At 32.7% G+C, this 461,373-nt stretch carries 446 protein-coding genes, 27 pseudogenes, 2 riboswitches and 2 other annotated features (2 of these 477 cut by a window edge); of the genes and pseudogenes, 210 read left to right on the top strand and 263 right to left on the bottom strand.

Annotated features, from left to right (window positions below; genetic code table 11):
- A protein-coding gene (locus ACUN28_RS15275; protein ID WP_016087473.1) for an MDR family MFS transporter crosses the window boundary here: on the bottom strand, nt 1-1,036 show its 5' portion. The gene continues 191 nt to the left of window position 1, outside the view; the window shows 1,036 of its 1,227 coding nt (coding positions 1-1,036); the start codon lies at nt 1,034-1,036; the stop codon falls past the left edge of the window.
- A gap of 101 nt (nt 1,037-1,137) precedes the next feature.
- Here ACUN28_RS15275 and ACUN28_RS15280 point away from each other — a divergent pair, with 101 nt between their 5' ends.
- From ACUN28_RS15280 to ACUN28_RS15300, 5 genes are all read left to right on the top strand, one after another.
- Complete coding sequence (locus ACUN28_RS15280) at nt 1,138-2,874, top strand: ABC transporter substrate-binding protein (RefSeq protein WP_016087474.1); 1,737 nt, start codon at nt 1,138-1,140, stop codon at nt 2,872-2,874.
- 159 nt (nt 2,875-3,033) lie between these two features.
- Nucleotides 3,034-3,657: a YhbD family protein gene (locus tag ACUN28_RS15285; RefSeq protein ID WP_016087475.1), complete on the top strand. Its 624-nt coding sequence runs from the start codon at nt 3,034-3,036 to the stop codon at nt 3,655-3,657.
- A gap of 13 nt (nt 3,658-3,670) precedes the next feature.
- Nucleotides 3,671-4,381 (top strand): bactofilin family protein, encoded by a 711-nt coding sequence (locus ACUN28_RS15290; protein WP_016087476.1) that lies wholly within the window; start codon nt 3,671-3,673, stop codon nt 4,379-4,381.
- 18 nt (nt 4,382-4,399) lie between these two features.
- The gene (locus tag ACUN28_RS15295) at nt 4,400-5,107 is read left to right on the top strand and encodes a hypothetical protein (protein ID WP_016087477.1); all 708 of its coding nucleotides are present in this window, start codon (nt 4,400-4,402) and stop codon (nt 5,105-5,107) included.
- Between the two features lie 23 nt (nt 5,108-5,130).
- Complete coding sequence (locus tag ACUN28_RS15300) at nt 5,131-6,666, top strand: MDR family MFS transporter (protein WP_016087478.1); 1,536 nt, start codon at nt 5,131-5,133, stop codon at nt 6,664-6,666.
- Nucleotides 6,667-6,720: 54 nt separating this feature from the next.
- On the opposite strand, the gene ACUN28_RS15305 is transcribed toward ACUN28_RS15300, so the two are convergent.
- Nucleotides 6,721-7,041: a hypothetical protein gene (locus ACUN28_RS15305; RefSeq protein ID WP_001062728.1), complete on the bottom strand. Its 321-nt coding sequence runs from the start codon at nt 7,039-7,041 to the stop codon at nt 6,721-6,723.
- Nucleotides 7,042-7,294: 253 nt separating this feature from the next.
- Here ACUN28_RS15305 and ACUN28_RS15310 point away from each other — a divergent pair, with 253 nt between their 5' ends.
- Complete coding sequence (locus tag ACUN28_RS15310; RefSeq protein ID WP_016087479.1) at nt 7,295-8,074, top strand: BC_2878 family exosporium-associated protein; 780 nt, start codon at nt 7,295-7,297, stop codon at nt 8,072-8,074.
- Between the two features lie 196 nt (nt 8,075-8,270).
- On the opposite strand, the gene ycaC is transcribed toward ACUN28_RS15310, so the two are convergent.
- On the bottom strand, nt 8,271-8,906 hold the full coding sequence (ycaC, locus tag ACUN28_RS15315; protein ID WP_016087480.1) for an isochorismate family cysteine hydrolase YcaC: 636 nt from the start codon (nt 8,904-8,906) through the stop codon (nt 8,271-8,273).
- Nucleotides 8,907-9,196: 290 nt separating this feature from the next.
- Between ycaC and ACUN28_RS15320 the strand changes: the two genes are divergently transcribed.
- The 3 genes from ACUN28_RS15320 to ACUN28_RS15330 all read left to right on the top strand — a co-directional run bounded on the left by ACUN28_RS15320 (nt 9,197) and on the right by ACUN28_RS15330 (nt 12,495).
- A complete protein-coding gene (locus ACUN28_RS15320; RefSeq protein ID WP_016087481.1) occupies nt 9,197-9,967 on the top strand; it encodes a GNAT family N-acetyltransferase in 771 nt (256 codons plus the stop codon).
- 521 nt (nt 9,968-10,488) lie between these two features.
- The gene (locus ACUN28_RS15325; RefSeq protein ID WP_016087482.1) at nt 10,489-11,184 is read left to right on the top strand and encodes a CsxC family protein; all 696 of its coding nucleotides are present in this window, start codon (nt 10,489-10,491) and stop codon (nt 11,182-11,184) included.
- 129 nt (nt 11,185-11,313) lie between these two features.
- On the top strand, nt 11,314-12,495 hold the full coding sequence (locus ACUN28_RS15330; RefSeq protein ID WP_445423400.1) for a BC_2427 family protein: 1,182 nt from the start codon (nt 11,314-11,316) through the stop codon (nt 12,493-12,495).
- A gap of 286 nt (nt 12,496-12,781) precedes the next feature.
- Here ACUN28_RS15330 and ACUN28_RS15335 read toward each other — a convergent pair whose 3' ends face one another.
- Nucleotides 12,782-13,222, bottom strand: coding sequence for a GNAT family N-acetyltransferase (locus ACUN28_RS15335; protein WP_016087484.1), 441 nt, complete (start codon nt 13,220-13,222; stop codon nt 12,782-12,784).
- A gap of 225 nt (nt 13,223-13,447) precedes the next feature.
- Here ACUN28_RS15335 and ACUN28_RS15340 point away from each other — a divergent pair, with 225 nt between their 5' ends.
- Nucleotides 13,448-14,308: a DegV family protein gene (locus tag ACUN28_RS15340; RefSeq protein WP_016134736.1), complete on the top strand. Its 861-nt coding sequence runs from the start codon at nt 13,448-13,450 to the stop codon at nt 14,306-14,308.
- A 77-nt stretch (nt 14,309-14,385) separates the two neighbouring features.
- On the opposite strand, the gene ACUN28_RS15345 is transcribed toward ACUN28_RS15340, so the two are convergent.
- The gene (locus ACUN28_RS15345; RefSeq protein WP_002189898.1) at nt 14,386-14,589 is read right to left on the bottom strand and encodes a hypothetical protein; all 204 of its coding nucleotides are present in this window, start codon (nt 14,587-14,589) and stop codon (nt 14,386-14,388) included.
- Nucleotides 14,590-15,052: 463 nt separating this feature from the next.
- Between ACUN28_RS15345 and ACUN28_RS15350 the strand changes: the two are divergent.
- Nucleotides 15,053-16,324: pseudogene (locus tag ACUN28_RS15350) on the top strand (helix-turn-helix domain-containing protein).
- Between the two features lie 88 nt (nt 16,325-16,412).
- Here the strand turns inward: ACUN28_RS15350 and ACUN28_RS15355 are convergent.
- On the bottom strand, nt 16,413-16,847 hold the full coding sequence (locus ACUN28_RS15355) for an Lrp/AsnC family transcriptional regulator (RefSeq protein ID WP_016087488.1): 435 nt from the start codon (nt 16,845-16,847) through the stop codon (nt 16,413-16,415).
- Nucleotides 16,848-16,989: 142 nt separating this feature from the next.
- Here ACUN28_RS15355 and ACUN28_RS15360 point away from each other — a divergent pair, with 142 nt between their 5' ends.
- The 8 genes from ACUN28_RS15360 to ACUN28_RS15395 all read left to right on the top strand — a co-directional run bounded on the left by ACUN28_RS15360 (nt 16,990) and on the right by ACUN28_RS15395 (nt 24,510).
- Nucleotides 16,990-18,258, top strand: coding sequence for an APC family permease (locus ACUN28_RS15360; protein WP_016087489.1), 1,269 nt, complete (start codon nt 16,990-16,992; stop codon nt 18,256-18,258).
- Nucleotides 18,259-18,373: 115 nt separating this feature from the next.
- Nucleotides 18,374-19,963: a M3 family metallopeptidase gene (locus tag ACUN28_RS15365; RefSeq protein WP_016087490.1), complete on the top strand. Its 1,590-nt coding sequence runs from the start codon at nt 18,374-18,376 to the stop codon at nt 19,961-19,963.
- A 12-nt stretch (nt 19,964-19,975) separates the two neighbouring features.
- A complete protein-coding gene (locus tag ACUN28_RS15370) occupies nt 19,976-20,725 on the top strand; it encodes a WecB/TagA/CpsF family glycosyltransferase (RefSeq protein ID WP_016087491.1) in 750 nt (249 codons plus the stop codon).
- Between the two features lie 17 nt (nt 20,726-20,742).
- A complete protein-coding gene (locus ACUN28_RS15375; RefSeq protein ID WP_033660080.1) occupies nt 20,743-21,444 on the top strand; it encodes a 5'-methylthioadenosine/adenosylhomocysteine nucleosidase in 702 nt (233 codons plus the stop codon).
- A gap of 19 nt (nt 21,445-21,463) precedes the next feature.
- Nucleotides 21,464-22,123 carry an HAD hydrolase-like protein gene (locus tag ACUN28_RS15380; RefSeq protein ID WP_016087493.1) on the top strand — a complete coding sequence of 220 codons (660 nt, stop codon included), beginning with the start codon at nt 21,464-21,466 and terminating at the stop codon, nt 22,121-22,123.
- A 304-nt stretch (nt 22,124-22,427) separates the two neighbouring features.
- Nucleotides 22,428-23,132, top strand: a complete 705-nt coding sequence (locus ACUN28_RS15385) for an alpha/beta hydrolase (RefSeq protein WP_016134733.1) — start codon at nt 22,428-22,430, stop codon at nt 23,130-23,132.
- 321 nt (nt 23,133-23,453) lie between these two features.
- Nucleotides 23,454-23,912 carry a GNAT family N-acetyltransferase gene (locus ACUN28_RS15390; RefSeq protein ID WP_016087495.1) on the top strand — a complete coding sequence of 153 codons (459 nt, stop codon included), beginning with the start codon at nt 23,454-23,456 and terminating at the stop codon, nt 23,910-23,912.
- A 100-nt stretch (nt 23,913-24,012) separates the two neighbouring features.
- A complete protein-coding gene (locus ACUN28_RS15395; protein ID WP_016087496.1) occupies nt 24,013-24,510 on the top strand; it encodes a DinB family protein in 498 nt (165 codons plus the stop codon).
- A 44-nt stretch (nt 24,511-24,554) separates the two neighbouring features.
- Here the strand turns inward: ACUN28_RS15395 and ACUN28_RS15400 are convergent, their stop codons facing one another.
- Nucleotides 24,555-24,971, bottom strand: a complete 417-nt coding sequence (locus ACUN28_RS15400; RefSeq protein ID WP_016087497.1) for a hypothetical protein — start codon at nt 24,969-24,971, stop codon at nt 24,555-24,557.
- A gap of 121 nt (nt 24,972-25,092) precedes the next feature.
- Between ACUN28_RS15400 and ACUN28_RS15405 the strand changes: the two genes are divergently transcribed.
- The 3 genes from ACUN28_RS15405 (at nt 25,093) to ACUN28_RS15415 (ending at nt 29,104) form a co-directional block, all read left to right on the top strand.
- A complete protein-coding gene (locus ACUN28_RS15405; protein WP_016087498.1) occupies nt 25,093-25,740 on the top strand; it encodes a response regulator transcription factor in 648 nt (215 codons plus the stop codon).
- Nucleotides 25,733-27,109 carry a sensor histidine kinase gene (locus ACUN28_RS15410; RefSeq protein ID WP_016087499.1) on the top strand — a complete coding sequence of 459 codons (1,377 nt, stop codon included), beginning with the start codon at nt 25,733-25,735 and terminating at the stop codon, nt 27,107-27,109. Before ACUN28_RS15405 ends, ACUN28_RS15410 begins: the two co-directional genes overlap by 8 nt.
- A 201-nt stretch (nt 27,110-27,310) precedes the next feature.
- Nucleotides 27,311-29,104: a Xaa-Pro dipeptidyl-peptidase gene (locus tag ACUN28_RS15415; protein WP_016087500.1), complete on the top strand. Its 1,794-nt coding sequence runs from the start codon at nt 27,311-27,313 to the stop codon at nt 29,102-29,104.
- 78 nt (nt 29,105-29,182) lie between these two features.
- Here ACUN28_RS15415 and ACUN28_RS15420 read toward each other — a convergent pair whose 3' ends face one another.
- Nucleotides 29,183-29,464 carry a hypothetical protein gene (locus tag ACUN28_RS15420; protein WP_016087501.1) on the bottom strand — a complete coding sequence of 94 codons (282 nt, stop codon included), beginning with the start codon at nt 29,462-29,464 and terminating at the stop codon, nt 29,183-29,185.
- A 207-nt stretch (nt 29,465-29,671) separates the two neighbouring features.
- On the opposite strand from ACUN28_RS15420, the gene ACUN28_RS15425 reads away from it, so the two are divergent.
- The 3 genes from ACUN28_RS15425 to ACUN28_RS15435 all read left to right on the top strand — a co-directional run bounded on the left by ACUN28_RS15425 (nt 29,672) and on the right by ACUN28_RS15435 (nt 31,505).
- The gene (locus tag ACUN28_RS15425; RefSeq protein ID WP_016087502.1) at nt 29,672-30,436 is read left to right on the top strand and encodes a class I SAM-dependent methyltransferase; all 765 of its coding nucleotides are present in this window, start codon (nt 29,672-29,674) and stop codon (nt 30,434-30,436) included.
- A 202-nt stretch (nt 30,437-30,638) separates the two neighbouring features.
- Nucleotides 30,639-30,902 (top strand): hypothetical protein, encoded by a 264-nt coding sequence (locus ACUN28_RS15430; protein WP_000432423.1) that lies wholly within the window; start codon nt 30,639-30,641, stop codon nt 30,900-30,902.
- A 372-nt stretch (nt 30,903-31,274) separates the two neighbouring features.
- Entirely contained in the window at nt 31,275-31,505 is a 231-nt protein-coding gene (locus tag ACUN28_RS15435; protein WP_000789031.1) for a hypothetical protein, read from the top strand.
- 262 nt (nt 31,506-31,767) lie between these two features.
- On the opposite strand, the gene ACUN28_RS15440 is transcribed toward ACUN28_RS15435, so the two are convergent.
- A complete protein-coding gene (locus tag ACUN28_RS15440) occupies nt 31,768-32,199 on the bottom strand; it encodes a cytidine deaminase (RefSeq protein WP_000942285.1) in 432 nt (143 codons plus the stop codon).
- Between the two features lie 171 nt (nt 32,200-32,370).
- Between ACUN28_RS15440 and ACUN28_RS15445 the strand changes: the two are divergent.
- Both ACUN28_RS15445 and ACUN28_RS15450 read left to right on the top strand, forming a co-directional pair.
- A pseudogene (locus ACUN28_RS15445) lies at nt 32,371-32,454 on the top strand (ankyrin repeat domain-containing protein); the annotation flags it as partial.
- On the top strand, nt 32,451-33,047 hold the full coding sequence (locus ACUN28_RS15450) for a DJ-1/PfpI family protein (RefSeq protein ID WP_000608992.1): 597 nt from the start codon (nt 32,451-32,453) through the stop codon (nt 33,045-33,047). The pseudogene ACUN28_RS15445 and the gene ACUN28_RS15450, both read left to right, overlap by 4 nt.
- Nucleotides 33,048-33,067: 20 nt before the next feature.
- Here the strand turns inward: ACUN28_RS15450 and ACUN28_RS15455 are convergent, their stop codons facing one another.
- Entirely contained in the window at nt 33,068-33,994 is a 927-nt protein-coding gene (locus ACUN28_RS15455) for an aldo/keto reductase (RefSeq protein WP_016087503.1), read from the bottom strand.
- Between the two features lie 287 nt (nt 33,995-34,281).
- Here ACUN28_RS15455 and ACUN28_RS15460 point away from each other — a divergent pair, with 287 nt between their 5' ends.
- From ACUN28_RS15460 to dltD, 7 genes are all read left to right on the top strand, one after another.
- Nucleotides 34,282-34,638, top strand: a complete 357-nt coding sequence (locus tag ACUN28_RS15460; RefSeq protein ID WP_016087504.1) for an FtsB family cell division protein — start codon at nt 34,282-34,284, stop codon at nt 34,636-34,638.
- Nucleotides 34,639-34,897: 259 nt separating this feature from the next.
- Nucleotides 34,898-35,224 carry a DUF3870 domain-containing protein gene (locus ACUN28_RS15465; RefSeq protein WP_000271317.1) on the top strand — a complete coding sequence of 109 codons (327 nt, stop codon included), beginning with the start codon at nt 34,898-34,900 and terminating at the stop codon, nt 35,222-35,224.
- A 155-nt stretch (nt 35,225-35,379) separates the two neighbouring features.
- Nucleotides 35,380-36,441, top strand: coding sequence for a dipeptide epimerase (locus tag ACUN28_RS15470; protein ID WP_116329350.1), 1,062 nt, complete (start codon nt 35,380-35,382; stop codon nt 36,439-36,441).
- 39 nt (nt 36,442-36,480) lie between these two features.
- Nucleotides 36,481-37,482 (top strand): C40 family peptidase, encoded by a 1,002-nt coding sequence (locus tag ACUN28_RS15475; RefSeq protein WP_016087506.1) that lies wholly within the window; start codon nt 36,481-36,483, stop codon nt 37,480-37,482.
- A 20-nt stretch (nt 37,483-37,502) separates the two neighbouring features.
- Nucleotides 37,503-39,125 carry a peptide ABC transporter substrate-binding protein gene (locus ACUN28_RS15480; protein ID WP_016087507.1) on the top strand — a complete coding sequence of 541 codons (1,623 nt, stop codon included), beginning with the start codon at nt 37,503-37,505 and terminating at the stop codon, nt 39,123-39,125.
- A 118-nt stretch (nt 39,126-39,243) separates the two neighbouring features.
- The gene (locus ACUN28_RS15485) at nt 39,244-39,771 is read left to right on the top strand and encodes a GNAT family N-acetyltransferase (RefSeq protein WP_016087508.1); all 528 of its coding nucleotides are present in this window, start codon (nt 39,244-39,246) and stop codon (nt 39,769-39,771) included.
- A gap of 267 nt (nt 39,772-40,038) precedes the next feature.
- Nucleotides 40,039-41,220 carry a D-alanyl-lipoteichoic acid biosynthesis protein DltD gene (gene dltD / locus ACUN28_RS15490; protein WP_000782316.1) on the top strand — a complete coding sequence of 394 codons (1,182 nt, stop codon included), beginning with the start codon at nt 40,039-40,041 and terminating at the stop codon, nt 41,218-41,220.
- A gap of 39 nt (nt 41,221-41,259) precedes the next feature.
- On the opposite strand, the gene ACUN28_RS15495 is transcribed toward dltD, so the two are convergent.
- Nucleotides 41,260-41,484, bottom strand: a complete 225-nt coding sequence (locus ACUN28_RS15495) for a hypothetical protein (protein ID WP_016087509.1) — start codon at nt 41,482-41,484, stop codon at nt 41,260-41,262.
- 140 nt (nt 41,485-41,624) lie between these two features.
- On the opposite strand from ACUN28_RS15495, the gene ACUN28_RS15500 reads away from it, so the two are divergent.
- Entirely contained in the window at nt 41,625-42,113 is a 489-nt protein-coding gene (locus ACUN28_RS15500) for a hypothetical protein (RefSeq protein ID WP_016087510.1), read from the top strand.
- Between the two features lie 39 nt (nt 42,114-42,152).
- Here ACUN28_RS15500 and ACUN28_RS15505 read toward each other — a convergent pair whose 3' ends face one another.
- Entirely contained in the window at nt 42,153-42,758 is a 606-nt protein-coding gene (locus ACUN28_RS15505) for a DedA family protein (RefSeq protein ID WP_016087511.1), read from the bottom strand.
- Nucleotides 42,759-43,034: 276 nt separating this feature from the next.
- Here ACUN28_RS15505 and ACUN28_RS15510 point away from each other — a divergent pair, with 276 nt between their 5' ends.
- Both ACUN28_RS15510 and ACUN28_RS15515 read left to right on the top strand, forming a co-directional pair.
- Nucleotides 43,035-44,150, top strand: coding sequence for an HD domain-containing protein (locus tag ACUN28_RS15510; protein ID WP_016087512.1), 1,116 nt, complete (start codon nt 43,035-43,037; stop codon nt 44,148-44,150).
- Nucleotides 44,151-44,295: 145 nt separating this feature from the next.
- A complete protein-coding gene (locus ACUN28_RS15515) occupies nt 44,296-45,696 on the top strand; it encodes an HD domain-containing protein (protein WP_016087513.1) in 1,401 nt (466 codons plus the stop codon).
- Between the two features lie 192 nt (nt 45,697-45,888).
- Here the strand turns inward: ACUN28_RS15515 and ACUN28_RS15520 are convergent, their stop codons facing one another.
- The gene (locus ACUN28_RS15520; RefSeq protein ID WP_016087514.1) at nt 45,889-46,653 is read right to left on the bottom strand and encodes a DUF1836 domain-containing protein; all 765 of its coding nucleotides are present in this window, start codon (nt 46,651-46,653) and stop codon (nt 45,889-45,891) included.
- Between the two features lie 258 nt (nt 46,654-46,911).
- Between ACUN28_RS15520 and ACUN28_RS15525 the strand changes: the two genes are divergently transcribed.
- Nucleotides 46,912-47,361, top strand: a complete 450-nt coding sequence (locus ACUN28_RS15525) for a hypothetical protein (protein WP_016087515.1) — start codon at nt 46,912-46,914, stop codon at nt 47,359-47,361.
- On the top strand, nt 47,349-47,657 hold the full coding sequence (locus tag ACUN28_RS15530; RefSeq protein ID WP_000447764.1) for a YxcD family protein: 309 nt from the start codon (nt 47,349-47,351) through the stop codon (nt 47,655-47,657). Before ACUN28_RS15525 ends, ACUN28_RS15530 begins: the two co-directional genes overlap by 13 nt.
- 24 nt (nt 47,658-47,681) lie before the next feature.
- Here ACUN28_RS15530 and ACUN28_RS15535 read toward each other — a convergent pair whose 3' ends face one another.
- The 4 genes from ACUN28_RS15535 to ACUN28_RS15550 all read right to left on the bottom strand — a co-directional run bounded on the left by ACUN28_RS15535 (nt 47,682) and on the right by ACUN28_RS15550 (nt 51,299).
- A complete protein-coding gene (locus ACUN28_RS15535; protein ID WP_016087516.1) occupies nt 47,682-48,917 on the bottom strand; it encodes an NAD(P)/FAD-dependent oxidoreductase in 1,236 nt (411 codons plus the stop codon).
- The gene (locus tag ACUN28_RS15540) at nt 48,914-49,246 is read right to left on the bottom strand and encodes a (2Fe-2S)-binding protein (RefSeq protein ID WP_016087517.1); all 333 of its coding nucleotides are present in this window, start codon (nt 49,244-49,246) and stop codon (nt 48,914-48,916) included. Before ACUN28_RS15540 ends, ACUN28_RS15535 begins: the two co-directional genes overlap by 4 nt.
- Nucleotides 49,243-49,515, bottom strand: coding sequence for a (2Fe-2S)-binding protein (locus tag ACUN28_RS15545; protein ID WP_016087518.1), 273 nt, complete (start codon nt 49,513-49,515; stop codon nt 49,243-49,245). The genes ACUN28_RS15540 and ACUN28_RS15545 overlap by 4 nt, the downstream gene beginning before the upstream one ends.
- Before the next feature lie 125 nt (nt 49,516-49,640).
- Entirely contained in the window at nt 49,641-51,299 is a 1,659-nt protein-coding gene (locus ACUN28_RS15550) for a sigma-54 interaction domain-containing protein (protein ID WP_016087519.1), read from the bottom strand.
- 181 nt (nt 51,300-51,480) lie between these two features.
- Between ACUN28_RS15550 and ACUN28_RS15555 the strand changes: the two genes are divergently transcribed.
- The 7 genes from ACUN28_RS15555 (at nt 51,481) to ACUN28_RS15585 (ending at nt 59,139) form a co-directional block, all read left to right on the top strand.
- Complete coding sequence (locus ACUN28_RS15555; RefSeq protein WP_016087520.1) at nt 51,481-52,656, top strand: NAD(P)/FAD-dependent oxidoreductase; 1,176 nt, start codon at nt 51,481-51,483, stop codon at nt 52,654-52,656.
- Entirely contained in the window at nt 52,653-53,690 is a 1,038-nt protein-coding gene (locus ACUN28_RS15560; RefSeq protein WP_016087521.1) for a proline racemase family protein, read from the top strand. The genes ACUN28_RS15555 and ACUN28_RS15560 overlap by 4 nt, the downstream gene beginning before the upstream one ends.
- Nucleotides 53,687-54,628: a proline racemase family protein gene (locus ACUN28_RS15565; protein ID WP_016087522.1), complete on the top strand. Its 942-nt coding sequence runs from the start codon at nt 53,687-53,689 to the stop codon at nt 54,626-54,628. The genes ACUN28_RS15560 and ACUN28_RS15565 overlap by 4 nt, the downstream gene beginning before the upstream one ends.
- A 22-nt stretch (nt 54,629-54,650) precedes the next feature.
- Entirely contained in the window at nt 54,651-55,547 is an 897-nt protein-coding gene (gene dapA / locus ACUN28_RS15570) for a 4-hydroxy-tetrahydrodipicolinate synthase (protein WP_016087523.1), read from the top strand.
- A gap of 18 nt (nt 55,548-55,565) precedes the next feature.
- The gene (locus tag ACUN28_RS15575) at nt 55,566-57,050 is read left to right on the top strand and encodes an aldehyde dehydrogenase family protein (RefSeq protein ID WP_016087524.1); all 1,485 of its coding nucleotides are present in this window, start codon (nt 55,566-55,568) and stop codon (nt 57,048-57,050) included.
- 130 nt (nt 57,051-57,180) lie between these two features.
- Nucleotides 57,181-58,671, top strand: a complete 1,491-nt coding sequence (locus ACUN28_RS15580; RefSeq protein WP_016087525.1) for an alanine/glycine:cation symporter family protein — start codon at nt 57,181-57,183, stop codon at nt 58,669-58,671.
- 102 nt (nt 58,672-58,773) lie between these two features.
- Nucleotides 58,774-59,139 carry a carboxymuconolactone decarboxylase family protein gene (locus ACUN28_RS15585; protein ID WP_016087526.1) on the top strand — a complete coding sequence of 122 codons (366 nt, stop codon included), beginning with the start codon at nt 58,774-58,776 and terminating at the stop codon, nt 59,137-59,139.
- Nucleotides 59,140-59,285: 146 nt separating this feature from the next.
- Here the strand turns inward: ACUN28_RS15585 and ACUN28_RS15590 are convergent, their stop codons facing one another.
- Both ACUN28_RS15590 and ACUN28_RS15595 read right to left on the bottom strand, forming a co-directional pair.
- A complete protein-coding gene (locus ACUN28_RS15590; protein ID WP_033659712.1) occupies nt 59,286-59,582 on the bottom strand; it encodes a hypothetical protein in 297 nt (98 codons plus the stop codon).
- Between the two features lie 61 nt (nt 59,583-59,643).
- Entirely contained in the window at nt 59,644-60,285 is a 642-nt protein-coding gene (locus ACUN28_RS15595) for an HD domain-containing protein (protein WP_016087527.1), read from the bottom strand.
- A gap of 105 nt (nt 60,286-60,390) precedes the next feature.
- On the opposite strand from ACUN28_RS15595, the gene ACUN28_RS15600 reads away from it, so the two are divergent.
- The 4 genes from ACUN28_RS15600 to ACUN28_RS15615 all read left to right on the top strand — a co-directional run bounded on the left by ACUN28_RS15600 (nt 60,391) and on the right by ACUN28_RS15615 (nt 64,592).
- A complete protein-coding gene (locus ACUN28_RS15600) occupies nt 60,391-60,894 on the top strand; it encodes a GNAT family N-acetyltransferase (protein WP_016087528.1) in 504 nt (167 codons plus the stop codon).
- A gap of 190 nt (nt 60,895-61,084) precedes the next feature.
- Entirely contained in the window at nt 61,085-61,750 is a 666-nt protein-coding gene (locus ACUN28_RS15605; RefSeq protein ID WP_016087529.1) for a lytic polysaccharide monooxygenase, read from the top strand.
- Between the two features lie 161 nt (nt 61,751-61,911).
- Nucleotides 61,912-62,841 carry a manganese-dependent inorganic pyrophosphatase gene (gene ppaC / locus ACUN28_RS15610; protein ID WP_016087530.1) on the top strand — a complete coding sequence of 310 codons (930 nt, stop codon included), beginning with the start codon at nt 61,912-61,914 and terminating at the stop codon, nt 62,839-62,841.
- A 104-nt stretch (nt 62,842-62,945) separates the two neighbouring features.
- Complete coding sequence (locus ACUN28_RS15615; protein ID WP_016087531.1) at nt 62,946-64,592, top strand: M3 family oligoendopeptidase; 1,647 nt, start codon at nt 62,946-62,948, stop codon at nt 64,590-64,592.
- 18 nt (nt 64,593-64,610) lie between these two features.
- Here ACUN28_RS15615 and ACUN28_RS15620 read toward each other — a convergent pair whose 3' ends face one another.
- The gene (locus tag ACUN28_RS15620) at nt 64,611-64,808 is read right to left on the bottom strand and encodes a DUF4017 family protein (RefSeq protein WP_016087532.1); all 198 of its coding nucleotides are present in this window, start codon (nt 64,806-64,808) and stop codon (nt 64,611-64,613) included.
- 161 nt (nt 64,809-64,969) lie between these two features.
- Between ACUN28_RS15620 and ACUN28_RS15625 the strand changes: the two genes are divergently transcribed.
- The 4 genes from ACUN28_RS15625 to ACUN28_RS15640 all read left to right on the top strand — a co-directional run bounded on the left by ACUN28_RS15625 (nt 64,970) and on the right by ACUN28_RS15640 (nt 67,252).
- Complete coding sequence (locus ACUN28_RS15625; RefSeq protein WP_016087533.1) at nt 64,970-66,181, top strand: hypothetical protein; 1,212 nt, start codon at nt 64,970-64,972, stop codon at nt 66,179-66,181.
- 20 nt (nt 66,182-66,201) lie between these two features.
- Nucleotides 66,202-66,651, top strand: coding sequence for a DUF6884 domain-containing protein (locus ACUN28_RS15630; RefSeq protein ID WP_016087534.1), 450 nt, complete (start codon nt 66,202-66,204; stop codon nt 66,649-66,651).
- A 44-nt stretch (nt 66,652-66,695) separates the two neighbouring features.
- Nucleotides 66,696-66,887, top strand: coding sequence for a hypothetical protein (locus tag ACUN28_RS15635; RefSeq protein ID WP_016087535.1), 192 nt, complete (start codon nt 66,696-66,698; stop codon nt 66,885-66,887).
- Nucleotides 66,888-67,066: 179 nt separating this feature from the next.
- Nucleotides 67,067-67,252 (top strand): hypothetical protein, encoded by a 186-nt coding sequence (locus ACUN28_RS15640; RefSeq protein ID WP_080117946.1) that lies wholly within the window; start codon nt 67,067-67,069, stop codon nt 67,250-67,252.
- Between the two features lie 52 nt (nt 67,253-67,304).
- Here ACUN28_RS15640 and ACUN28_RS15645 read toward each other — a convergent pair whose 3' ends face one another.
- From ACUN28_RS15645 to ACUN28_RS15660, 4 genes are all read right to left on the bottom strand, one after another.
- Nucleotides 67,305-67,757 (bottom strand): hypothetical protein, encoded by a 453-nt coding sequence (locus tag ACUN28_RS15645; RefSeq protein ID WP_016087536.1) that lies wholly within the window; start codon nt 67,755-67,757, stop codon nt 67,305-67,307.
- Between the two features lie 138 nt (nt 67,758-67,895).
- Nucleotides 67,896-68,252, bottom strand: a complete 357-nt coding sequence (locus ACUN28_RS15650) for a hypothetical protein (protein WP_000606233.1) — start codon at nt 68,250-68,252, stop codon at nt 67,896-67,898.
- A gap of 129 nt (nt 68,253-68,381) precedes the next feature.
- Nucleotides 68,382-69,005 (bottom strand): hypothetical protein, encoded by a 624-nt coding sequence (locus tag ACUN28_RS15655; RefSeq protein WP_016087537.1) that lies wholly within the window; start codon nt 69,003-69,005, stop codon nt 68,382-68,384.
- Nucleotides 69,006-69,688: 683 nt separating this feature from the next.
- Complete coding sequence (locus ACUN28_RS15660) at nt 69,689-69,850, bottom strand: hypothetical protein (protein ID WP_080117948.1); 162 nt, start codon at nt 69,848-69,850, stop codon at nt 69,689-69,691.
- A gap of 284 nt (nt 69,851-70,134) precedes the next feature.
- On the opposite strand from ACUN28_RS15660, the gene recQ reads away from it, so the two are divergent.
- From recQ to ACUN28_RS15675, 3 genes are all read left to right on the top strand, one after another.
- The gene (gene recQ, locus ACUN28_RS15665) at nt 70,135-72,252 is read left to right on the top strand and encodes a DNA helicase RecQ (RefSeq protein ID WP_016087538.1); all 2,118 of its coding nucleotides are present in this window, start codon (nt 70,135-70,137) and stop codon (nt 72,250-72,252) included.
- Nucleotides 72,253-72,277: 25 nt separating this feature from the next.
- A complete protein-coding gene (locus ACUN28_RS15670) occupies nt 72,278-72,661 on the top strand; it encodes a gamma-glutamylcyclotransferase family protein (protein ID WP_016087539.1) in 384 nt (127 codons plus the stop codon).
- Between the two features lie 182 nt (nt 72,662-72,843).
- Nucleotides 72,844-73,587, top strand: coding sequence for a class I SAM-dependent methyltransferase (locus tag ACUN28_RS15675; protein ID WP_016087540.1), 744 nt, complete (start codon nt 72,844-72,846; stop codon nt 73,585-73,587).
- Between the two features lie 20 nt (nt 73,588-73,607).
- Here ACUN28_RS15675 and ACUN28_RS15680 read toward each other — a convergent pair.
- A pseudogene (locus ACUN28_RS15680) lies at nt 73,608-74,473 on the bottom strand (CPBP family glutamic-type intramembrane protease).
- Between the two features lie 337 nt (nt 74,474-74,810).
- On the opposite strand from ACUN28_RS15680, the gene ACUN28_RS15685 reads away from it, so the two are divergent.
- The 17 genes from ACUN28_RS15685 (at nt 74,811) to ACUN28_RS15765 (ending at nt 88,620) form a co-directional block, all read left to right on the top strand.
- Nucleotides 74,811-76,886: a HelD family protein gene (locus ACUN28_RS15685; RefSeq protein ID WP_016087542.1), complete on the top strand. Its 2,076-nt coding sequence runs from the start codon at nt 74,811-74,813 to the stop codon at nt 76,884-76,886.
- A gap of 82 nt (nt 76,887-76,968) precedes the next feature.
- Nucleotides 76,969-77,301, top strand: coding sequence for a DUF952 domain-containing protein (locus ACUN28_RS15690; protein ID WP_016087543.1), 333 nt, complete (start codon nt 76,969-76,971; stop codon nt 77,299-77,301).
- Nucleotides 77,302-77,470: 169 nt separating this feature from the next.
- Nucleotides 77,471-77,818, top strand: a complete 348-nt coding sequence (locus tag ACUN28_RS15695; RefSeq protein WP_016087544.1) for a PadR family transcriptional regulator — start codon at nt 77,471-77,473, stop codon at nt 77,816-77,818.
- Nucleotides 77,805-78,806: an HAAS signaling domain-containing protein gene (locus tag ACUN28_RS15700; RefSeq protein WP_016087545.1), complete on the top strand. Its 1,002-nt coding sequence runs from the start codon at nt 77,805-77,807 to the stop codon at nt 78,804-78,806. Before ACUN28_RS15695 ends, ACUN28_RS15700 begins: the two co-directional genes overlap by 14 nt.
- Nucleotides 78,807-78,849: 43 nt before the next feature.
- On the top strand, nt 78,850-79,362 hold the full coding sequence (locus ACUN28_RS15705) for a GNAT family N-acetyltransferase (RefSeq protein ID WP_016087546.1): 513 nt from the start codon (nt 78,850-78,852) through the stop codon (nt 79,360-79,362).
- Between the two features lie 143 nt (nt 79,363-79,505).
- Nucleotides 79,506-80,282, top strand: a complete 777-nt coding sequence (locus tag ACUN28_RS15710; protein ID WP_016087547.1) for a serine hydrolase — start codon at nt 79,506-79,508, stop codon at nt 80,280-80,282.
- A complete protein-coding gene (locus tag ACUN28_RS15715; RefSeq protein WP_016087548.1) occupies nt 80,279-80,650 on the top strand; it encodes a hypothetical protein in 372 nt (123 codons plus the stop codon). Before ACUN28_RS15710 ends, ACUN28_RS15715 begins: the two co-directional genes overlap by 4 nt.
- Before the next feature lie 32 nt (nt 80,651-80,682).
- Nucleotides 80,683-81,099: a GNAT family N-acetyltransferase gene (locus ACUN28_RS15720; RefSeq protein WP_016087549.1), complete on the top strand. Its 417-nt coding sequence runs from the start codon at nt 80,683-80,685 to the stop codon at nt 81,097-81,099.
- Nucleotides 81,100-81,386: 287 nt separating this feature from the next.
- Nucleotides 81,387-82,193: a GH25 family lysozyme gene (locus tag ACUN28_RS15725; protein ID WP_016087550.1), complete on the top strand. Its 807-nt coding sequence runs from the start codon at nt 81,387-81,389 to the stop codon at nt 82,191-82,193.
- Between the two features lie 234 nt (nt 82,194-82,427).
- Nucleotides 82,428-82,832, top strand: a complete 405-nt coding sequence (locus tag ACUN28_RS15730; RefSeq protein ID WP_016087551.1) for a GNAT family N-acetyltransferase — start codon at nt 82,428-82,430, stop codon at nt 82,830-82,832.
- Nucleotides 82,833-82,847: 15 nt separating this feature from the next.
- On the top strand, nt 82,848-83,201 hold the full coding sequence (locus ACUN28_RS15735; RefSeq protein WP_016087552.1) for an MmcQ/YjbR family DNA-binding protein: 354 nt from the start codon (nt 82,848-82,850) through the stop codon (nt 83,199-83,201).
- Between the two features lie 21 nt (nt 83,202-83,222).
- Nucleotides 83,223-83,930: a class I SAM-dependent methyltransferase gene (locus ACUN28_RS15740; protein WP_016087553.1), complete on the top strand. Its 708-nt coding sequence runs from the start codon at nt 83,223-83,225 to the stop codon at nt 83,928-83,930.
- Between the two features lie 65 nt (nt 83,931-83,995).
- The gene (locus tag ACUN28_RS15745; RefSeq protein WP_016087554.1) at nt 83,996-84,382 is read left to right on the top strand and encodes a ribosomal maturation YjgA family protein; all 387 of its coding nucleotides are present in this window, start codon (nt 83,996-83,998) and stop codon (nt 84,380-84,382) included.
- A 21-nt stretch (nt 84,383-84,403) separates the two neighbouring features.
- Nucleotides 84,404-84,922: a DNA topology modulation protein gene (locus tag ACUN28_RS15750; protein WP_016087555.1), complete on the top strand. Its 519-nt coding sequence runs from the start codon at nt 84,404-84,406 to the stop codon at nt 84,920-84,922.
- Nucleotides 84,923-84,987: 65 nt separating this feature from the next.
- Nucleotides 84,988-85,632 (top strand): formylglycine-generating enzyme family protein, encoded by a 645-nt coding sequence (locus ACUN28_RS15755; protein ID WP_048894658.1) that lies wholly within the window; start codon nt 84,988-84,990, stop codon nt 85,630-85,632.
- Nucleotides 85,633-85,701: 69 nt separating this feature from the next.
- Entirely contained in the window at nt 85,702-86,895 is a 1,194-nt protein-coding gene (locus ACUN28_RS15760) for a macrolide family glycosyltransferase (protein ID WP_016087557.1), read from the top strand.
- 357 nt (nt 86,896-87,252) lie between these two features.
- The gene (locus tag ACUN28_RS15765; protein WP_016087558.1) at nt 87,253-88,620 is read left to right on the top strand and encodes a lytic polysaccharide monooxygenase; all 1,368 of its coding nucleotides are present in this window, start codon (nt 87,253-87,255) and stop codon (nt 88,618-88,620) included.
- A gap of 117 nt (nt 88,621-88,737) precedes the next feature.
- Here the strand turns inward: ACUN28_RS15765 and ACUN28_RS15770 are convergent, their stop codons facing one another.
- From ACUN28_RS15770 to ACUN28_RS15780, 3 genes are all read right to left on the bottom strand, one after another.
- Entirely contained in the window at nt 88,738-89,172 is a 435-nt protein-coding gene (locus tag ACUN28_RS15770; RefSeq protein WP_445423401.1) for a GNAT family N-acetyltransferase, read from the bottom strand.
- Between the two features lie 102 nt (nt 89,173-89,274).
- Nucleotides 89,275-89,940, bottom strand: a complete 666-nt coding sequence (rpiA, locus tag ACUN28_RS15775) for a ribose 5-phosphate isomerase A (RefSeq protein ID WP_033660157.1) — start codon at nt 89,938-89,940, stop codon at nt 89,275-89,277.
- 4 nt (nt 89,941-89,944) lie between these two features.
- Nucleotides 89,945-90,265 (bottom strand): 2Fe-2S iron-sulfur cluster-binding protein, encoded by a 321-nt coding sequence (locus ACUN28_RS15780; RefSeq protein ID WP_016087561.1) that lies wholly within the window; start codon nt 90,263-90,265, stop codon nt 89,945-89,947.
- Nucleotides 90,266-90,407: 142 nt separating this feature from the next.
- Between ACUN28_RS15780 and ACUN28_RS15785 the strand changes: the two genes are divergently transcribed.
- Both ACUN28_RS15785 and clpP read left to right on the top strand, forming a co-directional pair.
- Nucleotides 90,408-91,094: an RNA polymerase subunit sigma-70 gene (locus ACUN28_RS15785; protein ID WP_016087562.1), complete on the top strand. Its 687-nt coding sequence runs from the start codon at nt 90,408-90,410 to the stop codon at nt 91,092-91,094.
- 21 nt (nt 91,095-91,115) lie between these two features.
- Complete coding sequence (gene clpP, locus ACUN28_RS15790; protein ID WP_016087563.1) at nt 91,116-91,697, top strand: ATP-dependent Clp endopeptidase proteolytic subunit ClpP; 582 nt, start codon at nt 91,116-91,118, stop codon at nt 91,695-91,697.
- A gap of 45 nt (nt 91,698-91,742) precedes the next feature.
- Here clpP and ACUN28_RS15795 read toward each other — a convergent pair whose 3' ends face one another.
- Nucleotides 91,743-92,600, bottom strand: coding sequence for a glycine betaine ABC transporter substrate-binding protein (locus ACUN28_RS15795; RefSeq protein ID WP_016087564.1), 858 nt, complete (start codon nt 92,598-92,600; stop codon nt 91,743-91,745).
- Nucleotides 92,601-92,771: 171 nt separating this feature from the next.
- On the opposite strand from ACUN28_RS15795, the gene ACUN28_RS15800 reads away from it, so the two are divergent.
- Together ACUN28_RS15800 and ACUN28_RS15805 are read left to right on the top strand one after the other, a co-directional pair.
- Nucleotides 92,772-93,977, top strand: coding sequence for a quaternary amine ABC transporter ATP-binding protein (locus ACUN28_RS15800; protein ID WP_016087565.1), 1,206 nt, complete (start codon nt 92,772-92,774; stop codon nt 93,975-93,977).
- Nucleotides 93,970-94,806, top strand: coding sequence for an ABC transporter permease (locus tag ACUN28_RS15805; protein WP_016087566.1), 837 nt, complete (start codon nt 93,970-93,972; stop codon nt 94,804-94,806). The genes ACUN28_RS15800 and ACUN28_RS15805 overlap by 8 nt, the downstream gene beginning before the upstream one ends.
- Before the next feature lie 49 nt (nt 94,807-94,855).
- Here the strand turns inward: ACUN28_RS15805 and ACUN28_RS15810 are convergent, their stop codons facing one another.
- Nucleotides 94,856-95,092: a hypothetical protein gene (locus tag ACUN28_RS15810; RefSeq protein ID WP_002147404.1), complete on the bottom strand. Its 237-nt coding sequence runs from the start codon at nt 95,090-95,092 to the stop codon at nt 94,856-94,858.
- Between the two features lie 217 nt (nt 95,093-95,309).
- Here ACUN28_RS15810 and ACUN28_RS15815 point away from each other — a divergent pair, with 217 nt between their 5' ends.
- The 8 genes and pseudogenes from ACUN28_RS15815 to ACUN28_RS15850 all read left to right on the top strand — a co-directional run bounded on the left by ACUN28_RS15815 (nt 95,310) and on the right by ACUN28_RS15850 (nt 99,283).
- On the top strand, nt 95,310-95,474 hold the full coding sequence (locus tag ACUN28_RS15815; RefSeq protein WP_016087567.1) for a hypothetical protein: 165 nt from the start codon (nt 95,310-95,312) through the stop codon (nt 95,472-95,474).
- 40 nt (nt 95,475-95,514) lie between these two features.
- Nucleotides 95,515-96,057, top strand: a complete 543-nt coding sequence (locus ACUN28_RS15820; RefSeq protein WP_179885423.1) for an HIT family protein — start codon at nt 95,515-95,517, stop codon at nt 96,055-96,057.
- Nucleotides 96,050-96,874, top strand: coding sequence for a PP2C family serine/threonine-protein phosphatase (locus ACUN28_RS15825; protein WP_080117953.1), 825 nt, complete (start codon nt 96,050-96,052; stop codon nt 96,872-96,874). The genes ACUN28_RS15820 and ACUN28_RS15825 overlap by 8 nt, the downstream gene beginning before the upstream one ends.
- Before the next feature lie 68 nt (nt 96,875-96,942).
- On the top strand, nt 96,943-97,266 hold the full coding sequence (locus tag ACUN28_RS15830) for a DUF4181 domain-containing protein (protein ID WP_080117954.1): 324 nt from the start codon (nt 96,943-96,945) through the stop codon (nt 97,264-97,266).
- 27 nt (nt 97,267-97,293) lie between these two features.
- Nucleotides 97,294-97,734 (top strand): annotated as a pseudogene (locus ACUN28_RS15835) (NUDIX domain-containing protein).
- Nucleotides 97,735-97,753: 19 nt separating this feature from the next.
- A complete protein-coding gene (locus ACUN28_RS15840; RefSeq protein WP_016087572.1) occupies nt 97,754-98,137 on the top strand; it encodes a DUF4181 domain-containing protein in 384 nt (127 codons plus the stop codon).
- Nucleotides 98,138-98,266: 129 nt separating this feature from the next.
- On the top strand, nt 98,267-98,647 hold the full coding sequence (locus ACUN28_RS15845; RefSeq protein WP_016087573.1) for a DUF4181 domain-containing protein: 381 nt from the start codon (nt 98,267-98,269) through the stop codon (nt 98,645-98,647).
- A gap of 39 nt (nt 98,648-98,686) precedes the next feature.
- On the top strand, nt 98,687-99,283 hold the full coding sequence (locus ACUN28_RS15850) for a uridine kinase family protein (protein WP_016134680.1): 597 nt from the start codon (nt 98,687-98,689) through the stop codon (nt 99,281-99,283).
- A gap of 35 nt (nt 99,284-99,318) precedes the next feature.
- On the opposite strand, the gene ACUN28_RS15855 is transcribed toward ACUN28_RS15850, so the two are convergent.
- Together ACUN28_RS15855 and ACUN28_RS15860 are read right to left on the bottom strand one after the other, a co-directional pair.
- Nucleotides 99,319-99,828 (bottom strand): GrpB family protein, encoded by a 510-nt coding sequence (locus tag ACUN28_RS15855; RefSeq protein WP_016087576.1) that lies wholly within the window; start codon nt 99,826-99,828, stop codon nt 99,319-99,321.
- A 40-nt stretch (nt 99,829-99,868) separates the two neighbouring features.
- On the bottom strand, nt 99,869-100,714 hold the full coding sequence (locus ACUN28_RS15860; protein WP_016087577.1) for an oxidoreductase: 846 nt from the start codon (nt 100,712-100,714) through the stop codon (nt 99,869-99,871).
- Between the two features lie 136 nt (nt 100,715-100,850).
- Here ACUN28_RS15860 and ACUN28_RS15865 point away from each other — a divergent pair, with 136 nt between their 5' ends.
- The 7 genes from ACUN28_RS15865 (at nt 100,851) to lpdA (ending at nt 108,480) form a co-directional block, all read left to right on the top strand.
- The gene (locus ACUN28_RS15865) at nt 100,851-101,810 is read left to right on the top strand and encodes a helix-turn-helix transcriptional regulator (protein WP_016087578.1); all 960 of its coding nucleotides are present in this window, start codon (nt 100,851-100,853) and stop codon (nt 101,808-101,810) included.
- Nucleotides 101,811-101,920: 110 nt separating this feature from the next.
- The gene (locus ACUN28_RS15870) at nt 101,921-103,117 is read left to right on the top strand and encodes an MFS transporter (protein WP_016087579.1); all 1,197 of its coding nucleotides are present in this window, start codon (nt 101,921-101,923) and stop codon (nt 103,115-103,117) included.
- A 41-nt stretch (nt 103,118-103,158) separates the two neighbouring features.
- Nucleotides 103,159-103,638, top strand: coding sequence for a DinB family protein (locus tag ACUN28_RS15875; RefSeq protein WP_016087580.1), 480 nt, complete (start codon nt 103,159-103,161; stop codon nt 103,636-103,638).
- A 169-nt stretch (nt 103,639-103,807) separates the two neighbouring features.
- Nucleotides 103,808-104,806 (top strand): acetoin:2,6-dichlorophenolindophenol oxidoreductase subunit alpha, encoded by a 999-nt coding sequence (gene acoA / locus ACUN28_RS15880; RefSeq protein ID WP_016087581.1) that lies wholly within the window; start codon nt 103,808-103,810, stop codon nt 104,804-104,806.
- 17 nt (nt 104,807-104,823) lie between these two features.
- On the top strand, nt 104,824-105,858 hold the full coding sequence (gene acoB / locus ACUN28_RS15885) for an acetoin:2,6-dichlorophenolindophenol oxidoreductase subunit beta (protein WP_016087582.1): 1,035 nt from the start codon (nt 104,824-104,826) through the stop codon (nt 105,856-105,858).
- 27 nt (nt 105,859-105,885) lie between these two features.
- Nucleotides 105,886-107,085, top strand: coding sequence for a dihydrolipoamide acetyltransferase family protein (locus ACUN28_RS15890; RefSeq protein WP_016087583.1), 1,200 nt, complete (start codon nt 105,886-105,888; stop codon nt 107,083-107,085).
- A gap of 15 nt (nt 107,086-107,100) precedes the next feature.
- The gene (lpdA, locus tag ACUN28_RS15895; protein WP_016087584.1) at nt 107,101-108,480 is read left to right on the top strand and encodes a dihydrolipoyl dehydrogenase; all 1,380 of its coding nucleotides are present in this window, start codon (nt 107,101-107,103) and stop codon (nt 108,478-108,480) included.
- A gap of 82 nt (nt 108,481-108,562) precedes the next feature.
- Here the strand turns inward: lpdA and ACUN28_RS15900 are convergent, their stop codons facing one another.
- Entirely contained in the window at nt 108,563-109,159 is a 597-nt protein-coding gene (locus ACUN28_RS15900; protein ID WP_016087585.1) for a hypothetical protein, read from the bottom strand.
- A 221-nt stretch (nt 109,160-109,380) separates the two neighbouring features.
- On the opposite strand from ACUN28_RS15900, the gene ACUN28_RS15905 reads away from it, so the two are divergent.
- From ACUN28_RS15905 to ACUN28_RS15940, 8 genes are all read left to right on the top strand, one after another.
- A complete protein-coding gene (locus ACUN28_RS15905; RefSeq protein ID WP_016087586.1) occupies nt 109,381-110,037 on the top strand; it encodes a DUF4085 family protein in 657 nt (218 codons plus the stop codon).
- A 188-nt stretch (nt 110,038-110,225) separates the two neighbouring features.
- A complete protein-coding gene (locus ACUN28_RS15910) occupies nt 110,226-110,996 on the top strand; it encodes a DeoR/GlpR family DNA-binding transcription regulator (protein ID WP_016087587.1) in 771 nt (256 codons plus the stop codon).
- A gap of 12 nt (nt 110,997-111,008) precedes the next feature.
- The gene (locus ACUN28_RS15915) at nt 111,009-111,551 is read left to right on the top strand and encodes a GNAT family N-acetyltransferase (RefSeq protein ID WP_016087588.1); all 543 of its coding nucleotides are present in this window, start codon (nt 111,009-111,011) and stop codon (nt 111,549-111,551) included.
- Nucleotides 111,552-111,578: 27 nt separating this feature from the next.
- Nucleotides 111,579-111,917, top strand: a complete 339-nt coding sequence (locus ACUN28_RS15920) for an NIPSNAP family protein (protein ID WP_016087589.1) — start codon at nt 111,579-111,581, stop codon at nt 111,915-111,917.
- 314 nt (nt 111,918-112,231) lie between these two features.
- Nucleotides 112,232-114,082: a sigma-54-dependent Fis family transcriptional regulator gene (locus tag ACUN28_RS15925; protein WP_016136711.1), complete on the top strand. Its 1,851-nt coding sequence runs from the start codon at nt 112,232-112,234 to the stop codon at nt 114,080-114,082.
- 112 nt (nt 114,083-114,194) lie between these two features.
- On the top strand, nt 114,195-114,440 hold the full coding sequence (locus ACUN28_RS15930) for a DUF3977 family protein (protein WP_016087593.1): 246 nt from the start codon (nt 114,195-114,197) through the stop codon (nt 114,438-114,440).
- Nucleotides 114,441-114,461: 21 nt separating this feature from the next.
- Entirely contained in the window at nt 114,462-114,701 is a 240-nt protein-coding gene (locus ACUN28_RS15935) for a DUF3953 domain-containing protein (RefSeq protein ID WP_016087594.1), read from the top strand.
- A gap of 322 nt (nt 114,702-115,023) precedes the next feature.
- Nucleotides 115,024-115,461, top strand: a complete 438-nt coding sequence (locus tag ACUN28_RS15940) for an NUDIX hydrolase (RefSeq protein ID WP_016087595.1) — start codon at nt 115,024-115,026, stop codon at nt 115,459-115,461.
- A 35-nt stretch (nt 115,462-115,496) separates the two neighbouring features.
- On the opposite strand, the gene ACUN28_RS15945 is transcribed toward ACUN28_RS15940, so the two are convergent.
- Nucleotides 115,497-116,108, bottom strand: a complete 612-nt coding sequence (locus tag ACUN28_RS15945; protein ID WP_016087596.1) for a TetR/AcrR family transcriptional regulator — start codon at nt 116,106-116,108, stop codon at nt 115,497-115,499.
- Nucleotides 116,109-116,267: 159 nt separating this feature from the next.
- Here ACUN28_RS15945 and kynU point away from each other — a divergent pair, with 159 nt between their 5' ends.
- The 5 genes from kynU to ACUN28_RS15970 all read left to right on the top strand — a co-directional run bounded on the left by kynU (nt 116,268) and on the right by ACUN28_RS15970 (nt 120,725).
- Nucleotides 116,268-117,554: a kynureninase gene (gene kynU, locus ACUN28_RS15950; protein ID WP_016087597.1), complete on the top strand. Its 1,287-nt coding sequence runs from the start codon at nt 116,268-116,270 to the stop codon at nt 117,552-117,554.
- 2 nt (nt 117,555-117,556) lie between these two features.
- A complete protein-coding gene (gene kynB, locus ACUN28_RS15955) occupies nt 117,557-118,186 on the top strand; it encodes an arylformamidase (protein WP_016087598.1) in 630 nt (209 codons plus the stop codon).
- A gap of 32 nt (nt 118,187-118,218) precedes the next feature.
- Nucleotides 118,219-119,058 (top strand): tryptophan 2,3-dioxygenase, encoded by an 840-nt coding sequence (gene kynA, locus ACUN28_RS15960; RefSeq protein ID WP_016087599.1) that lies wholly within the window; start codon nt 118,219-118,221, stop codon nt 119,056-119,058.
- A gap of 114 nt (nt 119,059-119,172) precedes the next feature.
- Complete coding sequence (locus ACUN28_RS15965; RefSeq protein WP_016087600.1) at nt 119,173-120,081, top strand: serine hydrolase domain-containing protein; 909 nt, start codon at nt 119,173-119,175, stop codon at nt 120,079-120,081.
- 26 nt (nt 120,082-120,107) lie between these two features.
- On the top strand, nt 120,108-120,725 hold the full coding sequence (locus ACUN28_RS15970; protein WP_016087601.1) for a Pr6Pr family membrane protein: 618 nt from the start codon (nt 120,108-120,110) through the stop codon (nt 120,723-120,725).
- Between the two features lie 55 nt (nt 120,726-120,780).
- Here the strand turns inward: ACUN28_RS15970 and ACUN28_RS15975 are convergent, their stop codons facing one another.
- Entirely contained in the window at nt 120,781-121,113 is a 333-nt protein-coding gene (locus ACUN28_RS15975) for a DUF3889 domain-containing protein (protein ID WP_016087602.1), read from the bottom strand.
- Nucleotides 121,114-121,258: 145 nt separating this feature from the next.
- Here ACUN28_RS15975 and sleB point away from each other — a divergent pair, with 145 nt between their 5' ends.
- The 8 genes from sleB to ACUN28_RS16015 all read left to right on the top strand — a co-directional run bounded on the left by sleB (nt 121,259) and on the right by ACUN28_RS16015 (nt 127,254).
- Nucleotides 121,259-122,038, top strand: coding sequence for a spore cortex-lytic enzyme (gene sleB / locus ACUN28_RS15980; RefSeq protein ID WP_016087603.1), 780 nt, complete (start codon nt 121,259-121,261; stop codon nt 122,036-122,038).
- 15 nt (nt 122,039-122,053) lie between these two features.
- Nucleotides 122,054-123,394 (top strand): germination protein YpeB, encoded by a 1,341-nt coding sequence (gene ypeB, locus ACUN28_RS15985; protein WP_016087604.1) that lies wholly within the window; start codon nt 122,054-122,056, stop codon nt 123,392-123,394.
- A gap of 26 nt (nt 123,395-123,420) precedes the next feature.
- Nucleotides 123,421-124,017, top strand: coding sequence for a YhcN/YlaJ family sporulation lipoprotein (locus ACUN28_RS15990; protein ID WP_016087605.1), 597 nt, complete (start codon nt 123,421-123,423; stop codon nt 124,015-124,017).
- Nucleotides 124,018-124,129: 112 nt separating this feature from the next.
- Nucleotides 124,130-124,486 carry a hypothetical protein gene (locus ACUN28_RS15995; protein WP_016087606.1) on the top strand — a complete coding sequence of 119 codons (357 nt, stop codon included), beginning with the start codon at nt 124,130-124,132 and terminating at the stop codon, nt 124,484-124,486.
- Nucleotides 124,487-124,511: 25 nt separating this feature from the next.
- Nucleotides 124,512-125,009 (top strand): GNAT family N-acetyltransferase, encoded by a 498-nt coding sequence (locus ACUN28_RS16000; RefSeq protein ID WP_016087607.1) that lies wholly within the window; start codon nt 124,512-124,514, stop codon nt 125,007-125,009.
- 194 nt (nt 125,010-125,203) lie between these two features.
- Nucleotides 125,204-125,662, top strand: coding sequence for a GNAT family N-acetyltransferase (locus ACUN28_RS16005; protein ID WP_016087608.1), 459 nt, complete (start codon nt 125,204-125,206; stop codon nt 125,660-125,662).
- A 108-nt stretch (nt 125,663-125,770) separates the two neighbouring features.
- Nucleotides 125,771-126,307, top strand: coding sequence for a DUF1697 domain-containing protein (locus tag ACUN28_RS16010; RefSeq protein WP_016087609.1), 537 nt, complete (start codon nt 125,771-125,773; stop codon nt 126,305-126,307).
- Between the two features lie 518 nt (nt 126,308-126,825).
- Nucleotides 126,826-127,254 carry a hypothetical protein gene (locus ACUN28_RS16015; protein ID WP_016087610.1) on the top strand — a complete coding sequence of 143 codons (429 nt, stop codon included), beginning with the start codon at nt 126,826-126,828 and terminating at the stop codon, nt 127,252-127,254.
- A gap of 288 nt (nt 127,255-127,542) precedes the next feature.
- On the opposite strand, the gene ACUN28_RS16020 is transcribed toward ACUN28_RS16015, so the two are convergent.
- A complete protein-coding gene (locus ACUN28_RS16020; protein WP_016087611.1) occupies nt 127,543-127,962 on the bottom strand; it encodes a hypothetical protein in 420 nt (139 codons plus the stop codon).
- Between the two features lie 209 nt (nt 127,963-128,171).
- Here ACUN28_RS16020 and ACUN28_RS16025 point away from each other — a divergent pair, with 209 nt between their 5' ends.
- Entirely contained in the window at nt 128,172-129,341 is a 1,170-nt protein-coding gene (locus ACUN28_RS16025) for a ParM/StbA family protein (RefSeq protein WP_016087612.1), read from the top strand.
- Nucleotides 129,342-129,352: 11 nt separating this feature from the next.
- Nucleotides 129,353-129,687, top strand: a pseudogene (locus ACUN28_RS16030) (hypothetical protein).
- Between the two features lie 119 nt (nt 129,688-129,806).
- Here the strand turns inward: ACUN28_RS16030 and ACUN28_RS16035 are convergent.
- Nucleotides 129,807-130,661, bottom strand: coding sequence for an alpha/beta fold hydrolase (locus ACUN28_RS16035; RefSeq protein ID WP_016087614.1), 855 nt, complete (start codon nt 130,659-130,661; stop codon nt 129,807-129,809).
- Nucleotides 130,662-130,856: 195 nt separating this feature from the next.
- Here ACUN28_RS16035 and ACUN28_RS16040 point away from each other — a divergent pair, with 195 nt between their 5' ends.
- A complete protein-coding gene (locus ACUN28_RS16040) occupies nt 130,857-131,783 on the top strand; it encodes an NADP-dependent oxidoreductase (protein ID WP_016087615.1) in 927 nt (308 codons plus the stop codon).
- Between the two features lie 102 nt (nt 131,784-131,885).
- Here ACUN28_RS16040 and pdxR (ACUN28_RS16045) read toward each other — a convergent pair whose 3' ends face one another.
- The gene (gene pdxR, locus ACUN28_RS16045; RefSeq protein WP_016087616.1) at nt 131,886-133,325 is read right to left on the bottom strand and encodes a MocR-like pyridoxine biosynthesis transcription factor PdxR; all 1,440 of its coding nucleotides are present in this window, start codon (nt 133,323-133,325) and stop codon (nt 131,886-131,888) included.
- Between the two features lie 146 nt (nt 133,326-133,471).
- Here pdxR (ACUN28_RS16045) and ACUN28_RS16050 point away from each other — a divergent pair, with 146 nt between their 5' ends.
- Both ACUN28_RS16050 and ACUN28_RS16055 read left to right on the top strand, forming a co-directional pair.
- Entirely contained in the window at nt 133,472-134,389 is a 918-nt protein-coding gene (locus tag ACUN28_RS16050) for a DMT family transporter (protein WP_016087617.1), read from the top strand.
- A 134-nt stretch (nt 134,390-134,523) separates the two neighbouring features.
- Complete coding sequence (locus tag ACUN28_RS16055) at nt 134,524-135,555, top strand: DnaA N-terminal domain-containing protein (protein ID WP_016087618.1); 1,032 nt, start codon at nt 134,524-134,526, stop codon at nt 135,553-135,555.
- Between the two features lie 17 nt (nt 135,556-135,572).
- Here the strand turns inward: ACUN28_RS16055 and secY are convergent, their stop codons facing one another.
- Nucleotides 135,573-136,877 carry a preprotein translocase subunit SecY gene (gene secY / locus ACUN28_RS16060; RefSeq protein WP_016087619.1) on the bottom strand — a complete coding sequence of 435 codons (1,305 nt, stop codon included), beginning with the start codon at nt 136,875-136,877 and terminating at the stop codon, nt 135,573-135,575.
- 523 nt (nt 136,878-137,400) lie between these two features.
- Here secY and ACUN28_RS16065 point away from each other — a divergent pair.
- From ACUN28_RS16065 to ACUN28_RS16125, 13 genes and pseudogenes are all read left to right on the top strand, one after another.
- Entirely contained in the window at nt 137,401-137,916 is a 516-nt protein-coding gene (locus ACUN28_RS16065; RefSeq protein WP_016087620.1) for a DinB family protein, read from the top strand.
- A 585-nt stretch (nt 137,917-138,501) separates the two neighbouring features.
- Nucleotides 138,502-140,448, top strand: a complete 1,947-nt coding sequence (locus ACUN28_RS16070; RefSeq protein WP_016087621.1) for a bifunctional metallophosphatase/5'-nucleotidase — start codon at nt 138,502-138,504, stop codon at nt 140,446-140,448.
- Nucleotides 140,449-141,333: 885 nt separating this feature from the next.
- Entirely contained in the window at nt 141,334-143,037 is a 1,704-nt protein-coding gene (locus ACUN28_RS16075) for a M4 family metallopeptidase (protein WP_016087622.1), read from the top strand.
- A gap of 486 nt (nt 143,038-143,523) precedes the next feature.
- Nucleotides 143,524-146,094 (top strand): type I pullulanase, encoded by a 2,571-nt coding sequence (pulA, locus tag ACUN28_RS16080; protein ID WP_016087623.1) that lies wholly within the window; start codon nt 143,524-143,526, stop codon nt 146,092-146,094.
- A 422-nt stretch (nt 146,095-146,516) separates the two neighbouring features.
- Nucleotides 146,517-147,116, top strand: a complete 600-nt coding sequence (locus tag ACUN28_RS16085) for an undecaprenyl-diphosphatase (protein WP_016087624.1) — start codon at nt 146,517-146,519, stop codon at nt 147,114-147,116.
- Nucleotides 147,117-147,775: 659 nt separating this feature from the next.
- Nucleotides 147,776-147,994 (top strand): hypothetical protein, encoded by a 219-nt coding sequence (locus tag ACUN28_RS16090; RefSeq protein WP_016087625.1) that lies wholly within the window; start codon nt 147,776-147,778, stop codon nt 147,992-147,994.
- Nucleotides 147,995-148,107: 113 nt separating this feature from the next.
- Entirely contained in the window at nt 148,108-149,538 is a 1,431-nt protein-coding gene (locus ACUN28_RS16095) for an IS4 family transposase (protein WP_016087626.1), read from the top strand.
- A gap of 447 nt (nt 149,539-149,985) precedes the next feature.
- A complete protein-coding gene (locus tag ACUN28_RS16100) occupies nt 149,986-150,432 on the top strand; it encodes a MarR family winged helix-turn-helix transcriptional regulator (protein ID WP_016087627.1) in 447 nt (148 codons plus the stop codon).
- A gap of 32 nt (nt 150,433-150,464) precedes the next feature.
- Nucleotides 150,465-151,409 carry an acetyl-CoA carboxylase carboxyltransferase subunit alpha gene (locus ACUN28_RS16105; protein ID WP_000052080.1) on the top strand — a complete coding sequence of 315 codons (945 nt, stop codon included), beginning with the start codon at nt 150,465-150,467 and terminating at the stop codon, nt 151,407-151,409.
- 123 nt (nt 151,410-151,532) lie between these two features.
- Nucleotides 151,533-151,651: pseudogene (locus ACUN28_RS16110) on the top strand (IS6 family transposase); the annotation flags it as partial.
- A gap of 121 nt (nt 151,652-151,772) precedes the next feature.
- A pseudogene (locus ACUN28_RS16115) lies at nt 151,773-152,093 on the top strand (IS4 family transposase); the annotation flags it as partial.
- Nucleotides 152,094-152,451: 358 nt separating this feature from the next.
- On the top strand, nt 152,452-153,882 hold the full coding sequence (locus ACUN28_RS16120) for an ABC transporter permease (RefSeq protein ID WP_016087629.1): 1,431 nt from the start codon (nt 152,452-152,454) through the stop codon (nt 153,880-153,882).
- Nucleotides 153,883-153,893: 11 nt separating this feature from the next.
- A complete protein-coding gene (locus ACUN28_RS16125) occupies nt 153,894-154,571 on the top strand; it encodes an ABC transporter ATP-binding protein (RefSeq protein ID WP_000447848.1) in 678 nt (225 codons plus the stop codon).
- A gap of 295 nt (nt 154,572-154,866) precedes the next feature.
- On the opposite strand, the gene ACUN28_RS16130 is transcribed toward ACUN28_RS16125, so the two are convergent.
- From ACUN28_RS16130 to ACUN28_RS16150, 5 genes are all read right to left on the bottom strand, one after another.
- Complete coding sequence (locus ACUN28_RS16130; protein ID WP_016087630.1) at nt 154,867-155,049, bottom strand: hypothetical protein; 183 nt, start codon at nt 155,047-155,049, stop codon at nt 154,867-154,869.
- 202 nt (nt 155,050-155,251) lie between these two features.
- Nucleotides 155,252-155,788 carry a DinB family protein gene (locus ACUN28_RS16135; protein ID WP_001167123.1) on the bottom strand — a complete coding sequence of 179 codons (537 nt, stop codon included), beginning with the start codon at nt 155,786-155,788 and terminating at the stop codon, nt 155,252-155,254.
- A gap of 297 nt (nt 155,789-156,085) precedes the next feature.
- The gene (locus ACUN28_RS16140) at nt 156,086-157,102 is read right to left on the bottom strand and encodes a hypothetical protein (RefSeq protein ID WP_016087631.1); all 1,017 of its coding nucleotides are present in this window, start codon (nt 157,100-157,102) and stop codon (nt 156,086-156,088) included.
- A 539-nt stretch (nt 157,103-157,641) separates the two neighbouring features.
- On the bottom strand, nt 157,642-159,114 hold the full coding sequence (locus ACUN28_RS16145; RefSeq protein WP_001033672.1) for a sensor histidine kinase: 1,473 nt from the start codon (nt 159,112-159,114) through the stop codon (nt 157,642-157,644).
- Nucleotides 159,107-159,772 carry a response regulator transcription factor gene (locus tag ACUN28_RS16150; RefSeq protein WP_016087632.1) on the bottom strand — a complete coding sequence of 222 codons (666 nt, stop codon included), beginning with the start codon at nt 159,770-159,772 and terminating at the stop codon, nt 159,107-159,109. Before ACUN28_RS16150 ends, ACUN28_RS16145 begins: the two co-directional genes overlap by 8 nt.
- A gap of 412 nt (nt 159,773-160,184) precedes the next feature.
- Here ACUN28_RS16150 and ACUN28_RS16155 point away from each other — a divergent pair, with 412 nt between their 5' ends.
- The 7 genes from ACUN28_RS16155 (at nt 160,185) to ACUN28_RS16185 (ending at nt 165,646) form a co-directional block, all read left to right on the top strand.
- On the top strand, nt 160,185-160,862 hold the full coding sequence (locus ACUN28_RS16155; RefSeq protein ID WP_016087633.1) for an HAD family hydrolase: 678 nt from the start codon (nt 160,185-160,187) through the stop codon (nt 160,860-160,862).
- A 182-nt stretch (nt 160,863-161,044) separates the two neighbouring features.
- Nucleotides 161,045-161,416 (top strand): DUF4180 domain-containing protein, encoded by a 372-nt coding sequence (locus tag ACUN28_RS16160; RefSeq protein WP_016087634.1) that lies wholly within the window; start codon nt 161,045-161,047, stop codon nt 161,414-161,416.
- 105 nt (nt 161,417-161,521) lie between these two features.
- Nucleotides 161,522-162,025, top strand: coding sequence for a MepB family protein (locus ACUN28_RS16165; RefSeq protein WP_016087635.1), 504 nt, complete (start codon nt 161,522-161,524; stop codon nt 162,023-162,025).
- Between the two features lie 138 nt (nt 162,026-162,163).
- Nucleotides 162,164-162,931, top strand: coding sequence for an arylamine N-acetyltransferase family protein (locus ACUN28_RS16170; protein ID WP_016087636.1), 768 nt, complete (start codon nt 162,164-162,166; stop codon nt 162,929-162,931).
- 153 nt (nt 162,932-163,084) lie between these two features.
- A complete protein-coding gene (locus ACUN28_RS16175; protein ID WP_016087637.1) occupies nt 163,085-163,738 on the top strand; it encodes a YdeI/OmpD-associated family protein in 654 nt (217 codons plus the stop codon).
- Nucleotides 163,739-163,863: 125 nt separating this feature from the next.
- Nucleotides 163,864-164,979, top strand: a complete 1,116-nt coding sequence (locus ACUN28_RS16180) for an NAD(P)/FAD-dependent oxidoreductase (RefSeq protein WP_016087638.1) — start codon at nt 163,864-163,866, stop codon at nt 164,977-164,979.
- Nucleotides 164,980-165,196: 217 nt separating this feature from the next.
- A complete protein-coding gene (locus tag ACUN28_RS16185; protein ID WP_016087639.1) occupies nt 165,197-165,646 on the top strand; it encodes an NUDIX hydrolase in 450 nt (149 codons plus the stop codon).
- A 196-nt stretch (nt 165,647-165,842) separates the two neighbouring features.
- Here ACUN28_RS16185 and ACUN28_RS16190 read toward each other — a convergent pair whose 3' ends face one another.
- Nucleotides 165,843-166,100 carry a hypothetical protein gene (locus ACUN28_RS16190; protein WP_000996284.1) on the bottom strand — a complete coding sequence of 86 codons (258 nt, stop codon included), beginning with the start codon at nt 166,098-166,100 and terminating at the stop codon, nt 165,843-165,845.
- Nucleotides 166,101-166,277: 177 nt separating this feature from the next.
- On the opposite strand from ACUN28_RS16190, the gene ACUN28_RS16195 reads away from it, so the two are divergent.
- The 4 genes from ACUN28_RS16195 to ACUN28_RS16210 all read left to right on the top strand — a co-directional run bounded on the left by ACUN28_RS16195 (nt 166,278) and on the right by ACUN28_RS16210 (nt 169,470).
- Nucleotides 166,278-167,708, top strand: coding sequence for a PQQ-dependent sugar dehydrogenase (locus ACUN28_RS16195; protein WP_016087640.1), 1,431 nt, complete (start codon nt 166,278-166,280; stop codon nt 167,706-167,708).
- Between the two features lie 140 nt (nt 167,709-167,848).
- Nucleotides 167,849-168,421 carry a hypothetical protein gene (locus ACUN28_RS16200; RefSeq protein ID WP_016087641.1) on the top strand — a complete coding sequence of 191 codons (573 nt, stop codon included), beginning with the start codon at nt 167,849-167,851 and terminating at the stop codon, nt 168,419-168,421.
- Nucleotides 168,422-168,448: 27 nt separating this feature from the next.
- Nucleotides 168,449-169,012, top strand: coding sequence for a GNAT family N-acetyltransferase (locus ACUN28_RS16205; RefSeq protein ID WP_016087642.1), 564 nt, complete (start codon nt 168,449-168,451; stop codon nt 169,010-169,012).
- Nucleotides 169,013-169,089: 77 nt separating this feature from the next.
- Complete coding sequence (locus ACUN28_RS16210; RefSeq protein ID WP_001048941.1) at nt 169,090-169,470, top strand: nucleotide excision repair endonuclease; 381 nt, start codon at nt 169,090-169,092, stop codon at nt 169,468-169,470.
- 50 nt (nt 169,471-169,520) lie between these two features.
- Here the strand turns inward: ACUN28_RS16210 and ACUN28_RS16215 are convergent, their stop codons facing one another.
- Nucleotides 169,521-169,727, bottom strand: coding sequence for a hypothetical protein (locus tag ACUN28_RS16215; RefSeq protein ID WP_000267715.1), 207 nt, complete (start codon nt 169,725-169,727; stop codon nt 169,521-169,523).
- Between the two features lie 132 nt (nt 169,728-169,859).
- On the opposite strand from ACUN28_RS16215, the gene ACUN28_RS16220 reads away from it, so the two are divergent.
- The 5 genes and pseudogenes from ACUN28_RS16220 to ACUN28_RS16240 form a co-directional block, all read left to right on the top strand.
- Nucleotides 169,860-170,639: an undecaprenyl-diphosphate phosphatase gene (locus ACUN28_RS16220; RefSeq protein WP_016087643.1), complete on the top strand. Its 780-nt coding sequence runs from the start codon at nt 169,860-169,862 to the stop codon at nt 170,637-170,639.
- Nucleotides 170,640-170,710: 71 nt separating this feature from the next.
- Complete coding sequence (locus tag ACUN28_RS16225; RefSeq protein ID WP_016087644.1) at nt 170,711-172,033, top strand: FAD-dependent oxidoreductase; 1,323 nt, start codon at nt 170,711-170,713, stop codon at nt 172,031-172,033.
- 63 nt (nt 172,034-172,096) lie between these two features.
- A complete protein-coding gene (locus ACUN28_RS16230; protein WP_016087645.1) occupies nt 172,097-172,624 on the top strand; it encodes a GNAT family N-acetyltransferase in 528 nt (175 codons plus the stop codon).
- Between the two features lie 16 nt (nt 172,625-172,640).
- Nucleotides 172,641-173,162 carry a YfiT family bacillithiol transferase gene (locus ACUN28_RS16235; RefSeq protein ID WP_000999070.1) on the top strand — a complete coding sequence of 174 codons (522 nt, stop codon included), beginning with the start codon at nt 172,641-172,643 and terminating at the stop codon, nt 173,160-173,162.
- Nucleotide 173,163: 1 nt separating this feature from the next.
- Nucleotides 173,164-173,637 (top strand): annotated as a pseudogene (locus ACUN28_RS16240) (GNAT family N-acetyltransferase); the annotation flags it as partial.
- A 121-nt stretch (nt 173,638-173,758) separates the two neighbouring features.
- On the opposite strand, the gene ACUN28_RS16245 reads toward ACUN28_RS16240, so the two are convergent.
- On the bottom strand, nt 173,759-174,136 hold the full coding sequence (locus ACUN28_RS16245; protein ID WP_000522465.1) for a PH domain-containing protein: 378 nt from the start codon (nt 174,134-174,136) through the stop codon (nt 173,759-173,761).
- 179 nt (nt 174,137-174,315) lie between these two features.
- Here ACUN28_RS16245 and ACUN28_RS16250 point away from each other — a divergent pair, with 179 nt between their 5' ends.
- The 5 genes from ACUN28_RS16250 (at nt 174,316) to ACUN28_RS16270 (ending at nt 178,774) form a co-directional block, all read left to right on the top strand.
- Nucleotides 174,316-175,167 (top strand): patatin-like phospholipase family protein, encoded by an 852-nt coding sequence (locus ACUN28_RS16250; RefSeq protein WP_016087647.1) that lies wholly within the window; start codon nt 174,316-174,318, stop codon nt 175,165-175,167.
- 12 nt (nt 175,168-175,179) lie between these two features.
- Nucleotides 175,180-175,551: a YxiJ-like family protein gene (locus ACUN28_RS16255; protein ID WP_033660076.1), complete on the top strand. Its 372-nt coding sequence runs from the start codon at nt 175,180-175,182 to the stop codon at nt 175,549-175,551.
- Between the two features lie 270 nt (nt 175,552-175,821).
- Nucleotides 175,822-176,187, top strand: a complete 366-nt coding sequence (locus ACUN28_RS16260; protein ID WP_016087649.1) for a hypothetical protein — start codon at nt 175,822-175,824, stop codon at nt 176,185-176,187.
- A 67-nt stretch (nt 176,188-176,254) separates the two neighbouring features.
- The gene (locus ACUN28_RS16265; RefSeq protein ID WP_016087650.1) at nt 176,255-177,880 is read left to right on the top strand and encodes a DnaJ family domain-containing protein; all 1,626 of its coding nucleotides are present in this window, start codon (nt 176,255-176,257) and stop codon (nt 177,878-177,880) included.
- A gap of 78 nt (nt 177,881-177,958) precedes the next feature.
- On the top strand, nt 177,959-178,774 hold the full coding sequence (locus ACUN28_RS16270; RefSeq protein WP_016087651.1) for a YwqG family protein: 816 nt from the start codon (nt 177,959-177,961) through the stop codon (nt 178,772-178,774).
- A 791-nt stretch (nt 178,775-179,565) separates the two neighbouring features.
- On the opposite strand, the pseudogene ACUN28_RS16275 reads toward ACUN28_RS16270, so the two are convergent.
- Nucleotides 179,566-180,335 (bottom strand): annotated as a pseudogene (locus tag ACUN28_RS16275) (LAGLIDADG family homing endonuclease).
- A 286-nt stretch (nt 180,336-180,621) separates the two neighbouring features.
- On the opposite strand from ACUN28_RS16275, the gene ACUN28_RS16280 reads away from it, so the two are divergent.
- Nucleotides 180,622-181,584, top strand: a complete 963-nt coding sequence (locus tag ACUN28_RS16280) for an MBL fold metallo-hydrolase (protein ID WP_016087654.1) — start codon at nt 180,622-180,624, stop codon at nt 181,582-181,584.
- Between the two features lie 91 nt (nt 181,585-181,675).
- Here ACUN28_RS16280 and ACUN28_RS16285 read toward each other — a convergent pair whose 3' ends face one another.
- The 12 genes from ACUN28_RS16285 to ACUN28_RS16340 all read right to left on the bottom strand — a co-directional run bounded on the left by ACUN28_RS16285 (nt 181,676) and on the right by ACUN28_RS16340 (nt 190,268).
- Nucleotides 181,676-182,188: an NUDIX hydrolase gene (locus ACUN28_RS16285; RefSeq protein WP_033660153.1), complete on the bottom strand. Its 513-nt coding sequence runs from the start codon at nt 182,186-182,188 to the stop codon at nt 181,676-181,678.
- A gap of 22 nt (nt 182,189-182,210) precedes the next feature.
- The gene (gene dnaN / locus ACUN28_RS16290) at nt 182,211-183,341 is read right to left on the bottom strand and encodes a DNA polymerase III subunit beta (protein ID WP_016087656.1); all 1,131 of its coding nucleotides are present in this window, start codon (nt 183,339-183,341) and stop codon (nt 182,211-182,213) included.
- Nucleotides 183,342-183,371: 30 nt separating this feature from the next.
- Nucleotides 183,372-183,815: an NUDIX hydrolase gene (locus ACUN28_RS16295; protein WP_445423402.1), complete on the bottom strand. Its 444-nt coding sequence runs from the start codon at nt 183,813-183,815 to the stop codon at nt 183,372-183,374.
- A 227-nt stretch (nt 183,816-184,042) separates the two neighbouring features.
- On the bottom strand, nt 184,043-184,459 hold the full coding sequence (locus ACUN28_RS16300) for a GNAT family N-acetyltransferase (RefSeq protein ID WP_016087658.1): 417 nt from the start codon (nt 184,457-184,459) through the stop codon (nt 184,043-184,045).
- Between the two features lie 244 nt (nt 184,460-184,703).
- A complete protein-coding gene (locus ACUN28_RS16305) occupies nt 184,704-185,912 on the bottom strand; it encodes an L-lactate MFS transporter (RefSeq protein ID WP_016087659.1) in 1,209 nt (402 codons plus the stop codon).
- Between the two features lie 289 nt (nt 185,913-186,201).
- Complete coding sequence (locus tag ACUN28_RS16310) at nt 186,202-186,345, bottom strand: hypothetical protein (RefSeq protein WP_000653324.1); 144 nt, start codon at nt 186,343-186,345, stop codon at nt 186,202-186,204.
- A 31-nt stretch (nt 186,346-186,376) separates the two neighbouring features.
- Nucleotides 186,377-187,393 (bottom strand): serine hydrolase domain-containing protein, encoded by a 1,017-nt coding sequence (locus ACUN28_RS16315; RefSeq protein WP_016087660.1) that lies wholly within the window; start codon nt 187,391-187,393, stop codon nt 186,377-186,379.
- Between the two features lie 102 nt (nt 187,394-187,495).
- A complete protein-coding gene (locus ACUN28_RS16320) occupies nt 187,496-187,768 on the bottom strand; it encodes a heterocycloanthracin/sonorensin family bacteriocin (protein ID WP_016087661.1) in 273 nt (90 codons plus the stop codon).
- 199 nt (nt 187,769-187,967) lie between these two features.
- A complete protein-coding gene (locus tag ACUN28_RS16325) occupies nt 187,968-188,414 on the bottom strand; it encodes an NUDIX domain-containing protein (RefSeq protein WP_016087662.1) in 447 nt (148 codons plus the stop codon).
- A 30-nt stretch (nt 188,415-188,444) separates the two neighbouring features.
- Complete coding sequence (gene cutA / locus ACUN28_RS16330; RefSeq protein ID WP_016087663.1) at nt 188,445-188,777, bottom strand: divalent cation tolerance protein CutA; 333 nt, start codon at nt 188,775-188,777, stop codon at nt 188,445-188,447.
- Between the two features lie 30 nt (nt 188,778-188,807).
- A complete protein-coding gene (locus tag ACUN28_RS16335) occupies nt 188,808-189,266 on the bottom strand; it encodes a GNAT family N-acetyltransferase (protein ID WP_016087664.1) in 459 nt (152 codons plus the stop codon).
- A gap of 78 nt (nt 189,267-189,344) precedes the next feature.
- Nucleotides 189,345-190,268 carry a nucleoside hydrolase gene (locus ACUN28_RS16340; protein ID WP_016087665.1) on the bottom strand — a complete coding sequence of 308 codons (924 nt, stop codon included), beginning with the start codon at nt 190,266-190,268 and terminating at the stop codon, nt 189,345-189,347.
- 99 nt (nt 190,269-190,367) lie between these two features.
- Between ACUN28_RS16340 and ACUN28_RS16345 the strand changes: the two are divergent.
- Nucleotides 190,368-191,335 (top strand): annotated as a pseudogene (locus tag ACUN28_RS16345) (aminotransferase-like domain-containing protein); the annotation flags it as partial.
- A 45-nt stretch (nt 191,336-191,380) separates the two neighbouring features.
- On the opposite strand, the gene ACUN28_RS16350 reads toward ACUN28_RS16345, so the two are convergent.
- On the bottom strand, nt 191,381-191,911 hold the full coding sequence (locus tag ACUN28_RS16350) for a DUF4269 domain-containing protein (protein ID WP_016087668.1): 531 nt from the start codon (nt 191,909-191,911) through the stop codon (nt 191,381-191,383).
- A gap of 174 nt (nt 191,912-192,085) precedes the next feature.
- Between ACUN28_RS16350 and ACUN28_RS16355 the strand changes: the two genes are divergently transcribed.
- A complete protein-coding gene (locus tag ACUN28_RS16355) occupies nt 192,086-192,547 on the top strand; it encodes a DUF2306 domain-containing protein (protein WP_016087669.1) in 462 nt (153 codons plus the stop codon).
- Nucleotides 192,548-192,818: 271 nt separating this feature from the next.
- On the opposite strand, the gene ACUN28_RS16360 is transcribed toward ACUN28_RS16355, so the two are convergent.
- Together ACUN28_RS16360 and ACUN28_RS16365 are read right to left on the bottom strand one after the other, a co-directional pair.
- Nucleotides 192,819-193,682 carry a glycerophosphodiester phosphodiesterase gene (locus ACUN28_RS16360; RefSeq protein ID WP_016087670.1) on the bottom strand — a complete coding sequence of 288 codons (864 nt, stop codon included), beginning with the start codon at nt 193,680-193,682 and terminating at the stop codon, nt 192,819-192,821.
- 45 nt (nt 193,683-193,727) lie between these two features.
- Nucleotides 193,728-194,528 carry a GNAT family N-acetyltransferase gene (locus tag ACUN28_RS16365; protein ID WP_016087671.1) on the bottom strand — a complete coding sequence of 267 codons (801 nt, stop codon included), beginning with the start codon at nt 194,526-194,528 and terminating at the stop codon, nt 193,728-193,730.
- Nucleotides 194,529-195,035: 507 nt separating this feature from the next.
- On the opposite strand from ACUN28_RS16365, the gene ACUN28_RS16370 reads away from it, so the two are divergent.
- On the top strand, nt 195,036-195,734 hold the full coding sequence (locus ACUN28_RS16370) for a hypothetical protein (RefSeq protein WP_016087672.1): 699 nt from the start codon (nt 195,036-195,038) through the stop codon (nt 195,732-195,734).
- A gap of 50 nt (nt 195,735-195,784) precedes the next feature.
- Here ACUN28_RS16370 and ACUN28_RS16375 read toward each other — a convergent pair whose 3' ends face one another.
- The 5 genes from ACUN28_RS16375 to ACUN28_RS16395 form a co-directional block, all read right to left on the bottom strand.
- The gene (locus tag ACUN28_RS16375) at nt 195,785-196,429 is read right to left on the bottom strand and encodes a methyltransferase family protein (RefSeq protein WP_016087673.1); all 645 of its coding nucleotides are present in this window, start codon (nt 196,427-196,429) and stop codon (nt 195,785-195,787) included.
- A gap of 22 nt (nt 196,430-196,451) precedes the next feature.
- On the bottom strand, nt 196,452-197,249 hold the full coding sequence (locus ACUN28_RS16380) for a MerR family transcriptional regulator (RefSeq protein WP_016087674.1): 798 nt from the start codon (nt 197,247-197,249) through the stop codon (nt 196,452-196,454).
- 223 nt (nt 197,250-197,472) lie between these two features.
- Entirely contained in the window at nt 197,473-198,771 is a 1,299-nt protein-coding gene (locus tag ACUN28_RS16385; protein ID WP_016087675.1) for an MFS transporter, read from the bottom strand.
- 111 nt (nt 198,772-198,882) lie between these two features.
- The gene (locus ACUN28_RS16390; RefSeq protein ID WP_016087677.1) at nt 198,883-200,106 is read right to left on the bottom strand and encodes a methyltransferase domain-containing protein; all 1,224 of its coding nucleotides are present in this window, start codon (nt 200,104-200,106) and stop codon (nt 198,883-198,885) included.
- Nucleotides 200,107-200,638: 532 nt separating this feature from the next.
- Nucleotides 200,639-201,559 (bottom strand): Nif3-like dinuclear metal center hexameric protein, encoded by a 921-nt coding sequence (locus ACUN28_RS16395; protein WP_016134612.1) that lies wholly within the window; start codon nt 201,557-201,559, stop codon nt 200,639-200,641.
- Nucleotides 201,560-201,794: 235 nt separating this feature from the next.
- On the opposite strand from ACUN28_RS16395, the gene ACUN28_RS16400 reads away from it, so the two are divergent.
- Complete coding sequence (locus ACUN28_RS16400) at nt 201,795-203,225, top strand: IS4 family transposase (RefSeq protein WP_445423403.1); 1,431 nt, start codon at nt 201,795-201,797, stop codon at nt 203,223-203,225.
- Nucleotides 203,226-203,450: 225 nt separating this feature from the next.
- Here ACUN28_RS16400 and ACUN28_RS16405 read toward each other — a convergent pair whose 3' ends face one another.
- Entirely contained in the window at nt 203,451-203,936 is a 486-nt protein-coding gene (locus ACUN28_RS16405) for a DJ-1/PfpI family protein (RefSeq protein WP_080117961.1), read from the bottom strand.
- A 214-nt stretch (nt 203,937-204,150) separates the two neighbouring features.
- On the opposite strand from ACUN28_RS16405, the gene ACUN28_RS16410 reads away from it, so the two are divergent.
- Nucleotides 204,151-204,723: a DJ-1/PfpI family protein gene (locus ACUN28_RS16410; protein WP_016087681.1), complete on the top strand. Its 573-nt coding sequence runs from the start codon at nt 204,151-204,153 to the stop codon at nt 204,721-204,723.
- A 172-nt stretch (nt 204,724-204,895) separates the two neighbouring features.
- Here the strand turns inward: ACUN28_RS16410 and ACUN28_RS16415 are convergent, their stop codons facing one another.
- The 13 genes and pseudogenes from ACUN28_RS16415 to ACUN28_RS16475 form a co-directional block, all read right to left on the bottom strand.
- Nucleotides 204,896-205,702, bottom strand: a complete 807-nt coding sequence (locus tag ACUN28_RS16415; protein WP_016087682.1) for a DegV family protein — start codon at nt 205,700-205,702, stop codon at nt 204,896-204,898.
- Nucleotides 205,703-205,901: 199 nt separating this feature from the next.
- Nucleotides 205,902-206,408 (bottom strand): DUF3189 family protein, encoded by a 507-nt coding sequence (locus ACUN28_RS16420; protein WP_016087683.1) that lies wholly within the window; start codon nt 206,406-206,408, stop codon nt 205,902-205,904.
- Between the two features lie 79 nt (nt 206,409-206,487).
- Nucleotides 206,488-206,926: pseudogene (locus ACUN28_RS16425) on the bottom strand (DUF1453 domain-containing protein).
- A 219-nt stretch (nt 206,927-207,145) separates the two neighbouring features.
- Nucleotides 207,146-207,739, bottom strand: coding sequence for a GNAT family N-acetyltransferase (locus ACUN28_RS16430; RefSeq protein WP_016087685.1), 594 nt, complete (start codon nt 207,737-207,739; stop codon nt 207,146-207,148).
- A gap of 4 nt (nt 207,740-207,743) precedes the next feature.
- Nucleotides 207,744-208,769 (bottom strand): serine hydrolase domain-containing protein, encoded by a 1,026-nt coding sequence (locus tag ACUN28_RS16435; RefSeq protein WP_016087686.1) that lies wholly within the window; start codon nt 208,767-208,769, stop codon nt 207,744-207,746.
- Nucleotides 208,770-208,880: 111 nt separating this feature from the next.
- A complete protein-coding gene (locus ACUN28_RS16440; RefSeq protein ID WP_016087687.1) occupies nt 208,881-210,119 on the bottom strand; it encodes an MFS transporter in 1,239 nt (412 codons plus the stop codon).
- 65 nt (nt 210,120-210,184) lie between these two features.
- Nucleotides 210,185-210,443, bottom strand: a binding site (T-box leader).
- Nucleotides 210,444-210,619: 176 nt separating this feature from the next.
- Nucleotides 210,620-212,758 (bottom strand): penicillin-binding protein, encoded by a 2,139-nt coding sequence (locus ACUN28_RS16445; protein ID WP_016087688.1) that lies wholly within the window; start codon nt 212,756-212,758, stop codon nt 210,620-210,622.
- A gap of 364 nt (nt 212,759-213,122) precedes the next feature.
- Nucleotides 213,123-213,722: an undecaprenyl-diphosphatase gene (locus tag ACUN28_RS16450; RefSeq protein WP_016087689.1), complete on the bottom strand. Its 600-nt coding sequence runs from the start codon at nt 213,720-213,722 to the stop codon at nt 213,123-213,125.
- A gap of 249 nt (nt 213,723-213,971) precedes the next feature.
- Nucleotides 213,972-214,958 (bottom strand): zinc-binding dehydrogenase, encoded by a 987-nt coding sequence (locus tag ACUN28_RS16455; RefSeq protein WP_016087690.1) that lies wholly within the window; start codon nt 214,956-214,958, stop codon nt 213,972-213,974.
- A 107-nt stretch (nt 214,959-215,065) separates the two neighbouring features.
- A complete protein-coding gene (locus ACUN28_RS16460; RefSeq protein ID WP_016087691.1) occupies nt 215,066-216,481 on the bottom strand; it encodes a HAMP domain-containing sensor histidine kinase in 1,416 nt (471 codons plus the stop codon).
- Nucleotides 216,478-217,152, bottom strand: a complete 675-nt coding sequence (locus tag ACUN28_RS16465; protein ID WP_016087692.1) for a response regulator transcription factor — start codon at nt 217,150-217,152, stop codon at nt 216,478-216,480. The genes ACUN28_RS16460 and ACUN28_RS16465 overlap by 4 nt, the downstream gene beginning before the upstream one ends.
- A gap of 12 nt (nt 217,153-217,164) precedes the next feature.
- Nucleotides 217,165-217,695, bottom strand: a complete 531-nt coding sequence (locus tag ACUN28_RS16470; protein WP_016087693.1) for a hypothetical protein — start codon at nt 217,693-217,695, stop codon at nt 217,165-217,167.
- A gap of 107 nt (nt 217,696-217,802) precedes the next feature.
- Nucleotides 217,803-218,309, bottom strand: coding sequence for a GrpB family protein (locus ACUN28_RS16475; protein ID WP_016087694.1), 507 nt, complete (start codon nt 218,307-218,309; stop codon nt 217,803-217,805).
- A 127-nt stretch (nt 218,310-218,436) separates the two neighbouring features.
- On the opposite strand from ACUN28_RS16475, the gene ACUN28_RS16480 reads away from it, so the two are divergent.
- Entirely contained in the window at nt 218,437-219,318 is an 882-nt protein-coding gene (locus ACUN28_RS16480) for a protein kinase domain-containing protein (RefSeq protein WP_016087695.1), read from the top strand.
- 89 nt (nt 219,319-219,407) lie between these two features.
- Nucleotides 219,408-220,676 (top strand): sensor histidine kinase, encoded by a 1,269-nt coding sequence (locus ACUN28_RS16485; protein ID WP_016087696.1) that lies wholly within the window; start codon nt 219,408-219,410, stop codon nt 220,674-220,676.
- A 92-nt stretch (nt 220,677-220,768) separates the two neighbouring features.
- On the opposite strand, the gene ACUN28_RS16490 is transcribed toward ACUN28_RS16485, so the two are convergent.
- From ACUN28_RS16490 to ACUN28_RS16505, 4 genes are all read right to left on the bottom strand, one after another.
- Nucleotides 220,769-220,876 (bottom strand): YjcZ family sporulation protein, encoded by a 108-nt coding sequence (locus ACUN28_RS16490; RefSeq protein WP_000120182.1) that lies wholly within the window; start codon nt 220,874-220,876, stop codon nt 220,769-220,771.
- A 135-nt stretch (nt 220,877-221,011) separates the two neighbouring features.
- Nucleotides 221,012-221,812, bottom strand: coding sequence for an energy-coupling factor transporter transmembrane component T family protein (locus ACUN28_RS16495; RefSeq protein ID WP_016087697.1), 801 nt, complete (start codon nt 221,810-221,812; stop codon nt 221,012-221,014).
- Complete coding sequence (locus ACUN28_RS16500; protein ID WP_016087698.1) at nt 221,805-223,505, bottom strand: ABC transporter ATP-binding protein; 1,701 nt, start codon at nt 223,503-223,505, stop codon at nt 221,805-221,807. Before ACUN28_RS16500 ends, ACUN28_RS16495 begins: the two co-directional genes overlap by 8 nt.
- Before the next feature lie 10 nt (nt 223,506-223,515).
- Nucleotides 223,516-224,064, bottom strand: coding sequence for an ECF-type riboflavin transporter substrate-binding protein (locus tag ACUN28_RS16505; RefSeq protein ID WP_016087699.1), 549 nt, complete (start codon nt 224,062-224,064; stop codon nt 223,516-223,518).
- A 139-nt stretch (nt 224,065-224,203) separates the two neighbouring features.
- Nucleotides 224,204-224,318, bottom strand: a riboswitch (SAM riboswitch).
- Nucleotides 224,319-224,468: 150 nt separating this feature from the next.
- On the opposite strand from ACUN28_RS16505, the gene ACUN28_RS16510 reads away from it, so the two are divergent.
- Nucleotides 224,469-225,152: an aspartate/glutamate racemase family protein gene (locus tag ACUN28_RS16510; protein WP_016087700.1), complete on the top strand. Its 684-nt coding sequence runs from the start codon at nt 224,469-224,471 to the stop codon at nt 225,150-225,152.
- Between the two features lie 49 nt (nt 225,153-225,201).
- Here the strand turns inward: ACUN28_RS16510 and ACUN28_RS16515 are convergent, their stop codons facing one another.
- The 6 genes from ACUN28_RS16515 to ACUN28_RS16540 all read right to left on the bottom strand — a co-directional run bounded on the left by ACUN28_RS16515 (nt 225,202) and on the right by ACUN28_RS16540 (nt 234,247).
- Nucleotides 225,202-226,380 carry a macrolide family glycosyltransferase gene (locus tag ACUN28_RS16515; RefSeq protein ID WP_016087701.1) on the bottom strand — a complete coding sequence of 393 codons (1,179 nt, stop codon included), beginning with the start codon at nt 226,378-226,380 and terminating at the stop codon, nt 225,202-225,204.
- A gap of 338 nt (nt 226,381-226,718) precedes the next feature.
- Nucleotides 226,719-228,845 (bottom strand): peptidoglycan D,D-transpeptidase FtsI family protein, encoded by a 2,127-nt coding sequence (locus ACUN28_RS16520; RefSeq protein WP_016136706.1) that lies wholly within the window; start codon nt 228,843-228,845, stop codon nt 226,719-226,721.
- A 221-nt stretch (nt 228,846-229,066) separates the two neighbouring features.
- The gene (locus ACUN28_RS16525) at nt 229,067-230,854 is read right to left on the bottom strand and encodes an ATP-binding protein (RefSeq protein ID WP_016087703.1); all 1,788 of its coding nucleotides are present in this window, start codon (nt 230,852-230,854) and stop codon (nt 229,067-229,069) included.
- 458 nt (nt 230,855-231,312) lie between these two features.
- Nucleotides 231,313-232,164 (bottom strand): Cof-type HAD-IIB family hydrolase, encoded by an 852-nt coding sequence (locus ACUN28_RS16530; protein ID WP_016087704.1) that lies wholly within the window; start codon nt 232,162-232,164, stop codon nt 231,313-231,315.
- 177 nt (nt 232,165-232,341) lie between these two features.
- Nucleotides 232,342-232,920, bottom strand: a complete 579-nt coding sequence (locus ACUN28_RS16535) for a cysteine dioxygenase family protein (RefSeq protein ID WP_016087705.1) — start codon at nt 232,918-232,920, stop codon at nt 232,342-232,344.
- Between the two features lie 112 nt (nt 232,921-233,032).
- On the bottom strand, nt 233,033-234,247 hold the full coding sequence (locus ACUN28_RS16540) for a cytochrome P450 (protein WP_016087706.1): 1,215 nt from the start codon (nt 234,245-234,247) through the stop codon (nt 233,033-233,035).
- A 140-nt stretch (nt 234,248-234,387) separates the two neighbouring features.
- On the opposite strand from ACUN28_RS16540, the gene ACUN28_RS16545 reads away from it, so the two are divergent.
- Nucleotides 234,388-234,885: a helix-turn-helix transcriptional regulator gene (locus tag ACUN28_RS16545; RefSeq protein WP_016087707.1), complete on the top strand. Its 498-nt coding sequence runs from the start codon at nt 234,388-234,390 to the stop codon at nt 234,883-234,885.
- 102 nt (nt 234,886-234,987) lie between these two features.
- Here ACUN28_RS16545 and ACUN28_RS16550 read toward each other — a convergent pair whose 3' ends face one another.
- The 6 genes from ACUN28_RS16550 to ACUN28_RS16575 form a co-directional block, all read right to left on the bottom strand.
- Nucleotides 234,988-235,143, bottom strand: coding sequence for a DUF1540 domain-containing protein (locus ACUN28_RS16550; protein ID WP_000046094.1), 156 nt, complete (start codon nt 235,141-235,143; stop codon nt 234,988-234,990).
- 70 nt (nt 235,144-235,213) lie between these two features.
- The gene (locus tag ACUN28_RS16555) at nt 235,214-235,846 is read right to left on the bottom strand and encodes a Vat family streptogramin A O-acetyltransferase (protein WP_016087708.1); all 633 of its coding nucleotides are present in this window, start codon (nt 235,844-235,846) and stop codon (nt 235,214-235,216) included.
- Nucleotides 235,836-237,119, bottom strand: coding sequence for an MFS transporter (locus ACUN28_RS16560; protein ID WP_016087709.1), 1,284 nt, complete (start codon nt 237,117-237,119; stop codon nt 235,836-235,838). Before ACUN28_RS16560 ends, ACUN28_RS16555 begins: the two co-directional genes overlap by 11 nt.
- A gap of 267 nt (nt 237,120-237,386) precedes the next feature.
- A complete protein-coding gene (locus tag ACUN28_RS16565) occupies nt 237,387-238,622 on the bottom strand; it encodes a cytochrome P450 family protein (protein WP_016087710.1) in 1,236 nt (411 codons plus the stop codon).
- A 159-nt stretch (nt 238,623-238,781) separates the two neighbouring features.
- Complete coding sequence (locus tag ACUN28_RS16570) at nt 238,782-239,186, bottom strand: hypothetical protein (protein ID WP_016087711.1); 405 nt, start codon at nt 239,184-239,186, stop codon at nt 238,782-238,784.
- Nucleotides 239,187-239,781: 595 nt separating this feature from the next.
- Entirely contained in the window at nt 239,782-240,783 is a 1,002-nt protein-coding gene (locus ACUN28_RS16575) for a DUF1835 domain-containing protein (RefSeq protein WP_016087713.1), read from the bottom strand.
- 296 nt (nt 240,784-241,079) lie between these two features.
- On the opposite strand from ACUN28_RS16575, the gene ACUN28_RS16580 reads away from it, so the two are divergent.
- Nucleotides 241,080-241,292 (top strand): hypothetical protein, encoded by a 213-nt coding sequence (locus tag ACUN28_RS16580; RefSeq protein WP_016087714.1) that lies wholly within the window; start codon nt 241,080-241,082, stop codon nt 241,290-241,292.
- Nucleotides 241,293-241,557: 265 nt separating this feature from the next.
- Here ACUN28_RS16580 and ACUN28_RS16585 read toward each other — a convergent pair whose 3' ends face one another.
- The 17 genes and pseudogenes from ACUN28_RS16585 to ACUN28_RS16665 all read right to left on the bottom strand — a co-directional run bounded on the left by ACUN28_RS16585 (nt 241,558) and on the right by ACUN28_RS16665 (nt 256,255).
- A complete protein-coding gene (locus tag ACUN28_RS16585) occupies nt 241,558-241,761 on the bottom strand; it encodes a hypothetical protein (RefSeq protein ID WP_016087715.1) in 204 nt (67 codons plus the stop codon).
- Nucleotides 241,762-242,481: 720 nt separating this feature from the next.
- Nucleotides 242,482-242,685, bottom strand: coding sequence for an EndoU domain-containing protein (locus ACUN28_RS16590; protein ID WP_016087716.1), 204 nt, complete (start codon nt 242,683-242,685; stop codon nt 242,482-242,484).
- Nucleotides 242,686-243,042: 357 nt separating this feature from the next.
- Nucleotides 243,043-243,387 (bottom strand): annotated as a pseudogene (locus ACUN28_RS16595) (hypothetical protein).
- Between the two features lie 288 nt (nt 243,388-243,675).
- The gene (locus ACUN28_RS16600; protein ID WP_016087719.1) at nt 243,676-244,092 is read right to left on the bottom strand and encodes a DUF3995 domain-containing protein; all 417 of its coding nucleotides are present in this window, start codon (nt 244,090-244,092) and stop codon (nt 243,676-243,678) included.
- 141 nt (nt 244,093-244,233) lie between these two features.
- Entirely contained in the window at nt 244,234-245,007 is a 774-nt protein-coding gene (locus ACUN28_RS16605; RefSeq protein ID WP_445423404.1) for a DUF3959 family protein, read from the bottom strand.
- 209 nt (nt 245,008-245,216) lie between these two features.
- Nucleotides 245,217-247,604: an RNaseH domain-containing protein gene (locus ACUN28_RS16610; RefSeq protein ID WP_016087721.1), complete on the bottom strand. Its 2,388-nt coding sequence runs from the start codon at nt 247,602-247,604 to the stop codon at nt 245,217-245,219.
- A 308-nt stretch (nt 247,605-247,912) separates the two neighbouring features.
- Complete coding sequence (locus ACUN28_RS16615) at nt 247,913-248,392, bottom strand: hypothetical protein (RefSeq protein WP_016087722.1); 480 nt, start codon at nt 248,390-248,392, stop codon at nt 247,913-247,915.
- A gap of 225 nt (nt 248,393-248,617) precedes the next feature.
- A pseudogene (locus tag ACUN28_RS16620) lies at nt 248,618-248,768 on the bottom strand (site-specific integrase); the annotation flags it as partial.
- A 17-nt stretch (nt 248,769-248,785) separates the two neighbouring features.
- Nucleotides 248,786-249,094 carry a heterocycloanthracin/sonorensin family bacteriocin gene (locus ACUN28_RS16625; protein WP_080117964.1) on the bottom strand — a complete coding sequence of 103 codons (309 nt, stop codon included), beginning with the start codon at nt 249,092-249,094 and terminating at the stop codon, nt 248,786-248,788.
- A 236-nt stretch (nt 249,095-249,330) separates the two neighbouring features.
- Nucleotides 249,331-249,536 (bottom strand): annotated as a pseudogene (locus tag ACUN28_RS16630) (hypothetical protein); the annotation flags it as partial.
- Nucleotides 249,537-249,646: 110 nt separating this feature from the next.
- Nucleotides 249,647-249,910, bottom strand: a complete 264-nt coding sequence (locus ACUN28_RS16635) for a DUF3937 family protein (RefSeq protein ID WP_016087724.1) — start codon at nt 249,908-249,910, stop codon at nt 249,647-249,649.
- Between the two features lie 161 nt (nt 249,911-250,071).
- Nucleotides 250,072-250,206: pseudogene (locus tag ACUN28_RS16640) on the bottom strand (N-acetylmuramoyl-L-alanine amidase C-terminal domain-containing protein); the annotation flags it as partial.
- 155 nt (nt 250,207-250,361) lie between these two features.
- Nucleotides 250,362-251,051 carry a thiaminase II gene (tenA, locus tag ACUN28_RS16645; protein ID WP_016087725.1) on the bottom strand — a complete coding sequence of 230 codons (690 nt, stop codon included), beginning with the start codon at nt 251,049-251,051 and terminating at the stop codon, nt 250,362-250,364.
- 123 nt (nt 251,052-251,174) lie between these two features.
- Nucleotides 251,175-251,280, bottom strand: a riboswitch (TPP riboswitch).
- A 72-nt stretch (nt 251,281-251,352) separates the two neighbouring features.
- Nucleotides 251,353-252,267 (bottom strand): D-alanine--D-alanine ligase, encoded by a 915-nt coding sequence (gene ddlB / locus ACUN28_RS16650; protein WP_016087726.1) that lies wholly within the window; start codon nt 252,265-252,267, stop codon nt 251,353-251,355.
- A gap of 4 nt (nt 252,268-252,271) precedes the next feature.
- Nucleotides 252,272-253,720, bottom strand: coding sequence for a MocR-like pyridoxine biosynthesis transcription factor PdxR (gene pdxR, locus ACUN28_RS16655; RefSeq protein WP_016087727.1), 1,449 nt, complete (start codon nt 253,718-253,720; stop codon nt 252,272-252,274).
- A 165-nt stretch (nt 253,721-253,885) separates the two neighbouring features.
- Entirely contained in the window at nt 253,886-254,926 is a 1,041-nt protein-coding gene (locus ACUN28_RS16660; protein ID WP_016087728.1) for a homoserine dehydrogenase, read from the bottom strand.
- 87 nt (nt 254,927-255,013) lie between these two features.
- Nucleotides 255,014-256,255 (bottom strand): esterase/lipase family protein, encoded by a 1,242-nt coding sequence (locus tag ACUN28_RS16665; protein ID WP_016087729.1) that lies wholly within the window; start codon nt 256,253-256,255, stop codon nt 255,014-255,016.
- 274 nt (nt 256,256-256,529) lie between these two features.
- Here ACUN28_RS16665 and ACUN28_RS16670 point away from each other — a divergent pair, with 274 nt between their 5' ends.
- Nucleotides 256,530-256,871 (top strand): DUF3914 domain-containing protein, encoded by a 342-nt coding sequence (locus tag ACUN28_RS16670; protein WP_016087730.1) that lies wholly within the window; start codon nt 256,530-256,532, stop codon nt 256,869-256,871.
- 76 nt (nt 256,872-256,947) lie between these two features.
- On the opposite strand, the gene ACUN28_RS16675 is transcribed toward ACUN28_RS16670, so the two are convergent.
- The 6 genes from ACUN28_RS16675 to abc-f all read right to left on the bottom strand — a co-directional run bounded on the left by ACUN28_RS16675 (nt 256,948) and on the right by abc-f (nt 263,898).
- Complete coding sequence (locus ACUN28_RS16675; RefSeq protein ID WP_257147126.1) at nt 256,948-257,634, bottom strand: lipoprotein BA_5634 family protein; 687 nt, start codon at nt 257,632-257,634, stop codon at nt 256,948-256,950.
- 53 nt (nt 257,635-257,687) lie between these two features.
- The gene (locus ACUN28_RS16680; protein WP_016087732.1) at nt 257,688-259,619 is read right to left on the bottom strand and encodes an FtsX-like permease family protein; all 1,932 of its coding nucleotides are present in this window, start codon (nt 259,617-259,619) and stop codon (nt 257,688-257,690) included.
- The gene (locus ACUN28_RS16685; protein ID WP_016087733.1) at nt 259,594-260,364 is read right to left on the bottom strand and encodes an ABC transporter ATP-binding protein; all 771 of its coding nucleotides are present in this window, start codon (nt 260,362-260,364) and stop codon (nt 259,594-259,596) included. Before ACUN28_RS16685 ends, ACUN28_RS16680 begins: the two co-directional genes overlap by 26 nt.
- Nucleotides 260,365-260,679: 315 nt before the next feature.
- A complete protein-coding gene (locus tag ACUN28_RS16690) occupies nt 260,680-261,174 on the bottom strand; it encodes a DUF3267 domain-containing protein (RefSeq protein ID WP_080117965.1) in 495 nt (164 codons plus the stop codon).
- Nucleotides 261,175-261,655: 481 nt separating this feature from the next.
- Nucleotides 261,656-262,249 (bottom strand): GNAT family N-acetyltransferase, encoded by a 594-nt coding sequence (locus ACUN28_RS16695; protein WP_016087735.1) that lies wholly within the window; start codon nt 262,247-262,249, stop codon nt 261,656-261,658.
- Between the two features lie 20 nt (nt 262,250-262,269).
- Nucleotides 262,270-263,898, bottom strand: a complete 1,629-nt coding sequence (abc-f, locus tag ACUN28_RS16700) for a ribosomal protection-like ABC-F family protein (RefSeq protein ID WP_016087736.1) — start codon at nt 263,896-263,898, stop codon at nt 262,270-262,272.
- 516 nt (nt 263,899-264,414) lie between these two features.
- Between abc-f and ACUN28_RS16705 the strand changes: the two genes are divergently transcribed.
- Entirely contained in the window at nt 264,415-265,404 is a 990-nt protein-coding gene (locus tag ACUN28_RS16705) for an aldo/keto reductase family protein (RefSeq protein ID WP_016087737.1), read from the top strand.
- A 72-nt stretch (nt 265,405-265,476) separates the two neighbouring features.
- Here ACUN28_RS16705 and ACUN28_RS16710 read toward each other — a convergent pair whose 3' ends face one another.
- The 4 genes and pseudogenes from ACUN28_RS16710 to ACUN28_RS16725 all read right to left on the bottom strand — a co-directional run bounded on the left by ACUN28_RS16710 (nt 265,477) and on the right by ACUN28_RS16725 (nt 269,240).
- Complete coding sequence (locus ACUN28_RS16710) at nt 265,477-266,376, bottom strand: LysR family transcriptional regulator (RefSeq protein ID WP_016087738.1); 900 nt, start codon at nt 266,374-266,376, stop codon at nt 265,477-265,479.
- Nucleotides 266,377-266,511: 135 nt separating this feature from the next.
- Nucleotides 266,512-267,495: a sensor histidine kinase gene (locus tag ACUN28_RS16715; protein ID WP_016087739.1), complete on the bottom strand. Its 984-nt coding sequence runs from the start codon at nt 267,493-267,495 to the stop codon at nt 266,512-266,514.
- Nucleotides 267,492-268,199, bottom strand: a complete 708-nt coding sequence (locus tag ACUN28_RS16720) for a response regulator transcription factor (protein WP_016087740.1) — start codon at nt 268,197-268,199, stop codon at nt 267,492-267,494. The genes ACUN28_RS16715 and ACUN28_RS16720 overlap by 4 nt, the downstream gene beginning before the upstream one ends.
- 126 nt (nt 268,200-268,325) lie before the next feature.
- A pseudogene (locus ACUN28_RS16725) lies at nt 268,326-269,240 on the bottom strand (acetamidase/formamidase family protein).
- A gap of 156 nt (nt 269,241-269,396) precedes the next feature.
- Here ACUN28_RS16725 and ACUN28_RS16730 point away from each other — a divergent pair.
- Nucleotides 269,397-269,825: a cell wall hydrolase gene (locus tag ACUN28_RS16730; RefSeq protein ID WP_016087742.1), complete on the top strand. Its 429-nt coding sequence runs from the start codon at nt 269,397-269,399 to the stop codon at nt 269,823-269,825.
- A 55-nt stretch (nt 269,826-269,880) separates the two neighbouring features.
- Here ACUN28_RS16730 and lysS read toward each other — a convergent pair whose 3' ends face one another.
- Together lysS and ACUN28_RS16740 are read right to left on the bottom strand one after the other, a co-directional pair.
- Nucleotides 269,881-271,434 (bottom strand): lysine--tRNA ligase, encoded by a 1,554-nt coding sequence (gene lysS, locus ACUN28_RS16735; protein WP_016087743.1) that lies wholly within the window; start codon nt 271,432-271,434, stop codon nt 269,881-269,883.
- An 82-nt stretch (nt 271,435-271,516) separates the two neighbouring features.
- Nucleotides 271,517-271,773: a binding site (T-box leader), on the bottom strand.
- A gap of 64 nt (nt 271,774-271,837) precedes the next feature.
- Nucleotides 271,838-272,008, bottom strand: coding sequence for a DUF2197 domain-containing protein (locus tag ACUN28_RS16740; RefSeq protein ID WP_016087744.1), 171 nt, complete (start codon nt 272,006-272,008; stop codon nt 271,838-271,840).
- A 141-nt stretch (nt 272,009-272,149) separates the two neighbouring features.
- Between ACUN28_RS16740 and ACUN28_RS16745 the strand changes: the two genes are divergently transcribed.
- Nucleotides 272,150-273,052 (top strand): SMP-30/gluconolactonase/LRE family protein, encoded by a 903-nt coding sequence (locus ACUN28_RS16745; RefSeq protein ID WP_016087745.1) that lies wholly within the window; start codon nt 272,150-272,152, stop codon nt 273,050-273,052.
- On the top strand, nt 273,049-273,750 hold the full coding sequence (locus tag ACUN28_RS16750; RefSeq protein ID WP_016087746.1) for a class I SAM-dependent methyltransferase: 702 nt from the start codon (nt 273,049-273,051) through the stop codon (nt 273,748-273,750). Before ACUN28_RS16745 ends, ACUN28_RS16750 begins: the two co-directional genes overlap by 4 nt.
- A gap of 191 nt (nt 273,751-273,941) precedes the next feature.
- Here the strand turns inward: ACUN28_RS16750 and ACUN28_RS16755 are convergent.
- The 6 genes and pseudogenes from ACUN28_RS16755 to ACUN28_RS16780 all read right to left on the bottom strand — a co-directional run.
- Nucleotides 273,942-274,085: pseudogene (locus tag ACUN28_RS16755) on the bottom strand (glutamine amidotransferase); the annotation flags it as partial.
- Between the two features lie 54 nt (nt 274,086-274,139).
- The gene (locus tag ACUN28_RS16760) at nt 274,140-275,621 is read right to left on the bottom strand and encodes a UDP-N-acetylmuramoyl-L-alanyl-D-glutamate--2,6-diaminopimelate ligase (RefSeq protein WP_016087747.1); all 1,482 of its coding nucleotides are present in this window, start codon (nt 275,619-275,621) and stop codon (nt 274,140-274,142) included.
- Between the two features lie 280 nt (nt 275,622-275,901).
- On the bottom strand, nt 275,902-276,531 hold the full coding sequence (locus ACUN28_RS16765) for a class I SAM-dependent methyltransferase (RefSeq protein WP_016087748.1): 630 nt from the start codon (nt 276,529-276,531) through the stop codon (nt 275,902-275,904).
- 235 nt (nt 276,532-276,766) lie between these two features.
- Nucleotides 276,767-277,264 carry a DUF421 domain-containing protein gene (locus tag ACUN28_RS16770; RefSeq protein ID WP_016087749.1) on the bottom strand — a complete coding sequence of 166 codons (498 nt, stop codon included), beginning with the start codon at nt 277,262-277,264 and terminating at the stop codon, nt 276,767-276,769.
- Nucleotides 277,265-277,474: 210 nt separating this feature from the next.
- Nucleotides 277,475-277,642: a hypothetical protein gene (locus ACUN28_RS16775; RefSeq protein ID WP_016087750.1), complete on the bottom strand. Its 168-nt coding sequence runs from the start codon at nt 277,640-277,642 to the stop codon at nt 277,475-277,477.
- Between the two features lie 217 nt (nt 277,643-277,859).
- On the bottom strand, nt 277,860-278,786 hold the full coding sequence (locus tag ACUN28_RS16780; protein WP_016087751.1) for a zinc-dependent alcohol dehydrogenase: 927 nt from the start codon (nt 278,784-278,786) through the stop codon (nt 277,860-277,862).
- A 111-nt stretch (nt 278,787-278,897) separates the two neighbouring features.
- Between ACUN28_RS16780 and ACUN28_RS16785 the strand changes: the two genes are divergently transcribed.
- Nucleotides 278,898-279,140, top strand: a complete 243-nt coding sequence (locus tag ACUN28_RS16785) for a hypothetical protein (protein WP_016087752.1) — start codon at nt 278,898-278,900, stop codon at nt 279,138-279,140.
- Nucleotides 279,141-279,167: 27 nt separating this feature from the next.
- On the opposite strand, the gene ACUN28_RS16790 is transcribed toward ACUN28_RS16785, so the two are convergent.
- The 3 genes from ACUN28_RS16790 to ACUN28_RS16800 form a co-directional block, all read right to left on the bottom strand.
- Nucleotides 279,168-279,371 carry a hypothetical protein gene (locus ACUN28_RS16790; RefSeq protein ID WP_016087753.1) on the bottom strand — a complete coding sequence of 68 codons (204 nt, stop codon included), beginning with the start codon at nt 279,369-279,371 and terminating at the stop codon, nt 279,168-279,170.
- 176 nt (nt 279,372-279,547) lie between these two features.
- On the bottom strand, nt 279,548-279,895 hold the full coding sequence (locus ACUN28_RS16795) for a hypothetical protein (RefSeq protein ID WP_016087754.1): 348 nt from the start codon (nt 279,893-279,895) through the stop codon (nt 279,548-279,550).
- A 15-nt stretch (nt 279,896-279,910) separates the two neighbouring features.
- The gene (locus ACUN28_RS16800) at nt 279,911-281,278 is read right to left on the bottom strand and encodes an aminotransferase-like domain-containing protein (RefSeq protein WP_016087755.1); all 1,368 of its coding nucleotides are present in this window, start codon (nt 281,276-281,278) and stop codon (nt 279,911-279,913) included.
- A 127-nt stretch (nt 281,279-281,405) separates the two neighbouring features.
- Between ACUN28_RS16800 and ACUN28_RS16805 the strand changes: the two genes are divergently transcribed.
- Both ACUN28_RS16805 and ACUN28_RS16810 read left to right on the top strand, forming a co-directional pair.
- Nucleotides 281,406-282,344 (top strand): DMT family transporter, encoded by a 939-nt coding sequence (locus tag ACUN28_RS16805; protein ID WP_016087756.1) that lies wholly within the window; start codon nt 281,406-281,408, stop codon nt 282,342-282,344.
- 17 nt (nt 282,345-282,361) lie between these two features.
- The gene (locus ACUN28_RS16810; RefSeq protein ID WP_016087757.1) at nt 282,362-284,053 is read left to right on the top strand and encodes a M3 family oligoendopeptidase; all 1,692 of its coding nucleotides are present in this window, start codon (nt 282,362-282,364) and stop codon (nt 284,051-284,053) included.
- A gap of 14 nt (nt 284,054-284,067) precedes the next feature.
- On the opposite strand, the gene ACUN28_RS16815 is transcribed toward ACUN28_RS16810, so the two are convergent.
- On the bottom strand, nt 284,068-285,156 hold the full coding sequence (locus ACUN28_RS16815) for a helix-turn-helix domain-containing protein (protein ID WP_016087758.1): 1,089 nt from the start codon (nt 285,154-285,156) through the stop codon (nt 284,068-284,070).
- Between the two features lie 192 nt (nt 285,157-285,348).
- On the opposite strand from ACUN28_RS16815, the gene ACUN28_RS16820 reads away from it, so the two are divergent.
- Nucleotides 285,349-286,296, top strand: a complete 948-nt coding sequence (locus ACUN28_RS16820) for a phosphotransferase enzyme family protein (protein ID WP_016087759.1) — start codon at nt 285,349-285,351, stop codon at nt 286,294-286,296.
- 71 nt (nt 286,297-286,367) lie between these two features.
- On the opposite strand, the gene ACUN28_RS16825 is transcribed toward ACUN28_RS16820, so the two are convergent.
- The 4 genes from ACUN28_RS16825 to ACUN28_RS16840 form a co-directional block, all read right to left on the bottom strand.
- Nucleotides 286,368-288,251: a hypothetical protein gene (locus ACUN28_RS16825; protein ID WP_016087760.1), complete on the bottom strand. Its 1,884-nt coding sequence runs from the start codon at nt 288,249-288,251 to the stop codon at nt 286,368-286,370.
- On the bottom strand, nt 288,236-289,036 hold the full coding sequence (locus ACUN28_RS16830; RefSeq protein WP_016087761.1) for an ABC transporter ATP-binding protein: 801 nt from the start codon (nt 289,034-289,036) through the stop codon (nt 288,236-288,238). Before ACUN28_RS16830 ends, ACUN28_RS16825 begins: the two co-directional genes overlap by 16 nt.
- A gap of 61 nt (nt 289,037-289,097) precedes the next feature.
- Nucleotides 289,098-289,850, bottom strand: coding sequence for an aminoglycoside phosphotransferase family protein (locus tag ACUN28_RS16835; protein WP_016087762.1), 753 nt, complete (start codon nt 289,848-289,850; stop codon nt 289,098-289,100).
- Nucleotides 289,851-290,013: 163 nt separating this feature from the next.
- Entirely contained in the window at nt 290,014-290,886 is an 873-nt protein-coding gene (locus ACUN28_RS16840) for a LysR family transcriptional regulator (protein WP_033660075.1), read from the bottom strand.
- A gap of 110 nt (nt 290,887-290,996) precedes the next feature.
- On the opposite strand from ACUN28_RS16840, the gene ACUN28_RS16845 reads away from it, so the two are divergent.
- Nucleotides 290,997-291,404 carry a tautomerase family protein gene (locus ACUN28_RS16845; protein ID WP_016087764.1) on the top strand — a complete coding sequence of 136 codons (408 nt, stop codon included), beginning with the start codon at nt 290,997-290,999 and terminating at the stop codon, nt 291,402-291,404.
- A 38-nt stretch (nt 291,405-291,442) separates the two neighbouring features.
- Here ACUN28_RS16845 and ACUN28_RS16850 read toward each other — a convergent pair whose 3' ends face one another.
- From ACUN28_RS16850 to ACUN28_RS16860, 3 genes are all read right to left on the bottom strand, one after another.
- Nucleotides 291,443-292,243: a VOC family protein gene (locus ACUN28_RS16850; protein WP_016087765.1), complete on the bottom strand. Its 801-nt coding sequence runs from the start codon at nt 292,241-292,243 to the stop codon at nt 291,443-291,445.
- 247 nt (nt 292,244-292,490) lie between these two features.
- On the bottom strand, nt 292,491-293,243 hold the full coding sequence (locus tag ACUN28_RS16855) for a class I SAM-dependent methyltransferase (RefSeq protein WP_016087766.1): 753 nt from the start codon (nt 293,241-293,243) through the stop codon (nt 292,491-292,493).
- 259 nt (nt 293,244-293,502) lie between these two features.
- Nucleotides 293,503-293,850: a winged helix-turn-helix transcriptional regulator gene (locus ACUN28_RS16860; RefSeq protein WP_098405231.1), complete on the bottom strand. Its 348-nt coding sequence runs from the start codon at nt 293,848-293,850 to the stop codon at nt 293,503-293,505.
- A gap of 186 nt (nt 293,851-294,036) precedes the next feature.
- Between ACUN28_RS16860 and ACUN28_RS16865 the strand changes: the two genes are divergently transcribed.
- Nucleotides 294,037-294,753, top strand: a complete 717-nt coding sequence (locus ACUN28_RS16865; RefSeq protein ID WP_016087768.1) for an SDR family oxidoreductase — start codon at nt 294,037-294,039, stop codon at nt 294,751-294,753.
- A 42-nt stretch (nt 294,754-294,795) separates the two neighbouring features.
- Here the strand turns inward: ACUN28_RS16865 and ACUN28_RS16870 are convergent, their stop codons facing one another.
- The 13 genes from ACUN28_RS16870 to ACUN28_RS16930 form a co-directional block, all read right to left on the bottom strand.
- Nucleotides 294,796-295,371, bottom strand: a complete 576-nt coding sequence (locus ACUN28_RS16870; protein WP_016087769.1) for an NUDIX hydrolase — start codon at nt 295,369-295,371, stop codon at nt 294,796-294,798.
- A 51-nt stretch (nt 295,372-295,422) separates the two neighbouring features.
- Nucleotides 295,423-295,950, bottom strand: coding sequence for an HAD-IIIA family hydrolase (locus tag ACUN28_RS16875; protein ID WP_369598497.1), 528 nt, complete (start codon nt 295,948-295,950; stop codon nt 295,423-295,425).
- Nucleotides 295,907-296,716, bottom strand: a complete 810-nt coding sequence (locus ACUN28_RS16880) for a MerR family transcriptional regulator (RefSeq protein WP_016087771.1) — start codon at nt 296,714-296,716, stop codon at nt 295,907-295,909. The genes ACUN28_RS16875 and ACUN28_RS16880 overlap by 44 nt, the downstream gene beginning before the upstream one ends.
- Nucleotides 296,717-296,837: 121 nt before the next feature.
- Nucleotides 296,838-298,283 (bottom strand): serine hydrolase domain-containing protein, encoded by a 1,446-nt coding sequence (locus ACUN28_RS16885; RefSeq protein ID WP_016087772.1) that lies wholly within the window; start codon nt 298,281-298,283, stop codon nt 296,838-296,840.
- Nucleotides 298,264-298,794, bottom strand: coding sequence for a hypothetical protein (locus tag ACUN28_RS16890; RefSeq protein ID WP_016087773.1), 531 nt, complete (start codon nt 298,792-298,794; stop codon nt 298,264-298,266). The genes ACUN28_RS16885 and ACUN28_RS16890 overlap by 20 nt, the downstream gene beginning before the upstream one ends.
- A complete protein-coding gene (locus ACUN28_RS16895) occupies nt 298,791-299,132 on the bottom strand; it encodes a PadR family transcriptional regulator (RefSeq protein ID WP_016087774.1) in 342 nt (113 codons plus the stop codon). The genes ACUN28_RS16890 and ACUN28_RS16895 overlap by 4 nt, the downstream gene beginning before the upstream one ends.
- Nucleotides 299,133-299,514: 382 nt before the next feature.
- Complete coding sequence (locus tag ACUN28_RS16900; protein ID WP_016136702.1) at nt 299,515-302,685, bottom strand: ATP-binding cassette domain-containing protein; 3,171 nt, start codon at nt 302,683-302,685, stop codon at nt 299,515-299,517.
- Nucleotides 302,686-302,764: 79 nt separating this feature from the next.
- Complete coding sequence (locus ACUN28_RS16905; RefSeq protein ID WP_016087776.1) at nt 302,765-303,244, bottom strand: SRPBCC family protein; 480 nt, start codon at nt 303,242-303,244, stop codon at nt 302,765-302,767.
- A gap of 90 nt (nt 303,245-303,334) precedes the next feature.
- Nucleotides 303,335-304,072 carry a hypothetical protein gene (locus ACUN28_RS16910; protein ID WP_033660074.1) on the bottom strand — a complete coding sequence of 246 codons (738 nt, stop codon included), beginning with the start codon at nt 304,070-304,072 and terminating at the stop codon, nt 303,335-303,337.
- A gap of 136 nt (nt 304,073-304,208) precedes the next feature.
- Nucleotides 304,209-304,769, bottom strand: coding sequence for a class I SAM-dependent methyltransferase (locus ACUN28_RS16915; protein WP_033660073.1), 561 nt, complete (start codon nt 304,767-304,769; stop codon nt 304,209-304,211).
- Between the two features lie 187 nt (nt 304,770-304,956).
- Nucleotides 304,957-307,191, bottom strand: a complete 2,235-nt coding sequence (locus ACUN28_RS16920) for an LPXTG cell wall anchor domain-containing protein (RefSeq protein ID WP_016087779.1) — start codon at nt 307,189-307,191, stop codon at nt 304,957-304,959.
- Nucleotides 307,192-307,338: 147 nt separating this feature from the next.
- On the bottom strand, nt 307,339-308,133 hold the full coding sequence (locus ACUN28_RS16925; protein WP_080118184.1) for a class C sortase: 795 nt from the start codon (nt 308,131-308,133) through the stop codon (nt 307,339-307,341).
- A gap of 92 nt (nt 308,134-308,225) precedes the next feature.
- The gene (locus ACUN28_RS16930; protein WP_080117970.1) at nt 308,226-309,887 is read right to left on the bottom strand and encodes a SpaA isopeptide-forming pilin-related protein; all 1,662 of its coding nucleotides are present in this window, start codon (nt 309,885-309,887) and stop codon (nt 308,226-308,228) included.
- A gap of 557 nt (nt 309,888-310,444) precedes the next feature.
- Between ACUN28_RS16930 and ACUN28_RS16935 the strand changes: the two genes are divergently transcribed.
- Nucleotides 310,445-311,581, top strand: coding sequence for an AraC family transcriptional regulator (locus tag ACUN28_RS16935; RefSeq protein WP_016087782.1), 1,137 nt, complete (start codon nt 310,445-310,447; stop codon nt 311,579-311,581).
- Nucleotides 311,582-312,013: 432 nt separating this feature from the next.
- Here ACUN28_RS16935 and ACUN28_RS16940 read toward each other — a convergent pair whose 3' ends face one another.
- The 6 genes from ACUN28_RS16940 to ACUN28_RS16965 form a co-directional block, all read right to left on the bottom strand.
- The gene (locus ACUN28_RS16940) at nt 312,014-314,686 is read right to left on the bottom strand and encodes a M4 family metallopeptidase (RefSeq protein ID WP_016087783.1); all 2,673 of its coding nucleotides are present in this window, start codon (nt 314,684-314,686) and stop codon (nt 312,014-312,016) included.
- Between the two features lie 170 nt (nt 314,687-314,856).
- The gene (locus tag ACUN28_RS16945) at nt 314,857-315,231 is read right to left on the bottom strand and encodes a hypothetical protein (RefSeq protein ID WP_016087784.1); all 375 of its coding nucleotides are present in this window, start codon (nt 315,229-315,231) and stop codon (nt 314,857-314,859) included.
- Between the two features lie 105 nt (nt 315,232-315,336).
- Nucleotides 315,337-316,185 (bottom strand): GNAT family N-acetyltransferase, encoded by an 849-nt coding sequence (locus ACUN28_RS16950; RefSeq protein ID WP_016136701.1) that lies wholly within the window; start codon nt 316,183-316,185, stop codon nt 315,337-315,339.
- A gap of 102 nt (nt 316,186-316,287) precedes the next feature.
- Nucleotides 316,288-316,923 (bottom strand): SDR family oxidoreductase, encoded by a 636-nt coding sequence (locus tag ACUN28_RS16955; RefSeq protein WP_016087786.1) that lies wholly within the window; start codon nt 316,921-316,923, stop codon nt 316,288-316,290.
- A gap of 15 nt (nt 316,924-316,938) precedes the next feature.
- Complete coding sequence (locus ACUN28_RS16960) at nt 316,939-317,679, bottom strand: phosphorylase family protein (protein WP_016087787.1); 741 nt, start codon at nt 317,677-317,679, stop codon at nt 316,939-316,941.
- Nucleotides 317,676-317,936 carry a DUF3885 domain-containing protein gene (locus ACUN28_RS16965; RefSeq protein ID WP_016087788.1) on the bottom strand — a complete coding sequence of 87 codons (261 nt, stop codon included), beginning with the start codon at nt 317,934-317,936 and terminating at the stop codon, nt 317,676-317,678. The genes ACUN28_RS16960 and ACUN28_RS16965 overlap by 4 nt, the downstream gene beginning before the upstream one ends.
- Before the next feature lie 133 nt (nt 317,937-318,069).
- Here ACUN28_RS16965 and ACUN28_RS16970 point away from each other — a divergent pair, with 133 nt between their 5' ends.
- From ACUN28_RS16970 to ACUN28_RS16980, 3 genes are all read left to right on the top strand, one after another.
- A complete protein-coding gene (locus ACUN28_RS16970; protein WP_016087789.1) occupies nt 318,070-318,765 on the top strand; it encodes a response regulator transcription factor in 696 nt (231 codons plus the stop codon).
- Complete coding sequence (locus ACUN28_RS16975; RefSeq protein ID WP_016087790.1) at nt 318,755-319,912, top strand: sensor histidine kinase; 1,158 nt, start codon at nt 318,755-318,757, stop codon at nt 319,910-319,912. Before ACUN28_RS16970 ends, ACUN28_RS16975 begins: the two co-directional genes overlap by 11 nt.
- A gap of 181 nt (nt 319,913-320,093) precedes the next feature.
- Complete coding sequence (locus ACUN28_RS16980; RefSeq protein WP_016087791.1) at nt 320,094-321,110, top strand: D-alanyl-D-alanine carboxypeptidase family protein; 1,017 nt, start codon at nt 320,094-320,096, stop codon at nt 321,108-321,110.
- 58 nt (nt 321,111-321,168) lie between these two features.
- Here ACUN28_RS16980 and ACUN28_RS16985 read toward each other — a convergent pair whose 3' ends face one another.
- The 5 genes from ACUN28_RS16985 to ACUN28_RS17005 form a co-directional block, all read right to left on the bottom strand.
- Nucleotides 321,169-321,627: a DinB family protein gene (locus tag ACUN28_RS16985; protein WP_016087792.1), complete on the bottom strand. Its 459-nt coding sequence runs from the start codon at nt 321,625-321,627 to the stop codon at nt 321,169-321,171.
- 2 nt (nt 321,628-321,629) lie between these two features.
- On the bottom strand, nt 321,630-322,370 hold the full coding sequence (locus ACUN28_RS16990) for an alpha/beta fold hydrolase (protein WP_016087793.1): 741 nt from the start codon (nt 322,368-322,370) through the stop codon (nt 321,630-321,632).
- Nucleotides 322,363-322,923 (bottom strand): hypothetical protein, encoded by a 561-nt coding sequence (locus tag ACUN28_RS16995; RefSeq protein ID WP_016087794.1) that lies wholly within the window; start codon nt 322,921-322,923, stop codon nt 322,363-322,365. Before ACUN28_RS16995 ends, ACUN28_RS16990 begins: the two co-directional genes overlap by 8 nt.
- A 50-nt stretch (nt 322,924-322,973) precedes the next feature.
- Nucleotides 322,974-323,495, bottom strand: coding sequence for a GNAT family N-acetyltransferase (locus ACUN28_RS17000; protein ID WP_080117972.1), 522 nt, complete (start codon nt 323,493-323,495; stop codon nt 322,974-322,976).
- Nucleotides 323,496-323,613: 118 nt separating this feature from the next.
- Nucleotides 323,614-323,970 (bottom strand): hypothetical protein, encoded by a 357-nt coding sequence (locus ACUN28_RS17005; RefSeq protein WP_000535579.1) that lies wholly within the window; start codon nt 323,968-323,970, stop codon nt 323,614-323,616.
- Between the two features lie 680 nt (nt 323,971-324,650).
- Here ACUN28_RS17005 and ACUN28_RS17010 point away from each other — a divergent pair.
- Nucleotides 324,651-325,085 (top strand): hypothetical protein, encoded by a 435-nt coding sequence (locus ACUN28_RS17010; RefSeq protein ID WP_189638201.1) that lies wholly within the window; start codon nt 324,651-324,653, stop codon nt 325,083-325,085.
- A 33-nt stretch (nt 325,086-325,118) separates the two neighbouring features.
- Nucleotides 325,119-326,476 (top strand): IS3 family transposase gene (locus ACUN28_RS17015; RefSeq protein ID WP_445423405.1). Its coding sequence is split into 2 segments (ribosomal slippage): nt 325,119-325,575 and nt 325,575-326,476, totalling 1,359 coding nucleotides; the frame shifts between segments, so codons are not numbered across the junction.
- 168 nt (nt 326,477-326,644) lie between these two features.
- Here the strand turns inward: ACUN28_RS17015 and ACUN28_RS17020 are convergent.
- From ACUN28_RS17020 to ACUN28_RS17030, 3 genes and pseudogenes are all read right to left on the bottom strand, one after another.
- A pseudogene (locus ACUN28_RS17020) lies at nt 326,645-326,924 on the bottom strand (N-acetylmuramoyl-L-alanine amidase); the annotation flags it as partial.
- A pseudogene (locus ACUN28_RS17025) lies at nt 326,917-327,094 on the bottom strand (terminase large subunit); the annotation flags it as partial. The pseudogenes ACUN28_RS17020 and ACUN28_RS17025, both read right to left, overlap by 8 nt.
- A gap of 57 nt (nt 327,095-327,151) precedes the next feature.
- The gene (locus ACUN28_RS17030; protein WP_000450249.1) at nt 327,152-327,532 is read right to left on the bottom strand and encodes a hypothetical protein; all 381 of its coding nucleotides are present in this window, start codon (nt 327,530-327,532) and stop codon (nt 327,152-327,154) included.
- 666 nt (nt 327,533-328,198) lie between these two features.
- Between ACUN28_RS17030 and ACUN28_RS17035 the strand changes: the two genes are divergently transcribed.
- Nucleotides 328,199-328,567: an FtsB family cell division protein gene (locus ACUN28_RS17035; RefSeq protein WP_016087800.1), complete on the top strand. Its 369-nt coding sequence runs from the start codon at nt 328,199-328,201 to the stop codon at nt 328,565-328,567.
- A 197-nt stretch (nt 328,568-328,764) separates the two neighbouring features.
- Nucleotides 328,765-328,821: pseudogene (locus ACUN28_RS17040) on the top strand (exosporium leader peptide-containing protein); the annotation flags it as partial.
- Between the two features lie 17 nt (nt 328,822-328,838).
- Here the strand turns inward: ACUN28_RS17040 and ACUN28_RS17045 are convergent.
- Both ACUN28_RS17045 and ACUN28_RS17050 read right to left on the bottom strand, forming a co-directional pair.
- Nucleotides 328,839-329,204, bottom strand: a complete 366-nt coding sequence (locus tag ACUN28_RS17045) for a hypothetical protein (protein ID WP_445423406.1) — start codon at nt 329,202-329,204, stop codon at nt 328,839-328,841.
- Between the two features lie 45 nt (nt 329,205-329,249).
- Nucleotides 329,250-329,465, bottom strand: coding sequence for a hypothetical protein (locus tag ACUN28_RS17050; RefSeq protein WP_000237380.1), 216 nt, complete (start codon nt 329,463-329,465; stop codon nt 329,250-329,252).
- Between the two features lie 287 nt (nt 329,466-329,752).
- Between ACUN28_RS17050 and ACUN28_RS17055 the strand changes: the two genes are divergently transcribed.
- On the top strand, nt 329,753-329,950 hold the full coding sequence (locus ACUN28_RS17055) for a hypothetical protein (RefSeq protein WP_000358738.1): 198 nt from the start codon (nt 329,753-329,755) through the stop codon (nt 329,948-329,950).
- Between the two features lie 443 nt (nt 329,951-330,393).
- Here the strand turns inward: ACUN28_RS17055 and ACUN28_RS17060 are convergent, their stop codons facing one another.
- The 13 genes from ACUN28_RS17060 to ACUN28_RS17120 all read right to left on the bottom strand — a co-directional run bounded on the left by ACUN28_RS17060 (nt 330,394) and on the right by ACUN28_RS17120 (nt 343,493).
- Nucleotides 330,394-332,334: an AMP-binding protein gene (locus ACUN28_RS17060; RefSeq protein ID WP_016087803.1), complete on the bottom strand. Its 1,941-nt coding sequence runs from the start codon at nt 332,332-332,334 to the stop codon at nt 330,394-330,396.
- A 48-nt stretch (nt 332,335-332,382) separates the two neighbouring features.
- The gene (locus ACUN28_RS17065; RefSeq protein ID WP_000886749.1) at nt 332,383-333,924 is read right to left on the bottom strand and encodes an acyl-CoA carboxylase subunit beta; all 1,542 of its coding nucleotides are present in this window, start codon (nt 333,922-333,924) and stop codon (nt 332,383-332,385) included.
- A 2-nt stretch (nt 333,925-333,926) separates the two neighbouring features.
- A complete protein-coding gene (locus ACUN28_RS17070) occupies nt 333,927-334,715 on the bottom strand; it encodes an enoyl-CoA hydratase (protein WP_016087804.1) in 789 nt (262 codons plus the stop codon).
- Nucleotides 334,716-334,719: 4 nt separating this feature from the next.
- Nucleotides 334,720-335,631, bottom strand: a complete 912-nt coding sequence (mvaB, locus tag ACUN28_RS17075) for a hydroxymethylglutaryl-CoA lyase (RefSeq protein WP_016087805.1) — start codon at nt 335,629-335,631, stop codon at nt 334,720-334,722.
- 21 nt (nt 335,632-335,652) lie between these two features.
- Nucleotides 335,653-335,868, bottom strand: a complete 216-nt coding sequence (locus tag ACUN28_RS17080; RefSeq protein ID WP_001985297.1) for an acetyl-CoA carboxylase biotin carboxyl carrier protein subunit — start codon at nt 335,866-335,868, stop codon at nt 335,653-335,655.
- A 26-nt stretch (nt 335,869-335,894) separates the two neighbouring features.
- A complete protein-coding gene (locus ACUN28_RS17085) occupies nt 335,895-337,232 on the bottom strand; it encodes an acetyl-CoA carboxylase biotin carboxylase subunit (protein ID WP_016087806.1) in 1,338 nt (445 codons plus the stop codon).
- Nucleotides 337,233-337,247: 15 nt separating this feature from the next.
- On the bottom strand, nt 337,248-338,393 hold the full coding sequence (locus tag ACUN28_RS17090; protein ID WP_016087807.1) for an acyl-CoA dehydrogenase: 1,146 nt from the start codon (nt 338,391-338,393) through the stop codon (nt 337,248-337,250).
- A 215-nt stretch (nt 338,394-338,608) separates the two neighbouring features.
- A complete protein-coding gene (locus tag ACUN28_RS17095) occupies nt 338,609-339,577 on the bottom strand; it encodes a YbgA family protein (RefSeq protein WP_016087808.1) in 969 nt (322 codons plus the stop codon).
- A gap of 4 nt (nt 339,578-339,581) precedes the next feature.
- Nucleotides 339,582-340,235 carry a TetR/AcrR family transcriptional regulator gene (locus ACUN28_RS17100; RefSeq protein ID WP_016087809.1) on the bottom strand — a complete coding sequence of 218 codons (654 nt, stop codon included), beginning with the start codon at nt 340,233-340,235 and terminating at the stop codon, nt 339,582-339,584.
- 24 nt (nt 340,236-340,259) lie between these two features.
- Entirely contained in the window at nt 340,260-341,279 is a 1,020-nt protein-coding gene (locus ACUN28_RS17105) for an ABC transporter permease (protein ID WP_016087810.1), read from the bottom strand.
- Nucleotides 341,276-342,001, bottom strand: coding sequence for an ABC transporter ATP-binding protein (locus ACUN28_RS17110; RefSeq protein ID WP_016087811.1), 726 nt, complete (start codon nt 341,999-342,001; stop codon nt 341,276-341,278). Before ACUN28_RS17110 ends, ACUN28_RS17105 begins: the two co-directional genes overlap by 4 nt.
- Nucleotides 342,002-342,186: 185 nt before the next feature.
- A complete protein-coding gene (locus ACUN28_RS17115) occupies nt 342,187-342,438 on the bottom strand; it encodes a hypothetical protein (protein WP_000548621.1) in 252 nt (83 codons plus the stop codon).
- A gap of 212 nt (nt 342,439-342,650) precedes the next feature.
- Nucleotides 342,651-343,493: a metallophosphoesterase gene (locus tag ACUN28_RS17120; RefSeq protein WP_016087812.1), complete on the bottom strand. Its 843-nt coding sequence runs from the start codon at nt 343,491-343,493 to the stop codon at nt 342,651-342,653.
- A 657-nt stretch (nt 343,494-344,150) separates the two neighbouring features.
- Between ACUN28_RS17120 and ACUN28_RS17125 the strand changes: the two genes are divergently transcribed.
- Nucleotides 344,151-344,720 carry a hypothetical protein gene (locus ACUN28_RS17125; protein ID WP_000782799.1) on the top strand — a complete coding sequence of 190 codons (570 nt, stop codon included), beginning with the start codon at nt 344,151-344,153 and terminating at the stop codon, nt 344,718-344,720.
- Nucleotides 344,721-345,127: 407 nt separating this feature from the next.
- Complete coding sequence (locus ACUN28_RS17130; RefSeq protein ID WP_016087814.1) at nt 345,128-346,543, top strand: phosphatidylinositol-specific phospholipase C; 1,416 nt, start codon at nt 345,128-345,130, stop codon at nt 346,541-346,543.
- 175 nt (nt 346,544-346,718) lie between these two features.
- On the opposite strand, the gene ACUN28_RS17135 is transcribed toward ACUN28_RS17130, so the two are convergent.
- Complete coding sequence (locus ACUN28_RS17135; protein ID WP_016087815.1) at nt 346,719-348,095, bottom strand: lytic polysaccharide monooxygenase; 1,377 nt, start codon at nt 348,093-348,095, stop codon at nt 346,719-346,721.
- Between the two features lie 1,334 nt (nt 348,096-349,429).
- Here ACUN28_RS17135 and ACUN28_RS17140 point away from each other — a divergent pair.
- From ACUN28_RS17140 to ACUN28_RS17155, 4 genes are all read left to right on the top strand, one after another.
- The gene (locus tag ACUN28_RS17140; RefSeq protein ID WP_016087816.1) at nt 349,430-350,473 is read left to right on the top strand and encodes a Fic family protein; all 1,044 of its coding nucleotides are present in this window, start codon (nt 349,430-349,432) and stop codon (nt 350,471-350,473) included.
- A gap of 848 nt (nt 350,474-351,321) precedes the next feature.
- On the top strand, nt 351,322-352,830 hold the full coding sequence (locus ACUN28_RS17145; protein WP_016087817.1) for a spore germination protein: 1,509 nt from the start codon (nt 351,322-351,324) through the stop codon (nt 352,828-352,830).
- A complete protein-coding gene (locus tag ACUN28_RS17150; RefSeq protein WP_016087818.1) occupies nt 352,817-353,920 on the top strand; it encodes a GerAB/ArcD/ProY family transporter in 1,104 nt (367 codons plus the stop codon). Before ACUN28_RS17145 ends, ACUN28_RS17150 begins: the two co-directional genes overlap by 14 nt.
- On the top strand, nt 353,917-355,044 hold the full coding sequence (locus ACUN28_RS17155; protein WP_016087819.1) for a Ger(x)C family spore germination protein: 1,128 nt from the start codon (nt 353,917-353,919) through the stop codon (nt 355,042-355,044). Before ACUN28_RS17150 ends, ACUN28_RS17155 begins: the two co-directional genes overlap by 4 nt.
- A 666-nt stretch (nt 355,045-355,710) precedes the next feature.
- Here ACUN28_RS17155 and ACUN28_RS17160 read toward each other — a convergent pair.
- Nucleotides 355,711-356,583 (bottom strand): YitT family protein, encoded by an 873-nt coding sequence (locus ACUN28_RS17160; RefSeq protein ID WP_016087820.1) that lies wholly within the window; start codon nt 356,581-356,583, stop codon nt 355,711-355,713.
- Nucleotides 356,584-357,642: 1,059 nt separating this feature from the next.
- On the opposite strand from ACUN28_RS17160, the gene ACUN28_RS17165 reads away from it, so the two are divergent.
- A complete protein-coding gene (locus ACUN28_RS17165) occupies nt 357,643-357,843 on the top strand; it encodes a hypothetical protein (RefSeq protein WP_016087821.1) in 201 nt (66 codons plus the stop codon).
- 109 nt (nt 357,844-357,952) lie between these two features.
- On the opposite strand, the pseudogene ACUN28_RS17170 reads toward ACUN28_RS17165, so the two are convergent.
- The 8 genes and pseudogenes from ACUN28_RS17170 to ACUN28_RS17205 all read right to left on the bottom strand — a co-directional run bounded on the left by ACUN28_RS17170 (nt 357,953) and on the right by ACUN28_RS17205 (nt 371,154).
- Nucleotides 357,953-358,513: pseudogene (locus ACUN28_RS17170) on the bottom strand (GNAT family N-acetyltransferase).
- A gap of 951 nt (nt 358,514-359,464) precedes the next feature.
- Nucleotides 359,465-360,013 (bottom strand): fascin domain-containing protein, encoded by a 549-nt coding sequence (locus ACUN28_RS17175; protein WP_016087823.1) that lies wholly within the window; start codon nt 360,011-360,013, stop codon nt 359,465-359,467.
- A 255-nt stretch (nt 360,014-360,268) separates the two neighbouring features.
- Nucleotides 360,269-362,878 (bottom strand): putative mucin/carbohydrate-binding domain-containing protein, encoded by a 2,610-nt coding sequence (locus ACUN28_RS17180; RefSeq protein WP_016136695.1) that lies wholly within the window; start codon nt 362,876-362,878, stop codon nt 360,269-360,271.
- Nucleotides 362,879-363,389: 511 nt separating this feature from the next.
- Nucleotides 363,390-364,523 carry a hemolysin BL binding component B gene (hblA, locus tag ACUN28_RS17185; protein WP_016087825.1) on the bottom strand — a complete coding sequence of 378 codons (1,134 nt, stop codon included), beginning with the start codon at nt 364,521-364,523 and terminating at the stop codon, nt 363,390-363,392.
- Nucleotides 364,524-364,554: 31 nt separating this feature from the next.
- Nucleotides 364,555-365,784, bottom strand: a complete 1,230-nt coding sequence (gene hblD / locus ACUN28_RS17190; RefSeq protein WP_080117974.1) for a hemolysin BL lytic component L1 — start codon at nt 365,782-365,784, stop codon at nt 364,555-364,557.
- Nucleotides 365,785-365,845: 61 nt separating this feature from the next.
- Entirely contained in the window at nt 365,846-367,165 is a 1,320-nt protein-coding gene (gene hblC / locus ACUN28_RS17195) for a hemolysin BL lytic component L2 (RefSeq protein ID WP_033659840.1), read from the bottom strand.
- A gap of 701 nt (nt 367,166-367,866) precedes the next feature.
- Nucleotides 367,867-368,793 (bottom strand): class A beta-lactamase Bla1, encoded by a 927-nt coding sequence (gene bla / locus ACUN28_RS17200; protein ID WP_033659838.1) that lies wholly within the window; start codon nt 368,791-368,793, stop codon nt 367,867-367,869.
- A 228-nt stretch (nt 368,794-369,021) separates the two neighbouring features.
- Nucleotides 369,022-371,154, bottom strand: coding sequence for a peptidoglycan D,D-transpeptidase FtsI family protein (locus ACUN28_RS17205; protein ID WP_016087829.1), 2,133 nt, complete (start codon nt 371,152-371,154; stop codon nt 369,022-369,024).
- Between the two features lie 383 nt (nt 371,155-371,537).
- On the opposite strand from ACUN28_RS17205, the gene ACUN28_RS17210 reads away from it, so the two are divergent.
- The gene (locus tag ACUN28_RS17210) at nt 371,538-373,298 is read left to right on the top strand and encodes a peptidoglycan D,D-transpeptidase FtsI family protein (RefSeq protein WP_016087830.1); all 1,761 of its coding nucleotides are present in this window, start codon (nt 371,538-371,540) and stop codon (nt 373,296-373,298) included.
- Nucleotides 373,299-373,309: 11 nt separating this feature from the next.
- Here ACUN28_RS17210 and ACUN28_RS17215 read toward each other — a convergent pair whose 3' ends face one another.
- The 17 genes from ACUN28_RS17215 to sdaAB all read right to left on the bottom strand — a co-directional run bounded on the left by ACUN28_RS17215 (nt 373,310) and on the right by sdaAB (nt 392,555).
- Entirely contained in the window at nt 373,310-374,137 is an 828-nt protein-coding gene (locus ACUN28_RS17215) for an SH3 domain-containing protein (protein WP_016087831.1), read from the bottom strand.
- Nucleotides 374,127-374,660, bottom strand: coding sequence for an RNA polymerase sigma factor (locus ACUN28_RS17220; RefSeq protein ID WP_016087832.1), 534 nt, complete (start codon nt 374,658-374,660; stop codon nt 374,127-374,129). The genes ACUN28_RS17215 and ACUN28_RS17220 overlap by 11 nt, the downstream gene beginning before the upstream one ends.
- Nucleotides 374,661-375,252: 592 nt before the next feature.
- A complete protein-coding gene (locus tag ACUN28_RS17225) occupies nt 375,253-377,220 on the bottom strand; it encodes a penicillin-binding transpeptidase domain-containing protein (RefSeq protein WP_016087833.1) in 1,968 nt (655 codons plus the stop codon).
- Between the two features lie 446 nt (nt 377,221-377,666).
- A complete protein-coding gene (locus ACUN28_RS17230) occupies nt 377,667-378,410 on the bottom strand; it encodes a lipoprotein BA_5634 family protein (RefSeq protein WP_000745515.1) in 744 nt (247 codons plus the stop codon).
- Between the two features lie 36 nt (nt 378,411-378,446).
- Entirely contained in the window at nt 378,447-380,417 is a 1,971-nt protein-coding gene (locus tag ACUN28_RS17235; RefSeq protein ID WP_016136694.1) for an FtsX-like permease family protein, read from the bottom strand.
- A complete protein-coding gene (locus tag ACUN28_RS17240; RefSeq protein ID WP_002108271.1) occupies nt 380,392-381,162 on the bottom strand; it encodes an ABC transporter ATP-binding protein in 771 nt (256 codons plus the stop codon). Before ACUN28_RS17240 ends, ACUN28_RS17235 begins: the two co-directional genes overlap by 26 nt.
- 142 nt (nt 381,163-381,304) lie before the next feature.
- Nucleotides 381,305-382,291, bottom strand: coding sequence for a sensor histidine kinase (locus tag ACUN28_RS17245; protein ID WP_000765319.1), 987 nt, complete (start codon nt 382,289-382,291; stop codon nt 381,305-381,307).
- Nucleotides 382,291-382,995 carry a response regulator transcription factor gene (locus ACUN28_RS17250; protein ID WP_001092333.1) on the bottom strand — a complete coding sequence of 235 codons (705 nt, stop codon included), beginning with the start codon at nt 382,993-382,995 and terminating at the stop codon, nt 382,291-382,293. The genes ACUN28_RS17245 and ACUN28_RS17250 overlap by 1 nt, the downstream gene beginning before the upstream one ends.
- 267 nt (nt 382,996-383,262) lie before the next feature.
- A complete protein-coding gene (gene bla / locus ACUN28_RS17255) occupies nt 383,263-384,213 on the bottom strand; it encodes a class A beta-lactamase (RefSeq protein ID WP_016087836.1) in 951 nt (316 codons plus the stop codon).
- 663 nt (nt 384,214-384,876) lie between these two features.
- Entirely contained in the window at nt 384,877-386,346 is a 1,470-nt protein-coding gene (locus ACUN28_RS17260; protein WP_016136693.1) for a glutamate decarboxylase, read from the bottom strand.
- Nucleotides 386,347-386,878: 532 nt separating this feature from the next.
- The gene (gene splB, locus ACUN28_RS17265) at nt 386,879-387,907 is read right to left on the bottom strand and encodes a spore photoproduct lyase (RefSeq protein ID WP_001039639.1); all 1,029 of its coding nucleotides are present in this window, start codon (nt 387,905-387,907) and stop codon (nt 386,879-386,881) included.
- On the bottom strand, nt 387,904-388,167 hold the full coding sequence (locus ACUN28_RS17270; RefSeq protein ID WP_000396093.1) for a transcriptional regulator SplA: 264 nt from the start codon (nt 388,165-388,167) through the stop codon (nt 387,904-387,906). Before ACUN28_RS17270 ends, splB begins: the two co-directional genes overlap by 4 nt.
- A gap of 175 nt (nt 388,168-388,342) precedes the next feature.
- Nucleotides 388,343-388,516 (bottom strand): hypothetical protein, encoded by a 174-nt coding sequence (locus ACUN28_RS17275; protein WP_000354585.1) that lies wholly within the window; start codon nt 388,514-388,516, stop codon nt 388,343-388,345.
- A 287-nt stretch (nt 388,517-388,803) separates the two neighbouring features.
- Nucleotides 388,804-389,028 carry a DUF2187 domain-containing protein gene (locus tag ACUN28_RS17280; RefSeq protein WP_000682218.1) on the bottom strand — a complete coding sequence of 75 codons (225 nt, stop codon included), beginning with the start codon at nt 389,026-389,028 and terminating at the stop codon, nt 388,804-388,806.
- 311 nt (nt 389,029-389,339) lie between these two features.
- The gene (locus ACUN28_RS17285; RefSeq protein WP_001014204.1) at nt 389,340-390,659 is read right to left on the bottom strand and encodes an aromatic amino acid transport family protein; all 1,320 of its coding nucleotides are present in this window, start codon (nt 390,657-390,659) and stop codon (nt 389,340-389,342) included.
- 284 nt (nt 390,660-390,943) lie between these two features.
- Complete coding sequence (sdaAA, locus tag ACUN28_RS17290) at nt 390,944-391,834, bottom strand: L-serine ammonia-lyase, iron-sulfur-dependent, subunit alpha (protein ID WP_016136692.1); 891 nt, start codon at nt 391,832-391,834, stop codon at nt 390,944-390,946.
- A gap of 22 nt (nt 391,835-391,856) precedes the next feature.
- The gene (sdaAB, locus tag ACUN28_RS17295) at nt 391,857-392,555 is read right to left on the bottom strand and encodes an L-serine ammonia-lyase, iron-sulfur-dependent subunit beta (RefSeq protein WP_001057008.1); all 699 of its coding nucleotides are present in this window, start codon (nt 392,553-392,555) and stop codon (nt 391,857-391,859) included.
- Between the two features lie 680 nt (nt 392,556-393,235).
- Between sdaAB and ACUN28_RS17300 the strand changes: the two are divergent.
- Nucleotides 393,236-393,670, top strand: a pseudogene (locus ACUN28_RS17300) (amino acid permease); the annotation flags it as partial.
- 238 nt (nt 393,671-393,908) lie between these two features.
- On the opposite strand, the pseudogene ACUN28_RS17305 reads toward ACUN28_RS17300, so the two are convergent.
- The 6 genes and pseudogenes from ACUN28_RS17305 to ACUN28_RS17330 all read right to left on the bottom strand — a co-directional run.
- Nucleotides 393,909-394,034, bottom strand: a pseudogene (locus ACUN28_RS17305) (DUF975 family protein); the annotation flags it as partial.
- A gap of 250 nt (nt 394,035-394,284) precedes the next feature.
- Nucleotides 394,285-395,358, bottom strand: a pseudogene (locus tag ACUN28_RS17310) (patatin-like phospholipase family protein).
- A gap of 802 nt (nt 395,359-396,160) precedes the next feature.
- Nucleotides 396,161-396,751, bottom strand: a complete 591-nt coding sequence (locus ACUN28_RS17315; RefSeq protein ID WP_000265882.1) for an SGNH/GDSL hydrolase family protein — start codon at nt 396,749-396,751, stop codon at nt 396,161-396,163.
- 201 nt (nt 396,752-396,952) lie between these two features.
- Nucleotides 396,953-398,101, bottom strand: a complete 1,149-nt coding sequence (locus ACUN28_RS17320; RefSeq protein WP_080117978.1) for an acyltransferase family protein — start codon at nt 398,099-398,101, stop codon at nt 396,953-396,955.
- Between the two features lie 360 nt (nt 398,102-398,461).
- Nucleotides 398,462-399,775 (bottom strand): D-alanyl-D-alanine carboxypeptidase family protein, encoded by a 1,314-nt coding sequence (locus ACUN28_RS17325; protein WP_033660070.1) that lies wholly within the window; start codon nt 399,773-399,775, stop codon nt 398,462-398,464.
- 464 nt (nt 399,776-400,239) lie between these two features.
- Nucleotides 400,240-400,899: a CatB-related O-acetyltransferase gene (locus tag ACUN28_RS17330; RefSeq protein WP_016087845.1), complete on the bottom strand. Its 660-nt coding sequence runs from the start codon at nt 400,897-400,899 to the stop codon at nt 400,240-400,242.
- 453 nt (nt 400,900-401,352) lie between these two features.
- Between ACUN28_RS17330 and ACUN28_RS17335 the strand changes: the two genes are divergently transcribed.
- Nucleotides 401,353-401,823: a DUF5065 family protein gene (locus tag ACUN28_RS17335; protein WP_016087846.1), complete on the top strand. Its 471-nt coding sequence runs from the start codon at nt 401,353-401,355 to the stop codon at nt 401,821-401,823.
- 593 nt (nt 401,824-402,416) lie between these two features.
- Here ACUN28_RS17335 and pepD read toward each other — a convergent pair.
- From pepD to ACUN28_RS17365, 6 genes are all read right to left on the bottom strand, one after another.
- Nucleotides 402,417-403,886 (bottom strand): beta-Ala-His dipeptidase, encoded by a 1,470-nt coding sequence (pepD, locus tag ACUN28_RS17340; RefSeq protein WP_016087848.1) that lies wholly within the window; start codon nt 403,884-403,886, stop codon nt 402,417-402,419.
- A 141-nt stretch (nt 403,887-404,027) separates the two neighbouring features.
- The gene (gene spoIISB / locus ACUN28_RS17345; protein ID WP_016087849.1) at nt 404,028-404,204 is read right to left on the bottom strand and encodes a stage II sporulation protein SB; all 177 of its coding nucleotides are present in this window, start codon (nt 404,202-404,204) and stop codon (nt 404,028-404,030) included.
- A 75-nt stretch (nt 404,205-404,279) separates the two neighbouring features.
- Nucleotides 404,280-404,405, bottom strand: a complete 126-nt coding sequence (locus ACUN28_RS17350) for a hypothetical protein (protein ID WP_033659699.1) — start codon at nt 404,403-404,405, stop codon at nt 404,280-404,282.
- A 112-nt stretch (nt 404,406-404,517) separates the two neighbouring features.
- Nucleotides 404,518-405,255: a type II toxin-antitoxin system SpoIISA family toxin gene (locus ACUN28_RS17355; protein ID WP_033659836.1), complete on the bottom strand. Its 738-nt coding sequence runs from the start codon at nt 405,253-405,255 to the stop codon at nt 404,518-404,520.
- A gap of 297 nt (nt 405,256-405,552) precedes the next feature.
- Nucleotides 405,553-406,290, bottom strand: coding sequence for a 2,3-diphosphoglycerate-dependent phosphoglycerate mutase (gpmA, locus tag ACUN28_RS17360; RefSeq protein WP_016087852.1), 738 nt, complete (start codon nt 406,288-406,290; stop codon nt 405,553-405,555).
- A 166-nt stretch (nt 406,291-406,456) separates the two neighbouring features.
- A complete protein-coding gene (locus ACUN28_RS17365) occupies nt 406,457-406,939 on the bottom strand; it encodes a MarR family winged helix-turn-helix transcriptional regulator (protein ID WP_016087853.1) in 483 nt (160 codons plus the stop codon).
- A 107-nt stretch (nt 406,940-407,046) separates the two neighbouring features.
- Between ACUN28_RS17365 and ACUN28_RS17370 the strand changes: the two are divergent.
- Nucleotides 407,047-408,732: pseudogene (locus tag ACUN28_RS17370) on the top strand (alpha-keto acid decarboxylase family protein).
- A 47-nt stretch (nt 408,733-408,779) separates the two neighbouring features.
- Here ACUN28_RS17370 and ACUN28_RS17375 read toward each other — a convergent pair.
- The 8 genes from ACUN28_RS17375 to ACUN28_RS17410 all read right to left on the bottom strand — a co-directional run bounded on the left by ACUN28_RS17375 (nt 408,780) and on the right by ACUN28_RS17410 (nt 417,138).
- The gene (locus ACUN28_RS17375; protein ID WP_016087855.1) at nt 408,780-409,187 is read right to left on the bottom strand and encodes a VOC family protein; all 408 of its coding nucleotides are present in this window, start codon (nt 409,185-409,187) and stop codon (nt 408,780-408,782) included.
- 119 nt (nt 409,188-409,306) lie between these two features.
- Nucleotides 409,307-410,017, bottom strand: coding sequence for a class I SAM-dependent methyltransferase (locus ACUN28_RS17380; protein WP_016087856.1), 711 nt, complete (start codon nt 410,015-410,017; stop codon nt 409,307-409,309).
- A 98-nt stretch (nt 410,018-410,115) separates the two neighbouring features.
- Nucleotides 410,116-410,877 (bottom strand): ABC transporter ATP-binding protein, encoded by a 762-nt coding sequence (locus ACUN28_RS17385; RefSeq protein ID WP_001033650.1) that lies wholly within the window; start codon nt 410,875-410,877, stop codon nt 410,116-410,118.
- A gap of 12 nt (nt 410,878-410,889) precedes the next feature.
- Nucleotides 410,890-413,229, bottom strand: a complete 2,340-nt coding sequence (locus tag ACUN28_RS17390; RefSeq protein WP_016087857.1) for an ABC transporter permease — start codon at nt 413,227-413,229, stop codon at nt 410,890-410,892.
- 6 nt (nt 413,230-413,235) lie between these two features.
- Complete coding sequence (locus tag ACUN28_RS17395; protein ID WP_016087858.1) at nt 413,236-414,483, bottom strand: MFS transporter; 1,248 nt, start codon at nt 414,481-414,483, stop codon at nt 413,236-413,238.
- A gap of 61 nt (nt 414,484-414,544) precedes the next feature.
- A complete protein-coding gene (locus ACUN28_RS17400) occupies nt 414,545-415,180 on the bottom strand; it encodes a TetR/AcrR family transcriptional regulator (RefSeq protein WP_016087859.1) in 636 nt (211 codons plus the stop codon).
- A 249-nt stretch (nt 415,181-415,429) separates the two neighbouring features.
- Nucleotides 415,430-416,794 carry a DEAD/DEAH box helicase gene (locus ACUN28_RS17405; RefSeq protein WP_016087860.1) on the bottom strand — a complete coding sequence of 455 codons (1,365 nt, stop codon included), beginning with the start codon at nt 416,792-416,794 and terminating at the stop codon, nt 415,430-415,432.
- A gap of 74 nt (nt 416,795-416,868) precedes the next feature.
- Nucleotides 416,869-417,138: a hypothetical protein gene (locus tag ACUN28_RS17410; protein WP_016087861.1), complete on the bottom strand. Its 270-nt coding sequence runs from the start codon at nt 417,136-417,138 to the stop codon at nt 416,869-416,871.
- Between the two features lie 29 nt (nt 417,139-417,167).
- Here ACUN28_RS17410 and ACUN28_RS17415 point away from each other — a divergent pair, with 29 nt between their 5' ends.
- Nucleotides 417,168-417,959 carry a hypothetical protein gene (locus ACUN28_RS17415; protein WP_033660069.1) on the top strand — a complete coding sequence of 264 codons (792 nt, stop codon included), beginning with the start codon at nt 417,168-417,170 and terminating at the stop codon, nt 417,957-417,959.
- A 38-nt stretch (nt 417,960-417,997) separates the two neighbouring features.
- On the opposite strand, the gene ACUN28_RS17420 is transcribed toward ACUN28_RS17415, so the two are convergent.
- Nucleotides 417,998-418,687: an MBL fold metallo-hydrolase gene (locus tag ACUN28_RS17420; protein WP_016087863.1), complete on the bottom strand. Its 690-nt coding sequence runs from the start codon at nt 418,685-418,687 to the stop codon at nt 417,998-418,000.
- Nucleotides 418,688-418,932: 245 nt separating this feature from the next.
- Here ACUN28_RS17420 and ACUN28_RS17425 point away from each other — a divergent pair, with 245 nt between their 5' ends.
- Nucleotides 418,933-419,262, top strand: a complete 330-nt coding sequence (locus ACUN28_RS17425) for a YkvA family protein (RefSeq protein ID WP_000415085.1) — start codon at nt 418,933-418,935, stop codon at nt 419,260-419,262.
- Nucleotides 419,263-419,536: 274 nt separating this feature from the next.
- On the opposite strand, the gene ACUN28_RS17430 is transcribed toward ACUN28_RS17425, so the two are convergent.
- From ACUN28_RS17430 to ACUN28_RS17475, 10 genes are all read right to left on the bottom strand, one after another.
- Entirely contained in the window at nt 419,537-420,772 is a 1,236-nt protein-coding gene (locus tag ACUN28_RS17430) for an MFS transporter (RefSeq protein WP_000021815.1), read from the bottom strand.
- A gap of 140 nt (nt 420,773-420,912) precedes the next feature.
- Entirely contained in the window at nt 420,913-421,383 is a 471-nt protein-coding gene (locus tag ACUN28_RS17435) for a MarR family transcriptional regulator (RefSeq protein ID WP_001030891.1), read from the bottom strand.
- Nucleotides 421,384-421,624: 241 nt separating this feature from the next.
- The gene (gene tdcB / locus ACUN28_RS17440) at nt 421,625-422,626 is read right to left on the bottom strand and encodes a bifunctional threonine ammonia-lyase/L-serine ammonia-lyase TdcB (protein ID WP_016134499.1); all 1,002 of its coding nucleotides are present in this window, start codon (nt 422,624-422,626) and stop codon (nt 421,625-421,627) included.
- A gap of 106 nt (nt 422,627-422,732) precedes the next feature.
- Nucleotides 422,733-424,316, bottom strand: a complete 1,584-nt coding sequence (locus ACUN28_RS17445) for an aminotransferase class V-fold PLP-dependent enzyme (protein WP_016136689.1) — start codon at nt 424,314-424,316, stop codon at nt 422,733-422,735.
- A gap of 69 nt (nt 424,317-424,385) precedes the next feature.
- Complete coding sequence (gene plsY, locus ACUN28_RS17450; RefSeq protein ID WP_016087867.1) at nt 424,386-424,934, bottom strand: glycerol-3-phosphate 1-O-acyltransferase PlsY; 549 nt, start codon at nt 424,932-424,934, stop codon at nt 424,386-424,388.
- A gap of 140 nt (nt 424,935-425,074) precedes the next feature.
- The gene (locus ACUN28_RS17455; RefSeq protein ID WP_016087868.1) at nt 425,075-425,968 is read right to left on the bottom strand and encodes a BadF/BadG/BcrA/BcrD ATPase family protein; all 894 of its coding nucleotides are present in this window, start codon (nt 425,966-425,968) and stop codon (nt 425,075-425,077) included.
- 18 nt (nt 425,969-425,986) lie between these two features.
- Entirely contained in the window at nt 425,987-427,138 is a 1,152-nt protein-coding gene (gene anmK, locus ACUN28_RS17460) for an anhydro-N-acetylmuramic acid kinase AnmK (protein WP_016087869.1), read from the bottom strand.
- A 22-nt stretch (nt 427,139-427,160) separates the two neighbouring features.
- Nucleotides 427,161-427,427 (bottom strand): hypothetical protein, encoded by a 267-nt coding sequence (locus tag ACUN28_RS17465; RefSeq protein ID WP_016087870.1) that lies wholly within the window; start codon nt 427,425-427,427, stop codon nt 427,161-427,163.
- Between the two features lie 77 nt (nt 427,428-427,504).
- Nucleotides 427,505-428,788, bottom strand: coding sequence for a PTS sugar transporter subunit IIC (locus ACUN28_RS17470; protein WP_016087871.1), 1,284 nt, complete (start codon nt 428,786-428,788; stop codon nt 427,505-427,507).
- Between the two features lie 11 nt (nt 428,789-428,799).
- Entirely contained in the window at nt 428,800-429,105 is a 306-nt protein-coding gene (locus ACUN28_RS17475) for a PTS sugar transporter subunit IIB (RefSeq protein WP_016087872.1), read from the bottom strand.
- 226 nt (nt 429,106-429,331) lie between these two features.
- Here ACUN28_RS17475 and ACUN28_RS17480 point away from each other — a divergent pair, with 226 nt between their 5' ends.
- On the top strand, nt 429,332-430,891 hold the full coding sequence (locus tag ACUN28_RS17480) for a glycoside hydrolase family 10 protein (protein WP_016087873.1): 1,560 nt from the start codon (nt 429,332-429,334) through the stop codon (nt 430,889-430,891).
- Between the two features lie 56 nt (nt 430,892-430,947).
- Here ACUN28_RS17480 and ACUN28_RS17485 read toward each other — a convergent pair whose 3' ends face one another.
- The 3 genes from ACUN28_RS17485 to ACUN28_RS17495 all read right to left on the bottom strand — a co-directional run bounded on the left by ACUN28_RS17485 (nt 430,948) and on the right by ACUN28_RS17495 (nt 433,807).
- A complete protein-coding gene (locus ACUN28_RS17485) occupies nt 430,948-431,781 on the bottom strand; it encodes a DUF3974 domain-containing protein (RefSeq protein ID WP_016087874.1) in 834 nt (277 codons plus the stop codon).
- Nucleotides 431,782-431,805: 24 nt separating this feature from the next.
- Entirely contained in the window at nt 431,806-432,918 is a 1,113-nt protein-coding gene (locus ACUN28_RS17490; protein ID WP_000137398.1) for a toxic anion resistance protein, read from the bottom strand.
- 304 nt (nt 432,919-433,222) lie between these two features.
- Entirely contained in the window at nt 433,223-433,807 is a 585-nt protein-coding gene (locus ACUN28_RS17495) for an O-methyltransferase (protein WP_016087876.1), read from the bottom strand.
- Nucleotides 433,808-434,118: 311 nt separating this feature from the next.
- Here ACUN28_RS17495 and ACUN28_RS17500 point away from each other — a divergent pair, with 311 nt between their 5' ends.
- Nucleotides 434,119-434,277, top strand: a complete 159-nt coding sequence (locus ACUN28_RS17500) for a hypothetical protein (RefSeq protein WP_001100983.1) — start codon at nt 434,119-434,121, stop codon at nt 434,275-434,277.
- A 36-nt stretch (nt 434,278-434,313) separates the two neighbouring features.
- Here ACUN28_RS17500 and ACUN28_RS17505 read toward each other — a convergent pair whose 3' ends face one another.
- From ACUN28_RS17505 to ACUN28_RS17515, 3 genes are all read right to left on the bottom strand, one after another.
- The gene (locus tag ACUN28_RS17505; RefSeq protein ID WP_016087877.1) at nt 434,314-435,183 is read right to left on the bottom strand and encodes a sigma-70 family RNA polymerase sigma factor; all 870 of its coding nucleotides are present in this window, start codon (nt 435,181-435,183) and stop codon (nt 434,314-434,316) included.
- The gene (locus ACUN28_RS17510; RefSeq protein ID WP_016087878.1) at nt 435,161-436,471 is read right to left on the bottom strand and encodes a phytoene desaturase family protein; all 1,311 of its coding nucleotides are present in this window, start codon (nt 436,469-436,471) and stop codon (nt 435,161-435,163) included. Before ACUN28_RS17510 ends, ACUN28_RS17505 begins: the two co-directional genes overlap by 23 nt.
- Before the next feature lie 83 nt (nt 436,472-436,554).
- Nucleotides 436,555-438,087, bottom strand: coding sequence for an SMI1/KNR4 family protein (locus tag ACUN28_RS17515; RefSeq protein ID WP_016087879.1), 1,533 nt, complete (start codon nt 438,085-438,087; stop codon nt 436,555-436,557).
- A 225-nt stretch (nt 438,088-438,312) separates the two neighbouring features.
- On the opposite strand from ACUN28_RS17515, the gene ACUN28_RS17520 reads away from it, so the two are divergent.
- The gene (locus tag ACUN28_RS17520; protein WP_016087880.1) at nt 438,313-438,945 is read left to right on the top strand and encodes a cupin domain-containing protein; all 633 of its coding nucleotides are present in this window, start codon (nt 438,313-438,315) and stop codon (nt 438,943-438,945) included.
- A 636-nt stretch (nt 438,946-439,581) separates the two neighbouring features.
- Here ACUN28_RS17520 and ACUN28_RS17525 read toward each other — a convergent pair.
- Nucleotides 439,582-440,829 carry an exosporium glycoprotein BclB-related protein gene (locus ACUN28_RS17525; protein WP_016087882.1) on the bottom strand — a complete coding sequence of 416 codons (1,248 nt, stop codon included), beginning with the start codon at nt 440,827-440,829 and terminating at the stop codon, nt 439,582-439,584.
- A 427-nt stretch (nt 440,830-441,256) separates the two neighbouring features.
- On the opposite strand from ACUN28_RS17525, the gene ACUN28_RS17530 reads away from it, so the two are divergent.
- Nucleotides 441,257-441,547 carry a DUF4183 domain-containing protein gene (locus tag ACUN28_RS17530; protein WP_001121647.1) on the top strand — a complete coding sequence of 97 codons (291 nt, stop codon included), beginning with the start codon at nt 441,257-441,259 and terminating at the stop codon, nt 441,545-441,547.
- 60 nt (nt 441,548-441,607) lie between these two features.
- Here the strand turns inward: ACUN28_RS17530 and ACUN28_RS17535 are convergent, their stop codons facing one another.
- Complete coding sequence (locus ACUN28_RS17535; RefSeq protein WP_445423407.1) at nt 441,608-442,627, bottom strand: DUF4183 domain-containing protein; 1,020 nt, start codon at nt 442,625-442,627, stop codon at nt 441,608-441,610.
- A 231-nt stretch (nt 442,628-442,858) separates the two neighbouring features.
- Between ACUN28_RS17535 and ACUN28_RS17540 the strand changes: the two genes are divergently transcribed.
- Nucleotides 442,859-443,362: a BclA C-terminal domain-containing protein gene (locus ACUN28_RS17540; protein WP_016087885.1), complete on the top strand. Its 504-nt coding sequence runs from the start codon at nt 442,859-442,861 to the stop codon at nt 443,360-443,362.
- Between the two features lie 404 nt (nt 443,363-443,766).
- Here ACUN28_RS17540 and ACUN28_RS17545 read toward each other — a convergent pair whose 3' ends face one another.
- Nucleotides 443,767-444,381: a helix-turn-helix domain-containing protein gene (locus ACUN28_RS17545; protein WP_098404987.1), complete on the bottom strand. Its 615-nt coding sequence runs from the start codon at nt 444,379-444,381 to the stop codon at nt 443,767-443,769.
- Between the two features lie 59 nt (nt 444,382-444,440).
- Between ACUN28_RS17545 and ACUN28_RS17550 the strand changes: the two genes are divergently transcribed.
- Nucleotides 444,441-445,025: a LysE family transporter gene (locus tag ACUN28_RS17550; RefSeq protein WP_016087887.1), complete on the top strand. Its 585-nt coding sequence runs from the start codon at nt 444,441-444,443 to the stop codon at nt 445,023-445,025.
- A 202-nt stretch (nt 445,026-445,227) separates the two neighbouring features.
- Here the strand turns inward: ACUN28_RS17550 and ACUN28_RS17555 are convergent, their stop codons facing one another.
- Nucleotides 445,228-445,965, bottom strand: coding sequence for an N-acetylmuramoyl-L-alanine amidase (locus ACUN28_RS17555; protein ID WP_016087888.1), 738 nt, complete (start codon nt 445,963-445,965; stop codon nt 445,228-445,230).
- Nucleotides 445,966-446,229: 264 nt separating this feature from the next.
- Between ACUN28_RS17555 and ACUN28_RS17560 the strand changes: the two genes are divergently transcribed.
- Nucleotides 446,230-446,490 carry a hypothetical protein gene (locus ACUN28_RS17560; protein ID WP_016087889.1) on the top strand — a complete coding sequence of 87 codons (261 nt, stop codon included), beginning with the start codon at nt 446,230-446,232 and terminating at the stop codon, nt 446,488-446,490.
- Between the two features lie 172 nt (nt 446,491-446,662).
- Here the strand turns inward: ACUN28_RS17560 and ACUN28_RS17565 are convergent, their stop codons facing one another.
- On the bottom strand, nt 446,663-446,914 hold the full coding sequence (locus ACUN28_RS17565) for a hypothetical protein (RefSeq protein WP_080117982.1): 252 nt from the start codon (nt 446,912-446,914) through the stop codon (nt 446,663-446,665).
- A 112-nt stretch (nt 446,915-447,026) separates the two neighbouring features.
- On the opposite strand from ACUN28_RS17565, the gene ACUN28_RS17570 reads away from it, so the two are divergent.
- The 4 genes and pseudogenes from ACUN28_RS17570 to ACUN28_RS17585 all read left to right on the top strand — a co-directional run.
- Nucleotides 447,027-447,191, top strand: coding sequence for a hypothetical protein (locus ACUN28_RS17570; RefSeq protein ID WP_016087890.1), 165 nt, complete (start codon nt 447,027-447,029; stop codon nt 447,189-447,191).
- Between the two features lie 425 nt (nt 447,192-447,616).
- Complete coding sequence (locus tag ACUN28_RS17575) at nt 447,617-448,015, top strand: RidA family protein (RefSeq protein WP_033660146.1); 399 nt, start codon at nt 447,617-447,619, stop codon at nt 448,013-448,015.
- Between the two features lie 1,382 nt (nt 448,016-449,397).
- A complete protein-coding gene (locus tag ACUN28_RS17580; protein WP_016087893.1) occupies nt 449,398-450,183 on the top strand; it encodes a sulfotransferase family 2 domain-containing protein in 786 nt (261 codons plus the stop codon).
- A gap of 552 nt (nt 450,184-450,735) precedes the next feature.
- Nucleotides 450,736-450,840: pseudogene (locus tag ACUN28_RS17585) on the top strand (tyrosine-type recombinase/integrase); the annotation flags it as partial.
- A 133-nt stretch (nt 450,841-450,973) separates the two neighbouring features.
- On the opposite strand, the gene ACUN28_RS17590 reads toward ACUN28_RS17585, so the two are convergent.
- From ACUN28_RS17590 to ACUN28_RS17605, 4 genes are all read right to left on the bottom strand, one after another.
- Nucleotides 450,974-452,770, bottom strand: a complete 1,797-nt coding sequence (locus ACUN28_RS17590; protein ID WP_016087894.1) for an ABC transporter ATP-binding protein — start codon at nt 452,768-452,770, stop codon at nt 450,974-450,976.
- Nucleotides 452,763-454,517: an ABC transporter ATP-binding protein gene (locus tag ACUN28_RS17595; RefSeq protein WP_016087895.1), complete on the bottom strand. Its 1,755-nt coding sequence runs from the start codon at nt 454,515-454,517 to the stop codon at nt 452,763-452,765. The genes ACUN28_RS17590 and ACUN28_RS17595 overlap by 8 nt, the downstream gene beginning before the upstream one ends.
- A 346-nt stretch (nt 454,518-454,863) precedes the next feature.
- Nucleotides 454,864-455,748, bottom strand: coding sequence for a GNAT family N-acetyltransferase (locus ACUN28_RS17600; RefSeq protein WP_016087896.1), 885 nt, complete (start codon nt 455,746-455,748; stop codon nt 454,864-454,866).
- Between the two features lie 256 nt (nt 455,749-456,004).
- Nucleotides 456,005-456,637 (bottom strand): MOSC domain-containing protein, encoded by a 633-nt coding sequence (locus ACUN28_RS17605; protein WP_048894659.1) that lies wholly within the window; start codon nt 456,635-456,637, stop codon nt 456,005-456,007.
- A gap of 312 nt (nt 456,638-456,949) precedes the next feature.
- On the opposite strand from ACUN28_RS17605, the gene ACUN28_RS17610 reads away from it, so the two are divergent.
- Nucleotides 456,950-457,852: a LysR family transcriptional regulator gene (locus ACUN28_RS17610; RefSeq protein WP_016087898.1), complete on the top strand. Its 903-nt coding sequence runs from the start codon at nt 456,950-456,952 to the stop codon at nt 457,850-457,852.
- Nucleotides 457,853-457,944: 92 nt separating this feature from the next.
- Here ACUN28_RS17610 and ACUN28_RS17615 read toward each other — a convergent pair whose 3' ends face one another.
- Nucleotides 457,945-458,208: a hypothetical protein gene (locus tag ACUN28_RS17615; RefSeq protein WP_033660068.1), complete on the bottom strand. Its 264-nt coding sequence runs from the start codon at nt 458,206-458,208 to the stop codon at nt 457,945-457,947.
- A gap of 52 nt (nt 458,209-458,260) precedes the next feature.
- Nucleotides 458,261-459,385: a C45 family autoproteolytic acyltransferase/hydolase gene (locus tag ACUN28_RS17620; RefSeq protein WP_016087900.1), complete on the bottom strand. Its 1,125-nt coding sequence runs from the start codon at nt 459,383-459,385 to the stop codon at nt 458,261-458,263.
- A gap of 134 nt (nt 459,386-459,519) precedes the next feature.
- Here ACUN28_RS17620 and ACUN28_RS17625 point away from each other — a divergent pair.
- A pseudogene (locus tag ACUN28_RS17625) lies at nt 459,520-460,203 on the top strand (LysR family transcriptional regulator substrate-binding protein); the annotation flags it as partial.
- Between the two features lie 58 nt (nt 460,204-460,261).
- Here the strand turns inward: ACUN28_RS17625 and ACUN28_RS17630 are convergent.
- The gene (locus ACUN28_RS17630; RefSeq protein ID WP_098405432.1) at nt 460,262-460,867 is read right to left on the bottom strand and encodes a PRK06770 family protein; all 606 of its coding nucleotides are present in this window, start codon (nt 460,865-460,867) and stop codon (nt 460,262-460,264) included.
- A 97-nt stretch (nt 460,868-460,964) separates the two neighbouring features.
- Nucleotides 460,965-461,373 carry the 3' portion of a Cof-type HAD-IIB family hydrolase gene (locus tag ACUN28_RS17635; RefSeq protein WP_016087903.1) on the bottom strand. Its footprint extends 365 nt past the window's final position, so the window shows 409 of its 774 coding nt (coding positions 366-774); its start codon lies beyond the right edge, outside the window; the stop codon is at nt 460,965-460,967.

The following is a 461,373-nucleotide window of genomic DNA, read 5'->3' on the forward strand; positions in this document are numbered from 1 at the left end:
AATGTAACCCGTAAATTGAAAAATACAATCCACGTTTATCTGAAGGAGCGATTTCTGAAACGAATCGAAGTAAATGGTTTAAAGCAATACTTCCACCGATGACTAAAAAGAGTAATGTGAAAAATAGTGACGCGATTGTTGCTGAAAGCCCGTAGCCAAGTGCAGCTACTGTATAGCAGGCATAAGAAATAATGATGATTTTCGCCATGGAAAATCGTTCAGACCATTTCACGAGGAAAACTTGCAGAAAGATTTCCATAATAGCTTTGCATGTTGAAATAAAAACGAGTATGAGTTCGAAATCCGTAAAAGTATGTTTCACGAAAATAAGATAATTCGTCTCAGTTTGTGCATAAAAAAAGCTAATAGGAAGTGTAGAAACCATAAGTCCAAATACGGCGTAATGTTTGTGTACAAATTGTTTTGGAGATGATACTTCAAGCTTTTGCGTTGGTGTCGTCATTGCCGGAGCGGTTTCTGGAAGCTGCGTCCAAACAACGACTGCATATACTATAAGTACAATGCTTTGCACTGTAAATACATATTCAGGGTGAGTCTTATAAAAAATAGTACCGATTAAAGGGCCGATTAGGGTACCTATTGCTCCCATCGTTTGCAGAAGCGAGAAGATTTCTGCTTGCTGATTTTGTTTTGTTAAATCAGCTATTTGTGCACGTTGAGCAGGAATATATAAGGAACGGCCAACCCCATTTATGACATATAACAAAGCAAATATAAAAACGGATTGAGCAAAGATGAAGCTGCCGATTGCAACACTTTGTAGCAATAAGCCGAGTAACATAATTTTCTTTCGCCCATATTTATCAGTCATTCTTCCAGCAATAAGTGTAAATATAATGTCCGAAAGCGGTTGTAATCCGAAAATAAGCATAGTCATCATAATATTGCCGTTTAGCATCTTATTAACATAAATAATCATAATGATAGCTAACATGGATTCTGTTGTTCGAGTTAATAATTCACCGCACAGTCTAATGATGATTGGTTTATTGTAATGTAAAAAGAGATTGTTCAATATTATTTCCTCCTTTCTATATTGAAATGATAAGATGAAAGGAGAATTGGAAAAAGGGTAAAAAGAATAGGGAATATTTTTCACCTTTTAGGGGGAATATGATGTTTATTTTAGATCAATACATTGAACTATGGGTTGCCTATGGGAAAGGGAAAAAAGAAGGAGAGCAATTAGAAGTAACAGTACAAATGATAGCAGAAATATTATTTTGTACGGAGCGTAATAGTAAATTAATTATAAAAAAATTAGAAGAGTTACATTGGATCACTTGGTTTCCAGGGCGCGGGAGAGGGAATCGCTCTAAATTAATATTTCAAAAGCAACCGATGAAATTAATTTTAGACAGAGGAAAAGAACTAACGAAAAAAGGGGATGTGAAAAGTGGAATCTCATTTGTGGAACGATACAGCTCACAATTTCCATCAGTAAAGAAAGAGTATGAAGCTTGGGTAGATTCAATATTTGGTCATAAAATAGAAAGGACACCTGAAGGAAGAAAAGATGTACTTCGGTTGCAAGTACAAATGAATCTAGACATCGCTTTAGATCCGGTCTACGCTACGATGCGCTCAGAATGTCATATGGTTAAACATATTTTTGATACACTCGTATATGTGAATGAGGAAACAAATTGTATAGAGCCAAGACTTGCTTTTCACTGGCAATATAATGACGCTGAAAAGGTTTGGACATTTTATTTAAGAAAAGGCGTTCATCTTCATAATAGAAAACGACTTACCGCACATGATGTTATACATTCATTGAATCGATTTATGAAAGCGGAAAACAACCCACACGCATGGATGTTGCAACATGTTGAAAATGTCCGTGCAGTGGATGAATTTGTTGTTGAAATTCAATTACATACGGAAAATAGGATGTTTTTACATATGCTAAGTGCAGAACAGTGTTCTATCGTAAATGAAGATGAAGCAGGAAACTTTATTGGTACAGGACCTTTTATATTACGCGAGAAAAATGTACAATTATTTGTATTAGAAGTGCATGATTTATATTATCGTGAAAGACCTTTTCTTGACCGAATTGAACTAATGAATGTAGAGAAAAATGTAAATACGTATGACGTGTTAGTAAAGGCGCAATATAAAGATAAAGAAAAGCCTAATAAAGAGTTGTCTCGGCTTGAATCGAACGTGACATATGTAACGTGCAATCTTGTAAAAGAAGGACCAATGCAAGATGAGCTGTTTCGAAAGGCACTACATAAAATCATTGATGGCGATAGAATTGTTCAAGAACTCGGCGGAGAACGTGGAGAAGTGGCAAAAAAACTAATATTAGCAAATGAAAGAAAAGTAGAGATTAAGGAAGAGATAGAATGCTTAGTGAAAAGGAGTATGTATCATCATGAAGTGCTACAACTCTACACATTTACAGGACAAGATCATGTAGAAGATGCACAATGGATACAGAAAGAGTGTGCGAAGTACGGGATTCGTGTAGAAACTAATTTTCTTGAAGTTGAAGAGTTATTGGAAATCAGTACGATACAAAAGGCTGATATGATGCATGATAGTGCAACAATTAGCGAACGAATAGAAGATAGTCTGCTATATATGTTTCTTACAAAAAATAGTTTTATTCATGGGCAAAGCAGCATGGACTTTCATAAAAAGTTCTCCCCTTATTTTAAAGAAGAAGATTTAGAGAATAGAGTTACATTGTTACGCAATATTGAAGACACTTTGTTACGTCAAATTCATATTATTCCTTTATACCGTAACAAACAACAAGTAACTTCTCACGAAAAAGTACAAAATATAATGATTAATTCACAAGGGTGGATTGATTTTTATGAGATATGGTTTACATGTTGATATATAAGGGTTTTTACGTATTTTATAGGATGCGTGAGAACCCTATTTTTTTGTGTGAAACAGGTTTGTTTTACACATTGTTACGCTACTTATGGTAAAAGGGTATTTACAGCGTAACAGTGTTATGTTACATTGTTATCAGGAAGGAGTGTTATACAGTTGAGTACAGATTTAATTTCAAAAAAAGATTTATTAGAACTAACTGGTATTTCATACGGACAGTTATATAGGTGGAAAAGAAAAAATTTAATACCGGAAGATTGGTTTGTACGAAAGTCAACATTCACGGGTCAAGAGACATTTTTTCCGAAAGAAAAGATATTAGAGCGTATTGATAAAATCCAAACGATGAAAGAGGATCTATCACTTGATGAACTAGCGAATATGTTTTCACCGAGTGTGAGAGAAATTCTTTTAACAAAGGAAGACATTTTACTTAAGGGGATTGCATCAGAAACAGTTCTACAATTCTTCATAGAACAAACGAATAAAACAACAGAGTTTCAATTTGTAGATATTCTTTATGTGTACATGTTAGAAGAATTACTACAATCGGGAGAGATTAGTTTAGAAGAAGGAAAAATGGTCTTGCAAGTTTTACGTGAAAATTATGAAGCAATTAAACATAAAACTTGTGACTTAATCATTGTCCGAAAGTTAGGGATTTCTACATGTTTATTAGTTTCAAACGTGGACGATTTAATTTTTGAAAAAGGCACCAAAATCGTTTTAAGCGAAGCGATTATGAAATATACAGAAGCATTAAAAAAGAAACTGTTGTAGTGGAGGAAAAAGTATGCGTACAGATAATTTGATTATAAATGGTTACGGTTCATCGAATGGCGGCGAGTTTCATAAAGTGCAATTAAACGGAAAAGGAACTGTGCATGGAAATGTTGAATGTGAGCAATTTGAATGTAACGGTTACGGTGCAGTTACAGGCGATTTGAAAAGTAGTAGTGCGCGAATTAGCGGATCAGGTAAAGTCGATGGCACAGTTCATGCTGAAACGATGCGAATTGATGGAAAAGCAACAATTACGCAAAATGTAAAGGCAAACAGTTTGAAAATTGCAGGAAAAGGTACGATAGGTGGAAATGTCACTGGTGAAGAATTTAAAGTCAATGGTCAAGCGACAATTGACGGTAATTGTGAAGTAGATACTTTTTCTTCAGAAGGACAATTTACAATTGGCGGATTATTAAGCGCAGATGAAATAAATATTAATATTCACGGTACATGTCGAGCGAAAGAAATTGGTGGTCAAACGATTAAAGTAAGACATAGATTAGGTACATTTAGTAGGCTATTTAAAACAGTATTTGGCTTGCAGTTAGAAGCTGAGCTGCTTGAAGGTGACAATATCGATATTGATTATGCTCACATAAGAACGGTAAGAGGAAATAATGTTACAGTAGGACCGAACTGTGAGATTGAACTCATTGAATATACCGGTGTGCTTACCGTTGATAAAAGCGCAAATGTAAAAGAAATTAAGCAGGTTTAATGGGAGGGAGTAAGTAATATGGAACATCTACATAGTCTCACAGTAAATGGTTCCGGTAATTCAGCAGGCGGAGATTATAATAAAGTGAAGATTCGCGGTGAAGGAACAATTACGAATGATATGAGTTGTAATGAATTTAAAACATATGGCACGAGTGATGTACGCGGTGATATGAAAGTGAAAAATTATGTTGTGTATGGAGATAGCGAAGTACAAGGAAATGTAGATGCGGAATATGTAAAAGTATATGGTAATACACAAATTTATGGTGATGCACATATTGAAAAAACAAAAGTTAGAGGTATGATAGATATTGCAGGAAAGTTTTCAGGTGATTTTGTCGATGTAAAAGGTGCCTTAAATGTGAAGGGAGATATTGAAGTAGAACATTTATCATTAACTGGTGGTCTTGAAAGTGATGGATTACTAAATGCTGAAAATATTCAAATCTCACTTCGCTATGAAGGAAGTAAGGTAAGAGAAATTGGTGGTAAAAAAATTACGATTCGTAAAAAAGCGAGATTTCTTCCTTTTATTAGTCATGTTGGAAACCTCCAAACTTCAATTGTTGAAGGAGATGATATATATTTAGAACATACGATTGCTGAAGTAGTGAGAGGAAACAACGTTACAATTGGCCCTGGTTGTGAAATTAGTGTTGTAGAATATCATACTAGTTTTAATCAAAAGGGTAATGCAGTCGTAAAAGAACATAAACAAATATAAGTAGTACGAGGGAGAGCACGGTTATGGTTGAGAAGAATAATAAGCTTGGATTTGTTGTGGCGGGCTTATTGCTAGGTATTTTAATGGCATCAATGGATAATACCATTGTCGTAACAGCGATGGGAACGATTGTTGGTGACTTAGGAGGCCTTGAAAACTTTGTATGGGTCGTTTCTGCCTATATGGTCGCAGAAATGGCGGGTATGCCGATTTTCGGTAAACTATCAGATATGTATGGTAGAAAGAGATTCTTTATTTTTGGATTAATCGTCTTTATGATTGGTTCGGCACTTTGTGGTACTGCTGAAAATATTACACAGTTAGGTATTTACCGTGCCATTCAAGGTATTGGGGGCGGGGCATTAGTGCCGATCGCGTTTACTATCGTTTTTGATATTTTCCCTCCTGAAAAGCGTGGGAAAATGGGTGGACTATTCGGAGCAGTATTTGGTTTATCAAGTATTTTCGGGCCATTACTTGGCGCATATATTACGGATTATATTAGTTGGCACTGGGTGTTTTATATTAACTTACCGCTTGGCGTTTTAGCACTTATTTTTATTACATTCTTTTATAAAGAGTCACGAGTTCATAGAAAGCAAAAAATTGATTGGTTTGGCGCAATTACTTTAGTTGGTGCAGTAGTTTCGTTAATGTTTGCGCTCGAACTTGGTGGACAAAAGTATGACTGGGATTCTAGCTTTATTTTAAGTTTATTTGGCGGATTCGCTATTTTAATTATTGCATTTATTTTTATTGAACGTAAAGTAGAAGAACCAATCATTTCATTTGAAATGTTTAAACAACGTTTATTCGGAATGAGTACCATTATTGCATTATGTTACGGCGCTGCGTTTATGTCCGCAACTGTATATATTCCGTTATTTATTCAAGGTGTATATGGCGGTAGCGCAACAAATTCGGGATTATTACTTTTACCGATGATGTTAGGATCAGTCGTAACAGCGCAGTTAGGTGGATTTTTAACGACGAAGCTTAGCTACCGAAACATTATGATTATTTCTGCTGTTATTATGCTAATTGGACTATTCTTATTAAGCACATTAACGCCAGAAACAAGTCGAATATTATTAACGGTTTATATGATTATCATTGGATTTGGAGTAGGTTTCTCATTCTCTGTACTAAGTATGGCAGCTATTCACAACTTCGGTATGGAACAGCGTGGATCTGCAACTTCAACGAGTAATTTCATTCGTTCATTAGGAATGACACTAGGTATTACAATCTTCGGAATGATTCAAAGAACAGGTTTCCAAGATCAATTAGAAGAAGCTTTTAAAGGTATGAGCGGAGGAATGAATACAAACGCTTTAGGAGATTCAAGAGCTATTCTATCAGAATCGGCAAGATCTCAAATCCCACCGCAAATATTAGATAAAATTATTGACGCTCTTTCTAGCTCCATTGTTCAAACATTTATGTGGGCATTAGTACCAGCAGGTCTAGCATTCATATTTATTTTCTTTATGGGAAATGAGCGTATGGTAATTAAGAAAAAACAAACGAATAAAAAGAGTGAAACATCAAAAGCGTAATGAAAAAGCTCCTTTCCAATTGGAAAGGAGCTTTTTCGTATGTACGGATTTAGATTAGCCTTCGATAATTTCGTATTCTTCGTCTGCTAATAATAAAATTTGTGTTTTCTTACCTTTGTTTTGAACTTCGATTACATCGTATGCACCTAAGTCTCTTAGTTTGTTTTGAGAAGCGTTAACCATCACTTCCATAGAATCAATTAAGATATCTTCTTCAATGTATGATTCAGGCAATGCCATATCTTCTGTTTCTAATACACATGCATATAGATTTTGTAAGTTTTCAGCAGTTGGGTTTTGTTCCTCAACATCAATGATGTTCTTTACTGCATCCATATTTTCTTCTTTTGCTTGGTATACTTTAATTTTAGCCATTGTTTTATTCTCCTTTATAACGTAATCGTAGAGGCTACACCTTATTATAACGTTTTTTTCATGAAAGATGAAATTGTTATATGTATTTATAGGGAAATTTATGTGCTATTACTCATTATTGGCGTAATTTCATTATTAATGTGATAAGTAAGTACCTATATTCCTGAGTTAAAGTTATATTGTCCAAGCTTTTTTATACTCCGTTCATATTATATGTATTAGATAAAACATATAGGGAAGGGATGGAGTGTAAGTGGGTTGTGAGCCGAAACGAAATTATCAATGCTGCCAAAATAGTATTTGTGAATTTTTACGAAGTCTAGAGCCTTTTACAAAAGTTGAGAGTATTGTAATCGCCGGAAACGAAATTGTTGTATCTTATTTTCTTTCATTTAATAAGAGGAATGGTATCGTATCCTTCGTACAAGAGGACAATGAGGTTACTTTTGTAGATTGCTCTAGGATTGATGCAATTCGAATAGGAAAAGTTTGTAGTTGTAAAACGAAAGTTAAATTTATTGAAGAGGATTTTAGTTTACTTGGAAATGTTTGTCCGAAATGTTTAACCGAGGGAAGTACACTCTTTTTTGACTTTCACAATCCAGAATTGAATTTATCACTGCAAGCAAAAACAATTGATGCACCTAGTTGTACTGAATTTATAGATGAACTTGGGAATGTCGTAAAGCAAATTACTATAATAGGTGAAGCGATAGTTTCTAAAGATTTTGTTCAAGTGCCTGAACTATTAAACTTTCGATTAGTTATATCTGATACGGCTACGAATCCATTAAAGTTTGGAATACTATTCATTAATTTCCCTGATCTTACGTTTATTATTCTTTTCGCATCGAGTGGATACCTTAACATATCGAACTGTTTGAAAATCGAGAGTGGAACAGGTAATGTTGAAATAGAAGAGATGAGAAAGATGATAATAAATGACAATAATACGTACAAGTCAGTAATTAAGTTGACTAAAATATATAAAAATGGTGCTACAGAATCCTTTACTTCTAAGAAAGAGATATAACGTATTTAGATTGATTAACCCTCATGCAAAATAATGAGGGGTTTTTACATATACGAATTGGATTGTATTAACGAAAAAAATAGCTTTGTTAATATGAATGTTAGTAAAGTAAATAAGAAAAGGACTATTGAAGTAGCCCTTTTTAACTATGTAAATAGTTGTTGGTAACCTTTATCAAGATTAATTAATGATTGTGTTATTTACTAAATTCTTTTTGAGCTCCCATATAGCTTCCGATGATATTTTGATAACTTGGAAGATGCTTAGCTAGTAAAGCTCCAAAGCCTTCAACATCATTTCGCCAGTCACGCTGTAATTCAGCTGCAACGCTAAACCAATTCATTAGTTGGACTCCTCCATGAGCCATACGCATAAGAGCGGCATCAGCGACTTGTTTATTAAAAGTTCCAGATGCATCAGTTGCAACAAACACTTCATACCCTGCATTTACAGCAGATAGCGCTGGGAATGCAACACAAACATCAGTAACTACGCCAGCGATTATTAGTTGTTTTTTCCCTGTTGCTTCAATAGCTTCTACAAATTCATCATTGTCCCATGCGTTAATTTGTCCAGGACGCGCTATTTTAGGCGCATTTGGAAAAAATTCAATTAATTCTTGCATGAGTGGGCCATTAGGACCATCTTCGAAGCTAGTTGTTAAAATAACCGGTAAATCAAAAAACTTAGCGGTGTTAGCAAGTGCTAAAACATTGTTTTTGAACTCATCAACACCATAGTCACGCACTAGGCTAGAAATAAGCCCAGTTTGATGATCCACTAGAAGAACAGCGGCATCACTTTTTGAAAGACGAGAATAGAAATCAGACATTTTATAATCCCCCTTAAAAAGTCTATTTATAAATTAATCTTACAGTTATTTAGATGAGTTTGGTATATGTGAAAAAGTTTTTCAATAAATAGGCTTTATTTAGATGTAAAGATGTATGTTTTAAAATTGAAAAAGAAAATTTCACTTTTTTGATTAGATGTTATAATAATTTTATATTTATGAATAATTTATAATTATATGGATTTTAGTAGACATTTGCTTATATGTAGAATAAAAGGACTTATGAAAAAAGTAGGGGTACATTGATTCTAAAGAAAGCAGGAATGTAAATGATATATGAAGCGAATATACATACAAGAGAAAAATTAGTTACTATGTTCGAAGATTTCAATAACGTTGTTTTACTTTCTTATTTACAAGGACATATGGGTACTGCTTGGGTAAATGATCTTGAAAATCCAACAGTAGCGCAAGTTACGGTAGGGATCTTTACATTTTACGCTGGTGATTCGAATGCGAAAGAAACTGAAGAATTAGTACGTAACATTCCTGATAGAATGTTAGTAATCGTAAATAGTGAAGAGTGGAAAAAGCGTTTAGAAACATGTTATGAAAGAAAAATAGATAAGTTTTTACGCTATAAATTCAAACGGAATGCAGAAGTTTTTAATCATTCAAAATTACAATCTTTCATATCAGCGCTTCCAAAAGGATACGAGTTACAAAAAATAGATGAACATATCGTAAATATTCCCACATTACATAAGGTCTCTGAAGATTTTACAAGTCAATTTCAAACGATGGAAGATTATATAAACCGAGGTATAGGTTATAGCATTTTATATAAAGATGAAGTTGTATGTGGAGCATCATCGTATAGTATTTATGATAATGGCATTGAAATTGAAGTGGCGACTGATCACAATCATAGAAGAAAAGGGTTAGCAACTATAGTTAGTGCGGCGTTAATCTTGGATTGTTTAGAAAAAGGGATATATCCAAATTGGGATGCAGCGAATACTACGTCTGCTAAACTAGCAGAAAAGCTAGGATATGTTTTTGATAAGGCGTATGATGCTTATTTTGTGGATAATAGGTAAATGAATGAATTTGTACAATTGTACAACAGAAAAAGTCTAGAAAATCCTATAAAATTCGTGTTAATTACTCTTTTTTAAAATTACAAATTGGGTATAAAAATCGACTTGAAAAAGTCGGTTTTTATTTTTTAACAATAAGGTGCATCCAATATTAATTTGCTGTTGCATAGATATTATGGAATGAAGAAATTAACAAAATTAATTTTATTTGTCTTAATAAATTTAAGAATAGATTTTTGAAAGTTTCTTCGAAAATATGGTTATCCTTTTTACTATTGAACTTAATCAACATATTATGGTATTTTTCCGCGATAATAGTTAAGAATTTTTTAAATAGGTAAGTATTCATAAAAACTAATTATATTAAACTGTGTGTATTTGAATATTAAAGATAGAATACAATCTTTATTTGCAAATGATAAAAGTGACTATGATACAAACCCACGCATTAATAGAAAAAGTACATATACAGTAAAGAGAGTTAAAAAACTCTAATTTTTTTATAAAGGAGATTATAAAATATGAGTGAACAATGCCCAATTAATGTACCATGTCAGGTAGCAGGACAAACTCAAACACCATTAAGTGATGCACCTGCAACGCCAATTACTACTCCAGGAGCACCAATTGTAAAAATACCAGTTGTATTAGCAGAAAGAACGATTCAAATTGTTGTAGAATCTGATATTTCATTAGATCCTCCAGCAGTTGAAATTAAACGAATCTTAAAAAATGCATTTTTAACACAATGTAAGTTAGTTCCTGTAGCATTTACTCCAGTACCAGGTACACCTTACCGCCGAGTTACAAGAGCAAAGTTATTTGTACAAGGATATATTCGTAAAAACATTGAATATGCAAATGACGAGTGTAATGGAGTGCTATATGACCGCATTGCTAATGTTCCATTTTCTGGTTTTGCTGATTTAACAGCTGGTGATTTTCTATCACAGGCTATAGTGGCTGCTTCCTCAGATACTACTTCTCATTTTATTAATCCTAAAAATGGTGATCTACCACGTTTAGACAAATACTTCTTCGAAAATACAGTTTTTTATAATGAACAACCGTATTGCGAATTAGTCAGCGCTCAATTTTTTGAATTAGACTTTTCACCTTGTCCAACAGACCTAAACGAACCATTTGATACTCTTCGTGAAAAAATTGTACTGGATCTTACTTTAAAAGTTTTACAAGTACAACAAGTACAAGTATAAAACTAAAAAAGCATTGTCTTTGATAAAAAGACAATGTCTTTTTTATTATTATAAAACATATATAATGATGAAAATGAATACGTGTAAAATAACATATTTTCCTGAATTTTATTAGATGGGGGGATGGTGATGAATAAGCCATGGATTGGTAAGGTGCTATGGGATGAAATTCACAAGTATAAAAATCTGAATAAACAAGATAATTCACGAGAAAGAATAGTAAAGAAAGAAGAAGAAGTATCTGAAGTAAAGAAAGAAGAAGAAGTATCTGAAGTAAAGAAAGAAGAGGAAGTATCTGAAGTAAAGAAAGAAGAAGAAGTATCTGAAGTAAAGAAAGAAGAAGAAGTATCTGAAGTAAAGAAAGAAGAAGAAGTATCTGAAGTAAAGAAAGAAGAAGAAGTATCTGAAGTAAAGAAAGAAGAAGAAGTATCTGAAGTAAAGAAAGAAGAAGAAGTATCTGAAGTAAAGAAAGAAGAGGAAGTATCTGAAGTAAAGAAAGAAGAAGAAGTATCTGAAGTAAAGAAAGAAGAAGAAGTATCTAAAGTAAAGAAAGAAAAGGAAGTATCTGAAGTAAAGAAAGAAAATGCAACATCTGAATCACAAATAGAACCATCAGTGCGTTCAATGGTAGTGAAAACACCATTTTCTATTATTTCTGAAGTGTCTAGTTTTAAAGTGTTTCCAAAAATAAACATAAAAAATCAAGAAGCGTTTGTTTTTCAAAATGAAAAAGATGTAGGTAGGCGTGAATTAGATTCTAAGTTATTAACTACAGTACAACAGTATCATTCGGAGGCTTATTGTGAAATAGTTTCTTTTAATCTTCATGAAAAGAGAGTGCTTATGGAATTATATAATAAAAAAGTCATAGGGAATATTGAAGAGAATAAGGTAGAGACATCTTCATGGACCCCTATACATAGCATAATATTAGAGGGTAAAAATGAAGGAGAAGTAAATAATGTTATAACAGCCAAGCTACCAATAGAAATAGGAAAATATAAAGGTGAAATTATTTTACGAGAAAAAGTTGTATTTAAAGAAAAAGTCATAGGAATAAAAGAGGTGGAACAGGAGATTGTTTTGACAAAAACTGAATTCTTAGTGCCAAAAGTAATAAAAAATGGACAAAATACATTTACAGTTGAAAAAGGGAGCTTATTTGTAGAAGGCTATATTTATCAATGTATTGAATACATATCAGAACAAAGTACATTTCATAATAATATGTATCAATTAATGCAAAATATTGTACTGGAATTAGTCGTTCAAGTAATACAAGAACAGGAAGTACAAGTACGAATGAAATAAAAATGAATATATTCCCTAAATGCTACAAATGGTTTTCCCTCAATAAATTCAGTGTAATATTTATGAAGACTAATTTTTGCTAACGGGGATAGTTACTTTATTATATGAATCTATTTAGGTCTATGAAAAAATAAGTGCTAACATGTTTGAAAACAAACTTACTAACACTTATTAAAAACAGACATAAAATTTGGATTATATGTGGTTTGATTTAAGAATTTAATAAAAAAATTGATAATTACTTGCTATAAACTGATGTGTAAAATAAAGTGTATTCACTTCTTTTTTACAAGACTCTCAACTTGAATAGTAATACATGTTTATCATAATTTTCTAAACACCAATTATATTTTTTTAGAATAATTGGATGGACAACTTCTTTCGTCATATCAACATCAATAAAGCCATATGTTTTATAAAAACTTTCTAGTTCTTCAAAAGGAATACAAAATACGTTTTGTATTTCTAATGCTTTCGCAGTCTGTACTAAGAATGAAACAAGTTTCTTAGCTAATTGTAGACCTCTAAATTGAGGGAGAATAAAAATCCCACCCATTTCTAAAGTATTTTCATCTAGTTGGACTAATCGTCCAACACCTGCATACTCATTGTTGTATGTAATGATTGCAACTTTATCTCTCTCTAAATCACTTTGTACAAATCCTATCGATTCATATTGATTATTAATCCATTCTAGGTCATTAGATGTAGCTAGTTGAATACTCATATGCATCCTCCTTTGGAAAACTTGCGTTATTTTCATTATATTGAATATAATATCAGGAAAAAAGTAGTTGGAATCGCATGATTTCCAATTACTGTTCAAGTTTTGAAGAATAGTGCATACAATATAAAGTCTTTTCCTTTCTTCATTTAAGTTTTACGTATATAATTTAAAAGTACTATTTTTATTTTATATTTTTTATATTTATAACAGAATAGAGGTTTAAAAATGGGTGTTAAAATCATTACGGATAGTGCGGCGGATTTACCGGTAGAATTGCTGCAAGCATATGATATTGATTTAATTCCACTCCGTGTATATGATGAAGCAGAAACAGAGTATTTAGATGGAGTTACATTAGAGTCAGTTACATTATTGCAAAAAATGAGAGAAGGCGCAGTTTATAGAACGTCATTGCCTTCACTTGAAACTTTCCAAGAAAAATTTGTTTCTTATGCAAAAGAAGGTAATCCTTGTATATATTTAGCTTTTTCATCTGAACTGTCTGGTACATATCAATCGTCAGTTGTTATTAAAGAAGAAGTGAAAGAAACTTATGCTGATTTAGATTTAGAAATTATCGATACAAAATGTGCTTCGCTTGGTCAAGGGCTTGTCGTTTTAGAAGCTGCTAAAATGGCGAAAGACGGCGCATCAAAAGAAGATATTTTAAAACGTGTTGATTTTCTAATGAATCATATGGAACATATCTTCACTGTAGCTGACTTGCAGTACCTTGTTAGAGGTGGACGTTTAAGTAAAGTAGCAGGTTTTATCGGTGGGTTACTAAACATTAAGCCGATCTTAAACGTAGAAGAAGGAAAGCTTGTACCACTTGAAAAGGTACGTGGGAAAAAGAAAGTCCTTGGCCGAATTGTAGATATTATGGAAGAGCGCGGAAAAGACCTTAAAGGTCAAACAATCGCTATGACTCATGGTGACGACTTAGAAACAGCTGAAGCATTAAAAGTATTAATTACGGATAGATTTGGCTGTGAAGTGTTTATCGTAAATACAATTGGTGCAGCAATTGGAGCACATACAGGACCTGGCGTTATAACGTTATTTTTCTTAAATGAAGTAGAGTAAAGGATTGATCTTTTGATCAATCCTTTTTTAATTCTAATATAATTGTTTTATGCGGATGAAAAATATGTAATTTTATATTAGTTAGTAACTTTCTTTTTAGTAGGTATGAAGGTAGATAGGAAACCAGTGAAGGCTAGTATGAAACCAAATGTTTCAGTATCATCAACTACTAAACCATTGTTCCACTGATAAAGGAAGGATGCTAGCAATAAAAGAGTAGCAGCGCCTCCAACATATCTTGCCATTTTTCGTGTTGAATCTTTTTTTGTTTTTACAATCATATTTGTCATCCTTTCATATTTACTAAATAATTCGATAAACTAATTTCTAGGATGTGATATTGATAATTCATCTATTGAGCTCACTTAATTTATTTTCATTTACAATAGATGTCTTCCATGTACTAGGTAAATATAATTAACCATTCGATCTATTTTAAGAATGATAGTTTACATGTAGTTAAATCCTTTTCATTAAGTTTATCGTAATTCAAGTATATGGCGCTGTCCTTGTTAATAACAAGTAGTAAAATTGTATGAAAAAAGTGGGCAAAAACCTTAAATTTAAACCATTAAATTTAACAAGCTATCTAGTAATAATCATAATATGAATGTAAAATTAAAATGAATGATACATTTTTTTACATTTGTGAAATTGTATATTTTATTTAGTATGAAAAATATGTAGATACATAATGACTTAATTAGTAAAAAGCATGAAAAGGTTAATTAGGGAGAGAAAAAGATGGAAATAGGGGAACGTATTCGGCAAGTTCGTATGCAGAAAGGATTGACACAGGTGGAGCTCGTATCAGAAATATGCTCAGTAACCTATTTAAGTAGAATTGAGAGTGGGAAAATCAAACCATCATCTTCTTTTTTAAAACAAGTTTCTAAGAAGCTGGTTGTTGATTGCGATTTTCTCATAGATGGCAATTACGAGGAGATAAAGCTTACTATTCTTGAAATATGTAATAAATATAAAAAAGATAAAATTATAACTGAAGCTGAATTATCTTTGTTAGAATTATACGTTCGTGAAGTGGATTCAATCCCTTTATTATTAAAGGTATATGGGGTACTTATATACTATCATGCCCGACAAAAAAACGTTTTGCATGTAAAGTCGCTTATAGATCAAGCTTCGCAAATGATACCAAGTCAGGTCGAACTACAAGATCCAGAAGATTATATTTATTACTTAAAAGCTCGAGGTTTATATTTTTATAATAAACAAGACTAGATTGCTGCGCATGATATTTATGTACAGGCAGAGAGTTTACTTGGTGTAGAAGAAACTGAACAACATGGTCATATATACTATAATTTATGTCATGTATATAAGGAGCTTTATAAAGATAAAAGTATTAGTCGTTTGTATGCCTTAAAAACTTACAACGTATACAGAAAAAATGGTATGCAGAAAAACGTAATAAATACACTTTTAACGCTTGCAATATTGTATATTATGGATGAGTTATATGAAAAGGCACTTGAAATTTTACAGCAAGTAGAAAAAAGTTTGGCTATTAATGGTGATTCAAAGTATTTACCTATAATTTCTTATGATTACGGGAAAATTTATCAAGGTTTGAAAGACTATACGAATGCCATTAAATACTACGAAAAAACTTTGGAATTAAGTGAATTTTTATCACAGAAAGATCAAAAAGTTTATGCGTTACGAAACATGTTGGAGATTTACATAGAACTTAAAGATTGGAAAAATGTTAATAAAGTTATGAATGAAGCATTTCATTTTTTATCGATTTATGACGTACCAATTGCATATGTCCAACTATATGGTTTGAAAGCTAAAGTATTCAAAATACGTGGAGATTATTATGAATATGAAAAAAATATGCAAAAAGCAATTGAAGTAGGAGTAGAAAAAAACCAACAGCGTTTAGTTGCTGAATTATCCTATGAATTAGGTAACTTTTATAATGAAAATCGCTCTTATAAATTATCTGCGAAATTTTATAAAATATCAGTTGAAAATAAAATGGATTTATAAAGAAGTTTAGCCAAAATTCTTATAAATTGTAAAGGGTTATCCAAAAGAGTAGGGTATTTTATACCTTTTGGATAGCCTCTTTTTATTACTATTCTATAATTACTGGTCGATAAGGTATCGGTGAAGATAAAATCATCGAAGTTTTTACTGTACCAAATGGTATAACGATATCAATTAATTCCTCTAATTCTTTCATTGAGTGAACCGCTACTCTTAAGTAATAGCTACTTTCACCTGTCACCCGGTGACATTCAAGTATTCTATGTTCTTCGTATATTTTCTCCTCAAATTTTTTGCAGGGAATCTTTAAATTTTCGATTCTTAAAAATGCTTGAATTGATTTTCCAACTGCATCTAATGATATCCGAGCCGTATATTTCTCAAGTATTCCAGTATCTTGTAATCTCTTTAGTCTTTCTGTAACACTAGGGCGGCTGAGGTGTAAGTGTTCGGTCATTTCTGTAATTGTCATTCTGGCATCTTCTTGTAGTAATAGCGTTATTTTCTTATCAATTTCATCCATGAATTATGCTCCTTTGCAAAATTGAAAGTAAATTTCTGAAATAAATACATAATATAAAATCTCATGTTAAATTACATACACTTTTGTATATTGAATAGACTGATAACTTTCTATAATTAAAATATAAATGGAGGTGCATGTAATGTCTAATCATTTTGATGAAACAATTTCTATTACAAAAGGAACAGCCTTATACGTCGGAGCGGTTTTAGGATCGGGAATTCTTATATTACCTGGTATGACAGCAAGTGTAGCAGAAGGGAATGCGCTTGTTTCTTGGCTTGTTATGATATTACTTAGTATTCCACTTGCATTCACATTCGCTTTTTTATCGATTGAGCATCCGAGTGCAGGTGGAATTGCTACTTTTTCAGAAAAGGCTTTCGGTAAAAATATAGGTGCTATTATAGGCTGGTGTTTTTTTATTGCGGGTAGCGTTGGGCAAATCGTTGTCTCAATGACTGGTGGAATGTATATAGTGAAAGTGTTTGCTTTATCATCACATTTATCGTACGTTATAGCGCTTATTATTTTAAGTATTTCAATTGGTTTCAATTTATACGGGTTAAAAATGAGTGGATTATTTCAAATATGTATTGGTGTATTAACTTTATTTATCTTAATCGTAACAATAATCAGTTCGCTACCTTATATTGAAATGAACAATATAAATGTACATATTTGTATGCAAGAAGTAAATTCAATTTTAGATGCATCTTTATTAATTTTTTGGTCTTTTTTCGGTTGGGAAGCTATTGCAAGTTTAGCTCCAGAATTTAAAACACCTAGAAAAAGAAATATTATTTTATCTACGGGGGTTGCGATTGTTATTATTGGAGTTTTATATATTGGTATTGCATTATCAGTAATTGGAACGAAATCCTATCATATAAATGCTGATAATACTACAGCTCTCGTGCTTGTAATTAAGCAAACATTAGGCGATCAATTTGCATGGTTAATTGGATTTGTAGCTTTTATCATTTGTTTAGGGACAACAAATGCATTTATTGCAAGTATGGGACGCTTAGGTTATTCATTAGGAAAAGAAGAAGTTGCACCGCGGTATTTAGCACATATTAATAAAAAAAGAGAAACACCAACAAATGCAGTAAAAGTTGTAGGTTTTATTGCAATAATAGGTTTGTTAATAAGTTTCGTTTTCCATATTAGCATAGATAAAATTGTTTTAATACCGAATTCGTTAGGAATTGTTACATATATAGTCGGTACTGCGGCTGGAATGAAATTAATAAAGAATAGGTTAGGTAAAATTTTTTCTATAGTAGCTTTTACATGTTGTGTAGTTGTTTACCCTTTTATTGGAGGAGTAATACTGATTCCAGTAGCCGTAGCATTCATGTGCTTATGCTATGTGTGTTTCATTAACGGAAGTAAAGAATATCAATAAGACTTCGCTTTTAGAAATCTAAATATTTAAAGATGTTAAAAATTTACCATTTCTTATATAATTGTGTAGGGAGAACATCTGTAACTATTTGTAAAAATAGGGGGCGGCTATAAAAATGCACGAAATTGCTAGGTGGGATTTAGATCGATTGTATCCAATTGAGGATATTCTAACTCCAATATTGGGTTTGAAAGAACAATATTATGTGACAAAAGATGTAGTGATTCTTTCAAAACTTATACAAGCTATTGAAAAAGCAGAATACTATTTGTATTGCCGATCTGCTGAAGAAAGTGTTGCATCTGAAATTGCTTTATTGACAGTGAAAGTAAAAGAACTAAAAAGTGAAGTGCAGCATTTAATACAACAAAATGAAGTGGAAACTTCCAATAATAGTAACAATGGATTAATAAAAGATGAACTTAATGCGTGGGAAAGTATGTACATACAATTAAGGAATAGGATAGAAATAGAGCACAATGAAAAACAATTATCCTTTGGACAAGCAAATAATATTGCAATGAATAGTGATAATGAAAAGGAAAGATTAGAAGTATTCGAGTTATTAATAAGTGCTTTACATAAGGAAAAAGAAATCTTTGCTACTGTATTGAATCAAATAGGGAGATTGCGTAATACAAAGAGTAATGAATTAGAAGATAGAGAGATTTTAACGCAATCTCTACATGCGAATGGCATTACTGAAACTGTATTATTACAAATGTGGAATGCGACAGAAGAAAACCTTGATACATTAGTAAGTGCTTTAAACGTGTATAAGAAAAGGAAAGCTTCCATTACATGGCATGAACTTATGACAGTAAAAGAAAATAATGAGGCTATTATTCCTTTTTCAGTAGCAGTAAAAAACATATATGATGCACTAAAAAATATAGATGAAGAATTGGCACAGTTCGCACAGAATGCAATAGCAAATGGATGGGTAGATGCTGAACCGAGAGATAATAAACCACCAGGTGGGTTTTGTGCTCCTTTTTTCAGTGAAAAAGAATCCCGTATTTCAATGCGTTATGATGGAACAATTGATAGTGTAAGAGTACTTGCTCATGAACTAGGACACGCTTGGCATTTTTATAATATGAGTTTTGAACAATCTACTTCTTTTTTAGATGATTATTTGCCAATGAGTACAGCTGAATCAGCATCTATTTTCTTTGAAACCGTGCTCATAAATTATCTAATTCAAACAACAGATAGTATAGATATGAAAAAGTCATTGCTTAGTTGGAAAATAAGAAACAGTTTTAATTATGTAATGGCGATTCGAGCATCGTTTGAATTTGAGAAGAATTTTTATGAAAAGTGTAAAGAAAGTTCTGTAAGTGCTGATGAAATTGAGAAGTTATCTATAGCAGCGCAAGAAAAAGCATATGGGAATGCATTATCAGAATATCAGCCGTTTGTTTGGATGAAATATGTTCAGTTTTATATAGCAGATATTCCTTTTTATAATTATCCATACACATTTGGCTATTTAGCTAGTTTTAGTTTATTAGAGATGGCTCAAGAAACTAAAAGTACTTTTCATTCGAAATATAAAGAGTTTTTACGAGAAACTGGAAAAGCTCCAGTGGAAGAGCTTATGAAAAAACATTTTGAAATAGATATAACAAGCTATGAATTTTGGGATAAAGCTTTTAAACAAATTTCTAAAGATATCGATGAATATTTGCAGCTTACGTAAGGGGAGAGTATAGTGGATTACCAGCTTATAAAAGGAATACCTTTTTCAACTTTAGAATACGCAAAAGCTATAAGTTTATTAAAAGGGTGGCTACATGAACAACAAGAGAAACCAAGGTTTGTAGTAACTGCAAATCCTGAAATTGTTATGTCTGCAAAGGAGACAACAGAAAAATCAAAGCAGTTTAAAAAGATGTTACTATCTGCGGATCTAATAACAGCGGATGGGATTGGCGTCATAATTGGCTCGAAAATATTGAAGGGAACTTTGAAAGAACGTGTTACTGGGGCAGATATCACTCATGATTTAATAAAATATTGTAATGACAATGGATACCGTGTCTTTCTTTTTGGAGCCGCACCAGAAAGTAATAAAAAGGCATTATTAAAATTAAATGAGCAGTTCCCAGGAGCACAGTTTAAAGGACAGCATGGATTTGTAAATGTTGAAGAAATAGAAGAAGTAAAAATAAAAATTAAGCAATTCAAGCCGCATTTATTGCTAGTAGGACTAGGTTCACCAAAACAAGAAGAATTCATCTATGAAAACATACAAACATTAAACGTTCCGCTATCTATTGGTATTGGAGGTATGATCGATATAATATCTGGTACTGTAAAAAGAGCACCGGAAATTATGAGGGATACTGGAACCGAATGGCTGTATAGGTTACTCTCACAGCCGAAACGGTTAAAGAGACAACTTGTACTTCCGAAATTTTTATTTTCGGTTATGTCTGAAAGAATTAAAGGGAGTAATTAATGAAGGGGACTACATACATGAACAAAATCGGCATTATCGGAGCAATGCAAATTGAAATAGATTTACTTTTAGAAAAACTAGTTATAAAAGAAGAACAAACAATTGCTGGAATACCTTTTTACGTTGGAGAATTCATGGGAACAGAAGTAATTATTACACGTTCTGGTGTAGGGAAAGTAAATGCAGCCGCATGTACGCAAACATTAATTCATAAATTTGATGTAAATGCTATCATCAATACAGGTGTTGCTGGCGGGTTACATCCGGATGTAAAAGTTGGCGATGTAGTTATTTCAACGAATGTTACCCATCATGATGTAAGTAAAACTCAAATGAAAAACTTATTCCCGTTCCAAGAAGAATTTGTCGCAAGTAAGGAATTAGTTGAGTTAGCACGTAAAGCATGCAATTGTAGTTGTTTACATATTGCGGTTCATGAAGGAAGAATTGTCAGCGGTGAATGTTTTGTTGAAGATTCAAACCTAAAAGCGAAGTTAATAGACGAATTTGCACCGCATTGTACAGAAATGGAAGGTGCAGCAATTGGACATGTTGCCCATATAAATGATATACCGTTTCTCGTTATAAGATGTATTTCAGACAGCGCAGACGATGAAGCACAAGTCTCTTATGATGACTTCGCGAAAACGGCGGCGAATTATTGTTCGGAAATTATCGTTGAGATGCTGAAAAATATATCAAGTAAAACTGTATTGTAATTCAAAAGGAGAGAGTAAAATGTTACAAGCATTAATTTTTGATATGGACGGAACGTTATTTCAAACAGATAAAATTTTAGAATTATCGTTAGATGATACTTTTGATCATTTACGCTCATTGCAATTATGGGATACGGTAACACCTATTGATAAATACCGTGAAATCATGGGTGTGCCTTTACCGAAAGTTTGGGAAGCGTTATTACCAAATCATTCTCTTGAAGTAAGAGAACAAACAGATGCATTTTTTTTAGAAAGATTAATTGAAAACATTAAGAGTGGAAAAGGTGCATTATACCCGAATGTAAAAGAAGTGTTAGCATATATAAAAGAAAATAATTGTTCAATATATATTGCTAGTAATGGTTTAACTGAATATTTACGAGCAATCGTATCTTATTATGCTTTAGATCAATGGGTTACTGAAACATTTAGTATTGAACAAATAAACTCACTTAATAAAAGCGACTTAGTAAAAAGTATTTTGAATAAATATGATGTAAAAGAAGCAGCCGTAGTCGGGGATCGTTTATCTGATATAAATGCAGCTAAAGATAATGGCTTGATTGCGGTTGGATGCAATTTTGATTTTGCACAAGAAGATGAGCTTGCTCAAGCAGATATAGTAATAGATAATTTACTGGAGTTGAAGGGGATATTGCCTGCTGTGCAGAGATAATAAAGGTGTTTAATTTATAATAAAGTCATTTGAAAAATAATATAATTGTTTAAAAATCCTTCTTCCACTAACGAAGTAGATTAGCTCATTAAGGAATTAAAATAAGAACTTGTAGTTTCTGAAGAAATGGAAAATAGAAAGATTTTTTTATTCAAAATAGACACTGTTATTCAGAGATAGATTGAGATTTCAATTCATTTGTGATGCATTAGTAATAGTTTAATTTCTTGAAAATTGAGTAGAGGATTATAAAGTGTGTGTAGTTTTTTGCTAATTTCTATATATATTATTTTACGGAGGAAATATGCTTAAAGATAATTTTAAAATTGGTGATATTCCCGCGGTTTTATGGGGAGATAAAAGTGAAAAAATTTTTATTGCAGTACATGGAAATATGTCAAATAAGGAAGATACAGTTATTCAAATACTAGCTGAAGAAGCTAATCAAAAAGGTTATCAAGTATTAAGCTTTGATTTGCCTGAGCATGGAGAAAGAAAAAATGAAAATACTCCTTGCAAAGTACAGTTTTGTGTTAGGGAATTATCTATCATTATGGATTACGCAAAAGAACATTGGAAAGAAATAAGTGTGTTTGCATGTAGTATCGGATCTTATTTTAGCCTTTTAGCCTATCGAAATGATGTGATAGAAAAGGCATTATTTTTATCACCAGTAGTTAACATGGAACGAATTATCGAAAATATGATGAAATGGTTTAATGTAACACCAGAACTTTTGCAAAAAGAAATGACTATAGAGACACCGATTGATCAAAAATTATATTGGGATTATTTATGCTATGTAAAAGAGCATCCTATTAGTACATGGAATACAGATACATATATTATGTATGGAGCTAAGGATGAACTGTGTGAATTTGAAACTATTAACTATTTTACAAAAAAACATCGTTGTGAATTAGAAGTTATGGAGACAGGTGAACATTATTTTCATACTGAAGAACAGTTAAAGATATTTGAACAGTGGTTACACAAACATATAGATTAACAAATCATATTTTAATTTGAACCTGTTAGAGAAGAATGTTGAATTTATAAACTGATATTATATTTGAGAGACATTATAAATGTAAATGTATTCACTTAAACAAACAAGTGCTTTAGTTCGATAAGAATTAAACAACTTTATTCATGATTTTTGAGTACAAATACCTTTATATGTATAGAAATTAAACAATTAAATTATCGATTTACATCTGAAGTGAAGAATACACCTACTACGAATTGAATAAAGTAACAACCATAAAAATGCTCAGAATAAATGATTCTTGAGCATTTTTATGTATTTTCATAGTAAGGGGGAATTTACTTGAAAGATATACATATTCAACAAATTGAAGATTTAATGATATACGAACACGATTATCTTGTTAAAGAAAGCAAAGACGAAGGATTTCGTTTCCTAATAAAATTAATAAGTGAATATGAAAATAAAATAAACACATTTAGTAAAACTGGAGAATGTTTATATGGTATTTTTCAAGGGGAAAGGCTAATTGGAATAGGAGGGTTAAATGAAGATCCTTATACAGAAAATAATAAGATTGGTAGAGTAAGGAGATTTTATATTGCAAAAGAATACCGAAGGAAAGGATTAGGGAGTTTATTGTTAGTGAGAGTTTTAAGCGATGCGAAAAAACATTTTAATATTGTTGTTTTACATACAGATACAGAACAGGGTGACAAATTTTATACTTCGAGTGGATTTGTGAAAGGGATAAAATATGTAGGAGCGAGCCATTATTTGAACTTATATAAAAGGATGTAGTGAAGCAATATTTATCCCCCTTAACAGAACTTTTGTTCTGTTTCGTGTAGATAGATGGTATAATTTAGTTGAATCTATTATTGGAATGGGGAATTGGATGATGGGAGAAAATAAAATTATTAATGATTTCAATGAATATTCAATTTGGATACATACATTGAAAGGTATGAAAGAGGAATTGTGGGTGGCACCAATATCAGAGGGGAAATGGACTGTTGGCGAAATCGTATCTCATATTATGAACTGGGATGACTATCTATTACGTAAGACATTATCATCAGTGAGAGATGGAAAGGGAATGGAGTTCCCTGATTTTGATACATATAATAAACTAGCATCTAGTTATGCCAAATCGGGTATAACTAAGATGAAACTTCTTGAAGAAGCAAAAGCTAAAAGAGAGTTACTCGTAAAGGAACTTAGATTACTGCATGATGAAAACCTAAAGAAACCTTTAGCAGCCAATGGAGTATCACACTGTCCTCATACGGGAACGCCGTATTCTCTTATATATATTATTAAAGAATTTATAGAGCATGATAATCATCATAAAAGACAGGTTATTCATTTTTTAAATGAAAATGCAGTTGCTAACTGATAAAGAAAGATCCCACAAATGATATTTATGGGATTTTTCTTACATTATAATTTAACATTCATTTCTTTCAATAACCCCTTCGGATCACCTTTCACATAATAAAAATGCGGATTGTTTTCATCATCGTAAAGCATAATATAAGGTTTTTGATTAAGCGGGAGGAGAATAAGTACTTCATCAATTGTTGTATGTAACCATTGATTTGTAATAGAAACTGGTTTAGATAAAGGGATTTTTATCATGTGACCATCTTTTGGAACGACGTTTAAGTTTTTGAATGGGCCAGTAATCGATTTAGCATATTGAACAGCTTCCTTTTGAATAGCTGGATCTAAAGATTGTTTTTGAACGACCATTTCTTTTTGACAATCAAACACTTCAATTTGTTGATTTGTATTTGCGAACACATTTGTTGATAATAAGAAACAAAGAAGAGTAATGATCCCGATTTTTTTAATCATAATACAACACCTCGTTTTTACTATACCCTTAAAATGTTCAAATATTTTTCTGTCACATTGATGTAACAAAGAAGTTGTATAATACAATTGGTTTTTGTTTAAAAGCAATGGAGGATAATGTATGAGAGTATTAATAGCAGATGATGAACAAGATATGTTAAGGATTTTAAAGGCTTATTTCGAGAAAGAAGGCTTCGAGGTTTTATTAGCGAAAGATGGAGAGGAAGCACTTCAAATATTTTATGATGAAAAAATTGATTTAGCTATTTTAGACTGGATGATGCCGAAACATAGTGGTATTACTGTCTGTCAGGAAATAAAAAAGAACTCAAGTGTTAAAGTATTAATGCTTACGGCGAAAAGTGAAAGCGAAGATGAATTAGCAGCGCTTCAAAGTGGTGCAGATGAATACGTAAAAAAACCATTTCATCCAGGCGTATTAATAACTAGAGCGAAAAAGCTTATACAGCAAGATGATGTCATTCAAGTTCAAGATTTGAAAATAGATTTCACTAAAAATAAAGTTTATAAAAATGACAAAGAGTTAGATATTACAAAAACAGAGTTAGAATTAATAAAGTGTTTTTTAAATCATAAAGGCATGATTTTAACTCGTAAAAAATTGTTAGATATCGTATGGGGATTTGACTATTTTGGAGAAGAGCGAACTGTTGATACACATGTAAGAAGATTACGTAAAAAAGTAGGAGAAAATATTATAAAGACACATCGTGGTTTAGGATATAGTTTGGAGGAGCAGAGTGAATAAACTTGGAAAAAAGCTATTTCTCAGCATTTCTTTAACTGTTATTCTTATTTTTACGATTTCCTTATTATTAATTAACTATTTATTACCGAAATATAATATTTACAAAACGCGAGAAAGCTTAGAAGGTATTACAGCACAAATACAGTCCATACCGAGCGAGCAACTGGATGAAGTAATTACTAGCATTGAAAATAAAGGAAATGTTACGATTGCGTATACATCAATTAACAATTCGGAAGATCATATTAATGATGAGTTACGCATGCAACTTACAAAGAAAAGAGTTGCCCTTAATAAACTGTGGATTACAAAAGAAGAAATAATGAAAGTAAAAAACTTTGGACAATCGAATAAAATATATGATCAAGAGAAAATGAAATCTAGTTTTTTTGTGAAATATATTGCGAAAGACAATATGTTAATTTTGGTAGGAGTTTCTATCGCACATTCAAATGAAGTGATAAAAACGCTAAACTCATTTTATTTATACATATTAGGTATTACGATTTTTCTCATTATCGTACTTGTATGGATACTTTCAAAAACAATTACCAGACCATTGAAAGAATTAAGTGATGTTGCAGAAGATATTTCAAATTTGAAATTTGAACGAGCGAAAGTGAAAACAAATGATGAAATAGGGGACTTAGCTAATAGTATTAATATCATGAGTGAAAAACTACATGAAGCGCATGAAGATTTAACAGATCGAAATGAACATTTAAAACGATTTATGGGTGATGTGACACACGAATTAAAAACTCCAATCGCATTAGTGAAAGCATATTCTATGGGAATAAAAGATGGTTTAGATGATGGTACATACATAAATACAATCATTAAACAAACTGATCACATATCAAACCTAATTGAAGAGTTATTAAGATTTTCTAAATTAGAAAGAGATGTTTTAGAAAAAGAAGAATTCGCTATTAAATCACTAGTCCAAAGTATATTAGATAAGCATAAGATTGAACTGGAATCGAAAGGAATTGATTTGCATGTGAACTATAATGTTGGCGATGCAGTTGTTTATGCTGATGTAAATAAAATGAGAATGGTGTTTCAAAATTTAATATCTAATGCGATAAAATATACAGCAAATCAAAATATAAAAATTACTTTAGAAAATCGAAATGAAAATATATATTTTCAAATTCAAAATGGTATGAATGCGGAACAGATGAAAGATATCGATAAAATTTGGGAACCTTTTTACGTCTTAGAATCTTCTCGTAGTAAAGACCATTCAGGTACAGGATTAGGCTTAGCGATCGTGAAAAGTATTTTAGAAAGACATGGTTTTGACTATGGAGTATCTACTATAGAGGGAGAAATACGATTTTATATTCATATGAAGAAAGTCTAATTCAATACTATTAGAAGCATCGTCTATTATTAGGCGATGTTTTTTATTGATTATATGAGAGTGGTAAATCAGGATATATAATCTTGAAAGCTCGTTGGAAGAGTGTTCTACAAATTTCTCAAGTTGTTGTATAAAATATAAACTGAATTTTCTGTAATTTTATTGTATAGTAAAAGGAGAAATATATGGGGAGGGAAGGGTATGGGGAAAAAGAAAATAGCAACACTATCAGCAATATTATCTTTATCAATTACATCAGGAGTTTCTAGCATGACTGCATATGCAGACAATAAAGAAACAAACTACATAAATGAGAATGACGTGAGGTTAAATGGAAATGTTTCAGAAGCGTTACGTTCAAACACGAAGATAGAATTAGAAAATGGGATGACAAAACCGATTTATTCGCTTGATGAAGCAATTATTGAAAATTTATTTGTAGAAACAGAAGTTGATAGTGATCGAGATGGAAAAAAGGATCGTGTATCAGTAAAAGTTATGCGTCCAAAAACTGATTCGAATGTGAAAGTTCCCGTTATTTATGAAATGAGTCCATATCGATCTGGCTTAAAAGATGTTCCTGTATATAATGTAGATGAAGAATTGTATGCGTATGAAGGGAAACCGTATGGAGCTGTTAATCTTGGTTCATACGGAAATTATTATGTGCCAAGAGGCTATGCAGTCATTTTAGGTGAAAGTATTGGAACTGGGAAATCAGATGGATGTCCGACTACTGGGGATGAGCAAGAAATATTAGGGACGAAATCTGTCATTGATTGGGTGAATGGACGTGCGAAAGCATATACAGAAAATGGTGAGGAAGTTAAGGCTGATTGGTCTACAGGAAATGTAGGTATGACAGGAGTCTCTTATAATGGTACGTTACCAAATGCAGTTGCGACGACTGGTGTTGAAGGTTTAAAAACTATTATTCCAATTGCAGCGATTAGTAGTTGGTACGATTATTATCGTGCAAATGGTGCAGTCATTGCGCCAGGTGGATACCAAGGAGAAGATACAGATAATATGGCAGAAGCAGTACTAACAAGGGAAAATCCTGAAGTTTGCGGAAAAGTAATAAAAGAGCTAACAGCTGGACAGGACCGGAAAACTGGTAATTATAATGATTTTTGGGATAAACGTAATTATGTAAAAGATGCTAAAAACGTAAAAGCGAGTGTATTTGTTGTTCATGGTTTAAATGATTGGAATGTAAAAACGAAGCAGTTCTCGCAATGGTGGGAAGCACTTGGAGAAAATGATGTCCCTCGTAAAATGTGGTTACATCAAGGTGGACACGGTGGAACATCAACTAATGACTGGCAAAGAATACAAAATAAATGGTTCGATTACTGGTTGTATGGAATTGAAAATGGGATTATGAATGAACCGATGGTTGATGTACAACGTGAAAATAAAACTTGGGAAAAATTAAAAAACTGGCCAGATCCATCAGCTGTGCCGTCAAAAGTTCGTATGTATTTAAGTAACAAAGCAGTTAATTTGCCATTAAGTATGGGCTCTGCAAATAAAGTTTTCTCATTCGTAGATGATGCGAAAATGAAATCAAACCAATTAGTAGCAAACCCAGAATTAGAAGTGGCAAATCGATTAGTGTATACAATGCCTGTATTACAAAAGGATATGAGAATAAGCGGGACACCCAAAATTTCAATCAAAGGAAATATTAATCGTCCTGTATCAAATTTAACAGCATTACTTGTTGATTACGGCGGAGCAAAACCTGAAATTGTTACGAGGGGTTGGATGGACCCACAAAATTTAAATAGTATAAAAGATTCAACAGCACTTCAATCTGGAAAAGATTATACATTTACATGGGACATGCAGCCTGATGATTATGTATTTAAAGCGGGGCATCAAATTGGAGTCGTTTTAATCGCTAGTGACTATGATTATACAATTAGACCGAAAGCGGGTACGAAGCTTACAGTAAAATTAAGCGAAGTGACATTACCGATTGTGAAATAAATGATGTTTAATGAAGAGCTTACTATATAGTAAGCTCTTTAAACTTTGAAATATAAATGCATTACCAATGCCATGAGTTTAATATGAATTTTTATTAGCAGAAACAAAAATACTTATGATAAATAAAACAATCGCATTTAAGATTAAAAGTCCACTAAACGTTAACCCAGCAGCACCTCCAGCGAATCCATCTCCAACTTTTTCACCAATTACATGCAAAGTGGTGAAGAAAACGATGGGGGAAGAAAGAATGAAAATGCCACTGGTAATTCTCCATATTTGCCTATATTTCTTTGCAATAAAGAAAATTACAGTATTAAAAGCAATAAGAAGTAAAAGAAATATAATGAATGAATTCATCATATCCTCCTTCCGGTAAAATTCCGAATTTTCATTTTTATATTTTCATCTAGAAGGAAATATTATACAATATGATTATATTCTATTCTATGGAAAGCGAGTGATATATTATGACAGTCAGCTCTTTCGAATTTTTATTAAAAGTAAAGGTACAGGAAGATTAATTGAGTTGAAATCTTCCGTACTTAAAAACGGAGGAGAAAATAAATGTTTAGTTTTTATAGTACACTTTGCACGGAACTTTATGATTACACAAAACCTGTCGGTTATTCTTTAAATGGTGATATTGAGTATTATCAAGAACGTTTAAAAAATGGTAGAGGAAGAATTCTAGAAGCAGCAGTAGGATCAGGTCGGGTCATCATCCCGCTTCTTGAGGCTGGTTTTACAGTGGATGGGATAGATTATTCACCTGAAATGTTAGATTCTTGCCGTATACGCTGTACAGAGAGAGGTTTACATCCTAATTTATATGAAGGAAGCTTACAAAAATTTTCACTGCCGCATAAATATGAGGCAATTATCATTCCGACTGGATCTTTTTGTTTAATTGAAAATCGAGATGATTCTATAAACGCATTGAAATGTTGTTATGAACATCTTAATCCTGGGGGACGATTAATTGTAGATATTATGCTTCCGCATGACTGGAAGACTGGAGAGATTCATACATCGACTTTTTCTTTACCAAGTGGAGACGGAATTACATTAGAAAATAAATCAATTGAAATAGATTGGCTGAACCAAGTTACTCTATCATATTTAAAATATGAAAAATGGAGTAAAGGACAGTTAGTACAAACAGAACTACAGCGCTTTGCGATGCGCTGGTATGGGATAGACGAGTTCAGACTTCTGTTAGAAAGTATAGGTTTCTCTAACATTACTTGCTCTGCTGACTATGTTTATGAAAAAGAACCGTCAAATGCAAATCAAATGTTTACTTTTGAAGCTGTGCGAAACGATAAATAAAAGAACTATCTATGAAATAAGGTAATTGATATAATATCGATTGCCTTATTTTAATTGTATATTGCTTACATGTTATTACGTTTCATTGTCCAAGCATTTTGCTACTAATTACATATACTATTTATGTTAAAGTCAGCTACTATTTTATATAGGGCTGTTATTTTCCTATAAATGCTATTTTAGTGAAGTGGGAGGAATCAATTTGGAAAACGTAGAACAAGATAGAATTGAAAATCAAGTGTATTCAAATCGTGTAGTAAGATCAGAATTTGATGCGAATTGGGAAACATGTATATCAAAAAGCGGTTATGTAATTTATGTAGCAACAAGTAATAATGCTGAAGTAATAGTACTTCTTGCAGACGGTTCAAGTAAGTTATTAATTTTCGAAAAAGGTGGTAAAGTAGTAGTAGGCGGCGGTGGAACAAGTCATTACAGTAAGCCGCATATTGCAAGAAATATTTAAGGTAGAACATGTTAATTGAGAAGAAACTGGATAACGGTTAGTCAGTCCTGTTTAGAGCATGAATGACTAACCGCTTTTATTTGTTTAAATCATTTTAGTAGAACTTAATTTATTACAAATACTTTTGGATGATCAGAGAAGTTTGAAGGGAATTGTACGGATCAGTATTTGAAATATAATGTAGGGTTTGGAGAATCCTATAAGCAATATAAAAAAGCATTTCCTATTTCGGGAAATGCTTTTTCTATGTTATAGTATAATAGTGTTTTGAAACGATGTTATTTTAATATACTTCAAATTTTGTTGTGTATTATTTTTATATTAAATCAGTTGCTTAAGTATTTTTTTATATAAGGAGTAATAATAAGAGAAATGAAAAATATAGACTTTATACTAGAAAGTGATGAGGCATTAAAACCATCTGAACGATTAGTACTATTATTATTAGAGAAGCATAGAATGTTATATACGAACGATCTATTGGCATTATCTAATTTATCATATAAAACTTTAACGGATTCATTAACAGCGCTAGTTTTAAAATCATATGTATTAAAGGAAACAGGTAAGGGAAGAAGACAGAATTGTTATAGATTGGTATGATAAGGTTGCTGATTTTAGAGAGTTCATATTAATGTTTTTCAAATGTAAGGAGAAATTTTATTTTTGTTTTCAAATGAAAAAACGAACCGCGATGCGTACTTAAATATTTGGATTTCATTTTTGTTAATGATGATTTTATAATTATTGAAAATAGAAAAATAAAATAAACTGCATAAAAAAGAAATAAAAAAACAATCCGTTTTAAAAATGGATTGTTTTTTTATTGAAATAATATTATTTGATATGTTGAAAGTATGAATGATTATTCTACTTCGCTTGTATACTTTTCAGGTAATAATTCCATTACGTTACATTTTACCAGTTCACCATTATATGAAAGTATAACGTTCGTATTTATTCCGTAATCACTTATTAATTCTCGACACATACCACATGGAGCAACAACCCAACATTTTTCTATATCTTCATGAGGGTGTGGGTGAGCAACTGCGACAATGGTATCAAATTCATGATCACCTTCTGAAATAGATTTTCCGATCGCCATAGCTTCACCGCATACTGTTATTCTTCCAACATTCGCTTCAACATGCACTGCTGCATAAATATTACCTGCTTTAGTTCTTATAGCTGAACCGATATGATGACGACCGTATTTATAGTTTTTTTCGATTACTTTTTCAGCAGCTTTAATTAAATCATAGTCTTCACTATTTAAAGGCATTACTTGTAACATAATCTCTCCTCCATATTAAACATGATTAGTGTTATTTCAAAAAAAATTTAATATTTAAAATAACAGATAATTATTGGAGAGATAATATTATTATGTAAACTATAGTTTTAACAGGAAAATATCATAATCAATAGAACATATAGAAGAAGGGGAAACTTAAATATTTTGAAAGATGGGAGAACAGCATATTATATTGCATTAGAAAAAGGACATGATCACCTTTTACATCATTTAAAACAGGAAGTGAACGTATGATAAATAAATGGAGTGTGGGCATATTTTTATTTAACGAGGTAGAAGTGTTAGACTTTGCTGGGCCATTTGAAGTTTTTTCTGTAACCGAAGCGGATGAAGAAAAACCATTTACTGTGTATACAGTTAGCCAAAATGGAGAAATGATTACAGCAAGAAACGGATTAAAGGTAAAGCCAGATTATAGTATTGAAGATTTACCACCAGTTGATATTTTAATCATTCCAGGTGGTAAAGGTGTTCGGGAAAATGAAGTGCAAAATGATATTATAATAAATTGGGTTCGTCAGCAAATGAAAGAAGTAAAGCTAATGACTTCAGTTTGTACGGGTGCGCTATTACTTGCGAAAGCCGGTTTACTAGAAGGCTTAAAAGCAACAACGCATTGGGCTAGTATTCAAACTTTCAAAAAAGATTATCCGAATGTAGAAGTAATGGAGAATGTGAAATTTGTAGATGAAGGACACATTATTACATCTGCAGGTATTTCAGCTGGTATTAACATGTCATTTCATATTGTGAAAAATTTGTTAGGTGTGGAGATTGCTGAGGAAACAGCTAAAAGTATGGAGTATGATATTGATTTACAAAATTAAAAAGCCCAGGCCGGGCTTTTTTATATTGATTGAATATAGCTAATCTCCTCATCACTCAAAATAGGGCGAACAGACGCATTTGCATTTTCTTGTGCTTGTTTTTCTGTTTTTGCACCTGGGATTACAACACTCACTGCTGGATGAGTGAGTATATAGCGAAGTGCAAGTTGCCCTAAGGTCTGATTTTTATTTGAGAGCAACCGAAGTTTCTCTACCTTTTGTAAGTCTTCTTGAAACCAATTTTCATTTGGCCAATCTTTGCGTAAATCTCCATTTGGAAAAGTTGTTTTATTTGTGAATTTTCCAGTTAAAATACCCATTTTTAACGGCCCACGAATAACAGCTCCTAGATTTTTTTCTTGTAAGAATGGCAAAATATCATTTTCTGGTTTTTGATTCAATATATTGTAATCAATTTGTACGATGTCAATTTCATTGTTTTTATTGAAATGACGAATGTATTGTAAATCATGTGTCGAAACACCGACTGCTCTTACTTTTCCATCACGTTTTAATACTTCAAATGCACGTAAAAATGCTTCTGTTTCTCTACGATTATGCCACCAAATATGACAAAAATAAAGATCAATGTAATCTGTTTGAAGACGTTGTAAACTTGTTTCAAATACGGCGATAATTTTTTCGGGAGTATCATATACAGGATCTCCATTCGGATCGTAGTGATGTCCGATTAAACCGCCTTTCGTTGATAGGATAATATCATTACGATGTCCTTTAATTGCGGTAGACACTAACTTTTCACTATGTCCTAAACCATACACATCTGCAGTATCAATAAAATTCACACCACACTCAATTGCTTTTTTTATAGCGGTTATAGATTGTTTATCGTTAACAGGTCCCCATTCATCACCACCGATTGCCCATGCCCCAAAACCTATTTCAGAGACAGTTATTCCAGTTTTACCTAATGTACGGTAATGCATATTTTTCCCCCTTGTAAGCATGTTATAACATCGATATGTAGGTAAGGTATTTTGTGTGTAAAAAAACTCTTCTACAATAGTAGAAAAAGAATAACAGAAACTACTATTTTATGGCAGCATACATAAAAAAATTCAATATAAATATGGAAATGTCGTCGAATGCTATCTTTAATTGGTTAATTTGTGAGATATTTTTGTGAAGGAGCTTATTTTATAAGAATAGAATTATAGTTAGTAAGAGATCATGCCGATGGTAGTGAAAATATATGTGTTAGGGGGATTTCATAATGAGGAAACTCAAACGAATAAATGTTCCTAATATACAAGAACAACTATCACAGTCTAATGAGAATCGAGCAATTAATAAGAAAAAACTAAGGCGATTTATATTCATGTTTATATTTATTGCGGCGGCTACTTTGTACGTTCAATTTATTTTAACGAAACAACAAGAAATAATCGTTGAAAAAAAAGACACAATAACGAATCAAAAAAAACAATTGGTTTCTTTAGAGAAAGATAAGGCTACTTTAAAGACTAACATAGAAAATTTAACAGACGATGAGGAAGAGATTTTGCAGTTTGCGAGAAAAGAATATCAATTTTCTAAGTCAAATGAAACTATATTTGTGATGCCGAAGTAGTGTAATAGAACAGTTAGCGATAGCTAGCTGTTTTTTCATGTATGAATGGCATGGTACAAGAAACAATCACATATTGTAAACATGAAGAGTTTGAACTGTTTTTATAATTATGGAATATACATCGAAATAAATGTTGTTAAAATTCTGTCAATTGTATTATAATACAAGGTAAGCGGATACATTTTTTAATCAACGTTAAGTTTATCACTCATACGACTATTAAGAAAACCGTTATCCCGTATTAGAAAGGAAGATAGCTGTGTACGCTTCAAATACAATTTATATCGTAGGGGATGCGAAAGCACCTCAAAATAATCCCATTACTGAAAAGTTCAAAAGTTATTTTGTAGCATTTGTACTTGTTAAGGAGACTGGGGAAATTGTAGATGCAGATTGCTCAGCGACAATTGCATTAACATCTCAATTCGTTAAATATTTGTTTCTACATAAAAATATTAATGATCCATTATTAGTAACAGAAATAAAAAATAGATACTTTGGTTCGTCTCAAAAGGCACTACTTGTAGCATTAAAAGATGCACAGAAAAAATATAATCAAATCGCTGCTTTGTCTACCCATTCATAGACAAAATCCAGCCGTAAGAATCTTCTTACGGCTGGATTTTTTTATTTCACATTATCCTCCTACATGAAAAGTAAGTGAAAGAGGAGATGAATTGTCCGTAAAAAAATGAATTTGTTTTTGAGGATTAAGATTCCACTTTGTCAGACAACGAAAGGATGAACAATATGAAAATTACCGATGTAAAAGTAAATCGTAGACGTGTCAATCTTCATACACCGTTTAAAACAGCGCTTCGTACCGTAACCGAAATAGAAAGTATAGATGTATATATTCATACAGATGAAGGAATTGTTGGCAAGGGCGCTGCAGCCGCAACACCAGTTATTACGGGTGATTTTGCTAACGGGATTGAAGAAGCAATTGTAGGGCCGATGCGTTCCTGTTTAATTGGTCAAGATATCATTCAATTTCAGCAGTTACTGCAGCACATTCAAATGAGTTGTATTGGAAATCCAAGTGCGAAAGCGGCGGTAGATATCGCTTTATATGATGTGTATTGTCAATATCAAAACGTTCCACTTTACGCATTATTAGGCGGGAAGAAAGAAATTCATACAGATATTACGGTGAGTGTAGATGAACCTTTTATTATGGCGAAAGAGGCAAAGCAACATGTAGAAAAAGGATTTCAAACTTTAAAAATTAAAGTAGGGAAATCTGCTCATTTAGACTTAGAACGTATTGAAGCGATTCGACATAGCGTACCAAAAAATACGACGTTACGATTAGATGCAAATCAAGGGTGGAATCCAAAAGAAGCGGTTTCTATCATTAAAGAAATGGAAAATCGTAATTTAAATATCGAATTTATTGAACAACCTGTTCATGCGAAAGATTGGGATGGATTAAAGTACGTTAAAGATCATGTACAAACGCCTATTATGGCAGATGAAAGCATATTTACAGCGAGTGATGCATTGAAAATCGTGCAAGGAAGATATGCAGACTTAATCAATATTAAATTAATGAAGTGTGGTGGCATACGTGAAGCGTGGCGTATTGCCGATATCGCTGAAACAGCTGGAGTGAAATGTATGGTGGGAAGCATGATGGAATCTTCCATTTCTGTTAGCGCTGTAGCCCATTTAGCTGCTGCACATCCTAATATTCATTACTTCGATCTGGATGCACCGCTTTGGTTAATGGAAGAACCGGAAGGAATGACCTATTCTGGATCAAAGGTAAACCTTCAATCGACTGTGAATAGTAAATCTTAGGAGAAGAGACTAGTAAACTATCTTTTAAGGGGGATATTTATGAAAAAAGTAGGAACTGCATTTTTAACAACTTTATTTATATTTTCATCGTTTACATCAGCAAATGCTGAAGAGAAGAAAGATAGTAAGGCATTTATCGATGTATCTGCCGCAACACTTTGGACCGCGCCTGATTCATTACGACCAATTGATGTACCAAGCGCTACAAATCCAGTTGATTTATGGAAGTGGACGAAATCAATGACGCTTGATGAGAAACTTTGGTTAACAAATGCAAATAAATTAGAAACGCAAGCGCTATTAGGTCAAGAAGTAACGGTTGTTGATAAAAAAGGGGACTGGGTGAAAGTGTTAGTCCATGGTCAACCAACACCACGAAATGAAGAAGGGTATCCAGGATGGATGCCTGAAAAACAATTAACATATAATCAGGAATTTGCAGATAAAACAAACGAACCTTTCGTTTTAGTAACGAAACCGACAGCTATTTTATATATAAATCCTTCTGAAAAACATAAATCGCTTGAAGTGAGCTATAATACGCGACTTCCTTTACTTAGTGAAGTTACAATTTCATACCGCGTATTGTTACCAAACGGGCAGAAAGCTTGGCTACGAAAAAATGACGGAACTGTTTATCGCTCCCAAAATGATATTCCAACTCCGGCGGCTGATGATTTAATAAACACAGGGAAAATGTTTTTAGGATTACCATATATATGGGCTGGTACAAGTGGTTTTGGATTTGATTGCTCTGGATTTACACATACAATTTATAAATCGCACGGTATTACAATACCGCGGGATTCCGGTCCACAATCAAGAAATGGAGTTGCAGTTGATAAAGAACATTTACAAAAAGGAGATTTAATTTTCTTTGCACATGATCAGGGAAAAGGCAGTGTTCATCATGTAGGGATGTATATTGGTGACGGAAATATGATTCACTCACCAAGAGCTGAAAGATCAGTAGAGATTATACCGCTAAATACACCTGGATATATAGAAGAATACGCTGGTGCTCGTCGTTACTTACCTTAAAAAATAGAGGGGGTTTTCAAATGAAAAAAGTTGTTCGTTACTCATTAGTTAGTACCCTATTAGTTTCTTCAATTTTAGTTGGCTGCGCAAAAGAAAAAACAACGACAAAGCCGAAAGATGAGAAGAAAGTATTACAGTTACTTGAAACGGGTGAAATTCCGTCGTTAAATTCAGGGAAAGTAACAGATGCAGTATCATTTAACGTTTTAAATAACGTAATGGAAGGATTATTCCGCTTATCGAAAAATGATGAAGTGATTGAGGCTGGAGCACAAAAATATGAAGTGAGTAAAGATGGAAAAACATATACATTTCACTTACGTGATGCGAAATGGTCTAACGGAGATCCAGTAACAGCACAAGATTACGTATACGCTTGGAAGCAGCTTATTAATCCGGATACTGCTTCTCAATATGCATACATTGCATACGATGTGAAAAATGCGGAGAAAATAAATAAGAAACAACTAGGGTTAGAGGAATTAGGAGTGAAAGCGACGGATGATCAAACGTTCGTTGTAGAGTTAGAACAACCTGTACCGTATTTTACGAAACTACTTATTTTACCATCATTCTATCCAATTAACGAAAAATATGCGAAAGAACAAGGTGATAAATACGGATTAGAAGCAAATAAAGCAGTGTATAACGGGCCATTTACATTATCTGATTGGAAGCATGAAGCGAGCTTTACAATGAAGAAAAACGATAAGTATTGGGATAAAAAAGAAGTGAAGTTAGATGAAGTAAACTATCAAATTGTTAAAGAAATTTCAACTGCGGTAAATTTATATGAAACAGATAAAGTTGATAGGGCTGTCATTTCAACTGAATTCGTAGATAAATATAAAAATAATAAAGAGCTAAAACAATATACAGATCCGGTTATGTACTTCTTCCGATTCAATGAAAATGTACCGATTCTTAAAAATAAAAATGCAAGACTTGCGCTAAGTACAGTGTTTGATAAGAAAGGACTTGCGACTTCATTTTTAAATGATGGTTCGGTTGCTGCTAACTATTACGTACCAAAAGGATTTTTAAAAGGTCCAGACAAAAAAGATTTTAGAAGTACAGCAGGTGAGTTTAATAAAACTGATGTAAAACAGGCGAAAGAATATTGGGAAAAGGCGAAGCAAGAGACAGGTACAAATGAAGTAACGCTTGAGTTATTAAACTATGACTTAGAAAACTTCAAAAAAGTAGGAGAATACATTAAAGAAGAGCTAGAGAAAAACTTACCAGGCTTAAAAGTAAATGTAAAATTACAACCACATACGCAAAAACTGGCGTTAGAGAAGAAGAAAGAATATGAAATGTCATTATCACGCTGGTTACCGGATTATCCAGATCCAATGACTTACTTAGAAGTATTCCTTTCTGGAAGCAGTGTGAACAATACAGAATATGCAAACCCAGAATATGATGCGTTAATTAAGAAGATTAAAACAGAATTAGGTAATGATGAAAAAGCTCGTTGGAAAGCAATGCAAGATGCTGAGAAAACGTTACTGGATGATGCAGTAATTGCACCGGTATTCCAGCGCGGGTTATCATACTTACAAAAGCCATATGTGAAAGATTTATATGTACATCAATTCGGTCCAGCTACAAGTTTAAAATGGGCTGATGTGCAGAAATAAAATTATGGAGAAACAGACTTCACATGTGTGATAGTCTGTTTTTTTAGTTAAAGTCGGGTAAATAGTACATGGTATAATGTACTAGTCTGTATAAAATTTTGGAGGGGAATAAAGTTTTATGTTTGTAGAAAAGAAAGTAATACATACCAAAAGGTTATTCATGAGAAAACCCATTATAGAAGATGTTGATCAATTTTATAGCATATTAAAGGAAGAAGTTGTTGGCAAATGGCTTGCTAAATCAAGAGGAATGTCAAAAGAAGAAGCAAATGATTATATCAGGAAACTTATATTACATTGGGAACAGCATAATTTTGGTGTATGGTTGTTATTCAATAGTGAATCAGGGAAGCTTTTAGGACATTGTGGTTTAAGAAAAGTAGATGAAACAGGCGAAATAGAAATTATGTATTTACTTGATCCGGAGTATTGGGGAAATGGATATGCGTCAGAAGCAGCAGAGGCTTCTATTCAATATGCAAAAGAGACGATGAATGTAAAAAGAATAATTGCTAGAGTAAAAGTAGTAAATGAAAATTCGAAAAAACTTTTACGAAAATTAGGTTTTACATATACTCATGATGTTGATCATAGTGGGCGCTTATTATCATACTTTGAACTCCAGACATCATTGGATGAATTATAGACATTTTCTATGTATTTTAACTGTTTAAAAATAAAATTATTACTAAAATTCTAGTGTGAAATTTATGTAGAATCTTGTATAATTAACGTGTTTCTATGGAAACATTTTCTTGTGCTATTTATATAGGACTTAATAGGACAAGGGAGGAAATACATACATGTATATAATAGATAAATAGAATGGAACATGTATAGAGAAAAAGGAGAAAAAGATGACGTGTCAAAAACAAGGGTTACAATTTAATAGCGAGAGAAAGAGGAATAACAGATGAAGATGAAGCATGCGTTTGGTCCCATAATTTTAGCGTGTGTGCTTTTTTTCATTATCATACTAATCCCATCGAAAAGTTTAGTATCACTTATTAGTGATAAGAAGGTAGAAGATGCGGCAACTTCCTTACAAAAAGAAAAATTACAAAGTGTTTTCTTACAACAAAAAATGTTAGAGAATTCGCAGTATTTACCGATGTACGGTTCATCTGAATTTTTACGAATGGATGCATATCATCCATCTAATTACTTCAAAGTGAATCCCGCAGGTTTTACGCCATATTTAATCGGGATTGGCGGTACACAAAGTTTAGCTCATATATTAAATATGACATCTACAATGGATGAATTAGAAGGTAAAAAGGTAGTCTTTGTTCTATCACCACAGTGGTTTACCAAAACTGGTGTATCACAAGGGGATTTTACTAATAATTTCTCCAAACAACAAGCATATCATTTTATTTTTAATGATGAAATAAATGTTGAAATGAAGAAGAAAATTGCGAAACGACTATTAGATTATAAAGTTGTTCAAGAAGATGATATATTAAAAAATTCATTACAGGGTATTGTATATAACGATACAAAACATAACATAAAAGCAGGTTTAGTCAAACCACTTGCTTATATGCATCGAAATATCTTAGATCATAGAGATTTATTTAACTCTATATTTAAGATTGAGCCGATGAAAGAAAAAACAAATATGGGATTACGTTCAATTTCTTGGGTAGATGCACGTAAACATGCGGAGGAAGAAGGGAAAGCGGAATCTACTACAAACGCATTCGGAATTGAAAATCCGTATTATTATAAGAATAATCTGAAGAAAAAACTAAAAGGTCTAAAAAACTTTAGAGCAAATGAATCGTATGAAGAATCACCAGAATATGATGACTTACAAATTGTTTTAGATATTTTTAAAGAGAAAAATGTTAAGCCACTCTTTATTTCTGTACCTGTAAATGGACCGTGGTATGATTACGCTGGTTTCCCTAAAGAACGCCGTGAAGTGTATTATAAAAAAGTTCGGGAACAAGTTGAGAAAGCAGGATACCCAGTAGTTGATTTTTCTGGCCATGAATATGATAAGTATTTCTTAAAAGATACAATTCATTTAGGTTGGAAAGGCTGGATTTACTTTGATGAAGCAGTGCAAAACTTTTATACTGAGAAATAAGTGTGGAGAAAAAGGAACGGCTATAAGCTGTTCCTTTTTTTAGTATAGAGGATTTTGATTTGGACAATTCGGAAAGACATGTATATCTTGAATTTGTCTAAAATCATAATGTTTCATTGCGAACTGTGCTTGATAAAGGTATTCATACACATATAATTGACCATCATGTGCTGAACATAATACACCAGAGGTTCCTTGCCCATTGATGAAGGAAATACCGATAGGGCGTCCGATTAAGAATTGTATTTTTTGTTGCCAATGCATAGGGGAACCACTCCTTTTTGAAATAATATACGAAATGAATGAGTGAATTGTTGCTTATCCATGTAATTATGGAGGCTTTTTATACAATTTCTAGAAGACATAAATATGAATGAATTATAAGTGGGAGAAAGGAAGGAATAATGGAGAAAGAAAATATTTTGGAAGAAAAGTTAAATTTAATAGAATGGTGTCAAACGTTGAAGGGATTAGCTGATGATATATGGTTTCAATCTTTTAAAAAAGATTCGTGGGCGATTGCGGATGTGATTTCACATTTTATCGTTTGGGATGTGTTATTAATAAAGCATAGAATTCCATACTTTAAATGTGGACAATGTGTACCAAATGTTCCAATAGATGTTGAGGAAATGAATAAGGGAGCAATTAAATATGCGAGATCTGGTATTTCAAAAGAAGAACTATTAAATCAATTTAGTGTTATTCGTAAACAATTAGTGGATGAAATAGAGCGAATTCCCACCCAATATTTTTATAATGACTACCAATTTGGCACTAAAAAAGTGAGATTAAATAATTACTTTTCATCACTCATTCAGCATAATTTAAATCATAAAGAAGAAATAATGCAATTTCTAATACATAATCAAACCTATAATAAAAACCGCTAACATTCGTAATGAATGAATAGCGGTTTTTTATTTATATTTTTACGCAAGATTTTTACGCTTTTTTGTCCATTTTTTTATAACGAAGTATAAAAGAATAAGTAAGACGCCACCAATTGCGAATGATTTCACATACGGTCCAGCAATATCATTAATATTCTCCCAATTTTCACCTAGTTTTTCACCTAAGTAAATGAAAATGATAGACCAAGGGATGATTGCGAGTGCTGTTAACGTAGTGAAACGTAGGAATGACATTTTTGTAATACCAGCAGGAATTGAAATTGCATGACGTACTACTGGAATAAAGCGTGCTGTAAAAATTACGCCAGTTCCGTAACGATTAAACCAATCCTCAGCAGCGTCTATTTGTTTTTTGTGAATAAAAATATATTTTCCGTAACGTTCTAAAATAGGGCGTCCACCGTATCGTCCAATCCAATAAATAAAGATTTGAGCAATAACACCGCCAATTGTACCAAATACAACTGCGCCTAAAAATGAGATACTACCATTAAATACTAAGTATCCCGCATAAGCAAGGACAATCTCACTTGGAATAATCTCAATCATAAGTCCAAGCATAATGCCCCAATAACCTAATCCTTCAAAAAATGTTAATACTGAATGAATAAAACTACTAACCATTGATGCACCTTCTAATTTATGAATTTTTGAATAGATGCGCCTTTATTTAATAACATAAAAGGTTCACTATATGTAGATTATACCTTATTTATATAGGGGATTGCTATTTCAATTCTTTTATGTCTCGCATAAGTATTATAGTAAAGCATATAAGCCCAGTTTTCATGAAGAAATAATGAAAAGATTATTAAAAATTTCTCATATTTCAATGATAATAGACTGAAAATTAAGTATAATAGTGAAGGTCTTTAATTTACAAAAATAGGAGGGGAACGTATGTATATTACAGATCCGATTTATGGATCAATATTTATTCAGGATAGATATATCCTTCAATTGATTGATACAAAAATATTTCAAAGATTGGCCTATATTAAACAACAAGGACATACTTATTTTTTACATGAGAATGCAATACATACGAGGGAAGAACATTCGATAGGTGTATATGTACTAGTAAATAAAGTGATAGAACATCTTACTGAGATTGGTGACATACATTTATCGGAATATGAACGAAAGCTAGTATCTACTGTAGCCCTTCTACACGATGTTGGACATGGTCCATATTCACATTGTTTTCAGCAAATATCGGGTGAAGATCATGGTGATTGGACGGTACGAATCATTCAAGAGGACGAAGAAATACGCACGATTTTAAATCAGACCCCTGGATTATTAGATGATGTAACGAAAGCTTTAACAGAAGATGGAGTTTTTCCAATTATAGATGAACTATTATTTAATTCATTAGGAATGGATCAATTAGATTTTTGGAATAGAGATTTAAATTATTCTACGCTTGAATTAGAGGGCTTACGAATTGAAGAACTGATTGCTAGTATGCGTTTTATTAACGGTAAACTTGTAATTGAAGAATCGGGAATCCCTTTGATCGAACAACTAATGAAAATGAAAGAGGGACTTTATAATAATGGCTTTGGTCATCCGTTTGTAATAGGAAAAGATTTATTGTTGCAATCCATTTTTCAAAAGATAACTGAGAAAAATCTTAAGTTCTATACTACTGAATTACAAAATTTCTTTCATAAAGAAGAGGATTTATTAGTAGAGGATTTTCTCCCATTACAAGATGAAATGATTTTACATGAAATTCAGTGCTTTGCAAAATCAGAGGACAAACAATTAGTGGCGTTAATTCAGCTTTATTTTTCAGGTGCTAAAAGTTTATCATTTGAAAAAGGACTGGAGGGTGATTTTAAAAAGGAAAATACCAATTTAGCGGTAATAACTGAGAAAAAGGCATACAGTTCATATGTAGGTGGTATTTACGTTTTTAGTGAGGGGCAGTTAGATGATATTTTAGAAAAATCCCCTTTTATTCGAGAGATAGTAAGGTTACCTAAAAAAGAATATGCATATTCCATTTGAGTTGATTTAGAAACTTCAAAATACTTTGTGGGGAATAAACAATATAAATATTCTCTTATCACTTAGACAGGTACTTCACTTTCAAATAACGAATTATAATGTTAATGAAATTTTTATAGAAAATTAGCGTGATGAGGGTGAAAATATGAAAGAAGCATTATTAGAAAAGGCCTCATATCTACATAAAGCAGAATTAGAACAATTACATTTAGCTATATTTGTTTCCGAGAAAGCTCATGAAGGACAATTTCGTGTTTCGGGTGAGCCGTATATTACTCATCCATTTGCAGTTACAGAAATTTTGCTAGAGTGTAAGGCTGATATTATAACTTTAGTTGCAGCATTACTACATGATGTGGTAGAGGATACAGATTATACAATTGAGTATATACATGATATATTCGGTAAAAAAGTGACTGATATTGTAGAAGGATTAACTAAAATTGATAAAAAACAAATCCCGAATAAAGAAGAGTATGAAGCAATAAATTTAAAGAAATTATTGTTAGCTACACATGGAGATATAAGAGTGGCTATTATAAAAGTGATAGATCGTCTACATAACATGAGAACTTTACAGGTGAAAGCTGTAAAGAAACAAGTTCCTTATGCAAATGAAACACTCAAAATTTTCGCTCCGATTTGTAAAAGGCTGGGGCTATTTCATATTCAACACGAGTTAGAAGATTTAGGTTTTTATTATCTTAATCATTCTAAATATAAAGGAATGAAAATGCTTTTACAAAATTATGTTAAGTTATTAGAGGATTTGTCTCAAAACATTATGCTAGATATAAAAAAAATTCTGAATCGAACTTTAATATTTGAAGTGGGCTATGAAGTCAGCCCTATTTATACAGCTTATTCTCGTCTCCAAGATATTCAAGACATTACAGCAGTGTCAAAAATAATCATCACGGTCTCAAGTAATTTAGACTGTTATAAAATATTAGGGATTATACATCAACTGTACAAACCAATTCCTCATCAATTTGAAGATAATATAGCAATTGAAAATGATGTATTAAATAAATACTTAAAGACCAAAGTGGTGATCAATAACCATGAAATAGTGATATGTATTGAAACAAAAACAAATCAGGAGATACGATATAAAGGGGTATTTCATATTCTTACAAAAAGTATAACTGATAAGGAGATGCAAAATATAATTTATAAATTGATGGATCATTTTATTAAGACAAATGATCTAGTAACTCAAGATGCAATTGAATTTTATGATTTAGTATCATATGAACTATTCCAAGATAACATTGTTACATTTACTCCTAAGTTAGATTCCGTGAACTTACCGCAAGGTGCTACTATAATTGATTTTGCTTTCGCATTAAACCCTGAGATTGCTAAGTATATGTCAGGTGCTAAAATTAATGGTATAAATAAACCGATAACAACGAATGTTTCACATCTAGATATTGTTGAACTTGTGGTAACTGAAAACATAAGTAATGTAAGACAGGATTGGTTAAATTTTGCTAATAGCTCAAAAGCTCAAATTGAAATTTATAAAGAGTTACAATGTTGAAGGAATGAGATTTATCGAGAAAACCTGTTCGAAATTTAATAGAATGAAATGATCATTTTTGAGTTAATGACAGGCTATTATTATTTTTCATAATTAATACCTAGAAAAACAAGCATCCACTTGCTCTAAATATATAAAAGGTAGATGCTTGTTTTCGTTATAAAAAAATAGAAGCATTTCTGCTCCTATTTTTTAAGGTTTCACATCTAAATTTTGTAAAAATAACGTTGCTGTTACGTAACGTTTCGCTAACATTTGTACATAAGCGGTATGTACAGAAAGTGTCGCAATAATAATGGCGTTCCGAATTGCTTCGCGTTGCTCGTTATTAATTTGATCGAACTTGCTTGCGATTTTATCAGCTCTTTCTTTCACGATATTTTCAATTGTATGGATTGTATCTGTTGCATTTAATTGTAAGCAATTCCCTTGATTGAGTTCTTCAAATAGGGAAGAGTATGCTCCATATAAATGAACAGGATTGATTAAGTCATCACTTCGATCGGCTGGGTCATTTACGATAAGGCGTAATAGCTTACGAATGGATTCAAAATCAAGTGCTGTTTTTAAATCTTCAACAATGAATAGTAAGGCAGCTTGTTCAATTGAATATTTTTTTCCTTTTTGAGGAGAGCCAATCATTTCTTTTATATCTCGTTTCACCCAGTTTTGCATGGCCGTTACTGAGAAACTTGTATTTTCAATCTGATTTCCAAGCGCAACTATTTCATTTAATGAAAAACCAACGTCTGTATCTTCAATCTTAATTAGTTTTTCAAAAATAGGTGAAAGTGCGGTAGTAATAAAAGCAGTTACGCTTTGTCCGCTTTCAATATCTTTTTTATGTGACTTTGCCCAAGCTTCTTGTAAAATACCGAGAGGCTTTTTCGTATTCCATCCTCTTAATGATAGAAGAAGGGTAGCCATTTCGTTTCGTGTGAGATGAAATGTTTCCATCTTTTCACCTCCAAAAATAATAAAAAGTTCTTATGAACTTATAATATGTTTTGTTTCATTTAAAGTCAATTCTGTTTTGCTTAATTTTTCCTTTGTCACTAAACTGTCGGAAGTAAATAATACTTGCATATTTCGACAAAAGTTCATATAATAAGTTCATAAGAACCTTTAAATGTTCTTAAAAATAAATCTATCATTCTGAATTTACTAGAAAGGTAGATTTCACATATATCTATATAAAAGGAGAATGGATATAATATGTTGAAAAAACTTGTAGCAATAATGACAGCATTCATGGTGATCTTTGGGGCTAGTAGCTTTATGTTCGTAGATCATGCGGCAGCGAAAAGTTACAAATCTGGTAAAAAATCATACACACCAAGTTCTGGTCAAAAGTCAAAAGTTGATTTGAACAAAAAAGATACTAACGTAAATTCACAAAAAACGACAACAGATTCAAAAACAAAAGCAACAAACACAGCACCAAAAAGTAATAAAGGAAGCTTTATGAAAGGTTTATTACTAGGTGGTCTTGGTGGTTTACTAATGGGTAGCTTATTTGCAAATATGGGAGCTCTTGGTTCTGTATTAGCGTTTATGGTAAATATGTTAGTAATGGCTGGTATCGTAATGTTAGCGGTTCGTGCATTTAAATACTTCAAAGATCAACGTAAGAAAAAGGCAGATGAAGTAGCATGGAAACAATAAAAATTTCTGAACAAGAATTAATAAATGCACTTTGCGTATATATCGCTGAAAAAAGACAAGTTGGTCCAGAAGAAGTTTTAGTTGAGCTAATGTATGATGATGAATATGGTTTCTCTGCAGAAGTAGAGGTAAATGGCCGTCAACAAATATTAATTCAAGCAAACTTAATTGAAGCACTACGCTTGTTACTTGACAGAGAATATAATGTCAATTCATTCGCAGCAAGATTACAACTTGAATTAGATGATGAAGAAGGCATTTACGCATTAGCGAAATTTAATAACTCAGATGAGTAGGAAAAAGAGCTGTTGAGAGTAATCTCAACAGCTCTTTTTAGTATGTGCATATGAAAGGGAATAATCACGCCAAATTTCATTCATTTTACGCCTACCGACATCAATCCTCGGGTTAAATTGAATGGCAGCTTGTTGACGTACGGTATGTACATGTTGGATTGCTTGTTGTAAGTGTTGTTCAACCGAATGGGATTTATTATTTACTTGTTTTACGATTGAATACCCAGCAACAGTTCCTTGTGCCATTGCGATTTTCCCGCTTTCAATGCCAGTTATATTGCCGGCTACAAATAAACCAGAAAGAGGGGTTTCCATTGTTTCGGAATGGATAGGAATGTGACCGCCTAATTCTGGAATGTAACGGAAAGGACAGCCAGCTACAGCGGCTAGCTCAGCAAGAGGGTATAAGCCACCGGCAATACAAACGAAGTCTGCCTCATATATTTGCTCCGATCCAGTTATGATGTGTCCTTTCGTATCGATATTAGCAACACGTACACCTTCAACTTGCTCTGTTCCGATAATTTCAAGAGCTGCTTTTCGAAGGTGAAGAGGTGTGCCGTTTATTTTCATACCGTTATTTGGATAGAAGTTTAATCCAGCTTGTTTCGCCCAATTATATTTCATTAATCGACTACCTATACGTAATAAAGGTGACGGGGCAAGGTGGGCAGCGTGTAAGAGAGAGTTTAAAACTTCTTCGGGTTCTCCAGCTTTTTGACTTAATTCACTTTTTTCAGGAAGTACGATATGTTCCACTTTAATGCCCGCTAATTGTAATTCATTTAAGATAGCGAATGACAAAATGTTAGCACCAATAATTACTCCTTTTCTCCCAACTTGAACGCGATGAACATTTGTCATAACTTGAGCTGCTCCAATTGACATCACCCCAGGAAGTGTCCAACCAGGAAGGGGAATGGAGTACTCAGCAGCGCCAGTAGCAAGTAAAACGAACGGTGCTTCTAACGTACCGATATTCGTATGTACGAACCAAGAACTTTCATCTTTATCTAAATTATAGACAGAAATGCCGCATCGAATAGTAACTGAAAGTGATTTTGCTTCTTCGTGAAGTCGTTTTGATTCTTCTATTCCATTCCACCATTCTCCAGTAGGTTCTTGATGTAATTGTCCGAGCAACCTTCCGCCAGGCTTCACAAATTCATCAATAACAAGTACATTTAGTCCAAAACGAGCACAAGAGATGGAGGCTGATAAACCTGCTGGTCCAGCTCCGATAATAATGACATCGTTCATCGCTTTTTCACCATCTCTCTCACGATATTTGGATGCTGTTTACCACTATCAACAACCATATTTTTTTCTACAACAGTTAAGCATGCTCGTACGTTCGTTTGATTGTTTACTGTGACGCGGCATTCAGAACAATGTCCGATATTACAGTAAATACCTCGCGGCGTTCCGCTATCTTCATGCACTCTTAATGTTCTTATTCCGTTTGCAAGTAAAGCGGCCGCAATGGTTTCATGTTCATATGCTTCATATTGTTGTCCGTTAAATTGGAAAGTGATGCGCTTACTACTATTTAAACTCCCTAAAATGGGGTGATGTGTAATTCTACTCATTGATTTTCACCTACCGCTCCAAAGGTAACTGCGCGCACTGGTGGTTGATATTTTAATGGAATTTCATTAGTATTTACGTCGGGATTTGCACTTTCAATCATTCGATCTATCATCATTCTACATGTGCGGCCACCGCAAAATCCCATGCCAGCACGTGTTCTAAGTTTTAATTCTCTTGCCGAGCATTTATATTCAGCAATTGTCGATTGAAGTTGACCGTATGTAACTTCTTCACATCGACAAACAATTAAGTGATCTTTATTCGTCATATGAATTCCTCCTCTAGTTCGGTTTGCACAAATTATTATGCAAAAACTATGCCAAAATAGAGGAGAAAGGTTTATCTCGCTATTTTCCGGGTAGTAAGACCCGCACTGATTAAAGTTTCACTTTATTATAACCCAAGTTTTTTTAAACGATTATATAAAGTGGCCCTCGTAACGCCAAGCTGTTTCGCGCATTCTAACTTATTCCCATTCAAAATGCGTAAAGCCCTCTCAATGACTTTTTTCTCATGTTCATCCATCTCTTCTTGCAAAGATAGGATTGTATTATTATTGCTGAGTAATAGGGAATGTGCCGTATGGTTGTCTAACGTTTCATTTGTATGAAATGGTAAATATTCTTGTTTTATAATACCGTCAGTCGCAAATACGACAAGTCTCTCAACAACGTTACGGAGCTCGCGAATATTACCTGGCCAATTGTAATGAAGTAGTTCATGCATAATGCTTGAAGGTAAGTCACGAATTGGTCTGTTATAGTTGATTGAAAAATCATTTAAGAAAGAGTATGTTAATTCGATAATATCTTCTCGTCTTTCGCGAAGCGGTGGAATATGCAAACTAACTACATTTAAACGATAGTATAAATCTTCTCGGAACGTGCCTTTTCTCATTTCTTCTTGTAAATCACGATTTGTAGCAGCGATAATGCGGAAATCAATATGAATCTCTTTTTCTCCACCAACACGGTAATACTTTCGTTCTTGTAGTACACGCAAAAGTTTTACCTGCATATCAAGCGGCATTTCTCCTATTTCATCAAGGAATAATGTACCGCCTTGCGCGAGCTCTATTTTACCTTTTTTTCCTTTACTATTTGCACCAGAAAAAGCCCCACGCTCATACCCGAATAATTCGCTTTCAAATAACGCCTCGGGAATTGCACCGCAGTTAATTGAAATGAAAGGTGCCTTAGTAGCTTCACTTGCTTCATGAATCGCTTTTGCAAATACTTCTTTTCCAACACCACTTTCGCCGAGTATTAAAACAGTTGATTTCACCGAACAAACCTTTCTAGCTAATTGTATTGTTCTTTGAATAACAGGGCTCTTTCCATTCATCGCAAGGAAAGGATCTGATTCATCTTTGTACTTTGCGACCTCTTGTTCTAAACGGTGCATTTCATGTGACATATTGAATAGTTTTTCGTTTAAAGCAACTTGATTTGTAACATCTGTTTCTGAAACGACCGCTCCAATAATTTCATCGTTATAATAAACTGGGTTTGAGTTAATTAATACGAATAAATCTGGACGAGGCTGATGGAACTGAGCGATTATGCTTTTACCGTCATGTAATGATTGCAAAATTTCCAAATCTTTATAGTCAAAAAAGCGAGTGATAGGTTGCCCAATAATTTCATTATGGTTGACTGAAAAGATCTTTTCGGCGCCATCTGTCCAAGTACAAACGCGTTCTTTATTATCGATGACTGTAACGGAAGAATCAGTTGTTTGTATTACTGCGTTATAAAAAGATTGTAGTTCATAGTAAGACTTAACAAGAAACGGAATGATTTGCTGAGCTGTTATACAGCATATAGGCACTTTATTTTCATTCATTATGATGACGACTATTTCATTGGAAAACATGTCAATTAAAGTGGTGAATGAGTCATCTTCATATATAACTGCGCAGTTATATTCTTCTGTAGTAGAAGGGCGGTAATAAAATTTTTCTCCAACTTGCTCAATAGGTTGCATGCTGTATGTATGATCAATGGATAAAGTTTTTAGAAATTCTTTTATTGTGGGAAATGAGAATGCCATATTGTCCTCCTGTTATGTATAAAAATTTTGACAGTGATAAAAAAATAATACACCTATTTACGATAAATTTAAAATATTTTTACAAATAAAAATATTTTTTATAAAAAGTGTATATATGTAGAGTTGGCACGTCAATTGCATAAAAGAAAGTGAGGGAGTAAAAAGAAAGGAGGGGTGCTAAGTGAGGCACTGTGACGTTTTAATAATAGGCGGTGGTATTATTGGCTGTTCTATCGCTTATTACACATCAAAATACGGTAGAGACGTAACAATCATTGAAAAAGGAGAATTTGTCAGTGGGACGTCTTCACGGTGTGACGGGAATATTTTGGCTATTGATAAAGACCCAGGGTTTGATAGTCAAATGTCGTTAGTAAGTCAAAAATTGGTAACTGATTTAAGTGAAGAGTTAGAGCATTCATTTGAATATAGAGCACCAGGAAGTATTCTCGTATGTGAGTCGGACGAAGAAATGGAAGCAGCGCAGCAATGGGTGAATCGTCAAAAAGAAGTTGGTTTACCGTTTCGAATGCTTGATAGACAAGATATAAGAGAAGAATCGCCATTTTTTGCAGATGATTTATTAGGCGGGTTAGAATGCGCGACGGATTCGACTGTAAATCCGTATCTTCTTGCTTTTTCACTTCTTGAAGAATCGAAGAAATTTGGTACGAAAGCTTTTAATCATACGGAAGTAAAAGAAATGAAAAGAGAGCTAGACGGTTCCTTTATTGTAGAAACGACAAATGGGACGTTTACTGCGAAGCAAGTGGTAAACGCAGCCGGTGTGTGGGCTCCAAAAATCGGACAAATGTTGGATGTAAATATCCCGATTGAACCGAGGAAAGGGCATATTATTGTAGCCTCAAGACAACAATACGTTGGCTGTCGTAAAGTAATGGAATTTGGTTATTTAATTTCTAAATTTGGCGGGAAACGAAAAGTGGATGCTTTAACTGAAAAATATGGGGTAGCTCTTGTCTTTGAGCCGACAGAAAGCCAAAATTTTTTAATTGGTAGTAGTAGAGAATTTGTAGGGTTCCATACGAGAATTAATAACGACGTTATTAAATGTATTGCAAACAGAGCAATTCGTTTTTATCCGAAAATGGCGGATATGATGGTGATTCGTTCATATGCTGGATTACGCCCGTGGACAGAAGATCATTTACCAATTATTTCACGAGTGGAACATATCCCGAACTACTTTATAGCAGCGGGGCATGAAGGGGATGGCATTAGTCTTGCAGCTGTTACTGGGAAAGTGATTGAAGAATTATTAAATGAAAAAGAAACAATCATTCCTATTGAACCACTTCGTTTGAGTCGTTTTACAGAAAGGGTGTTAAACGGATGAGGTCACAAAGAGTCTTTACGACGATTGATACACATACGGGCGGGAATCCAACGAGAACATTGATTAGCGGACTGCCTAAGTTAATTGGAGAGACGATGGCAGAGAAGATGTTACATATGAAAAAGGAGTATGACTGGATTCGCAAATTGTTAATGAATGAGCCACGTGGTCATGATGTAATGTCAGGAGCACTATTAACAGATCCGTGTCATCCTGAAGCTGATATAGGTGTTATATACATAGAGACAGGTGGATATTTACCGATGTGTGGCCACGATACAATCGGTGTATGTACAGCTTTAGTTGAATCAGGTTTAATTCCAGTAGTTGAACCGGTTACTTCTTTAAAACTAGATACGCCAGCTGGCTTAGTTGAAGTAGATATTTCTGTTCAAGATGGGAAAGCGAAAGAAGTCTCATTTTGTAACATACCAGCTTTTTTACTGAAAAATATTTCTGTACACGTCGAAGAAATTGGAACTGTAGAGGCAGATATTGCGTATGGAGGGAATTTTTACGCCATTATCGATGCGAAGTCAGTAGGTCTAGAATTAATATCAGAAAACGCATCTACAATCATTGATAAAGCGATTCATATTAGAAATACAATTAATGAGAAATTTGAAATCATTCATCCAGAGTATTCGTTTATTAGAGGATTAACCCATGTGGAGTTTTATACAGATCCTACTCATGAAAGTGCGCATGTGAAAAATACAGTTGTTGTTCCGCCTGGAGGAATTGATCGATCTCCATGTGGTACAGGAACATCAGCGAAGTTAGCTGTATTATATGCTCATAAAAAAATTGACATCGATGAAGAATTTGTTCATGAGAGTATTGTAGGTTCTTTATTTAAAGGGTGTGTTATGAATACAACATATGTAGAAAATATTGAAGCTGTAGTAACGAAAATTACGGGATCAGCTTGGCTTATGGGTATGCACAGGTTTTTTTACAATGAAAAGGATCCACATAAAGAAGGCTTTTTGCTAATTCCGCCGATGGAACATGAAACGGAGGATGTAAAATGAACATTCAAAAAATGTATACAGCAGTAGACGTACACGTAAATGGCGAGGCATTTCGTGTGATTAAAGACGTACCATGCAAATACTACTATAGTTTGGAGCAATTAAACGAACAATTTTCAGGTGAATTGGCAGAAGAAATGAAGCTTTTATTAAATGAACCGCGTGGTTTTATCGGTTTAAATGGATGTATTGTCGTTCCTTCTATTCATACGGAAGTCGATGCAGCTGTATTATTTTTTAATCATGAAGGATCCATTCCGCTTCATTATGGAGGTATTGTCGCAGTCATAACGATGTTATTAGAAAGCGGGTATTTAAAAAAGAGAGAGACGAATCAATACAAAATCGAAACGTTATCTGGCATATTTTCAGTCGATGCGTATGTAGAGAATGATGAAGTTGTATCTGTTTCGTTTGAAAGCAAACTATGTTATATGATTGAGAAAAATTTAAAGGTTGGTAATATAAGTTACTCCCTCATACAGGCAGATAAAGTATATGCAGTTGTAGAAAAGGATACACATTCGCCAGCAATCTGTATTGAAAACATCTCTAAATTAAAAAAATGGGGTGAAGCGACACTTCAAGCTATACAAAAACAGTCATTAATAAAAAGACTTATTTTAGTAGATTCTATGCAAAAAGAAAAGAACCATATAAAGTCGATTACATTTCATGAAGATAACTTTATAGTACGTTCGCCGGGTTTTGTCTCTACTATAGTATCTTACGTACATGCATTATTTAAAAATGATTATATAACGGATAAACCTTTTAAAAATGAAAGTATATTTAATAGTTTTATAACAGTAGAAAAAGTGCAGAAGGAAGAGCTTGGATACATTTTTCGATTTGAAAGTAGAGGGTTTATTACAGGTATGCAAACGTTTATATTAGATCCTACTGATCCGTTTCCAACAGGCTTCTTATTAAAATAAAATGGTAAAGGGAGAGATAAAGATGCAAAAAATTCAAGGAGCATTTCCAGTATTAATAACACCAATGAATGAGTTTCAAGAGATTGATTGGAAAGGTGTAAAACAAAACATAAACTACTTTATCGAGCAAAAAGTAGCTGGAATTATTATTAATGGCAGTACGGGAGAATTTGTTAGTTTATCAAAAGAAGAACGATTTAAAATGGTAGAAACTGTATTAAAAGAAGTTGATGGCCGTATTCCAGTTATTGTTGGAACTGCTGCGGAGACGACGAGAGAAACGATTGAATATACGAAACATGCAGAAGCACACGGAGCAGATTGTGCATTAATTATAAACTCGTATTATTGTAAACCAAAAGAAGAGGAAATCTATTTTCATTTTAAAGAAATCTCAAATGCTGTAAATATACCAATTATGTTATACAATAACCCGTTTACATCTGGTGTTGATATGAGTACAGAGCTCATGCTCCGTATAGGAAAAGAATGTGAAAATGTTACACATATTAAAGAATCTAGCGGAGATATTCGTAAAGCGAGAGATTTAGTAAGACAAGGCGAAGGTGCTTTTCAAGTCTTCTGTGGATCTGAAGATTTAGTTATGGAATCTTATTTAGTTGGTGCAACGGGATGGGTTTCAGTAGCAGGAAATATTGTTCCAGGTCTCGTTACGAAAATGTATGAGCATTTTCAAAATGGTGAATTAGAAAAAGCTTGGGAAATAAACGATGCTATTTTACCTCTTTGCGAGTTTCTTGAAGGGTCAGGAAAATATGTACAAATCGTTAAACGCTCAATGGAACTACACGGGCAAGTTGGGGGACCTTCTCGCTATCCAAGACTGGGATTAACTGAAGAAGAAAATCAAAAACTTCAAACGATAATTTCAAAAATTGCAGCTCATGCAGCTGTTTAATTAAGGAGGAGAGCATATATGTTAACGACGAACATTGAGCTGAGACCAAAAGTGAAAGCGTTTTTAAATGAAGAAATAAAAATGTTTATTAATGGTGAATTTATTCCTTCAATTAGCGGAAAGACATTTGAGACATACAATCCAGCAACTGAAGATGTTCTAGCTATCGTATGCGAAGCACAAGAAGAGGATATTGATATCGCAGTAAAAGCGGCAAGATCTGCATTTGAATCAGGACCTTGGGCAGAAATGACTACCGCTGAAAGAGCGCATCTTATTTATAAATTAGCAGACTTAATCGAAGAGCATGGAGAAGAATTAGCACAGTTAGAAGCTTTAGATAATGGGAAACCATATCAAGTAGCGCTGGATGATGATATTTCAGCGACTGTAGAAAATTATCGCTATTATGCAGGATGGGCTACAAAAATTATAGGGCAAACAATTCCGATTTCAAAAGATTACTTAAATTACACACGTCATGAGCCTGTTGGCGTTGTAGGTCAAATTATTCCTTGGAATTTTCCGCTCGTTATGTCTTCTTGGAAAATGGGAGCTGCACTAGCAACAGGTTGTACAATCGTATTAAAACCGGCAGAACAAACGCCTTTATCATTATTATATACAGCGAAACTCTTTAAAGAAGCAGGTTTTCCAAACGGTGTCGTAAACTTTGTGCCAGGTTTTGGCCCTGAAGCAGGAGCGGCAATCGTAAACCATCATGATATTGATAAGGTAGCCTTTACAGGTTCAACGGTTACGGGAAAATATATTATGCGTCAATCTGCAGAAACAATTAAACATGTAACGTTAGAACTTGGCGGTAAATCACCAAATATCATTTTAGAAGATGCTGATTTAGAAGAAGCGATTAACGGTGCATTCCAAGGCATTATGTATAATCACGGTCAAAATTGTAGTGCCGGATCTCGCGTATTCGTTCACCGAAAACATTACGAAACAGTCGTAAATGAACTAGTGAAAATGGCGAATAAAGTGAAACTTGGAGCAGGTATGGAGAAGGAAACAGAAATGGGTCCACTCGTATCTAAAAAACAACAAGAGCGTGTGCTACATTACATTGAACAAGGAAAAGCGGAAGGCGCTACTGTTGCTGCTGGTGGTGAACGTGCATTTGAAAAAGGTTATTTTGTACAGCCAACGGTATTCACCAATGTTACTGATGATATGACAATTGTTAAAGAAGAAATTTTTGGACCAGTTGTCGTTGTACTTCCTTTTGATTCAACAGAAGAGGTAATCGAAAGAGCGAATCGCTCTTCATACGGACTCGCTGCGGGCGTATGGACACAAAATATTAAAACAGGACATCAAGTTGCCAATAAATTAAAGGCAGGGACTGTATGGATTAATGATTATAACTTAGAAAATGCGGCGGCACCATTTGGTGGATTTAAACAATCTGGTATCGGTCGTGAGTTAGGTTCATATGCGCTTGATAATTACACAGAAGTGAAAAGTGTTTGGGTAAATATAAAGTAATAGAGAATCTATCTGTTAATAAATAGAGGGATGAAATAATAAGAGATGCGGACAACTGGAAGGTTTAATAATAGTTGTCCGTTTTCTTATATATAAAATAGTTTTTAAAAGAATGATAAGGGGGATTTGGATGGAGCAATTAGTAGAGTGGTTAGTAGGGCAAGTGTGGAGTATCGGGTTAGTTGTTTTTGCATTAGGAGCAGGTGTGTATTTTACAATTGCAACTCGTTTTCTACAAATTCGTTATTTTAAAGAGATGATTAAATTATTATTTGAAGGGAAGAGCTCGGAGACGGGAATTTCATCTTTTCAAGCATTTTGTTTAGCTTTATCCGGTAGGGTCGGAATAGGTAATATTGCAGGGGTCGCGACAGCTATCGCTTTTGGCGGGCCAGGAGCTGTATTTTGGATGTGGGTAATGGCTCTTTTAGGAGCAGCTAGTGCATTTGTTGAATCAACATTATCTCAAGTGTATAAAAGTAAAGTTGGAAATGAATATCGCGGTGGTACACCATATTTCATCGAAAAAGGCTTGAAAATGAAATGGTTTGCAGTCATTGTAGCAGTCGTTGTAACACTTTCATATGGCGTTTTATTACCAGGTATTCAATCTAGTAGTATCGCAGTGGGGTTTGAAAACTCAAATGGCATTAGCAAATATATAACTGGTATATTGTTAGTCGTATTATTAGCAGCAATCATTTTTGGCGGTGTAAAGAGAATTGCGGGCGTTTCTCAAATGCTTGTTCCATTTATGGCAATTGGCTATGTAATTGTTACATGTATCGTATTAATTGCGAATGTAACAGAAATTCCAAGTATGTTCGCTTTAATTTTCTCTAGTGCTTTTGGTGTAAATGAAATGTTTGGCGGAATCGTCGGTGCAGCAATCGCATGGGGCGTAAAGCGCGCTGTATTCTCAAATGTTGCTGGTGTTGGAGAAGCGACATATAGCTCCGCTGCTGCTGAAGTATCCCATCCTGCAAAACAAGGGTTAGTTCAAGCGTTTTCTGTATATATCGATACAATTGTTGTATGTACAGCGACAGCTCTTATGATTTTAATAACAGGTATGTATAATGTTATACCTGAAGGAAAAAGCGCCATTGTAAAGAATATAGGGAATGTTGATGCAGGTCCAATCTATACACAACAAGCAGTTGAAACTGTTATGACAGGGTTTGGTCCAATATTTATTTCATTCGCAATCTTCTTCTTCGCGTTTACAACTTTACTTGCTTACTACTATATCGCTGAAACGACACTTACTTATTTAGATCGTGAGCTTAAACATAGCTGGTTAAAACCAGTTTTAAAAATTGGATTTTTAATTATGGTATACATCGGTAGCGTAGAATCGGCGTCACTTTTATGGAATCTTGGAGATTTAGGAATTGGTAGTATGGCATGGTTAAATCTAATCGCGATTCTACTATTAAGTAAAATTGCATTAAAAGTGTTAAAAGATTATGAATCACAGAAAAAAGAAGGGAAAGATCCAGTGTTTGATCCTAAAAATGTGGGAATTGAAGGTTTAACATTTTGGGAAGAGAGGAGTAAAGAGATTGAAAGGAAAAACTATAAAGAACAATCAGTAGTGGATGATAGTCTGAAATTGTAGTTTTAATAAACTGAATATTCACTCTAATTAATGAGGTATATTGCCTAATTTTCATCACATACTACAATAGGTACAGATAATTTGAATGGAGGTAATAATAAGATGGAACACGAACAACATAGTTCAGTAAATGACGTTCTACATCATTATAAAGAAGGTATCGGTAGTTTTACAAACCAAATTCCTGAAATTGCTGAAACATATAATGCATTCACGCAAGCTTGTTTTCAAGAGGGCGCTTTAACAAAAAGGGAAAAACAACTTATCGCATTAGGAATTAGTCTAGCAACGCAAGATGAATACTGTACAATTTATCATACAAAAGGTTGTCTTGATCAAGGGTGTTCAGATAAAGAAATTCTGGAAGCATGTGGTGTATCAGCAGCATTTGCTGGTGGAGCTGCAATGAGTCAAGCAGTAACATTAGTACAAGAGTGTTTAAGTGAACTGAAAAATCAAAAGCATTGAATATAAAAGAACGTTTTAAACTTTATGTTTAAAACGTTCTTTTACGTGAGATTGAATTTGAGTATAAAAATTACCTTGTATGTGATGTAATAAAGTAAGATTTTTAAAGTTAGTGGGAATGAGAAATCACAACTATTTATTTAGTTTTAAGATTTTCTAAAAAGCTTCAATTGTTTCATATAATCAATGGCCTTTGTTTTGTTCTTTTGTTTACATACATATTCGAATTCATTTTTATCCCTATAATAATTATTCATTATATCTTCTGTAAGAATTCCATCGGAAATAGCTTTTTTAATTGCACAGTGTGGTTCATTTGTATGAGAGCAGTTAGAAAATTTACATCTCTTAAATATCGCCTCAATATCTGCATATCCAAGATCAGAGTTATCCCCATGATTTATTAGGTCAAATCCTATTTTACTAATAATTAATCCCTCCACTTTTCAATGAGTGCTTTAGAAGTACACATACAAATTCTATCGTTTTTAAGTTGTATGTAATTCAATATTCCATATTTTTATAAATTGATTTCTCTACGTCAGGAAGAACGCTGTATATACTCTTACCGATTAAAGATTCTAATTTATTCTTAATTGTGTAGAAACCTTTCCAATGTAAAGAAGAATGAGAGGTTGTTCCATGTCGTAAACCAACTGAAATCAATCTTTTTTCAAGCGTAGTAAAGCCCTCTGCATCAGCAAGTGCGTCACAAAGGGTAATGACCTTATTGTATAAGTCGTAGTCACTATTTTCATTCAATATTTCAATTAATAGGCTTTTCATATAATCAGGAACAAGGCTCCACTCCGCTGCTATATCTAAATGCTCATTTTTACACGGGAATGAATGTGTCACGCAAATAATCGCGTTTCCTGTATACCCTAAATTATTCAAATACATATAACCATCATAGGAATGAATAACAGATTTAGTAAACCCTTTATATCTTCCTATATCATGCAGGAGGGCAGCATTATATGCTATGTCAGCATCTAGGTCGTACCCATTATTAATAAGTTCTACAACTATCTTTTCAGTTGCAAGGGCAACATTACATGAATGTTCGAACCACGGACCTGGGTTTTGTTCATATGCCCACTCGAGTAATTCCCTTGCGTATGTCCTATCTAATATATACTTCATATACGTATCCTTTCTCTAAAAAATTGTACCTTAAATAATTTCATCTTCGTATTTCGTTATTCCTTCTTTAAAAATTGGTACAATGAAACAAAAGGGGGATTAGTAATGCAAGATTTAGTAATTGAAGAGATTAAGCAAATAAAAGATGATATGGAAGAGCTTTCTGAACTATTAAAAACGGTTGTAGATGATGGGGCGTCAATTGGTTTTTTGCCTCCACTGGAACAAAAAGAATCAACGAAGTATTGGGAAGTCGTTTTAGCACCAGAAGTGATCTTGTATGTCGCTAAAATAAATAATGAAGTGGCAGGGAGTATTCAATTACATTTAGTTACAAAGCCTAATGGGATCCATAGGGCCGAAATTTGCAAGTTAATGACTCATCCAAACTTTAGACGTAATGGCATTGGACGTTTACTTATGCAAAAAGTAGAGGAACGAGCAAAGCAAGAAAACAGGTCTCTTTTAGTGTTAGATACGAGAGAAGGAGATCCTTCTAATAGATTGTATAAATCATTAGACTATCAAGAAGCTGGAAAAATACCAGATTACGCAATATCTCCAAATGGTAATTTAGATGCCACAGTTATTTATTATAAAATTATATAAGTTATATAAGTTGTGATTAAAAGGTTATCATGCTTAAAATAATAAATTCATTTAGTACATGAAATAAATGAATTTGAGAAAGTTTTTAGAGGGTTCTTTTAGTAATGTGCCTCGACTTATAATGGATGTAGAGAAGATGACTAGGCAACTATAGTTATTTTCGCTTTATTATGGGAAAGGGGATGACGGGATGAAAACGAAAGGTTTACAGAAGGTGAAGAAAGTCATATTAAGTGGTGGCATATTACTTACGGGATTGTTAACTTTCGGTTTTTCAGAAAAAGCTTCAGCTCACGGATATGTAGAATCACCAGCAAGCCGTTCTTATTTATGTAAGCAAGGGGTGAATGTAAATTGCGGTCCGATTCAATATGAGCCGCAAAGTGTAGAAGGAATAGGTGGATTCCCGCAATTAGGACCTTCTGATGGACAAATCGCAGGAGCTGGCCATTTTCCTGCTTTAGACGTTCAAACAGTTGATAGGTGGAAGAAAGTTACGTTAAACGGCGGGACGAATACATTCAAGTGGAAACTAACCGCACCTCATAGTACGAAAGAATGGAAATACTACATTACAAAAAAAGATTGGAATCCAAATAAACCATTATCACGATCTGATTTAGATTTAGTACCGTTTTATGTGAAAAATGACGGAGGAGCTAGACCAGGAACTTCCGTGACACATGAAGCAAATGTACCTACAGATAGAAATGGATATCACCTTATTTTAGCTGTTTGGGAAATTGCAGACACTGGGAATGCGTTTTATCAAGTTATAGATGTGAACCTTGTAAATACTGGTTTAGCATCAAATTTCGCGCTAAATCATGTAGTGCAAGTTCCTACATTGTTTTAAATGAAATATACATTTTGATCATCTAATTCATTTTAGATGATCTTTTTTACGCAAAACGATGAAAAATATAGAAGAAAGTGCAATTATTTATAAAAAATTATGCTTTAAATATTGTCATATTTGCTTCTTTAAGATATCCTTTTCATGAAGAGGTGGAAAACATGGAAAAAGTACTAGTTTTCGGGCATAAAAACCCAGATACAGATGCAATTTGTTCTGCAATTGCTTATGCAGAATTGAAAAAAGAATTAGGAATGAATGCTGAGCCTGTACGTTTAGGCGAAATCAGCGGTGAAACTCAATTTGCGTTAGACTATTTTAAAGTAGAAGGACCGCGTTTTGTTGAGACAGTTGCAAGCGAAGTGGACAACGTTATTTTAGTTGATCATAACGAGCGTCAACAAAGTGCTAACGATATCGAATCTGTTCGTGTGTTAGAAGTTATTGACCATCACCGTATTGCTAACTTTGAAACAAGCGATCCTATATACTACCGTTGTGAGCCAGTTGGTTGTACAGCTACAATCTTAAACAAAATGTACAAAGAAAACGGCGTTACAATTCGTAAAGAAGTTGCAGGTTTAATGTTATCTGCAATCATTTCAGATTCTTTACTATTCAAATCTCCAACTTGCACAGAGCAAGACGTAGCGGCAGCTCGTGAATTAGCGGAAATCGCTGGTGTAGATGCTGATAGCTACGGCTTAGAAATGTTAAAAGCTGGTGCTGACTTAAGCGGAAAAACAATGGAGCAATTAATCTCTCTTGACGCTAAAGAATTCCAAATGGGTAATGCGAAAGTTGAAATCGCACAAGTAAACGCTGTTGATACAAACGACGTTCTTGTACATCAAGCGGAACTTGAAAAAGTTATCTCTGCAGTAGTAGAAGAAAAAGGTTTAGACCTATTCTTATTCGTTGTAACTGATATCTTAACTAACGATTCTGTCGGTCTTGCAATCGGTAAAGCAGCAAACGTTGTTGAGAAAGCATACAACGTATCTCTAGAAAACAACACTGCTACATTAAAAGGTGTTGTATCTCGTAAAAAACAAATCGTACCAGTATTAACAGGAGCATTCCAAGCTTAATATAATTGTGTATGGTTTAACAAAAAAAGGACAAGTAGTCAGATTGGCTACTTGTCCTTTTTTATCTCTAAAAAAACAGAAAATTAAAAACGGGAGGTTTGTGTATGTTTAATGATTTGGAAAGTAAATTACAGTCACTTTTAGAGCGGAAAATTACTTCTGTTTCAGAATTAGAGCGTTGGCTTTTAGAGGAACTGCGTGTAAACGCTGAAGTAGAAGAGGAGATAACAAGTAGTTTAATCGCCACGTATAGAGATACAAATGACAGAGATAAACGTAATTTACATATGTATAATCAAAATACAATTCAACCACTTTTAAAAAGCTACACTGCAAAATTTGACCAGAAATTTAGAGAGTGCCCGTTTTCCGACTTATTAAATGAGCAGAAATACGGATTTATGAAAAAAGAACGATTAGTGAAGAGTAAAATGTTTAATGAAAAGAACATTGCTCTTTCCATTAAAGAGCAAGAACTTATTACGAAATATAGAGAAATAATGTCTAACATATTTATTAATTGGGAAGGCGAGCAAAAGACGTATGCATTCATAAAAGCCAAGTTAGATAACCCCAATAGAGTTATTCGCGAAAAAGCTTGGTACGCTTTATGTGAAGCAAGAAGTGTAGTGAAAATAGAAATAGATTGTATTATGAATGAACTTATACAATTGCGGAATGAGATAGCTTTACATGCAGGATTTAATAATTATAGTGAATATGTTTTCAAACAAAAAAATAGAGATTATAGTATTGAAGAGTGTTATAAGCTTCATGAATCTATAGAAAAGTATGTTGTACCAATATGGGAACAGTTGGGAAGTCTTTCTAAAAAGAATCTCGGCGTAAAAAAATATCGCCCTTGGGATCTTACGCCATGTAAATTACCAAAAGCCCCATTCCAAAATGAAATTGATTTATTGGATGGGGTGGAAGAAATGTTTCGGACGACAGATTTATATTTTTATGAGAAATTTATTCATATAAGAAAAGCAGGATTCATTGATGTAGAAGAACGTGAAAATAAAGCGCCAGGAGCTGCTTGTTTTACCCTACCTTTTAGTAAAGAGGTTTTTGTGTATTCTAATTTTAGTCCATCATTCTATGCAATTAATGCACTCATACATGAAGTGGGGCATGCTTTTCATTTTTATAAACAATTTAACAATGATAGTAGCATGCAGGAAAGATATCTTCGCGAAGAGGTGGCTGAGCTTTATTCCCTCAGTCTGGAGTTGCTAGTAATGGATAAGCTCAATATCTTTTATAAGCAAGAGGAAGAATATAAAGAAGTGCAGCGCGTACAATTATATCGTGCTTTGTCTTTATTACTGTCGTCAATTGCAGGAGATGTATTCCAGCACTGGATCTATGCAAATCCAAACCATACACCAGAAGAACGAGATAAGAAATACGCTGAAATATGTAAAAGGTATCAATATTCATCCGTTGATATTGCAGGATTAGAGAATGAAATCGGCGCAGGCTGGTTAGAGTCATTTCACTTTGTCCAGTTTCCTTTTTATAAAATTGAATATGCAATTGCACAAATAGGAGCAATACAATTGTTTCAAATTTATCGGGAAGATCGAGAAAAAGCGATTGCTTTCTTTAAAGAGGGAGCTAGTTCAGATTGGAACCTACCTATACAAGAAATATATGAAAAAACAGGTGTTACGTTTGATTTTTCGGAAGGAAGGATAGAAAGTACAACAAGGGTTATTTTGGATCTGATTAGCGAATTAAAATAAGGATAGCATTAGCTATCCTTATAACTGTTTATTCGTAGATTTCTTCTTGTTTATATAAAATGTAATAATAGCCGCAATGATGAAAATAGGTATGGCATACGCTTGCCCAACAAACAACTTCCAGCCAACGTGATTATAGCCTTCAGATGCTGGAGCAATCATAGCGATTATGCAAACAATAATATAGAGTACTAGTGCAGGGATTATATTTTTCATATGTTCACCTCCTTTTCATAAAATCATCACATATATATTTATATAACACATTATAGATTGAGATAAGATATATGTATTTCTAATATTTATGTAAATAAAAGGGTTGTTTTTAAGTGGAATAGAATAGGTGTATGTAGAATGATATAGGGGTGTTACATATAATGAACAATATATTAAATCGAATAAAGAAAGATGTAAGTATAGAATTATTGAATACGCTATGGCCTGGTTTTAATAGGGCTGCATTTGCATTATATAATGATGAGTATGTGTATGTATTTCATCATCCTTTATTTTTGAAAGGTGATGATAAGTATGAGTATACCGTATTAAAGTGGGATGAACAATTTAAAGCTGATACATTTATACTATTCAAAGATTATCCGACTGCTATTGTGAATATGAATAGATATAAAGATTATGAAACTTTACTTGCGGTTGTGGTGCATGAACTTTTTCATTGTTATCAATATTTGAATAAAGAAAGGAGATTTCCAAATGAATCTATAGGATTTCAATATCCTATAACAGAAGAAAATATAGAATTGCGAAATAAAGAACGAATTTGTTTATATGATGCTGTTCATTGTAAGTCACAAGCTGAGAGAATTAATTATATTAAGCGATTTATTGAACTAAGAGAGCATAGAGCTAGTTTTATGAAAGAAGAGTTTATAACATATGAATGTATGGTTGAAAGCATAGAGGGGCCTGCTTGGTATGTTGAAATGAATGCATACAATTCAGTATGCAAAAAGGATGAAAGCGAAACATTACGAAAATATAGCGGGTTCATTTTAGATGTATATGAAGCTAATTGTAACATTAGAAAGAGCTGCTATAGCCCAGGAATGCTTTTATGTTTATTATTAGATGAAATCCTTCCTGAATGGAAAACGAGCTTCTTTAATAGTGATAAATCGTTATATGCCTTTTTAAAACAAAATATAAATGTGGATTTGAGTTTAAATAATGAAATTGTAATAAGTAAAGAAACGAAGCAAATCCTTCATTTTGTACAAAACGAAAGAGGTAAGGATATTAAGCAATTTTATGATGAAGAAGGGTATCATCTATATATTGTAGGGGATATAAAATTAAATTCGTTTAATCCAATGAATGTAAAGTTAAACGGAAATAAAGCATTACATAAAACTTTTTTAAGTGTAAGTATACATAATAAAACATATATGATAAATCAACCTGTTTTAGCATCTTTTGAAGAAGATTTTAAAAATATGACACAGGTTCATATTATAATGAATGAAAAACCGATAGAAACAAATAATGGTTGGAACGTAGCGGGAATTGGAGATATAGAAGCTGTGTATGAAGAAGTAGAGAGTTCTATATTTTTATATTTAAAAAGTTAGAAGTGAGGTAAGAAATAAAGATGAAGAGGTTATGCATAATTCCATGCGGAAAGAAGAAAATTTGGGATAAATATTCAGATTACGGGCCGATGGAGGCAAAAGATGTATATATTAGCCCGTTCGGAAAAGCATGTCAGGCGTATGCAACTATGTTTTTCGAGAATTGGGTTATCTTATCGGCGAAGCATGGATTTTTAAGACCAAATGATATTGTATTAGAAAACTATGATCTTTCCTTTGATTCAAAGAGCGATGAGATTATTAGTATGGAACAATTAAAACAACAGATGATTGAAAAGGACTTGCTTCAGTTTGATGAAATCGTTTTACTTGCAGGAAAGAAGCATAAGAAAGTAGTGACACAATTATATCCAGAAGATATCATTACGTATCCGTTAGCTGGGTGTAAAGGGATTGGGTATATGTTGCAGAGGTTGAAAGGGGCTGTGGGGGATGGGAAGGAATTATAGGTAACTAATGTATAATTAAGGTATGAAGATGGAGGTGATTAAGAGTGAAAAAAGTTTTCAAAAGTAATGTATCTAGCTTTGTTTGTATAGGTCTTGTGTTATTATTAATTGATTTTAATAACTTATCAATATTAGAATACATATTCTTAACAACGAGCACCCTTGCTTTTGTTGCATTTTTAGTGAACTTAGCAGTTACATACTATTGTGAGAGAGAAGAAAGAAAATATACATGAATGTAAAGCCCAAATATTGGGCTTTTTTCTATGTTGTATTTCCGTTGAATATGTAAGGAAGAATTGTTAAGGGTACTAAAATAACTTTTATAAAACGTAGAATATAGACTAGTAAACAAGCCGTTTTATACTTTCAAACATAGAATATGATGAATACTATTGAAGGGAGAGTCATATTCATGGGAAACAATTGTCGTTGTAGACAATCCCGGAATTGTAATAGATTTTGGGATGATCTAATGTTTGGAAGATGTAGACGTAGAGATTGTGATGATTGTGGTTGTAAACGTAAACGTCATTGTGATTGTGATGATTGCCGTTGCAATCGTAAGCGTGATGATGATGATAAGTGCCGCAAGTGGTAAATTTTTTTGAAAGAGTACTTAAAAGTAAGTACTCTTTTTGTATATGAAGCTTTTACATTCCATCTTGAATTAATTTTCTTTCAATTTCCCATGTATCTCGTTTTTTAATTTTTATAGCGATATTAGTTCCGCTAGATTCCTTATAAAAGATATATCCATTGTTTGCGTTCACATATGTCAATGGTTCACCTATGCAATCTTGTGAACAAGATGTATTAATTAGTTCGATTAAAGATAGTTCGCTCGGCTCGGTTTTACTCGCATCTATAATCGTATCAACGTCTGTTTTACGGTAACCTTGTAAGTTTACATGGAAACTTTGTTCAATTTCACCTGTAATACTAGTATTCATTACTTCAACTGAAAGTTTCTTTTCTTGAAGAAATCCGTTCTCATAAAGTAATTTTGTATATCCAAGCCATCCGATTAAAACTAGCATGATAAACATACTAGATATTTTAAGTGTGCGAATCCGTTTACTAACAATCGTTTCTGAGTATTTCATTCAGTTTAATCCTCCAAGTGTTTTTAATTTAAAGTATGCTTGGATACATATATTTAGAAGAGGATGAAAGGTAACTAGTTCTGAATTCAAAAAAGAAAGCATCCGAAGTTAGATGCTTTCTTTTTTGAATGATTTTCACTATCTGTTCGTTACTTGTTTCATAAGTGGTCTAATTTCTTTAACGGGTGGTTTTTTATCATAGGCATCAACATAAGAAAAGTAGTAATTTAAATTTCTGAGAAGTCCTTTTCCTATTTTAGCGCTTAAGAACGGAAATACTTGTCCAGTATAATCATCGAGAGATTTACAGTAATATTTTTCATCTAAATATATACTGTATTTACAAGTTAGTTCTACTAGTGAGTTACCTTCATCATCAAATACTTCCTTAGAATCAATAATGTCTATTAATGCGAATTTTTCATTCAGATAAACTTTTTTCTTTTTCTCGTGTTTATTTGTGAGGATAAATACGAGACCGATGGCGTTAATCAAACTATTTCCCCCTATAAAAAACGGATATTAATAAAATATATCGATATACGTTAAATGTAAAGAGGAGAGGTGAAATATCATTGATAGAAAGTTTCATAAGCCGATTTGTTTTTTCAAATCGGCTTATTGTTATTGAAACACTTGCGGAAATTGCTTTACGATTGCGTTTGTTATCATGTCGGCCATTTCTAATGCTTCTTTTTCAATTTTATCGTACAGTTTTACTCCTGCTTCATAATCTTTATTTAGGAAAGCAAGTGCTTCTGCTTTCGTAAGTGCTAAATGTTCATAAAACATTTTTCTAAATTCTTCTTTTTCTATATATGGGTTGATACTAGTTAGAAACGCCACTATTTCATCACCGTTAGCGTACCATTTTTTTTCTATAGTGGCAGCTGCATTTTGGTCACCAGCTTTTGCGGCTTTGACAAGATCTGCTGCAATTACTAAGTGGTCTTTAATTAATGCACTATATTTTTTTACAGCATCCTCACCATAGAATGGTTCAAGTGATAGTCCCATATGTGTTGCATTTTGAAGAAGACGCCCAACTGTAACGTTAACGTCTGGTAAATTAAAGACAATACTTATAATAGCTAATCTCGTCCAAGCGACATGTTGTTCCCATAAAGAACGCATATAACCTTTTAAAAAGTTCTCGTTTTTACTAATTCGGTAATTACGTACAGATGTATCAAAGTGTACATAAGGGTTATGATAAGGGGAGTAATACGATTGCCAATAAGAATACATAAACGGTAACACTCCTTTGAACATGTATAACTCAAAGTATGATGGGAATTTATTTTTAGTTACGTGTCCTAGATTAATTTCAGAAATTGATATGGAAAAAGATGAAGAATTTTATTGTGGTATATATAAATAAAATGAATATAAAAATAAACAAGGCTCTGCAAGGGAAGTTGCAGAGCCTCAAAAGGGTATTGCCGAGATGTCGGACTCGACTACGTAATATTATCATAAAATTCTTTTAAAAAAACCTGGTAAATGTGTCCAAATGAAAGTGGACCTTTAATAAAGTCAAAGAAATCTGCTTCCCGCGGCAGATCCCTTTAACTAGATAATGTTGATGAGTAAAAACTCATCTGGAGCACTTTTATAGTAACAAGTAAAATTCATTTTGTGTATTGAGAAAAAAGAATTACTTCATTAAATGTTAAGAACTTATAATTTACTTCTTGTCATTATCATCATTTGTTGTGAGTGGAGTATGGTTATAAAATGGAGAAAAGTCTTGCAAGCATATATAAAAGTGTACTGAAATATATATTAATCAAAAAAGACCTGCTTATATAAGCAGGTCAACATAAGGGGTTTATCCAACAGAATATTTCATATGATAACGACTGTATTGTAGTATGTCTATAAGGTTTATATTGAGAAAATTTTTGTGAATACTATATTTCGCACGTGGATTAACGTTTTAAAAGTTGAGAAAGAAAATGAAAAAGCTTTCTATAAGAAAATAATGGCTGATACTTAAAATACGATTCATATTTCCACGCATCATTATTCGAAAACTGGAGTTGGTTCGGTACTGTTTTCTGCTTGATGGAACTAGTATTATGATGCTTCATATATTAACCTCCTGAATTCATATGTATAAGATTAGTAGTATTCAAGGAAGAGTAATAAAATGTATGTTTATTTTGTAATTCTTTTTATATGTGCTGTAATTATGTTTTAAAAGTTATTAACATAATTAGGACCAAAAACACAGTGCAAATTAACCTCTAAAACGTAAAGAAGTATAAAATAATGAAAAAGCAGGCTGTTAGTCATGCATTCATCACTTTCATGACGCATAAGTGATGATATAATAGGAGTAGATGAAAGATATAGAAAAGCAGGTGACTCTTTTTTGTTTACAAAAGCACAAGAACTTTTAGCGTCTTATTTCGGTTATTCTTCATTCCGAAGAGGACAAGATGAAACAATTAAAAATGTATTAGATGGGAAAGATACAGTCTGTATTATGCCTACGGGTGGTGGTAAGTCAATTTGTTATCAAATTCCCGCATTAGTATTCGAAGGAACGACGTTAGTTATATCACCTTTAATATCACTTATGAAGGACCAAGTAGATACATTAGTGCAAAACGGTATTTCAGCTACTTATATTAATAGTTCTATTTCTATTACAGAAGCGAATCAACGAATTCAATTGGCAAAACAAGGACATTATAAGTTACTTTATGTGGCGCCGGAGCGTCTTGATTCAATGGAGTTTGTTGATCAACTTATGGATATGAAAATTCCAATGATTGCAATTGATGAGGCACACTGTATTTCGCAGTGGGGACATGATTTCCGTCCGAGTTATTTACATATACATCGCATATTAGATTATCTTCAAGAAAAGCCGCTCGTACTAGCATTAACTGCGACGGCAACACCACAAGTTCGTGAAGATATTTGCAACACGCTTGGAATTAATCAAGAAAATACGATAATGACAACGTTTGAGCGCGAAAACTTATCATTTTCTGTTATTAAAGGACAAGATCGTAATGCATATTTAGCGGATTATATTCGTCAAAATCAAAAAGAATCTGGGATTATATATGCAGCTACTAGAAAAGTAGTTGATCAATTGTATGAGGATTTAATGAAAGCGGGAGTTTCTGTATCAAAATACCATGCTGGTATGAGTGATAACGATCGAAATGAGCAGCAAGAACTCTTTTTACGTGATGAAGTGAGTGTAATGATAGCGACATCTGCATTCGGTATGGGGATTGATAAATCGAATATTCGTTACGTTATCCATTATCAACTGCCAAAAAATATGGAAAGTTATTACCAAGAAGCAGGACGTGCTGGTCGTGACGGATTAGATAGTGCATGTATATTGCTATATTCTTCTCAAGACGTGCAAGTACAGCGCTTTTTAATCGATCAATCGACCGGAGAATCTCGTTTTTCAAATGAACTTGAAAAACTGCAAAATATGACGGACTACTGTCATACAGAACAATGTTTACAATCATTTATTTTGCAATACTTTGGAGAAGAACCTAAAGAAGATTGTGGTCGCTGTGGTAATTGTACGGACGAACGCGAAAGTATTGATGTGACGAGAGAATCACAAATGGTGCTATCTTGTATGATTAGGACGAATCAACGATTCGGAAAACAAATGATTGCACAAGTACTAACTGGATCTAAAAATAAGAAAGTCATTGAATTTAATTTTCATACTTTGCCAACGTACGGACTTTTATCAAATCGTAGTGTAAAAGAAGTCAGTGAATTTATTGAGTTTCTCATTTCAGATGAGTTAATTGCAGTTGAACATGGTACGTATCCAACATTAAAAGTAACGGAGAAAGGGAAAGAAGTGTTACTAGGTAAAGAGAATGTTTTACGTAAAGAACGAGTAGAGACAAGACAAATTGTTCAAGATCATCCTTTATTTGAAGTGCTTCGCGAAGTACGTAAAGAAATTGCGCAAGGAGAAGGTGTGCCTCCATTCGTTATTTTCTCTGACCAAACGTTGAAAGATATGTGCGCAAAAATGCCGCAAAGTGACTCTGAACTTTTAACTGTAAAAGGGATTGGCGAACATAAACTTGTGAAGTATGGTTCTCACTTCTTACAAGCAGTTCAGCACTTTATTGAGGAAAACCCAAACTATGCTGAAACAGTTAAAACAGAAGTGGTTACAGAGCGGAAAAAGTCAGGGAAAGCTTCAGCAAATTCTCATTTAGAAACGTATGAAATGTATAAACAAGGCATTGATTTAAATGAGATTGCAAAAGAACGTAACCTATCTAGACAAACAATTGAAAATCATTTAATTCGTTGTTTTGAAGATGGAATGGAAGTAGACTGGAACAGTTTTGTTCCTGCAGAATACGAACAGCTGATTGAAACTGCCGTGCAAAATGCTGATGGTGGTCTGAAATCGATTAAGGAACAACTTCCAAATGAAGTGAGTTACTTTATGATTCGTGCTTATTTACAAATTAGAAAGTAGTGACATGTAAAGGGGATAGGGATTTATGCATCACGTTTTTGTGTATGGCACGTTAAGAAAAGAGCAAACGAATGCTCATTTTATGCAAGGTGCAATATGCATCGCAGACGGAGCGTGGACGTATGGCAAATTATTTGATACAAACGAAGGCTATCCGGCGATGATTTATTCAAATGAAGAAAAGGTCTATGGTGAAGTTTATGAAGTAAATGATGAGATATTGCGTAAGTTAGATGAACTAGAAGAATATACAGGGAATGCGGAGACTGATTTATATTATCGAATCAAGCAAACAGTATATGCTGCTGATAGGGAAATAGAGGCATATGTATATATCGCTCAAGATAAAAAGATGATATTGAAAGTGATTGATTCTGGAGATTGGGTGGAGTATCAAAAAGAAAAATAAGAGTAACTAAAGAGTAGATAGTGGAATAATCCATTATCTATTTTTTATATTTAGACTTTTAAATTTCTTATTATTTTGATAAATTGTAAATATAGGGGAATAAAAAGGAGGGTTTTTCATGGGTGTCAGAAATTTAGTTTCTCACCTGTAGTAGAAAAATAACGTACAGGAGGAGAATAATAATGAACGAATTAAATGTAAAAGAATTTTATAAAAAACAATTTGAATTACTAAGTCATGATATAAATAATGAAAACTGGTTACAGGAAGTTGCTGAAGAAATTAAAGAGCAAGTGGGATATCCATTTCAGACGATGTTAGAACTAGGTGCTGGAAATGGCGGGTTTGCAAGAGCGATGTCAAATTTGGATGTAAAAATGACTACGGTTGAGCTTGTACCAGAGTTAGTTATGTTTGCTAAAGAACATTCTACTAAGGACATTGTGATTCATTGTGCTGACTTTTATAAAATTAACTTTGAAGAAAAGTTTGATGTTGTTAGTTATTTAGACGGATTTGGTGTAGGAACGGATGAAGAACAATTATTTTTATTAAAACGTATCCATAATTGGTTGAAAGATGATGGGTGTGCACTTATTGATATTTATCAACCTTTATATTGGGAAAAAGCAAATGGACAAGAAATGCCGATTGGCTCTGCAATGCGAAAGTATGAATATGATAGTGAAAATGCTAGAATGCTGGACCATTGGTGGGAAACGGATTCTTCAAATGATATTGTGACACAATCTTTACGTTGCTATACTATAGATGAGATTAGTAATTTATGTGCAGAGGCTCGTTTCAGTATAGTTGGGATTTTCCCAGGAGGAGCGTATGACTTTGAAGAGAGAAAATATAAAGAGCAAGTATCATTAAATGAATGTTTATCATATCGTATAAAAGTAAAAAAGAGTAAGGATTAACTCCTTACTCTTTTTTACTTTTATAGTGTGAATAATTGACTGTTTTTCGTGTTCATTGTCGTTCTTTTTTTATTCTTATGGATCTTAGTATGATCCCGATTCCAAGAAATAAAACAGTAGCAACGACTCCGCTAATAGGGTTTAACCAAAAATCACTGCTGTTGGTAAGTGTAATAATCCCTGTTATTGTAACTAAAACAGTAGGAACGGCGTCTTCAATTGCATGCATGATTACGCATGGCCATACTGACTTTGTAAGTCTATATATTTCAACATACATAATAGACCAAGAAACCATAAGTATACAGCCTAATAAAAGCATATTTAGCCTTGAAATAGATTCAAAATATTCATTTGGTAAAAAGACTAAATAATAAGCGGCATGCCAAAGAGCCCAAACTAACCCAGAAATAATATAAATAAACCAATCGTTTAACTTTAGTTCAATCAGCTTTGGAGTTAAATAACCGCGCCAAGAAAACTCTTCAAAAATATTTTTAATAAAGTTACCAATAGTAGACATGAATATGAGTGAAAATAATGAGTGCATTTCAAAACTGGTTATGTTAGCTACTCCAAAAATAAGTGCTATGCTTATCGTTATTAATATAACGAATGGATAAATTAGTAATGCAACGAAATACCATTTAAAGTTTGCCTTCAAATTTAGTTTGATCCCAAAATCATTCCAATCTCGACCAATACTTCTAAGTAAAATACTTGCGAGAAAGGGTAATATTAGCCATAATCCCATACCTAAAGAGTTTCCGTCAGGCTGATCCGTTAGGAAAGAATCTAGAAATACCCCAATCCAACCACTTGCCAACACAATTAACACAAAAATAAGTAAGTGTAACTTTAGAGGCTTTCTTTTGGTGGTAGTCATTTTTAATAGACTCCTTTACTTTTGTTTTTGAATTTTGTAATCTTGGTTAATTTACAAATGAAATAATAGACAACTAGAAAAGAAGTTGGAGTGTATGTAAGGTGTAAAGCTCTTTTAATCGTATCTATCGAATGAATCACTTAATTATATGTGTAGTTGTATGATTTAGATGTTGTATATTCTTATAATGTAAAAACAGCATTAGAATTTCAATATTAGAAAGATAAAAGTAAGTTTTTTCGGAAAACTTAAATTAAAATTCTTGACTTTATAAATGGATTTTTAATACAATTGTATTTCGACTGAAAAATTAGAACGGACAGGAGGGAATCATCAAATGAACAGCATTTTTGACGAAGAGTTAAAAAGAATGAAAGATACGTTAAGTACGATGGATGATCAATTAGAACAGCTTGAAAAAATTCCAGTATATTATGGAGAAGATTTTAAAGAACAAATTCTTGAAAGTATGAGGGAGTCTAATAGACAAAATTTACGTATTGGTGTGCAAGAGCCATACTTTGGAAGATTAGATTTTCAGGAGGATGGTAAGGAAGATATTATACCGATTTACATCGGTAAAGTAGGTGTTTCAGATAAAGATACGATGAAACCGATTGTAATTGATTGGCGGGCACCTGTCGCAAGTATGTTTTATTCATTTACCGGTGGAGATGAATTAGCGTTTTATCAATCGCCAGACGGATTAGTAGAAGGTGATGTTTATTTAAAGCGAAACATCTCTATTCGAAAAAGAGAACTAGAACGTGTTGTTGATACATATGTAAAAGGAAATGAAGATGTCTCGCATGCCGATGATTTTCTTCTATATCGATTAGGTGAGAATAAAGATAATAAACTAAAGGATATTGTTTCGACGATACAATCGGAGCAAAATGATATTATTCGTGCGGAAAGAAACTTACCATTACTTATTCAAGGGGTTGCAGGAAGCGGAAAAACAACAATCGCTTTACATCGCCTTGCTTTTTTAATTTATGAATATCGTGAGCAATTAGAAGCTGAGAGAATGATTGTTTTCGCTCCGAATAGTCTGTTTTTAGACTATATTTCGAGTGTACTTCCTGAGTTAGGTGTAGGGAACATTAGTCAAACAACGTTTCCAGATTGGGCATTACGTACGTTAGATGATTCGGTGAAACTGAAGCAGACAGAAGAAAAGTTGAAAGAAGCATTTTCTATTAATCGTGATGAAGAAAAGGTTATGCTCGGTAAATTAAAAGGCACGCTGGAATTTAAGTCCTTTGTTGAAGAGAGAATGGTTCAATTTGAAAAAGAATTAGTACCAACAAGTGATTTTGAGGCATGGGACAAGGCGGTTATTCCGGTTGAAGATATTAAAAAATGGATGCAAGTGGAATATAAACATTATCCATTAAAGAAAAGAAGAGAAAGATTAGTCGGCCGAATGAAGCGCTGGATTGAAATTGAACTGAAAAAGTATGGAGAATCAAACGAGAAGAAATTACTAAAAAAAGAAGCGACAAAGAGATTGAACACTTATATGAAGTTTTGGCCGAAAATGAGCTCACTTGCACTATATAGTTCAATATTGAAAAGTAAAGAAATAATCAAAGTATTGCCCGAAGAACTTGTGAAAGAAACAGAAAAGAGTTGTCGTAAAAAAGAAGTGTATGTAGAAGATTTACCAGCTTTAATATACATACATCATCGTATTTCAGGAATTGAAATCGGACAAAAGTTTCATCACGTTGTTATCGATGAAGCACAAGATTTTTCGCCTTTCCAAGTCTATGTATTAAAAGAAATTACACTAGGTAATTCTTTCACTATATTAGGTGATTTATCTCAAGCAATTTATGATTATCAAGGAATTGAAGATTGGAGTGCTTTTAAAGAAGTATTCCAAGAAACAGGTTATTATGAACTGACGAGAAGTTATCGTTCTACAAAAGAAATTATCGAATTTGCGAATGAGATAATTAAAAATGCAGAGATTCCAGTTGGACTTGCAACGCCAGTTTTCCGTAGCGGGGAAGAAGTGAAAGTGATTCAAACAGAAGATCAATTCACTGAAATTATGAAGACTTTACAGCATCTACAAAATGAAGATGTGAAAACAATTGCAGTAATAGGAAGAACAGATGATGAATGCCGTGATATATATGAGAAGCTAACAAATGCAGGGTTGACTGTTAACGTCATTGAAGCAGATCAAAGTAAATATGAAGGCGGTATTTCGGTAGTACCTGTATACTTAGCGAAAGGGTTAGAATTTGATGCAGTACTTTTAATCGATGTTGATGAAGAACATTACAAAAATACAAAACACGATGCGAAGTTATTGTATGTCGGATGTACAAGGTCACTTCATGATTTATGGATTTTCCATAGCGGGGAAGCATCGCCTTTAATTAAAGGATTAAAATAAATAGTACATACAAGAGGCTTTTCTAGTAACAAAAAGAAGAACCTCTTGTTTTTCTATATAAAGACATGGAGAGAAAATTACTATGATAACAAAAGTAATAACAAAAAGAGATTGGGAAATCGCAAAGATAGATGGAGAAATTAATGAAGCTTCACTAAAAGAAGAGGGATTTATTCATTGCTCATTTTTAGAACAAGCGTTAAAAGTTGCTGAGAAACATTTTAGTCATGAAGAAGATGTTTTATTATTAACAATTAATCCATCCCTAATAAAAGCAAAAATAAAAAATGAACTTGCTTCTAACGGTCAAGAATATCCGCATGTATATGGAGTAATTCATATTGAGGCAATTGTAGATATTACCCCATTTACTAAAGAAAATGGAAAATTTATATTACAAGAGGTGCAAAATTAAGATTGTACTAGGCATTTAAATTAGCTAGAAAAGCACAAATTATATAGTTTGTGCTTTTTAATTGTCTATTTTTTGTAAATACTCATTGTTTTTATCACACTAATACTGTACGATACATAGTATAAAACATATACTGTATGACATATAGTAATGAAAATGAGGTGAGTGAATGGATGCTTTATTAAATTCGTTAATTACTGAACTAAGAAGAGGGACATTAACATTAGCGGTTTTAAGCCAATTAAGAATGCCGCAGTATGGGTATTCACTTGTCCAATTATTGGAGCAATCGGGGATTACAATTGATCAAAGTACTTTATATCCGCTACTTCGCCGATTAGAAAAGCAGGAGCTAGTGACGAGTAGTTGGGATAAAACGGAGAGTAGACCTCGTAAGTATTACGTTTTAAGTGAATACGGATTAGAGATATTTTTGCAGTTAAAAAAGGAATGGATAAAGGATTCGAAAGAACTTTATAACTTATTAAAGGAGGAGGACAAGAATGAACTTGATTGATATGTATGTCGAGGAAGTAGCGAAGAGATTACCTGAAAAAAATCGTGAAGATATTATTCTTGAACTACGGTCAACAATAGAGGATATGTTACCCGATGAGTATGATGAGGAAGATGTAAAGAGTGTCCTTGAAAAATTGGGAAGCCCAGTTTCATTGGCTAATGGGTATCTGGATAGACCGATGCATTTAATTGGACCACGTTATTTTGATGTATATACGACGTTATTAAAAATGATTATACCAATTGCAGCTGTTATCGCACTCATTGCAATGGTTGCAGAAAATTTTGTAGGATATAATGGTGAGCCAGCGGTATTAAATGTTATTTTAAATTTGATAGGTAAAGGAATTGGTGAAATTGTCGAAGTTAGTCTCCATGTATTTTTCTGGTTGACACTTGTATTTGCTGTTTTAGAAAGAACGGATAAAGAAAAGGATCCACAGCCATTAACAACAAGTTTAAAAAAATGGACGCCAGATGATTTGAAAAATATTTCGTATATCCCGAAGAAAAAGGCAATCTCAAAGTTCGAAGTATTTGGAAGCTTAATGTGGACGGCAATATGGGCTACACTTTACTTTTATGCGAACCATCTCGTTGGCGTATACCATGCTACGGAAAATGGATTGAAGTTTGTTACGCCGACGTTTAATCAAGATGTTTTACTTCAATATTGGCCAATCGTTGTTGTTATGATTGTTTTCGAAGTAGCTATATCTCTTTTTAAGCTAGTACAAGGACAATGGACGAAAAAGTTGGCAATAGGGAATGCTATTCTCCAAATAGCTGGAACAATAGTATTTATAATAATTGTAGTAAATTCAAATTTATTTACCGAAGGATTTATTACGTTTGTGGCAAATGTGTTTGCTACTTCTCCAGAGGAATTTAAAACGTGGTTAATAGGTGGAGGTATTCTCATTTACATTATATCTGCGGTATTAAATATATTTGATGGTTTCCGAAAAGCACGTATTCGTATGTAGGAGTGATATTAAAGAAGATATGCCTTATGAAAGGAAGAAAGCGATGATAAGGGAAGCAACAAAACAAGATGTAGCATATATTTTAGATATTTATAATGATGCCATACTGTATACAACAGCCGTATATACGTATAAACCTGTAACCCTTGAAAATAGAATAGATTGGTATGAACAAAAAAAGGCTGACGGTTATCCAATTTTAGTATATGAACTAGATAGTAAAGTAGTAGGATTTGCGACATTCGGGCCGTTTAGAGCTTGGCCTGCCTATAAATATTCAATTGAGCATTCTGTGTATGTTCATAAGGAATATAGAAAAAATAAGATAGGAACTTCTTTAATGAAGGCATTAATCACAGTTGCAAAAGAAAGGGAATATATGACCTTAATTGCTGGAATTGATGCAGAAAATGAGAAAAGCATTGCCTTACATGAAAACTATGGATTTGTTCATGCGGGGACGATTAAAAAGGCTGGTTATAAGTTTAATAAGTGGCTAGATTTAGCTTTTTATCAATTGGAGCTTTGTGGCCCTAAAAAACCTTTAGAAGAATAGAAATTTAGTATTTTAGGTAGCATGGTGTAATTCATGCTACCTTTTTCTTATTGTAATAGCCGATATAATCTGCTAAAAAGGGTTTTTATATTCTATATTGAATTATTAGAAGGTGATAAAACGATATGAAATGAGGAATGGAAATGGAAACTGTCATTCAAAAAATGAAAGAGATACAATCTGATCAAGTTGGGATATCTATTTATTCTACAAAAAGCAATCGTATAGTTGCTTCATATAATAGTGAATTAAATATTCCGTTAGCATCAGCAGCAAAAGTAGTAATTGGATTTGTAGTAGCTCAAATGGTGAAGGAAAATAAATGTAATTGGAATGATATACTTCATCATGTTAAATTTAATCCACATGAAGATAGTGCGCAGTTATATCCACATTTACAAGGAAGAAGTACTTTAACACTTAGTAAAGCAGTTGAAGTAATGATAGCATGTCATGATAGTTACGTTGCGCAGTCAGTTGTAATGTACTGTGGTGGATGGGATATTGTGCAAATGTATGCTCAAACGCACTTTTCGAAAATTCATATACAAGAGAATGCTAGAGATGAGAAAAATGTTGGAGAATTAAATGAAGTTCTTTCACTTTTAGTACAAATTTTTCAAGGGTATAAATCAGAAGCTGAATTATGGGAACCTATTATTAGCGGCATGGTAAGACAGCAAGGTGACTATGAAGGAATACATTCATATCACTTGGCTCATATGACAGGTGGACTACCCACAGCTACAATAAATATTGGTATAATAGGAATGTTTAACGAATTTCCCTTTCTTTATGTTATTGGGGGGAAAGATTTACCTAATCGACGTGGAAATAAAGAGGTGGATGAAGCTTTTGCAGTAGCTTTGAAGTACATATACAAAGAATATAGTCAAAGTATGCTAGGGGTGAGTAATTGAAAAGAAACTTAAAGACATCAACAATCATTATATTAATTTTAACAATTATCGCTTTGGAAGTTGGAATCGCGATTTACGATCATACTCTGTCAATAGATACGATTTACTTTGCAGCGATACTTATTTGTATTGTATTGCTTTTTGGCACACGTGTTTCTGAAGAGAAAGAAAGTACATCGAAAGAGAGACGAAGAAAAACAGCTCTTATATTTTGGCCATCTATTTTATTGTCTATCGCTTGTTTTGCCGTTATTAGTTATATAAGAACAGGTTATGTCTCTGTGCCAGGGATAATTGGTTTTTCATGCTTTGTTACTTATGGTGGATTCGTGTTTATTAGTATTTTAAAAAGGAAAAGTAAAAATTAAAGGTAGCTTACTAAGTTGAAAGGAAGAAATATATGAAACGCATAGAGAATGGTACTAGAGCTGAAGGAGAATACATAAAAAATAAAGTAATTCAATATAACATGTCGATTTTAACAGATGAAGCAAAACAGCCGATGGAGCAAGTAAGTTTCGTAGTGAAAGATGAGAACGGAAAAATCTTTGGCGGTGTAACAGGAACAATGTATTTTTATCATCTTCACATAGATTTTTTATGGGTTGATGAATCGGTTCGTCATGATGGTTATGGCAGTCAACTGTTACATAAAATCGAAGACATCGCGAAGGAAAAAGGGTGTAGATTAATATTATTAGATTCATTTAGTTTTCAAGCACCAGAATTTTATAAAAAGTACGGCTACCGAGAATACGGTGTTGTTGAAGATCATCCTAAAGGACATAGTCAACATTTTTTAGAGAAGAGGTTATAGGAATCGTATTCGTCTTATATAAGAAAAGCGGATTTTAAAAGCATCACCAATACGATGATGCTTTTTTCTTTTGTTTATAGCAACTACTCAATCTGATGCAATTAGGAGAACAAATAGTGCGATTCCTATAACAAAGATTTTCCTTTTCATCGGAAATGAGGTGCTGTCTTTGTAGAAGACAGTTGTTGTATTTACTATGTGCACTAACAAATACTATTGAATTTTTAGGAGAAGAAGAGCAATCAGACGAGCTCTGAATATAATAATAAAGAAGGAGGTGTTAAGCAATGGGTTACATTGTAGATATTTCAAAATGGAACGGTGACATTAACTGGGATGTAGCCGCTCCACAACTAGATTTCGTAATCGCTAGGGTACAAGATGGATCAAATTATGTAGATCCTTTATATAAAAATTATGTCCAAGCAATGAAAACAAGAAATATTCCTTTTGGTAACTATGCATTCTGCCGCTTTATTTCAATTGCTGATGCGAAGAAGGAAGCACAAGATTTCTGGAATCGCGGTGATAAGAGTGCTACAGTTTGGGCTGCTGATGTAGAAGTGAAAACAATGGATGATATGAGAGCTGGTACACAAGCTTTTATCGATGAGTTACGCCGACTAGGTGCTAAGAAAGTTGGCTTATATGTTGGCCATCATGTATATGAGCCTTTCGGTATGGCGAACGTAAAAAGTGATTTTTTATGGATTCCTAGGTATGGCGGTAATAAGCCAGCATATCCTTGTGATATTTGGCAATACACTGAGACAGGTAATGTACCAGGTATCGGTAAATGTGATTTAAACCAATTGATAGGAAATAAGCCACTTTCTTGGTTTACTGAATCGGTACCAAAACAAGAAAACATACAAGCACAAGTTTCTAAGCAAAATATTATCCAATCTGGAGCCTTTTCACCTTATGAAACTCCAGATGTTATGGGAGCATTAACTTCTTTAAAAATGACTGCTACCTTCATTTTACAATCGGACGGTTTAACGTATTTTATTTCCGACCCAACTAGCGATGCACAATTAAACGGTATGAAAGGTTGGCTTGATCGAAAAGGTTGGTGGTATGAAGTTAAATGAAAATGAGGGCCGCCCTATTGGGTGGCTTTAATCATTATTCAACTCAATATATTACGTGTTATTGTTAATATAGAAGAAATATGAAAGGAACTGTTTATATTGCAATTGTAAAATCGATATTATAAATTAATTTTATGAAGGTTTTTTATAACAGGTTGGATTCTATAGCTTTATATTGAAAGAAGTAAAGTAAGACAAAGTATATATAATGAGCAATTTGATGGGAGAAGGAAAATGTACACGTATAAATTGCAACATGAACAACAAATTTCCGAAGAAAAAATAAAAAAACTTTATGCCTCTGTAGGTTGGTGGCCAGAAAGAAAAGAAATCGATATTCAAAAAATGTTAAATAATAGTATAGCAATTGGGGTATGGGAAGAAAATGAATTGATCGGATTTGCTAGAGTTGTTTCTGATGGTGTTTTTCGAGCGTACATAGAAGATGTTGTCGTACATGAGAGTGTAAGAAATAAAGGTATTGGAGAGAAGATGCTTACAATTTTACTTCAAGAGATATCTCACATTCATATTGTTAGTCTATTTTGCGGAGAGAAACTAATAAAGTTTTATGGTGAACAGCAATTTCAAGTGACAAAGCAAATTGTAATGCATCGTAATCAAATAGTGAAAGAATAAGAGGTGACAATTAGAATGAATGCCACAAAAACGTATTGTTTATCAAAAAGAAATGCGACAGAAGATTCTCCAGATGGTTGGAATGCAACATGTATGAGGCTTAATAATAAAATATTTGCGATAGTAAACCATGAAGAAGGAGAAAAAGCTGCGATTACATTAAAATGTGATCCAGAACTTGCACTAAGATTAAGAGAAGACTTCCCAGAAACCATAATTCCTGGTTATCATATGAATAAAAAGCATTGGAATACAGTGTATATACAAAAAGATGTAGAGCAGGAGCAAATTAATAAAATGATTGATTGGTCGTATGATTTAGTACTACAATCATTTTCAAAGAAAAAGCAGCAAGAGTTATTAGATTAATATGTATGAGGGGTGGATATATTGAAAGACACGATTAAAGTCACATATGATAAATTAGCGAGTACATATAAAGAAAATCTAGATTTGGCAAATCCATATAACAGCTATTATGAAAGACCAGCGATGATGGAGATGATTCCAAAGAAATTAGAAGGGAAGAGTATACTAGATGCTGGATGTGCAGCTGGATGGTATACTTCTCAATTTGTAGAAAGAGGAGCAAATGTTATTGCAATTGACGTAAGTTCTGAAATGGTAAAAGCTGCAAAGGAAAGTACGGGTGATAAAGCAATGTTTCTTTGTCATGACTTGCAAGAAGTATTACCATTTGAAGATAATACTTTTGATGTTATTGTAAGTTCGTTAACGCTTCATTACTTAGAAAATTGGAATCAAGTATTTCAGGAGTTTCGCCGAGTATTGAAGCCAGGTGGAGAATTTATATACTCCATACATCATCCTTTTATGGATTTTACAAAGTTTACTTGTGAAAATTATTTCGAAAAACAATTATTAGTAGATACGTGGGTTAAACCAAACATTACAATTGAAGTTGAATTTTTTAGAAGGTCACTCCAAGACGTAATTAATGAAACAACAAATTATTTTATGTTAGAAAAAATGGTGGAACCGAGGCCAGTTGAAAAGATGAAAGAAGTAAATGAAAAATCTTATCACTACTTAAATACAAATCCACATTTTCTTATTATGAAAGCCATTAAAAAATAGCTAGTAAAATGATTATATTTTACTAGCTATTTTGCAGTTTTAAATGGTGAATTAGGAGTTTTGAAATGAATACGAAACGAAATAGATTACTATACGCAATGTTTACTATCATTGTTATTATTTTAGGGCTTAGTTCAAGAAAGTTTGCTTTTGCACTGCCGGCTCTATTAAATGATTATTTAGGCGATGCTTTATGGGCACTCATGATTTTTACAGGGTTCGGATTTGTATTTCCTAAAATAGAAACGAAGAAATTAGCTTTTATAAGTTTGCTGTTTTGTTATGCGATTGAAATAAGCCAATTATATCATGCCGAATGGATAGATAGCATTCGTACAACGACTTTAGGTGGACTCGTATTAGGCTACGGATTTTTGTGGAGTGATTTAGTAGCTTATACAATTGGTGTTGGGATTGGAATGTTTTGTGAGTTGGTGTTACGGAAGAAATAAAAGATATAAAAAGGGGTATTTATGAAAAAAATAATATTAATAGGTTCTGGTGGTTCAGGAAAATCTACATTAGCAAGACAGTTAGGAAATAAACTAAATATTAAGGTGCATCATCTTGATGCACTATTCTGGAAACCGAATTGGGAAGGTGTACCGAAAGAAGAGCAAAGAATAGTCCAAAATGAATTAGTTAAAGAAGATGAGTGGATTATTGATGGGAATTATGGCGGGACAATGGACATAAGAATGAACGCAGCTGATACAATCATCTTTCTTGATATTCATAGAACAATATGTGTTTATCGTGCTTTTAAAAGGGTTATACAATATCAGAATAAAACAAGACCGGATATGGGCGCGGGATGTGAAGAAAGGTTTGACTTGCAATTTTTCAAATGGATATGGGAATACCCTAAAATGAAACGACCTTCAATTTTAAAGAGGCTAAATCAATTGAGTAAGGATACAAATGTTATTATTTTAAAATCTTCAAATGAAGTAAAATTATTTTTAAAGAAGTACGATACCATAAATAGTTAGATTGTAAAAAGAAGTAACGTGGGGGGATAGGATTGAATAGATTCATTGGCCCGGTTGATTCTAATATGGTGAAAATTCCAGCAGGAAAAGTAGAATTAAGAGATGATCGAATAAAAAAAGAATGGCAAGTTCAAGTTAAACCGTTTCTTCTTGCAAAATATGTTGTAACGGTGGAATTATATGATGCGATTACGAATCTTACACCAAATTTATTGAAAGATAAAAATAAACCAGCTGTAAATATCTCATGGAATGATGCCATTATGTTTTGTAATTTACTTTCAAAAAAAGTGGGATTAAAAGAATATTATTCTATTATTGATGGTGGGCAAATTGTTAGTTGTAATGTAGATTCAAATGGCTACCGATTACCTTCAGAAGCAGAGTGGCAATATGCGTGTAAAGCAGGAACGACTGGATACATATATGGAGAACTGAAAGAGATTGCTTGGTATAATGAAAATTCAGGTGGACGTATTCATGAGGTCGGAAAAAAGGAACCGAATGCATGGGGCTTGTATGATATGTTAGGAAATGTTTGGGAATGGTGCTATGATTTGTATGATGAAAAGGTATATGGATCATACCGGATTTTTCGAGGCGGTAGCTGGGCTGAAGCAGCTAGAGGTTGCGGTGCGACTTGTCGTCGCCGTAGTCATCCTACATTTCATATAGATGACCTTGGGTTTAGGCTCGCTAGGTCCATTTAGAAGAATAAGACCAAATACCTGTAATCTTAATGACAACATAGAAAAGATTTAAATTAAGGAGTGTTTAAAGTGGCACGTGTTTTATTCATTAATACTGGATCAGAAGGACATATAAATCCAACATTACAATTTGTAGAAGAATTAGTTTCACGTGGGGAAGAGGTAATTTATTTTTCAATTGAATCTTTTAGAGAGCGTATTGAGAAGACGGGTGCTACTGTACGAACAATTGACGAGCAAAAGTTTATAAAAGCTTTTCTTTCCGGTGGTCGAAATTACTTACTAGAGAGAATAAATGGTCTTTTACATACGGCAGATGTTATTATACCAAATGTTCTGGAACAAATTGAAGGCGAACATTTTGATTACATCATTCATGATTCAATGTTTGGCTGTGGACATATAATTGCTCAAATTCTAAAGCTTCCAGCAATAAATTCATGCACATCGTTTGCACAGGATGAAAAATCATTTGAACAAATGTTAGACTACCTTTCGAAAAATATCCCAGCGGAGGTTCATGAGAGAATACAAAATGATTTTCAAAATTTAATAAAAGAAATTATGGAAAAATATAGTGTTAAAATAAACTCACCGTATGAAGTTTTCTGTAATCCAGCGCCACTTACTATTGTGTATACAATTAAAGAGTTCCAACCTTTTGGAGATATGTTTGATGAGATATATAAATTTATAGGTCCATCTATCTCTACACAAGTGAAAAATGAAGCCTTTGATTTTACTTCAATTGAAGAAAAAAGCCCGATTTACATTTCACTAGGCACTGTTTTTAATGATGCACTTGATTTTTATAAACTTTGTATGAAGGCGTTTGAGAATAGTGATCATACAATTGTGATGTCTATTGGTAATAAAACAAAAATAAGTGATCTGGGTAATATTCCTAAAAACTTCATTGTAAAAAACTACGTACCACAAGCAAAACTACTTACATATACAAAGTTATTTATTACACATGGTGGGATGAATAGTACACATGAAGGACTTTATAACGGGATTCCACTCATTGTAATTCCACAAAGTGCAGATCAGCCAGTTATCGCAAAGCAAGTGGAGAATCTCGGAGCTGGGATTAAGTTGCACATGAAAGAACTAACTGAGGAACAACTACGTGAAAGTGTAGAACTTGTATTAAATAATCCTTCATATAAAGAAGCTGCTTTGAATTTGAAGGGGTCTTTCCGAAAATCTGGTGGCTATAAGGAAGCTGCTGATGAGATTTTTACATTTATAGGTCAGTAATAAATGGAAGATTATACATGAGAAAAGTGTCTATATGAAATGGTATAGACACTCTTTTTTTATATGAAGCGGAGAATTCGTTGTTTTGAAAGGTTAAATATTCTGTTTTATAAATTCGGACCATAGTTTTACGTGTTACTAATGCTTTCATCATTTCTGCACAACTTCTGCACATACTTTGATGATTTCTATGTCATGATATATTCATCAAGTGAAATATTTCACAAGAAATGAAATATATTTTCACTGCGGTGTATGCATAATTAACACATACATCGATACAAGATTGTCTCTTGTTATTCTTTTACATCAAAGCCCACATTACACTACAAAGTATAACAAGAAGGGGACAGGAATATGAATAATCGATTTTTAAAACAACTACAAAACATAAAAATGAACAAAAAAAGTCTAGGAGCTGTTGCATTAACAGCTGGAATTATTGGCACGACACTTATTCCTCAAAACGCATACGCGCACGGTTTTGTTGAAAAGCCTAGCAGCCGATCTGCTTTATGTAGTCCAACCTATGGTGCACTAAATGCAAACTGTGGAAGTGTTATGTATGAACCACAAAGTTTGGAAGCTCCAAAAGGGTTCCCGCAAAGTGGCCCGGTTGATGGGCAAATCGCTTCTGCAGGTGGTAAATTTGGTGGTGTTTTAGATCAACAAACAGCTGATCGTTGGTTTAAAAATACAATCACAGGCGGGGAAAATACTTTTACTTGGAAATATACAGCGCCTCACTTAACAAGTAAATGGCATTACTATATTACAAAAAAAGAATGGAACCCAAATAAAGCGCTCACAAGAGCAGATTTAGAACCAATTGGAACTGTACAACATGATGGTTCGGCAGCCTCAAATAATTTAACTCACAAAATCAATGTACCTACTGATCGTAGTGGATATCATGTGATTTTAGCAGCATGGGATGTAGCTGATACAGCAAATGCATTTTATAATGTAATTGATGTTAATCTCATCAATGATGTGAAACCAGATACAGAAACTCCAAGTATTCCAAATGGAATTCAGGCACAAAAAGTAACAGCGAATAGTATAGAACTAGCATGGAACGCTTCTACGGATAATGTAGGGGTAAAAGGGTATCAAATCTTCCGTAACGGAGAGATGATTGATACAGTACCAGGAACTCATTTTATTGATAAAAAATTACAACCAAGTACAGAATACTCTTATACTGTAAAAGCAATTGACGCAGCTGGAAATGTATCGAAAGAAAGTGCAGCGCTTACAGTAAAAACAACAGTTGAGGCTCCTGATACAGAAGCACCAACACAACCAAAAGGATTACATAGTATGGGAACGACAGCGTCAAGTGTGGATCTAATGTGGAGTCCTTCTGACGATAATATTGGTGTAGACCATTACGATATTTATAGAGAAACAGAAGGATCATTGAAAAAAATTGCAACATCCAATACGACTTCTTATATGGATAAAAATTTACTTCCTAATACTACTTATAAATATGTAGTGAAAGCTGTTGATGTAGCTGGAAATGAATCTGTACAGAGTGATATATTCACAATTACTACAAAAACTGAAAGCGCTTCATATGAAGAGTGGAATGCAAAGAAAGCATATGAAAAGGGAGATAGAGTTCTACACGAGGGAAAAGTATATGAATCTGTCCAGAGTTATCAAGGAAATGGGGATCCAAACTGGATTTATGCCTTATCATTATGGAAAACAGTGTAAGCTTTACCTAGATATGAACTAAGAGATGATGGGCTTTGATGCAAAAGAAAATCTTGAGAATTCACTTTTCTATTTATAAAAAAGGGTAGTATATAAATTCATATACTACCCTTTTTATTATGATAGTACTTTCGTCATAAGAACGTGCGGAATACCATCTTCAATAAATACATCAGAAGAAGTTTGATAATCTAATTTTTTATAAAATCCTTCAGCTTGTGTTTGACCGTGTAGTTTTACTTTTGTAGCTTCTTTGTCACGAGCAATTTCTTCTAGCGCTTTGATTATTACTTTTCCTAATCCGTATTTACGATAGTCTTTTAAAATACAGATGCGTTCAAATTTTCCTGCACCGTCAACAAATCGTATACGACCTGTACCTACAGGAAGATCGTTATAATAAACTAAAATATGTTTGCATTTCTCACCGATTTTATCGAATGTATCGAATTCATCTTCAAGAGGGACATTTTGTTCTTTTACAAATACTTCTTTTCGAATATGAAAGGCGGTTTCTAAATCTGTAAGTTCTGTTATGACTTTGGAGTGCAAATTGTTCAGTCCTTTCTAGTGTGATGTGCTTTTGTTTTCATAGTATATCATAATGATACGCAATAAAGAGAAAATATAAAAGCTGACTGTAAGAGTCAGCTTTCATTTTAATTCCTTTATTCCGTTTTCAGTTCCAATAATCGCCTTACTAGTCATATTAACAAACAATCCTGTTTCAACTACACCTGTAATCATTTTTAATTGCGTGTGTATATTGGCAGGATTAGTTATGTTGTGATGGAATATACAATCAATAATCATGTTATTGTTATCGGTAATAAACATTTCATTATTTTTTAAACGTAACGTTGTTTGACAACCTAAAGATTGAATTTTCCTTTCGGTTTGTTTCCAGGAAAAAGGTATTATTTCAATAGGTAATGGGAAAGTACCTAAATGTGTTACAAGTTTCGATTCGTCAGCAATAATAATTAGTTCTTTGGAGGAAGTGGCAACAATTTTCTCGCGAAGTAATGCGCCACCACCACCTTTTATAAGTTGTAAATTAGCATCAATCTCATCCGCCCCATCAATTGTAAGATCAAGGCTTTGTACGTCGTTTAACGAAATTAGAGAGATATTTAGTTGTTTAGCTAATACTTCCGTTTCTTTTGACGTTGGTACAGCTTGAAATGATAAGCCTTCTTTTACACGCTCACCTAATTTTTGTATCGTCCAATATACAGTAGAACCTGTGCCAAGTCCAACTTTCATCCCATCTTTTACAAAGTTTGCAGCATATTCACCAGCGAGCTGTTTTAAATTCAGCATATTATTCTGCTGGACGTGGGCCTGCATCTAGACCTGAATTTTCCACTGTAAGTATAGGACGAACGACTATATCTTTATGCACCTGCATTTGGCATGATAAACGTAAGTGATCTTCAATTCCTTTTTCCGTAATTGCATTTTTTTCATTAGAACTTGCTTCACAAAACTCACCTGCTATAATTTCTACTCTACAAGTTGTGCAGCGTGCTTTCCCACCGCAGCGATGGAGAATGTGTACACCGTTATCTTCGATTGCTAATACTAACTTTGTGCCTTCTTTTACATCAAACGTTCCCGCACCTTCAATTGTTAATTTTGGCAAATTTGTTCCTCCTCACGTAAAATTGTACATAACATATTTATGACCGCGAATTATTGAACATAAACATAATTTTTTTATATGCCCGTAACTTTTTTATTTGTTGACTCGTTAATTAAGTAAGCGCTGAAAAGGAGTGGTTATTTTGTGCACAAAAGTAACTCATGTTTTAAAAAATCATATCGATATGAATCATTCAAATATAAACTTTTTAATTGAGCAATACGGAGAGTTGAAAAGGTACTGTACATTTTTAACGAAAAATAAATGGGACGGCGAAGATCTTGCCCAAGAAACAGTTTGTAAAGTTCTTCAAAAATATAGTAATAAAGATATTTGTATGACACTTGTATATAAAATAGCTAGAAATCGTTGGATAGATCAGATCAAATCAAAATCAGTTCATGAAAAAATAAGAGACCAAATTACTTTTGAAGAACCACAAGAGAACATTGCAGATTTGCATGAAATGGTAGGGAAAGTATTGTCGTCATTAAATGTACAGCAATCCGCAATTTTATTATTAAAGGATGTTTTTCAATATAGCATCGCTGATATTGCTAAAGTATGTTCGGTATCAGAAGGTGCAGTGAAAGCTTCTTTATTTAGGAGTAGAAATAGGCTGAAAACTGTAAGTGAAGAAGGGATTGAAGTAGTCGAATTCACAGATGATATTGAAGTTGTTGTAACGTCTATTCGTGAGGAAAGGCCGGAATTGTTAACGAAACTTCTTCCTACTATAGATTTTACTAAGTTACCATCTAAACAGCCAGTCTTATTATTTAATACGAAAAAGCCTTCTTCCTACAGTTGTATGCTTTGCGCGGCATAACAATTATTGGAGGGATTTAAAATGAATGCAATTCCATATGTAGTAGAACAAACGAATTTAGGAGAACGTTCCTATGATATATATTCGAGGTTATTAAAAGACCGAATTATTATTATCGGTTCAGAAATTAATGATCAAGTAGCGAGTAGTGTCGTAGCTCAATTATTATTTTTAGAAGCGGAAGATGCAGAGAAAGATATATATTTATACATTAATAGCCCAGGTGGTTCAACGACAGCAGGTTTTGCCATATTAGATACGATGAATCTCATTAAACCAGATGTACAAACGCTATGCATGGGATTTGCAGCATCATTTGGTGCATTGTTATTATTATCAGGTGCAAAAGGGAAACGGTTTGCGCTCCCTAACAGTGAAATTATGATTCATCAGCCACTTGGTGGTGCGCAAGGCCAGGCAACAGAAATTGAAATAACAGCGAAAAGAATACTAAAGTTAAAGCATGATATTAATAAAATGATTGCAGAAAAAACAGGGCAACCGATTGAAAGAGTGGCACATGATACAGAAAGAGATTATTTTATGACTGCTGAAGAGGCAAAGGAGTATGGGATTGTAGATGATGTTGTTACGAAAAAATAAGATAAAAACAGGCTAGAGGATATGCTAATCCTCTAGCCTGTTTTATTAATCTTTTACCCATTCATCAACTAGTGCTTGATTCTTTTTAATCCATTTTCGCGCAGCTTCTTCGGGATCTTTCGTTTTATTTAACATGACCATTAATGTGCCAAGCTGCTCATCATTCATTTTCCATTTATCAAAGTATTTTATAACATCCGGGTGATCTTTTTCGAAACCTTTACGAACAGAGTAATAAATGTCATCTTTTTCACCATATACTTTCTTAGGGTCTTTTAAATATTTTAAGTCAAATTCTGAAAAGCCCCAATGCGGATTCCAAAGCGTAACAGCGATTGGTTTCTTTTTCGTATAGGCTTTCTTTAACTCACTCATCATCGCAGCTTCAGAGGATTGGACAAGTTTTAGTTTAATATTATATTCTTTCATTGCTTTATTCGTTAAATTCATAAGACTACTACCGGGTTCGATACCGATAATTTTATTGTCTAGTTCATCTTTATGAGCATTTAAATCTTCGATACTGCTTATGTTTTTCACATAAGAAGGCACGACTAAACCTAGACCAGTACCCTCATACCATTTTGATTTTAAGACAATGTCATCTTTATAACGATTGTTTAGTGGTTTATCCGTAACTGGTAGCCATACTTCTAAATTAGCATCCACATCACCGCGAGCGACTCCAGTCCAAATCGCAGCTTTTTCTAAATACATGAGTTCAACTTTATAGCCTTTTTGTTCTAGTAATACTTTCCACATGTTTGCAGTTGCAATATTTTCTTTCCAACTTGTTACACCAAGTTTAATTTTTCCTTTCGAATTTGCATTTGTTGCATTACATGAAGTGAAAATCATAGTAATAAATAATACAAGGCATATAAACCAAATTTTCTTTCGCATCGAAAACCTCCTAAGAAACGTTTGCCTCTTTAAATAAATGTATAAGTAAGCATTCTTATTATGAACGGAAACGAGAATTTTAAAGAAATCTTATGAATGTCATTTTTATGTAATATTTCTTTGCAAAATCGCAACACTATATGAGTAGATGGGTAGAAAAGGAGTAGTGACATGGATAATACAAAGGTGCGTGTTGAAAACGTAACAAAAGTATTTGGGAAACACCCGCAAAGAGCGCTTACCTTATTAAAAGAAGGAAAAAGCAAATCGGAAATTTTAAAAGAGACAGGAATGAATGTTGGCGTAAAGAAGGCAACGTTTGAAGTATACACCGGAGAAATTTTCGTTATTATGGGTTTGTCTGGTAGCGGAAAATCAACACTAGTTCGAATGCTTAATCAATTAATCAAACCAACAGCAGGGCATATATACATAGACGGTGAAGACATCGCAACGATGGGAAAAGAAGAGTTGCGAAGAGTGAGGAGAACGAAGATGAGCATGGTATTTCAAAAGTTCGCTTTATTTCCTCACCGTACAGTGATACAAAATGTTGCGTACGGGTTAGAAATTCAAGGAGTGCCAGTAGAAGAGCGAGAAAATAAGGCACTAGAATCATTGAAGCTAGTAGGACTCGATCATCATAAAGATAATTATCCAAGTCAACTTAGTGGCGGTATGCAGCAACGTGTTGGAATCGCAAGGGCATTAACAAATAATCCAGATGTATTACTAATGGACGAGTCATTCAGTGCATTAGATCCACTAATTCGAAAAGAAATGCAAGATGAATTGTTAGAGCTACAAGATAAAATGGAAAAAACAATTATATTTATTACACACGATTTAGATGAAGCACTGCGAATTGGGGATCGTATTGCATTAATGAAGGATGGCGAAATCGTTCAAATTGGAACGCCGGAAGAAATTATGATGAGTCCTGCCAATGAATTTGTAGAGAAGTTCGTGGCGGACGTGAATTTAGGAAAAGTAATTACGGCGGAATCTATATTAAAACGACCGGAGACTTTATTAATTGATCGTGGACCACGTGTAGCACTTCAAATCATGAGGAACGCCGGTGTTTCTACTGTGTATGTTGTCAACAAAAAGTATGAATTTTTAGGTATATTAACCGCGGATGATGCGAGTAAAGCAGTACAAAAACAGTGGCCGATTGCTGATTTATTACTTAATGATATTCCGCATGTTTATTTGGATACTTTACTTGAGGAAACATATGCAAAAATGGCGGAGATGAAATATCCGTTACCAGTAATTGATGAGAAGAAAAGACTTAGAGGAATCATTAAACGTGAAAGTGTCATTCAAGCTCTTGCAGGAAACATTGAGGAAGAGGTGAAAGACGATGAATAGTATACCACGTATTCCTTTAGGGGAATGGGTCGACTTATTTGTTGCAAGTTTATATGAACACTTTGAGGGGTTATTCCGAGGATTCTCTTATATTATTGGCGGATTCGTTGATTTACTCACTAATTTTTTAACAATAATACCTGCCATATTGATGATTATTATCTTATGTTTCCTCATTTGGTACACAACGAGGAAAGTATCTTTAGTCATTTTTACGCTCATCGGATTATTATTTATTTTAAATATTAACTACTGGGCACAAACGATGCAAACATTAGCACTTGTACTTACATCTGTTATTATTTCAATCATTGTAGGAATCCCAATCGGAATTTTAGCTTCTCAAAATGAACGTTTTTCAAAATTTTTAAAACCGACATTAGATTTTATGCAAACAATGCCAGCGTTCGTCTATCTTATTCCTGCGATTACATTTTTTGGAGTAGGTGTAGTGCCTGGGATTATTGCATCGGTAATCTTTGCAATGCCGCCGACAATTCGCTTTACAGACTTAGGAATTAGACAAGTTCCAGAAGATTTAATTGAAGCAGCGAATGCATTTGGATCCACAGCATCACAAAAACTATTTAAAGTACAATTACCACTCGCAACTGGAACGATCATGGCTGGAGTGAACCAAAGTATTATGCTTTCTTTATCTATGGTAGTAACAGCATCTCTTGTAGGAGCACCAGGTCTTGGGGTTGATGTATACCGCTCTGTAACACAAGTAAATATCGGAATGGGATTTGAAGCCGGACTAGCTATTGTTGTCATTGCGATTATATTAGACCGTATTACACAAGGATTTCATCAAAAAAGAAGATAAAAAGAAAACACACTTTATTATACAAAGTGTGTTTTTTTGTTTGAAAAGATTACATACGAACAATAACAGAACCGCCAGCTGGTGCACAAACTTGGTTTTGCTGTTGTTCCATTGATTTAATTAAATGATTATTTTCTTCAATTAATGAGATTAGTTTCGCTAATTGACTTTCAAGACTTGCAATACGCTGCATCATATATTGTGAATCATGATGCAATGTATTCCTTACAGGATGAGGGGAATAAACATATTGTTGATTTATATTTGGATTCCAATGAGGATGCATTTGAATCGTTCCTCCTTAAATAAATTACTGATCTTTCTTATAGTAAATGCCTATATATATTTAATGGTTACTTGAAATTTTTCCATTGTAAAAGGAGTATGTACAGAAAATGGAAAATGTTATATATGAAGTTCAAGTACATTTTTTGGGAATGTTCAAGTGAGATAGTGAATGTATGAATACATTCCATTAAATGTATGTTGTTTAGCGAGAAATGATGGGAGGAGATGTAATTTTGGCTAAAAATAATAAAAATGATGCTTTGGCGATAGGTGTTGGTATAGGGGTTGTAATTGGTGTATTTCAAGGGTACTTTACAAATAATTTAGTAATCGGTATTGTGATTGGGATTGTAATTGGGATTGCGTTTTTGAAGAAATAATGAGTTGTAAATTTATTTAAAAAATCGCCTCGTTAAAAGAATGAATTTTCGGAATATAAATCCTGTTTTTCCTTTTTTTATGATATTATATATAAAAAGGATGGTGATAAATATGTCAACAAACAATCAAGTAGAACGAAACTGCTTTATTTGCAAAAAACATAAAGGAAACATTACAGTTCCAGGTGGAGCTATTTATGAAGATGAACTCGTTTACGTTGGACATGTCCATTGGGATAGCGAAGAAACATACCTTGGTTATGTAATGATAGATATAAAAAGACATGTACCTGGCCTTGCTGAACTAACAGATGAAGAAGCGAAAGCGTTCGGGCTAATAACAAGTAGAGTAAGTAAAGCACTAAAGGAAAATGAAGGTGCAGAGCATATTTACATTTTTGTTTCAGGGAATGGTGTACCACATATGCATATGCACATCATACCGCGTTATCCAAATACACCTAAAGAGTTTTGGTCACCAACTGAAGTAGCGAAATGGACTGGTGCGCCATATGGAGACGCAGAGAAAATCAAAAAACTATGCGAAAGAATACGAAAGTATATGGTGAATGAGTATGCATAAAACAAATAATAGACATAATTCATGGATTGGAAATAGGGAAATGTGTTTAGACGAAATTTCAGTAAAACAATATGGTGACATCATGCTCGGTAAATATGGCGGGAATATAAGCGCCGGAGCAAAAAAGAATGAAGATGGTGCGTTAGTTTGGTCAAATGGTGATTGGGAATTTGCAGCTATTTTAGATGGACATAATAGTGCGGAAAGTGTTGATTTAGTAGTAAATACAATCCAAAAGGAATATGAACATATAAAAGTAATGATGAATGAATCAATTGATACAGTATTTCGATCTGTTGAAAATCATCTACTTACAATCTTTCAATCCTCTTCATTTAAAGAAAAGTGCCAAAGCATTAAAGGTGAAACAGCTTGCTTAATAGGTGTAAGAAAAGAAAATTATATATGGTGGTTATCTATTGGCGATTGCCTCATTTATGTATTTCATGAAGAGTTACATAAGTTAGGACAATATGCATTAAATCAACGTCATTTTTACGAATGGGTTGGAAATGTAAACACATTTGATTTACCTGTTCCTTGCTATTCAACAGGCATTCGTGAATTACGTACTGGAAAGAATCGAATTGTAATGGTTACAGATGGAGTATTAGAATGCGGGGAACGTCAATATGAAACACCATTGAATCTGTATAATGATATGAATAGAAATAATGTAGAACTTGAAGAAAGTGTTCATCATGTATTAGAGCACGTTCATCATCAATTCGGACGAGATAGTGCGACAATTATTAGTTGGGACGTTGAAAACAAAGAGAATGCTACATACCCGAGTGATCAACCGGATAAAAGGTAAAGGAGGAGACATCACTGTTTTTAGTTAAAGGAATTTTATTAGTATTATGGATCATTTTCTTAGTTGTTTTGGAAAAAGTAGTGAGAAAAAAATTAAATATACCGAAACAAATTGACTGGAATAGTAAATATGTAAACAACGCTCATAAATGGGGCATTAGGGCTCTTATCATTTCTTATATAGTTATTACGATGATATGTGCCACTTTAAATCCTATTTATATTAGTAATTTACCCATTTTATTTTTAATAACTTTATACTGCTTTCAATCATATATGGAGTGGAAATATGATAAAGAATCAAGGGAATATGTCATTTCTTTAGGAACGGTCCCATTATTAATAATAACAGGAATTATGCTTAATCGTTTCTTTTATAACTATTGGATTTAATCATATGTGGAATGAATGGGGAGACAAATGAAAAATCCTAAATTACGTGCTGAAGTAATGATTTTAAATAAAGATCATTCTAAAGTGCTTGTTCAATGTGATGAGAATGAATCATTTTACCGTTTTCCAGGAGGTTCTATTGAATTTGGTGAGACGGCACAAGAAGCAATAATGCGGGAGTTGATGGAAGAATATGATTTGAAAGTTGATGTTCAAAAGTTAGCAATTATGAGTGAGCATATTTTTGAGTGGAAGAATGAAAAAGGACATCACTGTACATTGATACATGGGGGAACTGTTGAAGAGATAATTACCAATGAAATAAGACATAAATAACATGCGGATATTATAATAATATGGAAAAGTATAGAAGGATTAAAAACGAAGCTAACATATCCTGAAGGGATTGTAAGTTATTTAGAAAAGGATAACCATAATATAGTCCACTTTATTTCTAAAAATAAATAAAGTTATAGGAGGTGGAGTAATGGGAACTTCTACTTTTTGGATTATAAGTATTGTTTTTTGTATAGCTGTTTATTTTTTTGATAAGTTTTTAAGAAAAAAATTGAATATGCCAAAGAGTGGTTTTTGGGGATATAAAAAACATGTAAATAGTTTACATAAAAAATTGGAAATAGGACTTCTTTTTATTTATTTAATAACTAGTTTTATTTTTATCTTTAAATTCGAAAGTGTTAATATTGCTTATGTCATTTTTACTTATTTAGGCGGAACGTTAGTATTAAGAGCAATGATGGAATGGAAATTTGATAGAGAATCGAAAGAATATATATTTTCGATGATCGGAGTATTTACATTTGCTTTTATGACTTCGATGCTTTTCTACTTCTTTCCAACTGCCGCATAAAAAAATGATTGTTGGTGGTATATATAATGAGATGAATTGAAGAGAGGGTAAGTTATTCACAAAAGGATAACTGTCATGTAATCCACTTTATTTTAAATAATGCAACGTAGTAATAGGAGGGGATTGAACATGTGGAATTCTTCTGTTTGGATAATAATTATAGGAATTGCTATAGGCGGATATTTTTTAGAGCAATTTTTAAGAAGAAAGTTGAATATGGAGAAGAGGGGTTTCTTTGGATATAAGCATGTAAATAGCTTGCATGTAAAATTGGAAATTGTATTGTTTATTATTTATTTTGTAAGTATTATTATTTATGTTAATAGAGATGAAAATGCAAACATAGGGTATGCCTTTTTCATTTTTTTTGCAACGTTATGGACGTTACGCGCATGGATGGAGTGGAAATTTGATAGAGAATCGAAAGAATACATCCTTTCTACAATAGGTTTACTTGCATTTGTAGTTATGATTTCATTGCTACTTTACTTCGATCCGATTTCAGCGTAAAAGTAAGTCTATAGATATAAAACGAGGGGATGAAATGGTTTGGGGTTAAATAACATATTAGAACAAATTCGAGTGAAGTCTGTAGAGCAATCACTACAAATAATAGGTATTGATGGTTGTGGTGGCGCAGGAAAAAGTACGATAGCTGATAAAATAAAAAGTAAGTTTTCCACTGTAACAGTTGTACATATGGACGATTTTTATTTACCATCTGCACAAATTGTAAATGAACATCCTACGAATAAATCGATTGGTGCAGATTTTGATTGGAAACGCCTTTTACAAGAAGTTTTAGATCCGATTAGTAATGGCGTTGAAGGCTGTTATAAACGTTATGATTGGGAAACGGATTCTTTAGCCGAATCTCATAATGTCCCTGCAAACGGAATTGTTATTATAGAAGGTGTATATGCAACACGTCAGGAGCTGGCTGAAGTGTATGATTTGAAAATATGGGTGAATTGCCCTCGTGAAACACGGATAAAAAGAGGGATTGCTAGAGACGGGGAAGCAGCGCGCGATATGTGGGAAAACAATTGGATGGTTGCTGAAGATATGTATGTAGAAAGTCATAAGCCACATAAATTGGCAGATTTTATTATTGATGGTACAAATCATGAGATAACTAATAAATAAGAAACCATTTACTACTAAATGGTTTCTTATTTAAATTAATCATTTATTTTGGCTAATATCGATGTAACAAAATTTGTTTTGTCCTCTGCATATTGATGTTTATCATTAGGATTAGCTCGTGAAAGTTGAATCTTTAACTGTTCATACTGAATACGAGAAGTTTTGTTGTCTATTAAGTAATCTCTGAATTGTAATTGTTCTATTAAATATTTGTTCCTGTGTTCATACATATGAATTTGATGAGTTCGTGGCTCGCCTTTATTAAAATAGTATCTTTCAGGCAGTACATCTTTTCTATACTTATAATTTAGTAGTTCTAACTTTTTAATACATGTTAAACCGTACTTATAATCTTCTAATTCGATCGCGATATCAATTATTGGCTTTGCACTTAAATGTGGAATAGAAGTACTACCAATATGGTGTATCGCTAAAATATGTTCGCCAATTTGTTCCTCAATGAATTGTTTCTCTTTTAAAAACTCAAACTCCCATTCTTCAGACCACGGAACTAAAAACACTTTCCCATACGGTAAACCTAACATTTAATTAGCACCTCTTTCAAAATTTATTTGGAAAAGTTAATTACATTTTCTTAAAGCTTCTCAAAACAAGGTACTCCCACAATCTCCAAGGAAGAATCTTCTTCGCTAAGATCATAAATTTTACACCTTTTCCAATTGGATATCGTAAATTCGTATGCTTCGATTCAGCAATTTTTACGATTTTATGAGCAACATCTATTGGATTACCAAATGTATCACTACCGCTATTCATATGTTTTTGTATTTTATCCATATAATCTTTGTAAGGAGAAATTGTATCAGATTGGTTTGTAGCTAGTTGTTTACCAACTTCCCAAATGTTTGTGTTATAAGAACCTGGTTCAACTAAAGCAACATCTATTCCGAAAGGTTGTACTTCTAAACGAAGGGATTCACTCCAGCCTTCTAATGCATATTTTGAAGAGACGTAAGGGGATAGACCAGGAAAGCCAACTTGGCCACTAATACTGCTTATATTAATGATTTTTCCATTTTTTTGTTCTCTCATATAAGGTAAAACAAGCTGAGTGATTGAAATAGCACCAAAAAGGTTCGTTTCAAATTGTTTACGGTATTCCGGTACTGGAATTTCTTCTACAAAGCCCCCATTTGCATATCCTGCATTATTAATAAGAAGGTCTACTCTGTTTATTTCTTTTAAAAATAATTGGAAGTTATGTATTGAGTTTTGATCGGTTACATCTAATTGTTGAATTTTTATGTTTTGCTGCAAGTTGAGTTGAGTAGCTTGAGATATTAGATTTTCTTGTTTATTAAGGTTTCGTATTGTAGCAATGACTAAATAGTCTTTTTTCACAAGCTCAAGTGTAGTTAATAGTCCGAATCCACTTGAAGCCCCTGTTATAACTGCGATTTTTTTATTCATTTTTTGCTCACTTTCTTTTTCTTTTATCATAACGAGTTATATTGCGAAAAGCTATTTATTGTATAAAGATATTTGTTATAATTGAAAATAATTATCAATTAACTAATGATTTATTTATTAAAGGAGTGTGAATTTCATGAGGACTAACGGTTTTCATGATATTTTTCATAAATATTTTCATGGATTACAAATGGCAGATGAAAGATATATGAATGTACCAAAAATATTAGGTAAAGGTGAAGTACGAAGGTGGACCTCGTTTTCTGGAATGGAAATTGTGTTTTCAAATTTTCAATTCTGTAATAATCACCATATTCAATTTGCATCAGATGCAGCAATGGTGGAGCTTAATTTTTGTTTTCAAGGTTCTGGGGAGGTACAAGTAGGTCATTCTTCGCATGAATTAAAGCCTGGAAATAGCTATTTATATTTTATGAATGATTTTGATGTGTTATTTGAATATGAAAAAGAGAAGCCTCTATATTCATTAGCTATTGGAATCCCTGTACCATTGTTTAATCATTTTATGCTGGATTATACGGATGAAGGAATGCTTAATTTTCACGCCCTATTAGGTAATCACTCCTTTAAAAAGTTGCAAAGTCCAATTGACTCTCTATCAGCTAATATTATTTCAAAAATGATAGACTTTCCACATCAAGATCGTATATATCAACTAGAAATTGAAAGTAAAGTGCTTGAATTACTCTCCATACATTTTGGGAGGTTTTTGTTAAAGAATCGTAATGAAATAAAAAGAAGAGTTTTATCAAAAAGTGATATAAATAAAATAAAACGTGCTGAAGAAATATTAGTGCAACGGATGGAATTACCACCATCATTATTAGAATTAGCTCAGTTAGTAGGTTTAAATGATTATAAATTAAAACTGGGATTTAAAGAGGTATTTGGTACATCTGCATTTGCATATTTAAGAGAACAGCGAATGGAACGGGCGATGTTTTTATTACGTTTGGGAACTAATAATGTAACTGAAACAGCAGTCGCTGTTGGGTACAAAAATATTAGTCACTTTTCAGAGTCATTTAAAAAGAAATATGGAATAAATCCTTCTGAAATTTTACGTATGTATTAAAAATCCGTTATACCGTAAACTCCTCCGTCATTTGGTAGTTGCTTTTTGTAATGGTCATTATAATTACAATCAACATCCAATTGAAAATAACTTTTTATGGGGGAATGTAAATGAACGAACGGAATGAACATCACTTTTGGGTATTTGTATTAATAGGAATGTTCCTGATTATAACAACAACCGGTTTTGCACGTATGGCATATGGAATTATATTGCCATTTATGCAAGAGGGGCTTCACTTATCTACAGCTCAATCAGGTATGTTAGGAACTATACTTTTTTTAGGCTATTTATTAACTGTAGGAACATCTGGAATATTTACTATCCGTTTTGGCGCGAAATCAGTTTTATTAATAGGGAGTTGGCTTGTTGTTGTAAGTTTATTGGGATTAGCTTTTGTTTCTTTATTTTGGTTAGTCGCTATTTGTATGCTATGTACTGGAGCTGGTAGTGCTTTAGTATATACACCACTCATGTCAATAACGGTAGGATGGTTTCCGGACAAAAGAGGAACTGTAATGGGGCTGTTATTAAGCGGTGCTGGCATAGGTATGTTATTTAGTGGAATAATTGTTCCTTATGTAGTACGTACATTGCCTGAGTATAGTTGGCGTGGTGTATGGTTTTTGTTTGGCGTTATTACTTGTAGCGTAGTATGTATTGCTTCAATTATTTTGAAAAATCCAGATGTAACAGACGATGAGGAAAAAAGGAATCATAAATCGTTTTTATGGAAAACAAAAGAACTATATGTTATTGCATGGATGTATTTTATTGTGGGAATTGTTTACTTAATTCCGAATTTATATCAAACTAGTTTTATGATTGATAGTGGTATTTCGGCAGCAATGTCAGGAACGATTTATGCAATTGCTGGTATGTTTTCAATAGTAGGAGCTCCTATCTGGGGATTGATTTCAGATCGGATTGGCATAAAGAAAACGTTATGTATTGCACTTTTATTAGCTGTAATAGGTGATGTGGCGCCAATCCTTTTTGGAAATATAATGGGTTTTATCGTATCGGCAATAATTTGGGGTTCTAGCCTCGGTGGTATCCTTTTATTAATTCAAGTTGCAGCATCAAAGCAAGTATCCCAAAAGTATGTATCGATGGCAATTAGTTTTATATCTGTTTTTTATGCAGTTGGTCAAATGATTGGACCAGGACTCGCTGGCTGGATTATTGGGACAAGTGGTTATACAGCAGCTTATGGATTAGGTGCTTTCGGTTTTTTTATGTGTATATGTATGGGATTGCGTTTAAAAAGAGGAAATCTTACAAATTCAGCGTATTTAGAGAAGTGAGTATTGTCATGAAATGAATCTTTTTAAAGGGGAGACGTAAAGTGGTACATGTGAAAGATCTAATAGCAGATCAATTATTAGCGAATGCAAACGATCCTAGTTGGTATATTCCATTTTCAGATGCAGTTAAAGATCTATCTGAGAGGGAAGCTTTTTGGAAACCGAATGAAGAGAGTAATAGTATAGCTGAAATTGTACAACATTTACTGTACTGGAACTCAACGTGGCAAACTAGGTACAAAGAATCAAATGTGAATGCCGTACCCGCTATTGGAGATAATAACAAAAGTTTTATGCTTTCAGATAATCAAACTTTTGATGAATTACGAGAAAAACTACTAGAGAAACTATTACAATGGCAAAAGCTTATAAATGAAGAGAAGGTTGAAAGTGATGTAGTGGGATTTCCTGTCTCTGCTAAGTGGTGGGAAGTGTTAGCAAATGTAACAACTCATAATGCTTATCATATTGGTCAAATTATTTACATCCGGAAGTTACAGAAGAGTTTTGATAATGAATAAGATAATAATTCTCAAATTTGGTGAACAAAAGTGGACAAAACGAGACATATGTCTCATTTTGTCCACTTTTTTATTATGAAAGAAAAGAGAAAACCTATTAAATCAGGGATTAGAATTTGGCACAGTACTTGCAATATAAAAGATGAACAAGAAAATAGGAGGGCTGGACATGTTAAAAACAACTGAAAGTAAAGGAAATGAAATTACGAAAGAACAAGCTCGTTGGATGTATGAAAAAATGTTAGAGATTCGTAAGTTTGAAGATAAGGTACATGAATTGTTCGCGCAAGGCGTTCTGCCAGGTTTCGTTCATTTATACGCAGGTGAAGAAGCGGTAGCAGTTGGTGTATGTGCCCACTTAACAGATAGTGACAGTATTACAAGTACGCATAGAGGGCACGGTCATTGTATCGCAAAAGGTTGTGATTTAAATGGTATGATGGCTGAACTTTTTGGGAAAGCGACTGGGTTATGTAAAGGGAAGGGCGGTTCCATGCATATTGCCGATTTAGATAAAGGAATGCTTGGTGCAAATGGGATTGTAGGCGGAGGATTTCCACTTGCTTGCGGCTCAGCATTAACAGCTAAATATAAAGGAACGAAAGATGTGAGTGTTTGCTTCTTCGGTGACGGAGCAAACAATGAAGGAACATTCCATGAAGGAGTTAATTTAGCAGCGATTTGGAAGTTACCAGTTATTTTTATCGCAGAAAATAATGGTTATGGCGAAGCAACGACATTTGAATATGCTTCAAGTTGTGATTCCATTGCAGATCGAGCGAAAGCTTACAATATTCCTGGTATTCAAGTGGATGGAAAAGATCTACTTGCAGTATATAAAGCAGCTGAAGAGGCGGTGGAGCGCGCACGTAATGGCGGTGGTCCAACAATAATTGAATGTATGACATATCGCAATTACGGTCATTTCGAAGGTGAAGCACAAACGTATAAAACTTCAGAAGAAAAAGAAGAACATTTAAATGAAAAAGATGCAATTGTGAATTTCCGTAAGCATTTAATTCATGAAGCTTTATTAACTGAATCTGAACTTGTCGATATGGAAAAGGCAGTAGATGAAGCAGTGCAAAGATCAATTGAATTTAGTGAAAATAGTCCATATCCAGAGGATGAAGAATTATTAAAAGATGTATATGTTTCTTACAAATAAGAGGAGGGTGAAAAATAATGACTAGAACAGTAAGTATGTCAACTGCAATTAATGAAGCGATGAAAATTTCAATGCGTCGTGATGAAAATGTAATTTTAATAGGTGAAGACGTTGCAGGCGGTGCACAAGTTGATCACTTGCAAGATGATGAAGCATGGGGCGGTGTACTTGGCGTGACGAAAGGACTTGTACAAGAATTTGGTCGAAATCGTATTTTAGACACACCAATTTCAGAAGCAGGTTATATGGGAGCAGCGATGGCAGCGGCGGCAACTGGTTTACGTCCGATAGCTGAATTAATGTTTAATGACTTTATCGGTAGTTGTCTTGATCAAGTATTAAACCAAGGTGCAAAGTTCCGTTATATGTTTGGTGGTAAAGCGAAAGTGCCAGTTACAGTACGTACGATGCACGGTGCTGGTTTTAGCGCAGCAGCACAACATTCGCAAAGTTTATACGCGTTATTTACGAGCATTCCAGGTATAAAAGTTGTCGTTCCTTCTACTCCGTATGACGCAAAAGGCTTATTATTAGCGGCAATTGAAGATGATGACCCAGTAATCTTCTTTGAAGATAAAACACTTTACAATATGAAAGGTGAAGTGCCAGAAGGGTACTATACAATTCCTTTAGGAAAAGCAGATATGAAACGTGAAGGTTCTGACGTAACAATCGTCGCAATTGGAAAACAAGTTCATACAGCACTTGCAGCGGCTGAGCAATTATCGAAAAAAGGACTTGAAGTAGAAGTAATCGATCCACGTTCTTTATCACCGCTTGATGAAGATACGATTTTAGCATCTGTTGAAAAAACAAACCGTCTTATCGTCATTGATGAAGCAAATCCAAGATGTAGTATTGCAACAGATATTGCGGCAATTGTAGCGGATAAAGGATTCGATTTGTTAGATGCACCTATTAAACGAATTACAGCACCACATACACCAGTTCCGTTCTCACCACCACTTGAAAAGTTATATTTACCAACGCCGGAGAAAGTAATCGAAACTGTATCAGAAATGATCGGAGACCAATCTGTATTACATGTGTAATAAAACGATGAGAAGGGAGAGAGAAACATGGCTGTAGAAGTTGTAATGCCGAAGTTAGGTATGGCGATGAAAGAAGGTAGTATTACGAGCTGGAATATTAAAGCGGGTGATCATGTAGCAAAAGGTGAACTAATTGCTAGTATTAACTCGGAAAAAATCGAAACTGAAATAGAAGCACCAGCTGATGGAACTGTTCTTGATATAGCTGTAAGTGAAGATGAAGAAGTTCCACCTGGCACTGTAATTTGCTATATCGGTAAACCGAACGAAAAAGTAGAAGTCTATGAAAGTACAAATGTTGAAGAAGAAAAAACATCTAATCCAGAACCTAAAAAGGTCCAACATCCAGAACCATATGTGATAGATGTGACGAAGCAAAGAGTTAAAATATCTCCAGTAGCGAAGAAAATTGCGAAAACTGAAAATCTTGATATTAGATTGTTACTTGGTACAGGTCCAGGTGGAAGAATTACAAAGGTAGATGTATTAAAGGCGCTTGAAGAAAGAGTAGCAATTCCAGAAGTACTTGAACAAGAAGACAGTAAAGTAATTCCTGTGACTGGTATGCGGAAAGCAATCGCAAATCGTATGCAGGCCAGCTTACAAAATAGTGCGCAATTAACGTTAACGATGAAAGTAGATGTTACAGATTTAGTTGCTTTACATAAAGAAATAGCAGAAGTTGTACAAAAAAGATACGATAACAAACTAACTATTACGGATCTCGTTTCTCGTGCTGTTGTATTAGCGCTTGGGGAGCATAAAGAAATAAACAGCGCTTATATAGATGATACCATTCATCAATTTGAACATGTTCATTTAGGTATGGCGGTCGCGTTAGAAAAGGGACTAGTCGTTCCAGCTATCCGTTTTGCTAATAATCTATCTTTAGTAGAGTTATCTAAACAAATTAAAAACGTTGCACAAAAAGCAAGAGAAGGTAATTTAAGTAGTGATGATATGCAAGGAACAACCTTTACAATTAGTAATTTAGGTAGTTTTGGGATTGAATATTTCACACCAGTATTAAATACACCTGAAGCAGGTATTTTAGGTGTTGGGGCAATTGAACATGTTCCGGTATATAAAGGGAAAAAAATTAAAAAAGGTAGTATGTTACCTTTAAGTTTAACATTCGATCATCGTGTACTAGACGGTGCACCAGCAGCTGCATTTTTACGCACAATTAAACGTTATTTAGAAGAACCTGTAACAATTCTTTTATAAAGAGAAGGTGAGAGAATGAGTAAATTAGTTGTTATTGGGGGCGGACCTGCTGGTTATGTAGCGGCAATTACCGCGGCTCAAAATGGAAAAGATGTCACTCTTATTGATGAAGCTAATCTTGGCGGGACTTGTTTAAATGTCGGTTGCATGCCTACGAAATCATTGTTAGAAAGTGCGGAAGTGCATGACATTGTGAGAAAAGCGAATAATTATGGAGTTACGCTTAACAAAGGAAGTATATCAATTGATTGGAAGCAAATGCAGGCGAGAAAATCACGAATCGTAACGCAGCTCGTCCAAGGAATTCAATATTTAATGAAGAAAAATAAAATAAAAGTTATACAAGGTAAAGCGAAATTTGAAACGGATCACCGTGTGCGAGTTACACACGGTGATAAAGAAGATGTAGTAGATGGAGAACTGTTCATTATTGCGGCAGGTTCAGAACCAACAGAATTACCTTTTGCTCCATTTGATGGGAAGTGGATTTTAAATAGTAGCCATGTAATGTCCCTAGAAAACATACCGAAATCATTATTAATCGTTGGCGGTGGTGTCATAGGTTGCGAGTTTGCAAGTATTTATAGTCGTCTCGGAACAAAAGTTACGATTATCGAAATGGCACCGCAATTATTACCTGATGAGGATGAAGATATCGCACATATATTGAGAAAGAAACTAGAAAGTGATGGCGTAGAAATATTTACAGGAGCAGCTTTAAAAGGATTAAATAATTATAAGAAGCAAGCTTCATTTGAATATGAAGGAAGTATCCAAGAAGCCAATCCGGAATATGTTCTCGTTTCTGTCGGCCGAAAACCACGAGTACAAGAATTAGATTTAGAAAAAATAGGTGTTCAATTTTCAAATAAAGGAATTTCAGTGAATGAACATATGCAAACAAATGTATCACATATTTACGCAGCAGGTGATGTGATTGGGGGAATACAGCTTGCTCACGTTGCTTTCCATGAAGGAACGACAGCAGCGCTACATGCGAGTGGGGAAGATGTGAAGGCAAACTATCATGCTGTACCTCGCTGTATGTATACAGCTCCAGAAATTGCTAGCGTCGGTTTAACAGAAAAAGGAGCAAGAGGGCAATATGGTGATATTCTTATCGGAGAATGTCCTTTTACAGCAAACGGAAAAGCGCTTATTATTGGAGAACAAACGGGTAAAGTAAAAGTCATTGTGGAACCTAAATATCAAGAAATTGTAGGGATTTCTATTATCGGTCCTCATGCAACCGAACTAATCGGACAAGGAACTGTAATGATTCATACAGAAGTTACCGCTGATATTATGAGAGATTATATTGCGGCACACCCAACTTTATCTGAAGCGATTCATGAAGCGTTATTGCAAGCCGTAGGACATGCTATACATGCTTAAATGGAAATATAATAACCCACTATTCTCTAAATGAATGAGAGAATAGTGGGTTGAATTTTTACAGAAGAAATTGAATATCCTATTATTTTTTTACGTCAATCGCTGAAGTAATATCGTTCCAATCAGCAGCTAAATTAGCAGTTTTACCGTACCAATCAGCGTGTTTAAATACAACACCTTTTCCATATCCTTGTGTAGAAGTATGCTCCCAAAGTGTCGTCGAATAACTTGCAGAAGGTGATGCTGTACTTACAGAGGAAATTCTGTCGTTCCAGCTAGATGGTAAGTTTTTAAAACCGCTGCTCCAGTAAATATATTGTCCACCTTTATCTTTATGTTCATAAAAATCAGTACTACCAGCACCGCTACCTAAAGGATTAATTTTATTTTTAAGTACTTTTTTATCCTTTTCAATATAAGCATCTAATGTATCACGGCTAGTAAAACCATAAGCTAGCCAATCTCCATTTTCATTTTGCTCTGGTAATACCATAGTAATTTGGATGTCTTTCTTATCCTGATCACTTAATTTTGTAAGTGATTTAACATTCTGTTCATCCACTTTTAAATAATCAAAAGATTTAATTGTGTTACTTTTTTCTTCAGCACTTACTGCACCTAATCCTCCAGTTAATGCAAATCCCGCTACTAATGTCCCTGCTACTAATTTCTTCAACATATAACCATCCCTTTTTGTTTAGATTTTTGTACAGATGAATCTTTGTACTAGTAAAATGTATTCTAATTATGAACTATTGTAAATATTCTGAAGTTTTAGAAATAAAAGGCGGAATATTTACAGTTTTGCATTTTTTCTTTAGAAAAAATAGTTATTGGAATGATATAATAAATAGATATATCGTTTTTGCTGGATGTTAAAATGTTTTAGGAGGAAAGCCATTGAGGTATTTCAATAAAGATTGGTATAAAGAAATGCAAGTATCTGGATTTTTAATTTTCTCAGAAACATTAGAAGAATGGGAAGAGATGTTGCGAGAAAGCGAAAAGGTAGGAATGGATTATAAGCAAAGTTTGAGAGAAGATGTGGAAGAAAAGAAAGAAGATTTATTAAAATTCCTACCTAAGTCACTACATCCATACATTCATGACAATACAATTAATTCAGAATACCCACCGGAAAAATTAAAGAAACTTATGCTTGAGTGGACAGTAGATTATGAGAAAAGAATGAATGATTTAGAAGAAGCGTATATAGATAATTATAATACTATAAAAGAAAAGCTCGCGCAGAATGTCGTTCAACTACATGAATACTCACTACATGATAGTGTAGTCAAATTAGTAGAGAGAAGATCAGAAGATACGCTAATTATAACTTTAGATTGCAGTGGTACTTTCAGTGATTTTGATAAACTTAAAGTAACTTTCACAGGGGTAACGAAATGTTCTATTCCGGAAAATTTTGAAGGTGCTTGGTGGTTATGTCATGAAATAGACCTTGCTGAAGAGGGTTTTGAACTAGGGGTTTTATTTGATTGTCCATTTGAAGAAGTGATGATTTGTGCAAATAATGTATTGCTGGAGATAGGTAACTAGTAAACTTTATTTAGATGCTAAATTATCAATATACATTTATTCGGTGTTGAATGTAATGGGATAAAAAGAGGAACAAAACTGTATAAAGCTGAAAATATAAGAGTTGAAAATATTGTAAAACGGAAGAAGTGTGCATATAATTAAAATAAAGATAAAATTTCTGAATCTTCAATAACGGTGGTGGGAAGATGTTTACTGAAGAGCGTAGAGAGAAAATTTTAGAGTTACTTAAGAAAGATGGAAGGGTAATTGCTAAAGATCTTGCGGAAAGTTTCGATATGTCTATTGATTCTATAAGAAGAGATTTGTCTATTATGGAGAAGGATGGTTTATTAAAAAGAACGCACGGAGGTGCAGTTGAACTCGCGCGAGTGAGAAACTTAGCCGCCGAACCATCGAAACGTTATCGTGATCGTTCAATAGAGAAAGATGCGATTGCGAAAGTTGCTGCATCCTACATACAAGAAGGAGATTCCGTTTTTATTGGCGGGGCATCTATTCATTATGCGATGTTAAAGTATTTACCTGAAACATCATTTACAGTTGTTACAAATTCTATAGAAATTGCCAGTACGTTACGGGAATATAAGAACATTGATACGTACTTAATTGGTGGAAAGGTGAAACCATCAGGAAATATGACAGATACACTTGCCTCAGAATTGATAAGTAGATTCTCAATTGATCTGTATTTTTCTACAGGTGGCGGCATTTCATTGAATGGTATAAGTACTGCAACGCCGGAAGTTGCTTATTTTAGTAAAACAGTAAGTAAGATTGCTAGAAGAAACATTTGTTTAGCTCCTCATACTAAACTTGGAATAGACTGCTTTATAAAAGGAGAGTCACTGATAGAAATTGACCTTATAATAACAGATGGAGACGCTAGTAAAGAAACGATTCAAGAATTTCAGAAACAAGGTAAAGAAATTGTAATAGCATCAATAGACTGCATTTAAAAGGAGTTTGAAATGATTATAAAAAGACAAGAGTTTCATATAAATGGATTAGCTTATACGATTCGTTCTGCGGCTGAAACGGATGCTGAGCAATTATCGAAGATTAGAGTTCAGATCGATGGCGAAACTGAAAATATGGATAGAGAAGCTGGAGAGGGATTTATAGATAAGGTAGGTTTTCAAAAAATAATAAAAGCAGATAGTGAAGAGATGCAGAATCTCTTTTTAGTTGTAGAAGTTCACAACCAAATCGTAGGGTTTTCAAGATGTGAAGGATCCAATTTAAAGAGATTAGCCCATAAAGTGGAGTTTGGCGTTTGTATTTTAAGAGAGTTTTGGGGATATGGAATGGGTAAGAAACTATTGCAACAATCTATTCAGTGGGCTGATGAAAATGAAGTGAAAAAGATATCATTACAAGTGTTAGAGACAAATGAAAAAGCCATTCAACTTTATAAAAAATTAGGATTTGAAGTAGAAGGTATTTTGAAAAATGATAAAAGACTGTCGGATGGGAAGTATTATAATACGGTAGCAATGGGAAGGTGTATTTGAGTCTGTTCATAAAAGAGGTGAAAATATATGTTTTATAGAAGGAAGTACTATATAGTAAAGAATGAATTTATAGAAATATTTAACGAGCATTTTAATAACACGAACTTACCTAATCAGTTAAAGTATGGCTCTAGGCTAATAGGACGCTGGATGAAAGATAATAATGATGGTACAACAGAAATATTCGCCATATGGGAATATGATAGTTATGAACAGTATAAAGAAATTGAATCGAAAATTAGAAGCGACAAGATACATGTTAAAAGAATACATGATTGGTATGAAAAACATGGCGGGAAAGAATATGTTTTACAGGAGTACATAGTAGAGTTGAAAAATGAAGAGTTAGTATGTACTGTAAAGTGATAGAGAGGTGGGGGATAATGGGAATTAAAACAAAATTATATTTTAGTTTAGCGTCTACCATTTTATTTGCAATAACGGTCATAGTTTTCTTTATAAATGATACTCCACAAAAGTGGTTTTGGTTATGTATTTTCTTTGCGTCCATTATACAAAATATAGTTCTACTAAAAAAGAATAAAGAAGTGCATTAAGATATTCAAATTATTAACATATTTGTGTCTTCTTTCTAGTTGTATTGAAAACGCTTTTATTCGGTTTTATAATAAAAGTATGTTTTTACAGATCTCCAAAATAATGAATAGGGAGATGATACAATGCTAGCTTCACCGTTTTACTTACATACATGGAAAAAATTTGTTGATGAAGGAGTCCTTGATTCGAACCGTATAAACGAAAGAATTTCAGAGTCATGGCATCGATGTAAAGTAGCAAATGTGAATCCTCATATGAATAAAGGTCAGAAAATTTTGTCTTCTAATATTTTTCAGGATCAAAAGAAAAAGAGTGAAATCTTCCTTGATATAGCAATACCTCAATTACAAAATATGAGAAAAACCATTGATGAACTGCAAATGATGGCATTATTAATTGATCCAGACGGTTACGTTCTATCATTAAGTGGAAATCAACAAACGTTGAAACGAGCGAAACATATTAATTTCATTGAAGGTGTGAAATGGACGGAAGCAGCTGTTGGTACAAATGCGATAGGAACAGCTTTAGAGATTGAAGAGGCTATTATGATCAGTGGAACAGAGCATTATTCTGTCGCATCTCATAGCTGGAGCTGTGCGGCCGCTCCCATTCATAATGATGATGGGAAATTAATTGGTGTTCTAGATTTCTCCTGTCCAATTGAATTTTCACATCCATATATGCTCGGGATGGTCACTTCGATTGCACATGCGATTGAACGTGAATGTAGTATTCGAGTGCATCAAAATGAACTACATTTAATCCATCGTTTTTTAGATGTAATTGACAGTGATGAACAAGTTGTCATTTGTAATCATCGTGATGTTATCGTTTCTGCGAGCAAGAGGGTTCGGGAACGAGTCTCTAATTGGTCACGAATGCAACTTGAAGATTTAATGCACAATGGGTTGAAACCTAAATTAGAAGTACCAGTATATAGTAATGATAGAATGATTGGGAAATGTATTTATGTAAAGGAAAAAAAACAAGGGAATTTATTTGCTACTTCCCCATTTATAAACGGAATTACTTTCCCTGGAGTTATTGGGACAAGCAAGGCATTTCAACATACTTTAGAAGAAATTAAGCTTGTATCTCCAACTGACGCTAGTGTATATGTATGCGGAGAAACAGGTGTAGGGAAAGAATATGTAGCGAGGGCGATTCATGAAAATAGTCCAAGAAAAAATGGTCCTTTTATAGCTGTTAACTGCGGTTCATTACCAAAAGAATTAATGGAAAGTGAATTGTTCGGTTATGCCGAAGGAGCGTTTACAGGTGCGCGGCGCCAAGGATATAAAGGGAAATTCGAACAAGCAGACGGAGGAACAATATTTTTAGATGAAATTGGTGAAGTACCACCAGAGATGCAAGTGGCATTATTACGTGTTTTACAAGAACGAGCAGTAACCCCAATTGGCAGTTCAAAAGAGGTACCAGTAAATATTCGTATTATTACTGCGACACATAAAGATTTACTGCGATTAGTAGAAGAAGGGAAATTCCGTCAAGATTTATATTATCGTTTACATGTTTATCCCCTATATGTTCCATCGTTAATAGAAAGAAGAGAGGATATTCCGTACTTCATACAACATTTTTGTGTACGAAAGGATTGGAATGTTGTATTTCCAAAAAGTATTTGTAATCAATTTTCTCAGCATACATGGCCCGGAAATATTCGAGAATTATTAAATGTATTAGAACGCATTTACATTTTGTCGCAAGGTCGCGAAATATGCGAAAAACAAATCTCTTTTTTATTACAAACTATGATGGGAAATCAACATCAACTTGCATTGCAAGCAGAAAATAAAACGGAGCATACATTAAATTCCCGTGAAAAAATACAGCGTGATAGCATGATTGAAGCGCTAGAAAAGACAAACGGAAATGTTTCATTAGCTGCCAAACTTTTAGATGTACCTCGAAGTACATTTTATAAACGAATGCAAAAATATAAGCTATAAAGTAGATTTTTGTAATCTACTTTTTATTTGTGGGCTCATGTTCTGTCGGAATGTGCGCTTACCGGGGAAATAATAGAATAGTTAGAAATTAATTTCCGAAAGGGGGACTTTTGTGAAGTATATTGAAATTGGCATCGGAAATAGGTGGTTTGTTCGAACGGAAACTGAAAATAAAGATGGAACTGAATTTGAGGAACGAGGAATTATAAAACCTATTTATTTTGAGTCTTTATATGTACGAATTTGGTTTCGGAAAACGTGTTTTATTTTTGATACGAAAGAAGGGGTTAAGAAAGTAAAAAAAAGTAGAGATGAGTATAAGTTTATTGTTGGAATTGTAAGTAGGTTAAAACAATAGAATTAAATAGGGGGTGTTTTTATGATTAGAATTACCACATTCATACTCGCTATTATTGTAATGGGCTATTCTATTTACAGTTGGAATGATGATTCGAAGCAAAGTATGCTTATTTTGCAATTACTGTTAGGTTTAATGCTTGCTGGAATGGGGATACAAAATGTTAAAAAGGATGAAAAAGAGAATAAGAATATGGGGCTGTTACTTTTACTTACATCGCTATTTTGTATTATTGTATCGTTAATGAAATATTTAAAATGAGCTTTTACTTAACATGTTGAGTAACAGCTTATTTTTTTGAAGTTTTCTCATTAAAAATAGTAGTTGCTGTTTGGCACATCTTTCTATCAATACAAAATCTTTCTGTTATCCAATAAGCAAGTTCAGAAGAGGTAAGACTATGTTCGCTTTTCTTACCTTGGAAATATCGTTTTAAGACATTATCATTAAATGATAGAAATTCATTTACTAGTTCTTCTGACGACATATTTCTTTCTTTTCTATGTAGAAGGTAGCATTAAGAATATTATACAATTAATATCAGAAAATACAGTTATTCGTTAATGGAGTAGGAGAGAATTAAATGTCTATGTCGCTATATTATAAAAAGATCCGAGAGCAATTAGGCCATGAACTAATTTTTATGCCAAGTGTAGCTGCTGTTATAAAAAATGAGCAGGGGGATATTTTGTTTCAATTTCCTGGTGGGGAATACTGGAGTTTGCCAGCTGGAGCAATTGAACCTGGGGAAACTCCAGAAGAAGCAGTAGTTCGGGAAGTTTGGGAAGAAACAGGATTGAAAGTGCAAGTGAAAAAACAAAAAGGGGTATTTGGAGGAGAAGAGTACCGTCATACATATCCGAATGGCGATGAAGTAGAATATATAGTTGTTGTGTTTGAGTGTGAAGTTACTAGTGGCGAGCTAAAACCAATAGATGGTGAATCTTTAAAACTACAATATTTCTCTTTATCTGAAAAGCCGCTTTTAGCGTTACCATACCCAGATAAAATATTTTTATAGATGTAAAATAGCACACCTTATTTATTGAAGGTGTGCTATTTATATAACCCTGTCGTATACATCTCAGTTAACGTATGTACAACCTCTTCTAAGTCAATCTTTTTATCATTTTGCACAATCGTCCAAAGAAACATCTCATTCATCGCGAACCAAGCACGTGCTACAATTTCTTTATGTAATTCAGGATATGCTAACCCATTTTCTTGAGAGTAAGTAATATCCTGCGTAATACTGTTTATAAAGCGTTCCCGAATCTCATCCCATTTTTGACGTATCTCTTTTGATAATCCTATAGCTTCCTGCACAACTTGCAATATAGCTCGTTCTTCTTCTGCTAATTGGAGGAATGCTTTAACTTGTTTTTGAATCATTATACGTGCTTCTTCTTTTGTTTCAGGAGAAAAAGTACGCTCAGCAATATCATAAAATTGATTCATGACATCTTCCATTAAAACAATGAGGAGATCATCTTTGTTTTTAAAGTATACATATGCCGTTCCATAACCGGTTTCTGCGTGTTTAATAATTTGTGTAATTGTCGTTTTTTGAAATCCGTTATGAATAAAAATAGTGTAACCAGAGTGTAATAATTTCTTTTTTGTTTCTAAGGAGCGGTGTTTTCTTGATGAAAGAGTACTGTTTTTCAAAGAATCACCTCTTTATACTGAAATATCTGAAAATATAACTGTATTGTAAAAGAAACTCATATATAAAGTCAACTGACATAATATCATTGACGTTATATCAACTAAGGTGATATATTTCAATTAGTTAGAATAAAAAGAAAATTAAAAGAAGGTGACACCATGTATAAAAAACCATTTCAACCAACTTATAAGTATGCGCTTGAATGTGATAAACATGATGAACTGAAAGATTTTCAAACTGAATTTTATAAAAAAGAAGGAACAATATATTTAGATGGAAACTCATTAGGTCTACTTTCAAAAAGAGCAGAGAAATCGTTACTTACTTTACTAAATTCATGGAAAGAGTATGGCATTGATGGGTGGACAGAAGGAGAACATCCATGGTTTTTCCTTTCAGAAAAATTAGGTGAATTGACCGCACCTCTTATTGGAGCCTTACCGGAAGAAACAATTGTAACCGGTTCCACGACAACGAATATTCATCAAGTAATCGCAACTTTCTATGAGCCGAAAGGAATACGCACAAAAATTCTTGCGGATGAACTAACATTTCCATCAGATATTTATGCGCTTCAAAGTCAAATTCGTTTAAAAGGATTAGATCCAGAAGAGCATCTAGTACGAGTGAAAAGCCGAGATGGTAGAACACTTTCTGAAGATGATATTATTCAGGCGATGGAAGATGATATCGCTTTAATTTTATTACCTTCTGTTTTATATAGAAGTGGTCAAATTCTTGATATGAAACGTTTAACAGCGGAAGCTCATAAACGAGGAATTCATATTGGATTTGATTTATGTCATTCAATCGGTTCTATTCCGCATCAGTTCAAAGAGTGGGATGTTGATTTCGCTGTATGGTGTAATTATAAATATTTAAATGCAGGACCTGGTGGTGTTGGGGGCCTTTATATAAATAATAAACATTTTAATAGACTTCCAGGATTATCTGGATGGTTTAGTTCTAGAAAAGATAAGCAGTTTGATATGGAACATACTTTAACCGCAGCTGATCATGCAGGCGCTTATCAAATTGGTACACCGCATGTATTAAGTATTGCACCTTTAATCGGTTCTCTTGAAATTTTTAAAGATGCTGGTATAGAACGTTTACGTGAAAAATCCCTATATATTACAAGATACATGCTGGCTTTAATTGATCACGAATTAAAAGATTGCGGATTTACAATTGGAAATCCATTAGAGGATGAAAAACGAGGCGGGCATATTTATTTAGAGCATGCGGAAGCAGCGCGTATTTGTAAAGCGTTAAAAGCAAATGGCGTAATTCCGGATTTCCGGGCGCCAAATGGAGTAAGACTTGCGCCAGTTGCATTATATAACACATACGAGGAAGTATGGCATTCTGTTCAAATTTTAAAGAAAATCATGAAAGATGAAGAATATAAGAATTTCGAAAATAAGCGAGAGGTTGTGGCATAAGTATGAAAGCATCAGAGTGGATTGATATTTCACAACCGCTAAATAATGATATTGCCACTTGGCCAGGAGATACACCGTTCTCGTATGAAGTATCATGGTCAAAAGAAGAGAGTGGATCAGTAAATGTCGGAAAGTTAACGATGAGTATTCATACAGGCACCCATATTGATGCACCTTTTCATTTTGATAATCAAGGTAAAAAAGTAATAGATTTAGATGTTCAAGTTTATGTCGGCCCAGCGCGCATCATTGATGTCTCTAATCTTGAAAGCATTGGGAAAAAGGAATTGGAAAACTTTCATTTAGAAGGTGTAGAACGATTGTTGTTACGCACATCTTCACATGGTAAAGCGAATGAATTCCCAGATGTAATTCCACATTTACGTGCTGATATTGCACCGTTCCTTTCTGAAAAAGGAATTCGCTTAATAGGGGTGGATGTACCTTCAGTTGATCCATTAGATGATAAAGAATTAGAAGCGCATCACCAATTGTTTAAACATGGCATACACATTTTAGAAAATGTCGTACTAGATCATGTAGCAGACGGTGATTATGAACTAATCGCATTACCACTTGCCTTAACGGATGCAGATGGAAGCCCAGTTCGAGCAGTAATTAGACCAATATAAGTAGAAATATATAAAAGGGGCGTTTGGCTAATATGAAAGAAAATGAAAAGGTAATTATGGAAAAAGGGATTCATACGGATTTTAAAGAGAATATGACGTACGGGGAGTATTTACAATTAGATAGTTTACTATCTTCTCAAAAGAGATTATCAGACCATCATGATGAAATGCTGTTTATCGTGATTCACCAAGCAAGTGAACTTTGGATGAAGCTTATTTTACATGAGTTAAACGCTGCAATTGAATCTATTAAACAAGATAAATTACAACCAGCTTTTAAAATGTTAGCACGTGTTTCCAAAATTCAATCACAAATTATTCAATCTTGGGATATTCTTGCGACATTAACACCATCAGAATATATTGAGTTTCGTGATTCACTCGGTCAAGCTTCAGGGTTTCAATCGTATCAATATCGTATGATTGAGTATGCACTTGGCTATAAAACACCGCATGCATTAAAAATTTATGAAAAGGATCCAGAATTACACGCTCGACTTCATACAGCGCTACATGCACCAAGTTTATATGATGTGGCAATACAAGCTCTGGTAAAAGAAGGATTCCCTATTCATAAAGATGTGTTAAATCGTGATATTACGCAGCCTTATGAAGAAGATGCAACTGTAGAAGAGGCATGGTTAGAAGTGTATGCCGATGTAAAAAAATATTGGAACTTATATCAGCTTGCTGAAAAATTAATCGATATTGAAGACTGGCTACAACAATGGCGTTTCCGTCATATGAAAACGGTAGAACGCATTATCGGACATAAAATGGGCACAGGTGGCTCTTCTGGTGTATCTTATTTAAAACGAGTACTTGATCAACGATTTTTCCCAGAGCTTTGGAATGTTCGCACGAAATTATAGAAACAAACCTGTCAGTCAAACTGACAGGTTTGTTTTTTATTTGAACTCAATTATGTTTTAATAGAAGCTACAAGATATAATAAATTAAGTGATTTTTTAAACGGAGGTAAAGTTTTGGATTTCAAGCAACTAGAAAATAAATTCGAAAAGAAAAAAGTGAATACATTTCTTGTTTATCAAAAAGGTGAGCTAACAAATGAGTATTATAAAATGATAGAATGTGCAAGTAATTTATATAAAATAAATTCGATTACAAAAAGCATTGTATCTATATTAATAGGTATGGCTATAGATAAGGGATATATAAATGATATACATACACCAATAACAAAATGGATTCTAAATGTACCAAAAGAAAAAAGCAAATTAACAATTTACCATCTATTAACGATGACAACAGGAGAAGACTGGAATGAGTTTGGGAATGGGGTCGTTTTCCCAAATGATTTTGTTGAATCAGAGAATTGGGTGCAGTACATATTAGAAAAGCCAATAATTGAAGAACCCGCTACAAAAATGAATTATAACTCAGGGTCTTCTCATTTGCTTAGCTATATTGTCCAAAAAGCTACTGGAATGCCGACAGAGCAGTTTGCGAAAAGATATTTATTTGATCCATTAGAAATTACAGAATATGAGTGGCAACAAGATCCCCAAGGAATACATGTTGGTGGTTTCGGTATGAAAATGAAATCTAAAGATTTATTAAAGCTCGGAATATTATGTTTACAGAATGGGTATTGGCAGGGGAATGAAATCGTATCATCGAAATGGTTAGAAGAATCAAGTACATCTTTATTTGAAACGTATGAACATGTCGGGGCATATGGATATCACTGGTGGGTATTGAATAACGAAAGATTTCACATACCGTATTATATATACTTTGCTATGGGATACGGCGGGCAATACATCGTTATCATTCCGCAGTTAGAAGTCGTAGCTGTAATAAGTAGTCATATGCCTAAACGTGGGCTCGTTCCATTAAAGTTATTTATTGAGCATGTACAAAGAGAATTATAAGTTTATATAGGGAGAGGAGCGAATATATGAGAGGTGTAAAAACGTTATCTTTATTTAGACTATGCTTAAGTCTTTTAGCATGTAGCGCCCTTATTACGCAGTTTCTAATAAGAGCACAAGTGAAACCGTTTAATCCAGTTAACTTTTTTAGTTTCTTTACGATTGAAAGTAACATTTTAGTTGCATGTATTCTCCTTTTAAGTAGTATTGGAACAGCTACATTTGGTCGATCAGAACAGTTTGGTATACTTCGTGGTGCAGCAACTGTATACATACTTACGACTGGACTCATTTATTTTTTATTATTAAGAGGGTTAGAAGAATCACTTCAAACCGCAATACCATGGGTAAATACGGTGTTACATTATATCATGCCAATCGCAATGCTTTTAGATTGGGTTTTAAATCCACCTAGTAAGAAAATCACCTGGAAACAAGCTACAAGTTGGCTCTTATTCCCGTTTTTTTACGTTTTATATAGCTTAATACGTGGTCCAATCGTGAATTGGTATCCTTATCCGTTTTTAGATCCGAGAATAGGTGGATATGGTAGAGTACTTTTATACAGTATAGGGATAGCAGTTGTAATTGGTGCTATTTGTATATTGGTAAGATTTTTAGGGAATCGAAATTTTAGGAAATAATTTTAGAAATGAAGAACCCCCACTGTTAAAAAATAAACAGTGGGGGTTCTTCATTTTATCTACTCGTCTTCTGAAATGACATCTTTATAAATTTCTCCGTCTTCGTTTCAAATTCTACATCAACAAAAACACCGTATTCTTTTCCATCTTCACGTAGCCACAATTTAAATTTTTCAACTGTTATTTGAATGGTTTTTGGTTTTCTGCCTATATGAAGGTAATCAATAATCTCAGCTTTTGGGTATTGTTCTTTCGTCTTTTCTACAGCAAGTTTACCCCATTTGGCATATGGCGGCTGCGCATGAACAATTGATGGGCCGGTATATATATTTGAACATGTTGTTAGGAACAGAATGACAAGTGCGACACGCTTTAACAATTTCTTCATGATGAACTCCTTTTATCCTTTTTTTATATTATTTACATATTTTTTCAACGATATGAGTTTGGATTTTTTTGTCTTCTTTACATAAAAGCGAGGCTTTTACAAAACATAACCAAGAAATCATTTCCGTAATTAAGGAGGGAAATTTATGCGCCAAAAAGCTATTTTTAAAATAGCAGTTTTACTTACGTTCATAGGACTATCTTTAATTGTCAGTAGTATACAACTAAAGAATGTAGAAGCCTTTTCTAATCAAGTCATTCAAAGAGGAGCATCTGGCGAAGATGTCATTGAATTGCAATCTCGTTTGAAATATAACGGATTTTATACGGGAAAAGTGGATGGTGTTTTCGGATGGGGTACATACTGGGCACTTCGAAATTTCCAAGAGAAATTCGGATTACCTGTTGATGGTTTAGCTGGAGCTAAAACGAAGCAAATGCTCGTGAAGGCAACGAAGTATAACAAGTCAACTGCTAATAAAGGAACGACAACGAATAAAGGAAATAGCGGTGGTACTGCACAAGAAAATAAACCACCTCAAAATAAAGGGACAAATGTTCCAAATGGTTATTCTCAAAATGACATTCAGCTTATGGCAAACGCAGTATATGGAGAGTCTCGTGGTGAGCCGTACTTAGGACAAGTTGCAGTAGCTGCGGTTATTTTAAATCGTGTTACAAGTGCATCATTTCCAAATACCGTTTCGGGTGTAATCTTTGAGCCGAGAGCCTTTACCGCAGTTGCGGATGGACAAATATATTTAACGCCAAATGAAACAGCAAAAAAGGCAGTATTAGATGCAATTAATGGATGGGATCCAACAGGAAACGCATTGTACTACTTCAATCCAGATACTGCAACAAGTAAATGGATTTGGACTCGTCCACAAATTAAAAAGATCGGGAAACATATTTTCTGTAAATAGAGCGGAGGTGGAACTATGTTACGAGGTATTATAATCGTATTATTAACAGTTGGTGTAGTCGGGACAGGATACTGGGGCTATAAAGAGCATCAAGAGAAGAATGCAGTATTAATTCGAGCGGAAAATAGCTATCAACGTGCGTTTCATGATTTAGCATATGAGGTTGATTTATTGCACGACAAAATTGGAACAACGCTTGCAATGAATTCACGCGCATCTTTATCGCCTGCATTAGCAGATGTATGGAGATTAACATCAGAAGCTCGTTCAGATGTAGGACAACTTCCTTTAACATTAATGCCTTTTAATAAAACGGAAGAATTTTTAGCGAATATCGGTGATTTTAGTTACCGTGCAGCCATTCGTGATTTAGAAAAAGAGCCGTTAAATGATCAAGAATACAAAACGTTGGAAACTTTATATTCAAATGCAGGAAATATACAAGATGAACTAAGAAAAGTGCAACATCTTGTTTTGAAAAACAATTTACGCTGGATGGATGTTGAGATGGCCCTCGCATCCAATCGTGACCCTGCAGACAATACAATTATTGACGGACTAAAGACAGTAGAAAAAAATGTAACATCGTATTCATCTACAAACTTCGGACCTACCTTTACAAGTGCACAAAAAAATAAAAAAGGCGGATTTGAAGCAAATGGAAAAGCAATTTCAAAAGATGAAGCGGCGAAAATTGCAAAATCGTTTTTGAATTTAAAAGGAAATGAAAAAGTAGAAGTTGAGAAAAGCGGAAAAGGTGCGAAAGAATCTTTTTATAGTGTGAAAATTAAAGATTCCGCAACGAATAATGAGTTTTATATGGATATTACCGGAAAAGGCGGATATCCAATTTGGGTTATGAATAATCGAGAAATTAAAGAACAGAAAATTAGTTTAAACGATGCAGGAAGTAAAGGTTTGAAATTCTTAAAGGACCATAAATTTAACAATATGGAGCTTTATGATAGTTCACAATATGATAATGTAGGTGTATTTACGTATGTAGTAAATGAGAATGGTGTACGAATTTATCCAGAAGCAATCCAAATGAAAATTGCTTTAGACGACGGTTCTATCGTTGGATTTTCCGCAAAAGAATATTTAGCATCACATCAAAAACGAACAGTTCCATCAGCAAAGTTAACTGCAGCAGAAGCAAGAAAGAAAATCAATCCAGATGTTAAAGTTATGGAAGAACGTAAAGCTGTCGTAGTAAATGATTTGCATAATGAAGTACTTTGCTATGAATTTGTAGGTACTTTAGGGAAAGATACGTATCAAATTTTCATTAATGCAAATAGCGGAGCAGAGGAAAAAGTGAAGAAAATGCAAGCTGTTGAAAAAATTTATGATTAAACTTTAATAGTAAAGTGGTGAGAATAATGAAGATCCTACTATATATGTTGATGCTTTGCTTATTTATAACTGGATGCAGTATTGGAAAAAAGGACAATCCAAACGAAAAGCCAGAGCAAAAAAATGTTTCGATGAAAAATGTTAATTATACGAACAAACCAAATAAGCCAAATGAAAAAGCAGCAGACCATTTAGCATCTTTAGCCGCAAGTGTGCCAGGTGTGAATGATGCAACAGCGGTCGTTGTTGGGAAATATGCTATTGTAGGTATTGATGTAAAAGCGAAACTCGATCGAACTCGTGTGGAGTCCATTAAATACTCTGTTGCAGAAAGTTTAAAAAACGATCCAGATGGTGCTAATGCAGTCGTTGTAGCAGATGTTGATACGTATGAACGACTGAAACAAATTGGAAAGCAAATTAAAAAAGGAAAAACAGGCGAAGGTATACTCGATGAGTTAGCGGCAATTGTTGGCCGAGTAATGCCGCAAGTTCCAAATGACATGATTGAAAATCGAGAAACGAATCCAATTAAAGATAATGATAAACAATTACCAAAAGATGAAGAACAAGAACTAAGAAAAGAACAGAATGATCAATCAAATAATCATTTGAATAAATAAAGTTAACCTTAACCCTGTACTAAATTGTACAGGGTTTTTCAATATAATATTAAATATTCAGTTTATTTTTAAGGGAATATATGGTTTAATTATGAGGGGAGGGACAACTGTTATGATGAAAAAAAGCACATTAATATTATGTAGTTTATGCTTAGGTTTCAGTATGACAGCGTGTGAACAGAAGAAAGAAGTAAAAAAACAAACAGCGACTTCTTCTACTGTGATGGAAAGGCAGCAAAACGAATCTATCAATATAAATCATTTCTCGAATATAAATGAAGGAATGACTTATACAGAAGTGAAAGAATTAATTGGTTTTGAAGGGGATTTAGTCATAGAAGAAGGCGTAGAACATTCTACACAAATTAAACAAATTTTCGCTTGGAAGGGAAGCGATCCAACTTCATTAGTTGAAATTACCTTTTTAGATGGAAAAGTGCATTCTAAAGCGCAGCAAGGTTTAAGTTAATAAGTTAAAAATGGGAGAGTTTAGCATGAACATACATACAGGGGAAATTCAATTAGTTCCGTATAAGGAGAAATATAAAGAAATTATACAAACATTTACTTTACCAAGTGAACAAGTTCAATTTACATCAGACCCAGGAGAATTGCTGGAGAAAGCTAAAAGTGATCGTACAAAAAATGTGATTGTTATTTTGGATTACAATGGGGTACCTGTTGGCCTTTTCGCATTGCAAACAGGAGATAGAGTACAGGAGTTCACAGATAATGAAGACGCTTTACTTTTAACATCGTTTTCTGTAAATCATAATAGACAGAGAAAAGGATATGCTAAAAAGTCATTGGCACTATTGCAAGCGTTTGTAAAATGTTATTTTCCTATAAAAAATGAAGTTGTACTTGCTGTGAATGAAAAAAATATTCCTGCACAAAATTTATATGAAAAGGTTGGATTTCAAGATAAAGGCGTTAGAAGAATGGGGCCAATTGGTCAACAAATTATAATGCATTTACCTATCATGAAATAATGAGAAAAAACTTACTCTTGCATAACAAAGTAGTAAGTTTTTTTATTTAGAACGACAAGAGAATAAATATTAAAAGGCTATATTTAAGAGTAAAGAAATTATAGCTAGTTACATAAAAAATAAAGATACTTGAAAAGCATTCATTTTAGTTAGTTGTACAATTATTAAATAATACTTTTGGGGGTCATAGCTTTATGGAAATAATTCAATTACTAAATAAGGATGACTTATTTAATAAGGCAATAGATGTTTTTTGGAAAGAATGGGGTGAAGAAGGTGGGCGTGCTTTTTATGAAGATTGTATGACTAATGCTTTAACTGATCCAAATGACATACCGAGTTTTTACATTGCAAAAGTAGATGATAAGATTATCGGAACGTATGCATTAATTCGCAACGATTTAAATAGTCGTCAGGATTTGAGCCCGTGGCTAGCATGTTTGTTTGTAGATGAAAAATTTAGGGGCCACTCTATAGGAGCAAATTTGTTGAATCATGGACTGCTAGAAGCAGCAAAAAGAGGGTACAAATTTCTTTATCTTACTTCAGATCTTGAAGGCTATTACGAAAAATATGAATGGGAAAAAATTGGAGTTGCTTATGGGCCTAGTGGAGGGTGCATACCTTTATTTAAAAAGTCAACATCTCTATAACGAAAGCACTATTTGTTCAACAAACAGGTGCTTTCGTTGAACAAAATTAAATAACTTTATTATCACTTTACATCATTTATGAAACACATTTGAATAAGGAGAAATGATATGACGATTTATATTGCACTACTAAGAGGAATTAATGTAGGCGGGCATAAGGTAATCAAAATGGCTGATTTAAAACGAGTGTTTGAATCAATGGGGTTAAAACAAGTAAAAACATATATTCAAAGCGGTAATATCGTGTTCGAATCTGAAGAAGATATTAATTTTCTAAAGGAACGAATACAATCTGAAATTAAAAACGTTTTTAGTTTTGATGTTCCAGTCATGTTAAGAACAAATGAGGAATTTATAAATGTTATAAAAAGATGTCCCTATGGAGCCGATTCATTGCTAGAAGGGGAAAGTATACAGGTTGCCTTCTTAGCAAATGAACTTTCTGAAGCAGAAAAAGATCAGCTACTTATACAAAAAAATGAGACAGAAGATTGTTATATACATGAAAAAGTTGTGTATTTATTTTTCAAAAATAGCATTCGGAATTCTAAATTAATGAATCAGTTCCAGAAGTTACATACACCAGCTACGATAAGGAATTGGCGGACTGTGAATAAATTAAAAGCGATAGTAGAGGGGATGTAAATATAAAATGATTAGATTTTCTGTATATAGAAAATTTGTTAAGAGATAATCAAGTTGTTTAATTTATATAGAACTAACCATGCAGGTTATCTCTATAAAAAAATTTCAATTTATTACAAGGTGTAGAAAAGCATAATTTTTCAAAGGCAAAGCAAGAATGGGTATAGTATGGAATGGTAGACAATAAGTTTTTTGGAGCAAACTGTTATCTAGTTATCATGAACGAATCCGTTATGAGTTTACAATTATAAATCGACTAAACAAGCAATGGTAGTAGGATCTGAATATATCAAGAAGTTTACAGAAGGATTTACAGAAGCTTTTTATGATACAAAAGATATGCTGACAATATTCAAGTAGAAGCTGTAACGAAATACGGTAAAGTATATTGGAACACGATTGACAATAGACTAACATTTACAGAAAAGAAACCTCTTAGAGACGTATTACTTAGAGCAGATAAATATTTAAGAGACTATGGTTATAGTATAAAACAAACGAATTAAGGGGTAGGTAAGATGGGGAAATTTGTGAAAGACCAAAAAGTAGTTGCACTTACATTAGAGGGGATAGCACCATGTACGGTTGTAAGAGTTGGTTGGATTTTTATCATGGTACAAGTAGAAGAAACGAAGCACCTATACTCACTTACAAAAGGTAAGATAACACCTATAGAAGAGGATAAACACTATCTTCTAGAAGAGAGTTTTGATGAAGAGAGCGTTTATGATATAGGTAGGGTATTTGGTGCAATTGAAACATCAGACTTAGAAGTTGCAAAGAAGTTATTTGATGAAGATACAGAACTAAAGAAATATGAAACCTTTCATAATCCATCAGAAGGAAAATTATATGAAGGACAGTATTATACAACAATCAAAACAGGTAAAGAATTAATTGAACAATATTTCAATCGACAAGGGTTAGAGCGTAATGGTACTAATTAAATTAGATGTGAAAACAGTTAAGGTCAAGAACTTAAATTAGGTGAAATGAAGGCTTTCGATAAAAGTGAATAATCTTATTTATGCTAGGTATAAAGACTAATAAAAAAAATTTATACTTTATTATTTGGGGATGAAATAATGGATTTAGTAAACAAATTTATTATTTATATTTGTCTACAAACTCATTTAAAAGGTTAGAAATTAAAAAATATAAGAGCCTTACTACAATATGAATTGTAGCGAGGCTCTTATATTTTTTAATCAGAATTAAATAACTTTATTATCACTTTACAAAATCTCATCTTTTGATTTATATTGTTTTGCGACTATAAGTTCGACAATAGGATAAATAAAGAATGAAGAACAAATTGCGATAAAGAGAGGAAGATTCTTTATTTCATCGAGTAATAGGAATGCAAATCCTTCTGACAATATTAAAATAACAAACATAAGGCATATTAGCACAAAATAAGCAACTTTAAAACTTTTATATTTAATTTGCTGTCCCATTTCATCTTGGCTTTCCTCTGATACACCGTGGGGATCTCCCCACGTAATATGATTGATGAAGTAGCTAATTATAATTGCACTTGCGAAGATTGTTCCGCCTAAAATCGCACCTTCAGTGATATATTTATAGGCTCCATGTATAAGTACTCCAAGTAACGATAAAACGATTGTTAGTAAAATGAAATTTTTACGATTCATATTAGAAATAGCACCTCCATAGTTGTAAAAAACTCTTTACACTAATAGTATAAAATCGGAAAAGTTCTATGTCAAATACTTTTTACATAAAGGGCCGAGAATATGATATTTTGTTTTTACGATTAATAAAAAATTACATTACATTTGAATGTAAAAGAATGGGCTCGCATATATTTGGAAGGGATGTCAGATTAATTTAGGGGGTAGTTATGTCTATTCTTTTAAAAGCTGGTGCTGATGCAGGAAATAACGGTTTGAAGTTAATGGTGAAAGGGCAAGACCCTATTTTTATTCCGAGTATATATTCTTTATATATAGGAGAGCCTACAGGATTGTTAGATGAGGGAGATGTTTCATTATCTGAACTAGAAAATCACATTGACGTGACCATTAGTTCTCCATCGTTAATGTTAAATAACGTGCGGTATATCGTTGGTAAAAAGGTCATTCAAGATCAATTAAAAGGTACTGAGGTTGAGAAGAAATCGAATAAATCAACGGATGAGTTAATGGTTATTACCATTCTATCTGGTTTAGCAGTAAGTGCTATGCGCCAAAGTCCAACTTCTAGTCACATTAATATTCGTTATGATTTATCTGTTGCTCTTCCTATGCAGCTTATTACACAAGAAATAGCTGCGGAAAATGCAAAACGTTATATGGGTAATCATAAAGTTGTATTCCACTATCCAAATGGACGTGATGTGACAATTAATATTTCTATCGAATATTGTAAATGCCTACCTGAGGGCGCTTCTGGGACGTGGGGCATTGTATATGATGAAGAAGGAAATGTTGTGAAACATAAAATTGAATGTGAACAAAATCAAGTTTCAGAAATTGATTTTGTTGATAAAACACTATTATCTTTTGATATTGGCGCAGGGACGACAGAAGAAGTAGTTTCACTAGGCGTAAACTTTAGACCACAACTAAGTAAAGGCTTATCATACGGTGTGAAAGAAACGTTACTACAAATTATTACGAGATGGAACCGGAAGTATCCAACAAAGACGATTGATAGCATTACAGAATTCAATCAAATTTATTTAAATGATAAACACCCTAGAAATGCATTATTAGTTGAAGAATCACAACCAGCATTATTAGGTTTAGCAGCGCGTGTCGCAACGGATATCATAAACAAAATTGATGATATGAAGGACGATCCATACGTATTTATTTATGGTGGGGGCGCGGTTATTATTAAAAATAGCCTGAAAATGATTTTAAAACAAAAAGGGCGTTTAACAAATGTAATCTTTGTAGATAATCCATTATTTACAAATGCACGTGGATTATTAGTCTACACTTGTTCGCCAAAATATAGAGAGCATAAGCAAAAAGAGTTAGGGTTTACAAACTTAACAATAAGTTAGTTGGTGGAAGTATGCGATCTAGGCGATATAAACGTGGTGATCGAGTAAAAATCAATATTCATAAATCAGTATCACCTGAAATGATTGCATGGCTGAATAAACAATCAAACCCAACTAATTTCTTTTTCTTTGCAGCACAGCAACTCTTTAAACAAGTAGGAGATATTGATGTGTCAAAAGCTATACCAAGTAGCCATGTTTTCACACTATACGTGGAGCCATCATCCGTATTAAAGGTCGAAGTAAATCCCTTTAAAAACGTGCCACTAGAAGCTAATAAATCCACCGAAAATATAAAAAAAAATCATGGGAATCTGTTGATCAATTAGATTGTCCATTTTTTTAAACATAGAAAAATATAAGTATTGCCCATCACTATACATACGGATACAGTGATGGGCTTTTTTACATGTAACGAATAGAAGGGGCACAAATTGTGGTGTGCCCCTTCTATTCGTTATTTACCTATATATTAGATGTATGTTCAGTAACAGCATGAATGATGTCTTCCCAATCATCGGGATGGTTTTCATGTCCTGCGCCTTCAAGGGTTAATAGGACTGAGTTAGGAATTTCATCAATAAGTGCGAGACCATGTTCAAAAGGGAGTGCTGTATCGTCTGTTCCGTGAATGACTAAAGTAGGTGCATGTATCGAATGAAGTACTCCTTCATAAGCATCATCACCTCGAAGTAAAGCGTGATTAAACATACTTAATAGATTGTTTGCACGTGCTATTTCTTGCTTTACTTGTGTATAAACCATAGTTTCATCAAATGTTCGTTTTGATCCACATAATAAGCGAGATCCTGAAACAAAATATTCTGCCACAACATTTGCATTTGTCCAATCCAAATGCGCGCCATTTGCGTGGTGTGTTAAAATTCTTTCATCCATTGGGGGTAAATCGCGCGTGTTATTGTCAGAGCCTATCACACTTGTAGCTAGTAATATTAACGATAAAACTCTTTCGGGATGGTTTACGGCAGCAATTTGAGCAATCATACCACCTAATGACATACCAAATAGATGTGCTTTATCAATATGATAAGCATCTAGTACTCCAATTGCATCTTCAGCCATATTTGTAACTGTATAATTGGAAGTTCCAGGTTCATATACAACAGAGCGTCCCACATCACGGTTATCAAAACGAATAACAAATTTCCCTGTGTTAGCCAACTGTTCACAAAACTCTTCAGCCCAATAAACCATTGAACACGTAGCACCCATAATTAATAAAACAGCTGGGTTTTTAGGGTTACCAAAGCTTTCTGTACATATATCAATCCCGTTTATTTTAAATATCTTTTCAGTCATAGAGTTCTCCCCATTTCTTTTGAATTTAATTTTAAATGCAATTTTGAATGATTCTAACGTGTGTGTAAGTTTCGTTTTGGAATTCATAATGCTTCATACGTAATTACCCCCAAAAATAAGTTTATGATAATTCAAGGCAAAAAATTTTGAGAAATATTTGTAAGTTATTAAAATAAACAGCAAGGGGGAGTAGAAATGAAAGCAATTGTAATAGATCAATATGGTAATGTTGAAGAATTAAAAGAAAGAGAAGTTTTAAAACCAATTGTTAAAGGTAACGAGGTATTGATACGTATTCTCGCAACATCTGTTAATCCAGTTGATTGGAAAGTTAGAAAGGGAGACTTACAAGAACAGTTACAGTTTTCATTTCCAATCATTTTAGGGTTAGATGTAGCTGGGGTTATTGAAGAAGTTGGGGAAGAGGTAGAGTGCTTCAAAGTAGGAGATAAAGTATTTACGAAACCTGAAAATATAGGGAAGGGCTCTTATGCTGAATTCATTACAGTAAAATCGGATTTAGTATCTTACATGCCTACTAATCTAAGTTTCGAAGAGGCAGCTTCTATTCCTCTTGCAGGACTTACAGCGTGGCAAAGTCTTGTAGATTACGCAAAAATAAAAGAACATGACCGAGTACTCATTCATGCTGGAGCTGGTGGAGTTGGAAGTTTGGCAATCCAAATCGCAAAATCATTTGGAGCTTTTGTTGCGACAACTGCAAGTAGTAAGAATGAAGAGTTTTTACAGTCTTTAGGAGCAGATCTCGTTATTGATTATAGAAAAGATAAATTTGAAGAACTACTATCAAATTTCGATATTGTATTAGATACAATAGGTGGGGAAGTACAAGAAAAAAGCTTTCAAATTATAAAATCTGGTGGTGTTTTAGTTTCGATTGTTCATGAGCCAATTCAAAAAGAAAAAGGGATAAAATCAGGTTTTTTATGGCTAAAACCAAACGGAAAGCAATTAGAAGCATTATCAAAATTAATTGTACACGGAAAAATAAAACCAATTATAAGTAAAGTTGTGCCGTTTAATGAAGAAGGAATTAGAGAAGCTCATATTTTGAGTGAAGGTCAACATGTTAGAGGTAAGATTGTAATTAAGGTGCAATGAAAATGTAGATATTGACTTGTAGAAAAAATTAAATTTATCCACCGAGAAATAACATCCTGAAATGTAGATTTAGGAATGTTATTTTTCGGTGGATATGTGATATTACTTCAAAAATGTGCTGTATCGTATTGTATCATGTAATTTCTCTAAACCAATCAACATATCTTTTTCATTTAACATGGAATAGCTAATCCTTAATTTGTTATTATTTCTTTCGTTATGTAATAGACAAGCTGTTCCTGGTAAAAAAGAAACATCTACTTCATTTGCTTTTTGTAATAAGGTAAAGGGATCTATCGTATCAGGAAGTGTAATCCATAAATTAAAGCCACCATTTGGTATTTCAAAGTGTACATCTTTAAGTGGTGATAAAATATCAATAGTTATATCACGTCTAATTTGTAAAGCCGTACGTAATTTTTCTAAATGATTTTTCATACGTTCTGCACGTAAAAAAGGAAGGAGTGCTTTTTGCGTTAATAAAGGACTACCTATATCCATTGAACCTTTTACAGCGTATAACCATTCAAAAATAGGACCTTCGGCAATAAGTGCTGCGATACGTAGTCCCGGTGCTAACGTTTTACTAAATCCTTTTATATATATTACGTGGCCGTTTGTATCAAAATTTTTGATAGGAGAGGGAACAGTAGCATCCTCAAAATATATTTCCCCGAAAGAATCATCTTCAATTATAAAAAACTCATATAACTCCGCTAGTTCGATAAGTTCCATTCTTCGTTCCTTACTCATTACTGTACCAGTCGGGTTCTGGAAAGTTGGATTCGTATACAATAATACGGGATTTTTACTTTGACAAATATCATCGATTAAGTCGGAGCGAACTCCATGATTATCAAGAGAAACTGGTATAATTTTAGCACCTTTATTGATGAAAATATCAAGTGCAGCACTGTAACAAGGACTTTCCACTAATACAATATCACCAGGTTTTAATAATGTTTGAGCAATTAAATCAATTCCTTGTTGTGCTCCGCTTGTAATTAATAATTGAGATGGGTCTGTCAGTAATTTCTGGTGTTCATTTAAGTAATTTGCTATTTCAACTCGCAGTTCATAATCACCCTGAACTGGCCCATAAGTTGCTAGGATCATCTGGTCTTTATCAAGTATTTTATGCATTTCGTCTGCCAAGAATGGATTTGGTAATAAGCGAGGATATAAAATCGCTTGTGAAAAATCGTAATATTTCCGGTGCTGATTCATTGCATATTGAGATCGCATAACATTAATCGTTTTCGTTTGTTGCCATTTAAACGGAATTGGTTTGAAATTTTTCTTTACATGTTTATGTATATAAGCACCTTTCCCTTGCTCAATGCGTATATATTCTTTCTTTTCTAACTGCTTATATGCTTTACGCACAGTTAATAGGCTAATCTGTAAATCTTCGGCCATAGAGCGTAAAGATGGAAGTGCGTCACCATGTGAAAGCATGCCACTTTGTACCCTTTCAACGATTTGCATATATATTTGCTGGTAATACGGTATGTTGGATTCTTTACGAAGGACAATTTTCATGGTTTCACCTTTTTCATTTTTATTTAATTAAAGCGAAAAATATAAAGAGAATCAACTATGATTTTAGGTAACTGTTATATACATATATACACTGTTATACACCGTACCTTCTATACTCATGGTAAGAGTAAAAAGGAGGAAGGAAAATGGTCATTTTCAATTATATTTTAGTATGTATTATATTCGGAACAACATTTTTAACGATAAAAATCGGAATTGAAGCAGGAGCGCCCCCGTTATTTTCAGCAGGAATTCGTTTCTTTTTAGCAGGCGTAATCCTTATGATTATATTTAAGTTAAAGCGCAAAGAAATTATGCCATATGTATTTTCAAAACGTATCATATATGCTGGATTTTGTTTAACGTTTATGACATTCGCTACATTGTACTGGGCGGAACAATATATCTCTTCAGGATTAGCTGCTGTGCTTTCTGCTACGGGACCGATGATGATTTTGTTATTACAAGCAAAGAGAAATAAGACAAAATTACAAAAGGAGCAACTCGTAGCTTTAATTATTGCACTAACAGGTGTTGTTTTTGTTTCTTTACCAGGAATGCACCAAGAAGTAAGTTTCATATGGAGTATTGCTTGTATTGTTTTAGTTGTAGGAGAGTTATTTTACGGAATAGGCTCTATTCGCTCAAAAGAAATACTTTCGGATTTACAAAGTGTATCACCATTTCTCATTAATGGTATTCAAATGTTTTACGGAGGAGTTTTATTACTAATCGTATCTGTCATAGTAGAACAGCCGAATGTAACTGTATTAGCTTCATGGAGCGTACAGTGGCCTATTTTATATCTCATCTTTATCGGATCAATTGGTGGGCACGGATTATATTATTGGCTCTTATCAAAAACGAACCCTGTATTCCCATCAACGTGGTTATATGTATCACCGTTAATTGCTATTATAGTTGGATACATCATATTAGGAGAACCTTTAAACCCTACAATGGGAATAGGTGCTTGTTTTATTTTGGTTGGTGTATTTTTAGCTAATCGATCCACACTCCGTATGTATTTCAAACAAGGAAGATTATTTGAGAAGGAAATGTAGTTGTATAAAGAAGCAGCCCTGTATAAAACAGGGCTGCTTGAATTTTATTTATGATACGGATTGACTTTATTTATTGGAAAGGCGTAATATTATTAAGCTATATGAAAGAGAACTGTAAAAAGAGGGGAGTTATTATGAAAATAAATTGGACTGAAGTAAAGGAAAAAATTCGATCACAAATTTCAAAACCATCATATGAAACTTGGTTTACTAATACTACTGTTTATTTAGAGGATGATATATTAACAATTTATTGTCTGAATGAATTTGCACGTGACTGGTTAGAATCTCATTACAAAGAATTAGTATTTCATACATTAAGAGAAATGTTTAATACGACGTTTGAAATTCAGTTTGATCTATGTAATGACGAACCATCTAAGTTGAAAGATGTTCAAAAAGAAAGGCTTAATAGCTGGGATGAAGTAAAGAAAGCATTAAGGCCAAAAGTAGCTGAGAAAACATTTATGACATGGATTAGAAATACAAATGCTACAATAGAAGATAATAAATTAATAATCTTTTGTGAAGATGCTTTTCATCGTGATTTGCTGGAAGGAGAGTATAAAAATATAATTTCAAGTACCGTACAGAAAATTACAAATGAAGAATACCAAATTTGGTTCGAAATAGAATTAAACGCCATTTCTATAGCACAGACTCATCACGTGCAAAATAATCATCGCACTTCCGGACAAGAGGAATCCAGTACAATTTGGAATAAAATAAAAGATAAAATGCAATTAACAATTTCGAGACCATCATATGAAACATGGGTCAAAGAAACGACAGCCAGAATAAATGAAAATTCATTGATCATTTATTTTAAAAATGAATTTCAACAAGAGTGGGTTAAAAAGTCTTATAAAGATTTAATTTCGCAAATAGCGAAAGAAGTAACTGGAAATACATATGAACTTCAATTTGAATTAAAATCAAATACAACCAGTAATGATGAAAAATCAAAATCAACTATTAAAGATATCACTTCCGAATTAGGGGAGCAGTTCAAAGTCTCCGATGATAATTTAAAATATAATGATGTAGACGAGAGCAATAAGCGCATTCAATCCTTAGAAGAAAAAATAATGAACTTGGAAAAAGTGATTGATACATTAGTGGGGAAATTAGAGGTAGTAGAATTAAAAACACAGTTGGAAAAATAACCAACTGTGTTTTTTACTTAATTTGCTTTTTTTATAAAGCCTTTATAATGACGCTTCACAAGCTGACTTTCTAACGTCTTCATCGTTTCAAGTGCTACACCGACGATGATAAGTAAGCTTGTACCACCAATTTGTGCAGAAGGTGGTAATGTAGCAATTTTCGTGAATACGAGCGGTAAAATTGAAATTGCACCTAAGAAAATTGCGCCGATAAATGTTAAACGGTATAAAATTTTAGTTACATATTGTTCTGTTGATTTACCAGGACGAATACCAGGTACATATCCATTTTGCTTTTTCAAATTCTCAGCCATTTGTTCAGGATTCACTTGAATGAATGCATAGAAGTATGTGAAAGCAACGATAAGACCGACATAAAGCGTCATTCCAATTGGATGTGCGAAATCAAGATTTGCAACTAACCATTGCGATACGCTTGAATCAGGGAAGAGCTGCGCAATTGTACGCGGCGTCATTAAAAATGCGGAAGCAAAGATAACTGGAATTACACCAGCACTATTTACTTTAAGAGGTAAATGAGTGTTTTTTGCTCCTTGATATTGATTGTTTCCTGAAACAGCTTTTGCATATTGAATCGGTATTTTACGCACAGCTTGTTGAATGTAAATAACGCCAACAACTATCGCTAAAATTACGAGACCAATTAAGACCATCTTTATGATGTGCATGAATAATTGATCGCCTGCATTTTGAAATTGTTGCAAATAAATTTGATTCGCAACATTTGGAATCGCCGCAACAAGTCCTGCGAAGATAATCATCGAAATACCATTACCTACTCCGTTAGCGGTAATTTGTTCACCTAACCAAAGTAAAAATGCGGTACCTGCAGTTAAAACTGTCGCAATAAATAAGTATGTAGTCCAGCTTTGATCTGTTATTAATTGTCCACCTGCTATATTATTAAAACCATAAGACATCCCAATGGATTGTATGAATGCGAGAATGATTGTAAAGTATCGAGTAAATTGAGCTGACTTCTTACGGCCCATTTCACCTTGCTTTGCCCATTCCGAAAATTTAGGTATAACGTCCATTTGTAGTAATTGTACTATGATGGAAGCTGTAATATATGGTGTAATACCTACAGCGAAGATCGAGAAGTGTTGCAATGCTCCTCCACCAAATACGTTTAGCATACCTAAAACGTTGGCTTGATCTTGTACTTTTAATACCTCTGCGTTAGTATGAGGAACTGGAATAAACGTGCCAATTCGAAAAACGATTAACATCGCCAATGTAAAAAGGATTTTCCTTCTTATCTCAGCTACTCTCATGAAATTTGAAATCGTACGAAACATTATGTCGCCTCCTATATTTTTATCAGTTCAAAACTGATGATTATATCCCGATGAAGTAACCACAAACCTCCTTCCGCATTAAATTCATTTGACAAATGGAATTTTATACATTTTGTAGTTTTCATGGATATAAAAATATAAGGTGTTTTTTAGCGACCTATAAGCTTTTCGTAATCATTCAATACACATAATATATCGAATAAATTAACAAATGTACATACATACGCATGAAAAATGAATAAATAGGGTGATTTTTTACATTTACTAAATACTAGATTGATAATTAGGAACGTTTTACGTAGTTGTATCGAAAGGATTCGGTGGAAAGTATTATGGTGTAGCTGTAGCACATAAAAACCTCAAGGATGTTGAGAAAACTCATATATTTCGTCGTGAATTAGAGAAACTATTAAAGCAAGAAAAGGTTGGATTGAAATAGTAGTGAAGGAAAATCTTTTTTCTATAGAGAATATTTCTAACGCAGGAATCTAAGTATATAGGTTCTAATGAAAGGAGAATTCACATGAATACATTTGTAAATGAAAAGTTTTATGAAACGAGAAATCAATTATTTGAGGAAATTACTTTATTAAGTGATGCTCAATTTAATAGAAAACCAGATCAGGATAAATGGAGTATAGCACAAGTTTGTCATCACTTAGTTTTATTAGATGAGAGAGTAATAACAGTTATTTCGTCAGGATTAAAAAAGATGGATAGTATCCAAAATGAGCGTAAAGAAATTCACACTATTGTATTAGATAGATCGATAAAATTTATAGCCCCAGAAATGATTGAACCAAGTATAGAACCATTTGAAGTGCAGCAAATGGTTGATTTGTTAAACGACTCTAGAAAAGAATTGATGCGTTTTCTGAGTACAATAGAAGATGAATCTAAATTAGCAAAAAAATCAGTGATGCATCCAGCTCTTGGAGAATTACTTCTTGATCAGTGGATAGAGTTAATCTATTTGCATGAACAGCGTCATATAGAACAAATCAAAGAGATAAAGTTGCTTTGTGAAGTTGAAAAGTAAAAATTATTATCTATTTATTGAGCGATTTAGGATAGCATCAAGGGTTCGAGTGATAAAATACAAATCCTGATTAAAATTATGATGAATTTAGTTGAAAGCAACCAATGAGCAGAAGAAAATAAGAAACTAGCAGATCTTACTCTTGAAAAGGAAACGAACATTCGAAAAAAACTGAATCCGAATTACTGTATAAGTGTAACCTCGTCTTAAATGAAGACGGGGTTATTATTTTTGGAAGTGATCTCAGCATTTTCATTTAGAAGGAAATAAATTAGCAATGAATCCGAAAATGTAATCAGCATTACACACAATATCTTTAAGTTATAATGATTTCCGGAAATGAGTTATATGTCCATAATTTTGAAAGTACATATACATCTACCGTTGGTTTAGCGCTCTTCACACGTTGGAGGAAGAAGTAAATACTATTCTGCTAGGGGGTATATGTATTTTATTCTCTATATTTTCACAGCAGAACCACCTCCAAAATTATCTTTTGCAGTTGAATTTTTCCGAATAATAAGTTACATTTTTAAAGTTCAAGCAACTTTATAGCAGTAGAAAAAGGGGAGAAATATTGTTATTATGCAAAAAATGAAATGGAAGAACTATGTATGCTATTTTATTATTCTTATGCTTCTTGTACCAGCAGTAACAGCCAAACCAGCTATTTCTAAGGCTGAGGAATCTGATGTTAATATTACATTGTTAGGTACGGCAGATATTCATGGTAGATTTATGCCTTGGGATTATGCACTTGATGGTGCAAATACGAGTGGAAGTTTAACGCAGCTTTATACGGTTATAAAGAAGGTGCGTCAGGAAAATCCTAATACCATATTAGTAGATGCTGGGGATACAATTCAAGGAAACTCAGTAGAGTTATTCAATGATCAGCCACAATCGCCAATGATGGTAGCGATGAATACAATGGGATATGATGCTTGGGCATTTGGAAATCATGAATTTAACTTTGGATTAGATACATTGAAAAAAGTTAGTGAGCAATATAAGGGCAAGACGTTAGCAGGAAATATTTACAAGGAAAATGGAGAGCGTTTTCTTCCTGCATATACGATTGTTGAAAAAGGTGGAATTAAAGTCGGAATTATTGGTATGAATACACCAATGATTAGTGATTTCGAAAAAGGGACAGATCATTTGGATGGATTGGTAGTGAAAAATCCAGTAGAAGAGACAAAAAAGGCAATTAAAGAATTAGAGGGTAAAGTAGATGTAATGGTAGGGGTTATGCATATGGGACTAGAAAATGAGAATGGAATCCCTGGTACTGGTGTTCAAGATATTGCGAATGCTTGTCCGGAACTAAGTGCTATTTTTGCAGCTCATATGCATAAACTTGTTAAAAAAGAAGTTGTAAATGGCGTTATTATTACAGAACCAGATAAATATGGAACACATATCTCGCGTATTGACCTTACTTTTACAAAGCAAGATGGAAAGCTGGTTTTAAAAGATAAAACTGCTACAGCTATACCTGTAAAAAATACTGATGGAACAACAGTAGTATCTGATCCTACACTTGAAGACACACTGACACCTTTTCACGAGTATGCGAGGGGAGATGCAAATGTTGTAGTCGCTCAATTAAAGGGTAGAAACCTTGTTCCTGAAAATGAAATAAAGGGTATTCCAAGTGTGCAGATTCAAGAGACACCTTTATCAGATTTCTTTCATGAAGTTATGCTCTACTACAGCAAAGCAGATGTAGTAGCCCATCAAATTGATAATGACTATGCCCGTTTGGATGTAGGTCCTATTAAGAAAAAAGATATTGCATATAATTATCAATATGCTTTGGGTGAAATTACGGTATATAAGGTAACTGGGAAAGACTTAAAAGACTATATGGAATGGGCGGCAGGGTATTTTAACTCATCTCGTGCCGGAGATGTAACAGTTAGCTTTGATAAAACCCGTCGTGCTTCTAAATACAGTACGAATGATTTCTTTGGAGGCGTAAAATACGAAATTGACTTAACAAAACCATATGGAAGTAGAATTACAAATTTACGTTCTATTCGTACAAATAAACCAATCAAAACGAACGATGTTATGACGCTGGGAATGAATGCGTATAGAATGGAGGCTCTTCAGGCAAAAGGTGGAGCTTTAGAGGGACGGAAATTTGAACAAATTTGGTCATCTAAACAAGAGAATGCATTCGGAGAAACTGGTGGAACCATTCGTAACCTTGCTATTACATATTTAAAAGAGGTAAAGAACGGTGTATATACGCCAAAAGTTATGCATAATTGGAAAATTATTGGTGTAGATACACATTCTTCAGAGCATAGGGCTGTAGTGGATCTTGTAAATAAAGGGATTTTAGAAATTCCAAAAACTGAAGATGGAAAATATACAAATATAGCATCTATAAATACTAAAGATTCAATTACAAAAGAAGAGATTGTAGCACTCTCACAAAAAGCTAATATTAATCCAAATCAGTTTAATCATGTAAAAAGAAAAGGTGAATTTTACAAAAAACTTAGTAGGATAATTAAATAAATATAAAATAGATAGCTTTCGTGCAAAAAACTATTAAACTTGGACATACCATTATCCTAAAAAAGTTTGTGATCGGTATGGAAATATAAAGACTCAACGATTAAAAAACCCTGGATCATTAAACAAATCCGGGGGTTTTTTTATTTAAATAATTATGGTTTTATTTCTTACTATGCATATTTATAATAGCTTTAAAAGAACATACCTTGAGCTAATAACATGCAATAGAAGTGTCCTTTACTATATTTAAATGGGAGACAAATTAAAGATATTTTTGACAAAATAAAAGGCCTGAAACTCATATGAGAATCCAGCTATCTCATAATGTTACAATCCATGTAGCTATAGACATACATAACAACATTATATTAAAAAACTAAATTGCAGATGCACTGCCTCACTAAAGTATTTGTCTACTATATACATCTTAAAACAAAACATGAAATTTCTTTTTCTTGTTTATCAAGGTCATTAGTATTCATTTGGTCCATCTTTATTCTAAATCAACTTCATTTCCGAAATATAAGTTTAAATAAATAATATAAATTATAAGATGTCCTATAATAATTGTTATTTTAATAGCATTAAACCTGCTCTTAAAATAGTAAAGAGTGGGTTTTTATGTTGTTATTTAGATGTAAGGGTACTTTGATTAGAATAAATATAGATAATTAACAACTAACCAATTGGAGGAGCGCCTAAAAGGGCTCTTTTTTATTGAAATCAATATACATATATGTGTCGTTCTTTCTTTATACCATCGACCACATATATGTAATTTTGCATAATGTTACATAAATTGTGTATTTTCTCTTTTTTTCGACAGAAACAGCAAGTATACTTTGTACAAGCTTTCTATTTCAAAAATTATACGAGGTGAACAAAATGAAAAACAAAAAGACATTAACTAAGGTAGCATTAACAACAGGCTTAGCTTTAACAGCTGTAGCACCATACGGGGTAGGTCATGCAGAGGAAACAGACCAACTACAAGTTCAAATTCAAGAGGAATCGTTCCGTTCGGGTGAACTTACACAACCGTCACAAAAGGCACCAGAGAATGTAGTAAAAGATGCTCTTAAGGAGAAAACAGAACAAGCTCTTTCTTCAAAGCAAGTCAATGGAGAAACAGGAGTAGATTATAAAGTACTTCAAAAACGTGGTTCATATGATGGGACTACACTTGTACGTATACAGCAAACATACGAAGGAAAAGAAGTATATGGTCATCAATTAACTGCACACGTAGATGATAACGGTGTTATTAAAAGTGTTTCAGGGGATAGCGCGCAAAATTTAAAACAAGAAGAATTGAAAAAACCTATCAATCTATCAAAAGATGAGGCGAAACAATATATTTATACGAAGTACGGGAACGATATCAATTTTATTTCTGAGCCAGAAGTTAAGGAAGTTATTTTTGTTGATGAAAATAATGGACAAGCAAGTAATGCATACCAGGTTACATTTGAAGCTGCTACACCAAACTATGTTTCCGGAACATATTTAGTAAATGCACAAAATGGTGATATGTTAAAAAATATGGTACAAGAATCTAACTTAAAAGCAAGTGAAAAACTAGTTGGAGCATTAAAGAAAAGTAAAAAAAGCAATCTTACATCATTAACTGGAACAGGAAAAGATGATTTAGGTATATCACGTACATTTGGCATCTCTAAACAAAGTAATGGCAAATATGCTCTTGCTGATTATACAAGAGGGCAAGGAATTGAAACATATGATGTGAATTATAGAGATATTACTAAAGAAGAAAGCTATTATCCTGGTACATTAGCAACTAGTACTTCGACAACATTTAACGATCCAAAAGCAGTAAGTGCTCATTACTTAGCAACAAAAGTATTTGATTTTTATAAAGATAAATACAAGCGTAATAGCTTTGATAATAAGGGACAAAAGGTAGTTTCAGTTGTACATGCTTGGGATTCTGGAGATACGAATGATCCGAAAAATTGGCAGAATGCATTAAGTGCTAATAATGGAAGTATGCTTGTATATGGAGATCCTATCGTCAAAGCATATGACGTAGCTGGACATGAATTTACACATGCTGTTACTTCTAGCGAATCTAATCTTGAATATTACGGTGAATCAGGTGCGATTAATGAAGCGCTATCTGATATTATGGGGACATCTATTGAGAAATACGTAAATAATGGAAGCTTTAACTGGACGATGGGAGAACAAACTGGTTCTGTTTTCCGTGATATGGAAAACCCGGCTTCTGTTCCATCTTCACTTGGAGTACCATATCCAGATGATTACAGTGAATTTAACGATTTTAATGGATGGGATCAAGGTGGCGTTCATTTTAATTCAAGTATTATTAATAAAGTTGCGTATCTCATTGCAAAAGGCGGAACTCATAACGGTGTAACTGTCAAAGGGATTGGTGAAGATAAAATGTTTGATATCTTCTATTATGCAAATACAGATGAGTTAAACATGACTTCTAATTTCAAAGAATTGAGATCAGCATGTATTCGAGTGGCAACTAATAAATATGGTGCGAATGCAGCTGAAGTTCAAGCAGTACAAAAGGCATTTGATGCAGCAAAAATTAAGTAAGTTAGAAATATAGTCATCATTCATATATTAATACATTATGAAAAACAGTTAATGTCCTTTTAAGGATATTAGCTGTTTTTTTACATAACTATGCATTAGTGAAAATAAACTTACTAAGCAATAAATAGGCTGTCTCTCTTCAATAAGTTACTACAAATATATAAGGTTTAAAGTGTATAAAAACAGAAAATTAATAATATATTGACCTCTTTATAGAAAGTACTATAGAATGAAAGCGATAACAAACGGTTGCTTTAAAATGATTTCCCTGATCTTTTAGTATGTACAAATATATGAAGACATAAACAAATCTATTTTTTTAAACATTAATGCAAACGTTTTCGTATTAAAAAGATCATTGAAATACATATGTGAAAATAGCCAATATGGGGGTGAGGTAAACTAGATTTTTAGATCGATTTAAGCAGTGGAATTTAGTACGAGCATAATAAATCGTGCGTACTATTTAAAGAAAGGGTGTATGTGGTGCAAATGATAAAAAGATTAATTAGCAAATCAGTTTTATTACTTACTATAATCGTTATGTTATCATCTGTTTTCTCTTTTCAAAGTGTAAAGGCAGTTTCAAATTCGAAAACAACTGAAGTTATCATTCATTACAAAGAGCAATCTGGAAATACAAAAGACTGGAACCTTTGGATATGGGGTGAAAATGCAAATGGTAAATCATATGAATTTACTGGTGAAGATGAATTTGGAAAGTACGCTAAGATTAATATAGATGGTAACTATAATCGCGTAGGATTTATCATTCGTACAAATGAGTGGGAAAAAGATGGTGGCGATCGTTGGATTGAAAATATAAAGGACGGTCGTGCTGAAGTATGGATTCTTTCTGGTGATGAAAAAGTATATAACTCTAAGCCTTCTTCGGATCTATCAATTCAAAAAGCAACTATTGATAGTTTCAATGAAATTACTGTAACCACTAATATCCCGTTTCATATTAAGGAACGGAAAATTGAAATTGAAGGCATTAAAATTAAGAATATTAGTCCTTATGATATAAACAGTGGAAATATTACTAATAAAGTTAAAATAATTACAGAGCAGAAAATTGATTTAAAACAGACATACAAAGTTAAAATTGAAAACTTAGCTTATACGAATACTGAAATCGGTAAAGTCATTCGTAGTGAGGAGTTTGATAATTTATTTTATTATGGCAGTAACGATTTAGGTAATATATATACACCACAACATACAAAGTTCCGTGTATGGGCTCCTACTGCGAGTGAAGTGAAGTTAGTTACATATAAAAAATGGAACGATAAAATAGGTACTGAAATAAACATGCAACAAGGTGAAAAGGGCACTTGGAAAGCAGAACTTAAAGGGAACCAAAAAGATCTCTTTTATACGTATAAGGTGAAAATTGGTGATAAGTGGACTGAAGCAGTTGATCCGTATGCACGTGCTGCTTCTGTAAATGGAGATAAAGGTGCGGTTGTTGATTTAGAAGAAACAAATCCGAAAAAATGGAACGCTAACAAAAAGCCGAAATTTAAAAATCCGGAAGATGCTATTATTTATGAATTGCATGTACGTGATCTTTCTATCCAGCCTGAAAGCGGCATTAAACATAAAGGAAAATATTTAGGTGTAACAGAAAAAGGAACAAGAGGGCCTGAAGGTGTGAAAACAGGACTTGATCATATGAAAGATCTTGGTGTTACACACGTTCAGCTTTTACCGATATTTGATTATGCTTCAGTAAATGAAGAGAAATTAAACGAACCACAATATAACTGGGGATATGACCCGAAAAATTTCAACGTTCCAGAGGGATCCTATTCTACAAATCCATATGAGCCAACTGTTCGAATAACTGAATTAAAGCAAATGATTCAAACACTGCATGATAATAATCTTCGTGTTGTTATGGATGTAGTCTATAACCATATGTATAATGCTGCTGAATCTAATTTTCATAAGTTAGTTCCAGGTTATTATTATCGTTACAATGAAGACGGAACATTTGCAAATGGCACCGGAGTAGGAAATGATACTGCTTCAGAACGAAAAATGATGAGGAAATTTATGATCGATTCTGTAGCATACTGGGCAAAAGAATACAATTTAGACGGATTCCGTTTTGATTTAATGGGTATTCATGATTATGAAACGATGAATGAAATACGTAAAGCTGTTAATCAAATTGCCCCTTCTATTATACTGCATGGAGAAGGTTGGGATTTAAATACACCTCTTGCAGCAGAGTTGAAAGCAAATCAAAAGAATGCAGAAAAAATGAAAGGGATTGCCCATTTTAACGATAATATACGTGATGGATTGAAAGGTAGTGTATTTGAGGAGAAGGAAAATGGATTTGTAAATGGAAAGGAAAACATGGAAGACCGTATTAAAAAAGGCATTACAGCAGGCATTGACTACGATACAAATTCGTCTACTTATCAAGATCCGGAGCAGGTACTAACTTATGTGGAAGCACATGATAATCATACATTATGGGATAAACTTGAGTTGACTAATCCAGGTGACAGTGAAGAAGTAAGAAAACAAATGCATAAATTGTCTTCTTCTATTTTATTAACATCACAAGGTATTCCATTCTTACATGCAGGACAAGAGTTTATGCGCACGAAATATGGTGATCATAATAGTTACAAATCTCCTGATTCAATTAACCAGATGGACTGGTTGCGACGTGCAGCATTTAATAATGAAGTAGATTATATGAAGGGCTTAATAGAATTACGCAAAAAGTACTCAGCTTTTCGAATGACATCTGTAGAACAAATTAGAAAACAGGTATCGTTTATTGATGCTCCCAAAAATGTTGTGACTTATTCAATAGACGGAAAGGGCAATGGGAATAAAAACGAAAACTTTATGGTGGCTCACAATGCGAATAGAGAAGCCGTTGACATAACGCTTCCATCGAAAGGTCCTTGGAAAGTACTAGTAGATGGTAAACAGGCAGGTAGTAAAACACTTTACGTTGTCCATGACAATAAAATTAAAGTTCCTGCATTAAGTTCATTTGTTTTAAAAACAGAGAAACCGATCAAATAAATGCCAAAAGCAGAGTGAAGGTTGTTTTCACTTTGTTTTTAAAGTTAAAATAATATAATTTCACATACTGTAATTATATTACAATTTAATAAACAAAAAGAGAAGAACTCACCAAGGTTCTTCTCTTTTTTATGTGTAATAAAGGTTTCCATAATTGTAGATATAAGAGTTTTTGAAATAGCGAAAGGCAAGACGATGAACCTATTTACAAAATGACGAGAAAATGACAAAACTGTAAGAATGCACGAATGTTTGTAAGAAAGTTCGATGTTTTCCTTTTTCTTTTTTTATTAAAGTAAAAAAGAAGAAAGCGATGTCATAAAAGGTTGATATTTTTAGATGCGTACAATAACCAAAACTATTCATGTAATGAAAGTATATGGCAATCAGTAAAACACTTTACTAAAAAGGAGGGATTTGAAATGTCTTTTTCTCAATTCAATATTGATATTTTTCGAGCAATTAATGATTTAGGTAAACAATATTCATTCCTAAACTCAACCATGGTATTTTTGGCAGAATATATGGTATATATTTTAGCTTTAATTATTTTAGCTTATTGGTTTACTGGGGCTAGAAAAAGTAGGATGATGGTTATTCAAGCGATGATTGCTTTTGTGATTGCTGAGGTGACCGGAAAAATAGCAGGGAAATTTCATCTGAATTATCAACCGTTTGCAGCATTGCCTGATGTTAATAAACTTATCGACCATACTGTAGATAATTCATTTCCTAGTGACCATACAATTCTCTTTTTTTCGATTTGTTTTTCGTTTTGGCTTGTTCGTAAAAAAACTGGATGGTTATGGCTTATACTTGCATTTTGTGTAGCGATTTCTCGTATTTGGGTAGGGGTTCATTATCCTTTTGATGTTTCAGTAGGGGCTTTAATAGGATGTATTTCAGCGGTATTTTCGTATTGGTTAGTACCGAAATTATCTTTTATTAGGCAATTACTTACTCAATATGAAAGAGTAGAAAAACATGTTTTACCATCCAAAAACAAATCAAAGGGATTGTGAGTATACAAGTATGTGAGTCTTTTGTATTAACAAATGGCATTACTTTAAATCGTCTTGGAGGTCATGTTAAAAGCGGAACAGTTTTACACTGGAAAGGTGGAAATCATATTAAAAGTATTTTGTAAACAAGTGATATCATTTAAGTGGTTGCCGACTGTCATTAGGTTAGTTTTCATGTACAGTTATCCAAACCTGATTCCACTTCTTGCTAGTAAAGTAAGAGAGATTATAATGTTTTTCATCGAGTCGTGTCAGAGCATGCTAACCTTGCTGTTCAGAAGTCAGCAGATTGATACATAAAAGCACTGCAGGGAGCACTTTTTAACACATGAGATGTTTCAATATTACTTGTAGACATCCTTAAGAAATTAAAATTAATAGATAAGTTTAGAGCATGTTATTATCATCTTTTTAATACATGCTCTTTTTATTTAATTACTGACACTTACAAGTCATCAACAATCTTTATGTTGAAAAATCTTAGTGTACGAAATTCGCGTTTTGTTGGTACTACCCCATCGCTATCAAGCTAAAAAAATAGGTCACCCCCAAAACGAAAAAACATGTTAAATTCCCATAGATAACTATCTTATATTAATTACATAACCTAGTGTGTGATATAATAATATAAAGATATTGTATTTAAAGGGGGATTCAAATTGGTTAAAAACTTACCTTTACTAATAGTGATTTTAATACTTGGTGTAAGTTCTTCTACATTAAGTACGAATGGACACTTTTCTCCAGTTATAGAATGGTCTTTAATGATTATAAGTATTATTTTAAACATTACTGCAGTGATAGGTTTATCACTACACGTTCTTGTATACCAACCTATGAAAAGATTTGAAACGAATTTAAAAGAGAACTTCAAATAAAATAATTATATTTGAGGTAACACCACATCGCTATCGAGCTAAAAAAATATAGCCATAAAAAGAAAAAATACGCTATTCTTTCTGTAGAATCATAGGAAAGGATGGCGTTTTTTATGTCTGTTTCGGTGTCTGATGAATTACAACTATTTGCTCAAGAGATTCAAAGTTTTTTATCTCCAAATACCTTACGGAATCTTGCTAGAGATGTTGGTTTCGTAAAACGAACCAGTAAGTACCAAGCAAAAGATTTAATAGCTTTATGTGTATGGGTGAGCCAAAATGTAGCTATGACTTCTTTAACTCAATTATCTAGCTGTTTAGAAGCATCAACAGCAGTACTTATCAGTCCTGAGGGACTGAATCAACGATTTAATAAGGCGGCCGTCCAACTTTTACAACACCTACTAGCCGAACTATTAAGCAAAAAATTGACCTCATCTATGCCGATTTCTTCTCCATATACTTCTGTTTTCAAGCGTATTCGTATTTTAGATTCAACTGCATTTCAACTTCCAGATCCTTTTTCATCCGTTTATCCAGGTGCAGGGGGATGCAGCCATACAGCGGGAGTAAAGATTCAGCTTGAGTATGATTTATTAAGTGGACAGTTCCTTCATATTCATACGGGTCCAGGGAAACAACATGATCGAACCTACGGTTCCCTGTGTGTTCCAACTGTGACAGCGAATGATTTATGTATCCGAGATTTAGGGTATTTTCATTTGAAAGATCTTCAACACATACAAGATAAAAAGGCTTACTATATCTCTCGTATTAAATCAAATACACGTATTTATCAAAAAAAACCCACCCCTGATTATTTTCAAGATGGAAGAATAAAGAAAGGTACAGAGTATATACAGATAGATATGGAGGTCTTAATGAACTCTCTTCAACCAGGACAAACATATGAAATATCTGACGCTTATGTAGGAATGACTGATAAAGTATCAACTCGTGTGATTGTTCATCGGCTAACAAAAGAACAACAACAAAAACGATTACAAGATCAAGCTGTAAGAGAAAAAAAGAAAGGAATGAAGTATTCTCCTCGTAGTAAACGACTCAGTGGTATTAATGTATATATGACAAACACCCCTACAGACATTGTCCCGATGGGACAGGTACATGACTGGTATTCTTTGCGTTGGCAAATCGAAATTTTATTTAAAACGTGGAAGTCATTCTTTCAAATCCATCATTGTAAAAAGATAAAACCAGAACGATTGGAATGCCATTTGTATGGGCAACTGATTGCCATTCTCCTCTGTTCCTCTACCATGTTTCAAATGCGCCAATTACTTCTTATAAAAAAGAAACGAGAACTGAGTGAATATAAGGCCATATATATGATTAAAGATTACTTTTTTCTTCTTTTCCGTGCGATACAGAAAGACACCCAAGAGCTATCAAAGGTATTATTTCGTCTGTTCAATCTTCTACAACAAAATGGGCGGAAATCTCATCGGTATGAGAAGAAAACAGTCTTTGATATATTAGGTGTCGTTTACAATTGTACCCTGTCTGATAATCAAGCGGCTTAATTCAAAAAAGGAAACCCGTTAGGGTTTATTTCGTATGCAAATCTTTCAATTTCCTACACATAGCCTTTAGAAAACAGAAACAGCTTCTACTATAATTTACGTTGTATGAGCTTAGCTTGATAGCGATGTGGTACTACCCCATTCCCATCAACTTAAGAATTTAGAATTCCCCCCAAAAACGAAATTTTGTTACAAGTTATCACAAAATTTCGTTTTTGGGGTAGTTTTATTTTCTTAGCTTGATTTCGATGAGCGGTACCCCATAAAGGCCCCTGATACATAATTGATGTTTTGCCATTTGTAGAAAACAATCCACTTATACCATTTTAACAAGAAGAAATATCTCGTCCATGTTGTAATATTGGCTTACGTTAAGCTTGTGAAAAAATCATATTCATGTATAATACAATTGATGTATGATACAATAGTTGTAGGAGGGTGACCTTTTTGAAAAGAGAAGATGCCTTAAAACTAAGAACAGATATTAAGAAAATGATTATAATAACTGGGGTTTTTGAATCTCAAAATTTGCCCAATGGACCATTTGAAAAACCTTTACCAACTTCTCAAATGATGGCGTTAGAAGAACTAGAGGTGGGAAAATTAACTGTTTGGCAACTATCCAATAAACTTAGATTAGAGACTTCAACTGTAAGTAGATTGGTAGATAAGTTAGTAAAAAAGGGGCTTATTTATCGTGAAGTAAATGAAAAAAATAGAAGAGAACTTTTTCTGCACCTCACAGAAAAAGGTCACATAACTGTTAATTGCTTAAAAGAGCAATCCATTACATTTTATCAAAGTATTCTCAATAATTTATCAGAATCAGAACAAAAAATAGTTGTGGATGGTTTTGAATTATTTATTGATTCTATTTCTAAGCCTTTTGATTAGAGTGAGGTAAATCATAACATTTGGAGGATAAAATGAGTTTGCATTTTGAACGTCCTATTATTGAATTAAAAGAGAAATTTGATGAATTAAAGAAAATTATGGAAGAAAATAATGTAGATTTATCGTCAGAAATTCATGAATTAGAAAAACGTTTAAATAAAATGCAAGATAAAATTTATTCTAATATTACACCTTTTCAACGAGTTCAAATTGCAAGGCTACGTAACCGACCCACGACATTGGACTATATACCTTTATTGTTTACAAACTTTCTCGAACTTCATGGTGATCGATTATATGGTGATGATAAAGCAATGATAGGTGGTATTGCAAAATTTAAAGGGATGCCCGTTACGGTTATTGGTCATCAAAGAGGTAGAAATACAAAGGAAAATATAGAAAGAAATTTTGGAATGGCACATCCAGAAGGTTATAGAAAAGCGCTAAGACTTATGAAACAAGCTGATAAATTTAATCGCCCTATTATTACATTTATTGATACAATAGGCGCCTATCCAGGGAAAGGGTCTGAAGAACGTGGAATTTCTGAAGCGATAGCTCGAAATCTATTTGAAATGGCTACACTTAAAGTGCCAATTGTTTGTATTGTAATTGGAGAGGCATCAAGTGGTGGAGCTCTTGGCATTAGTGTCGGTAACCATATCCATATGTTAGAGTATTCATGGTACTCGGTAATTTCGCCAGAAGGAGCAGCATCTATCCTATGGAAGGACGCTAAGTATGCTCCAGAAGCTGCTGAACATATGAAAATTTCAGCAAAAGATTTAAAACATTTAGGAATTATTGATGAAATCATTCCTGAAATTAAAGGTGGAGCACAAAATGATATAAAATCACAGGCAAAAATGATTGAATCTGTAATCGAATCATCTCTAAAAAAATTGATACTATTATCCTCGGAAGAGCTTATACAACAGCGATATGAAAAGTATAGACAAATAGAGAATTATAAATGAAAATATTTAAAGTCCGTATTACATTTCGGAGGATTCTCGCAAAAAAACTCTAAATATTTTGTAAGTAACCTCTTAAACTGGGATATGCTGATACTATTACTCTACAAAAGATGTGTGATCGGTATGGAAAAGGAAAATTTGTTCAAATGGAAGCATTATCAGCAAGGTATTATTTTGTTAACTGTACGTTGGTACGGTACAACTTAATTTTTCGTGATTTAGTAGAAATGATGAGGAACCAGGATTATCCTACCATTATGCTAGAAATATATATGTTATATTTTCTTTTCCACTACCTTTGCACCAGAACCAAAAAATACGCTATTCTTTCTGTAGAATCATAGGAAAGGATGGCGTTTTTGTATGTATCTATCAATTTCTGACGAATTACAATTATTTGCTGAAGAATTATATGAACATCTTACCCCTTCATTTTTGGAAAATCTCGCTAGAGAGCTAGGTTTTGTAAAACGAAAACGTAAATTTTCAGGGTATGATTTAGCAACTATATGTGTCTGGATTAGTCAACGAGTAGCGAGTGATTCATTAGTCCGATTGTGTAGTCAGCTACATGCATCAACAGGAACTCTTATGTGTCCTGAAGGACTAAATAAGCGCTTTAATAAAAAGGCAGTGTTCTTTTTGAAACATATTTTCTCCACATTATTAAAAAATAAAGTTTGTGGAGGTACACCTTTGAAAATGACGTGATTTCTATGAGAATCATTAACAATCCCCATATAGATATTTAAATAGGCTCTCTATATTTAACGTATAAAAATTATACATTAAATATATTTTTTATGTTACATACATTAATTTAAGCTTAATCTCTCTTTTTTTATAAGTTCCTTAAACGGACTAACTTCTTACCAATCTTCAAAAACGCTTACGTTTTTAAATTTGTGTTCTAGTTTTTCTTCAACAGATAAATACATAACTACACATAAACTCCTTATATCTCTAGATAAACTACCGATTAGCTCCATATAGACTCTAGATAACCTATATAGAATACAAGTTATCAAGGAGGTAAGAGAAAATGAATTTTATGAAACGAGCAATTCTCAGTATGAAAAAAAGGATAGGAACATCATTAATTTTGATAGCAGTTTTTCTGATTGTTACAAATTTGGTTCTTTCAGGGTTCACAATCCAAAATGCATCAAAAAAAGCAGCGGATGCTGCAAGAAAAAAACTAGGTGCAGATGTTACTTTAGGTCTTGATTTCGATAAATTAGGTCAACAAGCTCGTGAAACTGGAGAGATGCCTAATCCACCGAAGCTTAACACAAAAGAAGCAGATCAATTAGCGAAATCAAAATATGTAAAAGACTATAATTACATAGGCAATACTTTCGGAATTTCTGATGGGCTTAAACTAGTAGGAGCTTCAGAAAGAGAAGATGAAGGAAAAGGTAAAGTGGGAATGGCGGCTGTACGAGGCGGTTCAGGCTCTGGTACAGAAATAGATATGAATGCTTCTTTTATGATTGAGGGAGTTCGCAAGACAGCTTTACAAGAAAGCTTTAAAAACGGAAAAAGTAAAATCATTGATGGAAAACCAATTACAGAACAGATGAAAGATCAGAATGTAGCTTTAATGGAAAAACGATTAGCGGAATTAAACAATTTGAAAGTAGGAGACAAAGTTAAAGTGCAATCAGGGGATAAAAAGGAAACCCTTGAGGTTGAAATTATCGGTATTTACGAAACGAATGAGCAAGCAATGGGTCAACAGGCCCCCCCTATAATGGATCCAGCTAATAAACTATATATGCCGCATTCAACTATGAAAAAATTAGAAGTAGATCAAGGTATAAGTAGTGTTCAAGTCGTGTATTTCTTGAATGATCCACAATACATTGATGCATTTAAAAAAGAAGCAAAAAAATCTAATATTGATTTTACTTATTATAAATTAGATGCACATGATTCATTGTACAAACAAATGATTGGTCCTATCGAGAATATCTCTTCGACTTCTCAAATGATTATTTATATTGTATCGATTGCTGGTGCGATTATTTTAGGATTAATCATTATGCTTTCAATTAAAGGACGTCGTAAAGAAATGGGGATTCTGTTATCTATTGGAGAGAAAAAGTGGAAACTGATGGCGCAGTTCGTAATAGAAGTAGTATGTGTCGCTATTTTAGCATTTGGATTATCCGTAACAACTGGAGCTAAAGTTTCTCAATATATCGGGGATCATTTACTTTCGAGTGAAATTGCTGCAGCGAGCGAAGAAACAGACACTACGCGAAATGGTACTGTAATGATGTCTGGACCTGGTGGTACTTTACAAAACCAAAAAGAAGATCCAATTGATAAAATTGATGTAAGTATAACAGGAGAAGATGTAGGAAAAATGGGGGGAATTGGACTAGCTATTGCTATAATAGCAACGCTTCTTCCGGCATTATCTATTCTACGTTTAAATCCAAAACAAATTCTTTTAAAAGATGAATAAGGAGGCTTAATATGGAAACGATTTTACAATTTAAAAACTTGGATTATTATTATGAAAGTAACGGGAAAAATGTAGCGATACTAGATAATGTTAACTTTTCTTTTCAAAAAGGTCATTTTTATACAATTTTAGGACCATCCGGATCTGGAAAAACCACAACTCTAAGCTTAGGTTGTGGACTGGATGTCCCTAAAAATGGTTATGTACTGTATAATGGGAAAGATATTCGAAAAATTGGTTTGGATCGATACCGTAATCAAAATGTATCTGTAATTTTCCAATCTTATAATTTGATTACCTATATGACTGCTCTTCAAAATGTCCTAACAGCAATGGAAATTACAGGTGTCAAAGTGAAAAATAAGACGGTAAGGGCATTAGAATTATTAGAGAAAGTGGGACTCACAGAAATAGAAGCGAAACGAAACGTCTTGCAACTAAGTGGTGGGCAACAACAACGTGTAGCAATTGCTCGAGCGTTATCTTGTAATGTTGATTTACTTATTGCGGATGAGCCAACAGGAAACCTCGACGAAGAAACGGCCATGGATATAATAGAACTGTTTCAAGAACTTGCACATAAAGAAAATAAATGTATTATTGTTGTGACGCATTCACAGGAAGTTGCTAGAAAATCAGATCGTGCAGTGTATTTAAGTAATAAGAAGTTGGTCGTAAACGAAATCTAATATAAACATCGTAGTTTTTCAATTAACATAATTTTCGAAATTCATCACTTTCAAAAGCTTATATTTGATTTATAATAAAACCAAGCCATAATCAAAATGGTCTCCCTGTATTGAATGTTAAGATAGTTTGTTGTTCCCGTTGTAACAATATTTGAAAAAGAACTTGTAGGATATTCTACAGGTTCTTTTTATTATAATTGGTTACTTATATCATGGGGTAATTACACATAAAAAACGGGACATTACCTAGATATATGATCTAAATACTATCCCGTTTAATTATTTATCTACATAGTTATTGAAGAATTAAACCTACTATCATAAATAAACTAAATACTATCATCCAACCAAACGCACAATAGCCGAAAATTCTAATCCATTTAGGTAATTGATTCATGTTAACTTTATTTGAGGGAACTCCTTGCATAGAAAACATCATTTTTTGATCTCTATCCCTATTAGTTTGTTGTTCATTCATAGCGTCATCACCTTTCCTGAACTATAGTGTTTATAGTATACGAGCCTGAAGAAAATTATGCACAGAATAGAAGGGGATAGCTTACATCATATGTGGTGAATTTTATAAATAAAGACGTTTAATTAGTCATGGCTCTAAGCACTAATCCTTTATAAATACTGAAAAAGAGCCCTACTTAAATAGGACTCTTTTTCTTCAAGTATTAACTTGCTGGATGTGCATCAGAACCAAGATAACGTTCTTTTAGAATTTGAACATGATGAAGCTCATGGCCAGCAATGATGTATGCTAATGCACGTACTGTAACTTCAGAATTGTTCGCATTTCCTCTTTGTAACCAAGCTTCTTTATCTAAGATTCTAAGTAAATACAGGGTAGATTGGCGAACAACTATTAAATTCTCAAGAAGAACTTGCATAGATTGCTTATCAAAAGCAGCTCTAAGAACATACATATCATCGTTATAGCCTGGAAGTTCTGCTGTCTCGCCTCGAGCAATAGATAGCAATCGATACGCCATAATTCGTTCTGTATCCGCTATATGACCGAGTACTTCTTTTATACTCCATTTAGTAGGACCATACCGAAAAAGTCCCTCACTATCAGAAATTCCCTTTAATAAAAGATTCGTTTTCTTCATTTGTTGTTCTAAAATATGTATGATATTTCCGTCTGATACCAAGTTAATATACGTTGCATAATAGGAGTTATATTCACTTATCTTTGGTCTTATTTGCATACGAATCATCCTTTATATTTAATTTTTACATATAGCTTATCATAAAAGAGTTCCAAATTAATCTGAAAGTTTGATTTCACATTAAAAAGAAACAAGAATGAATTTGCAATGCGTATGTGTAAACACCTAAATTAGTTTGATATACAAATAGAGCCCCATATGAATAGGACCCTATTTCTCATTTTCTCTATACAGCTAAAGATTTGTTGGGGGTTTTTAAGTATTTTGTAAGTTTTCATAATAAATCGAAAGAGCTTGATTTCACATTAAATAACAAACATGAATAGGAATTTACATTTAATTCGCAGGGTACTTCTCATTTACAAGATCTTCAATGTTATTTGCTTCTTTAATTTCTTTTGATGATAACCAATTTGTATTTCTTGTTCCAGACTTATTTTTTAAATTGATGTCAAAGTTTTTCGTATTTAGTTCTTCTTTAAGGATTGTGGTTACTTTGATTAAATCCTCAATTAAAGGGGGATTATTTTCAAATATAGTATTGGTCGTATTAATAACTAAAGTCACTATATATTTTCGATATTTTTCATCATCCGAACTTGAATACGTAATACCTTCAATTGAAAATCGATCGTTTTGCATTTCATGTAATTTTTCTTCTACTTTGGTCTGCGTTCTAATCCAATTTTTCCAGTATTCGTTTATTGGGTCTTTCATTGTGGATTTCATTGTTTGTAACAGTTCTTCTTTTGTTGTTACTCTTTGTACATTTTTAAAAGGTCCACCTAAAGATTTACCAGTATGATCTTTAATTTCTAGTTCTGTTATCTTTTTATTATTCTTCTGAATCAGTTGAAATAGGGCATATAAACGATCTAATTCTACGGAATCCAATTGGCTAAAGTCAATATCGTTACTCATTTGCAAAGTTAATAGCAACTCATCTGTTGGGCTTCCTTCTTCTGGATTTTGATTATCCAACATATATTGCAGAACATTTTCATTTTCATTTTCCACGTACCCTAACTTTTTCATTTCTTCTAGAGTTGGTTGGAATTTCTGATATGCCTCATATGTTTTTTTTCCATATTTGTATTCATCACCTACTATATATGAATAGAGGAGGCCTTGTACCTTTACTCGAAATTTGAAATTTTTGTTGTTTTTTTCTTGCACAGTATGGTAGGTATTACCACCATTATTTTCATTTATCGAGTTCCAATCTGTTACCACAATATCGATACCGTGTTTTTCTTTTATATATTCTTGTACCTCAGATTCATTTTCTTGATTACAACCACTTAAAAATATGAAATATACTACTAGTAATATTACATTTTTTATGCTTTTCATATAAGCACTCCCTACGTAAGAATTAATTCTTGAATGTGCAGCACAATGCAAAGCTGTCTTTTCCTTCGTCATTTACGCTAACTTTTATACAGTTTAAACTTTAAATGATTAGAGCCTTGATGTTTTTCGCCCATATCAGCCCGAACATTACTGTTTTGAAATACAGAAAATTGATTTGTTTTAATCTCTTTTTAAATTCTAAAAGTATATGATTTATCAGGTTCATCTTTACACTGTATTTTCATATCGTAAGAACAATTGTACAATAAAAATTGATTGTATTAATAAAATATCCCTTCCTTTAAATCGATACGGCGGAATTTATCAAAGAAAATGCTTCGTTCTACCAAATTTTCTTTACGATTAAATGCTTGATATTGCGATTGTAGGGGAAGATGAAAGGTTTTTAGGCATTCTTACCCACGCGAGAGTGATTGAACTACTACAAGAATCGTGGGGAGATAGGTACACACTCACCCTTGGGACAATTGAACCCTAATAAGTTTATACTTACTACAAAAACAAACAAACTCGTCCTACTAAAAGGGGAGTTTGTTTGTTTTTTGTTCAGATAAAGGAATGTTCATGCAAAATTGCACACTATGTTCCCTATTTTGTATAGAATACTTTATATCTAGTGTTTCAAGAATTTGTTTAACAATATATAGACCTAAACCACTTCCTCCGGTATTTCGATTCCTAGATTTTTCAATTCGATAAAATGGTTTGAAAATTTGTTGTATATCTTCATCTTTAATATTGATACCTGTATTTATAATTTGCATTTTAATTTGACCTTGTTTAGAATCCTTACTTAACTTTATATAGACTTTTTCATTATGTGGTGAATACATAACTGCATTATGGATAATATTTTTACATGCTTTTTCAAAAAGAACACGATCTGTATAAACAGAAAGGTCAGAGTCAATTTCTTTTATTATTTGGATGCTTTTTTGAGAAGCGAAAAATTCAAGATCTTTTGTGATTGTACCAATTAACTTTGAAAGATTAACTTCTTCTATTTTTAGTTTAAAAGTGTGTTGTTCTAACTTTGACATACTTAAAATTTCACGAACTAGTTGTTCCATACTTTCAATAATTTGATGATTTTTCTTTAAATATTGATCACGATTTTGATAAGGGCCAATATTGTATATCATCCCTTCTAAGTATCCTTTCATTACAGTAAGAGGGGACTTTAATTCATGTGCTACAATCGCAAAAAACTCTCTGCGTTTTGTTTCTATTTCTCTTTCTTTTTCAATATCATTTTTTAATTGTTCATTTGCTTTTTTTAAATCAAACATAGCTTGTTGTAAGTTAATAGACATGTCATTCAAACTATTAGATAATTCTCCTAACTCATCTGTAGAACGAACCTCAATTTTTTCGGAGAAATCTAAATTTGCCATCTTTTGTGCACCCTCATTAATATAAATAAGTGGCTTTGTAATAAACCTGGAATAGAAATAAGCACTCCCTATACCAATTACGATCACAATGATACTAATATAGGGGAGAAAGCGCACTAATACTTGCGAAGCTTCATCAATCGGTTGAAATGTTGCGAACACTACAAGCGTTAAACTACCATCTTGGAATTGAATTGGTTCCGTAACATTATATGAATTGCTAATGGTACCTGCATTCTCAAATCGTGCTGCTTTAGTAACTACTGTTGTTTGTGTACCACGTTGAATAAAAGAAAATGAAGGCGAGTAAATAATTATTCCTTCTTTATTTTGAAGCGAAAGCATCGCGTTATTTTTTTTTGCGTATTCATCAAAAAGTGGTATCGCATCTTGAAACGTAAGATCTTTTGACTTATCAATTATTTCTTTTATCCCTGTTTGAAGTTGATCTGTTTTGTATTGCTCATAAAACGTAGGGAGAAAGAAATATAAAGTTAAATAAATCAATACTGCAAAGGATAACAAGATGAGAGATGTAGTCATAAAGAGTTTATAAGTAATTTGCTTCATCTTCATGATTTTTAAAATTTTATTCATCCACTTTATAACCAATACCCTTTATTGTTTTAATGTAGGGAATAGCTAGTTTTTTACGTAGGTTTTTAATATGTGTATCAATTATTCGTGTTTCTCCAAAATAATCGTATCCCCAAACTTTTTCTACGATATTTTCTCTTGTAAGTACTTTTCTCTCATTTTGAAATAGTAGTTGTAGAATTTCGAACTCTTTGGTCGTTAACAAAATTTCAACATCATCTACATATACTCGATATGCATCAACATCAATGCGCACTTCTTTAAATACCAAATGATTATTTACATTTTTATCATAACTTCTTCTAAGTACAGCTTCGACTCGTCTAATTAAAACATGAAACGAAAAGGGTTTTGTTATATAATCATCAATCCCAAGATCGAACCCTTTCATCTGATCTTCCTCTTCCTCCAACGCAGTTAGCATAATAATTGGTACGTTTGACTGACCTCGAATCATTTTAGCAACTTCAAATCCATTAAGATTGGGCATCATTACATCTAGAAGAATTAAATCAAAGGATTGCTTATTAAATTGTGTCATACCCTCTAGTCCATCGGAAGCAACTACCACTGTATACTGTTGTGTCATTAAAAATTGTTTAATTAATTCCTGAATTTCTTGATCGTCCTCAACCACGAGGATATGATAGTTTTTCATAATATCACCTCTGGTAGTCATTATAGCCGTACAATCTGGAGTTTATGTGGAGATACAGTAGGAAACTTCATAGGAAGTTTACTGTATTAGATCCATTTCAAGATTGTGTATTTATTCTCCATAAAAAAACTTATCGTATAAAAAGCTGAACGATTACTATTTACGAAAAACTAATGTATAATAATGTAAATTACATGTGATTTCTTAAACTGTTTGAAAATCTACTTTCGCTACTTTAATAGGCGGGGAAAAGGTGATGAATTTCAATATAAAAGAAGTTAGCGAAATTCTAGGGGGTACATCACAAACTTTGGAGTTTTTTTGCTAATTTAGTAAAAGCTTCAGGTGTGAACTAAGAATTATTTAAATCATGCGAGAAAGGTTGTGAATTTATTTGAGAGGTTATAAAGCTATGCTGTTTGATTTAGATGATACGTTACTTAATAGGGATAAGGCAGTAGATAAATTGTTTTTATTTGTTTTAGAAAAGTGTTATGAGGATGTTAGTGATACAGTCAAAAACAATATGTTACAGAAATTCAAAGAATACGATAAAAGGGAATACGGCATGAGTGATAAAACGATAGTTTTAGAATCATTGTTTGATGTATTCCCGCCGAAGTATAGATTACCACGCAATTACCTCCAAGATTTTTGGAATAATAATTTTCCTAAATGTTTTTCAATAGACAAAAACACTATTCATTTCTTAAATCATATAAAGAAGCACTTTGAAGTTGGAATTATAACAAATGGCTCAACTCAAAGGCAAAAGGCCAAAATAATTAACACGAATTTAAACAATTACTTTGATACGATTATTATTTCTGAAGAAGTGGGATTGAGTAAACCTGATAAACGTATATTCGAACTAGCATTAAATAAGCTTAATGTGCAACCAGAAGATGTATTATTTATTGGAGATGACTTAGAAAAGGATATTGCTGGTCCTCAAAATGTAAATATAAAAGGTGTGTGGTTTAACCCTCAGAAAATCAAGAATACTACCAAAATACAACCATATGCCGAGATTAACACTTTGGATAGTTTGTTAAGTTATGTTACTCCACAATATTTTTATAACAAGTAAAAGTAATTCCATATATATATTCAAAAATATAAAAAAAGAGAAACTATCATTAATTTCATTGACCGTATTAGTTATAAAAAATAGAGGCCATTTTAATAACTGCGGCTATTTTATCTATAATTAATACGAAGTTTTGTAAAACAATCTTACTCATACTTTGTAAATTATAAAGGGGTGGGACTATGGAAATAAAGAAAGTAGTAATCGATGGAACCAATATTGCGGTCATTAGAAACGATAAGGTATTAATATCCGATGTTCAATCTGCATTAGATACTATGGCAACAGTTCAATATGAGGTAGATGCGAAACATATTATTATCCATAAATCTTTAATAAGTGAAGATTTCTTTGATCTAAAAACACGTCTTGCGGGCGATATCCTTCAAAAGTTTATAAACTACAAGGTAAAGATTGCTATCATTGGAGATTTCTCTATGTATACTAGTAAAAGCTTAAAGGATTTTATTTATGAATGTAATAAAGGTAAAGACATTTTTTACTTAGCAACCGAACAACAAGCAATTGAAAAACTAAGTACATTAAAGCAATAATAATACCCCAGTAAAATCTCCCTCTTTTTCACATCGCTTATTATTTACAACATAGAAGAACTGACGTTTGTGGTAAACTAAGAAATGAATAAAGGGGGAGTTCTCTTGAACAATTTTAATGATACGATCCGAAATTTAAACAATATAGTTTACAAACCTAACAATTTAATAATTACGAATTTAAAAGAAGAAAAGCAAAACGCAGAATATGCAGGATGTTTATTTCACTTAAATAACAAAAGCATTCGTTTTAGAAAATCAAAAATTACTCCTAATAAAATTGGTCAATTTGTTTCTTTTTGGGAGAAAGATGACAATATGCAAAATCAAGCGTTTTCTTATGACGCTGCTCCTGACTTATTAGTTATCACTTGTATAGATGATAATAAACTAGGACAATTTATTTTCCCTAAAGAGATTCTTCTTAAGGAAAAAATCTTGAGAACACAAAATCAAAAAGGCAAGATGGCTATGAGGATTTATCCTATATGGGATAACCCTGTTAGCAATCAAGCTAAAAAGAGCCAAATGTGGCAACTTCAATATTTTGTTGATTTCAGCGATTATAATAATTTACCTATAGACAAACTATTACATTTGTATTCGTAACTTCTTATCTTAAGTAATCTTGTGAGTTAGACTTTTTGTACCGGTACAGTTAAACGAAATGTACATTGTTTCCGTACCCCATCAAATTTACAATCAGCATATACTATTTTAACTTATACATTTTAAGGAGTGCTGACTATGACAAGTCTACAACATAAGCTTTTTACAAGATTGAATCTTGCGAAGCGTACTGAAGTGAAGTTTGAAGAATTAAATACAATTCTCTTTGCATTTGCACACACTATACCATTTGAGAATTTGGATGTTATAGCACGTAATACGAATGCAATTACTATGGAAAATTTACAGGATAAAATTTCAACTAGATCCCGCGGCGGACTTTGTTATGAATTAAATACTCTTTTTTACTACTTTTTAAAAGATTGTGGTTATGATATACAACTCGCATTAGGTACCGTATATAAAAATGATATAAACGCATGGGCACTTGAGGATGGACATATAACGATTATTTTAAATTATACTAACGAACGATACTTAATTGATGTAGGTATTGCTTCATTAGTACCTCTAGTCCCTGTACCTTTTACTGGCAAGTCTGTTTCTTCTAAAAATGGTACGTATCGAGTGAGACGAAAAGATACGAGTAAAGGGAATTACGTTCTAGAAAGAAAAGATATTAACGGTGAGTGGAAAGTTTGCCATGCTTTTTATAATCGTATGATTGATGAGGCAGTAGTGAATGATGTTCAAAAAAGAGTAATAGAAGATGAGAAATCTATTTTCAATAAAGGACCCATTGCGGTCAAATTAACAGAATCTGGCCATGTCTCTTTAACGAATACAAGTTTAACTGAAATAATTCATGGGGAAAAAACGAAACGTGAAATTACAGAAGATCAATATAGAGAGCTTTTATATACTTTATTTGCAATTAAGTTATGATAAAACAAATAGCCGGTTCTTATTCAGAACCGGCTATTATATTAATTGTGATTTAAAATAACTATTAAAGTTTAATTTTCTTAATAGATATAATACACTAGAACGGTATGAAAAAGTATGTACAATGAATTTTGAATGTAAAGGAAGATTTTTATGTCAGTTATCGATAAATTGAAGCTTAACAAGTATACGAATATGGTTGTTATTAATGAACCAAGTGATTACGAAGTTTTTATAGATAAAGAAACTGTATTTTCAAAAGAACACGATGCCATTTTTATTTTTGTAGAAACACTTGATGAAATGATGAAACAAACGAATTATATTATTAGTAATGAAGAGTTACTGATTGAAAAAGGTTATATATTCTTCGCATATCCGAAAAAAGGTAACTCTCGCTACAGTACGTTTATTCACCGTGATGAGATGTTTCCAGCATTAAACGTTGGAGAAGATGGATATGTGGGAAAAAGCGATATTAAATTTGCGCGAATGGTAAGTATGGATGACGTTTTTACTGTTGTAGGTTTAAAGCGTGAGAAGAAAAAAGCGACGAAAACGCCTGCAATGAGCCAATGTGTAGCTGATTATGCAGATCGAATTCAAGATGTTGAAGCTTTATTAGCTAATCATCCAAATGAACTTAAGTTTTATCAAAGTTTAACACCTGGATACCAAAAAGATTGGGCACGTAATCTGTTTTCTGTAAAACAAGAAAAAACACGTGAAAAACGTCTTGAAAAAATGATTGAAATTCTTTCACAAGGCTATAAAACAATCGAATTATTTCGTAAAAAGAAAAAGTAAGACTAGGCAATTCACAATGATGCAACAATTAATTGCGTTTGGCACATTGAAAAAAGGATTCCTTTCAGTATACTAAAGTATGTTCTTATATTTAAATAATTAGCAAAAGAAAAAAGGTGTTTGAAATGAAATCGTATATTGTAGTTGGAGCTGGCATTTTAGGAGCGTCTACTGCCTATCATCTTGCTAAGGCTGGCGCGAACGTTACTATCGTTGATCGTCAACAAGTAGGTCAAGCAACGGATGCAGCAGCAGGTATTGTCTGTCCATGGCTTTCGCAACGTCGTAATAAAGCGTGGTATAGAATCGTTAAAGGCGGTGCACGTTACTATTCTTCCTTAATTCAGCAATTAGAAGAAGACGGTGAAACGGATACAGGTTACAACCGTGTAGGTGCAATTAGTTTACATACTGATGAGAAAAAACTAGATCAGATGGAAGAGCGAGCTTATAAACGTCGTGAAGATGCACCAGAGATTGGTGAAATTACGCGTTTATCAGCTGAAGAAACGAAAAAATTATTCCCAGCATTATCAGATGAATATAGTTCTGTTCATATTAGTGGTGCTGCACGAGTAAACGGAAGATTATTACGCAACGCATTAATAAGCGCTGCGAAAAAACATGGTGCAACTTTTATAAAAGGCGATGCAGTATTAGTCTGTGAAGGTAATCATATTACTGGAGTTAAAGTAAACGATGAAACAATTTTAGCAGAAAAGGTTATTGTAACTGCAGGTGCATGGGCGAACGAAATCTTGAACCCATTAGGAATTAATTTCTTAGTTACATTCCAAAAAGGACAAATTGTTCATCTGCAAATGGAAAATACAGCAACAGAAAATATGCCAGTTGTTATGCCGCCAAATGATCAATACATTTTAACGTTTGACAATGGCCATGTCGTAATTGGTGCAACACATGAGAATGATACTGGTTTTGATCACCGTGTAACGGCTGGTGGTTTAAATGAAGTTTTCCAAAAAGCATTAACAGTTGCACCTGGATTAGAAAATGCTACCATGCTTGAAACGAGAGTTGGATTCAGACCATTTACGCCAGGATTCTTACCTGTTATTGGCCCGCTTCCTAACTTTGAAGGCATTCTCGTTGCGAACGGATTAGGTGCTTCAGGTTTAACTGCAGGTCCATATTTAGGGTCAGAACTTGCTAAATTAGCGCTGGGACAATCAATTGAATTAGATTTAAATGATTATGATGTTGCTGGCGCAATTGAATAATATGGGGTACTGCTAACATTTAGAAAAAAACACGCTAAGCGAATTCGACAGGAAATAAGCGGTTTTTCCCTCCGTTAAGAGTAAGTCTGTATATGAAAAATAAAATTCTTTAAAAATAGAGGGCTGACACCATAAACCTGCATTATTAATGTAGAATTGTGATGTTTGCTCTTTATTTATATTTATTTAAAGCTTATTTTTGAGAGGAGGTTAAGCAATGAGAGCACCATATCAAGTATTAATATTTCCTTATATAAAAACTGACAATTCTATTCAATATGCCATTTTCAACCGAAGTGATTATGGTTATTGGCAAGGAATAGCTGGTGGTGGAGAAGACGGTGAGATTCCTATTGAATCAGCAAAACGGGAAGCGTTTGAAGAAGCTGGTATTACAAGAGAATGCCCATATATAAAATTAGATTCTGTGTCTTCACTACCAGTAGAGGATGTAGTTGGAGGATTCCTTTGGGGAGAAGATGTTTATGTAATAAAAGAATTTTCTTTCGGAGTTAAAGTCCCTACAAAAAACATCTCATTATCTAAAGAACACTTCATTTATAAGTGGTTATGCTTTGAGGAAGCAGTAACGCTTTTGAAATGGGATAGCAACAAAACAGCATTGTGGGAATTAAACAAAAGACTATTAAAACAATTAAAGTGTTAGCTAATAACGATATTAGTGGAACAAGAATTAAACAATTTAAAAAAGCCTTGCTACATATGGAGTGTAGCAAGGCTTTTATTTTTCGTAGCAATATTTATAGACATATGTAACACATCCCTTCTTGTTTTTCACATAAACATTTTTTCTTTTATACAATAAAAGAAATTTAACAAGAATATATATACAGTATTACAAATCAATATTTTCCTGTTAAACCACCTGTTTTAAATAGAAATACGACTGATAAAACGATAACAACAGCCTTCAAACTCCCCCAATATGGATAAACAGTATGATCTGTTAAACTAGCATATTGAAAAATATTCTCTAAACCGAAAATTCCTATAATGACTGCCAAAAGAAATGCAGCTTTTCCTATATTCGTATTACGATAGAGGGTAAATAAGTATATTGCACATATAAGCGGTACGATGATTTGTAGTAAGATTGCCATAGATTGTCCCCCTAATTTATGTTTTATACTTATTATTATACTATAAATGTAATAATAAGGGATATAAGTTAATTGATGCTAAGTAGAAAACTGACTTGTCTATAGTTTTGATACTAATTGAACTACTCTAATCATATTCTTCTATATAAAAAAGAATACAAAGGGGTGTAAAGTTAATTGACAAAAGTTAAGGTTAGTTTACGACCCATTGTTCATAGCATAAATTTACCCACTGTAATAAAAACAGTTATTCTTCCAGGCGAATCGACTGAAAGGCTATTTATCGCAACCCAATTAGGGGAGATTTTCTACATAGGAGACGGCGTCATAAAAACATTTTTAAATATTCGTCATCTGATAATTACATTAGGCACATCTGAAGAAGGTGTTTCTAGTAGTGGCTATGATGAGCGGGGATTGTTAGGACTTGCGTTTCATCCACAATTTTATCAAAACGGTTTATTTTATCTTCATTATTCAGTAGCTGGAACCCAAGGTCCAGGTGCGCTTTCTGAACAATTTAAACCGAATCCTTGTGACCCGAAAACTTTAAACTTAAAGTGGCTAAATAGAGATACTCGATATGATCATATTGATACAATTGAAGAATGGATTTTACAATCAAACGCTCAACCTCAAAAACGTAGAACATTACTTCATATAAAACGCCCATTTTTTAATCATAATGGAGTAAATACATTAAACTTTTCTCCAGAGACGGGGAAACTTGTTTTTACAAATGGTGATGGTGGCTCGGGTTATGATCCATTTAATTTAAGCCAAGATGATTTAGAAATAGCAGGTAAAATCATTGAAATCGATGTAAGCAAAAATATATTTATAAATAATCCTCCAGTAGTTACGCGCTTTAATGAACTTCCTCTATCTATACAAGAAACACTTACAGTAATTGTGAAAGGTGTTCGTAATATAACCGGCATTTCATTCCAAAGATTTTATAATCAATATATCAAATACGCCGGTAATGTCGGGCAAGATATTGTAGAGTCTATTTTTTCATTTGTCCAATATAAACCGATACCGGTTACTGAACTTGTTCAAATGCATGTAATGAGATTAACTCCCAATCAAGATGGATTTATTAATTTTGGTTGGAGAGGATGGGAAGGAGAATTACCTACTTCTTTTATAAGGCACTGTTCTGAGAATCCTAATTTGGATAAGAGAACAATGGCTTATTATAATGAAACAATAGAAACATCAGTGAAGCGAATTCAGCCACTAATTAGTTATTTTCATAAAGACCCCAGACCAGATAAGTTTGGAGGAACTTCAGTAACAGGAGTTCAGCCATATATGGGAACTGCAATCCCAAATTTAAATGGTAGCGTTGTGTTTACCGACCTTGCTAAGAAAGAAGATTCACGGCCGCCAGTTAAAGGTGTTTTAGCATATGTTAGAGCAGGTACAGACGGTAAACATACTGATTTTCATGTTATTGAAACCAATTATGATTTCGGTACACAAGTAGCTTATTATATGAGTTTAGGAACAAATTCGGATCAAACCAGGTTATATTTAGGAGTTTATGGTTCTATGAAAGTAACTGACTTTAACAAAGGTACTATTTTTGAAATTGTTCCTTAATATGATATAAATTCTCTGATTCATTCTTTTTACAATTGTCTAATGTATAGTGATTGATTTCTAGAAGAGGATACAAATAAACAATAAGTGTATGAATAAAATAGAAAAGTGATGAATTAGGTATCTTTAGGGGGATTTTGATGAATCGGTTTGTACGTTATTGGTGTCAACTTATGATAGAGAATGATGCGAACTTTGTTCATAAAAGAAAATTGTCCCTAGCAAATAAGTTAGTCATTACAGCTTTAATGAGTGCTTTGGCCACTATGTTTCAAGCGGCGGGAAACTTAATTCCTGGTATAGGATTATTCATTAGTCCTTTTGCGACGTTACCAATTTTTTTGGCTATTTGTTACTCTATTCGTGAGGGGGTACTTTCTTATATTCTTACTATTCTCCTATTATTTATTATTGAGCCAAGTGAACTAATTGTATTTCCCTTTACTACAGGCTTATTAGGTATAGCCTTAGGACTTTCCTTTATACAATTCAAGAGGAGAATTTGGGTAATTTCCTTTTCTGCGATTTGTCTACTTATAGGAATTATGATTGTTCTAGATATTTTCCGTTTTCCAGTACTTGGTCCTACTATTCATACAACTATGGATATAAAAATTATTTTATCAATATTTATACTAAGCTTTCTATACTGCTGGATCTATGCAGGGCTTTGTAGAATATTGTTGAATAGAGTATATAAAGTATGGTTCTAACAACTGCATAGAATGGAGATTTAAATCATGTATAACATTGAAATTAGAAGACCTAATTCGGATGATTTAGAGGAACTTCACTTGTTTTTCCATATAGTTATAACGAATGCATATAAAGACGAAGGATTATCACAATTATCGGATGACATAGAAAATGAAATTAACATGAAAAAGCAATATTTGAAAACAGATTTTGATAGTAATGGAGAAAAACGTTACTTTTTATTAGCAATTGATACAAATAACGATAAAATCATTGGAACAATTGAAATTGGTCCAGCAAGTACGTTGATTAATAGTTGTACAGGCGGTGTACTTAAGGATTTGTATGAAATAGGAACTGTATTTATACTTCCGGAGTATCAAAGAAAGGGTATAGGGAGTTTACTACTAAACACAATGTTTCTTACGCTACTTAGCAGGGGAATAACAGAATACTGTTTAGATAGTGGCTACAAAAAAGCGCAAAGTATATGGACGAAGAAGTTTGGAGAGCCTAGTTATGTACTGAAGGATTATTGGGGAGAATCAAGTGATCATATGATTTGGAAGAAGAGTTTACATGATACTCCTATAATATTTGAATTATAAAATGAAATATGCCTCTGAACGTAGCTTTTCTTACGTATGTATGCTATTATTTATCTTTATAATAAAAGAGGACGTGAATGAACTTGATTAAAATTAATATTCCTGAAGCTGATGTTTCAATTACTGAACGTAAACAAGTTATTAAAGGAGACGAGCCAATCATTACTCCAATTAATGGTTTTATCGATTTCCACTTGTTCCCTAGAGATAAAGGCGGCATTTTTATGTTTTACAATATTAATGACGAACTTCTTTTCGTAGGTAAAGCTCGTAAAATTAGACAACGTATTAAGAAACATTTTGAAGACAATGTTTCACCAATTAAAAATCACCGCGATGAAGTGTACCGCATTGATGCATGTATCGTAGAAGATCCAACAGAAAGAGAAATTTACGAAACATATATCATTAATGAATATAAAGCAAAATATAACGTTGATAAAGTATTTTATAAATAAGCAACAAAAAACAATCCTAGCACATATACTGGGATTGTTTTTTTGTTGTTTCATTCTTCATTTCTTTCTCCTTTTTTAAAATGATTAGCAGCAATTAAACAGAAAAGCCCTATAAATAAAATTATAATTCCAACAGTTTTATGTTTTCCCTCAAAGAAAGGAATATCTGAAATAACATTTGTCATACATAATCCTATAAATACAAGGATAGGTCCTGCCCAAAGTAATACATTGCCGAACTTCGTATGTTGCCACATAGTAACCCTCCTCACTTCTTTTTACATATATATCCATAAAATGAAAGTAAATTCATAGAGAAATATAGTTTTTTTCATATCGAAAATTTAACCTTCATATATTGGTACAAGCAAACGAGAAAGGGGACCATCATGAATTGGTTAGAAGCTTTCATATTAGGGATCATTCAAGGTTTAACAGAGTTTTTGCCGATAAGCAGTACAGGGCATCTTTATTTAGGAAGGCATTTGTTTCAATTAGATGAAGCAGGATTGTTTTTAGATACGATGCTACATATCGGGACTTTACTTGCGGTATTTATTTATTACAAAAAAGAATTTATATATTTAATTAAAAATCCATTTTCAAAACTAATGTTACTACTTATCGTCGGGACGATACCCGCAGTTGTAATCGGCTTATTATTTAAAGACTTCTTTGAGGATATTTCAAAAACAGGTATTACGATAGGATGGGAGTTTTTAGTGACAGGATTCTTTCTCTACATGGCTGATAAACAAAAAAATGGTCGAAAAAAAATGGATAACATTACATATAAAGACGCATTTATTATCGGTTCCTTTCAAGCTGCTGCTATTTTTCCGGCAATTTCTCGCTCTGGTATGACAATCGTCGCTGCTTTATGGAGGAAGTTAGACCGTGAAACTGCTGCTTACTTTTCTTTTTTATTATCAACTCCTGCTATTGTTGGAGCTATCATTTTACAATTTGCAGATGTTTTTCAAGGGAAAACTGAATCTATTTCTAGTACATCTTTAATTGTCGGAACGTTATCAGCAGCGTTCTTTGGTTACATAGCTGTTTCATGGATGATTCAATATTTAAAAAATCATTCCTTAAAAGTGTTTGCGTATTACGTATGGGGATTAGGCATTTTAATTTTAACGTTGCAATTTACTCATGTGTTTTAATTTAGTAACCATTCGTTTAGATCCTGTTTCATTCATACAAGGCAGGGTCTTTTTTCATTAAGGGGGAAAATATGTTTAATAAGGCTATCGTTATTGGTGGAAGTATCGCAGGAAAACTCGCAGCAAAAGCATTATCAACTTCTTTTAAAGAAGTAATCATTATAGAAGCTGGCGAAAAATGGGATGGAAAAACTTCGAGAAAAAGAGTTCCACAAAGTAATCATCCTCATGTGTTATTAAAAGGTGGAGAAAACGCAATTGAGAAATTGTTTCCTAATATTACGAACGAATTAATAGCAGTAGGTAGTATCGTAAATAACTTTACTCGCGATTTAAAATGGCATCAATTTGGTTTATGGAAACAGCCATTCATAGGAGAAATACATATGATTCAACAAAGTAGGTTTTTGCTTGAATGGCATATTCAAACACGAATAGATCATATTTCGAATATCACGAGTAAATTTGAAACATTGGTTGAGGGATTATTAGTAGATGGAAAGGTTAACAAAGTACGTGGAGTAAAAGCTAAATGTTTAGAGACAGGCACGCAAGAAGAAATTCAAGCAGATATCGTAGTTGATGCAAGTGGATTCGGTTCAAAAAGTATAGGGTGGTTACGCGAATACGATACTGAGGTACAAGAAGAGAAAGTGCGTATTGATTTATTTTACACAACTAGAATGTTTAAACTTAAAGAAAATGAGAAATTAGACTGCTGTAATATACTAATGTCTCCAAGTTTCCCTGACAATCCGTATGGTGTTCTTATTCAAACGATTGAGGATAATCGTTATTTTGTTACTTTCAGCGGATATGCAAATGAGAAAGCACCACAAACAGATGATGAATTTTATAACTTTGCTGAAAGCCTATCAATATCCAATGTTACAGACTTCCTAAATAAAGCTGAGGCAATTTCAGATATCAAAACGTACAAAATTCCTTATCAAGTACGTCGGCGATTTGATTTAGTGAATAATTTACCAGATGGGTTTTTGGTAGTTGGAGATTCACATTGTCGTTTTGATCCTGTTTTCGGGCAAGGTGTTTCAGTTGCTGCTATGGAAGCTCACCAATTGCAGTTGCTTTTACAAAGGAGACAAAAACTTGATAAAGCATTTACACAGCAATTTTATAAAAAGACCTCTAATATTATACAAACTCCTTGGGAAATGACTATAACGGAAATATCACGTCATCCGCAGCTAAAAAGAGAGTTAACGATAAAGCAAAAAATTCAGCTTTGGTATACGAAACAAATCTATCAACTATCTGCAAGTGACTCTGACGTTTATATTCGATTAGTACGAGTGATGAATTTAATTCGTAGTCCATTTCACCTATTTCATCCGAAAGTGCTACTTGCTGTGTTACTGAAGCGAAAAAAATAGCAGGAGATGAATCGATTAAAAAAGAATATATAACAGTTAGTAGATATAGAGGGAGTAATCGAGATGAAAATATACATAGAACAATTAAAGAAACACGATGCGAAGGATTTATTTACGTTTGAACTTACGAATAAGTCTTTTTTTGAAACAATGGTGCCAAATCGTGGCTCACAATATTACGATTTTGAATATTTTCAAAAACTACTAGACGATTTATTATTAGAACAGGCGGATGGAGATTCTTATTTTTATTTAATTCGTAATGAAGAAAAAGAAATTGTAGGACGAATAAATTTAGTAGATATAGATACGGAATTTCGAAGCAGTTCGTTAGGCTATCGAGTCGGAGAAAAGTTTACTAAAAAAGGAGTTGCAACAGCAGCTGTAAAATTAATTTTAGACGTAGCGCAAAATAATAAAATTAATGAGGTTCATGCTAAAACAACTACTAATAATCTCGCATCACAAATTGTACTAGAAAAAAGCGGGTTTTCTTCTTATCATAACGAAGCAGATACAGCATCTGTAGAATTAAATGGAGAACATGTGAATTTTGTACATTATATTTGGAGAAATACTTCACGCTTATAATAAGGGGGACTTATTCATGAATGATTTACGTTATCCAATTGGCCAATTTACATACAAACGTCCTATAACTGAAGAAATGATTGATACATGGATTCAAGAAATTGAAGATTTACCTAATGAACTAACAAAGGCAATCAAAGATTTAGATCAGAAGCAGTTAGACACACCGTATCGAGTTGGTGGATGGACGGTTCGTCAAGTAGTTCATCACGTTGTTGATAGCCACATGAATAGCTACATACGCTTTAAATTAGCACTAACAGAAAAGAATCCAACGATTAAACCATATAAAGAAGAGAAGTGGGCAGAACTACCTGATTCTAAATTACCAGTAGATGTTTCGCTAGTAATGTTAGATTCATTACATAAAAGATGGGTTAACCTTTTATATTCTCTAGAAATTGAAGATCTAGAAAAGACATTTAATCACCCTGAAACTGGTGAAACAAAACTTGCTGTTGCAATTGGACTATATGCATGGCACGGACGTCATCATACAGCTCATATAACTTCATTAAGAAAGCGACTAAATTGGTAACATGGATATTACATTAGAGAAGGCAACAGAAATTGATGCAGCAGTTTTATTTCAAATGCAAATAGACTCATTTCGCCCTTTATTAAATAAATATAAAGACTATGAAACAAATCCAGCAAATGAATCTATTGAAAAAACAATTTTAAGGATAAATAATCCCAGCAGTAAATTTTATAAGATTATATTGGATTCGAACCTTGTTGGAGCGATATGTATATCCCAAAAAGAAATACCTTATAAATTTTGGATCAGTCCAATGTTTATTCATCCAAACTATCAAGGGAAAGGAATCGCTCAGAAGGTACTTATTTTAATTGAAGAGATGTTTCCAAAAGCACGAAGTTTTGAACTTGCGACGATTTTAGAAGAAGAAAGAAATTGTTTTCTATACGAAAAAATGGGGTATAAAAGAACAGAAGTTATAAAAAAATTAAATGATACAACTACACTTATTTATTACAAAAAAGAAAGGTAAAGCACTTGAAATACGCTTTACCTTTTTATGTTATTTCAGATTAAATATACAAAAACAATGCATATTCTTCCAAAATATTCGGGTTAGTAATTTTGATAATGAATAAACATACGAAAAGACGTTATTTCGTCGTATATGTTACTAGCGCTTTTTGAATGCTTAAAACACTATCGTCACCTTTAAATTCCTTCGTAATTGGCGTACTCAAACTAGATACCCAAATTTTAAGTTCCGCATCTAAATCAAAATGCCCAGCTGTTTCAATGCTAAATTGTGTAATACTTTTATAAGGAATAGAATGATACTCTGTTTTTTTACCTGATATCCCTTGTTTATCTACTAAAATAAGACGACGATTTGTAAATACGATTAAATCACGAATTAATTTATAAGCATGTTCAACCTTCTCATCGTCTAGCATAATTTTCTCTAAATCACGTTCTACACTTTCGGTACTCGCATTTGATGCATTTCCTAAAATACCGCTAAATAAACCCATAGGAAATTCCTCCTCCATTATTTGTGGATTTTGTTACTTATATTGTACCATGCTACTCGCTATGAAGTTATGATATTACATTAGTAGTTTCTGGCTATTGTTGCAATTCATTTATATAACCTCATCTTAATATCTTATGCTAATATGTAAGTAAGAAAAAAGAAGCAGAGGGATATAGCATGAAAAATATCGGTTTAGTATTAGAGGGCGGAGGAATGAAAGGTTTATATACTGCAGGCGTACTCGAATATTTTATGGAAAAGAACTTATTCTTTCCTTATGTAGTTGGCGTATCCGCTGGAGCCTGTATGGGTGCAACCTATTTATCACGTCAAAAAGGGAGAAATAAAAAAGTAAATACAGAGCTAGTGTCAGATCACCGATATATATCTTATCGAAATTTGATTAGAAAACGCGAATTATTCGGAATGGACTTTTTATTTGATGAAGTCCCTAATAAGATTGTTCCATTTGATTTTCAAACTTTCTTAAATTCAAATGAACAGTTTGTTATAGGGACAACTGACTGCGAAACAGGACAAGCTATTTATTATAATAAAACAGAACATGGTAAAGATATTTTAAAAATTATTCGTGCATCAAGTTCCGTCCCATTTATAGCGCCTGCTGTAGAATATGATAATCGAAAATTGTTAGATGGAGGGATTATAGATCCTATACCAGTTTTAAAAGCGCAAACTGATGGTTATGAAAAGAACGTTGTTATTATGACAAAATCAGAAGGATACGAGAAGCAGCGAAATAAATTTTCTGGACTAGCTAAAATTTTATATAGGAAATATCCGAATATCGCAGAATCTTTAGTAGAACATTATCGTTTTTATAATGAGACGATATCTTATATGAATCAACTGGAACAAAAAGATAACTTTTATGTCATTCAGCCTAGCGTACAACTTCCTATAAGCGGAATAGAAAGAAATAAAGAAAAACTCGTTAATTTATATAATCTTGGCTATACAGATGCTCAATATCATTATGAAAACTTATTAAATTGGATAGAGAAATAAAGGGGTGGAAAGTTGAAGTTAGGAAAACGAATTATTTTTAAGGAATTGCAGAAAATGCATAGTCCACTGTACAAACCATTTCCGAATTGTGACATTCGAAAAGTACGAAAAGATTTTAATACTATGTTTACAGAAGATGATTGTATAAGCGCTGATTTAAATTGTTATTGGATGCATACAGCAGGTACTTTAAGTTACGTACTTAATAACAACGAAAAGGAGATTGTGTTTGATCAAATAAAGTGGCTAAGGAAATCATTTTATGAATGGTTTCCACAATATCGTTTTATAGAAACAGAAATTGTGAAGTATCCCATTTTGTATAGAGATTTCATGAATTATGAGAAGGTCCGAAAACTATTACTATATTATCTTACTGAATAAAAATAAAAAAGTACAAGTTATGCTGCTTGTACTTTTTTTTGTTCATAAAAAATACAATTTTAATACCTTGTTTAAATAGGGATTCTAATACGAAGAAAGAAGTACATATAGAATGATGTAAGGGAGGGAGAGATGTTTAGTTTCCGTTTTCCTTTAATTCATTGTCCAACTCGAATATAGTTAGTTAACTGTGTTAAAATATCTCGAGTGAAATCAAGTACTTATTTTATCAAACATTAAACAAAATAAGTTAGAAGGGACAACATTAACATGGAAAACGTATCAAATATAGATAAATTGGAATCAATAAAATCTTTACAATCGACAATTCGTAAACTTGAAAATGCACTATCACAGATGACTCAAAAAGGCGCAAATACTACATTAGTGAAAAAACGATTTAAAGCTGTTTGCATAGGATTAGCAGTGCTAGAAAACGTTTGGAATCAAGAAAGTCATAAGTATAGCCAAGAAGAGTTAGCAGAAGTACGTAACGTCCTTGCTGGTTTGCTTCCATCAATCGAGAGAGCCTATGATAAGTCTAAAGCTGGTAGTCCGCAAAGAACACTTTTAACAAGAAGAATAAAAGCGTTGGAACTTTCTATTCAAGCAATTGATAAACTTTCTAATAAATAACTCAACTAGATACATAACATCCTAATGCAATCTAATGAAAAGACAGAACTATAAAGGAGGAAAAGGGGTGACTTCAATAATTAGTCCTAAGTTAGAGGAGCTTATTAATCAATTGAAAAGTGGAAACGAGAAAGCTTTGTATACTTTTTTGCATGAGATAAAGTTAAATAATACGCCACTAATAGAACAATGTCCTGTAGATAATCAGTATAAGCTTATAACGTATATATGGTTAGGCGATCAAAATACTGAAAACGTTTATGTATTCGGTAGTTTTCCTGGTTGGAATCTGTCTGTAAATCAATTGCAACGATTGTTACAGACAGATATTTGGTATGTTACGTTTAGGACGAATAAGAGTTTTATTTCAACTTATTATTTTACAGTAAATGATTTTTTCGAAAATAATTGGATAAAGCGTAGTGAACAGTATCGACTAGACCAATTTAATGAAAATACATTTGGAGAAGGTGCCAATAAAGCGTCTGTGTTAAAAACAGGTATGGAAGTGCAGTATAGCAGTCGTTTCCCTTCAAATCATTATCCATCTGGGAGAATTGAAACATATTCTTTTCATAGTTCGATTTTAAATAACACACGTAAAATTCACATTTATACGCCTCATGATTATTCTCACACTTCACATCTTCAAGAGCTTCTCATTGTATTTGATGGGAATTCATTCATTAATAACCTTTCAATCGCAAAAACACTTAATTATTTAATTTACGAAAAAGAAATCCCATCTTATATTGCTGTTGCTATAGATCCTATTGATCGATTAGAAGAGCTAACTTATAACGATAACATGAATACATTTTTAACGAAGGAATTACTTCCGTGGATTCAAGCTAAGTATCACGTATATCAAGAAAAGAATCATACGACAATTGCTGGTTTCAGTCTTGGTGGCTTAGCAGCTTTTTATGCAGCAATTCAAAATCCACATATTTTCGGGAATGTGTTGTCAATGTCTGGATCCGTACATTGGAAAAAGGATGATTATGAAAATGCAATTCCTTGGATTGAAAATCAAATTTCATCAATAGATTTTAATGCGACTCATCTTTATTTTTACATAGCAGTAGGTGAACTTGAAAATGAACCTCTTTTAACAGCTAATAGACGTCTATATAAAGCTTTAGAAAAAAAGGAATACCAAACCACTTATGAAGAGTTTCAAGGCGGACACGACAGCGTGTGGTGGCGAGAAAAACTGTTCGATGGATTAAGGGCATTGAAATTTACAAAAACGACACTAAAAAATAAAAAGGAGAGAGAATCTATGAATCAAGAAGAACTAGATAAAAAACTAAAAAAGCAAGAGATTTTAGTAAAAGATGAGAAAGTTTGGTCCTATACGTATGAGGATCATATTAGTTCTATGGTTAAAGAGGCAGAAAAGAAAGGGTCATTTGATAATTTACCTGGTAAAGGGAAACCTCTTAATCTTGATAAAGATCTTTCGTACAATCCTGAAAAGCAATTGTATAGAACGTTAAAGAATAATCATGTGTTACCTAGGTGGATTGAGCTTTCAAAGGAAATTGATAATTTAAAAGAGAGACTAAAAGAACATACAAATACTGCAGAAGCAGCGGATTTAATTCGAACTATTAATAAAAAGGTTTTAGAACATAATCTACTTTGTCCACCAAGTGCGCAAAAAACGAGGGTGAAAACGGACTTTTAACAATTTTCAATGAAGCTATCTCTTGCTATATAATTAAGTAAGGCATTTTCAATTCATTATGAAAGGGAGGCAAATGTGATGAAGAATACGTATCAACTTCAAATTCCGAAAGAACTAGAGCAGTATCGTAGTATTTTAGAAGAAAGTGTCAAACCGTATATTAAAGTGTCTGGAACATTAGCTGAGACAACTCTTTTTGAAAGTAAGTTTGGTGGTTATCCGTATTTACCTATAGATCAAGAGCATCCTAAAGATTCAAATGGACAACCTATGATGTTACTTGCGCAGCTTAACTTTGAAGAAATGCCGCATGTTGAATATATGCCCCAAAAGGGAATGTTACAGTTTTTTGTAAGTGCTGATGATGAGCTTTACGGAGCAGATTTTGATCATCCAACAATCCAAAAAGACTTTCGAATTATTTATCATTCTACAATTATAGAAGATTTAAATAAGGTAATTACTGATTTTAGTTATTTAAACACTTTAGAATTAGAGGAATTTATCATACCTGAAGCAGCGAAACTAAAGTTTGAATTGGGTTATCAACCCGTTACATCAAGAGATTATCGATTTGAAAAGATTATTAGTGATGACATTGATTGGGAAGAAATCGTTGATGAAGAAAATAATACAGAATTAGGTGAACTGTATGATGATTTATGTGAAGATCAAGGACATAAAATTGGCGGTTATCCATTTTTCACACAGACAGATCCAAGGGAATGGGAAGAAAAATACCAGCAACATGACATATTATTGTTGCAAATCGATACAGATGATTCATTAAATATTATGTGGGGAGATTCTGGTGTTGCTAATTTCTTTATAAAAAAAGACGATTTGTTACATCTAGATTTTTCCAATGTTATTTACAATTGGGATTGTTACTAAAAGTATATAAATGAAATACTAGCAAGCTAAAAAATCTTCCTGAAGGTGAGGGAAGATTTTTTTATGTTAAAAATAAGCGTTATGTTAACTAGAATGGAGAACGGCAAGTGTAATAAAAGTCAAGCGTAAATAACAGAAATAACTATAAATAAAGTAAAGTTGTAAAAACATGTGTAGATAGCAATAAATTTATAAAGTAACACATAAAATAAAATTACTAATTTATATTTTGTATAGAAATAATTTTTCCCACATAAAAATTTCTTGCTGATCAAAAATGATTTGGATTCGTTACATCTTAATCAATAATCGATTAAGATTTGCTGTGATGATTGTATAGCAAAACAAACGATAAAAACTGTAGAAATACGTCTAGATAAAATTTTATGCAAATCTCACTAAAAATCTCCGTCCCGTCTCATTAAGTATAGTTTACTTGGTTTTTGATACCTGATATCGCTTTGTTTCTATAACTACCTATAATATATATTATGTCAACTAGTAAAAAGTAATAAACTTATCATAAGTTAGTAATGTTCGGTATACTTCCCTTTTCTTTTATTTATTAGTGAATAGTTCGTTGATGCTGGATTAGTGTAAATAATCATTAATAAAACATAATAAAAAGCAACTTGTTTAATTATTAAATTTAAACAAGTTGCTTTGAAATTGACTAAACTATATTTATAATTTGTTTGCTTTAGCAATTACTTTGATTTCAATTAATAATTCATCTTGAATTTTAATTTTATAATTGAACTTGTTTGTGAATTATTCGATCATCATTACAATTATTCTTTTTCTTGAAAAATATTGTATTTACGCTTTAAATGCAAACCTTTATTTTTATAAATCCACTGTGAAAATTTATTAACATTATTTTTACCACTTAGGTAAATACGATATTGTTTTTCTTTGTCAACAAAACTTAATTGGAATTTATTATTCTCAAGGATATCTTTAAAAGAATTCATAAAATTATATGATCCTCCAACAAAGCTAACAAAGTATTTATGAGAGTTAACATGACCATCCCCATCAAAATATCCACGAACAAAATGATGTAAATATTCTTTAGGCACGAATGGAAATTTGATATTTAATGATTTACATGGCATAATTCCGTGTATGTTCATAAGGTCGTCTTTTATTGTTTTGCTATTAATATTTAGCATATATACACCTGTTTTTTGTTTTGGTATAGCGGTTGATTTGTTTTTAGTTCTTTTTTTATATCTTCTAAAATATAACTTTCTTTTTGTGATACACTAACACATTGATTTTCTTTTTGTATGACACCATCCGCTGCTATAAACCCTAATATATAAGCCATGTTATTTGACCACGTTTTAAAATAATCTTCTGTTATGTCATACTTTCTCTTCCAACTCCCTATAGCGCGCCTTGGAACGTTATTGTCTGTTAAAACCATACGAATATACCTAGCAGACACATTAGCAAGTATAGCGATTTCTGAAGTGCTCGTCCCTTCTGTATATAGCTGAGTTATTTCAGATTTTGATAGTTTACATTTTGATTTCTTTTTTCTATCTGCATGCATTTATTAACTCTCCTTCTTTTTATTTTTTAGAGCCGTATTTACTTCAATAACATACAACGAAACATACGTTCTTCGTTGCGTATAAGAAGGAATTTACTAAAATAAAACAATTTACATTTACTTTATATTCGTTTTATCTGCTGCTGTATGGTTTGTATTTTATATATAAGAATAATGAATTTGACAAATTTATGAAAAGTACTGCATTTAAGGTGAAAGGTAAAAAGATTTCGTTTAAACTACAATAACAACATACGTATATTGTTAAACGTAAAAAGGAGAACGAATGAAAAAGAAATATATAAATCAAATTCATACTGATGTAAGTTTTAAACCGAAAGATATTATAGGTTTAATGACTGATTACTTTAAAATGAAAACAAAGCTGCGTCCTGTAAAGAATTTACCTATTGTTTTATCGGATAAAACTAATGAGTCTTTAGAGAGTGTTACCTGGTTTGGCCATTCTGCTTCTCTTTTAAAAATAGAAGGTAAAAAATTGTTGTTAGACCCGATGTTTGGAGATGCATCTTCCCCATTTCCTGTGTTTAATAGTAAACGTTATAGTGGTACTTTTTCTTTAGAACGTGAAGATTTTCAAGAAATTGATGCGATTATCATTTCTCATAATCACTATGACCATATGAATTACAAGAGTATTATGCAGTTAAAAGATCGTGCAAAGCACTTTTATGTTCCAACTGGAGTTGCGCAATATTTAATTAAATGGGGTGTTTCACCTAGTAAAATTAGTGAGCATAATTGGTGGGATGAAATTATGTTTGATAATATTAAGTTAGTATGTGCACCTGCAAGGCATTTCTCAGGACGAAGTATGACAGATAGAGATTGTTCTTTATGGTGTTCATGGCTTATTCTTGGTCAAGAGACTAAAGTCTTCTTTAGTGGTGATAGCGGCTATGCTCCTCACTTTAAGGAAATTGGTGATAAATACGGTCCATTCGATCTTACATTGATGGAATGCGGACAATATGATCCGAGATGGTCTGCTATTCATATGTTGCCAGAAGAGACGGTACAAGCTCATATTGATGCGAAAGGAGAACTCCTTCTTCCGATTCATTGGGGTGCTTTTACATTAGCATTACATGAATGGAGTGATCCTATTGAACGTGTGACAAAAGAAGCAAATCGTTTAGGAGTTAATATTGCAACACCTCAAATCGGTGAATCTATTACGTTGAAATCTACAGACTATCCTTCATCAGCCTGGTGGAGAGAAATTTAATTATAAATAAAAAAAGAGCGCACCTTTCTATAAGTGATTCGCTCTTTTTTCTGTATTTAAGTTTATATCACTATATTCGCTTTCCTGCTTTTTATAATTGAATTATATTATCTATAGAACTGTCCTGCTTAGCCAATTCTTCATTCCTATAATCTATTAATTTATGATTAGATAAAACAAAGTTGTGTTCTAATATTAATTCATTGAGGAGTACTTCAGATAAAAAATTTGGTATCATCTCTCCTACGCCGTAATTATAATCACTTAGAATCCAAGAAATCTCTTTCCAATCTAGAATTCCTTCTGAGACTTTTTTGGGAGTTAGATATGCAAATTCATTATGTAGCTCTACTAGATAAACATACATACCGCCAGAATATGAAGAATCCTCCCATTTAATAATACCTTTAAACTGAATATTGTCATGCGTAACTTCTATATTAGTCTCTTGTTTTATTTCACGAATTGCATTTTCTAAAGGTGTTTCTCCCTTTTCTATCTTTCCTCCTACCCCATTCCACAATCCTTTTACAGGGTCATATTCTCTATTTAACATAAGTATCTCTTCATTTCTTTTTATAAAACATAAAGTATGCTTGTACATCATGTAATTCCTTCCTTTGTTATTAATAAGCTCTTACTGGAGATATAAGATGTACTGCTGCAGATTGTTTCCCTGCTTCAATTAATATCGGTCTCATAGAACCGCTGAAACTTAAAGTAACCGTTTCTTCTTTTATCGCCTTTAAAGCATCCATCATAAATCGTCCATCAAAAGATATGTTTAATTGTTTTTCACCTTGAATCGTATCTATCTGTTGTGTCTCGGATATTTTTCCAATCTGAGAAGCGTTAGAAGAAATTTTAATTGTTGATTCGTTTATGATTTCTAAATTGACATTGTTATTTGCCCATTCACTTGCTAATAAGTTTGATCGATCTACACCTTGTAAAATCTTTTTTCTATCTATGTTAATGACTGTCTGAAAATCATTTGGAATTAAACTAGATATACTAGGATATTTCCCTTCAATTAGTCTTGAATATAATGTAGTTGTGCCGAATGTAAAAATAATGTGACTGTCTGAAAGATAGATGTATACGACTTCGGAAGTACTGCTCATTAATTTTAAAAGTTCACTAATAGTTGCACTTGGTACGATACAACTTGCTTTCACATCTGTAGATATTATCGTTTCACGTATAGCAAGTCTATGTGAATCAGTTGCTACACAAATTAATTTATTATGATCTAACTCTAAATGAACGCCAGTAAGAACAGGTCTTGATTCATTTTTAGCTACTGCAAAGACAGTTTGTTTAAATACCTCAATCAAGCTTTCTGTTTCCACTTGTATTTTTGCATGATCGTCTATAAGTGGTACATTCGGAAACTCATATGCTGGAAGTCCATTTAAGTTTAATGTGATTTCTTCTGACTGTATCGTAATTATTTGGTCATTCTTACTTTTTATTACTATATCACTTGGCATTTTCTTTATTATTTCAATGAAATACTTTGCAGGTACGACAATAGTTCCTGCTTTTAAAATAGTTACAATTTTTTCGTCTTCAATTGAAACAGCAAGGAATTTTTCGATAAAAATATTTGAGTTACTTGCGATTAAAGTAATTCCAGATTGATCCACAGTTATTTTTATGCCGGATAATATAGGGATAATAGCTTTAGTAGATATAGCTTTACTTACTTCTGAAAGTGCTTGAGTGAAATGTTTGTGATTAACGATAAACTCCATTCTTTCCCCGCCTTACATGAAATGATAATTTTATGAAGATTGATGAACGATTGTTCCATTAAAAAAGTAAGGTACTGTTTCTTTCCTTTGTAATCTATTTAGTAAATGTTCTGGTATACGTAAATATGGTGCTGCTCTATGTAATTCCATCCAAGTAATCTCTTCAATTTCTTTTGGCCTTGATATATTTGTCTCTCCGCCAATTATTTCACCTAAAAAATTAAAGAAATTTGCATGATGACCTCTCTCTTCGAAAAAAGCTTCGCTGATGTAACAAATACCGTTTACAGTTATATGTAGCCCGGTTTCTTCTTTCACTTCCCGAATTACTGCCTCTTCTAACGTTTCTCCCAATTTAACCGCGCCACCTGGTAGCGTGTAATAAGAACCACTCTTCCCTTTGTTTTTGACCATTAAGATCTTTTCATTTGCTTTATCGTATAAAATTGCATATGTAACATTTACTTTTTTCATCTAAGTCCACCTCTAATAACAGTAATTTTCTGTCTTTGTTACATTCTACCATTTAATCGTTTTAAAATATAAAAAAGTTAATTGAGTATTTCATTTATCCGTTCTTAGCAAAGTTAATAATCGATAATCCTTCATTACTATATAAAAAAGAGCGTATTTTGAAAGTGGTCATTTAACGTACGCTCTTTTTTTTGCTATAATTCATTCATTTTTAGATTCAATATACTTTATAACCTTTTTTCTAAATAGTATCGATTGTGCCCTTTAGGGTGGTCTTCACTTACTCCAATCACTTTATATCCATGCTTTTTATAAAAATTAGGTGCCTGAAAGCTAAAAGTATCTAAATTGATTAGCCCACAATCTGTTTCAATTGCAAATTCTTCAATAAGTTTTATTAACCTGCTTCCGTAGCCTTCGTGTCTATGTTCTTCAGAAACCCATAGGAAATCAACATGTACGTGGTGCCAAAATGTAATTGCAGTTATTCCGCCTACTATGTCTTCCTTTTCATTTTTCACTATAAAACTAATTTTTTCTGAAGGCTTTTTATCTTCATCTGAAATATGTTTTTGGTTATATTCAATTACTTTTTCTCTTATGTAATCACTATCTTCCTGGACCCATTGTTTTACTATTTTCATTTTAAATAGCACACTCCTTTTATGGTATCTATTCAATTTAATAATCGTAATATCCTGTCTAACTTAATAATCATAGGGCACTGTTTCATTTCACTAAAATAAAGAAAAGCCCTACTACATTTCATCTATAATAAGACTTTTATACGCTGTATAGTAACTCTTTACTTCCTATACAATGACTAAAAAGGGAAAATCAAATGTTTTGTAATATAAAAAGAGTCCTTTATGAGGACTCTTTTTAAAATTAAGCTATTTTCCGATGTAAATGTTTTATTTCCTTTTTCTTCTCTGCTTTTGGTGGACGAATTAATATCGAAATAATGAAGGAAATAACGCTTAAAACACCGATTATAATAAAGGTCGGTTGAAATCCACCAAGTAGTGCTCCGATGAATGATCCTGCAAGCGCACCAAATCCGAAACCTTGGTAAACAATTCCGTAATTTGTACTATGATTTTTCAAGCCGAAGAAATCACCGACAATAGCTGGGAATATAGTGATATTACCGCCGAAGCAAAAGGCGACACTTGCTACACAAGCGAAATAAATGCCGTAATTTAGTGGGATAAAACTTAAAGTAAAGACTGACAATCCAATAATAACAAACGTCGCAGAGACAATTTTCATTCGGCCAATTTTATCTGATAACGTTCCAAGAATGATTCTACCTACTGTATTAAAGATTGCAATCATTGCAACGGCGTTAGCGGCAGTTGCTGCGCTAAGTCCAACGAGCTGTACTCCGATATCTTTTACCATACCGATTAAATACAGTCCTCCCATACATGATGTGAATAACATGAAAAACAAGAGATATACTTGTTTCGTTCGTATCATTTCACGAGGTGTATAGTCATTGTGTAATGTCTCAGTTACGGTGTTACTTACAACAGCTTCCCGTAAGAAGAACGATCCGGTTAATACTAAAAGTAACACGATAATCCCCCAATATAAAAATGCTTGTGATACCCCAAGACTATCGATAAGACTTCCGTTTATATATCTAAAGATTAAGCTGCCCATTCCATATGCAGAAACAGATATACCAGAAATAAGTCCTTTCCGATTTGGAAACCATTTAATTAAATTAGATAGTGATGTAATATAAGCAGTTCCATCTGCATAACCAACAATCACACCAGCTAATAAATATAATAATGGTAAGGAAGAAACTTGTGAACTAAGTATTAAACCGAGTCCCAAAACAATACCTGCAGTAGCGATAAGTTTACGAAGTCCTAATTTTTGCTGTAGCTTACCTGCGAATAAGGTTGAAAATGATAAAGAAAAGCTTGTTATGGAGAAAGTTATCGCAACGGCATTGAGGTTCCATCCAAACTTACTTACAAGGGGTTGATTAAATAAACTCCATGTATAAATTGTTCCAAGGCCAATTTGAACAATAATTGTACCTAAAACAATTAGTAATGGATTTATAGAAGTTTGTTTCATACTAACTGTCCCCTTCTTTTATCTTGACATGGATTTTCACAGTTAGTATAACCATCGTAAAACACAAGATACTATACGAAAAATGGTAATTAAGTTCATATACACAAAAAGACACTCCATTATGAAGTGTCTTTTTGCAGGTTATATTAGATTTACTTAAAGAAAGCTTTGTTTTGTTAAGATAAGACATTTTCAAATGCTTATGTATATATGATATCAAAAGATTTCTTTCATGTGATGGGACTTAAGATGTATTTTTCATTCATTATATAGTCGGATAAACGAAAAATTAGTATTCAATTTCATCAAAATCCTTCGGCTGCGGTACCGTTTGCATATTAGCTGCATCTTTTGGATCGCTATAAATTGCATTTTGTTCTGTATTTACATCTTTAATATTTTGCTTTTTGTTTTTATTTATTTTATCTTTCATTTTCTTTCACTCCTTTCCATTATAGGAGTAATTATGCCCTATTACTGTTACGAAATGTATCAGCGACTAAATTGCTAAATTCACGTAAATAATATAAATAATTATCACCGCCGTAGTTATATCTTTTATTATACATTTTCGCAACAACTACATTATATTCAGGTATTACTAAAAGAGTCGGTCCTGTAATTCCTAATATTTGATATGCTCCTTTTGGAACTCGTTCACCAAGTTCACTTAGTTGTGCAGGTTCATTTTGAACGAACCAAAACAATCCGTTTTGGGGTAGCTCATTATTTTTATACGTCGGACTCTGCAAGCTTGTAGCAATTTCTATCACTTCTTTTGGTACAATTTGTTTACCGTTTAACATTCCCTTATTTAAATGAAGGTTACCCCAATAAGCAAATTCTCTAGCAGAAACAAATAGATTTTTTTCAGTACCATCATCTACCGTACCAATTTCACTAATCGCGTCTTCATTTGGATTATCAATAACTTTAACTAAATTTTCATCTTGCTGAATTCTCCAAGCTGTTTCTTGGAAGTTAACTAGGTCAAATACACGCTCCTTTAACAATTCAGGAAAACTTTTGTTATAGAGCTGATAAATAAGACGTGTAATCATTCTTACGTTAATATCTCTATACGCCCAAGCTTGTCCAGGTTCAAATTCACGAAAAACTGTCCCGTCATGCGTTTCTCCTAAACCGTGCGAATGGGTTACTAAATGTCTTATCGTTGTTTTACCAAGTAATACAGGATCAAAGTTTTTAAAATACTTTATCGCTTCATCATCAATAGAGTTTATTTTCCCCTCGTAAAGTGCATATGCTACCATTAAACCTAAATAACTTTTTCTCGCAGAAGCAACGTTGAATTGTGAAGGTGCTGTTACTTTTTTACTTGTAGATGTATTTGAATGATGGCCACTATAATGCTCTAGTACGATTTTATTATCTTTTATAATGCACAGTGCTGTTGCAGAACTATGATTTTCTTCTTTTATATTTTCTACCCAAGAAATCAATTTATCGTATGTATACAAATAAATCCCCCTTAACACGAATAAAAAATTACAACATGAAAGAAAAGTATAAAATAGTATTTACACCTTTCTTTCATATGAAATATTATTGATTTTCTATACTTAAATAACCCACCAGTTCCAGCAATTAAAGCAGCTGAAACATCCAGCGCAGCCTACACATCCGCCGCAACGTCCTGCACAACCTCCGCATCTTCCGCCGCCACATCCACCACAGCGTCCTCCGCAACCACCGCATCCTCCGCAACGACGTGCATCATCTTGAATGTAGTAATATGGATATTGATTTTGTTGTAGTTGATCCCAATACACAACATTACCCGAGTTATAATCATTTAGGTTTAATGATTGTAGTTCTTGTTGAAACTGATTCATTACGAAACCCTCCATTTATAAAAATAAATTCCGTCCAAATGTTAAATTTCATATATCTTTGTAAACAAAGTAGAAACAAGACTATAGACTAAATACGTACATCAACAAAATATGAACTTACACTAGGTGATGTACCTTGTTTTTTAGCCTATTTTCTTTATTATCTTTCGATGGACGTATTTACAATTAATAGAAAGGTTTAAAAATTACTAATCCAACAGTTTAGTAGTTCATCACTTAATTTTCTTTCTAGCAACTCTTTAACTGAAGGCACTGGCATGATTTTATACATATTTAAAGCTTCTTGATTATAATCTATCCAGTGAAACGCTAAGTGAGACTCTTTAGATTTTGGTATGAAATCAATATGTAAATCTAAAGAATCTACTTCAAAAATGTGATTGATTTCATGATGAAGGACTTCTCGGTCTTCCCATTGATTTTCTATGACACCTAAAAATTGTTTTATACTGCAGTTTACTCCGAGTTCTTCTCGTATTTCTCTTATTAATGCATTCTCAGCTGATTCGCCAACTTCAACATGACCACCAGGTAAAAAATAATGCTGGCCAATATATTCAGCCACTAACAATTTTTTATCCTTAATCATAACAGCTCGTACAATATGATGAAATTTATTTTTCAATTGTTATTCCTCCTAGTCATTTTTTTATATTTAATTAAAAAAGTCATTTAATATAGGGATAATATAAATCATAGGTGTTTCATACGGGTGAATTTCGTTAATCACTTCAAGTGCAGCCTTTACAAGGTCTCGTTTACATTTTATTTCAATTTTACATTCTTGCCCTTCGCATATTTGACCTATTTCTCCATTAAAAGGTGATGCATCGTTTAATGGTCTCCAATATCCTTTCACGGAACTATAGGAAAGACAATGGTCATATTTTCCTGTTTTGCAAGCTCCAATTCTATTTAGTTCATTCCGTAATATCTCAATGTATCCTTCAGGAATAAACACTTCGATTTTCACTTCCGAAAATTGCATCTTTCCTTTCACACCTTTACTTCATAATATTTAAACGAATAAACGATATACTTGCTCTCCATCATAATCATATCCCAATGGTTGAAAACCGTACTGTTCATATAGTTTCTTTGCAGAGATATTATCTTTATGTACTGTTAATCTAATTTCTTTACACGCCTTACATGTATTTTTTATTAAGTAAATACTTTCTTGCAACGCCGCTTTTCCATAACCATTACCTTGCTGCTTTTGATCGATAATAAAACCGTTTATCCAATACATATCAGTTGTCTCTCTTACAACAGCATGCATAATAAAACCAACTATTAGATTGCCGTCGTAAATCGCAAATGGTATGTACTCCACATTGTCACCATCTGGTTTTATATACACTTTAGCAAGTGAAACTGCTACAATCGGGACAAATTTTCTTTGATCTTTTTTAACTTGTAACTTTAATGCATCTTCCCAATTTTCTCTCGTAACAACCTTTAACTGGACATTCAATATTGTAAGCTCCTTTATACAGAGAATATATGTTTTTATATTCTACACAGTGAAATAACTTCCTTTTTCGACAACAACTTATAACATGATTTTTATAAAGTCTTGAATGAATTTTTGTTCATCTATCTCTAAAGCTATACGGGCTCCTTCAGATAAAGAGCTAGGGCGAAAATCAGCAAATGTTTGTCCTTTCGTATCTCCGAATGTATCTACATTCACTGTACGATGCGCAAATTTAAAAAAACTTGGGTTAACTAATCCACTTATAGCAACCACATCATGTAGCAAAGGCCCTTCGATAGATGGATTAAGTTTTTGGTATGCAGATAAATAGTAATCATACATCGGTTTCATTATCGTATGAAATGGATTCTTTGAATTAGCTTGGATATAGTTAAATACATTTGGAGTTAACGCAGCTTTATTTGTTACATTCAAAGGGAATATAAATAAATTCTTTGCTTGCTGAAAAATAATTTTACTTGCTATAGGATCTCCATACACATTTGCCTCTGCTAATGGCGTAACGTTACCTACTTCTAAAAAGACACCACCCATGAAATAGATTCCTTTTACATTCAGCATTAAATCATTCCATAAATTAAAAGCAATCGCTAACGAAGTAGATCTGCCTACATCGACAATTGTTAAATCCTTTCCGTACTTTACAAGAATCGAAGCAATACTACCAAAATTGTATATCGGGATAGACAATACACTTTCTGGCACATGAATAGGACCTAATCCTTCTGGTCCATGAATTTCAGGATAATATGCTGTAATTTCTTCTGTAAGTGGTTTTGTTGCCCCGCTAATTACAGGAATGTCTTGTCTATTTGCTAACTGTAAAATATACGCTGCATTATGCGCAGCATGTATATGTTCAACATTTCCATATCCGGTTACAATACCGACAATTTCAATTTCGGGATGCAATAAACCATACATAATGGCGAACGAGTCATCAATACCTGGGTCTCCGAAAAATAATACTTTTTCCAAGAAATCCCGCCCTTTCATAAGGAAAATAGATGATGTTAATTATGTATATGTGAAAATATAATTAAACTATACAATTTTATATGAATATTACTAACAACTTTTCCGCTAGAAACTATGCAGTCCATTATGAAAAGTGTAAGTGACGAATTAGATTATTTTGGATACGAAGAACAACAAGGTTTTTTACCGTTACGTGAAGCAATAAGTAAATACGTAAAATCATTTGGAATACATGCATCAGCCAGTTCTATATTAATCGTCTCTTGTGCATTACAAGCACTACAATTAATATCAATTGGTCTTTTACATAGATATTCACTTCATGTATTTCAATCAGCAAATATAAATCTATCTGGTATATCTATGGATCATCACGGTATTTTATCTAACGAGTTATTAACACGCATTTAATATAGACGGGGATATTAATGTCTCAAAAACGAAGAAAAGAAATAATAAAAATATGTGAAAAGGAACAGTTACCTATAATTGAAGATGATATTTACCGAGAGTTATGGATTGATGAACCACCTCCAGCTCCTTTAAAGTCGATAGATAAACATGGACATGTATTATATGTTGGTAGTCTTTCTAAAACACTTAGCCCAGGACTTAGAATTGAATGGATTATTGGACCAGAACCTGTAATTGATAGATTGTCAGATATAAAAATGCAAACAGACTATGGATCTAGCTCTTTATCTCAAAGAGTTGCTGCTGAATGGATACATAAAGGTTTTTATGAGGATCATGTAGCGAACGTAAGAATTCAACTAAAAGAACGAAGACAAATCATGATACGATCATTAAATAAGTATTGTACAGACATTGCATCTTGGGATATTCCTAGTGGTGGATTTTTTATATGGCTAAAGATTGTACCTAGCATTCCGATGAAGAAATTATTTTCAGAGGCACTATCAAAAGGAATTCTTTTAAACCCAGGACGAATCTATGAAGAAGAATCAGATCAATACATTCGTTTATCATATGGATATGCTTCTCTAGAACAAATGACTAACGGGATTAAATTGTTGAGTGAATTAATACGTAAGCTAATGGCATAACAAAAACTCCTCTTTTATTTATAGAGGAGTTTTTGTGTATCCTATTTACCACAATCTCATTTCCTGTCCCAATAAAATAAGTTCGTCATAAGGATCTCCGTCAATATTTAATACTTGAGCAAAAGCAGGTTCTGTTTTTAAACCGTTCTCTTTTAAGCGAATAATTTCTCTCCTTATATGGGGATGCTGCATTAATAGCATGTGCTCTACTATCATATGTCTATATGCATTTTGGTTACGCACTGGTTTAGGCTGAGCAAATAATTCAAATTCAAAACCCTCAAATTCAAAATTTACCTTTATCGATTCGGTAGTTTTAATTTTTTTCTTTTTTATTTTGAATCCTTTATAAGAACCGTATAAAGATCTCATTTCCTGTTCAAAAACATCAAAGTTATGTACTTCCATTACGATATCTAAGTCAGATTGAAGAGTATCAATTCTAATAGGAATTGTCCCGCAAAGAACCGGACTATACAAAGTTAAATCCTCCATAATGTTTAGTTTATTCAAAACATCATACACTTTTTGTTGCTTCTCATTCCCAGATTGTAAATATGAAATAGATGTAAACATGGAAGTCTCTCCTTCTTTTCACGTAATACGTGTCTCGCTAAGTTCAAAAAATATTTGTCCGTTTCTATTTGTTCTAGGAGTACCTTTATTTCAATATATTAAGGCGAATAAAGAATACGTTTCAACTTTTCTCCTATTCTGCAATACTATAAAAATAAAAAAGGAGGAATTATTATGAGCATTTTCAACGTTCTTTTAACCATCCACATATTATTTGGAACAATATGTTTACTCACCGGTATTATAGCGATGGTTGCTCAAAAGAAAAAAGGAAAACATACGGAATGGGGTGAAATATATCATGCATCCTATGTTGTCATCACCGTTACTGCAATTATATTATCCATTATTAACTGGGATAAAATCGCATATTTATTTTATGTAGCAATTTTCTCTTATGCATTTGCGATTTATGGCTACCTTGCACGAAAAAAACGTTGGAAAAATTGGCTCCATCACCATATTAGAGGTATGTTAGGTTCTTATATAGGTGCGGTAACCGCACTTTTAGTAAACGTCGGTATTCATATCCCTTTGATTAATTTACTGCCACCTATATGGTTTTGGTTTTTACCTACATTAATCGGTATTCCTCTCGTAGCCAGTGTATCAAAAAAATATAAAAAGCGTAGTTAAAATTCATTACATTTTCGTTACTTTCTGATGATTACTATGAAAAATCATACTCAATGTAATATTTTATTAATAAATTCAAAATCGTATTGCTTTAAGTTAGTCACTTAGAGTTAAATAAAAAGAATCCAATAAAAATATTGGATTCTTTTTCGGATTTCATTTCAATATCGGCTCTATGTATTCAATGATGTTACCATTTGGATCACGAACTATCTTTGTATTCTTATGGGTACTTGTTTTATTGGTTCAGTGATAATTACACCATTATAGTTTAAGATTGTAATAACGAATGTAAACGATCCGGGTAGTTCGTAAACATCCCATCAACGCCCCATAAAAGTAGCTTTTTCATATCTGCTTCATTATCTACAGTAAATGGATGGACTTCTAAACCATGTTTCTTTATTTTCGTTACATAAGCTGAATCAATATATTTGTAGTTCATACCAAGACCGATGCAGTACGTTTTATACTTTTTTATTTCTAATTCAGTTAATTGGACTGCCTTTTTGTAAGATAATAATTGTACTAGAGGTATATTAACATCTAAACTATGAATTTTTTGCAGACTTTCTTTACTAAATGATTGAATAATAACTTTATCACTTATTTCGTAGTGCTTTATCATTTCTAATAGCTTTTCTTCCATACCGGGATATTCATCTGGCGATTTTGTTTCAATGTAATAATTAGCATTATGCCCGAACTTTTCAATAATTTCTTCTAGTGTTGGAACTTTAGCATCTTCAAATTCTTTCTTTGCTAAATTTGGATGCTTTTCATTGAAAAAAGAACCTGCATTTAGTTGCTTTATTTCTTCTAATGTATGTTCCTTAACTAGCCCCGTGCCATTTGTAGTGCGATTTACTGTTTCATCATGCATAGCTACTAGATGTCCGTCTTTTGTCATTTGAAGATCAATCTCTATATAATCTCCTTTTAATTGTTGTCCTAATGTATAAGCTGGTAATGTATGTTCCGGCGCATACGCAGAAGCGCCTCTATGTGCAATGTTTTTTATATGATTGGATTGACTAATAGCTTTCGTGTACTTAAGTTCATTTACTTTATGAAAAACAAAAGTACCTATTACTATAAAGGTGCAAATGATTGTAACGATATATATCTTTTTCATAATGATGTATTAACTCCTACATGAAAGTAGTTTAATTTGGATGATTTATTCAATTAAATGTCGATTTTCAAAAACAGTCATTTGTCCTACAGATTGAAAACCAGTCTTTTTATAAATATTAATCCCATCAGGTGAAGCTTGTAATACGCATTGAGAAACTTTCAATTCTTTTGCTTCTTGCAACAAGTAATTAAACATAGTAGAGCCAAATCCTTTTCCTCTCATTTCTTCTTTAGTTGCTATATCATAAATACCAATACTATCTATTGTACATATTAATGAACCAACCGATACGACTTCATTTTTATAAAGACCTAAGTACAGTTTCATATTTTCACTATTCCATAAATCGAAAGAAGCGGTTTGATTGTAGAACGCTTGTACATGTGTACCTTCCTCTGATTTACCAAATAGATTAGCTAATGTTTCCCCAAACTTTTTAATTTGTTCTGAAGAAGATGATTTTTGTATCGTAAAACCTTCTGGCATGTTTATTGTTGGATGAATTGTTTTTAAGTCTGCTACCATCGCGATATTTTGTTCTGCTTCTTTTAAGCCAAGTTTTATTAATTCGCTTTTTATAGTCTGCTCATGCCTATCATCCCAAAACCAAACACTCATTGGAAGTTTCTTTTGATTATAGTTGTTTACCACTTTATATAGTTTCTCAATGCCTTCCGTTAGATCATTGTTTAGTAAAGTAATGATATTAAATGTATCTGCAGGTAAACCACAGTTGACAGCAATGTAATCCTTCGTTTCTTTTACATCCATTCCATGTACCTGCCGCGCAATATATGAGGTTTTATATGTAAAATTATCTATTAGTAACTGTTTATAACTCATTCATTTTGCTCCTTTCATAAAAATCCGTATTCGATTCCTTCAATATTAAATATAACATATAAGAAATGTACCTATTTCTATAAAAATAGCTCTATACATCACTCTTTGCGCCCTAAAAGAATTAAAAATGATATAACGTTGTCGGAATGAAAAAAGTGGTATATAATAAATATTAACATTACTAGTAATTATTTTAGGTATTCCTAGAATAAAGGAGCGATACATATGAAAATTACTATTTATTTCGGAAGTCATGAAGATCAAGATGTTCGTACTATGGACTGTCATTTAGATGTAGAAGATACAGAAGAGATTGTTTCTGTATCATAATATAAATAGTTGGGATGAACCCTCTTCCCTACCGCGTTCAAGGCACCTTTTATAGGTGTCTTTTTTGTTGTTTTTTCGTCAAAAACCCTTTACTTTAGAGCGTTTTAATAGTAAAATATAAATATACGAACAAATGTTCTTTTTATTTTAATTGTACATGAAGGGATGATTTTTACAATGGCTCAAGCAAAGCGCAGAGGAAGAAAAAAGCAAACACCTATTATTTCAAATACAGGCTTTATCGGCTCTGTCTTTATTGATACATTGGAGTTACAAAAGAAATCCTATTATTTCGCTCGTAAAAAACTTCAAATTGTTCATCACGTACTAGATGGTCTCTCTGGGGCAACAAGTTCTCTATTTAAAGAACATAACATATCAGCATACATGTCATGTGTGTATTTACATAAACAAAAGAAAATCGGCTTTGTTCTTTCAACGAAACCATTTGAACAAAGTGACGGTGTTGCTTATTTTGTAAATTATTTAATCGAAAAGAATTTTTACAGTAACGAAGAAGCAGAATATCAAGAAGTATTTAATACAGGTTTTATCGGTGTAGTGTTCGCTGATTTATGTAGCATAGATCGCTTTAATTTCGAGTTTGAAATGGGTATGTTAACGAAATTAATGAAAGATATGATAATTCCAGTTAAAGAACTCTTTCTACGCCACAATGTACCGGCCTACATCTCCACTTCTCATTTAGAGGAACAAAACAAATTAGGTTTCGTTCTATCTATAAAACCATATGATGAACGTGCAGAAGCAGATTTATATTTTGAGGCCTATTTAAAAGAACGCGGTTTATTTATCGGTGATGAAGAAGATGATATTGATAAGATTGTGATTAGAAAAACAGCTGAATTACGATAAAAAAGCGCAGGATGATGATCCTGTGCTTTTTTATAATTTATGAAGTTGATTTACCAAATAAACGGTATTAGTTTTTTTGTTTTCTGTTTATACACTGTAAATTGTTCCCCATACTTGTTTTGTAAGTAATCATCAGATTTTGGAATATAGTCAAAAACAAATACTAAGAATAGGCCTAGCGGGATAAATAGACTAAAAATATTGCTCGAGATTAATGCTAAACCAAGCACCCAAATGCAATCCCCAAGATAATTAATATGAATCGCATATTTAAATAAACCTCCTGTGTACAGCTTACCTTGATTTATAGGGTCGTCTTTAAAAGGTTTTCTAAGTAATTCCGAAACTGTGTTTAACATACTTCCTCCTAAAAATAATATCCAGCCTATTATAAGTAATGTTAAGTTTGGATCCTGATTACTAGTAATCAGTAAGATTGGAAAACCTACATAATATATTCCAAAAGCAATACTGTTCATAATGGCTTCTTGCCATGCAATCCCTCTAGGCAACCATATAAACATCATAGCTGTTAATCGTAAAGCGGTAATAATTAATGCTATAAAAAGCCCTATTGAAATACCTGGTTTGAAATAAATAATGAAAAGTAAATAATATGCAATGAATAAGTATATAATCTCAGCAACTACAATTAAAATCTTTTCTTTTATCGTTGGCTGGTTTATACCATACATTGTGATACGCACCTTCCTTTAATCATTTTATAGGAAAATATACTTCTATAATATTATTCTCCTCCAGTGTGCTATAAGGATTCGTTTTATAAACTTCAAACGGAGCGCCATTCAGTTTATAGTTATTTTCTTTAACCCAAACATGTAGCTTTGTATGAATAGAAGGCAATTCATTGTAAGATCCATTAAGTATAGCCATTGCGCAAAGGCCGGGATAAAACACTTTTGTTTTATTTGTGACCTCGGCAAGAGGAATCGCAATTTCTACATCATAATTTTCAGATGTATATTCTGAACTATGGAATATAGCAAGTGGTTTTGCAATAGGTGATAAATTTTCAAATAAAATTTTACTAAACAACCCATTAAAGTGTGTTAGAAAATCAGCGATATTTATTCGTTTTCGCTGAGATACTATATGATAGGTTAAGTGATTTACAAGATTAATCTCAATATGATTTAAGTAATCCATGATACTTTCCTCTTCATCTAATTGTTGAATATCAAACTTTAATTTTTTTAATAAAGAAGAATAAAATGTAATTTGTTGTGTTAGTATTTCTTGTTTGGTTTTCATTTTAGAATTAAGCAACTCAGTATTCTCCCAATTTGCTAAAATATCCTTAATTTCTTCCAACGAAAATAAATAAGTTTTTAATCGTGTAATCAATAAAGCTGTTTCTAATTGGGAAATATTATAGTAGCGATAGCCATTCTTAACATCTATGAAATCAGGTTTTAAAAGCCCAATTTCATCATAGTAGCGCAGCGTCTTCATTGTAAGATGCGATATTTTTGAGAACTCCCCAATTGAAAGCATACCACTCACCTCCTGTTACTAATTATTTTAAATATAATGCTTCCTGTAAGGGGAAGGGCAATCCATAAAGTTAAATTTCCTTATTGTATTTAGCCCCCTAAAACGAATACGTAATCTCTTCAACATTGTCCATAGGAAATCAGTCCATTTTTTCGTTTTATATTATTTGCTTTTCTCAGCTTGAAAGATGTAGAAATATCCATTCTATAAATAACCTAAGATTCTACGAAGCACTATAATCTTTCGAATGAACTTCTAACGTGAAACGATTTGATGAAACTTTAATTACTATTAAATATAAGAATCCACCTACAATTGGAATGATGTAGGATGGGATATAATTTAATAATAGACCTGATATTGCAAGTGCTATTGGTTGCATCATTTTACCTAAGCTTAATCCAATACTAAGCACTCTGCCCCTATATTCATCAGGAATCTCTTTTTGCATGAAATAAATTAAAGGAATATCAATTAACGCTATAATAAGCCCTAAAAAAATCATAACAACACAATACGTAATCACGAATACAAAATCATTCACTTCAAAGCTTTTGAATAAAACTGGAATCCCTGAAATAATCATAATAACTGCCAACATAGAACTTAGCTTTTTCAAAAGATAAGAGTAAGAAAGACGATCAGTTATCTTTTTTACTACAATTGCACCAATTATCATCCCTACTGGAAAAGTCCCTTGAATGATACCAAATTGCTTAGAACTAAGATTGAGTACTGTGTTAATAATGTATGGAAATGGAACAGTTACAGCGAAGCCTAAGAAGAAATTAAACGAAATTAAAATATGAAACGTATTCTTTAAGCTATCCTTTTTAAGTAAGTAAGAAAACCCCTCTTTTATATCTTTAATAAAATTTACTCCTCTTTTTGAAATTTCCTCATTTATGTTGTACTCGAACAATTTAAATTGAATAAATAGTAATACTATCCCTGAAAGAAGAAATGAAATACCGTTTATAATTATAAAAGTTTTAATATCAAATACTGAAAAAACGATGCCACCTAACATAGGGCCAAGAATTAAAGATACAGAATCGATAATTTTACTTATAGAATTAATACTCATAAGCCTTTCTTTAGAGACGATATTGGGTTTTGCAGCTTCTAATCCTATTCCAAAAAAGGTTGTAAATACCGTCATAAGAAAGGTAGTAGTATAAATAATGAATAAGTTTAATCCATAATGGCTACTTAATATATAAACAGCTATTAATAAGCAGCCACTTAGTACATCCATACAAACGACGAGTTTCTTTTTATTAACCTTATCAGCAATTACACCGGCAAATGGATTCATAACAATCATTGGAATTGTTCCTAATATGAGTGTTATCGCGAAATTTAACGCTGATTCAGTTATTTGTAAAACATATAGACTTAATGCGAAACTATACATAGAGGTACCGAATATTGATACTGTTTTTGCGATTGAATATAAACAAATATTTCTTAGTTCCAGGTTTCTTTTTTTATTTTCTATATGTAATCGTAAACTTCCCATAACATTTCCCCCACTTTTCTTTGTATTACATTAAGTGTAAGTTCTTGGGTTAACCCAATATCAATACGTACTATTTGAAAAGTTTTATGAGGAAATAAATAAAAGATGGGGTTAACCCCATCTTTTTCCGAAAAATGAATATGTATAAATTTCTTCTCCTTGAACAAAGAAATCCTCGTACTTTCCGCCTCGTTTCAAATAATTTGAAGTACTTTCATCAATCGATTGGAACTGTAGATTTTGGATTTCTTTCGTTACTTTTGAAAGTGTAAAATTTGCTCGAAAGTTATTTGTAATTTGGCTATTTGAGCTGAAATTTTTAAATAAAATAAATAAACTTAATAAATAACAATCAGGTTTAAAAAGTGGATTTAATTCGTGAAGTAAAAAATCATCATGCTCAAAACTATAATTGCTCGTACCAGAGTGATCAATTACGATATCAACAGACCGATTTTGAATAGGGATGTTCAAAAAATCCGCACAGATAAAGAGAATGTTTCTTCTCGGATTTCTTCTCGCTAATACATCTTTTAAAAATAAAAGTTTATTGAAATCTCGATCCACTGCGATGTATAGGCAATCTTCGGGTAGTTCTTCATAAATGTTCCTCAAAAAGAACCCAAGTCCTGATCCTATATCCAGTATTAATTTGTTATTTAAATCTAAATGTATTAGTTTCTTTTTCGCCCATGCCCCTTCTCTATACATATTTTCCAAATATGCATTATCAGTTTCATGAATATAATCCGAAATAGTATCATCAAGTGACGTCCGCTCATTTGCTTTAAATAACTTACCAGCAGTTATAATTCCTGAAGTAATAATGTATTCTTCACCACAATTACAAATTAACTTTCCTTCAATAATTTGATTACTATTAATAATTCCATCTTGAAGAATTAATTTTTTACTACATTTAGAACATGTAAGTAAATGTAGTACACTTAAATCTATCCCTATAATTGAATTAGAAGTTTCATTTGTTAATAATAAATCATGTAACACTCCCTTTAATTTATCTCGTTTCTTCTCCAAAAGTTCTATTTCCTGTTCCATCTTGTCATATTTCAGTTTAAATAAAGATTGGTAAAAAGTATCTTTTTCGTAATTCATAGATTTCGCTAAATTTTTATAAAAAAATAGTTCTTTAATTTCATTCAAGCTAAATCCTAGATCTTTGTAATGTAATATTAGTTCTAAATCTGCTTGACAATATTCATCAAATAAATAGTGCCCTCCCTTTTTTTCAGGAATAATGAGACTGAGATCCATATAATGTCTAACAGTATCAATACTTATGTTATTTACTTCTCCAAACTTACCAATTTTCATAATATCCCTACCATTTAAATATTTTTTTATATAGATTTCTATTTTTATCTTTAAAAATCCTTTCACCTTTTTTATCAACATTATTTACGGAATGAAAAAATGGTATTATTTATATTGGTGTGCCTAATAATATAACATGCAAATTTTGATTTTATGCATGTCATATTATCAGTATCAAAATTATTAAACCTCAATGGATTTATTACTTTATACTTAATGAAATGTACTTATAAACGGACATTATAGCATTACTTTATTGAACTATTGGAGTAGGATTACTGTAGAAGGTTACATAGGGGTAGCGTCACATGCCCATCAAGCTAAGATTTTAAGACACCCCCATAACGAGAATTTTACTTTTTTACAATTATTTATGAAAATTCTGCTTGTTTTTTGCATTTTTGGGGTGCTAGACTTAAAACTTCAGCAATAAGCACAGACTAAAACATCTAGTTTTCACGATATAATTCTCAGCTAAATTCGCAAAAAAGAGCTTGAATTCCCAAGCTCTTTTAAATATTACTTAATAATTTTATAACCACCATTTTTCCTGTGGAATTAAAACTGTTTCAATATCAAAGTTATTCTCAAACCATTCCTTCATCAATGTTTTATGGACCAGATATTCTGATGCAGAATGGGAAACGCCGATTAAAGACATCGAAGTATTAGTAACATAATCCATCATTTGTTTGTATCTTTGTTTACCATATTCGTTATCAATATGGCAATGGATTTCGCCAGTGATATAGGCTTGAACTCCTCTTTTTTCAGCTTCCTCCATCCAACTTACTTTGTCGCCACAACCTGCAACGATAGCAATTTTCTTTACGTTATTTATGTTCTTACCTTCAAAATCAACATATGGAATATCGAATATTTCTTTTAAGTGAGAAGTTAGCTCACTTGTACTCTTTTCTTCAATGTTACAAATTAGAACTAGGTCTTCATTATTTATAGAACTTGTTAAAAACCCATCAATAATTTCTGCATTTAATTGTTTAGCAATAGCTACACTTGTACCTAAATTGGCATGATAATCCATCGGTACATGGCATGTATAGAATGATAATTTCTTTTCTTTTATTTGTTTAATGTATTTTTCTTTTATAGGAACAAAACCTTTGCCCCATACTCCTTTTGGATCTCCACATTCCATCAATAAGGGATGGTGCATAAAAAGTAAGTCTCCGCTATTACTTTCTTCTATAAAACGTTCCAACACTTCATCTGTAGGGAAGACGGCAAGAAAAATTTTCTTTACATTTGCATCTCCTTTTAACATTAGACCATTAAATAATTCCACAAAGTCTTTTTCAAAAATTGATTTCCAGTCAAACTTTAAAGGTTCATAGACCATTGGTATGAATTGACTGAAAGCAGAATCCTTCCCAAATGATTTTATATCAAGTTCAATGTCCAGTTTAGACACTATTTCACTTAGTTTAACCATAGGATTATTCCCCCAAAAATTTTATAATTCAATACAAACGGTTAGAAAAATAAAAATTATTATATTCTTTTAAAAATTTTAACATAAAAAAACCCATTTTTCTTCATGAAAAAATCACTCCTGTTGTTTAAAGTGGTCCCTCCAAATTCCCTTCAAGCAAAGTTAAAATCATACCTTCAAAATGAAAAAACGCTATGCTTATTGTAAACAGTTTATAAGAAAGGATGGCGTTTTGATGAATCCTATCATTTCAAATAGATTGAATCTTTTCGCTCAAGAGCTACAATACTTTTTATCTCCAGTGGTCCTACAAGATATTGCCAAACAAGTTGGCTTTGTACAACGATCTAGTAAGTATCAAGCAAAAGAACTCATTGCCCTTTGCGTATGGCTTAGTCAAGAAATTGCTAGCACATCACTTACACAATTGTGTAGTCAGTTAGAAGTTTCCACTGGGGTACTTATGAGCTCAGAAGGACTGAATCAACGCTTTAATCCAGCAGCTGTCGCATTTCTTCGAGAAGTCTTTACTTCTCTTCTCAAACAAAAACTCTGTTCAAATCACTCACTTTCTGCACACATGATCTCTACTTTCAATCGTATCCGTATTTTGGATGCAACAGTGTTTCAACTGCCTGATCATTTCGCCACTGACTATCAAGGTTCAGGTGGAAGTAGTAATACGGCAGGCGTAAAAATCCAATTGGAATATGATTTACTTAGTGGTCAATTTCTTAACGTGCAGCTTGGACCAGGAAAGAATAATGATAAAACATACGGTACCATCTGCCTTGAAACCGTAGAGACCGGCGATTTGTGTTTACGTGATCTTGGTTACTTCGATTTAGGAGACTTACAAACTATTCATGATAAAGGAGCTTACTACATCTCGCGGTTGAAGCTGAATACGCGGATTTATATCAAGAACCCTGAGCCAGAATACTTCAACAACGGCACTTTAAAAAAGCAAACAGAATACATCCAGCTTGATATGACACAAATGATGTCAGATCTAATCCCTGGTGAAACGATAGAAATTACCGAGGCATACATTGGACAAAATCAGAAGCTTCCAGCACGTGTCATTATCCATCGTTTAACCGATAATCAAACGCAAGCACGCCTGAAAAACCAAGCGATACGTGAAAAGAAAAAAGGCATTGTCATGAAGGATAAAAGTAAACGTTTAATGAGTATGAATGCATATATCACGAACACGTCTCTAGAAGGAGTACCAACGAACTACGTGCACTCACTGTATTCACTTCGTTGGCAGATTGAAATTTTGTTTAAAACGTGGAAGTTATTTTTTGAAATTGATGAATGTAAAAATATTAAAAGAGAACGCCTAGAGTGCCATTTATATGGACAACTCATCGGCATTCTCCTCTGTTCTTCTACGATGTTTCAAATGCGACAGTTTCTGCTTGAAAAAACAAAGCAGGAGCTAAGTGAATACAAAGCGATTTATATGATTAAAGATTACTTTCCGTTACTGTTTCAAGCGATAGCCATTGGCACAGAACAACTTTTAAAAATTTTGCATCGTCTTTATCTATTGCTCAAAAAGAACGGTCGTAAATGTCATCGGTATAAGAAAATGACCGTCTTTGATATTCTAGGGATTGTGTATAAAACGACGGTGAAGCATAGACAAACTGCCTAGCGAAAAAATCAGATTTTAATAGGCTTCTTTAGTATGCCTACTTTTCTATCAATTGTTAGTTTTGAACCAAGGATCATTTCATATCTAGTAATTTACTTGGTTAGCTTGATGGGCATGGGGTAGCGTCAGGAAAATACGGATTTACAACGATAAGGGAATTCCAAATTAAAAAGCCCAACTTCTCTGCAAATCAAAATAGAGAAATTGAGCTTTTTATTTATTTATTTATTTATTTATTGAATTCATTAACTGGAAGAAGTATTCAGGTTTATGAGTCTTATTTAGGTTATACCATGAATGTAATGCATCTGGTGTAAATACATCTATTTTTTTCAGTACCTCCATTGCAAATTCCAGAGGAGCTATTCCTGATGCAGTAACTAAATTCGCATCAGATACCGCAGATCCCAACTCATAGAACTTTTCTCCATTATAGTTAGGGCATACCATTTTAGTATATTCTAAGTTATTACTTGTATGCTTTCTATTATCCAAGTATCCCATATTCGCGAGGGCATCAGTTGCACCACAAATTGCAGCGACAATAGTGCCAAGCTTTAAAGCTTGGCCAATTCTTTCCAACATAGGTTGATGAATTTCTTCACTCCAAGTAGTCCCTCCTGGCAAAATTAAAAGATCTTTACTCTCAAAAGTACATTCATCTCTTGTTTTTGTACAAAAAATCGATAGAAAGCAAGAAAAAGATTTTATATCTTTTTCTGTTTAGAGGAGTTAAAAAATCGCTAACACCTCTTTCATACACATGGAATATACAGGAATATAAAACTTAATATAGAACATAAAAAGGAGAAGTTTATATTGTAAGTAAAGGGACATACATATGGAGTTAGAATCAATTGTTAAAGCAATTTTTTGTTAGAAAATTTAATTGGCAACGTTAACAACAGTAATGGAGGATTAGAAAATGAAAATTGCGATAGTCTGTTTCGATAACTTTACTGATATAGATGTTTTTCTACCATGGGATTTATTAAATCGTGTACGTTTAGTAGGCGGTATTTCTGATTGGAATGTCCAACTATTAGGAACGGAAAAAACTCATATTTCCATGTCTGGTTTGCGTATTCCGATGACAGGAAGCCTATCTGATATTCCTTCTGCTGAAGCCGTAATATTCGCAAGTGGTAAGGGTGTACAAGATCTATATCAAAATCAAGAATATCTTAATAGCATTCATGTAGATCCTCAAAAACAATTAATAGGATCTATGTGTTCTGGTTCTCTACTATTAGGAGCTAAAAAGTTGTTAACTGGCAAAAAAGCAACTACATATCCATCCGCAGTAGAACAGCTTAAAGAATTTGATGTAGACGTTATTGAACAAAGTTTCGTAAACGAAGGGAATATCTCGACTGCTGCGGGTTGTTTTGCTGCTCAAGAACTCTCAGCTTGGATTATAAGGACCCTACTTAATGAAGAAATGGTTGATATTGTACTAGAAACTGTTCAGCCGGTAGGAAAAGGTTTATATTTTTAATCTCAAATCAAGTCGAGGAATTGTGGTTGCTCCCCAAAACGATAAAATAAGATTTTTGTTTCGAGTTAATACAAATTTCGTTCTAGAGTGCTATAAAACTTCAACTTGATGGCGGCGTGGTGTGCACCATTTTCAAATAAAAAAACCCGTGAATCATTCACGGGTTTTCTTTCTAATAACTAATTGCTATTGTTCCTTCACCTGCATGAACCGCAAATGAAATTGGTAATGGATATAGTTTAAAATCCATTTCTGGGAATGAATTTTTAATATCTGCAATCCATTCTTCAGCTCCATCTTTATCGTTAGCATGGAACATGTGAAGTACTTTTGGTAATTCTTTTTCAAGTTCATTTTTAATGTATTCTCGACATTTTTGGATTTTACGAACTTTCTTTTCAAGTAAAAGCTCTCCACCTTTTACTTCTAATATTAAGTTGACACTTAATAAACTTCCAAGTAAAAATTGAACTCCCTTTACACGTCCACTTGCGTAAAGGCCTTTTAAACTTTTCGGGAATACGTGGAAAGGTCTTCTTTTTTCATCTACTAATGTTTTGTGTATATCTTGTAAAGTCATACCATCATTGTATAACGATTTCGCTTTTCTAATTAGTTCATCCATTGGATAACTTGTTGTTTCACTATCTAATACCGTTAATGGGAAACCTGCCATTTCTGCAGCTAACTTCATGTTTTGATAGGTTCCACTTACTTTTCCGCTAATAGCAACTGCAAATCCCTCTTCATATTCTTCTTTGCACTTCGAAAATAACTCTACCATTTCCCCTATGTTAGGCTGTGATGTAGTGACAGTTTTACCTTCGTTCAAAGCATTATAAACGCGCTCACGCACACCTTCTTCACAATCTTTGTACGACACACCATCAATAATAACTTCAATTGGGATAACAAAGTTATCTCCTTCTGTTGTAAAACTCGCAGTTGTACTATCAGTAATCCAAGCAACACGCTTCATGTTGTTCCTCCCTTAATTCAATTCCTCTTTTCTAATTTTTCTATATATTTATGTTATGAAAAGAGAATATCCCTGTAATAGTAACAGGACTTTATTGATTTGGCTATAGTAGATAGATTATAAATGTGAATATTTCTTGTCTTTTTCACAAATTAAAAAGAAAATCAAGGAATTTGCTCGATTTTCTTTTTATCATACATTATTTAAAGGTTTCATTATCTAAAATCACAACATAATCATTCGTCAATCGCCCGGCTTCTTTCGTATAACTAACAAGTCTTTGTACGTTATCGCAGCAAAGTTTTGCTCCCCAAATAAGTAACGGTACACCGATAAAGTCAATATGAAATCTTCTAGAAAACAGTCCACCAAAAGTCATTGGTAAAGGCACTGTTGGTGATGTATTAGAAAAAATAATCTTTTCATGGCTTTGATAATGTTTTTGCAGAATCTCTCCTAAATGCTTCATCGCAGGTACAACGACTTTTGATGCGCCGCATCCAATCGTATAAACTGGGTTACCATTTTCATCTATTCCATGAAAAATAATTTTCCCCATATCTTCTGTTTTCAATTTATTAAAGTAATCTACATTTAATATTTCTTCTTTCGTTAACTTACGATCCGTTGGTAATTTATTTAAATGATAAGCTGCAGCGAGTGAAGTTGAATGTGTTCCGCCGAAATCTGTGTAAATGAATATCATATTATCATCCCTTATTATAAAAGTTCAATGTTATTTAGTATTACCGTTCACAGCATTGATAAACAAGGGATGAATGTATTTACACTTTTTGTGTTAGTTCATTATATTTTTTCCAAATGTAATATCCCTAATGTGATACATAAAAAGGCATTCGTTACAAGCATTAGTGTGTAATGAGTACTGCCAGAAAACATACTTTGCTTAATTAAAATTTTCGCACCTAAAATAACAAGAAGAATCATCGTGCTTAACCAATTTCCTTTTCGTAATACATGACCCGTTTCATTATCTATTCGAAATGTTAATGCTTTTCCTCTAATAACTCCAAGAACCAATCCAATCCCGAACATTGCAACAAATAGTAGTAATTGTAATATAGTTAGTTGTCCCATATGAATAATGGACTGGATTGTTACAAAGCACAACAAAGCCGGAACGAGCCAAATGCGATTAACTTTCACTTTACGTTCCTTACTTTGCATTAATACGATAATAAGCATAACAAGTAAAATATCCATTTAGTGTCCTCCTATATACTTGTTTACCTTTAAAAATTATATTCACCTCTTTTTATTCCATACTTGAAATGCGATAGCTACTTCAAATTGAAAAATATGGAATGTGATTCTCCATCAGTTTGTAGCATTATTTTTAAAAATAAAAAGACGTACTTTTGACTCGTACGTCTTTTATCATCTTTATTCAAAATAAATATATCCTTTAACCCGTATGAATTGTTAGTTAAAATACTTTTCAAAACAAAAACAATCATGAACCCGCTTAAATTGTTTTCTTATCTCTTCTTTATTTTCACCTGTATAATGAGCAAATGCGTGAACTGGATATAACTGATCTATATTACTTTTCATTACACCCTTTATCTGGTCTGTATGATCGGAATATACGTGTAAATATGAATCTACGTTTACAAATCCGTTCTTTTTATACCATCCATGAACCCATAGGTTGTCCCTAGTCCATGCTTCTAATCGATTTAGGTTAAGTTCTTTCGCTAACTTTTCTGCCTCATTTAATAGTTGATTACCAATTTTCATTCTACGGAAATCTGGATGAACTGCAATATGCCAAATCATACCACCAAGACCAGTTCCTCTTGAACAAACAGTACGCTCTTCTAATTCATATTCAATATCTATTAAACCCACAATTTGATTTTCATATACAGCTACTAATTCAATAGTAGGATTTTCATATTTTTCTTTCTCTCTAAGTACGTTATCATAATATGCTGTATCTAGAAAAGATAACACACGGCAACGTACCCAACCTGTTTCATCCTCTTTTCTATACGCTCTAATTTCTATATTCATATAATTAAAAAGCTCCTTCTATTTCTATCATTAATTTTTCGGGTCCTGCTCCTTTATTTGATGGAATAACTAATGTAATTCCTAAGTCTGGATATACGGCCGAGCGAAAACTGATGCCTGGATCATATCCCATGACATGATATTTGAATATCTTATTTTCTCTTGTTTCAATCCATATTCCATAGCCGTAAGACTGATTATTATTTACTTGAATATGAGGAGTTAAAAGTATTTTTGTATATTCTTGGCTTATGATTTCATAGTTAAATAACGCTTTCCAGAACTTCAGCATATCTGGCGCAGTAATAAAAGCACCACCATCAGAACCACCTTTTATCGGAATAGAGTATGCATTTGTTCTCCATTTTTGGCTATTTACATCTTTTATATATCCGAGAGCTGTGTATCTTGGTAATCTATCTAAAGAGAAATAGCCGGAATCATTCATGCCTAGTGGAATAAATATATTCTTTTCTATATATTCCGTAAAACAAAGCCCTGTTTGTTCTTCTATAATTAATCCAAGTATGATAAACCCTGCATTATTGTAGTGAAACTTACTTCCTGGTGCAAACATCATATTACTGTTTTGGAATAATGGTAAAAAGTCTTTTAAGCTCTTTAATAGATACATAGGTGTTTGTTTCCAAAGATCTTCGAAGTTATCCATAATACTTTCATCAAAATAATCTGGTATACCAGCACTATGCGTTAGTAGTTGATGTATTGTAATATCTTCATCGAAGTTTGGAAATTTTATCTCTAGACAATCTTTTAATTTTGTATGAAAAGAAATAACACCTTTTTCAACAAGTTGACAGATGCCAATTGCAGTGAAAATTTTACATCCTGAGGCAATGCCGAATCTTGTTTTTATCGTATTGTTTATACATTCACTTTGGTTTGCGTAACCCAATGCTTTTTCATAGACTAAGTCTTTTTCTTTTTTTACTAAAACTACTCCAGAGAAATCTATTTTCTTTTGTATTTCTTTTACAATTTTATCAATTTCATCTTTTGTTTTTATCACGACAACCACCCTTGTCTTTCGGTATTGTTCTTTCCCCTTATTAATTTTTCCATATAAAGGGGAAAAAATCCTCTTATTGAATACGATAAATTGTTAATGAGAACACAAAGTTCATTTCGAATTTATTGATTCAGTAGAATACAACTTAGATTGTGATGGGAATAAAGTAAACACACACAATATGATAGTAATAAATAACATTATTAATGACCCTACAATAACTACAAGTTGTATAGAAATGAATTGAGTTGCAACTCCGAATAAAATCGTAATCAAAATGGTTATGACCGCAATAACAAGCCCATATATACTCCCAATCCGTCCCATGATATGGACAGGTACATTATTTTGATAAAAGGTATAAAATCCTGTATTTGCATATGCCATAGAGAAAGATAAAATAAGAAATCCGATAGCAGCTATTAAAAACTCATTTGAAAATGCATAAATTAAATAACCGATTGCAATGAATAATGATCCTATTCCAATTAAAAATGAAGGCGCTAATTTTTTAGATAAAATTGTATTTGTTATAGCTCCTAAAATAATTCCAGCTCCACCGGTACTAACTAAAAAGCCATACTCACTATCTGTTAGCAATAAAACTTTTTTCGCAAATGATAATTCAAGTGAATCATTTGCGGCAGCTAATGCCATCATCCCTTGAAATAAGAAGTACACAAAAACGATATACAAAGATTTTTTACTAAAATTTAAAACGATGTTCCAATCTTTTTTTAGTACAGCTAAAGATAGTGTGGCATTTGATGTATGAATATCAGATTTTTCATCAAGATTAGGTAGCAGAAATGTAATTACTCCTGATAAGAGAAATGCTATAGCATTTATATATATAGCAAACTCCGGTGTACTTGCTATTAACAATACTCCCGCTATCGCTGGACCAATTAAAAATGCACCAGATCCTATTAAACTTCGTAATGAGTTGAAACGTTGTCTTTTCTCAACTGGAATTAATTTAGTCATATATGTCATAGCAGTTGGCTCATAAATTGCATTGGCCATGCTAATAAAGAATACGAATACATAAACCATCCAAAGTGATGGAAGTAAAGGTAAAATAACGATAAATACCGCACGATATATATCGAGGTGAACCATTAACTTCCGTTTATTTAAACGATCAATCATACTTCCTGACCAAGCATTTGTTAATACAGCGGCTAATGGTTGAATTACATATAAAGTAGCAACAGCTAAGGCTGAGCCACCCATATGATAGACAAGTACATTCAGTGCTATTAAGTAAATCCACGCCCCTAAATTCGCAATACCAACGCCAGACAGTAGTAATAAAGGATATTTCCAATCTTTAAGTAAGTTTTTCATTTTAGGCCCCCGCTTTCCAAATTGTTTTAAAACAATAAAAAAATCCCACCCCCAAGACTTTTAGTCTTAGGGACGAGATGTATCATCGCGGTGCCACCCTAGTTTGTTAATATGTCACCATATTAACCTTATCTGGTACTGCATTTTGATTCATGCTTATACCATAGCTCTATAACGGGAGCTCCCGTCACACCACCCTCTAATAATAGATTCCGATGCGCTGCTCAGAGGCTTGATTCAATAAAGAATTTTTGCTCCTTTTCAGCTAAATGGAGCTCTCTGTGAAAAATTCATTTTATTTACTCTTCTCTTCACTGCATTTTATTTTTTCCATATTATCACAATTATTTTTAACTGTAAATAAAAAATAATCAGATATTTAATGGAGTTTCATTGTTTATTCTCTTATTTATTGTTTTTTTTAAAAATTACGGTGCGTGAAATTACTTGCATCTATTAAAAAAGAGCCTATTGTATATAGACCCTTCACATTGCCCAAATTAATTTGTATTCGCCTCTGCTAACGGTTGTAACGGTGGTTCTAATTCTAGTTCTATTATATCGCCTTCTTGTATATCATGTCCCTTTTCAATGCTTTGACTCGTTACATAGCCCGTACCTGTAGTTTTTAAATCTAATTTTAATAGTTTAGAGAAATACATAACATCACGCATGGACCAACCTTGTAAATTTGGCATTTTTGCGTTATTCCCTAGTAGAAATATACGATCGCCTTCACTCATTACTTCGCCAGACTGCGGATATTGTTTCATTATTTTTCCTTCTCCTAAAATTATCGGTTGTAGTTTCTCCTTTTTTACACGATTCTCTACCGTATCCATTGATTGGTTGACATAATTTTGTACTTTTAATTGGGATCGTTTCGTTGCATCTGCCATTTGTATTTCTGTATATGGTTTCACCTTTAAATATTCAAGGCTATTTTTCATAACTGGTTTAAATATTTCAGCAAGCGGCTGAGCTCCATATTCGTCTCCTTTTAACTTTGGTTGTTTAATAGCTAAGTATACAATTAACTCTGGATCATCAATTGGAGCCATTCCTAAAAATGAAAAAATATAATTTTCTTTTCCTTCCATATATCGTCCATTTTCAGGATTCGGAATTTGAGCTGTTCCTGTCTTACCTCCTATTGGATAACCATCCACTTTATACATTGTACCAGTACCTTTTGAGGACGTAATAACACGCTCCATTAAGTTCCTTACCTTGTCCGCTGTCTCTTTTTTTATTGGATTCCCAATTTCTTTCGGTTGATTTTCCATAATAACTTGTTTGTTTGTTGGATTTACAACTTTGTCAACGATATATGGTTGCATCATTTTCCCGTCATTTGCTATAGCAGTAGCTGCTTGGATTAATTGAATAGGAGTTACTGTAGAACCTTGTCCGAAAGAAGATGTCACTTGTTGAATTTGTGTATTTAATAATAAAGTATTTTTACTTTCACCAGGTAAATCTATTCCGGTTTTTTGGTTGAATCTAAATTTTTTCATGTATTGCTTAAATTTATCCGGTTTCAATAACTGATCTTCTAAAATAGAAAAAGCTACGTTTGATGACCTTTCAAAACCTTCATCAAATGTAATAGATCCCCATCCAAACCCACCGTTATGATCTTTAATATCAGATGAACCAACTGAATATTTTCCGGATTGGAAATATTCTTTCCCGTTATATACCCCTTCATTAATTGCAGCAGCTAACGTAAATATTTTCATTGTTGAACCGGGTTCGTATGCATTTGCGATTGGATCATTTAAAAAGTATTCGATATCACCTTTATTAGGATTAAAACTAGGTTTACTAGACATTGCTAAAACTTTCCCTGTCTTTGGATCCGCTACGATTCCTACTAACATAGAAGGATCATAGTGCTCTTGTGCCTTGTTCATTGCTTCTTCTAAAAAACCATTAATTTGTTTATCAAGCGTAAGGTATACGTTATTTCCATTTTTAGCGGGTTCTATTTTTCCTATATCATTTGTAAGAGGGATACCTCTTCGCGCGCCTACATATTCTATTTTCCCATTTGTCGAGCGCAAATATTTATCCAAACTTTTTTCAAGCCCAAATTTCCCTTCTGTATTTCCTTTATTGTCAGGTCTAGCAAAACCAAGAATATAAGATGCAAAATCTTCATTCGGATACACTCTTGCTTTCTCAGTCATAAAAGATACACCCGGGATTTTTAACTTTTTAATTTGTTCTTTCTTTTCTCTAGATAAATTCCGACCAACTTTTCCGATTTCAACTTGCGTACGCCCCTCATGGAAATTTTTTAATACGTCTTCTTTATCAATTTCAAGCGCGTCAGCTAATTGCCCTGCGGTTTCATCTTTATTTTTCACTTTGTCATTACCATTCAAATTCACAACAACACGGTATGTTGTGGAATCTTGGACGAGCACTTTTCCAGTTTGATCATAAATCGTGCCACGATTCGCTTCCAATACACCTTTTTTATTATGTTGTTCAGTTGCAAGATCCTTTACATCCACATTATGCACGACCCCTACTGCTTGAATATAAAATATACGTAAAATCATAGTAAGGAACAAAACAATAAAAGCAACCATAAAATACCGCGCGCCTTTATTCGTTTGAAGTTTATGCATGTTGCTCTCCTTTCTTTCACAATTAATTGCGGCAAAGGTGTGCTACAAATTATGTAGTTTTTACTTTCAATACTATATGTTTCGAACTTTTCTTTTTAATTCCTTTAAATCGCTCTGAAAGTAGTTATTGTTTCTGTTTTTATTTTATTTTTTTATTTATATTACGGTGCGTGAAATTTACGAATATTCCGGCATAGGATGATTAACTTATAATAAACTTACAAATTTAATAGATGCTAACTCAGTTTTTCTTTCACCACTCATTTAATGCATATGCCCTCTTCTTGTGCACAATAAAAAAGTTCCCCTCTGGATTTCCAAAGGGGAACTTTTTAACAAACCTATAAATAGTTATTTATAAAAATTAAGCTATATGATTATATTTCGCTAAAAAAGGAATTCGTTTCGCTACCAATGCGTACATTTTAAATACAAATTTTGCTATCGGTTCAAACATACGTGTACTTTGCACTACTAAACCGCTCGTAATAAATGTTAAGAAAGCTGCACCAAGTATATCTAGAGGATAATGAACTCCTACGTACATACGTGATACACCAACTAATACTGCCCAAATAAGAGCGACATATTTAAGTTTTTCTCCTCTAAGTAAAAATACAAATGCAATGGAAAATACAAGTACAGAATGATCACTAACAAATGATGAGTCTGCTGTATGTGGCACTAATTGATGTACATCATGTGATACAAACGGACGTGGATGGTAATATACCGCATGTATCACAACATTTACTAGTAATGCGATAATGACTGAAAGTGTCGTATATAACACTGTGTATTGTTTTTTAATGGCATTGACTTTCTTTCCATTATTAAACCATAAAATAAACATAAACAAAATTGCTACATAGACAGCACTATTTGTAATAGCAATCATTAGCGTATCTAATAGTTTGGACGATCCAGCAAAATTATTAAACCATTGAAATACTGTGTAATTCATAATACTCTCTCCTTACATAAATGCGTTCTTGATTTACACAGTATACAACATCAATATGAAAATGGGCTGAAACTTTTCTCATCTAATTCTCATTTTACTAGTACTGATTTGACAATATTAAGGCTAATTATAATGGCTAATTATGTATAAAGCTGAAAAACCTTTAAAACAAGACGAATTACATACTTTTCATATACATAATACATAACATAGTTATGTAAATATACTAGTTGCGAAATCATATTTTTATTACATACGAAGTGCGATATTACCAAATTGTTCGCCTTGTTCCATACGATTTAACGCCTGAAGGGCTTCTTCTAATGAATATACTTTATCAATAATTGGTTTAATTTTATGTTTCTCTATAAACTTAACCATTTCATGAAATTCCTCACGGCTACCCATAGATGTCCCCATAATATCGATTTGATTATAAAATAATGCTCGTAATGGTAATTCAATTTTATCTCCTGAGCTTGCACCAAAATTAACAATTCTCCCATTTGGTTTTAATACATCAAAGTATTTTAAGAATGTTGCTGGACCTATACTATCGATTATTAAATCTACTTTCTCTCCGCATAAACTCTCTTCCCAATTTCCAGAACTATTAAAAGAAAAATCTGCGCCATATGTTTCGGCAAACTTCCTTTTGTTCTCTATCCTCGAAGTAACACTTACTTTTGCGCCAATCGCTTTCGCAAATAACATGGCAAATGTCGCTACACCGCCGCCTATCCCCGGAATTAAAACATGTTCTCCACACTTTAATCTACCCTTTGTAAAAAGCGCTCTGTATGCAGTTAGTGCCGATAAAGATAAGACGCCAGACTCTTCCCAAGTAAGATATGACGGTTTTGCTACTACATTTTCAGCTGGTACAATCACATATTCAGCAAACGTCCCATCTCTCGGTCCACCTAGCACCTCTGGTAACTCGGGTACTTCGGCAATATTTTCCCATCCAATGCTAGGATTTATAATAACCTCGGTTTGTAATAAATCACCTGAAACATCTTCTCCAATCCCCGTAACAATACCTGCACCATCTGATCCTAGAATTAATGGTAATTGCATTTCTTTTCTATTATTCATTATAAATAAATCTCGATGATTTAAACCTGCTGATTTTAATTTCACTTTAACTTCTCCAGCGTTAGGTGTTATCTCAGGTAATACTTTATATTCTACTCCTTCAACTCCTGCTTTATATTGTTGTACGATAGCTTTCATTTTTATTCCCCCTTAATGATTCTAATGTACTAGAAAGTTCGAAATAAGCAAAATAATTTGACTGTAAAAAAAGAAGGAATGTAAAAACATCCCTTCTTTTCAATCTATTAAAGTGAAATCGTAGGCAGTGTAATCGTAACGATTGTTCCTTCGCCTTCTATACTCTCTATTTGAATAGCTCCGTTGTATCTCTCTACAAGTCGTTTGGCAATAGATAAACCTAAACCGTTTCCACCCTTTTTTCGACTCCTTGCTTTGTCCACTCTATAAAAACGGTTAAGGACAAAAGGTAAATCAGCTTCGGGTATCCCTGATCCATGATCTATAATACGAATTTTAACTTTCTCTGATTGTACTCTAGATTCAATACAAATATATTGATTAACTTCTTTTGTATATTTTACTGCGTTGTCCATTACGATAATAAGAATTTGTTCTAAGTAAGATGATGGTATTAAGACATATGCTGCATCTCCATCCAATTGCATATCAAATTGAAATTCAGTTTGAAGTATAGCAAAATTTTGTGTAACTTGTTTTAATATGCTATTTATATGGACTGGCTCAGTTGCTATTGGATGCATCTGTTCTGATTCAGCTCTTGATAGTTCTAGCAACTCTAAAACTAACTTATTTAAACGATCGACTTCCTTTAAACTAGATTGGAGCGATTTATCTAAAACTGCTGAATCATTTTTACCCCACCGATTTAACATCGACAAATGGCCTTGAATAATTGTTAATGGGGTTCTCAGTTCATGAGATGCATCTTCTACAAACTGTTTCTGTTGTGTAAAAGAAGTTTCTACTTCATCCATCATTTCGTTAAAAAGAAACGATAATTTTGCAAGTTCATCATTATTTTCACGTACTGGAACCCGTTCATTTAGCCCATTTTTCTTAATACGCTCCATCGTATCCGTTATATTTTGAACACTTGATAATAGCTTTTTCGTGATTAGTACACCACCTAAAAAACTGAGGATTAAGCCACATATCCCGGCAATAACCATTACCACTAAAATAATTTTTAATAAATGATCAAAAGCCTCTAAGTTTTTCGTAAGTTCAATAGTGCCAGTGAACTCTTTTGTTTGAATTGGTATGCGCTTAACTAATATGCGATCTTCTATATGTCTTTTTATAAATGATTCCTCTTGTGTAACTTGTTTTGGCTTTATCCACGCTTCATTAAAATCTCGTGAAACAGTAACAATTGGTTTCCCATCCATGCCGATAATACGAATCATTTGATGCTTATCAATCATATTGTTTAAGAAATTTTTACTGTTTTCAAACGTTTTACTCGAAAGGGTATCATTTTTATCTTGGAAATATGCCGCTATTTCTGTCCCTTGCCTATTTATTTGTTTCTGTTCATAATCTATAGTCCACTTATTAATTACAATAAACTGCAAAGCGCTATATAAAATGAATAAAATAAATACTAGTGTAGTGGACCAAAGTGTTAATTTCCATTTTACAGGAAGATTTCTAAGTCGATGTACAATATTTTTAATCATTTCATTATATATCCAGCACCGCGGACCGTTTGGATATATTCCTCCTTATCCACACTATGTAACTTGTTACGTAAATAACGAACATATACATCAACGATATTGGTCTCAACCATTGCGTCAAATCCCCATACTTGATCCAATAAAACATCCCGGGTAAGTACTCTATTAATATTTTTCATAAACATAAGCAAGAGTTCAAATTCTTTATTTGTAAGTTCGATTTCTTCATTTCCTTTTGTAACAGTTCGAGATTCAATCTGGAGCTGTAAATCTTTGAACGTAAGAGATGAAACATGTTTGTTTTCTATATGTTCTTCTCGTCTAAATATAACTCTCATACGTGCTAACAGCTCTTCAATTGCAAATGGTTTTGGAAGATAATCATCGGCTCCGCTGTCTAAACCTGTCACGCGATCCATAATACTATCACGTGCAGTCAGCATAATGATCGGTGTATTTTTAGTTGCCCTTAATCTACGACACACTTCTAGTCCATTTAATCCTGGTAGCATTAAATCCAGTAAAATAAGGTCATAATTTGTTTCAAGTGCAGTTTCTAAACCCTTCCTTCCATCAAACTGTATATCGACTTTATATCCTTCATACTTTAGTTCTAACTCTAAAAAATCAGCTAAACTTTCTTCATCTTCAATAATTAATATGTGTTGCAACAGTAATTCCTCCTATACAGTTAAATGAATGAGTAATCCTATTCCAAATATAATCGCAATGATTTGATGTGCTTTTCTATAAAATTTCAAGTTTGTTTTTTTATTATGCTTCTGTAAGGAAAATCCAACAATCCCTAGTATGATTAAAATGAAAAGAGAGAATATACCACTATAGAATATGAATATATGCCGACTTCCTTTTAATAAAAAATAAACACCGTGAGTAATTGATACAGCTAATACAGCATATCCAATTAATACGTGAAATTTTTTAATGAACAAATATAAATCTTTTATCAACTTAACCCCAATTATATTTTTCTTTTTAAAAAATAACCATACATGATGTAAAAACCATAACGATGCAGCTAAAATGGCTCCATACTCACCGAAAGAACCTAATTTCTTATTTAACCCTTTTACATTTAGTACGTTGTCGTAAATTACATTAATAAATAACAATGCTACACTACAAAAAATAATAATTAAGCCTATAATTTTTACTAATAAATGAAAAGATTTATTTCTTAGTAGCTTTTCCATTTCATTTAAGCTCCTTTCTAAAAAGCTTCTGTAACAAGCAGAATATCAAATAAAAAAGAAAGGAACATGAGAGAAAGATTAAAATAAAATGAGAATTTCAAGACCCCTTAAATTTTTTTAGCTTCCTTTATTATTTTTTGGATAAACGGTGCTTTTGCACTTGTATATGAAACTCGATCAAAAGGATATGTAGCTGCAAGTCTCTCTTTTAATTCTCTATAATCATTGCGTGCCCATTCATGTTTTGTTAGAAAGTCTCGAAATAAAAGATTGTTTTTCCATTCGTCACTATTATAAATATAAACATGCAAATGATGGGTACCCGCTCTCCATTTTCCCTTTCTAAAAAAGCGCCAATTAGTTGATTCTTTTGGTACATATTCATATCCAATTTTCAACAGATCATCAATCCACTTTTCGGTAATTTGCAAATCTGTTACACCAATCATCATATCAATTAGAGGTTTCGCTCCTAATCCTTGTACAGATGTGCTCCCTATGTGTTCAATAGCAATACATTCTCCTCCGAATAATGAAATAAATTTCTCCTTTTCTATTAAATACTCTTCATGCCAGTCTTTTTGATATGGTTTAATAACGATTTGTTTTTCCATTTTATTCACCTTTTTATAATTATTTATTATTATATTTATAAAATTCCATGTGATTAACATAGGATTTTCACAAAATATGTCGAATACTGAAATATACAACTTAATTATAATAAATGCGAGGTATATTATGGAAGCTAAACCAGTTGAAATTCAGTTGAATCAAATAACATTTCAATTAAAAGAACATCATAATTTTGATTGGCTATTGAAATTAGGAACCGTATTTGAGGTTTTTGACCAGCAAGATTCAGGCAATCTATCTTTCGGTGTAGAAAGAGATGGCCATAAGAAATTTATTAAATATGCAGGGGCACAAACAATTGCATATGAAGGAACTATGAACGACGCTATTGAAAGATTAAAAAAATCAGTTTCCCTTTACGAGGAATTAAAGCATGACTCGCTTATAAAACTAATTGAACATTTTCCAGTTCAATCTGGATATGTATTAATTTTTGATTGGTTTGATGGAGAATGTCTTCATTCACACTGGAGTTTCCCGCCTCCTGATAAATATAAAAATCCAAACTCTCCATTTTATAAATTTAAACATTTATCTGTTATGAAACAGATTCAATCCTTAAATTCCATTTTTTCTTTCCATACATATGTTGAAAAGAAAAACTATGTAGCAATAGATTTTTATGACGGTAGTATTTTATATAATTTTCATACAAATGAGACGAAGATTTGTGATATAGATTTATACAATAAGAAACCCTATATAAATACAATGGGACGACTATGGGGATCCTCACGTTTTATGTCACCAGAGGAATTTGAGTTAAACGCTATAATTGACGAAAAAACGAATGTGTTTAATATGGGCGCAATGGCTTTTGTGCTCTTAGGTGGTGGAAAAGATCGCTCCTTTACAAAATGGGAAGCAAGTAGGGATTTATATGAAATAGCGTATCGCGCTGTAAATGAAAACCGAACTGAACGATATGCATCAGTTGAAGAATTTTATGAAGAGTGGGTAAACGTGTCAAATACTGAAAAAATATAAACCTATATTATTTAAACAAATATATATATTATACTATTATCATGTATAATATATTTGAAAAGGAAATTCAAAATAATGAGGCAAATATTATGGACTTTGTTTATATTAATCAAAACGTATTAAATAATCTTCTTTACATTTTAATTAGTATCTTTATCTTTTATTTTATATTTGATAGCGGGCGCTATTTGAAGAAATATAAAAAGCTACTTACTATACTTTGTACGAGTATCCCTCTTATTTTATGTATGCGCTATCCTATCTATATGGATGAAAATTGTATTCATGATTTAAGACAAATACCAGTTATAATAGGTACGCTTTATGGTGGCTTCCCTGTCGGTATAATATTGTTTGCTATTTTATTAATTACAAGATTTTCATTTTATGGATTTAGTATGTTAACAATACTCGTTTATGGCACAATGTTTATCATTACAGCGTTCGCATCCGCAAAATTTAATAAGTATAATAGAAAAGTTAAAGTAGCTTATGGAATGTTTTTAACATTTTTTCTAGCAATATTTACAACTGTAATTGTATTAACTTTATCGGATTTTGAAGTGAATAATTTATACATTATTTATTTTATAATATTACCAACTACTTTGATGTTGTTTGTAATTTATTTTAATGAAGTTTTAAAAGATGCAGTATGTATGCGATCGAAGTTAATTAAAATGGAAAAAATGGAGATTGTGAGCCAACTCGCTGCTAGTATATCGCACGAGGTAAGAAATCCTTTAACTGTCGTAAAAGGATTTACTCAACTTTTAAAAACACCGAATTTAACTCCAGAATCTAGAGACGAGTATATTGAACATATACTTGAAGAGTTGCATCGTGCCCAAGGAATTATTGATGATTATTTAACATTTGCCAAACCTGCTTCAGAAAAATTAGATCATATTTCAGTAGAACAAGAGTTAACTCGAGTTATTAATATGATCTTACCTTTATGTAATATGAATACAATACATATTACGAAAGATTTCTCTAGGGCATCAATTGTTGGTAATAAACAGCACTTTCAACAATGTTTTTTAAACCTAATAAAAAATAGTATTGAAGCAATGCCTAATGGTGGTACTTTACATATCTCCTCATCTATTAGTAATAATAAAGTTATAATACGAATTGAGGATAGCGGAATTGGTATGTCACAAGAGCAAATAAATCGATTTGGCGAACCCTATTTTAGCACAAAAACAAAAGGTACAGGATTAGGTACAATGGTTGCTGTTAAGATTATTGAAACGATGCAAGGTAGTTTAAAAATCCGAAGTCTCGTTAATAAAGGTACAACTTTAACAATTACATTGCCGAAATGTAATACGAACTCATCTGAAAACAAATAAAAAAGGAGCATAATTGCTCCTTTTTTATTTGTTTCGATACATAAGTATCTTCTATGTTTTTTTAGTTTACATTTGTGGAGACTAATTAGAAATTAGTACCCTCCGCCCCAGCAGCTGCATCCAACGATAATTAATAAAATAAATAACACAACTAGTAAAGCGAAACCTCCACCAAAACCACAAGAACCACCGTAACTCATATTTTCTCCTCCTTTTGGTTTGAAAACTAATAGGTAGTTGATCATTTTAACTGGTTCGTATTATACATTATGTGAATATCCCTTTTTTGAGCATGTCTACATAAAAATAAGTAAAAGCACTCATTTGAGAGTGCTTTAAAATGGATACCAAAAGTTTTGAAATACATGTAACTTTAAATATACTGCAATAATTAAAATAAAAACACCTACAAATAAAGCCATGAAATCCCCTTTTTTCGCTTTATTTGTATAAAACCATGTACGTTTATCCTTCTTTCCAAATCCTCTTAAATCCATTGCATTTGAAACTGTATCAATTCTATCTAGTGAATGAATAATTAGCGGCCAGAAAATTAAGACACGGTTTTTCATACGAATCCATAAACTTGCTTCACCTTTTTCAAAAGCTACTCCTCTCGCCTCTTGTGCATGTTTAATAACTTTATATTCGGACTGAATATCAGGTATATAGCGTAATGCAATATTTATTGCATAGGTAATCTTATAATGAATACGAAATTTACTTAAGCTACTCACAAATTCGCTTGGGTCAGTCGTATAAATAAATATAAGTGTAAATGGTAATAACGTAAAATACTTTAACGAAAGTGTAGCTGCATAAAATACGGTTTCGTATGTAATTGTTGCATATCCAATATACACAAATGAAGTATATGATCCGATTAATTCAGATCCATGGGTTGGTGTAATAAATAAAATCATGACAGAATTTAATAAACCAAATGTAAATATAACACTAAAAACAATAAAAATTTTACGAAATGGAATTTTAGCAACTAAAAGTCCGATACATCCAATCATAAATACAAATAGCAATATGCGAAAATCAAAAAATAAAAAAGTAAGTGTCATACAGAAAATAAATAACAACAATTTCACTGCTCCATCCATGCGATGAAAATATGTACTATACACCTTCCTCCCTCCTAATAACATCAAAATAAAGTTCTACAAACCTTTCAGGAAATGCAATCCCACTAAATTTAATTAGTTTGTATAAAGAACTTTCCCTTAAGTTCGCTCTTTGTAACGTTTCTAGATGCCCTAATACAATAGACGCGGTATTATTCGCAATAATTTTCCCTTCATGTAAAACTATCGCTCTGTCTGTATATTCCAATACGAGATTCATATCGTGTGTGATAAAAATAAACGATATTCCCTTTGCAGTTAATTTTCTAATAAACGACATAAACTGTTTATAGTGATAATAATCTTGTCCCGCTGTCGGTTCATCTAATATGATAAGTTTCGGATTTGTTGTTAGTACAGATGCAATTGTTAATCTCTTTTTTTGTCCATAACTTAACGCCTGAATTGGCCAGTTTCGAAATGGATACAAACCACAAACTTTTAACGCTTCTTCCGCTCTAAGCTTAATCTCTTCCTTTGAAACCCTTTTTAATTTTAATGTGAATGAAACTTCTTCTATAACAGTATGTTGTGTAATCATATGATTTGGATTTTGCATCACATAAGATATAACCTCACCGCGTTTACGAATAGACCAAGAATTGATATTTACTTCATCAATTAAAATCCTATCATTTTTTGTTTTGTTTATCCCTATAAGACTATGAGCTAATGTTGATTTTCCAGCTCCATTATGGCCCAACAGTCCTACTATTTCCCCTTTATATAGAGAGAAATTTACATTATCTAATACTTTTTGTTTATTAGGATATGAGAACGACAAATTCTCTACATTCAATAATTCATTTTTTGTAGGACTATCTTTATAAAAAGCTTGCTTCTCCATCCACTCATTTATTACGCTACTAACATTTTCCCTTTGAAGATTTTCAATTGGGTATATTACATCATTATTACTATCAAAATGTAATCTCTTTAATACTTCTATGTACATAGGCTCTCTTAAGCCAATAGATGGTAATATATTTGACGCTAAAATCTCTTCTGGTGTCCCTATGGCAACAATTTCACCTTCATCAATTAAAATAATTTTATCTAAATCCAGGTTTAACATTTCTTCTATTCGATGTTCAATAATTACAATTGTTTTATTATATTGTTTATGTATATCTTGAATAAGTTCTATTGTATGTAAGGCGCTTAGCGGATCCAAATTTGCTAACGGTTCATCGAACAATAATATATCAGCATTTGTCGTTAACAGACCTGCTAGAGAAACAGTTTGTTTTTGCCCTCCTGATAATTCATGTGGACTTTGTTTATGAAAAGTATGCATCTTTACCTTTTTTAATGCGTCCGAAACAATCTTTTTCATATCATCTTGATTTACACATTCATTTTCTAAATAAAAAGCTACATCTTCTTCTACTGTAAGGCCAATAAATTGAGCATCTTGATCTTGCAAAATTGTTCCTACTTGTTTACTCTGTTCAAATATACTCTCTTTCCTCGGATCTTTTCCGGCAATTAAAATATTACCAGTACTAAATCCTTCATAAGAAAATGGGATTAGCCCATTGATACAATGAGCTAACGTTGATTTCCCCGAACCGCTTCGTCCAGCAACTAGTACTTTTTCTCCAGGATATATATGAAATGTAATGTCTTTTACAGTAGGCTGTGCCGCATGCTCATATTGAAAGCTAAATTGTTCAAAAGAAATAATTGGTTGCATGTTAACATCCCTACTTTTCAATTTTTAAATGTGTATGTTTCTTATTAGATTTAGCTAGACCTATTGTAATTGGCAATCCGAGAACTAAAAATACAATAACATCGGCAATTGTTGCTCCTAATACTTGTATAACAATTTTGTCAAACGGTTCTCCCATCACAATAATATCGAATGCCCCAGCAAATATAATCGCAATGACAATACCAATTAACCCAGTAATGGCTAAATAAGAAATATCTCCCTTATTATACGTCCCGTTTTTCACACTAAAGCCAACTCTTTTTTGAATGAGTCCCATTGCAAGGCCGATAAGTCCTGAACTAATAACCCACCCCCACCAAATACCCCATCCAGCGATTGTATCTGTTACGGTATGACCGATAAGTCCTATTAACAGTCCTGCTACTGGACCAAATAACGCTCCAAAAACAGTTAAAATAGCTAATGCAGGTTTAATAAATGTATTTGGTGCAATAGAAAATCCCCAAAGTCCTAATATCCCGTATAACGCTGATCCAATTCCGATTGCTGCTACTAACTTTGTTGATAATTTGTTCATTACAATTCCCCTCTCATATTAGTCAACTTTTATTACTCTATATTTATTTTAAAAATGAATTATGCATCGACACTCCCTTTCTATACAACAAAAAATGACCTCTTGCATAAGAGGTCATTTTCTTTCACGTTCAAGAATCCTCTTATCTCCAAAAAACACATTGTGTCCTCTGCGGAATTAGCACCTTCCTATGATTTTACATAGGGGTTGCTGAGGTTTCGTAGGGCCGTACCCTCCACCTCTCTGGATAAGTATGAATTTGTAATTCGTATTATGGCACTAAGAAAGATAAATTACAATAGTTTTCTAATTATTTTTATTTTTTGTTAAATAGCACATTTATATCATTGTATTCTTATCGGAATTATGAAATAATGAATTCAAAATTGTTTCGGGAGGAATGTATGATGAAAGTAATCGGTTTAATTGGTGGACTAAGTTGGGAATCTACATCGTTATACTATAAACATATTAATACACTTACACTTTCTCAATATGATCAAAATGCTAAGCTTGTTTTATATAGCATGGACTTTGGTGAAGTAACTACTTTGTTACAAAATCATCAATATGAAGAAGTGAAAAACGAATTAGTCACAGTTGCAAAAAAGGTTGAAAAATCCGGAGCTGATTGTTTATTAATGTGTTCCAATACGGTCCATTTATTTGCTGAAGAAGTAGAAAGTGCAATATCTATTCCACTTCTTCACATTGGTGATGTGAGTGCTAAAGAAGTGGTAGAACAAAATATAAAGCGTATCGGACTATTGGGTACGAAACAAACGATGGAACAAGACTTCTATAAATCACGTTTAGCGAATTATAATATTGAGACGATTATCCCAAATGAAGAGGAAAGAAATTTTATTCATCATGTTATTTTAAATGAATTAAGTAAAGGAATTATTTCAGAAACATCAAAAGAAAAACTATTACAAATTACAAAATCATTAATTCAAAATGGCGCAGAAGGTATATTACTAGGCTGTACTGAAATCCCTTTGCTTATTTCCCAAAACGACCTTACTGTTCCTGTTTTTGATACTGCTTTTTTACATGCAAATACTGCTGTGCAGTTTGCGGGATAATAATATAAAAGCATAAAGGTTGAACCTCTATGCTTTTATATTGTCCACACTATTTATTTAAAAGAGATTTAATAGCTGCAATTGCCTCATTTGAACCACCGCATTCTAAAAAACTATCATTTAGTTTTCGTATACCATGTTTATACTTTTCATTTGAAAGAACGTTTGTTACCGCTTCTTTTAAAGTTTGCGCATTAACATGCTCTTTCAATAACCTATGTGCTGCCTCAAGTTCAGTTAATCTTTGTGCTATCATCGGCTGGTCTTTATCATGTGGAATTATGATAAATGGGACATTAAAATAAATAGCATCGTGTACGCTATTCATGCCGCCATGTGTAATAAATACATCTGCTTCACTTAATATTTCTGATTGGGGTACGTATGGAGCAATTATAAAATTGTCTGGTGCTTGCTTTATTTTTGAAATATCATTTCGATCACCAATTGCCATTACGACTATCCCTTCAAAATTTGAGAAAGTATCAATACAAGTATTAAAGAATGGTTCGAGCCCTTCAAGTAGTGTCCCCATTGAAATATAAATAACTTTCTTATCTTTAAGCAATTCAAGTGGAAACTCTACATTTGTTTTACGATTTGAAATACTCGGCCCAATAAAAATGTTATTTTCTCCGAACAAATCACTATCAGGTTGAAAATAACGACTTGTGTACACGAGTGAGATATCTCCCTTATTATGCATAAATTGAAGATTATTTTTAGGCTTTACTCCAAATTCATGTTCCATTTGACATAGTAACTTTTCAGAACGTTCATCGGGTCGGAATTGTATTTCTGCATTTGGATGAAAAGGTAAAGTCTCCAATAATTTTGGAGGAATTAAAAATATAGGAGAAGAAAGTACGCCTGGAATTTGTAAATACTCCTTTACTAACTCTCCAGCACCAAATATATCGTAAATTACGAAATCAAAATTTATGCTTTCACTTAATTGTTTCGTAATTTCTAATATATATAAAGAAGTTTGAACATGTACATGAAAGAAAGAATTCAGCCCATATGAAGTTTCACTATCAATAGAAATCTCCTTTAATAAATCTGGATGGGTATATACAGTTGCTCCCAAATCTTCAATTCTGCCTTTAAAGTGTTCTGTTGTAATATAATGTACGTAATCACCCCGTTCAGTAAAGGCCTTGACTAAACTTAATGTAGGATTTACATGTCCCTCTGCCGGGAAATTAACCACTAAAATATTTAGCACTTGTTACTCACTCCTTACATTTCAATGCTCTTATTAATCATATTATAATTATTACCGTCACCCTCCCCCTAATAGTCCTAATATACTTACTACTTTAGGTTGATAAATAATTGTCAGTTAATACATTAAAAAAGGCATCTACATAAGTAGATGCCTAACCGTGATAAGGAGTGTTCTGTGAGGTTAGAATAAACTTTTCAGCTTGTCCTATGCTATCAATATATGAATTTTTTTATAAAACGTGAATAATTGATAGAATGATTTTATCCCTCTCCATCACCCATTTTGGCCTATCCCTAAATAAAGGCGCCACTGGTTTCTATAACATTTCGTATGTTTTAATCCTCTTTAGAGCTATCTATTTTCATCGTTTCTCCAGTCAATCGCTTATTTTTCAATTCAAAATAAGCATCTAAAACTTCTTTTCCAATATCAGAGTTAATACCAGATTTATCATTAATAACCCATGGTACAACTACAGAGAACGCTACTTCCGGATTATCATATGGCGCATATCCTGCTAACGTTAAGTTATAACATTCTCTTCGCTCACCTTTTTCATTTCTTCCAATATCACTTTCTCCACCGTATACAGTCTGTGCTGTCCCTGTTTTACCTGCTGGCTTATAAGATGCTTTTTGGAACGCCCTTACTCCTGTTCCATCACCTTCTTGGAATACCCTTCTAAATCCTTCTTTTACTTGATTTATATATTCCTCTTTCATATCTATCTTATTTAAAACGATTGGTTCTACTGAATGCACCACTTTACCAATCTCATCTTTTTGCGACGTTTGCTCTCTAACTTCTTGAACAATTTGTGGCTTCATTCGATACCCACCGTTTGCGATTGTTGAAATATACTGTACAAGCTGAAGCGGTGTATACGTGTCATATTGGCCAATTGAGTAGTCTAATAAGAAACCTGGTTGATTATCTTTTTTACCAATTTGTCCAGCTGTTTCATTTGGTAAATCGATGCCCGTTGGAACACCTAATCCAAATTGCCTGAAATAATACCTCATTTTATCAAAGTACTCCTGTTTAATATTTAATGAACTATTTTTCACATAATCCACACCTGCAATTTTTAATGCTGTATTAAACATATAAACGTTTGAAGAGACTTGTAACGCTCTTAAATCGTCTATATTTCCAAACTCTTTCCAAGACTTTTTCTCCTTAGTTCCTTTAAACTTCATAGGTGTATCATAAAAATAAGTACCTGGTGTTATAGCTTTCGTTTCAAATCCAGTTAAAACTGTCGCACCTTTAACTGTTGATCCAAGCTCATATGAACTAGTCATTGTGCCTAATGCATAGTCTTCAACTTCTGTTTTTCCGTCTTTTTCTACAAGTCTTTTCCCAGCCATGGATAATACTTGTCCGTTCTTCGGATTCATCATCACAACGAAAGCACGATCTAACATGGATTCTGATCCTTTATATGCCTTTAATATTTTTTCTATACTTTCTTCTACTTTTTTCTGTAATTCCATATCTATTGTTAAAGTTAAATTCTTACCGCTCTTTCCCTCAGAAACTGTTTCCGTTCTAATTGTATTCCCTTGTTTATCAGCAACGCTTCTTACTTCTTTTTTTGTACCATGAAGTACATCTTCGTATTGCTGCTCGATATAACTTTTTCCAACCCTATCATTTCGGCTATAATCACGTACCAAGTAGTAATCTAATCGTTCACTTGGCAATCCTTCATCGGCATTAGAAACATTTCCAAGAACAGATCGGAATAATCCATCATTTACATACACTCTCTCCCAATCAACCGAAACGTCTACACCCGGGAGATTTGCTAAACCCTCACTAATTATAGTAAATTCCTTTTCACTAACATCTTTTTTTATAATTTGAGGAGCCATTTGATAACCAGAAGTCATCTTACTTTTAATAGCTAATACTTTTATATCTTTATCTGTTAATTCTTGAAGATTTTTATCTGTAACTCGTTTTCTTTTTAACTCTTCTATTTTTTTATCTAGCTTCTTACCGCTAATATCCTTCTCTCTAAATATATCTATTTCTTTTTTAGACACTAGATTTTCAGCCAGTTTCGGATTTAATTGCATCCAAAAATCTTTCTTATCTGTCTCAGTTAACTTATCAATATCTTCTTGTGGCATTTCAATTATGTCGGCAAGTTGTCTTGCAGTTTTTAATATTTCTTCTGATTTTACACCTTTCATCTTTGTATATGTAATTGTACGTAAAGATTTATTATCAACTACTGGATTCCCTTCTCGATCAAATATTTTCCCGCGTGGGACAGAAAGACTAACGGTTGCATTTTCTCTCTTCTCTACTTCATTTTTATACGTCTCTCCATCAATGATTTGTACTTTACCCAACTGTATGATCATGGCAGAAAATAATAAAAATACACAAAAGAATAAAATGTTTAACCGCATCGGTATTGCTCTACCTCTTTTTTTCTCTTGTTTTTTCACCTTGTCATAATCTCCTCCTTACAACATTTCAAATAATAAATTAGTTTCTATATTAAAAGCAACGTACAATTTCCACACATTACTTTGTACAAATATTAATGTAACATTTAAAACTTAATAGAAATTAAAACAAATCTAAAGAAAAGGTAAAGTTTACTAAATTAAACACAAAAATACCCAATAACAAAAAGCTTAGCTTTTGTTATTGGGTATTTAGTAATTTACGAGTTAATAATTGGGCGTATTGATTCGAATCTTTCGTCACAATATGATAAAGATTCTTTACTCTGAGCTTTCGGCAAATAAATAGTCACTGTTGTCCCGACACCAACCTCACTCATAATACTTATATTCCCTTGATGACTTTCAATAATTTTATAACTTAGCATTAATCCAATACCGGTACCTTTTTCTTTCGTACTATAAAAAGGCTCACCTAATCTCTTAATTCTTTCTTCAGGTATTCCTATTCCTTCATCTACTACATGAATAATGACACCATCATCGTTTAATTCTTTTAAATAAATTGCAATTTTCCCACCATCTGGCATAGCTTCGATTGAATTTTGCAAAATATTAATAAATACTTGTTTCAATTGATTTTCTGAGCATTCAATACTAATATCTTTGGCGTCTGCATATAATTCAACTTGAATATTCGTCATAATTGCTTTTGTATTCATTAACGATACGACATTTTTGTAAATTTGATAAATATTTTTTTGTTCTGTATTTATTTCATCTGTTTTAGCAATTGATAAAAACTCTTGAAGAATCGCTTCTATTCTTTCAATTTCAGAAAGCATTAGATCGAAATATTTTTCTTGATCTTCTTTATTAATTTGGAATAACTGTATAAACCCTTTAATGACTGTTAATGGGTTCCTCACTTCATGAGCTACACCAGCTGCTAATTGACCGATTGCTGCAAGTGTATCTGATTTATTTAGCAATTCTTCTGTCTTTTTCCGCTCTGTAATATCGCGTACAATGATCATAATTTTATCATGTAATAATGGTAAGCATCTAGCTTCAAAGAAATCAATACTTCCATTAAGTGTAAGTGGATATTCAACAATTACATTCGTTCCTTTTTCCTGCACTTGACGAATGGCTTCCTGAAACTGCTGCGCTACTGGAGATGGTAATACTTCGAAAAACTTTTTCCCCATAAAAGCTTCTGCCGGTACGTAAAATTTTGTAGGAGATTCTGCCTTATAATCTATAATCGTGCCATCATCTTCTGTTAAAAAACATAAATCTGGTAAAGCTTTAAAAATTAATTCTAATTCAGACGTTTGTTGTTTTAACTGTCCTTCTATCGCTTTTAAATGTGTAATATCTACACCAACAGCCCAATAGCTATATCCTGTTACAGGAAACTGTTCTGATATATTGGACCACATAATTGTTTTAATTTCACCATTTTTACATGTTAAGTGCATTTCCCAATCTCTGAAATTTTTTCCACGAGTTAAAAATTTCGTTTGTATTTGGTGACGATATTTATGATCGGGGTACAATAATTGAAGTGCATTTGGATTCCCTATTATTTCTGCAGCGGTATAACCTGTTACAATTTCACACTCACGATTCCACAAAACAAAATCTCCATTATAATCAAGCGCATCTACCATAACAGGCATGTTTTGTAAAATCGTATGTAGTTCCTCCTCTTTTCGAGAAAGCAACGTTGTATTTTTACTTTGAAATACTTTTGTTGCCCCATCTATAATTAGATTTGAAAGCATTTCAAAATATTTTTGACAATTGAAAATTTCGCTTTTGTTTGACCATACTACAAAAGATCCTAAATGTTGATTGTATAAAAAAATGGGGATTTCAATTTTGGGAAGTTTACATATTTTCATCTCATTTATTCCAAATGAAAAGATACATTCTTTTTCAGCATCAAGAAGTTGATGTGATATGTTGGTTAATTTATAAAATTGTTCTGCCATGGTTTCTATTGTACTCACATCAATAAGTTCCATTAGCCGCGCATTCATTCCTTTTTCACCTCAATATGTAAAATTAATACAAATTCAAAATTTATACTTCTCCATTATACGAAGAATGTGCCTGTAGGTATATAGCTGTAGAACAATTATTCGAACAAATTTTATTTTTCAATTAAAAAAGAGAAGAATATAAGTATAAAATGAACCTTTCATCAATATGTATTTTAGTCCTCACACACTAATTCTGATTTGAAGAGAACCCAAATCGCGCACTCATACATACACCTGATTTTGATATCAGATTCATACACATCGATTTTAATAGTATACAAATACAAAAAATGTAAAGTTCACAAAATTTTCACAATTATCATGAAAAATATAAACATTTATTCCAATATATTCTATATAATAAAATGTAATAAGGCTTCTATGATTCTCATAGAATACCTTACCCCTAATAAAAAGAAAAAAGAATCCATTTGGATTCTTTTTTCTTTTTATATTTACATTACATATTTATATAAAGCATGTGCAACACCGTGTTCTTCATTTGATAAGGTTTCGTATTGACACATCGCTTTTATTTCTTCAACTGCGTTCCCCATTGCAATTGATATATTTGCTTTTTCCATCATGGAAACATCATTTAGACCATCACCTATCGCTACAGTATTTTCAACTGAAATATTCAGGTGTTCTGCTAAAGTATATAATCCATTTCCTTTTTGGGCATCTCGATGATTAATCTCTAAATTATGCCAATAGGAAGATGTAATGGCTAAATCAGTATTATGCAGAAACGTTTCTTTTAACCTTTTTAATTTTTCTATATCATAAGAAAATGGTAACAGCTTATGCACATGTATATCTGTTTCTACAATCGGTTTGCAACTTTCCGCACTATGAAACGCTGTATGCTCAAGATATAAAGCTGCGATCGTTTCTAACTCTTTCAAGTCGAAATTTTCATTTGAATTCTTCACGTACTCGATTTCATTGCGTACACTCTCTACTCCATATTCCGGTACGTACACACCTTTATCAGTATAAAGCTGATAATATAAGCCATTTTCTTCAAGATAGTTCACAATCTCAAGTGCTTGCACATTTTGAATTGGATATCTCTTCATCATTTTTTTATCTTTATATATAAGCGCACCATTTTCGGCAATAATTGGACACTCTAAATTTACTTCTAACAATAATCGTTCAATATCGATGATAGAACGTCCTGTACAAATTGCTACAACATGGCCCGCTTCCTGACATTTTCGAATTGCTTCTGCATTTTCTTTACTAATCATTTTATTCCCCGAAAGAAGAGTTCCATCTAAATCAATTGCGATTAATTTCATTATTTCTTCACCACTTTCTATATATACACGAGTTCATCTTAAACGAAAGGTATCGTTTTCATACTACCCTCGTAAAGTACTCCTTATTTATAATTTATGAAAAGCGTTTCAGGTCAAGAAATAATTAAAAATAAAATCAAAAGCTTTTCTTTAAAAAGAAAAGCTTTTGATTTTAAACTATGAACTATAACTAATATATTTTGTCTCACACATGTACACATTCTTTTCTTCAGTTGGGACATATATTTTAAACTTTTCTAAACGTTTTCCGTAAATATGAATGGTGATAACGCTTTCATTTTTAGCTATTTCAAGAATATGACAATCAGCTGGTGGAATGACTTTATCTGTTTCTCCTTCTCCCAAATAAAGATTTCCTTTATGTGTTAAATAAACAAGTGAATTTTCAAGCTGCTTAGTTTGTATAAAGTTCTGTACCATTATCTTTCCTGTAAAAACTCCTTCTACTCCCCATGTACCATCATGATCATGTAAAGGTGTAGATTGTCCATCTTTCCATACAAGAGCTAATACTTCAAAACGATTTAAAGGATCTTCATATAGCAAGTGTCGTGCATATTGAGCCGAATTCGCCTTCTGTTTTTCTAACGGAAGCCATGTTTTCTTTTCTAAAAGTTCTTCAAGTAATTTTTCAATCTTACAAACAATTTGATCTTCTAATAAATTACTATCAATTAAATCCGTTACAGCTTTAATAAATGTTTGAAACGTTTTACTTCCATTACACGTTAACATAAGCGTCCTCCTCTATTCTTTTTCACACACCTCCATACTAAATAACATACTAAAATTTTACAATTGAGAAATAAAAAGCAAGGTACAGTAAATTTGTACCTTGCTGCACTGTTTATTGAGTTTTTAAGCAAATAGGTAAGAATTTCAAAGTTTGTTCATTTTCCAATATACATTTTTCTAAATTGAAAGATGAAGGCAACTCTATTTTTTCAAAAGCATTTATGAAAGTTCTTAATGCAATCTCAGCTTCTAAACGTGCAAGTGGTGCCCCTAAGCAAAAGTGAGGGCCTTTACCAAATGTTAGATGCTTTTCATTTCCTATTCGGTGTAAGTTAAATTTAGAGGCTTTTGAAAACTTTTTCTCATCTAAATTTGCTGCACTTACCCATGCAACAATCATTTGATCCTTTTTCATAAAAGGTCCAAATATATTTGTGTCCTCTGTAATCCTCCTAGCTAATGTAACGGGAAAGCGATAGCGTAATACTTCCTCAATTGCTTTTGAAATTAATTTAGGTTCTTCTCTTAATTCTTTATATGTTCCAGGTGAGTCCACTAAAAAGCAATAAAAGCTATTAATAATTAAATTAGTAGTTGTTTCATTACCTGCCGCTAATAAACCTAAAGAAAAAGTTACAATTTCTTCATCAGTTAATCTTTCACCTTCATATTCAGCTCGTATTAAATCTGAAATAATATCATCGGTTAAATGGTATCTCTTTTCCTGAACGATTGGTAGAAGATATGCTTTAAATTCATTTAGTGCTATCCCCTTTTCTGCATCCAGATCATTAAACTTTTCTTTACTATACGGCATAAATAAAATATCAGACCATTCTTTAATTTTTTTACGGCCAGTTGTTGGCACTCCTAACAAATCGGATATGACGGTAACAGGTAAAAGTGCAGCAAACTCTTCAACAATATTAACCTCACTATATTTTCCGATATGTTCTACAAGTTCATTTGCGATAGACTGTATTCGAGGCTTCCATTGTTCTAAACTTCTGGGAGTAAATGCTTTAGAAACAATAGAACGTACATTACGATGTTCTGGTGGATCAGTAGAGTTGATATTTATTCTAGTTTCTAATGGTGGGATTGCGAATTGTCTTCGTTCCCTTCTACTTGAAAATAAGCGATAATCCGATAAAACTCGATTTACATCATCGTATAAAAAAACATTCCATACATCCTGTTCCACATCATAATGAACCGGATGGTTATCCCTCATAAATTGATACCACTCATACGGATTCCACAATTCTTCTTTTGTTTTCAGCTTTGAAATTTCATGAACTAAAATTACATTTTCAGGCGAAGCCATAGTTCTTTCCTCCCTTTTCTTTTACAATAAAAGTGATAGGTCGGTAGTTCAAAGTTGTATAATCTAACATATGTTATTTTAACATATACAAAAAGAGATTTTTCATTGGAGAACTTGAGAAATATATAAGGGGGATTTTTATGTACGTTGACATTTTATTACTAGCAGAATTAATGACTGGACCAAAACATGGATATGAAATAAAGAAAAATGTTCAAAATCGGTTAGGTGAGAATTTCGAATTAAATCATAACACACTGTATCCCGCTCTTCGACGGTTCGAAAATATGGGTGCTATAACGAAAAAAATACACAAACAAGTCGGAAAGCCAAACCGAAATATGTACGACATAACTGAAACAGGAGAAGAAATTTTTTCTGAAATGTTAAGAGAGTTTCCCGAAAAACTTGCGACAAATAACGCTGAATTCCTTGTACGTATCGCGCTATTTGAAAAACTTGATTACGATGCTAGAAAAGAAATTTTAACAATACGCCAAGACGTACTACATAAACAACTTACTGCTATTCACACTTTAGATGTTAGCTCATCTTTCATTACAGAAGTCATTGAATTTAGTAAATCACGTATTGAGCATGAATTGCTCTGGATTACTTCACTTATGAAGAAAATATGAAAAATAACAAGAAAAAATTAAAAACAATGAATGAAAATGAGATTTATTATCAATACTATAATTAATAAAAGGGCAACCACGATTTGGCTACCCTTCAAAATTTTATAATTCTGGATCAAAAGTTTTGCAATCTGTTTCTTCCGTAGTTGATGCCTGTTTCCCTTTATTACTTACTACATAAATTGCATCTGCACTACATTTATTACCGTTAGCCCAAAATTTACAGTTGTTTACTTCACATAAAACGTCTTGTGCCATAGTATCACACCTCCTTGTTCTATTATCATTAACAAAATTCGGAGGTATGATACTCTTTGTCATGCATTTTTTATTCCCTTTTTAGCTTTCTTAATGGTTCAATATCTCCTTGTACAATAGCATCTATATTTTCAGTTATTTTTTCAATTTCAAAATGCCACCATTGAATTTGCAATAATTCTTCTATTATTGTATTTGTAAATCGTTCCTTTATTTTATTTGCAGGGTTTCCGCCAACAATTGTATATGGTGCGACGTCTCTAGTCACAACAGATTTAGCTGCAATAATTGCACCATCCCCTATTCTTATTCCTGGCATAATCGTTGTATCCATACCAATCCAAACATCATTTCCTATAACTGTATCACCTTTATATGGTAAATCAGACAAACTAGGTGTATACTTCTCCCACCCATTTCCAAATATATTAAATGGATATGCCGAAAATCCATCCATCCGATGATTTGCTCCGTTCATAATAAAGGTAACTCCATTTGCAATACAACAAAACTTTCCAATGGTAAGGCGATCATCAAGAAATTCATAATGATGTAATACTCGATCTTCTAATGTTTCTCCATCTTTCGCATCATAATAAGAATAGTCACCAACAAGTATATTAGATTTCGTTATTGTATTTTTTATAAATTGAACGTTTTGATTTCCTTCAATAGGGTATTTAATATTTGGATTAGGATTCATGTTGTACAGCACTTCCTTTACTATTCATTTCACTTTCTACTGCTATCGTTGGCTTTAGGTTGTATATGGGTAAAATAAACAATAATCCAATAAGAAATAACAATGCCGTTCCCTCGTACATCGTGCCTAATGAAAACTTCTCCTTTAATGAGCCAGCAATACTCATCGTTACTACCATTGAACCTGTGAATAGTGGACTTAAAATACCATTTACACGACCAATAAAATCAGTATCGCTATTTTGAATAATGAGCGTATTAATACCAATTTGGATACAAGGAAGAGCTAAACCGCTAAAAAGTTGTGCTGTAAGTGTCACCCATAAATTTGTGGAGTAGCCTATAATACCAATGCCTATCGCCTGACCGAGCATCCCTACAATTAACATCTTTTGTGGAGCAACATTTTTCGCAAATACCATCGCTAAAGCGCCGCCAACAATCATTCCCGCACCATTGACTGTTAGTAACCATTGTAAACTCTCTTTTGACAGCCCTAACTGCTCAGTCACAATAAATATACCTAATGGCTGAATTAATCCTATACCTAGTCCTGCTGCCATAAAACAAAGCCCTAGCAAAGTTAATGCTTTTTTCTTTTTTACGTATTTAATACCGTCCAGCATTTCCTGTAATAGAGTGATTTCTTTCTTCTCATTATCATTCTCAAGATCTTTAGGAAGAAATAACAACACAGCTGCCGCAAGTAAAAAAGCGATACCTGTTATGATGATTGAAATATAAATTCCAAAACTATGAAAAATAAATGTTCCAAGAATCGGTCCTAACACCATAAAAATCGCAAATATTGTTTGATATATAGACATCGCTAATTGGATTTGTTCCGTTGATAAATGTTGTTTAAATAATTTCATTCCAGATGGTTGAGAAAACTGCGAAAGGATTGCAGAAATAAGCGTGACAAAAAACACAATTTTCCACGTACCAAACATAAGAGTAATTAATACAGCAAATACTGAAATAGAACTTAAAGTCTCACACCATATCATTGTCTTTTTTGGCTTCCACCTATCAGCAAAGGTTCCACCAATAAATGAGAAAATAAAAATGGGAGCGAATTCAGCAACCGAAATCATCGAAATAGCAAAAGCATCACCTTTCGTCATTTCCATTACATATAGTAATACTGCAAAGTTTCGGATCCATATTCCTATTTGTAAAAATAATGCTGATGCAAGAATTCCTTGCACAAACCGATTTTTTAACACTTGTGATACCCCATTGTTTTGTTTCATTACTACATTTGTCGACATAAAAAAGCCTCCTATTTCATGTTCTGAACAGGAGGCAGCACAAATCATATAAAAAGACTATATATTCGCAGAGCGAAATACATCCCTTTTCTATAAATGTACAGACTAATCCTATTCAGAAGAATATTTCGTTTTTTAACGAAGATCTCTTACAAATAGAATTAGTTGATCATTGGGATGTTTTCACCCTTCCGTTTCGAATTTAAACAACACATACATACTCTATGTAAATCATTTTCTATGTATGCATGTCTAAAAATAAATATTCTAGAATGTTAATGGTAATTCCTCTAAAGAACGCATTAAATAATTACCTTGCCAGTTAATTTCTTCACGATTCCCTTTTATTTGTAGTTCAGGCATTCGATTAAACAAAGTAGTAATAGCAATCTTTGCTTCCAACCTAGCAAGTGGAGCGCCTAAGCAAAAGTGGCTACCATGACCAAAGGCAATATGACGATTATTCTCGCGTGTAATATCGAATACTTCCGGGTTTTCAAATACTGTTTCATCACGGTTTGCAGAAGCTAAGGCAATGACAACCATATCTCCTTTTTCGATTGTTTGTTCGTGAATTTGGAACGGTTCAGCCGCCCATCTTCCAGTTGTAATCTCAACTGGAGAATAATAACGCAATCCTTCCTCAATAGCTGAATCAATTAATTTTGGATTATCCTTTAATAACTGTAATTGATTTGGATTTTCAAGAAATGCTAATACCGTATTTGTAATTAAATTCACTGTTGTCTCATGTCCTGCTACGATTAACAGCATTATCATTGAATATAGCTCTGGAGCACTAAGTTTATGCCCATCATTTTCAGCAAGTATTAGCGCACTAACCAAATCTTCTTTTGGATCTTTTCGTTTTATATCAACTATATATTGAAGATATGTAATAAACTCAGATAGTTGTTTTTCGGTTTCTTTAATTTCTTCAGGTGTTTCTGGCGATGCAATGACAGCATGAGACCAAATTCTAAATTTCGCTTGATCTTCTTTTGGAATGCCGAGCATTTCACTTATTACAATGATTGGTAAAGGGAACGAATAATCATCAACAAGATTTAATGTACCTTTTCGCTCTATTTCATTTATTAAATCATCCGCTATTCTCTGAATTCTTCCGTCTAATTGTGTAATCATCTTCGGTGTAAAAGCTTTTTGAACTAAAGATCGTAAACGACTGTGATTAGGTGGATCTGAATTTAACATGTGCGTTGTTAAATGATCACTATTGTCAACGGAAAGATACATGTTTTTTGTATCTTGAGGAAACACATTTGCCAGATCCTTTTTTAAACGATTATCTTTTAAAAGTGGCAGAGCATCTTCATATCTTGTAATAAGCCATTCTGCCCCTAATTCAGTTTTATTCACAAATAAGATAGGTTGCATCTTTCGCGATTCTTTATAAATTTCATATGCATCTTCTTTAAACTGAACTGAAGCTAAATTAATGCCATCTTCTATTCTTCGGCCAACTTTATTTTTCATTGACATTGTATTCCCTCACTCTCATTTGTTTTTGAAAACCACCCAACATATGCATTATACTCTAATAAAAACGTGAAAATTGTAAATTTTTAATCAAAATCTTACTTCATATATTGAAAAATAAAAAAGTGAGAGAGTAAAATACTTCCACTCTCTCACTCTTCTTTATGCAAAGCACATAAAATTACTAATTTGTTGATAGCGGTAACTTACTTTACGACGACGACCACCTTGCCAAGTATATCCTGATACCCCGTTTCTTCTCACTTCAGTCGGGAAGAACCATAAGTCCCTTCCGAAAGGACCAGGACGATGTAAACGTAAATATCCCCATCTTCCTAGACAGTTACACATCCATGATTTCATATTCCCTGCTTGTGCTGGAGAAGCAAATGTGGATGGTAACGATGGCGCTTGGGACGGCGGTGGTGACGTTGGAGCATCTTCCGCATCATCTGGTCTATAATCTTCTTGTTCCATATCTCTCACTTCATTTGTAGATTCATACCCGTAGTTTTGTGGATTATAATACATTCCTTGATCATATGGATAATTTTGTTGGTTATACATATTAACAAATCACCTTCTTTTCATTCAGTACCTTTAACATTCATATGCGATATGCCCCCTATAGGAAGCTTATGTATAGCCTAAATTCATAAAAAATGTTGCAAATTACAAATAGAAGAGATCCATAATAAATCTCTCCTATTTGCACTAAGCAAAGCACATGTAATTACTAATTTGTTTATATTGGTAAGTTACTTTAAAACGATGACCATCTTGCCAAGTATATCCTGATACATCAAATCTTCGAACTTCTATTGAAAAAAACCATAAATCTCTCCCAAAGGTACCAGGTATATATAACCTTAAATATCCCCATCTTCCTAGACAATTACACGTCCATGATCTCATTTGGGCTGTTGATATAGGCGTAGCAAATGTAGAAGGTATACTGGGAGGGTTAGATGGAGGTAGTAACTTTGGAGCATCGTCTGATTGACATGAACAGAACTGATTGTTCAATGAACTATTCCTCTTATTTATTAGTAAACTCTATATATTATATGAAACTTCCATAAAGGAAAAACTTCTGTTTTATTTCACCAAAAAATCCCTTCTAACTCTTTAAGAGAATTAGAAGGGATTTTTTGTTTAATTGCTATTTCAACTTCACACTATAAAAGCGCATTTCGTCTAGTGAACCTACAAATTCAAAAACTTCTTGTTTAATTAATTCCTTTAAGCGATATTCTAAAAATGTATCGCCAACTAACTGCTCTACAAGCCCAAGTGCTTCACCAATCACTCTAGGAGCTTTTAAGAATTCTCGATCAGCACCTACACTTTTCGCACATTCAATAATAAATTGATCAAAATAATCTTCTTGTACAGAATGCACTTCATTTTCTTTCCATACTCTTAAACATTCTATGCTATTCGATAATCTATCCCACTCATGTTCAAGCTTCATCCGCTTTTCTTCCGTTACATACGATAATTCTGCAAAACTGTTTTGAAGTAGAGCTAAACTTTCAGGTGATAATTCCCCTGTTCCACGAATATCATATTCTTGTTTTAATATTTCTTTACTTGCTTCAGATGTATTAATAATGCAAATATTTTTCTTATCTTTTAATTGCGCCATTACAAAACATAGGCCTACATGTTCATGTGCGTTATTGGCTTTCCAAATTGTAATAGGTGTTTCAATAGGAATAGTGTGTAGTTCTTCCAAAGTTTCTATAAACCTTGGTAAATACTCCTCTTCAAAATAACTATCATATGCAGTTAAGTTGTTTACTAACCATTTCTGTCTTGCTAGTTGCCCCTCATTCATATGTATCTTATTTATCGGTCCGATTGAAAAGAATTCAGAAAAAGCGACAACCATCTCTTCCAATCGTTCTTCTTGACTTAGCATATATTTTAAACATCCAGCTGTTGAATCATCAAACGCAATATGTATGTGTGAGCTTTCTTTTACATTCCTTTTATAAGATGTATTACTCGTTAGTTGCTTAGGAATATCCATCAAATTTTTAATTGAATCTTCACTATAACTTTCTTCTAATAAATTTAACTGAATCAGAATACTTTGAAGTAAATGTTTCGCTTCATCTTCGTACATATCCTCTACCACATTTTTGATTTTATCTATCACACAAATCCCTCTATTCATTTCAAAAATAACGTAGATAATAGTGTACCATTTAAGTATCACTCTTTAAAAGTTTTTTTAGTCAAATCATTTCTTACACAGATTAATGCAGCTATCTAAGTTTTTAATAAAATCTTTCTCTATCTTTTCCTCAAGCTATAGACCTAAAATATTTTTTGCTTCCCCGTTATCAATCATACGAAATCACAATAGTTGCTAAATAAATTTTAAATACTTTGTAAATCTTTTTATTTAAATGTATAATTATATAGAAAATAAAAAATACAGGAGCAATATTAATGGAGAAAATACTTACTAATTATAAACATCATTTAAAAAATTGGAGATTTATATTTATTTGTATATTACCTGCCGTCGCTTTATTATACACATTTGATGTTATCTTTGAACTACTGTTTCACCAAAATTTCTATTTGTCTAATTTAATTATTGCTGTCATTTTATTCTTAATATTTATTAACGTAAAAGATAAATTTAGAATCAAAGGTTAAAAAAAAACTATAATTGAAACGAAACCGTTGTAGAGCTACATTTTTCATAAAAAATAAGAGCACCCTGCTATTGGATGCCCTATTGTGATTAGAGGTTTTTTCTGAGTATTGATTCGGACACGAAGATCTTGTCCTACTATTTAATATATGCTTGTACTTATTTTATTGTGCACATATGAAGTATCACTAAAAATCCTACTCAAATTTTCATTGTACAATTATAAATAAAAAAACATCCCCATGGATGTTTTTTATGTACACACTTTTAAGCTTCCATAAACTTAGCCGGTACACCAATTTTTTCAACTACAGAAGATATATTAGTGGGATTAATCATTACATTTTCAATACAAACTAATTTATTCTCTAATAACCCTTTCTCTGTAGTAATAAGTTCTTCAAATCGTTCTAAAGTCATTGAGAATTTGTGCTCACTTCCACCATTCATACTGACTTTTACATACTTCATAGTGTCACCGCCTCTCTTAATTATCTATAATTCGATAAGAATGCGCTTACATCCTTTTTTATTAAGGTATGGTTTATCACTTTCCTCAATACGTTTAAAATGATTTTGAGAAAAACAGCTAATATACACCTCTTATTCTTTTTTTAAAGATTCTCTAGTAAACAACACTCTGTCTTGTCTTTTTTGTATGAGATTTTTCATTTTACATATACTACTTTTGAACCTGCATACCAATGCAAACCATTTTGGTGTTTTGGATTTCCCTTCCTGGGATAAGTATTTTTTACTTATCCCTTTTTTGTATAGATATGTATATTTAAGGTAAAACTAAGTACAAGCAGTTTTTCTGTTTATTCGTAGTTCTTAATCAAAAGACTTTTCTCCTTTAAAGGACAGTAAATTCGACTACTTGTCCTTTTTTATTTACATTTCACACGTCATTTCCGTCTAATTCTAAACATTCTATTAGGACTCCTAAATAGCCGATATTTATACTCATACAAAATAAGCATTTTTTGGTACTTTCCTTTTTGGGTTACACAACACAATAGTCATGACCAACGTATCGTTCTTCTTATCTCAAAAGGTCTCCTAAAGCTGAGATTACCTTATTATTCCTCAAAATCATCTCTATTGTCATTCCATCACTTGTTTTTCCAAGATATCTATTGTTTTTTTATTTACTTTGTTATGAAAAGCCTCATTCACTTCATCTATTACTTATTGAGGTGTCCACTCCCTTGGAAAGAATGTGGATTTTGGACCTTTTAATACCCCATCAATTTCAATTTTGGCCCTATAAACCCCATTTTTATCAGGTACACTCTCAGTCCCTGGAATAATCTTTCCACCCATCACATTCTCATGATGATACCCAACTGCTTTCCCACGTTTATTAATTTCCTCATGATAAATGTGTTTCATTGTATCAGTTTTATATTTTTCCGTACCCTGAGTACCATCCTTAGCCCCTTTAACTCAACCAATTTCTTCCTCAAGCTTTGAAATCTTACTTTGAGTATAGGCTTTCGTCTCTTTATGACTTAGGGTGATTGCCTCTTCAAATATTAACAACTATAATTACAAGTAAATTAAAATAGACTTAAAAGGAATGAATTCTTTACAATACAGAATTCATTCCTCACTAGTTGCTTAAAATATTTGTCTAACTCTTTAGGTTCAATTCGCATTCAATATACCCTAAACATACATTAAATTTAAATTACCCTCCATATTTTTTAAATTCCTAAGAATGATGGAAAGCTAGCATACCCTGTAAGCTTATGCTAAATACCACTCTTCCGTAGAAAAATTATCAGCATTTGGATTTCCTTCTAACTCCCATTCGCTAATAAAATTAATTATTTCTCCTAAAATTAGATTTATATCATGATTCTTTATAATCAAACCTCTATGATTATTCCAAGTAAAATCAATTTCGATATTTATATTCAACTCATCCTCACATTTACTTAAAAAGTCATTCATTACTAAGGTAAAATATAAATTCACAAAATTATCAGAAACTCAAATTACGGATGATTCATCATTAACCTTCTCTATTCTAAATCTTAAATTATTGTACGCAATCCACTTTATATTACCTTGTATTTTTTCTTCTTTCATCATTATTTCCCTCCCATACTATGATATATTCCTGTCAAGACATCCATTGCTGAATTTGTTTTTAAACTGCCATATACCACATCTTCCCATCGACTGATATACATCTCTATAGAAAGCGCAATTATTAATAAAAATAACTTCAATTTATTTTATTAACCGTTCTCTTTACTTCGTAATTAAGTATTAAAATATTGTTGGTTATATTTTTGTAATAAAATGTAATCACACAAAACAAACGGTTTTTGATTGCACAGAAACCTTTTATTTGATATCCATTTCTTTATATGCTTACATTATAATTGCCAATAAGAATGATAAAGATAGAAATGCACAAAGCGGTATATATAAAACAGTGTCCATTCTAGCAAAATGCGTATCTTTTTCGCTTTTAAAAATACCAAAATAACGAAACTCACCAATTACTCTTATGAAAAAAACAACCATACAAACCCAGGATCCTATTTGAATAATAATATTTGGAACTGCAAAATAAACAACATCTGCTTGTTGTAATAAAATCATTGCTGCCATACTTAATAACAACGCAATGAACAATGTCATTCCTACACCTGGTGTAAACGCCTTTTCTCCTGATTTTGTTGGAATGACACTATTTGTCGCCCACTTACCTCCGAAAGCCCAGTAAACATGTAAAAAGCTAACTAAGAATAATATACAAGCAGAAATATATGTAATTATCAGCATTTTGTCCTCCCATTATTTTATTTAAGTCCTCAACTTTAGAGTATGCTATGAATTCCTCATTAGCAATATGTAATTACATAAAAAAACCTTTAATAATTTATCAATTCAATGATAAATTATTAAAGGTTTTACTGAAATTTATTATGCATTATACCTATTTCTACGACGTTCCATCCTCGTTTGTCCTTGAGCAGTACCTTCTTTAAATTGATGTATTTGTTCTGTCATTTCATAAGTTGCAGCTGAAGCTGGTTCCTCGTTATTATGCTCACGTATTTTTTCTGGTGTTTTTCGTTTTGATACTTTTCCACCAAACTTAAATAGTTTCATCTTAAATTTCGGTAATCTTGGAAGTGGAATCTTAAATGATAATTTTTTACGCTTCTTTTTTTGTTGAAATAGATTTATATTTTCTTTATTAACATCCTTTTCTTTACGGTGTAATAACATCGCAAGTAATCCACCTAATATAAGTCCACCAACTAAAAGCATGAGATATTTGAAATTGCTTGTCATTAAACTCGACATACGTTCAAGTATAACTAACGACTGTACTTCTTTAATATCCCAAAGTAAAGCGGCCCATAATGAGAATAAACCTAAAGTCAGTCCATATGTACGAAAACGGAATAAACATGGAATTAAAGCGATACAAGCGGCAATTTTCGCATTCGCTATTATGGAGCTTGTTGAAATATCCTGATGCCAAATGACTAACAGTAGTGTTATGAATGGCGCGTATGCTATCCAGCTACATATACGTGAATATATTTTTTTCGCAAAATAACTACCGAAACTAGTAAAAAATAAAAGGCCTCCAATATATAAAGATTGTTCTAGTGGGATTTGCTTTATTATTCCTGCAACTGGAAAGAGGCCGCTCAATAGCATCAATAACACATCTAATTTCTTCACAATTCCTCATTCCTTTCAAATTTCTTTTGAATCAATTCATATTGCTTTTCCATATGATGTAGATTTTATATTTCTAAAAAACATCTTAATCCTGTATGTAAATAAAGTAAATACGTAAAAGAGAAGATACATGACAAAAGATATCCTTATTTACATGAAAAAATGACAAATCCTGATCGATATAATGAACAGGATTTGTCTACTATTATTTAAAGCAGTGCGATTGAATCTTTCTTTTCTATCTTTATTATATCTACATCCAATTCATCATCAAACTCTTTAAACTCTCTTGCATCTATATCCGTCATATAGCTCTTTATTATTTTCGCCATATGCATAGAATATGGCATGTGTATATTCTTTTCCAAAAGCATACTTGAATTACAGCACATATAATGTACCATTTTGGCAATATAGTTCCTTTCAACCGCTTTTACACCTAGCGGTAAAATTTCAAGTATGTATCGCTGCAATGTTTGATTACCATTAAATAAATATTCACCAGTGCTATAATACATTCCTTTTTGATCTGTGTATAAACTTGTGCCATCCAGTACATCATCACATTCTATCGCACCGTATTTTGGTACATCAAAAGATGTATTTATTCTTATAATGTTTAAGTTTGGTACCTTTAGCACATCAGGGACAATCTCTGGTAAAATATCTATATCAATTTTTTTATTTTGCAACTCTTTTATCCAATATTTTCTTACATTCGCATCTATAATGAAATATACTTGCTCATTTTGCTCTTTTGCGTGTTGTAAAATTCCCGTTAGTGTTTCAGAGACAAATTGTTTAAATTGAACCCCCATATCATTTCTTTTTGAAGGCTGTGGTAAAAAACTATTATGTTTATTTATATTTAATAATAAACGATCAATCGTTTGCCATTCTGTATTCCCATATAATTTATATGAAATTTCTTTACCTTTTATTTGTGAAATAATAGGTAAGAAATCAAATTTTGAGATTCGTTCAATTGATAAATTAACATATGTACAAGGTAAATTTATCTTATTCCAACTACGTTTCAAAAATCCTTTTTGTTCTAATAAACTAAGAACACAATTTATAATTGTTTTACGAGATACACTTTGGCCTATAAATAAATTAATAAATGCCGAAATACGGTTTGTTCGTGCGAACCCTTCTCTAACGATTTGCTTTGGATCAATTTTTTCGCGCCCATCACAATTTTTCATTGCGATTAACGCCAATGTCGCATCATTACGCTCACCTGCAGTAGCATAGACCGCTTTCATAACATCCTCTACTAAATTTGTTTTATATTTCTGGCAATATTGCATTTTATATGGGTTTTGCAAAACTTTTTCAATATTATATCTTACTATTTTTAATAATACTGGAGAATCTGCATTTAATACATATGAAGACTCACCAATTTGAGCTAACACAATTTCACTTTCAAATAACGCTTGTTCTACTTCCATTGAAATTTTTTTAGACCATATTTCTAACGTTATAGTCTCTAATCCTTTTGGAGCAATTAAAGGGAATAATTCATTTTCATTATTTGTTGCTAGCTTTTTACATTCTGGTAGTAATGTGAAATAAGAGAATTTTTGCTGAAACCCTTTAAATAAATACTCTCTTTCCTTTACTTTTATACCAGGTTTTATTTTAGTACCTTGAACTTTATATATTCTCTCATTGTATGGAAGCAACACCCTAAGATTTGCTCCTAACATATAATCTTTCGGATATTGAAGAATGTGCTCTAATTCAACTTCTCCACCTATATGAAAATCATCTTTTAAATTTCTAAAAATCTTAATCCATTTTATGCCGTTTGTAGCTTGTTGTACTTTTAGTTTTACAAACCGTGATTTTTTATTATTCGATGCAAATTCTGGAGTAGAAATTAATACCATGCCCCGTTTTCGTCTTAACAGCAAAGGAATGTCTGGATGGTTATATTCTTGATAAAACCTCCGAATGCCTATTGAAACATTTAATAATGGAATATTCTCGCCTCCGCGCGTTATACATTCGAACCGATATACGTAGGCGAAATAATCTTGTGTTTTTTCATCTTTAATAGGCTCTGACATAGCCTCACAAATATTTTGTGATCTAAGTGGAGAAAAGTATATATCTTCTTCGTTTATGTTTTCTAATTGTACGGGACTCTCACAAAAAATATGTGAAATTAAAGCGGGCACCCATTTAGAATATGTTTCATTATCATGTAGTACTGTTAAATTAGAAATTAAATCGTAATGCCATTCATATTTTGGCGATTCTATTAATTTATTAGGTTTCCAATCATGAATAATCTCATACCAACTTTGAAAAATATAATCGAGTTGTTCTTTTCTAATAGGTTCTTTCGATACAATCCACGGTGTATTTTCATTTAATACATATGGATTATGCTGAATAAATAATATATCAGAAAACATATCATATAATCTTTCATTCAATCGTTTCAACTTACTCGTTAATAAAAATGTTTTATAATGTATTTCTACAATATCGAGCCATTCAATAGGGAAATATATAAATGATACGCTTTCGTTTAATAGAGGTTCTACTATATTATCAAATGTTAACAACTTTAATTTTTCCATAAAATGATTACTTCCTTTCTTCATTTATCTTGATCATCAAAAACTAGAAAAACAGTTACTTAATCTAATCAATTTAAACCAAGTATTTAAAAGAAAAGTAAAAACTATTTATCCAAATAAAACATTACCAAAACGACTCTTTTAAAAATTAAAAGTAGTTATCATATACAGCACCTCCTAAATCGTTATTTTTATACATAAGAATTATACAATATATATAATGTATTGTATTTATCATTTACAATAACTTTACAATAAAACTAAAAAAGAACACCTTAAGTCGATGCTCTCCTTTCAAATATCAACCATTATGTAATTGAACATATAGATAACATTAATCCTGCAAATGAAATTGCTCCTATTAAACCTATTACAAATCCTGTTAAACAAATACAATCGGCTAGACAAATGGAAGACTGCGATAATGGAACAAATGACCTACTTGTACTCGATCCATATTTTTTTATTTTTTCATAATTCATATCTAACATGAAATGTAGACATGTTACACCATCCTCAATAGTATGTAGAGATTCTTTTTCTAATCGCTCCAATAATTTACTATTAAAAGCAACTGGAAGAGGATACAGCTTATCTAATTTCATATTTTGATAAATTAATTCTAAACGAGATAATAGATTATTTTTCTTTTTTTCAGATGTTACTGTACATTTCATGTTATTAAGTTCATTTAATAACATTGTCAATTCATCTCTTTTTCCGTATAAATCCTTAGCTATTTTTCTCTTTATTTTGTACGAATGGATAATAGATTTAAATTCAATCATTTTAATACACTTCCTAATTAAATATTATTTACCCATTATTCTATAGATAAACAGTACTTTTTAATCCTATTTAAAATACACTCAAACATCTTAATTTACTATCGATTAACATTACATTAAACTTACACAGTTGTAATAATTTCATGAGCTACACACTAACTAAAAGAAGTCAATCCTTAAATTAGACATACATTTGATGGTAAAACTATAAGAAAAAAGCAACGATTAGATTTTAAATCTAGTCATTGCTTTATCTATCTCATCTTGATTTACACCTATATATCTTATTGTTCCCCTTTCGTTTGAATGACTGAATATTTCCATTAACGATGGCTATATTCTTTGTCGGCATGTACATGTATAAAGCTAATGTTTTTTAATTAATAAATGTAGTCAATATTCATATGTTACAATAGTACCAGTAGTATCAGAAGTACCATTAAAACAATTAGAGCAACCACCACAACCGCCACAACCAAAACAACCGAAGCAACCAATACAACGGAATCCACCACAACGGAATCCACCACAACGACCGCCACAACCACCGCAACGACCGCCACAACCACCACAGCGACGAGCAGCATCTTCAAAATAGTAATATGGATATTGGTTTTGCTGGTCCCAATACACAATATTTCCAGACCGGTAATCATTAAGGCTTAACGCTTGTAATTCTTGTTGAAACTTATTCATTTTCATGACCTCCGTTTATAAAATACAACCCTATCAATGCTGTCCTATATTTCTGATCGTTAAATCTAAGTAAAAATAGCGCTATAAACTAAGTTCAATACATACACCAACAAAGTATGACTTATCACTAGATGATGCACCTTGTTCATATACCTATTTTTACTATGGGCTCATTTTTATAAATAGAAATTATAAAATGTGAATTCTAGCATCATATCTTCATGCTTACTAATTTCAATTCATTTCTCAATAACCATGATGCCGTATCCTATGTATTCCCGTCTGCCGCTTAGATTTTTCTGTACTGTAAATACCTCTCGTTATAACACTCCCATATACTTACTGAGCGTACCATCTGATATTCCTAACCTTTTATATACTTCACACTAGCAGAATAAAAAATCTCGTCCGTCGTATCATCAAAAAAACTACTAGTTACGGAATTCAATGACGGTGAAGAAATTCCTACAAAAAAAGCCCTGATTAGGGCTTTTCATTCTACTTTTCCAGCAAGCTCTCCATGAAATTGCTAATTAAAAAAATTGAAAAAAGACGCACTTAGATTGATGCGTCTTTTTGTGATACCTCTTTTGTGAAATCATATAAAGCAATTGCGCCTAAAAGAACAAGTATACCTTGAGGAACATCTATCAAAATAGTTTTCCAAATTTCTGGAACTACCCATTTAATATTTGCTGCTGTTTCAAGATATGTTTGAAAATAACTAATCGTAAAATTAATTATCCCTAAAAATACAAACAACGATAGACCAAATCGAATTAATTTCTTATTTGTAAACATGTAACACCTCTCAAAATTCATTGGATATTCCTACTTTTGCTTCTTTTTCATTTATGCATCTATATATTTAATTTTAACACATCAAGAACTCCAAAAGATACAATATGCATATTTACATATTGTATTAACAGCATTCCATAATGATTTAGAAATTCCTGCAAGAAAAAACAACTCCGTTACAGTTAACAGAGCCGATTTCTTTCTTGTTTAACTTCAAACCACCAATCTTTACGTTCAAGGTAGAATTTCATTCCATTACGTTGTGCATCTGAAGTTGGAGCAGTAACGAAGTTTGATTGTAAAATAAAAGTCGCAGAAGTTTATCCAGTTAATGCGTAGAAAATTAAATTAACTAACTTATCGATATGCCATTTTGCTATATCCGCAGCACTATCGACTTTACGCAAATCTGACAAGAAAAAATATATAGATAGGTATTATCCATACCTATCTATAACATTACTTCCATTCTTTATCCGATTACATCTTTTACTTCTGTATTCACTGGCCACTTTTCTAAAGTATAAGCCATTTCCCAAAATGAATATTCATATTGACTGCTAATAATGAAATGCTGTTTCATTCGCTTACGGTCAGACTCTGTTACGTTTTCAGCGATAGTATCTAATCTTGTAATTTGCTCTTCAACTAGCGTACGGAACCAATCAGATCCATAAGCAGAAATCCATTCGTTATAAATTGGTTCTTCTGGCTGACACTCTTTTAAACGCTCACCAATTTCATAATACAACCAATAGCAAGGTAAAATTGCTGCAATGATATCGCCTAAATGTCCTTCATACGCAGCACGATACATATGTGAAGTATAAGCGTATGCAGTTGGAGCAGGGATAAAACTATCTTTTTCTTCTTGAGTTATCCCTAGTTTCTTCGCAAAATTCTCATGTAAAGATAATTCCGCCTCGTATGTATTTTGAGCATGATGTGCCATACGAGCTGTCGTTTCTAATTCCAGTGCTTTTGCAGCTCCTAAAGTTTGTACTCTAGCAAAATGACTCAAATAATATGAATCTTGCAGCACATAATAGCGAAAACTAGCTAAATCTAACGTTCCTTCACCAAGTTGTTTTACAAAAGGGTGATGAAAACTAGCTTCCCAAATTGAATCTACTTCTTGACGTAATGATTGTGAAAATTTCATTTAAATCCCTCCCATAATGTATAAAATTTAAGTATTTACCCACAATTATTAAATCTGTAAAATAAAAAAACTTTCTTTACAGGCGTAAAGAAAGTGAAATTGACAGTATTTATTCATGAAATAGCAATGTCTTTCCCACTTCCCTACGCTGGCATTAACCAGATCAGGTACTAAGAGTCTCAAATTCCCATTTGATCTCAGCCTATAATAGGCCCCCCTAGTGGATAAATATTTAATTTTCGTATTGTATTCATCATAACATACTTCATGTTACTGTCAAAAGTATTCATGATACTGCTACTTAAAACCCTTCTTCTTCCCTTACTCTTAATGAAGTTTCAATAATCATATCTAATAGTTTGCTATAATTAATTCCCGCTGCATCTGCACTTTTTGGTAATAGACTTGCTTGTGTCATCCCTGGTAATGTATTAACCTCCATTACATATGGAATACCGTCTTTCACCATCATATCAACCCTTGCATAAACACTACATTTTAATGCTTTATAGCAAGCCAGTGACGCTTCGTTTACACGTTCTTTCAATTCAGCTGGAAGTTCAATAACTTCTTCAATAGTACCAGCATCATCATATTTCGCATTGTAATCAAAGAACTCCGCCGCATGTCGAATTGAAATGATGGGTAACTGTTTTCCATCAAAAATGGAACATGTAATCTCGTCACCTTTTATATACTTCTCTATTACTACTTCAGAATCCCATTCGAACACAGTTTCCAGCATTGAAATTAATTCGTCTTTATCATATACAATCTTTACCCCGACACTCGAGCCACCAGAGTTTGGTTTTACCACTAACGGAAATCCTAACTTATCTAATTCATCAAGATTTAGATCCTCCATTTTTGTAAGTTCAATCCAATCTGGTGTTTCTATTCCTTCATAACGTAAAATCTTTTTCGAAATGTTTTTGTCCATACATATACCGCTAGATAACATATTGCTCCCGCTATAAGGAATACCTAAACTTTCAAGCGTTCCTTGAACAGTCCCATCTTCTCCGTATTTTCCGTGTAATGCAAGCAGCGCAAAATCAATGTCTTTCGCTTTTTCGATTAAATCCATTTTTTCGTTTAACGTAATTGGAACTATGTCATACTTACTTTTATCTAAATGTGCAATCATTTCATTTCCAGTCATAATTGATACTTGTTTTTCAGAGGATACTCCTCCCATAATAACGCCAATTCTCATTTCCTCAACTCCAAATTTCATTTTTTATTGTATCACCGATTATTTTGATTCCCCGAACAATTTCTTCTTCTTTCAAACGTGAAAATCCTAATCGAAAAGTGTTCGTTCCTTCTCCATTAGAATAAAAAACATCTCCAGGAGAAAATGTAACCCCCTGCTCATAACACTTTTGCAAAAGAGTACGGGCATGAATTTTTTCTTCTAACTCTATAAATAAATGAAGTCCACCATCACCGGTCATTCTTTGAAACGGAATGTACTCGTTACACGCCCTAACAGCTAACTCATATTTTTTCTTATAAACAGATCTTGCCTTTTTTAAATATTTTTCAAAATATCCTTCATGTAAATATTGAAACAGAACAGCTTGATCTAAAGTAGATGTGTGAATTGTTCTTGCTCTTTTTACACTTTCTAAATAATGAATCAGTTCTTTATCTGCAATGATCCAGCCTACACGTAAACCAGGGAAAAGTACCTTTGAAAAGCTACTAATATAAATCACATTATTACCAGCGCCAGCAAAAGTTAATAATGGTGCTAAATGTGATCCTGAATAACGTAGCTCTTCATTAAATCCATCTTCTATAATAGGAATCTTATATTTTGAAAATAACCTCATCAGTTCCGTTCTTTTCTCCGAACTCGTAACAATGCCGGTTGGATTATGATAGGAAGGAATTAAATACGCAAAATCAAACTCTTTTTCACGCAAGCTTTTTTCAACTTCGTTCGTATCAATGCCATCTTCATTCATATTAATTCCATGCACTTCAAGTCCATGTAAACGGAAAAGCTTTAGTGCAGCATGATGAGTCGGATTCTCACAAATAACCCGCCCTGACTTCTTCGATAACGAGGATAGTACAATGTCTAATCCTTCTGTAAATCCATTTGTAATTAAAATATCTTTATTTGAAATATCTACACCCTTCATTTCCATATAATGAAGTAGATAATTCATTAGCGGTCTATACCCGTTTGCGTAACCGTAGTTTAATACGACATCACCTTCAATGGACATACGAGTAAGAAAAGCTCTTTTGAAATTTTCCACATCAAATAGCTTTTCATCTGGAGCGATGCTGTTAAAAACAATCATTCCTTTTTCCCAGCGAACACCATGTTTCATTAAATCTAATTCATCCGCTAATAAGGTAACTGTATTAAGTTTATTTTTCCAATCTATTTCAACAGACGAAGTGTTTGAAATATCAACCTTCGCAACAAAATTCCCTTTTCCTTTAACTGCATAAATGAGTCCTTCTTGCTCTAAATCTGCATAGGCAGCGAGTACAGTATTTCTGCTCACACTTAATAATTCACTTAGTTCCCTCGTTGAAGGTATTTTTTGGTCCCCGAGCAAGTGCCCTTTCATAATCATCTTTTTTAAATAATCTTTCAATTGAATATAAACGGGACGATCTTTGACAACTTTAAAATCTTTAAACAAATCCTTACCCCCTGCAATTATTTTTGCATATTAATTTCATTCTCAAAAGGTCCACTACATATGTATTTTTTATTAAGGGCGGTACGGTTTTATAAAGTGAAACTTTAATCAATAGTGGATTCATCCCGACCATTGATTATTGACCTTCACCAATTGATAATTTTACTACCCGTTAATACGTGACAAATCTTTACGATATAAGTTAATTATATCTTTTAAAGCTGCTGCTGCGGCTCCACGTGGATTAGAAGCACCACCAATTGTTGTAACTTGCCCCATCGTATCTGTAAAAAACGTAATCCCTTTTTCTGTCCCATTTACATTTGCTAGCGGATGTTCTTTATGTATTTCGTGCGGTTCCACATTAAGAGCCACTTTTCCATCCTTATCCTTATTTGCTGAAGCTATTAATTTAATATATTTATTTTGGTCCTTAGCATTTCGAATTTGTTGTTTTGTAACCTGTTCGATTCCTTTTATATGTATATCGGCAAGTGTATTCTCTGTTCCCATTAAACTGTTTGTCAAAAGTATCAATTTACACGCACTATCAGAACCACTTACATCTAATATTGCGTTCGTTTCAGCAATTCCTTTACTTTGTGCTTCTTTCAGTGCTTCTTCAAACGTAATATCCTCCTCATTCATTTTCGAAAGAATATAATTTGTAGTCCCGTTTAATATTCCTTCTATTTTTTCAATATGGCAACCAGCTAAACTAAATTGACCAATATCAAGCGTCGGTAATGCGGCCGCAGTTGCACCACTATATCGAATTCGTACATTTGCGATTTTTGCCGCTTCATTTATTTCTCTCCAGTTTGTAACGAGTGCGCCTTTTGAAATTGCTACTATATCCATTTGTTTCTCAATCGCTTGTTTTATATATTGTTTCCCTGGATTTCCATCTTTAAGATTTGTAATAGTTGATTCTACTAGTACAGTACCACTTATGTTATCTGTCGCTCGTTGCTCCGGATAATGTTCAATATATTCTTCAATTGCAGCGCTACCGCCACCATACTTTAATAAATGATGAATAGACAAACCTTCCTCATTATGTATTGCAATATTTCTACCTAATACGCCACTTACAACTAACTCTATTCCATATGTTTCATATATATATGAATATTTTTCATTTAATAATTTTATAAACTCTCTTCCTACTGTTCCATATCCTGATAATACAACTTTAATTTTCATAATATCCCCCCATTTTTTTCTACCATATCCCTCTTTCAATATAATATAAAGCGCCCTCGAATTCCATCGAGAGCGCTTTATTATTACCTATTTTGGTAAACGTGATAGCTTTTCTGCAATTGTTCTATAAAACTCTTGAATACTAGAAAAACCTAACGTGTCTGAAACACTAAGTCCTACCATATCGAGATGATCCCAATTTGTTTTCGTTTCGATATGATTCCATTTTCCAATCTGTAAAGGCTCATTACTATTTACAGTAGCATTAGATGATGGTGCAATCATAGAATTTGTATTTACTACACCATCATTTTGCCACCAAGAAGTATCAATTAATGGACGATTTTCTTCATATCTTGCATAGGACCCTAAGAAAAATGCATTCCCCATTAACACTTTATTCATTGTTATATGAGGCAAATGTAAACCTGTTATAGGCGCCGCTTGTGATGCATGTCCACTATAAGATAAGTAATACACATCTGATTGCGCCTTTACCCAATTATTGAGCTCCTTTGCACCATCTGTACTTAAATCCCATTGACTTATATCCTTTGTATTTTTCCAAAGTGAACTATTTAGGATGCGATCAGTATATTGGAAAAAAGACTCTCCAGTATTCTTCTTTATACCCCATTGATCCAATTTAAAATCATATAACGATAAATTATTGTTTCCTCCAAAACTTGCAGCTGTAATGAGTAAATCTTTGACGAACGGCAGTAGAAGACTACCATCCGCAAGTGTTGTCCCATTGTGCGGAGTTGCTAATGTTGTAACACTATGAACATATGATTTCTCGCCTTCAAATAGTGGTGATATATTCGTGTTCGGATGATTGTTTACATAATTTTTTTCTTCAAAACTGCCTTCTTTTAATAGCTGTACTAATGTTCTAATCGTTTGTCCACCCATGCTATGCCCAACTAAATGAACTTTATTTGTTTCACTCCAATTTGGTGCAAAGCCACTATAAGTTCTGCCAAAACGATTATGTCCATGTTTCTCAGCATGTGCGGCACCATAGTCTACTGTACCACCGTTTATTTGCGCATATAATTCACATGCACGATCCCAGTTACTAGAAACAGGTCCAACTGCAGCAGTATGTACGGTATAACCATTTCTTTTTAAATCTTCTTGTATATCATGAACACCACCCCAATATTTAACCCCTAACATTTCCTCTCTACCCCACCCAGCAAATCCATTCACTAATATGATAGGATAATTATTTTGTTGTCTCTCTTCAGCGTGAGTTGTTTTTGCTGCGAATAAAAGCACAGTCCCTATTGCGAATAAACATATTTTTAAAAATAATTTCCCCATGCTTCCTCCCCCTAATAAAACGTTTACATTTTTCTGTAAAAAAGATATATATATTTTATAACTTAAACATAATGTAAAGTATTTTATATACATTGTATATATAGAAAACATACACAAATGTTGATAAATATTAATTCAGGTAAACATTTGCTTTTTACAATATAACTTGTAAATCTGATTATTTGAATTTATAATTAGATTTAGTTTCCTCATGTTAAATGGATTTAAAAATCATAAGAAAACTAATTTCATTACTTAAGAAGGAGGAAAAGTCATGCAAATCGAATTAAATATTCATACATTATCTCAACCAACTAAAATAACTCCATCTAATCTTGAGCGTAATACTATCCCTTCTACTAAACTTGAAGTAAAAAAATTAAATGATCCTATCAAATTTGATATTCGTTCATCTGAAAAAGAAATGAAACAACCTGAGCATAAATTTAACGAATTAGATTTATGGAAGATGTTAAAGGATAAAGGTGTTCCTTTATGGATCATCCTTGAAATGCTACAAAAAGTCCGTAAAGAAAAAGAAGCTCAAAATAATTCAGGTCAACATTCAAACGCGATTGAAGAAACGCATGAGACTCGATTAAATGAAGTAATGTAATATATGTTATATGAATGGCCTATAAACTAAAAAGAGTTCGAGGTTGATAAAGTTTCTATCAGCCTCGAACTCTTTTTTAAGGTTTTTCCCCGATCGTTACAAACTGAAAAGATAGTTCTTCTTCCAAACCTTTAATTAGCTTTTTTACTTTGACATTTTCATTAATCAATGTATTATCTGTCGACATTTTAGGCTTTTCGTCACCTAGTGATTGTTTCAAATGAAGAAGGTGCATTTTCGTTTCATTTGCCTTTATTTCTTTATACACACTATTTTTTGATACCATTACATACCATTGCGTTGGATATTTACGAGTGTTACCTATCCAAGCGTCACTATCGTATGAAACAGGAATCTCTTTTCCTTCTAATTCAATACTTTTCATACTCTTTTCATCTTCATGTGTAAACAACAGCGAGCCCTCTTTCGGGAATTTCGGTAACTTATCTATTAGTTTTAAATTGGATCCATTATCTCGTTTACGAAAAACATTTGCTTTAATCATCGCTTGTGCTGTGGATTCATTTAAAATTAATACCTGTCCATTCCCATATTTACTTTTTTTCACAGAAAACACTTCATTTTCTTTCGTAATTTCTTGATAACGACTAATAATTGGTGAAGTTTTATTTTCATCCCCAATGATTATTAAACCGTTTGCAGGAAATGAATTCTCCTTTTTAGAACATGCACTAAAACTTATTAAAAATAGTATCGTTAACATAAAAATAGTTAAAGTTCTTTTCATCGCGTTTCCTTTCATCATACAGTTCATTTTTTCACATATTTTTGTGTAATCTTACAAGCTAATATACTCTATTGCTCCATAACCTTATACAGCTTTTGCAGGTAACGCCAACGGGTTATAAAGAAATATAATACTTGTATACATATAAATGAAATTAAAATAACGATAGAACTATTTAAAATAGAAAAGTCTACTAATTGTTGCAATGCCATATAAGCGACTATAGTATGAATTACTGCAACAATAATTGGTAAGAAGAACATTAATACTAACTGTCTCGTTACAACCTTTTTTAATTCCCGTTTACTTAATCCCATTTTCGAAATCATTTTATATTGCTGTTGATCACGATCCAAATCTGTATATAATCTGAAATATATAAAACTAGCGGCAAATGTAAAGAAGACGATTCCGACTAAAACACTTGCCATAAGTAATAACCCATTCGTTTGTTTTGCACTTAGCAACTCGATTGTTAAAGCTCTAAATTCGAAATGTGTGTCTCTTGGATCTTTATCGAATATATTATTTAATTGGTTTGAAATCTCTTTCGTTTTCATCCAATCGTCTACAACAAATCCGTAAGTACGAAATGGACTGTCTTGATTAACTGGGTCACTAATAAGAGGTATTCCATCATATACCTGATCTTGAACAGCGATATAAATAGTTCTAGAATCATGTGGTAAAACTAAATTTTCTACAGCTTTTTTCACATGAAATGTCTTTGTCCAGTCACCTTGAATGACTTCTATATTCTTTTTATACTCGCCATTTTTATATTCTTGTTTTTGTGATACAACTCCAGGAATTAATATAATTTCATCTTCTTTTTCAATCGTTTCTTGTTGATACCCAAGTGCTTTTGCAAGATCGTTATATTCACTTAATTTCATTATATTCACGTTACTTTCTGTGTATATATATGAAGATGAAGCCATTCGATACGGAATATTAGCATCAGAAAGGTGTTTTTTTATAATAGAAAGATTTTTATTTAATACTTTGTCGTTTTCAAAACTTCCATACAAAAAGGTATACGGATTTGTCATCCTTACCAAATCCCTATTTCCAATTGCAGCTGTTGTACCAATCGCTGTAAATGCAACTGCTGAAACAATAGATACTATAAAAAACATCGTTGCATTATCTTTCATACGGTAAATTAATTCAGAAAATGTTAATATATTTGTTCTCTTTAAAAAGAAAGATTCACTCTTTTTCGCAAGATGCAATATATAAACGCTACACTGTGTATATAAAAAGTACGTTCCTATAATTACTAGGATCACACCTATTCCAAGTGTAATAAAATTGGAACTTGGGATGAAACGAAATACTGAAAAATATCCATATCCTATACTAATTAAAGAAAATAGTGATAATAAAATTGAAGATTTCGGTTCAGGTTTTGGCTTTTCCTCCGCTTGAATAAGTTCCACAAGTTCTGTTACTTTTACCATTTTAAATGTAAAAAGTGAAACGATTAAAAACAAGAAAAGGAATGTGATAACTGTTAAAAATACAGCCTGCACTGGTATATAAAAAGGTAAACCATTATTAATCATTAATACACTTGCGCTTATCAATAAGACTAGTTTAGAAAATATGAGTCCAATGAAAATCCCTATACAAATTGAACCAAGTCCAATTAACATATTTTCAATTAACAATAACTTCTTAAGTTGTCTCATTGACATACCTTGCATCATTAATATGCCAAATTCTTTCTTACGCGTTTTTAAAAATGAACTAACTGAATATAGAATGAAGAAAAATGAAAATATAAAAATCAAACCTTGCGAAATTGTAAATCCCATTGTACCAAATGCACTTATTGTTGCACTTGTCGATTTTAGCTCACCTTGTAAATCAGGATGGAATAATAAAAGAGCATACGTGAAGAAAATCATAATAGAAAATGCACTACTCAAAAAATGAGCTGCATATGTACGCTTATTACGAAAAATATTATTAAATGCGAACTGACGAAAAGTCATGCCTTTTCCCTCCTAACAAAGAAAGGACATCCATAATTTTTTGATAAAACGCTTGCCTGCTTTCGCCACAATAAATTTCATTATATAGTTGACCATCTTTAATAAAAATTACTCTGCTGCAAAAGCTCGCTGCATACGGATCATGTGTCACTAACATCATCGTTGCTTTTTCTTCTTTATTAAGCGTATCGAGCATCTCCATTACATCATTTGAAGATTTAGAATCCAAGTTCCCTGTTGGCTCATCCGCAAGTAATAATTGCGGCTTATGAACAATCGCACGAGCGATTGCTGTTCGCTGAGCTTGCCCTCCAGATATTTCAAACGTCCTTTTACTTAATATATCTGTAATATTTAATTTCTCTGCAATCTCTTCCACTCGTTTGTTCATTTCTTGCACAGAAACACCATCTAAAGTCATCGGTAATAAAATGTTTTCTTTTACAGTAAGTGTGCTAAGAAGATTAAATGATTGAAAAACAAATCCTAATTGTTTTCTGCGGAATAACGCTAATTCTTCTGATGATAATTGAAAAGGATTTGTGCCATTAATTAAAATTTCTCCCGATGATGGAGAATCAATAGTAGATACCATATTTAATAACGTTGTTTTCCCGCTACCTGATGGACCCATAATTCCTACGAATTCACCTTCTTGAATTGATAAATCAATATCTACTAATGCTTTATAAGGTACTTTCCCTTTATATACTTTACTAATACTTTTTGCATGTAAAATTTCCATGTATATTCTCCCTTCATTTCCACTGCTCACAATAAAGTGTAAATGAATTGTCTTATAGCTCATATTGATTCATCTTTCATTTATCTTACACGTTTGTAAGATTTCTAAAAAAACTGATAACAAGCCTATTCTCAATCTATAAACAAAGCATATCTATCTTATAATATTTGCATATTGGTTTAAATTACAATTCTATTTTCTAATATTTATTTTATTAATAACAAAAGACCGATTTTTTATCGGTCTTTTTATTTTCAAATATTATATTTTTAACTATTGCATTATTTGAAGCATATTTGAGTTACCCATTAAATACTATTTCACTTGATAATACCCTCTGCAAAAAAATGAGTTCTTCGGTTTCATTGCAATCAAAAATGAATTGTAAATATCTGAGGCGGAAATGAATGTGTTTATCCAACATATAAATAATAAAATTGATTTAATATTTCCTGATACAAAGAAAGACATCATGGCAGGAACTACCGATAATGCAATAACAGGAAAGCTCATAAAGACCCAAAATCTAATTTTGGATAAGGTTGCATTTGTATTTAGCCAAAAGAATATCCCACTAAATGTTAAGCTAATATCTCCTTTTTTACTTATTACTAAAATGTGTAGACATTCGTGAATGATGAAGACTAGGATACCTATTATGATAAGATAGAATATATTAATATGAGTGAAACTTGTTTCAAAAAAATAAGGTATCATAAAAATGATAATCTGAAATAAATATACAAACTTCATATAATGTTTTTGGTACCAATTATTCTGTATAAACGGCGTCCATTCTGAATAATCCATACCTATTTGTGGTAAGTGACGAAACCAAATAATAATATGTGTTCCCCTCCCTCATTTAAACTAATTCCTGGCTTAAAGATTTAATTTAATAGCAATCAACCGTAAGTTTTATATGCAGCTCTTTAATAGACTTAGCTGCATTTTTTGTTGACTAAGACCAAATTCTTCTTTATATCACCCCATTTTTCCCCTTCCATTCTTCTAATTGAGCTTAAAGTAATTCGTTTGTAGGATGATTTGAGTAAGAAATTTGTATTATCATTGATACACGAATTCGACAAAATATTCCAATTCCCTTTTCATAAATGATTTTTTAAACTGGTTATCACATGTACAGCTTGATCTCCCTATTTTGTTGAAAAGCAATTCTATCAAGAATTCCTTACAATTGTACCCTTCATATGTTAACAGGTATAAAATGAATGTAAAAAAGCTTAGAGTTTTAGCTCTAAGCTTTTTAATGATTTCGTTTTAATTCCTTTTACAGAGAAATATTTTCTTTCCATTCAGATTTACTCAATAAATAATGATTATATAGTTGATTTTCTATCTTCTGTTCACTCAAATAAGTAAACCCGCATTTTTTAATGACTTTATTTGATGGTACATTGTTAATTAAAGCGATTGCGTTGAGGACATTTAAATTTGTTTCTTTAAACAAATAGTCAATTAAGCCTTTAGTCGCTTTTGTAGCATAGCCATGATTTTGATGTTCATTTGAGATAGCATACATGATTTCTCTGTTCGGTGCAGGAAGCTCATCTTTCATACCTGTGCAGCACCATCCAACAAATTCATTAGTCGATTTCTTAAATATTCCTAGTTTTAATATATGATCATCTATGTTAGTCGTAGTTGTCACTGCGTCAATAAATGCTTTGTTTGCTGGTATTTCATCATTTGTAACCCAATTAACCCTTTGTTCTTTCGTTGATTTCCAGTCGGGTAAAAATTTTTCTATTTCTGGTTGATTTGCTATTTTATAAATACTCTCTGCATCTTTGACCGTAAACTCTTGCAAGTATATGTCTTCATAATCTATTCTAAATAACTTAGTCAAACTCTCTTCTCCCATTTTAATCCCCCTTATTTACGTTAAAGCGCCTTGATCTGCTTTGTAAGTTCCATAAACCGTTCATCTAGTTCTTTATATTCTTTGTCTTTAGAAGTTAAAAAGCTTAATTTCCCTAATACTTCTTGTCTTTCTGTTTCTAACGTTAAACGTATCTCTTCAATTTCATCTCTTGTTTTCGTAGATTCTTCGAGCTGCTTTTGTACCGTATTGTTTAAAAATACGAGTTTTGTGTTAGTTGTTTTCTCCAGAAAATATCGATCGTGAGAAACGATAACGAGTGTTCCGTTATACTCAGCTAATGTATTTTCAAGTTGTTCACGCGAAGGTAGATCAAGGTGATTCGTCGGTTCATCTAAAATAAGTACATCTTTTTCATCTAAAATATAAGCCATGAGCTTACATTTTACTCGTTCCCCCATACTCATATGTCGAACCGGCTCTGTCCATTGGGAAGATTCAAATCCTAAATGTTTCATTAAATTTTGGACTTTTCCTCTTTCTTCAAATGTCTCTTTATAAAATAAATCTTCTGGTGTTTTATCAAGTGGTAAATCAAATACTTCTTGTGTTAAATAACCGATGTTTGCTGAAGGTGAAATCCATACTTCTCCTTCAACAGTTTCTGTTCCCATAATCATCTTCAGTAAAGTTGTTTTCCCGCTACCATTTGGTCCAATAATCGCGACCTTCTCACCATGCTGAATTGTAAAATTAACGTTTTCAAATAATATTCGTCTATTAAATTCTTTCCGCAATTGTTTCACTTCTAAGAAACGTTTTCCTACTTTTTTACTCGCTTGTATAGAAAATTCAACTGAATACTCCTCTTTCACACGTTCTACTTTCGTTTTCTCCAGCTCTTTTTCGAGGCGTTTTCGTTTCGATTTAACTTGTGCATCCATTCGCTTCGCCTTTACACGATAAAATTCTTTCACTCCTTCTTGTTTTGTAGACTGCGCATGTGCTTTTTGTGACCATGAACTTAATTCTTTTATATGAGTTTCTACTTGTTCTATCTTTTTTTGTTGTTTTTCATATTCACGCTGCTGCGTCATTCTTTTATGCTCACGTGCTTTCATATAACTTGTATAATTACCGCTATGGTCAATTAATTTCTTATCCTCAATTGACCATATTCTAGTCGCGACAACATCTAAAAAATATCGATCATGCGATACGACGATAACTGTACCTTTCATATTTTTAATTTGCTTAATGAGAAATTCCGTACTCATCTCATCTAAATGATTTGTCGGTTCGTCTAATATTAAGACATTAGGATTTTCAGCAAATCCTTTTGCTAATCGTACTTTTAGCTTTTCGCCACCACTTAAAGTATGAAAGTCGTTCGTTGGCACGCCCCATTTCGCAAGAAGTTCTGCTTCTTTTGCAATCATATCCTTACTAACGAAAGACTCTTTTTCTTGTTCAACATATGCTGTTGTCATATTCATTTGCATCCATTCAACAGTACCTTTTGTCGGTTCAATCTTTCCATTTATTAATTGAAGTAACGTTGATTTACCAGCACCGTTTTTACCAATTAATCCGATAACATCCCCTTGTTTTACTGTCACATTCATTTTCTCTAACAACATATTTTCCTTTATTTCAACATAAACATCATTTAATTTTAATAGTTCTTTCATAATACCGATCCCTTTCATTAAGGGAGAATAAAAAAATCCTCCCAAATAAATTTGGCAGGATTAGTCGTTAAAATATTTATACCCAAATAAGCTATTGCGCAACATAAATAGCGATACCGTTGTTTGGAAATTGGGCAGACTAATCCTATTTTTTAGAAATTGAAATTTATTTCATTTCAACATTTAAAAATAAGATTAGTTAATCATCGTCCACCCATCATTCCTTTCCGTCATTAGTAACCATATTGTACCATGATAGTACTGTATGAGTAAATGCAATTATTTGTGCTGCTAAAAAGATCGCTTTCTTTTAGGTCTATTTATCATTTCTTAACTTCATATTGAACAAGCATAAACTACATTTGTTGTACTACTTCCTTTACATTTCCCTAGCAATAAAATTCTAAGCACCCTCTCTTATATAATTTTTATATAAATTTATGATTAATTATATATTATACATACTACATTTCAGTTCTTATAATAAAGTTATCATTTTTTAGGAGGGATTCTACAATGGAATTTAGCAAACTAGGAAACAGTGGATTAACAGTAAGTAAGATTGCATACGGAAACTGGATAAACCATGGCGGAAAAGTAAATGAAGATACTGCAAATGATTGTGTAAAAGCCGCACTAGATGTCGGAATTACAACGTTCGATACTGCTGATGTTTATTCTGACACGATAGCCGAGGAAGTACTTGGTCGCTCTTTGAAAGGTGTTCGCCGAGAAAGTATAGAACTTTGTACAAAAGTATGCCATCCGACCGGACCAGGAAAAAATGATCGAGGTTTATCACGAAAACATATTATAGAAAATTGTAATGCATCGTTACAACGGCTACATACAGACTACATTGATGTCTATTATGCACATAGATTCGATACAACAACACCTCTTGAAGAAACAATGTTAGCTTTCTCAGATCTTGTAAGACAAGGGAAAGTCCTTTATTTAGGTGTAAGTGAATGGACATCGGAACAAATCACCCGCGGTGCAGCACTTGCACGAGAATTGAACATCCCTCTTATTGCTAGCCAACCTCAATATTCGATGTTGTGGCGAGTAATCGAAACTGATGTAATACCAACATGTCAACGTGAAGGACTTGGTCAAATTGTTTGGTCTCCCCTCGCACAAGGTATTCTAACTGGAAAATATCAACCTGGTAAACCAATCCCAACTCAATCCCGTGCTAATTCAGATGCTGGAAAACCATTTTTCAATAAACTTGTACAACGCTGGATGAATGATGATGTACTTACTGGTATCCAGAAACTTACTCCTATTGCACAAGAAAATAATCTCACCCTATCTCAACTCGCAGTTGCATGGGTATTACAAAATCCAGCTGTTTCCTCTGCTATTATTGGCGCTTCCAATCCGGAGCAAATAAGAGAAAATGTAATTGCTTCTAGTGTAAAATTATCACCAGAAAGTATGGATCAAATTGATAGCGTGCTAAAAAGTTTCATTGAGTACGATCCAAGTAAAACAGGTTAAATCGTCAGTGACTTTACAATAAAAATAATACCTTTCCAAATTACCTACTGCCCATCCCATCAAGATGGGCCTTTACTTTTCAAATTCAGATTGTGAAGTCATATAAACCTCTCTAACAACTACTAAGAAGTTATCTAACACGACAGACTTTTCATCTTGTCTCCATCCGGCATATAAATTTATTATTGGTGTTTTTTCTTTAATCTCTTTATAAATGACTCCCGATTTTTTATAACTTTCCACCGATGATGGAACGACAGAAATCCCCATTCCTGCAGCAACTAAATTCACAATCGTTTGCATTTGAATCGCTTCTTGAACAATATTTAAACTTACTCCATGTTCCCAAAAATAACTAATAATTAAATCATAAAAGTTAGTACCGAAATGACGAGGAAATAAAATAAATGGTTCATCCACTAGTTCTTTAATAGAAATATTAGGTAACGAAACGAAAGTGTGATCTTGATGTAACACTAATTTTAAACGTTCCTTAGAACAAACCTCGGAAGACAATATTTCATTATTCTGCTTAGAACGAATAAATCCAATATGAATTTGTTTTTCATAGAGTGCTTTTATTTGCTGGTCTGTTGTCATCTCGCGTAATATAAGCTGAATTTTAGGAAACCGTTCTCGAAATGTTTTTAATATGTCTATAACGGTTTCTGTAGAATCGACAAAACCGATGATTAAATGTCCTACCTTTCCTTCATCCGCAAGCTGTGTTTCTTTAATAGTTCTATCTACTTGCAGCAGCGTTTGTCGCGCACCTTCTAAAAATATTTTCCCAGCATCGGTAAGCTCAACTATTCTTTTTGTACGATGAAAAAGTTGAACCCCTAATTCATCTTCTAATTTACGAATTTCTTGGCTTAAAGGTGGTTGTGCCATCATAAGACGCTCTGCTGCACGACTAAAGTTTAATTCTTCTGCCACTGTTATGAAATATGTCATTTTACGAATATCCATTACAATCCCCCCTACCATAAACGAATAATAAACAATTCGCTTTTACTTCTGTTAGGTAAATAATTTTTTATTTTTAAGTGGTACAAAACAAGGCTAAAAAACTTATCTCCAAAGTTCTTTAGCCTTGTTCACTTGTTACACATTACAAAATTTAATTCGTACAACGGTACCTTTACCAACTTCTGAATGAATTTCTACATTATGTCCTAATTGTTTCGTAATTTCATATACAAGATAGAGCCCCATACCAGTTGATTCTTTAAAAGCTCTACCGTTTTCTCCTGTAAAGAAAGGTTTAAACACTCTTGGTAAATCTTGCTTCGGTATCCCTACACCATTATCGGCAATTTCAAGTATAACTGTATTATCTTCCTTACAAGCTTTCACTTTAATCTTCTCTCTATTACCTGATGAATATTTAATTGCATTCGATAGTATTTGTCCAATTAAAAATTGTAACCATTTCGCATCACTCTCTACAGTAATATCCTTCTCAATTTTAAGCTCTGGATATACAAAGTTCCGGATAAAGAGGCGTTTATGTTCATGTACGGAATCATTCACTATTTTATGTAGTTGTACTCTTTCTACATAAAAATCTTGTGTAAATGCTTCTAAACGTGCGACATACAGAGCCATTTCTAATCCCTTTTTTAATCGATCTGTTTCCTCATTTATACTTTCAAAACGCGAATCTACTTCATCCTGTGTAATTAATTCTATTACAGATAAAGGTGTTTTCATTTGATGGATCCACTGATTCATAAAGGTTAAATGGTCATTATTTTTTCTCTCTTGTATTTGCAGCTGATTTTGATAATGTCTATATTGCACCTCAAGTAGTTCTTGAAGAGCAATCGATACAGCTGCAAAATCAGATTTTTGAACAGATTCATCTAAAGATTGCATTGGGTTTGCTAAGCGCTCATAAAAAGAACGATGTGTAAAATAACGAAATACTAAATAACTTCCCATAAAGAAAACACCTAAAAACATTGCATATAATGCAGTTGAAATGTGATTATGTCCATCAAACCAATATACGAGGAATATGGCTAGTAGTTGGATCGCTGTAAAACAAATAAGTGGTATATGATCACGTATAAACAGCCTTATCATTTTTCCATACCAGTATCCCAAGTAATATGCAATCTATATCCAACACTACGAATCGTTTCAATCGCATCCTCAATCTGCATCGTTTTTAACTTTTTTCGCACACGTGTTGTATTTACACTTAATGTATTATCATCAACATAAGATTCGCTATCCCATAATTTATTTAATAACACTTCTCTACTCACAACACGCGGATAATTTTTCATTAACATTTCTAATAAAATGGCTTCGTTTCTCGTTATATCAATCTCTTGATTCTTAAGCTTTAATACAAGCCTTTCGGGATATAAACAAAGTCCTTGTTGCTCAACCATCCGTTCTTCTACTTTCGGTGCATAATCCCCGTAAGCACGTCTTAAATAACTACGAATTTTAGCCATTACAACTTCGTAATGGAAGGGCTTTGAAATAAAATCATCGCCACCGTTTTCTAGCGCCATAACTTGATCCATCGTACCTTCACGGGCCGAGATAAATAATATCGGACATGTAGAAACTCCGCGAATTTGACGGCACCAATAGTACCCATCAAAACTCGGTAAATTAATATCTAATAAAACTAACTCTGGTTGTTCTTCTAAAAAAATGTTTAATACATTTTGAAAATCCGATACGATAATCCCTTCATACCCGTATTTCGCAACATGTGTTGATAATAGTTCTGCAATTTTCATATCGTCTTCTACAATCATAATTTTAACCATTTGTTAACTCCTTTTTCACTCCACAATCTTATATACAATTATATAAATTAAATACTACCTTTTTTTATTTAATTCGTAAATTAAAAAAGGATACTTTTATACAACAGCACCCTTCTTCCATTATTCTTATTTAATATGAAATTCACTCAAAGTAAATCCCAGTTTCTCCACATAATTCATACCTAGTTCCACCCGAGCAGTCTTCAGTGGATCCACAACTTGGCATACTTTTAAATTGCCTGCCGCTGACAATAAAAGAGTTGCTTCAGCCTTAGACATTTCTAATTCTTCATGTAAAAATTTCACCATATTACGTACAGCACGATTCGCTGCATCATCTAATAATTTCTATGAAGCAATCGTCATTACTTTTTCTTTTTGGATAGCCATTGGTAATGGCCATTTCTTTCCTTTTATAATCTGAACTGTTACCGTCACCTCACCAGCAACTTCTACTCCACTAACACCAATTTCACCATCACCCATCGCTGCGTGTAAATCACCTAATGCTAATAAAGCACCAGGAACATTTACAGGTAATAATAATGTTGTCCCTTCTCTTATCTCTTTACAATCCATATTCCCCCCGTGATCATGAGGTGTGCCACATGAAATGCTCTCTTCTTTCGGCGCAGTACCAATTACACCGATCATTGGATTAATCGGGATTTGTAGTTCATTTGAAAACAAAACATGTTCATTATGTATTGGGACGATCTTCACTGTATTTTCATGTAGCTCTTCACCCATTACGCCTAGATTTGGCCCTGTAGTTAAAACACCTTGCTCTGCAATTTTTATCTTTTCAATTGTTACAACTAATATATCACCAGGTTCTGCACCATTAATATATACTGGGCCAGTCGCTGGATTAATCCGGTTCCAATCTAATTCTTGAAACACAACATCTTCAGAATCAATTTGATTTTCAAAGCAATCGTATGTTTCAAATACAAGGCGACTCCCAATTTCCACTTCCATACATGGTTTATTTTCTGGTGACATTGCGTAAATGCTATGTTCTTTATGAATTCGATACATAGTATCTCTCTCCTTTTATATTGGTCTACAATTACTAATTAGCTTTTTTCATAAAAGCTCCTTTTAATAATTATTGAATTTACATATAGAAAAGCACTTAGCTTATTTTCATACATACACTCTTTACTATAACAGGTAAAGAAAGGTGGTATCACTATGCCCCTTATTCCGTATAACGAAAGTGATGTTGATTTACTAGCTCGTTTAATTCGCGCTGAAGCTGAAGGAGAAGGTCGACAAGGTGAACAACTTGTCGGTTGCGTAGTAGTAAATCGTGTATTTTGTGATTGCTTAGATTTTAAACAACTTCGGTCTGTACGTGATGCAGTATATCAAAGCCCCGGCGGATTCGAAGCCGTGCAATACGGATATTTTTATCAGCGAGCTCGTGATTCAGAAAAAGAAATCGCAAGAAAAGTTTTACAAGGTGAGTGGAGATGGCCTGCACGATGGGCTCTTTGGTATTTCCGTCCAACTGGAGCTTGTCCGCCTGAATGGTATAACCAGACATTTGCAGGGCAATTTAAAAGCCATTGCTTTTATGAACCACGTGGTGATGAATGTCCGAAAATGTATTCACGATAGTAAAGTTTGCAACGCAAGTACTTAGACCACTGAGTACTTGCGTTTCCTTTATTTTTTAGAAATCTAATAATGTGATGAATTTTTCAATGCCTACTACATGTATTAATAACGGTATACGTGGGCCGCTAGTCTGATTCATAATGAGCCTATAAATTATAATAAATAATTGTTTTTGATTTTCTTTCATTATTTTTTTATTTTCATGATGGCAAATCGAATACAATTGTTCCATTAAGTTAGAGTAATCTTTATTAGAACGAAGTATTTTACAAACTTCTACTAGCCATTCTTTCTGCCTCTCATCTAATGTGTTGTAAAACTCTGTATTTCTCTCTTGATTTACCGCAATTAATTTTTCAGATTGAAAGTTTCTTATCCAATACTCTGCACGGTTACATATCGCTATCATAGCATCTATTGCATAACTCCTATCTGTTTTTTCTAATATACCTTGTAAAATAGATGAATCAAAATTTAATAGCGGTAACGTTCCAGCAACCTGATTAAACTTTGGATACTCTTTAAACCCACTATCAACTTTAGAGAGTTTAATTGCATCAAATAAATCTTCGTTTTTGAGCGTTTTATTCTCATAACTATCTTTCAATCGTTCATATTCTGTATAATTGCGAATCACATCTTCATCAAGACCGATATGAAAAGCTGCGTTCGGTCTATATTTAGCGAACATAAATAGAATCACTTCTGGTAAATACACTTTCAACAACTCACTAGGTGTAATACTATTCCCTGAAGAACTAGACATTTTTTCATGATTCCCTTTAATTCCAATGAAATCATAAGCAACGTAATGAGGAGCTTCACGATTAAATATTTCCCTTGCAATTTCCTTCGATACATTATAACTACCCGATTCCGATGAATGATCTCTTCCGCCCGGCTCAAAAATAACACCCTCTATCATCCACCTCATCGGCCAATCGATTTTCCAATTCAGTTTCATTTTATTTGTATTTAATACTGATAATTCATTTTGATTTCCACATACACATTCATACTGAACTGTTTTTAATACTTTATCAAAATGTGTAATCGTTGTTGCATCTTTCCCGCATTTCTCACAATATAACGTAACCGGATAAAAGCTCTCTCGCTCTTCTTCACTACACTCTCCAGTTTTAAATCTTATTAATATATCATATATTTCTTTTCTTTTATATAAAGCCTCTAATATGTTTTTGTTATACCTTCCGCTTCTATATTCAGCATGTTGATATATGAATTCCACATCAACCCCAAATACTTGAAGCGATTTCTCAAACTCTTTTTCAAAATGCTCTGCATACGAATTATGACATCCATACGGATCTGGAATATCACAGTATGGCATACCAATATATTTTGCAAAAGATGGATCAATATTTTTAGGAACTTTTCTAAACCTGTCATAATCATCCCATGAGAATATAAAACGAGTCCTTTTCCCTAAATCTTGAAGTGCCCTTACAACAAAATAAGTCGTTATTATTTCGCGAAAGTTCCCGATATGAACAGAACCCGATGGACTGATTCCAGATGCACAAACAAAAGTTTCTTTATTTGGATGTTTTCTAATTAATTCATGTGCTACTTCATACGCCCAATGCATATGTTATTCACCTCAATTATTATTTGTTTTCATATTTTCAAATTTATGCAATAAAAAAACTCCCACCCCCAAGATTATTCATCTTGAGGACGAGAGTTGTTAGCTTCGCGGTACCACCTCAGTTTGTTAATACGTCGCCATATTAACCTCTTCAGGTACGGCAAAATATGCTTATACCCTATCTCTATAACGGGAGAATCCGTCGCACCATCCCTAAACAAATTAGTTCCTTGCGCAGCTCCAAGTCTTTTTTCATTAAGATGTATACTGCTCTTTCTCAGCTACCAGAGCTCTCTGTACGTATCCTTTCTTAACTACTCTTCTCTTCCATGCCATTTTAAATATTATTTTTTTATATGATAATTTATAAAACTTTTATTTTCAAACTTTTCTAAAAAAATAGCTATCTAAAAAAATGTTTTATCGCTTCTAATTGAATTTTATGGATACATTCATCACAACAATATGTCCCTTTCGGTTTCTCTTTAAATCGCTTATATTTTTCACTACCTTCGTAAACACGAAATATATTTTTACAAGAAAAGCAAACAATTTCATAAAACATCATATGCATTTTCCTCTCCATGTTTATACATTTTTTTATCTCTTGAGAAAATCAATTTTCTACAGTACAAATCTTAATATCTTCTGACTAAAAGGTTTATCTCTATTCTAATCGAATTATATAAATATCTTATAAAGCGAGGTGAAAATCTTGATTAGTAATATAGAATTAGTTTTAGATGCTAAAGCAAGTTTGGCTGAAGGACCATGTTGGAATGAAAAAAAGCAACTTTTATACTGGGTTGATATTGTTGAGAAGCAATTATGCATATTTAGTCCTACCGCTAATACAAACCGAGTAATTGCTCTCAATCAACAAATTGGCTGTGTTGTTCCATATTTAGAAGACGTACTACTCCTAGCTATGGAAAACGGCTTTTATTCTATTAATGTAAAAACAGAAAAACTGACACATATTTTTGACCCTGAACCACATTTATTTGAAAATCGTTTTAATGATGGAAAATGCGATCCAGCAGGACGTTTTTGGGCAGGTTCTACAGATACATATGGTATTAATGCTGCAGGTTCCTTGTATTGTTTAAATAGTAACTTAAAAGTAGAGAAAAAAGTTTCACATGTAAATACATCAAACGGCATGGCTTGGTCACCTGACCATACATACCTTTACTTTATTGATACACCTACTAAAAAAGTAGTTCGTTTTCATTATGATATTTGTACTGGAGAAATTCGTAATCCAAGTGATGTAATCATTTTTTCCGAAAATGACGGTCTACCTGATGGTATGACAATTGACGAAGAAGGTTGTTTATGGATTGCACATTGGGGAGGTTCAAAGATTACTAGGTGGAATCCTTTAACTGGAGAACAAATATTAAGTATCCCAATTCCAGCGTTATATGTAACGTCATGTACATTTGGGGGGCCTAACTTAACAGATTTATATGTTACAACAGCCAGAACAAGAATGACAGATAACGAATTAAAAGAGTATCCAAATGCTGGTGGTATTTTTCGGTTTCAAACAAATGTAAAAGGTTGTCCTACCCATTCATTTCGCAATAATAATATTGGAACTGAAACTATATGAACCGTATCGATCACATAAGACACGAAGAAAAGAAATATCATGACCTTTGCTATGAACAATACAAACTATTTGAAACTGGCTCTTGGCTATACAAACCAGTTAACACAGTTATGGACTTGATGGATTACTTTGAAGGACAAAATTTCTTACAAGTACTAGATCTCGGCTCTGGCGTTGGAAGAAATAGTATTCCAATTGCACAAAAGATACAAAATGCTAGCGGCACTGTTACATGTGTAGACTTACTTGATTCTGCTTTAACAAAATTACAATCTTATAGTAAAGAATATGGTGTAATTAATAATATTAAAACAGAACAAGCAGCAATTGAAAACTACTACATCCAACCTAATACTTATGATTATATCGTTGCAGTATCAAGTCTAGAGCATGTCCAATCAGAAGAAGATTTAACAAACGTGCTTCATTCTATGAAAAAAGGTACAAAGACTGGTGGTATCAATTGTCTAATTATTAACTCGAACATACAAGAAATTGACTTACATACGAATGAAGAATTAGATGCTTTAATTGAAATTAACCTTCCTACTGAACATATGATATATCTATTAAAAAGCATTTATAAGGAATGGCAAGAAATAAAAATTGAAATAAAAGAATTAGCTTATAACATAGTCCGAAATGACAGCCACATTCAATTAAAAACAAATGCTATTACGTTTGTCGTTCAGAAATAATTGTATAATAAAGATGTGACTCTTTCCTTCTGATTCATTTTTATTATACGAGATTTGTATCTTTAAATATTTATTGAACAAAACACAAAAACCATGCTTCGGTATCATTAGAAACATGGTTTTTATTATTGATCATACTAAACTGCTTAACTATTTAATGAAATCATTAATTGGAAGAAATGTTCAATTGCTTTATTTATTCCGACTGTAACTACTTTAATAGGTGCTAAACCTTTTTTGAAATACCTTCCTGTATTTAGTTCAGCAATTAATTATCCGTATTCCCAATCTGACATCGTATAAAATACATATAAATAAGTTTTTCTTGTTTGTATTCAATAACATCCCATTCACAACTTAATCTAATCCCGTCTTTTCTAAAAAATAAGCTATCTATTATTTATAATTGCTTGTCGAGCTTTTTCTTTATCATCAAAATGGATAGTCGAATCTTTTAAAATTTGATACGTTTCATGCCCCTTGCCTGCAACCAAAACAATATCATTAGAAGATGCCATGTTTATTGCATGATTTATTGCAAGTTCACGATCTACTTCTACTTTATAATTCAAATTATTATTTTGTGAAAATCCTTTTTCAATATCTTTCATTATTGCCTGCGGATCTTCCGAACGTGGATTGTCAGAAGTAATAAAAACAAAATCGCTATAACTCCCAGCAATTCCACCCATTATTGATCGTTTTTTTGCGTCTCTATCTCCACCGCAGCCGAAAACGGTAATGATTTTACCTTTTGAAAACTCGCTAATTGTTGAAAGGACATTTTCTAACGCGTCAGGTGTATGAGCATAGTCCACTATTACAAGGAAATCTTGATTTTCGTCTATTATTTCCATTCTACCTTCAATACTCTTTAAGTTAGATAAGCTATCACTAATTTTTGTAAGCGGAATACCTTCAACTAATGCAACTGTTATTGCTGCTAATGCATTATATACATTAAAGTGGCCTACTAGATTTAGATTGATTTCTATTTCTCCATTAAAGGACGAAACTAAAAAACGAATACCTTTTGGGCTTAAAGTTATGTTCTTCGCTTGAACATCTGCTCCATTATGTATCCCATATGTAATAACCTCAGCTGAAGTAATTTTTTTAAAGTATTCTACCGATGGATCGTCTGCATTCAATACAGCAATTTTTTTATCTGTAGCAGACAAATCATTTCCTAATCTTGAAAAAAGAAGACCTTTTACATGCTTATATTCATCAAATGTTCCATGATAATCCAAATGATCCTGCGTTAAATTTGTGAAAACAGCTATTTTAAAGTTACACCCTTTAACTCTTTCCATATGTAAACCTTGTGACGTAACTTCCATAACACAATAATCTGCATTTTGATTTTTCATCATTTGCAAATTCCGCTGAAGTATCGGTGGTTCTTGCGTATTAATATCAGTAGGATACCATTTCGAACCAACTTTCACTCCGTTATTCCCCATAAGCCCTGTTTGAAATCCATAATCAGTCAAAATTTTTTCAAGTAAATAGGAAGTAGTTGTTTTACCATTTGTTCCTGTAATTCCAATTAGTTTCATTCCATTAGATGAGTAACCATAAAAATGCGACGCAATAACTGCCATAGCATACCTAGCATCTTTAACAATTATTTTAGGTATTTCAATGTCTACATCCCTTTCTACTATTAATGCCACAGCACCATTTTCCACTGCATCTTCTACAAATTGATGCCGATCTTCAAGAAAACCATCGATACCTGATACACATATAAATAGATTTCCACTAGTTATCTTTCTAGAATCCATTTCTAATCCCGTAATTTCTACATCCATATTCCCAATGGTCTCTTTAATCAAAAATAAATTCGCCAGTTCTTTAAGTTTCAAAGTCCCCTGCCCCCTTATACATCATCCTATTAATTTTACCATTTCATTCAAAGTTTATGGTATTAAATTCCATGTTAATCAAATAAACTATACTCTTAAATAAACAAAAAAATAAAAGAGCACTTGTTTCCGCAAGTGCTCTTTTCAGGGATTTTGAGATGCCCTATTAACGAAAGTTAAGGTTACTTAAAGTTAAGAGGTATTTATATTATATGCTTGTCCTTTTTATTTGTGCATTATCAATATATAAACATCTTTAGTAATGTTTAATAACTTTTATTTATAGTTCTTTCTTACATTGGACCATTAAAAAATTGATTGAAGGTTTATTTTCCATGATCTTATTTGGTTCATCAATTTCCGAAACTTGTACTAGTCCATATTTATTAAAATCTTGTTTTATAGATTCAGAATCATAGAAGAACATTTTTACGCCTTCCATTATCTCATAATAGTCTTTATCCAACTGTTTTCCTTTTCCATACATTGGAGCTTTTTTAGAAACAGTTGTGAAAACCATATATCCGCCTGGTTTTAACTGATTATAACAATCTTTAATAAAATTCCCTCTTTCCTGCTCATTTAACAAATGAAGAAGTGCATGACTAAATATCCCATCATAAAGTTTATTATCAAAAGGCATTTCGTTTACCGAGCCGTGATATATACTAACATCTTCTAGTCCATTTTGTTTTGCTAAATCAATGGCGGTTTTTGAAATTTCAATACCTGATACATTTATACCATTTTCGATAAACACCTTTGCGTTTCTTCCATATCCAACACCCGGTACTAATATATCTTTAACGTTCTTTTCCAGAAAAACATCTTTTGTCAAAATTGCAGATTCTGTAGGTTCAAATCCCCACATTGTTTGTTTCTCAATAAAACTTGATTCCCAAAATTCCATTTTATTTTTATCTCCTTATTCTTATCTCATGTATAGCATCACATGAAAGAGCAATTAATTTTAACGCTGCTTTTTTCACCACAGTCACTATAGGTCCATTGAATATAGCATATTAATAAGCCTATATCTAATTTAAAGATTGGCTGAATATGTATTCTAAATATTAATTTTTACATTTAGACAAAATAAAAAATACCAATACTTCTATTGTATATTGGCATTTTTACATAAGAAATTATCTTTTTATATTGTACTGATCTAATACCTTTTCTAACATTTCTAAAGTTATCGGTTGCTCTTTCTCTATTAATTGATAACCAATACGCCCATTCGGTTCGGCTGTAACTTGTTGTAAACTCTTTAAATCATGAATCCCTTTTTCTCTTAATTGCATATATAGTTGTTGCTCCGACATTTTCGCCTTCATTAAATTCTCTTTTACAATCTCTCCATTTTCAACGATTATAATGCTACTGCCATTAAGGAATTGTTCCACCTTCCTTGATTTCAATTCAAAGAAATGAATGATAAGAAGTATGCTTGCAAATATTACAGCCGCAAATATAGTTGGGACTACTTTCCTACTTAATACAGGCTCTACAATAATACGTCCAATTGATACTACTATAATGATTTCAGCTCTTGTCATTTGGCTAACAGATGTACTACCGGTCATTTTTAATGCAATCATTCCAGTGAAAATTAAAATAATACTCTCCAAAATAATATTCATTATAGCTCAATCCTTTAATAGTGAATGTTATTAGCATTCACATTTCATATAGCATTCCAAATGAATTCTAATTAAATTTTTTTGTGAAAATAAAACTTAAATATACTGAAAAAAATCTATTTTAATCAATCTTTTTTCAATAAGGATTGTATGTTCCACCCTCCATTGTCCAAAAAATAAAAAGCACCCAAATGGATGCATAGATTAAACTTATTCATTATTACTTTCTTCAATTTTATCATCAACTGATTTCAAGTCTAACATGCTGCCTATATCCGGTGGTAAAGCTAACTCTATTCCAGCTACTGGCTGATTATCTTCATTAAACCATTGTTTCTTAAATTTACTCAATTCTTCACTTTTCTTATTTTCATCCATATTACCCCGCCTTTTATGTACATGATATTAAACACTTTACTTAATATGTACATTGAGAAAGATAATATACTATTTGTACATAATGAAAGAGCAAAAAAACTTCTTTGTTTACACAAAACGTTGCACCTGTAAAAAATCCCTATAGTTGTTATCCCTCGTTTTATTATCATATTAATGACGAAACATACGTGAGCTATGTGACATGTACCTGATCATTTTATTCATATGAGACAAATACTTTTAAGGGGGTAATTATCCCTTCACTCAATTCTTCAAAACATTTTTCAAGATCAGTATAATGAATCTCATGTTGAAAAATCTCTTCTATCCATGGTGTTCTTTCTATCTGATTAAAAAACCAATCTGCATGTTTTTGATAATCATATCCGTCACTTGAACCAATGATCTGCAATTCTTTTCGATAAAAGTCGGCGGTTAATGTTAAGTCTTCTATATTACCATCAGAAAGAATGCATATAGCCCCATTACTTTTAATAGCCTTTTGCAATGTGTGAAACCCTCTATTTGTAGCAGAACATTCCAAACCGTAATTATATGTTTCTATTATTTGCTTTTCTGAATCAAAGAGGTTTTTCGCACCAAACTTCTTTGCAAATTCTCTTCTATTTTTATTAGGCTCAACAACATCCACCTGCTTAACACCTACATAGTATTTTAAAAAATAACAAGCGAGTAAACCGATAACTCCCATTCCAGTAATAAGTACTTTTTCATCCTGTCGCGGGTCTAGCTTCAATACCCCTTTAGCAGCATCACACGAAAGAATAGATAATAAAGCAACTTTAGATTTTATATAACTAGGCACTCGGATTACTTTATCTCCCTTAACTATTCCTATCGTATTATGCCCATAAAAAGAGACAACTTTATCACCTACGTTTAAATTTGTTACTTTATTACCAACTTGAATAACTTCACCATAACTTTCATATCCAGTTTTTCTAGGATACATAGGATTTGTATCTGAAACATCCGATTCTTTATACTGTGGTAACTCTGCTCCAATACTTATTGCACCTGCAATTGTTTTAATGATAATTTCCTCATCCTGTATAGACTTAATTTTACAAGTTTCCCACTTAAGACGTTTTGGTCCTTCTAAAACTAATTTATTTTGTTCCATCTATGACCCTCACATTTTATAAAAATATATTCTCACTAAATTTAAAAAAATGTATAATAGATTCATCTAAAATTTAAGCTATAAAGTTGGCTAGCAACCAAAAGTGATAATATGATAATTGAATTTGATGGATATGGAATTAATGAGTATGTTATTGGCCTTAACCGTTCTCTAAACGAATTAAGAACAATGTATTTAAATGTGAAAAATGAAGAGATATCTAACGAAGATCTTCTAAGCTTATTTTGTGTACATTACCATTATAAAAAAATCCCAAAATTACTACGAGAAGACGTCACGAGCGATGTTGTCATTGATTTAGATACGGACTATATTTATATCCCTAATAGATAACAATACATTAGATTAAAAGAATAGGAATTACGATTCAGCTAAGTGTTTAATGAAATAAGTAAATGCCCAAATTAATGTCGCGAATTGAGTGACAAAATACATGGTCCATTCAAAACCAGTCAATTTTCTCTCTCGTTTCACTTTCTTTAAGTATCTGTAAAATATTAATGTACTTAAAAACATTAGTAATAGCGATAATTGCTGTAAATCATCGACTATACGTACCCCCATAGATTCCATCACCCTCCTATTCATAATAAATGCTATACATAAAGAGTACCATATATTGGTAGTTTATTTCCATTTAAATTGCTTATGTCCAAAATAAAAAGAGCACGCAGCTATTGAGTGCTCTAAAAAATATCAATTTAACACATTTTCCTTGTACTGGTTGCATGTAATTCCCCTTACTTTTTATAACTCAGTTCTATCACTTCCGGTATATGCTTACTATCATATTTTCTCGTATAGATTTCTCCATCTGGAGTAACTAATTGTAATACAATCTCACCACAAACTCCATTTAGTATTTCAAATTCGCCTTGTGTATTTGAAATACTACGTTCCTTACTTTCAATTGAATCTTCATAAATTTTCACATTAGATATAGGTTCGTTATTTTGATCTACGATAATACCTCTTGAATACTTACCAACTGCAATACATTGATCATCTTCTTTATAATATTTAGTCACAATGATAGCTCCAATTATTATAACGATACACACAAACAAGAGAATTATTTTGCGTCTCACAACAAACCTCCTTATTTATTTTTTAAATTGAAAGGTTATCCGTCCCACTTGTTTGATTTCCTCAATCAATATACGAATACCTTCTTCAATTTTATCTTCTTTTACATTCGATACGTTTAACTTTAGCAACTTTTCTTTATGAAAATCATTTAAATAATTTCTATCAACTGAATCGATACTAATTTGATTTTCTCTTAAATTTTTTATGATTGATTCTATAGCTATGTTTTTTTCTATTTCTAAACAAGTGTGTATTCCCAATGTGTTTTTTCTATTATATGCAAATAATGATGGATTTTCATTTTGCACTTTTTTTAATGTTTCCGCTAATTTTATTGATCTATTGTAGTAGGAAGATTTAATTTTGTTTTTATGACGTTCAAACATACCGCTCTTTATATAAATTTCTAAAGCCGCTTGAGAAATCATCGGACTATCAATATCTAATATCTTTTTATATGTATGGAAATCATTTGCGATGGATGGTGGAATGACCGCAACTCCAACCCGTAAACCTGGAAAAATAATCTTAGAGTAACTTTTTAAATATATTACGTGATTACAATTATCCAAGCTATATAACGGATCTGCTTTTGAATCTGTTTCTAAATCTGCTAAATAATCATCTTCCACTATAAATACATTATATTTCTTAGCCAATAACACGATTTTTTCTTTCTCATCTTTAGAATAAGAAGTTCCAAGCGGATGATGATATCTCGGTATCGTATAAAAGAATTTTATTTTACCTGTTCGAAATATACGCTCCAATTCATGCAAGTCAATACCTTCATTCGTACGTTTAATACCGATTACAGGAATTTTATTTATTTCTAGATACTCAATATATAAATGATATGTTGGCTGTTCAATTAATATCGTTTCATTCTCATTTGGAAATGGTATAGAAGTTAGTATCGCTAGCGCTTGTTGTACACCTGACGTTATAAAAATATTTTCTTCTTTCGTGAAGACTTGATAATTTGCTAATTGTTTTTGAATGACCGGAATTAAAGACGGTAAACCTTTCGGCGTTCCGTATACGAACAAGTCATTTTTATACGTATCAATGGCCTTATTAATACAATGCTGAAAATCTAAATATGGGAAAACATCTGGATCTGGTGCTGAGGAAGCAAAATCAATTATCTCGTTATTTTCTATGGTATTCCCAGATTTTTTAACAACGTAGTACCCACTTTGAGGCACAGAATAAATAATATGACGCTTTTCTAATTCATGTAGCGCCCGTATAACCGTTGCCTTATTACACTCATATTGCGTAACTAGTGTCCGAATAGACGGTAGTTTCTTACCTTCTTTTATCTCCCCATTTTGAATCATACTTTCTAAGTCGTTGAAAACATGTAAATACTTATACATCATTACCACCTCATCATTTAATTTGTACCGGTACAGTTTGTATTTGTTCACATTGTAGCACTAGATCAGAAAGTTTACTATGTACGTATACTGGCCAGTAAGAAATCAACTACTATGAGGTGAAATTATGAAAAATACAACAAAAGCATATATATCAGCATTACTCTATTCATTTATTATTGGGTTTTCTTTTTTATTCGTGAAACTAACACTAACCATTACAAGCCCTCTTGATACTCTGGCTCATCGTTTTACAGTTGCTTTCATAGCAGCAAATATTCCGGTTATTTTTGGATTCATAAAGTTAAATATATCATTTAAAAATATACTTTCTCTTTTACCAATTGCGATTTTTTATCCAGCACTTTTTTTTGCTTTTCAAGCTTTTGGATTAGTGTATACAAGTTCATCTGAAGCAGGAATTATACAAGCGGTGATCCCAATATTTACGATGATCTTAGCTTCCTATTTTTTAAAAGAGTATTCGAATACATCACAAAAAATCTCTGTACTCATCTCCGTCATCGGTGTCATTTATATATTTATAATGAATGGTCTAGGGGCTTATGAAACTAGTATCATCGGCGTTATTCTTATTTTGTTATCGGCATTATCATCTGCTTTCTATAATGTATTAGCACGGAAAATGGCAAATAATTTCAAGCTTATGGATTTAACTTATACAATGACAGCGATTGGTTTTATTAGTTTTAATTTAATTGCTATCGTCAGCCATATAAACAAAGGGACATTAACTATATACTTTAAACCATTTATGAACGGAACATTTCTTATTTCCATTTTATATTTAGGTTTGCTATCTTCTTTACTAACCGCATTGTTATTAAACTATTCGTTATCTTATATTGAAGCAGCTAAAATAAGTGTTTTCAGCAACTTATCTACACTTATTACAATTATCGCGGGTATTGTATTCTTACATGAACAAATCGCATACTATCACATCATCGGAACAATTTTGATTGTTCTTGGAGTTGTGGGCACAAACTTCCTAGGAAAAAAAGGGATTGTAGTAAAGAAGAAGAATACTTCCTTAAGTAAATAAAAAGTGAGGGATAAATATTGCAACGTGTAAATACGATTGATATTAATAATGTATTAGAATTAAAAAAAGCTCTTTCTACTTTATTAAATGAAGTGATTTCTTCAAAACTAGAACTTGAAAACTGGTTAAAAAAACAATCTACATTCATTTTGGAAATTGAAGAACAATTAAGATTACACTACATCGCCTTTCAATGTAATACGGATAATAAAGAAATAAAAGATACTTTTGAATATGATCAACAATTTGTGAGACCACTTTTGAAACGTTATCAAAATTCATTTGATAATAAATATTTAGAATCTCCTTTTCGAATGGAACTTGATCCAAAAACGTATAGCTTACTAGATAAAAAAATTAAGAATGCGCAAACATTATTTTGTGAAAAGAACATTGATTTAGAGATAACTGAAGACAAACTAGTAACAGAGTACTTCGAAATTACAGGTGGTTTAACTGCACTATGGGACGGTGAAGAAAAGACAATTACCGAACTACAGTCTTACTTACAAGATCCGAATCGTGATATTCGAAAAAAAGCAAAAACACTCATTTCTGAGACATTCTTATCTGTTGAAGATACATTACAAAATATATTAAATGAATTAATCGCAATCCGTCACCAAAAAGCAAAAAACATTCAATTAGATAATTATCGTGATTATATGTTTAAAAAACATGAACGTTTTGATTATACACCTGATGATTGCTATGAGCTGGCTGAATCTATTCGTAAATACGTTGTACCACTTATCGATAAAATATTGAATGAGAAAAAATCTGAACTTCAAGTAGATTTCCTTCGTCTGTGGGATGTAAAAGCAACCGCACCAAATCAAAAAGCATTAAAACCTATCGAAGACGCGAGCGATTTAATCGAAAAAAGTTCTCACGTTTTACACAAACTAGACCCTGAATTTTCAACATTACTGGACCGTATGCATAAAAATAATTGCTTGGATTTAGAAAGTCGTAAAGGAAAAGGACCAGGAGGATTTTGCGAATATTTACCTGCTTCTCAATTATCTTTCATTTTCATGAATCTCAATCATACACATTATGATGTTACTACTTTCCTCCATGAAATGGGCCATAGTATTCATAATGAATGTATGAAGCAGTTAGAACTTCAAAAATATTTGGAAATCCCTTCTGAATCAGCAGAACTCGCTAGCATGACAATGGAATTATTTTCGATGGAATATTGGGATACATTTTATGAGAATAGAGAAGAATTTATAAAAGCAAAATTAGATTTCTTTAAAGATATTGTTAAGTATTTACCACCGATGCTTATCGTTGATCAATTCCAGCATTGGATGTATGAAAATCCTAATCATACTGCTAAGGAAAGAAACGAAAAGTATTTAGAATTACATAACACTTACCAATCGAGCGTCGTAAATATTGAAGGGTATGAAAATTGGATCGCAACTGGCTGGTTACCTGTATTACACATATTCGAAATACCGTTCTATTACATCGAATATGCTATCGCACAACTTGGTGCGCTGCAAATGTATAAACAATATAAAGAAAACCCTAAACAAGCAATAGAAAATTATAAAAAAGCATTATCGTTAGGTAGCTCTAAACCTTTAACTGAAGTATATGAAGCTGCTGGAATTCGTTTTGATTTTACAGGAGAAACGATTAAAGAACTAATGTTATTTGTAGAGAGTGAATTAGAGTTACTTGAACAATTGTAAAAAGAAAGCTGTTCCTATATTTTAGGTGCAGCTTTCTTCTTTATTTTATTTATCAGTTCTATGTACTGAGAATCCCCATATCCGATTGTTGGAAATAGCTGAAACAACTTTGTTAATAATTCTTGAGTTGATAAATCTTTATTTTTAGAGATAAATTTCATTACAGTATTATCTTGTTTTAGCATTTCTAAATATAAGTCTATAGACTGATACATTACTGGTGGTACCTTATGGGAAGCCTTTTTATGGTTTACTAATACTTCATTGTATACCGAAGAATAATTTCCCAATCCAAGTTCAATTTGATTTACTTTAAATTCATCTTCTCTAAAGCTATTTAAGTATACCTTCCCTTCATAAGAGGACTGTTCAAGGTAAGAAAGTATGGTAAGTAGGTTCATTTGACAGAACATATCTTCACCAAACCATAAAACAATGCATTTATACTTTTTTGTAAAAAGATTTTTTAACGGATCTATGACCTTTTTTGTATAACTTTCTACTGAACTGTTATGACCTTCTGCTCTTTTTTTAATAAACTCTTCATCAAAAACTTGTGCAGTAGCCCTATTTACACACATGGCCTCGTTAAATGGGACATAATCAGACTCACCCATTAGTTTCTCCGTTTTAAATTCTTCATACATCATTTGACCATTCAATATGTTAAGTACATCTTTATCAAACAACTCATTATTATTGCTACGTAACTGCTCAACCTCTAATTTTCTAGAAATATTCATTTTTAACTCCTCTTCTATTTTTAGTTTAATAAATGACTGAATAGGCATTTTGTTAAGCTGGAATTCTCTTGGATTCATTCCAAAAACATTCTTAAAAGCTCTACTATAAGCCTCTTGAGAAGAATAATCGTAATCCAATGCAATATCTATTATCTTTCTATCATTCGTCAAATCCCCCGTAGATAAATACAATCTTCTCAAAAGAATATAGCGTCTAATACTAATGCCTGTTACTTGGTGAAATCTAAAAGAACAGTAATACGGAGAATAACCCATATAACGAGATAATTCATTTAATGAAAATTCTTCTTTTAAACTGCTCTCAATCCAATCAATCATCTGTTGTATATGTTCATTCATTTCCTTCACTCCTTATATAAAAGTATAAAAGAGATTCGTTTCTTTCTTTTGATATTTCTTGTGTTTTATAACATGGGCCATTCATTACAACATGCTTCATTTTAAAGGATATCAAAAATAAAACACGAATGTTGTAAATTAAGATTCTTTTAATTCTCTAGTAAAAAATTAAAGTTTGGAAAGGGCGTTACAATGAACGAGTTAGAAAAAGAAATACTTAGATTACTAAATGAGCAATATCCGTTAAATTTTATTAACATTAAACCAATAACGAATGAAATGTATCAATGTTTTACAGAACTAGGTACATACTTCATTAGAATTACAAACTACAAAACATATGAAGAACAGTTAGAAGAAATTACATATACGAACTTTTTATATGAAAATGGTTTAGCGGTTCCTCCAATCATACCTTCTCTTAATGGGAATTTAGTAGAAAGGTTAACATTAGACAAGGAGATTCTTGCCGTATTATATAAAGCTGCTCCAGGTATACATTTACCAAGGTGCGAATGGAATTCTAATATATTTAGAAAGCTTGGTAAACAAATTGGAAAACTACATCGTATTTCTAAAAGCTTTGAAAAGATTAAACCAGTAAAACATATAAACGATTGGTATGAAAATGAAGAATATAATTTTCTTAAATATATCCCTAAAGAAGAGACGACTATAAGAGAGATGGCATCTGACGTTTTAACTTCCATAAAGGAACTACAAAAATCCCCTTCAAATTACGGCTTAATACACGGAGATTTATGGTTAGAAAACATTTTAGTTGAAAATAATTCAAACTTAACAATGATAGATTTTCAAGACTGCGAAAAACATTTTTACATATTCGATTTAGCCGTTCCTATTTATAGTGCGATAGAATACTCATTTGTTGGAAATGGGAATATTGTTGACTATAAAAATTCTATTACAAAAGCGATACTTGACGGTTATCAAAAAGAAAATGAACTACCTACAGAAATGATAGACAAACTTCCTTTGTTTATAAAATTAAAGGAAATTTTTGAATATAGCTTAATGCATATGTATTGGGATAAAGAAGAATTAACGGAGGAACAAGTACGGATAATGAATCTTTATAGGTTAAAACTCGAAAATAATTATTCCTTAATAAATATGTAAAGCGAATGTTGTTTAACTACGTAACTATAGTTGAACAACATCCGCTAAAAACTCGATCGATTAGGAATATTTTACATATCATCTTTTATTAGTTGTGATTCTTTTACGTGCTGTTTCTTAATTAATATTGCTTTATACAAAAACGTAATACCTATTACAGCGAAAATAATACTTACAGGAATACGAGCAATATGAGGAAGATAGCGCGGAAGAAAGAAAAGACGGACTCTTTCATCCACATCAAACATTTCAAGGACAATCGGCACTATACTTTGGTGAACTAAGAAAAAGATTCCCATAAACACAAGAAGAACAACAATAGCAAGTTTGTTCTTCGGTAATTCACTTGCTTTATTGCGAAATTTCTTTTTGTGATTATCACTGTCAATTTTTATCCCACTTTTCATTTCAAATAGCAACTCAGGGCCATTTCTTTCAAGTTTTGTGTAAGCGATGTGCCCAAATAGCCATGCTAAAAACACTCCCGTACAAACTCCAGTCGGTACACCTAACCATTGTATGAATTGTATATGTAATGATGTCCCTAACCATACAACTAGTAAAGCGGGTATCGTAGTTACTAGCACCATCAGCAGCATGAGCCACGTGGTTATAAACATTTTACTCGCATTCATATCGTCACCAGATATTATCGTTCCTCTTCCACGACGATGTGGATCAGTAATTGGAATTAAATTCACTACAGAAAATAAGACAATAAGGCCGACTGCCCCACCAAGTAAAGCTGGGACTACTGCAAATACCCATGGGTAAACGAAAGTAAGTCCGCTAGTAAAAGTGAAAATTATTGTAGTTAAAATTGCTACAGGACCAATAGCTATCAACCAAGCTAATTGACGACCACGCACGTCAATCCTTTCTGCGCCAGGTGTCAGCAATGTTAACCATAATGCACTTCCATCGAAACCATATAAATTACAAGCGAACATACTTGTAAATACAATCATAATTACCCCTGCCCAGGGTATTAAGTATGGTATATCAGCAATTGTAACTATAATTCCATAAAATACGCCTATCCATATGCCCATCCGTAAGAATCGACCTCGTTGTGGATCATTCCCCCAACTTTTTAGCTCCTTTGTTATGATTGCTCCTATTTTATTTTCAAAAAAGATTTTAACAACTTTTTTATAATGCTTGTTAGTAATCTTCCCATGAACTTCTTTAGAATTTTTCACTGTACTTCTAGTCAATAATGTAGTCCATATAAATAAAAGAAACCAACAAAATATTGTTATCGCACTTAAGAATACAAAAACTAATAACCAATTAGATTGACTTGCATATTCTACAGCAAGTATTGTCCAACTAGATGGAATCATGTAAAGTATCGCGGTATCATGAAATATTATTCTATTGATTACTGGAAGTGCATACCAACCCACATTTAATAATGCAATGATAAGACCTATAAACATCGCTCCTATTTCCATACCGGCTCTTGATCTCATCGCTTCACCCATAAGACTAATTATAACTTTCGATAACAACACCACAAAAATTAACTGTAAAATAATTGCTGGAACTGCAACTATACTTGCATATAAGCTAATTCTGGCTGCGTAAATTAATAATCCTATGAAAGCGATAAAACTAACTATGGGTCCTAATCCTATAAAAGATACAACGAGAAGCGTTCTAGCTAATTTATAAGGATTAAGTGGAAGCAATACAAAATATTCTGTACGTAATATTCCATCTCCCCCACTAAGTATCGGACCTAAAATCCATCCTACTGTCCAAATTGTGAACGTTACATATAGAATGTTTTTTGATATCGCTTGTTCCGTAGGATAAAAGGAAAAAAGGATAATGGTTCCAATTGCTAGCAATAAACCTACTAATCCTGCCATAATAAATAGAACTTTCCTGCCACCATTCATTGAATGTTTAAGTATTGATAACTTCATTTGAATTAAAACACTAACCAAGACAATTCCCCTCCTTTAACGGCGGGCTTTCCTACTAATCGAATGAAAATATCCTCTAGTTTTTCTTCACCACAAATATCTTCCATCTTTCCAGACGAAAGTACTCCCCCTTTCGAAATAATTGCAACATAGTCACAAAGTTGTTCAACTAACACCATGACGTGACTTGAAAATACTACAGTACCGCCCGAACTCACAAATTTCTGTAAAATCTTTTTAATAGTAGCTGCAGAAATGGGATCTACCGCCTCAAACGGTTCATCGAGAACGAGTAATTTAGGCGCATGAAGAAGTGCAAGTGCAAGGCCAATTTTCTTGCGCATACCAGTAGAATAATTAATAACTAAAGTCCCCTCAGTATTATTTAACTCTAATATTGTAAGTAATTCTTCTGTCCGCTGAGCAACTTCCTTGGCATTCATTCCTCTTAACAATCCCATATATGTTAATAATTCACGACCGGTAAGTCTTTCCGGTAAAGCTAACCCATCTGGTAATACCCCAATCAGTGCTTTAGCTTGTTTTGGATTACCCCAAACATCAATCCCAAAAACTTTAGCGTTCCCGCCATCTGGTCGTAACAAACCAACAGCCATCGATAAAGATGTAGTTTTTCCTGCTCCATTAGGACCAACAACTCCATAAAAAGATCCCCTTGGAATAGTTAAATCAATATGATTGACTGCAATAAATTCACCGAACCGCTTATGTAATTTCGAAAGTTGTAGCGCAGGAGTAGATTTCTCAAATTCGGTATTCAATGAAATTGGTTCATCAGTTTTCATAAAATGGACTCCTTTTTTACTACTATATTCTTTGTAAGCAAAATCCAATAATTTTACTCATTTAATTACAATACTGAATCATTAATTTATTTAGTAATTCATTGTTATTAGCTGACACCTTTTCAGTTAACCTAGCTGCAATAATAATAGGAGCCCATTGAAAGATCTCATCTCTTGATAAGCCCGTATTTCTGCAATATATATGTAAATACATTTCAGCTAATTCTACGGAAGCTTGAGCATACAATAAATATGTACGAAATACATCTGCACGAATATCACCTGAAGTAGCATCTACCCAATCTATAATTTTCACATTACCATTACTGAGAATTAGATTAAATGGATGGAGATCACCATGACATAATCTATGTTCAAATTTAATTGCATCTAACTTATTTAATATATTTTCCTTTTGTTTTTCATCCAATTTATGTACAGATTTAATTTGTCGTTCTAACTTTTCTCTCATTGATTCCATATCATCGGTATTCACACATATAGCATGAATCTTTTTTTGTTCTTTAACACAAATATCTATGTAATGATCTGCTTCATTTAGATTATTAAGTAGAAGATCACCAACACTGTCCCCTTTTACGTATTCCATAATAATTGCCTGTCTATCGTGTATCTTTGTCACTTCAAATACGTTTGGAACTGGCAACCCGCATGAATAAGCATATTTTTGTTTTTTTGCTTCATTCATAGACTCTGTACCTAGAAGATATTCTTTAAATAACTTCACAATCTTATTATCATACAGATAAATTTCCGCTGTATTTCCTTTAGCAATTGGCTCACCTAAGTTCAAGTTTCACCCTCCTTAAATCATATAGTATTCTACACCCTTATTTTAAATTCACTGCAATGTTAGGAAATCCTTCTACTCACATAAATCCTATCATTACAAAAATCTCTGAAATGCCAAAAGAAAAATACGTATTGAAAACAGCCCTATAATTTTTTCAGCATAATTATAGGGCGACTTTAATGATGTTGATAATTTTTTGTTTCGTTTGACTTAAATAATTTTTATTTTTAGTAGAAAAGAGTATACCAATTGGAATTTTAGAATTAAAATTCTTAATCTTAAAAGATAGTATTTCTTCATTCAAAATTGTACCTTTTGGAATAATTCCTATTGCATTTCCAAAAAGCATTTGTGGAATGAGGTTTAATGCACTACAATTGTAAATTCTTTTAAAAGATAAATTATTTTCCAACAAGAAAGAACTTACAGATTGATAGGAATAACAATTACTTTCACCTACAATAACGGGATAATCTATAATATCACATGCTTCAACAAATTCTTTTTGTAACAAGGGATGCTCCGGATTGTTCACTATAAATTCAATCTGTTCATCACATATTGGAGTGAATTTTACATTTGATTTATTTTCATTATTTCCGCACACCGCAAAATCAATCTTATTATGTTCTATCATTTCTGATAAAAGCGCTGTATTTCCCACTACAAAATCACAATGTATATATGGTTTTTCAGCACTTAAAAACTTTAATATTATCGGTATTAATCTTTTAGCAACAGATTCTAATAGACCTATTCTCAAACTCCCTTTTTCTTCATTACTAATTCGTTGAGCTTGAGAAATGGAATATTCCCAATGAGTTAATAAATTTTCTACTTCTTCTGCAAAAAGTTTTCCTTCTTCTGTTAATCTTGCATCCCATCCTCTTTCAAACAAAAGAAAACCAATTTCATTTTCCAACTTTTTTATATGTGCTGTAACTGTTGATTGTGCATAGTTTAATTGTTTAGCAGCTTGTGAAAACGTTCCTTCTTCAATAATTTTTTTAAATGTAAGTAATTCTTTCATTTCCATTTCAAACACCATCTTCATCGGTTTTATTGATAGTTATTCAATATATTTTCAATTATACAAATGGCAGTGTTGGAAGTAAAATGAAATCAAAAGAAAAGGAGTGTACTATTATGCCATTTGTCACTGTTTATCATCCTGAAAAATTATCCGATAACATTTTGTTAAAAAATGTAAGTAATCAAATTCACCATTCGTTAATTGAACATTTCAATGTTCCCGAAAATGATTATTTTCAAATGTTTTTACCTTATCCTTCTCATCAACTTTTTTATGATTCATCTTATCTTTTAGAAAGTTCAATAAAACGATCCAACAATATGATTTATATTTCTATTACGTGTGGACCAGGAAGAACAATTAATCAAAAAAAGAATTTATATAAAGCTATAGCTACTAGTACAGCTAATATTTTACAAATCTCTACTGCTGATGTTTTCATTACACTACACGAGACACCTATAGAGAATTGGTCATTTGGTCAAGGAATAGCTCAAATGTTAAATCAAAATAATAATTAGTTTTTAATTCCTGAAAACAAAATTAAACTTACCCCTCTCTATAATGATATAGAAAGGGGTAAGTTTAATTTCTTAGGAATATCGGAATGCAACTCTGGTGTATGCGAGACAGTAAATGCATATCCCTGTTGAATAAATGATACTTCATTACCTTTCCATTCAAATGGAACACTATTTTCCTTAAAGTTATTTTGGATTCGGTATAAAAAATCTTGATCCGGTGTTCCGAAAGAAACATGTACTTTCGGTTGTAAAGCTTTCATCGCAATTGGAATCCAAGGTCGCTGCCACCATGTCGCGACGATATATGCAGTGCCGCCAACTACAAAGTTGAAAATATCCCCATCCTCCATCGTTCTCATATCTAGATTTGATTTTAACCATTCCGTAAAAACAGGTACACTTTTAACGGGAAGACCGATTTCCCTTACATATAAAATGTTTAAAGGTGACTGCGGTACTAATACATCTTCTTTAACATAACTATGTGTGATAATTTCAAGAAGATTTCCATCACCGTCTTTGAAATATAAATTAAATAAACCGTTCTCCTCACCAATTGTATTTCCATCTTTCCATTTCACAATAAGTATTCCAGACTTTTCAAGCCATTTTGCTGTTTCATGAAATTTTGAATATGGGATCTCAAAAGCAAAGTGCGCAGGTGCAATTGGTTCATACACTTCTTGGAAGCTAATTGTTGTATAAGGTGTTACTTCAAATTGAATAAGCGATGCTGTTTCTTTTTTTATTGGAAAAGATAATATGTCCCTATAAACTTGTTTTACCCCTTCTATAGAAACCGTTTGTAGTTTTATATCTGAAATATGTGTAATCACGTTACATTCCCCCTAATTTCTTATTATCTATTCGTATTGTATTACATTTATAAATAGATAAAATCAAACGGAAGGATTGATTTTTTATATAAAAACTACAACTTTAGTATGAATATGCTAGCCCCAAAAGTCTTTTTGTTTGATATCTACCATCAATAAGGGTACATTTTTATGTTTTCCTTGCATTCTTTTTCACACAAAAAACTGCCTTTCTATACAAGAAAAGCAGTTTTTACGCTATAATACGTTATAATTTAACAGCAATTATCATAAACCGTTTTGAATTCGTACGAATACCTTTTTCAGAACTATTAGCTTTAATGAACTTTTGCAAAATAATAAAATCCTCTTCCTCTTCTCCAAAATTAGGAATAATAGGCGTATGTTTTAATAAGAAAATAAGATCTTCAGGCGTACTGTAATAATCAGTAACATCATATTCACGTACTTGCACGAGTTCAAATCCTGCACTAATAAGTTCACTCATATACTTTTCCTTTAATGTGCCATCTCTTTCACCTAAGCATTGTCCTCTTCCAAATGCTTCTTTAAGATTCAATTTATCATGTTCGCAAACTTGTTGCGTTAAGAAAAAAGCACCCTTTTTCATTACTTTTGCTAACTCAGATGATTTATACGGAGCATGACAACTAGAAGCGATATCAAAATGGGCATGCGGAAACGTTAACGCTTCAGAATCCATTTGAAAAAACTCAACGTTTTGTACACCTGATATTTTCAAATTGGAATGTGCCGTTTCAATCATCCCATTAGAATTATCAATTCCAATTAAGAATTTAGCTGAAGGTGCTATGTTAAGCACATTCTCTCCTCCACCTGTACCAACATCAAGTAGAGTGTCTGATGGTTTACATCTTTTTTTCACTTCTCCATAAAAGTCCCATGTATCTCCTACAGTTTCACATTTTACCTTACTAAAATCCCATCCATTTAATCTTCCTACTTTATCATAAAAGTTTTTGTACTCTAATTCGTTCATCTTATTATTTCCCCCTTGTTACTATACATGAAATGTTTAATCATGATGATCCCCGAAATAGACTCATAATTTATATTTTTGTAAATCCCTTTTTATATCTGGTACACATTTTTCAGTCCCGAACAAGTACTTACCTCGAGCAATACACGTTTTCATCTATCCTGCTGCAATTAATACTTTATGTACGATAACATCATTTTATTATAAAATATAGATTATCAAAATAGTAGCTTTCCACACTTTTGTTTACATAATAAATTTATAGTTTATCTCTATTTATATATTCTAAATGTTTCCTTCCCCAACCACACATACTATCCAAAACAAAACTTACCGTTTTTCCATGCTCAGTTAAGCTATACTCCACTTTAGGTGGTATTTCTTGATAAATTTCTCGTTCTATTAGTTGATCTTGCTCTAATTCCCTAAGTTGCTTCGCTAATGTTCCTTGAGATATGTCTGGTATTAATCGCTTTAATTCACCAAATCGTTTTGTTCCATCTGTTAGCAAAATAAATAAAATGAGTGGCTTCCATTTTCCACCGATTATTTGTAATGTTGCTATTACCCCTTTTAACTTCGGTTCTTGTAAATTCATTTTTTTCACCTCTCCTCAGATATCATAAACCATATTTAGCAATTTTTCATATTACTTATCCGCATAAATAGCGATTAGTACGAAATTTGTGACCATGTACATATAAAGTGCGTACTTTTCACTTACAATCTTTTAGCGAATAATAAAGGCATAACAGTTTTATTTTAAAGTTTTTATTAAGGAAGGGGCTTAAATATGTCTATAACTACATTAAAAGGTAGCCGTATCGTTATCATTGGTGGGAGTTCTGGTATTGGATTTGCAACAGCAAAACAAGCAATCGAACAAGGAGCACATGTTATTATTGCAGGGCGTTCGAAAGAAAAACTAAGGATTGCTCAAGAAATAATAAGTAACAACCATCTTCAAACTTATGTATTGGATAATCAGGATAAAAACCAATTAGAAGATTTTTTCAAAAAGCTTGGAAATTTTGATCATTTGTTCACCCCAGGAGCCTCTTATACCCTTGGACCAATTACTGCTACGGATGATATTGCTGAAAGCAGCTTTATCGGCAAGTTTTGGCCACAATATTATGCCGTAAAATATGCAATTCCATTTCTTTCAGACTCCGGATCTATCGTATTAATGTCCGGTGCATTTAGTCAAAGACCGCTTAAAGGGGCACCTGCTTATGGAGCTTGTAATGGGGCTATTGAAAGTTTAGGGAAAGCTTTAGCTGTTGAAATAGCTCCTATAAGAGTTAATGTTGTTTCCCCTGGAACGATACGGAGGGAAAATGAACAAAACGAAAATAGACTAGCTGCTTATGAAGCTTATAAATCTCTTTCTCTTGTAAAGAGACCTGGTCATATTGATGAAATTGCACATACTGTTCTATATTTAATGCAAAATAGTTTTACTACAGGCAATGTATTGTTTCCTGATGGAGGATACACCTACCATTAAATTATTTAAAACAAAAGCCCCTTATTAAGGTGGCTTTTGTTGCTAATTTAGAAACTGTTGAAGTAATACAGGATCCTCTTTTAAAAGTCCTGCTAAAAACATAAGTTGCGGATAAGGTTGTAAGATTAAGTCTATATCCATTTTTTCTTTCAATATAGCTATTCCACCTTGCTTAATATAATCTTTTAGTGTTATTTCCTTACTACAAATTAGCCTAATATCACTTAAAGAAAGTAATAGAAGTCCATTCGTTTCAGAAGATGGATTTGGCTTATTTTCTGAATGCGCTATATACATAATAGATAAAGTTTCATCTGGACTATCAATAATTAATATTGGATTGATTTCATTTGCTACCTTTATTTTCTTTGATTGCGCATTCCAGTTCTCTTTATAATATGTACTTGGTGAACTCAAAATAGTAATATCGATAGTAGCTTCTTCTCTCACTTCTCTTTTAGCAGTTTCTACTGCTGTTTCTTCATCTTCTTTATGTCCGCCGAGCCTTACTACACCTAATGTATCTCCTCTACTCGTTGGCCCAACTTGGAAAACAAATAAGTTCTCGTATATTACATATGCACCAGATGTTCGTACATTTTTATCTATATGTATCAATATTTCCCCTCCTAAATCAACTTTCTCGCAAAATAGTTTACTATAATTTTATTATGTTCTTAAATACTCGTCAATCCAACACACAGCATCAAGTAAATTTTCCGCTATATAATCAGGCGCCGTTTCTATCCACAAATTTCTATACTTTGTTAATGAACTTTCATCCCATCCTGTTCGTACCAAAATCTTTTTTATATTCGCCCTTTTAGCTGCAATCATATCCGTACTCCCTGTATCTCCAATAAGAAAACAATCTTTTAAGCACAAATCATGTTCTTCCGTTGCTTTTAAAAGTAAACCTATATTCGGTTTTTGGCAGTCGCAACTACTATTATGTGGACAATAGTACATCCCGTCTATATATACATCCTCATCTTTTAATATCTGTTGCATCTTTTGAAATCCTTTAAGCAGTTCTTTTTCGGTAAAATATCCCCGTCCAATTTTAGTTTGGTTTATATATAAAAACACCATTAATCCTAATTTATTTAACCAAAGAAAAAAGGCATATACATAATGCCTTTTTTCTTTATCCTTATTTAATTGGATAACAAACTTCTGTAACCCACTTACTAGGATCCGCTTCCATCGCTGGGCTCACATGATAAATATTAAACATCGGGCCTGCTAATTCGTAACCTTCCGTTTCAATCCATTTTGCTGCAGCCTCATTTACAGCTGTCATCTGTTCATAACTTCCATTAACCGTTATAGAAGCTACATTAGTTGATTCAACATTTTTAAATGTAACGTCTTTTGTATTTTTATACTTACCTAGGATGCTTAGCTGTATTTCTACATCTACATCATTTTCTTTGTATTCACGATCATGGAAAACCGCAATACTATAACTCGGATGGGCAATACTAATACTTTTCATTTGTATTTCTTGCATTAACATACCCCATAAGTCTCCTTCAGCATTATAAAATGGAATTACCTTTCTAACACTAGCTACATTTCTTTCTGGAATTTCCTTTATTGAAACATGATAGTTCATCTCAACAACATCCTCTCTCATCGTTTTCATTGAGTTTTCGAGGAGACGTAATTGTTTTTGTAGGTTATCCATGTCTTCTTTAATTTGAGCACTACGATATAAAAATTGTTCCTTAATACCATCTATATTATCGCATTCTATTATTTCTTTAATGGTAGCGATATTAAATCCCATAGCTTTTAACGTTTGAATTTGATTTATTTTCTTTAATTGGGCTGCTGAATAGTATCTGTACCCACTCTGCTCATCAACTTTTACTGGCTGCAATAATTCTACTTTATCGTAGTGTCTCAACATACGTATACTAATGGACGATAGTTTTGAAAAATCCCCTATTTTAAACATGTTTTCCTCCTAAAGATTACATCCACTTCGAAGCTCAACTTCATCTTAAACAATGACATTGTGTGAGAGTCAACTGTTTATAACACTTAAATTATATTTCTTTAATTCTTTCCCCTTATACTTACTTCCTTCTTAAGGCTATAAAAATTGAAATTAGTCCGTTCACAGCAAATAAAGTTACAATAATACTTGTAAATAAAGCTACGTCTGGCGCAAATATTTTAATCGTACGCCAAGGTGAACTTGTACTATAAGTAAGTAGTGGGATGAACATAATAGATAATAGTAGGGATAGACTCCCTGTAAATAACCAAATTAGCTTTTTTACAGTTTTCATATGTTTATACTTTTTAATTAACATAAGTGATATTATGAAAAGTATCAGTGTAACTATCAACAAAACAATTTGTGTTAATGGTATGTTTTTAGGAATATCAACCGGTTCTTCTCCATTCAAAATACTAATAATCCCCTTTTTCAATACTGATAGTGCGGTTTCTTCTAATACATGATTTTTATTCGTTAGAATTACACCACCCCAGCCACTTTTATTTAAAGTAAATATTTCTGCACGAGCATCGGGCGTTGATCCTGAATGCCAAATCATCTTTTCACTTTCATTTATATTTGTTGTCCTTAATCCAAAACCATAACTTTTTTCTGGATTTATCTTATAAAGTGGTGATAGATAAAGATCCATGTTTTCTTTCCTTAATAATTGTGCATCCCCTGGATGATTCAAAAACATAATATATTGAATCATATCTTCTAAATTTGCAGTAATATAGCCATACGGTGCTCCGGCATTATCATAGGAGACTACACTTTTTCTTGGAAAACCAAACCAAGACTGATAACCTGTTAAATAACCTTTTTCATATGCAGTTTCTTTACTTGCTGCCGCGCCATTCATATTTAATGGCTGAAAAATATACTTTTCCATATATGATGAATATGTTTCATTTGTGACTTCCTCAATAAGTGTACCTAACACAATATAATTCGTATTACTATATTGATATTTTTCACCTGGTGGAGCAGTTACTTTTACATTTGAAAGCTTCATTACATTTTCTTTTAATGCTCTAGAACTTTTGGATTGCTTATCTGATAATGCTAAGCCCTCATATGTACTTATTCCGCTTGTATGAGTTAGTAGATGTTGGATTGTTATAGTTGAGGATATTTGAGAATCTTTTAGTTTAAACCAGGGGAGATATCGTTGAACTGGATCCTCTAATTTTATTTTTTTATCTTCTATTAATTTCACTATAGCTAAAGCTGTTAAAGATTTACTTATTGAGCCGATTGCAAATGGCGTTTTACTAGTTACCTTTTTTTCAGATTCTCCAGTAATCCCCATCGTTTTTGTGAAGAATACATCTTTATTATGTACAATTGCAACTGAAGCTCCCGGAATATTCTGCTCCTTTATAAACTTTTCAATATACTTATCTAATGTAACTTTAATATTTTGCTGAGCGTAAACTTTGGGAAGTGTGATACATACTATCAATACATTACAAAGAATACAAATTAGAGACAGTTTATAGATCGTATTCTTCATTATACTTTAGATACTTTCTTTTTTTATAACTTACTAAGCTAATAAATACCACTACAGAGAGCGTCAAACTAATCATTATTAATAATACGTTCCACCATTGATTCTCTGATATACGATATAAAATATTATAATTAAATGTATTTTTACTATTAGTTGGATTAAATGATTCAGTTAAAAATATTGTAAATATAGTTTGCGAGACGAGGTAAGTAATAATTGCGATGAATATGCCACGTAAGATAAGTGTGTTAGATTTTCCTTTTTCATTTTGAAGTTGTTTCATTTTAACTTGCAAATCAATTTCATTTATTTCTAAAAAATCTTGAACAAATAATTGAGGTGTACCTAAATCATCTATACTATCTTCACCATGTTCACGACATTCTTGAATATGTTCTACTATTTGTCGCTTAATATTTTCCCTCTCTTCTAAACTAATATCGTATTGCTTTAATTCCTTAAGTACGTCTGTTAAAAATTGCTTTTCTTTACCTATCAATTTATTCCTCATTTCAGAAGATCTCCTTTCAAACCGCTTTTTAATAATGTTTGAATATCTGATTGCAATTCTAACCACTCATTAATTTTCTTCTCAAGACGTATTTTCCCATTTTCATTAATTTCATAATAAATCCTAACTTTACCACTGTCTGTTACTTCTTGATAAGTATTAACCCACTCTTGATTTTTCAACTTAGTTAGAATTGGATAAATACTTCCTACTCCTTTCAACTTTAAATTGTGTACTTCTAGCTCTTTCATAATCTCATAACCATAACTTTTCTTTTTCGACAAAATAGATAATACACACATTTCTAAATGACCTTTAATTAAACTCGTTCTATCCATAGGATAAATTTAACAGAAATATATACTTCATTCAAGTATATATTTCTGTTAAATTTAAAAAATCAGACAATAAAAAGAAATGATTAATAAACAAACAATCTCACTTATGAACTGTTTTCACCCTTAATTATTACTTTTATAATATAATAACTACATAATATATCAAACGTTCATCCCTTTTAATTTCTCACCTCTCCTCCCTTACTTTTTTCCTTAACAAAAAATTCCGTATGTGGACATAAAAATACTAAAAGATCCAATTTCTTAATTTTGAAATTAAGAAATTGGATCTTTTTTCATTACCTTGTATTAATCATACTGCGTTAATATATACATTATAAAGAATATAAATTATGTTAATAACACAAAATCTAGTAAAACTTTACTGATTACGTTCAAGACACTCATAAACCGCCATCATATCTCGTTTATCCAATTCGCGAACGCGATTAAAAATTGGTATTTGCGCAACAGCTTCTGTTAATAAGCTCTCATCCACAATATCAATAACTTTCCCAGTTAACCATGTTTGCACATCTACACCTTCAACAATTTCTTTAAGCCCTTCATCATTGATACCACTTGCATTACAAGTTACACATGGAATTGTTAGTTTAAAGACGCCATCATGTAAATTATCTTCAGTAATAACTTTCTTTCCTTTACAGAATGGACATGGATTACTTTTTTTAATTTTATTAATTTGGGTAACTAACTTTTTATATCCAAATGCTTCGTATACATACGTAAGTTTTTTATATTTACCATTTGTGAAATACTGATCTATAATGTTTTCTCTCGTTTCATAAACATTAGGGAAATCACAAACAGTTACTTGATTATTAACACTAATAGATTCGATATTTCCTTTTATTTCATCCCAAAATGGTAAGACATTTTGTAACACCATTTCATAGTTTGAAAAGCTTGCCTGATCTAACTCAAACATTTTTAGTGCAACTTGTGCTTTTCTTGGCAGTAAAGAAACATCTTCTGTCAATCTCATATCGCCACCAACTATAGACTTCAATTTATGAAGTGCAGGTAAATCACCGACTATTTTCAACACTTCATCAACTGGTTGATTGATAATTTCACGAATATCTGAGTTACCAAATTTAAGTGGTTTATGATGATTTAAAGCCGTCCCTTCACAAATTGGGCATGTCATCATTTCTTTAGAAGTCTTAATTTCTTCTTTAATAGCTGCTTTTGAAATAACAATATATCCACCAATAATCGTATTAAATCCTACCCAGGTTCTACGTGTCTTTCCTTTTTTATCATAAAATGATTTTTCAAAATATCCGTACCAAAACGTATGCTTTTCTTCTGCTGACATATTATTATAGCTCTTTGACAAATCGTGACCAAGCTCATTTTTAATTTCTTCGAATAGAAATTCTATTTTTTCATATTGATAAAATTTTAATACTTTCATGATTTCCGGCTCGAATAAACCGTCCCAAAATGGAACATTTTTATTTTGAATTATAATTTCTTTATCAAAAACTTCAATTTGAAGACGTCCGGAACAAGATGGACAATGATTGTCCTGCGAATAGAAATCAAAACTTCTCGTATCTTTATTAGTTGGATGAGCAGCTACAATATGATTAATTAGTCCACCAATCTCATATAAGAAACTGTACTGACTATATAAATGTCTTTCAAGATCAATAGCAACAACAGGAGCAATTGTATCAGATTCATATTCACCATAAATTAAACGAGCCATTGATGATAAACTTTTTAAAATACCACCCTTAAAAACGTTTTCGGCATTTTTAAAATAGTTAATATGATTTTCTTCTAAATAGTGAACGCCTTCTTTATGCTTAAGTGCTGAAGAAATATGTATTCGCTCAGCATGATTTACACTGCTTTTTTGACGATAATAATCTTCATGACTTAGTACATCAAGATGCTTTATAGATTCAAGCTGTCTTTTCCCGAAATCTACAATATAATCAGAGCTTTCTAACATGTACCTATTATGTTCAATCATGATGATAGAGACTGATTCATCTCGCAATATCCCTCTAACACTATCTATAAATTGATTTAAAATATTTTGTGATAACCCCTTTGAAGGTTCATCAAAAATAAATAACGTATGTGGATTTCTTGTGTTTGCGAATAACTCCGAAACTAAATGAACACATTGAAACTCACCCGTTGATAATGTTTGTGTTTTTCGTTCTAACGTTAAATAGCCAAGTCCTAATTTAATTAGTAGGCTCAAGCGTTTATACGCAATATCTTCATTTGGAAGTTCACCTATAATATCCTCAATCGAACGCTCAAAAATATCATCAATTTCTTCACTATACTTTGTTAATTTCTTTTTAATATCTAGGAAAGTGGCTACAGTTGATCGACTTGTAATCGATTGATTTCGATCTTGTCCTACCATAACTAATTTATCTTTTGGATACTGCTTCAAGAAATCTGTAGCTAAACATTCGTTAACAAGTGTAGATTTCCCGCATCCAGATTCTCCTGTAACTGTTACAAGCCTATTTTTAGGAATCTGAAACTCCACCATTTGGATATTACGGCAATATAATTCTTGGAATGTATAATATTCTGTTGGTATTTCTTTATTTAGATCCCACAGTATTGGTTTTGGTCTTGGTGATTCTTTCACAATTTGTCCACCATATTTTCCGCTACCAGGTCCAAAGAACAATTGCTCATCTGTTGTATCCAGTACTGTATCTGAATGATCTATAAGCCAAATTTGATTTTTACAACCTAATTGCTTGATCTCTTCTAATATTTGTAATAATGTTTCATGATCAAGTCCAACTGAAATCTCATCAATAATAATTATAGCATTTTCACTTACTGCCATAAATTCAGCCAAATAAAGTCGTGTTAACTCTCCACCTGACAACGTACCCATAATGCGATTTAATGTTAAATAACCAATGTTCATATTAATTATATTTTGCAGTATATGTTGCTTTGCTTCACTAATATTTAGCTCTTCCGCTAACGAAAGAATAGACTCAACACTTAAATCATTAATCTTTGAAATTGTATGTGGTTTAGCAAATAAATCTATAGTATATTGTTCGATTTCTTCGCTATAACGTTTTCCCTTACATTTTTTACACTCAATATTTTTAGTAGTACCTCGGCCTTTACAACCAGTACACCAACCTAACTGATTATTAAATGAAAAAACCTCAGGGGAAAGATGAAATACTTCAGCAAGTTTTTCACGTACTTCTGTGAAAACACCAGTATGAGTACCTATCGTTGAACGTGGGTTGGAAGAAATCGATGATTTTCCTAGAAAAAGAACTAAAGGCATATCTTCCATCTTAATAGCACTAAAATTCGTTTCCATAATGTTAGGAAATAAATATTGATATTCAGCCTTTGGCAATAAAGAAACTAATCGTTTTTTTGATTCTTCACCAATCGTTTGACAAAAAGTTGTTTTACCTGATCCTGATAAACCAGCGATTCCAAACGATTTATTAAATGGAATGATTGTATCTAATTTGTTTATGTTATTAGCAATTAATTGATTTACTTTCATATTAACCTCTATTCTTATTTTTCATAAAAACCATTTTTACAATGTAATAATTACATAATGAATATAACCTTTAATGTGATTATCTTCTTACTTTAAGAACCTTATCTTTATATATTTCAAACCATTGTTGCCATTCATCTTTAGAAAACTCTTTTTCTTCTCCTTCTAGAACGGAAGAAAAAAGATTTAAACAAATATGCCAACCTGCTATATCTTTCGGTGTATGATCAGTTAATTCATGAATGTATTCTTTAAGGAGTAAAAGGGAACCATTTTCCTCTTTATGTATTTCAAATCGAACTCGATCTTTATCCCAAGTAAATTCAAGTACTGAGTTTACTTGATACTCTAAAATATCAATGTTTATGAATGAACCGTCCATCATGTCGAACTTTATAATTCCACCTGTTTTAAGGCTTTCAATCTGTAAATTAGACATCCATTTTTTTAGCTTACTGTTTTCTGTTAAAACAGACCAAACCTCTTCTATTGAATATGAAAAATGACGATCAAATTGTACTACGTATCCATTATCTTGTTTATCTATTACAGCTAACATTATTAATTAACCCCCTTTCCAATAACGAATATACGTTCTATTTTACATGATTTCATTAAAAAAATAAATCTCTATTCCACCCCACTTAGTTTAAGGAGTTTTTGTTAGATTCGAAATTGATTGACTTATTATATATGAAAGTTCTAATCTGGTTGACCATGCTTTTATTGGATCAATAATATTATCTCGATTAAGACTATTGACGTATTTTAAACCATCTACTGCAATATACCCGATTTTAAAATCTGTAAATTTTTTTATAATCATCGGCCATTCCCCATCAGTCATTCTGCATTTAGAATATTTTATTATGTAATCAGCTGCTTGTTTTGAAAGCCCACATGAACCAGCTGTAATATCTACTTGTTTCCCTAATTGTAATGACATAATTTTATTTGATACTGTTTCTGTAACTTGCCATTCTTCAGGGTGTGTCTGAAAAGCTTTCTCCGTTCTGCCAATGATTAAGTAATCTACATCTACTATATTCTGAATGAACGAATTAAGCTCAGCTGGATATTCTTTCATCCAAGTTAGCAAACGATCAAAGTCACAATAGTGATAGTAATCATGATCATAGTTACTAACAAACTTCAAACAATCCCTACGTGCGTTCCCTACCCCTGATGTTTCTACTATATTTATGTGGAATTTACATTCCTCTAGTTCTTTTACAATTTCTTTAGGTGTTACATTACTAATTGTTATATATTTTTTATCATAATTTAAATTCATTAATTCCTCTTTTAGCTCTTTTATTGTAGATAATAAGCTCCTTGTTGGATCATGAGTAATGCATGTTAATGCCACTTGTTTTATAGGTTGCATAGTATATTCATCCCCTTTGCAAAATAAAAAGCAGAAAGAATACTTTCTGCGATTTTTATAATAAAATAGTATAAACAAATAAACTCCACTACAATTCATAAATTAATTTTATAAGCACTTAATTTAGTTTAATGACTTACCGTTTAATCGCATCGACAATTAGCGATAGAAAACCAAGTTTATCACCTTTGTTTCTAGAATCATACCTTTTCGAACGGAAAATAACACCGTCGTTTGCATCCCATTCCTTGTAATAAAACTGACCATTTTCATCACAATATTCAAGTAAAACTACCTCAAATCCAGCAGTTTCAAACATTTTCGTTAATGTTTTATAATTATGAACAATTTTATGACTTGCTGCTGGATGATCTTTCGGGCCAGGTCCGCCTATTTGAACTATATTTTGATATGCTTCATCTCGGAAAAATGCATCAGGAACACCACACCGAATATGCCCTGTTGGCTTTAAAAATTCATAACAAATTTCAGCTGCTCTTACACCTTCTTCAAACGTAAGATGTTCCCATACATGTTCAGCTAAAATAGCTGAAATGGAATTATATTCAAATCTTTCTTCCCACATAGCTTTATCTAGTAAGTTAAGTTCATTTTCTTGCGTTTGAATCCAACCGGGGTTATTATTAAACGCTCCAGCTCCGACTACTACTTTAATTTCTTCTTGTTTTATTGCCATCATTTTCACCTCATGAATATTTTGATTTATTAATATATTCTATGTTTACTATTCCACTTCCTTCTTCAACAAATTTAATAGCATGAATCCAGTACAATACCGAACTCATGCCCTAAAAACTATCTAATACAACGATCTGTCTAACTTTAAAAAATTAGTTCATAATATACAGCTGTTTTTATACGATTTATATACGATTTTTCTTACGGAAATATAGTACGCCAAACATTAGCATAAAACCAATCACGTAAAAACTTGTTGTTCCGCTGCCACCAGTATTAGGGATTACCCAATTATTTTTCGCATTTTTCACTGTTAGTTGTTGTGTCTTTACCGCTTCTGTAATTTCTATTTCTATTGGATCTCTAAGTAACATATATCCATTTGGCGCTTTTATTTCTTTAATCGTATACTTTCCAAATACTAACTGATTGGAAATCACCTTTCCTTTTTCATCCGTTGTTAATCTAGTAACTTCTTTACCTTCTTTATCTAAGACTTGAAATACAGCACCTTTTAGTTTTAAATTACTATCCTTATCATCAACTTTCTCAATTTCAAATTGGCCAGTCGGATCTGGCAATTTCTTATTTCCTATTTTAATTTCTACTATTACATCTTTTTCTATTTTTACAGCTATTTTATCTTTTAATAATTTGTAGCCTTTAGGTGCTTCTACTTCCACTAGGGTATAGTTACCTATTGGTAAATCCTTTGATATCGCTTCTCCTTTTTCATCTGTTACTAACTCACCAACTACTTTTCCTTTAGAATCTTCAATCTGAAATGTGGCCCCTGCTAGCTTTTTATTTTTATCGCTCGTATCTACTTTCACTAACTTCATTTTCCCCATCGGATCTGGCAATTTCTTGTTTCCTATTTTAATTTCTACCACTGTATCTTTTTCTACTTTTACAGCTACTTTATCTTTTAATAATTCATAACCTTTAGGCGCTTCTACTTCCACTAAGGTATAGTTACCTATTGGTAAGTCTTTGGATATTGCTTCTCCTTTTTCATCTGTTACTAACTCACCAACTACTTTTCCTTTAAAATCCTCAATCTGAAATGTGGCTCCTGCTAGCTTTTTATTTTTATCGCTCGTATCTACTTTCACTAACTTCATTTTTCCCATTGGATCTGGCAATTTCTTGTTTCCTATTTTAATTTCTACTACTGCATCTTTTTCTACTTTTACAACTACTTTATCTTTTAATAATTCGTAACCGTTTGGCGCTTCTATTTCCACTAGATTATAGTTACCTATTGGTAAATCTTTTGATGTCGCTTCTCCTTTTTCGTCTGTTACTAACTCACCAACTACTTTTTTACTTGAATCTTCAATATGAAACTTCGCTCCAAGCAATTTTTTATTATCATTATTACTATCAACTTTTTTTATTTTTATTTTTCCTGTACTAGGCTTGTTCCAATGTTGCCAGTTAAATTTGAAATTGTGAAATTCAAATCCACCAGTTTGTTGTACCGTACTGACAAATGCTTGTCCATTAATTGAGCCGCCTTTTGTTTCTAAAACAGCATTTGGAGCAAACACACTCCCAACAACACCATATCCCTCTGTTGTGATCTTTTTCGCATTTGGAAAAACCCAAATCATTTTCCCGTATAGCTCAGTAAACGGTGAATTAGGAGAATAGGGTTGAGATGTAGGAATTATATCCGTAGCCCTACCAATATTGTTCGTGTCATATAGAATGGACCCATTTTTAAATGTAACCTCTATTGCATCCGAATACATAACGATAAAATCTTTTCCTTTAGCATTGGGTAAAAATACATCTCTTATATCTAAATTGATTTTCCCTGTCAATTCTGATGAAACATAAATATTAGGATTGTTTATATCTTTTCCAATACCATAACTCATATTTGGAATTGGGGTATTCGTTTTATATTGACCTGCATTTTTACTAACTTGGTTGACTATGTTGCGAAATTCATTAAATTTCGCGTCAATTTCTAGTTTTTCTTTATAAACGATACGATCATACGAAGATTGTATAATACGATCTGGATCACTCTCTTTTGTCATTACGACTATTCCGTTTTGAATGATAAAAGATTCCTCTCTTGATTTTTTAAATTTTCCAGACAATAACAAGGATGGATATCCCTCATCACCCCATTTTTCCCCAACTATATTAGATGTTCCTGCTGCTGCACCTACAATCGTATAACCTGATGCATCCATATCACCTTGAACTGCAATTGCTCCTTCAATATCGCCACCTACTGCTTTATGGTTACCAAAGACAACAGCATTATAACGCGATATATCACCTAGACCTTCTAAGTTTATCGTGGATCCATACACTGCTTTTGGTACATAGACAACAAAACTTATACATAACATTAACAAAACCATAAAATGAATACTTACCAGTTTTAATCGTAGCCTCAATTCCTTTGTTCCCACCTTTACCGTATTTTTTCTATAGTCAAATAAAGTGCACTTTTATTAGTGATCCTTCCCTACATATGTACTTTGCTGTTCCCTAAATTTTTGGATACACTATTCATTAATCCGGGATAGATACATTCTATCTAATTATTTTTTCTTATAAATTACGACCAGAAGCGTACATAACAATAGGATTGGAACTATTACCGTCCACTTATTAAACATAGATACCTCTGTACTCATTCCTTGTTTTTCTTCCTGGTTGAACTCTACACGCTCACCCCGAACTAGCAATCTATTGGTGTTTACTCCATAAGGCGTGCACGTAATTAATGTTGTATAATCTTTATTTTCTACAATTTGTAGATCGTCCGTTTCGTGTGGTAAAACTACTTTAATTTGATCTACTTTATAAGCAAGAACTTTGTCTAAAGAGTGAACATAAAAACGGTCTCCTTCACTCAACTTATCTAAATCTGTAAATAATTTTGCTGATGGTAAACCACGATGCCCTGTTAAAATAGTGTGCGTATTTTCTCCACCTACCGGGAGCGAAGAATAATCTAAATGACCTACCCCGCGACTCAATACTTCCTCAGTGGTCCCTTGATAGATTGGTAGTTTTATATTAATTTTCGATATTTCAATATACCCCATTACATCACCTAAATTTAACGCATCGGCATACGCTTGATGATTACTTTTTTCTTCAGAAAATGGATCTGCAAATGTTTTCGTGGAAGTTTGAACTTGTTTATTATATTCGGCTGCTTCTTTTCCCCTACGTTCTACTTCTTTCTTTTGTAGTGATTTAATCTTCTTATCGTAAGAGCTAATCTCAGAATAATGTGCACGAGTCGCCAACCAATTACTAATAGTAGGATATAAAAAAATACCTAATCCAAATAAAAAAATACCTCCTAAAACAAGATTTCGTTTCATATTTCCACCTCTGTATATACTAAAATATTGAAAAGAGGGAAGCATTTTGCTTCTCCCCTTTTCACATCACATCGTTACATATTCCTAAAATCTTAATTATTAGCAAACTTTTTTCTAAAGAAAACAAATGCCGCTGTAACCATTAACGCAAGGCCTAGTACAGTGAAAAGAGTCGTTCCTATACCACCCGTTACTGGAAGCATCCATCCACTTTTATTATTTTCTATCGTTAATTTAACCGTTTGATTATTTTCGCTAATCTTTACATCAATGGGGTCTTTTAATAATTGATAAGATGCTGTAGTACCATCTTCTTTTGTATAAGTTGGTGCTTTCGTTTCAAAAATTTGATAGTCTCCATACGGAATGTTAGTCCATTTAATGACACCACTTTCATCTGATACACCTGTGACTTCTTTTCCTGCTACAACAACTATTTTCCCATTTTTATCTTTAAGTACAAACTCTGCACCTTTTAATTTCTTCTTATCAGCACCATCAATTTTAGTTAACTCGATAATTCCAGTTGTCGGAACAACAACTACAGGTTTAGATTCCTTTTCTCCAATTACATCATTTTTATTTATAAAATCAATTTTTGCTGTATTTAAAATTTCGGAACCAGAAGCTACTCCTTCTTTTACTTGTGATTTAATTTGTAAATGAAATTCTTTTTTACCATCTAATTTTGTGAAATCTTTTACTGTAGCTGTTACTTTTTGACCTTCTACAGCTACCTCTACAATACTTGTATTTACTTCCGCTCCATCAATCTTCACAATCGGCTTTCCTTGAATCATTAAACGATTGTCAAAAGTATCTGTTACCACATATTTTTTGTATTCTTTAATGTCTTCTGGTATTAATGTTTTGATATCATAATTGTAATTAGTTAACGGATTTATTGGTAGCGCTTCCAAATTTCCGTTAATCTTTTTATTAATAGTTGGTTCTTCATAGTTTTTCACTTCTACTTTAACTACTGTACCAGAAGTAATTGTTCCATCTTCGTTAATAGTTCCGGAGGTCTTTATAAAAAACTCTCGTTTAGTCGGATCTATTACATACCCTTTCGGTGCTTTTGTCTCTTGGAAATAGTATTCCCCATACTCTAATCCTTGCACGCGAATATGCCCATTACCATCTGTTGCTAACTCTTTTTTCACTTCCGTACCATCTTTTTTAAATAAAGAGAATACTGCGCCTACTAACGCTTTTTCATTTGCACCAGTCTTTACTAAATCAACTGCACCACGTTTAATCTCATTTTTTGGATACATATGAACATCATAGTTTAGCACCTTACCCTCTTTATTCGTTAATGGAATATCCACTGTATACGTATTTGGATTTAGGTTAACATGCGGAGGTCCAGCCACTTCTTTCACTTCATAACGTCCTAGCGGAAGATCTTTTAATACAGCTTGTCCGTTATCATCTGTTACTACTTGAGTTGGGGTTGCTCCCATTACAGGTTTCACATCTTCTTTTACGATTTTCCCATCGTTTGAAATTTTTTCAAACGACGCAACCCTTTTCACTTCAAACGTTACACCTTTTAACGGCTTCGTATTTGTTGGCACCTCTTGATTTGAAGAGCCATCACCTTCTAGCCCTGGTGTTCCATCTTTTTCTTGTTCATACTTATGAATCGTTAAAGTACCTTTGGATGGTGAAGTTGCCTTTACTAATACACTAGACCATGTAGAAAATGTTAAGAAAAGCACTAAAAGCACACTAAATATTTTTTTCATTTCTCTTATCCCCTTTACTACTTCTATCATTTTAAAAATCTCTTTATTACTATTACCCTCTTAAAAGCAATAGTGTGCCAAGTATCAGATTTAAACGAGTAACATAAAACATAGTCGTCCAACAATCCATTGTTTACAATCACTTTTTCACTCTTCTTATTTTCTATTATTACGTTGTCTCTCCGTATGATATATGTAGTTTTCTCCCCTGAATTACACTTATATCTCTACTTCAAAAATCGTTACATATTAACTTCCATTGCTAATTTTCATTAATTTCTCCCTTCCTATCACTATTTAAAATGCAATCTTCATCATTTTTTCATACATATAGCAATAACCAGTAAATAAGTGTGACGATACATATTTTACGTTACTCCCTAAAACTATTACCTGTATATTCAAATAATATGTGCTAATCATGTTAAATTATGGTATTATTCTTAGAAGTTTATAATTTTTTATATTTTTTATAGATATAATTTTTCCGTTTCTACTTATGAAAAAAGGAATATGTAAGCATTCAACTATTACGCACAACTGTAAGGAGGAAGAATATGACTAAAAAGCTCAGTCTAATTGAGATAGAGTACATTTGCAATATGTTTTTCCAATCTTTTGAAATCCCAGTTTATTTTTTAGATTGTAACAAAAATATTCTTATAGAGTTTACATCAAAAAATGATTCACATTCGTTGTATGCATCAAACATAGAACAGTTACATGTGCTTTTTCAGAAAAATGATACATATAATTCCCCCATTTTCAGAACTCACCAACATCTAGGGCACTTCATATTAATTCACATAAAGAGCCATTATATGGTGAATGGTACTGTTATTATTGGGCCCTTGACACATGTAAATTTTTCTACAAGTAAAACGGATAGTAATCTGAATTTTATTTCTAATTATAAAAAAAATTCAGATGTAAGTACCTTTTCAAATAACAGTGACTCACTTTGTATAAGTCCTAGTAGAATTTTAAACGAAGATGTATATTTTCCAATACAAAAAGACGAATCTATTTGTCATAATTTGTATATAGAGCAACAACTACTTGGAGCTATAGAAAACGGGGATAAAGAAAGCGCACTCAAATATTATTACGAATTCCAACAAGAGACTTTTTCATCCTTATCTTCATTCCATCAATTAAGACGTCATAAAAACATTTGTATTTCATCCATCACACTTGCTACTAGATATGCTATAAAAGGAGGACTTCCTTCCGAGATTGCTTACAAGATTTACGATCTACACATCCAAAAGACAGAGGATTTAAAAGACACAGAATCTGTTTGGGATTTATTAAGAAATGTTTTCTGTACTTTTGCGGACCGTGTAAAAGCACAAAAAGTACAGCAACATTCAAAGACTATCGCTATTTGCAAAAGCTACATTTTTAAAAATATTTACAATCAAATATCTGTTAAACAACTTGCTAAACTTGCAAACGTAAATTCAGATTATTTATCTATATTATTCAAAAAAGAAGTCGGTATTTCATTAATTAAGTACATTCAACGTGAACGAATCGAAGAAGCTAAAAAATTATTAACTTTCACAACCTATCCCTTATCAGACATATGTGCTTCGCTCAACTTTAGTGATCAAAGCTATTTTACTAAAATTTTTAAGAAATTCACCAACGAGACACCTGGTAAATACCGAAAATCTCATATTGTCATTTAGAATGAAACTTTCATTAAAACAAAGTGTTTTTAGTAACTTATCAATGAAAGATTAGAGTTACTCCCAGATTCATGACCTTTTGGCTTTAGGCTATTTTTAAATCAAAAAAACACGTTACTATTCTTTTATTTTAATGAGAATAGTAACGTGTTTTATATGTAATGTAGTTCTGTAGACAGTATAGCATCCAAGCGCAAAGTTTTATAGAAGCCCATAGCACCACTAACTACTAAAATCTTATTAAACAAAAAATTTATCTAAAAATTATTTTGTGAAAAAATCCAAACTATTTTTTCGGTTAGTGATATTCTCTCTTTGGTATCCATAACATAATTTACATATAAGGCAGACTTCCTTATTTCGTTTTACTTACTTTCTACTTTATTTCTTTTAGGTAATGAACTCTTTCTTTCAAATGAATAATCCCTACTATTATTTTTGTATCTTTCTAAATTTACGAACCAAAGTGAGTACTGTACCTACAATAACCATCCATACGCCCATTGCTGTACTGTTAGTTGTACTGGCCCCCGTATTGGGAAGCTCTTTATATGTAGATTCTTTTTTATCAGAATTACTGTTGTTCGGGATATTACTGTTATTAGCAAGGCTATCTGCTTTTCTATTGTCTTTATCTTTCACATATATTTTTTGTATTTTATTTACCTCGTTACCCGCGGAATCTCTAACACTATATATTATTTCAAAAGTACCAGATTTAGATGCATCTACAGTTCCTTCATGCTCTACTTTAGAAGTAATGTCACCGTCCTCTTTATCAGTAGCTAACACTCCTACCATTGGATCAAATTGATCCCCCTCAGTAATTGTACTTGTAGCAGGTACTTTTAGCATCGGTATTTCATTTTTTACTTCTTCTCTAACTTTGACCGTTATAGTTTGTTTCGCAGTTACTTCATGACCTTTAGAATCTGCAACTGTGTATGTTAATACGTAAGTACCGGCTTTAGAGGTATCTACTTCACCATCAACTTTTACTTTAGAAGTAAGATCGCCGTCTTCTTTATCAATAGCTTTTACTTTTTCCATTGGATCGAATGAATCTCCTACATGAATTGTCGCTGCAGCAGGCACTGTTAATGTAGGATTTAGATCTGATGTTTCTCCATTTCCCTCTACAATTACAGTCTGTGTTGCCGTTGCATTCCCTCCTTGAGAATCAACGACAGAGTAATCCACAATGTATTTGCCTGGTTTAGAAGTATCTACATCACCTTTATGTTCTACTCTATTTGTTAAATCACCATCTTCTTTATCAATAGCTTTTACATTTCTCATCGGGTCAAACGTATCACCTACACGTAGTGTACTTGTAAGCGGTACAGTTAAGTCAGGGACTTGGTTTGCTTCAGTTTTTTCGTTTTCTTTCACTGTCCCTTTAATTTTTGCTGCATCAAAAGCTTTTTGGACTGCTTCAACCTCAATTGAGTTCGCTCCATATTTGTTTGATGCAACTTTAAGACACGCTAATCTTAATTCAGAGAAATTAGAAGTCATGTTCAATTCATCAGTATTCGCATAATAGAAAATATCAAACATTTTATCTTCACCAATACCATTTACAGTTACACCGTTATGTGTGCCACCTTGTGCAATTAAATACGCGACTTTATTAATAATACTTGAGTTGAAATGAACACCCTCATTATCCTCTCCATTTAAATCACTGTATTTACTATAATCATCTGGATACGGTACTCCATCAAAAAATTTGACTGCAGATGGATTTTTCATATTACGGAGAACTGATCCACTTTGTTCTCCTATTGTCCAATTAAATTCCCCATTATTTATATATTTCTCAATAGCCGTTCCCATAATATCAGATAATGCCTCGTTAATTGCCCCAGATTCTCCGGAAAATTCAAGATTAGATTCGCTAGATGTAATAGCATGTGTAAATTCATGGCCCGCTATGTCAAATGCTTTTACCATTGGATCACCGTATATAAGCATACTAACATTGTTAATATTAGCACTAAATGCATTCCCCCAATTTTTAGGATCATCTGTTTCTCCGGAATCCCATGCATGTACAACTGATACTACTTTTTTTCCCTTATTATCAAAACTATTACGCTTATATTTGTCTTTATAAAAATCATATACCTTTGTTGCTATGAAATGGGCACTTACCGCCTTTGGATCATTAAATGTTGTTGAAGTGCTAGTTGCTAATATACCAGGATAATACCTTCCTTCAAAAGTAATATCTCTATAATTTACATCGTAGGTCTCAATTCCTTGCCCTCGTGTGTAATCAGCAAGCGCATATTTTCCGTTACTCTGTTCTGAAATACCAAATGTGCGAGTTATACCTACATCATCTATTCCTGTTCCAGTTAATGATATGAAATTACTTTTTTTAGTTTCCTTTAAGGATTCAACATGCTCTTCACTTACTTTTAAATCTGATTCTTGTACCATGTTTTTCAACATATCACCATTTTGAGCATTCACTAAATAAGTTCCAGATACATAGTTTGGTGTTGCAGCAGCAAATGTAACTTGATATGCATTGCTAGCCTGCCCATTATTTTCATCGACAAAAATAACTTCCTTAACTTCTGGCTCAGAAATAAATGTAATATCTTTCCCGTACTTCGTATAAATATATTGTTTTGCTTCTTCTTTTGATAAATTAATAGGATTCTTTAAATCTTCTTTTGCTAAATTTTGTGCGCTGTCCCCTGAAACACTTTTAATAATACCCTTTTTATCTACATGAGCAGTCAATTGGTGTCCATATACTTCTTTTCCTTCATATATTTGTTGCATGCGCACAAGTGTAGTTCCATCATATGAACCACGTTTTTGAAGAACCTTGTAATCTACCCCTTTATCTCCACTAACTTGTTTTGGAGACAAAGCATGCTCCGTCTTTTCCTTAAGGGCATCTTTCACTACATTCTCTGGCGTCTTTTGTGATGGTTGTGTAAGTTCACCTGTACGGAACGAATCCTCTTGAATATCAACTTGCATTTTGCCCGTTTCCTCTGCATAACCTACTCCATATGGTGTTACGCTTGTTAAAGCTAATCCTGTTGTTAATGCGACTATAGCTATTTCTTTTTTATTTTTCATGTTATTTCCCTCGTATAATTTCCTAAAATATGAAACTGCTAAAATTTATACAATTTATTCCTATCATAAAAAGATGACTTCTGTAATCAACAAAAGTCATCTCTTCAATATGTAATATCCCTAATATATTTTCAATGTATAATTTCTATATAAAAAGGAAAAAGCATTCATTAACGAGCATTTTGCAATACTTTTATTAGGTCATTTATATTTTCAACTTTCTGCTGAAACTGATCAAATCCACTATGTAGCAATGAAGGATTTTTATCTTCAGTTGAAATAACTTTTTTTAATTCCTGCTCTAATTTATCATATGTATCAAAGAAATTATCAAATTCTACACTTACAAGTTCTTCATTTTCTCGATAAAATCTTTTTGCTTCTATATAAGTCATATATGATTTATTTAAAAATCCTAATGAAATTAAATATTTAGAAGTGTTTTCTTGATATATAGCAATATCACATGCTATTTTCATATCAGAATAAGTCTTTTGAACAAAACAATGCAATTCAAAAATCTTAAACTTTAATACATTATTCATTTCATCCCCTCCATCCTATCTATTTTACAAAAAAAAGAATATTATACAAAGTAAAATATCAATATAGTACAAAAATAAAAAGCGAAAGATTAAATCCTTCCGCTTTTATAGTAATACATACATTTCATATTGTGCTAAAGAATTCTTTTCAAATCCAGTTTTCTTTAAAAATCCTTCTAGTAAATTGTTGTTTGGAAACCCAATTGATAAACTTGCCACATTCAACTCATCTCTTGCTACTTGTAATAATTTTGATCCAATACTACGATTTCTATAGTCTTTGTCTACGAAAATAAAACTAATTTTACCTTGTTCATTCATACAAATAGAACCTTTTAATTCATTATCGACATATGCGCCATAAAATGTATTATTTGTTTTTTCGATATAATCCATATCATTTTGCCAATTTATATGGAAGTGTAACCATTTCTGAACTTCAAGTTTAAAAGCTGGAAATTCTAATTGTTTTACTTCAATTCCCTTACAGTCTTTAGTTATTATTTTAGTCAAATCTTTTAAATTATAATAAGATAGATCGTACACTTTTTCATAGCCTAATTTGGTATAGAAATGAATCGCTCGGTCATTACCTACAATGACTTCCAGAAAAAGTTGCTTACAATCATTTTGAAGCGCCTCTTCTTTATGCAGTTCAAATAATTTTTGACTCACACCAATACCGCGGTAATTCGGATGAACCGCTAATGTTCCACAGCGCATTGTTTTTATGTTTTCATAATCTTTTATCCCACCCAGTATTACCCCTACAGATTTGTTACCGTCTAAGGCAAGAAAGGAATGTTTTAGTGAATTCCCTTCTGGCCCAAAAAACCTTTTTATAAAATCTTCTTTTGAAACTTCCATTTTTATGATGTAATCTGAAAACCCATCTTTAAAAGCTTCATATACTAAATCTATACTTACTTCACTGCATCTTTTGTATTGAATCATAGAAAATTATCCCCCACTTACTCGTATTAAACTTAGCATTCAAATACATAAAATGTACTAGTGCCAATCTACCCATCATTCTTCAATTTTTAAATATACCATTTAATTTGAAATAAACGGGCACTTGCCTACATATCTCTCACTATTAATTTGTTTTATAACAAACGGTGCAATATCACTATTTTGAATCTTGATTCCTGGCATATCTACTAAACTCTCTTTTATATTTCCAATGCTCTTCCCTTCCATAACAAATGGTAGTCTAACAATTGTCCAATCTACATCACTATCTTGAATAGCTTGCAATTCTTTATATTTATCTTGCATCATCTTTGATAAAAACACTTTAAACAAGGTAGCTCCTATTTTATTTACAATTCTCTTCTGATCTGCCGTAACATCTAAAGAGCCTCCAGAAATTAAAATATATCGTTTTATTTCAAATTCTTTCATTGCTTCTAAAATATGCTTTGATACTGTGCTAAAAATATAAGATTCATTTTTGGGTTGACCTACCGCATTAATTACAGCTCGACACCCTTTAAGTAATTTGCGTATTGAAGAAAAATCACGTGCATCCCCATCAATAATCTCTACATTTTCATTAGTTATCGTCATATTATTAGAATTTCTTGTTAATATTTTTACTTGATATCCCTTTTCTAACGCTTGCTTTACAAGGAATTTCCCGGCTTTTCCGTTTGCACCCAGAATAGCTATTTTATTTGTACTTTCCAATATTAACCCCTCTTACTATCTATTATTTACTACATTAATCTCATACACTCGTAAAAAAGTAATTAAATGCTCGCACGCTCGTTCACAAGCTAACATTTTAAAGATTTTTTGTTCCTCTTTCGTTTTATCATTTGCTTGATCTGAAGCAGCTTTTAAACATAGAAAAGGTTTTTTATTGATTTGGCACACATAAGCGAAAGCTGCTACTTCTTGATCAACCGCTAATGCTCCATATACAGTATGGAGTAAATATCTCATTTCAGAACTACGGATACGTTGATCTCCAGATAAAAATGTACCAAAATGAATCGGATCATAAGATCGTATCTTTTTTATTCTTCTTACAATTGACTTTGTTGTTTCAATAGGCGCTGTTCTACCATTGTATAAATTAAAAACATCTTCCCCCGAACCAGCAGCAGTAACATCGTGTTGTATTGCATTAAGAGCTACTACAATATGACCATTTTTCACCTTATTTGATAAACTTCCGCATATCCCTGTCATAAACAACTCATCTGGCTGAAACTCACTAATTAATAATTGTACACAACTAGCGCAGCTTACTTTGCCAACTCCAGTTATAACCGAGATAATTTCCAGATTATTTATATAATGAAAATGAAATTCCCAAGCTGCTCTTTTTTCAATGCGTTCGCTTGGATAATATTGATGCAAATACGTAAGTTCAGGTTCCCATGCGGCTACGATTGCAATACGTTTCATTACACGCTTCACTTCCCCCATTGTTGTCATTTAAATAAGTTATCTATACTTTCTCGTTCATAATCTAGAATCCATTTTTTATATTTCTCATATAAGTTTCGTATTGTTTCTTTATTCTTCGCAATTACTTCACATCCTCTATCATCATACATAAACATGATAATATCTTTTGTTGCATTTATGAGAAATACATCTGGATAAGAAATTTCTTTTAACTGCCAAAATGCTTCTTCTAGCCAAGGATATATAACTTTCAATATAACGCAGTATTTAAATATCCCTTTCATTTGTATTCGTTACGAATGTTTTAATCCCCTTTTTATACGTTACATGAAATTTTATGGAGAATCATTGCTACAAAATACATAAATGTTTGATATTATAGTAATGTTAATGATTTGTAAGGAAAGGAACTACATAATGAATAAAAACATATTAATTATTGATGATGATAAAGAAATTGTTGAGTTACTTGCTGTTTATTTGCGAAATGAAGGCTATAACATTTATAAGGCATACGATGGCGATGAGGCATTGCAAATGATTTCTACGTATGAAGTTGACCTTATGGTTTTGGATATTATGATGCCAAAACGAAATGGATTAGAAGTTTGCCAGGAAGTTCGTGAGAATAATACTGTACCTATTCTTATGCTGAGTGCAAAAGCAGAAGATATGGATAAAATATTAGGTCTTATGACAGGTGCGGATGATTATATGATTAAACCATTTAATCCATTAGAATTAGTAGCTAGAGTGAAAGCTTTGCTACGAAGATCATCTTTCCAAAATGCTACTACCCAAAAGAATGAAGATGGTATGATTCGCATTCGTTCTGCTGAAATACACAAACATAATCATACCGTTAAAGTAAATGGAGAATATATTAAACTTACATCTATTGAATTTGATATTTTATATTTACTTGCGAGTAATACTGGAAGAGTATTTAGCTCCGAAGAAATTTTTGAACGCGTTTGGAATGAAGATGGTTATGGTTCAAATAAAACTGTAATGGTCCACATTAGTAATTTACGAGATAAACTTGAAACAGTAATGAATGGAGAGAAGTTTATTCATACTGTTTGGGGAGTAGGCTATAAAATTGAGAAATGAAGCATTTGATATATTAAAAGATATCCCAAAATGGAAGATGATTTTTTGGTTCTTGTTAGCTATCACACTCACCCCTATTACTGAATTAATTATATATCGTCTTGTTACAAGTGTAATTGAAAGTTCACTTACGTTAAGTGAACTTGGAAAAGAGTTCATTAGAATTTTTGGGTATGAAAAATATAAAGGAATAAAGGAATCTCTATGGTTGATGATTGTCTCTTATTTATTTTTATTTTCTATTTTCTCATCCTACCTATACATTTTTTATCGTCATGAAAGAAAGCTTTACTATGAAACTTGTATTAAAAAAATGATAGAAGAGATTCGTTATATTGCAAATGGAAACTTCAATCATAAGGTTTCTATCGTAAATCATAATTATCTGGAAGAGCTAGCGACCGGGGTTAATCAAATTATTGAACAATTGAAAGTCTCAATTGATGAAGAAAGACAGGCAGAACAAGCAAAAAGTGAACTTATTACAAATGTATCACATGATTTACGTACCCCTCTTACCTCTATAGTTGGATACGTGAATTTAATCCACCATGATAATTATAGAGATGAAGTGGAATTACGTCATTATATACAAGTCATTTACGATAAAGTAACCCGTCTTAATGCATTAATGAATGACTTGTTTGAATATACACGTGTTCAAAATAAGGAGTTAAGTTTATATTCTGTCCCCATTGATATTGTAGAGCTACTTGGACAATTAACTGTTCAATTCCGCATACAAGTTCAAGAAGCAAATATAGAATGTCGACCTTCTTTCCCATCTCAAAAACTCATGGTATTAGCTGATGGAGACAAATTAGTACGTGTGTTTGAAAATCTTATTATAAACGCCATCGCTTATGGAAACGACGGTGGATATATCGACCTTGCTGCCTATGAAAGCAATAATATGATTACTATAGATATAACAAATTACGGCCAACCTATTCCTAGTACAGATTTACCTCATATTTTTGAACGTTTTTATCGCGTTGAAAAATCACGCTCTACAAACACTGGTGGATCTGGACTCGGATTGGCAATTGCAAAAAGTATTGTCGAATTGCATAAAGGAACAATCGAAGTATATAGTGATGATAAAAAAACAACTTTCACTGTAAAACTACAACCATATAAATGTTAATACAGCTTAATTTTAAGTCCAATTTCTTACCAAATAAGAAATTGGACCTTTTATTTTCCATTAACATCCAAAATTTAATAATCCTTTATAATTCTTTAGAAATTCTTTACCTTTTCTTTCTTCCTAATTAAGCATTCTTTTTTACAATAGTATTATTGATGTCATAGTAGGAGGATCACTTATGCAATTCTTGAAAAAGTTCACAATTTTATTATTATCTTTTGTTATTACAGCACTAATCGTTTTATATTTTTACCTTTATGTAAATGGTCCAATTATTCAAGCTAAATCAGCTATTTTAATAGATGCTAATTCAGGTGAAGTTGTTTATAAAAAAAATGAAGAAACTCCTATACAATCAGCTACCTTATCTAAATTAATGACAGAGTATATCGCACTGGAACAACTGAACGAAGGAAATATACAGTTAGATGAATTAGTAAAAATAAGTAACGAAGTTTTCCGAGCAGAAACGAGTCCTATACAAGTAACTTCGAAAGATAAAACGACGGTTCGTGATTTACTTCATGCTTTGTTTTTGACAGGGAATAATCGTTCCGCACTTGCCCTTGCAGAACACATTGCTGGAAACGAAGATAATTTTACGCTTTTAATGAATGAAAAAGCAAAACAACTAAAGTTATCACAACCTTCCCCGTTTCTAAATGCTACTGGAATGAATAACGATACGAATAAACAATCAACTACAACAACGATAGACGTAGCTAAACTAGCAACACAATTAGTAAAAGACTTTCCAGATGTATTGAATATTACGAAACTAACCTCTTATCAATTTACCTTCAAAGATTCCAAAGTTTTCAATACCAATAAAATGATATATTCCCTTAATAAAAACATTAAACTCCAAGGTGTTGACGGCTTACAAACTAGTTTTTCAACTAATGGTAATTATAGTTTTGTCAGTACAGCAAAACGAGGAGATACTAGACTTATTTCAGTAATATTAGTCGCCGATGATGAAAACAGTACTTTTATTGAAACAAAAAAATTACTACAGTACGGTTTTGATCCTTCTTCGTACTCTGCACTCCAATCTTTTAAAGATGCTGTTACATCTTGGACAGTTTTGCTTCAGTTTAAAAATTTGATCATACAAACATTGTTGATTTTCTTCATTATTACAATTTTAATGTTTTTACATATACGTCAGAAAAAATCCGAGGATTTCAACTAAGAAATCTTCTTATATATAAAAACCGGCTTGCCTTTACAGTGCAAGCCGGTTTCTAAGTCTATAGTCCTCTTCCAATTAAATTCGCTGAAATAGGTTGAAGATTTAACTCCCTCGCCCATATAGATAGTTGACCGATATGGTGAATTTCATGTACAATTACGTGCCTTAAAACCTCACCATATGTATATGTTTTATCTGTCCATGAAGCTTTTAATATTTTACCTTCTAAGTTAGCTGACCATACTTGTAAAAAATCTTCTAATTCTCGTTTATATAAATCAGATAACGCTTTCACTTTCTGGATTGATTGATACTCTTTAAACTGCGGTGCATTATCTTCTTTTCCTTGAAGCGCACTAATCCAGCTATATTCAACATCTACAATATGAAACAATGTTTCTAAAATACTCCCAACACCACCAACACGTTTGCTGAGTAATTCTTCCTCTGAAAGTTGCTCACACCACTTAAACCAATCATCTCTTACCTGCCAATTGTATCGAAATAAAGTGTACATATTTATCTCTCCCCTACTCCAATTATCCACCTAACAGCATCTATTACATAATGTGGCTCATCTTTTTGAATATAGTGACCGCTTTGTTCTGCAATTACAAATTTATTATTGCTTGATAATCGTAAAAATTCTTCTTGCAACTGTAACCACTTCAGTTGTGCAGCTTGCGAATAAAAAGCTTTTTTACCAGCAGCTAACACGACAAGTGGAATATTTCTCGTTGACTGACAATGTTTATCTGCTTCGCCTAGACTAAACATAAACTCTTCATAAGAACTTTCATATACAAATTGTTTATAGTAAGCTTCTTGAAAGTCTGGGGACATGATTGGTAAAAAATCTTCTTTATAATTTTCTGGTGTCGAATCCACCAAAACAATTCCCAGCATATCTTCTGGATAAAAAGCCGTAAATAAACGTGCATTTATACCACCAAAAGAATGTCCTACAAAAATATAAGGTGGTTTCAATTGTAATTGCGCTAAGCAACTTCTTAAATTTTTTACCATTTCAGAACTAATACGTTGCTTGGAACTCTTCCCACTTTTTCCTAATCCAGCTCGATCATATGTAATTACCGTCCCAAATTCAGTCAGCTCTTCAGCAATATGCTCCCATGCCTTGGAATAATCTCCATAACCTGCTTCCATTATAATAACAGGTTGCAACTGCTTTCCTTGGAATACTTTTGAATACATTTTAAAATCATCAACTTGTACATATTCCTCTATACATTTAACCATTGACGATCACTTCTCTCTGATTAAGTTCCTCTTCAATTTGATTAATTATTTCATCGACAGATAAAGATCCATCCAAAACAATATCTGAATTTGGCTTTACAGTATGAAGCGCCTCCAAATAGGCTTTTCTAGCATATGTTATATAATGTTTTAAATCATTATGTATTTCACTCATTGTATCTTCCTTAAAATCTCGCAAAATTCTTCTAGCCATCGCAATATCTAAAGGCGTATCGATAAATATAGTTACATCAATAAATTGTCGCATTTCACTATTTAAGTATGCAAAAGGATAATCTACAATAATATAATCTACATTACTATCCCGTATAAGATGCTGAATATCCTTAATTAATGGTGTGAGTACCCATTCATCATAATTTGCTCCATCATCAATCCATTTACAAATATCTGCAGGACAGTTATCAAAGTTATAGCTATCAAAATATAGTGCTTTTGAATTTATTAACTTGTGAGTTAATCTTTCTGTAACAGTAGTTTTACCTCCTCCTGAAACAGCTGCAATTGTAATGATTTTCTTCTTGTTATTCATAATTTCCCGCCACCCCCTTTTAATTAACATAACATAATTATAGAAAACAATTATTTTCTAGCGCTCCATTCATATTCTAACATACTCATTTCCCATAAATTCCAATATGTTTCCCCCACTTTTTTTGACTCTCTTAGTAAGCCTTCTTTTACAAATCCTATTTTTTCATAACATGAAATAGCTGACGTATTAAAATCATAAACACCTAGAGTAACTCTATGTAGTTTTAATTCTTCAAATGCAATTTGCAGTACTGCTTTCATCATATGTTTCCCTATAGAACGCCCTCGCATCTTCGTATCACCAACTAACACTTTTCCAATCCTTGCAGATTTATTTATATTGTCAATTTGTCCAAGTGAGATATGACCAATTACTTTTTTAGTCTCTTCATCTATTACTTTGAATGCAAGTGTATTTGAGCTTTCTATATATTTTTCTAATTGCTGTTCATTTAAAGGGTATGCAAATGCATTTCCTGACCATTGTATTAAAAATTCTTCGGAATCAATCCAATTTATTAATTGTTTGAAATCAGTTCTTGTAAATTGTTTCAGCTTGATCACTCTCATTCTCCTTTCACACAATCTTTTATACACCTTCAAATTTATTTCTATATGAAAAATATATTCCCTTTTAAACAAAATAAAAAGCCATTCATAAGAATGGCTTAGCATCAATAAAGCATAATTACTCTTTATTTGCTACGTCAACACCGTTAAAATCAAACTCATCAGCAACAGTTGTAGCAGGTGGTAAAATTGCTTCAATTTTACAAAGAGATATAATTGCTGCAACTGAACCAGGAATAGCAGCTAGCTTAACAACATCGCAAGTTACAGAAGAAACAGTACCTATATAAGTACGTCCTTCAGTGTTAATTCGCACTGTTTTATTAATTAATTTTTTAAGTTCGTCTCTAATTCCTTGTACACAAGAGCTGTCACATTTCTCATGCTGTTCTTTTTTACACTCTTCAAAAACATCCCAACAATCATCATGTTTACACGTACATTTTTTTCTACAATTATTAAATCGAGAACCCAAATCCTCACCCCCTAATCCTTTCTATTAGTAAAGTATGTCCAATAGCTTAAAAGTGTACGAGACAAAAGCATAGAAACAAAAAAACAAACACTTGTACTAAACTTTTTTTATATATTAAAAACGAATATACTACTGTATGAATACTCAATTCATATACTCCAAATATGTAGCATTATTAGTATAAACGTGCTTTCAACGACAATAACATTCTTTTCTTTATTAATAACAAAACGGACCTCTAACAATTAAAGGCCTGTTTAATGAGTGGACTTGGATTTAATTCTGCTGAATTTAAAATTTAGACAACCTCTTTCTCAAACGAACCTGTTTTTCTTTTAATAAGCCGGCTCCTTTAAGAGGGACCAGCTTTTCCTATTACTTCACATATACATAGGCTTTGTTTGCAGTAATATAGTATGTTTTGCCTTTGCTGTTGTGAAATATACATTAAGAAAAGCGTACTCCAAAATAAGATACTATTTAAAATCAGAACGTTTTCTTCAACAAGTGTTTGTTGATCAATATCATAACCAGCAGTTCTCTCCACTACCTTTTGAAAATTAAGCATAGTTTGTATGAATTCTATATTTAATAGAAAGCACTCTATCATATAAAGGTAAAACAATAGGTTAATAAACAAGCCATTTTTTTACTAAAACATAGAATAATATGAACCCTAATTGAAGGGAGGTATAAAAAAATGTCCTGGAAAAATGATTGCTGGAGTTCTAAGAAAAAACATTGTTGTGATGACTGGTGGAAATCTAAAGAACAGCACCATTGTGATGATGATTGGCGTTCTAAAGAAAAGCATTGCAATGATGATTGGTGGAAATCTAAAGAACAGCACCATTGTGATGATGATTGGCGTTCTAAAGAAAAGCATTGCAATGATGATTGGTGGAAATCTAAAGAACAGCACCATTGTGATGATGATTGGCGTTCTAAACGAAATAAGTGTCGCTGTAAATGTTTCTTTATTTGTTGTCATTGTAAAAGAAAACATTGGTAATATATTAAATGTCAACTTAAAGGAAAGAATATGTCTTTTGGGACCGATAAATACTAGAATATATAAAAAGCTGACTAAATATGAACTGCACCCCAATTGTTAGACACAGTCTAACAATTGGAGGTGCAGTTTTTTTATGACAAAATTTACGAAGGATTCAAGGTTAAAGCTCGTTCAAGGATTTAATCCAAAAACAATTTCTCAAGCAGAATATGCAAAACAGATGCATATTACAAAGGCGCAATTTCAATACTGGTTGCGCTTATACGAACTCCATGGAGAAGAAGGTTTACACGAGGTCTATACAAATTACACCGTAGAGTTTAAACTAAACGTACTAAATTTTATGGCTCAATCGGGTATATCGTTAATGGATACAGCGGCTATATTCATGATTCCTTCTTTTACAACGGTTTATCAATGGAAGAAGCAATTTGAATTAGGTGGCTTAGATGCCCTTGAACCAAAGAAAAAGGGGCGTCCATCCATGAAAAATAAAAACACAAAACAGGATACGAAAAAAATTCCGGCAGAAGGTTCAGTTGAAGCGTTACAAGCTGAATTAGAACGCTTACGTATGGAAAACGCGTATTTAAAAAAGTTGAATGCCTTAGTTCAAAACAAGGAAAAATCACCAAACAAGATAAGGCACAAGTAGTCTATGAATTAAGGCATGAGTTTCAAGTGAAAGAATTAGTAAAGTTAGCGGGTATCCCTCGAAGCACATATTACTTTTATGTAAAACAAATGGATAGAATCGATCCAGATGCGGATTTAAAAGTAGAAATTAAAGCGATTTATGATGAACACGAAGGTCGTTATGGATATCGTCGTATTCGTGATGAATTAGCCAACCGTAATCAAATAGTGAATCATAAAAAGGTGCAACGAATTATGAAAGAGGTAGGTTTAAAATGCCTTGTACGTATGAAAAAATATAAATCTTATAAAGGAACGGTTGGTAAAATTGCACCCCATATTTTAGAGCGTAATTTTACGGCAGATGCGCCAAATGAAAAATGGGTAACCGATATTACGGAATTTAAATTATTCGGTGAGAAACTTTATGTATCCCCTGTATTGGACTTGTATAATGGTGAAATCATTACTTATACAATTGGCTCTAGACCAACATACTCACTTGTTTCAGAAATGTTAGAGACAGCATTAGAATGTTTACCTGAAAGTCACCAACTATTGATGCATTCAGATCAAGGTTGGCATTATCAAATGAAACAGTACCGTCACGCATTACAAGAAAGAGGTATCGTACAAAGTATGTCTCGTAAAGGCAACTGTTATGACAACGCAGTAATGGAGAATTTCTTTGGAATCATGAAGTCTGAATTTCTCTACATAAAAGAGTTTGAAAGTGTAGAGCATTTCGAAATAGAATTAGAAAAATATATAGATTATTATAATACCAAACGGATAAAGGCAAAATTAAAAATGAGTCCGGTACAATACCGGACTCACTTTTATCAAGCTGCCTAATGAACTAACCGTGCCTAACTTTTAGGGGTCACTTCAATATAGTCAGCTTTTTATATATTAACACATAGAGCTTTAAACTGGCATCTATAATTACTAGTTGAGTGGAGTAATGAAAAATAAGCTGACTCTTATTAATCGACTCTTTAATTACTTCACATACAAATAAGCTTATTTACAGCAGTATGTTTTTCCTTTACTATTGTGCACCTTGTATTGTAGTGTTCCTTTAACACTTACTTTTGCATCAATAACAAACTCTAATCATACATTAACAGAACCAGCAACGTCTTTATCCTACCAAGTTGGTGAATCATAGAAACGTAAATTATTCCTTTTAGAAACACCACGTTTTCCTCCAATAGATGAATCTACTGTACTTTTTTATCGAACTTCACATAAAAGAATCGTATTTAATCTATTGCTCTTCGCCAAGATTCAACCAGCCATCTATGAGTTTTAAAAATGTACGCACCATTTTGTCTAACTAAAAGACCACATACACCAAAATCCCGAACACTCGCAAATTCTAATGCTCCTATAAATTTTTGAGCATATAAATTAGGGAATGCACGATTTGTAAGCAAGAATTTCTGACCATTTCGCAATGGAACATTCTAAAATTAGTATTATTATGGAATTTCCTCATATTTTATTAACTTCCTTATTAGAAAAAGATTATTTTATATAGATTACTATAAGCATCCATAAAGCCAAGGCGCCAATGATAGCGAGCACTATACGTGTAGATAGTACCCTTACTTCAAAGTCTGTTTTCTTGGAAGGTTCAGGATATGCAATTATGTAGATTCCCTTTAATAATGCAAGCCATGCAATAAAAGTTAGGAACCCCTGCCAGTTGAATACCCATACATTATGTAGGATTACACTACCTAACCCTAGGAAAATCGATAGAAAACCATACATAATACCAAATCCTCTGTCTTCAACCACTAATTTTTTCAATTCACGTAGTACCGATGGACGTACGAAAAGTATTCCCGATACAATAACCGTTACCCATCCCCAAAACAATCCTAAAAAAGTACTAGTTTCCATTATTAATTCACTCCCCTCAATTATTTATATTTCAGATATTCCCCCCTTTAGAACAATTCCAACATCTTTATATATAGGCGAAATTCTGCTCTTTTTTAATACAAATAGGGCATATTCTATGCCCATCCTTAATCACCTTATTTCTCTACGAAATGAAATTTTCACATCATTCTTCGTCATCATCTATCCGAATCAACCAAAGTCGCTTTGTACTATTACCACACACTTTTTCATAGCTTGGAGCTAACATGCACCGAAGCCAATATAATGATTTATTCGCCTTTTCACTAACCTCTAAAATTGTCCCCTCTTTAATAAAATGATCACCTTGATACAATGTATACTCGCTTGTCCCATGGAATCATCATTATTCCCCTCCCTATTAAAATAGCATTTTTGTTTCAAATGAGGCTCTCATTAATTCGGATGAATTCACCAGTATTTTCACCAAAAAATTCATGATATCTTTAATTAGTGGAGTACTTCATTACTTAACCATTATCTTCAAGAGCCCCATAGACAATCGGGGTTTCTTTTATTTAAATAAAAATTTTGTTTAAACTTTACAAAACTCACCTATATTAAAATATCTTCTAAAATCCCTATTGAACATTTATAATACTTTTAAATGGTTTAAATTCTACAATCAGTAATGGAGGCATTTTAATGGGAAACATCCCAAATGTATCATCACAACAATCAAATCCTAATATACCCTCACAGCAAGTGAACCCTAACACCCAACAAGGTAATAATAAAAAAACAAGACACCGTATTATAACTATTTTGGCTTTAATATTACCTATCATTTTTGTCCTTCAATATTCTCTTAATAACCAACAAGAAATGATTAAAGAAAAACAAATCACGCTTAATACGGAGCAACAAAAATTATCTTCTTTAAAGAAGGATGGTCATTCCCTTAAGAATGATGTTAAAGCTTTAACAGATAGTGAAGAAGAAATTTTAAAATTCGCAAGGAAACTGTATGGATTTTCCAAACCGAATGAAACTATTTTTAAAATAACTGAATAAAATTACACTGCATTACCCAAAAGGCGATTTGAAAATACTCGCCTTTTTATATTTAATTTCTAAAGGAATCATACTAATCTCTCTTTCTATCAAATAAAAATTTTGTTTAATTTACTAAAATACAACCGCTTGTCCATTTCACTTTGCTTTATCATTACATTTACTATTAGTAATACGATTTTTAGAGGTGATAAATAATGGACGAGTTTTTATCTTTTGCTGCACTTAATCCGGGGTCTATTGGACCTACACTTCCACCTGTTCAACCCTTTCAATTCCCTACTGGTCCCACCGGTTCTACAGGAGCTACGGGTTCAACCGGACCAACTGGTTCAACTGGACCAACTGGTTCAACTGGACCAACTGGACCAACTGGACCAACTGGACCAACTGGACCAACTGGACCAACTGGACCAACTGGACCAACTGGATCAACTGGACCAACTGGACCAACTGGATCAACTGGACCAACTGGACCAACTGGATCAACTGGACCAACTGGACCAACTGGATCAACTGGACCAACTGGACCAACTGGATCAACTGGACCAACTGGACCAACTGGATCAACTGGACCAACTGGATTTAATCTTCCTGCTGGGCCTGCATCTATTACTTTGACTTCTAACGAAACCACGACATGTGTATCCACTCAAGGAAATAATACTTTATTTTTTTCGGGTCAAGTATTAGTAAACGGTAGTCCTACTCCAGGAGTAGTGGTCAGTTTTTCATTTAGTAATCCTTCTCTTGCTTTCATGGTTCCTCTTGCTGTCATTACAAATGCTTCAGGTAACTTTACCGCTGTATTTCTAGCCGCTAATGGGCCTGGAACAGTAACCGTTACTGCTTCACTTCTTGATTCTCCTGGAACAATGGCTAGCGTCACTATTACCATTGTGAATTGTCCGTAATGGTTTTATCTTTAAGTACTAAGCAATTTCTGATAAGATGAGCACTGATTTACAGTGCTCATCTTATCATTGGGATGTTCCTTTCAAATGAAATTTCGAAACACCCTACTAAAATAAAGCTTTTATTAAGAACTAATGACCTTTATATTTCTTAAACTCGTCATCACAAGTGATTTTTATAATTAGTTAAATTCTCAATATAGTTTATGTATATAATTCCATTCAAAGAAACATAATACCCACGTAACTATTTAAAAAGGAGCTACATAACATGGATAAAAAAAATCTATTAAGTCAACAACTTGATTATGTGTCATCGGATGCGCTGAATACTCCTAGTAAAGCCCAAGAGCAAATGCAAGAAACATCTCAGGAGGCACATGATTCAAACAAAAAGGACAGTACTCAAGCTTTACATGGCGACGATTTACCAATTTCAGATGTATATAGAACAACGAACAAGCAGTAAATTTGAAAGGGAAAAATCTTAAGAACGAGTGAACTTAATTCTTTTCCCTTTTCCTATTTAATTAACACTTTTATATGAAAACCGTACACATTTTTGACACATCCACTATCACAATCTCCTGAAAATTCGTGATAATATTAATTTGTCGAATACGCCAAATTTCGACATTGAACGACAATGATATCTCCTTTATTGAATCCCTGTCCCCCAGGGATCTCTCCTTTTATTCATTACTTTTTTCTTCACTAAATTTTCATTCTTAACAAAATTCAATTACTCCATTGGATAGATATGCAACAGTATCCTATTTTGATAAAAACTAAAAACAAACAGACATACTTAACACTAATAGTAGATTTTTTAACTTCAAATTTACTTTTTCTCTCTTATCTTTTTGTAAACATTAAAAATGAGCTCTATTTACATAGAGCTCATTCGTAATTTTATAGTTTGCTAGACTGTAACCCCTGAATAAACGGAACTATTTCAGGATTTACAAGTGATGATAAATCCCCTAATTCTTTTCCTAAGTAAGCAGCTTTAATGACGCGTCGCATTACTTTAGAATTACGTGTTTTTGGTAAATCTTCTACAACGTGAATATCTTTTGGACACAATGCTTTTCCGATATGAGAGTTTACTAAACTCATTAATTCTTTCTTTAACTCTCCTGTGAATGTTACATTGTCCCTTAATACTACAAAACAATGACAAACTTCACCTTTTACATCATCAGGTACACCAATCGCGGCAGCTTCTATGACATCATTATGCTTCACAAGAATAGATTCATATTCTGCAGGTCCAATACGTTTTCCAGCAATGTTTAACGTATCATCTGAGCGTCCTGTAATAATATATTGCTCACCATCATAAATCACCCAGTCACCATGAACCCATTTATTTTCAAAACGTGACCAATATGTGTTCACATAGCGTTCATCGTCTTCCCAGAAGCTTTTCGTCATACCAACCCAAGGTTTCTCTAAACATAATTCTCCAACTTCATCACGAATTGGATTACCTTGATCATCGAGCACAACCGCTGCCATTCCTGGTAAAGAAGCGTTAAAGCTAATCGGTGCAATTGGTTTAATAAGGACGTTTCCGAAAATTCCACCAGAAATTTCAGTACCGCCTGAATAGTTACAAATTGGTACATTACTTTTTCCAACTGTTTCAAATAGCCACATCCAAGGATCTGGATTCCAAGGTTCACCTGTTGAGGCGAATACTTCTAAACTCTTAAGCGAATGTTTATTTACATACTCATCACCTTTTGCCATTAACGCACGAATTAAAGTTGGTGATATACCGAGATGTGTAATTTCATATTTATCAACTGTCTCCCATAAACGATCTGCCTCTGGAAAGTCAGGAACACCTTCGTACATAACCATCGTTGCTCCATTTATGAGAGAGCCGAATAGTAGAAATGGTCCCATCATCCATCCCATATCAGTTACCCATAATACGCGGTCACCTTGTTTGATATTCATTCCAAATCCTGCATCAAATGCAGCTTTCAAAGGGAAACCAGCATGTGTATGTACTGTTCCTTTCGGTTTCCCAGTTGTACCTGATGTGTAAATGAGCATTAACGGATCATCACTATGCATTTCTTCAGCATGTGTAAATGGTTTTTCTTTTTCTAGCGTACTCCATGAGAAATCGTAATGATGCGGTGTAAAATCATTTCCTGCATGACGAACGATAACAACTTTTTCAACAGTTGGACAATGCTCACAAGCTTTATCTACTTCATCTTTTAATGAAACAATTTTACCGCGGCGTGAAAAACCATCTGCAGTAATGATCATTTTTGATCCTGCCGCTTGCACGCGAGTCATGACTGCATCAGACGCAAATCCTGAGAAAATTGGTGAAATAATTGCTCCGATTTTCATAACAGCTAGCATCGCAACAACTGTTTCTGGAATCATCGGCATATAAATTGTTACACGGTCACCTTTTTCAATACCCGCATGTCTCAAACCGTTTGCAACGCGACTTACCCAGCTGTCAAGTTCTTCATATGTAAATGATTTTGAAGTTCCATTTTCCCCTTCATACTGAAGTGCTGGTTGCGTTCTTGTTTCATCATCTGCAAGCCAGCGTGATAAAACCGATTCTACAACGTTACATGTTCCGCCATTATACCACTGTGCAAACGGCGTACCATTTTCTAAATCTAGCACTTCTGTATAAGGTTTCATCCATTGATAGCCAACCGCTTTCTCAGCTTCTCCCCAAAACCAAGCTGTTTCTTCAATAGATTTATTATAAAACGTTTCATAATCTTCATAGCCCAATGATTTCATCCAACCATATAAACGCGTTTTTTCTTTATACTCTTCTGTTGGAAACCAAACTGCTTGTTTCAATGTTTTCCCCTCCTTGACTTTTGAGCAAGAAAGCCCTAAATAGGGCTTTTAAACTGGATAAACTGGATGTTTACGATCCGTAAATACTTGATATTTACTCATATACATTTCGAATCGTCCTTTTAACTCTTCTCGTAAATTGTTTGGATGAACAATACCATCAATGACCATCTCTGATGCTAAATGGTAAATATCAATATCTTTCTTATACTCTTCGCGCTTTTCAGCAATGAAGCTATCACGCTCTTCTTCTGGTAAAGCTGCAATCTTATTTGCATATACAGCATTGACCGCGGCTTCTGGACCCATTACCGCAATAGAAGCTGTCGGTAATGCTAGGCAGCAATCTGGTTCAAAAGCTGGACCTGCCATCGCATATAAACCAGCACCATATGCTTTACGAACAACGATAGAAATTTTCGGTACAGTTGCTTCACTCATTGCAGAAATCATTTTTGCACCGTGGCGAATAATACCAGCACGCTCTACTTTTGTACCAATCATAAATCCAGGTACATCTGCAAGGAATAATAATGGAATATGATACGCATCGCATAAATTAATAAATTTCGCTGCTTTATCAGCTGAATCGTGGAATAATACGCCGCCTTTCATACGCGGTTGATTTGCAATAATACCAACTGGCTTACCATCAATACGTGCTAAACCTGTAATGAGTTCTTGAGCAAATAGTTTTTTCACTTCATAGAAAGAACCTTCATCAATAACTCTATTAATGAGATCTTTCATATTGAAAGGAGCATTTTGATTTTCTGGAATGATTTGTTCTAACGTTTTATCGAATTGTTTCGGTTCTTGAGGTGTAACCAATGGAGTCTTTTCTAAGTAGTTGTTTGGAAAATATGAAATGTATTGTCTTGCTTGTGTAATCGCATCTTCTTCGGTCTTACATAAAACATCTCCGCATCCTGATACAGAGCAATGCATACGTGCTCCGCCCATTTCTTCTAAGGTTACCTTCTCGCCGATAACCATCTCAGCCATACGAGGAGACCCTAAATACATAGATGCATTTCCTTCCACCATCATAACAACATCACAAAAGGCTGGAATATATGCGCCACCAGCTGCAGAAGGTCCAAATAATAAGCATACCTGCGGAACTTTACCTGATAATTTCACTTGATTATAGAAAATTCTTCCTGCACCACGGCGCCCTGGGAACATTTCAACTTGATCAGTAATACGCGCTCCAGCAGAGTCAACTAAATAAAATAACGGAACACGTAATTTTTCTGCCGTTTCTTGAATACGTAAAATCTTTTCAACTGTACGCGCCCCCCATGATCCAGCTTTTACAGTTGAATCATTTGCCATCACGCATGCCATACGACCATGTATTTTACCCGTTGCCGTTATAACACCATCAGCAGGTAATCCAGTTTGTTCACAGTTTGCAAATAATGCATCTTCTACATATTCACCATTATCAAATAAAAGCGCTAAACGATCTCGAACGAATAGTTTTCCCTTTGCTTTGTTTTGTTCATGATATTTTGGTGCGCCGCCTTGTTTAATCGTTTCAACTCGTTCTTCAAATGTATTCGATTGTTGTTTTTGGTCTAACATATTTACTCCCCCTTATACATTGGTGTGCGTTTTTCCTTGAATGCTTGTAATCCTTCTAATCTATCTTTCGTATGGATTACACCTTCATACGCTTGTTTTTCCATTTGTAATCCGGTATGTAAATCAACTTGAATACCGTTTGAAATTGCTTCTTTTGCTAATCGAACAGCAATAGGACCATTACTAGCAATTTTCTCTGCTATTTCAATTGCTTTCTCTTCAAGTAAATGAGCTGGTACAACAAATTCTACTAAACCATATTCTTTTGCTTCTTGCGCCGAAATACGTCTTCCTGTATAAACTAATTCCTTCGCTCTACCAACACCAATTAATCTTGGCAAACGCTGCGTACCACCTGCTCCTGGTATAATTGCAAGTGTAGTTTCAGTAAGACCAAGACTTGCAGATTCAGCCGCAATTCTAAAATCACAAGCTAAACTTAATTCCGTACCACCACCAAGTGCGATTCCATTTATAGCAGCGATAACTGGCTGTGGTAATTGTTCAACCATTTCCATAGTGGTGCGAATCATACTAACAGCATGACGAACTTGTTCTTCATTCATGCCAGCGCGTTCTTTTAAATCAGCACCAGCACAAAATGCTTTTTCACCAGCACCTGTTAGAATAACTACTCTAGTATTTGACTCTTCACTTATTTGAGTTAATATGTTTTGTAACTCTTCTAATAACGTTAAAGATAATGAGTTTGCTTGTCTTTCACGATTTAATGAAATCTTTACAACGTGAGGTGTTACATAATCAACTGAAATGTTTTGTAATTGTAGCATCTTCTCACCTACTTATCGTTTTATGTTGAAGCGCTCTATACACATGACTTGGTAATTGGATATTTAACTTACTTTGAATAAATTGACTCGCTCTCAATAACTTCTCTTCATCAATATTCGTTTGGACCCCTAACTTATGGAGCATATAAACTAAGTCATCAGTTGCAACATTACCTGATGCTCCAGGTGCATATGGACAACCCCCAAGGCCACCACAAGAACTATCAAATGTTGTAATACCGTATTCTAAAGACTTAACTACATTCGCCAGAGCCATACCGTACGTATTATGGAAATGCATTGCAAACTGCGAAGCATCGTATTTCTTTAATAGATGTTCTAATACTCGCTCTACTTGTAGTGGATTCGCTACACCGATCGTGTCACCAAGCGAGACTTCATAAATGCCGTATGAAAATAGTTGATTACATAATTCGTCAACTGCTGCGGTACTTATATCCCCTTCATAAGGACATCCAAATACAGTAGAAACATAGCCTCTTACCTTTTTCCCTTCGAATAATGCCTGTTTTGTTATATCTTCAATTACAACTAATGCTTCTTTAATTGATTTATTAATATTACTTTTATTATGAGATTCACTTGCTGATAAAAAAACATTCACCTCATCTACATTTTGCAAAAAAGCTCGTTCCAAACCATTTTGATTTGGAACAAGCGCTGCATATGTAACATTTGGATCCCTTTTTAGCTCAGAAAACACATCATTTGCATCTGCTAATGCAGGGACCCATTTAGGGTGAACGAATGAGGAAACTTCAACGTACGATAATCCCGCCTCTGTAAGTAGTTGAATCCATTTTACTTTATCTTTTGTGCCAACAATCTTTTTTTCATTTTGTAAGCCATCGCGTGGTCCGACTTCTTTAATGACAGCAAAATTAGGTAGTTTCAATTCGCTTCCCCCTATATCTCCCTATTCAATTTCTAGTAATACATCTCCTTCATTTACAAAATCGCCTTCTTGCACATTAATTTTCATAACTGTGCCAGCTTCTTCTGAAACGATTGGAATTTCCATTTTCATAGATTCCAAAATGACGACATCCTGCTCTTCCTCTACTGTATCTCCTACTCCTACAACAATCTTCCATACATTTCCTGCCATCGATGCATATACTTTCGTCATCATTTTTTCCCCCTTAATATTTTTAAATCTTATTTTTTAACAAGTTGTTTCGTTACAAAACCTGTTGTATAAATACCACTTTTGAACACATCGTCTTCCAATACTTGAATTAGCATTGGTGTGTTCGTTTTAATGCCTTCTACTTTTAACTCTTCTAAAGCATCATGTAATTTCGAAATTGCTTCTTCACGAGTTTCACCATGAGCAATAACTTTCGCAATCATTGGATCGTAGAAAGGTGTAATCGTTACTTGATTCTCCAAAAAGTGATCAATACGTACATTTTTTGGAAGCGTTAAATCTGTAATTTTCCCAGGTGATGGGAAGAAAGTTTTCGGATCTTCTGCATAAATACGTGCCTCAATGGCATGACCACTACGTTTTACATCATCTTGTGTAAACGATAATTTCTCACCATATGCAATTAGAAGTTGTTGTTCTACAAGATCTAAACCAGTAATTTCTTCTGTAACTGGATGCTCTACTTGTAATCTCGTATTCATCTCTAAGAAATAGAAGTTCTTCTGATCATCTACAAGAAACTCAACTGTACCTGCATTTGTATAACCTAGAGCTTTGGCAGCTTGTACAGCAACTTCACCCATCGCTTTTCGCGTACCTTCATCTAAAAATGGTGAAGGTGCTTCTTCAATTACTTTCTGATTTCGGCGCTGCACTGAACATTCACGCTCCCATAAATACACTGTGTTACCATGTGTATCTGCTAAAAGCTGAATTTCAATATGATGTGCATCTGCAATATAGCGCTCTAGGTACATTTCTCCGTTACCGAAGAAGTTTTGTGCTCTTGTTTTGTTACTTTCAAATGCTTTGGTGAGCGTTTGCTCAGTTTCCATCAACTGCATTCCAATGCCTCCGCCGCCTGCGGATGCCTTCAGCATTAATGGATAACCAATTTGTTTCGCAATTTCAATTGCTTCTTCAGCAGTTTCAATATTTGTAGTAATACCTGGAACTACTGGGACATCTGCAGCTTGCATCGCGATACGTGATTCGATTTTACTTCCCATCTTCGTAATGATTTCTTCTGAAGGACCGATAAATACGATTCCTTCTTCTCTACAGCGAACCGGAAAAGATGGATTCTCTGATAATAATCCATATCCAGGATGGATTGCTTCAGCATTTGTCTTCTTAGCTATTTCAATAATTTTTTCAAGGTTTAAATAGCTTTCTTGGACACGTGGCCCACCTACTAAGTAAGCTTCATTTGCCATCTTTACATGAAGTGCATTTTCATCTGCTTCAGAATAAATAGCAACTGTGCGAATACCAAGTTTTTGACAAGTTTTCATAATACGAACTGCGATTTCTCCGCGATTTGCAATTAATATTTTTTGAAACATAGTGATTCCTCCTTTTTATCTACATCCTAAATGTCTTGCAATTACGAGACGTTGAATTTCAGAAGTTCCTTCACCAATTTCTAATAATTTTGCATCACGAATATGTCGTTCTACTTCATATTCACGCATATAGCCGTATCCACCGTGAATTTGTACCGCTTGATTTGCAATACGACTAGCAGCCTCAGATGCGAAAAGTTTTGCCATAGCCGCTTCTTTACCGAAAGGTTTATCGTTATCTTTTAACCAAGCTGCTTTATGTACTAAATTACGTGCTAGCTCTACTTCAGTCGCCATATCAGCTAATTTAAATTGAATCGCTTGGAAATTAGAAATTGACTTTCCAAATTGTTGACGTTCTTTCGCATATTGCAGTGCACGTTCAAATGCAGATTGCGCAATACCAACAGCTAATGCTGCGATTGAAATACGTCCTCCATCAAGTGTATATAAGAATTGTTTAAATCCTTTATTTACATCACCAAGAATATTTTCTTTCGGTACACGTACACTATCAAGTACGATTTCACACGTATTAGAAGCACGAACACCCATCTTATCGTAAGGACTTGAGATTGTTAATCCTTCGCTTGTAGTCGGTACAATAAATGCCGAAATGCGTTTTCTACCATTGTCTTCAACACCGTTGACAGCGGTTACAATAATTGTATTTGCATACTCTGCATTTGTAATCCAACACTTCTCACCACTAATAACATACTCGTCTCCATCTAATACAGCTTTCGTTTGTGTACCACCTGCATCAGATCCAGCGTTCGGCTCAGTTAATCCGAAAGCACCTAAAGTTTTACCTGATGCCATTGGAACTAAATATTTCTGTTTTTGTTCTTCTGTACCGAAATAATAAATTGGAGAAGCACCTAATGAAATTGTTGCAGCGTAACTTAATCCTGTCCCACCACAAGCACGACCAATTTCTTCAACTGCTAACGCGTACGATACAGTATCGCCACCTGAACCTCCATACTCTTCAGGGAATGGGATTCCTAATAATCCTAGTTCGCCCATTTTTTGAAATGTTTCATATGGAAATTCCGCAGTTTTGTCATAATATACAGCTTTCGGTGCGATTTCCTTTTCAGCAAAGTCACGTACCATTTCTTTAATCATTTGTTTTTCGCGAGTTAGAGTAAATTCCATTCCGCTACACACCCCTTATCGAATATTGAGTTTCGACAGCGTGCGAGTTTCTACTACAAACATTACTACTTAAAGACAAGAATATTAGTTAGATAATTGTTATAATTCTGTCATAACCTAATTTTAAAACAGATTCTGTACTAATGCACAAAAAAATTCCTACATTGTTCTACAACAACATAGGAGTTTTCTTGTCGAATTATGTAATTTAATGTTTAATAATCTCTACCTTTTCCCGAATCTGAAATCTCTACTAAAGATTCAGGGTATGGTTCAAAATATGTTTGTCTTAATAAATACTTTTCATCAAATCGAAGAGCCCACGATTTTAAAATTGCAAGTAAGCTACTGAGCGGGACTTTCTTTTCTATATACTTTTGTATCAAATCTAAAAAATGATCTTTTTCTTGTTTTTTCAGCTTAGTTTTAAAATATCCAAAAATATGCTCACATACATTTACATTCGATGTATAGCGGGGTGTGCGCATAAATAATTCATATAAAGTCTTCTCATAGTTTTCAAATACCACTTCAATCGTTTCATTTTTTTGATTTGCAATAATACGCCCTAATTCCTTTTGTTTTACCTGATTATATGCCATAAATAAATATTTATTGTCCGACTGAAACGATACAAGGTCTTTCATATTTTTATTATGTTTAATCCCTTTGTAATATGCGATTGTAAATAACCTTGTAAAGAAATGTTCTCTAATAATAAAATTCGACAATCTACCTTCTTCTTCAATTGGAAGATGCGAAAATTTTTTTATTACTGCTCCGCCAAATAATCCAGATCCCTTTCCTTTTGCTGGCGCTTTTTCAAAACCAGAATAAATTTTCACATCACGTGTACCACAACTTGGCGAACGATTCTTTAAAATAAAACCATCCACATCGGATATCGTTTGTAAAAAGTCATTTGAAAACTGCTCCATTTTTTTAGTTACATCTTCACGCGTCGACGGTTGCACAAGTCTATTTACGCCATTTTCTTCTACTATTCGTATCGTTTCGCGAGGAATGCCTAAACCAATTTCTACTTCTGGACAAACCGGGATAAACGTAACAAATGGCTGTAAATTTCGTATTGTTAAATCTGGAATCATCTCTGCATTATAACGACAAGCATCAAATTCTAAACATTTACTTACAACAATTTTCGGTTTAGCAAATTGGCGCATCATATTACCTCCGTGGTGTTAATCCGTACAATATAAATTGAATCGTATTTTCAATTTCCACTTCATCATCCCATTTTTCTTCAGGCAATAATAAAAATCGTGTTAATAATAAACCTAATACAGCTGATAAAGTAAGTCGTAATATGGAAGATGGTGGCATCTCAATAATTTCACCTTTTTCTTGAAACTTTACAATCAACTTTTTAAAATGTGAAAGTAACTCTGTTTCTACTAAATGTTGTATTTCATTTTTCAGTTCTGGTTGAAATGGCACTTCTTGAATCAATATTTTTATCATTGGAAAATGCTTTTTTGCAAATTCAAATCTATTATGAATAACAACTCTTAGAAGCCCTTCATATGATTCATACTCTGATTTAAATATTTCCTTTGCGAAGGCTTGTAAGAAAAATGGTGCAGCAAACTTTGTTAATGTCGGCATGACGACTGCTAACAATAAATCTTTTTTCGTTTTATAGTAGCGGAAGATTGTTCCTTCCGCTACACCAGCCCGCTTTGCAATTTCACTTGTTGAAGTTGAAGCATACCCCTTTTCACCAAACATATCAACAGCTGCCTCTAATATACGCATTTGACGTTCATTTCGTTTATCCGTATTTGTTGCGGCAATTAATTCTTCCAGCCAATCCTTCTTCATCTATAATGCCCCTTTGTATCACCATTATATTTTTCGATGTTTCTTTAATGCAAATACATTCCCTACTGCAAATAATAGAGAAAAAAGTAGTAATACAGTTAAATCTAATGCAATCTCTGTAAATCCTTGATTTCGAATCATCACTTGTCTCATTGCGTCAGCGCCATATGTGAGCGGAAATAATTTCCCTAACATTTGGAGCCACTTATTCATAGATTCAATTGGAAACAAACCAGAAAAGAAAATTTGTGGCACAATGACAAGCGGTATAAACTGGATCATTTGAAATTCATTATTTGCGTATGCGGATAAAAGCGTCCCTAAAGTTAAAGCGGTTAAAGAAAGCATACATGTAATAAGTAGCGTTAGCCAAATGGAGCCAGCTACATACAAGTCTAAAATATAAACTGAAAAACTTACGATAATAATGGATTGTATGAATGCAAAGATTCCAAAACCAATAATATATCCTACAACTATTTCCCATCTTCTTACCGGCGTCGATAGTAACCTTTCTAAAGTACCACTTAAACGTTCTCTTACAAAAGACACCCCTGATAAAATGAATACAAAGAAAAATGTAAAGAAACCAATTAATACGGGACCAAGCCCATCAAACATTGTAAAGTCTTTAGAGCCATGTAAATAATTCACTTCAGGTTTCATAATCGATACGTCGTTCTTCTCTGTACTTTTTTGTAATATGTGGAGCACAGCACGATTTTTTGACGAATCACTACCCTCTAATACAATTTTCATTTTTCCATTTTCTAAACGAATTACTGCATCTACCTTTTGATTTTCTAACTCAGACATTGCCTTTTCTTTACTATATTCATAAATTGATGCTTCCTGATTTTTCATCACTTTTACAATTGGAGCGGGCATATCAACAATAGCAATATGCGGTACATAGTCTTTTTGTGTAAACACTAGCGACAATAACCAAAGTAATAACATAGGTGCTCCAAACATCATGGCTAACGAACGCTTATCTCGAAAAAATTGGCGAATAATACGAATGATTACACCAGTAACTCTCATGATGGGGCCACCTCTTCCATCAAAAAGACATCTTCAATCCGTCCTGATGATACCCGCTTTTTCAATCCTTCAGGTGTTCCAGTCGCAACTAGCTTTCCTTCTCTAATCAATCCTAGACGCTCACAAAACTCAGCTTCATCCATAATGTGTGTCGTTACAATTATAGTTGTGCCTTTCTTTTTCAAATCATAAAATTTTTCCCAGATCGTTTTTCTAAGAAGTGGATCTATCCCAACTGTTGGCTCATCTAAAATTAATATTTCAGGTTCATGAAGGAGTGCTATCGCTAATGATAAGCGCTTCTTCATCCCGCCTGAAAAATGCTGTACTTGCTTTCTCATATGTTGTGATAATTGTACTAGGTCAAAAACCTCTTCAATTCTTTCCTTTTTATGTTTTCCCTTTACTCCATACATCGTTGCCATAAAATCTGCATTTTCATATGCTGATAGTTCTTCATATAATGCATCAGCCTGAGCCATATAACCAATTCTTTTCATTTCATTTAAATTAGGCATGTTCGTGTTGTAAACAAGCACTTCACCTTCCGTTGCCTCATTAATACCTGCAATCAATTTTATAAGAGTCGTTTTCCCTGAACCTGAAGGCCCAACTAAACCAAATATTTCTGCTTTTTCAACTTGCAATGAAAGATTGTGTAAAACTTCTTTTTTCCCAAAGCTTTTTGATACAGTCCGTAAAACAATGGCAGGTTGCTGCACGTATTCTTCCCCCTTTTTAAAAATGAGTGAGTACTCACTTTTATTTTACTCTTGGGTAATTATATGTCAAACCTCATTGATTAGTATGTATTTTTCATCAATAATTTTAAACAATGAAACAGAGTCGACATTAGAATATCATTTCTTAAAGTCGACTCTGTTTCATTTAAATTATATATTTCATTTTACGTTTTTAAGTTCATATATTTCCTAATTCTAGCAACATCTAAAGAATATTCGATAACTAATTGCTGTAACGGTAAAATAACTGTGTCAGGATATAAATGTGCATATTGTAATGTTTCTGCGTATTTTTCTAACCTTTTTTCTAAATACTTTATAATTTGATCTGGATGACTTACTAATAAACATTTGCAATAATAATGTATTTGTTCCTCAATCGCCGTATACTCTTCAATTTCATATTCTTTATGCATGTGTACACCCCTTTAAGTTTTTTACATGAATTACTTATCACACTTTTTACTCGATTAATTTTTAAGTTTTTTGATTATTTACACTATAACAAACTCTTCGGGTCAAAATTTGTTACTTTATGTAACGTAGAAAATTTTTAACAAAATTGTAATGTTAACTAGTATAAATTGCATACGGCCTATTTCTTTTTTCTATACAAAAATCGTACAGTTCAATTTAACTGCACGACTACAAGTTCTGGCCTATTAAAAATTCTTTGCAGAATGATACTATTGCCTAATCCTCTACTCACTACCATAGACGTATTTTGTTTTTCATATAAACCGGCTGTATATGTAGGGAATATACCTTGATTCGGAGCAACTAATCCTCCGATAAATGGTAACCTAAATTGTCCACCATGAGCGTGTCCTGATAAAACTATTTCTATTTGCTCATCAGCATACTCTGTTAAAAATTCAGGCCTATGGGATAGTAATACATTATATGTATCCGGCTGCATTTCAAATTTCGCTTTTATAATTTCATCTTTTACAACATTTCCTTCATCACGGTTTCCAGTAACAAATTCCGGATCATCAATACCAAGTAAATTTATTTTTTGTTCCCATTTTTGAATACTTACATGTTCATTTCTTAAAATAGTAACATGATGTTTCTTTAATTCTTTCTCTAAATCATTATATTTTCCTGACCATTTTTCATGGTTTCCTGTCACAAAATAGACAGGATACTTCTTTACAAGTTCTCGGATTAGTTCCATACTAACTTCCGGATCGTATGATTTACTGTCAATTAGATCACCCGTAATAGCAATAATATCTGGATTTATGATTTTTACTTTTTGAATTAAAGTTTCTTGACTGTCGCCAAATTTTTTATTATGTAAATCTGAAATTTGTAGAATTTTAAAACCTTTAAAAGAAGAGGGGATTTTATTAGATGTTATTTTAACCTCAGTTATACTAATTAAATTGTTCTGTACATATAAAAAGATACTAAAACTTACTAAAATACCAATAACTAATATGATTCTTTTAGTCTTCTTTTTCATTTTTCCTCCTAAAATCTTGATCAGTACTACAATGCTCAATAAACATTCCGCGCCCTTCGAATTCAGAATAACTGAAACTTTTTAAGTGATTTGAAGTATTTTTCATAGTATTTCTCTAATAAACACTTACTGCTATTTTCCAATCTCATTCGTATTAACTGCTATAAAGTGTAGCTTTAATATCCTAGGTGACCTGCATAATTGTATGATATCATGCTCATTTTCTAGTGGACTTATAACAAATCACTGGAAGCTCTTCATCATATTATCATTTATCTTACTTAGTTTAATAACGATATAATGATAATTCCTATAGTTTTTTATAAAAAAATTGTGTATTTTTCTCGAAGTATATAATATATTTGCTTACAAATATATTATTACCACTATGATTTTAATTTGTTTAAAACGTACATAGAGAGAATTGAAACACTAAATTACCTTATGAAAAGTCATTATTATGTTATTAGTCGGAAAATTGAAAAAATAAGTGTAGATAGATATCATTGTGAATGAATATATAATTAATTTTAATTCCCTGACATAATTTCACATAATTCTTAAACTAGTTTTTTGCGTGCATTATGAAATAAAATATTGCGCAATGTCAGTTTTTAAAAGATTATATATCAAAACTTTAAGAGAGGAAGAAAAACTATGAAGATGAAAAGAAAAATCATGATGACAACAGCACTTGCAGCTACATTAGCTACAGGTGCACTACCAACTACATCAGTGTTTGCTGCAGAAAAAGAGGCTCCTATCCAACAAAAAGAGGCTCAAATGGGTATTCAACCATTAGCACAAAATAATTTAGAAACAGCTGTTAATGCTGCCTTAAATGGTCCAGAAATCAAAAAAATAAAAGTATTTGAGCATGAATTTAACGTAAAAGAAATAGAAGTAGTAAATCTAGGTGGAGGAAAAAAATATGTTAAGGGACAAATTTCTCATCATTTAAGTTTCCGTCCAGATGATCAATTTTATTATGAGTTTACTGTGCAAGATGGAAAAGTAGTAGATAAGCCTGTATTTAATATTGATAGAGGTGGTTGGACACCATTTGCTGCTCCACTTTTATCAATTCTTGCTGCGTATAATGGAATTCCAGTTAATCCAAATGATTTAAATACACTTGGTCAGCAGATTGGTAAAGTTATAGATGGAAGCTGGGAACATGCAGCCCAATCTATCGCAACTGTAGTTAGTCTAAGTTTTAATGAGTAAAATGTTTTAATTTTTATTAGCATTGTAGGGACCACTTTTCCTAAATAGCCTTGTTATAAGAAATTCCTGAAACAGCTATAAATAGATTTTTACCGCTCACTCACATTATCTTAATTTGTTAACCACCTTATCATTCATAATATGTCACAAGATAGAAGTCTTTTTAAGGCTTCTGTTTTGTTTGTATACAATACAGCAAAAAGCTTATTTTTACCTATCTATGCTTCAATTTTTTAAAAATCCGTTTGGCTATTAGATATAAATTATTACAATAAACTAATAATATCTTAAGTTAGCTCACTACCTCTTTTTAATTACAAAAATTCATTACATTAGGAATAAAAAACAATAAATATAGTAAAAAACCATCTTATTATAGCTATTGTTTAAAAGTCAGGAGAGATATAATGAACAAAATAAAAATGAAAAATTTCTTTAAAATTAGTATCCTCACTTATTTTACACTAGCAATTTTAAGTGCACCATCTACTATTTTAGCTGATAGTCATCCAGGTTATTCTTATGAACCCAATATAGGATATCAGAATCCATCATGGATGTCAGAAGTAGCTGATTCAACAAAATTAAGTGAAATATCTATTCCAGGAACTCATGGTACACTGGCTTTACATGGAGCAAGTTTTCTTGATGAAAATTTGACAAGAAATCAAACTATGAGTCTACCCCAACAATTAAATTCTGGAATTCGATATGTAGATATGCGCGTTAAACGTGTAAAGGATTCTTTTGCAATGTACCATGGCATTGTAAATCAAAAAGCAGTGTTTGAAGATGTATTAAAAGACGCAATTCAATTTTTAAAAGATTATCCGACAGAAACAATTTTAATGCGCTTAAAAGAAGAAACTACACCTGAAAGTGGATCTCCATCATTTGAGGAGATATTTTTAAAATATAAAAACGTTAATGCTTCATATTTTTGGGATCCTAATTCCGTACCAACTATAGACAAAAACAACCCTACTTTAGGAGATATCCGAGGTAAAATTGTAGTCTTACAAAACTTTACATCCTCTCAATTGTACGGTATTGATTACGATAGTTTGAATATACAAGATAAATTTGAAATTGGAAGCGGACCAAACGAAATATATGAAAAATGGAATGCGATAAAAATTCATCTACAAAGTGCAAATACTAACTTTAATAATGGAAAAATATATCTTAACCATTTTAGTGGTACGGGTGGTGCAGCCGCATTTTTAAATAATGTATATCCTTGGTTTGTTGCTAGCGGAAAAGAGAATAGAAATACTGATAGTAACCCTAAGTTAATTCAAACGAATTCCACTAATGCGTGGGGTGATTTTCCCCGCGATAGAAATGGGCAAGTATATTATGGTGGGATGAATACACTTGGGACCGAACTCTTACAACAAGGTGGAATTAAACATTCTGGTATTATCGCAGCTGATTTTCCTGGACCAGGTTTAATTGATAGTATCATTAAATTAAATGGTGTACATTCAAATGAAAAAGAGATATTAATTTCGCAAATTCCATCCGAATCTAGCCCTTTATCCGGACAAAAAAATCGATCCAGTCAAAACTTTAAAATTGATAGTTTACCTGTAGGTACCAAAGAATTAAAATGGGTTATTGAACCTTCAGAAAAAGATCATCCTTCTACTATCTCTTTCAATGTAATGATTGATGTTTCCCTAGGTATCGATTCTATTCGTTGGAAAAATATTTCACATGGATCTAGGACTGAAGCTTACACAAATACTAAATATTATATCGCAAGTCCCATTGGTGCCACTAACAAATTCACTGTGAAAATATACGCTATTACAAATTAGAAAATAAAAAATCCCAATGGAATACCATTGGGATTTTTTATTAATTTCATTTTGTAAACATTAGATGGGGATTAAATGTATTAGTACATCATTTAAACCATTAGAGAATTTATTTTTCGAACACCCTTTATTTTCAAAGAAAAACCCAAAAATGTTAACTACATTTTCCTGATTATCATTTATTCAAAACTGCCTTCCAAAGCGATAGAGCAAAAATCCAATTTGTGTCACCATTGCCTTGATAATCTTGAACTGCTTCATACACTTTTCCCTCATGTACTACTCTATCACCTTTAGTATATGCTTTTCTCGCATCCCATTTTTCATATGTGGAATCCTCTGCCTTTGTTGTTACACTCAAAACATCACTTCTACTAGATTCATTTCCAGCTAAATCAACCGCCGTTACTACATATTTATACGATGTATTAGCCTTCAATTCTTTATCCATAAAGGATGTATTAGCCGTTGTCCCAATTTTATTCATAACTCCAGCGCTTTCTCTATATACAATATAATGGTCTACACCTACATTATCTTCAGACGGACTCCACATCAAATCAACAGTTGTCGCTGTTTTACTCATACTATGTAATCCTTTCGGTTGAGTCGGAGCTTCTGTATCTGGAGTTTCATTTGTTGTCTTAACTTTTAGTTTTTCACTTTCTTTTGATATGTTTCCAGCAGAGTCTAATGCCTTTATTGTATAGGTATATTCCGTATTTGCTTTTAGCTTTTTATCAATAAATGTTGTACCTGGTACCGTATCAATTAATTCTCCATTGCGTAACACTTGATACTCTTTTACACCTATATTATCCGTAGAGGCCTTCCATGTTAGTGTAACACTATTGGCAACAACTTTAGACGCATTTAATCCAGTTGGTTGACTTGGAGCTACTGTATCGGGAGTTTCATTATTTACTAGATTTACATCAATTACATTATAAAACGCATTTGACGTATCTGCTACATCCCATACAGCTAAAATAACATGATAACCATTGCGATTAGTTGGTACATTAATTGTATGTGTTAAATTATTTGATGCGGCCGAACCGTCATGTTTCACAGTTCCAATTGGTTCTAAGTCAGCACGTGTTAATGGCTTATTAGGATCCCATCCCTTTTTTGTAATGTAATAATGCCATTTACTTGTAGAATGTGCAGCTGTATATTTCCATGTAAATGTATTTGCTCCACCCATAATCGTATTTTTAAACCAGCGATTTGATGTTTGTTGGTCAAGAATTCCTCCAAATAGTCCTCCTGCCGAAGCGATTTTCCCATCAATCGGTCCACCATCTGGGAATCCTTTAGGTGCTTCTAGGCTTTGAGGCTCGTACATTATATTTCCACAATTCAAATTCAATGCTCCATAATTCTGACTACATAAAGCAGCACGACTGCTTGGTTTTTCAACAAATCCATGTGCATACGCACTTTGAGGAATCATTGTAATAGCCGTCATCCCTGCAGCTAAAACACAAGCACCAATTCCTTTTTTACTTTTTCTTAATCTTTCAAATTTAGATGTAAATTTCAAATTCATTCTTGTCCCCCCCAATATATTATTGTTATCGCTAATATAATAGCAATATAAAGATAAACGAACAAATTACTAGTAAATATACTAATATCACTCATACATTGTTACATTTATTATTATTTTTAATCTCATATAAAAATAAAATAAATACAATAACTCTATTTTGTAACATTATGTATTAATAGAGGAATGAAAACCTCACTTAATTTCACAAAAAATTCAAATATTAATTTAAGGAATTATACCTTATTTAGAAAAAATACACTTTTAAAGTAAAAAAGTCTGGAAGGAACTGATAATATCAGTTTCTTCCAGACTTCACATTTCTATTATATAACTTGCAAATAAGTCATTTCCAAAGCTAAATTCACACATATTTTCTAAACCTTAAAAAGCACAATAAATAATTTACTTATATTCACATGGTGAATGTACACAAATCCTTTTAATCTTATATTTCTTCCTATAAGATACCATAAGATATCCAACTTAACTTTATAGTACTGGTGAATAGTCATCTTCTACCCTGTAAATCCTTATTTTAAACAAATCATCTAGAGATTGATAATGTAAAAGAAAGGAATTGAAAACCTAATTTATTATTTATTCCATAACGTTTTATCAATTTATTATATTATTTTTACCTAATAAGGTACAGGAACAAACAAAAAAACTTCAGTGCGCTTGCAATTATTATAAATATAAACGTTTTTAGGGTGAAACGTTTAAAGGGTACTTTACTGAATTGTTATTAAATGCTCCTGTACCTAGTATTTAAATTAACTTATGTCAATATATTTTACAACACAAGTGTTAAACGTTACATATTTCTATATTTAATGATACATTTCATCAATATAGCCCCCTAATCTTTAGGCTAAATATAGAAATTTAGGCTCGTTAGGATTTAATTGTGGAATTCTCATCATTGCAAATGAATTGATTAGGCACGTAACTGTCACAAATTAATTACTTATCTATTTTTTCAACTATGAAAATTTTATTACCACTTCAATATTTACTCTTAAACTAAAACACATTTATACCTACAATTAATTTATTATCTTTCAAAAGAGTCGATAGTTTTATATTTTTTATTTTTTTATTTTTTTATTGTACATTTGTACATTTGATGTTAGGATTATGCCTATTAAAATTGAATCCTAACGATTCTTCTTTATAATTTCTATATTTTAAATACCAAATAAAAATATAGATTCTGAAACACGATCAAAATCAGAACAAAAATGTCGTTATTTTACAATGATGTCGTGGAATACCTTTAGAATGGAAAGATACATGCAACAACGTGTTAAGGGGTTACAGGGGGAACAAAAATGAGAGACTTTTTTGATGATAAGTATAAAAATATTGAATTAAAAAGGAGGTTAATAAATTTAATAAGTGACATTAGCGAGTTCAAAGGAAAATTAGCTGCTTATCAGGAACAAAACCCTGACATATTTAATAATTTAGAAAAAACTATACCACTACATTACATAAAAAATTTCACAACTATTTATGAAGATGTAAAAGTTCCTAATAAAAGATTAAAAGAGCTTATTTTAGATGATATAGTACCTCAAAATATTTCAGAAGATGCTATTTTTTGTTATTATCAAACACTTTCTTTTGTACATAAAAACTCCTGTACTTTATTAATTAATCCAGCAACTATACAGGAATTGCATTTTCAACTAATACATTACATTACCTCGGACAGTGCCAAATGGCGTGAAAAACCTTTTATTATTCCAGGAATTCCAGAACATGGAATGCACTTGAATAGTTACCGCATTCTTCCGCATGAACTTATTCCACAGTTTATGGAGCAATTATGTGATCAATACAACTCATTAAATACTAGTAAGGGGCTACATTCACTTTTATTAATAGCTCGTTTTATATTAAATTTTTATTGCATAGTCCCTTTCAATCAAGGTAATAACAGGCTGGCATTTATGTTAATGCAATTGCTGTTAATTAAGAGTGGACATACATTTGTAAAATATGTATGTTTGGATAAATATATTAAGAAACATGAATCTGATTATTACAATTCGATTTATAAATCTTCGGTGAATTGGTACTGCGAGGAACATAATAATAGCTTTTGGTTAAAAACGTTTTTAACAATTATATTAGAGGCTTACAAAGATCTTCATAACACAGTTCTAGATTCTATATGTAAACATACTAAAGTTGAGAGAATCCAGGATTTTATACTTAAACAAAAACAACCCTTTACTAAGGAAAGTATTCGTAACACTTATCCAGACATTGCAGAGAGTACAATCAGTAAGGCTTTAAATTCATTGCAATTATTTGGGCATATTAAGCTAGTTTCAAAAGGAAGAAACGCAAAATGGACTAAAGTTTGACTATACTTTTAAAACTCTTACAGTTCAAAAATTCAATGGTAACGTTATCAATAGTTTTCATGACTTTAGGTTCAAATTCATTGAATTTCATTTTAATTTTAGGCTATTATTGCTACTTTAGTTATTTCTAATTCCTACAAAAAATTTATAGGAAAAGGTACGTTTCCCTCCACCTTTTCCTATAAAAATATTATATAAACACAAAAAAAGTTGTCGAAAAAAGTCGCATTTTACTATTTTTTCTTTATTTTCTGGTTGTAAACGTTTCATTTTCATGTTACTATCTTAATCAAACAATAGAGGGTTATAAAAATGAAAATATTTCTTTCCCATAGAAACATATAAACGTACGGTAACATCAAGAAAATAAGGCCAAAGAAATATTTGATACCTACCAAAATAATCAATAGGAATTTTGCGCTTTAATATTTCTGTCAATTCAGAAAAAACATTTTGTCCCTAAACAAAAATTGTTAGCATGCAAAGTTCAAATACACTAGAACACCCAAATAAATGTAATGTCCTTTTTAATCGAGCATTAAAGTATAAAAAAGAATTCTTCCTACAAAATTCAGCTGATTAACTTAAAGACATCTAAATTACTACCTTAATTTCCCTCTATTGTTGACTACATATTTACCAACTATGAAAAAGAGCCTATCCAGGGCTCTTTTTTGTATAATCATTCAAATTCTATCTTGATACTTATATTTTCACACAAATTACCTCTACTTTTTTGCTCTTAATTATTAACTTCCATTCCCAATTTGTTTAAATTTGTGAATAAAATTCCATCATATAAAAATAATAAATACAACTAATCGTTATATATTAAAGAGGTGTCAATTTTGTCCTTAAATGAAGAGACCTTAGAAATTAAATCAGATAAAAACATTGAAAAGATCCAAACAAGTAACTTAGAAGAGCTTAAAAATACATTAGATAATATCTTTGATATTAGTGCAGATTTAATCGAACATCCTTTGCAATTAAAAACAAACACGAATATTTTACTATATTATTTTGAAGGCCTTACAGATGGTGTCGCTTTAAAAGGCAATGTTGTTACACCATTATTACAAAAAGTAAATGAGGACAGCCAAATATTTAATTCTAATATTATTGCTACTCATACCAAAATAGTATATACATGGAATGACATTAAAGAAGGATTACTTGAGGGTCAATGTGTTCTATTTATGGAAGGAGAAAAGCGCTCACTTCTAATAAATACAAAAGGCTGGGCAGAAAGAGCAATTCAAGAACCCATCTCAGAAGTTACTATTAAAGGCTCACATGATGGATTTATTGAGAATGCCACAAAAAATATAGGCTTAATTCGTCGATATCTTCCTTCAACAGAGTTAAAGATCAAAAAGCTGACAATTGGCGAACGAGCAACTTCAGTAGTCTATTTAATTTACTTAGGTGATGTAGCAAACGCAGATGTAGTCCAAGAAATAGAAACTAGAATCTGTAGAATTAATACGGATGCGGTATTGAGCATTGGAGAACTATCTAATTATACAAAAGATCAAAATTGGACTCCTTTTCCACAAGCTTATTTAAGCGAACGCCCAGATGCAATTTCAAATCATATTCTTGATGGGAAAGTAGCAGTGTTAATGGATAGATCCCCTGGTGCAATGATTGTTCCAATGAATTTAATTGGATTTTTTCAAACTCCAGATGATTATAATATCCATTGGCTCATTGCATCATTTTTTCGCTTATTACGATTTGCAGGATTTATTATAGCTATTTTTTTACCGGCATTTTATATTGCTATAGTCTCTTTTCACTTTGAAATCATTCCTATAGACTTATACACTTCTATTGCAACATCAAGAGTCAAAGTCCCTTTCTCCCCCTTATTGGAAGCTTTTATAATGGAAATTACACTAGAAATGCTACGTGAAGCTGGCATTCGCTTACCACAACCCATTGGACAAACCATAGGAATTGTTGGAGGGATTGTAATTGGACAGGCGGCTGTTCAAGCTGGTCTTGTAAGTAACGTTATGGTTATTATCGTATCTATTACAGCCATTGCATCATTTATTGTTTCTAATTATGATTTATCAAGTTCTATACGCCTTATTCGTTTTCCAATGATGTTATTGGCATACTTTTATGGGATTGTAGGGATTGTTAGTGGATTAATGCTCTTATTTGCTCATTTTGTTTCATTAACTTCCTATGGCTCACCATACGGATTGCCAATCGCGCCCTTTCGACTCAATGAATTAAAAGATTCTTTTGTAAGATTTCCTATTTCTATGATTACCACCCGCTCGAGTACAGGACAGCCGAAACAAAAAAAGAAAAAAGAAGGTGGTTCGCATGGGGAATCTTAAATTCCAAAACATAACTTTATTCGAATTTATTATTTTCATTCATTCACTGCAACTTGCATCAGGTATGTTAATTATGCCAAGCCCACTTGCTACTACGGCTGGCACAGATGGCTGGATTTCTATCATACTTGGATGGATAACTACTTCTATAATCGGCGTATTTATTATATTAATGTTACAAAAAAACCCTAACAAAAATTTCTCACAAATCTTAAAAACATACTTTGGTAAATGGATAGGGACAATTCTTTTTCTTTTATATGCCTTTTATCTATTCTTTGCTGGCTTTAATACTTTATTAAAGGCAACCGATATTGTAAAAGTGTGGATATTCCCTTCCACTCCTGCTTATCAAATCACCATATTATTACTATTGCCTTTTATTATTTTAGCCCTGAGTGGGTTAAGGGCTCTTACTAGTTATTCTATGCTTGTTTTCTTCTTCACTACTTGGATGCCACTATTTCTTCTTTTTTCACTACAGACTAACTACAACCCTTTACACCTACTACCTATTGTTAAAGATGGATTATACCCTATTGTAAAGGCAACAAAAGAAACCATCACTCCTTATGCTGGCTTAGAACTTGCATATTATATATACCCGTTTTTACAAAAAAAACAAAAAGCCATAAAAGGACTACTAATTGCGAATACCGGAACCATGTTTTTCTATCTATATGTGACTATTCTTTCTTATATATACTTTAGTCCAGAGGGGATAAAAGACGTAATCTGGCCAGTATTTCATCTGTTAAAAGGAGTTCGTTTTTCTTTCATAGAACGATTAGAAATTATATATATCGCTTACTATTTAATTGTATTCTCTACTACGATATATCCGTATTTATTTTTCAGTTTTGAATCTGTGACCATTTCACTTCAAAAAAACGCCCGCAATTGGGCGCTGCTTGCTTTTATGTTATTTATAGTTGGCCTATTTATTTTCCTAAATCCCGATGTGGATCAATATTTGTTTATATATTCTCTTATGGACATCTTAAATGTCGTTTTCTTTATTCTATTACCAATTTTATTTTTCGCTTACAGTATTCTTTTCACTTGGATTACTAGGAGGAAACAACTTTGATTCGAAAATGGATATGGATTGTGATTTGTTGTATATATATAATTGGTTGCAGTCAAAGAATTCCTCTTGAGAAGGTTTCATTAATACTGTTAATTGGCTTGGATAGAACCCCTAATGGAGACATAAAAGTTGGAACAAGTATACCACTCTTTCATCATAAACAGCCCAAAAGTACTATAGAACATTGGACACAAGCATCAACTGTATATACTGGATTCAGTAAGATAGATACGAAGTTAACGGGCTTTATGACAGCTTCCAAGGCTGAAATCATTTTAATTGGGAAAAAATTAGCGCAAGAAGCAAATTGGTTGCAGGAGCTTGATTCTTCTTACCGTGATCCTTACGCTACCATTAATGCTAAAGTAGTACTTGTAGATGGACCTGCAGAAGAAGTTTTTAAAATTCAGAAGCCTAGTAAACCATCACTTTCATCTTATATAAATGGTGTAATCGAATCGTCAATTCAAAATAACCAATCCGTCTCTTCTACAATTCAACAATTAATGAGAGAACAAAATGAAGAAGGAATGACGCAAACTGTTCCAATTATCAAAAAAACAAAGAATGAAATCGACACAGTAGGAATTGCATTTTTAAATCGAAAAGGGAAATATTTAACTCAAATTCCTAAAAAAGATGTTAAATTTTTCAATCTTATAAATAAGCAAAAAAGTAGCGGGCGAATGATACTACACCTTGCGCTTCCCCCTAAAAAGTCCAACAAAAAAATAAACACTTCTATCTTCGTACAGAACGCGACAAGAAAGGTAGATGTTAATTTTCAAAACGGAAAATTTGTATTTGATCTCGATATATATGCTAATGTAGCTTTAATAGAAAAAACCAATGCGAATTTAATTAAGGGTCACTATGATAATAAAAAAAATATAAATAGTTTAAAAAGGACTATTCAAAAAGAAATTAATAATAATTTACAAAATATAATAAATGAAATACAGCAGAACAAAATTGATCCAATCGGATTATCCCTATATGCTAGAGCCTTTCAATATAATGAGTGGAAAAAAGTAAAAGGAGATTGGTTGCAAGCGTTAGCAGAGGCTAAAATAAATGTAAAGACACACGTCAAAATAAAAGATACTGGGACCATTAGAAATTAGATTAGCCTATTCTTTTATTTGACAGCTTTTCTCAGTCGAATTTCCTTTCCTCAATAATTATTATGTAAAAGACGCTAACTCAAAGAAAAATTTTTCGGTTCTTTTAAAAGGGCAACAATTCAACTACGGTAATCAAGTACAAGTTTCTAATTTAAGGAACTGAAGAACTTATAATTCTGGTGCAGTATATATGCCAGATTCCATTCCAATTGCAACTCCATGACATAGCATCAAAGCCGAAATTCCTAAGTGAAGGAATTTCGGCTTTTTGAGGTCGTACGAATATCTTGGTTTTGGTTTTATATACCTTGATAGAATAGATACATATCAGCATATTTGTGCATAATGTTTTCGTTTAATGTGGCTTTAATAAATCATTTTTAGTTTAAATATCCTATACTAATAACAATGGAATTTTATTACTTATCCCTTTAGATTATTTCAAATCTCTTTCTTTTCTATATCAATAACTAATTATTATCAGATATCATATCCATAAAAAGCTACAAGAAATAATGATTTATTATTAAAAAGCAAAAAAATACTGCCCTTATGCCTTACTGTTGTCCCCTTTATTACGTATCAGATTTCTATCTATATGTGATGAGGGTTTTCATCTTTTTCAATAATCAACTTTATATAGAATATTTAACTTGGTTATTACTCTTAATGGATATCATGCTTTTTAAAGTTTCCACCTTTTACTTCCGCAACATCATATACAGTTACAAAGGCATTTTCATCAATTTCATGAATAAGTTCTTTCATTTTATTTTCTTCTAAACGACTGATAACACAGCTAACTTCTTTATAAGCTTCTTTCGAAGAGCCTCCATAAATTTCGTTATAGATTGCACTTCTTCCGAGACGTTCCCAGATTGCATCTATCATTAATTTAGGTTCTTTTGTAACAATTTTAAATGTTTTAGAACCACTTAATCCAACTTCAATAATATGAATTACTTTAGAAGCAATAAAGTAAGCTATCGCTGATAAAATTCCACCTTGAAGACCAAACACAGTTGACACAAAAATAAATACAAACATATTTAAAAACAAGATTAGATCACTTGTACCAAACGGTAATCTTCTAGACAACAATACCGCTAGCATATCAATGCCATCTAACGCTCCGCCATTACGAAGAGCCAACCCCATACCAAAGCCGATAATAACACCACCAACAACAGTAACTAACAATGTATCTCCTTCAATAATTGTAGGCACATTATGCATGACCACAGTACCTATTGCAAGTGATATAATACCAATAACTGAATAAATTGCAAATCCTCTACCAATTTGTTTATAACCTAGCCAAACAAATGGGATATTAATAAATCCAATTAAAAGACCTAATGGTAACCCAAATAGCTGAGAGCTAACGATACTTATACCTGTTACACCACCATCTGAGACATTATTAGGAATTAGTACAGCCTCTAATCCATACGCAGTTATAAATGCTCCAATAATAATCAATATTGCTTGCGAAAATTTTTTCAATTTATTTACATTTTTCTTTTTTGCACTTACCATTTCAATTCCTCATTTCACACATTTTTCTCTTTTTGTCTTTTCATAATTACATCAGATTCTATATTCTTTGTGTCGCACCTATTATGTAACTTCTCTCAAACTATAACTTCCTATACTAAATTAGAGGGTATTAACAAGCTAAACGGTATGTGTATCTACTGTTATAACTAGAATCTAATTATGAGCTGCACTATTAAATTCTTCTTTACCAACCACAAATATATAAATTCCTATAAGAATAATTGGTTAAATTAAAATCTTTTTTGTTTAGACTACTTTCCCCCAGCATAGAGGTTTACACTTCTTTTGGCTCTGATGCTAATGTAAAAACGTTTATCTAAATGTAAATTTCCAATAGATTCTCCCAAAATCTAACTGCAAAACATGCTAAACCTAGAACTGTCGCTGCATTGAATATTTAACACTCTTCAGAAACTTATAAAATACCCATCATGTCGCCATTACATTTCAAAATCTACTACAAAAATATTTCCTCCTAATACGTCTTCACTTTACCATTTAAACACCATGAAATTATTGTTAATAAACCACACACAGAAACTACTGGATTTTCCCCCTGTTTATAGGATTCAGATCATTTTTAAGAAGTCAAACTCTGTCATTTCCTCAAAGCTCAAATTACTTCCGTTCATTCGTCAATTGTAAAATATCAAAACCATTGTTTGTGTAATCCTTTCCATAAACCTAGTGAGTATAATTTTATAAGTTTTAATCCAGTACTCACTGACCGATGTGCTCATTTGGTCAGTTATACTATACCTAAAACTAAAATAATATGCCATTCGATAATATTATTTCTTTCTATTAATTTCAGCTTCGTATTGTATGATTATTTAAGTATTTATAAAATAAGTAAGTTTTACAAATACCTGTGTTCTCAATGTTTTCATAAAGTGATAACTATTTATAACAACCTTGATCGAGGGTGCTTTTTTCTATTTATTCTCCCTCTTCTCCCTTGTATTTTATCTTCATTCGTGTATTATATGATGAAAGAATCTTCACAAGAAGAAAACTAGTATCAATGAGGTGTATCATATGGAGACAAAGAATAATGTTACAATTGGTTCTTACGTACAATTTCCCTATCGTAATAATTCCTCCTTACAATTAACAGGTTATGTAGTAAATATCTTACAGAACACGATTGTAGTTGATATTGCTGGAATTGCTGAAACACATGCTATAGACGAAACAAGGCAAGTTGTAAAACATGGTTATTACCACAAGATGCAGTAAAGTGATAACATATAAAAAGATCCTAGTACACACTAGGATCTTTTTATATGCCGTTGTTTTTATAGTATTTTAATTTACACCCAACATACTCTATTTTTAAATTTGATAATTATGTCGCGTCCTTCCATTCAGACTTTAATATTGAATATTGATATTCATCAATCCACTGCCCTTTTAGCATGTAATTCTGAAATAAATGACCTTCTCTCCTCATCCCCACACGTTCCAGCACAGAAATAGACTTGTTATTTCGAACATCCGAAAATGCAATCAATTTATGTTTCCATAATGAATGAAATATGTAATTCAATAAGGTGCAAACAGCTTCAGTTGCATAACCTTTCCCCTGATATTCTGGAGAAAGAGTAAATCTAATTTCTACGATGCGAGGCTCATTTAAACGCGTGTGAAGTGCACAATCTCCAATTATTTTGTTATTTTCAGCCAAAGCAATTGCGAACTGGAACCAAGTTCCTGGTTGATTAGGATTATTATTAAGTTGTTCATTTACAAACATTTTAGCCTCATGATATTGATAATTAACCCATGACTAAAATTTAGTCACTTCTGGATTAGAACGATAAAAATGAAAGTAGTTAGTTTCATCCGTACTAAACCTTCTCAAAATAAGACAATCTGTTTTCCAAAATACTTTATTGTCATTCTCCATAACTTTTTTCCCCTCTTTTCTACATTACATATAAGTTGCACTTCGTTTTTAGTTTTATTTTTATATTACATAGGGATAAATTTATAGATTTTGTGTTTTGTACTGATTTTTAAAAGAACAGAAATTCATTTTTGAAAAAGTTTAATATACATCTTATATTTAAAGATAATTTGATTAAGCTAACGAGGGTTTCTGTTTCTGTTAATGGCTGAATTTTAAATCTATTTTCCGGCACTATATTTCTTAAAAATCTTTAATCTTGTTCTTACATTTGTCAAAATCTTCTTATAGCTATACAAAAAATATATGCTATTATGATTTTAAGAAACTATGCGTTCCCTTACCCCTGTATGTTTACAGGGTCTTTGTTTATTTTATTTACTTTTATTTTACTTATAAGAGTTCATACACACCCAATTTCAATTAAAATCGTTTACATGTTAGTTAGGCTTTGAAATCATATATCTATAGGCTTTTTTGGCACATGAAATCTAAGATTGGACATATATAACCAACTTGGGGCTATTATTAGATTTCTAAATGTATACTGCACTAAACACCTATTAACACTATACACATAGTGTTAACCATTTTAATTGAATATTAATAATAGTAAGTATAAGCATTATAGATTTACTATATCTTACATTTATGTAAAAATAGATGTATGTTAAGCTTTTTCAAAATCTTTCCCCTAATAAAGATTTGAAGTAGCATTTCATGATTCTCCTTACAGTTAATATGCCTTGAAAAAGAACCCTATAGGGTTCTTTTTCTTCTTATTACATCTACAGCAGTTACTTATTTAACATACAAAAAGGACTGACAATTACTTGTAGTCCTTTTTGCACCTAAATATACACTTGTCTTAAGTACTTAATCCTTTATTTTATTATGCATTATTATTAACTAAACATGTCATTATCATTTAGAAATATAACACTTCCAAATTTAGAAGTACACAATAACAAATCTTTCCCAGCTTCCAGCTACATAACTATTAGCTGTTAAATCTCTACCGCCATTTGCTGATATAAATCTACCATTACTTAGCGCTTGTAATACATATATCCTATTGTCTCCACCATTATATAAGATAAATTTTTCCCATGCCCCAATTGATGTACGATCTGCTACTACTCTACCATTTGGCTCAAACGAAACGTACTTTCCATTACTTTTCGCTTTTAAAGCAAACGTATATAATTCCCCAGTCGGAATTAATTCAAATTTCTCCCATTCATTAACTGCACTACGATTTGCTACTACATTTCCCGATGGCTCAGCAGACACATATTGTAAATTTGCAGCTTGTATAGCAACAGTCCAGCTTCCATTAAATAGACTCACACCTTTTAGTGAACTTGCATTTGATTGGTTGGCTGCCAATGCATCATTTGATGGGGTTATCATCATTATCATTAGAACCATTGGTAACACCATTAAAACTAACTTTTTAAAGATCTTATTACCATTTGCATGAGTTATGAACCTCTTCATTCCCATTCCTCCCTTAATATATAGCACTCATATATATCATACTAAATATGTAAAATATTGTAACAAGAGAGGGTCTTTATCAACAAATACCTTATTATTCTGTTTCTTTTTTCTCAAATCTATAGCACCTAAACATCATTCAGTCCTCAAACATATTTTTAAAATTAATTTCACTTTATATTAAATAAATGCCAAATAGCCGTTCATAATGAACGACTATTAAGCATCTAACTAAAAATTTGAATGTTTTTCATGTTAATCTATTTTGTTTAATCCCGTTGAAGTAACTTGATAGATTCTTTTTTTGCCTATATATTCTTGTTTATTATTCTCAAGGTTAGTAAGTGTAGCCCGTGTCTTTTCATTTACTGCTTCCCCTTCTATATGGGTAAACTCGATATAATCTCCCACTTTGACTGGCACAGTTTGGCTTTCAGCAGTTTGCTGTCTATTTCCTACTATTTCCTTATTGTACACAACACTACCGGATGAATTCTGTACTTTGATACTCGCATACGTATTATTAAAATAAGAATGTGGTACGCCTGCTTCTAAATCCACCTGCATTTTTTCTGTTACCCTATTATAATTTACTTTTGTAATTTCTCTATCACTATATCCTTTTAAAGACCAACTAAATTGATTTCCGTCTAAAACCGTTGTTTCTGGCATTTTTTCTACTTTCTTCAGACCTTCTTTTGTAACTTTGTACATTGCTTTTTTTCCAAAGCTTTCTTGTTTACTATTATCTACATTTGTTAAAGTAGCTCTATGCACACCTTCTAGATGTGTTAACTCAATATAATCTCCTACTTTAACTGGGACTTTTTGCGATTCAGCATTTTGTTGTTTGTTTCCATAAATGTCTTTCTTGTATACTACTTTGCCTGATGCATTTTGTACTTTAATATTCGCATATGTTTCATTAAAATAATGATGCGGTACGCCTGCTTTTAAGTCCACTTGCATTTCTTCTGCTGACTTATTGAAATTGATTTTAGCAAACTCGAAATCACTAATTCCTTTTAGTGACCATGCAAATTGATTTCCATCTAAAATTGTTACTTCTGGCATTTTTTCTACTTTTTTCAAGCCTTCTTTTGTAACTTCGTATATTGCTTTTTTTCCAAAGCTTTCTTGTTTAATGTTATCTACATTTGTTAAAGTAGCTCTATGCACACCTTCTAGATGTGTTAACTCAATATAATCCCCTACTTTAACTGGAACTTTTTGCGATTCAGCATTTTGTTGTTTGTTTCCATAAATGTCTTTATTGTATACTACTTTGCCTGATGCATTTTGTACTTTAATACTCGCATATGTTTCATTAAAATAGTGATGCGGTATTCCTGCTTTTAAGTCCACTTGCATTTCTTCTGCTGACTTATTGAAATTGATTTTAGCAAACTCGAAATCACTAATCCCTTTCATTGACCATGCAAACTGTTTTCCTTCTAAAATATTATTTGCATTAGGCACATCTGGTTTAATCGGATTAGAATCCGTCCCCTTCCAAATCTCTGCTGTTAAAATTGGATATCCTAATGCAGCCACATTTTGAATGGTATCATTATTTGGACGTAATCCCCACTTCTCAAAGAAAGGCATCAAATTTTGTTTGGCTACTTTTGATGCTGAGATCATAAATAATTGTTTTTTATTTTCATCTGTTTGTGGAAGTTCATCAGAAGGCATATCTCTATACAATTGATGCAGTTTAGGATAGAAGTCTTCTCCATATGCTAATTGTAGTTGCCAAAGCATAACAAGCTTAACAAAAGCATCACTAATTTCATCATAATTTTTATTAGATTGTTCTAAGTATTGAAATGCCTTAGTATAAGCACCCTCTTGTTGCAATCTAAAAGGTTGATTAGATGTAAATGCTTTTTCTACAGAAAGGCTGTAAATATTATTTTGTACTTCTGTCATATTATAAAACTTCCAAGGTGATTGCTGTCTCAAATGCCCTGCCTCATGCCATGGACCCCAACCATCTTTTATAAATTTATTAATATCTAACACGTATTGGATTGCGTCTCCCACATATGCGGTTCGATAAGAAGTTGCATACATATAATAATCAGGAGAATGATTTTCTTCTACGTAATGAATATAATGTTTATCTGCTTGTTCTTCAGATAATCCAGCTACTTTGTCTTGAATTCGAGTAGCTTCATCCATCTTTTTTAAGAGTTGTACAGGATCTGTATTAGAACCTAACAAATATTTCTTAACACGTGCCGGGCTGGCCGTAATTAATACACGTTCTCCTTTTAACTCCACTGCATGTGCATTTGGATATTGGTCCAGCATGTTTATTAAATCTTGTTTCGTATGTTTGCCTAGTTCAAAGAAAGGAGTAGTCGCTCCACCCATTGTGACTGTTGTTCGAATAGTGCCACCTTGTTGTTTATTATAAAAATAAATCATCCCCCCATTTGGAGATTGGATTGTGTTTATACCAGGTTTTAATGTAAATGATTTTATTTTAGAATCTTCTCTCCAAGAAGCATCATACGAATACGTTCCAATGTATGCTTGAATATTTTGATTTCCTTCTACATTAATCGTTATTTGTTCATTTGGCTTTGCATATAAACCAGTGGGTTCATATGGACTAAATGCCATACTTTTTCTTTCCTGTTGTTTCAGTATCTCAACATCCCCTTTTCCTGGGACTGTATATATTCTGTTTTCTGATTTAACTGACTTTTCCTCTTGCAATGATGTCGATATTTTTTTTTGCTGCTTTGTTTCCTCTGCAAAGACATCTGATGAAGAAACCATTCCAGTCGTAAGCATAGTTACTGTAGCAGTAGCTGCAAGTATTTTTCTAGTTTTATATTTTGAGTTATTCCCCATATTATCTCCCTCATTTTCCCTTAGTACATGTAAGGACTATTATTTTATTTATCATGTTTTTACATCAAAAACTATTTACGCTATTTATGTTGTATCTAATACTCTATTTTTTCTCATAATAGTCTCCTTTTCTTTATTTCTAATTGTTTATAAATGTTATTTGATGACACATAAAATAACAACTTTACGATAAACTCATCAATAACAACCTATTATGTTTTGATTTAGTATTCTTAACTTCCATCTAATTGTATAAAAGTATTCAATTAGGAAAATAAGAATATAAAGCTCACTAATCATAGATTAGGTTTTACGGAAAAATTCATAAAAATCATTCACCTTAAAAATTCAAACTTGTATAACTACTTTCTACATATAGGATGGAATTATAAAAATATTTCAATAAAACAAAAGACAGAGGCCTGATTATACCTCCGTCTTTTCAATTTATAAAGAACAAAAAATCATTTTATAACTGTATCAATGCCCTTGCAACAAATACCGTATTCCGCTATTTTTTTGAAGAAACAGGATCCATTTTTAATGTTTTTATCCCTTCTTTTAATGTAAACGCATCCGCTCTCAATGTTTTCCAACTATCTTTCGCTGCATTCAAATTAGGTTTTAGGAATTTGAATTTATTTTGATCCGCTTTTTGGGATGCTTTATCAATATGACTAAGCACTCCCGAATATTGAGAATCTAAATCATGCCATTGTGCAGACATATAGGTAAGTGCATTAATAGCCGATCCAATCGCATTGTGCATTTCATTAATATTATTATACGCAACACCAACTACACGATTTAATGTTACTTTATAATCTATAGTCTGACGTAATTGTGCTAACAACGGCTCTAACGTACCTAAATTATTTCTTGCTACCCCTATCATTACACCACCAGCAATCCACGTAGGAATTGAGGGAATTGATACAGTTATTATTCCATCTGATTCTACTTGTTTAAAATGTCTAACTTGCTCTAAAACTTCATTTAAGCGCTTTTCATCTTCATCAATTCCAGATGCTTGGTTTTTCAGAATCGAATGCAAAATATCTTTATGACCTCCAAATGCCCGGACATCTTCTCCAATACTATCTCTTAACTTAGCTAGTTCTTGTATTAAATTCTGTGTATACGCTTGATTTTGTTTAATCTCACCTTGTAAATCTGTAATGCCTTCTTTTAATGTGTCTGCATCCCCTTCATTAATCGCTTCTACTAATGTGTCATAATAATTGTCGAATTTAGTATCATACTCTACAATCCCCGTCAGTGTATCTAAAAGTTGTTTTTTTATGTGTGAATCCCATTTCGTAGCATGCTCTCTTGCATTCTTTTGATCTTGTAGAATTTGACTAGGTAGATTTGTATATCCTTTAATGTCAATTCCTTCAAAGTTAACATCTGGGTTTTTAATTAACAAATAAGAGTAATCATTCATAGATTTTGCAAATACCCCAGCATCTTGCAAAGCTTTTTTCATCTTTTCGCTGTTTACAGAAAGAGATATATCTTCGGTACTAGTTTGTTCCATTTTACTTTCACTTGCGAAGGCTGCCACTGGAGAAACTACAGTAGTTGTTGTCACAGTTAAAAACGTCGATACAGCAAGTAGTTTATAAGGAAAGTTTATGTTCATTTTAATTCCTCCTATACATATATATTGATTTTTAATTTGTTTTTTCTTGTTTAAAAGCAATGTCTTTTGAAATGAATTCTGCATCCTTATGAATATCATTCCAACTTTGTTTTGCAGCCTTTAAATCATCAGGTATTAAAGAAAGTTTATGTTCTTGCATTTGGTCGATATTATCATATAGATCTTTATAATTCGCTCCCATCGTATTCCATTGTTGCTGAATATTCGTTAGAGACATGATTGCTTGATCCACTGTTTGATACAAATATGTCAACGTGTCTTTTGTATTAGTAAGTGAAATAACTGCTTGGTTAGCAAGATCGGCTTTCATACTTAATTCTCCGATTTTATTAGAAATTTCATTATAAGAGTTCATATGATTAGATGCCGCAACACCAGCTGCTGTTCCTAAACCGATACCAGCTGCCCCTAGAGCTGTTAGACCACCAACAACAGCTGGTGTCGCTGTGCCACCGGTCACAACAATTACTACCGCTCCTGCAATCGTTCCAATAACTAAAATAGCTGCTCCTAATCCACCACCAATTGACCAGGCTAATACATTATCAAAATGTGCTTTCTGCGTAGAACGTAAATTCTCAATTTCGGCCTGAAGTTGTGGGACTAGTGCTTGTTTTCCCGCTAATATAGCCGTTAATCCCCCTTGTCCATCTGGACTTCCAACATTATTTTTAAAATCTACAGTATTCGTATACAACTTTGTTTTGAAAGCTTCTAACATCTTAATAACTTCCGTAACTTCATTTGAATTTGTATGAATTGTACCGATTAAATCCCCTATTCCTTCTTTGAGGCCTGCCTTATCTTTCTTTTTTACAGTATCTACTAGTGTGTCGTAATAATTTTGAAATTGTTCATCATAATTCACAATATTACGTGCTGTCTTTTGAATGTTTGGCTTCGCTGTATCTAACCAGTAATTTGCATTGATTCGTGACAGTTCCTGATTCAGGTGAATGTTTTTGATTAATTCTCCCCCTCCTGAACCTAATTCAATGTTGGATAAATTTACATTCGGTTGCTTAATCATTGTTTTTGCGTACAAATCCATTACAAGAATATGAGAGCCTGTTTCAGCCAACACTTTCTTTAACCCTTCAGGTCCTAACGCATAATTTTCTATTTGCTGTTCTTGTGCTGTCTGTTCTTGTGCAAGTGCATGAATAGTACTACCATTCGTAGCAGTTATAACCGTTGCTAAAGTGGCCAAAGTTATGACCTTAAATGGAAATTTCATTATTCGATTCTCCTCCTTATTTTCAGTTGCATTATAATTTTTTATTAAACCTAATTTCTTAATATTAAAATTTATTAAATTGTTCTTCGAGTTGATTTGTTACATTCTTTAGTCGTCTTAATGTATCTTTTTGAGACTGAGTGTTATTCGTATCAACTTCATTCGATAATTTTGTAATACTATTATTTATTAGATTCAAATCCTCTTTATAACGTTTCATTAGCTCAATCTCTCCATCGACTTGATTAGCAAATGTATGCAAATCATTTTGCATGAAAAGAATCATTGATTTTTGTAAATCTGCTACTGTTAATTTAGTTGTTAAGTCATATAATTTTTGATTTTGTTTCTCTAAATCATTTAAATATGCTCTTTGCTCTGCTGTTAGTTTATTAATTTCGGCAAAGGTACTATATGTTTTTTTAATTTTTTCAGGATCAATCACTTTCATAAGATCATACTCTTTCGTTTTTGTAACTGCAGCTGCAGCAATTTCACCTTTTTTACTTTTCTCTATTGCTTCACGTGCTTCTTTTTTGGCAGCTTCAATTTCTATAACTGATTTTCCCTTTTCTGTTGCTTCTTGCTCTGCTTTCTTCTCTGCTTCTACAATAGCATTGTTTATTTCTTTTCCTTTGTTATACGCCACTACTGCGGTTTGAGCAGCCGGTTCAATGATATCTTTTGATAGACTATAAATTTCTTGGAATACCTTTAGCCCTTGTTCATTTAAAGCTCCTGGTAATAATGCTATTTGCTGTAAATCATTTTGAATTGATTTTTTTGTATTTAGCATTTCATTTTTTAACTTGTCTATTTTTCCTGTTCCCTCTGAACTAAGTACACTCTGTGCTTTTATCACATCTGTATCAAGATTTTTCAGTTTCTTATCTACCTGTAGTTTAAGATCTGTTAACTCATTAATCTGACGTTGCACGTTTTCTTGGTTTGTTATAGTCATATCTTGAAGAACTTCCAGTCTATCTAAAAACCCTTCTTTATCTTCCTTATTATCTACAAATCCTTTTAATGTTGGATAATAGCTATTAAATTTGGTTGCAAATCCTTTACTTTTTGAATTTAGTAGAATTAATTTTGGATATAGTTCTGAGGACCACTCTTTCATATCTTGTTTAATTAGAAATTGAGTTGTATTTAAAGATGGAACTTCTTCAAGTTGCACATTCGGACTTGCTAAGGCTCCATCTATAAAGGTTTGTGTTAATTTGGAGTGTGCACCTATTTTTCGTAATGCTGAGGAAATATCTATATTTTCTTGTTTCGTTTCTGCCTGAACGGTTGGCGTTGCGAGAGTATTGATAGGAATAGTCGCTCCAGTAACGATTGATGTTATTAAAAATCCTGTCATAATTTTATTCTTCATTCCGTACACCTCTTCACTATTGTTTTTTACAGTTTTAATCGTAAATGTTGTACAACCTAACGTTAGGATTTCTTCACACATACTTGAGGATAGAGATTTTTTCAAAAAAGTAATTCCATCTCGTTTTTTATTTATTTTTGAAAGAATATAAGGGCCTTACTTCCCCCTCATTTTAAACACTATGTTTTTCATAAGTAAACCAGAAAATCGCTTTTATTAAATTTGATTTTTCAGATATTTATTATTCAAATTATAAAATATTATATTTAAAAAAGTTAAATCCAAATTTCATTTCATAAAGTGAAATAATTATACTATGATAATTAAACATAAAAATCCTTTTATTCACCAAAACCTATATCAATCCCTCATCCAAAAATAATTTTAATATAATTTAATAGTAATTGACGCATATGTGTCTTTTAGATGGATATGTAAAATTACATATCCATCTAGGAGTAACTAGCATACATACGCCAACAATATTATTATCGTATAAATAATAATATTGTTACTACGAACACCACAGGAGAAAACTCCCCTAATGCACTCTAGGGGATAGAATGTCTATGTAATAAAATTTTTTACTTATATACTTACTATTCATTATAGAAATACGAAAAAGCGATTCTTTTCACATGAAAAGAATCGCTTTCTAGGTTCATATTTTCAATTACGTTACATAAAGAATTGAGAAATTATCATTTAAGAGCCTTAACTATCATTTCAGCTGCTTCTGCAATTAGTTGATTATCATAGGTAGCCTCTTTCTCTTCTTTACTGGATAAAACTGCGATGATAATAGGTGCTCTATTTGGCGGCCAAACGATAGCAATATCATTTCGTGTCCCGTAACTTCCAGCTCCTGATTTATCCCCAACTATCCAGTCAGTTGGCATGCCTGCACGAATAAGTTTGTCTCCTGTAGCATTTCCTTTCATCCACTCTGTAAGAACTTGACGTTTATGATCTGGAAGCGCATTTCCGACCGTAAAAGCTTTAAGATTCGTAGCAATTGCTTTCGCTGTACTAGTGTCACGAATGTCGCCTGGAATAGCTTCGTTTAACTCTGTTTCAAAGCGATCAGACATAGTAACCCGATCCCCCATCTGTCTAAGCGCTTTTTCATAGCCTTTCGGTCCGCCTATTTTATGGAATAAAATGTTCCCTGCAGTATTATCACTGTAACGAACAGCAGCCTCAGCGATTTCTCCTAGTGTCATTCCAGTATCTACATGTTTCTCTGTAACAGGTGAATAATCCACTAAGTCCTCTTTCGTAAATTTGATAACTTCATTTAATGTATCAATTGAGTTTTGCTGTAGTAATACCCCTGCCGCTAAAGCCTTGTAGGTTGATGCAAAGGCAAACCTTTCGTTAGGTCGATAAGAGATTGTTTGATTTGTACCAGTATCAATCGCATATACACCTAATCGAGCATCAAATTTTTTTTCAAGTTGAGAGAATTCTTTATGCGTCGCCTGATGTTTATGTTTCACTTGTCCTTTCTTTTCTTTCGCTTCAACTTGCAGTGCCCCTCCTGTAAAAGCTTCTAGGGTTGTAAGGCTTAAACCTAATATACCAACGCATATACCTATTTTTAGCATCCTATTGTTTTTCAAAATCATCATTCCTTTCAAGTTCTTAACACTTTTTTTACTTACACATAATAGACAATCACCGAAACAAGTTTGTTCCATAAACTAAAAAAACTTTATAACTAATATCGGTGTTATAAACAAAATAAGAGATAGCAACTATGATAGCTGCTATCTTTCATTTCAAATCTTCCTTTAACTTATAAAGGCTTTTATATAAACAGGGTCACTTCCCCTAAGAAAAATACTCACATTTTACTAATTTTGATTAGAACTATCTGTACTAGCAGCTTCACCATGTATACGTTGCTGTTTTAAATCAAAGTATACATCTAAAACTTCCTTTCCAATTATAGAATTAATTCCACTTTTATCATCATGAAGCCATGGGACTACAATAGAAAATGCCACTTCTGGATTATCATATGGAGCATATCCAACTAATGTTAAGTTGTAACATTCCATACGTTCTCCTTTTGCATTTCTACCAATTGGATCATCTCCACCATATACAGTTTGAGCTGTCCCTGTCTTTCCTGCTGGTTTATATGAAGCATTTTTGAAATGCTTCACGCCAGTTCCATCACCTTCTTGGAATACCCATCTAAACCCTTCTTTTATCCGATCAATATGTTCTGTCTTCATATCAATTCGATTTAATACGACAGGCTCTATGGAGCGTATAACTTTACCAACCTCTTCTTTTATTGATTGTTCTCGTATTTCTTGTACAATTTGTGGTTGCATTCTATAACCGCCATTAGCAATCGTTGAAATATATTGCGCCAATTGCAACGGCGTATACGTATCATACTGACCAATAGAAAAGTCTAGTAAAAAACCAGGTTGACTATCTGCTTTTCTAGTTTGTCCAATTATTTCATTCGGTAAATCAATACCTGTTGGGACACCTAAACCAAATTGCTTGAAATAATAACGCATCGTATCAAAGGCTCCTTGTTTAATATCCAATGAGCCATTTGGTACGTAATTAACTCCCGCAATTTTTAAAGCTGTCTGGAACATGTATACATTCGAAGATACTTGTAGAGCTCGTAAATCATTAATATTACCAAATCCGGATACATTCCACGATTTCTTAGCTTGTGTACCTTTAAATTTCATAGGTGCATCATAAAATTGATCTCCTGGATGTATTGCCCCTGTCTCATATCCAGTTAATAAAGTAGCACCTTTTACAGCTGACCCTAGCTCATACGAAGTTGTCATGTTGCCTAATGCCAAATCCTCAATCTCTATTTCCCCTTCTTTTTCTACAATCTTTTTGCCTGCCATAGACAAAATCTGGCCATTATTTGGATTCGTCATGACGACAAAAGCTCGGTCCAACAGTGGCTCTGAACTCTTAAAAGCTCTCAAGTTTTTCTCTATACTTTCTTCCACTTTCTTTTGTAATTCCATATCAATCGTTAATGTTAAACTATTTCCACTTTTCCCTTTAGAAATTACTTCTGTGTTTATAATGTTTCCTGATTTATCAGTAATGTTTTTCACTTCTTCTTTTGTACCGTGTAATACATCTTCATATCGTTGTTCAATATAACTTTTTCCGACACGATCATTACGGTTATATCCACGTACCAAATAAGAATCTAAATTTTCTTTTGGTAAACCTTCTTCGCTACTCGTAATATTTCCTAATACGGAACGAAATAAATTACCGTTTACATAATTACGTTCCCAATCAACTGTTGCATCTACCCCTGGAAACTCCGCAAGATTTTCACTTATTCGCGCATACTCTTGATCTGTTACATCTTTTTTTATAATTTGTGGTGTTAGTTGATAACCTGAACTCATTTTACTTTTAATAGCTAACACCTTTAAATCTTGTGTTGTTAATTCTGCCAATTCAGCTTCTGTAACGCGACTTCGTCTTAAGTCTTCAATTTTTTTATCTAACTCTTTTCCCTCTATTCCCTTATCTTTTAACTTTTCTATATCTTTTTTAGTAATCTTTGTATCAGCACGTTTCGTATTCAACTGCATCCAAAAATCTTTTTTATCGATATCTGTTAATTTATTTATATCTTGTTCAGGCATTTCAAGTACTTTCGCTAAATCTTTTGCTGTTTTTAAAATATCGTCACTCGTAACCCCCTTCACCCTTGTATACGTAATTGTGCGAAGAGACTTATTATTAACAACTGTTTTCCCTTCTCGATCTAGTATTTGTCCACGCGGAACTGGAATACTAGTTATTGCATTTTGACTGCTTTCCACTTGATTCTTATAAGCCTCTCCCTCTACGATTTGCACTTTTCCTAGCTGCATAATAATAACTGAGAATAGTAAAAATATGCAAAGGAACATTATATTTAATCGAATAGATATATATGTCTTCTGCTTCTTTCCTTTTTGTTCTTTCATAAATCCTCCATTTAATCCTTTCAGGAATTACTGCAAATACTAAAAGCATTCCTTTTATATTAGATACCGATGACCGGTTATAAATATCGTCTCAATTTTTTGCCTACTCCTTGTAAGCATCCATTCCTTTTCGTTTAGCTACGTAACTCATAACTCTCCCTTTCTGTTTTCTCTCTATTTTTTTGTCTCTTGCATTAGAAATGCTACACTGTATAATGACTCTTATTAAACTTACATATAGACTTGCTAGTAAATTTTCATACTGATGGTTCCTTTCTTCATGCTGTAATACTTAATAGACAACCTAAACAATAAAGTTGTTCCACATTTACAAAAAAAATAATTAACTATAAGATGAAATAGGCTACATAAGGGAGGGTTATATGTTACATACAAAAAGATGGAGATTTTTTGCGGTTCTTTCTATTGTAGGTTTGATTTTACTAATTTTATTAAAAATCAACTTCATTTCAATTACTATCGCAACTTCTTCAGCTGAAAGAGGAAAAATTTTTGATCAAAATGGTGTAATACTAGCTACAAATAAGAAAGTTAAGTCTCTTTATTGCACTTCTAATTATGAAAATTTATCGAATCAAGATACATCAAACACATTAGCTTTTTTCAATCAATTTTCAAACGAGTTTCAACATGACATTTCTACAGAGACTATAAAATCGCAATTACAACAATCTTGTAAAAATAAGACTATGAATGATATACCGTTATACTCTGACATAACTGAGAATGAACTTGCATTCATAAACAAAAACAAACCCAATAATGTAATAATCAAAGATGAATTGATTCGATATTATCCTAAACACGAAACTGGTTCACAAGTAATTGGGTATGTGGAAAATGAGCTTAATTCAAAGTATATGCCCGTTGGAAAAAGCGGGATCGAGTTGCAATATGAAAATGATTTAAAAGGAAAACCAGGAAAAACTCTAATTTTTAAAATGAATAATAAAAAGTTCTTTTGGAACATCCGAAAAGTACAAAATGGAAAAGATGTCCGGCTAGCTTTAGATTCTAAGTTGCAGCAAAAAACAGAGGAAGCATTAAGATCTCAAATTAAGAAAACACCTGATGCTAAAGCTGGTTATGCTGTAGTGAGCGATGTAAAAACTGGCGCAATTTTAACTATGGCCAACTCGGCAGTTTTTGATCCAAATATATTACATACACATGTATCACCTAAAAAAGAAAACATAAAATCACTTTCGCAAAATAAAGCAATTCAAAAATTAAAGTATGGTGAATCTTATGTAAATATGGCTTCTACTATAAAGCCACTTACTATTTTAATTGGATTAAACGAAAAGCTTTTTCAACCTGAAGATACTTATTTAGATAAGGGTACTTTTCAGTATGATAATCAAAATAACATTACGAATGCACCTGGAACGCCAACAGGTGAGATTACACCGAGGCAGGCTATCATTAATTCATCTAACACATTTATGACAGCAAAAGTAGCTTTGCCCTTATTCAACCAAAATAATGGGAATATAGAAAAAGTGGCACATATATGGACAGAGTATTTAAAGCAATTTGGCCTTCGTTCTAAAACTGGGATTGATTTACCCTTTGAAGAAGACGGACAATATGAATTCCATCCTTCTAATAAGTTTGAAAATGGAATCTCCGCTTTATTAAATGCCTCTTGGGGAGGAAATGAAGTGCATACTCCTCTTCAACTTGCTCAATATGCAGCAACTTTGGCAAGTAAAGGTGATAAATATAAACCTCAAATCGTAAGTGCTATTATTGCTCAAGATGGTGAGGAAATAAAAAAGTTTAAACCAATTTTAGAAAGTTCAAATCGTTATCCAATGAACTTTTGGAGTGTCGTGCAAGGTGGAATGAGTCAAAATATAGAGGAGATTAAAAAATTGCCCTTTAATGTCGCAGGTAAAACGGGTATAACCGGTTCTCCAAATGAACATGAAAGAGTAATCAATCATTCTCTTTTCATTGCATATGCTCCTACCAAAGATCCACAGATTGCCGTTTCTGTCGTTATTCCTGGTAGTAATTCAGAAAAAAACATTGCTGCTCTCGTTACATCAGAAATTTTAGAGTCTTGGAATACTCTTCAAAAAGAGAATAAAAACAAAGAGGAAGGTTCATTAAAGTGAACCTTCCTCTTTTACCATATAGAATCTATATTAATAATTTTCCATATACCTTCATTATTCTTTTCGAACATAAATGAATATTTAATATCAGTTAATACATACTCTTTTTGTACATATCCAGTATTACCGTTAATTGTCGATATTTTTATATATCCATCATTCTGCACTTTTTCTGGAATCCAAGCTTTGACCATTTCATTAGATACTTCATATAAAACTTGCGATTCTCGCTTTGGTTCAGCTAAAATTTTTGTTTTATTTCCAATAACAGTTGCATATATAAAATGCGCTTGCTTTGGTTGGTTACTTTCTGTCAATCCACTTGGTACTTTGTATACTTGCTTTGTATCATTTGCAAACTCTCCTCCCATTGTAAGAGCGACTTGCAACTCATGAAAAATATCTTCATCAAACTTCATTTCATCCTTCTTATAACTCTTCCCTTTAAATAGAACTTCATCATTTAACGCTTTGTACAGCTCATTTTCATTTTTTGAACTTGTACTTTGATATAGTTCATTCATAAATTGTTTTAATGATGGATCTTGAGCAGACTCATCTTTTGTTTTAGGCTTAATTTGAGTACTACTTTGTACCGGTGATTTATTATCATCAATCCAAGGTTGTTGAACAATAAAAAATAAAAATGTACAAGCTAAAACCACTACAATTGGCAATGCTTTTTTACGAAATGGTCTTGTCCGTTTTGAAGAATCTACCTCATTACTTTGGTATATAGATTGCTTTATTTTATAAATATATTCTTTTTCATCTTTACGTTGTTCCATTGGGCCGTTTTTTAATTTACTATACCAGTCAGGATTTTTTTTATTTTTCATCACTACTACCCTCCCCTATTAATTTTGAAACCTTACTTCTTGCTCTACTTAATCTAGATTTCACAGTTCCAATGGAAACTCCTAACGTTTCAGCCATTTCTTCATAAGATAATTCATATTTTGCATCCAATATTATTATTTCACGATGCTTTTTAGGTAGTTTTAATACAACCTTCCACACATCATTCATTTCTTCTTGCTTAAAAAATTCTTGTTCTGCCGACTGGGATTGCTTATCGTCATTAAAAAATCCTATTAAAGATATCCTTTTAAAATAAGAGGATTTCAAATAGTTTATTGCCGTATTTCTTGTAATTTTTAATATCCACGTTTTAATAGATGACTCCTTTCGAAATGAATTCCAATTTTTAAATACCTTTATAAATACATCTTGCGTGATATCATCTGATAAATGTGGATCTTTCGTAATAATAAATGAATAATTCCATACATCTTGCCAATAGTCTTTTATAATATCGTCCAGCTCATCATGATTACACTTTTCAATAAACGTCTGTTCCATTTCCACACCTCAAACTTATTTGAATAAACATAAAACTGCCCTCACTTTTATTATGGTTTCAATATATAGACAAGATACAAGTTTCATTTGTTCCATTGTTTATCTTTTTTGATAGAAACATCCTCCTAAAAATGTAAAGGTGTGCAATTACTTTCATAAAATAATCACCTACACATTCTCTTACATGACAGGCTCCTAAAAAACAAGTAAAGCATACAATATTAAAAATACACTCATAAAAAATCTGATTATTATTTGTGCATTTCACGCAACACTCCACTTGTACCACCTTTTTTCTTAGAGCATACTTATTTGTGTGCTCTATTTATGTTTTACTAAATAACTGTTTTGTTACAGTTTTAAACTTGTCCCTTTCAATATGTTTTACTCTTCTATTTACTATTAGCAATACCAACTTTTCAAAAATGAAAATAAAGATGAGGTATCAACTTTATTCAGCCACAACAAAAAAGCATTCTCGATTAAGGAGAATGCTTTTTCAAAACTTAATTGCTCTTTGTTTTGCTCAATTTATACCTTCGTGTTAAGCAAACAATGAATGTAGTAAAAGATTTCACCTTATAGTTACGTATTATTTCTGAAAAACGTGTTTTACTTTTTCGCCTGGAACGTTACTCCCCCCTCTTCCTTTTACATCTTCAATCATCATGGTTACAATCATGTCTGGCTCATTTGCATCAAAAGCCGCAAACCATCCAAGTTCTTTTCCGTCTGCCTCTTTCGATTCTTTCAATTCTGCTGTACCTGTTTTACCAGCAAGAGTTACACCATCAACCTTAGCAATTCTACCCGCACCATCAGGGTCATTAATGACTTTTATTAAGGCACTCTTTAATATCTCTTGATTCTTTTTAGAAACCACATTTTCTTTCCAATTCCCCGCTACTTTTGCTTCTTTTAAAAGATGAGGCGACGGAATATTCCCTTCATTCACAATCGGTGCATACGTTAATGCTAAATGAAGTGGTGTCATTAATACTTGTCCTTGTCCGTATCCCGTGTCTGCTAGTTGAATATCATTTTTTATCCCGTCTCTTGCAATGATTGAAATAGGAAATTCATATTCAATTGGTAATTTTTCATGAAATCCGTATTTCTTAAATTCGTTTACATACTGATCTTTTCCCATTTTCAAAGCTTGTTGAGCAAAATAAATATTATCAGAGTACTTCATTGCCTTGTCAAAATCAATTGGACTTGCATCCTTCACACGTGTTACATAATAATTTCCCCAAGATGAATCTTTTGTCCACTTTAATCCTTGAATTTTAAATTCTTCCTTAGGATTTATTGTGTTTGTTTCCAAACCAATTGCACCTGTAATCGTTTTAAATACGGAACCTGGTACAAATGCTTGTGTGAAACGATTCATCATTGGTAGTTTCGAGTCGTTATTCCATGCTTCTCGTTGGGCTTTTGATGCTCCTCTAACTATTATATTTGGATTATAAGCAGGGCTACTTACAAGTGCAATTGTTTCACCCGTTTTCGGATTGACCGCTGCACTAGATCCTGCTTCATTTTTCATCTCATTAAAGATTTTTTCTTGAATTGCAGCATCAATTGTTAACGTAACATTTTCCCCAGCTTTTGCTTCTTTTTTTGCTATGTTTTTAATCTCTTTCCCGTTCTCATCTTCCATAAATACGCGTCCACCCTTTTCACCACGTAATTTATTCTCTAATACTTTCTCTAAACCGGTCTTACCTACTAAATCATCTGCATGATAACCTTTTTTTTGAAGCGATTTTAACTCCTCTGCATTCACCTTTCCTATATATCCTGTTAAGTGTGCCGCTGCTTCTCCTAATGGATACGTACGAATATTTACTGGACGAGATGAAACTCCTTCTAATTCAATATAATCATTCTGTCTAGTTCCCTCTTTTAATATACCAATTGGTACAAAGGAGTCTGGTTTTATCCATTTCGCTGAAAGCTTCTGATCGACCTCTTCTGTAGACATATCCAGTAACTGTGCTACTATTTCTTTTGTTTGTGCTGCCGTTTCGCCTAGTTTCTCCGGAATAATTCCAACCTCAGTCGCTTTACCATTCGTTGCTAGACCTTTCCCATTTCGATCGTATATTTCTCCACGTTTTCCTTGTTCTGTTTGCATACGTACCTTGTAATCTTTTTTCATACCTGGAAAAATGAAATCTGGTGTCCAATCTATTTTCCAAGATTCTTTTTCTTTCACAAGTTTTGCTTCATGGATAAATGAAGCTGTTCCTCCATCCGTATCCATCTTAACTTCAAAAAGAAAAAGTTCTTTATCTTTAGCATTCTCTCCTTTCGTTTTAACTTTTAAATTCTTAACGCCAATACCTTCATAGATTTTTTGATATTTTTCTGTAAATTCTTTTTTAGAAATCGTTTTTTTTGCATGATCTGATAAATAATCATACATATTTGCAAATTTTTTATCATTCCATAAATTGATATATTCTTCAAATACTTGTTTTGGCGGTTCATTTTTATTACATCCTACCAACATAACTGCGAAACAAATGAAAAACAGCATCCATAATTTTTTCAATTCAATCTTCTCCCTTAATTAAAAATCATTATTCCTTTCTTAATTTATTAAATAAAAAATGTTTCAACGCTTAATAGACATTGTAAGTAATGACATTGTTCCATATTTACAAAAAAATTAATTTACACTTAAGTTGCATTAGAAGAGGGAAGTTTGTAAGCTTCTTACAAGCTTAAGGAACATCTATATTTAGCAAACGTTATCATTATTAGTGGTGTTTTGAAAAATTCATTTAAAATACCTTTTAGTTCGTTTTCGCCGATTTTACCTTTTTTCTTTATAGATTTTTGAAACAAAAAATAGAATCCTAATAATAAGGATTCTATATCAATAAATATCAAAAATCACTTAGGGTATAAGTGTTATTTTCATCACTTCGAGCCGTTAATAGTTAGATTTGTTTTTCTTAATCTAATGGTGATGCGATTCTACCCATATAGACTTTTTTACTTTTCTGTAATATTTATAAAATTCACGGCTCTCTTGTCCTCAGTACCTAACGCCGTATTCACTTTATCTATTTCCTTGCTTAATTCTAGTGCTTTCCCTTGATTGACTAAATTAAGATTTCCAAAAGATTTATTAAAAGATAGAATCTGTCTAGTTTTTTCTTTCCCATTTATTTCTTTGAATAATGTATCCTCTACAATTAATAGGATTACGTTGGATCCACCACGATGCGGAGATAGCCATACATCCCCTTCATATTGAACATTCATTTTTTTCTGATCAAATGTTAGTTCTTTCAAGTCTTTATATTCTTTATTTGCAAATAAGATAGTTTCATCTTTTTCTATTTTTGGTAACGAACCAATAGGGACTGATGATGTAAGCCCCTCGTTATTATCTCTTTCGCGTATAAGCCCCTTTTTATTCATTTTTTCAGCAGTTGTTCTACTAATAAATAGTAAATTACTAGTAGCAGTATCCATAGAATCCCCCAAATTAGTCGGTAGCTTTATGTCGAGCTTGTTATTATCTATCGTCCCTTCTTTTAATTGATATAGGTCTTGTGAGCTTGTTATATCTTTGTATGAGTCAATTATAGAGCTCCTTGTTTGTTCGTTTATCGCTCCTACTTCTATTGAAATTCCATTTGCTGGAGAGTCTTTTGTACTAAATAATGAACATGCTCCTAACACGGTAATCGAAATACCAGCTACTATTAATAACCCAAATCTTTTTTTCATTCTATATTCTCCTTATTTTTATTTTTTTGAATTGAATTAAATCATTGTTTTATACATTTTCTTCAAATATTGAGCACGAACAAAGTAGAAGTATATAATTTGTAAAACTAAGAAACAAACCAATACTATAACGGAACTACCCAAGACTGAAAAATCAGCTAACTTTTGCAAGGCCATAAAAGCTACGACACTATGTGTAATTGCTATTACAATGGGTAAAAAGAATAGTAATACAAGTTGACGTGACACAATTTTCTTTAATTCGAGTTTACTTAAACCAACTTTTGCTATCATTTTATATTGCTGCTGATTTCGTTCTAAATCTGTGTATAATCGGAAATATAAAAAACTTGCAGCAAATGTAAAGAAAACAATGCCTATTAATACACTCATAATGGATGCAAGTCCAAAACCTTGTTTCATCCCTATCCAAGTAAGAATTAAAGTCGAAAATGTATATTTTTCGTTGTCTATTATATGCTCATTTATACCTTTATTATCCTTCTGAAAAGCAGCTACAATATTTTCCGCAACTTTTTTTGTTTTCTCCCAATCTTTCACAATAAAACCATTAATAATGTATTCAAAATAATAATTCTCTGGATCCACTATCATTTGATTATATACAGCGTCTGGTACAATAATTATCGTTACTCTTGTATCTTGTAATTCTTTCGGAGTAAGTATTTTATTTACATGCATATCTTTTTTTATATCTCTATACAACAATTGAAAGCTATTTTGATTAGATTTTGAATTAGCAATTTTTTTTGAAGGTATGACAAGACTATCATTTTCATCTTTTAAGCTTTCTTTTTCAAAACCAAATGCCTTAGCTAACTTATTATAATCACTTAATTTTATAACGGTTGATAATATATTACTGTTATAGAGAGTATCTTGAATTTGTTTTATTGAATAAGTCACCTGTTTGAAATTAAACTCACCACCATGGAGTTCGCTTTCTATTTTTTTTAAATGTTCTTTTTCTAAATGGTTATTATTATAAGACTGATAAGAAAATGCAAAAGGACTTTCCGATTCAGCCATGGATGAGTTGCCTAATCCCATACAAGTCCCCACTGCAGTGAAGGCAACGGTAGAAATAATAGTGACCATAAAAAACATTTTTGCATTATCTTTTAATTGATACACTAAATCTGAGATGGTTAGTATGTTTGTTTTCTTAAAGAAAATATTTTCCCTTTTCTTTAATACACGTAACACATACACACTGAGCTGTGTAAATAAGAAGTACGTCCCAAGTACAACAAAGCTCACCCCTGTCGCCATCATGAATAATACATATTGCATATCCTTGTATTGAATTGCATTAACACTATGGAATACAGCCGTATATCCTAATCCAATACAAATAAGTGCGAATAAAGACAGCCAAAAGGATGATTTGGGTTCAGGCTTTGGCTTTTCTTCTGCTTTTATTAATTCTACTAATTGCTCTACATTTACTAGTCGAGAAGTGAAAAGTGAAATAAATAAAAATAATAAGAAGAAAGCTCCAAATGTTATTCCAATTGCTTTAAAGGGCATGTAAAATGGGAGTCCTTTATCAATCATTAGCAGATTGTTGCTCATAATTAAGATAAACTTAGAGAACGCCATTCCAATTGTAATTCCTGTTAAAATTGAAGCGATACCAATTATTATATTTTCAATAAATACTAATTTGTTCAATTGTGAACGTGACATCCCATGTAGCATTAGAATTCCAAAATCTTTTTTTCTTGTTTTTAAAAATGCACTTACAGAATATAAGATAAAGAAGAATGAGAAGAAAAATATTAACCCCTGCGATATCTGTAATCCTGACTTTGCAAATGTATTGATTGTTATACTGGCAGCAAGATCCCCTTGTAAATTAGGATGAAATGCAAGTAATGCATAAGTAAAGAAAATCATAATAGCAAACGTACTACTTAAAAAATGAGCCAAATATGTTCTTTTACTACGAATAACGTTATTAAATGCGAACTGTCGAAAAGTCATTTGCATTTCCTCCTAATAATGCTAAAACCTCTAGAATTTTTTGATAGAACACTTTGCGATTATCTCCACAATAAATCTCATTGTATAATTGTCCATCTTTGATAAACACAATTCGATCACAATAACTTGCAGCCATTGCATCATGTGTCACTAACATCATCGTTGTGCTATTTTCTTTATTAAGCTTTGTCAATAATTCCATCACATCACTAGCAGATTTTGAATCCAGATTTCCTGTAGGCTCATCCGCAAGTAATAATTTTGGATTATGAATAGTAGCACGTGCGATTGCAGTTCTTTGTGCCTGCCCACCAGAAATTTCATACGTACGTTTATCTAATATTTCAGTTATCCCTAGTTTTTTAGCAATAGCTTCTACTTTCCCTTCCATTTCTCTAGGACTGACACCATCAAGTGTAAGTGGAAGAACAATATTTTCTTTCACTGTCAATGTATTAAGGAGATTAAATGATTGAAAAACAAACCCTAATTCACGTCTTCGAAATAAAGACAGCTGATTTGGAGATAACAGATACGGATTTTCTCCATGAATTAATACTTCTCCTGATGTTGGAGCATCTATAGTAGACACCATATTTAATAGCGTTGTTTTACCGCTACCAGATGGTCCCATAATTCCTACAAATTCACCTTTGTTTATTTTTAAATCAATATGGGATAATGCTGTATAAGAAATTTTCCCAGGATAAACCTTCCCTAAATCTGAAACATGTAGTATCTCCACAAGTATTTCACCTTCCATTTCTCTTTTCGATATATGAAGTGTAACCTATATATAGTATGTCTCATATCGATTTCCCTAACAGTTATCTAACAAGTTTGTAAGATTCAAAAGAAAAACCGATGAAAAGTATACCTTTCATCGGTTAACGAGATGCATACGGGAATATGATTCTAACTTTTGTTCCCTTACCTACTTCAGATTCTAGCTCAATCTTATGATTTAATTTTTCACATACTTCTTTAACAAGATATAATCCCATTCCCGTAGACTCTTTAAATTTCCTACCATTTTCTCCAGTATAAAATGGATTGAAAACACGTGGTAAATCAGCAGTAGGAATACCAACCCCATGATCTTTTACTTCTAAAATAATTGCTCGTCCTTTTGAATACGCCGATACTATTACTTTCTCTTTCTTACTTGATGAATATTTAATTGCATTTGATAGTACTTGATTGAGTATAAATCGAAACCATTTCTTATCTGTTTCTACAATAAGATTCTGATCTACTTTTACCTCTGGATACACATAACTACGTATAAATAGACGTTTATTTTCATGAATAGCAGAATCAATCATTTCCAATAACTGCAATCTGTCCACATGAAAATCCTGTTCAAATGTTTCTAAACGAGCAACATATAAGACCATTTCTAATCCTTTTTTGATTCTTTCCGTTTCTTCATTAATACTGTCAAATCGAGAGTCATCTGCATCTTGTGTAATTAACTCAATAACAGAAAGCGGTGTTTTCATTTGATGAACCCATTGATTCATAAAAGTCATTTGTTCTTGTTGTTTTCGTTCCCATTTTTTTAATTGGTTTTGATAATATTGATATTGAGATTGTAGTAATGTTTCTAAGGCCATTGATAATGGTGTCAAATCACTATCTTTTATTGACTCATTTAAAGTTTCCATTGGTGTTGATAGACGCTTGTAGAATGAACGATGACTATAATAACGATATATTAAATAACCCATTAATAAAAAAACACCCAAAAATACAGAATATAATGCCGTCAAAATATGTGGATAACCATCAAACCAATATATAAAAAGAATGATAAGCAATTGGGCAAATGTATAACAAATGAGTGGAATATGTTCCTGTAAAAATAATTTCATTATTCCTTTCCTTCCTTCTCCCAAGTAGCATGCAAACGATATCCAGCACCACGAACTGTTTCCAGTGCGTTTTCAATACCTAAATCTTGCAATTTCCTTCTAATTCTACCTATGTTTACACTCAATGTATTTTCGTCTATATATGAGCTATCCCATAGTTGTTCTAAAATCACTTCACGTTTTACAAGGAGCGGAGACTTCGTTATCAATATTTCTAATAAAGTGGTTTCTTTTCTAGTAAGTAAAATTTTCCTATCATTTAGTTGAAGTTCCATTCTTTCTGGGAACAGGAATAATCCCGATTGCTCAACTATCCGTTCTTTTACTTTAGGAGCATATTCACCGTATGCTCTTCTGAGTTGACTACGGATTTTAGACATTACAACCTCATAATAGAAAGGTTTCGTAATATAATCATCACCACCATTTTCTAAAGCCATAACTTGATCCATCTCTCCACTCCTTGCAGATAGAAATACAATTGGACAAGTAGAAATTGCTCGTATTTGGCGACACCAATAATAACCATCAAAATTAGGTAAATTTACATCTAATAGCACTACATCTGGTTTTATCTCTTGAAATATTTCTAAGATATTTTCAAAATCCTCTATAATAATACTTTGGTATCCATATTTTTTTATATGAGTTCCCAGTAATTCAGCAATTTTCATATCATCTTCTACAATCATGATTGTATTCATAACGTACTCTCCTTTAATTTAGGCGCAATTTTTAAAGTTCATTTGGTATTCAATATTTTACTTATGTAAAAAAGATGATATTTTACCTACCCTCACAAATGCAATAAGTATCCAATAAAGCGTATATTTGTTGTTACTTAATAAATTGAATAGGGATTGTTTCTATCTTTTTTCTTTACTTAAGTCGATTCTTTTTTAAATACATAAAAAGACCGCCACAGTTTTGTGACGGAAAAACAGAAAAATTTTAATAACTAATTACTATTATTATTTATTTGTAGTTTTTAAGGTATCTAACGCTATTTTGGTTGCTTCTGCAATAAGCTTATCATCGTATTTAGCATCCTCTTTATCATGATTAGAAAGTATCGCAAGAACAATTGGCTTTTTATTTGGTGGCCAAATAATTGCGATATCATTTCTGGTTCCATAAGATCCCGAGCCTGTTTTATCAGCTACTTCCCATCCTCCTGGAACTCCAGCACGAATTAAGCTGTCTCCCGTAGTGTTCTTTTTCATCCAATCTATTAATAAATCCCGTTTCTCAGTTGAAAGTACATCTCCTAGCGTAAAAGCCTGAAGACTAGTAGCTAATGCCTTTGGGGTACTAGTATCATGTACATCTCCTGGATGCACTTCGTTTAACTCTGGTTCAAAATGTTCAGGATTTGTAACGGTATCTCCTATTTCTCTCAGTGATTTTTTGAATTCACTAGGTCCACCTAATTGTTTAAGAATAAGATTTTGTGCAGTATTATCACTATATCGAAGGGAAGCATCTGCAAGCTCTTTCAGAGTCATACCTGTATCAACATACTTTTCTGTAATTGGATTGTAATTAACAAGATCTTCACGAGTATACAAAACTCTTTGATTTAGACCTTCTATTGATTTCTTTTGTAAAAGTACTCCCACAGCTAAAGCTTTGTGGGTAGATGCGTATGCAAACCGTTTATCTGATTGATATGTAACGGTTTGATTCGTATCAGTGTCCAATGCATAAATACCGAGTTTAGCATCAAATTCTTTTTCAAGTTTAGCAAAAGAATCATTACCAGTAGTTTCTTGTTTGATTTGATTTGTTTGTTTCGTTTGTTTAAGTGATTCAGATTGAGTATTACTATCGGAACAGCCTATAAGCGTTGCACATGAAAGAAATACTACAGGTACCGCCTTTTTGTAATGTAAAATGTTAAAAAACTTGTTTAAGACTATCATACATTTTCGACCTCTTTCAAGAATATATGGTTTTTCTAGGTGTTATACATACCAATAAAATTAAAGAGTATATCGGATATCACTCTTCAAGCATCCAACTTATCATAAACACCTGTTTTATACGAATACTTAATAGACAACCTAAGTAACAAGTTTGTTCCATACATTTAAAAATATTTTAATCAACAACAAAGTTATTAACAAAAAAGTAAGGAGTGAATCGACTGTTCACTCCTTTGAATGATAACCGTAGAGGTCCATTTAGCTTTGAAATAAAAATTGATAAAAAAGTGCTTTAAGCTTTTTTTAATAGCAAATGTAAAAATCCATTTTCAAAAAAATTTAATCAAAAAGGTGTTCAGGGGAGGCAATCTGAATAAAATTCAAATGTTTCATTCGGTTTATGACAGATAGTCCTTCATTAACTCTATGTAATTCAAGCCATCTTTCGAAACCAGAAAAAAAGGAAGAAAAGCCAATAGATTTTTGCAAACTGGGCGTATAATTTGATATTGTAAAGCCCTCTGGCATCAATTTGTTCATCACCTATCATCATGTATCCCTTGGTTGAAACCATCAGCTTTTCTGTACCGCTTCCCAGTGAATAGCTCGAAAAGTTATGGGTGTTGAGCTCAACTTAACGACGACGGGAGCTGCCCCCAATTAGTGATGAAACCCATTATCACATTTCGTATCATGAGGCATAGACCCATCCAGGGAATCCAAAAAGGCAACAGCCTGTTTGAGGTTTCTCAAAAATAAATGCGCGAGATCCATGGAAAATCCATTTCGAACCACAACGCGCATAATCGTCACCGCTTCTAGATTTGGAGGCAATGGATAGGCAGGTACTTGCCAACCGAACACACGCAATTGTCGAGATAAATCATAAAGATTCCAGTTTGATGTGTGACCATTTTTCAGTCGCCAAGCGAAAACCGGTATATCCGAACCATCGGACAAAAGTTCGAAAGGTTCCATCTTTTGAATCGCCTTGCTAAGAAAAAGAGCGACTTTCTGAGAAGCCCTTTGGACATCATAGTAACCCCTTTTTCCCAAACGCAGGTAATTGTAATATTGCAGGAGTACTTGTGCACCAGGACGTGAAAAATTCAGGGCAAAAGTTGGCATGTTGCCGCCTAAATAGGAGACGCGGAAGATTAGATCCTCAGGGAGATCATCAGCTTCCCTCCAAATTATCCAACCCAATCCAGGGTAGACTAATCCATATTTATGTCCGGATACATTGATGGACTTTACCCTCGGCAATTGAAAATCCCAGACTAAATCTGGTTGAAGAAACGGGGCTATAAATCCGCCCGAAGCCGCATCCACATGCATAGGAATGTCGAGTCCCGTCCTCTCCTGTAAATCGTCCAACGCTTTTGCAATGGCAGCAACTGGTTCGTAACGTCCGGTATAAGTCTCACCGAGAATCGGTACCACACCAATCGTATTTTCATCCACGGCTGCAATGACCCCCTGAGGATCCAACCGGGAATGCTCAGGGCTAACCTTTACATAGCGTGGTTCAACCTCCCAATAGTTCGCGAATTTTTCCCAAACGACTTGAACAGCAGAACTAAATACAATATTAGGCCGATCCAACGGCTTCCCCTCTCTTTTGCGTGCATTTTGCCAGCGTCTCTTTAACGCAAGCCCCCCGAGCATACATGCTTCCGACGATCCAGTTGTTGAAACGCCCATAGTTGTAAGGGGGCTAGGGGAATGCCAGAGATTGGCTAAAATGCGAACACACCGCTCCTCAATTTCAGCTGTCTGTGGATATTCGTCCTTATCAATCATGTTCTTATCAAATGATTTAGCATATAGCCGCTCTGCGGTAGGCTCCATCCAGGTGCTAACGAACGTTGCAAGATTCAAGCGTGCATTGCCATCTAGAGTAATTTCATCATGGACGATTTGATACGCTGTTTCTGGTAACATGCCTTCATCAGGCATGTTAAATCGCGGAACGACTGATTCTCCTTTGCGGGCAAACAGAGGATTTATAGAAAATTCGGGAGGCAGCTCCATTTGCACATGACGTGGTAGATATTGTGGATTATCTGGCATAATCTCTTTTCCTTCATATGTATCGTTTTGAACTTCTTCTTTTCGATCCTGCGGCATACTAGTCCCCCTTAATTAATGGTTTAACAAATATATTATTTACAAAAAAATATTTGTTAAACCAAGGAGGAAATTCTATTAAAAGGTACTGCCACCATTCAAATTAAAGAAATATAGTTTGTGATTATAAAATAGAAATCGATTTATATTATAATGAAAACATCGAATATATGAATGTGATTTTCTGAAATTTCTAAGACTACATTACAAATGTGAATAACTAAAAAACTATCAATTCAAATAATTTGAGAATATGGAACATTTTAAGCGAGATTGAGATAATTATATTCACAAAAGAATTGATGCAACGTTAAAAAGAATGAGCCCGGTACAATACCGGACTTATATTCATACAACCGCCTTATTTTTCTATTTAACTGTTGGGATTCAGCTCATAATGAAACATACTTTTACATAAAAGACTTTCGTATATAAATTTTTCAAATGAGTTATTAGCGAATTGTTGACCAATATCACTTTCTGAGTGAGTAATTTTTTTGATTGATGATGTAATAAATTTTGTTCTTTTCTTTTATGTAAAATATTCTAGTTTTGCATTAGGAAAGAACTGTTTCATATAGGAATACAGATAGTTTTTTATATCCTCTTCTTCTTCTTTTTGATAAATGTATTTTCCGATTCCATATTTCCCCCATTTATACCTTCTTTTCTCTTCATCTAATTCTAATTTTGTCATCGGGTAGTTTTTTTCAATCATTCTCTTAGCTGGCTTTGTAAAACGATGTTGAATAAATTCAAATGTAATATCATCCCGTGCATCAAGAGGTAATTCAGCATTTAGGCGTTCAAACATATGATAGTACCCTTCCTGCCAGCCTTCATGCAGGTAAATAGGAGCTACAATGAAACCAAGAGGATATCCGGCTCTAGCTACTTTTCCTGCTGCCTCAATTCGTTTAGCTAAGGGAGAAGTTCCTGGTTCAAAGTTTTTAATCACATAATCAGCGTTTACACTAAAGCGAAATCTTGTTTTTCCATTATGTTTAGCATCAAGTAAATGATCTACATGGTGAAATTTCGTAACAAATCTCAATTTCCCATATTCTGATTCTCCAAAATGCTCAATAGCCCGTTTAAGGGTATGCGTTAAATAATCGATTCCTACAATATCTGAAGTACACGACGCTTCAAATCTTGTTACTTCAGGTGCACGCTCTTTCATGTATTTATCAGCAGCATCTAAAATTTCTTCAACATTTACATACGTTCGTATATAAGGCTTACTTCCCATCGTTGTTTGTAAATAACAATAATGACAATGCCCCATACATCCCGTTGCAAAAGGAATTGCATACTCTGCTGAAGGCTTGGAAGTATCAAATTTCAGTGTTTTTCTAACACCAACAACAAGCGTAGATTTTGCTACTCGATACTTTTGAAAATCATTATCGCCTGGCAAATCTCTTACTTGATTATGGGAAGTAGTATGTCGAATTTCAACATCCATCTTTGAAAACTTCTCAAACAGCTCTTTTCCCAAAGGATAATCTAATGCTTTAGGTTCAAAATATACGAGCTTAGGCATAAATGGCTTATTCATTCCAACATCCCCTCTGAAATATCACCATAATAGTAAGTGTATGCTTGATTTGCTTCATCTTCGGTAGCATATATAGCCATCTCATTTGTTAGTGGATAATACGTTTCGTAAAGAAATAGTGCTAATTCAGTAGGTCTTTCAGGATTATATACAACTGCTGCAGCTTGTATATTAGCTACGTCTTGAGTATGAGGATTTCGATAAAAAATATAGACAATGTCACCAGCATGATACGTATTACTTTCAGAAGAAAATTCCATTCCATCACCATCTCATTTCATAAAATTCAATGCTCAAAGTTTTACTTTCTAATTTCCCTGTAGTGTAGCTATTTAATTTCATTGATAATGATTACGTCATACAAACATACTTTGAAAAATGAATAATAAATGCACTACCAAAAAGGCAAGCATATATCAATGCTTGCCTTTCGTTCTAACGACGATGTTCAACAAGATCGATTACACCTAAAACGACGTGAGCTAAACCAAAACCAAATACTGTATTTGCAATCATTTTATTAGTTCCACGAGTTTGTTTAAGAGCATAACCTGCTGCGGTCACTGCTGTACCTAAAGCTGTTGGAATTAATCCTTCACGAATGTCCACAGTGATGCCTCCTTGTTTCGTAGTTAGTAAATTTGTTTTAATGCCTCGAAGTAAAGTATTAAAACAAGTATTAGTATTTTTCTTTTTAATAAAATTATGTGAAATTTTCATAAATAATATTTTAAATCCATAACAGCTATAAAGATTGAAAAAATTATTAATTAACAAATAAGAGAATATCTTCAAAACGTATTTTCATATAAAAATTGTATACCTCAGACAAAAAAATTCTTTGTGGAAATTCTCTCCATAAAAAAGTGCTCCTACATTTATATAGGAGCACTTTTTTATGAAACACTATTCTTTATTTGCCTATGAACCACTTTATTATAATAACCATGCTTTACAACTTGCCTAACATCATCTACCTCAATATCCATTCTTTCCGCAATATCTACAACAATTGTATTTTGTAAAACATTCACTACAAACCCCATTAATTGTAAATTAGGGTTTTTACGATATGAAAATTGAACGTAATCCCCAAGTGTTACTTCTTTATTATGCTTCATTTGGCGCCCCCTAAATTATTGATAGTTATACAATAGTTTTCCCTTTTTTTACTTCTTCATAATGGGGTTACCAGTTTATCATTTTAGCTAATTCATCTCCCACCTACTCACTCCACGTTCCTTGAGGAAGGGGTCTTCTTGGCTAAAACGATAAAAGTTATGCATATAATTAAAAAAGACAAACTCTCCAAGATGAGGAGTTTGTCCAAAACCATGATCTCTTTAAATCAAAAATATAGAATTCAGTTCCGATAAGAATCTTTCTTTTTTCCATATCACACGATTTTTGCATCAGAACTAACTACAGTAGATTAAAATAATGACTTAATACTTGCTAGAACAGTAAGTATCCCTATAATAATTACAAATACATTACTCATTTTCCCTCTGTATTTTGCTAGTACTGGTACTTTACGAATCGCATACATCGGTAATAGACATAAGATAGCAGCGACTAACGGACCGCTAAGGGCATCAATGATTCCAAGAATACTTGGATTTGTATAAGCAACATACCAGCATGTTAATACAACAAAAGTAAGAATCATTGTCTTAACTGTTTTTTCTCCTATATCTTTCCCACGTTTTTTACTGGACTTGATAATCATGTCACGCATTACCTCATACGCTCCTATATAATGGCCAAGGAAAGACTTTGTAATAGCCACAAACGCAATGATAGGAGCTGCAATCGTGATTACTGGTGAATTAAGCTCATTAGCAAGATATGATAGGATTGACAAGTTCTGTTCTTTTGCCACCTTAAGATCATCTGGAGTCAAACTTAAAGTACTGCTCCAAACAAAGAACATAACAACAGCGAATGTGATGATATAACAAACTTTTTGTATTTGGGCACACTTGGCATCAGTAGCGTCTATTCCATACGTAGCTCTCTGTTTCATAACGAATGACGAAATCATAGGAGAATGATTAAACGAGAATACTATGATTGGTAGTATCATCCAAATCGTTCCGAAATACCCTGTTCCAGTTGAAGCAGTAAAAACACTTGAAAAACTTAGCATTGAAGTATTCCATTGTGGAATTAAAGATATTGCAATAAAAAGTAGGGAAGCAATGAAAGGATATACTAGCATGCTCATTATCTTTACAGTAATATCCTGACCAAAATTTAGTATAGTGATAAGACCGAGTACTAATACAAGTGATAAAATAGCCCTTGGAGGCTCCGGTATGTGCAATTGGTGTACAATAAAACTACTTGCAGTATTTGTAAGTGCGACCGAGTACATCAGCACGATCGTATAAATGGAGACGAAATATACAATGTTAAAAATGATACTTGCTTTATTTCCGAAATATTCTCTTATTGTACCTGTAATCCCCTCATCGGCAGAATTCGAAGCGTAAATCATTTTAGCAAGCGCCCTATGTGAGTAGTACATAACTGGATATGCAAGTATGGTAATTAACAGCAATGATAATAAACCACCTGAACCTGCATTAATCGGTAAAAAGAGTACCCCTGCTCCAATTGCTGTTCCAAAAAGGCTCAATGCCCAGGTAGTATCCTGTTTATGCCATTTTTTAGGGTCTAGATATTTTTCATTTTTTACTGCTGTATTATCAGCTTGAAATTCTATGTTTTTTGCAGTATTCCCATTCATATAATAATTCCTCCTTGTTTCCTATTCTTACGTCTTTATTTAAGGTATAGGAATATAGACCGTTCTTTTTGTTTATAAAGTGCGCCACATCGTATATCCTTCTTCTAAGTTGATCAGACTCAAAAAATTAACGAAGCATCAACCTGAAGAGTTTGTTACCACTTACAAAATGTTTCAATTATATAGTAGGATATATTATTGATAATTCCCCCAATATCCAGAAATCCTTAAGCGAACAATAGAGAATAGATTGTTAACCATTTCACAATACAGACGGTAACTGTTTATTGATTTGATTGTTTCTCCCCAAATATTTTATTTTTAATAGCAATCCCTGTAGGTGTAGCCGCAATTCCACCTAAACCTGTCTCTCTTAATTCGCGAGGAATCTGTCTTCCAACTCTATACATCGCTTCAATAACTTCGTCAGCATTGATGATATTGTTTACGCCGGCTAATGCGATGTCCACTGCTGCTAAAGCATTTGTCGCTCCAATGGCGTTTCTCTTTACACAAGGAATTTCTACCAAACCAGCGACCGGATCACAAACTAAACCGAGTAAATTCTGTAATGCAATCGAAAAAGCTTCAGAAGATTGCTGTGGCGTTCCACCTGCAGCTTCTACCGCAGCTGCAGCCGCCATTGCTGAGGCACTGCCTACTTCAGCTTGACATCCTCCATACGCTCCTGAAATACAAGCGTTGTTTGCTACTATCGTTCCAAATAACGCTGATGTGAATAGAAAATGCATCATATCTTCATGACTTAACTGCAACGTATCTTTAATACTAAATAGGACTCCCGGAATCGTCCCACTCGCACCTGCTGTTGGAGTTGCACAAATAGCTCCTAATGCAGCATTTACTTCATTAACACCGATAGCACTTTGAATCCCTAACACCATCAAATCTCCAGAAAGAGTTTTCCTATTTTCTCGATAGTTTTTAATTTTAACTGCATCACCTCCGGTTAAACCGGTAGGAGAAAATACACCGTCGCCCTCGATACTTTTATTTATAGCATTTTGCATAGTCGCTAAATTTCGTTCCATTTTACTCCAAACTTCTTCATAAGAAATTTTAGTTTGTTCGATTTCCTGTTCAATTGCTAATTTATAAATTGGCTTTTGTCTTTTATTAGCTGCATCCACAATTTCTTTTATGGCCATATACATATTTTTTCACTCCTTAATGTAACTAAAGAATAATAAGATTAGCTATATTGCTTAAATTCCCTAATTCCTCCTGAGCATTACCAGGCAATAGCGAATCCAAAGCGAATGCATATAAATATTTTGTTTTATCTTTCAAACTATGAAAGTTGTTAATTTCAACATCATATTGTTTAAAGATCCTGCGTAAGACAAATTCAAAGTCAGCTCTTTCTGAAATCGCAATAACAACTGGCAATGGCCCCTGCAGTTCTAAGCTAAATCCATCAATTTCAACATATTTGACTTCAATCAATCCACCGCCGACCGAAATACCCATCGTTCTAATACTTCGACTGTCATCCTCTACATATACATCTGCCGTATTTGGATGACCGGCAGGACTATCACCTGATTTTTCAATAAAAGTAATGTCAATCCCTTTAGATTCTGCTATTTTAATAGCATCTGGCACTTTACTGTCATCTGCAGCAAAGCCTAATATACCAGCAATTATTGCAAAATCAGTTCCGTGACCTTTATGGGTTTCAGCAAATGATTCATAATACGTTACCACAACTTTTTTTGGAAGACCTTGAAATAATTTATTAGCAACTGTTCCAATAGACAAAGCACCTGCAGTATGTGAACTTGAAGGACCTATCATTATGGGCCCAATCACATCAAAACAACTTTTGTATTTAACAACCTTTTTTTCTTTAATAGATGCTACATTCATGTTCATATATGCACCCCCATAATTTATGATTTTAATTGCAGTTGAAACTAAGTTATTAGAATAATTAATTCAAAACAAATTCTCGTTGTTAACGCTTTCTTTTGATGTTAAATAAATTTCCTTTCTAATTACACATCCTTTGTAGAGTAATCAAATCAAATCAGTATGTCCAATTTAAGAAAGTTACTTGTAAGGTCTTTAGAATTTTTGCACCAAAACTAGGTTTGATATTTTATCTAGCGGTAATAAACTATCTCTAGACGCCCTCATTATAACTTGTATATTTATGAGTTTAATCTTTTTTTATTTTTAGAAAGATCGAATAAACAGAATCTTGAATGGATAATAAATTACACTTAGCATGTAGCAATTGTGTCCTTTATTTGAAGCTGTATTAGTTAGTAAAAAATTAAAAATAGCACAGATTTCCTTTCATTAACACCTTGATTATATTAGAAAATCATTATAAAGATACTTATATTGTCCTTTTTTAGAACATTTTATTTTGGACGGAAAACCTGTTGTAATAAATAATTCATTCAGACGAAAAGAAATACATAAATGAAATATAAAACCATTTAAGTATATTGATTACATAACTCGCATTAATATTAATTGTCAAAAAAAACGAACTTCTTTTACCAATCTTAACATAAAGGATACGTTCCAAATAACGATGGCGATTCATTGCAGGTTTTTCAAGAATGATTTACGCCCAAGCTAGAGAAGGACATTTCCCTTCCTTCTTTACTAAATTACATTCTAAATCCCAAAATCCAACTAGGGTTTTGCTAGTTTTAGGCGGAATTTTTAGTTGTATTTTAATTTTTTATGGTATAGCACGACCAAATTTAGAGATGCTTCTAAAAGGCCCTAGTGTAATTTTTATTACCTCATATATTTTTACAATGCTAGCTGCTCTTAAGTTATTAAAAGTTACAGATATAGGTTGGTGGATGGCCTTCCTGTCTCTAGTTATATGTATTTTTGTATACTCATTTAGTGGTTGGGCGATTTTCTATCCAGTAATTCTATCATTCATAGGTTGGATTTATATACTTATAAATAATAAGTCCAGCACTGTAATCAATCATCAATTAGATACATCTAATGAAAAATAGTTTTATAATTTCTATAAACTAATTCTACAAATTATATACTGTTATTAACACTATCAAGGCTGGAATAGATAAAAATTCTGCTAACTTATAATTAGCTCAAATTAACTTAATGAAATATGGATAATTATGTGTATTCAAGAAAAAACCAGGATAACTTTTTAAAATCATCCTGGTTTTTTCTATATAAAATGAATTTCGTTATTTTTAGTTCCCCCCTATATATATACTATCTTCTTATTTATATATTTACCTTCTCTTCTCCATCATCCTGTTTTTCAATTAAATTTAAGTAAAAATGTATGACAGTTTTGTTGTAATACGGAGAGATGTAAATAAATGATAGATTAAATGTAAACATTCCGACATGTTGCATATCCAGCATATGTTCAAATTTTCACTGTATATGGTGTAGTAATAGATACCACATTAGGTGGAACATCAAGGGAGAATTCAGTTACAGTTGTAAATATTTGTTACTGAGGATACTCCAATGATTAAAAATTTATTTTTTAAGATTTTCACTGAAGAATAGTAAATAGAATATTGTATAATCAATTAAAAAAACAGCAAATTTACAGGGTAATTGAAAAAAACCAAGTGCATTGCACTCGGCTTTATGGTCGATTAAACAATTTTACTTCAGACGTATTAAACTGATGTAGATAGTCTTTAGTCGAAGTATAACCTGAATTCATGAGTGTTTTCTTTTCTTCTTCTGTGATATCAAAATTAAACGACGGCGTAAAGAATGTATTGATAAATACAGTGCGGGCAGCATCTTCTTTGGTTGTTTTTCCGCTCTCATGACCTTTGATCATGGTTTGAGACAAATTCCATGCAAAATGAATAAGAGAATGGCCAATATGATGTTCTGTTGAAGTTGCGATTTGTTTTAACATGGCAATCTCGGCCTGAGATTCTAAACGGAAACCTAGTGTTTCTTTGTTGTAGACAATTTCATCTGCAGGATCAAAGAAAGATGCATTGTATTTCGTGTGTAAGCTTCTTAATGTAGAATAATCCTCCGTATTGCTTACCAGTTTATTAACCTCGTCAATCGTATCTGTGGTCGTGAAGTGTTCTTCTTTATTCACAAAACTTTTCCGATCAAATAAACGAATTGGGTAGTTATCGAGTACACCTCCGTCTACATAATAATCTTTATCCCATTCCACAGATTTAAAAAAGAATGGGATCGACATCGAAATCCGCACAGCAGCTACTAACGGGACATCAGGTGTCGTTTCGCGAGAAAACGTACGAAGCTGGTGTGTAGAAACGTTCGTTCCTTGGAAAAACACGTCTTTTCCTGTTTTGTCATACAACTGCTGAAAGGTTGTATCCTTATTCCCTGTCCACTTTTCAACGATGTTTCCTACCCACTCAGTAAAGAAACCCCCTTTTTAGATACCAAAACCATCAAAAAATAAACGAATGTTATCTTGTACAATCGAAAAATCATCATCTTTAAACGCTTTGAAATTCATGTCTTTGTGGATTTTTACAAGATCTGCGAATGGAATGGAAAGACCTAAAAGTAATGCAGTAATCGCTCCCGCTGAAGTCCCTCCAAATCGTTGTATTTCTGGTAAAATCCCTTCTTCATTTAGTGCACGGATGGCACCGATATAAACGCTTCCCTTTACTCCGCCACCTTCAAATACTAAGTTACGAAATGGATATTCCATTATATACCTCCAATAGATAAATTTTTAATCTGTTATAGTATCGGAAGTATATTGAAATATATCCAAATGTTATTAAAAACGTTTCATTTCATGTGATACGTATGGCAGAATTAACTTTATTCAATGGATGAATTCTTTGAAAGAGAAGGAATTTTCTTTACACTAATAACAACTAAACATTACCTTAATATAATCATTTACAGTTGTTTGCACATTCAAATCACATCCTTTTCAGCGCTGGCTTTTTTCTATATCAAATACTATCACACAACTTTTCCACCTACTATATTAATAAGGTTTAATATTCGAGTAAAAAAATTTGGATAAAAAACCAAATCCACAAATCATACCAAACAATTATATTGAATAATATAGTATTAATACTTCCGCACTTATCACCTATTTAATTTATTGGACATTTATACTTCAAAAAAATTACACATTATTCACAATTAGGGTAAATGTCCGAAAAATAATTCAAATATGTTATTATATAACATTATTACGAGTTTTTTGTAAAATGTAATATATTTTAAGATAATATAAAATCCGTTTTTCTATAAGAGAACTTAATTTTTATGTAATGCGAAATTTTTAGCAATACATTATATATTAATTTAGTTATAAAAACGTATAAAGACCACCTATTTCCATAAGTGATCTTTCTTTATGATTCTGCATTTGTACACTTCTGTAGAAAAATAGTGTAGATACGCTTTGTTTGTTAAATTTTTAGTCCTCTCCATTTACTAAAAAATATAGCTTAATACAATTAATATGGTATTCGTTACATTGCAAACTATTATTCTGTCTTCTGTACAAGCACACTACTAAAAATCAATTCAGCAACTTTTACATATCCTTTTGAGTTTGGATGAATTAAATCCTTAGACCAAAGCGTATTGTCATTAACTAAAGGATGACTCCAAAAGTCAACATGATGAAGCTTATACTCTCTACTCAGTGAACATATAACATCATTTGCCTCTAATAATTGTTCCTTTATTATTTGTTTTTTTTCAGAAGCGAAAGGAAGCCTTACTGTAAAATCCGGAAGATTTGCTATCATAATATCAGCACCTGTTTTACTTAATGTATTTATCATAAATTCCATATCATTCTTATATGCATTATGATTCCAACGTCCTTTTAAAACGTCGTTTGCACCTGCAATTAGACTAACCAAATCTGGTTTAAAAGTTAATGCTTTTTCCAATTGCTGCGAGCGAATTTCTTTAGTTACTAACCCACGCTTTGCAAAATTGGCATATTCTATATCGTTTTCACACAGTTGAACAAAATGATCTACCCAGCTTTTTAATGCAATTCCCTCTACTTCATCCCCTATTCCCTCTGTAAAACTATCACCAATCGCTACAAATCGCTTCCACATATGTAGTCCCCCTTTATTTTTAACCATATCTATACTATACAATAGCTCACAACGTAATTGTTATTTCTAAGTGTTTTTTGATTTCAATTATATTCCACTTTACTATATTTACATTTAGAATCCAAAATTGACCGATTCCCAATATACTTAGGAATCGGTCATATTCGTATAATGACTAAAGAGATAAAATCTCTCTAGTCATTATACTTTTTTCAAAAAATTTGTTGTTCTTTGTTTTGCCCAGTTGATACATTTCTTTTCGATTAAATGATACGAAACTATAGAAAAAAGGAGTGTCATTGTAATGCACAAAGTAAGAAGGAATAAGATAGATATCTTTGTATACAAAAGTTTAAATAGTACCATCATGATTGGAAAATGACACAAATAGATACTGTATGAAATTTCTCCTAAATATACAAACACACTCTTATTTAAAAATGCTTTTACTTTTAGGTTACTCATGGCCATTATAATAAATATACTAACACCCATTACGACACCCCAATCTTTTAATAAGAAAGTAGTATCATTACGGGAAATACCATAAATTAAAATGGAATATAAATATAAAATAACCCCTAGTGCAATAAGAAATCCTTTATTAATTTTTTTCATATTCCTATATGAGTAGATAAGTTTTTCCTGATGTTTAAAAAGTAACATCCCAACCATAAACATAGATGTAAAATGCAGTGTATCAGCATAACCATTATAAAACCCCTCAGCTTTCCCAATATGCAACATATTAAGAAAAACACTAATTAAAGAAAAGCTCAAAGCAAATAGTATCGTTTTCTTCCAACTCAGTTTATAAAAAAGAAGGAATAAGAAAGGAAACACAATAGATATACGCATTTCTTGAGCCAATGACCAGATAACTGGATTATAATTTTCCGTAAAAAAGTTATTAAGAAGCACAAAATGGTTTATAATATCTAATTTTGTTATAGAACCTTGCCACCTATCATAGAACCAATCCCGTAGTCCTACCACTTCATACGGTGAAAATAAAATAAATAAAGCAAAGGTAATGATTATCCAAAAATAATAAGGGATATAGATTCTTACAAATCTCTTAATTAAATATCCCCAATAATTTGTTTTTGAATGGTAAAGTGCCATAGATAACACAAAACCACTGAGTACATAAAAAACGATTACAGCTTCTCCACCCGCCCATAAAATCCTAAGCGGGGAAAATTTAATAGAATTAGGCAACGATGGTAGCATTAAACAAAAATGTCCAAATACCACGGTAAGTGCTGCTAACCCTCGTATGGAATCTAATTCTTTTATTCTCTTACTCATAAAATGTTCTCCTTGTAAATTGTAAATTTTACTGTTCATAAAAGCCACTATACAAATGTAGTGGGAGAATTGTACATATTGTTTCTTTAAATTCCTAATATAAGCAGTACAAAGTTAATTTGACCTCCATTTCTTTATATACATAATTTAAAACAAAATATTTAATACAAAGAAAAGATTTTATTAAATTTTTATAAAATCTAATTACAGAAATACGTACCGGATATTAATTTTTTATTGTCATTTGATGGAATAGTGGGTGGTTTTTCATCATGTAACTTTATGAAACTAACCTTGCACCTGAACCCTTTAAATCGAAAGATTCATAAAAAACGCCATCCTTTCTGTATATTTCTACAAAAAGAATAGCGTTTTTTAATTTATGGAAACAAATTCATGTTAGCTTTTTACTATATCAACCGCACTATCCCACATACCATTAAAGAAAGATCCGATTTTACGCATAAAACGTGTAAACCAATTTGCTTGTTCTACATCAGATTTTGTTACAAGGTCTATTTGTAATGATTTACCTGATAAGAACCCAGGATCTGTATTATCTTTAGGCGAGATAATCATTTTACTTATTGTTACACCTTTTTTAATAGGAGCTTCTTGTTCTTTAATCGATACTTTAAATTCTTTTTTATAAACATCTTTATTGCCCTTTGGCATTGGAAGTGAAACAGCTTGCTTCGTTTGAACTACTACATCTTTGTCTTTCGCATTTGCAACTCGCAAAGTTTCATGCCCTTTTACTACTGAATCTTTTCCGTAGATATTCTTCACTTCAAAATTCGCAAATCCATAATCATATAATTTCTTTGTTTCATCAAAACGTGCTGTATGAGAGTTTGCTTTTATTACTACAGAGATTAGACGCATACCGTTTCTTTCTACTGTACCAGTGAAGCAATCACCGGCTTCTGGAGTAGTTCCTGTTTTCAACCCATCTACACCTTCGTATTGCTTTATTAAACCTTTTAACATCATGTTAAAATTCACCATATCAATTGGATACTTGCCACCCTTTTGGAATGTTTTTTTGGGTATTTTTGCTGTATCTAACATTTTTGGAAAATCTCGAACGAGACGTTGTGCTAAAATCGCACAATCTCTTGCGGACATTTTATTTTTCTCGTCTGGAGTTGTCCCTTCTGGATGATGTCCTTTTAAATCATAGTTTGTTAAGCCAGTAGAGTTTACAAATTTATAATTTTTCATTCCAAACTCTTTTGACTTATCATTCATCATTTTCACGAAATCGGCTTCTTTTCCAGCAATTTCTTCAACTAAAGCAATTGTTGCACCATTTGCAGAGTAAATTGCCATTGCCTCATATAACTCTTTTACTGTATAAGAGCCACCATTTTCTAATGGAACGTTTGATAATGAGCGATCTTGTGAAATCTTATATGCATATTCAGAGATTTTAACTTTTTGATCCCATTTAAGTTTTCCTTTATCCACCGCTTCATGAACTAAGTATTCACTCATCATTTTTGTCATACTAGCAATTGCTAGTGATTCATCCGCATTTTTTTCATATAAAATTTTTCCGGAATTCGCTTCTACTAAAATTGCTGATCCTGCTTCTACGTCTAAAATAGGGACTGTTTCCGCTGATGCGCTCCCAGATGTAACAACTATGCTACAAAATAGTGTAAGCACTGTTACTATTACAATGAATTTTTTGTAAAACATACCTTTCAATTCTCTTACCTCCAATATCTTTGTACTCAAAAAAACCGTTATTCTAGCATAATTCCTATAAAAATAGATAGTTTTATCAAATTCTATATACATATAAGACGTTAGGATCGCTTTCATATAGACCATCTCATACTTTTAGGCACACTGATACTTTGTATTCCTACACGCATCCCTATTTTTCATACCTTTGTATTTTTCAAAATGATCCGTACTTTCATATTTTTTAGGATTACAATGAATAGACAATCTAAATAATGCGTTTGTTCCACATTTACAAAAAATAAAGCCAGTGTATCCCGATTAAATATCGAGACACACTGGTTTTATTAGCTATCAAGGATTTTAATTATTGAATTCAGCTATTTACTATACTCATACCAGAAATGAATTTTCCTTAGTCTAGACTATTAATTTTTTATAATAAAAAACTACATCCTATATAGAATGTAGTTTCCCTCACAGATCTATCTATTTTTTACTTCCTTGTTATAAAAATCATATAATAATTCAATAGATGAACTAGATAAAAGCGGCATTGCCTTCTCAACTAATTCTCTATCCCAATCAAACCAACGCATTTCCATTAGCATTTTCATTTCTGTATCAGTGAATCGTTTCTTTATTTCCTTAGCAGGATTTCCACCAACTATTGTATACGGCGGAACATCTTTACTTACGACAGATCCCGCTGCAACGATTGCACCTTCACTGATTGTAACGCCAGGCATAATAATAGCATTCATTCCAATCCAAGCATCACTTTTAATGACTGTATCGCCCTTCGGTTCATATGAATGTTCAATTTGCTCAGCGAATGGATATACTGTAATCCATTCTGAGTGATGATTGTGATTACCCCCCATTAAAATGACTACTCCACTCGCAATACAAACATAGTTCCCAATAATGAGTTTATCAAGATGCCATCCCATCTGTTCAATTGGATTGAACAGCGCTCGGGACTTAGCATCCCCCCACAAATACCTTACACAGCCATCTTCAAAATTTTGATGACCATAATAACCTGAATAATAGGAGTACTCTCCTACCTCAATGAGTGGATTTGTTACTATATCTTTTATATACTTTGTTTCTGACCAATGATTAAATAATGGATGCTTCATAACTTTATTCCTCGCTTCTAAGTATTATATATTTTGCTATTTACTTAGAAGCTTACTACGACTGCTACATTTTTTAGCTTTCTCAAACGACGAATCATTATCTTCAAGCCTTTCTTTTATTATAAAGGAATCATATCGTGATAAATTATATAAGTCAAATTGTAAAATTATGTACTGAAACTTGAATTATGAATTGAAATTTCAGCATTAAAACAATCGAGTTTTCAAATAACAAATCCCAATTACATATAATAAAGATTTCTTAGCTATACATCTAACTTCTTTCTTATATTAGCCTTCACTCCCTCGATATAGTTTTATTATTTATTAATTTGTCTGATAAATCAATAAATGTTAATATGATTATAGAAGATATTATCATCCATTAGATTTCACAGCTAGTTTTTCACAAAAACGATTTCTGAATCCTTAAGTAAATAGGAGGTTTAGAACATGAAACTTTTAAGGCAATCAACAATTATTGGTGCATTGACTGTTGGAGGATTTTTATTTTCAAATACAATTAGTACAATCACACCTGTGTCTGCTGAATCGCAACTTACACAAAAAGAATCACGAATTTTAGATAATTGGCGGTGGCAAAGCTATTTTTTATTACATCATAATGCAGATTTTATAGAAGAGTTAGCAGTTGGTGAGTTAAAGCATGGAGATACATTCGATGTTACTATATATACTGGTGGTAAGGATACTGGTATTGTAAAAATATATCAATTGAGTGAAAATGAAAATAATGAAATAAACTTGCATAGATATAAAACCATTTATGACTCAGGTTTAAAACATAATTATGGTAGATTTGTAACACCTATTACTAAGGTTTATAATCCAGGAACATATGTAGCCGTTATGAAACTTGGAGAAAATTATTATTATGGAGGCAGCTTTAAAATCTCAAAATAATTTACATTTATCTCATCAGCAAAAAAATATTGGATACATTTTTATTAGACAAAAATCATTTTAAAAGCTTCTCTACCTTATATAAGATAGAGGAGCTTTTTGATTGTTTGCCCTTTTTAAGGTTTAAAAAAATTCTTACTTTCTTTATAAATTAGCATTTTTATTCAATAACTGTTTCCACTTCTATAAGTTTTACAATTCAATATGCAATATTGCATATTTTATATGTTTACTCTTTAAAAATGCGATAATTTATTTATACTAATTTATAAAATTAATATTGAAAGGAGAATATTACATGTCTTTCTATTCTTGGTCTCCTCTTATTTTCTTAATAGTTGTTGCAATTATCATTTCTATTCAAAAGGCTAAGAAACAATAATTTATTATGTGGAGGTGTAATAATGTCATTTGCAGCATGGAGTGCTATTTTTATGACTTTAATCGGAGCAATATCTGGAGCAATCTTTGGTACAATCTCCTCTAGAAATAAAAGCAAAAATTAAATGCTAACGTAAAAATGAATTTCTAATAAAACTCTATACAAAAAAGTAGCCTATAAAGTTTTATAGGCTACTGTTCTTTCATCAAAATTATTTAGCTAATTCTTTTGTCCCCTTCATTACATCAACAAAGAATCCCCAGTTATTCACAACAGAAGAAATACTAATATGTTCATCTGGAGTGTGAACATTGAATATATCTGGCCCGAATGAAATTGCATCTAATTCAGGCATCTTTTGAACGAATACACTACATTCAATTCCTGCATGTACAGCAAAGATTTCAACATCTTTATTGTATTTTTCTTGATGCACTTTTTCAAACAAATTACGAATTTGTGAATTCGGATTGTATGGCCATTCTGGATACTCTGACTCTATTTCAAATGTTGCACCAACTAATTCGGCAATACATTTAATTTCATCTGCAACATGTTGTTTTAAACTACTTACAGAACTTCTCACTTCGTTACGTAATTTAATTTCATCTTGCAACGTTTCAATAACGCCTAAATTTGTTGAGCTTTCTACTAGACCTTTAATATCCATGCTCATGCTTTGAATGCCGTTCGGAATTAAGAATAATGATGAAATAAGCTGCTTTTGTGTTTCTTTAGCAAATACTTTTTCTACTTTCTCATCCAATTTTGTAAGTGTAACATGAACATCTGGATCAACAGCACGCATTTCTTCTTGTAATACTCTTGTCCATGATAATAGTTTTTCTTCTACTTTCTCTACATCTTCTGTACGTAATACAATTGTAGCTACACTTTCACGCGGAATTGCATTCGTTTTTAATCCGCCATGAACTTCACTTAAACCAAATTGAATATTTACTGATAAATCATGTAATACTCGTCCTAATACTTTGTTCGCATTACCACGTTGTTTATCAATTTCCATACCAGAATGTCCGCCTTTTAGACCACCAACATATAGACGGTATGCATCCATATTCGCTGGCGCTTCATCCCAAATTACTGGAATTGTTTCAACAGCTTTCGCACCACCTGCGCTACTTACAAGTAATTTATGATCTTCTTCAGAATCAATATTAATAAAGATCTTTCCTTCAAAATGATTTGAATCAACAGCGAAAGCCCCGCCCATTGTTGTTTCTTCTTCAGTGGTTATAACTACTTCAAGTGCTGGATGTGGAATGTCTTTTGAATCTAATAAAGCCATTGCATACGCAACTGCAATACCATTATCAGCACCTAAAGTTGTTTGATTTGCATATAACATGTCCCCAATAATTCGTAATTCAATTGGATCTTTTTCAAAATCATGTACAGTCGCTTGATTTTTTTCACATACCATATCCATATGACCTTGAATAATAATAGCTGGTACATTTTCATAACCAGCAGTTGCTTCTTTTTTAATAATGACATTCATCGCTTCATCTTGAATCACTTCTAAATTACGCTCTTTTGCAAAGCCCACTAAATAATCACTAATTTCCTTTTCATTACCAGATCCTCTAGGAATCTTTGAAATTTCTGCAAAATGATAAAATACAGGGTGCTTTGTTAATTGTTCTAAAGTAGAATACATTTTTAAGCTCCTCTCAAAATGACAAAATAATATGTAAGTCTTTTATCATTATACCATGATTCGTTAGTTTCCCTTTCTATTTCATACTTTAAAATCCTCGCGTTAAATATTTAATCCTATAAAAAAACGAAAGAAAATGCACTATGCATTTTCTTTCGTTTTTTTTGCTTTCATATATTTTGAAGTACTATTATTCATTAATTTCTCTAAACGATTTATATTTTCCGTTAATGCACCTTTCACAAGAGAGAAATCTGTATTTGGTTCTTCTTTTTTTTCTTTAAAAAATGAAGACTTTTGTACATTTACTTCAGCCATCTCTTCTCCCCCTTTTCAAAAAGATACAACCTTTTATTTATATTATATAGCAAATGCAGACAGGGTGTACACGTATCATTTTCTTTTTAATTCTTCTTCTAATTCTTCTACTTGCTGCAAAGTATCTCCTTTTATTAAAGAGAAATCTGTTGTATCTTCACTATCTTCTTTAAAAAAATCATTGTCATAATCTTTTATCACTACAATCACCTCTACCTACTAGTGTAGGAATGATTGTCCGAATTTATACAAGTTTGTCTTAATTTGCTTTCCCTTTATGTATAAGTAAAAAGGACAGAAGAAAATCCTGTCCTTATTTAATAAAATAACTATGATGTATTGTTAAATTATATACATTTTCAAAATCCCGATCTTGCAGATTATTTTTCTTCCCATCAATAACAATGAAAACATCACTCACTATTTTTGCTGGTATAATTCCGACATTTTCTACTTGCACCGCTTTCTGCTCATTTAATTGCTCAATGTACTCTAACGGAACGATAGTACTAAATTGAGATCGAATACCACGAAAATTTGTATTTAATTCCTTTGCAGCTTCAAATACAACAATTTTCGCTCCAATCTTTTCCCCATACGAATCTAAAAATGCGTTTAAACTTTTTGTATATTCTTCTTCCGAATGCCATTCCATTGTACCGAATACTGCTGGATTGACATTTTGAATAATTGTTGTGTATATTTCTCCTCTTGCTTTAGAAGCAATTAATGACCGTTTTATCGATTGAACAGTCTTGCCGATATCACTAAATTTCGCTCCCCATATTTCTGAAATATTAGGTGTTAAAATAAATGCGATATCAACGAAAATAACCATTGCAGTGAACATTAAAAGATTTTTCCAGAGGGTTAAATCGATTCCTTTTATCATGAAATACACGGTGACAGATATGATAAACAATCCATACCAAGTCTTTCTAATACGTTGCTTTTTCTCCTCGTACAACTCTTCATTTCTCCAGTAAAAGAAAACAAGAACTAGAAAAACGATTGCTAAAATAAATAAGCCGAATCGAATGTTAGAGCTCACCAATCATATCACCCTCCATTCAAAAAATACTCACGATATCATTACATGCACAAGCAGCTCTTTTTATGACAAAAGACGTGGACAAGCTTCTAAATTTAGCTATACCGCATATACATTAGAAGGTGCCACGTCTTTTACCACGCATTAACGGGCAGTAAGACCCCACCTCAAAATTCAGAGAAAGCAAGGAAGTTTGTTGGTGGATCAACTGTCCATAAAAGCCCGACTGATTAAAGTTTCACTTTATCCTGAATCTACATTGTATATGTAGACAAGCGTGCGTTTCAAATTTTCATGTTAAAAAGAAATATGTTTTGGAATTTCCCCTTCAGGTACTTCTCCATCCATACTTAAATAATAATGACGAATCGGATGTAAATCATCGTCTAATTCATAAACAAGTGGTATGCTCGTTGGAATATTTAATGAAACAACACCATCGCTTGAAAGGTTATCTAAGTATTTCACTAGCGAACGAATCGTATTACCATGCGATGAAATAATTACCTTTTCACCATTTTTTAATGATGGCGCAATTTCTGAATGCCAATAATCAAGTACTCTTTTCTCCGTATCCACTAAACATTCTGTCAATGGAAACTCACCTTTTTTAAGTGCTTTATATCTTGGATCATTCATTTCATATCTAGGATCATCCTCAGTAAGAGCAGGTGGTCTTACATCAATACTTCTTCTCCAAATATGAACTTGCTCCTCACCATATTTTTTCGCAGTTTCATCTTTATTCAATCCTTGCAATGCACCATAATGTCTTTCGTTTAGCTTCCAAGATTTATGTACTGGGACCCAGGCAAGATCCATCTCATGAAGTACAATCCATAACGTCCGAATTGCTCGTTTTAATACAGATGTATAAGCAACATCAAAAGTATATCCGTTTTTCTTTAATATTGCTCCTGCTTCTCTCGCTTCACTTAATCCATTCTCTGATAAATCTACATCTGTCCATCCAGTAAAGCGATTTTCAAGATTCCATAAACTTTGTCCGTGACGAATAAGTACAAGTTTTATCATAATAATTCCCCTCTCGGAAATGTGAATTTTATTGTTCCATTGCGTACACGTATAAAGTATCTAGTAATGCATCTTTTTATCCATCCACTCTATGACCAATCCATAGTTGCCAAATGTATGGATAAAATTTGTTCTTTTTCAAACTATAAAACAGATATATTTCGTATTATTTTTGATCGATTGCAACTTCCCGTTTTGATATCCAAGCATCAAAACCTGATCGGCTATTTGCCATCTCATTCATAACTTGATGCCAATTTTCTTCACACGATTCACCAAATTTTGAAAAAATGGCACCCATTTGTTGTCTTTGTACATCGCTCAGTTTTTTCTCTAACTCGGCACCTTTTTCTGTTAAAGATAACTGTTTCACACGGCGGTCATGTATAGCTTCATTACTCTCAATTAAACCCTTTTCCACAAGTTGACGTAGTGGTCCGTGAAGAGCTTGTTTACTTATCTCTAATAGTGATAATAATTCATTTACACTTATTCCTGGAAAACGTGCGATAAAAAATAAAATTCGGTGATGTACTCTTTGTATGCCATACTCTTTTATAATTTCATCTGGCTTTTCAGTAAATGTTTTATATGCAAAGTAAAATAGTGCTAATGCTTCATTCATCTGTTCTTCTTTATGTTGTGTCATCTACTTTCCCCCTGTATGTAAATTATACCACAATCCAGTAATCAATATTTTAATGAACGCATTGGAACTTCTTTAGTCTATTGAAATATTCATTGCACAATTAGGAGATGATTCACTTGAAAATGCAATATACTGTAAGTACATATTTACTAGACCGACTAAGCGAATTAGGAATTGAACATATTTTCGGTGTCCCTGGTGATTATAATTTGGCTTTTTTAGATGATGTACTAGCACATGAAAAGCTAAAGTGAATTGGCAATTGTAATGAATTAAATGCTGCATATGCAGCAGATGGATACGCTCGCATAAACGGAATCGCAGCTCTTATTACCACTTTCGGCGTTGGAGAATTAAGCGCCCTAAACGGAGTTGCTGGCTCCTATGCAGAAAACGTACCAGTTATAAAAATCACAGGTACACCAACAACAAAAGTAATGGAAAATGGAGCACTCGTTCATCATACGTTAGGTGATGGAAAGTTCGATCATTTTTCCAATATGTATCGAGAAATTACTGTGGCACAAACAAATGTAACAGCTGAGCATGCTGCTGAGGAAATTGATCGTGTATTACGTGCATGTTGGAATGAAAAACGTCCTGTTCATATTAATTTGCCAATTGATGTGTATAATAAGCCAATTAATAGACCTACAGAACCAATTTTACATAAACCGATTTTAAGTAATAAAGAAGCGCTGGATAAAATGCTTCTACATGCAACTTCAAAAATAAACAGTGCCAAAAAACCTGTTATTTTAGCTGATTTTGAAGTGAATCGTTTTCATGCGGAAGAATATTTACTTCAATTCGTAGAAAAAACTGGGTTTCCTATCGCAACGTTAAGTATGGGTAAAGGAATATTCCCTGAAAAACACCCACAATTTATAGGGATTTATACTGGTGATGTTAGTTCTCCATACTTACGAAAAAGAATTGATGAATCTGACTGTATTATTAGTGTTGGTGTGAAATTAACTGATACTATTACCGGCAGCTTTACACAAGGTTTTACGAAGGAGCAAGTGATAGAAATCCATCCCTTTACTGTGAAAATTATTGATAAAAAATACGGACCAGTTATAATGCAGGATGTTTTGCAACATTTGAGTGATTCAATAGAACATCGCAGCGAGGAAGTTCTTGAAATTAAGCCTTTTATTTCTGAATCATCTTTATTTACCGAAGAGTTCATTCCAAAAGCACAAATCGTTACGCAAAAACGATTTTGGCAACAAATGTATCATTTTTTAAAAGAAAACGATGTCTTAATTGCAGAACAAGGAACACCTTTCTTTGGTAGTTCCGCTATCCCTTTACCAAACAACACTACATATGTAGCACAACCATTATGGGGATCGATCGGTCATACATTACCTGCTCTACTTGGTACACAGCTCGCTAATTTATCGCGGCGTAACATTTTAATTATTGGTGATGGTTCTTTCCAATTAACTGTTCAAGAGTTATCGACTATACTACGTCAAAATTTAAAACCGATAATATTTTTAATCAATAACAATGGATATACTGTTGAACGTGCGATTCACGGTCAAAATCAACCGTATAATGACATACAAATGTGGGATTACACTAAACTAGCAAACATATTCGGAACAGAAGAAAAAAGCCAAACATTTAAAGTAGAAAATGAAATAGAGTTAGTAGAAGTCTTAACTAAAATAAGTTTTAATAAGAATCAACTTATCTTTATTGAAGTTATAATGAGCCAAGGGGATCAACCTGAATTGTTAGCTAAACTGGGGAAAAGATTCGGCCAGCAAAATTCTTAAAATGAAAAGCGTAACTATAAATAGGTTACGCTTTTCTTTTCAAATCTTTACTCAGCAAGCGTTAACTGCCAAGACACACCATACTTATCATTTAACCAACCAAATTTTTTACTAAATGGATAGGCACCTAAAGGCATAAGAATTGCTCCATCTTGTGCTAACTTATTAAAAACAGTTTCAATTTCTTCTTCCGTTTCACAAGTTACATAAAGTGACATAGCTGGAGTGAATGTAAACTCATGCTTTACATAACTATCAATACACATAAACTCTTGGCCATTTAGCGTAAAAGTTGCATGAATTACAGTTCCCTCTTTACCAGGTCCATTTTCATCGTAGCGAGAGATACTTACAATTTCTGATTGATCAAATAGTGATGTGTAAAAATTCATCGCTTCTTCAGCTTTTCCCTCAAACATTAAAAACGTAGTAATTTTTTGATTTGTGTTACTCATATAGCGACAGCTCCTTGTTATGTATTTATGAAAAATATACATCGGCCAACAAAACCGAACATACATTCTATCAAGTATATTTTCTATAAAAACGATGAGTTTGTCAATTATCTACTTTCTTATTTCTTCTTACATAATGCTGTCCAAAGAAATGATTCTCCAAACATTGTATTTGGTTGTTCAATTCGCTTCATCTTTCTAATTTCAATCACTTCAAATCCCTTAAATATCTCTCTTAATTTTTCTTCCGAATAAGCAAGACCACCTTGTAGACTCCATCCTCTATATACGTCCCAATCCGTTATTTCTGATCCATTTCGCTCATCTAAATCGCCTGCTGCAAAACATGTTAATCCAAAATAACCACCCGATTTTAATGAGTTTTTAATTAAATTCACATAATTTATTCTTCTATGCGGTGGAATATGATGTAAACAGCCCGAATCGTATACAAAATCAAATTCATTTTGACCCTCTAAATTAAAAATTGAATCACAAATAAATTCAATTTTTACCCCTTTTGCTAATGCCCTTTCTTTCGCCCAATTAATCCCTTCTATAGATAAATCCACTGCTGTTACATCAAATCCTTCATTTGCTAGATAAATTGCGTTTCTACCCGGACCACATCCAAGTTCTAGTACTTTTCCTTTTGAAACCCACTTTTTTTGTATATATGAAACTAAGTTTTCATCTGGAACATTTTCAAAAAACGGAACATCTTTTTCTCTATTCGCATAAAATTCATTCCAAAATGGTTCTGCCGGTCTTAATAATGAATCAAGCATTTTAATAATATCTTCTTGTGTGTGCAACGTTTCATTTTTCATTTGTATCCCTCCAAAACTTAATAGTCAGAAAATTATTATATATCTTTTTGAACTTTCAGACAAAGAAAAACCCCTACATTCAATAGGAGTTTTTATCTTTAAAATCCAAGTACAGTTAACCATTTTAACAACTTCTCTTCTCGTGCTTTTAAATCATCGTTCCTAAGCTTACCTAACTGTATTTCACTAACAATTTCTCCGTCCACCATAAAAAGAACTCTTTCTGTTTTCGCTGCTACCTTTACATCATGAGTCACTAACATAACTGTAGTCCCATCACGGTTAATATTTAATAATATTTGCATTACTTCTTCTGTTGATTTTAAATTTAGAGCACCAGTTGGCTCATCTGCAAAAATAATATTCGGATTATTGATGAGTGCTCTACATATAGAGACCCTTTGTAATTGGCCTCCAGATGCTTCGGTTATATAATGAGACGCTATATCACTTATCTCCATTTTCTCCATTAGCTCCAGAGCACGCTTATTTACTATTTTCTTACTCTCACGTTTCGCTAAATAAGCGGACAAAATAATATTATCAAATAAATTCAAATTTCTAAGAAGATTGCTCTGCTGAAAAATAAATCCTATTTCAGTAAGGCGCAATGCGGCTAACGCTTCTTCTTTCATACATGATATTTCTTTCCTATCAACTTTCACACTTCCTGATGATATTTGATCCATTCCACTAATCGTATATAGTAACGTCGATTTCCCAGAACCCGAAGGCCCCATGACCGATACAAACTCTCCCTCATAAATCTCTAAATCTATATTTTTTAGCACATGATAAGTTGCATTTCCATCTATGGAATATTTTTTGTTTAATTGTTTAACTTCTAAAATTTTGTTCAAGTTACACACCCCCTACTCTCCATTTGGCTTTACATCGTTTGTCTGTTTCATAGTAAAACTACTGAAAAGTGTTGTTGCTGTCACAGATATAAATAATATAGCTGGACATATTACATAAGAAACGATAGGATTCACGACAAACTTTATATGAGCTGCTCCCATAAATGAGCCCAACCAACTTACTAACATCTCACCAAACGTAGCAGCTATAAATGTCCCTGTCACAATGCCTAATAATACAATGACAATAGAGCGTGTTATATACTGTATACGAATATCTTTGCTAGAAAAACCAATACTTTTCATTATTAATATTTGGGAGGAGTCTTTTGCCAATAACATTTTAAAAAACATTGCAGTAATTAAAACTGATATCAATATCGCAATCAAAATTGCCACTTGAGTTACGAGTCTTAATTGTTTAATTGTCTCTCCTAAAGTTTGCATTAAATAATCATCCGTATCTGTTATTTTTGCTGAATGAAAATTGTGTTTATACTCCTTCACTTTTTCTTGCAAATCCTCAGTAGGCTTCAAATCTACATTTACTACATACCATAATATATTTTCATTATTATAAGAAAAACTCGCTTTAGCTGTTTTCCCACCATTCGTTACATCTTGATACATACCACTAATAGTTAGCGTTTTCTCTTTCCCATCTACAAATAAAATGATTTTATCCCCTACATTCTTTTTTAATTCATTTGCGTTCATATAAGAAAGAGCAATTTCATTTTCAGTTTTTGGTGCCATACCTTGAATATAGTCTAATGGAAATTTAGTGAAATCTCCCACTTCTACATTTAAGTTTTCATGTGTACCATCAGCGTTTACCATTTTAAATGTACTCGTTACAAATGCTGCATATTTTTCTACTTCTGCATCATTTCGCAAATATGAAATAACATCCTTAAATCGTTTCTCTATATTTTCAGATTGCTGTAAATCTATTCGAATATCACTTTTTCCTGTTCCCATATAATTTACAAACTTCGGTGACTGAATCGTATATAAAAAGTTAACTGGTACAACAATCATGAGTACGGCTATTATGAAAACGATACTTAATACGCGATATAACTTAAATCTTTTTATAACATCTTGTATACCAATAAATATATTTACATTTTTAAATTTAGATCGATTGAGTGAAAAGGAGTTTCTAATCTTTCTTTTCCCTAGTTTATCTCTTGATCGTAAAGCATCTATTGCTGTAATCTCCCTAAAACTCCGCAAAATGATACGACAGAACAGGATAACGACTAAAAATAACAATGTTGTGATTATTAATGGCACAACATTGTGTAAAATACTTTTATCTGCCGCCCCCATATAAAGAGTGATATTAGAAGTGAATATCTTTGTAACAAATAGTGAAAGTATATATCCACATATACATCCACCAGCTGAAATAACAACATATTTTGTTACATATAGTTTTTGAATATCTTTACTTGTAATGCCGATAGCTTTCATAACACCAATTTCCCGATAATCTTCTTCCATCGAAGTAATGATCGTAAATCTAATACATAACATTGCGATTAACATTAATAATGCACTTATTATGATAAGTACGGCGGCTATTATTCCATCTGTTAATGAATTGAGTGTTTTAAAGAGTGCATACGTAATAGAGGGACCTTTTTGGGGTAAGTTCGATGACTGGTATAAATTTTCAAATTCATTTATTTTATCTACGTCTGTTAGCTGGAATTCAATAAGATATTCGCTTTCTCCAAAATTTCTTTTTATTCTTTCGAAATCTTCATTGCTTATTACAAACCGTTTTGAACTAACAATTGATGGATTCATTTGAACATCACGAACAAATGCTGAAATAGTAAATTCTAGTTCATTATTATTTTTAACAACCCATATTTTATCTCCCATACGCAAATTATATTTTTGCATATAATAAATGGGTATACCTATTTCCCCTTTCCTAACATCGACCACTTTATTATTTAAATCTAATAAAAAATCAAACTTACTATTTTGCTTAACGAAACTAATGTCCATTACACTATTATGTTCTGCGTGATTTTTCTTTTTAATAAAAATGTTAGATCCATTTATTTGAACCATCTCAGCCGTTTGCTGTTCTTTTACAAAAGGAGTTTTTGCTACAAATGAATCAATTGACTTTTGGTTTATTTCTCCGGCATGCATTTGTACGAAGTGAGGTGCGCTTGATACTTTAAACAATTGATCCATTGAGTTCAATAGTTGTAAAACGCTACTTGAGGCACTAGCCATTAAAAGACTCGATAGCATGATAAACATAAATAAAATGGTAATTATCATTTTTTTTTGAGAGAAATCGCTTTTTAATATTCTCCTAATCATATGAAGCTAGTTCCCTTCATTCGATAATATTTTCTTCGTCACAACCGCTATTAATATCATTATGAAACTAATAGCTAATATAGGTAAATAAATTTTCATACTAAATTCTTCAAACATAAAACCATAAACAACTTGCCCAATCGGTGCCATACATTGAGATACAGCTGTTATAATTGCCATTACTTTTCCTAAGTTTTCATTTGGTGTTTTCTTTTGAACTACAGTAATCACATAGATGGATACAATCGTCATGATCATTGCAATTAGAATAGAAGAAAGTATAAAGAGGATAAATGGTGGGTAGTTTCCTAAATTAAGAATAAATGGCGTAACTGATAGTGACATTGGTATTACTAATAAAGCTATTAAAATCATCCAGTAATACAATGTTTTCATCTGTAGCTTTTTCGCAAAAAAACTTATTGATAACGCACCTAAAATAGTTGCAAAATCGATCAATCCCATTCCGATTCCATATAACGTGTGGCTACTTTCCATTGTTACTCGTAGAATAATTGGAGCACCAACAACAAATAGCGGTGTTAGTATTAAATTTAGTAATGCGGCTAAAAGCATAGATTTCAAAATAAATGGTTGTTTTAAAACGTATACAAAGCCATCTTTCATATCCTTTACAATTGTCGGTATGATATGACTTTCTTGCGCTCTTTTTATAAAAGGTATTTTAATAAACATTTCTAAAATCGCAGATAAAAAGAAAGCAAGACAGCTTATTATTACGAGCATTTTCAAACCAATTATGCCGTACCATATTCCTCCTAATACAGGAGCAACTATATTAGATAATGCTTGCACACCATTTACGATACCGTTCGCTTGTTCTAACTTTTTTTCTGGAACTAATTGCGGAATACTTGCCATTACAACTGGTGAGTACATTGCACCAATGACTGCTAGTAAAAACATAATTGTTCCAATCAATAAAATAGATACAGATCCAGTAAATAACAAAACTATAAAGCTTATTACAATCGCAGCGTTTATAAAATCAAAAATAACCATTACATTACGACGATTGAAACGATCTGCTATCGCTCCGCCGAGAGGGGCTAGCAAAAACGGAATACTCGTTACCGCATATAATCCTGCGAATATATCAGCACGCCCTGTTATATCTAATACATATAAAGATAGGGCAAAACGTAAAAGTGTTGAACCCAAAATAGTAATAATTTGCCCACTAACCATTAAATAAAAATCTTTCATCGAAGGTTGTATACTAATAGACATCATAATCACATCCTTCCTTTAATTTAGACCGACTGTCGGTCTATAATAAACAAACAGAAAAATATTATTTCTGTTTCATTAAAACCTCCATCATATAATTAAAGGATCCTTCTTTCGCCCCAACAGATACTTCCATCATTTTGATATAAGCTTTGGCTCTTCTCATCATTTCTTCCGGTTTCCATTGAAATAACCCATCATCAAATATGACTTGCGCTGAGGAAATTAATAATTCAATCGTTTCCTGCGGGTATAGAGTAGAAAATATACCTTCTTCAATTCCTTGCTCTAAAACTTTTGCTAATACAGGAGATAAATGAATAATGGATTGTACTAAACTTTTTTGATGCATTTCTGCATTATTTGGTTGATGAAATTGCTCAATCATTTTATCTTTTATATCTCCTGATTTTGGCGATTGCTCCATCAAAACTCGAAATAACTTTTCTAATACTGGGATATTTGGATTAGAGACGATTACTTTCGCTTTTGCAACATCTTCTTTAATAATCCTCATAATAATTTCATCCATTACTTCCTCTTTCGACTTAAAGTAATGATAAAACGTCCCCTTTGCTATCCCTATCTCTTTTAAAATGTCATTTACTGTTGTTTTCGTATAACCTTTCGTAATAAACAAACGTTCAGCAGTTTCTAAAATTTCCTTTCTACGCTCCTCATACTCCTTTACAATGCGCATTCACGTTCTCCTTCCCACTAGACCGACTGTCGGTCTAATTTAATTATATGTTTAGTGAGTAAAAAGTTTCCTACTATCGTACATATACAACAAACTACATTATATTTCCTTTATGTATTTTGAAAATCATTTTTCAATACGGTGAATGAAATTTTCGAAATTACTTCTTAGTATCGCTTATTCCTATATTGTTGTATAAAAACAAAAAAGAGCCGCAACGCTTTGCGGCTCTTTTAGAATAATAACTATTTAACGGCCACGTCTTTGCTGACCTTGTTTTGTACTACCTTTTTTATTACTTGGCTTATTAAATGATCGATTGTTATCATTTCTCGAACTATTTCTTGAATCACTTCTTGAGCTATTTCTCGAATCACGTCTTGATTCACTTCTTGAACCTTCACGGCTATCTCTTTGACGATATTGACCTGATTTCTTTGGAGCTGGCTTTGGTACCGGTTTTCCATTTTCATCTACACGTTTTATCTTCGGTTGTTCAATTATTTCTCTTTTCAGTGGTGCACCAAGCGTTTTTTCAATTTCTTCTAAATGTTTTTCATCTTTCGCTGCAACGAATGTAATTGCAAGACCTGATCCACCTGCACGTCCTGTTCGGCCAATGCGGTGAATATAACTTTCTACATCTTCAGGGATATCAAAGTTAAATACGTGCGTTACACCATCTACATCAAGTCCACGAGCTGCTACATCCGTTGCGATTAAGTACTGAATTTTAGCTTCGCGGAAACTCTTCATAACTCTTTCACGTTTCGCTTGAGGTATATCACCATGAAGTTCAGCACAATTATAACCTAGTCCTTTTAAATTATCATAAAGCTTACTTGCTCTAACCTTTGTACGACAGAAAATAACTGCTAAAAATGGCTGATCACGATCCATAACAAAACGAAGTGCATCTGGCTTTGCACGATCTGTCGTCTCAATGACACGCTGCTCAATTGTATCTACCGTTACTTCTTCACTTTGTACTTGAATCATTTGTGGCTCATCCATATAACGCTTCGCCAATTTTTTAATATCTTTTGGCATCGTTGCTGAGAATAACATCGTTTGTTTACTACCAGGTGTCTCATCTAAAATATCTTCAATATCATATAAGAAACCGAAATAAAGCATTTGATCTGCTTCATCTAGTACAATCGTTGAAATATTACTTAAATCAATTGTTTCACGTCGTATGTGATCTAATAATCGTCCTGGTGTTGCTACAACAATATGTGTATTACCTTTTAACTTTCTCAATTGTTGTGCTACATCTTGCCCACCATAAATCGCTAGTACATTAATATCTTCTCTTTGAACAAGCATTTTTTTAATTTCAGTTGTAATTTGCAGGGCTAGTTCCCTTGTTGGTGCAACAATTAAAGCCTGAACATCACTACACTCTGGATCGATTTTTTCTAAAATCGGTAACACGAATGCTAATGTTTTACCCGTTCCTGTTTTCGCTTGCCCAATAACATCTTTACCTGACATAATAACAGGAATTGCCTTCTCCTGAATCGGTGTTGCTTCTGTAATTCCATTTTCACGTAATGTATGATTAAAAGTTTCACTAATTCCTAATTCTAAAAATTTTTTCAAATAGACCACTTCTTTTCCTTATTTTTCACATTAGCTTCCATTGTACCATTTGTTTCGCCAAATATGAAAAATAAAAAAAATTCTTATCTTCTTTTTTTATATTCATCGTGTACTAGGTGGACAAATTCTTTTTGTTTTTTCTCGGAATTTATTAATGCTTCCATGTTAGTAGAAGACAAAATGAACCTTTTAATTTTTCTATTACTCCAAATTAGTCTTGTATACTTTGTATCTTCGTGCAACCTTCGAAACCACTCAAATTCGCTTAATTTGGCAATATGATGCTTTAATTTCATATCATTTCGAGGAAAAAATAAAATAATATCTGCAATTACATCAAACAATAAACTCATCTTCTCCCCTCCTATACATATATATTTCAATGTTACGGAAATATAGTTACAGGGTGATAAAATTGACTACTACATTCATAAAGACTTTTTGCATAATTTTCTTACTATATTTTCAATCCACCACAATTATTATGGCGAAATCTCAAACAGATGTAATCAGTGAATTCAAACATGCTTTACTCAAAAATGATAAAAAATTAATGAAGTCATATGTAACAGAAGGAGTTGAACTACCTACTTTCCAAACAAATAAAAAAATTCATGAAATTAAAATCGTACCCTCTCCCAAAGAAGATACTACAATTCTTCTTTCTTATTTCAAAGGCACTGATGATGTATTTACTATCGGTTTCATTTTAGAAATAGTAACAAAAAATAATAAAATATCTCGAATTCATCAAATTTATAATGGAACCAATCCATTTTTGAAAGAAGCTACTATTGTAAAAGAATATGAAATGAAGTGTAAGGAACATATACTTACTCCTACAAAATTCCCGTTCGAAATTCACGAATTTCAAGGGTACATCTATAACGATTACTTAGATCTCCAATACTACAATGAAGATATGAATGGGATTTTAAAAATCACTGTTTCACCAGTTCAAAACAAATTAGGCTTCTATGTACATAGGGGAGCTAAGTTCTACAGCTTAAAAAATAATATAAAAGCATTATATAATCCTCATTTTGATTCAGCATATGAACTTATCTTTCAGAAGAATGGTTTTCAATATACAATTGCAATTGGTAACAAACTATACATAAAAAGAAAATACAATGTTACTGATTTGATTCAAATTGCAGAAACTATGAATTAAAAAACTAGCTCCCCTCTAATGGAAAGCTAGTTTTTTAATTATTTTATAGTAAGTTTTCCTCCATGATAGCAATAATAGCTTGCTGCTTTAAGGTTTTTAATTCTCTTTAAAGATTCTTCCGCTTTTTCTATATCTAAGCAAAAATTCGGATTAGCTATTACTAATTCATTATTATCTTGAACGGCCGCATCCCCTGTAATTACACAATTTAAATTTGGAAAATATAATGAAATATGCCCCGAAGTATGTCCTGGGGTCGCTACTATTTGACATTCATCATTCAAAATCATTTGGCCATCATGTACTTTTTCATCGACGGAAATATGTCTTATATTTTTTAACTGTTGGATAAACCATTTTCCAAATTCTTTTTCTTCATTTGGCATACGTTCTAACATTTCTTCTGCTTGAACTAATCTCTCTGATTTTAAATCGCCATTAATATAGTTGGATTCAATTTCACTAGCAATAATATTAATGTGAGGATATTTCACTTTGAAATCATATAAAGCCCCTATATGATCGTCATCATAATGAGTAATAATTATATTTTTTAAGTTTTTCATCTCATACCCATGTTTTAATATTACATTTTCAATTAAAGGTAAAAAACTCGTATATCCTGTATCGACTAATGTTAATTCATTATGTACTATAATTAAACTTGGATAAATACATTGTCTTACCCCGTTAAATTCGAATTCAATTGGTAGTTCTATTATTTTCATTTTTCTTCCCCCATACTGCTTTTAAAATGCATAATAATAACTAAATCATCCACATACATTTTACAATATATATACTATGTAACAAAACACTGTGAGTCGTTACATAACCAACATTCTATTATTTTGAACAGGTAATTCCCTATTTTTATGGAATATACAATAAGAAAAACAATAAAATTGATTATTTCCCTACTTCTTTGTCTATCCTTTTAAAAAATCGATGTTTTTGTAAAAGGAGTGTTTATATGGAGAAACAGACACTTTGGAAAAAGTTCAAAAAAAGCTCTGTAAACCTCGGTAAATCCAGCGTATATGAAAGTATTATTTTATTCTACACAATGAAAAAGAAAGAATTACCTACTAAAGCGAAATTCATAATATTAGCCGCTTTATCTTATTACGTATTAACAATTGATTTCATTCCAGATATAGCTGCTATTATTGGGATCGGCTTATTAGATGATGTTTTAGCAATTGCTATAGCGCATAAATATGTGATGCGCCATGCGGATGCTGAAATTCGAGAGAAGAGCAAAGTAAAAATGGAGTCATTATTTACTTCAGCACAAGCATAATTAAACTATTTAGTCATTTACCTAGCTTTTTACTTTCAAAAAAGCTAACTTTAATTATTGATAGTTCTATTTAACCTTCACCATGAGATCATTACAGAATACATTCTTAATTTCTCTTAACTCTCGAGCCGTAAACAAATAGGGTGCCAGTACTTGTTCCTAAGTTCTGACACCCTATTATTTGTTCTTATATTTATCTGTTATACAATTCATTCAGGAAAGATTCCAATAGAGACATTCTTAAATAAAGAAAGACCATAATAGTGCAGATATTTTATACAGTTGCATGCGTGCCCCTATACAAAACTGCTATTGCAACTACTATAAGAATCATCCCCATAAAAGCAGGTGCGGCATGACCAAGTGATACATAAATTTGCCCTCCAATAATTGGACCAATCATTCTTGCCAAAGCTTGAATAGATTGGCTTCCACCCTGAATCCTTCCTTGTTCACTAGAATCGACAGACTTTGAGAGCATCCCATTGAATGAAGGCCCGAAAATCGAGTCACCAAAACCAAACAGTAACATCCCAACGATTAAAAGAGGATATAGGGAAAACAAAGCAGATGCTGCAATAAAACTGTAGCCAATAATCTCCGAAACCATCCCAAGTATTGCTATTTGTTTATCACTAAGCTTGCCCACAAGCTTTGGCATTATAAAAGCTTGTGAAATGATGTCTTGAAAGCCCATAATTGAAAACATAAGTCCGATTAGTGCAGGCTTCCAGCTAAAAGTATCCATCGTAAATTGTGTGAAAATTGCTTGTAAAGATCCGTTAGGTATCCAAAGTAAAAACGCTGAGACGAGTAACCATTTTAAGTGTTTCATAGAAAGTATGTTTGCAAGTTGTACAAAAGGATTTAACCTTACAAAAGTAATCTCTTTTAACCTATTATTTTTGTCAAGACTCTCAGGCATATATTTCATCCCATATAATACATTGAATAAAGTTATGAGCGCTCCAAAATATAAAGGTACAGAATGACCAAACTTTGCAAGTAATCCCCCAAGAGTTGGGCCAATGATGGTTCCTACACCTACCACCGCACTTACCCATCCAAAGTATTTCGTTCTCTGTTCTGGCGGAATGATATCTGCAAAATATGCGAAAATTGTACTGATACTCCCGCCTGTTATACCTTCTATTATGCGTCCAGCAAATAGTACCCATAAGGCCCCTCCTATACCAAAAACTAAGTACCCGAGTGCAGAACCGAAAAGGCATATTAAAAGTAATGGACGACGACCATATTTATCGCTTAAAGCCCCGAGTGCAGGAGCAGCAAAAAACACGCAAACCGCATAAACAGAGGTCAGTAGCGTAACAACTAGAGCCTGTTCTTCCGGACTACTTATATAAGGCTGCACTAAGAATGGCACTACAGGCATAATGATACTGAACCCTATACCACAAAGAAATACAGAAATAAGCCCGAATATTAAAGCATGTTTATCTATGTTTTTTTCAGTTTCCTTTTCATTTTGTGATCTAAATATAGACATTTAACTTCTCTCCTCAAAACTTTTTGTTGCTGTGTCAACAAAATAATAACTCCATTTTGTTGATTAGTCAACAAAAAACAATAATAAAAAGGTAGCCTCTTCTCATACGAGTAAGGCTACCTTTTTATTATTTAAATTTATTACGACTTAATATGTATACCTTGTTTCTTTATTTCTGCATCCAAATGCCTACTATATTTTTCCACGAAGCTAATTATACTGTCGAATTCTGCCTCGGTTACTTGCTCAAATACAACTTTATCCCGCTCTTGAAACTCTTTGTGCAAGTCTTCATGGATTTTATAAATTTCTTTCCCCTGTTCAGTAAGCCTAAAATAGATCTCTTTTTTATTCTCTGACTTTTGGTAGCTTTCAATAAGGCCTTTTTTTATGAGCTTCTTAGTCATCCTACTTATAGCACCGCGAGTTACATAAAAAGCCTCTGCAAGTTGTGTCACGTTAGAATCTGCATTGTTTTCAATATGTTCAATACAATGTACCTCAGAAGACTTAAACCCTTTAAGACCTTCTTCCATTTTATCCTTATTAAGCCAAACCATCTTATTATATAAGTCCCTGAAACCGTTCATGACCTGTTCTTCCTTATTCATGGCCTATCCTCCTAACCGCTCATTCATACATTAAAACCATTATATTAAATTTCTGTTCCCGTTTCGACAATATTGATATAATTATTTGAGTTATCTATGAAAATAGACGATTAAATAAAATAATTCACGAAACAACAAATAATGCAAGTATATTACAACTTGTACTACACAGTAGACAAAAAGTAAGAGCTAAGATAATTTCTCTTAGCTCTTACTTCATAAAATTAATATTTTTAAAATACTATTTCACTTCATTCGCTACAAAAAACTGTTCACAAACACTCGAAATACGCTGTAAGTCTACGTTTCCACCAGATATAACCGCTACTACTTTTTTCCCTTTGATATATGGATCCACTTTCCCTGCAAGTAGAGCAGCAGTAGCTAATGCGCCTGCACCTTCTACAACAGCTTTACCTCGCTGTAATAAGTCTTTCATCGCTACTTCTAATTCACCTTCTGATACTGTGACAATATCATCTACTAATTCTTTTACAACTTCAAAAGTTAAATTGCCTGGTATTTTAACCGCACAACCATCTGCTATAGTAGGTGCCTCATAATGTTCTACAATTGTACCTTTGTCATAAGATGCCTTCATTCCATGAACATTATCTGCTTGGACACCAATTATATGAATGGATGGATTAAAAGATTTTAATGCAACAGCAATACCAGAAATAATTCCACCTCCACCAATTGGTACAATGACAGTATCAACATCCCACATATCATCAAGAATATCTAATCCTATTGTACCTTGACCAGCCATTACTTCTACATCATCATATGGATGTAAGTATGTTTCACCTGTTTCCCTAATAATCTCTTCACATTTTGCCTTCGCATCATCAAAGGTTTCACCATGTAAAACCACTTCTGATCCATATCCTTTAGTTGCATCAACTTTCGCCTGAGGTGCAGAAATCGGCATAACAATTTTACTCTTAATACCGAGTAAATGAGCAGATAAAGCAATTCCTTGCGCATGATTACCTGCTGAACATGCAATAACTCCTCTTTCTTTTTCTTCGTCTGTAAGCTGTGACATTTTATTAAATGCGCCACGGAATTTAAAAGAACCCGTTAATTGCATATTTTCTAATTTCAAATGAATTTCTCCGCCTGTTTTACTAGTCAAATAAAAAGATTTCACTAATGGAGTTTTACGAGCATTTCTGTCTAGAATGTTTTGAGCTTTTTTAATGTCTGCTATATGTAATGGTAGTTTTTTAGTTATCATACTAACACCCCTTCTAATGATTTATAATTTACTGATTGTCTCATTCCTAAGTTTTCGTAGGCAATTACTCCTTTATACGCAACCAACCCTGTTAAAAAATCATTCCTCATATATATACGCTATTCTTTAAAGTACACAAATGCAAACAATTCAACATCCTCTTCATATCACGTTCTTTATAATGATTCAGGCATGCAATTTGGATCCAATTATTCTTTTGTAAATACGCTGATTCATAATGGACAATATATCCTTGTAACGCTAACGCATCACCTACTACTTTAGAAGAAAGACCTTCGTTTAATTGAATAGTAAGTATAATTGGCGCAGCATGTTCTTTAGGTGAAACAAGGTTTAAACCCATAGTGGTAATAACTTCTTCCATATAATCATATGTCTCATTTATTTTTACAAATGCTTTTTCATCTTCAAATTTCTTCAACGCTTCCTGCAATGCATAAATTAAATTCCATGAATGAGAATATGGAATACTTTCATTTTCTCCGTACATGCCAATGTCCATATAGGCTGGTAATGTCTCGTTTACTTTCACATTATGATTATGAAAAACGAAAGATAATCCAGTAAACGATTTAATTGCTTTTCCACTAACACCACTTGCAAAATATACACCCTTTAAATCTATCGGTATCGCTCCAATTGAACTGATACAATCTACACATAGTTTCACTTTATACTTTTCACAGAAAACATTTAGTTCGTCTAAATCATTTAACATTCCGGTTGATGTTTCATGGTGAACAAACCAAAGCCATTCATAATTTCCAGTTTTCATTATTTTTTCTAATTCTGTATAAATAAACGGTTCTCCCATTTCTTTTTTATACGTATCAAAATGTAATTGCGCGCGTGCTGCGTGTCCAACTAATCTATTTCCAAATTCCCCATTTGTTAATACGAGTCCTTTCCCTTTTAAAGAACGCAAATGTAAAGCAATGGCATCATTTGATAACGTCCCTGTTCCTAACATGATTTGCACACGTTTTGCTTTTGTCATTTGCAGTAAACGTTTTTTCACATTTTCAATTGTTACTTGAAATGACTTAGAACGATGCGAAATAGGCTTAGTAGAAAATGCCTTTCGAACATTCTCTTCAATATCTACTGGACCAGGTAAAAACGTATATTCTTTCGTCATAATCCCTCCAACACTCGACTCTTCAAACATAGCGGGGGTAACATACATTGGCTGGAAGGCTGCTTCTTCTGTACCAACTAACTTATGGAAAGTTTTGAATCCCATTTGCTCATATAAAGGTAGCTCACGTGTTGTAGCAGAAATGAGTGCCAATTCATATCCATTTAGAAGCAAATAACGATGTAAAAAGCGAATTAAACCTAACAACGCTCTTCCATTTCGATATTCACGTTCTACTGAAAGCAAACGAATTTCATATACGTTTTCTCCATGTTCTTGCAAATAAAAATCTAGATTTGAAATTTTATAATCTAACGAGAATGGTCGTTTTCCCCGCAATGCGACCATACCGACTAACTTATCGTCATCTAAACAAATTAAATATGTATTTTCTTCATGAAAACGATCTATACGAACACGCTCTTTCGTTTCTTCATGTTGCGGAATTTCTTCTACAAATGTTTTATAATTCAATTTATGTATACTTTCAAATTCCCAATCTTGATCAGCAACCTTGTAAATTAACCCCATGTTCTATCTCCTTTATGCATTTAATAAAAATTATAAGTGGAGATTAACTCCACTTATTAAAAGTTCATTTCATTCTCGATTTACATATAAAATAAGTACAATTATAAGAGCACTTAAAATAGTCGTAACAATAGAGTAAGAATACAAAATTATGCAAATTGGTAAACAAGCAATTGTAATTAACCCTGGCTTAGTAAATCCTTTAAAGATTAAATAAAATATAATGAAAACAGCAACAAGAGTAAGCGCTATCAAATAATCAAATGCGATTAATCCTCCAATAAATGTTGAAATGCCTTTTCCGCCCTTGCCTTTAAATACAATTGGGTAAATATGTCCAAGTAAAACAGCTAGTAAAGCTAACATTACAAAAGTAGAATCTTCAAAAAGGTATTTTGCAATAGAAACTACGATTGCCCCTTTAATTGCATCACCTAAAAATGTAGCGACGAAATACCCTTTTCCATATACGCGCCCCATATTTCTTGCGCCAGGATTCCCACTTCCTTCATCCCGAATATCAACGTTATGTCTCCATTTTGTTACTATATAAGCGGTCAATATGTTTCCAAATAAATAAGAAGCCACCAAATACAAAAACTGCATACTATTAATCATGTAATCATTCACTTTCTACATGGGAGTACTTATACAATATTCAATGACTATGTATATTGTACTTTTCTTGCTTTAGATCCCTTCGTATATTTTAACATCATTTTTTTACAAATCATACAAAAATTCACATACAACTATTTTTAAAAATATATATTCTTCATTAAATAATATGCTCCTTTCGCAGCTGGTTCTGATTGTGATAAAAATGTAACTTCTCCTATACTCTTCTCACAGCCTTTCTTAAATTCAGCATATATTTCAGGAACGAAACACAATATGCTGCCACTTACTGCAATTGAAGTTGGGTGCTTAAATTTCAGCTTGTTATAAACATTTACTGTAATCCTAGCTAATTCCTTTCCAGTTTGCATCATAATTTCATGTGCATCATCATTCCCATTTCTCGCTTTCTCAATAATGAATGGTGCAATTGCTGCCACTTTATCTTTTGAAGAAATATATACTAGACTTTTTATATGAGACGGTGTCAAAAGTTGAAACTCGTCTTGAATACTTAAGCTTAATGGGCGAAGTGGAACTCCTTGATCAAATTGATTTGCCATTCTCTTTAAACCTTGTAATGCAATCCAATATCCGCTTCCTTCATCTCCTAAAATATGTCCCCATCCACCGCTATACCCGTACACTTCTCCCTTCTTTCCTAGACAAATCGCACCTGTACCACCAATCGTTAAAATTCCCTCCTTCCCTTTTAAAGCCGCTGCATGTGCAATCATTGCGTCATTATAAACTTCAATTTGTGTTCCGTACTTCTTTTTTAGACGAAATGTTAATTCATTTGTATTTGCTCCACTTGCACCCGCTAATCCTAAACAAACACAAACGCAATTCCCATTTAATAAACCTTTCTGGCATTGATCAATCGCTTCCATAATATGAAAAAGTGCTTCTTCAAAATCTATTAATATGTTTCCAAATCCACTTGTAGCTCTTACAAGTTCGTTTCCATCTTTATCAAATGCAATTGCTTCTGTCTTTGTTCCCCCGCCGTCTACTCCAATCATATACTTCATATGTTCGCCTCATTTTCATCATCTTATTGGAGGGAATGTGATATTCCCTAAAACTACAGATTGCTTTGCACCTGTTGCACTTGGCACATTACTCGGATTACAATGATGTGTTTCGTTTGCTAAAATTGCAAAGGCGATTGCTTCTTTCGCCTCTGAAGAATAGCCTATATCTTCTTGAATGAATATTGCGCACTTTTCTTCCTTCAATCCATACCGTATCATTTCAACAAGTGTACAATTATAACTGCCACCACCACCTAAAATCACCTCATCGATTTCATAATACGGCAGAATAAACTCCTGATAATGATGAACAATCGATCTTGCTGTAAACATTGTGACAGTCGTCAATATATTTTCTTTACTATGCTTTTCAAACCGCTTCAATAACTCACTTACAAATTCTTCTCCAAACTGTTCTCTACCAGTTGATTTTGGTGGATTCATTGTCAAAAATGAATGGTTCATACAATATGTCAAAATTTCATCTACAACTACTCCCTGTTTTGCAATCTTACCATTTTGATCATATGGCAACTGAAATAACCTTTGACATACTTCATCAATTATCATATTGCCTGGACCAGTATCAAAAGCTATTACGCTCTTATCACTTCGGTGATTTGGTATTACTGTTACATTACCGATCCCGCCAATATTTTGTAGTAGTCTATTTTTAGTTGGATGACGATACAAAATAATCTCTGAATATGGTACAAGTGGTGCACCTTGTCCCCCTGCTGCCATATCCATCGTTCGAAAATTAGAGATAACCGTAGTGTTCGTTTCATATGCTATAACTGCTGGTTCTCCAATTTGCAATGTGGAAGGAATCAAATTACCATATTGCTTTGGCTGATGATAAATCGTTTGTCCGTGAGAACCTATTAAATCTAATTGTTTCAAAGAAAAATTGGCCTCTTTACAAACTTCCTTTACAGCATTGGCAAAACATAAACCGAGCTTGAAATTTAAACTACATATGAGTTGGACATTTGAATTTTCTATTGATAACGATTGTTGTATTTCATTTTTTGTATCATTACAAAATGGAACAGTAGTAAAATGGATAAGTTTGACCTTAGACTCTACACCACTCCCTTCTATATGAACGAGTGCTAGATCTATACCGTCTAACGATGTACCTGACATTATGCCTACAATATACATAACATGCATGACCTCCTATTTACTAAAAAACAATCATGTAAGTTACAAACGTACAACCGATCGAAAATAATATGAATCTAAAAAACAACTGAACTTTCGATGTGAACGATCCATCAATGAAAGAAACAACTACTGTAAGCAAAATACTTGCCGCAATGCTTGTAACGAGCCATATACTATGCATTTGTGATAAATGTAGCATTCTTAATAAAGGTACAAAAAGTAAATTTGCACATATCACTCCAAATAATAATAAAGATACACCTTTATAACTAAATTTTATATTCATTCCATTTCACCCTCTCTGAACTTCATGTGAAAGAAGTGATAGACAACATGCCTATCACTCAAAATAAAATATAAAACTTACGGATTAACAGATTCTCCATCACCATTTTTCTCAATTTCAAGCATGTTTTTGTCGTACATTTTAAAGAATGGTAAATAAATAAGGAATGATATTGTTATGTTTATAAATACGAGTACAATCGCTCTCCAATCCCCACCTGTTGCTAAATATGCACCAATTGGAGCTGGTAATGTCCATGGAGGCATTATATGTGTTGGTGTAACAAACCCCATCGCAGTTGCTGAGTATGCAATAGTTGCTGTTACTAGTGGTGTAATGATAAATGGGATAATTAATATTGGGTTTAGTACAATTGGCAATCCAAAAATAACAGGTTCATTAATATTAAAAATACCAGGCACAATACAAGTTCTTGATAATGCCTTCGAATATTTTGATCGACCAAATACAATCATAGCTAATACAAGCCCTAACGTCGCACCAGAACCACCAATCCATATAAACCATTGGTATAATGGTTCTGGTGAAATGAATGGTAACTGATTTGCGCCACTAGCAACTGCTTCACCATTTTTCCCTAAATATACTTCCCATAATGGCCGGGCAACAGTTCCAACAACTGACACACCATGAATTCCGAATGACCAAAAAAATGTAATTAAAAATACTGGAATGATTACACCGAAGTAACTATCACCAGCTTTTACTAACGGTGCCGCTAATTTATCAACTACATGATGTAAATCAATACTAAAAACGACAGTTACTAAACTCATTAAAATAATAACGAATGCAGCAGGTATAAGTGCTTCAAACGAACGTGAAACAGACGGCGGTACTTGTTCTCGCATTTTAATCATTACATTTTTCGTCTTACAAAATCTTAAAATCTCAACTGATAAAATAGAAACAATCATCGTCACGAATAATCCATGACCACCGAGATTTGTCATCGGAAGCATAAACCCTTTTTTATCAATTAATTCAGGCGTTAATGTTAATAGTAATGAACATACTGCAAGCTGTGCTCCTGATAAAGCATCTAGCTTATAACTTTTCGCTAAATTATACCCTATTCCAAATGCTATATATAAAGACATAATAAACATCGTTAAACGATATGGTATTAATATACTGGTTTGATTCTTTAATGCCCAAACGGATATGAAACTATCTTTCGGTAAAGGTGGAAATGCTACGATTAAAAAGAAACTTCCTACAATAATAAATGGCAAAGCTGAAATAACTCCATCACGGATTGCTTGTAAATGCCTTTGCTCAGAAAGCCTTGCCATCGGTCCAGATAAGTTTTTATCAAGAAACGTGACAAACTTATTCATAACACTTCCCCCTAACTAATTAAATCATTTACAGTTTTTAATAAAGTCGATCCACCAAGCGGCGTATATGCTTGCGGCGGTATGATACCGCATGGAATAGATTCCTCTTCTGCAAATTTTTTTACAGAGTCAAATCGATGTCTTACTTGAGGTGCAACCATTACAACATCCCAACCATTCTTTACTTCTTCCTCTACCTCACTTGTTCCAATTGCATGGACTTCCATGTTCATACCTTTTTTCTCCGCCTCTTTTTTTAAAGCGTTTACAACAATTGCGCTGGACATCCCTCCAGAACAAACGAATAAAACCTTCATTTATTAATCCTCCTATACTTATAATTTATCCCCTTCGAATGAAAGGAAGTTTCACTTTACTAACAAGCATATGAAGTTGTGAAAGAATTTAGTTATGATGAAAGTAAATTTCACTAAAAATATTCCCCCTATTAAATTAATGTTTCAATATGTATTTTTCTCAATTGTAAGAACAACCTCACCTCGGATATCATATTAGTTAACGATATAATAGGGAGGCGTATAAATGATCGTTAAACGTTTATTAATGATATGTTGTATCGTCATCTTTTTTATTCCTTTCTCTTTCATTTCCCCTTACTCTACTTATGCTGAAGTAAATACTACGTACAAAAAGCATGAATTACGCGCTGTATGGATTGCATCAGTTCTTAATATTGATTGGCCCTCAAAAACTGGCTTGCCTATCGAAAAGCAGAAACAAGAATTTATAAGATTGCTAGACGATGTAAAAAGCACAGGTATGAATGCAGTGGTTGTACAAATTAAACCAACCGCTGATGCTTTTTATCCTTCCAATTACGGTCCTTGGTCTGAATACATTACGGGGACACAAGGAAAAGCCCCTGGATATGATCCACTCGCATTTATGATTGAAGAAGCACATAAAAGAAATATAGAATTCCACGCATGGATTAATCCATATCGAATAACGATGAATCACACTGATATAAATCGATTATCGGATAATCACCCTGCAAAACAGCATCCGGATTGGGTTGTACCTTATGGCGGGAAATTATATTACAACCCTGGTATTCCAGAAGTGAAAAAGTTTATAACAGAAGGTGCTTTAGAAATTGTTCAAAATTATGACATTGACGGGCTGCATATGGATGATTATTTTTATCCATATAAAGTAGCGGGTGAACAATTCCCCGATCAAAAAACGTACGAAGCATATAATAACAGTAGATTTACTAATATAGAAGATTGGCGACGTGACAATGTAAATGAACTTGTAAAAGGTTTAAATACAGCTATAAAACAAGAAAAATCATACGTAAAGTTTGGTATAAGTCCGTTCGGCGTATGGCGAAATATAGCTGACGATCCAACTGGCTCTAACACAACTGCAGGTCAAAGAAACTATGATGACCTTTATGCCGATACACGTGAATGGATACAAAAAGGATATATTGACTACATTACACCGCAAATTTATTGGAATATTGGTTTCACACCAGCTGCATATGACATATTAGTAGATTGGTGGGTAAAAGAAACAAATAATAAACCGATTCACCTATACATCGGTCAGGCGGCCTATAAAATTAATAATAATTCTGTCCCCGCTTGGTCTGATCCGGAAGAATATCCAAGACAAATTGCATTAAACCGGTTATATCCTGAGATAAAAGGTAGTATGCATTTTAGCTTAAAAGATATGAATAACAATCCACTAGGAGTTAAAGATAGACTCTCCAAAGACATATATAAACATCCCGCATTAATCCCGCCTATGCCTTGGCTTGATCATGATCCCCCAAAACAACCGACTTTAAAAGGTGCCATTCCAAGAGATGAAGGTATTGCTATAGGTATCATTGATGATAGAGAGAATGACTCTGCTTATTACGCAATTTACCGTGTCAATGGAAAAAATGAAGTAGATATACAAAACCCAAAAAATCTACTTACTACTGTAAGAAAAACAAAACTCGGAGAAATTTATGTAGATAAAACAGCTATTTCTGGAGAAACGTATACGTATGTAGTAACTGCAGTTGATCGATTGCATAATGAAAGTGTTGCATCTAGTAAAACTACAGTTAAAGCAAAATAACATCTAATAAAAAAAGCGCCTTAAAAGCTAAGAACTATAGCTTTAAGGCACTTTTTTTATTTATTCTTAAACTTTTCAGTCGCTGCCCTCATCTTCACATTCAAATCGTGATCAATCGAATCACGAATATCTCGCTCGACTACTTCCATTTCTTTTTGGAAATTTTGCAAGTAGATTTTTAATTCTTCTTCTTTTTCTGGTCGTTGTGAAGGTGGTAATTGTACGACTAAAGATAGCATCGCTGTTAAATCTTTCATTAAAAACGTTTCAAGTTTATGTTGTTGTTCAAACATACGCTGCTCTTGATAATACGGTAAGGCATTTAATACTGAAATTGTAATATCATCAACCGTTCGTTGTAATGCAGGATTTATTGAGCGTTTATACGCTTGAATTGTATTTAATGCATCTGGATATCGATCATAAAAATACAATTTGTAAAACGATAAGTCTGTCGGTTTTACTGTTTGCTGCGTTTCTTGTCTTAAAAAATCTTTTACTTTCATCGCCGCTACATCAATATCTTCATTTGTAAGTTTTTTCGTTGTTTTTGCCATTACATGTACTTTTTTCTGTTTTTCTTTCGGTAACATTGAAAATACTTGCTCTCTCGTACGTTGACCCGATGCACAGAAAAGCGTGTTTAATGTATATTGTTCTTTCTTTCCTTCCGTACGAATCCAGCGATAAAAGAGTGGATGTTGTGTAAATTCTTGTAGAAACGGCAAAGATTTATTCGATAACTTATCTAAAGAATCGTGTGCCCTTTTATATGGTTTCGTCCATGAAAAAAACAGTTTGCGTCCGAAATATACAACTAAAACAACGACAGTAAATGCGATTAAAAGTAATGTACCCAATAGTACTAATACGGTTTGAATGAAACTCATTTTTTCACCTCCTCTAAAAGTCTGTTATTTCCTTGGACGCTGAATGAGTTTTTGTTTCATTTCATCATTAAATGTGTCTAATTCAATTACAAACTTCTTACTTGACTCTATAATACGTTCTGATGATTTCTCAGAAGCTTCAATCGCAGCAAATACGTTTTGGAATGATTCGCGTAATTTATCCATGCTAATTGCAGGATTTTCAAGAAGTTTTGTTGTTTCTTCTGTATTTTGTTTTAATGCTTGTGAGTTACTTAATACCATTGATTCAATTGCTTCATTTGTCGCATTCACTGCATCAATTGTTTTACGCTGATTTGTTAACGCTAGCTGGATAGCAGCTGAAACTGTTACAACGTTTTGCGTCATCGTAATTGCATTACGAATTGCCTCTGTTAACTTTTCATTATTTTTCTTAATAATGTCTACAGATGCGATAGATTGTAATAGCACACTTTTCGCTTGCTGCATATTACGTGTACGCACTAGAATCTTCTCTAACGCATCGTTAATTAATGGAATATCTCTTTGACGTTCTGGATTTTGTTTCTCAGCTTCCAGCATGCCAGCGAGTTTTCTTCCTAAGTATACTTGTTTATCAAGAGCGTGAATTTTATCGTGCGATTGCTCTTTAAGCATTTCAAGACCAACTGTATCTTCTTGTAAGTTGTCCCGACCAATTAGAAGGGATCTTATAATCTCCTCAATTTGCTTATCTATAGATTGATATTTATGCACGTATGTTTCAAGTGGGTTTTTCTTGAATACTTTAAACATAATTTTCTTCATTCCACTTGCTTTTAATGAATTCGGATCAAGCTCTGATACCACTTTTCGTAATTCTAACAATGTATTTGGTATTTCTTCGTTCTTTCCATTCATCATCGCTGTTACAGGACGTTTTAATGCTGACAACGTTTGTCCTGCTGCTTGTTGCTCTTTATCCCCTAAATCTCCTAGCTGGGACAATACTTTTGATAAATCTGTATTTTGCTCGCTATTTAACTTTTGTACATAAAGATCAGCTTCTTTATTCAGTTCCTCTAATTCTGCATCTTTTATAACTGTATCAACCACTACTTCTACATTATTATCTTTCACAATGGATACAGGTTCTTTTTTCTCGAGTTCAGTCAACAAAATCGCTCCTTTATTTATATGTGCGAATTTATTTGCACTATATATTTCATCTCATTCATCGAATTCCACTTGTTTGAAACCGATTTTCAAGAAATACCTGCATATGCAGTCATTCCCTGTTTCTTAGTATAAGTATACCTGTTCTCAACATTATTTTCCTCAGACTTAAGACCTAGAGTACAACATGCTGAAGGCGGATTCTTCGTATATTACGTATATAAATTATGTTCTTCTTATCCTACTGTACTCAATCTTTTGACATATACCCTTTTTCAATGTGATAATTAAATTGCGCTCACTCCTATTTCTTCTTGCGCGCTACGAATGCTCCATTTTGAAATGCCAATAACACCGTTTCAAATATTTCATCTTCTTCAATCATTTTTCTAAACTCGGCTAACTCACTCGCGTGAGAAGTAGCATTATCAACAACAAGAAAACCCTTTGGTTGTAAAATGCGTTTTATATGCTCAAGCCACCACATGTATTGCGTACGCTCTGAATCTAGGAAAATAAAATCAAATGAATGATCTAGTTGCGCATCTAAAAATGCCCCTGCTTCTTGATTATGAACATCAATCCTTTGTAAAAGGTTGGCCTTTTCAAAATTGACAAGTGCCTCTCCAACTCGTTCCGAAGAAAGCTCTACAGTTGTTACATTTCCATTTGTTTCTTCTACCGCGTTAGCTAACCACAATGTAGAATAGCCATTAGAAGTTCCAATTTCTAAAATGTTTTTTGCATTACACCCTTTTACTAAAATTGATAAAAATTGCCCCATTTCACGAGAAATATTCCGTAATTTTTCTTCCCGCGTTTTTTTATTTCGATCATGCTCTTCTCCATATTGTTCAAGTTGAAATAATAATGAATCTAACGTATCCATTTTTTCATCGCCTTTCTAAAGCAATATGATGAAAAAGCTCTTGCTGCCCGTCTACTTTCATTATATGCGAAACGAAAACCTTTTTCTCGTTATATGACAAAGATTTAAATTTTTTTATAGCATATTGTTTCGTTTTTTGGTAAAGTTAATTTCTACGTGCAATTATTCCATTCATACTATTTTTAATTCAATTGCAGTTATTAAATCATATAACCCCCAATTAAATGAATCGGTATTTCAAATTCAATTAAGCGCCCTTTCCGGACGCATTTTCTTTTGTTTATATATTTCTAGAAGAAAGGATGCTTACAATGAACGTGATTAGCTTAGATGCTGCTAGAAAACGAAAACAGCATAAAAAATTAATGATTACTATACCGATTATTTCACGTATTTATGAAGAAGACGGGGAAATTAAATTTGAGGTAGCCGGCGAAAAAGATGTACCTCTTGAAATGTTAGAGAAATAATAAAAAAGACGCAATTCAAAAGAAATGCGTCTTTTTTTATACTATTACATTTAAATGCATAAGTTTTTCAGGATTAACCATCATATAAATGTTTGAGATTTTCTCATCCTCAAATGCGAATGAAAGTACATACATCACTTTATTATTTATTGTAACTATAACGCCCGGTGCACCATTTACTATTTTGAAATCAATACTATACTTTTCTGGCAATCTTTTTGCAATTCCAAAGAACAAACGTATAATTTTATCTGCAGAATAAATCGGATTAATAGCAGTTGTAACTTTACCACCACCATCTGCTTTAAATATCGCATCTGTTTTTAATACTTCTAACATGCCTTCTGCATCCCCACATTGTAATGATGATACAAACTTTTCCACATAGACAGCCATTTTCTTCGTACTTAGTGTTGATTGCTTCGGCTTATCTAAAATACTTTTTCGTGCGCGTTGAAAGATCTTCCGGCAATTCACACTACTCTTATCAACAATTGAAGCTATTTCCTCGTAGTCATAACTGAAAACCTCTCTTAATATGAAAACAACCCTTTCTACCTCAGACAGTTGTTGTAAAAGTAATAAATATGCCGTAGAAATTGATTCTTTCATTACAAATGACTCTGCTGGCTCATCAGACTCTTCCACAAATGGCTCTGGTAACCACATCCCTACATATACATTACGTTTATGCGCTACCGAACGTAATTTATCAATTGAACGATTTGTCGCCATTTTACACAAATATGCTTTCATATTTTCTATAGATTGAACATTCTCTATATTGTTTATCGCGATAAATACGTCATGAACAATATCTTCAGCGTCCATAACACTCCCAAGGATTCTATATGCTAATGAAAATAATAATGGTTGATACGCTTCATATAATTGCTCCGTTTCCATGATGAATTGCCTCACTTTCTAATTGCTTTAAAATGTGTAACGCTGCTCGTTTCCCGCTTGCTACCGCAGCATCAGCTAATATTTCATCATGCCCAGCCCAATCTCCTGCAACGTAAACACCTGGCATTTCAGGTATAATAGGGCCCGGTTTTTCAACACGGTCAATATGAGGAAAATCATGTACTACCATTATTTTCGGTAAATATTGCTTTGCAACAACTTCTCTTTTCCAATTAGGATGTAGCAACTCCATCGTATTTTCTAACTGTGCTTGATCATCATGAAAATGATTTATCTCTAGCATAGGATTATGGTACTTAATTAAACTCACTACAATTGCTCCATCTTCACTTAATTTGGCTGCTCTTGATTGATTCGTGAAAAATATAGGTTGATCTAACCCTAATGCAAATTGATGTGTAGGGTTGGTTAAGCGTCTTAAACCAATATCTAATGCAGCAACGGTAACCCGTACCGATTGTTCACTCCATCTATACAAACTTGTTCCTTCTGCACCTTTTATTATTTTACAAGCCTCTTTTGGTGGAGTTGTCACGATGACTGTACCTACTTCAAATAACTCATCGTCAAAACAATGTATTCTTTGTTTATCTTCGTCATGCTCTATTTCCAAAACATGTTTATTAGCCGAAAATTGCACCCCGTGATTATTCGCTATATCTCTTAATTTTGTTATTATCGTCTCCCAACCACCATCTACATAAAATACTCCTTCTTTCATAGACAGCTGTATTTGCTTTAGTACAGATGATGCTAATTGCATTGTAGGAGCAAACGTATATGTTGTCGTTCGGCATAACGCATAAAATATATTTCGAACCATTGGATCTTTTATTTCTTTTTCTGCCCATGTAGTTAGACTCATTTTCGGAACTTCCCCTACATCTAAATTCCCTAAATGAATCATAAGACGCGAAAATTGTACTTTTGCAGACCATGAAAGTAGTGGAGTTGCTAAAATAGAGCGAAAATCTGTGGGGATGGTAAATACATCCCCTTTCCATATTCCATGTGCTTTTGTAGATGGCATTCCCCCTGGAAGATTCAAACCTAACTCATTAAAAGTTAAAAATGCTGCGCCTCCTCTGTATAAAGCATGTGCACCAAGATTCATGCAAATGCCATTTTTATTTACAGTCATCCCTCGACCACCGAAGCGACTGGATTTTTCCAATACAATAACTTTCCTTCCAGCTTTCGCTAAATATATAGATGCTGTTAATCCAGCAAGCCCACCGCCAACAATTGCTACATCAAATGTATTCATAATAAAATCCCTCCTTATCCGTTCTACATACAAGACGAACGATTAACGAGGGATGTGACATTCAGTGATAAATAATTTATTTTCTAATCCATTACATGCTGATGCCAAACTTCTCTTTCTTCATCACTCATTCCTCCAATTATTTTTGAAAAATCTATTTTTCTTTCAAATGAGTCTTTTAACATATAAAATTGTTCAAACGAACCTGTAAATATTTCTAATGAACGAGAACAACAAATCGTTTTAAGGTTATCAATTGTTGCGCCATCTAATTCTAATTCCTTTAGTCCTTTCATTTTACCTAATGCGGTTCCATCCTTTACCTTTGTATCTGTCAACTTTATATTTTGAATTGACGAATTGTGTTTTAAGCAATTAAAATTAACAATGATGCTATTTTCAAATTCAATTGTTATTAACTTATTTAATTTTTGCAAAACAAGCAAATCCAATTCACTAACATTTTCTAAACCTAAAATATACAAATGCTTTAAAGTGTCTACTTTTGAAATTGCATAGAGCTGCTCGCGATTTGAAATATGTACAGTAAGCGATTCTAACTTTTTAAACTGCGGTAGTAACGAAAAATCTTGAATACTAGTATGTGAAATATCTAATTTTTTTAATGATGCTATTTCTACAAGTGCCGATAGATTATTTATCCTTGTATTCTTTATATTCATTTCTTGTAAGTGCTGTAAATGTAATATTGGCGTTAAATCTTGAACCGGATTTTTAACTAAATATAACTTCTTTAAAGAATTCATTCGTTCTAATCCTGTTAAATCTTTAATTTCATTTCCAGATAAAATTAGTTCTCTCACTTCCGTACACATCTGTAATGGACTAATATCTTCTATTCCATTTCCACCTAAATATAATCTCTTCTCTCTAATAAACTTGTCTGCACGTTCAGATGGTCCGACTATATTTCTCCAATTCTCATCTAAACTATCATACCAATCTTTCACGTTATTTTCAGATTGAAATATAAATTGAGGATGTAAAACAGGTAATTCAATATTAAATAAAGCGTCTAAAAAATGTATATTATCGTTAGCACCATAACCCCAATATATATAGTCTTCTTCTTGGTGAATGGTGAAATTTTTATTTTTTAACGTTTGTAAAATAAATAGTAACAAATCTGAAATTCTATTTGCAATTACATATTTTACTTCTTCATCTCGTCCAAAATTAATAACTTGTCCCATTTCCCCCTTTTCATCCGGATCAATATCTATTCCTATATTGTTACCGCCATAATCTTTACTAATAGGTATCCAATTGTGATTCACATATCTTTCCCTAATACATTCTGTTGGTATTGAAAATGCATCAAAATTAAAAAACTCATCATCTTCAATTCTTTTCCAAACTCTCCACTCATCCAAAACTTCATCTAACGAGAGAAATGGCAAACCAAAAAATAAACCTGGTCCTGATTTATCCTCACCGTTATGTGCGAGATAAAGATTACGTAATTCATCTGGAAACGAAATTCCCATTTCACTTTCGGCAAATTGAATTTCTTCTATTGTTGCAGGTGCATTCAAAAACGGTTTAAAATAATTCGTTAATTCATCTTCCAACTCTTTTAAAATAGTATGATTCATTTTCCACACTCCCCTTGTATTCCATAATAAAAAAGCGCTATCACTTATATTAATTGTAATTAGCAGCACCTTTTTTCGCAATGACATTAATTTAATCATATTGCATACAAACGAACAGTTTTATCCTTGTACAAACCAAAAGCAGCAGCGTTTTCACATTTCAACAACTAGACTCATATCCTAATTTCAGATTGTGTGAAAATATATGAAAGGCAGGTAATACAAATGACTTCTAATATCGACTACACTTCCCCCTCAACTAATTTCACTTATGATGTAAGTAAAAGTAATTTTTTTAAGAAAGATGCCCAAAATTATATAAACGTACTTGGCATAAAACAATTAAATACTTTAGAAAACACTTCTTTATTAGATATCTATTTAAGTACAGGAAATGTTGTAGAACCACATATTCATCAAAATGCAGCTGAACTTGTTTACTGTATTTCAGGATCTGCTGTTGTTTCTTTACTTAATCCTTTTACAAACCAAATATTAAACTTACCGATAAAACCAGGGCAAGTTGCCAACATTCCACAAGCGTGGTGGCATTATGAAATTGCTACAGCAGATGGTACTCATTTATTAGCTATTTTCGATGCCCCAACCCCAGAAGTTATTTTTGGTTCTGATATTTTAAGATTAACTCCCGCTAATATGATGGCTCATACTTATTGTCTCGATGAGCAACAATGGAAACAAGCGGTATCCCCTATTCAATCCACTACAGTAATTGGTCCCCCAGCAAACTGTAATCAAAACCGCGAAATGATAAATCAGCCAACTCAGCTCCCTATTCAACAACAAAATCTATACTACCATGATTCTTATTATTACCCTCTTTATTGGGGGTATTAATTTATATCATTAAAAGACAATTATTTATCTCCTCGAAAAATACGTGGGAGATTTTTTTATTGTATATCCTCCATTCCTATTTTTATCGTAACAATTAATAGAGTACATACATATAATATTTATATATTTAATTGGAGGTGATAGTACTATGAGTAATTATAACTATCGAAAAAACTACTCTCATAATAAAAATAGTAGTTCATCAGCATCCTCTCAGTCTTCGAATTCTCAATCTTCCAATTCCCAATCTCAAAGAGATTTAGCAGAACAAGGCTATGTAAAGAAAAAAGGATGTAACTGTAATAAAAACAAATAGTTTATTTCGAATGTAAACAATAATATTTCAACGCTCACGATAAATAACTTACTTCCCTTGTATACAAGTTTATTTTATGGATGAATTCTATTTTTAATAGAATTCATCTTTTTTGTTTATAGGTCATTTTTCAAAGCATTTAACTTAATGCATAAACAATAGAGTATAAATTTTGTTTTTTCTTTCATACCAACTTAACAAAGAATGATTTCTCAATTGATTTATCACCTATCTTCCCATAAAATATAGCCCTTCCTAATATAATTAGGAAGGGCTATATACAAATGCCAGTTCAAATTTCAAACAGACATTATGACAAACTAGACGATATTAATACCTGCACTTACAAATCCAGCTACTGCAGCTATTGGACTTGCCGCTGTTAACGAAACATACAGTAGTATTTTATCTCCAGCAGTTACTGGAATAGCTTCAGGTATAATACCTGATGATGTAGCACCAATCGCTATTACTGCAAATGCTGGTGTTAATAATAGAGGTGCACCCTGTACTGTAAACGTGTTACTTGCTGCAGGTGCAGTTAATATTTGTATCTGCACTTGAACAGGTGATAATGGAGCTAATGCAGCTGTTGCACTAAAGAAACCTGCTAATGACGTAATAACCCCATCGCGTGGTGCTACAAATGCATAATCACCTATACCTAATGCCAATGTGATACTAGTTCCACCTGTTAAAGCTATGCCAGGCTGACTAAATCCAAATCCAAGGAGTGTTCCTGTATTAGCAATTAACGCGTTAACTAACGCAGATGGTGTTGTACCTGAAGCAAACGGAATAATAGCTCCGCCACCAGTTGCTCCTGTTAAGCCTGTCGGACCTGTTGCTCCTGTTGGGCCTGTTGCTCCAGTTGGACCTGTTGGGCCTGTTGCTCCTGTGTCTCCCGTTGGACCTGTTGGACCTGTTGCTCCTGTGTCTCCCGTTGGACCTGTTGGGCCTGTCGCTCCTGCTCCTGTTGGACCTGTTGCTCCTGTGTCTCCTGTTGGGCCTGTTGGACCTGTTGGGCCTGTCGCTCCTGCTCCTGTTGGACCTGTTGCTCCTGTCGCGCCTCCTGCTCCCGTTGCTCCTGTTGCTCCTGTTGCTCCTGTTGGGCCTCCTCCTGGAGTAGCACCAATTAGTTGAACTAATAAGTTTAATAGAAGTTGTAAACTTGCAGGATCAATAATTAAAGAGAAGAAGAATGGTGCAAGTGCGCTGTAGAATTGTTGTAATAAGGAAAGCAATTCGCTTAAGTCTGGGTTAGGAGACTGTAGTACATTGATAATACTTTGAATTAATTGTTTTAAATAATTACCTTCTGGAGAAGGTGCTAATTCATTTAGCAAATTCAGTAGTTGAGTAAATAAGTTGAGTAAAGCTAATCTGTTTGCATCACTTGGATTTGCAAAAAACGCTGCAATAGCCGAAATTAAAGAGTTTAGTAAAGTTATTAATCTTCCTAATTGTTCGCTAGTAATTGGAACCGTTTGTGGATTGTTACAACAATCTGGTGTGAAAACAATCGGATTATTGCAGTTGTTATGACCAAAACAATCATTATGTTTCATTTATTTCCTCCTTACCTTTCTTATATTTGAGTATTTTCCTATTATAAGAACTATAAAATTGTGCATAGATTTCATTCACTTAAAATAGGAAACATGAATGATAATTAAACTTTAAAATGTTATTTAATTATGTTCATGACTCACATATTAATTATATGTTTTTAATAATTGACTGCTTAGATTAAACACCTAAACTTAAAAGTTTATTTTATTTTTCCACGTTTATCTCTTAGGTCCAAAAGCACATTTTAACTTGAGTATAAAAACTAAGCATTAGCATATAACCACCAAAACAACAATATCTTTACTAAAATTGTGTTCCCTCTATTATCATGAAGCCGTTTCTATTATCAAAAACTTTCATACAATATATTGGACAAGTTATCCCATACTTTGTTCAAAAAATAATTTAGGGAGTGAAAATTAATTGCCTATTATTCAACCCTTTATGGCATCTAGAAGATTCACATCTACACTAGGAGCTGGAACCGGAACTGGTGCAGCTTTTGCAATTGCTGCTACAGCTTGTTTAAATGATGCCGGTACTACTGCAACTGCTTTTCCGACTTTTACGTATTACAACTTATATGTAAACGGCATTCTTCAACCTAGTGTGAACTCCAGTGTTACTACTGGACCTACCGGTGCTATTACAATTCCTGGCGGAGATGCATTAGACGGCGGAATTCCAATTACAATCGAATTTATCGTCACTTAGTTTAACTACTTTAATGTAGAACAAAAAGACAGATTCTTTTTATCTAAGAATCTGTCTTTTTTAATTAATAATGATAAATTGCAAAATAATTGAAGAACCTTGCGTTGGTGGTTGATTATCCAATAAAGTTAGCTGACCATTACTAACCTGATATAATGGTTGTGGTTGAAGTATTCCATTAATAAACAAATTAATATAAGAAACCTCATCAGGAGATAATATGTGAGTTGTACCATATTGAGCTAGCCCATCTGAATCTGTATATATAAGTTTCTCTCCATCTGCAAAAGTGTAAAATAATAAATTAGTTGTTGTTATTGGTCCAATTACTCCAGTTGGACCCGTTGCCCCTGTTAAACCAGTCGGGCCCGTTATTCCCGGTGATCCTGTTATACCAGTCGCACCTGTTACTCCTGTTGAGCCCGTTAAACCAGTCGGGCCTGTTATTCCCGGTGATCCTGTTATACCAGTCGCACCTGTTATTCCCGGTGATCCTGTTATGCCAGTCGGGCCTGTTACTCCCGGTGATCCTGTTATACCAGTCGGGCCTGTTATTCCCGGTGATCCTGTTATACCAGTCGGGCCTGTTATTCCCGGTGACCCTGTTATACCAGTCGCACCTGTTATTCCCGGTGATCCTGTTATACCAGTCGGGCCTGTTATTCCCGGTGATCCTGTTATACCAGTCGCACCTGTTACTCCTGTTGAGCCCGTTAAACCAGTCGGGCCTGTTATTCCCGGTGATCCTGTTATACCAGTCGCACCTGTTATTCCCGGTGATCCTGTTATACCAGTCGCACCTGTTACTCCTGTTGAGCCTGTTATTCCCGGTGATCCTGTTATACCAGTCGCACCTGTTATTCCCGGTGCCCCCGTTAAACCAGTCGGGCCTGTTACCCCTGTTGACCCTGTTACTCCCGTTAAGCCGGTCGGACCTGTTATTCCAGTTGGCCCCGTCGGACCGGTCATTCCCGTTAAACCCGTTGGAATATAAATTGGGGGAAGAACTGGAAAAGTTGGTCCAATGTTTTCAGGTTCTATCATAGCTTTATTTATTGATAATTTATTATCTCGCTTCACTTAAATACCTCATCCCACATTTTTGTTTACTAATTAACAAAATAATACATCTATCATTTTAGAAGGATTCCATAACTACTTTTTTCATTCTCAAATGATTTTTACATATAGTAAACTTTTTACCGTTGCTATAACCAGTAGTATTAATATAATAAAATGATAGTTCCATTTCAAAATACTAAATCGGTTACGTTCTAATTAAAAATGAGGTGATTTATATTCAAGATAAGAATGAAAAAAGAACTATTATCACTGGCTCTTGAAATTATTCTTCCATACAGACTTACAGGTCCTACTGGGCCCACAGGCATTACTGGACCCATTATTACAACAAACTCTATGTTCGCTAATAATACATTAGGTGGTCCCATTTCAGTCATATTAGGTGGAACTAATATTCCACTTTCTAATAACCAAAGTCTCAGTAATTTTACAGTGAACGCTACAAATGATATATTTACAATCCCTGTTACTGGAAGATATAATTTAACCTATCAAGTTAATACAACAACTTCTCTACTTGCTGGTACAAGGCTACTATTAAACTCTTCGATTCCACTTCCCGGATCTATTTTTTTACCCGCAATATCAACTTCAAATTATAATAATAATTTAATAAGCAATTTAATTGCTGGTAATACAATTTCACTTCAACTATTCGGCGTATTATCCGTAGTTAATTTAGTTGGAGGCGGTTCAACAGGTGCCTCTTTAACAATTATACGAATCGATTAAAAAATGATTCGTTCTTTTTTATAATAATCATTCTTAAATGCTAAAATAGTAACTATTACGTCATTCCTAAAGCTTATATTTCAATAACTTCACGACAGTGATTATGCAATAAGAAACACTTTGTACTATATTCATAGTACAAAGTATCTATACTAAATTTTCCGTATATACATTATCAATTTACACTCCTTCCTACCAATGTTACATTAAATATGAAGACAGTTTCTCAAATGCGAACCATCTCAAAACGTATTTGAGAAACATACTCCAATCCTATACGCGAGAGCAATACTATGTTGACACTCAAACGAGTGTCTTTTTTTATGAATTTTAAAAAATAAAACCATCTCTTTTAGATGGTTTATCAACACACATTTCTATATATTCTTGATGAAATAACAAGTTTATACAGCTGGATAATAGATGGTCATACTTAACCGAGTTAGCGTTCTTCCGAAATTATGATAAGAGTGCGGTCTATCTGCCTTAAATCGAATTGCATCTCCGCTATTTAATGTATATTGACAATCATTTATTTCAATTATCAATTCCCCTTCAAACACAGTTATAAATTCTTCGGTCCCTTCTTTATGGCCTTCCGAACTTAACTTCCCTTCTGTTTCAATTTCAACCATATAGATTTCAAAGTTCCTATCATCTTGAAAAGGAAAAGAAGGATACACTTTATATCTCCCATTGTCTTCTGATAATACTTGAACATCATTTCGTAAAACAAGTTTCGTATCTGGTTGCGGATTATTGATTAAAGAAGTAAAAGATACTTTCAATCCATTCGCAATTTTCCATATCGTTGTTAATGTTGGACTTGACTCTCCTCGTTCAATTTGTCCAATCATCGTTTTACTTACACCTGTTAATTGCGAGACCTTTTCCAAACTCATTTTCTCTTTCTCTCGTATTGTTTTTAAATTTTTCGCCAAAATAAGTTGAATTTCTTCCATAAGAAACACTCCTACACTATATACAATATAACGACCGTTATGTATAATAAAAAGCACACGTTATATTGTTCTTTTCGGTCATTATAACACACACTAAATAATTAGGGGGTTTTGAAATGCCTATATTTTCTTTTTTGTTATTTGTTTTTATTAGTAGCTTCACACCCGGTCCTAACAATTTTTTAGCTATGACATATGCTAATCAACATGGTTTAAAAAGGAGTATGCAATTTTGCTTCGGAGTAGCTTTCGGGTTTTTCATCCTCACTTCCTTATGTAGTTTTTTTAATATTGTACTAATTAATATCCTCCCCAAAATCGAGTTCCCTTTAAAAATCTTAGGTGTAGCATATATGCTATATTTAGCTTTTAAAATACTCACTAGTAAAACTAGTACAGATCCCGATGAAAAATATAATAAAAATTTATTTTTAGTGGGGATTTCCCTTCAGTTTATTAACCCTAAAGGGATACTATTCGGACTAACTGTAGTATCAACCTTTATTCTCCCTTACTACAATTCATATTCAAGTTATCTACTTTTCTCATTATTTCTCGGTGTAGTTGGTTTAATGAGTACATTTAGTTGGAGTTTATTTGGTTCCATGTTCCAAAAACTTTTATTAAAACATACTACATCATTTAACATCATTATGGCCGTTTTATTAGTTTTCAGTGCTATTTCAATTGTAGTCAATTAAATTCAAATTCTAAATTTTTTTCTTATTAAAAGTATATTTTACAAATATAGATGATATTTTCAATGAACATCCCACTTACATGCATTACTTATTTAGTTTTAGTCCGGAATTAAAAATTAAAAAAGAGGATTACTCATTTTAAGCAATCCTCTTTTTAGGATCGATTGATTTTTAAACATTCTGTTCCACTAAACTCAAATCTTTACTTAACTTCATACCACCAGCCTTTACGATCAAGGTAATCCGTCATACCTTTAAGTTGCGCATCTGAAGTTGGTTCAGAGATAAAATATGTTAGACCATCAGATTGTAAGATGAAGTTAGCTGTCATTTTTAGGGACGTTAATGCTCCCATTACATCAGGTGTTTCATACGGTGAAAAAGCTCCTGATTGAATGATATTTTTTTGGGATGGCGGAGTTGTCCCACCAGATTGCCCTGTTAATGCATAAACAATTGAATTTGCAATCTTATCTGGATTCCATTTTGCCATATCTGCTTCATTATCGATAAATCCAAGTTCAATTAAGATTGCAGGTGCTTTCGTATTCGCTAACACATAAAGATCTTTTCGTTCCTTTGCACCACGATTTGACCAGCCAATATCTTTTGAAAGTTGCGCTGCTATCTTTGCTGATAATGCTTGTTGGTCATAATACAATACTTCAACACCATTAGCATTCGTATCATATGAGTTTAAGTGAAATGAAACTACTAAGTCTACATCATGTGAGTTTGTTTTTGATACTATGTTATTTAAATTTTGTGCCTGCGTTGTCCCTACCTCATCAGTATCATCATAAACTGTATGCCCTAATGCTCTTAATTTAGCGACAACCGCATCCTTAACTTGGCGATCCATAATGTGTTCTTTCCGATTTCCATAATTCGCACCCTGCACAATACTATTGTGCCCTCCATGTAAACTATATCTAGCCATTGTTCAACATCCCCTTTTTTATTACTATATTCAAAGCTCGTCTTATTGTCCGGTCAAATATCCAGTACATCTCCAGCAAACAAAAATTAGGGCACTAGTTTAATTTTTAATTCTAAATAATATATTTTCTAAAACAAAGAACTCATAAATAAAACCACAGCTAATATTTTAAGTTGCGGCATTAACCTATTTATTTCAAAATCTTTTTATTATAATACAAAAAATACGCTATAATATAAGTTATTGTTCTTTAGGAAGGGTTTAATGGCTGATAAGTATAAATTTTTGATTCTCATTGTTACAGCATTTTTTTCTTTCTTTTCCTTAATAAAAGATTTCCGCAACACTTCAAAAAGTTTCTTTTGGGGAAGCTTTGCAATCTTAACAAGCTTTATATTATTATTAACTCACGCTTTAGAGTTAACTCCAATACTGCTCTATTCGGCACAGATTGCTCTTGAGATTATTACAATACCACGTAAATTAATTCTTCCATCTGTCACTGAAGTTGCTAGTATTTGTTAACAATTCGTGTATCTAAAAAATTTCAAGTCTATATTTCTAATTATCTTTATAAATATAAAAATGCGGTTTCTCCTTTCTAGAGAAACCGCACTATATTATATTTTAAACTGACTCGTATACAAATCAAAGTTGTATCCTCACATTTACGATTAGTTATTTCACTATTATATTCCTAATAAACTCCAAACACCTTATCTCTTTCTACGCTTCTTCTGCTTCTTGCTACTTCCTTTATTTCTCCTTGCTTAACTAGTTTTTCAAGGTATAAACGTACTAGCTTATAAACACTCTCTTTTCGCTGTTTTTCCTGATCTTCTTGATTTTTCATCCGGACGCACAATGTTTTGTAGTTTTTCAGCTCCTTCACCACAAGTCTACGCATCTCCTTTTCATCGATGTCTTCAAAAAATGAAAATTGATTCATGCGATACGGCCCCGTTCGATCTACTTACTTATAAATGGATTACTTTATTGAGTTTCCATAAAATGGTAATTAATATATAATTAAACTATTCAAATCTTAGGTGGTGATACAAATGACTGAAACAATCCGAATCGATCTTTTCACACTTGTAGGAATAAGTGCCATATTTTCTGTAATTAAAGAATTGCAAAAACCAGAAAAAAGAAAGTTTTGGATTACCTTCGAAACTTTAATTCTCATTGGGGCAGCCTGGATGTTAATAGGACTTCTCATGTAACCTACATAATTAGTACCCCCCTTAAATGAAAATCAATATTTTGTCAATAATGTAAGTAACATTAGATTTTCTCCTTGTTCCTCCTTGGAGAACCGAGTAGCTAGCTTTTTTATTTATAATAAAGATAGGACCTTGTTTTCGTATAAAGATTATTTTATTCCAATTTTAAACTATTCATCCTCCTTCCTTTAACCCCCGGTTGCTATTGAGATATTATTCGCGTATGATTTAAGATAAGCATTTCACTTTATCGTTTTAAAGAAAGGAGAGTACCAAAATCATGAAGAAAAAATCAATGAATTTTTTATCAAATGGATATGGGTACTCGACTGCTGTTTTTTTCTAAAATCATTTTTATAGGATGAAGTGTGTCTAAAAATGATATAGAAGAAACCGCAGTTATTTTTTACGATGAGGTGAAATATATGAGAAACGGAATAATCACCAGAAAAAATCCAACAAATATGCTAGAACCAGTAGGAAACTATACACATATTACTAAAATCCCTAGAAACGCAGAGTTATTTGTGTCATCAGGACAGATCGGGATGAATCAGGACGGTCAATTCCCAGAAAGTATGAATGAACAAATCAGTAACACTTTTAAAAATGTAAGTAAAGTCTTAGATTCTGAAAAATTAACTGCTGCGAACATTATAAAAGTGAATATATGGGCAACAGAAAAAATTGATTGGGAACACATGGATTTGGAATGGGAACAATTATTTAATACTGAATACCCAGCAATGACAATTGGATATATTTCAGAATTAGGATTACCAGAAATTAAAATTGAAATAGAAATATGGGCAGCTAAACCCTAATATAAATACACACTTCATTCCATTTGGAGAGCAGTTAGCTTTTGCTAGCTGTTCTTTTGTTATTCATCGTCACATTATGATGCAATGGTCATATATTATCTCGAAGTAAAAAACCTAATTTGCTTTTTCATACCTCACTTTTCCCTTAAAGAGCACTTTTTAAAGGCGCTCTTTTTAGGTTGTTTTGAATAAAATTTAATATCCCTTCAATAATATAGATAGGCGATGGCCATAACTCATTTAGTGATGTCCCTAATCTTTCTCCTTTCCCCCTTTTAGAGAACCAGCCGAAAAGTTGCTGTTCTTTTATTTGCAACCCTGTTAGACAAGCTTTCATATAATATAGTCATTCCTTTCTTAAAAATTAAGCTCATCACTTGAGTAATAAAAATAGGATTAAACCCTATAACCTTTTCAGAAATCATCCATATTTTATTTCTGAAAAAGTGCTTTGTTTATGACAACATGAAATTTTTATTAACTTTGATCGTATTTTTTGATCTATTATCTATGCATTCAAACATTTATATACTTTTTTAATACCTATCTCAATTGTTTTGGCTATTTTTGCTCCAAAAGGTACATCGAAAAAAGTCGCTGTAGCTAGTTTGATAATTGCATATTTGGCCTATTTTTTATAATTGGTTGGGGAATAGCAGAATCAAAACTAAACTAATCCCTTTTCTCTCAAATAAGGATTTTGTTAAAAACTTACATGAATATTTTTTTCGTTATATAATTAAATTATCAATATATCAGGAGTGTTAATAATACTAAAAACAATAATGATTTTGTTATACATCTGTTTCGGAATTAGTGCAGTTTTTAGATTAATAAAGGAATTTCGAAAACCACAGAAAAAACAGTTCTTGATTTTAGTTGATTCTCTAATTTTGATAGGAGCTATATTTTTAATGGCTAGTTTCTTTATCTAAATTACATAAAGAGAACTCCCAGTTAGTGAAGCAGTTAGCAAAAGCCAACTGCTTTGTAATTAATATAACTATTTTGTTTAAATTCACCTCAATTCATACCATTTTTTCTTAATATTCAAATTAGCAACTGTATAATATAATTAAACTATTTGTATGAGAGGTGATTATTATGAACTGGAAACAAAAATACAATCCAAAGTATCTCTTTTACCGTATGTATAGTTATATTTATAAAGCCCTTGATGATATATCATGGTCCTTATAATAATTTAGATTGTTATGAGTACACATTTTCTGTGTGCTCTTTTCACATTTCTATAAAATAACGCCTTCATTTCAAAATTATATTGTTTTAAATTATCTATTCTACTTCTCTTCTCTTGTTCATATGCCAAGTACTTTATTCATAAACTAAAAATAATTGACATAACTGAATGGAGGCTAACAATGTCTTTTGCAAATATTATTAAATACAGGCGCGTTCCCCACTTCAATTCTAACTTCCCTTTAATTTTATTTTGGAGCCAGAAAAGTGGTTGTACTTCTCTTGCACATTGGTTTTTTTATCAAATTAATTTATTTAAGCAAGCCATAAAATACGATTCTTTCATCCATAATTACGAAAATGAAATATACAAAAACTCCTCAGATTACTTTATTGAATTAGCTGCAGCTTTATATTCAAAAGAAAAGGATACCTATAAGTTAGTAAGAAACCCGTATACAAGAGCTGTAAGTTCATTCTTCTCATTAATCGCTCCTCCATACATAGAAAACCCAGCATGGGAGCCCGTTCGGGGTTTTTATTATGGTAACAGCATTTGTAGTAAGCCTATTTCATTTAAAATCTATCTCTATTACTTAAAATCACAAATGACTGATTTAGAACAAGTAGATCCACATTTGACACCACAGTATGTACCCGGCGAAGAAGCGTTTGTTACAAATTATATCTACCTTGAAAATTTCTCTACCGAAATTGTACATCTAGAACAAACATATCAATTCAAAACTTCTCCTTTACACATACTAACCAAATCATGGCATCATCAGAAGGACAGGGCGATTTTTAGAGGTAATTTTGCAGACGCTGATATTACCAATCCTTTATTCCCACGCCTCCCAACATACGATAGTTTTTATGATCATGAAACTATCCAATTAGTACAAGATATTTTTAATAAAGATTTCAGCACTTACAAATATCCATTAACTCCTTTAAAAAATAAGTGATTTTCTAATTACTGTTTCCTATATTATAGAGAAACTTAAATTCACCTATTTAAGTTTCCTCATAAAACTCTCGTAGTAAGTTGGGACACTGAAAGCAGTGTCTTTTTTTTATAAAACTCAAATCGCATTATCTATTGATTTTTTAAAATGTATAGTAAAATAGTCGTTAAGATTACCGTCATTCGTTCTATTTGTTCCACTGCCGTTATATAATCAAAGTGCAATTATTTCACTATTATATACAAATAAAAAACACTTATAACGAGCGCTTTTTTACACGTTATTAGTCAAACTGTAAACTTGGATAATTGTACTAGATACAAAAACTTCAAGTTCCAAACGATTAGTCTCAATTGATGAAAAATAATTGAAACATTATAAAAACATACAATTATAATAAACACTGATAAATTAAGACTTGGTCAAACGTATACGGATTGTGATTTAGTTGTTAGTACCAAAAAAGGTAAATGCGTTTGTCGCGGTGGATTTCAAGATATTTTTATGGCTTATTTAATAAAATATGAATTTTAAAAAAGTCGATTTCATGGTTTACGTCATACTCATGCAACACTACTTTTGAAACAAAGTGTACATCCAAAGGTTGTAAGTGAACAGTTGGGTCATAAAGACGTTTTCATAATCTTACATCACTAGTCGCAAGTTTTACCTAAGACACAAGAAGACGCAGTTAAAACATTTAGTGAATGACTATTTGGATAGTAATGTTTGCAAATATAAAAATGCGGTTTCTCCTTCCTAGAGAAACCGCACCATATCAAAGTTCTTATTATATTTTAAACTGACTCGTATACAGATCAAAGTAAAATCCTCTATCTTCCATAAGAGATTCATGATTCCCTCTTTCCATAATACTTCCATCTTTAATAACAAGAATTTGATCTGCTTTTTCAATCGTTTTCAGTCGATGAGCGATTACAAAACTTGTTCGACCTCTCATTAAATTGTTCAGTCCTTCTTGAATTTGTAATTCTGTTCTCGTATCAATATTAGATGTCGCTTCGTCGAGAATTAATATATCTGCATCCGCTAAAATTGCCCTTGCAATCGCAAGAAGTTGTTTCTGTCCTTGACTTAAATTCGATCCTTCTGAAGCAATTTTTGTTTCATATTGATTCGGTAAATGCTTTATGAAAGAATGTGCAGATGCTGCCATAGCTGCATTAATTACTTCTTCATCACTAGCATCTAATCGACCATAACGGATATTATCCATAATCGTCCCAGCAAATAAATACGTATCTTGTAAAACTACTCCTATTTTACTTCGCAACGAATTAATATCATAATCTTTAATATTTTTTCCATCGATATGAATTTGTCCTTGCTGTATATCGTAAAAGCGCGTTAGCAAATTAATGATTGTGGTTTTTCCCGATCCAGTTGGACCAACTAAAGCAACTGTCTCCCCTGGCTGTGCCTTAAGACTCACTTCTTTTAAAATCGTTTTATTTTCCTCATATCCAAATGAAACATTCTCGAGTGCAACATGCCCTTGTAAATTTTGTACAATGAATGCATCTTTTTTATTTTGGATTTCCGGTACTTCATCCATAATTTCAAAGACACGTTCTCCACCAGCAACTGCCGCTTGAATTGTATTCATTAAAGTTGCGAATTGACTGAGTGGTCTTGAGAATTGACGAGAATAATTAATAAAAGCTGCAATGACACCTATTGTTGTCATTCCATTTAAAACCATTACTGATCCAGTCCCAATTACAAGTCCCATACCTAAGTTGTTAATAAAATTCATACTCGGAAAAATAAAAGCTGAAAATGTATCCGCCTTCGTTGCTGAAACTCTTAGTTGTTCATTAATTTTATTGAAATTTTGTACGGTTTCTTTTTCTTTACCGTATAACGTTGTAACATCCGCTCCTGTTATAGCTTCCTCAATAAATCCATTTAATTCTCCTAAATCTTTTTGACGCTTTGCAAAGTTTTTACCACTATAAGCAACTAGTTTTTTTGTAACAAAAAACATAATAGGTACTGTAATTAAAGTAACAATCGCTAGAATCCAATCTAATGCGAACATCGCAATCGTTACACCTATAAAGGTTAATGCTGATGAAATAATTTGTACAACACTTTGTGTCAATGCTTGATTCAAATTATCTATATCATTTGTCACACGACTCATTAAATCCCCTTGAGAACGTACATCAAAGAACCGTAAAGAAAGCGTCTGGATTTTCTCAAAAATATCTTGTCGTATTTTTTGTATCGTTTTTAATGCAACGTTAACCATGACAAATGTTTGTAACCATGTTAACAATACCGTTACACCGTAAATCGCAATAAGCAACAAGCACATTCTCGCCGTACCGCTTAAATCTTTCGGTACAATATATTGATCTATAATTACTCCCATTAAATACGGACCTAATAGCCCAAGTAACGTCGTAACAAATACTAAAAATATAACGAACGTAAGAGCAGCCTTTTGATACCCCATATAGTTCCATACTCGCATTACAGTTCCTTTCGTATTTTTAGCTTTAGCCATCTTAGGCGCGTTACGTCCACCTTTATTAGCAAATTGTCCTTGAAAATTACGCATGTTCTTTCCCACCTTCTTTATTTAAATTGCCACCTTGGGAAAGATAGATTTCTTGATATACCTCACATTGTTCTAACAGTTCTTCATGTGTACCATCACCAACTAATTCACCGTTATCTAAAACGAGAATTTTATCAGCATCTATTATTGATGAGATTTTAGAGGCAATTAATAATGTCGTTGTTCCTTTATATTCTTTTCTTAATGCCGATTGAATGTTAGATTCTGATTTAGCATCAACTGCTGATGTAGAATCATCTAATACAAGAATAGATGGCTTTCTCACAAGCGCTCTTGCAATTGATACACGTTGTTTTTGTCCACCTGATAAATTCGTTGCACCTTGTGTTAAATGATATTGATAAGAATCTTCCAGCTTGTTAATAAACTCCGTTGCACAAGCTGATGAAGCCGCTACTTCCAGTTCGTCACTTGTTGCATCTTCTTTACCATAACGTAGGTTCTCTTCTATACTACCTGAAAACAACAATGCCTTTTGAGGTACAAAACCTATTGAACCACGAAGTTTTTGTAAATCGTATGCCTTAACATTTATTCCATCAATGCATATTTCACCTTGATCAACATCGTATAAACGCGGTAACAGTTTTGCTAAAGTAGATTTACCACTTCCTGTAGAACCGATAATCCCTACTTTTTCACCTTTACATATGCGAAATGAAATATCTTTTAAAACATATTCATTATTTTTCGTGTAACTATAACTAACATTTTTAAAGTCAATATGCCCCTCAATTTGCTTAGGTACAAGCGCATTTGTTTCGTTCATAATATCAACCTCAGTATTTAAAACTTGCTGTACACGATCCGCAGACGGAAATGCTCGCGCGATTTGCATAAATACCATACTTATAGACATAAGTGACATTAATATAATGTTCAAATAGTTTATAAACGCTAATATAGCTCCTACTTGAAGAGTTCCATTAAATACTTTTTCTCCACCAATCCATAATGTTGCGACGATCCCTCCACTTACAACTAACATAATGATTGGCATCATTAAGGAAATAAACTGCACCGCTCGAATATTTATCTTCGTTAAATTTGTATTAACATTTCCAAACTGAGTGATCTCATATTTTTGTCTTACATACGCTTTAATAACACGTACACCAGATAAATTTTCTTGTAACTTTGTATTCACTTTATCTAATGCTTCTTGCACCCTTTTGAACGTCCCACTGGCTTTACTTGCAATAAATATAATGGCAAGTAATAAAATTGGAACGACTACGAGTAATATAGGAAATAACTCACGCGCTGTTACAAAAACAATGATTATACTTCCGATAAATAACAAAGGACCACGAACAAGAACACGTAATGTCATCGTCATCGCCGATTGAATAGAAGTAACATCATTTGTCACAATCGTTAATAATTTCCCAGTTCCAAATGAATCACGATTTTCACTAGAAAATGTTTCTATTTTCGCAAATACATTTTTTCGTATGTCTGTAGCGAAATTCACAGCTGCTTTTGTAGAATACATCATACACCCAAGTCCTCCAACTAAACCAAGTGCTGCTGCTCCTATCATTAGAAGCCCCATTTTTATTACATAATTCATATCTCGATTTGCTATCCCAACATCAATAATATGTTGCATAATAGTCGGTTGAATTAAGTCCATCGCAACCTCAAGTACCATAAAAAGCGGTCCAATAATAGCGAAGAACATGTATGGTTTTAAATACTGTAATAACTTACGAAATGATTTCATACATAATCTCCTTTTTCCTATGAAATTACCAATTAATAATTCTTACCCTCCTTACCTAAGCCATATTATTTATGATTTTTTTATTACTTCTATTATATTATGCAAATTAATATTTAACATTATTAAATGATAAGCATTAATGACTTCTCGGTCAATAAATGTGCTTTGTATTACACAAATAGAAAAACCGTATTCTTAAATAGAAAGAATACGGTTTTTTTATCTATATGTGTTAAACTACAAAATTTAGTTTTAAATTCATTATTATCAGGTGAACTTCACATGTACAAACCTATTTTAATAGTATTTATACTTATGTCTCCATCAAAAACATCTATATAAACATTTAAAACTCCGTTAATACTGGGAATTTATACCCTTTAAAATCTAATTCTTTATTACTTCGAACCATTAAATACTTACTAGACTGTAATTCAGTAAACTGTACATCCTCAATCCCTAATTGATCTGGAGAGAAGTAAAATTCAATTTCTGTAAATCTTTCAGAGATTTCCCCGCATATTTCATCTAAAACTGGAATTACTGGTGCAAACACTCCATATAATTTCAACTTTTCATTATCTACTTCATACACAATTAGAGCATCTAGTTTCTCTAAATAATACAGTTTCTCATTCCATTTCGCGTCATACATATTTAAGTAAAATGAGGACTGGAAGTTTATAGTTGAAAATTTATTTGAAAGCCTTTGGCTACTAGCGATCGTTTCATGTATTAACTGTCTATTCTCTTCATCAGAGTAATCTAATTTTCTAAGCAGAGAATCGTTATTATTATTTTTATCGTATGGTATACTCATCAGATATTCCTGTACAACTTTAAATCCAAATGATGCATATAATTCAGGGTTTTCAGTAAACAACATTGTACAATCACATTGTTTATCGATTTCCACTATCACCTTTTCCAATAAATGTGTCATTAGCCCTTGTCTACGAAAATCTGGATGCGTCATTACCGATTGAATACCCTTTGCGTTTATTCTTTCACCATTGATTAGCAATGGTAGCGAAAATACCGCAACATTTGCAATCACTTTATCTTCTTGTAAAAATGATAAAGCTTTATATGTATCATCCCAATACCCTTTCTCCGAAAAATCATTCAATGTTTGACTTGTAATTCCAAACACTTCTTCAAATAAAGGAAATAACTGCTCTCTTTTCGGTTCTTCTATTAGAAGAGTTGCAAATTTTTCAACATTCCCCATGTTGTACCTCCATACGTCAATTCCATTAAATTAGGTATAGTTATATGACCTACTCATAATAGGCCTTACAAATCAATATACTATCATAAAACTTTAAAAAAATGTCTAATTTATTTTATGTTTTGACTATTCGGAAGTAAGTCGAATAAAGCGATATTAAGATTTTTGAATATTAATAAGTTTATTATATAAAAATAGTGCGTTCTACTTCTTTTTTACTAATAGAAATGCACCATTTATAAAAAAATATTTTTTATTATTTTTTTCCTTCTAGTCTCTCCTTCGTATTAATTTCTTCTCCTCTCATTCGTTTTTCAAACGTATTTCTCCAACTAGTAGAAAGTGCATGTACTTCTAAGATCCTTTTTAGCCCTTCCAAATTTTGTTTTTCCTTATGCATGATACGATTAGCAAATGCCACCGTAACACCTTTTGGATCAGACTTCAGTAATTTTAACGTATCAGCAGGTGATACCCATCCTTCTTTTAATACGCGAAAATAAAACCCTGTATATCCTGTTTCTTGAAAATATAGTGGTAACTTTGGAATATTGTATTTCTTAGCTAATTTAAAACAAGGTTGTCTCGGCTGCGTTACTTGTACAATTGCTTCTCCAATTTGAAATGTATCACCAATACAAACATCCTCTTCGCACATATCACTAATTGTTATATTTTCTCCGAATGCTCCATATACAAGGTCTTGATTCAACTCTTTTTCCCAATATCCATAATGTTCTCCCGAATACACACAAACCGCTTTGTCTACTCCACCATGATGAACCAAATCCGCCTGACCATCACCTTTAAATTTTAAAAAAGATAAAAATATAGGCTCCTTTGTTTCCACTTTGTTAATACCTGTTTGAATTAACTTACCTCCGTACATAACTTCTTTAGGCAATCCTATATTTAAAGATAGTACCTCATATACTTTATTCACCTTAATCGCTCCTCTTACTTACCCACAATTTTGCAAAAAATGAATCTATCCTTTCAAACTCTCTGTCTATTTTTTAAAAATGACAAAAGGTCAGAAAATGTAATAGCTGTCAAATATCCTTGCTCCAATACTTATCTATCCTTACTTCAAATGCTCTTCAATTCCTCTCTAATAAAATGATTATAAGCTCCACAAAACCATTGTTCAATCCAATTATTTATATAATAATGATAGGTATAACCTATCATTAAACTTGAGGTGATCCCAATCGAATTACGACAACTTGAATATTTTTTAGCTGTTTCAAAAGAATTACATTTCACAAAAGCAGCTGAGAGATTAAATATTTCACAGCCTTCACTAAGTCAACAAATACGTGCATTAGAACATGAAGTAGGAATGCCTCTTTTCGATCGCATTGGTAAAAAAATATCTTTAACTGACGCAGGAAGGATTTTATTATTACATAGTACAACCATTTTTCATGAAGTCGAACAAGCACGTTCTGCTATTCAAGACTTAAACGGATTACAGCAAGGTTCGTTAACAATAGGATCATTGTTAACCGTCGTGAATTATTTATTACCACCAGCTATTTTAAATTTCAATAGTTTATATCCCAATATAGAACTTTCTGTATTAGGGCTTCGTACAGGAGATATTCGTGAAAAATTATTACAAAACGAACTAGATATCGGCATTACTTTTCTCCCTGTGCACGATAAAGAGATTATTTCTATCCCCCTATACAAAAGTGAACTTACATTAGTCGTACCAACCGGTCATCAATTAACTGAACATGACCATGTATCTATCGCTGAATTACAGAACTACCCTTTAATTCTTTTACCTAAAAATTTCTATTTAACTGAATTAATTACATCTCATTGTCAAAAATTCAACTTTAAACCAAAACCAATTTTAGAAATTAGTACGATGGAATCTTTAATCCAAATGGTCTCAAAAGGAATGGGAATTACAGTATTACCCAAACCGTATATAGACTTTTTACAAAATGATAATATTCAAGCTATTAAAATAGAAAATCCTACTCCAACTATAGATATAGGACTTATTTATCGCAAAGATAAATATATGTGCGCTGCAACTCGAGAATTCATTAAGCAATTGAAACTAACCGTGCATTCTTTACAAAATTAAACGAACAAAAGAGATTATCCTATGAAGTCGTTTCATAACGACCTAGTAGAATAATCTCTTTTCATAATGAAATAAAGTATTACCTATAAATTTTAGTGTACCTTTTTGGAAATTGGAATATACTTTGTAAAATAAGCCCCGACTAACAATAATACAATTGAAAATAACACTGTCAAAATACCGCCAAAATGAAACCAGTATGCAAACAAATTAAAAATTGTAAGTGAAAAGAAACAAATTGAAGTTAATGCACTCTTCAATCCTTTTATTTCTGCTTTTTTTCTTTTTTGATACGCAATATACATGGAAACGGCTAGAAAAATGATAAGAACAATCGTTAACAAAATTTTTAGCATCGGTAATCCCTCCAGTATAAATACCCCCTTCGTTACTACCATCTTATCCCATTTATCCTTTTGGAATCAATTTCTTATTCTCTTCTCTCCAAAAATCAGTATACGTTTTATTTTCGAAGTTTACATTCACCTCTGAAAAAGGAAGACTCCCTCCAACCTCCAACGAGTACCAGTCATTTAACAGCGGTGATCCGAAACAAATGTTCATTGTGCATTCATGTAAATCAAATAATACAGAATGTAAAGTTCCAAACCATTCTTCATAATTATGCACAGACAGCCCGGCTGGATATTCTTTTTCTACTAATCCTTTTAAAGACTCCATACTCACTTGTTCATTTCGATTTAAATGTTCATACAATGTGTGATATCTGTTTGTAGATTGTTCTAATCTCCTATTATTCAATTTTTGAATAGGTAAACTGACCGCATGGTTTGTTGATATTATAAAATCTTGGCTTTCCTCATCAATTGTGATTATTGATTTATATCCGTCAAATATTTCAATACGTGCTGCATCTAAAGGATCCGCTACTATTAGATTAATATTACTAGCAATTGGTATTTCTTCTATTAGTGACTTAGCCTCCTGCACATTTTTGCATTTCTCCAATAATACTCTAATGACCGCAAAACATTGTAAACCACTTACCGCTGGCTTTCTTAAACCTGCAATATTTCCTACCGGTTGGCCACATGCTGAAAATGTAACAGATAATCCATACTCGTTAACTCCTTCCGTTCGGCCAAAATATTGAGTAGAAAAGCCACTATGTGCATATGCACCTTCAACATGAGTCGAACAAAAGCGCATATCATCTATTACTGGTGACAAATCATAGTTTCTTAATACATAAGTATGCTTTAAATCTGTCTTTTTAGGTAAAACGGCACAATGGCTACAACCTGCTTTTAATAGTGTTTGATAATAATACATCATATTTTCAGATGGAATTTTTAAAACTTCACAAAACCCTTCAATCTCTTCATTAATTCCTGGACAATATTTATGTAATATATTCCTAGATTCTGTCCAATGGTGGTGCGATATTAAGTTTTCTTTCTGTATAAATTGCGGAATGAGATAAGGATGTTGTTTCACAAATTCCCCTTGTTGCTTACCGATTTCATAAGGACTTCCTTTTAACGATGAAAAATACCCCTTTACTTGATACATCTAATTCCCCCTTATTGAATTTATCCATATCGTACCAAATAAACTTTATTCATTCTTGATGTTTTTTACTGTCTTTCAAATCAAATGTGGCTGAAATAAAGCAAACAATTATAAAACAAAAACTAGGAAGCTGTAATCAATTTCATCCTTATGCTTTAGAATTACTTGCTATTTATGAAAAAGCGCAAGAAATCCCTCAAAATACCAATCATTTAGAAGGTACATTGAGTATTACATCTAACGAATCATTAGCAGTATATCGTTTACCACAATTATTACGTACTTACAAACAGAAAAATCCGAAAGTAAATATCGTACTTGAAACAAGCACAAATGAACAAGCATTACAAAAATTACGTGAAGGAGAAACAGATGTTGTCTTCATAATTGGAGAAAGTGTAGAACATAATGATTTTATTACGCGTACTTTTAGTAATGAAGCATTTGGATGGATTTTACCTATTCATTCCCCCATACATACTAATCCATTTCATTTATTACAGGACACCCAGTTTATTTTTACTGAACAAAGCTGCGGCTATAGACCGATGGTAGATCGTTTTTTACGTCAAAGCGGGAATATTCCAGAGAAAACATTTGAAACTTCCAACGTTGAAGTCATTAAACAATCCGTTATATGTGAGTTAGGAATTTCAATTCTTCCTTATATCGTTGTACAAGAAAATTGCCAAAAGGAACAAATACGATTTCACCCTATCGAAACTCCAGATGTTATCCAAAGTCATGTAATCTATCATAGATCTAGATGGATTTCACCCGTTTTACAATCGTTTCTTTCCTTACTAGAGGAAGACTAAAAAGTGCACAAAAAAAGAGTAACTGCCTAATAAGCACTTACTCTCTTCTACTATTACCTTATTTATTAGTCTGTCCCCCACCTGCAATTAATTGACTACCCGAATATGTACCTTTTTGCATAAACACTTGATTAATTAACTCTTTTTGTTCCGCTTCTGACATTCCCCCTTTTCCTTCGCCTAAATTCCCGCTTTGTAATTTCCAAATCTTATTGTGATCCGCATCAATTTTTTCATATTTTCCTTGTTTCCATCTCTCTAAAATATCTGCATATGTATTTCCTTGCACAAGATCATTGCTCTTTACAATATCAAGTAAACTTTCAATACGTTCTTGTGTAATAAAAATATAGCCCCACTTTTGATCAGCTTTCGTTTTTTGATGTGCCATTTCATGTAATGCTGTTTGTATGTTCTCATCTGTCCATTTAAAATTTTTATTAAAGCCGCTATTCGGCAATGAATGATTGCCATTTTCCAAAACCTTTGCATCTTCAGCTTTTACATTACTATCAGCTAATACTTCTACTGCCGGAGCGGCTGGTGATGCCTTTTTCGCAACTGGTTTACTATTATTCAAATAATACAGCATACCATACGTTATACCTACACCGATTACCGCCATACCAGCTAAAATACCTATTATTTTAAATAATGTTTTCATCTTGCTTATTTCCTCCCACATATCCCATTCATAATATCTATTTATCAACAACAGATGCAGCATCTCTTTTTTCGCTTCTTACTACATTTTTTTCTTACTAGTTAACATAAACAGAACTTTTACTTTCTAGAAATGTAGCAACTCCATCCTCATCGTTACTTTTAGCAATAAATTTAGCGACTGCCTTTAATTCCTCAACAGCGTTGCTCATCGCTACACCAACCCCACACTTCTCGATCATTTCCATATCATTGTAGTCATCTCCAAAGGCAATAACTTCAGATACGTCTCTATTTAAGTGTTGTAGAACATATTGAATACTATTCCATTTTGAAACTTCTGCATGCATAATTTGACACAATGTCCCGTCATCTGTAATGACTGCCTTGCATTCATCAGGCAATTCGTTAATAAATTTCTGGTTTATTGAGCCTTTAGTACAAATAATTGCTTTAGAAGCTTTTTCAAAATCTAAATCTCTTACATCCATAATTTCACATGGTATA

Source organism: Bacillus sp. WC2507 (genome assembly GCF_052656125.1).

Excerpts from the sequence above, each read along its gene's own strand:
- ACUN28_RS15280 (WP_016087474.1), top strand. The coding sequence starts at position 1,138 with ATGTTTATTTTAGATCAATACATTGAACTATGGGTTGCCTATGGGAAA.
- ACUN28_RS15290 (WP_016087476.1), top strand. The coding sequence starts at position 3,671 with ATGCGTACAGATAATTTGATTATAAATGGTTACGGTTCATCGAATGGC.
- ACUN28_RS15295 (WP_016087477.1), top strand. The coding sequence starts at position 4,400 with ATGGAACATCTACATAGTCTCACAGTAAATGGTTCCGGTAATTCAGCA.
- ACUN28_RS15300 (WP_016087478.1), top strand. The coding sequence starts at position 5,131 with ATGGTTGAGAAGAATAATAAGCTTGGATTTGTTGTGGCGGGCTTATTG.
- ACUN28_RS15305 (WP_001062728.1), bottom strand. The coding sequence starts at position 7,041 with ATGGCTAAAATTAAAGTATACCAAGCAAAAGAAGAAAATATGGATGCA.
- ycaC (WP_016087480.1), bottom strand. The coding sequence starts at position 8,906 with ATGTCTGATTTCTATTCTCGTCTTTCAAAAAGTGATGCCGCTGTTCTT.
- ACUN28_RS15320 (WP_016087481.1), top strand. The coding sequence starts at position 9,197 with ATGATATATGAAGCGAATATACATACAAGAGAAAAATTAGTTACTATG.
- ACUN28_RS15325 (WP_016087482.1), top strand. The coding sequence starts at position 10,489 with ATGAGTGAACAATGCCCAATTAATGTACCATGTCAGGTAGCAGGACAA.
- ACUN28_RS15330 (WP_445423400.1), top strand. The coding sequence starts at position 11,314 with ATGAATAAGCCATGGATTGGTAAGGTGCTATGGGATGAAATTCACAAG.
- ACUN28_RS15335 (WP_016087484.1), bottom strand. The coding sequence starts at position 13,222 with ATGAGTATTCAACTAGCTACATCTAATGACCTAGAATGGATTAATAAT.
- ACUN28_RS15340 (WP_016134736.1), top strand. The coding sequence starts at position 13,448 with ATGGGTGTTAAAATCATTACGGATAGTGCGGCGGATTTACCGGTAGAA.
- ACUN28_RS15345 (WP_002189898.1), bottom strand. The coding sequence starts at position 14,589 with ATGATTGTAAAAACAAAAAAAGATTCAACACGAAAAATGGCAAGATAT.
- ACUN28_RS15355 (WP_016087488.1), bottom strand. The coding sequence starts at position 16,847 with ATGGATGAAATTGATAAGAAAATAACGCTATTACTACAAGAAGATGCC.
- ACUN28_RS15360 (WP_016087489.1), top strand. The coding sequence starts at position 16,990 with ATGTCTAATCATTTTGATGAAACAATTTCTATTACAAAAGGAACAGCC.
- ACUN28_RS15365 (WP_016087490.1), top strand. The coding sequence starts at position 18,374 with ATGCACGAAATTGCTAGGTGGGATTTAGATCGATTGTATCCAATTGAG.
- ACUN28_RS15375 (WP_033660080.1), top strand. The coding sequence starts at position 20,743 with ATGAACAAAATCGGCATTATCGGAGCAATGCAAATTGAAATAGATTTA.
- ACUN28_RS15380 (WP_016087493.1), top strand. The coding sequence starts at position 21,464 with ATGTTACAAGCATTAATTTTTGATATGGACGGAACGTTATTTCAAACA.
- ACUN28_RS15385 (WP_016134733.1), top strand. The coding sequence starts at position 22,428 with ATGCTTAAAGATAATTTTAAAATTGGTGATATTCCCGCGGTTTTATGG.
- ACUN28_RS15395 (WP_016087496.1), top strand. The coding sequence starts at position 24,013 with ATGGGAGAAAATAAAATTATTAATGATTTCAATGAATATTCAATTTGG.
- ACUN28_RS15400 (WP_016087497.1), bottom strand. The coding sequence starts at position 24,971 with ATGATTAAAAAAATCGGGATCATTACTCTTCTTTGTTTCTTATTATCA.
- ACUN28_RS15405 (WP_016087498.1), top strand. The coding sequence starts at position 25,093 with ATGAGAGTATTAATAGCAGATGATGAACAAGATATGTTAAGGATTTTA.
- ACUN28_RS15415 (WP_016087500.1), top strand. The coding sequence starts at position 27,311 with ATGGGGAAAAAGAAAATAGCAACACTATCAGCAATATTATCTTTATCA.
- ACUN28_RS15420 (WP_016087501.1), bottom strand. The coding sequence starts at position 29,464 with ATGAATTCATTCATTATATTTCTTTTACTTCTTATTGCTTTTAATACT.
- ACUN28_RS15425 (WP_016087502.1), top strand. The coding sequence starts at position 29,672 with ATGTTTAGTTTTTATAGTACACTTTGCACGGAACTTTATGATTACACA.
- ACUN28_RS15435 (WP_000789031.1), top strand. The coding sequence starts at position 31,275 with ATGAAAAATATAGACTTTATACTAGAAAGTGATGAGGCATTAAAACCA.
- ACUN28_RS15440 (WP_000942285.1), bottom strand. The coding sequence starts at position 32,199 with ATGTTACAAGTAATGCCTTTAAATAGTGAAGACTATGATTTAATTAAA.
- ACUN28_RS15450 (WP_000608992.1), top strand. The coding sequence starts at position 32,451 with ATGATAAATAAATGGAGTGTGGGCATATTTTTATTTAACGAGGTAGAA.
- ACUN28_RS15455 (WP_016087503.1), bottom strand. The coding sequence starts at position 33,994 with ATGCATTACCGTACATTAGGTAAAACTGGAATAACTGTCTCTGAAATA.
- ACUN28_RS15460 (WP_016087504.1), top strand. The coding sequence starts at position 34,282 with ATGAGGAAACTCAAACGAATAAATGTTCCTAATATACAAGAACAACTA.
- ACUN28_RS15470 (WP_116329350.1), top strand. The coding sequence starts at position 35,380 with ATGAACAATATGAAAATTACCGATGTAAAAGTAAATCGTAGACGTGTC.
- ACUN28_RS15475 (WP_016087506.1), top strand. The coding sequence starts at position 36,481 with ATGAAAAAAGTAGGAACTGCATTTTTAACAACTTTATTTATATTTTCA.
- ACUN28_RS15480 (WP_016087507.1), top strand. The coding sequence starts at position 37,503 with ATGAAAAAAGTTGTTCGTTACTCATTAGTTAGTACCCTATTAGTTTCT.
- ACUN28_RS15485 (WP_016087508.1), top strand. The coding sequence starts at position 39,244 with ATGTTTGTAGAAAAGAAAGTAATACATACCAAAAGGTTATTCATGAGA.
- dltD (WP_000782316.1), top strand. The coding sequence starts at position 40,039 with ATGAAGATGAAGCATGCGTTTGGTCCCATAATTTTAGCGTGTGTGCTT.
- ACUN28_RS15495 (WP_016087509.1), bottom strand. The coding sequence starts at position 41,484 with ATGCATTGGCAACAAAAAATACAATTCTTAATCGGACGCCCTATCGGT.
- ACUN28_RS15500 (WP_016087510.1), top strand. The coding sequence starts at position 41,625 with ATGGAGAAAGAAAATATTTTGGAAGAAAAGTTAAATTTAATAGAATGG.
- ACUN28_RS15505 (WP_016087511.1), bottom strand. The coding sequence starts at position 42,758 with ATGGTTAGTAGTTTTATTCATTCAGTATTAACATTTTTTGAAGGATTA.
- ACUN28_RS15510 (WP_016087512.1), top strand. The coding sequence starts at position 43,035 with ATGTATATTACAGATCCGATTTATGGATCAATATTTATTCAGGATAGA.
- ACUN28_RS15515 (WP_016087513.1), top strand. The coding sequence starts at position 44,296 with ATGAAAGAAGCATTATTAGAAAAGGCCTCATATCTACATAAAGCAGAA.
- ACUN28_RS15520 (WP_016087514.1), bottom strand. The coding sequence starts at position 46,653 with ATGGAAACATTTCATCTCACACGAAACGAAATGGCTACCCTTCTTCTA.
- ACUN28_RS15525 (WP_016087515.1), top strand. The coding sequence starts at position 46,912 with ATGTTGAAAAAACTTGTAGCAATAATGACAGCATTCATGGTGATCTTT.
- ACUN28_RS15530 (WP_000447764.1), top strand. The coding sequence starts at position 47,349 with ATGGAAACAATAAAAATTTCTGAACAAGAATTAATAAATGCACTTTGC.
- ACUN28_RS15535 (WP_016087516.1), bottom strand. The coding sequence starts at position 48,917 with ATGAACGATGTCATTATTATCGGAGCTGGACCAGCAGGTTTATCAGCC.
- ACUN28_RS15540 (WP_016087517.1), bottom strand. The coding sequence starts at position 49,246 with ATGAGTAGAATTACACATCACCCCATTTTAGGGAGTTTAAATAGTAGT.
- ACUN28_RS15545 (WP_016087518.1), bottom strand. The coding sequence starts at position 49,515 with ATGACGAATAAAGATCACTTAATTGTTTGTCGATGTGAAGAAGTTACA.
- ACUN28_RS15550 (WP_016087519.1), bottom strand. The coding sequence starts at position 51,299 with ATGGCATTCTCATTTCCCACAATAAAAGAATTTCTAAAAACTTTATCC.
- ACUN28_RS15560 (WP_016087521.1), top strand. The coding sequence starts at position 52,653 with ATGAGGTCACAAAGAGTCTTTACGACGATTGATACACATACGGGCGGG.
- ACUN28_RS15565 (WP_016087522.1), top strand. The coding sequence starts at position 53,687 with ATGAACATTCAAAAAATGTATACAGCAGTAGACGTACACGTAAATGGC.
- dapA (WP_016087523.1), top strand. The coding sequence starts at position 54,651 with ATGCAAAAAATTCAAGGAGCATTTCCAGTATTAATAACACCAATGAAT.
- ACUN28_RS15575 (WP_016087524.1), top strand. The coding sequence starts at position 55,566 with ATGTTAACGACGAACATTGAGCTGAGACCAAAAGTGAAAGCGTTTTTA.
- ACUN28_RS15580 (WP_016087525.1), top strand. The coding sequence starts at position 57,181 with ATGGAGCAATTAGTAGAGTGGTTAGTAGGGCAAGTGTGGAGTATCGGG.
- ACUN28_RS15585 (WP_016087526.1), top strand. The coding sequence starts at position 58,774 with ATGGAACACGAACAACATAGTTCAGTAAATGACGTTCTACATCATTAT.
- ACUN28_RS15595 (WP_016087527.1), bottom strand. The coding sequence starts at position 60,285 with ATGAAGTATATATTAGATAGGACATACGCAAGGGAATTACTCGAGTGG.
- ACUN28_RS15600 (WP_016087528.1), top strand. The coding sequence starts at position 60,391 with ATGCAAGATTTAGTAATTGAAGAGATTAAGCAAATAAAAGATGATATG.
- ACUN28_RS15605 (WP_016087529.1), top strand. The coding sequence starts at position 61,085 with ATGAAAACGAAAGGTTTACAGAAGGTGAAGAAAGTCATATTAAGTGGT.
- ppaC (WP_016087530.1), top strand. The coding sequence starts at position 61,912 with ATGGAAAAAGTACTAGTTTTCGGGCATAAAAACCCAGATACAGATGCA.
- ACUN28_RS15615 (WP_016087531.1), top strand. The coding sequence starts at position 62,946 with ATGTTTAATGATTTGGAAAGTAAATTACAGTCACTTTTAGAGCGGAAA.
- ACUN28_RS15620 (WP_016087532.1), bottom strand. The coding sequence starts at position 64,808 with ATGAAAAATATAATCCCTGCACTAGTACTCTATATTATTGTTTGCATA.
- ACUN28_RS15625 (WP_016087533.1), top strand. The coding sequence starts at position 64,970 with ATGAACAATATATTAAATCGAATAAAGAAAGATGTAAGTATAGAATTA.
- ACUN28_RS15630 (WP_016087534.1), top strand. The coding sequence starts at position 66,202 with ATGAAGAGGTTATGCATAATTCCATGCGGAAAGAAGAAAATTTGGGAT.
- ACUN28_RS15640 (WP_080117946.1), top strand. The coding sequence starts at position 67,067 with ATGGGAAACAATTGTCGTTGTAGACAATCCCGGAATTGTAATAGATTT.
- ACUN28_RS15645 (WP_016087536.1), bottom strand. The coding sequence starts at position 67,757 with ATGAAATACTCAGAAACGATTGTTAGTAAACGGATTCGCACACTTAAA.
- ACUN28_RS15655 (WP_016087537.1), bottom strand. The coding sequence starts at position 69,005 with ATGTATTCTTATTGGCAATCGTATTACTCCCCTTATCATAACCCTTAT.
- ACUN28_RS15660 (WP_080117948.1), bottom strand. The coding sequence starts at position 69,850 with ATGAAGCATCATAATACTAGTTCCATCAAGCAGAAAACAGTACCGAAC.
- ACUN28_RS15670 (WP_016087539.1), top strand. The coding sequence starts at position 72,278 with ATGCATCACGTTTTTGTGTATGGCACGTTAAGAAAAGAGCAAACGAAT.
- ACUN28_RS15675 (WP_016087540.1), top strand. The coding sequence starts at position 72,844 with ATGAACGAATTAAATGTAAAAGAATTTTATAAAAAACAATTTGAATTA.
- ACUN28_RS15685 (WP_016087542.1), top strand. The coding sequence starts at position 74,811 with ATGAACAGCATTTTTGACGAAGAGTTAAAAAGAATGAAAGATACGTTA.
- ACUN28_RS15690 (WP_016087543.1), top strand. The coding sequence starts at position 76,969 with ATGATAACAAAAGTAATAACAAAAAGAGATTGGGAAATCGCAAAGATA.
- ACUN28_RS15695 (WP_016087544.1), top strand. The coding sequence starts at position 77,471 with ATGGATGCTTTATTAAATTCGTTAATTACTGAACTAAGAAGAGGGACA.
- ACUN28_RS15700 (WP_016087545.1), top strand. The coding sequence starts at position 77,805 with ATGAACTTGATTGATATGTATGTCGAGGAAGTAGCGAAGAGATTACCT.
- ACUN28_RS15705 (WP_016087546.1), top strand. The coding sequence starts at position 78,850 with ATGATAAGGGAAGCAACAAAACAAGATGTAGCATATATTTTAGATATT.
- ACUN28_RS15710 (WP_016087547.1), top strand. The coding sequence starts at position 79,506 with ATGGAAACTGTCATTCAAAAAATGAAAGAGATACAATCTGATCAAGTT.
- ACUN28_RS15720 (WP_016087549.1), top strand. The coding sequence starts at position 80,683 with ATGAAACGCATAGAGAATGGTACTAGAGCTGAAGGAGAATACATAAAA.
- ACUN28_RS15725 (WP_016087550.1), top strand. The coding sequence starts at position 81,387 with ATGGGTTACATTGTAGATATTTCAAAATGGAACGGTGACATTAACTGG.
- ACUN28_RS15730 (WP_016087551.1), top strand. The coding sequence starts at position 82,428 with ATGTACACGTATAAATTGCAACATGAACAACAAATTTCCGAAGAAAAA.
- ACUN28_RS15735 (WP_016087552.1), top strand. The coding sequence starts at position 82,848 with ATGAATGCCACAAAAACGTATTGTTTATCAAAAAGAAATGCGACAGAA.
- ACUN28_RS15745 (WP_016087554.1), top strand. The coding sequence starts at position 83,996 with ATGAATACGAAACGAAATAGATTACTATACGCAATGTTTACTATCATT.
- ACUN28_RS15750 (WP_016087555.1), top strand. The coding sequence starts at position 84,404 with ATGAAAAAAATAATATTAATAGGTTCTGGTGGTTCAGGAAAATCTACA.
- ACUN28_RS15755 (WP_048894658.1), top strand. The coding sequence starts at position 84,988 with ATGGTGAAAATTCCAGCAGGAAAAGTAGAATTAAGAGATGATCGAATA.
- ACUN28_RS15765 (WP_016087558.1), top strand. The coding sequence starts at position 87,253 with ATGAATAATCGATTTTTAAAACAACTACAAAACATAAAAATGAACAAA.
- clpP (WP_016087563.1), top strand. The coding sequence starts at position 91,116 with ATGAATGCAATTCCATATGTAGTAGAACAAACGAATTTAGGAGAACGT.
- ACUN28_RS15795 (WP_016087564.1), bottom strand. The coding sequence starts at position 92,600 with ATGCGAAAGAAAATTTGGTTTATATGCCTTGTATTATTTATTACTATG.
- ACUN28_RS15800 (WP_016087565.1), top strand. The coding sequence starts at position 92,772 with ATGGATAATACAAAGGTGCGTGTTGAAAACGTAACAAAAGTATTTGGG.
- ACUN28_RS15805 (WP_016087566.1), top strand. The coding sequence starts at position 93,970 with ATGAATAGTATACCACGTATTCCTTTAGGGGAATGGGTCGACTTATTT.
- ACUN28_RS15810 (WP_002147404.1), bottom strand. The coding sequence starts at position 95,092 with ATGCATCCTCATTGGAATCCAAATATAAATCAACAATATGTTTATTCC.
- ACUN28_RS15815 (WP_016087567.1), top strand. The coding sequence starts at position 95,310 with ATGGGAGGAGATGTAATTTTGGCTAAAAATAATAAAAATGATGCTTTG.
- ACUN28_RS15820 (WP_179885423.1), top strand. The coding sequence starts at position 95,515 with ATGAATTTTCGGAATATAAATCCTGTTTTTCCTTTTTTTATGATATTA.
- ACUN28_RS15825 (WP_080117953.1), top strand. The coding sequence starts at position 96,050 with ATGCATAAAACAAATAATAGACATAATTCATGGATTGGAAATAGGGAA.
- ACUN28_RS15840 (WP_016087572.1), top strand. The coding sequence starts at position 97,754 with ATGGGAACTTCTACTTTTTGGATTATAAGTATTGTTTTTTGTATAGCT.
- ACUN28_RS15845 (WP_016087573.1), top strand. The coding sequence starts at position 98,267 with ATGTGGAATTCTTCTGTTTGGATAATAATTATAGGAATTGCTATAGGC.
- ACUN28_RS15855 (WP_016087576.1), bottom strand. The coding sequence starts at position 99,828 with ATGTTAGGTTTACCGTATGGGAAAGTGTTTTTAGTTCCGTGGTCTGAA.
- ACUN28_RS15860 (WP_016087577.1), bottom strand. The coding sequence starts at position 100,714 with ATGAATAAAAAAATCGCAGTTATAACAGGGGCTTCAAGTGGATTCGGA.
- ACUN28_RS15865 (WP_016087578.1), top strand. The coding sequence starts at position 100,851 with ATGAGGACTAACGGTTTTCATGATATTTTTCATAAATATTTTCATGGA.
- ACUN28_RS15870 (WP_016087579.1), top strand. The coding sequence starts at position 101,921 with ATGAACGAACGGAATGAACATCACTTTTGGGTATTTGTATTAATAGGA.
- acoA (WP_016087581.1), top strand. The coding sequence starts at position 103,808 with ATGTTAAAAACAACTGAAAGTAAAGGAAATGAAATTACGAAAGAACAA.
- acoB (WP_016087582.1), top strand. The coding sequence starts at position 104,824 with ATGACTAGAACAGTAAGTATGTCAACTGCAATTAATGAAGCGATGAAA.
- ACUN28_RS15890 (WP_016087583.1), top strand. The coding sequence starts at position 105,886 with ATGGCTGTAGAAGTTGTAATGCCGAAGTTAGGTATGGCGATGAAAGAA.
- lpdA (WP_016087584.1), top strand. The coding sequence starts at position 107,101 with ATGAGTAAATTAGTTGTTATTGGGGGCGGACCTGCTGGTTATGTAGCG.
- ACUN28_RS15900 (WP_016087585.1), bottom strand. The coding sequence starts at position 109,159 with ATGTTGAAGAAATTAGTAGCAGGGACATTAGTAGCGGGATTTGCATTA.
- ACUN28_RS15910 (WP_016087587.1), top strand. The coding sequence starts at position 110,226 with ATGTTTACTGAAGAGCGTAGAGAGAAAATTTTAGAGTTACTTAAGAAA.
- ACUN28_RS15915 (WP_016087588.1), top strand. The coding sequence starts at position 111,009 with ATGATTATAAAAAGACAAGAGTTTCATATAAATGGATTAGCTTATACG.
- ACUN28_RS15920 (WP_016087589.1), top strand. The coding sequence starts at position 111,579 with ATGTTTTATAGAAGGAAGTACTATATAGTAAAGAATGAATTTATAGAA.
- ACUN28_RS15925 (WP_016136711.1), top strand. The coding sequence starts at position 112,232 with ATGCTAGCTTCACCGTTTTACTTACATACATGGAAAAAATTTGTTGAT.
- ACUN28_RS15935 (WP_016087594.1), top strand. The coding sequence starts at position 114,462 with ATGATTAGAATTACCACATTCATACTCGCTATTATTGTAATGGGCTAT.
- ACUN28_RS15940 (WP_016087595.1), top strand. The coding sequence starts at position 115,024 with ATGTCTATGTCGCTATATTATAAAAAGATCCGAGAGCAATTAGGCCAT.
- kynU (WP_016087597.1), top strand. The coding sequence starts at position 116,268 with ATGTATAAAAAACCATTTCAACCAACTTATAAGTATGCGCTTGAATGT.
- kynB (WP_016087598.1), top strand. The coding sequence starts at position 117,557 with ATGAAAGCATCAGAGTGGATTGATATTTCACAACCGCTAAATAATGAT.
- kynA (WP_016087599.1), top strand. The coding sequence starts at position 118,219 with ATGAAAGAAAATGAAAAGGTAATTATGGAAAAAGGGATTCATACGGAT.
- ACUN28_RS15970 (WP_016087601.1), top strand. The coding sequence starts at position 120,108 with ATGAGAGGTGTAAAAACGTTATCTTTATTTAGACTATGCTTAAGTCTT.
- ACUN28_RS15975 (WP_016087602.1), bottom strand. The coding sequence starts at position 121,113 with ATGAAGAAATTGTTAAAGCGTGTCGCACTTGTCATTCTGTTCCTAACA.
- sleB (WP_016087603.1), top strand. The coding sequence starts at position 121,259 with ATGCGCCAAAAAGCTATTTTTAAAATAGCAGTTTTACTTACGTTCATA.
- ypeB (WP_016087604.1), top strand. The coding sequence starts at position 122,054 with ATGTTACGAGGTATTATAATCGTATTATTAACAGTTGGTGTAGTCGGG.
- ACUN28_RS15990 (WP_016087605.1), top strand. The coding sequence starts at position 123,421 with ATGAAGATCCTACTATATATGTTGATGCTTTGCTTATTTATAACTGGA.
- ACUN28_RS15995 (WP_016087606.1), top strand. The coding sequence starts at position 124,130 with ATGATGAAAAAAAGCACATTAATATTATGTAGTTTATGCTTAGGTTTC.
- ACUN28_RS16000 (WP_016087607.1), top strand. The coding sequence starts at position 124,512 with ATGAACATACATACAGGGGAAATTCAATTAGTTCCGTATAAGGAGAAA.
- ACUN28_RS16005 (WP_016087608.1), top strand. The coding sequence starts at position 125,204 with ATGGAAATAATTCAATTACTAAATAAGGATGACTTATTTAATAAGGCA.
- ACUN28_RS16010 (WP_016087609.1), top strand. The coding sequence starts at position 125,771 with ATGACGATTTATATTGCACTACTAAGAGGAATTAATGTAGGCGGGCAT.
- ACUN28_RS16015 (WP_016087610.1), top strand. The coding sequence starts at position 126,826 with ATGGGGAAATTTGTGAAAGACCAAAAAGTAGTTGCACTTACATTAGAG.
- ACUN28_RS16020 (WP_016087611.1), bottom strand. The coding sequence starts at position 127,962 with ATGAATCGTAAAAATTTCATTTTACTAACAATCGTTTTATCGTTACTT.
- ACUN28_RS16025 (WP_016087612.1), top strand. The coding sequence starts at position 128,172 with ATGTCTATTCTTTTAAAAGCTGGTGCTGATGCAGGAAATAACGGTTTG.
- ACUN28_RS16035 (WP_016087614.1), bottom strand. The coding sequence starts at position 130,661 with ATGACTGAAAAGATATTTAAAATAAACGGGATTGATATATGTACAGAA.
- ACUN28_RS16040 (WP_016087615.1), top strand. The coding sequence starts at position 130,857 with ATGAAAGCAATTGTAATAGATCAATATGGTAATGTTGAAGAATTAAAA.
- pdxR (WP_016087616.1), bottom strand. The coding sequence starts at position 133,325 with ATGAAAATTGTCCTTCGTAAAGAATCCAACATACCGTATTACCAGCAA.
- ACUN28_RS16050 (WP_016087617.1), top strand. The coding sequence starts at position 133,472 with ATGGTCATTTTCAATTATATTTTAGTATGTATTATATTCGGAACAACA.
- ACUN28_RS16055 (WP_016087618.1), top strand. The coding sequence starts at position 134,524 with ATGAAAATAAATTGGACTGAAGTAAAGGAAAAAATTCGATCACAAATT.
- secY (WP_016087619.1), bottom strand. The coding sequence starts at position 136,877 with ATGTTTCGTACGATTTCAAATTTCATGAGAGTAGCTGAGATAAGAAGG.
- ACUN28_RS16065 (WP_016087620.1), top strand. The coding sequence starts at position 137,401 with ATGAATACATTTGTAAATGAAAAGTTTTATGAAACGAGAAATCAATTA.
- ACUN28_RS16070 (WP_016087621.1), top strand. The coding sequence starts at position 138,502 with ATGCAAAAAATGAAATGGAAGAACTATGTATGCTATTTTATTATTCTT.
- ACUN28_RS16075 (WP_016087622.1), top strand. The coding sequence starts at position 141,334 with ATGAAAAACAAAAAGACATTAACTAAGGTAGCATTAACAACAGGCTTA.
- ACUN28_RS16085 (WP_016087624.1), top strand. The coding sequence starts at position 146,517 with ATGTCTTTTTCTCAATTCAATATTGATATTTTTCGAGCAATTAATGAT.
- ACUN28_RS16095 (WP_016087626.1), top strand. The coding sequence starts at position 148,108 with ATGTCTGTTTCGGTGTCTGATGAATTACAACTATTTGCTCAAGAGATT.
- ACUN28_RS16105 (WP_000052080.1), top strand. The coding sequence starts at position 150,465 with ATGAGTTTGCATTTTGAACGTCCTATTATTGAATTAAAAGAGAAATTT.
- ACUN28_RS16120 (WP_016087629.1), top strand. The coding sequence starts at position 152,452 with ATGAATTTTATGAAACGAGCAATTCTCAGTATGAAAAAAAGGATAGGA.
- ACUN28_RS16125 (WP_000447848.1), top strand. The coding sequence starts at position 153,894 with ATGGAAACGATTTTACAATTTAAAAACTTGGATTATTATTATGAAAGT.
- ACUN28_RS16130 (WP_016087630.1), bottom strand. The coding sequence starts at position 155,049 with ATGAATGAACAACAAACTAATAGGGATAGAGATCAAAAAATGATGTTT.
- ACUN28_RS16135 (WP_001167123.1), bottom strand. The coding sequence starts at position 155,788 with ATGCAAATAAGACCAAAGATAAGTGAATATAACTCCTATTATGCAACG.
- ACUN28_RS16140 (WP_016087631.1), bottom strand. The coding sequence starts at position 157,102 with ATGAAAAGCATAAAAAATGTAATATTACTAGTAGTATATTTCATATTT.
- ACUN28_RS16145 (WP_001033672.1), bottom strand. The coding sequence starts at position 159,114 with ATGAATAAAATTTTAAAAATCATGAAGATGAAGCAAATTACTTATAAA.
- ACUN28_RS16150 (WP_016087632.1), bottom strand. The coding sequence starts at position 159,772 with ATGAAAAACTATCATATCCTCGTGGTTGAGGACGATCAAGAAATTCAG.
- ACUN28_RS16155 (WP_016087633.1), top strand. The coding sequence starts at position 160,185 with ATGCTGTTTGATTTAGATGATACGTTACTTAATAGGGATAAGGCAGTA.
- ACUN28_RS16160 (WP_016087634.1), top strand. The coding sequence starts at position 161,045 with ATGGAAATAAAGAAAGTAGTAATCGATGGAACCAATATTGCGGTCATT.
- ACUN28_RS16170 (WP_016087636.1), top strand. The coding sequence starts at position 162,164 with ATGACAAGTCTACAACATAAGCTTTTTACAAGATTGAATCTTGCGAAG.
- ACUN28_RS16175 (WP_016087637.1), top strand. The coding sequence starts at position 163,085 with ATGTCAGTTATCGATAAATTGAAGCTTAACAAGTATACGAATATGGTT.
- ACUN28_RS16180 (WP_016087638.1), top strand. The coding sequence starts at position 163,864 with ATGAAATCGTATATTGTAGTTGGAGCTGGCATTTTAGGAGCGTCTACT.
- ACUN28_RS16185 (WP_016087639.1), top strand. The coding sequence starts at position 165,197 with ATGAGAGCACCATATCAAGTATTAATATTTCCTTATATAAAAACTGAC.
- ACUN28_RS16190 (WP_000996284.1), bottom strand. The coding sequence starts at position 166,100 with ATGGCAATCTTACTACAAATCATCGTACCGCTTATATGTGCAATATAC.
- ACUN28_RS16200 (WP_016087641.1), top strand. The coding sequence starts at position 167,849 with ATGAATCGGTTTGTACGTTATTGGTGTCAACTTATGATAGAGAATGAT.
- ACUN28_RS16205 (WP_016087642.1), top strand. The coding sequence starts at position 168,449 with ATGTATAACATTGAAATTAGAAGACCTAATTCGGATGATTTAGAGGAA.
- ACUN28_RS16210 (WP_001048941.1), top strand. The coding sequence starts at position 169,090 with ATGAACTTGATTAAAATTAATATTCCTGAAGCTGATGTTTCAATTACT.
- ACUN28_RS16215 (WP_000267715.1), bottom strand. The coding sequence starts at position 169,727 with ATGTGGCAACATACGAAGTTCGGCAATGTATTACTTTGGGCAGGACCT.
- ACUN28_RS16220 (WP_016087643.1), top strand. The coding sequence starts at position 169,860 with ATGAATTGGTTAGAAGCTTTCATATTAGGGATCATTCAAGGTTTAACA.
- ACUN28_RS16225 (WP_016087644.1), top strand. The coding sequence starts at position 170,711 with ATGTTTAATAAGGCTATCGTTATTGGTGGAAGTATCGCAGGAAAACTC.
- ACUN28_RS16230 (WP_016087645.1), top strand. The coding sequence starts at position 172,097 with ATGAAAATATACATAGAACAATTAAAGAAACACGATGCGAAGGATTTA.
- ACUN28_RS16235 (WP_000999070.1), top strand. The coding sequence starts at position 172,641 with ATGAATGATTTACGTTATCCAATTGGCCAATTTACATACAAACGTCCT.
- ACUN28_RS16245 (WP_000522465.1), bottom strand. The coding sequence starts at position 174,136 with ATGGGTTTATTTAGCGGTATTTTAGGAAATGCATCAAATGCGAGTACC.
- ACUN28_RS16250 (WP_016087647.1), top strand. The coding sequence starts at position 174,316 with ATGAAAAATATCGGTTTAGTATTAGAGGGCGGAGGAATGAAAGGTTTA.
- ACUN28_RS16260 (WP_016087649.1), top strand. The coding sequence starts at position 175,822 with ATGGAAAACGTATCAAATATAGATAAATTGGAATCAATAAAATCTTTA.
- ACUN28_RS16270 (WP_016087651.1), top strand. The coding sequence starts at position 177,959 with ATGAAGAATACGTATCAACTTCAAATTCCGAAAGAACTAGAGCAGTAT.
- ACUN28_RS16280 (WP_016087654.1), top strand. The coding sequence starts at position 180,622 with ATGAAAAAGAAATATATAAATCAAATTCATACTGATGTAAGTTTTAAA.
- ACUN28_RS16285 (WP_033660153.1), bottom strand. The coding sequence starts at position 182,188 with ATGTACAAGCATACTTTATGTTTTATAAAAAGAAATGAAGAGATACTT.
- dnaN (WP_016087656.1), bottom strand. The coding sequence starts at position 183,341 with ATGGAGTTTATCGTTAATCACAAACATTTCACTCAAGCACTTTCAGAA.
- ACUN28_RS16295 (WP_445423402.1), bottom strand. The coding sequence starts at position 183,815 with ATGAAAAAAGTAAATGTTACATATGCAATTTTATACGATAAAGCAAAT.
- ACUN28_RS16300 (WP_016087658.1), bottom strand. The coding sequence starts at position 184,459 with ATGAAAATAGTAAAACAATGGGTCCAGGAAGATAGTGATTACATAAGA.
- ACUN28_RS16305 (WP_016087659.1), bottom strand. The coding sequence starts at position 185,912 with ATGAAACAAACTTCTATAAATCCATTACTAATTGTTTTAGGTACAATT.
- ACUN28_RS16310 (WP_000653324.1), bottom strand. The coding sequence starts at position 186,345 with ATGAAAGATAAAATAAATAAAAACAAAAAGCAAAATATTAAAGATGTA.
- ACUN28_RS16320 (WP_016087661.1), bottom strand. The coding sequence starts at position 187,768 with ATGAATCAGTTTCAACAAGAACTACAATCATTAAACCTAAATGATTAT.
- cutA (WP_016087663.1), bottom strand. The coding sequence starts at position 188,777 with ATGCAATTTTCGGAAGTGAAAATCGAAGTGTTTATTCCTGAAGGATAC.
- ACUN28_RS16350 (WP_016087668.1), bottom strand. The coding sequence starts at position 191,911 with ATGTTTACATCTATTTCATATTTACAATCTGGGAATGAGAAGCAACAA.
- ACUN28_RS16355 (WP_016087669.1), top strand. The coding sequence starts at position 192,086 with ATGAGCATTTTCAACGTTCTTTTAACCATCCACATATTATTTGGAACA.
- ACUN28_RS16360 (WP_016087670.1), bottom strand. The coding sequence starts at position 193,682 with ATGAAAAAGATATATATCGTTACAATCATTTGCACCTTTATAGTAATA.
- ACUN28_RS16365 (WP_016087671.1), bottom strand. The coding sequence starts at position 194,528 with ATGAGTTATAAACAGTTACTAATAGATAATTTTACATATAAAACCTCA.
- ACUN28_RS16370 (WP_016087672.1), top strand. The coding sequence starts at position 195,036 with ATGGCTCAAGCAAAGCGCAGAGGAAGAAAAAAGCAAACACCTATTATT.
- ACUN28_RS16375 (WP_016087673.1), bottom strand. The coding sequence starts at position 196,429 with ATGTATGGTATAAACCAGCCAACGATAAAAGAAAAGATTTTAATTGTA.
- ACUN28_RS16380 (WP_016087674.1), bottom strand. The coding sequence starts at position 197,249 with ATGCTTTCAATTGGGGAGTTCTCAAAAATATCGCATCTTACAATGAAG.
- ACUN28_RS16385 (WP_016087675.1), bottom strand. The coding sequence starts at position 198,771 with ATGGGAAGTTTACGATTACATATAGAAAATAAAAAAAGAAACCTGGAA.
- ACUN28_RS16390 (WP_016087677.1), bottom strand. The coding sequence starts at position 200,106 with ATGAAAATTGGTAAGTTTGGAGAAGTAAATAACATAAGTATTGATACT.
- ACUN28_RS16395 (WP_016134612.1), bottom strand. The coding sequence starts at position 201,559 with ATGGTTAAACTAAGTGAAATAGTGTCTAAACTGGACATTGAACTTGAT.
- ACUN28_RS16400 (WP_445423403.1), top strand. The coding sequence starts at position 201,795 with ATGAATCCTATCATTTCAAATAGATTGAATCTTTTCGCTCAAGAGCTA.
- ACUN28_RS16410 (WP_016087681.1), top strand. The coding sequence starts at position 204,151 with ATGAAAATTGCGATAGTCTGTTTCGATAACTTTACTGATATAGATGTT.
- ACUN28_RS16415 (WP_016087682.1), bottom strand. The coding sequence starts at position 205,702 with ATGAAGCGTGTTGCTTGGATTACTGATAGTACAACTGCGAGTTTTACA.
- ACUN28_RS16420 (WP_016087683.1), bottom strand. The coding sequence starts at position 206,408 with ATGATATTCATTTACACAGATTTCGGCGGAACACATTCAACTTCACTC.
- ACUN28_RS16430 (WP_016087685.1), bottom strand. The coding sequence starts at position 207,739 with ATGAATATAGAAATTAGAGCGTATAGAAAAGAGGATGAAACAGGTTGG.
- ACUN28_RS16440 (WP_016087687.1), bottom strand. The coding sequence starts at position 210,119 with ATGAAAAACTTACTTAAAGATTGGAAATATCCTTTATTACTACTGTCT.
- ACUN28_RS16445 (WP_016087688.1), bottom strand. The coding sequence starts at position 212,758 with ATGCATAAACTTCAAACGAATAAAGGCGCGCGGTATTTTATGGTTGCT.
- ACUN28_RS16450 (WP_016087689.1), bottom strand. The coding sequence starts at position 213,722 with ATGAATTACACAGTATTTCAATGGTTTAATAATTTTGCTGGATCGTCC.
- ACUN28_RS16455 (WP_016087690.1), bottom strand. The coding sequence starts at position 214,958 with ATGAAAGCTATCGTACAACAATATAAAGCAGGAGTTGAAGGAGTAGAA.
- ACUN28_RS16460 (WP_016087691.1), bottom strand. The coding sequence starts at position 216,481 with ATGATTAAAAATATTGTACATCGACTTAGAAATCTTCCTGTAAAATGG.
- ACUN28_RS16470 (WP_016087693.1), bottom strand. The coding sequence starts at position 217,695 with ATGGAAAAGCTACTAAGAAATAAATCTTTTCATTTATTAGTAAAAATT.
- ACUN28_RS16475 (WP_016087694.1), bottom strand. The coding sequence starts at position 218,309 with ATGGAAAAACAAATCGTTATTAAACCATATCAAAAAGACTGGCATGAA.
- ACUN28_RS16480 (WP_016087695.1), top strand. The coding sequence starts at position 218,437 with ATGGAAGCTAAACCAGTTGAAATTCAGTTGAATCAAATAACATTTCAA.
- ACUN28_RS16485 (WP_016087696.1), top strand. The coding sequence starts at position 219,408 with ATGGACTTTGTTTATATTAATCAAAACGTATTAAATAATCTTCTTTAC.
- ACUN28_RS16490 (WP_000120182.1), bottom strand. The coding sequence starts at position 220,876 with ATGAGTTACGGTGGTTCTTGTGGTTTTGGTGGAGGTTTCGCTTTACTA.
- ACUN28_RS16500 (WP_016087698.1), bottom strand. The coding sequence starts at position 223,505 with ATGCAACCAATTATTTCTTTTGAACAATTTAGCTTTCAATATGAGCAT.
- ACUN28_RS16505 (WP_016087699.1), bottom strand. The coding sequence starts at position 224,064 with ATGAACAAATTATCAACAAAGTTAGTAGCAGCAATCGGAATTGGATCA.
- ACUN28_RS16510 (WP_016087700.1), top strand. The coding sequence starts at position 224,469 with ATGATGAAAGTAATCGGTTTAATTGGTGGACTAAGTTGGGAATCTACA.
- ACUN28_RS16525 (WP_016087703.1), bottom strand. The coding sequence starts at position 230,854 with ATGAATGCGCGGCTAATGGAACTTATTGATGTGAGTACAATAGAAACC.
- ACUN28_RS16530 (WP_016087704.1), bottom strand. The coding sequence starts at position 232,164 with ATGAAATTAATCGCAATTGATTTAGATGGAACTCTTCTTTCGGGGAAT.
- ACUN28_RS16535 (WP_016087705.1), bottom strand. The coding sequence starts at position 232,920 with ATGTTAACGTGTAATGGAAGTAAAACGTTTCAAACATTTATTAAAGCT.
- ACUN28_RS16540 (WP_016087706.1), bottom strand. The coding sequence starts at position 234,247 with ATGGCTTCGCCTGAAAATGTAATTTTAGTTCATGAAATTTCAAAGCTG.
- ACUN28_RS16545 (WP_016087707.1), top strand. The coding sequence starts at position 234,388 with ATGTACGTTGACATTTTATTACTAGCAGAATTAATGACTGGACCAAAA.
- ACUN28_RS16550 (WP_000046094.1), bottom strand. The coding sequence starts at position 235,143 with ATGGCACAAGACGTTTTATGTGAAGTAAACAACTGTAAATTTTGGGCT.
- ACUN28_RS16555 (WP_016087708.1), bottom strand. The coding sequence starts at position 235,846 with ATGAATCCTAATCCAAATATTAAATACCCTATTGAAGGAAATCAAAAC.
- ACUN28_RS16560 (WP_016087709.1), bottom strand. The coding sequence starts at position 237,119 with ATGTCGACAAATGTAGTAATGAAACAAAACAATGGGGTATCACAAGTG.
- ACUN28_RS16565 (WP_016087710.1), bottom strand. The coding sequence starts at position 238,622 with ATGTCAATGAAAAATAAAGTTGGCCGAAGAATAGAAGATGGCATTAAT.
- ACUN28_RS16570 (WP_016087711.1), bottom strand. The coding sequence starts at position 239,186 with ATGTATAACCAACAAAATTATCCATATGATCAAGGAATGTATTATAAT.
- ACUN28_RS16580 (WP_016087714.1), top strand. The coding sequence starts at position 241,080 with ATGGAGAAAATACTTACTAATTATAAACATCATTTAAAAAATTGGAGA.
- ACUN28_RS16585 (WP_016087715.1), bottom strand. The coding sequence starts at position 241,761 with ATGAAGTATGTAAAAGTCAGTATGAATGGTGGAAGTGAGCACAAATTC.
- ACUN28_RS16590 (WP_016087716.1), bottom strand. The coding sequence starts at position 242,685 with ATGAAACACATTTATCATGAGGAAATTAATAAACGTGGGAAAGCAGTT.
- ACUN28_RS16600 (WP_016087719.1), bottom strand. The coding sequence starts at position 244,092 with ATGCTGATAATTACATATATTTCTGCTTGTATATTATTCTTAGTTAGC.
- ACUN28_RS16610 (WP_016087721.1), bottom strand. The coding sequence starts at position 247,604 with ATGGAAAAATTAAAGTTGTTAACATTTGATAATATAGTAGAACCTCTA.
- ACUN28_RS16615 (WP_016087722.1), bottom strand. The coding sequence starts at position 248,392 with ATGATTGAATTTAAATCTATTATCCATTCGTACAAAATAAAGAGAAAA.
- ACUN28_RS16625 (WP_080117964.1), bottom strand. The coding sequence starts at position 249,094 with ATGAAAATGAATAAGTTTCAACAAGAATTACAAGCGTTAAGCCTTAAT.
- ACUN28_RS16635 (WP_016087724.1), bottom strand. The coding sequence starts at position 249,910 with ATGAATTTTGAGAGGTGTTACATGTTTACAAATAAGAAATTAATTCGA.
- tenA (WP_016087725.1), bottom strand. The coding sequence starts at position 251,051 with ATGAAATTTTCACAATCATTACGTCAAGAAGTAGATTCAATTTGGGAA.
- ddlB (WP_016087726.1), bottom strand. The coding sequence starts at position 252,267 with ATGAGAATTGGCGTTATTATGGGAGGAGTATCCTCTGAAAAACAAGTA.
- ACUN28_RS16660 (WP_016087728.1), bottom strand. The coding sequence starts at position 254,926 with ATGAAAATTAAAGTTGTATTATCAGGATATGGAACAGTAGGAAGAGAG.
- ACUN28_RS16665 (WP_016087729.1), bottom strand. The coding sequence starts at position 256,255 with ATGGGGAAATTATTTTTAAAAATATGTTTATTCGCAATAGGGACTGTG.
- ACUN28_RS16670 (WP_016087730.1), top strand. The coding sequence starts at position 256,530 with ATGCAAATCGAATTAAATATTCATACATTATCTCAACCAACTAAAATA.
- ACUN28_RS16675 (WP_257147126.1), bottom strand. The coding sequence starts at position 257,634 with ATGAAAGGAAACGCGATGAAAAGAACTTTAACTATTTTTATGTTAACG.
- ACUN28_RS16680 (WP_016087732.1), bottom strand. The coding sequence starts at position 259,619 with ATGACTTTTCGTCAGTTCGCATTTAATAATATTTTTCGTAATAAGCGT.
- ACUN28_RS16685 (WP_016087733.1), bottom strand. The coding sequence starts at position 260,364 with ATGGAAATTTTACATGCAAAAAGTATTAGTAAAGTATATAAAGGGAAA.
- ACUN28_RS16690 (WP_080117965.1), bottom strand. The coding sequence starts at position 261,174 with ATGGATTATTCAGAATGGACGCCGTTTATACAGAATAATTGGTACCAA.
- ACUN28_RS16695 (WP_016087735.1), bottom strand. The coding sequence starts at position 262,249 with ATGGGAGAAGAGAGTTTGACTAAGTTATTTAGAATAGATTATGAAGAC.
- abc-f (WP_016087736.1), bottom strand. The coding sequence starts at position 263,898 with ATGAAAGAACTATTAAAATTAAATGATGTTTATGTTGAAATAAAGGAA.
- ACUN28_RS16705 (WP_016087737.1), top strand. The coding sequence starts at position 264,415 with ATGGAATTTAGCAAACTAGGAAACAGTGGATTAACAGTAAGTAAGATT.
- ACUN28_RS16710 (WP_016087738.1), bottom strand. The coding sequence starts at position 266,376 with ATGGATATTCGTAAAATGACATATTTCATAACAGTGGCAGAAGAATTA.
- ACUN28_RS16715 (WP_016087739.1), bottom strand. The coding sequence starts at position 267,495 with ATGATAAGGCTGTTTATACGTGATCATATACCACTTATTTGTTTTACA.
- ACUN28_RS16720 (WP_016087740.1), bottom strand. The coding sequence starts at position 268,199 with ATGGTTAAAATTATGATTGTAGAAGACGATATGAAAATTGCAGAACTA.
- ACUN28_RS16730 (WP_016087742.1), top strand. The coding sequence starts at position 269,397 with ATGCCCCTTATTCCGTATAACGAAAGTGATGTTGATTTACTAGCTCGT.
- lysS (WP_016087743.1), bottom strand. The coding sequence starts at position 271,434 with ATGCATTGGGCGTATGAAGTAGCACATGAATTAATTAGAAAACATCCA.
- ACUN28_RS16740 (WP_016087744.1), bottom strand. The coding sequence starts at position 272,008 with ATGCATATGATGTTTTATGAAATTGTTTGCTTTTCTTGTAAAAATATA.
- ACUN28_RS16750 (WP_016087746.1), top strand. The coding sequence starts at position 273,049 with ATGAACCGTATCGATCACATAAGACACGAAGAAAAGAAATATCATGAC.
- ACUN28_RS16765 (WP_016087748.1), bottom strand. The coding sequence starts at position 276,531 with ATGGAATTTTGGGAATCAAGTTTTATTGAGAAACAAACAATGTGGGGA.
- ACUN28_RS16770 (WP_016087749.1), bottom strand. The coding sequence starts at position 277,264 with ATGAATATTATTTTGGAGAGTATTATTTTAATTTTCACTGGAATGATT.
- ACUN28_RS16775 (WP_016087750.1), bottom strand. The coding sequence starts at position 277,642 with ATGGATGAAAATAAGAAAAGTGAAGAATTGAGTAAATTTAAGAAACAA.
- ACUN28_RS16780 (WP_016087751.1), bottom strand. The coding sequence starts at position 278,786 with ATGGAACAAAATAAATTAGTTTTAGAAGGACCAAAACGTCTTAAGTGG.
- ACUN28_RS16785 (WP_016087752.1), top strand. The coding sequence starts at position 278,898 with ATGATAATTGAATTTGATGGATATGGAATTAATGAGTATGTTATTGGC.
- ACUN28_RS16790 (WP_016087753.1), bottom strand. The coding sequence starts at position 279,371 with ATGGGGGTACGTATAGTCGATGATTTACAGCAATTATCGCTATTACTA.
- ACUN28_RS16800 (WP_016087755.1), bottom strand. The coding sequence starts at position 281,278 with ATGTATAAGTATTTACATGTTTTCAACGACTTAGAAAGTATGATTCAA.
- ACUN28_RS16805 (WP_016087756.1), top strand. The coding sequence starts at position 281,406 with ATGAAAAATACAACAAAAGCATATATATCAGCATTACTCTATTCATTT.
- ACUN28_RS16815 (WP_016087758.1), bottom strand. The coding sequence starts at position 285,156 with ATGAATGAACATATACAACAGATGATTGATTGGATTGAGAGCAGTTTA.
- ACUN28_RS16820 (WP_016087759.1), top strand. The coding sequence starts at position 285,349 with ATGAACGAGTTAGAAAAAGAAATACTTAGATTACTAAATGAGCAATAT.
- ACUN28_RS16830 (WP_016087761.1), bottom strand. The coding sequence starts at position 289,036 with ATGAAAACTGATGAACCAATTTCATTGAATACCGAATTTGAGAAATCT.
- ACUN28_RS16840 (WP_033660075.1), bottom strand. The coding sequence starts at position 290,886 with ATGGAAATGAAAGAATTACTTACATTTAAAAAAATTATTGAAGAAGGA.
- ACUN28_RS16845 (WP_016087764.1), top strand. The coding sequence starts at position 290,997 with ATGCCATTTGTCACTGTTTATCATCCTGAAAAATTATCCGATAACATT.
- ACUN28_RS16855 (WP_016087766.1), bottom strand. The coding sequence starts at position 293,243 with ATGAACGAATTAGAGTACAAAAACTTTTATGATAAAGTAGGAAGATTA.
- ACUN28_RS16865 (WP_016087768.1), top strand. The coding sequence starts at position 294,037 with ATGTCTATAACTACATTAAAAGGTAGCCGTATCGTTATCATTGGTGGG.
- ACUN28_RS16880 (WP_016087771.1), bottom strand. The coding sequence starts at position 296,716 with ATGTTTAAAATAGGGGATTTTTCAAAACTATCGTCCATTAGTATACGT.
- ACUN28_RS16885 (WP_016087772.1), bottom strand. The coding sequence starts at position 298,283 with ATGAAGAATACGATCTATAAACTGTCTCTAATTTGTATTCTTTGTAAT.
- ACUN28_RS16890 (WP_016087773.1), bottom strand. The coding sequence starts at position 298,794 with ATGAGGAATAAATTGATAGGTAAAGAAAAGCAATTTTTAACAGACGTA.
- ACUN28_RS16895 (WP_016087774.1), bottom strand. The coding sequence starts at position 299,132 with ATGGATAGAACGAGTTTAATTAAAGGTCATTTAGAAATGTGTGTATTA.
- ACUN28_RS16900 (WP_016136702.1), bottom strand. The coding sequence starts at position 302,685 with ATGAAAGTAAATCAATTAATTGCTAATAACATAAACAAATTAGATACA.
- ACUN28_RS16905 (WP_016087776.1), bottom strand. The coding sequence starts at position 303,244 with ATGTTAGCTGTAATAGATAAACAAGATAATGGATACGTAGTACAATTT.
- ACUN28_RS16910 (WP_033660074.1), bottom strand. The coding sequence starts at position 304,072 with ATGCAACCTATAAAACAAGTGGCATTAACATGCATTACTCATGATCCA.
- ACUN28_RS16915 (WP_033660073.1), bottom strand. The coding sequence starts at position 304,769 with ATGGCAATAAAACAAGAAGAAATTAAAGTAGTAGTCGGAGCTGGAGCG.
- ACUN28_RS16925 (WP_080118184.1), bottom strand. The coding sequence starts at position 308,133 with ATGAAACGAAATCTTGTTTTAGGAGGTATTTTTTTATTTGGATTAGGT.
- ACUN28_RS16930 (WP_080117970.1), bottom strand. The coding sequence starts at position 309,887 with ATGAAAAAAATATTTAGTGTGCTTTTAGTGCTTTTCTTAACATTTTCT.
- ACUN28_RS16935 (WP_016087782.1), top strand. The coding sequence starts at position 310,445 with ATGACTAAAAAGCTCAGTCTAATTGAGATAGAGTACATTTGCAATATG.
- ACUN28_RS16940 (WP_016087783.1), bottom strand. The coding sequence starts at position 314,686 with ATGAAAAATAAAAAAGAAATAGCTATAGTCGCATTAACAACAGGATTA.
- ACUN28_RS16945 (WP_016087784.1), bottom strand. The coding sequence starts at position 315,231 with ATGAATAATGTATTAAAGTTTAAGATTTTTGAATTGCATTGTTTTGTT.
- ACUN28_RS16950 (WP_016136701.1), bottom strand. The coding sequence starts at position 316,185 with ATGATTCAATACAAAAGATGCAGTGAAGTAAGTATAGATTTAGTATAT.
- ACUN28_RS16960 (WP_016087787.1), bottom strand. The coding sequence starts at position 317,679 with ATGACAACAATGGGGGAAGTGAAGCGTGTAATGAAACGTATTGCAATC.
- ACUN28_RS16965 (WP_016087788.1), bottom strand. The coding sequence starts at position 317,936 with ATGAAAGGGATATTTAAATACTGCGTTATATTGAAAGTTATATATCCT.
- ACUN28_RS16970 (WP_016087789.1), top strand. The coding sequence starts at position 318,070 with ATGAATAAAAACATATTAATTATTGATGATGATAAAGAAATTGTTGAG.
- ACUN28_RS16980 (WP_016087791.1), top strand. The coding sequence starts at position 320,094 with ATGCAATTCTTGAAAAAGTTCACAATTTTATTATTATCTTTTGTTATT.
- ACUN28_RS16985 (WP_016087792.1), bottom strand. The coding sequence starts at position 321,627 with ATGTACACTTTATTTCGATACAATTGGCAGGTAAGAGATGATTGGTTT.
- ACUN28_RS16990 (WP_016087793.1), bottom strand. The coding sequence starts at position 322,370 with ATGGTTAAATGTATAGAGGAATATGTACAAGTTGATGATTTTAAAATG.
- ACUN28_RS16995 (WP_016087794.1), bottom strand. The coding sequence starts at position 322,923 with ATGAATAACAAGAAGAAAATCATTACAATTGCAGCTGTTTCAGGAGGA.
- ACUN28_RS17000 (WP_080117972.1), bottom strand. The coding sequence starts at position 323,495 with ATGAGAGTGATCAAGCTGAAACAATTTACAAGAACTGATTTCAAACAA.
- ACUN28_RS17030 (WP_000450249.1), bottom strand. The coding sequence starts at position 327,532 with ATGGAAACTAGTACTTTTTTAGGATTGTTTTGGGGATGGGTAACGGTT.
- ACUN28_RS17035 (WP_016087800.1), top strand. The coding sequence starts at position 328,199 with ATGGGAAACATCCCAAATGTATCATCACAACAATCAAATCCTAATATA.
- ACUN28_RS17050 (WP_000237380.1), bottom strand. The coding sequence starts at position 329,465 with ATGGTAATAGTGACGCTAGCCATTGTTCCAGGAGAATCAAGAAGTGAA.
- ACUN28_RS17055 (WP_000358738.1), top strand. The coding sequence starts at position 329,753 with ATGGATAAAAAAAATCTATTAAGTCAACAACTTGATTATGTGTCATCG.
- ACUN28_RS17065 (WP_000886749.1), bottom strand. The coding sequence starts at position 333,924 with ATGTTAGACCAAAAACAACAATCGAATACATTTGAAGAACGAGTTGAA.
- ACUN28_RS17070 (WP_016087804.1), bottom strand. The coding sequence starts at position 334,715 with ATGCTACAATTACAAAACATTTCAGTTGATTATGTAACACCTCACGTT.
- ACUN28_RS17080 (WP_001985297.1), bottom strand. The coding sequence starts at position 335,868 with ATGATGACGAAAGTATATGCATCGATGGCAGGAAATGTATGGAAGATT.
- ACUN28_RS17085 (WP_016087806.1), bottom strand. The coding sequence starts at position 337,232 with ATGTTTCAAAAAATATTAATTGCAAATCGCGGAGAAATCGCAGTTCGT.
- ACUN28_RS17090 (WP_016087807.1), bottom strand. The coding sequence starts at position 338,393 with ATGGAATTTACTCTAACTCGCGAAAAACAAATGATTAAAGAAATGGTA.
- ACUN28_RS17095 (WP_016087808.1), bottom strand. The coding sequence starts at position 339,577 with ATGCGCCAATTTGCTAAACCGAAAATTGTTGTAAGTAAATGTTTAGAA.
- ACUN28_RS17100 (WP_016087809.1), bottom strand. The coding sequence starts at position 340,235 with ATGAAGAAGGATTGGCTGGAAGAATTAATTGCCGCAACAAATACGGAT.
- ACUN28_RS17105 (WP_016087810.1), bottom strand. The coding sequence starts at position 341,279 with ATGAGAGTTACTGGTGTAATCATTCGTATTATTCGCCAATTTTTTCGA.
- ACUN28_RS17115 (WP_000548621.1), bottom strand. The coding sequence starts at position 342,438 with ATGCATAAAGAATATGAAATTGAAGAGTATACGGCGATTGAGGAACAA.
- ACUN28_RS17120 (WP_016087812.1), bottom strand. The coding sequence starts at position 343,493 with ATGAAAAAGAAGACTAAAAGAATCATATTAGTTATTGGTATTTTAGTA.
- ACUN28_RS17125 (WP_000782799.1), top strand. The coding sequence starts at position 344,151 with ATGAAGATGAAAAGAAAAATCATGATGACAACAGCACTTGCAGCTACA.
- ACUN28_RS17130 (WP_016087814.1), top strand. The coding sequence starts at position 345,128 with ATGAACAAAATAAAAATGAAAAATTTCTTTAAAATTAGTATCCTCACT.
- ACUN28_RS17135 (WP_016087815.1), bottom strand. The coding sequence starts at position 348,095 with ATGAATTTGAAATTTACATCTAAATTTGAAAGATTAAGAAAAAGTAAA.
- ACUN28_RS17140 (WP_016087816.1), top strand. The coding sequence starts at position 349,430 with ATGAGAGACTTTTTTGATGATAAGTATAAAAATATTGAATTAAAAAGG.
- ACUN28_RS17150 (WP_016087818.1), top strand. The coding sequence starts at position 352,817 with ATGGGGAATCTTAAATTCCAAAACATAACTTTATTCGAATTTATTATT.
- ACUN28_RS17160 (WP_016087820.1), bottom strand. The coding sequence starts at position 356,583 with ATGGTAAGTGCAAAAAAGAAAAATGTAAATAAATTGAAAAAATTTTCG.
- ACUN28_RS17165 (WP_016087821.1), top strand. The coding sequence starts at position 357,643 with ATGGAGACAAAGAATAATGTTACAATTGGTTCTTACGTACAATTTCCC.
- ACUN28_RS17175 (WP_016087823.1), bottom strand. The coding sequence starts at position 360,013 with ATGAAGAGGTTCATAACTCATGCAAATGGTAATAAGATCTTTAAAAAG.
- ACUN28_RS17180 (WP_016136695.1), bottom strand. The coding sequence starts at position 362,878 with ATGGGGAATAACTCAAAATATAAAACTAGAAAAATACTTGCAGCTACT.
- hblA (WP_016087825.1), bottom strand. The coding sequence starts at position 364,523 with ATGAACATAAACTTTCCTTATAAACTACTTGCTGTATCGACGTTTTTA.
- hblC (WP_033659840.1), bottom strand. The coding sequence starts at position 367,165 with ATGAAGAATAAAATTATGACAGGATTTTTAATAACATCAATCGTTACT.
- bla (WP_033659838.1), bottom strand. The coding sequence starts at position 368,793 with ATGATTTTGAAAAACAATAGGATGCTAAAAATAGGTATATGCGTTGGT.
- ACUN28_RS17205 (WP_016087829.1), bottom strand. The coding sequence starts at position 371,154 with ATGAAAGAACAAAAAGGAAAGAAGCAGAAGACATATATATCTATTCGA.
- ACUN28_RS17210 (WP_016087830.1), top strand. The coding sequence starts at position 371,538 with ATGTTACATACAAAAAGATGGAGATTTTTTGCGGTTCTTTCTATTGTA.
- ACUN28_RS17215 (WP_016087831.1), bottom strand. The coding sequence starts at position 374,137 with ATGAAAAATAAAAAAAATCCTGACTGGTATAGTAAATTAAAAAACGGC.
- ACUN28_RS17220 (WP_016087832.1), bottom strand. The coding sequence starts at position 374,660 with ATGGAACAGACGTTTATTGAAAAGTGTAATCATGATGAGCTGGACGAT.
- ACUN28_RS17230 (WP_000745515.1), bottom strand. The coding sequence starts at position 378,410 with ATGAAAAAAAGATTTGGGTTATTAATAGTAGCTGGTATTTCGATTACC.
- ACUN28_RS17235 (WP_016136694.1), bottom strand. The coding sequence starts at position 380,417 with ATGACTTTTCGACAGTTCGCATTTAATAACGTTATTCGTAGTAAAAGA.
- ACUN28_RS17245 (WP_000765319.1), bottom strand. The coding sequence starts at position 382,291 with ATGAAATTATTTTTACAGGAACATATTCCACTCATTTGTTATACATTT.
- ACUN28_RS17250 (WP_001092333.1), bottom strand. The coding sequence starts at position 382,995 with ATGAATACAATCATGATTGTAGAAGATGATATGAAAATTGCTGAATTA.
- bla (WP_016087836.1), bottom strand. The coding sequence starts at position 384,213 with ATGATAGTCTTAAACAAGTTTTTTAACATTTTACATTACAAAAAGGCG.
- ACUN28_RS17260 (WP_016136693.1), bottom strand. The coding sequence starts at position 386,346 with ATGCCGCAGGATCGAAAAGAAGAAGTTCAAAACGATACATATGAAGGA.
- splB (WP_001039639.1), bottom strand. The coding sequence starts at position 387,907 with ATGAATAAGCCATTTATGCCTAAGCTCGTATATTTTGAACCTAAAGCA.
- ACUN28_RS17270 (WP_000396093.1), bottom strand. The coding sequence starts at position 388,167 with ATGGAATTTTCTTCTGAAAGTAATACGTATCATGCTGGTGACATTGTC.
- ACUN28_RS17280 (WP_000682218.1), bottom strand. The coding sequence starts at position 389,028 with ATGAAGCATAATAAAGAAGTAACACTTGGGGATTACGTTCAATTTTCA.
- ACUN28_RS17285 (WP_001014204.1), bottom strand. The coding sequence starts at position 390,659 with ATGAATGGGAATACTGCAAAAAACATAGAATTTCAAGCTGATAATACA.
- sdaAA (WP_016136692.1), bottom strand. The coding sequence starts at position 391,834 with ATGTATATGGCCATAAAAGAAATTGTGGATGCAGCTAATAAAAGACAA.
- sdaAB (WP_001057008.1), bottom strand. The coding sequence starts at position 392,555 with ATGAACATGAATGTAGCATCTATTAAAGAAAAAAAGGTTGTTAAATAC.
- ACUN28_RS17315 (WP_000265882.1), bottom strand. The coding sequence starts at position 396,751 with ATGTGGAAGCGATTTGTAGCGATTGGTGATAGTTTTACAGAGGGAATA.
- ACUN28_RS17320 (WP_080117978.1), bottom strand. The coding sequence starts at position 398,101 with ATGAACAGTAAAATTTACAATTTACAAGGAGAACATTTTATGAGTAAG.
- ACUN28_RS17330 (WP_016087845.1), bottom strand. The coding sequence starts at position 400,899 with ATGAAGCATCCATTATTTAATCATTGGTCAGAAACAAAGTATATAAAA.
- ACUN28_RS17335 (WP_016087846.1), top strand. The coding sequence starts at position 401,353 with ATGAAACTTTTAAGGCAATCAACAATTATTGGTGCATTGACTGTTGGA.
- pepD (WP_016087848.1), bottom strand. The coding sequence starts at position 403,886 with ATGTATTCTACTTTAGAACAATTAACAAAGCACCCTGTATTTTATCAT.
- spoIISB (WP_016087849.1), bottom strand. The coding sequence starts at position 404,204 with ATGGCTGAAGTAAATGTACAAAAGTCTTCATTTTTTAAAGAAAAAAAA.
- gpmA (WP_016087852.1), bottom strand. The coding sequence starts at position 406,290 with ATGATAAAACTTGTACTTATTCGTCACGGACAAAGTTTATGGAATCTT.
- ACUN28_RS17365 (WP_016087853.1), bottom strand. The coding sequence starts at position 406,939 with ATGACACAACATAAAGAAGAACAGATGAATGAAGCATTAGCACTATTT.
- ACUN28_RS17375 (WP_016087855.1), bottom strand. The coding sequence starts at position 409,187 with ATGAGTAACACAAATCAAAAAATTACTACGTTTTTAATGTTTGAGGGA.
- ACUN28_RS17380 (WP_016087856.1), bottom strand. The coding sequence starts at position 410,017 with ATGAAAAATGAAACGTTGCACACACAAGAAGATATTATTAAAATGCTT.
- ACUN28_RS17390 (WP_016087857.1), bottom strand. The coding sequence starts at position 413,229 with ATGATTAGGAGAATATTAAAAAGCGATTTCTCTCAAAAAAAAATGATA.
- ACUN28_RS17395 (WP_016087858.1), bottom strand. The coding sequence starts at position 414,483 with ATGATGTCTATTAGTATACAACCTTCGATGAAAGATTTTTATTTAATG.
- ACUN28_RS17400 (WP_016087859.1), bottom strand. The coding sequence starts at position 415,180 with ATGCGCATTGTAAAGGAGTATGAGGAGCGTAGAAAGGAAATTTTAGAA.
- ACUN28_RS17410 (WP_016087861.1), bottom strand. The coding sequence starts at position 417,138 with ATGAGTTTATTGTTTGATGTAATTGCAGATATTATTTTATTTTTTCCT.
- ACUN28_RS17415 (WP_033660069.1), top strand. The coding sequence starts at position 417,168 with ATGTTACGGAAATATAGTTACAGGGTGATAAAATTGACTACTACATTC.
- ACUN28_RS17420 (WP_016087863.1), bottom strand. The coding sequence starts at position 418,687 with ATGAAAATAATAGAACTACCAATTGAATTCGAATTTAACGGGGTAAGA.
- ACUN28_RS17425 (WP_000415085.1), top strand. The coding sequence starts at position 418,933 with ATGGAGAAACAGACACTTTGGAAAAAGTTCAAAAAAAGCTCTGTAAAC.
- ACUN28_RS17430 (WP_000021815.1), bottom strand. The coding sequence starts at position 420,772 with ATGTCTATATTTAGATCACAAAATGAAAAGGAAACTGAAAAAAACATA.
- ACUN28_RS17435 (WP_001030891.1), bottom strand. The coding sequence starts at position 421,383 with ATGAATAAGGAAGAACAGGTCATGAACGGTTTCAGGGACTTATATAAT.
- tdcB (WP_016134499.1), bottom strand. The coding sequence starts at position 422,626 with ATGATAACTAAAAAACTACCATTACATATAGCAGACATTAAAAAAGCT.
- ACUN28_RS17445 (WP_016136689.1), bottom strand. The coding sequence starts at position 424,316 with ATGGGGTTAATTTACAAGGTTGCTGATCAAGATTGGGAATTTGAAAGT.
- plsY (WP_016087867.1), bottom strand. The coding sequence starts at position 424,934 with ATGATTAATAGTATGCAGTTTTTGTATTTGGTGGCTTCTTATTTATTT.
- ACUN28_RS17455 (WP_016087868.1), bottom strand. The coding sequence starts at position 425,968 with ATGAAGTATATGATTGGAGTAGACGGCGGGGGAACAAAGACAGAAGCA.
- anmK (WP_016087869.1), bottom strand. The coding sequence starts at position 427,138 with ATGTATATTGTAGGCATAATGTCAGGTACATCGTTAGACGGTATAGAT.
- ACUN28_RS17465 (WP_016087870.1), bottom strand. The coding sequence starts at position 427,427 with ATGAATATAAAATTTAGTTATAAAGGTGTATCTTTATTATTATTTGGA.
- ACUN28_RS17470 (WP_016087871.1), bottom strand. The coding sequence starts at position 428,788 with ATGAATAAGTTTGTCACGTTTCTTGATAAAAACTTATCTGGACCGATG.
- ACUN28_RS17475 (WP_016087872.1), bottom strand. The coding sequence starts at position 429,105 with ATGAAGGTTTTATTCGTTTGTTCTGGAGGGATGTCCAGCGCAATTGTT.
- ACUN28_RS17480 (WP_016087873.1), top strand. The coding sequence starts at position 429,332 with ATGATCGTTAAACGTTTATTAATGATATGTTGTATCGTCATCTTTTTT.
- ACUN28_RS17485 (WP_016087874.1), bottom strand. The coding sequence starts at position 431,781 with ATGAGTTTCATTCAAACCGTATTAGTACTATTGGGTACATTACTTTTA.
- ACUN28_RS17495 (WP_016087876.1), bottom strand. The coding sequence starts at position 433,807 with ATGGATACGTTAGATTCATTATTATTTCAACTTGAACAATATGGAGAA.
- ACUN28_RS17500 (WP_001100983.1), top strand. The coding sequence starts at position 434,119 with ATGAACGTGATTAGCTTAGATGCTGCTAGAAAACGAAAACAGCATAAA.
- ACUN28_RS17505 (WP_016087877.1), bottom strand. The coding sequence starts at position 435,183 with ATGGAAACGGAGCAATTATATGAAGCGTATCAACCATTATTATTTTCA.
- ACUN28_RS17510 (WP_016087878.1), bottom strand. The coding sequence starts at position 436,471 with ATGAATACATTTGATGTAGCAATTGTTGGCGGTGGGCTTGCTGGATTA.
- ACUN28_RS17515 (WP_016087879.1), bottom strand. The coding sequence starts at position 438,087 with ATGAATCATACTATTTTAAAAGAGTTGGAAGATGAATTAACGAATTAT.
- ACUN28_RS17520 (WP_016087880.1), top strand. The coding sequence starts at position 438,313 with ATGACTTCTAATATCGACTACACTTCCCCCTCAACTAATTTCACTTAT.
- ACUN28_RS17525 (WP_016087882.1), bottom strand. The coding sequence starts at position 440,829 with ATGAAACATAATGATTGTTTTGGTCATAACAACTGCAATAATCCGATT.
- ACUN28_RS17540 (WP_016087885.1), top strand. The coding sequence starts at position 442,859 with ATGAAAAAAGAACTATTATCACTGGCTCTTGAAATTATTCTTCCATAC.
- ACUN28_RS17550 (WP_016087887.1), top strand. The coding sequence starts at position 444,441 with ATGCCTATATTTTCTTTTTTGTTATTTGTTTTTATTAGTAGCTTCACA.
- ACUN28_RS17555 (WP_016087888.1), bottom strand. The coding sequence starts at position 445,965 with ATGGCTAGATATAGTTTACATGGAGGGCACAATAGTATTGTGCAGGGT.
- ACUN28_RS17560 (WP_016087889.1), top strand. The coding sequence starts at position 446,230 with ATGGCTGATAAGTATAAATTTTTGATTCTCATTGTTACAGCATTTTTT.
- ACUN28_RS17565 (WP_080117982.1), bottom strand. The coding sequence starts at position 446,914 with ATGAATCAATTTTCATTTTTTGAAGACATCGATGAAAAGGAGATGCGT.
- ACUN28_RS17570 (WP_016087890.1), top strand. The coding sequence starts at position 447,027 with ATGACTGAAACAATCCGAATCGATCTTTTCACACTTGTAGGAATAAGT.
- ACUN28_RS17575 (WP_033660146.1), top strand. The coding sequence starts at position 447,617 with ATGAGAAACGGAATAATCACCAGAAAAAATCCAACAAATATGCTAGAA.
- ACUN28_RS17580 (WP_016087893.1), top strand. The coding sequence starts at position 449,398 with ATGTCTTTTGCAAATATTATTAAATACAGGCGCGTTCCCCACTTCAAT.
- ACUN28_RS17590 (WP_016087894.1), bottom strand. The coding sequence starts at position 452,770 with ATGCGTAATTTTCAAGGACAATTTGCTAATAAAGGTGGACGTAACGCG.
- ACUN28_RS17595 (WP_016087895.1), bottom strand. The coding sequence starts at position 454,517 with ATGAAATCATTTCGTAAGTTATTACAGTATTTAAAACCATACATGTTC.
- ACUN28_RS17600 (WP_016087896.1), bottom strand. The coding sequence starts at position 455,748 with ATGGGGAATGTTGAAAAATTTGCAACTCTTCTAATAGAAGAACCGAAA.
- ACUN28_RS17605 (WP_048894659.1), bottom strand. The coding sequence starts at position 456,637 with ATGTACGGAGGTAAGTTAATTCAAACAGGTATTAACAAAGTGGAAACA.
- ACUN28_RS17615 (WP_033660068.1), bottom strand. The coding sequence starts at position 458,208 with ATGCTAAAAATTTTGTTAACGATTGTTCTTATCATTTTTCTAGCCGTT.
- ACUN28_RS17620 (WP_016087900.1), bottom strand. The coding sequence starts at position 459,385 with ATGTATCAAGTAAAGGGGTATTTTTCATCGTTAAAAGGAAGTCCTTAT.
- ACUN28_RS17630 (WP_098405432.1), bottom strand. The coding sequence starts at position 460,867 with ATGAAAACATTATTTAAAATAATAGGTATTTTAGCTGGTATGGCGGTA.